The following is a 451,245-nucleotide window of genomic DNA, read 5'->3' on the forward strand; positions in this document are numbered from 1 at the left end:
CCTCTCGGGCTTTCCTCCGGGCGCTTCCCTTCGGTCTTGCGTTTCCGACTCTATCAGATCCTTTTCTCGACCTGACCCCCAGTCAGCGGGGTTTGCCTTCCCGGCCGTTGGGCCGTTCCGACGAGTGAGACTTTAGCGGATTCCGTGCTCCCGAGCTAATCGGGGGCTGCGTCCATTCGAACGCGGTTTCCTCATTCCGCGAATACGCGCGCCAATGACACGACGGCACAGTGATCAGTGATCGACTGTTCGCCGAGTAATGGTGGGTACTGCGGGATGGCTGTCCGGGGACCGACCGGAGTCGGCGCTCACGTCGGACAACTCGGAGAACAGTACGGACGCCGGTGGGCCGTGTCAACTTCGGTGCGATCGGCACCCTGCGGGCGTAGAGTTGGGGGCGTGATGACGCGTACGTGCAACCACCAGTGGTGGGCCGCCTGACGGCGGCCGCAGTCACGTATGCACTCAACGGCCGCCGCTCCGGCGGCCGTTCTTGTTTCTCCCTCCTGGGGGTCGGCCGACGGGTGCGGCGGGCGCGACCTGGAGGTGGAGAAGTGAAGCGAGTCTTCAGCGGTGTCACGCCGAGTGGGCATCTGACGCTGGGGAACTATCTGGGGGCCATCCGACGGTGGGCCGAGGTGGACCAGCATCGGGCCGACGCGTTGTTCTGCGTCGTCGATCTGCATGCGCTGACCGTGGAGCACGATCCCGGGCGGGTGCGGCGGCTCAGTCGGCAGGGGGCGACGCTGCTGCTTGCGGCGGGGCTGGATCCGAGGCTGTGCACCCTGTTCGTACAGAGCCATGTGGATGAGCACGCGCGGCTGTCGTATCTGCTGGAGTGCGTGGCCACCGACGGCGAGGTGCGGCGGATGATCCAGTACAAGGAGAAGGCCGCACGGGAGCGGGCGCGCGGTGGGAGTGTGCGGCTGTCGCTGCTGACGTATCCGGTGCTGATGGCGGCGGACATCCTGGCGTACGGGACCGATGAGGTGCCGGTGGGTGACGACCAGACGCAGCACGTGGAGCTGGCGCGGGATCTGGCGGTGCGGTTCAACCAGCGGTACGGGCAGGCGTTCGTGGTGCCGCGGGCCACGCCTCCGCGGGTGGGGGCGCGGGTCATGAACCTTCAGGAGCCGACGTCGAAGATGGGCAAGAGCGACGACGTCGGGCCGGGGATCGTCTATCTGCTGGATGAGCCGGACGCGGTGCGGAAGAAGGTCATGCGGGCGGTGACCGACAGCGGACGGGATGTCGTCTACGACCGGGAGGCGCGGCCCGGGGTCGCGAACCTGCTGGAGATCCTGGCCGCGTGCACGGGTGGGAACCCATCGGACCTGAGCGGTGTATATGAGTCGTACGGCGCCTTGAAGAAGGACACCGCGGAGGCCGTGGTCGAGGTGTTGAGGCCCGTGCAGGAGAGACACAGGGAGCTGTGTGCGGATCCTGGCTATGTGGAGGGGGTGCTGCGGGATGGTGCGGAGCGGGCTCGGGCGATGGCCCGGCCGAGGGTGGATGCCGCCTATCGCGCGATCGGCTTGCTGCCCGGGGGCGGCGGGAGCGATACCGGTGACGTTGGCGTGCTGAGCGCGGCGAGGTAGGGCTCGGCAGGTGGGTTCGCCGCCCCCGTTGCTGGGGGCGGCGGCTGGGTCAGTTGTTGCCGGACGCGAGTTCGCGGCTGCGGTCGCGGGCGGCTTCCAGGGCGGCGATGAGGGCGGCTCGTACGCCGTGGTTCTCGAGTTCGCGGATGGCGCTGATGGTGGTGCCCGCGGGGGAGGTGACGTTTTCGCGGAGCTTGACGGGGTGTTCGCCGCTGTCTCGGAGCATGGTGGCGGCTCCGATGGCGGACTGGACGATCAGGTCATGCGCCTTGTCGCGGGGCAGGCCGAGGAGGATGCCCGCGTCGGTCATGGCTTCGACCAGGTAGAAGAAGTACGCCGGGCCGGAGCCGGAGAGGGCGGTGCAGGCGTCCTGCTGGGACTCGGGGACGCGGAGCGTCTTGCCGACGGCGCCGAAGATCTCCTCGGCGTGGGCGAGGTCGGCTTCGGTGGCGTGGGTGCCTGCGGAGATGACGGACATGGCCTCGTCGACGAGGGCGGGAGTGTTCGTCATGACGCGGACGACCGGGGTGCCGGGGGCCAGGCGTTCTTCGAAGAAGGAGGTGGGGATGCCCGCCGCGCCGCTGATGACCAGGCGGTCGGCGGGGATGTGCGGGGCGAGTTCGTCGAGGAGGGTGCCCATGTCCTGGGGCTTGACCGTGAGGATCAGGGTGTCGGCGGTCTTGGCGGCCTCCGGGTTGGAGACCGGGGTGACGCCGTGGCGGGCGCGGAGTTCTTCGGCTCGTTCGGGGCGGCGGGCGGTGACCAGCAGGTCGGCGGGGGTCCAGCCCGCGCGGATCATTCCGCTGAGCAGGGCTTCGCCGATCTTGCCGGTGCCGAGGACTGCGACTTTCTGGCTCATGGTGCGGGTGCCCTCCGGGGGTTGCGTCGTCCGGGTTCATCCTCGCACCGGGGGCGGTGGGTGTGCGTGGGTTGTCCGCTGGGCGGGACGTCGCCCGCCCGGTCGTTCAGGCCGTGCGGCGGCGCAGGGTCGCTGCTCCCAGGCCCAGGACGAGGAGGGCGCAGCCCGCGACGATCAGGACGTCACGGATGTAGCTGGCCGTCATGTCGGTGTGCTTGAGGACCTCGTTCATGCCGTCGACGGCGTAGGACATGGGGAGGACGTCGGAGATGGCTTCCAGGACCGGGTGCATGTTGTCCCTGGGGGTGAAGAGTCCGCAGAGGAGGAGTTGGGGGAAGAGCACGGCGGGCATGAACTGGACCGCCTGGAACTCGGAGGCCGCGAAGGCCGAGACGAAGAGACCGAGGGCCGTGCCGAGCAGGGCGTCGAGCAGGGCCACCAGGAGGAGCAGCCAGGGGGAGCCGGTGACGTCCAGGCCGAGGAACCAGAGGGACAGACCGGTGGCGAGGGCGGACTGGATGATCGCGAGGGTGCCGAAGGCGAGGGCGTAACCGGCGATCAGGTCGGCCTTGCCCAGGGGCATGGCGAGGAGGCGTTCGAGGGTGCCGGAGGTGCGTTCGCGGAGGGTGGCGATGGAGGTCACCAGGAACATGGTGACCATCGGGAAGATCCCGAGGAGTGAGGCGCCGATGCTGTCGAAGGTGCGCGGGTCGCCGTCGAAGACATAGCGCAGCAGGAACAGCAGCAGGCAGGGGATCAGGATCAGCAGCGCGATGGTGCGGGGGTCGTGGCGGAGCTGGCGCAGGACGCGGAGTGCGGTGGCGGTGGTGCGGGAGAGGTTCAGGGCGGTGGGGGGTGCGAGTGCGGGCCTGGGGGCTGGCTCGTTGGCCGTGCCGGTCCGGTGGGCCGTGGTGGTCCTGCTGGTCCCGGCGGCCGGGGTGGTCCCGTCGGTCGTGGTGGGTCCGTTGGGCCGGGTGGGTCCGTTCGGCTCGGTCATCGCGTGGACTCCTTGGTGCGGGCTGCGGCGGTCGCCTCGTCGACGAGGGTCAGGAAGGCCGCTTCGACGGTGTCGGAGCCGGTGCGGTCGCGGAGGGCGTCCGGGGTGTCGTCGGCGAGGATCTCGCCCTCGCGCATGAGGAGGAGGCGGTGGCAGCGCTCGGCCTCGTCCATGACGTGGGAGGAGATGAGGAGGGTGGCTCCGCGGGTGGCGGCGATGTCGTGGAAGAGACGCCATAGATCGCGGCGCAGGACGGGGTCGAGGCCGACGGTCGGCTCGTCGAGGACGAGGAGTTCGGGGGCGCCGAGGAGGGCCACGGCGAGGGAGACGCGGCTGCGCTGGCCGCCGGAGAGGTTCCCCGCGAGGGCGTCGGCGTGGCTGGTGAGGTCGACGTCGGAGATGGCCCGGGTGACGTCCTCGTGGCGGCGGTCGGCGGAGGAGCGGCCGGGCTCGAGGATGGCGGCGAAGTAGTCGAGGTTCTGGCGGACGGTCAGGTCGTCGTAGACGGAGGGGGCTTGGGTGACGTAGCCGATGCGGGTGCGCAGGGTGGGGTGGCCTGCGGGGTGGCCGAGGACTTCGAGGGTGCCGGTGACCTTGGCCTGGGTGCCGACGATCGCGCGCATCAGGGTCGATTTGCCGCAGCCGGAGGGGCCGAGCAGGCCGGTGACCTGGCCGTGGGGGACGGCGAAGTCGAGGGTGCGCAGGACCGTGCGGGGGCCGCGTACGACGGTGAGGTGCTCGGCGCGGACGGCGGGCGTGCCGTGCGCGCCAGGAGGATCACTGGCGTAATTCATCATGTGATGAATAATCCTCCCGCAGGGTTGGAGTCGTCAAGTGAGGACGCCACGGGAGGGGATCAGGAGAAGGTCAGTAGGAGGTCATGGCGAGGCCAGCAGGAGTTCCACGACGTAGCTCTCCTCGACGACTCCGTCGGGGAAGTGCTCCAGGAGGTGGGCGCGCTCCTCGGCGAGGAAGGCGGCGGTGCGTTCGGGGCCGTGGACGAGGAAGAGGGAGTGGCTGGTGATGTTGCCGAGGTGGGTGTCCAGCGGGACGCGGCGGCTCCAGCGGAGCTGGTGGTGGGTGAAGCGCAGACGGCCGGTGGGGTCGGCCGGGTGCACGGGGCGGCCGGTCTTGGTGAAGGTGTGGTCGGCGCCGTAGTGCCGCGCGATGCGGTCCGCCTGGGCGGCGTTCCAGGGGACGTCGGGGGCGTCGGTGTTCCACCACAGGGCGAGCGCGCCGCCGGGGCGGAGCACCCGGAGGGCCTCCGGCACCGAGCGTTCGGGGTCCGTCCAGTGCCAGGACTGGGCGTAGGTGAGGAAGTCGACGGAGCCGTCGGCGAGGGGCAGGGCGTTGCCGTCCCCGAGGACCAGCGGGACGTCGGGAAGGGTGCGGCGGAACTCTGCCGCCATGCCGGTGCCGGGCTCCACGGCGATGACCTCGGCGCCGCGCGCCGTGAGGAGGGCGGTCCCCAGCCCCGTACCGGCGCCTATGTCCGCGACGCGGGCGCCGGTGAGGGGGCGGCCGGAGGTCCGCTCGATCGTGTCGAGGAGGGCGGAGGGGTAGGAGGGGCGGTTGGCGGCGTACTGGGCGGCGGCGGTGTTGAAGGAGTGGGCTCGGGTGGTGTGGAGGGAGGTTCCTGGTGAGGTCATACGGCCATGGTGGACCGCGAGGTGCCGGTGCCGGGAGATCCCCCTCCGGGGCGTCGGTCAGGGGCGGCGGCGCTTCTTGGAGGGGTTGCCGGTGCGGCGGGCCGTGCGCTTCTCGTACTGCGTGCGGGCCTCCTCGTACTCCTCGCGGTGGAGTTTCTCGCCGGGGGCCTCGACGAGGGCGCGGAAGAAGTAGGCGAGGAGGGAGCCGACGAAGCCGATGGCCAGGAGACCGCGGAGGGAGGCCTGGCGGTCGGGGTCGGGGCGCTTGGTGAAGCCGTCCCAGGTGTGGCGGAAGGCGAGCGCGCTGCACACCGCGAACATCACGATCATGATGAGCGTGACGAAGCCGCCGACGTCGGCGATCTGCAGTCCCTGGTAGGCGAAGCGCAGGACCAGGCAGGAGACGACGGCCGCGGCGAGGGAGCCGGTGGCCACGCCGATGCGGCGGGCCAGGTAGCCGCGCGAGTGGTCGACCCAGGTCGTGCCGAAGAAGCGGATGGGGTCGGGGTGGGGGCCCGCGGCCGGGTTCGGGGTGCCGTTTTCGTCGCTCACGCGTCGATTATGGCTCCGGGCGGCCGGGGGCTCCGCGACGGGCTCAGAAGAAGCAGCGTGGACGGACGCAGCCGTCGCTGCCGGTAAGGACGGAGCCGCCCGAGACGAACTCGGCGGTCGCGATGTCGTCCCAGGTGTCCGAGGTGCCGTACGGCCCCGTGGCCGTCGTCCCCGGTGTCTGGCAGGAGATCGGGACCTTGGCGCCCTCGGACAGTACGCCGGTGATCGGGTGGCTGGTGCCCGGACCACCTCGGACGTCGAGGCGGACACCCGGTGCGACATCGGCATGGCGCACGGATTCCGCGTTGGCGGTGGGAGACACTCCCGGCACCGCGAGCAGGGCGCCCGCGGTGCCGCCGGTGGACAGGATGGATCTACGGCTGACGAAGGCCATGTCGGCCTCCGGCTGATGGGGTCATCCGCAGCGGGAGGCGACGTAGCCGTCGGTGCCGGTGTACACGTACGCGTCCGAGACGAACTGGCCGTTGCTGATGTTGTCCCAGAGGTTCGTGGTGCCGTACGGGCCCGAGACCGTCGTACCCGGCGTCTGGCAGTAGATCGCGACGCGGGTGCCCTCGGGCAGGACCCGCACGATGCCGTAGTTCGTGCCGGGACCGCTGCGCACATTGAGGCGGACGCCCGGTGCGACGGGGTACGTACGGACGGTGGACTCGGCGGCGACCGCCAGCTCCTCGCCCCCGCTGTCGACCTCTGAGACACGGTCAACTGACATGCAAGACCTCCCCGTTGATCCCCATGACTGTCATGGGGCCCCGTTGATTCCCCTTCAGCACACTGCGCACGCATGTGCGCCCGTGGAACACGGAGGCTAGCAAGCCTGCTCTGTCTCGTACGAGTCATCGACTAGGCTCCGTGCGTCGCGCGCGCGGACGAACAGCACGGGGGTGGTCCCATGGCGCCACAGCGGAACATCGGAGCGGGCGCGGAAGCGGAACTTCCCGAATACGCCGGTCACTATCGGCTGGAGTCGTGCCTCGGCTCCGGTGGCATGGGGGTCGTGCATCTGGCGCGCAGCACCTCGGGCATGAAGCTCGCGGTGAAGGTCGTCCATGCCGAGTTCGCCCGGGATCCCGAGTTCAGGGGGCGGTTCCGGCAGGAGGTGGCGGCGGCGCGGCGGGTGAGCGGTGCCTTCACGGCGCCGGTCGTCGATGCCGATCCGGACGCCGAGCGGCCCTGGATGGCGACGCTGTTCATTCCGGGGCCGACGCTGGCCGAGGAGGTGAAGCGGAACGGTTCCTTGGCTCCGGAGCAGTTGCGGCGGCTGATGGCCGGGCTGGCGGAGGCGCTGCGGGACATCCATCGGGTCGGGGTCGTGCACCGGGATCTGAAGCCGAGCAACGTGCTGCTCGCCGAGGACGGCCCGAAGGTCATCGACTTCGGGATCTCCCGGCCCAAGGACAGCGAACTGCGCACCGAGACGGGCAAGCTGATCGGCACGCCGCCGTTCATGGCGCCGGAGCAGTTCCGGCGGCCCCGGGAGGTGGGGCCCGCCGCGGACATCTTCGCGCTGGGGTCGGTGATGGTGCATGCGGCGACCGGGCGGGGGCCGTTCGACTCGGACAGTCCGTATGTCGTCGCCTATCAGGTCGTACATGACGAGCCGGATCTGACCGGCGTACCGGAGAACCTCGCTCCGCTGATTGCGCGGTGCCTTGCCAAGGAGCCCGAGGAACGGCCCACGCCGGACGAGTTGATGCGGGTGCTGCGGTCGGTGGCGGCCTCGTACGACACTCAGGCGTTCATACCCGCCCAGAGGACGGGGGACGAGGCGGCGCTTGACACCGACTCCGGGCCCGAGGTCGAGGCCGAGGCCGCGGCCGGATCCCCGCCCGGTTCCAAGGGCTCCAAGGGTTCCAAGGGTTTTGTGGGCCTCAAGGGGGCCAGGAGTTCCGCGCGTGCCGAGCGTTTCAAGAGGCCTCGGGGTCGACGGGCGGCTCTGGCCGCCATGGCTCTGGCGCTCGTGACCTGCGGTGCCCTTGTGGCGGTTCAGCTGATCGTCGGCAATGAACCGGCGCCGCGCACAGATGGCGCCGGGACGACACCGGTGGGGGCCGTCTCGTGGGAGACCGCGTCCGTCTCCGGGTCGGCATCCGTGCCCCAGTGCTCCCACGGCGCCGGGAAACTGCTCTGCGCGCAGCCCGGCGTGGTCTTCGCCCTGAAACCGTCCGACGGCACCCTCGTGTGGCGGCGCGGCGTCGCGAAGACGGACTGGGGCGTGTCGCCGGTCGTCTCCGGAGGGCTCGTACAGCCGTTGACGGGTGAGGACTCGCGTCTGGAGGGCCTCGACCCCGCCTCGGGAAAGGTGCGCTGGGAACGGCAGGCCCCCGGCCACGGCAGTGTCCGTCCCGTCGGGGACATGCTGCTGATCACCGAGGCCGACGGAACCGTCACCGGCGTGGACAGCGCGTCGGGCGACACCAAGTGGAGCCATGCGATCCGCGGCCAGGGCGCGCCGTACGTCGTGTCGTTCCCCGGGGACCCGCTGGCGTACGCGGCGAGTCCGTCCGCCGACGGCACGAGCACCCTCGTCACAGCCGTGGACCCCGGCACGGGCACCGTCAGGTGGGAGGAGGAACTGGAGGGATCGCTCCAGCCCGTCGGCGCCCAGGACGGGTCCGTCTACTTCCTCTCCGTGGAGGCCACCAGCGCGGACACGACCGCGGTCGTCCGCTACACCCCCGGCGACCGCGAGCCATTGCGCGTGCCGCTGCCCGCCAAGCGGCACGACTCGCTGGCCACGGTGCGCGAGGGAGTCGTCTACCTGTTGTCCGCGGGGGGCGCCCTGGAGGCCGTCGACATGGAACAGCGGGAGCGGCTGTGGTCCCTTGAGACGTCGGTGGCCCGGGGGTCGGCTCCGGTGGCCGACGCACGGCATGTGTACGTCACCGTGGCCGACGGACGGCTGCTCGCCGCCGACGCCCGTGACGGCAGGCTCGTCGGCCAGACCCGTCCCCGTCTCGCCGCACAGGCGGACCGCGTCGCGGCCGGGCTGTCCGCTCCCGTACTCGCCGCGGGCCGTGTCTACGCCGCCGCTCCCGACGGGTCCGTCTTCGCCATGGACGCCGACGACCCTTCCCGCTGGTAGCACGCGCGCGTGGCGGTTGGTAGCACGCGCGCGTGGCGGTTCGTTCAGCCGAGCTTCGTCACGTCCCGCACCGCGCCCTTGTCGGCGCTGGTCGCCATGGCGGCGTAGGCGCGCAGGGCGGCGGAGACCTTGCGTTCGCGGTCGCGGGGGGCGTAGGTGCCGTTCAGGGACGCCTCGCGGCGGGACAGTTCCGTCTCGTCGACGAGGAGTTCGATGGTGCGGCCGGGGATGTCGATGCGGATGCGGTCGCCGTCCTGGACGAGGGCGATGGTGCCGCCGGAGGCGGCCTCCGGGGAGGCGTGGCCGATGGACAGGCCCGAGGTGCCGCCGGAGAAGCGGCCGTCGGTGATCAGGGCACAGGTCTTGCCGAGGCCGCGGCCCTTGAGGAAGGACGTCGGGTAGAGCATCTCCTGCATGCCGGGGCCGCCCTTGGGGCCCTCGTAGCGGATGACGACGACGTCGCCGTGGGTGATCTGCTTGTTGAGGATCTTCTCCACGGCCTCCTCCTGCGACTCGCAGACGACCGCGGGGCCCTCGAAGGTCCAGATCGACTCGTCGACGCCCGCCGTCTTCACCACGCAGCCGTCAACCGCGAGGTTGCCGCGCAGCACCGCCAGGCCGCCGTCCTTGGAGTACGCGTGTTCGACGCTGCGGATGCAGCCGCCCTCCGCGTCCTCGTCCAGCGCCTCCCAGCGCTCGGACTGCGAGAACGCCTCGGCGGAGCGGACGCAGCCGGGGGCCGCGTGCCACAGTTCGACCGCCTCGGGGGACGGGGAGCCGCCGCGGACGTCCCAGGTCTTCAGCCAGTCGGCCAGGGAGGGGCTGTGGACGGCGTGCACGTCCTCGTTGAGGAGACCGCCCCGGTGCAGCTCGCCCAGCAGGGCCGGGATGCCGCCCGCGCGGTGCACGTCCTCCATGTAGTACGTACGGTCCTTGGCGACGTTGGGCGCGACCTTCGCCAGGCACGGCACCCGGCGGCTGACCTCGTCGATCTGCTCCAGGCCGAAGGGCACGCCCGCCTCCTGCGCGGCGGCCAGCAGGTGCAGGATCGTGTTCGTGGAGCCGCCCATCGCGATGTCCAGGGCCATGGCGTTCTCGAAGGCCTGGAAGGTGGCGACGTTGCGGGGGAGGACGCTGGCGTCGTCCTGGTCGTAGTAGCGGCGGGTGATGTCCATGACGGTCCGCGCGGCCGAGACGTAGAGCTGCTTGCGGGCCGTGTGGGTGGCGAGGACCGAGCCGTTGCCGGGGAGGCTCAGGCCGATGGCCTCGGTGAGGCAGTTCATCGAGTTGGCGGTGAACATGCCGGAGCAGGAGCCGCAGGTCGGACAGGCGTTCTCCTCGATACGGAGGATGTCCTCGTCCGAGATCTTGTCGTTCACGGCGTCGGAGATCGCGTCGACCAGGTCGAGGGTGCGGACCGTGCCGTCGACGAGCGTGGCGCGGCCGGACTCCATCGGGCCGCCGGAGACGAAGACCGTGGGGATGTTCAGGCGCAGGGCGGCCATCAGCATGCCCGGGGTGATCTTGTCGCAGTTGGAGATGCAGACCAGGGCGTCGGCGCAGTGGGCCTCGACCATGTACTCGACCGAGTCGGCGATCAGGTCGCGGGAGGGGAGGGAGTAGAGCATCCCGCCGTGGCCCATCGCGATGCCGTCGTCGACCGCGATCGTGTTGAACTCGCGCGGAATGCCGCCCGCCTCCGTGATCGCCTCGCTGACGATCCGGCCCACCGGCTGGAGGTGGGTGTGGCCGGGCACGAACTCCGTGAAACTGTTCGCGACCGCGATGATCGGCTTCCGGCCGATGTCCGCACCGGGTACACCGGAGGCGCGCATCAGGGCGCGGGCGCCCGCCATGTTGCGGCCGTGGGTGACTGTGCGGGACCTCAGCTCGGGCATCGTCGCTCGCTCCTTCAGAGACTGCCGCCAGAGTTTTCTGACTGACGTCGAGCGTACGCCGGTACTCCAAGGGATGGACATGGTGTCCGGTATCCGGGACACCCGTCTCAGACTCTCTTCCGGGTCCCTCGGGTGCGTCGGGGTGTTCGAGGGGCGTGCGGTGGCGCGGTCAGGGGTTGGTCAGATGGCCCTGCACCACCGGCGCCACCCGCGCGATGATCTGCTCCACGTCCGCCGACGCCAGCGGCTCCGCCTTGATGACGTACCGGATCATCGCGATGCCGACCAACTGGGCGGCTGCCAGCTCCACGCGCAGCTCCGCGTCCCGCGACTCCATCCGGGCGGCGACGCGACGCATCAGCTGGGAGGTGATCAGACGGCGGAAGACGGTGGCGGCGGCCTCGTTGTTCACCGCCGAGCGGACGATCGCGAGCAGCGGCGCCCGGGTCACGGGGTTCTCCCAGAGGCCGAGGATCATGCGGGTGAGGCGTTCGCCGATGTCGTCGAGGGGGCCTTCGAGGGCGGAGTCCCGGGAGGTGAAGACGGGCGCGAGGGCGACCTCCACGGCGGCCTCGAAGACCTGCTCCTTGGTGCCGAAGTAGTGGTGCACCAGGGCCGGGTCCACCCCGGCGGCCTTGGCGATGCCGCGCACGGACGTCTTCTCGTACCCCCGCTCGGAGAACTCCTCGCGGGCCGCGCTCAGGATGCGGTCCCGGGTGGCGGGGGCGTCGGCGGCGCCCGCACGCGGGGGGCGGCCACGGCGCCGCGGGGCAGGTGTCGTACCGGTCATGGCCGGGGCACCTGCATCGCCGAGGCGAGATGGAGCCGGGTGAAGGCCAGGGCCTCGGCGAGATCGGCCTCGCGCTCGGCGCTGGACATGGCGCGGCGGGTGTTGACCTCGATGACCACATGGCCGTCGAAGCCGCTCAGGGCGAGGCGTTCCAGCAGCTCGGCGCAGGGCTGGCTGCCGCGGCCGGGGACGAGGTGCTCGTCCTTCGCGGAACCCTTGCCGTCGGCGAGGTGGACGTGGCCGAGGCGGTCGCCCATGCGGTCGACCATGTCCAGGGCGTCGTTGCGGGCCGTGGCGGCGTGGCTGAGGTCGATCGTGAAGTGACGGTAGTCCTCTTTGGTGACGTCCCAGTCGGGGGCGTAGGCGAGCATCTCGCGGTCGCGGTAGCGCCAGGGGTACATGTTCTCCACGGCGAACCGTACGTCCGTCTCGTTCGCCATCCGCCAGACGCCGTCGACGAAGTCGCGCGCGTACTGGCGCTGCCAGCGGAACGGCGGGTGTACGACGACGGTGGAGGCGCCCAGCTTCTCGGCCGCCGCCCGGGCTCGCTGGAGCTTGACCCAGGGGTCGGTGGACCAGACGCGCTGGGTGATCAGCAGGCAGGGGGCGTGGACGGCGAGGATCGGCATCCGGTGGTAGTCGGAGAGGCGGCGCAGGGCCTCGATGTCCTGGCTGACGGGGTCGGTCCAGACCATGACCTCCACGCCGTCGTAGCCGAGGCGCGCGGCGATCTCGAAGGCCGTCGCCGTGGACTCCGGGTAGACGGAGGCCGTCGACAGGGCGACCTTCGCATCCGGGATGCGCACGACTGGGTTGGCCACGGAGACAGGGTAACGGGGTGGGTTGGGGGGTGGCTGGCGGTGGGGCGTGGGGTGGCTCCTCGGCGGGCCGCAGGGGTGGCTCCTCGGCGGGGGTGGGAGCGGCTCCTCGGCGAAGGTCGGAGCGGCTCCTCGGCGAAGGCGGGGGCGGGAGCGGGGGCGCGCTCTCAGGACTCCCCCCCGCATGCGCGCAGGACGCCCTCGGCATGCCCTCAGGACGCCCCGGCATGCCCTCAGGGCACCCCCCGCATGCCCTCAGTACCGCCCGCCCTCAGTCCCCGTCACTCCGGCGGCATGTGGTCCAGGCGGCGCAGGATGATGCCCTCGCGCAGGGCCCACGGGCAGATCTCCACGGTCTCCACGCCGAAGAGATCCATCGCGCCCTCCGCCACCAGCGCCCCGGCGAGCAGCTGGCCCGCGCGGCCCTCGGAGACGCCCGGGAGTTCGGCGCGCTCGTCGGCGGTCATCCCGGCGAGCCTGGGCACCCAGGACTCCAGGGACTGCCGCTTCAGCTCGCGCTGGACGTAGAGGCCGTCGGCGGAGCGGGCGGCGCCGCCGATCCGGGCGAGCTGCTTGAAGGTCTTGGACGTGGCCACGACATGGTCGGGCGCGCCGAAGCGGCTGAACTCCCCCACCGTACGGGCGATCTGCGCCCGCACATGGCGGCGCAGGGCGCGCACGGACTCGGCGGTGGGCGGGTCGCCGGGCAGCCAGGCGGCGGTGAGGCGGCCCGCGCCGAGCGGCAGCGAGACGGCGGCGTCGGGTTCCTCGTCCAGGCCGTAGGCGATCTCCAGGGAGCCGCCGCCGATGTCCAGGACCAGCAGCTTCCCGGCCGACCAGCCGAACCAGCGGCGGGCGGCGAGGAAGGTCAGCCGGGCCTCCTCCTCGCCGGTGAGGACCTGCAGTTCCACGCCGGTCTCGTCCTTCACGCGCGCGAGGACCTCGTCGGCGTTGGTGGCCTCGCGCACGGCGGAGGTGGCGAACGGCAGCAGTTCCTCGACGCCCTTGTCCTCGGCGGCCTGGAGCGTCTCGTGGACGACGCCGATCACTCTGCCGACACCGTCCGGGCGGACCGCTCCGGCGTCGTCGAGGAGTTCGGCGAGCCGCAGCTCCTCCTTGTGCGAGTGTGCGGGGAGCGGGCGCGCGCCCGGGTGCGCGTCCACCACCAGCAGATGCACCGTGTTGCTTCCCACGTCGAGGACACCGAGTCTCATGTACGGAACGCTACTGCCAGTGCGGACGCCTGCCGCCCCCGGAGCGGTCCCGGAAGTGGAGCGGGGCCACTTACCCTGGACGCGTGCCAAAGACGAAAAAGGCGAAGGACAAAAAAGCGACGAAGGCGGCGAAGGCCGCCAAGCGGGGTGAAGTGTCCCGTCAGGCCGGAACCGCCGGGGGACCGGAGCCGGACGAGAAGGGGCTCGACTTCGCACGCGCGTGGGTGGAGTTCCCGGATCCGGCGGACGACGAACAGGTCTTCCGCTGCGATCTGACATGGCTGACCTCTCGCTGGAACTGCGTCTTCGGCAGCGGCTGCCAGGGCATCCAGGCAGGTCGCGCGGACGACGGGTGCTGCACGCTCGGCGCGCACTTCTCCGACGAGGACGACGAGAAGCGGGTGGCCGGGCATGTGGCGAGGCTCACCCCGGACATCTGGCAGCACCACGCCGAGGGCACCAGGAACGGCTGGGTGTCCGAGGACGAGGACGGCGACCGGCAGACCCGGCCCTTCCAGGGGTCCTGCATCTTCCAGAACCGGCCCGGTTTCGCGGGCGGCGCGGGCTGCTCGCTGCACATCCTCGCCCTGAAGGAGGGCCGCGAGCCGCTGGAGACCAAGCCGGACGTCTGCTGGCAGCTGCCGATCCGGCGCACCTACGACTGGATCGACCGCCCCGACGACACACGCGTCCTCCAGGTGTCGATCGGGGAGTACGACCGCCGCGGCTGGGGTCCGGGCGGACATGACCTGCACTGGTGGTGCACCTCGGCCACCTCGGCGCACGGCGCGGGTGAGCCGGTGTACGTCTCCTACCGGGCGGAGCTGACCGAGCTGATGGGCAAGGCGGGCTACGACCGCCTGGTGGAGCTGTGCGAGGAGCGGCTGGCGTCCCGGCTGCCGCTGCTGGCACCGCACCCGGCGGATCCTGAGCCGGGACGGGGACAGGAACCGGCGCCGGTGGTCTGACCGGCGTATCCGATACCCCGCGTGCCCTCCCAAGCTCATCGCCGCTACGACGTCGAGGGGCTCGGGTCGCCGCTTCCGCCCGGCGGTGGGCCCGGGTCCTGCGGCGTGGACGGGGGCGGGTCGGACGGTGTGGGCGTCGGGTCGTGGGACGTGGGCGGTGGGCCACTCGGCGTGGGGCCCGGGGTCGTCGGCGGCGGGGTCGGATGACCGGTGGGCGGGCCGGTCGGCGGTGTGCCGGGGCCGGTCGGGCGCGGGTCGGGGCGAGGGGCGGGGCCGGGGGCGGAGGGGCGCGGCGCGGTGCCGTAGCCGGTGATGGAGACGACGGCGCCCGCGGGTGCGATCGCCACCCGTGCGCTCCAGTGCCCCGCGGGCTCGCGCAGAGGGTCGACGTACACCTTGATCGTTAACGTCTCGCCGGGCCGGAGGGTTCCCGAGGAGCGGCTCGGATAGAGCCACGGGACGCGGGTGGCCACGGACCAGCGGACCGGGGCGGCGCCCGACGCCGTGAGGGTGATCAGCGTGGTGTCGCCGATGCTGTCCGCGGTCACGCCGAGCCGTCCCGCGCCCTTGTGTCCGGCGCCGGTGACGCCGAGGACCTCGACGGAGACGTCCGGTGTCCCGGCGTCGCGGGAGCGGAGGCCGGGCTCGGTGTTGTTGCCCGCGTTCTCGTAGCCGTAGTCCTCGCCCCGGGCCCCGCCCCCGCCGTCGCCGGGGCCGTCCTCCCGGCTCGCGGTGGCCCCGCGGCCGTCCTCGGCCTCTCCCGCGACCGGGGCGCCCCGGTAGGCGGACCAGAGGGCGATCACGGGTGCGGCGACGACGGTGGCGACGACCGTCGTGGTGACGGCACGCGCGCGGAGCCGGTCCCGCCGGGCCGCCCGGTCCTTGGGGTCCATGGGGAAGCCCCGCCGGTCGAAGCGGGGAGCGCCGCCGCGCACGCGCGGGTGGTGTGCCATCGCGATGTGCAGGGCCGCGCGGGGGGCCTCCAGGACGGGCAGCTCGGCGGGGGTGACGGTGGCTCCGGGCCAGCGGCCGGGGACGGCGCGCTCGGCGGTACGGCGGCAGCGCGGGCAGTCGTCGACGTGCCGGACGAGTTCCTTGCGCACGGCCGAGCTGAGCACCAGCTGGCCGTCGCCGGTGAGCCGGGCGACGCCGGGGCAGTTGCCGGTCTCCACGACGGCGAGGGCCGCGCGGGTGCGCTCGACCTCGCAGGCGGCGGACGCGAGCAGGTCACGGGCGGCGGCGAGGTCCAGGCCCAGCACGGCGGCGACCTCGTGGGCGGCGAGGTGGTGGCGCACGGCGAGTTCGAGCGCCTCGCGCTGCTCGGGCGTGGTGCCCGCGGCCTCCGGCCAGGCCAGCCGCGCGAGTTCACGGCGGCGCCGCCGCTGTTCCTCCTCCGGTACGGCGGGGGCGGCGCCCTGCGCGACGCCGTGCCGCGCGGACGCGGAACGTCCGGCCGCGTGGTGCGCCTGACGTTTCTGCTTGGCCTCGGCCAGCTTGCGCAGGCAGGACCAGCGGGCCAGCGCGTACAGCCAGGCCCTGCGGTCCCCGGCGGCGTCGGGCGCGCGCTGGCCGCGCCGCTCGGCGAGGGCGAGGCCGTCGCCCAGGGCGGCGGTCGCGGCGTCGTGGTCGCAGAGCACGGAGAGGCAGTACGTGAACAGACCGTCCAGGTAGGGCTCGTAACGCGCGGGCGGGCGCTGGGCCAGCGTGCGCGCCGCAGCGCGGTCGCGCGCCTCGCGGTGCGCGCGGTGCGCGCCGGAGCGTGCGCCGGGGGTGCGGGTCGAGGTCTCCGGGCTGCTGCTCATCACCCGGCGACCGTAGGCGCCGTGGGAGTGTCCGTTCTCGCCCCTTGAGCACTTTTAATTCGTACGGGTGAAACGATCCCTCATAAGGGGACAGGAACCCTTCATTCCGTGGCCCGTTCGTGGCGGTGGCGGCTGATTGCGGGCGATTGCGGGCGATTCCTTCCAGTTGTGGGTGACCGTGGGGCCGACGTGACCGTCCGGGCGCCGCGTTGTCAGTGGCGGCGGCTACGGTTCCTTGCATGGCTGCCCGTACCAAGACCACCAAGGACCGTCCGTCCTACCGCTGCACCGAGTGCGGCTGGCAGACGGCCAAGTGGCTCGGCCGCTGCCCCGAGTGCCAGGCGTGGGGGACGGTCGAGGAGTACGGCGCGCCCGCCGTGCGGACCACCACCCCGGGCCGCGTCACCACCTCCGCCCTGCCCATCGGCCAGGTCGACGGCCGCCAGGCCACCGCCCGCACCACCGGCGTGCCCGAGCTGGACCGGGTCCTCGGCGGCGGGCTCGTCCCCGGCGCCGTGGTGCTGCTCGCGGGCGAACCCGGCGTCGGCAAGTCGACGCTGCTGCTCGACGTCGCCGCCAAGGCCGCCAGCGACGAGCACCGCACGCTCTATGTGACGGGCGAGGAGTCGGCGAGCCAGGTCCGGCTGCGCGCCGACCGCATCGGCGCCATCGACGACCACCTCTATCTCACCGCCGAGACCGATCTCGCCGCCGTCCTCGGCCACTTGGACGCGGTGAAGCCGTCCCTGCTGATCCTGGACTCGGTGCAGACGGTCGCCTCCCCCGAGATCGACGGCGCCCCCGGCGGCATGGCCCAGGTGCGGGAGGTCGCGGGCGCCCTGATCCGGGCCTCCAAGGAGCGCGGCATGTCCACCCTCCTGGTGGGCCATGTCACCAAGGACGGCGCCATCGCCGGACCCCGGCTCCTGGAACACCTCGTGGACGTCGTCCTGCACTTCGAGGGCGACCGGCACGCGCGCCTGCGCCTCGTCCGCGGCGTCAAGAACCGCTACGGCGCCACCGACGAGGTCGGCTGCTTCGAGCTGCACGACGAGGGCATCACCGGCCTCACCGACCCCAGCGGCCTGTTCCTGACCCGGCGCGCCGAGCCGGTCCCCGGCACCTGCCTGACCGTCACCCTGGAGGGCCGCCGCCCCCTGGTCGCCGAGGTCCAGGCGCTCACCGTCGACTCGCAGATCCCCTCCCCGCGCCGCACGACCTCCGGCCTGGAGACCTCACGCGTGTCGATGATGCTGGCCGTCCTGGAACAGCGCGGCCGGATCAGTGCCCTGGGCAAGCGGGACATCTACTCCGCGACGGTCGGCGGCGTGAAGCTCTCGGAGCCCGCGGCGGACCTCGCCGTGGCCCTCGCGCTCGCGTCCGCCGCCAGTGACACCCCGCTGCCGAAGAACCTCGTCGCCATCGGCGAAGTGGGCCTCGCGGGCGAGGTCAGACGCGTCACCGGCGTGCAGCGCAGGCTCGCCGAAGCACACCGCCTCGGCTTCACGCACGCCCTCGTACCGGGCGATCCCGGCAAGGTCCCGCCGGGCATGAAGGTGCTGGAAGTCGCGGACATAGGGGACGCCCTGAGGGTGCTGCCGCGCTCCCGTCGTCGAGAGGCCCCCCGGGACGCGGAGGACCGCCGGTAGACTTTGCCCTGGTCTCGCCCGTCCGTACGAACAGAGTGCGCGATACGGGAGCGTCCCAGAACCTGCGACCGGAGGAGTGCAGTGGCAGCCAACGACCGGGCAGCAGCTCCCGGAAAGTCCGGTGGGAGTGCCGGTTCCGATGGCCTGATGCGCGCCTCGCTGAGCGCCGTGGCGCCCGGCACCGCCCTGCGTGACGGCCTCGAGCGGGTCCTGCGCGGCAACACCGGCGGCCTGATCGTGCTCGGCTCCGACAAGACCGTCGAGGCCATGTGCACCGGCGGCTTCGTGCTGGACGTGGAGTTCACCGCGACCCGGCTGCGCGAGCTGTGCAAGCTGGACGGCGGCATCGTGCTCTCCTCCGACCTGTCGAAGATCCTGCGCGCGGGCGTGCAGTTCGTCCCCGACGCGACGATCCCGACGGAGGAGACCGGCACCCGGCACCGCACCGCGGACCGGGTCAGCAAGCAGGTCGGCTTCCCGGTCGTCTCCGTCTCCCAGTCGATGCGGCTGATCGCCCTCTACGTCGACGGGCAGCGCCGCGTCCTGGAGGACTCCGCGGCGATCCTGTCCCGCGCCAACCAGGCCCTCGCGACCCTGGAGCGGTACAAGCTCCGTCTCGACGAGGTCGCGGGAACGTTGTCAGCGCTGGAGATCGAGGACCTGGTGACGGTCCGCGACGTCTCCGCGGTGGCCCAGCGCCTGGAGATGGTCCGCCGGATCGCCACCGAGATCGCCGAGTACGTGGTGGAGCTGGGCACCGACGGCCGACTGCTCGCCCTGCAGCTGGACGAGCTGATCGCCGGGGTCGAGCCCGAGCGCGAACTGGTCGTGCGGGACTACGTCCCCGAGCCCACCGCCAAGCGCTCCCGCACGGTCGAGGAGGCCCTCGCCGAGCTGGACGCCCTCACCCACGCCGAGCTGCTCGAACTCCCGACGGTCGCCCGGGCCCTGGGCTACACCGGCTCCCCCGAGACCCTGGACTCCGCGGTCTCCCCGCGCGGCTTCCGCCTGCTGGCCAAGGTGCCGCGGCTGCCGGGCGCCATCATCGACCGTCTCGTGGAGCACTTCGGCGGACTCCAGAAGCTGCTCGCCGCCAGCGTCGACGACCTGCAGACCGTGGACGGCGTGGGCGAGGCGCGGGCGCGGAGCGTGCGGGAGGGGCTGTCACGGCTGGCGGAGTCGTCGATCCTGGAGCGGTACGTCTGAGGCCCCAGCTGTTGCGGCGCCGGGCGCCTACGCAAGGTCGCCGGACGCCCTGGTCCTCTTCGGCTGTCAGTCCCCTTCGGCTGTCAGTCCCCTTCGGCTGTCAGTCCCCTTCAGCCTTCAGTCCTCTTCCAGCACGAACGACGTCTGCACTTTCGCGAACCCGGGCGCCTTCGCCTCCACCAGATACGTCCCGGCCGCGGCCGTACCCGCCGGAGGCGTCCCGCAGGACGGCGCGCTCGGCTTGCGGTCCCACTCCACGGGGTAGGTGATGCTGCTCCCGGCGGGCACCCGGAAGAACAGGCTGCTCGCGCCCTTGGGGCAGTCGTCGGACGACCAGTAGGCGTCGTCGTCGCTCTCCGCCTGAGTGATCGTCAGCACCGCGTTCTTCGGGCCGAGATCGACCTTGCAGTCGCTGCCGGAGGAGTTCCTCGCCGTCAGCCGGAAGGCGGGCCGCTGCCCCGGCGCGTAGGAGTTGCGCACGCTGCTCAGGCTCAACGACACGGACCCCGGCGCGCAGTTGGGCACCGATGACCCGGCGGGCAGCGCGTCGCCACTGCCGACCCCGCTCCCGACGCCACCGGAACCGGCACTCCCGCCAGCCCCACCGGCACCAGCGTCCCCAGAGCCGCCGTCCCCGGACCCGTCACCCGAGCCGTCGCCCGAACCGCCCCCGGAACCACCGCCGTTGGAGTCCTCGTCGCCCGACTCGTCACGCCCGCCCGGCGCCTGGCTGATCGCCGGGCCCGAGCCCGACGGCCCCGGCGTGATCGTGGAGACGGACGGCGCGGGATTCTTGCCGTTGGACCCGTCGGCGCCGTTGTTGCCGCCTCCGCCGCCCATGGTCATGATCCAGAGGACCAGCAGGGCCAACAGGGCGAGCACGGACAGCAGGACGACCCTCCGTCGCCAGTAGATGGAGGAGGGAAGCGGCCCAACCGGATTGCGCAGAGATCCCACGGCGCAAACTGTACGAGAGATCGGCGCGTTCGCTTGCCACACCCGCCGCCTGGGCGCCAACTTTTACGGATCATCATCCCGCACGGGAGCCGACCGTGCCGTACGCCGGGCGTCATTTCCGCCGTACCGCCGACGTCACCGCCGTAACGCCCACGTCACTGTCCGCTCCCGCGGCGTTCGGCATGGCAGGATCGGGAACGCCATGACTGCGCCAACGAAGCCCCAGCCCTCGCACGAGTCCCAGCCCGGGCGCGAGCCCCACGGCGAGGACCTGCACACCCCTGTCATCACCTGGTTCGACGAGCACGCGCGTGACCTGCCCTGGCGGCACCCGGAGGCGGGGCCGTGGGGGGTCATGGTCAGCGAGTTCATGTTGCAGCAGACGCCGGTCAGCCGTGTCCTGCCCGTCTACGAGCAGTGGCTGGCCCGCTGGCCGCGCCCCGCCGACCTCGCCAAGGAAGCGCCCGGCGAGGCCGTCCGCGCCTGGGGCCGCCTCGGCTACCCGCGCCGCGCGCTGCGGCTGCACGGCGCCGCGGTCGCCATAGCGGAACGGCACGGCGGGGACGTACCGACCGATCACGCGCAACTCCTGGCGCTGCCCGGCATCGGGGAGTACACGGCGGCGGCCGTGGCCTCGTTCGCGTACGGGCAGCGGCACGCCGTGCTCGACACCAATGTGCGCCGGGTGTTCGCGCGGGCGGTCAGCGGTGTGCGGTACCCGCCGAACGCGACCACCGCCGCCGAACGCAGGCTCGCGCGGGCGCTGCTGCCCGAGGACGAGCGCACCGCCGCGCGCTGGGCCGCCGCCTCGATGGAGCTGGGCGCGCTGGTGTGCACGGCGAAGAACGAGTCGTGCCACCGCTGTCCGATCGCCGCGAGCTGCGCCTGGCGGCTCGCGGGCAAGCCGGAGCACGAGGGTCCGCCGCGCCGCGGGCAGACGTACGCCGGTACGGACCGTCAGGTGCGCGGCAAGCTGCTGGCCGTGCTGCGCGAGGCGCACGTACCGGTGCCACAGGCGGCGCTGGACCGGGTGTGGCACGAGCCGGTGCAACGCGCGCGGGCGCTGGACGGGTTGGTCGCGGACGGGCTGGTGGAGCCGCTGCCGGGCGGGTTGTACCGGCTGCCGTTGAACTGAACGCCCCGCCCGGAGGCCTGAACCGGGGCATAACCGGACCAGCCTCCCCTCTCTCTTATCTCCCGCCTACTTCCGTTACACAACCGACGGACAGCCGCGCGTTTCCCGCAGGGTCCTTCGCACAGCGCCGTGACAACCGCTCCGTAGCTTCATGTCGTGCCCCGCAGGGGCGGATCACAGCTACACAACGGGGAAACGGGAGGCGGTTGATCATGGCGCAGGGAGAGGTGCTCGAGTTCGAGGAGTACGTCCGCACCCGGCAGGACGCGCTGTTGCGCAGCGCCCGCCGCCTGGTCCCCGACCCGATCGACGCCCAGGACCTGCTCCAGACGGCCCTGGTGCGGACGTACGGCCGCTGGGACGGCATCGCGGACAAGCGGCTCGCGGACGCCTATCTGCGCCGGGTCATGATCAACACGCGGACCGAGTGGTGGCGGGCGCGGAAGCTGGAGGAGGTGCCGACGGAGCAGCTCCCGGACGCGTCCGTCGACGACTCCACCGAACAGCACGCCGACCGCGCCCTGTTGATGGACGTGCTGAAGGTGCTCGCCCCGAAGCAGCGCAGTGTCGTGGTGCTGCGACACTGGGAGCAGATGTCCACCGAGGAGACGGCCGCCGCCCTGGGCATGTCGGCCGGAACGGTCAAGAGCACGCTGCACCGGGCGCTCGCCCGGCTCCGCGAGGAGCTGGAGACCCGCGACCTGGACGCACGCGCGCTGGAGCGTGAGGAGCGGGAGCGTTGCGCGGCCTGACCGACCCGGGGTCCAGCCCGGCCCGGCCCACCCTGCGGGCGGTGAGCGCGGCGATGGCCGCCTTCACCGCCGTCGCCCTGCTGGTGTCGGCGTGCGGCAGCAGCGGCACCGGGGCGCGGGACGAGGGGCCCGCCGGGTCGGACACGGTGGCGGGGGCCGTGGCGTCCCCGTCGGTGGCGGCGCCGTCCGCCGCGCCGAAGCGGGTGGACGCGGTCCGGCTGGTCAAGGCGGACCCGCTGGTGTCGGCGGCCGTCAAACGCGATCTGAAGCCGTGTACCGCCGACGAGTATCCCGTCGACGTGTCGTACGGCGAGCTGACCGGCGGCTCCGCGAGCGATGTCGTGGTCAACGTGCTGACCTGCGGCGAGGCGATCGGCGTGGGCTCGTACGTGTACCGCGCGGGGGACGGCGGATACGAGAACGTGTTCCGGGCGGAGGAGCCGCCGGTCTACGCGGAGATCGACCGCGGCGATCTGGTGGTGACCAAGCAGGTGTACGGGCGTGGCGACCCGGTCTCGAACCCGTCCGGCGAGAACGTCATCACGTACCACTGGACAGAGGACCGCTTCATCGAGCGGTACCGCACGCACAACGAGTACGGCACGGTCGCAGGTGAACCGACCCCGGTCCCCGAGGACACCTGACGGCCCGACGCCGCGCCCCGCCCCGCCCCGCCAGCACACGAGAACTGAGAGCACCTGGATGGCAGAGCAGACGCACGTCCTGTTCGTCGAGGACGACGACGTCATCCGCGAGGCGACCCAGCTCGCCCTGGAGCGCGTCGGCTTCGCGGTCACGGCGATGCCCGACGGCCTGTCCGGTCTGGAGGCGTTCCGCGCCGACCGGCCCGACATCGCCCTGCTGGACGTCATGGTCCCCGGCCTCGACGGCGTCAGCCTGTGCCGTCGTATCCGGGACGAGTCGACCGTGCCAGTGATCATGCTCTCCGCGCGGGCCGACGCCATCGATGTCGTGCTGGGGCTGGAGGCGGGCGCCGACGACTACGTCACCAAGCCGTTCGACGGTGCCGTGCTGGTCGCGCGGATCCGGGCGGTGCTGCGCCGGTTCGGGCACGCGGGCGGTGAGGCGCGGCAGGAGGAGGGCGCCGCGCAGGGGGACGGCGGGGTGCTGACCTTCGGCGAGCTGGAGATCGACACCGACGGCATGGAGGTGCGGAAGGCCGGGCGGCCGGTGGCGCTGACGCCGACGGAGATGCGGCTGCTGCTGGAGTTCTCCGCCGCGCCGGGGACGGTGCTGTCCCGCGACAAGCTGCTCGAACGCGTGTGGGACTACGGCTGGGGCGGGGACACCCGCGTCGTCGACGTGCATGTGCAGCGGCTGCGAACCAAGATCGGTCAGGACCGGATCGAGACGGTCCGTGGCTTCGGCTACAAGCTGAAGGCCTGAGGCGGCCGGGTCATGCGGGGGAACGGAGTCAGAGGTCCCGGTGAGCGGGGCCGCATACGGCGCGCGGTGCCCGCGTGGGTGGCGCGTTCGGGGCTGCGCACCGGGCTGCGGTGGAAGCTCAGTACGGCGATCGCGCTGGTCGGCGCGCTGGTGGCGGTGGCGCTCAGTCTCGTGGTGCACAACGCCGCGCGGGTGTCGATGCTGGACAACGCCCGCGATCTCGCCGACGCGCGGCTGCGGATCGCGCAGCGCAACTACGAGCTGTCCAGCCGCCCCAACTTCCCCAGCGTCAAGATCGACGACCCCGAGCTGCCCGCGGAGCTGCGCAGGAAGGTGGAGCAGGGCCGCCGGGCGACGTATGTGGGGGACGGTCCGGGCGGGGGGCCGCCGGACATCTGGGCGGCGGTGCCGCTGAAGGACGGGCATGTGATGTCGCTGCACACCGGGTTCACCGACCGCAGCACGGACATCCTCAACGACCTCGACCAGGCGCTGGTGATCGGGTCCATCGCGGTCGTGCTCGGCGGCAGCGCGCTCGGGGTGCTGATCGGCGCGCAGCTGTCACGGCGGCTGCGCAAGGCGGCGGCTGCCGCGAACCGGGTCGCCAAGGGGGAGACCGAGGTTCGGGTGCGGGAGGCGATCGGCGGGGTCGTGCGGGACGAGACGGACGATCTCGCGCGGGCCGTGGACGCCATGGCGGACGCGCTCAAGCAGCGGCTGGAGGCGGAGCGCCGGGTCACCGCCGATATCGCGCACGAGCTGCGCACCCCGGTGACGGGGCTGCTCACCGCGGCCGAGCTGCTGCCGCCGGGGCGGCCGACCGAGCTGGTGCTCGACCGGGCGAAGGCGATGCGCACGCTCGTCGAGGACGTCCTGGAGGTCGCCCGGCTGGACGGCGCGTCGGAGCGGGCGGAGCTGCAGGACATCCTGCTCGGCGAGTTCGTGGCCCGGCGGGTGGCGGCGAAGGACCCCGGTGTCGAGGTGGTCGTGGTGCACGAGTCGGAGGTCACCACCGATCCCCGGCGTCTGGAGCGGGTGCTGTTCAACCTGCTCGCCAACGCCGCCCGGCACGGCAGACCGCCGATCGAGGTGACCGTCGAGGGCCGGGTGATCCGGGTACGCGACCACGGCCCCGGCTTCCCCGAGGATCTGCTCGCCGAGGGGCCCAGCCGCTTCCGCACCGGCAGCATGGACCGCGCCGGACGCGGCCATGGCCTCGGGCTGACCATCGCCGCGGGCCAGGCGCGGGTGCTGGGCGCCCGGCTGACCTTCCGCAACGTACGCCCGCCGGGGCCGCCGGACCAGGTGACGGCGGAGGGCGCGGTCGCGATCCTGTGGCTGCCGGAGCACGCGCCGACGAACACGGGCAGCTATCCGATGCTGCCGCTGCAGGAGGGACGGCGGTGAGTCGGGGCACCGCCGGGGTGCGGAACTCCTTGCGTCAGTGAGTACCAGTTGCCGTTGTCGTCACGGAAGATCGCCTCGACGCCGTACGGCCGCTCGGTCGGTGCCTGGAGGGACTCCACGCCGCGGGCCCTGAAGGTCTGGCAGTCCCCTCGGCAGTCGTCGGTGCGCAGCGCCCAGGCGCCGATGACGCCCTTGCTGACCAGCTTCTTCGGCGTCTGTGCGGACTCGGCGTCCAGGCCGGGCCCGTCGAGGCTCATCAGCGCCAGCTCGACGTCCGGCCGCTCCTTGGCGCACCGCCACCCCGTCCAGGTCCATCCCCGGATGTGCCCAGCCCCGGTCCATGGCGTCCTTGGCCAGCCGCACCTGCCGCACCTTGTCCATGCGACCGATGGTGACAGGCGCCACTGACAACGCCCCTCGGACCGCGGGTGCGCTCACGCCATCTCGTTCACCGGCGACGGAGCCGGAGCCGCGGGCCCGTCCTGCGGCGCCTTGGGCTCGTCCTCGGCTCCCTCGGGCCCCGCCCCCTTCAGCGGAACCTCCTTCACGAACACCGCGGCGATCAGCGCGACCACCGCCACCGCCGCTCCCAGCAGGAAGGCCCCGTGGGTGCCCGAGGACACCGCGTGCTGGTAGGCCTCGCGGGCGGCCTCGGGAAGCCTGGCCAGGCTGGCCGCGTCGAGTTGGGCGGACTGTTCGGTCACCTGGCCCACCTCGGAGCCCGCCGCGCGCTCGGCCATGACGTCCTGGACGCGGTGGTTGAACAGGGCGCCCATGATCGCGACGCCGAAGGAGGAGCCGAGGGTGCGGAAGAGGGTGGTGGAGGAGGAGGCGACGCCCATGTCCTTCATCTCCACGCTGTTCTGCGCCACCAGCATGGTGATCTGCATCAGACAGCCCATGCCGAGCCCGAGCACCGCCATGTACACACCGGAGGTGAACCGCGAGGTCTCCGTGTCCATCAGGGACAGCAGCCACAGCCCGGCGACCAGCAGCACACCGCCCGCCAGCGGGAAGATCTTGTAGCGCCCGGTGTTGGTGGTGACCCGCCCGGCGACCATCGAGGTCACGAGCATCGCGCCCAGCATCGGCAGGAGCAGCAGCCCGGAGTTGGTCGCGGACGCGCCCTGCACGGACTGCTGGTAGAGCGGCAGGAACAGCACCGCGCCGAACATCACGAATCCGGTGATGAAACCGATGACGGACATCAGCGCGAAGTTGCGGCTGCGGAAGATGTGCAGTGGCAGCAGCGGCTCGACCGCCCGCCGCTCCCACAGGACGAAGCCGACGAGCGAGACGACCCCGATGGCGGTCAGCTCCATGATCCGCGCCGAGGTCCAGGCGTACTCCGTGCCGCCCCAGGTGGTGACCAGCACGATCGAGGTGATGCCCACGGTGAGCAGCCCCGCGCCGAGGTAGTCGATCCGGGTCCTCGCGCGCTTCTTCGGGAGCTGGAGTACGACGCTGATGGCGACCAGCGCGACCGCGCCGAGCGGCAGGTTGATGTAGAACGCCCAGCGCCAGCCCCAGGTGTCGGTGATCGTGCCGCCGACCAGCGGCCCGCCGATCATCGCCAGCGCCATCACGGCGGCCATCATGCCCTGGTACTTGCCGCGCTCCCGGGGCGGTATCAGATCGCCGATGATCGCCATCACGCCGACCATCAGACCGCCCGCGCCCAGGCCCTGCACCGCGCGGAAGCCGATCAGCTGGCCCATGTCCTGGGCCATGCCGCTGAGCGCGGAGCCGAGCAGGAAGATCACGATGGAGGTCAGGAACGAGCCCTTGCGCCCGTACATGTCGCCGAGCTTGCCCCAGATCGGGGTCGACGCGGCGGTGGCGAGGGTGTACGCGGTGACCACCCAGGACAGGTGTTCCAGACCGCCGAGTTCCCCGACGATCGTCGGCATCGCGGTGCCGATGATCATGTTGTCGAGCATCGCGAGCATCATCGCGATCATCAACGCGAGCAGGACGACCCGTACGCTCCTCGGCTGCTTCCCGGTCTCCGCGGCCTCTTCGGCCGTCGGCCGTGTCTCGGTCATGGCTTTCGCCCCCAGCTACCCACGTGATTACTTACTTGCCGTCCGGCTAGTAAACTTCACTGGGTAAGGTAGGAGCGTAACTAGCCGGTCGTCAAGTAAGTTTCTGGGAAAGCGACTGGGGGCGAGGATGGGCGGCACCATGGACGACACGGACGGGACCAAGCAGCGGCGCCGCGGGAACACCCGCCAGCGCATCCAGGACATCGCCCTGGAACTCTTCGCCGAGCAGGGGTACGAGAAGACCTCCCTGCGTGAGATCGCCGAGCGTCTCGACGTCACCAAGGCGGCGCTCTACTACCACTTCAAGACCAAGGAAGAGATCATCGTCAGCCTCTTCGAGGATCTGACGCAGCCGATCGAGGACCTGATCGAGTGGGGGCGGCAGCAGCCGCACACCCTGGAGACCAAGCGGGAGATCCTCCGCCGCTACAACGACACGCTCACCGACGCGGCCCCCTTGTTCCGCTTCATGCAGGAGAACCAGGCGACTGTACGGGACCTGCGGATCGGCCAGATGTTCAAGAACCGCATGCTCGGCATGCGGGACATCATCGTCGACCCCGACGCGGACCTCGTCGACCAGGTCCGCTGCGTCAGCGCCCTGTTCACGATGCACGCCGGGATGTTCGTCATGCGGGACATGGGCGTCGACCCCGAGGACGCCCGCGGGGCGGTCCTCGAGGTCGCGATCGATCTGGTGACCCAGGCGCACGGCGGCGCCTGAGCCGACGGCGTCAGCCGGAACCAGCCCGCGTCAGCGGATCAGAGCGAGACGCCCTTGCCGCGCAGGAAGCGCACCGGGTCGACGGCGGTGCCGTAGTTCGCGGTGGTCCGGATCTCGAAGTGCAGGTGCGGACCGCTGGAGTTACCGGTGTTGCCGGAGAAGGCTATGCGCTGACCGGTCTTGACGATCTGACCGATCTTCACATTGACCTTCGACAGGTGGGCGTACTGCGAGTACATGCCGTTGCCGTGCTTGATGACGACGGCGTTGCCGTACGCGGGACCGTCACCGGCGCCGTTCGGACCGGCCTTGACGACCGTGCCGCCGTGCGCGGCGACGACCTTGGTGCCGGTGGGCACCGCGTAGTCCTGGCCGCTGTGGGTGGACTGCCACATGCCGCCCGCCTGGGCGTAGCTCGCGGACAGCTTGTAGTGGCTCACCGGGTTGACCCAGGAAGCGGCCTTCTTGGCGGGAGCCTTCTTCGCCGCGGCCTTCTTGGCGGCGGCGGCCTTCTTCGCCGCGACGGCCTTGGCCTTGGCGACCGCGGCGGCCTGCGTCTCGGCGGCCTTCGCCTGGGCGGCGGCCTGGGCCTGGACGGCGCTCGCCGCGCTGGTGGCGGCGGTGGCCGCGCTGGCCTCGGCGGCGGCCGCGACCCCGGTCCCCAGTACGACCGTGGCTCCCATACCGGCCGCCAGGACGGCGGCGCGGGTGCGGAGCGAGGACGTACGGACGGAACGGGACGTGACGCGCTGGTTCATCTCAACCTCATGGGTGGGGGACAGAGAAGCACCCGGCGGATCTGACGCCCACCGGATGGCAGATCCTTGGTAACCCGCGGCTCCCGAAAGCCACAAACGTGTGATCTACGACGGAACCTAGTAATTGATGTCGAAACTTAACGACTCTTGACACGGCTCCCATGTGGGATGAATTCGCCCATCACAGCCGAAGGTGACGAAGAGGTGTGGACCAATAGTCCGTTTTGTCCGCCTCAAGGTCGCCACTATTCCGCCTAGTAAGGGACAAATCGCCTGTGCCGCATGTCACCGGCAGGCGAGATCCACTGACCCCGGAATGTGACCCGCACTACGCTGCTGACCTGCACTTCGATGGGGCTCAGGGGGAGGGCGGATGGAACCGTCGGTGATCGGTGTCAGGCTGGCGTCCGGGGTAGTAGGCCCGCTCGTCAGAAAGCTGTTCGTCACCGAGGGAGCCGGGGCGGGCCTGGTGGAGCGTCCGGTACGGATCTCGGGCCTCGTGTCCTTCAGGGGCGAGAAGCGCACCCTCGTCTACGAAGACGTACGCAAGCTCGCGGACGAACTGGTCCGGCGGGCGCTGAAGGGCGACGGGGAGCGTCCGGTGGCCGCCGACGAGGAGCGGGCCGTCGCCCACGCCCTCGCCGACACCCTGGGCGCGCTCGGCGACCTCACCATGACGGACGTCCAGGCGGTGGAACTGGGCCACGAGCGGCTCGCGGCCCGGCTCCGCGCCACCGGCGGCGACCCGACCCGGCACCTCTCGGCCGACGCCACCCTCTTCCACGACCGGCTGCTGGCCACCGCCTGCCTGCACATCCTGCACTTCTTCACCCAGCGGTCCACCTTTGTCCCCCGCACCCTCGCCGAGCAGTCCCGCCGCCAGCGCGAACTGATCGACCGGGTGGACCGCCTCCTCGACCGCACGCCCCAGCCCGGCGGCACGGCCGAGTTCGAGCGCCGCTACCTCTCCTACGTCACCACCCGGCACGGCCACCTCACCATCTACGGCATCGACCTGCACCACTCCCCCGACCGCTGGCCCCTGGACGCCGCCTACCTCAGCCTCCAGGCCGTCGGCCGCACCGAGGACGCCCCGGACGAGCAGCACCTCGCCGCGGCCACCGCCCTCCCCGCCGAACAGGCCCTCGCCGACCACGACCGGGTCCTGCTGCGCGGGGTCGCCGGGTCCGGCAAGACGACCCTCGTGCAGTGGCTCGCGGTGACCGCGGCCCGCGGTGAGCGCGGCGACCTGGTCCCCTTCGTCCTGCCGCTGCGCACCCTCGTCCGCCGCGCCGACGGCCTGCCCTCCCCCGACGCCTTCCTGGCCGCCGTACGCGTCCCCTTCCACGCGAACCAGCCCGACGGCTGGCCGGACCAGGTCCTCGCGGCCGGACGCGCGCTGTTGCTGGTGGACGGCATCGACGAGATCCCCGAACGTGAGCGCGAACGCACCCGGCGCTGGCTGCGCGAACTGCTCGACGTCTATCCCGGCAACCGCTGGCTGGTCACCTCCCGTCCCTCCGCCGTACGGGAGGACTGGCTGGCCGCGGACGGCTTCGCCGAGCTGGCCCTCACCCCCATGAGCCGGGACGACGTGGCCGCGTTCATCACCCGCTGGCACACGGCGGCCCGCGCCGACGCCCAGGACCCCGACCGCCTCGACGGCTACGAACGCTCACTCCTCGACGCCGTCCGCACCAAGCCCGACCTCGGCCGCCTCGCCACCAACCCGTTGATGTGCGGGCTGATCTGCGCCCTGCACCGGGACCGGCGCGGCTATCTCCCGCACGGCAGGCAGGAGTTGTACGACGCCGCCCTGTCGATGCTGCTCGCCCGGCGCGACGAGGAACGGGACATGACCGGCCAGGACGAGGTGCGGCTCAGCGAGCTGCCGCAGATCCAGCTGCTCCAGCGGCTGGCGTACTGGCTGATCCGCAACAACCAGTCCGAGATGGACCGCGCCCGCGCCGAGCGGCTGATCGCCGATGTGCTCCCGTCCCTGCCGTCGGCCGCCGCGCAGGGGGACGCCGGGACGATCCTGCGCCATCTGCTGGTCCGCAGCGGGCTGCTCCGGGAACCCGCCGACGGCACCGTGGAGTTCGTCCACCGCACCTTCCAGGACTACCTCGGCGCGAAGGCCGCCGTGGAGGACGGTGACTTCGGGCTGCTGGTGCGCGGCGCGGCGGACGAGCAGTGGGCGGACGTGATCCGCATGGCGATGGCCCACGCCCGCCCCCGGGAACGGGCCGAGCTGCTACGGGACCTGACGCGGGCCGCGGACCGCGCGGAGGGCGCCGCGAGCACGCGGATACGGCTGCTCGCGCTGGCCTCACTGGAACACGCGACCGAGCTGGACCCGACGGTGCGGGCGGAGGTCGAGCGGCGGGCGGCGGCACTGATCCCGCCCCGGACGACGGAGGAGGCCCGCGCGCTGGCGGAGGCCGGTCCGCTGGCCTTGGAACTGCTGCCGGGTCCGGAAGGGCTCTCGGACGCCGAGGCGCGGGCGGTGGTGGTGACGGCGTCGCTGATCGGGACGGAGGAGGCGGTGCCGGTGCTGGCGCGGTTCGCGTCCCATCCGGCGGTGGAGGTACGGGCGCAGTTGAGCTGGACGTGGTACCGGTTCCCGGCGCGGCGGTACGGAGCGGAGGTGATCACGCACCTGCCGGAGGAGGGCCTGGTCTTCGCCGTGCAGTCGGATGAGCACCTGCGGGTGCTGTGTGAGCTGGGCGGCAGGGAGTCGATCCAGCTCGCCGGTGACGTGGATCCGGCCGGGCTGCCGTCCGAGACGGTGACGGAGCTGATCATCCGGAGCAACGACCGGGTGCGGGATCTGCGGGCACTTGCCGCTCTGCACCGGCTCACCCACCTGGGCCTCAGCCGCTGTCCCGGCGTGGCCGACCTCACTCCGATCGCCGAACTGCCCCTGACCTGGCTGTCCCTCGACCTGCTGGAGGGCCTGGAACGTCCGGACGCCCTCGCCCCGCTCTCCGGCTCACCGACCCTGGGCCAGCTCGACCTGGGCATACGGCTGCGAGCCGCCTCCCTCGACGAGGCACTCCCCCGCGAACTGCCGCTCCACTACCTGCGCTTCAACAAGACCGCGCTGCTCGACACCGGCCTGCGCGGTCTGCACCGGTTCGGCACGCTGAAGCAGCTCAGCCTCGCCGCCCTGGCCGCACCGCTGACCCCCGAGGACTGCGAGGAGATCGCCCGGCACCCCTCCCTCGAGCTACTGCGCCTCAGCTGGCGGCACCTCGGCTGGAACGGCCCCCCGCTGCCCGGCATCACCCGCCTGCGTCTCAACGACTTCGACGGCACCGAGGACCTGTCCGGTCTTTCCGCGCTCTTCCCGAACCTGCGCATGCTGACCCTCGTCCTCGCCCAGGGCGTCACCGACGTATCGAGCCAGCTCATGTCCGCCCTGCCCGTACCGCCGACCGTCACCTCCGTGCGGGGCGTGATCTAGCCACCTACCGATCAGTAACCCTATGGTTCCCCACGCGCCACCCTCGTTGCCGAACATGCACACGACACGTTGACCACGTTGGCATCGCGAAGGGACCCCCCACATGACCGGACGACGCCCCTGGCTGGGCCGCATCACCGCCCCCGCCGTCACCGCCGCCGCGCTCCTCGCGCTGGCCGCGCCCGCCGAGGCCGCGACCACCACCGGTACCGCCACGGCCACCGTCACCGCCACGGCGGCGGCCGACGTCGACTACGCCGCCTGGCAGAAGGACTGCCAGGCGGTGATGGACCAGGCACTGCCCTATCTGAAGCAGCGCATCGCCCAGCCCCGGCCGGGCGAGAAGCAGGCGATCGTCCTCGACATCGACAACACCGCACTGGAGACCGACTTCGGCTTCAGCTACCCGCAGCCCGCCAACAAGCCCGTCCTCGATGTCGCCAAGTACGCCCAGGAGCACGGCGTCGCGGTCTTCTTCGTCACCGCCCGCCCCGGGATCATCTACTCCGTCACCGACTTCAACCTCAGGCACCGCGGCTACCAGGTCTCCGGCCTCTACGTCCGCGGCCTGATCGACCTCTTCAAGAACGTCGCCGACTACAAGACGGCCCAGCGCGCCACCATCGAGTCGAAGGGCTACACGATCATCGCCAACATCGGCAACAGCCCCACCGACCTGTCGGGCGGCCACGCCGAGAAGACGTTCAAGCTGCCGGACTACGACGGTCAGCTCTCCTGAATCCAGCAGGAAGGGGGCTGCCCCGGAACCCTGGGTTCCGGGGCAGCCCCCTTGCGTACTGCTCAGGCCGAGCGCAGCGGCTACGCGTCCTTGCTCAGGTTCGGACCGGCGCCGCCGGCCGCCTGCTCGATCGGCGGGACGTCCGGCAGCGCGGACTTCTCCTCGCCACGGAAGGTGAAGGTCTTGTTCTCACCCTCGCCCTCGGTGTCCACGACCACGATGTGACCGGGACGCAGCTCGCCGAAGAGGATCTTCTCGGAGAGCGAGTCCTCGATCTCGCGCTGGATGGTCCGGCGCAGCGGCCGGGCGCCCAGCACGGGGTCGTAGCCCTTCTTGGACAGCAGCTCCTTGGCGGACTGGGACAGCTCGATGCCCATGTCCCGGTCCTTCAGGCGCTCGTCCACCTTGCCGATCATCAGGTCGACGATCCGCAGGATGTCCTCCTGCGACAGCTGCGGGAAGACCACGACGTCGTCGACACGGTTGAGGAACTCGGGCCGGAAGTGCTGCTTCAGCTCGTCCGAGACCTTGTTCTTCATGCGCTCGTAGTTGGTCTTCGTGTCACCCGCGGCGGCGAAGCCCAGGTTGAAGCCCTTGGAGATGTCCCGGGTGCCGAGGTTGGTCGTCATGATGATGACCGTGTTCTTGAAGTCCACGACCCGGCCCTGGGAGTCGGTCAGACGACCGTCCTCCAGGATCTGCAACAGGGAGTTGAAGATGTCCGGGTGGGCCTTCTCGACCTCGTCGAACAGGACCACGGAGAACGGCTTGCGGCGGACCTTCTCGGTCAGCTGGCCGCCCTCCTCGTAGCCCACGTAGCCGGGGGGCGAGCCGAAGAGGCGCGAGACCGTGTGCTTCTCGCTGAACTCCGACATGTCGAGGGAGATCAGCGCGTCCTCGTCACCGAAGAGGAACTCGGCGAGCGCCTTGGACAGCTCGGTCTTACCGACACCGGACGGACCGGCGAAGATGAACGAGCCACCCGGACGCTTCGGGTCCTTCAGACCGGCGCGGGTACGGCGGATCGCCTTCGACAGCGCCTTGACGGCGTCGTTCTGGCCGATGACCCGCTTGTGCAGCTCGTCCTCCATGCGGAGCAGACGGCTGGACTCCTCTTCCGTGAGCTTGAAGACCGGGATGCCGGTGGCGGTGGCGAGGACCTCGGCGATCAGGTCGCCGTCGACCTCGGCCACGACATCCATGTCACCGGCCTTCCACTCCTTCTCGCGCTTCGCCTTGGCGGCCAGGAGCTGCTTCTCCTTGTCGCGCAGCGAGGCGGCCTTCTCGAAGTCCTGCGAGTCGATCGCGGACTCCTTGTCCCGGCGGACACCGGCGATCTTCTCGTCGAACTCGCGCAGGTCCGGCGGCGCGGTCATCCGGCGGATGCGCATCCGGGAACCGGCCTCGTCGATCAGGTCGATCGCCTTGTCCGGCAGGAAGCGGTCCGAGATGTACCGGTCGGCCAGGGTGGCGGCCTGGACCAGCGCCTCGTCGGTGATCGAGACGCGGTGGTGCGCCTCGTACCGGTCGCGCAGGCCCTTGAGGATCTCGATCGTGTGCGGCAGGGACGGCTCCGCGACCTGGATCGGCTGGAAGCGGCGCTCGAGGGCCGCGTCCTTCTCCAGGTGCTTGCGGTACTCGTCCAGCGTGGTCGCACCGATGGTCTGCAGCTCACCGCGGGCCAGCATCGGCTTGAGGATGCTCGCCGCGTCGATGGCGCCCTCGGCGGCACCCGCACCGACCAGCGTGTGCAGCTCGTCGATGAACAGGATGATGTCGCCGCGGGTGCGGATCTCCTTGAGCACCTTCTTCAGGCGCTCCTCGAAGTCACCGCGGTAACGGGAGCCCGCGACCAGGGCACCGAGGTCAAGCGTGTAGAGGTGCTTGTCCTTCAGCGTCTCGGGCACCTCGCCCTTGACGATGGCCTGGGCGAGGCCCTCCACGACGGCGGTCTTGCCGACGCCGGGCTCACCGATCAGGACCGGGTTGTTCTTCGTACGGCGGGACAGCACCTGCATGACCCGCTCGATCTCCTTCTCGCGCCCGATGACCGGGTCGAGCTTGGACTCACGAGCGGCCTGGGTGAGGTTCCGGCCGAACTGGTCGAGGACCAGGGACGTCGAGGGGGTGCCCTCCGCAGGGCCGCCGGCGGTGGCGGTCTCCTTGCCCTGGTAACCGGAGAGCAGCTGGATCACCTGCTGCCGCACGCGGTTCAGATCTGCGCCCAGCTTGACCAGGACCTGGGCGGCGACGCCCTCGCCCTCACGGATCAGGCCGAGCAGGATGTGCTCCGTGCCGATGTAGTTGTGCCCCAGCTGAAGGGCCTCGCGGAGCGACAGCTCCAGGACCTTCTTGGCACGGGGGGTGAAGGGGATGTGACCCGACGGGGCCTGCTGGCCCTGGCCGATGATCTCCTCCACCTGCTGGCGGACCGCCTCGAGCGAAATCCCGAGGCTCTCAAGGGCCTTGGCGGCGACACCTTCACCCTCGTGGATCAAGCCCAGGAGGATGTGCTCGGTGCCGATGTAGTTGTGGTTGAGCATCCGGGCTTCTTCCTGAGCCAGGACGACAACCCGCCGCGCGCGGTCGGTGAACCTCTCGAACATCGTTAATCGCTCCTCAGAGCGGTCAGGCAGTGGGGGGAACTTCCCCTCCCTGTCCTTCCGCAGCTTAGTCCCGCGAGCGGGGACCGCTCATTCCAACTGCCGACACCGTCGATGGCCTCCTGACCCCGAACGCCGACATCTGCTCCAACCCGATGGTGCGAGACGATGTTCCCGCAGGCCAGGCAGATACCCCCTTCGCCAGTACGCCGATGGCGAACGTGAGACGGCCTGTCCTGCGTGTCGCCCCCTCCCACTAGGGATGTCTTACCCGTGGGGACTGACAGTCCATGCCGCGCGCACCCGTTCCCTCCGCTACGGGCGAACAACCTTGTGCCTCCCCGCACCCCCGCACGCCCCCCGATTCAGCACTCTGCGCGTTCGTAGGGACACCCAGCGTAACCCGCGTACTCTTCCGACGGTTGCGCTTGGCATGGTTGGCGCCCCTCCCACGGTCCCACTTCCCCGCCGTCCGCTCGACCCGAGCGGTCCCGGCCACCGGCTTCGGCTCTATTACGAGAACGACCTGGGGTGGCCCACAGTGCCCGGGCCGCCACTCGAACTCGTCGTGGGGCCGCGCTTCGACGTCCTGGACGTGCCCGTGGAGGCGGGCCGCACCGCCCTGCGCCGTCTCGCCCCGGGCTCTCCGGTGGCCGTACAGGGCGACCGGATGCGGCTGCTGGTGGCCCCGGGGAGCGCCGACGAGATGCCCGGGCTGCTGGAGTGGCTGGAGTGGGGGCCGTTGCTGCCGGGGCTGGACCTGGTGGCCGTGGGAGCGGGGGCAGGCGGGGTGATGGAGGCGCCGGGGGTGCCGGGACCCGGGCCGGAGCCGGGCGCGGAAAAGCCGCAGGGGGCCGCTGTGTGGTTGCGGCCCCCCTTGCCCGGGTGCGAGGTCGAGGCCTCGCTGCCGACGTTGTCGGCCATGGGAGGTGCCGTAGGCGCGGGGCGGGCCCCCGATCTCGTACGGCTGGTGGACACGGTGGCAGCAGCGTGCCACCGGGTCCGGTTGAGGCGCGCCTGTGCTCAGGCGTTGGCCTTCTCGTAAGCCTCGCGAATGATCGCCGGAACACGGCCACGGTCGTTGACTTCGTAACCGTTCTCCTTCGCCCACGCACGGATCGCGGCAGTGTCCTGGCTGCCGCCGGAAGCGGCGCGCGCCTTTCCACGTCCGCCCGAAGCGCGACCTCCGGTACGCCGACCACCCTTCACATAGGGCTCGAGAAGGCCGCGCAGCTTGTCCGCATTCGCAGTCGTGAGATCGATCTCGTACGACTTGCCGTCCAGCGCGAACGTTACGGTCTCGTCCGCCTCGCCGCCGTCGAGGTCGTCGACAAGAAGGACCTGAACCTTCTGTGCCACCGGATTTCCTTTCATCGATAACGTGAGGGCCCGGGGTCAGCAGCGTCCGCCGTTTCGCCGCGCCCCTGTTATATGCAGTACAGCAGTACGTCGGAAAGCAAACCGCTTTTGCGGGAAAAACACAAACCCCCGGGAGAGACCCACTGCCCGGCCACGGACCGGAAACGTGCGCGTTTCGGACATAGGGAACCTGGGCAGGGGTGGCGGCGGAATACCCGGCGATGATCGCCGGGTCACAGATGCAGAAGCATCCGGCTGTTGCCCAAGGTGTTCGGTTTCACTCGTTCGAGCCCGAGGAACTCCGCGACACCCTCGTCGTAAGAACGCAGCAGCTCCGCGTAGACATCGGTGTCGACGGGTGTCTCGCCGATCTCCACGAAGCCGTGCCGTCCGAAGAAGTCCACTTCGAAGGTGAGACAGAAAACCCGGCGAACACCGAGCCAGCGGGCGGTCTGGAGCAACTTCTCCAGCAACTGATGTCCGACACCGGCGCCCTTCAGCCCGGGCTTCACCGCGAGAGTACGGACTTCCGCGAGGTCTTCCCACATGACGTGGAGTGCGCCGCAGCCGACCACCTCGGCGTTGTCGTCCCGTTCCGCCACCCAGAACTCCTGGATGTCCTCGTAAAGCGTGACCGTCGCTTTGTCGAGCAGGATGCCCCCGCGGACGTAGGCGTCAAGGAGTCGGCGTACGGCCGGGACATCGCTGGTCCGGGCCCGCCGGACGGTGATGGCTTTAGCGGTGACTTCGGGGCTCTCTGCGGACATGAGCGGACGCTATCGCCCGCGGTCCTCCGGTGCGGAGCCGGGGTTCTCGCGGTCCGGGTTCTCGGTGGGCGGGTTCTCGGGGGCCGGGTTCTCCACGGATTCGGGGTGGGGGGTTTCCGGGCCCTGGACGACGCGGATGGCGTCCCGGAGAGCCTGTCGCTGTTCGTCGCTCATCATGCCGAAGAAGGCGACGAGGGCCGCCGCCGGGTTGTCGCTCTGGGACCACGCCTCGTTCATCAGCGCGGCGGCGTAGGCGGCTCGGGTGGAGACCGCCTCATATCGATAGGCCCGGCCTTCCGCCTCGCGGCGTACCCAGCCCTTCTGATGGAGATTGTCCAAAACGGTCATCACCGTGGTGTAGGCGATGGAGCGTTCCTGTTGGAGATCTTCCAGGACTTCTCGAACGGTCACCGGGCGGTTCCACTTCCACACCCGCGTCATGACCGCGTCTTCGAGTTCTCCCAATGGGCGAGGCACCCTCAGCACAATAGTGGGAGATCTCGGTAATCGCGTGCGGGACTGGCGCCTTCTACGGCAAAGGGCAACAAAAAGGGCGTACGGCTGGGTCGCCGTACGCCGGGGCGGGCCAGGGGCCCGGGGTCAGGTCGGGTGTCAGGCCTCGTGGGCGGGCCGCGAGGCCTGACGGGCGGTCTCCGCGCGCTGGAGGGCGGCGTCCACGGCCGCGTCCTCCTTGGTCTTGTTGCTGCCGCCCTGGGTCTTCACGATCACCCGGATCACGCCGATGAAAAGCACCGCCATGACGACCGGGGGCACAAGCGCTGAGACGTAGTCCATGGCTCCAGGGTAGCCAGGTCAGCCCGCGGCCAGTTGCTGCGGGGGGCTTGCCGGGCGCTGGGGCGGTTTGCGGCGGGGGAAGACCTCGCCCGGGGTGGGCACGGGACGGCGGCTCGGGGCCGGTTTCTCGGCGGGTTTCTTCGCCGGTTCCGCGGGCTTGGCGGGTTGGGCGGGCTTGGCGGGCTGCTCGCCGGGGTGCTCGGCGGCGAGACCGCCGGGGAGGGCGAGGAGGGGGGTGCGGCAGGCGGGGACGGTGGGGGCGGGGGCGGTGCGGTCGAGGAGGGCGGCGGCTGTGGGGTTGCCGCGGAGGGCGCGCAGGGCGGCCCGGTCGTCGGGGGTGGGGCGGTACCCCGTGTGCAGGACCTCCTCCAGGAGGGTGAGGTAGCCGACCGCGGTGCCGGGGAGGGCGGCGCGGTAGCGCGCCAGGTCGGCCACGAGGAAGGCCCGCAGCCGGGCGCCCTCGCGGGTCGCCTCGTCGAGGGACTCGGCGAGACTCAGGCAGTCCTGGACGTCCTCGGCCGAGGGGCGACCGGGGTGAAGGGCAAGAGCGAGAGCACGGCGGAGCACACGCAGCTCCTCCACACCGAACGCCATGCCGCCGCGGGATCCGTAGGGCGTGGGCATACGCCGACAATACGAGCTAATCAGACAAACTCGATGGATCGGTCAGGTGTGGCGCCACAGAACCACACGGGTGGGCGTGGTTGGGCGCAGCCGCTGGCAGTCGTGCCGCTGGGGGCGCGGCACGGGTGGGCGCGGCGCCGGGCCGCGCGACCCACCCCGAGCCGCGCAACCCCTCACATACGGGACACGTTCCGCTCGTACACCAGCCGAAGACCGATCAACGTCAGCCACGGCTCATGCTCATCGATCACATGGGACTCGCCCAGCACCATCGGCGCCAGCCCGCCCGTAGCGATCACCGTCACGTCGTCGGGATCCTCCGCCAGTTCCCGGGACATCCGCGAGACGACCCCGTCGACCTGCCCGGCGAACCCGTAGACGATGCCCGCCTGCATGGCCTCGACGGTGTTCTTGCCGATCACACTCCGCGGCCGGGCCACCTCGATCTTCCGCAGTTGCGCGCCCTTGACGCCGAGCGCGTCGACGGAGATCTCGATGCCGGGGGCGATGACCCCGCCGATGTACTCCCCGCGCGCGCTCACGGCGTCGAAGGTCGTCGCCGTACCGAAGTCGACGACGATCGCGGGACCGCCGTAGAGGTCGACCGCGGCGACCGCGTTGATGATGCGGTCCGCGCCCACCTCCTTGGGGTTGTCGGTGAGGATGGGCACGCCCGTCTTGACGCCCGGTTCGACCAGGACCGCGGGCACGTCGCCGTAGTAGCGCCGGGTGACCTCGCGCAGCTCGTGCAGGACCGAGGGGACGGTCGCGCAGATGGCGATGCCGTCGATGCCGTCGCCCAGCTCGTCGCCGAGGAGCGGGTGCATGCCCATCAGGCCCTGGAGGAGGACGGCCAGCTCGTCTGCGGTGCGCCGGGCGTCCGTGGAGATGCGCCAGTGCTCGACGATGTCCTCGCCGTCGAACAGGCCCAGGACGGTCTGGGTGTTGCCTACGTCGATCGTCAGCAGCATGGCCCTACTCCGCGGCCCGCAGGTCCAGGCCGATGTCCAGGATCGGCGAGGAGTGCGTGAGGGCCCCTACGGCGAGGTAGTCGACGCCGGTCTCGGCGTAGGCCCGGGCGTTGTCCAGGGTGAGGCGGCCGGAGGCCTCCAGGGCGGCGCGGCCGTGGACGACGGCCACCGCCTCCTCGCACTCGATCGGCGTGAAGTTGTCCAGCAGGATCAGGTCGGCGCCCGCGTCCACGACCTCGCGGAGCTGGTGCAGGGTGTCGACCTCCACCTCGACGGGGACGTCCGGGAAGGCCTCCCGTACGGCCTTGAAGGCCTGCGAGACGCCGCCCGCGGCGACCACGTGGTTGTCCTTGACCAGGGCCGCGTCCGAGAGGGACATGCGGTGGTTCACGCCGCCGCCGCAGCGGACCGCGAACTTCTCCAGGGAGCGCAGGCCCGGCGTCGTCTTGCGGGTGTCGCGGACCCTGGCCTTGGTGCCCTCCAGGGCGTCCGCCCACGCGCGCGTGGCGGTCGCGATGCCGGAGAGGCGGCACAGGATGTTCAGCGCGCTGCGCTCGGCGGTCAGCAGGTCGCGGGTGCGGGTGGTGACCGAGAGGATCTTCTGGCCCTCGGTCACGGCGTCGCCGTCGTCGACGTGGCGTTCGACCTCGAACTCGTCCGTGCAGACGATCGAGATCACCGCCTCGGCGACCCTGAGGCCCGCCACGACGCCCGCCTCACGGGCGACGAAGTCGGCGGTGGCCACGGCGTCCTCGGGGATGGTCGCGACCGTCGTGACGTCCACGCCGCCCGCCAGGTCCTCCTGGATGGCCACGTTGGCGATGTCCTCGACCTCCAGGGGGTCGAGTCCGGATTCGGCCAGGAGCTGGGCGAGGGAGGGGTCGAGGCCGCTCTCGGCGTACGCCTCGTCGGCGCCGCAGGCGCAGCCGTCGCCGCAGCCGCCGCTCTGGGCGAGGGGAAGGTCAGGGGTGGTCACTGCTGTCACTGCTCCTGGGGCCGGTGGGGCGGGAGGGTAGGGGGGAAGTCTGCGGTGTCGGTGGTGTGCACGGCCAGCGTGCGGTCGGGATTCAGCCGTACGACGATGTGGCGGCGCCAGGTGTCGTCGTCGCGGTCGGCGTGGTCCTCCCGCCAGTGGCAGCCGCGGGTCTCCTCGCGCTGCTGGGCGGCGGCCACCAAGACGCGGGCCACGCACAGGAGGTTGGTGGTCTCCCAGGTGTCGACGCCGGGCTCGGCGGTCTTGCCGTTCTCGGTGAGCGCGTCCTTGGCCTCGGTGTGCAGGTGCTGGAGCTGCTCGGCGGCGCGGGCGAGGGAGGCGGCGGAGCGCAGCACGCCCGCGCCCTGGGTCATGATCCGCTGGATCGCGAAGCGGGACTCCGGGGCCAGCAGCGGGTGCGCCGGGTGCTGCGGCTGCGGGACCGGCTTGGGCACGCGCGCGTGGAGGGCGTTGCGGCGGTGGGCCACCGCGATGTCATGGGCGATGCGCTCGGCGTAGACCAGGCCCTCCAGGAGGCTGTTGGAGGCGAGCCGGTTGGCGCCGTGGACGCCGGTGCAGGCGACCTCGCCGCACGCGTACAGGCCGGGGACGGTCGTCCGGCCCTGGGAGTCGGTGCGCACGCCGCCGGAGGCGTAGTGGGCGGCCGGGGCGACCGGGACGGGCTCGGTGACCGGGTCGATGCCGTGGGCGCGGCAGGCGGCGAGGATCGTGGGGAAGCGGTGTTCCCACATGTCGGCGCCGAAGTGCCGGGCGTCGAGGTACATGTGCTCGGCGCCCTGCTCCTGCATGCGGCGCATGATGCCCTTGGCGACGATGTCCCGGGGGGCGAGTTCGGCGAGTTCGTGCTGTCCCACCATGAAGCGCACGCCGTCGGCGTCGACCAGGTGGGCGCCCTCGCCGCGTACCGCCTCGGAGACCAGGGGCTGCTGTCCCTCGGCGTCGGGGCCGAGGAAGAGGACGGTGGGGTGGAACTGGACGAACTCCAGGTCGCTGACCTCCGCCCCGGCGCGCAGCGCCAGGGCCACGCCGTCGCCCGTCGACACGGACGGGTTGGTGGTCGCGGAGAAGACCTGGCCCATGCCGCCGGTCGCCAGGACCACGGCGGGCGCGTGGACGGCTCCCACGCCGTCGTGCTGGCCCTCGCCCATGACGTGCAGGGATACGCCCGCGGTGCGGCCGTCGGCGTCGGTGAGCAGGTCGAGGACGAGCGCGTTCTCGATGGCGCGCACGCCACGCGCGCGTACCGCCTCGACGAGGGCGCGGGAGATCTCCGCGCCGGTGGCGTCGCCGCCCGCGTGGGCGATGCGGCGGCGGTGGTGGCCGCCCTCGCGGGTGAGTGCCAGGTCGCCCTCGGCGGACTCGTCGAAGTGCGCGCCGGTCTCTATCAGGCGGCGGACCGCGCCGGGCCCCTCGGTGACCAGGATGCGTACCGCCTCGACGTCGCACAGGCCCGCGCCCGCGACCAGGGTGTCGTCGAGGTGCTGTTCGGGGGTGTCGCCCTCGCCGAGGGCCGCGGCGATGCCGCCCTGCGCCCAGCGGGTGGAGCCGTCGTCGAGGCGGGCCTTGGTGACGACGACGGTCCGCAGGCCCGCCGCCTCGCAGCGCAGGGCGGCGGTGAGGCCCGCGACGCCGGAGCCCACGACGACGACGTCCGCGGCGATGGACCAGCCCGGGGCGGGGGCGTGCAGTCGTATCCCTGTGCTGGTCACAAGGCGGCTCCGAAGGTGAGGGGGAGGTTGTCGATCAGCCGGGTCGTGCCGACCCGGGCGGCGACGGCGAGGACGGCCTCGCCGGTGAAGTCGTCGTCGGCCTCGGTGAAGTCGGCCGGGTCGACCAGGGCGAGATAGTCCAGGACGAGCGGCGGGTCGAGGCGGGCGGCCTCGTCGAGGACCAGGCGGGCCGCCGCGCGGACGGCCGCGGGGCCACCGGGGACGGCCTTGGCGACGGCGTGCGCGTCGGCCGCCGCGCGGGACTCCCCTATGGCGCTGAGCGCCTCGGCACGCGCGTGCGAGGAGGGCACTTCCCGCGCCCGCGCGCGCAGCGCCTCCAGCGCGGCGTGCCGGTCCAGGCCCGCGAACAGGGCCCGGGACAGCGCGAGGGCGGTACGGCGCTCCTGGGGGGACAGATAGCGGTTGCGGCTGGACAGGGCCAGGCCGTCGGACTCGCGGACCGTGGGTACGGCGACGATCTCCACGCCGAAGTTCAGGTCCCGCACCATGCGGCGGATCAGCGCGAGCTGCTGGGCGTCCTTCTGGCCGTAGAGGGCTGCGTCGGGGCGGGTGAGGTGGAGCAGCTTGGCGACGACGGTGAGCATGCCGTCGAAGTGGCCGGGGCGGGAGGCGCCCTCCAGGCGTTCGCCCATGGGGCCCGCGGTGATCCGCACCTGCGGTTCGCCGCCGGGGTAGACCTCGTCGACGGACGGGGCGAACACCACGTCGGCGCCCGCCTGCTCGGCGAGCTTGACGTCCGCCTCCAGGGTGCGCGGGTAGCGGTCGAGGTCCTCGCCCGCGCCGAACTGGAGGGGGTTGACGAAGACGGTGACGACGACTTCGCCGTGCGGCCCGGCGATCTCGCGCGCGGTGCGGATCAGCGTGGCGTGGCCCTCGTGCAGGGCGCCCATGGTCATCACGACGGCGCGGCGTCCGCCACGCGCGCGTGTCCGCAGTTCCTCGGCGGTGTGCAGCAGGGCGGTGGTCATCCGGCGTCCCCTTCGGTGCCGTGGGCGAGTACCCCGAGGAGGTCCTCGGCGAGTTCCGGCTTCAGCAGGCCGTGCGCGAGGGCCCGGTCGGCGGTGGCGCGGGCCATCGCCAGATACCCGGCGACGGTCTGCGGGGCGTGCTTGCGCAACTCGGTGACGTGCGCGGCGACGGTGCCCGCGTCGCCGCGCGCGACCGGCCCGGTGAGGGCGGCGTCGCCGGAGCGCAGGGCGTTGTCGAGGGCGGCGCCGAGCAGCGGGCCGAGCATCCGGTCGGGGGCCTCGACACCGGCCGTGCGCAGCAGCTCCATGGACTGCGCGACCAGGGTGACCAGGTGGTTGGCGCCCAGGGCGAGGGCCGCGTGGTACAGCGGGCGGTTCTCCTCGGCGATCCACTCGGGCTCGCCGCCCATCTCGATGACGAGCGCCTCGGCGGCGAGCCGCAGTTCGTCGGGGGCGGTGACGCCGAACGAGCATCCGGCGAGCCGCTGCACGTCGACGGGGGTGCCGGTGAAGGTCATCGCCGGGTGCAGGGCCAGCGGCAGCGCGCCGGCGCGCAGGGCGGGGTCGAGCACCTTGGCGCCGTACCGGCCGGAGGTGTGCACGAGGAGCTGTCCCGGCCGTACCGCGCCGGTGGCGGCGAGGCCCTCCACGAGGTCCGGGAGGGCGTCGTCGGGGACGGTGAGCAGGACCAGCTCGGCGCGCTCCAGCACCTCGGCGGGGGTGACGAGGGGGATGTCGGGCAGCAGTTGCGCGGCCCGCCTCCTGGAGGCGTCGGAGACCCCGGAGACGGCCACCGGGCGGTGCCCGGCGAGTTGGAGTGACGCGGCGAGTGCGGGGCCGACCCGACCGGCGCCGACGACGCCGACGGTGAGCCGCGCGGGGCGGTCCTTGGGGTCTGGTTGTTGGACTGTACTCACGCGACGGAGGCCTTCCCGTTCCAGTCCGCTCTGGGTACCGGACGATTTCTCGTCATGTTAACGCGATTGGTTCGAGCGGCGTTCGGTTGTCCACAGGCTGTGGGTTTCCGTGACCGGACCGCGTACGCCGTCGACGGGAGCGCGGGAGGAAATGCGGGTGCCCGCGCGGGGTGCCGCCCGGCATGATTCCGGACCATGGCTGACACGCGTGATGACACGACCGGGACGACTGTCGAGGAGGAGCGCACGGAGCGCTACCGGCGCCGCAAGGCCGCCTACCGGAGCGCGAAACGGGCGCTCGCGCGTCTCGGTGTGCACGCCACCCTCCGGCAGCGCCTGGCCGTGCTGGACGCGGCGGCCGAGGTGTACGACCTGGACCAGCCCGCCGACCTGTACGGCGACGGCATCGTGGAGGCCCTGGAGAAGAAGGTCGCCGAACTGCTCGGCACGCAGGCCGCCGCGTTCTTCCCGACCGGCACCATGGCCCAGCAGGTGGCCCTGCGCTGCTGGGCGGGCCGCACCGGGAACCGGACCGTCGCCCTGCACGGGCTCGCCCACCCCGAGGTGCACGAACGCAACGCCTTCAGCGAGGTCAGCGGGTTGCGCCCGGTCCGGCTGACCAGCGAGGCACGGCAGCCGACCGCCGCCGAGGTGCGGGACTTCGAGGAGCCCTTCGGAGCGCTGATGCTGGAGCTGCCGCTGCGGGACCCGGGCTATCTGCTGCCCTCCTGGGAGGAGCTGACGGAGGTCGTCGCGGCGGCGCGCGAGCGGGACGCGGTGGTGCACTTCGACGGCGCGCGCCTGTGGGAGACCACGGTCCATTTCGACCGCCCGCTGGCGGAGATAGCGGGCCTCGCGGACAGCGTGTACGTGTCGTTCTACAAGTCCCTCGACGGTTTCGCCGGTGCGGCGCTGGCCGGTCCTGAGACGCTGATCGCGGAGGCGAAGGCCTGGCGGCACCGCTACGGCGGCCAGTTGTTCCAGCAGTTCCCGACCGCGCTGTCGGCCCTGATCGGCCTGGAGCGCGAGCTGCCCCGGCTGCCGGAGTACGTACGGCACGCGCGCGTGGTGGCCGCCGCGCTGCGCGAGGGGTTCGCCGAGGCGGGGCTGCCGTGGGCCCGCGTGGCGCCCGAGGAGCCCGCCACGCACGACTTCCAGGTCTGGCTGCCGTACGACGTCGACGTGGCCGCCGAGGCCGCGGTCCGGGCCGCCGAGGCCACCGGCGTGATCCTCTTCGCCGGGCCGTGGGACCCGAAGGGCCCGGGGACGTCCTTCACCGAGATCCACGTGCGGGCCGCTGGCCTGGAGTGGACGGCGGACGACGTGAAGGAGGCGGTGGCGGAGTTCGTGGCGCGGCTGGAGGACGTCGTCGCCGAGAACGAGAAGCCGTAGCTCCCTCAGTCGGGGCGGATGTGCCGTACGCCGACCGCCGCCTGCCGCAGCCGGGTCCGCAAGGCGCCCTCGCGGTTGGGCTTCAGGGTGAGACCGGCCAGGACGGCGATGCGGTCGGCCGTCTTGGGGACGGTCGACTGGTCGGTCCACAGGTGCTCGGCGAACTCCGGTTCGCGCAGCCGCTCCAGGCAGTGGTCGAGCTGCCGTATCGCCCAGCTCTCCTCGCGCAGCGGGGCCTTCCTCCCGGCGATCCGCTGGAGGAGGCGCCCCGGGGCCCGCTCCCGCAGCCGTCTGAGGACGGTCTCGTGCTGGGCGAGGAGGGTGAAGTGGCGCACGTCGTGGCCCAGTTCGCCGAGCCGTCCGACGGTCTCCGCGAAGTGGCCGGGATCGGTGACGGTCATCGGGGCGATCACCACGCCGTCGTGCTTGCTCAGCACGAGGTCGAGCACCTCGACGACGCCCTGCCGCCAGGCCACCAGGTCCTGGAAGTCGCCGCGCAGACCGGGCGGCAGCATGCGGTTGAGGCCGAACCCGGCGTGCTCGGGGTCGCAGATGACGCTGCCGGGCAGGCGGCGCCGTATCTCGTGTGCGGTCTGTGTCTTGCCGCCCCCGAAGGGGCCGTTGATCCACAGGAGCATGCGCGGAGCCTACCGACGGCGGCGGGCTCCGTCAGCCGTGTCCGCCAGCGCGCACCAGACCCGTCTCATACGCCAGCACGACCACCTGCACCCGGTCGCGCAGCCCCAGCTTGGTGAGGATGCGGCCCACGTGCGTCTTCACGGTCGCCTCCGAGAGCACCAGCCGGGCCGCGATCTCGCCGTTGGACAGGCCCTGCGCGACGAGCACCATGACCTCGCGCTCCCGCTCGGTGAGCCGCTCCAGCGCCTTGTGCTGCGGCTCGCCACCGGGGCTGGGCAGCATCGGCGCGAACCGGTCGAGGAGACGCCGGGTCGTCGACGGGGCGACGACGGCGTCACCGCTGTGCACGGAACGGATCGCCGCGAGGAGTTCACCGGGCGGCACGTCCTTGAGCATGAAACCGGAGGCGCCCGCCTTCAGCGCGGAGAACGCGTACTCGTCGAGGTCGAAGGTGGTCAGGATCAGCACCTTCGGCGGGTTGGGGTCCGCGCAGATGCGACGGGTGGCCTCGACGCCGTCGAGCTTGGGCATGCGGACGTCCATCAGCACCACGTCGACGGGAGTGGAGCGCAGCACCTGAAGGGCCTCGACGCCGTCCCCCGCCTCCGCCACGACGTCCATGTCCGGCTGCGCGGCGAGCACCATCCGGAATCCGGTGCGCAGCAGTACCTGGTCGTCGACGAGCATCACGCGGATCGTCATCGGGTCCTCTTCCGTGTCCGTCTGGTCCGTGTTCCGGTGTGTCCGGTGGTCGGTGTGGTCAGTGTGGTCGGTGGTCGGTGGTCGGTAGTCGGTAGTCGGTAGTCGGTAGTCGGTAGTCGGTAGTCGGTAGTCGGTAGTCGGTAGTCAGTGTGGTCGGTGGTCAGTGTGGTCGGTGTTTCCCGCGCTCGCGGCGTTACAGGTGTCAACGCGGGGCGTGCGCCGACGTCAGTGCGCCGGTTTGAGCGGCAGCAGGGCGCTGATACGGAAGCCGCCGCCGGGGCGCGGCCCGGCGTCGAGAGTGCCGCCGACCATGCCGACCCGCTCCCGCATGCCGATCAGACCGTGGCCCCGGCCGTCCTCACCGCCCTCCTCGTACAGCTCGTGGGGGGCACCCTTGCCGTCGTCCTCGACGAGCAGTCCGAGACCGTCGTCGAAGTACACCAGGCGGACACTGGCGCCCGCGTTCGGTCCGCCGTGCTTGCGGGTGTTGGTCAGCGCTTCCTGCACGATCCGGTAGGCGGTCAGCTCGACACCGCTGGGCAGCGGGCGGGGGGTGCCCTCGATCTTGAAGTCCACGGGCAGTCCCGAGCCGCGGCACTGCTCGACGAGATCCTCTATCTGCTCGACGTCGGGCTGGGGGACGTACTCGCCGCTCTCCTGGTGTTCGCCGGTGCGCAGCACGCCGAGCAGGCGGCGCATCTCGGCGAGCGCCTGGCGGCCGGTGGAGGAGATGGTCTCCAGGGCCTTCTTCGCCTGGTCGGGGGCGGCGTCGAGGACGTAGGCGGCGCCGTCGGCCTGCACCACCATCACGGACACGTTGTGCGCGACGACGTCGTGCAGCTCGCGCGCTATGCGGGCGCGCTCGGCGGCGACCGCGACCTTCGACTGCGCCTCGCGCTCCCGCTCCAGGCGGGCCGCCCGCTCCTCCAGCTGGGCGAAGTAGGCGCGCCGGGTGCGGATCGAGTCGCCGAGCACCCACGCGAGCGCGAAGGGCACCGTCTGGAGTATCGCCAGCGCCAGATTGGCCAGCGGGCTCGCGTTCTCCTGCGGCCAGCGGAGCTGCGCCAGGGGTGCCGCGCACAGTCCGCCGACCAGCGCGAACCGCGAGGCCCAGCGGGGGCCGTCCGCGGCGACCGTGTAGACGATCACCAGCAGGGCGAAGTCGGCGGGCAGCGTGGCCACGTCCAGGACGAGCTGCGCCACGCCCACGACGGCCCCGAGCACCAGCATCCGCTCCGGCATCCGGCGGCGCAGCGCGACGACCAGGCACAGCAGCAGCGTGACCGGGACGACCACGGCTGGCAGCTGGGTACCGGTGGCCTCCTCACTGAACACCCCGCTCACGATGGACATCCCGAACAGGACGAGGGCCCAGAAGCCGTCGACCCACGTCGGGTGCCTGCGGAGGAAGTCATAGAGGCGCTGCACGTAACCCAGCGTAGGGAAACGAGATGCGTGCAGGAGTCAACCGGAGGACCGATCCGCACCGGCCCGGCGTACTCCGCAAGGTGGAGGCTGCGTTCCCCTGTGCGCCTGGTCCTGCCGCTCACGCGTGCGCTTAGCCTTGCCGCGTGACGGACGATGTGGCGGACAGTGCGGCGAGTGCATGGCGTGGCTGGCGTGCGGCGGCTCGGGAGGCCCTGTACGGGCCCCACGGGTTCTACCGCAGGCCCGAGGGCCCCGGCGGGCACTTCCGTACGTCGGTGCACGCGTCGCCGCTGTTCGCGCGGGCGGTGGCGGAGCTGCTGTGCCGGGTCGACGAGGTGCTGGGCGCGCCCGACGTGCTGGACTTCGTGGACATGGCGGCGGGCCGCGGCGAGCTGGTCACCGGGGTGCTGGCGGCGCTGCCCGAGGAGGTGGCGGCGCGCACGCGCGCGTGTGCCGTGGAGCTGGCCGACCGCCCGGCGGGGCTCGACCCGCGGATCGAGTGGCTGGCCGAGCCCCCGCGCGGGATCGTGGGGCTGCTGTTCGCCAACGAGTGGCTGGACAACGTCCCCGTCGACGTCGTGGAGGTGGACGCCGCGGGCGTGCCACGGCTGGTGCAGGTGCGCGACGACGGGGCCGAGCGGCTCGGGGAGGCGGTCTCGGGCCCGGCGGCACGGTGGCTCGCGGACTGGTGGCCGCTGCCGGACGAGGCGGGGCGGCGGGCGGAGATCGGGCTGCCCAGGGACGAGGCCTGGGAGGACGTCGTCTCCGGCGTCGAGCGCGGGCTGGCCGTCGCCGTGGACTACTGGCACACGGCGGACACCCGGCCGCCCTACGGCACCCTGACCGGCTTCCAGCAGGGCCGTGAGACGGCGCCCGTGCCGGACGGGTCGTGCGACGTCACCGCGCATGTCGCGCTGGACGCGTGCGCGCTGCCCGGCGGGCGCCTGCTCCCCCAGCGCGCGGCGCTGCACTCCTTGGGCATCATCGGCGCACGCCCCCCGCTCGCGCTCGCCTCCACCAACCCTGTGGCCTATGTGCGCGCCCTCGCGAGCGCCGGGGAGGCCGCCGAGCTGACCGCGGCGGGCGGACTCGGCGACTTCGGCTGGCTGCTCCAGCCGGTGGGTGTCGAGATCGAGGACGTACTGGGCGACTGAGGGCCCGCGTGAGGGCTACTTGTCGATGTCCCCCACCACGAAGAACAGCGACCCCAGGATGGCCACCATGTCCGCGACCAGCGTCCCCGGCAGCAGCTCGGTCAGCGCCTGGATGTTGTTGAACGAGGCGGACCGCAGCTTCAGCCGGTACGGCGTCTTCTCGCCCTTGCTGACCAGGTAGTAGCCGTTGATGCCGAGCGGGTTCTCGGTCCACGCGTACGTGTGCCCCTCGGGCGCCTTCAGCACCTTGGGGAGCCGCTGGTTGATCGGCCCGGGCGGCAGCTCGGCGAGCCGGTCGAGGCAGGCGTCGGCGAGGTCGAGGGAGTTGTGCGTCTGCGCCAGCAGGCACTCGAAGCGGGCGAGGCAGTCGCCCTCGCTCCGGGTGACGACCTTCAGGGTGTCCTGGAGTTCCCCGTACGCGAGGTAGGGCTCGTCGCGGCGCAGGTCGAAGTCGACGCCGGAGGCGCGCGCGATGGGCCCGCTCACGCCGTACGCCTGCGCGGTCTCGGGCGCGAGGACGCCCACGCCCCGCGTGCGCCCCCTGAAGATCTCGTTGCCGAGCACCAGGTCGTCGAAGACGTCCATGCGCGAGCGCACATCCGCCACGGCGGCACGCGCGCGTGTGGTCCATCCGGCCGGGAGGTCCTCCTTGAGGCCGCCGACGCGGTTGAACATGTAGTGCATCCGCCCGCCGGACACCTCCTCCATCACGTTCTGGAGGGTCTCGCGCTCCCGGAACGCGTAGAAGACCGGCGTGATCCCGCCCAGCTCCAGCGGGTACGAGCCCAGGAACATCAGGTGGTTCAGCATCCGGTTCAGCTCGGCCAGCAGCGTGCGCGTCCACACCGCGCGCGTGGGCACCTCCATGCCGAGCATCCGCTCCACGGCGAGGACCACGCCCAGCTCGTTGGAGAACGCCGACAGCCAGTCGTGGCGGTTGGCGAGCATGATGATCTGCCGGTAGTCGCGGGCCTCGAACAGCTTCTCCGCCCCGCGGTGCATGTAGCCGATCACCGGCTCCGCGTGCGTGATGCGCTCACCGTCCAGCTCCAGCCGCAGCCGCAGCACCCCGTGCGTCGACGGGTGCTGCGGTCCGATGTTGAGCACCATGTCGGTGCTCTCCGCCGCGCCACCGATCCCGACCATGGTCTCCGTCGTAGGAGTCATGGACACAGTCTCCCCTACGTAGGCTTGCTCCATGGAGACGGGGAGCCCGGCGAACAGCCCGGAAGGCACCGAGAGCACCGGGGTGGCGCGGCCGGAGCCGGAGTGGATCGGTCTGCCGCCGGGGCTGCTGCGGATGCGACGGCTGTTGCTGGTGGTGTGTCTGGGGCTGCTGACCCTGGCGACCGGGCTGCTGCCCGGCCTGTTCGCGGGCCCCGCGTGGGCGGCCCTCGCGCTGCTGCCGCTGGCGCTGACGGCCTGGGGCTGGGTGATGCTCGGCCGCAACTGGCGCTCCTGGCGGTACGCCGAGCGCGCCGACGACCTGCTGATCAGCCGGGGCGTGCTGTGGCGGGGGACCACGGTGGTGCCGTACGGGCGGATGCAGCTGGTGGAGGTCACCTCCGGGCCCGTGGAGCGGCACTTCGGGCTGGCCAGCGTGCAGCTGCACACCGCGGCCGCCGCGACCGACGCCACCATTCCCGGGCTCGACCCGGCCGAGGCGGAGCGGCTCCGCGACCGGCTCACCGAGCTGGGCGAGGCCCGATCGGCGGGGCTGTGACCACGCCGGGGACGCACGACAAGGTCCGCCGTGAGGTGATCGAGCGGCGGCTGCACCCCGTGACCCCGCTGCGGCGGGCGTGGGCACCGGTCGCGGTGCTCATCGGGTGGGCCCTGCACGACCCGGACCAGGCGCAGCGCCAGCTGACCCGGCTGACGACGACCACCTTGCTGCTCGCGCTCGCGGTGCTCCTCCCGGCCGCCGCCCTGTACGGCTTTCTGACGTGGTGGTTCACCCACTTCGCGGTGACGGACACCGAACTGCGCATCCGTACCGGCCTGTTGTTCCGGCGCACCGCGCACATCCGCCTGGAGCGGATCCAGGCCGTCGACGTCACCCAGCCGCTGCTCGCGCGGGTCGCCGGTGTCGCCAAGCTCAAACTCGACGTCATCGGCACGGCCAAGAAGGACGAACTCGCCTTCCTGGGCGAGCGGGAGGCCCGCACCCTGCGTGCCGAACTGCTCGCGCGGGCGGCCGGTTTCGCGCCGGAGACCGCGGATCAGGTCGGCGAGGCACCGGTCCAGCGGCTGCTGCGGGTGCCGCCGCGCGTGCTCGCCCTCTCGCTGGTGCTGACCGGCGCCACCTGGGGCGCGCTGGCCGCCGCCGTTGTCGTACCGCCGGTGCTGTGGCTGGTCACGGGGAGCGTGTGGACCGTCCTCGCCGTGGGCCTGCCGCTGCTGGGCGCGGCGGGCGCGAGCAGTGTCGGACGGTTCGTCGCCGAGTACGACTGGACGGTGGGCGATTCACCGGACGGACTGCGCATCGACCGGGGGCTCCTCGACCGGGTGCACGAGACGGTGCCGCCGGGGCGGGTGCAGACCGTGCGGATCGTGGAGCCGCTGCTGTGGCGGCGGCGCGGCTGGGTGCGGGTGGAGCTGGACGTGGCCGGATCGTCCAACTCGCTGCTCGTTCCCGTCGCCCCGCGCGAGGTCGCCGAATCCGTCGTCGCCCGGGTGCTGCCCGGCGTGCGGGTGCCGTCGCGGTCGGCGCTGTCCCGGCCGCCGCGCCGCGCGGGCCGGTGCGTGCCGGTGTGGTGGCGCGGGTACGGCTTCGGCGCCACCGACGCCGTGTTCACCGCCCGGCACGGGCTGCTGCGCCGCAGCCTCGCGCTCGTTCCGCACGCGAAGGTGCAGAGCGTCCGCCTCACCCAGGGCCCCTGGCAGCGCCTCTGGGGCCTCACGGACGTACACGTGGACACAGGAGCCAACAAGACCGTCACAGCCCGCCTGAGGGACGCTCAGGAGGCCGCGGGGATCCTGCGCGCCCAGGCCGAGCGGTCCCGCACCGGGCGCAGGGACGCCCGGCCGGACCGCTGGATGGCCTGAGCCACCCACGCGGGCGGGAGTCAGGAGGCCGCGGTGCGCAGGCGCTCCAGGTCGATCTGCTCGGTCTCGTCGTGCTCCGTCAGGTCGATGACCTGACCAGCCGCGCGGGAGCCCTCGTCCGCGGGCTTGAACCCGGACTCGGCCTCCGCCTTGTGCAGGTCGAGTGCCTCCCGGCCGACGACGTCGGCGAGGTCCTCGTTCTGCACGGCGGCCTCCAGTTCGTTGGCGCCGGACTGCTTCGTACCGAAGAAGTCGAAGCCGCCCTCGGCCGTGGGGCGCCGCACGGGCGCGCTCGCCGGTACGACGGCCACCGCGGTCGGCACGGTGAAGTGGCCGCCGGGCTGCCGCGCGGGCGGGGCGGGGCGCGCGTCCTTCACGCTTTCAGCGCTCTCCGCACCCTTGGTGTCGGCGACCGCGCGCTGGTGCCCGTCGGCCGCCTCGGGCTTCCCCTTGACCTCGGCCTCCTGGGCCTCGGGTTCCTTGGATCCGGATCCCTCGGCTTCGGCGCTCTTGGCTTCGGGCGCCTTGGCTTCAGTTGCCTTGGCCTCGGTCGCCTTGGCCTCGGTCGCCTTGGCCTCAGTCGCCTTGGCTTCGGGCTTGCGTGCCCCGGCCTTGTCCTCGTCGTGCTGTCGCGCTCCGTCCCGCGGTCCGGTGGCGCTGTCCTTCCGCGCGGGCGCGTCACCGTCGAACCGCGCGAGTGCCGCGTTCGCGCGCAGGAACAACTGGGAGCCCTCCGGCGAGAAGAGTCCGGAAACCGTCGCCTTCCGCACGCCGGTTTCAGGGGATTCAGCGGATTCGACGCTTTCGGTCTCCTCGGCCACCGGCCCCGGCGGCAGCGCGGGCGCCGGTACGGCGGCCTCGATCTCCAGCAGACGGCGGCCTTCCAGGGCGCTCGCCCGTTCGGTCTCCGCGGTGGCGTAACGCCGCAGCAGGCCCGCGTGTTCGTTGCGCAGCTTCTGCAACTCCGCGCGCTTGGTGCGCAGTCGGTGCTCCAGCTTGACGCGCAGTTCGCGCGATTCGTCGAGGTCGGTCTCCAGTTCGGCGACCCGTTCCTCGAAACGCCACTCGTCGCCCGCCCGCGCGCGCGTGAGGTCGGCCACCTGTTTACCGGCCTGCGTGTCCCAGCGGCGCATGACAACCGCGCCGGTCACCGCCGTCAGCGCGGCCGCCGCGGCCAGACCGCGGAGCACGCCCGGTTCGGTGAACACCCAGGGACCCAGTGCGCAGACAAGGGAGACGCCTGCGATCGCCGACGGAGGCAGCAGCCTGTGCAAAGGCGGGGAATGGCGGTGACGTCCACGTGGCATGGCCAGAAACTTACCGCGCGTAGGCGAATCGTGGTGGCCGGGGCCGTAAAAACAAAGCCATCACGACGACTTCGAACGATCCATGAATTTCAGGCAAGATCATTTGCAATGAACATCCGGTCGTCTTTGATCATGCCGTTGCAGATCGGCGCCCCGGTCGGGCCTACGCTGAATGTATGAGCAAGCAGAGCGGACGCGGACAGGTCGCGGGTCTTCCGGAGTGGGACCGCTGCGCGGTCATGGGGGTCGTGAACGTCACCCCCGATTCCTTCTCCGACGGCGGCCGCTGGTTCGACACGACCGCCGCCATCAAGCACGGCCTGGACCTGGTCGCCGAGGGCGCCGACCTGGTCGACGTCGGCGGCGAGTCCACCCGCCCCGGCGCCACCCGGGTCGACGAGGCCGAGGAACTCCGCCGGGTCGTCCCCGTCGTCCGCGGACTCGCCTCCGAGGGCGTCGCCATCTCCGTCGACACCATGCGCGCCTCGGTCGCCGAGCAGGCCCTCGCGGCCGGTGCCGCACTCGTCAACGACGTCAGCGGCGGACTCGCCGACCCCGCGATGATCCCGGTGGTGGCCCAGGCGGGCGCCCCCTTCGTCGTCATGCACTGGCGGGGCTTCCTGGCGGGCGGCAACGTCAAGGGCGTCTACGACGACGTGGTCACCGAAGTCGTCGACGAACTGCACGCGCGCGTGGCGGCTGTCCTGGACGGCGGCATCGCCCCCGACCGCATCGTCGTCGACCCCGGCCTCGGCTTCTCCAAGGGCGCCGAACACGACCTCGCCCTGCTCGCCGCCCTGGACCGGCTGCACGCCCTGGGCCATCCGCTGCTCGTCGCCGCCTCCCGCAAGCGCTTCCTCGGCCGCGTCCTGGCCGGACCCGAGGGCGCCCCGCCGCCCGCGCGGGAACGCGACGCCGCCACCGCCGCCGTCTCCGCGCTCGCGGCGCACGCCGGAGCGTGGGCGGTCCGCGTGCACGAGGTGCGCGCGACGGCGGACGCGGTACGGGTCGCACGCGCCATCGAGGGAGCGCGCACCCCGGAGCACGGCGCCGAGCACAACGCCGAGGCAGCCCGCGCCGAGAACAACACGGCCCGCGACAAGGACACCACCGAAGACAACCCCGAAGCAGCCCACCCCGAGGCCACCCCGTGAGCGCCCCCCACACCGACGTCGAGCAGGTCGAGCAGGCCAACACCGCCTTCTACGAGGCACTGGAGCGGGGCGACTTCGAAGAGGTCTCCAGGCTCTGGCTCGCCCCCGGCGACCTGGGCGTCGACGAGACGTACCACGACCCCGCGGACACCGGCGTGATCTCCTGCGTGCATCCGGGCTGGCCGGTGCTGACCGGTCGCGGCGAGGTCCTGAGGTCGTACGCGCTGATCATGGCGAACACCGACTACATCCAGTTCTTCCTCACCGACGTGCATGTCTCCGTCACCGGCGACACCGCCCTGGTGACCTGCACCGAGAACATCCTCAGCGGTGGTCCCCCGCCCGAGGGCGGCGATGAGCTGGGGCCGCTCGTCGGGCAGCTCGTGGTCGCCACGAACGTGTTCCGGCGCACGCCGGAGGGATGGAAGCTCTGGTCGCACCACGCCTCCCCCGTCCTCGCCGAAACCGACGAGGACGGGGACGACGACACGCCCTCCTGAGGGGGTAGGCGGACCACGAGGGCCGCTACGCGGTCCGACCAAGGCCGAACGTGGTTGGAATCACGGTCCCCCGGGTATGGGCGGCTACCAGCCCGTGAGCCGCCGGATTCCCCGGGGGAAACACCTGGTGAATCCTCCCGGCCCCGGTCCGGGCCGTGCCCCCGTGGCCCGGCTCTGTCAGTGCCCGCAGGTAGATTCGTCCGAGGCCGGTGTGGAGCCCGCACCCGTTACGAACCGGCCACAACCGACGATTGCAGGAGTGATTCGCGTGGATCGTGTCGCGCTGCGCGGCCTGAGGGCTCGCGGGTACCACGGGGTGTTCCCCAGGGAGCGCGAGGAGGGCCAGACCTTCGTCGTGGACCTCGTCCTCGGCCTGGACACCCGACCGGCCGCGGCCGACGACGACCTGGCGAAGACCGTGCACTACGGCATCGTGGCCGAGGAGGTCGTGGCCGTCGTCGAGGGTGAGCCCGTCAATCTCATCGAGACGCTGGCCGAACGCATCGCCCAGACCTGTCTGAAGCACCAAGGGGTCGAGGAGGTCGAGGTCAGCGTCCACAAACCCGACGCGCCGATCACGGTGCCCTTCGACGACGTGACCGTCACGATCTCCCGGAGTCGAGCATGACCGCGTTCTTCACCGAGGGGCAGAGCGACCCGACCGTGCAGCCGGTGCCCGCCTCCGTCGTCGAGAAGGTGGACGCCGCCGACACCACCCTGCACAACCCCCAGCGCGCGGTGATCTCCCTCGGCTCCAACCTCGGCAACCGCCTCGAGAACCTCCAGGGAGCCGTCGACGCCCTGGAGGACACCCCCGGCCTGCGCATCAAGGCGGTCTCGCCGGTGTACGAGACGGAGCCGTGGGGCGTCGAGCCCGGCAGCCAGCCCTCGTACTTCAACGCGGTCGTGGTCCTGAAGACCACGCTCCCCCCGTCGTCCCTGCTGGAGCGGGCGCACGCGGTCGAGGAGGCCTTCCACCGGGTCCGCGACGAACACTGGGGCCCGCGCACCCTCGACGTCGACATCGTCGCGTACGCCGACGTGGTCTCCGACGACCCGCAGCTCACCCTGCCCCACCCGCGCGCCCACGAACGCGCCTTCGTGCTCGCGCCCTGGCACGACGTCGACCCCGACGCCCAGCTGCCCGGCCGCGGCCCCGTCGCCGCTCTGCTCGGCACCGTGACCCGGGACGGCGTCGCCCCGCGAGCGGACCTGGAACTCCGGCTGCCCGAGTAGTCGTTAAGGTCGACACGACCACCGTCCGGTCCGCCGGACATCCAGGGAGCCGAAGGGACACCGTGAGAGAGCTGCGCATCAGGACGCTGGCCGGAGTGTTCGTCGTGGCCGGAATCCTGTCCTGGGCGGGCGCCCGCCTGTGGAACTCCGTCGGAACCCTGCCGAGCGTCCCCCTGGCCGCCCCCATCGTCCTCGCCCTGATCGCCGCGGTCCTGCTGTCCACGGCGCTCTCACTGCGCTCCCGGCTCAAGGCCCAGCGCGAGCGGCGCCCCGACGCCAAGGGCGTCGACCCGATGATGGCGGCCCGCGCGGTGGTCTTCGGCCAGGCCAGCGCCCTGGTCGCCGCCCTCGTCGCCGGGATGTACGGCGGCACGGGCGTCTTCCTGCTGGAACTCCTCGACATCCCCGCCCGCCGTGACCAGGCCATCTACGCCGGAACCTCGGTCGTGGCGGGCATCGCCGTCATAGCGGCCGCCCTCTTCCTGGAGCGCGTCTGCAAGCTCCCGGAGGACGACGAACAGGGCGGCCCGGGCGCGGCACCGGCGGCGTGACCCCGCGGGGTCAGTGCGCCATGATCAGGCTCATCGCCTCGTTGCGCGTCGCCGCGTCCCGCAGCTGACCCCGCACCGCCGAGGTGATGGTCAGCGCGCCCGGCTTGCGGATCCCGCGCATCGACATGCACATGTGCTCGCACTCCACGACCACGATCACCCCGCGCGGCTCCAGGATCTCCATCAGGGAGTCCGCGATCTGCGTGGTGAGTCGTTCCTGCACCTGCGGCCGACGGGCGTAGACATCCACCAGCCGGGCCAGCTTCGACAGCCCGGTGATCTTGCCGCTGGTGGCCGGAATGTACCCCACGTGCGCGACGCCCCGGAACGGCACCAGGTGGTGCTCACAGGTCGAGTACACCTCGATGTCCTTCACCAGCACCATCTCGTCGTGCCCGATGTCGAACGTCGTGGTCAGCACGTCCTCCGGCTTCTGCCACAGCCCGGCGAATATCTCCCGGTACGCCCGCGCCACCCGCGCGGGCGTCTCCTTGAGGCCCTCACGGTCCGGGTCCTCGCCGACCGCGATCAGCAGTTCGCGTACGGCGTTCTCGGCACGCTTCTCGTCGAACTCGCCGATGGTGCCCTCGCCGTCCAGCGTCACGGGGTCGGTCATGTGTGGTGCCTCGTTCCTGTGCTGTCACGCGTGAGAGCACGCGTCCGATCTGCGGAAATAGGAAAATGCCGCGCCCCCCAAGGCTAGAACCTGGGGGGCGCGGCATCCATTCCTCGCCAAGTGAGGTGACCCTCACTCGGACCGGCGCGGCGCGTCAGCTGTCGGAACGCTCCTCGGGGGCCGGTTCGGCCACCGGGCCGCCGGTCTCCGTGGGGGCGCTGGCGGTGCTCTTCGCGGTGATCGCCGCCGTCGCGCCGTTGGCGCCGTTCGTCAGTGCCAGCTCCTTCGGGGAGAGCACCGGCGGACGGGTGGACGGCGTACGGCGGGAGGAACCGGTCCAGGCGGGCCGCGGCGGACGCTTGACGATCGGGGCGAAGATCTCGGCGATCTCCTCCTTGCCCAGCGTCTCCCGCTCCAGGAGGGCCAGGACGAGGTTGTCGAGGACGTCGCGGTTCTCGACCAGGATCTCCCACGCCTCGTTGTGCGCGGTCTCGATGAGCTTCTTGACCTCTTCGTCGACCAGCGCGGCGATCTCTTCCGAGTAGTCGCGCTGGTGAGCCATCTCACGTCCGAGGAACGGCTCGCTGTTGTCGCCGCCGAACTTGATGGCGCCGAGCCGCTCGGTCATGCCGTACTGCGTGACCATCGCGCGGGCCAGGTTGGTGGCCTTCTCGATGTCGTTCGCGGCGCCCGTCGTCGGGTCGTGGAAGACCAGTTCCTCGGCCGCGCGACCGCCCAGCATGTAGGCCAGCTGGTCGAGCATCTCGTTGCGCGTGGTCGAGTACTTGTCCTCGTCCGGCAGGACCATGGTGTAGCCGAGGGCACGGCCACGGGACAGGATCGTGATCTTGTGGACCGGGTCGGAGTTCGGGGAGGCCGCCGCGACCAGGGCGTGGCCGCCCTCGTGGTACGCGGTGATCTTCTTCTCCTTGTCCGACATGATCCGGGTCCGCTTCTGCGGACCGGCCACGACACGGTCGATCGCCTCGTCGAGCATCTTGTTGTCGACCAGCTTCTGGTCGCTGCGGGCCGTCAGCAGCGCGGCCTCGTTCAGCACGTTGGCCAGATCCGCACCCGTCATGCCCGGCGTACGGCGGGCGACGGCCGACAGGTCGACGTCCTCGGCGACCGGCTTGCCCTTCTGGTGGACCTTCAGGATCTCCAGGCGGCCCTGCATGTCCGGGCGGTCGACCGCGATCTGCCGGTCGAAGCGGCCGGGGCGCAGCAGCGCCGGGTCGAGGATGTCGGGCCGGTTCGTCGCGGCGATGAGGATCACGCCGCCCTTGACGTCGAAGCCGTCCATCTCGACCAGCAGCTGGTTCAGGGTCTGCTCGCGCTCGTCGTGACCGCCGCCGAGACCGGCGCCACGGTGCCGGCCGACCGCGTCGATCTCGTCGACAAAGACGATCGCCGGGGCGTTCGCCTTGGCCTGCTCGAACAGGTCACGGACCCGGGAGGCACCGACACCGACGAACATCTCGACGAAGTCGGAACCGGAGATCGAGTAGAAGGGAACGCCCGCCTCACCCGCGACGGCACGCGCGAGCAGCGTCTTGCCCGTACCAGGGGGGCCGTACAGCAGTACGCCCTTGGGGATCTTGGCGCCGACGGCCTGGAACTTCGCCGGTTCCTGGAGAAACTCCTTGATCTCGTGGAGTTCCTCGACGGCCTCGTCCGACCCGGCGACGTCCGCGAACGTCGTCTTCGGGGTGTCCTTGGTGATGAGCTTGGCCTTCGACTTGCCGAAGTTCATCACGCGCGAGCCGCCGCCCTGCATCTGATTCATCAGGAACAGGAAGACGACCACGATGAGGACGAAGGGGAGCAGCGAGAGCAGCACGCCGACAAAGGGGTTCTGCTTGGACGGCGAAACGGTGTAGCCGTCCGGGATCTGCTTGTCCTGGAACTTGGTTTGCAGCGTCTGGGCGATGGTCACACCCTGGTCGCCGATGTAGCTCGCCTGGATCTTCGAGCTGTCCTCGACCTTTACGCCGTCCTTGAGCTGGACCTTGATGGTCTGCTCGTCGCCGGTGGTCAGCTTGGCTGATTCGACCTTGTTGTCATTGATCGCCTGGACGACCTGGCCGGTGTCCACCGTCTTGTAGCCGCCGGACGAGCCGACGACCTGCATCAACACGACCACGGCAAGGACGGCCAGCACGATCCACATGACCGGCCCACGGAAGTATCGCTTCACGTCCATCCATACGGAGCGGTGCCGCCCCGTCCCTCCTGCCATAGTGAGTTTGATAAGACAGTTCTTCTGACGGTACCCCAGCATTGTGGCCCCAAGCCGCGCGGGACGGCTGGCGAACCCGTCTGCATGCTCCAACGGCGCGAGGCCCGCCGGGGTTCCCGATCTTCGTACGGAGCTGGGCCCTTCGGGTCAGACCCGTGGCCGTCTCCGGCTCAGCCGCCGTAGACGTGGGGCGCGAGAGTACCCACGAACGGGAGGTTGCGGTACTTCTCGGCGTAGTCGAGGCCGTAGCCCACGACGAACTCGTTCGGGATGTCGAAGCCGACCCACTCCACCTCGATGGCGACCTTGGCGGCGTCCGGCTTGCGCAGCAGGGTGCACACCTTCAGCGACTCCGGCTCGCGCGAGCCGAGGTTCGACAGCAGCCAGGACAGGGTCAGGCCCGAGTCGATGATGTCCTCGACGATCAGGACGTGCTTGCCCTTGATGTCGGTGTCCAGGTCCTTGAGGATCCGCACGACGCCGGAGGACTGGGTGCCCGCGCCGTAGGAGGACACGGCCATCCAGTCCATGGTGACGGGGGTGGACAGCGCCCGCGCGAGGTCGGCCATGACCATCACCGCGCCCTTGAGGACGCCGACGATCAGCAGGTCCTTGCCCGCGTACTCCGCGTCGATCTTCGCGGCCAGCTCGGAGAGCTTCGCGTCGATCTCTTCCTTGGTGATGAGCACCTGCTTGAGGTCCGCACCCATGTCTTTCGCGTCCACCCGCATCACTTTCGGTCGTCCCACCGGCTGTCCGGCCGCTCCTCGACGAGGCGAGGGCGGCCGGTGCGCGCCCCGAGGGGGAGCCTTTTCAGCCTTGCCGAATCACCAGTCTGCCACCCTGACGCTGGGCGACGACTTTGCCGGGGAGGTTGATGACCCCCTGACCACGCCAGCCGGTGATCAACCGGTCGACTTCCTCGATGTGGCGGGCGAACAGCGAACCGGCCGGGGCACCGGCGTCGATGGCCGCGCGGCGCAGGATTCTGCGGCGCACGGCGGGCGGCAGGGCGTAGAGCTTGGCGCACTCCAGCAGGCCCGCCGCGTCGCGGACCCCGGCCTCGGCCTGGCCAGCCCAGGCGTCGAGGGCGTCGGCGTCGTCGCGGGAGAGCTGGGCCGTGCGGGCGAGGGCCTCGACGACGCCCTTGCCGAGCGCCTTCTCCAGGGCGGGCAGGCCCTCGTGCCGCAGCCTCGACCGCGTGTAGGCGGGATCGGCGTTGTGCGGGTCGTCCCAGACGGGGAGGGACTGGACCATGCAGGCCTTGCGGGCGGTCTGCCGGTCGAGGCCGAGGAAGGGCCTCCGGTAACGGCCGTCGGCCCCCGAGACCGCGGCCATCCCGGACAGGGAGCGGATGCCGGAGCCACGGGCGAGGCCGAGCAGGACGGTTTCGGCTTGGTCGTCGCGGGTGTGGCCGAGCAGGACCGCGGCCGCGCCGTGGCGGTCGACGGCGGCGTCCAGCGCGGCGTAGCGGGCGTCGCGGGCGGCGGCTTCCGGGCCGCCGTCGCGGCCCACGGTCACGGCGGTGGACTCGACGGGGTCGAGGCCGAGTTCGCGCAGGCGCTGGACGACCTCCGCGGCGCGTGCGTCGGAGTCGGTCTGGAGGCCGTGGTCGACGGTGACGCCGCCCGCGCGGATGCCGAGCTTGGGCGCTTCGAACGCGAGTGCGGAGGCCAGGGCCATGGAATCGGCGCCGCCGGAGCACGCCACGAGCACGAGCGGCGAGGGGGAGCGCTCGTGGGACGGGACGGCGGGGGTACGGCCGTATTCGGTGAGGATGTCGTGGAGGACGCGGCGGACCGCCAGGCGTATCGCCGCGACCGCAGGATGGGGACCCATGTCCGGTTCCCTTCATGAAGTTGTCGGGGGTGAGCCCGAGGTTCGGTCACTCAGAGTGTGTAGATGGTGACAGAACCGGGCCGTTCCCCGAGCATTGCACGCCTACCCATGGCTCACGGTCCCTCGGACGGGTGATTGAAGGGGCGTTCGCCTGCCGTCGGCGGGATTCGGTTCACGACCCCGCGGCGCTGTTCACCCCTCCGCCTTGCGGTGCACCCGCGCGACCCAGTCCGCCGGTTTGGCGATCTCCGACTTGGTGGGAAGGGTGTTCGGCGAGGTCCACACGCGGTTGAAACCGTCCATGCCGACCTCCTCCACCACGGCCCGCACGAAGCGCTCGCCGTCACGGTACTGCCGGAGCTTGGCGTCCAGGCCGAGGAGCTTGCGCAGCGCGAGGTCGAGGCGGGAGGCGCCCTTCGCGCGGCGCTGCTGGAACTTCTCGCGGATCTCCGCGACCGACGGTACGACCGCCGGTCCCACGCCGTCCATCACGAAGTCGGCGTGCCCCTCCAGCAGGGACATCACGGCGGTGAGACGACCGAGGATCTCCCGCTGCGCCGGGGTCTGCACGATCTCCACCAGGGACCGGCCGCCGTCGTCCTCCTCGGCCTCGGGGCGCCCCCCGGCGAGGCTCTGGGCGGCCTCGCGGATGCGCTCCAGGACGGTCATGGGGTCGACGTCGGTCTCCCCCAGGAATGACTGGATCTCACTCTCGAGGTGGTCCCGCAGCCAGGGCACCGCGCTGAACTGGGTGCGGTGCGTCTCCTCGTGCAGGCACACCCACAGGCGGAAGTCGTGCGGCTCGACGTCGAGTTCGCGCTCCACGTGCACGATGTTCGGGGCGACGAGCAGCAGCCGCCCGCCGCCGTTCGCACCGGCGGGCAGGTCCCGCGTGGACGGGGCGAAGGTCTCGTACTGGCCGAGGACGCGGGAGGCCAGGAACGACAGCAGCATGCCCAGCTCCACGCCGGTGACCTTGCCGCCGACCGTGCCGAGGACCATGCCGCCCGGGGTGCTGCCGCGCCGCTCCTGCATCTTGTCGAGCAGCGGTTTGAGGATCTCGCGGAACCCGGCGACGTTCGCCCGGACCCAGCCGGGGCGGTCCACCACCAGAACGGGTGTGTCGTGCATCTCCTCCGTGCCCATCCGGGTGAACCCCCGGACGTGGTCCTCCGAGGCCTTGGCATGGCGGCGGAGTTCCGCGACGACGGCCCGCGCCTCGTCACGGCTGACCTCGGGGCCCGGACGCACCAGCCGGGTCGCGGTCGCCACCGCGAGGTTCCAGTCGACCATCCCAGAAGAAGCGGCACCACCGATGCTCGTCATGCGTCAACCGTACGTGAGCGTTCCCACTTGGGGCAGGCCGTAGCGGTCGGCAGGGGGTACGGCCGTACGGCGCGGGGGGTGCAGCCGTACGGCCCAGAGGTACGCCGTACAGCACGGGGGGTGCAGCCGTACGACCCAGAGGTACGGCCGTACAGCGCGGGGGGTGCGAGAGCCCGCCGCCGCACCCCTATCGGCAACCGCACGCCGCCAGCGCCGTCGCCGCCCGGTCAAGCACCGCCTGGGCCGCCGTCGGGTCCGTGGTGCCCTCCGCCAGGAAGGCGAACGCCAGCACCCGGCCGTCGGCCGCGACGACCGTGCCCGCGAGGGTGTTGACGCCGGTGAGAGTGCCGGTCTTGGCGCGTACGACGCCGGCGGCGCCGTCCGTGTAGCGGCCGCTCAGCGTGCCGGTGAACCCCGCCACCGGCAGGCCGGTGAGGGTGGCGCGCAGCTCGGGGTGGCCGGGGTCGGCGGCGGTCACCAGCAGGGCGGTCAGCAGGTGCGCGGAGAGCCGGTTGTCACGGCTGAGTCCGCTGCCGTCCTTGACGACGGCGCCCTCCACCGGCAGTCCGAGCTTCTTCAGCCGCGCGTGGATGGCGCGCCCCGCGCCGTCGAAGTCGGGGCGCTCGCCGCTGGCGAGGGCGGTGTGCCGCGCGAGGTGCTCGGCGAGGTCGTTGTCGCTGTTGGTCAGCATCCGCTCGACCAGGGTGGACAGGGGCGGCGAGGAGACGCTGGCGAGGGCGCCCGCGCGGGTGGTGGCCTTGGAGGGGCCGGGGGCGGTCGTCTTGATGCCGTGGTCCTCGAGGAAGCCCGCGAAGGCGCGGGTCGCCTCGGCCGCCGGGTCCTCCGCGCGGAGCACCGGCCCGCGCGTGGAGTCGTCCGTGCGGGCCTCGTCGGCCATCAGTGCCGTCACGCGCGCGAGGTTGCCGTTCACGCCGATGGAGTGCAGGTCGCCACCGGCGTACAGGGTGGTGTCGTAGGAGAGCGTGACCTCGCGTACGTCGCGCTTCTCCAGGGCGGCGGCGGTGTCCGCGGCGAGGGTGCGCAGGCTGGCCCAGCCGTCGGCGTCCTCACGGGCGGTGAGGGTGGGGTCGCCGCCGCCGACGAGGACGAGTTCGCGGGTGTCGGGCTCGAAGGCCGCGCGGGTGGTGAGGCGGTGGTCGGGGCCGAGGGCGGCCAGGGCGGCGACGGCGGTGGCCAGTTTGGTGGTGGAGGCGGGGGTGAAGGTCTCGCCGGTGGCCGAGCCGTGCAGTTGCTTGCCGGTGGTCAGGTCGACGACCGAGGCGGCGCGGCGGGCGCCGAGCGCCGCGTCACCGAGCAGCGGGCCCAGGACCTCGGCGAGCGTGGGCCCGTTCGGCGCCGAGCGCACCGTCTCGGCGCCCAGGCCGGTCAGCACGGAGGCGGCGCTGGGCGCGGGCCGTGGGGCACCGGCGGCGCTGTCGGAACCGCCGGAGGTGCCGGACGTAGCGGAATTACGTTCGTGATCTGCGCCACCCGGGCGTTCCGCGGCGATGGCGCGCGCCCGCTCGGCCGTACGCTGGCCGGAGGAGTCCCAGGGGCCCGCGACGGTCACCGCACCGGCGGTCAGCGCCAGCCCGACGACCGTGGCTCCGGTCGTGTACTGCCAGGTGTTCACCCCTGTGACCTGCGGTTTCACCGCCTGCGCCAGCCGTGTGACCCGCGGCCGGGCGGCCGTCGCCACTCGGCTGAGCCGGGGGCGTACGGCATCCGCGATCCGCGCCACACGCGGCCCCGCGGCCCGCCAAGGCCTCAGCTCAGGCACGACCACCAGCCCCTTTCGCGATCACCCACCTGCGTAGGGGACACTTAACCACCAGAACTGCGTGCTGATCATGGAGGAGCCACCGGTGGAGTTCGACGTCACGATCGAGATCCCGAAGGGTTCGCGGAACAAGTACGAGGTGGACCACGAGACCGGTCGTATCCGCCTGGACCGCCGACTCTTCACCTCGACGACCTACCCGGCCGACTACGGCTTCGTCGAGAACACCCTGGGCGAGGACGGTGACCCCTTGGACGCGCTCGTCATCCTGGACGAGCCGACCTTCCCCGGCTGCCTCATCAAGTGCCGCGCGGTGGGCATGTTCCGGATGACCGACGAGGCGGGCGGCGACGACAAGCTGCTGTGCGTCCCGGCGTCCGACCCGCGGATGGAGCACCTGCGGGACATCCACCACGTCGCGGAGTTCGACCGCCTGGAGATCCAGCACTTCTTCGAGGTCTACAAGGACCTCGAGCCCGGCAAGTCCGTGGAGGGCGCCGACTGGGTCGGCCGCACCGAGGCGGAGGCCGAGCTGGAGAAGTCGTACAAGCGCTTCAAGGAGCAGGGCGGCCACTGAGCCCCTACCTTGCCGCCTGCGGGCCGTGTGACCTCCTTGTGGGGTGGCGCGGCCCGTCGGCGTATCCGGGGAGCGCCCCGGCGGTCCAGTGCCCGGTGGTTCTGTGTCCCGGTGGTTGTGTGCCCCGGTGGTTCTGTGCCCCGGTGGTTCTGTGCCCCGGTGGTCTGGTGCGCATACTGAGGCTGTCGTAACGGGGCACAGGAGTAATGACGGAGTCGTACGTCGTACAGGGAGCGCTGCGCAAGTGACGGACGCGGAGGACCGTAAGCCGCATTCGGACGAGGCGAGGAGCGCGTTCGTGCCGTCGGTGGACGGTGAGTCGTCGACGACGTCCGAGTTCGCGGTGCCGGAGGGCCTCGACGTCCCCAAGGTCGTGGCCGAGCCGGAGGCGACCTCGGAGTTCTCCGTCCCCAAGGGACTCGACGTGCGTCCCGCGGGCGAGCAGGAGGGGTCGGCGTTCAGCACGCCGAGCACCTACAGCGCGCGCAGTGCGCCGCCCGCGTTCACCCCGCCGAGCGGTGTGCCGGTCGTCAGCCTCACGAAGGACGCGCCGTGGCAGGTGCGGATGCGCACGATGCTGCGGCTGCCGGTGACCGAGCGGCCCGCGCCGGAGCCGGGGCCGAAAGCGGAGGAGGGCGGACCGGCCGCCCCGCGCGTGCTCGACCTGACGCTGCGTATCGGGGAGCTGCTGCTGGCGGGCGGGGAGGGCGCCGAGGACGTGGAGGCGGCGATGTTCGCCGTCTGCCGGTCCTACGGCCTGGACCGCTGCGAGCCGAACGTCACCTTCACCCTGCTGTCGATCTCCTACCAGCCGTCCCTGGTGGACGATCCGGTCACCGCCTCGCGGACGGTACGTCGACGGGGCACCGACTACACCCGGCTGGCGGCCGTCTTCCAGTTGGTCGACGACCTGAGCGACCCGGAGAACCATCTCTCCCTGGAGGACGCCTACCGGCGGCTCGCGGAGATGCGCCGCAACCGCCACCCCTACCCGACCTGGGTGCTGACGGCGGCGAGCGGGCTGCTCGCGGGCGCGGCCTCGGTGCTGGTGGGCGGTGGTGTGCTGGTGTTCCTCGCCGCCGCGCTGGGCGCCATGCTCGGGGACCGGCTGGCGTGGCTGTGCGCCGGGCGCGGGCTGCCGGAGTTCTACCAGTTCACGGTCGCCGCGATGCCCCCGGCCGCCATAGGGGTCGCGCTCACGCTGGCACACGCCGACGTGAAGGCGTCCGCGGTCATCACCGGTGGGCTGTTCGCGCTGCTGCCCGGGCGGGCTCTGGTGGCGGGCGTGCAGGACGGTCTGACCGGCTTCTACATCACCGCCGCCGCCCGTCTGCTGGAGGTCATGTACTTCTTCGTGGGCATCGTCGTCGGGGTGCTGGTGGTGCTCTACTTCGGGGTCCAGCTGGGTGCCCAGCTCAACCCGGACGCGGCGCTCAGCATCGAGGAACGGCCGCTGTTGCAGCTCGGCGCGTCGATGCTGCTGTCGCTCACCTTCGCGGTGCTGCTCCAGCAGGAACGATCCACCGTGCTGGCGGTCACCCTCAACGGCGGTATCGCGTGGGCGGTCTACGGCGCCATGCACTACGCGGGCGACCTGTCCCCCGTCGCCTCCACGGCCGTCGCGGCGGGCCTGGTGGGCCTCTTCGGTCAGTTGCTGTCCCGCTACCGCTACGCGTCCGCGCTGCCCTACACGACGGCCGCGATCGGGCCCCTGCTGCCGGGTTCCGCGACGTACTTCGGACTGCTGTCGATCGCCCAGAACGACGTCGACAGCGGCCTGGACTCCCTCACCAAGGCCGGTGCGCTCGCCATCGCCATCGCGATCGGGGTCAACCTGGGGTCGGAGGTGTCGCGCCTCTTCCTGCGGGTGGGCTCTCCGGAGGGGCGGAAGGGCGCGAAGCGGACGCGCGGGTTCTGAGCGGCACGCGCGCGTGAGGGTCGCCCGGCTGCTTGCGGGCGGACGTCCACCGGACGGGCGCCTTGCGGACAGAAACTGACCGCAAGGGCTCCTACCGTCGTCGGTGTCGGGCCAGAGGGCCCGCGAGACGCGGCGGGAAACGGCGAGAGGCGGCCACGATGGTGATGCACGTACGCGCGGAGGCACACGGCGACGAGCGCGGGGCGCTGCTGGCGTTCCTGGCCGAGCAGCGGGGCGCGCTGCGGCGGACGGTGCTCGGGCTGCCGGAGGAGCAGGCGGCGGCCCGGCCCAGCGCGAGCGAGCTGACCCTGGCCGGGCTGGTCAAGCATGTCGCCGAGGTCGAGCAGGGCTGGGTCGCGCGGGCGCGCGGCGAGGCGCCCGCGGTGCGCCGGGACGAGTCGAACTGGCACGAGTGCTTCCGGCTCGTCGGCGACGAGACGGTGGCGGAGCAGTTGGCGTACTGGGAGAAGGTCGCCGCCGAGACGGAGGCGTTCCTCCGCGCGGTGCCCAGCCTCGACGACACCTTCGCCCTGCCGAACGACCCGTGGTTCCCGCCGGACGAGCGCGTCTCCATGCGCTGGCTGGCCCTCCACCTGATCCGTGAGACGGCCCGGCACGCGGGCCACGCCGACATCGTCCGCGAGTCCCTCGACGGCCGGACGGCCTTCGAGCTGATCGCGATGGAGCAGGGCTCGGAGCCGCGGTGAGGGGGCGGGTCCTAACCTGGACCGCATGTCAGCGATCCGTCTCCTGGTGCTGGGCGCGGTGCGCCAGCACGGGCGGGCCCATGGGTACCAGGTGCGCAACGACCTGGAGTACTGGGGCGCGCACGAGTGGTCCAACGCCAAGCCCGGCTCGATCTACCACGCCCTGAAACAGATGGCGAAACAGGGCCTCCTGCACGCGCACGAGATCGCCCCGTCGACGGCGGGCGGGCCGCCGCGCACCGAGTACGAGATCACCCCGGCGGGCGACGAGGAGTTCTTCTCGCTGTTGCGCGAGGCCCTCGTCGCCTACGACCAGAAGATGGACGTCAAGTCCGCCGCCATCGGCTTCATCGTCGATCTGCCCCGGGACGAGGCCGTGGCGCTGCTGAAGGAGCGCACCCGGCGCATCGAGGAGTGGCGGTCGGCGGTCACCGAGCACTACGTGCCGGAGTCCGGCCCCGAACAGCTGGGCCACATCGGCGAGATCATGAACCTGTGGGTGCACACGGCCGACGGCGAGGCCGAGTGGACCCGGGGGCTGATCGGACGCATCGAGGGCGGGGCGTACACCTTCGCCGGTGAGGGCGAGCCGTTCGTCGGGGTCCTGGCGGACGGGGAGGAGAACCCGTACGCCACCGGGGAGCGGCATCCGGACGACCGCCGCTGAGAGGGACATCCACCAGGACATCCACCAGGGCATCCACTAATCAAGTTTGACCAATGGTCGGCGCGGGCATACCCTGGCTTCAGTGGTCAAGTTTGACTAGTAAGGGGGTCTCGTGGCCGACGCGGCTATCACCGTCGTAGGGGCACACAAGAAGTACGGCGGCAAGGGCGGCAAACCCGCGCTGGCGGGGCTGGACCTGACCGTCGCCCGAGGCACGGTGCACGGGGTGCTCGGGCCCAACGGGGCGGGCAAGACGACCCTGGTCCGCATCCTGTCCACGCTGCTGCGGCCGGACACCGGCAGGGTCGAGGTGGCCGGGTACAACGCCGTGACCCAGGCCCGCGAAGTGCGCTTCCGCATCGGCCTGCTCGGCCAGCACGCGGCGCTCGACGAGGAACTCGGCGGCCACCAGAACCTGGAGATGTTCGGCCGCCTCTACCACCTCGGCGCCCGCCGCGCCCGCACCCGCGCGGGCGAACTGCTGGAGCGCTTCGGCCTCGCCGACACCGGGCGCAAGGCGGTCAAGCAGTACAGCGGCGGCATGCGGCGCCGCCTCGACCTCGCCGCGTCCCTGATCACCGAACCGGAGGTGCTCTTCCTGGACGAACCCACGACCGGCCTCGACCCGCGCGGGCGCGCCGAGGTGTGGTCGGCCGTCCGCTCCCTGGTCGGCGGCGGTACGACGGTCCTGCTCACCACCCAGTACCTGGAGGAGGCCGACCAGCTCGCCGACCGCATCTCGGTCGTCGACCGGGGCCGTGTCGTCGCCGAGGGTTCGGCGGGCGAGCTGAAGGCGATGACGGGCGGCAACCGCATCGACGTCGTCCTGCGCGACGCCGGTCAGCTCGGCGCCGCCGTCGCCCTGCTGCCGGTGCCGAAGGACACCGTCTCGGTCGACACCGACCGACGGCTGCTCAGCGCCCCGGTCACCGACCGGATGGCGGCCCTCTCCAGCGTCGTGCGGGCCCTGGAGGAGGGCGGTGTCGACGCCGAGGACATCGCCCTGCGCCGTCCGACGCTGGACGAGGTCTTCCTGCACCTCACGGGCGACGACCGCCGAGAGAGGGACGACCGCCAAGAGAGGGAGGCCGTGTGAGCGTGCACGCACTGACCGATTCCTGGACCATGACCCGGCGGGAGCTGGCCCACTGGGCCCGGCAGCCGGTGCAGTTGGCCGTGAACCTGGCCTTCGCGGTGATGCTGCTGCTGATGTTCGGATATCTGATCGGCGGCGGCCGGGGCGTGAGCGGGCCGTACGTCGACTATCTGGTGCCCGGCATGCTGGCGCTCACCATGGCGTTCGGCCTGGAGAGCACGATGCTGGCCGTCACCCAGGACCTCAACAAGGGCGTGATCGACCGGTTCCGCTCGATGCCCATGGCCGATGGCGCGGTACTGGTGGGCCGGTCGGCCGCCGACATGTTCCAGTCGGCGCTGACCCTGGCCGTCCTCATCGCCGTCGGCCACGCGCTGGGCTGGCGCACCCATGGCGGGGCTGGCGCGTTCCTCGGGGCGGTGGGTCTGCTGCTGCTGTTCCGGTTCGCCATGCTGTGGATCGGCATCCACCTGGCGCTGGTCGCCGGGAAGCCGGAGATGGTGCAGGCCGTCCAGATCCTGGTCTGGCCGGTCGGCTTCCTCTCCAACGCGATCGCCGAACCCGGGTCGATGCCGGACTGGCTGGGCACGGCCGTCGAGTGGAACCCGATGTCCCAGACCGCCACGGCCGTCCGCGACCTGTTCGGCAACCCGGGTGGTGAGCCGGGCCATGTCTGGGCCGCCGTCGCCTGGCCGTTGGCGCTGCTCGCGGTGTTCTTTCCGCTGGCGGTACGGCGGTTCGGGCGGCTGAGCAAGTAATCGGGCCGAAGGTGGAACCCCTGAGCGATCCGCGGTGTACCAGAAGCAGAAGCAGGTCACCGCGGATCGGAGGGGCTCATGAACGTACGCCTGGCGACGGCGCTGCTGTGCCTGTGCGTGTTCTTCACGGCGGCATGCAGCGGCCCGGAACCAGAACCAGCGGACGGGGCGGAGAAGAGGGGAAAGGGAGAGGCGCCCACAAGCACGTCGGACAGGGCCTCTCCCCCACCCATACCCTCCGCCCCCGGCCTCCCCGGCGTCTCCCACGCCGTCGACTTCGCCGCGGACGGCAGCGGGTTCACGCTGAGCGCGGAGTGCGGCGACAGCGGGTGCCGTCAGCATGTCGCCGTGCTCGAAGCGGGCGCAGGGCTCTGGCGGCCGGTCGAGTCCCCACTTCCGGACGTCACCGGCGACCAGGGCATCACCGTCGGGCTGACCGTGCTGGGCCCGGGCCGTGCGCTGATCACCGAGCCCTCCGAGCACATCGACGCGCCCGGCCGCACCTGGTTCACGCGTGACCACGGCAGCACCTGGCAGCGCGGCTCGACCCGCCCGACGGGCCGCACCACCACGGTTCCCGAGGGCGCCGCCCTCGCGCTCGACTGCCTGGATACGGCGTCCGACGGCAATGGATGTGCCCGCGGCAGACTGGTGGCCGTCCTGCCCGAGACCGGCGAGCATCGCGTCCTGACCCACCAGCCCCCACTGGACGGCGTCCTCTCCCCCGCGGGTGACGTTGCCGAGAACGCGCTGTTCGTGGCGGGGAAGGACCCCGACACCGGCCTGCCCACCCTGGCCGTCAGCAAGGACCGTGGCCGCAGCTGGCGCCCGACCCATATGACCGGCGCCGCGGAAGAGGGCTGGGCACCGCGGGTGGTCCCCGGCAAGAGAGGGATGTACGCCGTCCAGGCAGGCCAGCTGCCCAGTCGGGAAGGAGTGAAGAACGGCCTGCTGACCCTCCACGTCAGCACGGACGGCGGTGGCACCTGGACCCGGATCTGGCGCTATCGCGCGGGAGTGGAGCCGCTCTCCATCCTCGGCGATCCCGTCGTGGCCGACGACGACGGTCTCACCGTCTACGGCGAGACGGGCGTGTGGCACAGCGACGACCAGGCCCGCACCTTCCGGTCCGAGGGAGCCGCCCGTGGCCCGGCTGGCTACGTGCGGTGGACGCCGCTCGGCTGGCTGTGGTCGGACAGCTACGGCCAGGGCGCCTACCGGATATCGGCCGACGGCACCCACTGGCACGACTTCTCACTCGGGGAGGATTGAAGGCGCCCGCACGGAATCCGGCTTGCACCTCACGTGACGTGAGGACGCACCGTGGAGCGCGTACCGAGAAGGGAGCGGAAGTGAGCTATTCCGTGGGACAGGTCGCCGGTTTCGCCGGGGTCACGGTGCGCACCCTGCACCACTACGACGACATCGGTCTGCTCGTCCCGAGCGAGCGCAGCCACGCGGGTCACCGGCGCTACAGCGACGCCGACCTCGACCGGTTGCAGCAGATCCTGTTCTACCGGGAGCTGGGCTTCCCGCTCGACGAGGTCGCCGCCCTGCTCGACGACCCGGACGCGGACCCACGCGCGCATCTGCGCCGCCAGCACGAGTTGCTGACCGCCCGGATCGAGAAGCTGCGGAAGATGGCGGCGGCCGTGGAGCACGCCATGGAGGCACGCAAGATGGGCATCAATCTCACGCCGGAGGAGCGGTTCGAGGTCTTCGGGGACAAGGACCCCGAGCAGTACGCACAGGAGGCGGAGGAGCGCTGGGGCGGCACCGAGGCGTACGCGGAGTCACAGCGCCGCGCGGCCAGCTACACCAAGGAGGACTGGAAGCGTATGCAGGCCGAGGTTGCCGACTGGGGCGAGCGCTATGACGCCCTGATGGCCGCCGGTGAGCCACCGACCGGAGAGCGCGCCATGGACATGGCCGAGGAGCACCGGCAGCACATCTGCTCCTGGTTCTACGAGTGCCCGTACGACGTCCACCAGGGTCTCGCCGAGATGTACGTGGCCGACGAGCGCTTCAAGGCGTTCTACGACGCCATGCGTCCCGGCCTCGCCGAACACCTCCGGGACGCGATCGTGGCCAACGCGTCCAGACACTCGGCCTGAGGCCGTCCAGACACTCGGCCTGAGGGCGTCCAGATACTCGGCCTGAGCCCCACAAGCCAGGGCCCTCGGGGCCCTGTGCACCCTGTGGGCGGGCGCTGTGGGCCGGACCCGCCGTGTGCGATACGGCCCACAGTGCATCCTGGAGACATCGGTGGAACCAGGGGCGGGCGCCTTACGTTGATAGCTTTGTCCGGCCGTACTTGACGCCGTACCTCCCACCCCTCAGGAGCCCGGAACCGTGACGACGCTTGCCCTCGGACCGAGCTGGCTGGATCCGAACTATCTGCTGGACACCTTCGGTATCTGGGGCCTGCTCCTCATCGTCTTCGCCGAGTCCGGACTCCTGATCGGTTTCTTCCTGCCGGGCGACTCGCTGCTTTTCACGGCCGGTCTGCTGATCACGTCGAACCAGCTGGACTTCCCGCTGTGGGCGGCGATCGTCCTGATCTGTATCGCCGCGATCCTGGGCGACCAGGCGGGCTATATGTTCGGCAAGAAGGTCGGCCCGGCACTCTTCACCCGCCCTGACTCCCGCCTCTTCAAACAGGAGAACGTCGTCAAGGCGCACGAGTTCTTCGAGAAGTACGGCCCGAAGTCCCTGGTCCTGGCCCGGTTCGTGCCCATCGTGCGTACCTTCACGCCGATCATCGCGGGCGTCAGCGGCATGCGGTACCGCTCGTTCCTGATCTTCAACGTGCTCGGCGGCATCCTGTGGGGCGCCGGTGTGACCATCCTCGGCGCCTGGCTGGGCAACATCGACTTCGTCAAGAAGAACATCGAAGCGATCCTGATCCTGATCGTCTTCATCTCGGTCGTCCCGATCATCATCGAGCTGCTGCGGGCCCGCTCCCAGAAGAAGAAGGGCCTCGCCCAGGAGCCCGAGTCCGCCGCCCACGGTCAGCAGGCCCCCCACCAGGCCCCCCACCAGGCCGCCTACCAGCAGCAGCCGGTCATGGACGACGCCACCACCCAGCTCCGCCGCATCCCGCCGACCCAGCAGAACCAGGGCTACGGCGACCAGGGGTACAGCGAGTACGACGATCAGGGGTTCGGGGACCAGCAGTACGGCGACCAGGGCTACGGCAACCAGCGCTACGGCAACCACCAGGGCGCCTACCAGCAGCCGCAGCCGCAGCCGGACCCGTACCAGGGCTACAACCCGGGCTACGCCCAGGGCCAGGGACACGGCCAGGGCCAGGGCCAGGGCGGCTACGACCAGCACTACGGCCAGCAGCCCGCCCAGCCCTACGCCCCGCAGTACCCGCAGGGCCAGGGACAGGGCCAGAACCAGGGACAAGGCCGGGGCCAGGACCCCCACGCCCAGCCGCGGTACCCGTACGACTACGACCAGAACGGCTACCCGCAGCGCTGACCGGCGTCCGCCGACCGCTGCCGCGTGAGGAAGCGGGTTCCGCTCAGAAGGGGAACCCGCTCCGCCCGTGCTGGATCGAGATCCACTTCAGGGTGGTGAAGGCGTCCAGGGTCGTCTCGCCGTTCAGACGGCCGACGCCGGAGTTCTTCTCGCCGCCGAAGGGGACGAGGGGCTCGTCGTGGACGGTGCCGTCGTTGACGTGGAACATCCCGGTGTCGATCCGCTGCGCGAACCGCACCCCGCGCTCCACGTCGCCGGTGTGGACGGCGCCGCTGAGACCGTAGGGCGTGTCGTTGACGAGGCGCACGGCCTCCTCCTCGCCGTCGAAGGGGACGAGGAAGACGACGGGGCCGAAGACCTCCTGCCGGAGCAGGGGCGAGTCGGCGGGCAGGCCGGTCAGGACCGAGGGCTCGACGAGGTTGTCGGTGGTGGTGCCGTGCACCAGCGCGGTGGCGCCCTCGGCGATGGCCTGCTCGACGGTGCCGGAGATCGACTCGGCCTGGGAGGAGTTGATCACCGGGCCGATGACGGTCTGCGGGTCGCTCGGGTCACCCGCCTTGAGGGACTTGACCTTGGCCACGAACTTGTCGGTGAACTCCGCCGCGATCGAGCGGTCCACCAACACCCGGTTGGCGGCCATGCAGACCTGCCCCTGATGGACGTACCGGCTGAAGACGGCGGCGTCGACGGCGTAGTCGATGTCGGCGTCGTCGAGGACGACGAGCGCGCTGTTGCCGCCGAGTTCCAGGATGACGCGCTTGAAGTGACCGGCGCAGACGGTGGCGACATGGCGGCCGACCTTGTCGGAGCCGGTGAAGGAGATGACCTTCGGCACGGGGTGCTCGATGAAGGCGTCACCGACCTCCGCGATGTCGGTGATGATGACGTTGAGCAGGCCGGGCGGCAGGCCCGCGTCCTCGAAGATCTTCGCGATCAGGGAACCGCCGGTGACGGGGGTGTCCTGGTGCGGCTTGAGCACGACGCCGTTGCCGAGGGCGAGGGCCGGGGCGACGGACTTCAGGGAGAGCAGGAAGGGGAAGTTGAAGGGGCTGATGACGCCGACGACACCGACGGGGGCGCGGTAGAGGCGGTTTTCCTTGCCCGGGTCCGGTGAGGGCAGGACCTTGGTCTCCGGACGCATCGTCAGGTTCACCGACTCGCGCAGGAACTCCTTGGCGAGGTGGAGTTCGAAGGCGGCCTTCAGCCCGGTGCCGCCCAACTCGGCGATGATCACCTCGGTGATCTCCTGCTCGCGCTCCTCCACCAGGCGCAGGGCCTTCTCCAGCACGGCCCGCCGGGCGAACGCGCCCGCGGCGGCCCACTCGCGCTGGGCGCGGGCGGAGGCGCGGTAGGCCTGATCTATCTCGTCGACCGTGGCTATCGTGATCGAGGCCAGCTTCTCGCCGTCGTACGGGTTGCAGTCGATGATGTCCCAGGAGCCCGTGCCCGGGCGCCACTCACCGTCGATGTACTGCTGAGCCAGGTCGGTGAAGTACGACGACATGTGATCCCTCAATCCCCTGCCGCGTGACGATGCGGAAAGATGGCGGAAAGATGATCGACTTGACAGCCTGATCGTTCGTCATCGTACTTGTGTTGAAGCCCAGTTGGAGCGGTTGTTTCAGGAGAGTTGAAGCAGCCCGCGCAGCAGGTCCCGGCTGGCGTCCGGCCCCGGACTGTCCCTTTGCAGTTCCTTCAGAGCCTTCTCGTACTGCGCCACGTCCTCCGGTTTGTCCAGATACAGCGCGCTGGTGAGCTGCTCCAGGTAGACGACGTCGGACAGATCGGACTCGGGGAAGCTCAGGATGGTGAAGGCGCCGCTCTCGCCGGAGTGCCCGCCGAAGGTGAACGGCATGACCTGAAGTCGTACGTTGGGCCGCTCGGAGAACTCGATCAGATGCTGGAGCTGGCCGCGCATGACCTCACGGTCGCCGTAGGGGCGGCGCAGGGCGGCCTCGTCGAGGACGATGTGGAAGTCGGGGGCGTTCTCGGAGACGAGGTGCTTCTGCCGTTCCAGCCGCAGCGCGACGCGCCGCTCCACGTCCGCCTCGCTCGCGCCTTCCATACCGCGCCGGACGACTGCTCGCGCGTATGCCTCGGTCTGGAGCAGTCCGTGCACGAACTGCACCTCGTACGCGCGGATGGTGGAGGCCGCCCCCTCCAGTCCGACGTATGTCGGGAACCAGCTCGGCAGGACGTCCGAGTAACTGTGCCACCAGCCCGCGACATTGGCCTCGCGGGCGAGGGAGAGCAGTGAGTTGCGCTCCGCGTCGTCCGTGATGCCGTACAGCGTCAGCAGGTCCTCGACGTCCCTTGTCTTGAAGCTCACCCGGCCCAACTCCATCCGGCTGATCTTCGACTCGGAGGCGCGGATGGAGTATCCCGCCGCCTCGCGCGTGATGCCGCGCGCCTCTCGGAGTCGCCTGAGTTGCGAGCCGAGCAGCATCCGCCGCACCACCGATCCGGGCTCTCCCGCACTCACGTTCGCCAGCCTCCCCAACCGTCTTCAGGGCCCGCAGTCTGCCACTAAAACACTCCGAGCAGTACTCGCCCGGTTACAGAGATGGAAAGAAGCCAAAGATTCCGCTCGGGTTGCGGACCGGTCAAGGGACCGGAGTGGGCAAGGAGAGGGAGGGGACGCAGAGAAAGCGGCGCCAAGATGGCGGAAAAAATGGCCAAGAAGTGGTACGGGAGGGTCCATTTCGGTCGCGTGCACGTGCATCTGCCCTTGCATCTGCTGTACGCATCCGAAACCATGGTCCCGCACCACCGCCGCCTCGCACCGTCCGCGAATTCCCGGGAGTGCCTCGCATGGGGACGAATGGATCGACCATGCTCGAGCCTTTAAGGCAGGGCCTTCCGCCGCTGGATCCCGCGGCCGTGTCCTCAGCTTCCTCCTGTGCCCTGCCCGCCCGCTACGAAGCGGTGCGCGAGGCGCGGCAGTTCACTCGTAGCACGCTCGACCAGTGGGGTATAGAGGAACGGTTCGACGATATCTGCCTGGTGGTGTCGGAACTGGTCACCAACGCCCTGCGGCACGCGGTGCCCACCGCCGCCACGGGGTGCGGCGCGAGCGTCGCCCCGGGGCAGGAGTCGCCGGTGCGGCTGCACTTGATGCGCTGGCCCGACCGGCTGGTGTGCGCGGTGCGCGACCCCAGCGACGACACCCCGGTAGCGCGGGACACGGACGACTTCTCGGCGGAGTCCGGCCGCGGACTGTTCCTCGTCGACTCCTTCTGCGACGGCTGGGGCTGGCACCCGCTGGCGGGCACCCTCACCGGCAAGGTCGTCTGGGCGCTGTTCCGGCTCCAGCCGGAAGGGCTGAGAGTGAACGGCCGACGGCCGGGTGACGTCAGACAGGACGCCTGAGGCGTCGCCGCACCACGTCGATGCGCGTTCACGCTTCTACGCGCGTTACGTACCGTCGCCGAACAGTCACCCGGCGTCGTATCCGAACCCGGGTGGGCGGCGATCGGGGCGGCGCGCTCAACCCGCTATCAGGTGGTCGAACTCGCCGTCCTTGATCCCGAGTAGCATCGCCTCGATCTCCGCGCGCGTGTAGACGAGCGCGGGACCGTCGGGAAAGCGGCTGTTGCGTACCGCCACCTCCCCGCCGGGCAGCCGCGCGAACTCCACGCATGAGCCCTGAGAGTTGCTGTATCGGCTTTTCTGCCAGGCCACGCCGCTCAGTTCGGTGGCGGCCATGCCGTTGTACACGTCGTGATCCACAGGTCGCTCCCCGGTGGTGCACTGGCTGGTGTGGCCATTGATGCATTGGTCAACTGACCCGGATCATAACCTCGTTCATGTGCAGCCGCATGAGCATATGCAGGCGCATATGCAAGAGCAGATGCACGTGCACGAGGGGTGTTCCCGCGGTTACAGGTTGACCGGTGTCCCGGTGAAACTGCCCGACCGCCTCACCGCACCTTTTCCAGCGTTTGCCCCAGACTCCGCAGGACATGCGAACGCCAGCCCCCGTCCATGATCTTCCTTGCCATCAGCTGCGCCGGATCGTCCGGATCGAATCCCTCGTGCACTAGGAACAGACGCGTACCGCGGCCTTCCTGTTCCAACGTCCACGTGATCGTCCAGTCCACGGGATTGGCCGGATCCGCGTCGGCCCAGCGGACCTGGAGCATCCGCTGGACGTCGTAGGCGAGCACCTCGACGTCCACCGCGCCGGAGAAGTCGGTGTTGGGGCGCGGGACGGAGGTCATCCGGTAGCGGTGCCCGACCTTCAGCCTGAAGTCCGCGGCCCCCGGCATCTGCCATTGCGCCAGCAACTCGGGCTCGGTGAGCGCCCGCCAGACCTTGGCCGGAGGGTGCGGGAGGAACTGGTCCACGCGGATGGTGGTCAGGTCGATGCCACCGGAGGCGAGGTCACCGGAGGCGGTGCCGTCGGGCGCGAGGTCGTCCGGATCGGGCTCGTGTGTCATGCCGGGTCATCGTCGGGCATGCGGTCGAGAAGGTGACCGAGGCCCTTGAGCTGGTCGCGCCAGAATCGCTCGTACGGGTGGAGCCAGTCCTGCACTTCGGCGAGCGGGGCCGCCTCGAGGCGGTAGATGCGCTGTCGGCCGACGCGCTGTTCGGAGACGAGACCGGCCTCCCGGAGCACCCTGAGGTGTTCCGAGAGGCTGGGGCGCCGCATGTCGAAGTGGTCGGCCAGGGCCTGGACGGGCTGGGGTCCGCCCTCGCGCAGCAGCCGCAGCACCTCACGGCGGGTGGCGTTGGCGAGCGCGGCGAAGACACGGTCCTCGACGGCGGTGCCGGTCCCGGCACCGGTGGCGGCGGCCCCGGTGGTGGTCATGGTGCGGTCGGAAGCCCTTCCTTCTCGGTCAGCAGCATCAGACCGTTGCCGTCCGGATCGCGGAAGGAGGCCATCCGCCCCCACGGCTGCTCGTCCGGGCCCTGTACGGCGACCCCGGCCCGCGCCAGCCGCGCGCAGTCGGCGTCGACATCGGTCGTGACCAACATGATCCCCCGCGTCGAGCCGGGCGCGAAACCGCCCATGCCCGGCCCGGAGAGCGTGAAGACCGTCTGCGCGCCCCTTGGCGCGACCTGGAGCCACCTGCCGGGCGGCATGTCCAGGTCGGCCGTCACCTCGAAGCCGAGCACCTCCGTGTAGAAGCGCAGGGCGCGGTCCTGGTCGGTGACGGGGAGGGTGACGAAGGAGGCGTGAGTGATGTGAGTGGCGGTGTGCGCTGTCATAGGGACGACGATAGGTAGGAGATTCCCTACGTGTCAAACGTAGGGAATCTCCTACCTATCAGCTCCGCCGCCGGTGACCTCGCCGCTCAGCGACCGCCGTACGGCAGCAGTGCCATCTCGCGCGCGTTCTTGATCGCCCGGGCGAGCAGCCGCTGCTGCTGGGCGGTGACCCGCGTGACCCGGCGGCTGCGGATCTTGCCGCGGTCGGAGAGGAACTTCCGCAGCAGGTCGGTGTCCTTGTAGTCGATATAGGTGACCCCCGCCTGGAGCAGCGGATTGGGACGGCTCTTGACGGGCCTGCGGTCGTTCTTGCGGGGCAGGGGGGACACGGCGGTCAGACCTCCAGAAGGGTGTCGAAGGCGGGCGGCAGGCGCTTCCAGGCGTCCCGCCCGGCGGCGTACTCGGCATCGGTGAGCAGGCAGGACTCCAGCAACTCGGCGAGCCCGTCGCGGTCGAGGCCGGGGGACGTGAAGACGAGGTGCTGACAGCAGTCGCCGTGCTCCGGGTGCCAGTCCAGCGCGGCGGCGGCCCGGCGCACCGGCGGCACCATCTCCCAGGCCGCGTCGGGCAGCGACGCGAGCCACGGCCCGGCGCTCTCCACGCACAGCGCGCCCCCCGCGGCGTCCCAGTGCAGCAGCGTGTCCGGCTTGTCGGCGAGCCAGAACCGCCCCCGGCTACGGGCCGCCGCGCAGGTCAGGTCCTCAAGGGCGGCATACAGCCGCTCCGGGTGGAACGGGCGGCGCCGGTGCCAGACCAGGGTCGTGACCCCGCACGCGTCGGCCTCGGTCGGCAGCAGCGCGCACGCCGGATGCTGGGCGGCGGCAGCCGCCTCCACGTCGAAGCCCGCGAGCGCGGCGCCCGCCAGGTCACCGTGGCCGACCAGCACCTGGCGGGCCGTCGGGTGCAGTTGGGCCAACAGCTCCCGGTCCTCGTCGTCGGCCTCCGGGGAGTCGACGAGGGCGAGGACGGGGGCGTACTCCAGCTGCCGCGCGAAGGTGTCGGCGACCGTGCGCTGATCGGTGGCGGCAGCGGCGAGACCACCCTCGGCGAGATCGTCGCCGTTGCCGAGGTACGGCAGCACCAGGGCCGGGTCCACGGCGGTGATGACGCCGGTGACGGTGAGGCGGGCGCTGGTGGCCGTGGGGCCGCCGGTTGCCGCGACCACCTCGGCCATGGCCTTGGGCTCGACGGAGTCCCACAGCTCGACGACCGCGAGCCGGGTCTCCCCGGCCGCCGCCAGCCGCTCCAGCTCCGGCACCAGATCCTCGCGCAGCGCACAGCACGCGCAGTCGTTCACCAGCGGCGCCTCACCGGCGTACCGGATCCCGGTGGCGTCGCGGACGGTCCGCACGACGGTCCCGGCCGCGGCCGCCGTCGCGAGGTCGTGGTGGAGTACGACGCTGCCGGGCACGTCGGCGAGCAGGTGCTCGACGGCCGCCTTGCGGGCGTCGGCGTGCAGCCCGCCGACGATCACGACGGGAAGCTCGGACACCGGCTCAGCCCTGCTTTCCGTACCGGCGTTCGAAGCGCTCGACGCGTCCGGCGGTGTCCAGGACGCGGGCGGTGCCCGTGTAGAAGGGATGGCTGACGTTCGAGATCTCGACGTCGACGACGGGGTAGCTGTTGCCGTCCTCCCACTCGATCGTCTTCTCGGTGGGCACTCCGGCGAGCGTGGAGCGGGTCAGGAAGGCGTGGTTCGCGGCACGGTCGCGGAAGACGACGGGGCCGTACTCCGGGTGGATTCCCTCGCGCATGGCGGTGATCAGCGCTCCTCTCGGAAGTCGACGTGGCGGCCCGCGACCGGATCGAACTTGCGCAGGGTCAGCCGGTCCGGGTCGTTGCGGCGGTTCTTGCGGGTGACGTAGGTGTAGCCGGTCCCGGCCGTGGACCGGAGCTTGATGACCGGGCGGAGTTCGTTGCGTGCCATGCTGCTATCTTACTGAAAACGATTCCCATTTGCGACCCCGCTTCCGGGTCCGGCCACGACCACCGGCCCGGAGACCGACTGAGGAGAGGTACGTCACCCATGTCCGCCCACTGCATGCTGACCGGCGCACAGCCCGGCTTCGGCAACCGCATCTCGCACTCCCACCGGCGCACCTCGCGCCGCTTCGACCCCAACATCCAGTCCAAGCGCTACTGGCTGCCGAGCGAGAGCCGGTACGTACGGCTGCGGCTGAGTGCCAAGGGGATCAAGACGGTCGACACGATCGGCGTCGAGGCGGCCGTGGCCCGCATCCGCGCCCGGGGGGTGCGGGTCTGATGGCGAAGAAGAGCAAGATCGCGAAGAACGAGAAGCGGCAGCAGGTCGTCGCGCGGTACGCGGCCCGCCGCGCCGAGCTGAAGGAGATCATCCGCCGCCCGTCGACGGGAGCGGCGGAACGGCTCGCGGCGCAGCGGGAACTACAACGCCAGCCGCGCGACGCCAGCGCCACCCGCGTACGCAACAGGGACCAGGTGGACGGGCGCCCGCGCGGGTACTTCCGTACGTTCGGGCTGTCGCGGGTGGGGCTGCGGGAGCAGGCGCATGCGGGGTTCCTGCCGGGGGTGCGGAAGTCTTCCTGGTAAGGGGGATCGCGCGATCCTGATGAGGGGGATCGCGCCGTCCAGGTATGGGGAGCGGGTCCTCCCGGTGACGGGGATCGAGCCGTCCCGGTAAGGGAGAGCGGGTCCTCCCGGTAAAGGAGAGCGGGTCCTCCCGGTGACGGGGATCGAGCCGTCCCAGTAAGGGCGAGCGAGTCCTCCCAGTAAGGGCGAGCGAGTCCTCCCAGTGACGGCGATCGCGCCCTCCCGTTAAGAAGGATCCAGTCGTCCCGGTAAGGGGCATCGCCGGGACGGTCCCCGTTCGGGTTACGCCCTGGTAGCTTCTGCCGTCGTACCGGGTGACCGGCTCGTGGTGGGGGGCATGGCAGTGACTTCGGGGAACGTTTCTTGGATATCCAGGGCGCACGCGCGCGTGGCGGTCGCCGCGTTGGGGCTGGCGGGTGTGTTCCTGCTGGGGGCGTGCAGTGACGACGGCGGTTCCGACGCCGACGAGGGCACGCCGAGCCCCAGCGCCTCCGCCACCTCGACCGAGACGGCGGACACGGGCGGCGGCACCGGTAGCGGCGCCCCGTCCGGCGAGCTGGAGGGCAGCTGGCTCGCCACCACCGGCGGCGACGCGGTGGCGTTGGTCGTCACCGGCGACAAGGCGGGTCTCTTCGCGACCGGCGGGACGGTGTGCAGCGGCACGGCCGACGCCCGGACGATCCGGCTCACGTGCACGGACGGCAGCGACGACCGGGAGACGGGGCGAGTCGACTCCGTCGACGGGACGACGCTGAAGGTCACCTGGGAGAGCGGCCTCGGCACGGAGACGTACACCAAGGCCGAGGGCGGACAGCTACCGACGGGCCTGCCCACGGAAGGGCTGGGCTCCTGATCCGATCGCCGATCGGATAGGCGATGATCCAGACGGTCGTCCGACCAACCGGCCCACTGGCCAACTGACCGCCTGATCGTCATCGGCACTACTCCAGGGACTCACCCATGCGCTCCGCTCCCCTCGCCCTCACCGCGTTGACCGCCGCCGCTCTCCTGCTCACCGGGTGCTCGGGGGACGGCGACGACGGCGGTGCCGGTGAGACCAAGGGCACCGGTACGGCCTGCTCCGTCGACGGGATCGACATCGAGGTCGGCCCCGCCAACGCCGCCCCCGTCGCCGGGGACACCGGCAACGTGCCCGTCACCCTCACCAACCACGGCGACGCCGACTGCACCCTGGAGGGCTTCCCCGGCGTCGCCCTCCGCGCGGGCGACTCCTCGGCCACCGTCCCCGAGGAGGAGGCCGCCCAGCCGCAGAAGCTCACCCTCGCGAAGGACACGGCGGCGACCTTCACGATCACGTACGTACGGGGTGAGGCGGGCGGCGCCGGGACACTCGACGCGAAGAAGCTCGCGATCAGTCTGCCGGGCGGTTCGGACGAGCGGGAGTTCCCGTGGTCGTACGGACCGGTGCCCGTCGACGGGGAGGTCGTTCCGGACGCGACGGTGAGCGCCTTCCAGCAGGCGGGCGACTGAGACCGAGGCGCGTACGCCGCCCCGCCCCGTCAGTCGAGGGGGCGGCGCGACCTGACCTGGGCGCGGTCCGCCGCGCGGGCGCCCTCCGTCCAGCCCGCCTCGTCGCTCACCCCGCGCAGCCGGGCGGTGGTGGTCTCCGGGAACAGCCGGTCCGTCGCGGCCGTGACGGCCACCTCGCGCGAGGCGAGCACGGGGAGCAGGTGCGCTGCCTCCGCCGTCTTTCCCGTCTCCGCCGTGACCTGCTCGGCCGCGGCGGCGAGTCGGGTTCCGATGCGATGGGCGTAGGCCGCGAGGAACGACTGCCGGAAGCTCTTGGTGCGCTTGCGGCCACCGGCCCTCTGCGCGGCCTCCGCCTTCGTCATCGCGGTCGTGGCCTGCACGAGGAGCGAGGTGTACAGCAACTCCACGGCGTCGAGGTCCGGTTCGAACCCGACGACCGTGGCGAAGCCGAGGGGCTCGTTCCACACGGCACGGCAGTGGTTGGCGGTGGCGACCGCGTCCAGCAGTACCGCCTTGGCCTGCTCGTACGGCGCGTCGACGCCGATCCGGCAGGCGCCGGGCGCGTCCGTGGCGGGCGTCCGGGCCGCGAGCAGCGCCTCGTCGATGCTGTGCCGGGCCATCAGCTCCTGTGCCTTGGCGCTGAGCGCCTCCGCCTCGTCCGGGTAACCGGTCGCCTCCGCCTTGGCGAGCAGCGCGCGGATGCGGGCGAGCGTGCGGGACTCCGCGTGGGGTGCGGGGTGCTGCCGTAGGGGCTCGTCGACGGGTTCCAGGGTGGGCAGTCGGAGCAGCAGGCGGTACAGCTCCAGGACGGCGGTGGCGTGCGAGAAGCGGTCGCTGCGGGGCGCCGCGCCCGGGTCCCGGTGGCCCCGGTCGAGATCGGCGAGCTGCTCGGTCCAGCGGCGCCCGCGCGGGCGGTCGTCGTGCGGGGCCTGGGCGAGGATCAGCGCCGTGGCGATCCGTACGTGTACGTCGTCCAGCTCCCTGCGCACGACGCGTACGACGTCGGCGGGCTGCCAACCGCGCCGCCAGGCCGCCGCGACGAACTCCTCCCCGCGCCGCGCCAGTTCGCCGTCCGCGTCCGGATCGGCGGCGAGCAGCGACGCGGCCGTGTCGAGGGCGGGGGTGTCGGGGGCGGCGTAGAGGGCGGTGTGGAGGGCTTGTTCGACGATGCTGGGGGTGTCGGGGGTGCGGGGGGTGCTCACGCGGTGATGGTGCCATGGGGCGATCGCCGCCTGCCGATGCGGGCAACCAGGCGAGCGCCCCCGGCATCGGCCCCGTCTCAGCCCCTGAAATTCCCTCGCTCCCGCGCGGGGGCGCTTCCACCATGGCGCGCATGGTGGACATGTCTCTCTACGCGGCCTTCCTCGTCGCCGCCTTCGCGCTCTGCGTCAGCCCCGGACCCGACATGATGTTCATCGTGGCGATGGGCGGACGGGGCGGCCCCGCGGCGGGGGTGATGGCCGCGGCGGGAGTGGCCTGCGCGATGCTGGTGCACGCGATCGCCGCCGCGCTCGGCCTGTCAGCCCTGTTCACGACGCTGCCGACGCTCTATCACGTGCTGCGCTGGGCGGGCGCGGCGTATCTGCTCTACCTCGCCGTCAAGGCCTTCCGGGACCGCTCGGTACTCGGCGCCGAGCCGGGCGGAGAGGGCGGGGAGAGCGGGGAGAGCGGGGAGAGCGGGGAGGGTGAAGGCGGCAAGGCCGGACGGAACGGCATGCGGCGCGCCTTCTGGCAGGGCGCGATCACCAACCTCCTCAACCCCAAGGTGATCCTCTTCAACGTGGCGTTCCTGCCGCAGTTCGTCGACCCGTCCCTCGGCCATGTGCCGGGCCAGCTCATGCTGCTGGGCGCCACGCTGGTGGTGATGGGGTTCCTGTGGGACGGCTTCGTGGGGTTGCTGGCCGGGCGTCTGTCGGCGGTGCTCAGGCGGAGCGCGCGGGTGAACCGCTGGCTGAACATCGTCTCCGGGACGGTGTTCACGGGGCTGGCGGTGCGGCTGGTGGCGTCGTCACCGAAGTAGAGCCCATCGCCTGTCAACCCAGGGTTGACGCCCCTGGACTGTCAACCTACGGTTGACGCATGACCACGAACCCCGCCGTCACATCCTCCGTACGCCTAGACGACCTCATCGCGGCCATCAAGAAGGTCCACGACGAACCGCTCGAACAGCTCCAGGACGCGGTGATCGCCGGGGAACACCTCGGCGATGTCGCCGACCACCTGATCGGCCACTTCGTCGACCAGGCCCGCCGCTCGGGTGCCTCCTGGACGGACATCGGCAAGAGCATGGGCGTCACCCGCCAGGCCGCGCAGAAGCGCTTCGTGCCGAAGGAGTCGGCCGACCTCGACCCGAGCCAGGGCTTCAGCCGCTACACCCCGCGCGCGCGGAACGCGGTCATGGCCGCCCACAACGAGGCGGTCGCCGCCCGCAACCCCGAGGGCCGCCCGGAGCACCTCGCCCTCGGCCTGCTCGCCGACCCGGACGGCCTGGCCGCCAAGGCGATCACCGCACAGGGAGTACCCCTCGACGCCGTGCGCCAGGCGGCCACGTCGGCGCTGCCGCCCGCGGCCGACGAGGTCCCCGACCTGATCCCGTACGGCCCCGACGCCAAGAAGGCCCTGGAACTCACCTTCCGCGAGGCCCTCCGCCTCGGCCACAACTACATCGGCACCGAGCACATCCTCCTCGCCCTCCTGGAGTTCGAGAACGGCCAGGGGACCCTGTCCGGCCTCGGGATCACCAAGGCGGGAGTCGAGCGGTACGTGGCGGAGGCCCTCGCGAAGATCGCGACGGCGCTCAACGAGGCAGGCGACGCCGACGAAGAAGGCTGAAGCAGCACAACCACCGGAACAGGCAGAACCAACAGAACAGAACAGGCAGAACCACCAGAACCACGAAACCAGCAGAGCCAGCGCACCTGCAGCACCACGAACCACCAGAGCCAGCAACCCTGCAGCACCACGAACCAGCAGAACCAGCAACCCTGCAGCTCAAGCCCCATTGTCAGACCCTCCTGCCACACTCTCCACATGGCCGACCGATGGGCACTCGCTCCGGCCGAGGACGGTGGCGTGCAGCTCGCCCCCCTCGGCCCGGACGGGCTGCCCGCCGGACCGGTCCAGTGGGAGGAGGACCTGGCGGGGGCCGTGCGGGACCGCCCGCAGGTGGCCCGCTGGGTATGGCGCTCGACGTCCGAGATGTATCCGCGCCTGCTCGCCACGGGGGTGCGAGTGGAGCGGTGCTACGACATCGAGGACGCCGAGACCCTCCTCCTCGGCCACGAGGGGCGGTACGGCGAGCCCCGCTCAGCGGCGGCCGCACTGGCCAGGCTGCGCGGCGGCCCCGTACCGCCCGACCCGCCCCTGCGTTCCGCCGCCCCCGGCGCGCAGTCCTCCCTCTTCGACCCGGAGGGCACCCGCCCCCTCCCGCTCACCGACCTCCTCGAGGTCTACGCCGACCAGCAGCGGCGCCACGACCACGCCGAACACCCGAACCGGATGCGCCTGCTGACCGCCGCCGAGTCGGCGGGGATGCTGGTGGCGGCGGAGATGAACGCCACGGGCCTCCCCTGGCGCGCCGACGTCCACCGCGAGGTGCTGCACGACCTGCTCGGCGAGCGCTACGCGGGCGGCGGAGAGCCCCGCCGTCTGGCCGAGCTGACGGACGACGTCTCCGCCGCCTTCGGCCGCCGCGTCCGCCCGGACCTGCCCGCCGACGTGATCAAGGCCTTCTCCCAGGCTGGCATCAAGGTCACGTCGACCCGCCGCTGGGAGCTGGAGTCCCTCGACCACCCCGCCGTGAAGCCGCTCATCGAGTACAAGAAGCTGTACCGCATCTGGGTCGCCCACGGCTGGTCCTGGCTCCAGGACTGGGTGCGCGACGGCCGCTTCCGACCGGAGTTCCTCGCGGGCGGCACGGTCACCGGCCGCTGGGTGACCAACGGCGGCGGCGGACTCCAGATCCCCAAGGTCATCCGCCGCGCCGTCGTCGCCGACCCCGGCTGGCGTCTCGTGGTCGCCGACGCCGACCAGATGGAGCCGCGCGTCCTCGCCGCGATCTCCCGCGACCCCGGCCTGATGGAGGTCGCGGGCCGCGAGACCGACCTCTACCAGTCCGTGTCCGAGCGCGCCTTCTCCGGCGACCGCGACCAGGCCAAACTCGCCGTCCTGGGCGCGATCTACGGCCAGACCTCCGGCGACGGCCTCAAGAACCTCGCCGCCCTCAGACGCCGCTTCCCCAAAGCGGTGGCCTACGTCGACGAGGCAGCCCGCGCGGGTGAGGAGGGCCGCCTGGTCCGCACCTGGCTCGGCCGCACCTGCCCACCGGCCGCCGACGCACGGGACGACACCCCCGAGGAGGCGGGCATCCCCCAGGAGGCCCCCACACCCCAGGACTGGGTCCCGGGCTACGCCTCCACCAACTCCCGCGCCCGGGGCCGCTTCGCCCGCAACTTCGTCGTCCAGGGCAGCGCGGCGGACTGGACCCTGCTCCTCCTGGCCGCGCTGCGCCAGTCGCTGTCATCCATGGCGGCCGAACTGGTCTTCTTCCAGCACGACGAGGTCATCGTCCACTGCCCCACCGAGGAGGCGGACACGGTCGCCACGGCCATCCGCGACTCCGCGGCCCTGGCGGCCCGCCTGACCTTCGGTGACACGCCAGTGCGCTTCCCCTTCACCACGGCGGTGGTCGAGTGCTACGCGGACGCGAAGTGACACCCGCCGGACCCGCATCGCAGAGCCGGGCTAGGTACCTTCACCTCCCGGGGAGACGAGCCCCGTCTCATACGCGAGGACCACGGCCTGAACCCGGTCGCGCAGGTCCAGCTTCGACAGGATGCGGCCGATGTGCGTCTTGATCGTGGTCGGGCTGAGGAACAGCCGGTCCGCGAGTTCGGCGTTGCTCAGCCCCGTCGCGAGCAGGCGCAGCACCTCGACCTCACGCGGAGTCAGGCCCGACAGATCGCGGTGGAGAGCGACCGCCCGCCCCTCCTCGCGGTGGGCGAAGCGCTCGATCAGACGGCGGGTGATCGCGGGCGCCAGCAGCGCGTCACCGGACCGCACCAGCCGGACGGCGGCGACCAGGTGCTCGGGGCTGACGTCCTTGAGCAGGAAGCCACTGGCACCGGCGGTGAGCGCGGCGTAGACGTAGTGGTCGAGGTCGTACGTCGTCAGGATGATCACCTTGGTGCCGTCCGGCCCGACGTCGGCGAGGATCCGTCCGGTCGCCTCGATGCCGTCCATCCGTGGCATCCGGATGTCCATGAGCACGACGTCGGGCCGGGTGCGCCGGACCGCGGCGACCGCCTCGGCCCCGTCGGCCACCTCTGCCGTCACCTCGATGCCGTCCGCGGCGAGGATCATGCCGAAGCCGGTGCGTACGAGCGCCTGGTCGTCGGCGATGACGGCGCGCAGCGTCGGCCGGTTCACACCGTCCGCCAAGGGACTCGGGCCCTGATCTGGTAGCCACCGGCGAGGGTCGGACCGGCCGTGAGTTCACCGCCGTAGACCGCGAGCCGTTCGCGCAGCCCGATCAGCCCGCGGCCGTTGCCGTTGCCGTCCGCGGGAGGGCGGGTCGCAGCGGTGTTGATGACCTCGATCTCCAGCACATCACCGGCGTACCCGACGGTGACGGCGGCGTCGGCGCCGGGCGCGTGCTTGATGGTGTTGGTCAGTGCTTCTTGCACGACGCGGTACGCCGCGAGGTCCACGCCGGGCGGCAGCGGGTCCGGCGGCAGTGACACGGCGACGGAGACCGGCGTCCCGGCCGCGCGCACGCGCTCGATCAGGGCATCCAACTGCCCGAGTCCGGGCTGCGGTTCGAGACCGTCGAGGGGGCCGTCGGGTCGGCGGCCGTCAGCGGGAAGGCCGGGGCGGCGACCGTCGGCCGGAAGGCCGGGACGGTGACCGACGACGGGATGGCCGGGACGGTGACCGACGACGGGAAGGCCAGAACGGCGACCGGCGCCAGCGGGGCTGGGGCCGAGTCCGGAGCCGGAGCCGGGGCCGAGTCCGGAGCCGGAGCCGGGGCCGAGTCCGGAGCCGGGGCCGGGGCTGAGTCCGGAGCCGAAGCCGGAGCCGGAGCCGGGGCTGAGTCCGGAGCCGGAGCCGAGGCCGGAGTCGGCCGGTGGGGCCAACAGGCCCATCACATGCCGCAGTTCGGCCATCGCCGCCCGCCCCCCGGCCTCAACCGCCAGCAAGGCCTCCTTCGACCGCTCCGGCGCCGCGTCCATCACCTTGCGCGCCGCCCCCGCCTGGATGACCATCACGCTCACATTGTGGGTCACGACGTCGTGCAACTCGGCGGCGATCCGGGCCCGTTCCTCCTCGACGGCCCGGCGCATGCCGTCCTCCTGCTCCCGCTGAAGCCGGGTCAAGCGGTCCCGGCTGGCCGCCAGCCGCCGCTGCCAGAAGCGGACGGTGCTGGCCAGCGCCCCGGCGACCAGCAGCACGACCGCGGGACTCGACCACCCCGGAAGCACCGGCTCCGTCTCCCGGAACGCAAGACCGGCCAGTGCGGCGGCGACGACCAGCCCGGCCGTCGCCCGTGCCCGGTAACGGCTGTACATGGCGGCGCTGTAGGCGCCGATGACACAGGTCAGTACGTTGATCCAGGAGGCCTTGTCGCCGATGGCCAGCGCCGCGCCGAGCACCACCCCGAACGTGGCCAGCGGATACCGGCGCCGGGCCGCCAGCGGCAGCGCGGTCAGCACGACCAGCGGCCAGGGCGCGAGAAGCTCCCGCCCCTCCGCCTCCCCCATGCCCGCCGGGGGGATCGGGGGCGGGACCGGCGCCCCGTACTCGACCTGCGTCCTGATGAAATCCGGCCCGTCGCCCGGATAGCGCGTCGCCACGGTCAGCGCGACGACGGTCAGCAGGACCGCCAGCACCACGTCGGCGCGCCGGGCCCGCCGCGACAACGGGGCGCTCTCCGCGTCCGGCCGCAGCGCATCGCGCAGTTGCCGACGCCAGCCTTGCCGGTCCTCCGTCTCCATCGGCTCATTGTGCGGCGCACCCTGCCCGCGCCGCGTCCGCCCGCACAACGGAAGTGCCGTCCCTGGGACGTACTTCGCAGGGATGACACCGGCGCCGCGTCCTTCGCCGGGAGGGCCGGAAGTCGGTGCCCTGGCCGACGCGCCCCACGAGGCCACGCCCCTACGTTCGCCGGGACGCACAGCACCCGACCCCGAGGACGGACGACTCCCATGACCCAGGTGATCGAACTGACGGGCGTGACCAAGCGCTACGACAGCGGCGGCACGCCCGCACTCGGACCGCTCGACCTCGGCGTCGCCCAGGGCGAGGCGCTCGCCGTGACCGGCCCCTCCGGCAGCGGCAAGTCCACGCTGCTGAACCTCGTCGCGGGCCTCGACAAGCCGACCGAGGGCGCCGTGACCGTGGCGGGGCAGCGGATCGACCGGCTCAGCGAGCACGAGCTGGCCCGGTTCCGCCGGGCGCGGATCGGCATGGTCTTCCAGTTCTTCAACCTTCTCGACGACCTCACCGTCACCGACAACATCCAGCTCCCCGCCCAACTCACGGGTACCGCCCGCCGTAAGACGGCGGCCCGTGCCACCGAACTGATGGAGCTCCTGGGCATAGCCAGACACGCCCATGTCTACCCGGGCCAACTGTCCGGCGGCGAGCGCCAACGGGTCGCCGTCGCCCGGGCACTGGTCAACCGGCCCGCACTGCTCCTCGCCGACGAGCCGACCGGCGCGCTCGACACCGCCTCGGGCCATGACGTACGGGAGCTGCTGGTGGATCTGCACCGCGGCGGGCAGACCGTCGTACTCGTCACGCACGACATGACGCTGGCGGAGGCGTGCGCGAGCCGCACGATTCAGTTGGTCGACGGCCACCTCACCCTCGACTCGTGTGCGGAGCCCGTCCGATGAGCCTCTTCGGCACCGGCGCGCTCAGCCGGGTCGTACGCTCCGGGGTCGGCCGACGCCGGGTGCAGACGGTGGTCATCGCCGTGGCCACGATGATGGCCGTCGCCGCGGCCGTGATCGCCGGTTCACTCATCGTCGCCACGAACGCCCCTTTCGACCGCGCCTTCGCCGAGCAGCACGGCGCACACATCACCGCACAGTTCGATCCGTCCAAGGCGAACACGGCGCACCTGCGCAAGACCGAACGGCTGGAGGGCGTCACCGCGACCGCGGGACCGTATCCCTCGACGACTGTCAGCCCGGTGGACGCGAACGGCGGCCACCTGCCGACGCTGACCCTGGTCGGCCGGTCCGGTCCGCACGCCGACGTGGACGACCTGGACCTACGGTCCGGGCGCTGGGCGACGAAGCCGGGCGAGGTCGTCCTCTCGGCGTCGTTCGAGGGCCCTTTCCTCAAGGCGGGCTCCACCCTGAGGACTTCGGACGCCGCCGACAGCCCGACCCTGAGGATCGTCGGCTTCGCGTTCTCGGCCAGCGAGACCGCCGACGCCTGGACAACCCCGGGCCAGGTGCGCGCCTTGGCCTCACAGAGCGCACCGATCAGCTCCCAGATGCTCTACCGCTTCGATTCCGCGAAGACCAAGGACCAGATCGCCACCCACCGCAGACAGCTCACCACCGCCGTACCATCCGGCGCCCTGCTGGGCACCCAGTCCTACCTGGACACCAAACGCGCCGCCGACCAGGGCGCCGCGGCGACCATCCCCTTCCTGCTGGCCTTCGGCGTGCTCGGCATCGTGATGTCGGTGATCACCGTCAGTAGCGTGGTCAGCGGCGCGGTCGGCACCAGCCTCCACAGAATCGGCATCCTCAAGGCCCTCGGCTTCACCCCGCGCGAGGTAGTACGGGCCTACGTGGCCCAAGCCCTGATCCCGGCCAGCGCGGGCATCGCACTCGGGGTCGTACTGGGCAACCTGCTGGCCGTCCCACTCCTAGCCCAAACCGCACAGGCGTTCGGCGGCGTCTCCCTGACGGTGGCCTGGTGGGCGGACGTAGCCGTACCCACCCTCGCCCTGCTCGTCGTCGGCATCGCGGCGCTGCTCCCCGCACTGCGGGCCGGAAGGCTGCGCACGGCCGAGGCCATCGTGATCGGCCGGGCACCCCGCACGGGCCGCGGCCGATGGGCCCACCGCGCAGCCGGTCGCCTCCCCCTGCCGCGCACCGTGACCTACGGCCTGGCCCGACCCTTCACCCACCCGGTCCGCACATCCGCGATGCTGCTCGCGGTGACCTTCGGCACGGTCGCGGCGACCTTCGCGGTGGGCCTGACCTCGTCCTTGCACGCGGTCGGCACCGCGTCGGATCCGGAGGAGGGCGCAGCGGTCACCGCCATCGTCGGCGGCCCGAGGGCCCCCGGCGGCACCGACCACAGCCCGACCTCCGCCGACCCGTCAAAGGTCAGCGCCGCCATCAAGGCCCAATCCGGCACCGCCTCCTCCTACGGCATGTCCCGGACCGACGCCACCGTGCCCGGCATCTCCGGCTCGGTCGACGCCACCCTCTACCAGGGCGATTCACGCTTCGGCGCCTACGAGATGATCTACGGCCACTGGCTCACCGGCACCGGACAGGCAGTCGTACCCACCCGCTTCCTGGAACGAACCGGCACCAAGATCGGCGACACGGTCCAGGTGACCATCGGCAAGGACACTCAGCCCCTGAAAATCGTCGGCGAGGCCTTCGACACCTCAAACGACGGCCTCTCCCTCCACACGAACCTCACCAGCTTCCCCGACGCCAAGCCCCAGCAATTCCAGATCGAGGTAAAACCGGGCATCTCCCCCACCACCTACGCCGAGACACTCGCCACGGCACTCAAGCCCCTGGGCGCCGACGCCATGGCCAACTCCTTCTCGGAGCAGGACAACATGATCCTCATCCTGGACGCCATCGCAGCGCTCCTCACCCTCATGCTGGTCTCCGTGGCGGGCCTCGGCGTCCTCAACTCCGTCGTCCTCGACACCCGGGAACGCGTCCACGACCTCGGCGTCTGCAAGGCCCTCGGCATGTCCCCCCGACAGACCGTCGCCCTCGTACTGTCCTCGGTCGCCGGAATCGGCGTCCTCGGCGGCCTGATCGGCGTACCCACCGGCCTCGCCCTGCACGGCTTCGTCCTACCGGTAATGGGCCACGCGGCAGGCACCAACCTGCCCCCGTCGATCCTCAACGTCTACGACCCACCCCAGTTGCTCCTCCTGGGCCTCGCGGGCCTCGCGATCGCCATGCTGGGCGCCCTGCTCCCCTCCACCTGGGCGGCCAGGACCCGCACGGCCACGGCACTGCGCACGGAGTAGACCACCAGCACGCCCCAAGCAACAGAAAACCCCAGGTCAGTGGCTATCTGACCTGGGGTTCGACGGAGCCGCCTTCGGGATTCGAACCCGAGACCTACGCATTACGAGTGCGTTGCTCTGGCCATCTGAGCTAAGGCGGCACGCTGCCCGCACTAATGGTGCGATCGGCAACGTCGGTAAGTCTACACAGTTTCCGGGGGTGCTCCGCACCAGCCCGGAGTGGGTGTGGAGGTGGGGTCAGGAGCAGCGTTTTCCCTCGGATGGCGGGGTTCCGCGCAGGAGGTAGGTGTTGATCGCGGAGTCGATGCAGTCGCTGCCGCGGCCGTAGGCGGTGTGGCCGTCGCCGTCGTAGGTGAGGAGGCGGGCCGAGGAGAGCTGGCGGGCCAGGGACTGGGACCAGCGGTACGGGGTCGCCGGGTCGCGGGTGGTGCCGACGACGACGATCGGGGCGGCGCCCTTGGCTTCGATGCGGTGGGGTTCGCCGGTGGCCGCCACCGGCCAGTACGCGCAGGTCAGGGAGGCCCAGGCGAGGCCCTCGCCGAAGACCGGGGAGGCCTTCTCGAAGGTGGGGAGCGCCTCGCGCACCTGTTCGGGGGTGTCGAAGGCGGGGGGCAGGTCCAGGCAGTTCACGGCGGCGTTGGCGGACATCAGGTTGGAGTAGGTGCCGTCGGCGTCACGCTCGTAGTAGCTGTCGGAGAGGACGAGCAGGCCCGCGCCGTCGTTCTCGCGCATCGCCGCCGTGAGCGCCTCGCGCAGCTGTGGCCAGGCGCTCTGGTCGTACATCGCCGCGATCACCCCGGTGGTGGCGAGGGACTCGCCGAGTCTGCGGCCGTCCGCGTCCCCGGCCGGGATGGGCCGGGCGTCCAGCTCGTCGAAGAACGCCTTGAGGTTCCTGCCGACCTGTTCCGGCTTGGTGCCCGAGCCGCCCAGCGGGCAGTCCGGCTGCCGTACGCAGTCCTCGGCGAACGCCGTGAACGCCGTCTCGAAGCCCGCCGTCTGGTCGAGGTTCAGTTGCCGCGCGGGCAGCGAGGGGTCCATCGCGCCGTCCAGGACCAGGCGCCCGGCCCGGTCCGGGAACAGGCCCGCGTACGTCGCTCCGAGGAACGTCCCGTACGACGCCCCCACATACGTCAGCCGCTCGTCCCCCAGCACCGCCCGCAGGACGTCCATGTCCCGCGCCGCCTCCTCGGTGGAGACATGCCGCAGCAGCCTGGGCGAGTTGGCGCCGCAGCTCTCCGCGAACTTCCGGTACGCGTCGGACAGCGCGTCGGTCTCCCGGCTGTCATCGGGTGTCGTGTCCGTCTGGGTGTACGTGTCCATGTCCTGGCCGTCGAGGCACTCCACCGGCTCGCTGCGGGCGACCCCGCGCGGGTCGACCGCCACCATGTCGTACTGGGCACGCACCGGAGCCGGGTAGCCCGTCGCGGCGTACGACTGCAGGTACCCCACCGCCGAGCCCCCCGGCCCGCCCGGGTTCACCAGCAGGGAGCCGAGCCGCTTGCCAGGGCCCGTGGCCCGCTTGCGGGCGACGGCCAGCCGGACGTCGCCGTCCTCGGGGCTGGCGTAGTCCAGCGGCGCCCGCATCGTGGCGCACTCGAAGCCGACGACACCGCAGTTGCGCCAGCTCAGCTTCTGCCCGTAGTACGACGCCAGGGCGGACGGCGTGGCCTCCGGCAGCGCCGCCAGCACCACCGACTTGCCCGCCGCGCCCGCCGACTCCCCCGCTGCCGCCGCCGAGGATCTGGCGGAGCCCCCCGTGGAACAGGCCGAGACGAGCAGCGCGGCGGCGGCGAGGAGCGTGGCGGCGGTACGGGACCTGGACCTGCGGTGGGGGCGCCTGGTGTGCATCCAGCGAGCGTAACTCTGCGCTACGGGATGAACGCCCTGCGTGCGCGGAATTGCCCGTACGAGTGACACGGCCGGTCGGTCCGGGCCAGTCTCGGCGGCCGGTCCCGCCGCTCAGCCCGCTCTCAGCGCCATCGTCATCGCCTCCACCGCCAGCAGCGGCGCCACATTGCGGTCCAGGGCCTCGCGGCACGCGGCGATGGCCTCTATCCGGCGCAGGGTCGACTCCGGTGAGCTGCCGCGGGCCAGCCGCTCCAGGGCGTCCTCGGCGTCGGTGTTGGCGAGGGCGATACGGGAGCCGAGCTGGAGGGCGAGGACGTCGCGGTAGAAGGCGGTGAGGTCGGTCAGGGCGAGATCGAGGCTGTCGCGCTGCGTCCGCGTGCGGCGGCGCTTCTGCTTGTCCTCCAGGTCCTTCACCACGCCCGCCGTGCCGCGCGGCAGCCGACCGCCCTGGACCGCGCCCAGCGCCGCCTTCAGCTCCTCGGTCTCCTTGCCGTCCATCTCCTCCGCGAGCTGCTTGGCGTCCTCCGCGGCCGCGTCCACCAGTTCCTGCGCGGCCTTGAGCCCACCACCGACGTCATCGATCCGCAGCGGCAGCTTCAGCACGGCGGCCCGGCGCTCCCGGGCGGCCGGATCGGTGGCGAGGCGGCGGGCGCGGTCGACATGGCCCTGCGTCGCGCGGGCCGCCGCGGCGGCGACCTCCGGCTCGACGCCCTCACGGCGTACGAGCATGTCCGCGATGGCGTCGACCCCGGGCGTCCGCAGATTCAGGTGGCGGCAGCGGGAGCGGATGGTGGGCAGCACGTCCTCGATCGAGGGCGCGCAGAGCAGCCAGACCGTGCGCGGCGCGGGCTCCTCCACCGCCTTGAGGACGGCGTTGGCCGACTTCTCGTTCAGCCGCTCGGCGTCCTCGACGAGGATGACCTGCCAGCGGCCGGTCGCCGGTGAGGTGAACGACTTGCGGACGGTGTCGCGCATGTCGTCGGCGAGGATCTGGCTGCCGACCGCGGCGACCGTGGTGACATCGGCGTGGGTGCCGACCAGGGTGGTGTGGCAGCCGTCGCAGAAGCCGCAGCCGGGGGTGCCGCCCAGGGCGCGGTCGGGGCTGACGCACTGGAGCGCCGCGGCGAAGGCCCGCGCCACCTGGACGCGCCCCGCTCCGGGCGGGCCCGTGAACAGCCAGGCGTGCGTCATCTTCGACGTCTCGGGCAGCGGCTCGGCCGCGGCGACCGCGGTGACCAGGGCGTCGGCGTCCCGGGCAGCGGCATCGAGCTGCTCGCTCACCTTCTCCTGGCCGACCAGGTCGTCCCACACGCTCATGGGTCACGCCGCCTTTCCCTCGCACACATCTCGCGTCGCGGCTTCCATTGTGCGGGCCACCACTGACAACGCCGCCCCAGCGCGCCCCACGCCGCGCCCCGCCTCAGCTCCGACGCCCCCGGCCGCCCCCGTCCTCGCGCCCCTCGTCCTCGTACCCACCGAGCAGTTCGTCCGCGAGGCTCGGCAGGTCGTCCAGCGGCGTCTCCTCGGCCCAGTCGGAGCGCGTACGGCGACGCCGCGCGGCCTCGGGGTCGACCTGCGGCAGCTCACGCGTACGGTCCTCGCCCCGGTCGGGCTCCGGCTCCGCCTTGCGGAAGAAGTCCGACGGCACCCGGTCCGCGGGGTTCTCGTCCCGCACCGGCGGCAGTACGGCGGTCTCGTCCGCCGCCCCCGGAGGCGATACGGCGGTCTCGTCCGCCGCCCTCGGAGGCGATACGGCGGTCCCCTCCGACGGCACCGGCGGCAGCACCGCCGTCTCGTCCGCCGCGCCGGGCGTGAACTGCGGCAGTACGGCCGTCTCGTCCGCCGCGCCCGAGGGCTCCCCGGGCTGCGGGAGTTCGGCGGTCACCTCGGCGTCGGAGCCCCGGCCGTCGGCGGTCGGCCCGGCGTCGGGGGACGTGATCACCGGCGTCGGCTCGGTCAGCGCCTCCGGCGACACCACGGGAGGCGTCGGCTGCCGGGGACCGGCCGCCGCGGCGGCCGCCGCCTGCTCCGCCGCCCGGCGTGCCTCCTCGGCGCGCAGCAACGCCTCCTCGGCCTTGCGCTGCTTCTCCAGGCGCCGCGCCTCCGCCTCGGCCCGCAGCCGTGCCTCTTCCTCGGCCTGCTGACGGCGACGGTCCTCCTCCGCCTTGCGGCGGGCCTCCTCCTCGGCGCGCGCCTTCTCCTCGGCGAGCAGCCGCTGCCGCTCCTCCTCGGCCCGTCGACGTGCTTCCTCGGCCCGCTGCCGGGCCTCCTCCGCCTGCCGTTCGGCCTCGCGGCGCTGCGCCTCCTCCAGCTCGCGCCGCTTGCGCTCCTCCTCCTCGGCGCGCAGCCGGGCGAGCTGCTCCTGGCGCTCCCGCTCCAGGCGCTCCTCCTCGGCCTTGCGGGCGGCCTCTTCCTCGGCCTTGCGGCGTGCCTCCTCCTCGGCCTTCCGGCGGGCCTCCTCACGGGCCTGGATCTCGGCCTCGGACAGCGGCAGCGTCTGGTCGAGCCGGTGCCGGATCACGGTCGTGACCGCCTCGGGCTCCTGCCCGGCGTCGACGACGAGATACCGCCCGGGGTCGGCGGCGGCCAGCGTCAGGAAACCGGACCGCACGCGCGCGTGGAACTCCGCGGGCTCCGACTCCAGCCGGTCCGGCGCCTCGGTGAACCGCTCACGCGCGGCCTCCGGGGACACGTCCAGCAGGACCGTCAGATGCGGCACCAGTCCGTTCGTCGCCCAGCGGGAGATCCGCGCGATCTCGGTCGGGGAGAGGTCGCGGCCCGCGCCCTGGTACGCCACCGACGAGTCGATGTAGCGGTCGGAGATCACCACCGCGCCGCGCTCCAGCGCGGGCCGTACGACGGTGTCGACGTGCTCCGCGCGGTCCGCGGCGTACAGCAGCGCCTCCGCGCGGTGGGACAGTCCCGCCGACGACACGTCCAGCAGTATGGAGCGCAGCCGCTTGCCGACCGGTGTGGCACCCGGCTCGCGCGTGAGCACCACCTCGTGGCCCTTGGCCCTGATCCACTCGGCGAGCGCCTCGGCCTGGGTGGACTTGCCCGCGCCGTCGCCGCCCTCCAGGGCGATGAAGAAGCCCGACGCCGTGGGCGCCGTCACCGGTTCGTCGCCGCCGAGCAGCGCGTCCCGCAGGTCGGTGCGCAGGGGCACTCCGGAGCGGTCGTCGAGCTTGGCGAGCACCAGCGCCGCCACCGGCAGCAGCAGCGCGCCGACCAGCATCAGGGTGAAGGCCGCCCCGCCGTGCGCGAACACGAACTTGCCGCTCTCCAGGCGGTGCGGCCCGATGAGCGCCGCGAACAGGGGCGCGATCAGCGCGCCGAGCGCCACCAGGACGCGGACCACCGCGTGCAGGTGCTCGGTCGTCCGGGCCCGCCGGAAGTCCTCGGCCTCCTGGTCGAGCAGGGTGTGCCCGGTGTTGGCGGCGACGCCCGCGCCGACACCGGCGAGCGCGACGATCAGCAGCACGGTGGTGACGTCCGGGACCAGCCCGGCGGCCAGCAGCGCGACGCCGGTGAAGGCGATCGCCAGCGCCAGCAGGCGGCGCCGCGACAGCGACGTCAGCACCTTCGGCGCCGTACGGATGCCGACGACGACACCGCCGGTCAGCGCGAGCACCAGCAGGCCGTACGTCACCGGGCCGCCGCCCAGGTCCTTGGCGTGCAGCACGGACACGGCGACGGCCGCCGCGACCGCCCCGGCGACGGAGGCGCTGGCCAGCACCAGCAGCGTGATGGCGCCGGTGCGGCCCCGGTCCGGGCCCGTACCGGTCTTCGGGCGGCGCAGGCCCTCCAGCGGGGACCGCGCGCGCGGGGTGCGCGTGCCGGGCAGTTCCAGGAAGGTCAGCACGGACAGCGACGCGGCGAACAGACCGGCGGCGACATACGAGGCCAGGGCGGCCTGATGCTGGGCGAACCAGTCGATCCCGGCACCCAGCAGATTGTTGGACAATCCCGCGACGACCAGGACGGCACCCGCGAGCGGGACCGCCACGAAACTCGTCCGCAGGGACAGGCGGCGCAGCGCGTCCATGTGGTCCGGCAGCGGCCGTACCGTCGCGCCCTCCGGGGGCGGGGCGGGCAGCAGCGCGGGCGCGGCGCTCTCCCGGCATACCGTCCAGAAGCGCTCGGCGACCCCGGTCACGAACGCGGTGACCAGCAGGAAGGCCAGCGCGTCGTCCGGCGTCCAGTCGATCCACAGCGGCGCGATGATCAGCAGCACGGCCCGCAGCCCGTCCGCGCCGACCATCGTCCAGCGGCGGTCCAGCGGACCGTCCTGCGAGGTGAGCGAGGTGAGCGGGCCGAGGAGTACGGCGCCGAACAGCAGGGTGGCCAGAATCCGCGCCGCGAAGACGGTCGCCACTGCGAACGCCACACCGCGGTAGCCGCCCCCGAAGGAGCCCTCGGCGATGGCCGCCTGGAGGGCGAGGAGGACCAGCACCAGCAGCGCGAGGGTGTCACCGACCCCGCTCACGAGCTGTGCGCTCCACAACCTCCTCAACTGCGGTCGGCGCAGCAGGGCGCGGACCGCACGCTCGCGGGAATCAGCGACCAGGGCGTCGTCGGGGGCCGGGTGGTGGGCCGTAGGCTGCTCGGCTCGCGTCATGCTTTCAGCCTATCGGCCCGCACCGACACGCCAGTGCGCTCACCCGAACGTTCGCACGCCCCGGTATCGAAGCGATGCCGGGGCGTTCGTTCTGCGAACCGGGAGCACGGCGCCGCGCCGCATGGCGAACCGCGCCGCCCGTCCCTACGACGGCCCTGCGGCGTCCTCACGGAACGCGCCGCCCGTCCCTACGACGGCCCCCGCGGCGCCCTCACGGACCGCCGCGCCGCCCAACCCGCCCGAAAGCGGGCCGAGCCGTCCAGAAGCAGGCTCAGCCGTCCGAAAGCGGCCCAGCCGTACAGGAGCACGCCCAGCCGCCCGAAAGGAGGCGCGCTCAGTCCTCGGACGTCGCCCGCGAAGCCGTCGCCTTCTTCGCGGTCGTCGTCTTCTTCGCCGCCGTGGTCTTCGCGGTCGCGGTCTTCTTCGCGGTCGTCTTCTTGGCGGCAGCCGTCTTCTTCGTGGCCGTCGACTTCGTGGCCGTCGCCTTCTTGGCGGCCGTCTTCTTCGCCGGGGCCTTCTTCGCCGTCTTCTTGGCGGGCGCCTTCGCCCGCTTCTCGGCGAGCAGTTCGAAGCCGCGCTCGGGAGTGATCTCCTCGACGCTGTCGCCGGAGCGCAGGGTCGCGTTGGTCTCGCCGTCGGTGACGTACGGGCCGAAGCGGCCGTCCTTCACCACGACCGGCTTCCCGCTGACCGGGTCCTCGCCCAGTTCCTTCAGCGGCGGCTTCGCGGCGGCCCGGCCACGCTGCTTGGGCTGGGCGTAGATCGCCTGCGCCTCCTCCAGCGTGATGGTGAAAAGCTGGTCCTCGGTCTGGAGGGACCGCGAGTCGGTGCCCTTCTTCAGATACGGGCCGTAGCGGCCGTTCTGCGCGGTGATCTCGACGCCGTCCGCGTCGGTGCCGACGGTCCGCGGCAGCGACATCAGCTTCAGCGCGTCGTCGAGCGTCACCGTGTCCAGCGACATCGACTTGAACAGCGAGGCCGTACGCGGCTTCACGGCGTTCTTGCCGGTCTTCGGGGTGCCCTCGGGGAGCACCTCGGTGACGTACGGGCCGTAGCGGCCGTCCTTGGCGACGATCGTGTGGCCCGTCGACGGGTCGACGCCCAGTTCGAAGTCACCGCTCGGCTTGGCGAGCAGTTCCTCCGCCAGCTCGACGTTCAGCTCGTCCGGCGCCAGGTCGTCGGGGATGTCGGCGCGCTGGTGCTGCTCGGTGTCCTTCTCGCCGCGCTCGATGTACGGGCCGTAGCGGCCGACGCGCAGCACGATGTCGTTGCCGACCGGGAACGAGGACACCTCGCGGGCGTCGATGGCGCCCAGGTCGGTGACCAGTTCCTTGAGGCCGCCGAGGTGGTCGCCGTCGCCGTTGCCCGCGTCGGCAGCGCCGCCGTTGCCCGTGCCCTCGCCGAAGTAGAAGCGCCGCAGCCACGGCACGGCCTGTGCCTCGCCACGGGCGATGGCGTCGAGGTCGTCCTCCATCTTGGCGGTGAAGTCGTAGTCGACGAGCCGCCCGAAGTGCTTCTCCAGGAGGTTCACCACGGCGAAGGACAGGAAGGACGGGACGAGCGCCGTGCCCTTCTTGAACACATAGCCGCGGTCGAGGATCGTGCCGATGATCGAGGCATACGTCGACGGGCGGCCGATCTCGCGTTCTTCCAGCTCCTTGACCAGCGAGGCCTCGGTGTAGCGGGCGGGCGGCTTGGTGGCGTGGCCGTCGGCGGTGATCTCCTCGGCGGTGAGCCGGTCGCCCTCGCTGACCTGCGGGAGCCTGCGCTCGCGGTCGTCCAGCTCGGCGTTGGGGTCGTCGGCACCCTCGACGTAGGCCTTCAGGAAGCCGTGGAAGGTGATCGTCTTGCCGGAGGCGCTGAACTCGACGTCCCGGCCGTCGGCCGCGGTGCCGCCGATCTTGACCGTGACGCTGTTGCCGGTCGCGTCCTTCATCTGGGAGGCGACCGTCCGCTTCCAGATCAGCTCGTAGAGCTTGAACTGGTCGCCGGTCAGCCCGGTCTCGGCGGGGGTGCGGAAACGATCACCCGAGGGGCGGATCGCCTCGTGCGCCTCCTGCGCGTTCTTGACCTTCCCGGCGTACGTCCGCGGCTGCGGCGGCAGGTAGTCGGCACCGTAGAGCTGGGTGACCTGGGCGCGGGCGGCGGCGACCGCGGTGTCACTCAGGGTCGTCGAGTCCGTACGCATGTACGTGATGTAGCCGTTCTCGTACAGCTTCTGCGCGACCTGCATGGTGGCCTTCGCCCCGAAGCCGAGCTTGCGGGAGGCCTCCTGCTGGAGCGTCGTCGTACGGAACGGGGCGTACGGTGAGCGGCGGTACGGCTTGGACTCGACGGACCGCACGGAGAACTGGGTGTTCTCCAGGGCGGCGGCGAGGGCGCGGGCGTTCGCCTCGTCGAGGTGGAGGATGTTCGCGCTCTTCAGCTGTCCCAGGGAGTCGAAGTCGCGGCCCTGCGCGATCCGCCTGCCGTCGACGGTCTGGAGGCGGGCGACCAGCGACGACGGGTCCGACGCGTCCCCCGCGCGGCCGGTCGCGAAGGTGCCCGTCAGGTCCCAGTACTCAGCGGAACGAAACGCGATGCGCTCGCGTTCCCGCTCCACCACGAGCCGGGTGGCGACGGACTGCACACGGCCCGCCGACAGTCGCGGCATGACCTTCTTCCACAGCACCGGGGAGACCTCGTAGCCGTAGAGGCGGTCGAGGATGCGGCGGGTCTCCTGGGCGTCGACGAGCTTCTGGTTGAGCTGGCGCGGGTTGGCCACGGCCGCCCGGATCGCGTCCTTGGTGATCTCGTGGAACACCATGCGCTTGACCGGGATCTTCGGCTTGAGGACTTCCTGGAGGTGCCAGGCGATGGCCTCGCCCTCGCGGTCCTCATCGGTGGCCAGGAAGAGTTCGTCCGAATCCTTCAGGAGGTCCTTGAGCTTCTTGACCTGGGCCCTTTTGTCGGCGTTCACCACATAGATCGGCTGGAAGTCGTGTTCGACGTCCACACCGAGGCGGCGCACCTCGCCGGTGTACTTCTCGGGCACCTCGGCGGCGCCGTTGGGAAGGTCGCGAATGTGCCCGACGCTCGCCTCGACGACGTAGCCAGGGCCGAGATAGCCCTTGATCGTCTTCGCCTTGGCAGGCGACTCGACGATGACGAGTCGGCGGCCGCCCTTCGCGGTCTCGCTGGTCGGGGACAACTTCGCTCTTCTCTCCGGTCGACGCTGGGGCCTCCCCAGGCCTACGTCCCGGGGGTGGGTACTGGTGACGCTGCGGAGTGTGACGGTACATCCCGCCCCCGTGTCAAACGGGAAAAGCCCGCAACGGCCACTCGAACGGTAACCCGACTCCCGCCATTCCTGCCGCCCAGCGTCGACACCCGCCCCTTCGGGTCGTTCCGGAGCATCACCTCTCAGTTACCCGGTGGCCGATGCCTCCGTGCCCGGGAGGGAGCACCTGCGCCGTCTTCAGAGGCGGGTGAAGCACCACGTGCCGAGGGCCAGCGCGAGCACTCCGGCGGCGCTCGCGACGGCCGCCGATGCGACGGGGCTCACACCCTGGGCGACGGTCTCACGGTGCCGCAGCCGGGCCGCCGTCCACACCAACAAGCCGCTTCCGAACAGGGCGAACACCACGCCCGCGAAGATCGCCGGTCCACTCTCCATGGCCGTCCGCGCCCCTTTTCTCCGGTCCCGAGTGCCCAGTCCACCGGAGGTTGACACGCGCGGGCCGCGCCCAGGCGAACCTGAGGTGAACGTGGAGCCGACAGCGGCCGGGATCCGGCCGCCGAGGACGCCCCACGGCACTCTCCGTTCCACCCGAGGGCCCGTGGAACACACCATGGCCAGATTGGTCACACCCGTCCGACGGCATGGCGCACCCGCTCGGACGCGCCCCGCTCAGTCCACCGGGTCGAGGAAGCCCTGCTCCACCAGCAGCCGGATCTGCGCGGGGGTGCGGTCCCGCAGCAGGACCGGGTCCTCGCCCACCAGCTGGGCGATGGCGTCCAGAATGCGCCCCGCGGTCAGCGAGCCGTCGCAGACGCCCGCGAAGCCCGCGCCGACCGTGTCGACCCTGGTGGCCCGGCGCATCCCGCGGTTCTGCCGCAGTACGACGTGCTCGGGATCCTCGGCGCCGGGCAGCCCGACCTGCTCCTGCACGACTTCGGCGGCCAGCCGGAAGCGTTCCTCGAGCAGGGCCGCGTCATCGCGCGTGCGGAGGTGGTCGAGCCGCGCGAAGTGCGCCCGGATCGTCTCGCCGAGCGGCTGTTCGACCGGATGCGGCCATTCCTCGACGGTCACCGAGGGCACGGCGGCCCCCGTCCTGCGCAGTGTGATCCAGCCGAATCCCACCCCCTTCACCTTGCGCGCCTCGAACTCGTCCAGCCACGCGTCGTACCGCGCCTGGTACTCGGCCGGATCGGCGCGGTGGTCACCGGCGTCGCGCAGCCACAGCTCGGCGTACTGCGTGACGTCCTGCACCTCGCGCTGCACGATCCAGGCGTCGCACCCCCGCGGCACCCACGACCGCACCCTGTCCTGCCAGTCCTCCCCTGCCACGTGCTGCCAGTTGGCGAGGAACTGCGCGAACCCGCCCATGTTCAGCCGTTCCCCCGACTGCTGAACGAGCGAGCGGCACAGATCGTCCCCGCCCATCCCGCCGTCGCGGTAGGTCAGCCGGGCGCCGGGAGAGATCACGAACGGCGGGTTCGACACGATCAGGTCGTACGTCTCCCCGTCCCGGACCGGCTCGAACAGCGACCCCTCGCGCAGCTCCGCGGCCGGGGCACCGGACAGCGCGAGCGTCAGCGCGGTGATGTGCAGCGCGCGCGGGTTCACGTCGGTCGCCGTCACGCGCGTGGCGTGCCCGGCGGCGTGCAGGGCCTGGATGCCGGACCCGGTTCCGAGGTCGAGGGCGCTGGCGACGGGCGTACGGACGGTGATCCCGGCCAGCGTCGTCGAGGCGCCGCCGACGCCCAGGACGACGCCCTCGTCCCGCCTGCCGATGCCGCCCGCCCCGCCGACCGCGCAGCCCAGGTCCGACACGATGAACCAGTCCTCGCCGCCGGGTCCGCCGTACGGCCGTACGTCCACGGTGGCGGCCACCTGGGCACCGCCGGGTTCGGAGCCGCCGCCCACGCGCACCAGCCAGCCGCTGTCCAGGCACTCGTCGACGGGCAGCACGCCCGCCACGCGCGCGTGCGGCACGGGCTGCTGCAACAGGAACAGCCGTACGAGCGTCTCCAGCGGCGTGTCCCCGCGGGTCGCCCGGAGCGCGGGCACGGTCTCGCTGCGCGCCAGCGCCGCGTACGCGGGGGCGCCGAGCAGTTCGAGCAGCCCGTCGGCGGTGAAGACGGCGCCGAGCAGGGCGTCCCGCAGCCGGGCGGTGACATCGGGGCGGTCGGTTGCGGGCAGCGGGGGCAGGGTGGCGTTACTCACGCCCCCCATTGTGACGCGCGCCCTGCGGGGTGGGTCGGCTTCCGCGCGGGGCGGGGGTCTGGACACGGGTTCCGGGCGCCGCCGGTCCGCTCCGGCCTACGGCTCCCGTCCGCGGGGAGCGCCACCCCTCCGCCCCGGACTCCGGCTCGCGCCCACGCGGAACGCCACGCCGGGCGCCCTACGCTCCGGCTCCCGTCCCACGCGGGGCGCCCCCCGGCCGCCCCGGGCTCCGACTCCCGTCCACGCAGAGCGCCCCCTCAGGCACGTCCCGGGCTCAAGCACCCATCTGGCGCGCCCCGGGCTCAAGCACCCATCTGGCGCGCCCCGGGCTCCAGCACCCATCTGGCATCTGGCGCGCCACCTGGGATGCCACCCCGGGGCGGCACAGCCCCTTTGCCCCGCCCCGGCCCTCGTCAGCTCTGTGTCGCAGGCGCCGAAGCCGAGGACGTCGCGCTCTTGCAGCTCTCCTGGCGGTTCATCGCCTCGCCGACCTCACCCTCCTCCAGGGCCTTCAGCGCGTCGTTGCCGCTCTTGCTGAGCGTCTCCAGCTCGGTGGCGATGTCCTTGAGGCCATCGGCGAACTTGGCCTGATCCTTGGTCTCCAGTTCGTCGACCTGCTTCTGGAGGGAGGCGTACGAGGAGGAGATGCCGTTGAGTTCCTTGACGGCGTCCTGCTGCTTCTTCTCGCCGTTCTCGACGTCCGGGGCCCCGGCCTTGTTCACGGCCGCCCCGATGGCCTTGTAGGCCTCGGACATGTCCTCGAACGCCTGCGAGTCGGTCTTCTGGACCTCCTCCGGCTTGCTGTTGTCCGAGGTCTGCTTCTGGATCGCGGCATTCGCGTCGGCGATCTTCTTGGCCTGCGGCTGCACACCGTCGCAGACCTCCTTGGCCCAGGCATCGAGCTTCTCGTTGCCGTCGTCGCCGCTGCATCCCGTCAGCGCCAGTACCAGTACCGCACCGCCGGACAGTGCGGCCGCGAGCTTCTTGTTCACCGGATTGGTCCCTTCCATGGCTCTCGGCCCCGGAACATACACGCCATGTGGGAGACAAATGTACGGCGAGCGTCCGATATGACCATCATTGCAGTGATTCATACCAGGCGAGAGAAGGCTCACGGAGAAGGCGTGAACATCGTGAAGCGGGTGGGTGCGCGCCAACACGCGCCACCCACCCGCCCCTTGAAGCAGGCCTCGCTGCCGAGCGCCCCTACGAAACAGCCGCGGGGTCGACCGACTTGGGCGACGGATCGGCCGAGTCGCCGTCGTCCTCGTCCTCCATGGCGATTCCGCGCCGCTTGGAGACGAACACCGCGCCGACGATCACCACGAAGGCGAGCGCCGCGATCACGACCCGTACGCCGATGTTCTCGTCCTCTCCGTAGGAGAACTTGATGACCGCCGGTGCGATCAGCAGCGCCACCAGGTTCATCACCTTCAGCAGCGGGTTGATCGCGGGACCGGCGGTGTCCTTGAACGGGTCACCGACCGTGTCCCCGATGACGGTCGCGGCATGGGCGTCACTGCCCTTGCCGCCGTGGTGACCGTCCTCCACCAGCTTCTTGGCGTTGTCCCAGGCGCCACCGGAGTTGGCGAGGAACACCGCCATCAGCGTGCCCGCACCGATCGCGCCCGCCAGGAACGCGCCCAGCGCGCCGACGCCGAGCGTGAACCCGACGAAGATCGGCGCCATGACCGCGAGCAGGCCCGGCGTGGCCAGCTCCCGCAACGCGTCCCTCGTACAGATGTCGACGACCTTGCCGTACTCCGGCTTCTCGCTGTAGTCCATGATCCCCGGCCGCTCACGGAACTGCCGCCGCACCTCGAAGACCACCGCACCCGCCGACCGCGACACCGCGTTGATGGCGAGCCCGGAGAAGAGGAAGACGACCGCCGCGCCCGCGATCAGACCGACCAGGTTGTTGGGCTGGGAGATGTCCATCGCCAGCGTCAGGGGCGCGCCCTCGCCGGTGAGTTGTTCGCCCACGTCGCGCGCGCCGGTGGTGATGGCGTCGCGGTACGACCCGAAAAGCGCCGCCGCCGCGAGTACGGCAGTGGCGATGGCGATGCCCTTGGTGATGGCCTTGGTGGTGTTGCCCACCGCGTCCAGGTTGGTGAGCACCTGCGCGCCCGCGCCCTCGACGTCACCGGACATCTCGGCGATGCCCTGCGCGTTGTCGGAGACCGGCCCGAAGGTGTCCATCGCGACGATCACTCCGACCGTGGTGAGCAGACCGGTCCCGGCCAGCGCCACCGCGAACAGCGCCAGCATGATCGACGTACCGCCGAGCAGGAACGCCCCGTACACCCCGAGCCCGATCAGCAGCGCGGTGTAGACGGCCGACTCCAGGCCCACCGAGATACCGGCGAGTACGACGGTGGCGGGGCCGGTGAGCGAGGTCTTGCCGATGTCCTTCACCGGGCGCCGGGTGGTCTCGGTGAAGTAGCCGGTGAGCTGCTGGATCACGGCGGCGAGCAGAATGCCGATGGCGACCGCGACCAGCGCGAACAGCCGTGGGTCACCGTCCTTGGCGCGGATCGCCGCGTCGGTGACGCCGTCCAGCTCGGCGTACGTCCCCGGCAGATAGGCGTAGGCCGCGATGGCCACCAGCACCAGCGAGATCACCGCGGAGATGAAGAAACCGCGGTTGATCGCGCTCATCCCACTGCGGTCGGCGCGCCGCGGGGCGACCGCGAAGATGCCGATCATCGCGGTGACCACCCCGATGGCGGGCACCAGCAGCGGGAACGCCAGCCCCGAGTCGCCGAAGGCCGCCGTGCCGAGGATCAGCGCGGCGACCAGGGTGACGGCGTACGACTCGAAGAGGTCGGCCGCCATGCCCGCGCAGTCGCCGACGTTGTCGCCCACGTTGTCGGCGATGGTCGCGGCATTGCGCGGGTCGTCCTCCGGAATGCCCTGCTCGACCTTGCCGACCAGGTCGGCGCCGACGTCGGCGGCCTTGGTGAAGATGCCGCCGCCGACCCTCATGAACATGGCGATGAGGGCGGCACCGAGGCCGAAGCCCTCCAGCACCTTCGGCGCGTCGGCCGCGTACACCAGCACCACACAGGAGGCGCCCAGCAGGCCGAGGCCCACCGTGAACATGCCGACCACGCCGCCCGTACGAAAAGCGATCTTCATCGCTTTGTGGGAGACCTCGGTGAGATCCTTTTCCGGCTCACCCTCGGCCGGAGTCGCCTCACGCGCCGCCGCGGCGACGCGCACATTGCTGCGTACGGCGAGCCACATGCCGATATAGCCGGTGGCCGCCGAGAACGCCGCGCCGATCAAGAAGAACACCGACCGGCCGGCGCGCTGATTCCAGTCGTCCGCGGGTAGCAGCATGAGCAGGAAGAAGACGATCACGGCGAATACGCCGAGCGTGCGCAACTGCCGGGCCAGATAGGCGTTTGCGCCTTCCTGGACCGCCGCCGCGATCTTCTTCATGCTGTCGGTGCCCTCGCCCGCGGCGAGCACCTGCCGCAGCAGCACACCGGCGACCACAAGCGCAGCCAGCGCGACGGCCGCGATGACCATCACGATGACACGGTTGCCGTCGGTCAGTACTGCGGCCGCGAGAGTAGAGGGATCGTCCAGCTGATGAGGGGTAGAAAGCCCCGCCATTCGTCCTCCTTGACGCTTGGGCTGAGCTCAAGATGTGGACGGATTCTAGGGATCTTAGCCTGATCAAAACAGTGCACGGTAAGCGGAATTCGCCTTCACTTGTTCCTCAGCAAAAGATCGCGACAACTCACCGAACCCTAATGGCGTAATGCCTTTGAAGCATGTGGCGGAGATCAGGTAAGGGATCCGGCGCCGTTCGTGAATTGCTTCACGAAAAGCATCCGCAATCACTGTAGGCACAGACCCCAGTGGCCGCACATGCCGAAGGGCCCCACTCACGTGGGGCCCTTCGGGCCAGGAAATCGGCGGGTTGGCCAGGCTCAGGACAGTGAGACGCCCGGCGGTGGCGTGGTCGGCCAGGTCATACGGATCGACCCGCCCTGCTCCCCCGCGGTCACCTCGACGTCGTCGACGAGCCCGCTGATGACCGCGAGGCCCATCTCGTCCTCCTCGGCCTCCGCGTCGGGCACCTCGACCCCGGCGGCCCGCTCCGCGGGCGTCACATGGGGCGCCTCGTCGCCGACCTCGATGGAGAACTGCTTCTCCTCCTCGATCAGCAGCACCTTGACCGGCGCGGTGATGCCGCCGGTCTGGTGCAGCCCGACCGCGCGGGTGCACGCCTCACCGACGGCGAGCCTGACCTCGTCGAGGACGGCCTCGTCCACTCCGGCCCTACGTGCCACCGCGGCCGCCACCAGTCGGGCGGTCCTCACGTGCTCGGGCAGCGCGCTGAAGCGGAGTTCGACGGTGGCCATGCATCCCCCTCGGAGCTACGGGCGTGCTGTCGGGGGGCCGGGCCGCCGAGAGCCCGCCCCCCGTCTTGCGCTGCATCGGCCCGGACGGCATCCGGGCCGCGGGTCAGTCGGTGGCCGCTACCGCTTCCTCGACCGAGGTGTGAATCGGGAACACCTTGGTGAGGCCGGTGATGCGGAAGATCTTCAGAATGCGCTCCTGGTTGCAGACCAGGCGCAGTGAGCCCTCATGGGCACGTACACGCTTCAAACCGCCGACCAGTACGCCGAGCCCGGTGGAGTCGAGGAAGTCCACGCCCTCCATGTCCACGACGAGGTGGAAATTCCCGTCGTTCACCAGCTCGACCAGCTGCTCGCGCAGCTTGGGCGCGGTATATACGTCGATTTCGCCACCGACCTCGACGACCGTACGATCGCCGACGGTACGGGTCGACAGGGACAGGTCCACGGATCCTCCAGCACCTTGCTATCGAGCGGTCGCCCCTTGTGAGACCTCGGCGAAGTCCCCGGGACGGTTCGCCAGCCGCGATGGCATTCAATCACTTACCGGCAGGCGTGCACGACGCCTTGGGCCCATTGTCCGTCACGCCAGTGACACACTCGGTGCCGATGGCCAAGAATCACCGACCCGATCGACACCCGGCGGACCTCGTGCCCCGCCCCGCACCGGACATGGTCCTGGACCGGCTCGCCTCCGGGCCGAGCCGGGCTTCGCGCATCACTCATACGGAGCACTTGCCCCCGCGCGAGGGCCGCCATGCCGTCTGGCCGGACCGGATCCGTCCGGAAGTCATCGCCGCCGTGCAGACCGCCGGTATCGAGCACCCCTGGGCCCACCAGGCACGCGCCGCCGAGCACGCCCTGGACGGCGACTCGGTGGTCGTCGCCACCGGCACCGCGTCCGGCAAGTCCCTGGCCTATCTCGTCCCCGTCTTCTCCACCCTTCTGGACGGCGCCGAGGCCCCCAACGGCCGCGGCGCCACCGCCCTCTACCTGGCCCCCACCAAGGCGCTGGCCGCGGACCAGTGCCGAGCCGTGAAGGAACTTTCACATCCACTGGGCAATGCGGTCCGCGCATCTGTGTACGACGGCGATACTCCGTTCGAGGAACGCGAATGGATCCGCCAGTACGCCACCTACGTGCTGACCAACCCGGACATGCTGCACCGGGGCATACTCCCGTCCCACCCGCGCTGGTCCTCCTTCCTGAAGGCGCTGAAGTACGTCGTCATCGACGAGTGCCACACCTATCGCGGCGTCTTCGGCTCGCACGTCGCCCAGGTGCTGCGCCGACTGCGCCGACTGTGCGCCCGCTACGGCTCCTCCCCGGTGTTCCTGCTGGCCTCCGCGACCGCCGCCCAGCCCGCGGTGGCCGCCCGGCGTCTGACCGGGCTGCCGGTCGTCGAGGTGGCCGACGACGCCTCCCCGCGCGGGGAGCTGGTCTTCGCCCTCTGGGAGCCCCCTCTCACCGAGATGCAGGGCGAGAAGGGCGCCCCCGTCCGGCGCACCGCCACCGCCGAGACCGCCGATCTGCTCACCGACCTGACCCTTCAGGGCGTGCGCTCCGTCGCCTTCGTGCGCTCCCGGCGCGGCGCCGAGCTGATCTCGGTGATCGCCCAGGAACGGCTCGCGGAGATCGACCGCTCGCTGGTCCGGCGTGTCGCGGCCTACCGCGGCGGCTACCTCCCCGAGGAACGCCGCGCCCTGGAACGCGCCCTGCACTCCGGCGACCTGCTCGGCCTCGCCGCGACGACCGCGCTGGAACTCGGCGTGGACGTCTCCGGCCTCGACGCGGTCGTGATCGCCGGATATCCGGGCACCCGCGCCTCCCTGTGGCAGCAGGCTGGCCGGGCCGGACGCTCCGGGCAGGGTGCCCTGGCCGTCCTGGTCGCCCGCGACGACCCGCTGGACACCTATCTCGTCCACCACCCCGAGGCCCTCTTCCACCAGCCCGTGGAATCCACCGTCCTCGACCCCGACAACCCCTACGTCCTCGCCCCGCACCTGTGCGCCGCCGCCGCCGAACTGCCCCTCACGCAGGCGGACCTGTCGCTTTTCGGTCCGGCCAGCGCGGAGCTGCTGCCGCAGCTGGAGGCCGCGAAGCTGCTGCGCCGTCGCACGAAGGCGTGGCACTGGACGCGCCGGGAGCGGGCCGCCGACCTCACCGACATCCGCGGCGAGGGCGGGCGACCGGTGCAGATCGTCGAGAGCGCCACCGGACGGCTGCTGGGCACGGTCGACGAGGGCGCCGCGCACACCAGCGTCCACGAGGGCGCGGTCCACCTCCACCAGGGCCGCACCTATCTGGTCCGCTCCCTCGACCTGGACGACTCGGTCGCGCTGGTCGAGGAGGCCAACCCGCCGTACTCCACCGTCGCCCGCGACACCACCGCCATCTCCGTCCTGGAGACGGACACCGAGATCCCATGGGGCGACGGCCGCCTCTGCTACGGCTCCGTCGAGGTCACCAACCAGGTCGTCTCCTTCCTCCGCCGCCGCCTCATCACCGGCGAGGTGCTCGGCGAGTCGAAACTCGACCTCCCCCCTCGCACGCTGCGCACCCGCGCGGTGTGGTGGACGGTCACCAAGGACCAGCTCGACGAGGCCCGGATCATCCCGGAGATCCTCGGCGGCGCCCTGCACGCCGCCGAGCACGCCTCGATCGGCATGCTGCCCCTCTTCGCCACCTGCGACCGCTGGGACATCGGCGGCGTCTCCGTCCCCCTGCATCCCGACACCCTCCTCCCCACGGTCTTCGTCTACGACGGCCACCCGGGCGGCGCGGGCTTCGCCGAGCGGGCCTTCCACACCGCCCGCGCCTGGCTCACCGCCACCCGCGAGGCCATCGCCTCCTGCGAGTGCGACGCGGGCTGCCCGTCCTGCATCCAGTCCCCCAAGTGCGGCAACGGCAACGACCCCTTGCACAAGCGGGGCGCCGTACGACTCCTCACGGTCCTGCTGCGGGGGGCGCCGGAGGAGAGGCCCGAGCCGGAGGACGGGGATACGGGGGCTGGGGAGCGGGCCGGGCGGGTCGGCCAGCCCGCGGGGGAGGCGTGGACGGAGGCACCGTAGGTGCGGGCGCGGTCGGAGGCACCGTAGGTGCGGGCGCGGTCGGCCCCCATCCCGCCGGTCCCGCCCGTGCCCTGACCTCCGCCGTGAACGGCCCCGCTCCCGACGCCGCCGTCACCTCCGACGTCTCACCGACGATCGCGCACCGCACCAGCCGGGTGCCCTGTGCCCTGGCCACCCGGTCGGCCAGGGCACAGGCCGTGGTGGTGCCCCCGGTCCAGTGGTCGGCCGCCGCGAGCGCCGCGAGGTCGGCGGCACCAGCCGCCCGGTGCCGGGCCACGACGGCCTGCCCCAAGGCGAGCACCACGCCGAACACCACGCACAGGACGGCGATCAGGCAGACACTCCAGACGGTGGCGGACCCCCGGTCACGACCACCCGCCATCAGCCTCACGGCACCTCCCCCACCGTCTCCTCCGCCAGCGCCACGGCTTCCTCCCGCACCTCGACCGGCAGCCCGGACAGCAGCGGCGGCCGGGCCACGACCGTCACCCGGACGTGGTCCCCCTCCCGGCCCACGTCGATCTCGGCGCCGCGGGGCGCCGCCGCGCGGGTCAGTCTCAGGACGGTCTCCGCCGGGTCCTGCCGAGCCGCCGCACGGGCCCCGGTCCTGGCCGCGTCCACGCACTGGATCTGCGCGGCCACCGCCAGCAGCCCGCACACCAGCGCCATCGCGAACATCACCAGCACCGGCAGCACCACAGCGGTCTCCGCCGTCACGAACCCCCGGTCATCGCGTCGCTCACATCCGCGCATCGAGGGCCCGCTCCACGATGTCGTGCAGTTCCGCGCTGACCTGTCCACTGGTCACCACCTTGTAGAGCAGCACCGCGAACGCCGCCGCCGCGACAAGACCAACCGCGTATTCGGAGGTGACCATCCCCGCTTCCCTCCGCGCTCCCCGCACCCCGCACCGCAGGGCGCGCAGCCGCGCACACACCGCCTCGTACATGTCCCCATCCCCTTCACTCACAGATCTGCTGACTGCTGGTCATGGACGGCGCCCGTTCTCATCCACCACCCCCGCCCAGCACCTCACCCGCGAGCCCGATCACCACGGGCAGTACGCCGACCGCGATGAACGCGGGCAGGAAGCACAGCCCCACCGGCGCCGTCACCATCACGGCCGCCCGCCGGGCCCGCGCCGTCGCGTCCCGCGCCCACTGCGCGCGGGCGTCCGCTGCCAGGCGCACGGCAGGCTCGGCGGCGGGGAGCCCGGAGACATCGGCCCGCTCCAGCAGCCGCGCCAGGGGCCCGGCACCGGGCGACGAGGCCAACCCCTCCCAGGCGGCGGCCGGTTTGCCACCGAGCCGCACTTCCGCCGCCCCGCGCGCGAGGGCCTTCCCGACCGGACCGCCCAGTGCCTCACCCACGGCCTGCGCCGCGATCACCGGACCGGCCCCCGCGGAGATGCAGGCCGCCAGAAGATCCGCGGCCAGGGGAAGCTGCCGTGCGGCCTCCCGCGCGTCCCCGCCACCCGCGGAGCCGAGCGCAGATGCGCCAGCCCGGTCAGCCACCGCCGCCCCCGACTGCCGCCGACGCCACCACCACAGCCCCGCGGCCACGCCAGCGCCCGCGACACCGCCCAGAACGCCACCAACCAGCACCCACCCGGCACACCCCACCCCGACCAGGGGCAGCCACGACCGCAGCGCGGCCCGGATCTCGTGGCGCGACACGGCAGACCCGCTCTCCATGCCCAGCAGCCCGGCCAGCCTCCGCCGGGCCCGCCGCCCGCGCCGCACCCCGGTGAGCCACCACACCAGCCACCCGAGCACCAGCCCGGCCGCGCCGAACATCCCCAGCCTGTGGACAAGCGCCTCGTTCATGCCGTCTCCGCCCTGCGCACGATCCGCAGCACCCACCACACCCCGACGGCCTCCAGCACCCCTCCAGCCAGCAGGCAGCCCAGTCCGGCACCGGTATGCAGCAGGACCCGCAGCGGATCGGCACCGAGGGCCGCGCCGAGGAGGAGTCCCAGCGCGGGCAGCCCCGCGAGCATCACGGCTGTCGCGCGGGCGCCCGCCAACTGGGCTCGCAGCTCAGCGCGTTGGTCGCGTTCGGAGCGCAGCGCCCCGTCGAGCCGGTCGAGCCCGGTGGCGAGCCCCGCTCCCTGGTCCACGGCGACCCGCCAGCACGCGGCGAGCCCCCGCAGCCCGTCGGCCCCCGGCTGCCGGGCAGCGACCGTGAGCGCCTCCGGCACATCGCCGCCGAACCGCGCCGCCGCCAGCACGGCCGCCTGCGTCTCACCGAGCCCTCCGGTGTCCCGCGCGGCTGTCAGCAGCGCCTCACCGGGCTGGCGCCCGGCACGCACCTCCCCGGCGAGCGCCCCGCACAGCGCGATCACCGCGTCGGCCTGGCGTTCCCGCGCGCGGCGCCCCTCCCGGGCCAGCCGGGCCCGGCGCAGCAGTGGCACTCCGGCCGCCCCCGCGACGACCGGCATCACGGAGGCCCCCAGCAGCCCGAGCACCAGCCCGGCGGCGAGGGCCCACCACTCGGCCCGCAACCGCCCACGAACCCGCCGCAGTCCATCAGCGAGCCGCTGGCGACCAGGCGGTCCCGTCCCGACGACCCCACCGCCCGCCAGCAGCAGTTGTGCCCGGCGCGTCCCGGAATGCCACCCGCTCATCAGCCAGGCCGCCGCTCCGGCACACACCAGCGCCGCGCCCAACGACATCTCCCCCACACCGTTCACCACTTCAGCTCCCCTCCAGCTCGCTCTCCCGTCGGAGCAACCCGCTCTCCCTGCGAAGCAGCCCGCTCTCCCTGCAAAGCGGCCCGCTCTCCTCGCGGCTCAGGACCGCCTCCCTGCGGGGCCCCGCGCAGCACCCCGCTCCCCCTACGAAGCAGCCCACCCAGCCGCTCCCACCCCCGCTCATAGGCGAAGGCGTCCGCTCCCCACCGCAGCGCCGGTACCGTCCGCACCAGTCCGGAGGGATCCCGCTCCAGGACGTGCACCTCGGCGATCCGCCGCCGCCCGGTCCGGTCCCGCACGAGGTGCAGCACCACCGACAGGGCAGCCGCCAACTGGCTGTGCAGCGCGGCCCGGTCGAGCCCGGCCGCCGTACCGAGCGCCTCCAGGCGGGCCGGGACATCCGCGGCGGCGTTGGCGTGGACGGTGCCGCAGCCGCCCTCGTGCCCGGTGTTCAACGCCGCCAGCAGATGGCTCAACCTCCGTTACGCACCTACACTCCGGGCATGGAGGTTTCGAAGCCCAAGAAGGCAGGGATCTACTGTCGGCTGTCGTACGCCCCGGACGGATCGCTCGAGAAGGTGGAGCGGCAGGAAGCGGACTGCCGCGAGCTAGCCGCGCGGATGGGCTGGACGGTGTCCGACGCGCACGTGTTCCCGGACAACTCGCGGTCGGCATGGCAGCGCAACCGAAAGCGGCCCCAGTGGGACGCGATGCTGAAGGCGATCGAGGCCGGGGAGATCGACGGCATCATCGTCTACCACGGTGACCGGCTGATCCGGCAGCCGTTCGACCTTGAGAAGCTGATCAGCATCGCCGAGAGCAAGAGGCTGCGCATCGCCTCCCCCTCGGGCACCCGCGATCTCGACTCCGCCGATGACCGGTACATCCTGCGCATCGAGGCAGCTGGCTTCTGCCGGGAGTCGGACAGCATCTCCCGTCGCGTGACGCGTGGCGTCGAGAGCCGGGTCGCGAAGGGGCTTCCGGGCACGGCGGGCGGTAAGCGGCCGTACGGGTGGGGTGTCCAGACCGGCACGCGGGAGAAGACCGACCGCGCCACCGGGGAGACGGTCACCGTGCCGGTCTTCGACACCACCCAGCCGGTGCCCGAGGAGATCCGCTTCATCCAGCGCGGGGCCGAGCGCATGCTGGCCGGGATGAACCAGAGCGCGGTCGTCCGCTGGCTCAACAGCCAGGGAGCGCGGACCACCGAGGGCAACCCATGGACGGCCAAGTCGTGGCGCAACGTGATGCTCAACCCGCGCACCGCTGGCTACATCGAGCGGGACGGCAAGCTGTTTCCCGCCCAGTGGGACGGCGCAATCACCCTGGAGACCTGGGAGGCCGTCAAGGGCCTCTACCGCGACAACGCCAAGCAGCACCCCTACCGCGGCCGCGAGCGGGCCCACCTCCTGACCGGCATCGCAGAGTGCTACCAGTGCCACAAGCCGAAGCCCGGCGCGGCCGCTGCGCAGGCGGCGCGGTGCGCCGGGGCCGACTGCGGGGGACCGCACCAGACCGTGCGGTCCAAGCCATCGGGCGGCCGGAACCGCAAGCACGTGCGGCTGTACTACTGCCCCGAGTGCCGCGGCATCGGCCGCAACCTCGCGCTGCTGGACGCCTACGTCGAGGGCAAGGTCCTCAAGCTGCTGTCCTCGCCCCGGTTCGCGGCCGAGCTACAGCGGGCTGTCGAGGATGAGAGCGGCACCGGTCTCCAGGCTCAGATCACGGCGTTGGAGCGGCGGCGCCATAAAACCGCTGCGGAGCTGGAGGACCTGGCCGAGCACCCGGACGTGGACCCCACGCTGAGCATGCTGGCGGTCGCCTCGTTCGACCGGAAGATCGCCGAGCTGCGGGCGCAGATGGCCACGTCGGCGAAGCTGCGGCGGATCACCCGGGTGATGGGGATGAGCCGCGAGGAGTGGGCGGATGAGCCGGTCGACGTGCGCGCCACGGTCGTACGGGATCTGTACCGGGTCGTCATCCTGCCGACCTCGTGGCGGGGCCCTGGGTTCGACCCGTCCAGCGTCCGGCTGGAGCGGCACCCCTTGTCCCAGACCGGTCGGGATGATGGGACTGGCACGGGATCGCGCCCTGTATCAGGCGCAGGTCCGAACGTTTCTGCTCCGTGATCTCGGCGTCTCGGTGCTCCGCCCTCACTGCTTCCGTCGCGCGGCCCAGAGCGTCGAGCATGCGCCCTCGATGCTCGGGCTCGGGCTCTTGCCTCGCGATGGAGAGAGCGGTTTCTATCACGTCGATCCGGTCACCGAGACGCTTGAGCAGTTCCACGCTGAACTTCCTAACGCCGCATCACTTACCGTTGTTGAAGGATCACCGATTGTGCCACTGGCACATGCAACGGTCTATCGAAATGGCTCGAACAGTCCCGAGCTGTCTGCCACAGAGCACGGACGGCGTCGTCACGTTCCGCATCCGGACCAGCGATCGGGTACCCGTTTTTCAAGATCATAAAAAGCTGTATATATTCAGCCGACTCATGGTCAGGCAGGTCAGAGCGTTTGTCGAGTGCCTCGCGACCTGCCCGAAGATGACGACTGGATGCGCGCTCGTCAGCGCGCTATCGGGGCGAAAGTGCGAGCCGAGCGGCGGCGGCAGAATTTGAGCCAAGAGGCCGTGTTCCTCGCCGCAGGCCTTGACCGGCGCACCTTCCAGCTGCTTGAGGCAGGGGACGGCAACCCCACCATGGCGACGCTCATGCGAGTCGCCTACGTGCTCGGGGTGGACCTCACCGACCTCGTACAGTGACGGTGAGGACCCGCCCATCCGCCACGGGGGAGGCGGACGAGCGGGCCCAGCTATCGGGGTGACTCACCCGTTTTTCCCACCGAACTTCCTGCGGTTCTTCCGACTCTTCGACACGCGCCGGTTGAGGGTGGCGCGCCGCGGGGGCTTGGCCGAGACGTGTATGTAGGGGCAGTGCTGGCACTCGGCGGCGTACTGGGGGTACGGCTGTCCCACGGGCCGCTCCGTGAACTCAGCCGCGTGGCTGGCGAGCCACCGGCTGGCTGCTTCGACCGACTCGAACGAGGACTTCCGGGTGACGCGGCAGCGGGGTAAGCGGGGCATCGGCGCTGTTCCTTCGGTGAGCTGGGGGTGTCACGCGCTGGTAGGGCGGGAGGCCTGCCGGTACTCCTCGAACAGCCGGGCACCCTCCCCGCACGGCAGGTTGCGGTTCACACCGAGAGCGTCCACGGACCGGCACGTGTCGCACTCCGACCCGTGCGTGAGCAGGCGCTGGTAGGCGTCCCACTCCGGCGTCGCCTCCAGGGCCCCTATCGCCTGCCGGTACATGGCCCCGGTCGGTCGGCTGCGCCACTGCCACTCGCCGCGGGTCACCGGTCCTGCTCCCCGCCGATCTGGTGGGTGGCGGCGGCGATCAGCCGCGCCACGGCGAGCGGCTCGCACAGCACGCCGAGGGCGGGCATCGGCACCGCCCAATACGACGTGTACGGACCGGTCTCGGGGTGGCTGACGGCGTCGACGGGCGGCACGCCGAGGAGGCAGCCGCGGCCGAAGACGTCGACGTCGACGGTCCGCCAGTCCTCGGCCGCCGCCGCCCAGGTGGCGGGCACGGACGGCGGGACGAGTGCGTAGTAGCGGTACCCGTGGCGGGTGTCGCAGATGACCGGGCCGCCATCGAGGACCTGGCCCAAGAACTCGTCTACGACCAGGGCGCCGCCCAGGTGGCGGGGGTCGTCGACGCCAGCGAGCGCGGCGACCAGGCGCCCGGGGATGCGTACGGCGGAGTACCGCACGCCGAGCGGCATCATCGCCAGCCCGAGCGTCTGCCACTCCACCCTGGCCCGGGCCCGTCCGGGCCGGTCCAGCGCGGCCAGTAGCCACTGCTCGACTGCCAGCCGCCGGTCAGATGCCGACTCGATCCCAGATGGGATGACGGTGAGACGTGATGGTTGTGCGTCCATGGTTCTCTCTTCCGACCCGACTCGGATGTACGAGGGCCACGGTGCGCGTGTTACGTGGTCGAACCGATACACAGCGTGTATCAGGGCGGCGTATCGTCGGCTCATGAGTGGTCGGGAACTCTGGGCAGACACCCGCCTGCGTGCCGCCTGGGCACGCCAGGACTGGGCTGCCATCCTCCGCGAGTACCGCAGGGCGGCCGGGCTGTCACAGCGTCAGCTCGAGCCCCTCGTCGGCATGCCACAGCCCCATATCTCCGCGATCGAGTCAGGTCGGCGTCACGTCACGTCGGCTGAGCTGATCGCCCGCATCACCGAAGGGTTAGCCGTGCCGGACGAACTCAGGGGTATCCCCGCGCGCCATGAGCTGGACGACTGGGCGCCCCCCGCCGAGCTACGCGACCGCATCGCACACGCACACCGCACCGGCCACGCCGACCTGCGCACCGCCGACTGGATCGCCCGGGTCCTGGCCGAGCACCGCCGCGCCGAGGACGAGATCGGCGGCCGCGGCCTCTGGCCGGTCGTGCGCTCCCAGCTCGACACCGTCACCCAGCTCATCCCCCACGCCTCCGGCACGGCCGCCGACCGGCTGATGCTCCTCGCCGCCGAGCACGCGCACTGGCTGTCCTGGGTGGCCTGGCACGAGCACCACCGCGGCCCCGCCCTGGCGTGGATCGACCTCGCCCACGGATGGGCCGTCGACGGCGGCCACACCGACATGGCCTCGTGGGCGCAGCGCGTCCGTGCCTACTACAGCCTCGTCCACGGTGATCCCGTCCGTGCCCTGCGCACAGCGGAGAGCGCACGCCACGCCGGGCCGCGGCCGCTGTCCCCGGCCTCGGAGGCGGCAGCCGCGCACCAGGCAGCGATGGCGGCGGCCGCGTGCGCCGAGCGGGACCGGGCCCGCCGCTTGGCCGATGAGGCGCATGCGCTTGCCCTGAGCACGCCGGATGAGGCGGAGCGGCCGGGGTGGCTGTACTGGCTGAACCCGGCCCGCGCTCGTCTCCAGCACGCTGACGCGGCGTACGCCTGCCGCAGCTGGGCTGATGCCGCCGCCGGTTTCCGCGAGGCGCTGCCCGCGCTCGAGGGATTCCCACGGGATCACGCCTACTACCGGGCCCGCCTGGAGGACGCCGAGCGGCGGACCTAGACCAGGTCCTCGAGGTCGACTCTGATGATGGCGCCCTCGCGTCCGTCGGCCAGGCGCCGCCGTACCGCCAGCTGCACCACGCCCATCGGCGGCCCGTACGTCTCGACGACACCGGCCGCGGTCACGTGCGTCTCGTACAGCGCGGCCGGGAACTGGAAGGCCTCCCGGCGGCGCCCCTCGGGCTCGTCCTCGTCCGGGTCACTGTCCGGGTCGTACGGCTCGTACGTCACCCACGCGGTCAACCGCGGCTCACCGGCCAGCGGGTCATCGCCCGGGCCTGGCTGGTCATGCAGCAGCACAGCGCGGGCCAGCTGGGCGCCGTGCTCGCCCTTGCGCTCGCTGAACTCGCGGACGTACTCGTGCGCCTGGCGGATGCCGTCGCCCATCAGGTCGTCGAACTCGGCCTCGGTCGACCGCGGACAGCGCGGCGTGCCCAAGTGGTACTCAAGGCGCCAGCGCGGCATGGCTCCGTCCCGTGCTCCCGACAGCATGGCGCCCCCGGGTGTCGGGCCACGGGGGCGGTGCGCAACAGCATAGCGGGCCACTCGGGCAGCGTCCCGGGCACGGCGAAAGGCCCCCTGCACGGCCCGTGGGGGGCCGTACAGGGGGCATCGTGTTGCTACTGGGTGAGGAACTGGAGCAGGTACCCGGCGCCCATACAGACCGCGCCGACCGCGCCCGAGGCAGCCCATACGCGCCGCTCGACACCAGTCACCCGCTTCTCGACCGCATCCACGCGGCTGGTCTCCGTGCGCTGCCGCTCGGACTGGCCGTGCTCGAGGGCCCGCAGCCGCACCTCGTGATCGCTAACGTCCTGGCGGATGTCCTTGGCCTCGTCGAGGAACCGATCCATCTTCGCCTCGAGACGACCCACGGCCCTGACCAGGTTCTGCACCTCCGCATAGGTCTGCGTCGGACTGATGTAGACGCCCGGGTCCGGCGACGTCATCTCACGTCCTGGTCGCCGTACACCCGGCGCTGGAGTGCCGCCAGGTCCTCCGGCCCCAGCCTGCCGTCCGCCGGCTGACCGTACTCCGGCGGCCGCGCCCACCCGAGCAGCAGCCCGGCCGCCAGCTGGAGCGGTCGCCAGGCCATCCGCTCGGCCAGGTGCTCGAGGCCGCGGAACGCGGCGTAGTACGCGGCGCCCAGGCCGAGGGAGACGGCGCCGGCCGCGGCGGTGCTGTCGACGGGGATGCCCAGCCACCCGGTGGCGGTGAGGAGTAGGGCGACGCCGTACGGCGTCAGCGTTCGCATGTACGACGTGAACAGGTTCATGGGTGGCCTCTTTCAGGAGAGCAGCAGACGCCAGGTCAGCGGGCCGGGGTAACCGTCGGCGTCCCCGGCGAGGGCCGGGGTGGCGCGTTGGAAGTCCCGCACGTTGGCGAGCGTGTAGCGGGTGAACCGCGGGCCGGGCTGGTAGCCGTTGCCGTCGTGGTGCCGGGCGTAGCCCTTGGCGATCAGCCCCCGGTCCAGGACCGTGACGGCCGGGTTGGAGCGGCCGAGGCGGAACGCGGACCGGCCCGGGAACGGCGGCACCACCGGGGTCTTCGCCTTCACCTTGCCCGGCAGGCGGCCCAGCAGCCGGTGCAGGGTGACCTCGCCGGGCACCCCGTCGGCGTCCTGGTGCGGCGCCGTCCCCTCGTAGCCGAGGCTGAGCTGGTAATCGCTGTAGTTGCGCGTGTCGGCGTCCGACCACGTCGGGCCGGGGCCCACCTCGTAGTGCCGGCCGAACCCGTTCGCGACGAGCGCCTCGCCCACCTCGGTCACGTGCGCGCCCGTTGCCCCGTACCCGTACACCAGCCCGTTGATCCTGACCTGGTAGCGGGCGACCGCTGATCCACCGGAGGCCACCTCGCCGCTCGTTCCGCCCTGCGGGGCGGTGCCGTCCGGACGGTTAGCGCCGGCGTGCACCCACGCATACAGCCGGTCGCCCGGGCACGCGGTGGCCTTGCCGTCCCGGTGTCCGAGGACCTCGCGGCCGGCGGCGCCGCCGTTGCGCAGCCAACTGATCGCGTCCACGAGCCCGTTCAGCATCGTGTCAGGGGGCACGACCAGGCCGGAGGCGCCGAGCATCGCGCACACCGCGTAGTGCGCACGGTTGAGCGCCTGGTCGCCGTTGGCGCCGGTCTGGCGGTGCAGGCCGCGGCCCTCGAACACTGTCCCGTGGGGGCAGACGACCGCGTTGTAGGCGATGTCGCTGTAGTTCTCTCGCTGGTTGGCGAGGTGACTGGCCTGGATGTCGCGCATGCGGCCGGCGCACGTGCTGTGCGCGTCCGCGGCGGCGAGGGACTTGGGAACGTACGTGCCCTCATAGTGGATCTTCACGCCGCGGGTGCTCGCGATGTAGGTGAGCTCGTAGCGGGATGGGCGTGCGCCCCAGGCGGATCGGGTGACCAGCTTCACCGGTCGCTCCTTACGCCCTCGGTGGCCGCCAGGAGGACGGCGCAGTCCTTCGCCTCGCGCAGCTTGCGCAGGCACGCGGTGAGCTCGGGGTCGTCGGGCAGCAGCTGCAGGAGCTCGGCCGCGGCGTCGTGGAAGACGCGGCTGACCGGCTGCAGCTCGGTCGGGAGGTGCTTGTAGGAGAAGCCGCGGCAGGCCTGCACGGTACTGACGTGGCGTCCGAGGGTGGCATCCATGAGGCCTCCAAGGGCATGAGTGAAGCCCCGGCCCGGGCGGGCGCGGGGCGTACGGGTTGGGTTGCCGCTACGCGGGTTCGAACATGACCCACTCCACCGTCGAGGTGTCCGTGCCGCTGGCGCTGTTGATGGTGAACCCGACGCCGGCGTTTCGGGTGTACGTGAGGTCGCCGACGGCGCCTCCGGCTGCCTGTCGTTGGAGGAGGATCCGTGTCGTCGCGGTGACGGAGGTGTTCGCCACGGTGACGGTGCCGGCGGCGAGCGTGGCGACGCCCATACGGGCGTTGGCGCCCTCGGCGATCGCCACGCCCCCGCCGGCGCTGCCGAGGTTGAGGGCCTTGGCCTGGCCGGCCCAGATGTTCCACTGCCCGTCGGACTGGCCGGAGTTCGTGGCGAAGTAGCCGGTGACGGTCATGTTCCCGGCGGCCGTCCACGGCTGGGCGAACGCGTCGACGGGGGCGGCGGTGGTGCCGGTGCGTTCGCCGATGTTCGGGCCGCGGCGCAGCACGGCGTTACCTCCGCCGTCGGACCAGGCGGTCGTGGCGGCGTGCAGGAAGCCGGAGGCGATGGACACGTAGCTGCAGTTGGCGACGCGGACGCCGTACTCGGGGCTGTTGGTCTGGGTTCCGTCGTCGTCGACGCCGGGGTAGCAGGTGACCATGCCGACGAGGACCGGCACCGTGGCGCCGTCGCACTTGAGGCCGGCGTAGCCGCCTCCGCCGGCGCCTAGGTTGCGGCCGTCGCGGCGGGTGTGCAGGTTCTCGATCTGGATGGGCGGGTTGCCGGTGGCGTCGACGAGGACGCCGTTGAAGCCGTTGCGGTCCGTCGAGCAGTCGCCGAGGAGCATGCCGCCGGAGCCGGTGCCCGTGGCCCAGTCCCCGGTCAGGTGAATGCCGTTGTTGTCGTTCCACTCGGCGCGGCAGCCGATCATGTGGCTGTTCGCCGCGTTGGCGATCTCGAACCCGTTGGCACCGCAGCCGATCGCCTGGCAGTCGATGAGGCTGATGTCCGTCATCACTTCCATGGCGAATCCGTGCCATCCAACGTTGTCGATCATCACCCGGTGCAGGCGCCAGGAGTACGGGAAGAACCCGCCGTTGAACTCGGTGTGGATGCCGGCACCGGTGACCAGTCGAATGGTGACGTCCCTCATCGCCACGTTCTGGATGTTGCCCGCGGCCCGGATGCCATCGATGCCCGGGTCCGTGAGATCGGATCCGTCGATCATCACGTTCAGGATGCGGTGCTCGGCACTGATCGTGGAGTATCCGCCGTCGATCTCGTCGAGGAACTTGATCACCCCGTCGCCCACGAAGGATGCGAGGGGCTTGATGTAGCACGGCGGGTCGGTGAGGTTCGGCACCGTCATGAGGTTGGTGTGGGTGCCCATGAGGGTGACGGCGGGCGGGATCGTCAGCGGTGCCGAGGTGCGGTAGGCGCCGGCGGGCAGGTAGACGATGCCGCCCATGGGGCAGGCGGCGAGCGCGGCCTGGATGGCGGCTGTGTCGTCGGTGACGTTGTCGCCCTTGGCGCCGTAGTCGAGGACGTTGAGCCAGTCCCGTACGGATCCGGCGTTCGCGGTGCTTCCGGCGGCGTTGTGGGCCTCGATCCACGCCCTGCTCGTGCCGCCGGCGTCGGCCCACATGCCGGTGATCGAGTCGGGCCCGAAGAAGCGGGGCAGGAAGCCGTACTCGTCAGCGGTCACGGAGTTGATCGGGGCGCTGCTGGCGTCGAGGAGGTCGGTGTACTGGGTGCCGCCGGTGGAGGCGTCGTAGAAGGTGACGACCGCGCCGGGGGCGACGGCCCACAGGCCGTCGGAGGGGCGGACGACGTAGTCGGCGATGCCGGAGCCGAACTCGAGGCGGGCCATGATCAGTCCACCACCCAACTGATGCCGGAGCCGGGCAGGACGAAGTCCCCGGTGCTGATGGTCGGATGGTTGGTGAGCCACACCTGGCCGGGTCGGTCGGTGTTGGCCGAGAAGATGATCGCGCGGCTGACCTCGATGCCGGTGGTGTAGCAGATGGCGTACTGGTCGCGGTTGGGGTGCCGGTAGGCAGACGGGATCAGCACGGGCAGGCGCGATTCGCTGGTCCCGGCGAGAGTGCCGGCAGCGCGCTGGAACGAGCCGAGCCGCAGGTGGGCTGCGCCGTTGCGTACTTCCAGGACGCTGTCGACGGTGTACTTCCACGCGGACAGCGGGGAGTTGATGACGATGGGGCCGGAGTCGGAGTAGATCGTGCGCAGGGAATCCCCGTCATACAGACGCAGCCGCTTAGTGTCGGTCTCCCAACGGACCTCGCCCAGATCGGGGTTCGGGTTCGTCAGCGCTGTCGACGTCGCCGGGCGGATGCGGGTGCCCACGTAGCGCTCGCCGCGCGTCACGGTCACCGTGCCCGCCCCACTGAGGATGGTCACGTTGGCCAGCAGCACCTCGTACGTGGTGAAGCCCTCGCCGGTCGTCAGCACCGGTGGCCCCTCCCCGGGGGTGCCCTGCTTGACGACGGCCCGCACGGTCCAGTCGGAGCGGTCCAGGCGCAGCACCACCCGGTCGACGCGCGTCTGCCCCGACGCATTGGCGGCGACAGCCAGGTTCACGGTGGATGTTCCCGAGTACCAGGCGTGCCCGCGCACGGACGCGTACACCTCAGCGCGGATGTCCACGCTGAGTCCGATCCCGGCGGTCACCACCTGAGTGTCTGTCGGGTTCCCGTATACGCCGTTGTCCGAGAACCGCATCGCGATCTTCTCGTACTCCACATCCGTGACGGCCCGTGCGTTGTGGGCCGGGGACGGCCAGGAGTCCTGGGCCATCGCTCACCTCGTTTCCAGTCGGCCGAGCCGTCGGCTCAGCGCGCGGATCAGCTTGACCATCTGCGGGTCGGTCGTGGCCGCGGGCGAGCCGACCAGGGTGGAGACGTACTCGCCGGAGTCGGGGTCGGCCTGCAGGTGGATGGAACGCACCAGATCGGTGGCTTCGAGGCCGGTCGGCAGGGCGATGGTGACCTTGTCGCCGAGGCCGAAGTCGCGGCCGGCCTTGAGGTCGTCGGTGTCGACGGTGACGGTGGCGAGTTCGATGGGGGCGGCGCCGTCGGCGATTTCGACGGTGCCGGCGTTGGTGAGCTCGCCGTTGGTGTCGTCGGCCTCGGAGCCGTCGACGTACTTCTCCACCCGCCACCAGGTGGCGGCCGCGGTCGCGTCGGCGACCTGGACGAACGTGCGGGTGGTGCCGGTGTCGGGTTCGGTGCCGGCGACCAGGGCGTGGGTGGAGGTGGGCGCGCTCTGCTTGAAGCTGAGCGAGCGCAGGTTGCCCAGGCCGACGGAGAAGCGGGCGGTGGCGGTCAGGTCGGCCGGCGCGTAGCAGCCGAACTTGAGCTGGCTGCCGTCCTGGCGGGTGCGGAAGCCGATGCCCCCGCCGGCCAGGGCGACGCGTCGGCAGGTGTCCAGCAGCGGTTCGAAGCGCGTGCTGACGCTCGTCGTGGTCCCGGCGCCGGCGACCGTGTCGAGGGCCAGGTGCGCGATCTGCCGCTCGGCGCGGGCGCCGGGGCCGCAGGTCTCGTTGACCAGGGTCCGGATGATCGTTTCCGCGTTCGTCGCGTTGATCGTGCGCCAGGTGTTCCCGAGCTGCATGGTCCAAGCGCTCGCGGGGTCGGGCCAGGTGATGTATCCGGCGAGCCTGGCGAGGTCGTCGGCGAAGTTGACGACCACGCGGCCCGGGTCGGGCTCGCCCTCGTCGGAGATGGACCACGTGTAGTCGGTGGGCACCTCCATGGGGCCGGCCATCCAGATCTGCCCGTCGCGGATGACGACCAGGCGGTTGCCGGGCTGCAGCTGCGCCATCACCTCCGGGTAGGCGGTCATGGTCACGGATCCGGAGCCGGGCTCGTTGAACCTCAGCGTGGCGTCCAGGTCGCGCCAGCCGGTGAGCGGATCCCCTTGTACGGCCAGGTCCTTGTCGGTGATGAGCAGCTGCACCGCCACGTACGCCTCACCTCCCAGCCGGTCAGGCCGTCTCGTAGCGCGGGTTGAACGTCAGGTCCACGGCCGAGCCGGGGCCGGAGCCATCGAGCTGGAAGGTGACCTCGGTGATGCCTCGGTCCAGTCCCCACAGCACCGCGCCGGGCCAGTTCAGGGCGCCGACCCAGTTGGAGCCGTCCTGGTAGCGGACTTGGGGCGGGTCGGTGCGGACGGTGACCTGCTCGCCGGCCAGGAGGTTGCCGTGCCCGACCGCGGTGGGGTTGAGCACGAAGGAGTCGCCGGTGTCCTCGCGGGTGAACGTGATCAGGCTGGCGGGGCCGGTGATGGTCCAGGTCGGCCACACGGTGACGTCGCCGGGGTTGTTCACCGTGGTCGCGCCGAGGACCTGGGAGGACGACACGGACGGGTAGGGGTTGAGGAAGTCGGCGAGGGTGCCGCTCTCCCGGTGGACAGCCACCGTGACGGGGTCGACCCAGTACGGGTCCGCGCACCACAGGGTGAGCACCGCGGCGTCCGACGCGATGCCGCTGCCGCGTTCGCTGCGGCCCTCGAACCCTTCCTGGTAGACGACCTGGATGCGGCGGCTGCTGCCGTCTGGGCGGGCGATCTGCAGGGTGCCGGCGCCGTCGCGCAGGGTGCGGGTGAAGGCGGTGGCCAGCGCCCGCCACCGCCGGATGAACTCCATGTGTGTGTCGCCGTAGACGTACAGCGGCAGCACGATCGCCCTCGGCTGCGGCTGGGCGTGGCGCAGCTTGGCGCCGCCGCGGGGCTGGGCGTCGGTGGTGAGCGCGTACGGGGCGGCGCCCAGGCCGGTGACGCCGTCGGCGAGGAGGAACCATCCGGCCGCATCGTCGGTGAGCGGCCACACGGTGCCCGTCGGGTCGGTGTAGGTGGCGGTGGCGAACCCGATCTCGGGTAGCGGGACCGGTGTGCCACCGCCTCCGCCGGTGTCGGGCGGGGTGGTGACCGGCGCGGTAATGAGCGGCATTTACCGAGGCCTCCCCACCCGGGCCAGGGCGTCCTGGCGGCGCTGCAGCACTTCCAGGTCGCGGACGGTCATGTCGAGGGTGCGGGGATAGAAGTTGTACGTGTCCCCGCCGTCGCCGCCGCGGGCGGCGGCCGTGACGGCCTGCCACTGCCGGTCGGTGAGCACCATCTCCGGCTTGCTGGTGCCGTTGTAGACGGTGCTCAGCCCGGGCGGCAGCAGGCCGCCGGAGTCGTAGCCGCCGGGCCGGGTCATGATCCGGATCCAGTTGGCGCCGTAGCGGTGCATGGCGTAGTTGACGCCGGCGTAGATGTTCGCGAGCGGGTCGAAGATGCCGCGGCCGCGGAACGGTCCGGCGTAGGCGGCGAAGGTCGGCGGGATCACCTGCATGAGGCCGCGTGAGGCTACGCCGTTCTTGGCGTTGATGTCCCAGTTGTTGATCGCGGCCGGGTTGCCGCCGGACTCGATGTTGATCCGGGTCAGCACCGCACCCAAAGCGGTGGCCGGCGCCTTCAGCATGGCGAGGACCTGGGAGACGATCGGCGCCCACCGCTTCACCCCGGAGCCCCCGGAACCAGCGGAGAACAGCTTGCCCACGCTGTTCTTCACCAGGTCCTTCAGCCCCTGGATGACCATGCGCGGCAGACCGGCGGCCATCTGGCCGAACGTGGTGCCGCCGAGGTGGCCCTTGGCCTTGTCGATCAGCGGGTTCAGCAGCTTCGCGACGGCGCCGAGCGGGTCGGACAGGAAGTCCGCGGCCGACTTGATGCCGCCGACGACCTTGCCGCCGATGTTCTTGGCGCCGCTGACGATGTCGCCGAGGATCCCGCCGTCCGCCATGAGGCGGCCGCCCGCGGCCTCCCACAGCGCCAGCGCCCGCCCGCGGAACCGCGGGTCGGTGGGGATGACGTACTCCGGGTACAGCGGGTTGCCCTCGCCGACGATGGCCGTGGGCCGGTTGAACACACCCGGAGTGGCGGGCTGGCCGAAGCCGGCGCCGACGGTGCCGCCGGAGGCAAGCATCTTGAGCTTGCCCAGCTGCGGCACGCCCGGGATCCATCCGGTGATCTTCTTCCAGATGGAGACGATGCCCTCGTTCCATACCACCCGGATGACCCAGTTGATCGGCCCCTTCGTCGCGTCCTTGATCGCGTTCCAGGCGGTTTTGATGGCGTCCTTGGCGTTCTTGAAGGCGTCGCCGACCTGGCCGATGGCGGTCTTCAGCGCGTTGAACGCGGGCCGGATCGCACCCGTCCAGATACCGGTGATGACGGACTTGATGGAGTCCCATACCGGCTTGACGACGTTGTTGTAGAGCCAGCGGAACACCGGGCCAAGGGTGTTGCGGACGAACGACACGACCGCGTTGAAGACGGCCTTGACGCCGGTCCACCACAGCGAGATCACCGTCTTGACGGCGTTGAACACGGGCTTCACGACGTTGTCGTACAGCCACCGGAAGACGGAGCCGAGCACGCGGATCCCGGCCTTGACGGCCTCGAACGCGGGCTTCAGCGCGTTGTTCCACAGCCACTTGGCCAGGGCGGCGATGAAGTTGAAGGACGGCTGGATGGCGTTGGTCCACAGCCACATGGCGATGGCGGCGACGGCCTTGAAGCCCAGGATGATCGGCCCGAACACGATGATCAGCAGGACGATCCCCAGGACCTTCGCCGCGGCGGCGATGAAGGAGAACACCGGGGAGAGCACGTTCTGCCACAGCCATGTCGCCGCGGTGGCGACCGCCTGGAACGCGGTCACGAACGCGGAGAAGATCGGCTTGAGGACGGTGTTCCAGACGAACAGTGCGGCCGTCTTGATGCCCTCCCAGGCCGCCTGGACGATCGCGCGGAAGGTGTCGCTCTTCTGGTACGCCACCACCAGGGCGGCGACGAGGGCGGCCACGGCGATCGCCACCAGGACGAACGGGTTCAGCGCCATGACCGTGTTGAGGGCTGCCTGCGCGGCGGCCATGCCGTTGGTCACGGCGGTGCCGATGAGGATGGCCGCCCGGTAGACGGCGAACACCCCGGTAACGATGCCGGTCATGATGGCGTTGGCGCTGAGCGCCAGTGTCAGGCCGCCGACGGCCACGGCGACGGGGATGAGCCATGCGCCCATGTCCCGCAGCCAGCCCACGACCGCGCGGCCGCCTTCGTACAGGCCGACGAGAGCCGGGACCAGGACGCCGGCGACGGCCGAGGCGACGGTGCGGATCGGGGGCAGCAGGTAGGCGTTGAACCAGTGGCCGGCGTCGCTGATGACGGGCAGGACGGTGCCGCCGAGGAAGTTGACGAACCCCTGTTGCAGGGTGCGGGTGAAGACTTCGATCTCGTGGGCGGGGCCCGAGTGGATCGTCTTGCCCATCTTCTCGGCGGCGCCGGAGAAGGTGCCGAGCTTGGCCGTGGCGCTGCTGGGGTCCATGGCCAGCAGCGCGGACCCGAGGTCCTCGGCCTGGGTTCCGAAGAGGTTGACAGCGGCCTGGGACTGCTCGACGGGGTCCTTGATGCCGCGCAGCTTGTCCAGGGTGAGGTCGAGGACCGCGTTGGCGTTCTTGCCGCCCTTGGCGAACTTGGCGGCCATGTCGTCGGCGTTGAGGCCGAGCGCCTTGAAGCCGTCCGCGGTGGACTCGGAGCCGTCAACGGCCCTGATCGAAAACTCTTTGATCGCGTCCGCGGCAATGTCGCTGTCGCGGGCGCCTGCCTGGATGGCCTGGTTGAGTAGGCCGATCGCGCTCGCGCCGTCGAGGCCTGCCTTGCGGAACTGGGTGCCGTACTCGTTGATCGTGTCGAGGAAGTCGCCGCCCTTGTCCGTGCCGGTCTGGAAGCCCTTCGTGATCAGGTCGAACGCTTCGCCTGCGTTCTTGGCCAGGCCGGTGCGCAGCATCTGCGACACGGCGTTGGTGACGCCGCCGAGGTCCTGGCCGAAGACCTTCGCGACGTCGGAGGCCTTGGCGGCGATGGACTGCAGCTGCTTGTTAGTGGTGCCGGGTGGGGCCAGGCCGGCCTGGACGACGGACTTGATGGCGTCCGCGGCGTCCTGGAAGGAGTCGGAGACGCCGCTGCTGTAGAGCTTGCCGGCGACCTTGCCCTGCTCGGCGGCGACCTTGTTGCTCGTGCCGAGCTGGGCCTGCAGCGTCGCGCGAATGTTGGCCTGGTCGATCGCCTGCGTGATGCCCTTGATGAGGACTGCGCCGGCGGCGACGCCTGCGACGAGAGCGCCCTTGGCGAACTTGTTGCGCAGGCCGTCGCCTGCCGCGGCGCCGGCCTGGTCGCCGGCGTCGCCGGCGGCGTCGACGAGCTGGCGGCGCAGCGCGGCGTCGACGCCGCGCAGGGACGGGATGACCTGCAGGACGCCGTAGCCGACCGTTGTCACCCGCCCTCACCCCCTTCCGGTACGGCCCGGGGGCCGGGTGGTGGTGGTCGCGGGCGGGCGACGGCGCGGCGGTCAGTCAGCGGCAGGCTCGCCGATGGGCGTGCCGTCCTCGTTCAGGCCGCAGTGCCTCAGCCAGGCCTGGAACAGGGGCCGAAGCTTGTACTGAGGCAGGCCGACCTTGCGGAACGCGTCGTACTGCTCGCCGAGGGCGTTCTTGAACGCGCCGAGCATCGCGGACACTTCGCCGTTGCTGGCGGCGTCCAGCAGGTCCCAGCAGTCGAGGTCCTGCATGTGCCGGAAGGTCCAGCGGCGGCCGCCGAAGCGGACGACGAACGGCTTCAGCTCCTGCTCGGGTTCGACGGCGTCGAGGTTGAAGTCGAACGGCCGGTCATCGGGACGCCGCTCCGGACGGCGCTGCCTGGTGGGGGCGTTGGTCATGGGCGGGGCCTTTCATCGGGCCGGCGGCCTACTGCGCCGGCGGGTACTCGTGGACTTCCAGACCGGCGGCGCGCGCCGCGCGGATCAGCTCCTGGCGGTGCGGGTGGCCGTCTCCGGCGACCAGGACGGTGGCGCGCTGCCGGTCCGTGACCTCGTGCTCGGTCGTGACCCGTACGCGGGCCGGCACCTGGCCTCTGACGTTCGCGGCCGTCTGGTCGGCGGCCGCGGCGATCGCGGCCCGCATCTCGGGGCCCTTGAGAATCTCGGCGAGGCCTCGGGAGTCGCGCCGGAAGTTGGTGATCATGCCGGTTTTCCTCCTGCCTTCGGCGGGCGGCCGGCGGCGTGCGCCTGGTCGGTTGCGCCGTCGGCCATCGTGGGGCGGCCCTCGGCGGCCGCGCGGGCGAGCTGGGCCTTGACGTGGTCGTGCTTGGCGCGGCCCCGCTGCCGCTTGAGGCGGTCGCGGGCCGTCTGCGGCCGGGGCAGCGGGCGCGGCGGCCTGGCCCTGCGCTTGGCGACGGTGTTGTGCACCGCGGTGATCAGCTCGGCGAGCCGGTCGGCGATCAGGGTGAGCTTGTCGACCTCCGGCGTCCAGGACTCCAGCGGTGGCGGCCCGGGCTTCGTCTCGGGCAGCCGCGCGGCGAGCTCGTCATCGTCGGCCATCGCCGACAGGGTGTGCGAGGTGCCGGGGAGGTGGTCGACGAGGGTGAGCAGCAGCTGCCACCTGCGTTGCCGCCACAGCAACGCCAGGTCCCAGCCGCGCCACGCCAGGTCTGCCTGGATCGCCTCGCCGTACCGCTCAAGCAGCGCGACGAGGCGCCCGGTTCCCCCAGGCCGTAGTACGCCTTCCACTCGTCGACCAGGCGGCGCAGCTTCCACACCGGCAGGCGGTGCCGGCGCAGCTGCTCGGCCTGGTCGCCGAACAGGGTGCGCACGTCGTGCTCGATGTCGGAGCCGAGAGCGGCGATCGCCTGCCAGGGCACGGCCGCCGGATGGGCGAGCACATAGCGGGTTGCGGCGACGGTCACCACGAACGGCTGCGGCTCACCTGTGCCGTCCCGCTCGAGGGCGTCCAGGTCCAGGGGCATGGGCGGGCCTCCGAGCCGTCAGTCGCGTGCGCGCCGCCGGGTGGCGGCCGCGGGCTTGGCCGGCTCCGCCTCGGCGGCCGCGGCCGGGCGGGCGGGCGCGAAGCGGGCCTCACGGGCCTCCTGCTCCACACGGCGCTGCTCGGCGTAGATCTCGGCGCGCTTGAGGTGCTCGCGTGCGGTGGGATCGTCGTTGTCGGCGAGCGCGGCGAGCTCTTCGTACGGGCGCCAGCCGGCCGCGCGCATCCGCTCGGCCACCTGCGGTGAGGCGACCAGCTGGGTCGCGCCGTTGGGCGCGACGTAGGTGGTGGGGTCCATCTCGGCTCCTTCCGGAAGGTGCGGGCCGGGCGGGTGAGCTGAAGAGTGGGACCGTGGCGGCCGGCGCCCGCCCATGAGCCTTATCCGGCCGCCACGGGGATCAGAAGCCCATCTCAGTGAGCAGGGCCTCCCAGCCCGGGCCGCCGAAGTAGTACCGCTCGCTGTAGCCGAGGGCGCTGTCCAGGTAGCCGGTGAGGGTGACCGGCCAGGAGGTGGGGTCGTCGCCGTTGTTGAACGACTGGCCGGCCTTGTCGGAGACCGACGCGCGGGGCAGGAAGCGGGCCACGTAGATCTCGCCGGCGTCGCCGAGGTCCACGCCGATGGTGAGCACGCGCCAGAACCTCAGCGGCGGCCGGTCCGGCTTGGACACGGCGACCTCGCCGGACGTCGGATCCGGCACGACCGCCGTCATGTCGACGCCGGTGTACAGGCCGATGGTGTGCTTGTTGGTCTCCTGCAGCGCCAGCTCGAGCGTGGTGACGTCGGAGGTGATGTCACGGCGGGTGGGCTCCACCGCGCCCCAGGAGGTGACGTCGGAGGTGGAGACGTCCGAGGAGAACTGGGCGCCGTCGTCGGACATCCATCCGAGGTCGTTGTAGCCGGCGGGCAGGGCGAGCAGCGCCTTGTCGGCGCCGGTGAGTGCGCTGATCGCCGCCGAGGTGAGCGGGGCGATGAACACGCTGCCTTCGAGCTGCTTGCGGATGAGCTCGTTCTGGTGCTTCTTCAGGGTCTCCCACGCGGGCATACCCGTCTCCTTCGCTGGTCAAGGGGGGCAGAGCCCCGCGGGGCGGGGCCGGTAAGGGCGGGCGGGCCACAGGGTGAGTTCAGGTGAGGCGGCGCAGGCTGAGCCGGTAGGTGCCCAGCACCGCCCGCAGGTCCGGGTTGTCGAGGAGCACGCCGCGCAGCCCGACCTCGGTGACGGTCCGGTCGACGACGCCGACACCGGCGACGTGCAGGGGGCCGGAGATGAGTCGTTGCTGGATGGCGCGGGCCACCGGCCAGGCCGCCGCGCGGGTGGCGGCCGCGGTCTCGACGTCGACGAGGGCGCTGTCGGTGCGCCGGTCGTCCGTGCCGCCGACGCGGCGTACGCGCGTGAACGGCACGCTGCTGTCGAGGTCCGGCGGGTAGACGGTGCCGGTCTGGCTGAGGTCGGCGAGCGCCTGGACCAGGAGGTCCTCGACGTCGGGGAACGGGGCGAGATCCGCCATGGCGTGCCTCCTTCCCGGGTCAGCCGGTGACGCGGCGCAGCCGCACCTCGATGTGCCGGGTGGCGCCGCGCAGGTCGTCGAACGGCTGCGGGTCGCCGTCCACCTCATACACCGTGCTGCGCCACCGGATCCGGTCGGTGGCGCGGATGTCGGCGGTGGGCGGCAGGAAGCACGTCCAGGCGGAGTCCACGGTGTCGCGGTCGTCGGTGCGCTCCGTGGTGCCGGCGGGCTGCATGAACGCGCCGGTCACCTCGGTCTCGGCCGGATCGCCGGGTAGCGGGTCGCCGAAGCCGTCCTGGCCGAGCGGGCGCAGGACGGTGACGGTGTGGCCGCCGAGCCGGGCGGTCATCCCGGCTTCACCCCGATCGTGCCTGCGCGGCGCGGCCCGTAGCGGCGCAGGTCCTCCTTGTCCTCCTGCGTCATCACGACGGAGGCGCCGACCGAGCCGGCGCCCGGCTGCAGCTGGTAGCTGTAGGCGCCGACCCGTTCCCCGGCCAGGCCCGGGGTCATCGACGGGGACAGCAGCGTGCGCATCACCATGGCGCACACCGTGGCGATCACGATGTCTGGTGCGGTGGCGTCGCCGTGGTCGTAGGTGACCTGGTAGGTGTCCGGGGCCGCCCGGTCCCGCCAGGCCGGGGCGGAGAAGTCGGCGGACCAGGTGGCGTAGGTCAGGTCGACCTTGTCGCGGCCGTCCCACGACCAGCCCGACATGGGTGCCGTCGACGTCCCGTCCGGGGCCACCGCGGCGACGGCGGTCACCGCGGTGACGGGGCGCTGCGGCAGCCGCAGCAGCACCCCCACCGGCCGCAGCACGATGACGTCCCCGGCGACCGCGGTGAACGTCTGGCCGGTGTGGTTGCGCACCTTCGCCGAGGCGTCCTTCAGCAGCGCCGGGGCGCGGGCCGCCTCGTCGACGGTGAGCGACCGGCCGAGCCGGGCCTCGAGGTCGGCGACGTTCGCCAGGTCCGCCACGGTGTCACCCCCCGTACTGCTCGATGAGCTGTTCCTTGGTCATCTGGCTGTGGTCGCCCGGGTCCTGGGTGTCGGCGTAGGCGACCCAGTCGGCCTTCGGCGCACCCTTCGGCGGCCGCTCCGTCACCGGCCCGTCCGGGTCGCCCGGGTCCTTGGGGCTCGGCGGCGGGGGCGGCACCTGGTCCCCGTCGGACTCGGCCGGTGCCTCGGCGGCCGCGGTGTCGTCGACGGTGATGCCGTACCGCTCGGCGGACAGGCCGAGGATGCTCTCAGCCTGCTCGTCACTCACCTCGGCCACCCCGTCGACGAACCGGACGCGGCCGTACGGGGTGGCGACGAGCAGCTGGGGATAGCGCGTGCAGCGCAGCGTTGTCACGATGCCTCCGGTCAGCTCGTGGTGAGGTTGGTGATCTTGCCGTGGGCCTTCTGGTTGCCGTACTTCAGGCCGATCTCGCCGTAGACCTGGTACTTGTCCGCGGCGCCGGTCTTGGAGAGCGGCTCGACGAACAGGAAGCCCTTGCCGGGGATCTCCATGAACGCCGGCGCGCATTCGTCCAGGCTCACGACGGCGACCTGGTTGGTGGGCATGTACCGGTTGAGCATGATGTTCAGCCGACCGAAGTCGGTCTCGATCGTGGTGACGCTGACGCCACCGACGTTGCGGGACTGCTCCTGGTAGTTCGCCTGGGTGACGAAGATGTCCGTCAGCTGCCGCTTCTGGAAGGCGGCGCACATCAGCGTCGCCGTCTCGCTGACCTGGATGCCGCCGTTCTCCCACGTCATCTGCAGCAGGTCCAGCACCAGGTCCTTGGTGAGAGGCCCGGGCGCGCCCGCGCCGGCGTCGACGGCGATCACGTTGGTGGTGATCGCGGCGAGGATGCCGCGGGTCTTGCGCGGGGTGAGGTTGTCGGCCGGGTTCTGGAAGGTGCCCGTGATGAAGGACTGCTCGACGTCGCGGGCGATCTGGATGAGGTGCTGGCGGGTCTGCCAGTCGACCTCGTCGGTGACCGGGTTGGTACCGGAGATGCCCACCGTCCCCGGGTTGTTGGAGCCGGTGGAGTTGAACTGTCCGGTGGCGGCCTGCTTGGTGTAGGAGACCTCCAGCGCTTCCTGGTGGATCTCGAGCACGTTGTGCACGGTGAACCGCGTACGCGCCTCGGCCGTGGGCGCAGCGTCGCCCTCGAGGCGCTGCCTCGCGTCGGAGGCGGCCCGCAGGTCGTAGCCCTGCCACGGGAACAGTGTGGCGCTGACGGCCATGCCGCCGCTCAGGCCGCCGATCGCGGACAGGAACGGGGTGTCCTGCGGCGTCTCGGAGAACAGCTCGCCGACGTAGTTGGGCATGTTGAAGGTCGTGCCCTGACCGGTGATGCCAGGCATCGGTACCTCTCTTTCTCGGCCTGGGCACGATGGCCCGGCCCTACTTGGTCTGCTCTCTCAGCTCCAGCAGCTGCCGCGCCTTCAGCCGGCGCGCCTCGGCCCACTTGCCGCCCTGCTCGGCGGCCTTGATCTGCTCGGCCAGGGTCGGATCAGGCGGGCTCGGCATCGCGCCGGGCCGCAGCTTTTCCACCGGCGTACGGCCCTTGCCGCCGGTGCCTGTGCCTTTGCCGCCGCTGGTGTCGCCTCCGCCGAAGGAGGCGAGCAGCTCGTCGGCGTCCGCCTCGAGTTCTTCCTTCGTGGCGCCGACCAGCCGCTTGGCCTGGGCCTGCGTGAGGCCCTTGGCGGCGGCGACCTCCATGCGCAGCGCCTTCTGCTCGGCGTCGGCAGCGCGTTTCTCGGCGGCGGTGAGCTTCTCGCCGAGCTTCTCGGCCTCGGTCTTCTTGGCGTCCTCGAGTTCCTTCGCCTTCGCGGCGAGCGGCTCGAGGTCCTTCAGCCGGGCCTCGAGTTCCTTGCGCTGCTTCTCGGCCTCGCGCCGAGCCGCGCGCTCCTCATCGAGCGCCTTCTTACCCGCGTCCCCCAGGTCGCCCGTTCCCGCTGGGGGCGCCGGCGGATTGGGCGGGGCTGGCGGGGTGGTGCCGTCCGTCGCGGGCGGCGTCGTGGTGGTGGTGCCGTTGTCGTCAGCCATCGCGGCCGACTCCCTTCGGTGGGTGGTGCGTCCGCCATCGCGGCGGACTCCCCGCAGGGTGCGGGGAAACTCAGGGGGCGCCTTCGCCCGGGGTGCGCTGGCCGGCGACGAACTGCCGCCAGGCGTCGACCGCGGCCTTGCCCGAGTGGCCGGCCGTCGCGGTGTACCACTGCTCCTGCAGCCGCCGGATCTCCGGCGGCTCGGGCTCGTGCCGGTAGAGCAGCTCGGGCTTGCAGCTGCAGCGGTCGTGGGACTGGAAGCGCGCGCTCTGCTTGGAGTAGACGGCGCCGCGGCCGATCAGCATCAGGCAGAACGGGCACGGCGAGGAGCGGCCGGCCACGCGGCGCCAGCCTTCGACCTCGCCGCGTTCGGTGAAGGTGCGCATGGTGGTCTGCCGGTCGCCTTCCAGCACCAGGCGCGTGGCGGCGCCCTGCAGCTGGCTCGCCATCACGCGGGTGGCGGCGGCCTCGCTGCCGGAGATGGCCATCTGCGTCTTGAAGGCCACCGGTCCGCTCACGCGTAGCGCGGTGGCTACTTGCTCGGGGTCCGGCTCGATGATGACCGGGGCCAGGGCCACGCCCTCGAGCGCGGCGTGCTGGGCCAGGTAGCCGCGGGCGAGCCGGGCGAGCGCCGTATGTCCGGTGAGGATCTCGCGCTGGACCTGCGGTGAGATGCGCTCCCACCAGTCGTCGATGTTGGCGACGTCGGCGCGCAGCGCGGTGATGCGCAGCCGTCGGGCGATCAGCTCAGCGACGTTGAGGACCTGCTGCTGGAACTGCCGGGTCAGGGCCTGCGCCTGGGGGCTGGGCACGCGGCGCCTCCTCTCCGGGCACGGCCACGGCTGCCGGCACTTCCGGGGCCCCGGTGGCGGCCGGCTCCTGGGTGCCGGGCACGGGTGGGGCGTCGGCGCCGGGCGCCGGTGCGGCGAGCAGCTGGCTGATGTCGCCGAGGCTGTCGCGGTCCTCGGCGAGCATCTCCCACCGCTTGATGTCCGTCTCCGTCACGCCCGGGATGCGCTCCCACAGCGCCCGGGGCGGGACGTCCAGGAGCTGGGCGAGCTTGCCGAGGGCGTCGGCGACCTGGGCGAGCGAGCGCGGTGTGGTGTCGCGCCAGACGACCTGGGCTGAGGTGTCCTCCCAGGTGTCCTCGTCGTCCATGGCCTTGCCGCACAGGCGCAGCATCTGCTCGACGCTCTCGCCGAAGGCGGTCTTGTGCTCGCCGATGTCGAGCTGATGGCCGGCCTCGAGTGCGGCGAGGGCCTCGGCGGAGACGTTGGAGACGGCGTTGCCGACGACGAGGGTGTGGGGCGGGATCTGCCGGGCGCTCGCCACGTACAGCAGGGTCTTGTCCCGGGAGTCGAGGTAGCCCTTGAGGTCGGCCTGGCTGAACTCACCGAACTTGGTGTCGGGGCTTTCGGCCTGCCATACGCGGTTGACGGCGGCGTTCCACGGCTCGATGGGGTTGCCGTCCTCGTCCTCGGCGATCGCCATGCCGGTGACCCACCGCTGCTTGAACGCCTCGTAGTGCTGCGTCATCAGCAGCCCGAAGGTGGTCTGGTTCAGCTGCCGTTGCGCCGGCAGCATCGGTTCCACCACGCCGGTGGGGCCGTCGTCCAGGTCGTCGTAGGACTCGCAGAACCTCACCACCGGGCATACGCCGAGCCCGTGTTCGTTCACCTCGATCTTCGAGGTGTCGATGCTCAGCCCTTCCATCGGCAGCGGGTCGGTCCACTCGCCGTTGCGCTGGGGCATCACCATCGCCGCGGGCACGTCCGTGGTGTAGGTGAAGTTGTCGTCCAGCACGGTGATCGTGGTGGCCATCGTCAGCGGGGTGTCCGCGTCGATGACGACGTGGGGCAGGCCGACCGTGACGGCGTACTGCGGCCACTCGTCGTTGATCGGGTCCTCGTACAGGGCGGTCAGCCGGCGCGGCGAGTACGGCGTGATCACCGGCACCGGATCCCCGGGCAGCACGACGGCGTAGGAGTAGCCGTACCTCAGCGCGGCCCGGTAGAGGCCGGACTGGCGGGCGTCCATCCGGTTGGGCTGCCAGACGGCGTCCCATACCGGCGAGTTGTCGACGGTGTTGGCCGGCCGGTAGCCGTCGACGAACAGGCCTTGGGCGACGCTGTTGACGAGCAGCGGCAGGATGTTGAACTTGGCCTGGTCGACGAGCTGCTTGTACTCGGCGGTCGCGGACTTGGGCACGTAGATGTCGCAGACCCGGTTCTTCAGGTACTCGCGGATCGTGCTGATACGCCCGGACTCCGCGCGCCGCGCGGCCAGGAGCCACGGCAGGACCTTGCCCAGCTCTGCGGCGTCCATCGGCTCGGCCATTACGCCCCCTCCCGTTCTTGGATCAGGTCGGCGACGTTCAGCCAGGAGTCGACCAGGCCCTCGAGGCGCTCCATGAGCGCCAGGTTGGTTTCCGTCTCGGCCGCGTACAGCAGTCGTACGGCGTTGCCGACCGCACGGTCGAAGGTGACCGGCTCGGCGACTGGCTCCGTGGCCATCGGCTCACCCCCATCCGACGACGCGGCCGGGCCGCTTCTTGGGTCCGGCGTTGTACTTGGCCCAGGCCGGGGAGGCGAGCAGCAGCCGGCGCACCATGCGGGCGCCGATCGCGCACACAGCGAGGTCGATCTTGTGCGGTGATTCGCGGTTCTCCTTGGAGATGGACACGCCGTACTTGTTGGGCCGGCGGCGGGAGTTGAGGACGTGCCGCTGCAGGCGGGAGTCGCCGTCGTGGGTGATGTCCCGCTCGCGGATGTCGACCTCCATGCGCTCGCAGGCCTGCGTGAACTCGCGCAGGTGGCCGCGCATGTCCCAGGCCACCGGGTGGGCGGCGCGGCCGATGGTGGCCTCGATGAGCAGCTGCTCGCCGAAGTCGGTTGCCCAGGTGTCGATGTAGGACTCGAAGTCCTTCACGTCGCCGAAGAACGCCAGCACGGTGCGCTCCTCAAGCGTGGCCCGTACGACGCGGTCGACGTCGGCCTTGTCCACGCGCCAGTTCTTGCCCGCGGGGCCGGCCGGTTTCTCCCAGCAGCCGAGGACGAACACGTGCCCGTCGCTGACGCGGCAGCCGACGAGGCCGGTGGCGTCGTCGGAGGTGGAGCCGTCGAAGAACATCACGATCGGCTCGTCGTCGGCGACGACGCGGGCCGGCTCGGCGCAGGCCTGCCACAGGGGGTGCGTCGTCCATGCGTCGCGGGCCGCGGTGGGCTGGTTGAAGAAGTAGCGCCGGCTCTTCTCGGGGTCCTTCTGGACGTTCCAGAACTCCTTGTAGACGATCCGCGGCAGGTCCAGGGCGTCGGCGAACGGCCCGTACACCTCGCGCAGTGCGGCGACCATCGCGTCGAGGTCGGTCAGGTCGACCTCGGCCGGGGCCTCGCGGTGGTCCCACAGCAGCCGGTGCTCGCGCACCTTGCCCTCAGCGATCAGCTTCGCGCGCTCATGGATGGCCTCCATGACGCTGTCCTCGCCGGGCTGGTACATCGTCGACGTCAGCAGCGCCCAGGGCGCGGCCGCCTTGCGCTTGCTGAGGTTGCGGTCGACGGTGTCGTACATGCTCCGAAGCTCTGGCAGCACGTAGAGGTGGGGCTCGTCGAAGACGGCGAAGGACTCCTTGCCGCCGTCCCGGGAGGCGGCGGCCGCGGTGGACGGGCGGATCTCCCCGCCCTGCGGCAGGAACACGCGGGTGATGCCCGCGGTGCCGGAGGGCAGGCCCTCGGAGAGCGGGCCGTGCTCGAGGTTGAAGTTGATGTTGTCGTAGGTGTTGCCGGTCTGCGATTCCTCGGTGGCCAGGCAGCGGACGAACGGGTACGTGATCGCGCGGCCCATGGGCTCGCCGGGCTCGTACTCGTAGATGAAGTCGCGCCACCGGTACCGCTCGCCGCCCTTGGCCCAGCCGGCGAACCGTACGGGGGCGAAGGCCTCGGCGAGGCTGACGAACCCGGCGAGCTCGCTCTTGGCGCGGCCCTTGGCGCGGGAGATCGCGACCGTGTCGTACAGACGCTGGCCGTCCTCGTCGTGCGCGTAGCAGTCGAGGATCAGGCCGGCGAACTCGTCGTCGAGGGGCAGGTACTCGCCGCCGTGCCGCGGGTGCAGCGGGAGGCCTTGGACATCGCCGGGGCCATGGACGCAGAACCATTCGATCCAGGCCAGCACCACCCCGAGGGCGCGGGCGCGGGTGTGCTCGGGTGAGCGGACCAGTTCACGAGGCATCGGTGAGCCTGCGCCGGCGCTGGGTCAGGTCGGCCACGCCCTCGGGCGGCTCGGCCGCGGCCTGCGTGCTGCCGTCGTCGACGACGGTCCAGCGCAGCGCGGCCATGCCCTTCGGGGTCAGGCCCAGGCGGTCGTCCAGCTCGCGCATCTCGCGGCAGATCGCGAGCCGGCCGGAGGCGAGCGAGGCGAGCCCCTGCAGCAGCCCCCGCAGCTCGGCGGCGCCCTCGGCCTGGGCGTCGAGGAGCTCGGACAACTCGAGCGAGTTGACCGTGCCGACCGTGGCCAGGTCGTCCTCGAGGGAGGCGCGGCGGGCGATCATCGCCTCATGGCCGGGGGCCCAGGCGCAGGCCTGCGGCGTGGACCAGGCCCACTTCCACCAGGCGCGGCCGACCTTGCCGAGCTTGGCCCAGGTCGGCGGCCGCGGCGTGGGTCCGGTGCGGCCGCCGACCGGGAGCTTGGTGGTCGGCACGGTGGGCGCGTTGCGGCGCCGGCGGTTCTCGGCGGGGAGCGGCCCGGGCATCGGCGGTCACCCCCTCGTCGGTCACAGCAGCTGCTCGAGTACCTCGCTCAGGTCGGCCAGGGCGAGGGGCGCGTCGTCGTAGCGGTGACCGAGGGCGATGTAGCGGCCGGAGCTGTAGGCCTCGATGTGGGCGCCGTCGTCGCGGCGGATGCGGCGGCCGCGCTCGAGGCGGCCGTGGCCCCAGATGTGCAGGCCGGTCCCGGAGGGTGAGACCTCGGTGAAGGTGGGCGGGCAGGCGGCGAGGATGCGCGCGGCCCACGGCGCGAGCTGGCCGCCGGTGAGGCAGTGGTCCAGGTCCAGGACGACGACGTCGTCGCCGTCGGCCAGGACGTAGCCGAGGCCGGCGCCGTGCGACGAGCGCGCGGCCGCGGTGTGCGTGGTCCACGTCGACGGGTTGGTGGAGGAGGCGGGGCGGCCGGTGTCGGCGCGCAGCGGCGCCTTGTCGTCGCCGCGGCGTACCCAGCGTTCGCGGCCGCGCAGCTCGGCCGGCACTGCTCGGCGGGCGCGGTGTGCGGCGACTCGGCAGCGCGCGCTGCAGAACCGCTGGGGGCGGCCGATGCCCGTGCGGCGCAGCTCGGCGCCGCAGGTCTCGCGCTCGCAGGTGGTTGGGATCACGCCTCCCAGTCTACCGCACCGTGTAACGAAACGGGGCGCTGACCAGCAGGAATGTACCGGCCGTGTGGGGGCGAGGGGCTGTGTGGCGCTGTGCCGTGAGGGGGGTCGGATCACCCCGGCGCCTCGGCGGCCGGCCGCGTGTGCCTGCGCCAGGCGCCACGGCGGCCCGGTCTGCGGAACCCGTACGCATCGCGGCTTGCTATGCCGCTCCGCGTGCCAGGCGGGGGTGGGGTGGGGGTCACCCCCCACCCCTTGACCCCCGGGGCGGTCAGAACGGGGGGACGTCGTCACCGGCGGGCCGCGGCCGCCGGGCCTGCGTGCTGACCAGTCCTGGGTGCGCCTCGGTCGGCCTGCGCCTGGTGGGCAGCGGGCCGCGGGCCGCGCGGGCCTGCAGGGCTGTGCGCCTGCGGTGGTGGTAGCCGCACAGCAGGCGGAGGTTGGCCGGGCTGTGGTCGTCGGGGTCGCCGATGTGGTCGACGTCCGTGCCCGGCTCGGTGCAGCGCTCGCCGTCGTCGATCCACGTGCACACGCCGCCGTCGCGCTCGAGGATGCCGGCGCGTATCCGCTTCCAGCCGGTAGGGCGCGGCACGGTGCGCCAGCTGCTGGCCGCTTCCTTCCAGTGGCCGTCCATCAGGGCTCGAAGGCCATGAGCTTGAGCTGGGCGTCGTCGACGTCGATGGGGGTGTTGCTGCCGTAGAGGGCGGTGGACAGGGAGCCGAAGGTGCGGGTGGCTGCGGCGGGGATGGACACCGCGGTGTTCTCGACGGCCTTGCCGCCCACGGTGATGGGGGTCACCAGGGTGACGGTGTGAGGGTTGACGCCGTCGGCGTTGCGTACGCGCAGCACGGTGCGGCCGGTGTTGGTCAGCGAGTGCTGGTTGACCGGGTCGCCGTCGGTCTCGACGGGGTCGGCGCTGCCGGCGTCGGACAGCTTGGTCACGGGGATGGAGGCGCGGGCCATGGTGTTCTCCCGGGTCAGGTGGTGGTGATGCCGACGAGGCGCAGTGCACGGGGGCGGGTGGCTTTCTCGGCGCGGGCGAGGTCGGCGAGGGCGTAGAGGGGGCGGCCGTGTGCGTCGATGCCTGCGACGGGGAGGTGGCCGCGGGCGCGCCACTTGCAGATGGCGGAGCGGGTGACGGCGGCTGCGCCGGCGCTGCGCATGCGGCGCCATTGGGTGGCGAGCTCGGCGGCCTGGGCGCCGTTGAAGAGGTCGCTGGCCAGGTGTGCCACCTCCCTCGGGTACGCCGCAGCCCCGGGCCTGGGTTGGTCCGGGGCTGCTGTGCCGGTCGCGCTGTCCGGCTGCGCTGCGGTTTCCCGCGCCTATGGGCACACGTGTGCTGTTGGCAGCATGTTGACGCTAAATGGCGATCTTGTCCAGCGGATGCGGCGCGGCCCGCCCCGGTGAGGTGGGGCGGGCCGGTGTGAAGCGCCGACCGGGACCGTCGGTGTCGCGGGGGTCAGTGTGGCACAGGGCCGTGACAGCGGCTATGCGGCTGCTTCCTTGAGGCGGGTGCGGGCGGTGTCGGCGATGCGTGCGGACAGTTCGATGCCGAGGAAGGGGCGGCCGGAGGTGAGGGCGGCGACGCCGGTGGAGCCGGAGCCGGTGAACGGGTCCAGGACGGTGCCCGCGGGGACGCAGATCTTCACCAGCTCGGCCATGAGTTCGTCGGGCTTCTGCGTGATGTGGAGGCGGCCTTTGCCGCGGGGCTGGCTGGCGGTGAACAGGCCGGGGAGGTAGACGGGGTTGCGGGCGGCGTCGACGGGGCCCTTGGTGGCCCATAGGACGTATTCGCACGCGCGTTTGAAGCCGCCTTTGCAGGGGCGGGAGATCGGCTTGTGCCAGGGGACGATGCCGCGCCAGGTCCAGCCGGCGGCCTGCAGGGCGTCGGAGGTGGCGGGGAGCTGGCGGAAGTCGGTGAAGACCAGGAGCGGGCCGCCGTGGGCGGTGATGCGGTAGCACTCGGCGAGCACGAGGGTCATCCAGAGGGTGTAGCCGCGCTGGTCGCGGGTGTCGCCGTCGAAGTCGGGCAGGGCGTGTTGGGCGTCGCCGCTGACGTACTTGTCTCTGGCGGCGTGGGCGGTGCGCTGGGTGGCGGTCAGGCCGCCGGAGTTGTAGGGCGGGTCGGTGATCGTGGCGGCCACGGAGTCGGCGGGCAGGGTCGGCAGGAGAGTCAGGGCGTCTCCCTGGTGCAGAGTCCAGGTAGGCATGGGTGCCCCTTTCGGTGCGGGTCGCATGTGCCGGGTGGGCGAGCGAGTCGGTGCACGGTTGTGCCGTGAGTGTCCGATGGGAACACCTGTTCGGTACAGCGATATGCCGAGCACCCGGCGATGCGCTACGCGGCCGCGGGGCCGCCGGGGTCTGCCTCCTGCTCGGCCTGGATGGTCTGCAGGAAGGCGGCGGCGTGCTGGTCGTACTCGTCGCGTTCGAGGCGGTTGCCGCAGGCGGTGCAGGTGATGCCGTGCTGTCCGTCGACGGCGACCAGGGCGTGCGCGTCGCATCGCGGGCACGGGGCGGCCTGTGGGTGGCGGTGGGGTACGGCGTGGGTGAGGTCGCGGATGCGGTGGATGAGGTTGCCGAGCTGGCGGTGCAGGTCGGCGACGAGGGGCAGGGTGAGGGCGAACGGCAGGTAGGCGGTGAGCCAGGCGCACCAGCCGGTGATGGTCTCGCCGTACGAGGGCCATGCCTGTTCGCAGGGCTGGCTGCGGGCGGTGCCGTAGCGGTCGTATCCGACGGCTGGGTAGTGGTAGGCGATGTGGCCGGCCCAGGCGCCGAGGACGGCGAGGATCGGCGGCGTGCCGTCGTCGTCGGAGCCAGGGGCGGCATCGAGGCGGCCGGGGCCGAGGAGGACCAGGACGCGAAGGTCGACCGGTACGGGCGCATGGGCGCGGCCGGTGCCGCCGATGCGGCCGGCGGTGGGGCGTCCGGCGGGCTCGATGAACTCCTCGAGGAAGCGTGCCTGGTAGGGCAGTTCGGCGAGCCAGGCGCGCAGTTCCTCGGCGTGGACGGGGCAGGCGTGCACGCCGTCGGCGGCGGTGCGCGGGCAGATGGCACAGCTACCCACGGGGGGCCTCGGCTGCGTTGTGGCGGGCTGCGCGCTGGGCGCGGGCCAGGATGACGGGGTCTTGCAGCAGCTCGGGGATGGAACGCTCCTCGCGGCCGTCGGCGACGCGGTCCTGGCCGAGGAGGAGGTCGCGGAGCTTGTCGAACTCGGCGATCACCTTGCTGGTGGCCTTGCCCATCTGCTGCTGGGTCTGCTCACCGAGGGCGGTGAGCTGCCGCGCAACCTCGGCCTCCAGGACCTCGCGGACCTCGGTGGTGGCGAGTTCGGAGACGAGCTTGCGCAGGGAGTCGGCGAGGTCGCGGGCGGTCTTGATCTCGTAGCTGAGGTCCTTGAGGGTGCCGCGGGCGTCGCGGATCTCCTCGCGCAGCTGGTCGCGGATGTGGGCCAGGTCCTCGGGGGCGGGCTGCTTCATGATCACTCTTTCCGGCCGGTGGGCTGCGGCCATGCGTACTGGCGGGTAGGGGCGGTGGCTCGCGTGCGCGCACACGCCTGCGATCGCGCGCGCGGAACGCAGGCGCGCGGGGGTCATGGGGCTCTGCGGGCCTGGCGGGGGCAGGCCGGGTCGTGCTCGGTACCCGCGGACGTCCACCAGGGCTCGCAGCAGGCGCTGTTGAGGGCGGTGGTGACGGTGTCGTCGATGGCTGCGGCGGTGAGGGTGTCGTGGGTGCGGGCGGCGCGGCGGGCGCGGCGGTCGGCGGCGACGTCGAGGGCGCGGCACAGGGCGATGTAGGCGGTGCCGCCGAGGCCGATGAGGAGGGCGAGGCTGGCGAGGGCGAAGAACGCGCCGAGGGCGGCGACGTTGAGGGTCTCGTTGTGGGTCATGCGTCTGGTCCGAAGATGAGGTGGTAGGCAGCGTCGGCGCGGGCGTGGGCGGCGCGGATGCGGTGGTCGGTGTGGTGGGCTCCGGCGATGCAGTCGGGGAGTTCGCAGGTGCGGCGGACGCGTCCGTCGGGGTCGCGGCCGTGGTGCTTGGCGAAGGCGACGTGGCGGGCGTTGTGTTTGCGGCCGGAGGCGATGAGGTCGAGGCCGCGGCCGCTGTGGGGGCCGGTCCACAGCAGGTGTCCGCCGGTCGAGGTGGGGATGGCGTAGCGGGCGAACTGTTCGTCGACGGTGAGGCGCTGGGTGGCGTTGCGGTCGCGGTGGGGGACGGGGATCTTGTGCTGTTTGCGCAGGTCGGATACTCGGTTGTGGCCGAGTCCGAGGAGGCGGTGGATCTCCTCGTAGGTGGCTCCGCCCTGGAGCATGGTGACGGCCTGGTCGTCGAGCGCGGCGAGTTCGGCGCTGGTGCGCTTGGCCCGGCCGGGCGGGACGGGGATGTTCAAGGCGCGGCGGGTGCGCACGATCGTGTGGCTGCTGACACCCAGCTGCTCGATGATCTGGGCGTGGGTGGCGCCTGCGCGGAGCATGGCGGCGACGTCGGCGCGGAGCTGCGTCATGGCTGCTGCCACCTGACGGGGCGTACGCCGGTGCGGGCGCGGTGGGGGGTGCGGCGGCGGGCGGCGGCCTGCTGGCGGGTCGCGGTGCAGGTCGCGGCGTGGGGCATGTGGAGGTGTTCGTCGGCCTCGGGGATGGGGCGGTCGTTGTCGAGCTGGCGGGTGAGCCAGCGGCCGGTGCGGTCCTGGCGTACGGCTTGGTTGCCGCCGGGGTTGCGGTCGCGGTCGACCATCTGGGTGTTCTGCTTGGCGGTGGTGCACCAGATGACGGGGGCGTGGCATCTGGGGCAGGTGCCGGGGCCGTTGGGGGCGGGCGGGCGCGGTATCGGGTAGGGCATCGCAGGGCGGTTCCTTCCTGGTGTCAGGCGGTGCGGCAGGTGGCGCACTGGTGGCCGGTCAGGGGGGTGCGTGAGGGGGCCTGGCAGGTGGTGCATTCGTGCCAGGTGGCGGTATGCGGTGGGTGGGCGCCGAGGGCGCGCTCGGCGGTGTCGGCGCAGGCTTTGCAGGGGGTGCCGGTGTAGCGCTGGAAGCCGTAGTGGCAGTCGGCGGTGCCGCAGGGGCCGGGGCGTACGGGGAGAGCGGCGCCGAGGATCCAGCGGCCGGGGTCGCGGATCTCGGCGGGCGGTGTCCAGGTGCGCAGTCGGGTCAGCTGGTCGCGGATGTCCTCGGCCCAGACGCCGGTGTCGAGCTGTCGGCCGATCTCGCGGGCGATGCGCCGCACCAGGTACGGGCTGATGGCGGGCAGGAGGTCGTGTACGGGGGCGAGGACGGCCCAGACGCGGGGGCTGAGGGTGAGCGGGGGCCCGTCGTACGCGGGGCGTGCAGAGGGGCGCACACGGCCCTGGAAGGCGGCCGGGATGACGGGGGCTACCGGATAGTTACCCCCAGCGCTGTTACCCGGGGTATCCACAGGATCGGCGGGCGTACTACCGGTACCTCGCCTACGGCGGAAAGAACCACGCTCCTGCGTGCTTCTCTCGTCAGTCAGTCCAGCGTCTTCCTTGATCGCGAGGGATCCGCCATCTGTGCACGCACCCGATCCGCCATCTGTGTCCGCTCCGGTGGGGTCGTCGACGGGGTGTAGGGGGCGTTCGTGGACCTCGTAGTCGTGGCGGCCGTGGCGGCCTGTACGCCGGTGGACGGTGATCCACCCGAGCCGCTCCAGCTCGGCCGTCATACGGCGGGCGGTGCGCTCGGTGACGTCCAGGAGCGCGGCCAGCTCCCCCGTCGTGACCGGGGTACGGGTCGCTGTGGCGTGGGCCAGGGCGCAGTACAGGACGAACACCGGGTGCCGGAGCGTCTTGGCGGCCGCGACCGGTACGTACGCGAAGTGCTCACCGCGGGTGCAGCCGCGGGTGCGGCGCTCGGCGGTCTCCCCGTCGCCGTCCGCGCCGGTGCGGCGCACGGTCGCCAGCTCGGGTATGCCGTCCGGCCCGGGCGCGGCCAGCTCGGCGAGATACCGCTCGGCGGTGCGCTTGGAGTCACCGAGGTACCCGGCGAGCGTGGCGACCGCGGCGCGGCAGCCGTCCGCGCGCTGCGCGAGGGCGGTGATCTGTGCGTGGTAGGCGACCGCGCCGGGCGAGTACCGGCCGCCCTCCCACACCCGCCGGGGCACCTTCACCTTCTGGCGGTACCAGGGTGCCTGCACTGGGCCAGCACCACCGGCCCCGCCATGGTGGCGGGGCTCGGCGGCGGGGCGCGCGGGCAGGCGGGTCACGGTGTCCTAGCTGGTGTCGGTGTCCTCGGCGTCGGGGCCGGGGACGGGGACGGTGTAGGTGGCGCCGCACGGGGCGGTGCGGATGCCGGGGGCGATGTGGCGGTGGACGGCGCCGCATCCGGTGTCGCCGTCGCAGCGGACGGCGTACTCGGTGCGGCCCTGGGTGCGGATCGGGTCCACTGGCAGGGCGGCCGGTCCGCCCCAGCGCGGCGGGTCGTCGGGCAGCAGCGGTAACTGCTCGGGACGGCGGGTCATCCGGCCGCCTGGGCGGTACTCGGCGGCGCGGGGCGCGCAGGGGCGGCGGGCAGGGTGAGGGTGATCGGGCGCACGACGTCCTGGGGCTCCCAGGTGTGGATGTCCGGCCGGGTGATCAGCCCGGCCTGCTCGAGCTGGTTCAGCGACATGCGGACCTGCTTGCCGCTCATGCGCAGGGTGCGGCCCAGCAGGTTGGCGTTCTGGGGACCGCCCGCCGGGAGGTAGCCGGAGGAGTCGGCGAGGTGGGCCAGGCCCCAGCCGAGCAGCCGGGCGGCCTGGTGCGGCAGCCGGGTGGCCAGAAGTGCCCGCTCCCACCGGCGCCGGTCGTACAGCGGCGTCGCCGCGGCGTCGGGTTCGGCGGGGGCCTGGCAGACGGGCGCGGGGGCGCCTGCCAGTGGCGTGCCGCAACGGCGCGCGGTCAGGTCACCGGGCGTCGGTATGGGGCGTACGGGTGTGTCGGTCATCTCGACTCCTGAGGACGAGGCCCGGGGCAGCGCCGGGCGTGGATGAAGTGGAGGGAGGCGATGAGGCGGGCGACGTCGACGGCGTCCGCTTTGGCGGGGGACTCGATGAGGCAGCCGTGCGGGCACGTGAGGCGGGCGTACGGCGGCCGCACCCAGCCGTAGGGCGGCCGGTAGTCAGCCACCACCCACACCCCGTACAGCCGGGTCGGCGGCCACTGCTCGGCCATGGCGCGGCTACCAGCCGCTCGGGGCGGCCGGGGCGGGGGCGGGGCTCGGACTCGGCCGGGGCACGGCCAGGTGCTGGCCGGTGCAGCCAGCCACGATCAGGACCGCGGCCGCCGCGGCGGCCGCCAGTACGGCATAGGCACGGATCAGCACCAGCCACCTCCAGGCGAATCGAAGGGGTGGGCCGCCCGCCCGGGCTGTGGACCGGTGGGGGCGGGCGGCCCGGTCATCAGGCGGTCCGGCGGGCGGCCGCGGGCTTCAGCCACATGCGGACCACGTCGAACGACTGGCCCTCACGCAGCAGTCCGCGGTCGCGGGCCGTGCGGTAGGCGGTCGCCAGCCGGTCGATCGCGAAATTCACGACCTCGGCCGGGCTGGCGCCGGTCTGCTGTAGCTCGGCCAGGTCCTCAGCCAGGCCCGGGAACTGGTCGAGGTCGAGGACCAGGCGGCGGCCACTGTCCGGCCGGTGGCCGGTCAGGGCGTCGAGGTGGCCGGTCACGCGGTCAGCCACCGGCCGCACCGGCGCAGCCACCTCAGCCACCGCCTCAGCCACTGGCGGCCGGACGTCGGCCACCGGCTGAGGCAGCGGCCGGGCGAGCAGCTGACTGGCCGCGTGCCGGGTGATGCCGAGTTGCTCGGCGATCCGGCGCGCACCCCACCCGGGATGCTCGGCCTTGAGCCGGTGGGCCTCGGCGTGCTGGTTGGCGGCGCTCACGTCTCGTCGTCCTCGTCGTCGACCGGGTCCAGGTCCGCAGCCGTGTCCTCGTCGTCGTCCTCGTCCGGGAAGTCGTCGTCGCTGTCGTCGACGGGGTCCAGGTCCGCCACCTCGTCCTCGGCGCCGTCGTCGTCCGGGAAGTCGTCGTCGGTGTCGTCGACGGGGTCGATGTGGTCGAGCGCCGTCGCCGCGCCCTCGGTCGCCCACTCGTCCTCGGCGCGCGGGTCGGGCAGCAGCGGCATCGGGGCGACGATGGCGAGCGACGCGCCGCCGGGTGCGGGCAGGTCCACGAAGACGTAGTCGGGTACGCCGCGGCCGCCGCGCCGCTCGGCCTCGGTGTGCTGGTCCCACCCGGACACGGCGTCCAGGGCGGCGTCCTTGTCCTCGTACAGGCCCTCGAAGCTGACCGTCGTGCGCTTCGGGCCGACGGCCAGCACGGCGTACAGCTGCTCGGGCAGGGCCGGGCACTCGTGCGGGGCCGAGACGTGGTCGGCGTCCGGGCTGCACGGCGGCCGGTGGCCGCGCGGCCGCGCACAGTCGGCGTGATCCGGCATCGGCCCGGGCGTGCCGCACGGGGGCAGTGGGCGCGGCGAGCGCAGCCGGGCCAGCGCCAGCTCGGGCTCACCGCGCGTCAGGTAGGCCTTGGCCTCATGGACGGCGTTGGCCAGCTCCCTGGTGGACGCGAGCATGCCCGCGACCACGACCGGGCTGAGGTTGCGGGAGGCGCCGTGGTGGACGACCAGGCCGTCCCGGACGATCGTCAGCGCCTGCGGGCCCGCCTCCATCCACAGTTCCGCGAGCGGGTCCGGGTCGTCGTCGACGGCGAAGCAGCCGACCAGGCCCTCGAGGTCCTCGGTGTCGGGGAAGGTGTGGCAGAGCTGCCTCATCGACAGGAAGCCGTGGTTCCCGGCCTCGATGCGGTAGGTCTCACCGTGCGCCTCGGACAGGCCACCGGCCTCGTAGTGCAGGTGGATCAGGTCGCCGGGGCGGGCCGGGTACCAGGGCGCGGTGGTGAGCTGGGTGTAACCGTCCGTCAGGGCGCCGATCTCGCCGTGGATGTCGCGGGCGCGCTTGGCGTCCTCGGCCTGGGCGAGGGGGCTGCGGTCGTCGCTGCTCCGGGGGCGCCCGTACAGGGCGGTGAACACGTGTTCGGCGAGTCCGTCGGGGCGGCCGGTCCACTGGTGCCGGTGGGTGGTGCCGTCCGGGTTGGCGGTGCCGGGCAGCGTCTCGGCGACCGTGACGGACAGGAAGGCGGGCGTGGCGCCGGGGATGAGGCGCTCGATGGCCCCGGTGATGATCTCCAGTCGCGGGTCGCGACGTCGCATGGTGGTGTCCTTACGTGGTGGCCGGGCGGTTGTCAGGGCACGGCCCGCCCGCCCGGCGGTCTGGGTGGGTCAGGCGGTGTGGGGGTGGGCGGTGCCGGTGTGGCGCTCCCACGGCACGGCGAGCGCGTCCAGCGGGCGGCCGGGCACGATGCGGCCGAGGGGTCGGCCGCACCCGCACACGCCGACCAGGTCGCAGCCGCGGGTGAGGATGACCAGCGGGTGACCGGCCGGGCCGCTCCCGGCCGCACGGGCGGCGGCCGCCGCGGCGTCGGCGTCCAGGGCGGTGTCGATCGCCTCGGCCAGCTGCGGCACGGTCGCCGTCCACTCCGCGACCGTCGACCTCGGCGCGAGTCCCTGCACCAGCCGCTCGCCCAGCTCGTGTGCGAGCAGGGGCCGTAGCAGGCGGGGGTGGCGCAGGGCGGCGGCGATGACGTCAGTGCGTCCCATCGGGGGCCTCCTCGGGTCGGCGGTGGCGGCCGGAGGGGGCCGGGCGGGTGTGCTGTTTGTCGGCGTGCGCCCAGGGCGCCGGGTCCGGCAGCGGGAGCGGCGGCGCGGCCGTGACCGTGGGGGTGGTGCGGGCCTGGCGGGCGCGGGCGAGGTCCTGACGGACGTACGTGGGCAGCCAGCCCGGCAGAATCCGCACCATCCACCGCTCCGGTACGCGCACCTGGCGGTCGGCGAGGACCTCGAGGACCGCGGCCAGCACCCACCAGGCGAGGACCAGGACACCGAAGATGAGCAGCAGGATCAGCGCCATCACCAGGCCTCCCCGAATGCCGGGTGCTCGGCGGGCAGCACCTCGTCGAGCGTGATCACCCCGGAGACGAGAGCGACCACCAGGGCCGGGCCGAGGCTCGTCGACTCGAGCCGCCGGTAGGCGTTCAGCCGGTGCGAGCGGATCGTGGACGGGTACCGGGCCAGGCGCCGCGCGGTCCGGGTGAGGGTCTCCCCGCGCGCGGCGCCGATCAGGACCGCGCGCTGCTGCTGAGTGAGCTTGTAGCGGTCGTTCGTACGCGGCCGCAGCATGCCGGTGCGGTGCAGCGTGAGCAGGACCGCCAGCACCAGCTGCGGGTCACAGTGCGGCAGTTCCCTGTGCACCGCTTCCTGGGCCTGCGTGACGAGGGTGGGCAGGATCTCGGGGGTGCTCACCACTCCACCTCCCGGGCCGGGTAGGCGGCCAGTGCGGCGTCGAGGGCGGGCGCGTGCTGCCAGCGGCCGCCGACCGGCGGCACCCACGTGACGTGAAGGCCGTGGACGGCCAGGTGCAGCGCGGCGTCGGCGATCAGCGCCGGGGGCGCGATGGCGTCGACGTCGACCAGGGCGCGGACGGTGTCGCCGTCGTGGGTGGACCAGCCGGTCAGGTGCGACCAGGACACGGTCATCCCCTCCGGCCACAGGTCGCCGTGCAGGTCCGGGTGCTCGGCCTCCCACACGGCGGTCAGGTACAGCTCCCTCGGGCCGCCGGGCTCACGGCGGATACCGGCGTCGATCCGGTCGGGCTCGAGGCCCGCCGCCACCAGCTCGACGTGGACAGCGTCCGCGTACGGCAGGTGCGGCAGCGGCAGGGCGCGGGTGGCAGCGCCCACAGACAGCCGGCTGCTGTCGCGGGTGCTCTTCCCTCGCCCGGCCGTACCGGTCTGCTCCTCGATGGCGGTCACCGCTGACCACCACCCGTCTCGTGTTCGGCGAGGCGGGCGCCGACCCAGCGGGCCGCCGCGCCGACCGACCGCAGCGGCGAGCCGTCGCCGGTCCCGTACGCCCACCGGATCCGCTGGCCGAACCCGAACTCGCCGTTCGGGTCGGACACGGCGGTGGCGTGCCAGATGACGCCGCCACGGCGGCCGCGGTCCTGGTTGATCTGCCCGACCACGTCCGCCTCGGTCACGCGCTTGACGCCGGTGCGGGTCACGACGAAGTCGTACGGCTCGTCACGAAGGAGGCGGCCGTTGCCCAGCGTGGGCTCGCCGGGCCACAGCAGCAGCCCGGCCGCCTGGCGCGGAGGCAGGCCGTAGCCGTAGGCGGTGTTCGCGGTCTGGCCCTGGCTGGTGTGGCAGTCCTCGCCACGGATGACGGTCGCGGTCTGGCAGGACCGGCACACGATCCGCATCGTCGTCTGGGCGTAGTAGCCGTCGTGGCCGCACACGTCGTTCGTGCACTTGTGCTCGGCGCCGCCGTGACGGTCGCGCCACTTGCGGGGCTCGTCACGGACGTCGACCGACCAGGCCGGGCGCTTGCACCCGACGCGGTGCTGGAGCGTCTCCCACCCCAGGTAGGTGTCGATGGCACGGCTCACCAGGCACCGCCCTGCTCGGCCTGGCGGTCGGCCGCCTCGAGCCGCTCGCCAGCGCGGGCGAGCGCGCGGAAGACACAGGCAGGGGTGCAGTACCAGCGGGGGCCGTCGTCGACACCGGCGACCTCGAGCCGCGCCCAGCCGAACAGGTGCGGGTCGGCGGCGTCGACCTCGTCGTCGGTCATGCCGCAGGCCTTGGAGTGCGGGCACGGCGCGTTGATGTCCCGGACGACCGTCGAGTCCAGCAGCGAGGCGAGGGCGTGGCGTTCGTCGCCGGTGAGGACGAGGTGGGCGCGGCCGCCGTGCGCGGACACGCAGTCGACCACCGCGCGCTGGTCCTCGGCGTCTTCCGCGGGGACGGTGGCGCTGCGGGTCCAGGCGAGCGTCATGGGGATCAGGTCGTGCGGGGTCGGCCAGTCGTACGCGGCGGCGGCGACCTCGGCGACGGCCAGCATGTGCGTGCCCGGGCGGCCCTCCAGCATGCGCAGGACGGCGTCCAGGCGGTGCTTGTAGTCGGCCATGACGGCCAGCTGCTCGCCGCGCTCGCGCAGCTCGGCGGCGCACTCGGCGCGGGCCTGCTCGCGGGCGGCGTCAACGGCGGCCTGGACGCGCTGCGGGTCGAAGAGGAGTCCGGCGTCGGCCTCGGCCTGGGCGATGTCCTGCGGGGTGGTTGCGTCGCCGTCCATCGCCGCGGTGATGACGGTGGCGGCGGCGGTGGCCGGGTTGTGGGGCATGCAGGTGCCGCAGTAGAGGACCTGGGCGCCGGACGGGTAGCGGCGGCCGAGGGGGCAAGGTGCCAGCGGGCCGTCGCTCGCGCCGCAGGTGAAGCAGGCGGGAGGCAGCGGCTCGGGGCCGCGGGCCTGGAGGCGGTGGGGGACGTCGGGGTTCACCGGCACCGGGCCCGCGGGGGCGGGGTGCACGGTGGCGTAGGAGGCGATGGCGGCCTGCAACGGCCGCGGGTCGTGCTGCACCGAGGGCAGCGCCCCGGGCGTCTGGGATGATGCGTTCACGGTCTCCTCATTTCGTGATGGGTGAGGTGTGCCGGAGGGGTCGTGCACCGGGGACCAGCCGGGCGCGGCCCCGCACTTGTTGGTCAGGCGGCGCTTGCCGTGGACTGCGGGCGCTGGCTGCGAGAGCCATGCAGAAGCACGACCAGGCGGCCGATCTCCGCGTCGCTCAGTCGGCAGTGCGGGCAGTCCTCCGGGTCCGGAAGACCGTGCTGACACGGCTCGTTGAACCCGGCCTCGAACGCCTCGTCGGGCGTGAGGCAGATCCGGCCGCTCACGCCGCGTTGCTTCCGGCCATTGCCTCCGTCGGATCCGGAGGCATGAGTTCCGCGATCTCGCAGTCGAGTACCTCGGCAAGGCGAGACAGGACGGGGGCGGAAGCCCCGCTCTTTCCCTTTTCGATGCGACACAGCTGAGCGGCCGATATGCCGACGCGCGCCGCCAGATCGTTCTGAGCGAGGCCCGCCTGTACGCGCTTACGCAGAACCCGCGCAGGGTCCTGAGCAAGCCGAGTTTGGGCTTGTTCCATGCCGGAGAGATTACGCAGGATTACAGTAATCGTCAATAACTACATCCAGAAGCGGGAGCCTGAGGCGTTGACGTGCGTAATTACGCGAGATTGCGTAGGCTTGCCTGCTGGTCGACCGAGCCGGGAGTGCAGATGACGGCACAGCACGCCGCCCCCGAGCCCCCGCCCGAGGCGGTCCTTATCCGCAGGGCACGCCAGGCTCGAGGCCTGACGAGGGCAGAAGCGGCAGAGCGAAGCGGGGTTGTGAAGGCCTCCCGCTGGGGGCAGATCGAGAACGGCTACCTGATGAAGGCAGGCGTCCCCGTCAAGACGAGGGCTGGCGATATGCAGCTCGCGCACATGGCGCGGACGGTCAGCCTGTCTCCGGAACGGCTCGTGGAGGCTGGCCGAAGCGACGCGGCCGAGATCCTTCGGGAGATCCAGGTGCAGGAACGCGCGCCGTACGCCGATCTGTCGGACCGGCTGGAGCGGACGGCATGGGAGATGCCGCTGTCCGTGGAGGACCGGAAGCTGATCGTGGACATGCTGCGCGAGGCGAAAGCGCAGGGGCGGAACAGCGCGTAGATGTAGACGTCTTCTGGCCAGGACCGATCACAGTCCGGAGTGTTGGTGCTTAGCAGACGTTGAGATGGACCACTTCGGGGCCGCGCACCTCGCCCACCACCAGCCGGTCCGGCCGCATCCGCAGTGCCTGGCGCACCAGGTCCTCCAGCGTCACCAGGCCCGCGCCCTCCTGGTTGGCGGGTCTGGTCTCCAGCCGTACGACGTGCGGATGATCCGGCCGAAGCTCCGCCGAGTCCTCCGCGAGCACGATCCGCTCACCCGGTCCGACCAGCCCCAGCAGCGCGCTCAGCAGGGTCGTCTTGCCGCTGCCCGTGCCCCCGCTGACCAGGAAGGACAACCGGGCGTCCAACAGCGCCCGCAGCACCCGGTCGCCGCCCGGCGGCACGGTGCCCGCCGTCACCAGTTCGTCGAGGGTGAACGCGCGCGGCCGTACGACGCGCAGGGACAGCAGAGTGCAGCCGACCGCGACGGGCGGCAGCACCGCGTGCAGCCGGGTGCCGTCGGGCAGCCGGGCGTCGGCCCAGGGCCGGGCGTCGTCGAGTCTGCGTCCGGCCACGGCGGCCAGTCGCTGGGCGAGGCGCCGTACGGCGGCCGGGTCCGGGAAGGTGACGGGGGTCAGCTCCAGTCCGCCGCCGCGGTCCACCCAGACCCGGTCCGCAGCCGACACCAGTACATCGGTCACCGACGCGTCGGCGAGCAGCGGCTCCAGCGGCCCGGTGCCGACGAGTTCCGACCGCAACCGCGCGGCCGTGCCGAGCACTTCGGCGTCGCCGAGGACCCGCCCCTGTTCGCGCAGCGCCTGGGCCACCCGCGCGGGCGTGGGTTCGGCGCCGCTCTCGGCCAGCCGACGCCGTACGCCGTCCAGCAGCGTCGGGCCGCTGGGTGCCTCGGTAGGTGTTTTCATACGGCACCCGCCTCGATCAGCGCGCGCTCCCAGAAGTCGGTGCAGAACCGCGCGAGGGGACCCCGGCTGCTTCCCGGCGGCTCCTTGCCGCCGTCCGGCCGCAGCAGTGCCGACTCGACGGGCACCTCACCGGCCAGCGGCAGCCCGAGCAGGCGGGCCACCTCACGGTCGTCGAGGCCGGGCGCGTACGGCCCGCGCACCGCCACGCGTAGATCACGCAGGACCATCCCGACGGCGGAGGCCACGCGCCCGGCCGCCGCCACGCCGCGCAGTTCGGCGGGGACCACCAGGAGCCCGAGGTCGAGCTGGGCCAGGGCCTCGGCAACACCGTCGTCGATGCGGCGCGGCAGATCGACGACGACCGTGCCGCCGCGCCTTCTGGCCGCGGCGAGCACCGCCCGTACGGCCGTCGGCGGAACGGCGACGCGGTCGCCGCGGTCCCAGCTGAGCACCCGCAACGAGTGCAGTCGGGGCAGTGACTCCTCCAGGGCGCCGCTGCCGACCCGTCCGCGTGAGCCCGCGAAGGCGGGCCAGCGCAGGCCCTCGGCGCCCTCCCCGCCGAGGAGTACGTCAAGTCCGCCGCCCAGCGGATCCGCGTCCACCAGCAAGGTGCGCAGCCCTTCCCGCGCGGAGGTGACGGCGAGGGCGCAGGCGAGTGTGGAGGCTCCGGCGCCGCCTCGGCCGCCGATCACGCCGACGGTGAGCGCGGGGCGTCCGACGCCCTCGGCGACGTCGGCGATGCGGTCGACCAGCCACTGCTCGCCGTCGGGCAGCATCAGGACGTGGTCGGCGCCGATCCTGACGGCGCGCTGCCAGACGCCGGGATCGTCCTGGTCGCGTCCGACAAGCACCACGCCGTGTCGGCGCGCGGCCCCGCGCACGCGCCGTGCGGCATCGTCGCCGACCAGGACGAGCGGTGCGGTCTCCCAGCCGCCGCCGCGCTCCGGCACCGCGTGGTGGACCTCGGGTGTGGCGCCGGCCGCGGCGCACAGGCGCAGCAGGTCGTCCAGAAGGTCGGTGTCCTCGGTGACGATCAGTGGTCCGCCCTGGCTGCCTCCGGCGGCGGGCGGTGGTTCTTGGGTGACGGCTCCGGCCACGGTTTGCTCCCCCTTCGCTGCTTCTTACGCGTGCCGCTTGGGCCCCGCGAATCCCGAACGTGCGGAGAACCGGCATCCGGCCCTCCCTATGCACGGCCGATAGGAACCGGCCATGCGCGCCCCGGAAACAGAACCGGCCATGAACTCGCCACGAGGCGCGCTGGAATCACGGTGCAGCGATGCCGGAAATCATGTGGATCTTGGTCGAAAACTGTGGACGTGCCGACGGTTGTGAATATCGCGTTCACCCGTACCGGTGACGCCCGCGCCACCTCTGTGCGACTTCCGCAGAGGAGTCCAATAACTACACAGAGTAACTGGTCATGCTCATGCCAAGTTTGCTCGGCAGCGCACGGCCGAGCATTCCGGCAACCACACAGAGAGGGAAAAACCCGCCCGGACATGCGACGACCCCCGCCGGGGGGGAGAGCGGGGGTCGTCCCCACGGCCGACTCGGGGGGGGAGGAGTCGGACCGGGTTAGCACGGTCGCGAACGATCCGTGACTTCCATGGTGTACCCGAGAGCCCTCTCAGGCAAACCCACGCGCCCCACCTTACGCCGAATGGGCTGCGCCTATGCTCAGGCTTGTGGAAAACCACTCCTTGCCCCGCACAGCGGCCTTCTTTGACCTGGACAAGACGGTCATTGCGAAGTCGAGCACACTCACCTTCAGCAAGTCCTTCTACCAAGGCGGGCTGATCAACCGCAGGGCCGTGCTGCGTACCGCATACGCCCAGTTCGTCTTCCTCGCCGGCGACGCCGACCATGACCAGATCGAGCGCATGCGCGAGTACCTCTCCGCACTGTGCCGCGGCTGGAATGTCCAGCAGGTCAAGGAGATCGTCGCCGAGACACTGCACGACATCATCGACCCGATCATCTACGACGAGGCCGCCTCCCTCATCGAGGAACACCACACCGCCGGACGCGACGTGGTGATCGTTTCCACCTCCGGCGCCGAGGTGGTCGAACCGATCGGCGAGCTGCTCGGCGCCGACCGCGTGGTCGCCACCCGCATGATCGTGGGGGACGACGGCTGCTACACGGGCGAGGTGGAGTACTACGCCTACGGCCCGACGAAGGCGGAGGCGATCAGGGAGCTGGCGGAATCCGAGGGGTACGACCTCTCCCGCTGCTACGCCTACAGCGACTCCGCCACCGACCTGCCGATGCTCGAGGCCGTCGGACATCCGCACGCCGTCAACCCGGACCGGGCGCTGCGCCGGGAGGCCCTCGCGCGCGGGTGGCCGATCCTCGACTTCCACCGCCCGGTCCGCCTCAAGCAACGGCTCCCCAGGATCTCCGTACCGCCCCGTCCGGCACTCGTCGCGGCGGCGGCCATAGGAGCGGCGGCGGCCACGGCGGGCCTCGTCTGGTACGCCACCCGGCGCCGGTCAGTGTCCGCTTAGCCGATCACCGTCCGTTTGATACTTCTTGATATGCCTTAGTGCATCTTTGAACCTAAAAGTAAAGAACTGCAGCCCAGGCTTCCCCTTGCCCCGCCCCTGGAGTACAAAGGGATTAACGGCCCGCGAGACCAAAGGACATCCGAAGGGATCACCTTTAAGACGCAGGATTGGCCCCACGGACCGCGCATGTGCATCGAGCACCCACGCGACGTCGACCCGTCGATTACGGGCCAGCCGCACCAGGTGACGGGCAAAGAAACCCCGCCTGATGGGCACATATCGAGGACGCTTGGTAACCCGGTGACCATGCCAGCGGCGGTACGAGAACTCGTACCGCCGCAACCCTTTCCGGGCCCCTACGCCGCGCCGCGCTGAAGCGCCTCGCACACCGCCGTCGACTCACGCGCACCGAGCCCGACCGCCTTGCCGCAGTGGGCGATCCAGGCCGCCATCCCGTCGGCGGTGCCGGAGAGATAGCCGTCGAAGGCCGCGAGGTAGGCCTCGCGCCCCAGCTCGGCGTGCCCGACCTCGGCGGGGCACACGGACTTCGGGTCCAGACCGCTGCCCACCAGCACGATCCGCTCGGCCGTCCGCGCGACCAGGCCGTTGTGGGAGACGAAGGGACGCAGCGCCAGCAGCTCACCGTGCACGACGGCGGCCGTCACCAGCGCGGGAGCGGAACTGCCCGCGATGACCAGCTCCGACAGGCCCTCCAGCCGGGCCGACACATCGGCGGCGCTCGGCAGCGGCTGCGTGACCAACGGCTCGTCGACGGGCTCGCCCTGCTGGCGGGGCCGCCCCACCTGACCGCCCTGTTCCGCCGCCGCCACCAGGTGCAGCCGGGCCAGCACCCGCAGGGGCGACTGCCGCCAGATGGACAGCAACTGGCCCGCCTCCGCGGTCAGCCGCAGGGCCGCACCCACGACCCTGGCCTCGTCGTCCCCGCTGAAGTCGGTACGCCTGCGTACCTCCTCCAGCGCCCAGTCCGCGCCGGACAGCGCGGCGGAACCGCGTGCGCCGCGCAGCGCCGCCTCGGAGGTGATCTCGTTGCTGCGGCGCCGCATGATCCGGTGCCCGTACACCCTGTCCACAGCCTTGCGTACGGACTCCACGGAGTCCGCGACGCCGGGCAGGGCGCCCAGGGCGGCGAGCGGATCGGCGGTCGCGCCTGTCGTACTCATGAGTACGACCCTAGGGCCTGTCCGGCCCCGGCCACCCCGGGCTCACACCCCACGATGGAGTGGTCTTCTTCACGTTCGCGCATACGCGGGGGCCCGCCCGGCACTACGCTTACTGAACATGAAAATTGCTTTCGTCGGGAAGGGTGGCAGCGGCAAGACCACGCTGTCGTCCCTCTTCATCCGCCACCTGGCGACCACCGGCGCACCGGTCATCGCCGTCGACGCGGACATCAACCAGCACCTGGGGACCGCACTGGGCCTCGACGAGACGGTGGCGGCGGCGCTCCCCGCGATGGGGGACCGGCTGCCGCTGATCAAGGACTATCTGCGCGGCAGCAACCCGCGTATCGCCTCCGCCGAGACGATGATCAAGACCACGCCACCCGGTGAGGGCTCCCGGCTGCTGCGGCTGCGCGAGAACAACCCGGTCTACGACGCCTGCGCCCGGCCGGTGGAACTCGACGGCGGAGCCGTCCGTTTGATGGTCACCGGCCCCTTCACGGACGCCGACCTGGGAGTCGCCTGCTACCACTCCAAGACCGGAGCGGTGGAGCTGTGCCTGAACCACCTGGTCGACGGCCCCGACGAGTACGTGGTCGTCGACATGACCGCGGGCTCGGACTCCTTCGCCTCGGGCATGTTCACCCGCTTCGACATCACCTTCCTCGTCGCCGAGCCAACCCGAAGGGGGGTCTCCGTCTACCGCCAGTACAAGGAGTACGCGCGGGACTACGGCATCACCCTCAAGGTCGTCGGCAACAAGGTCCTCGGCCAGGACGACCTCGACTTCCTCCGCGCCGAGGTCGGGGGCGACCTGCTCGTCACCGTCGGGCACTCCGACTGGGTGCGCGCCATGGAGAAGGGCCGCCCGCCCCGCTTCGACCTGCTGGAGGAGGGCAACCGCGAGGCCCTCCACACCCTCCGCACCACCGCCGACGCGACGTACGAGCAGCGGGACTGGGAGCGCTACACGCGCCAGATGGTGCACTTCCATCTGAAGAACGCCCAGTCCTGGGGCAATGAGCGCACGGGAGCCGACCTGGCCGCCCAGGTCGACCCCGGCTTCGTCCTCAGCGAGCGCGTCGCGGCCACCGCCTGACCCGCAGGCCCGCCCCCGCCCCAGCCCCCGCGCCCGCGCCCGCGCCCGCCGCCACGGCTACCGGTCGCCCGCCGGTGCCCCGGGCACGCCCTTCGGTGCCGGGGCCGGGCGGGCGGACAGGAAGGACGCCCAGCCCTGCCGGGGCGCCTCGCCGACCTTCAGGGTGCGCAGCTTCGCCAGGGTCTTCGGATCCTGGGCGTCCAGCCAGTCGGCGAGCTGCCGGAAGGACACACAGCGCACCTCCTCCTTGGTGCACACCCGCTCGATGACCTCCTCGATGGCCCGCATATAGGTGCCGCCGTTCCAGGACTCGAAGTGGTTGCCGATGATCAGGGGGGCGCGGTTGCCGTCGTAGGCGCGTTGGAAGCCCTGGAGCAGGCCGTCACGCATCTCGTCGCCCCAGAGCCGGTGCTTGGCGGGGTCGCCCTGGCTGGTGCTGCCCGACTGGTTGACCATGAAGTTGTAGTCCATGGCGAGTTGCTCGAAGGAGTGGCCGGGGAAGGGCACCAGCTGCATCGACAGGTCCCACAGGCCCTCCTTCTTCCCGGGCCAGAGCTGGTTGTTGACGCCGCTGGTGTCATAGCGGAAGCCCAGCTCGCGGGCGGCCTTCATGAAGTTCTCCTGGCCCTCCAAACACGGAGTGCGGGCGCCGATCAGCTCCTTGTCGTAGTCGAAGGGCAGCGGGGCGGAGTTCTTCATGCCCGTGTTGGTCTTCCAGGCCTTCACGAAGGCCTTGGCCTGGGCGATCTCCTCCTTCCACTCCCCGACCGACCACTCGCCGACGCCGCCGCCCCGGCCGCAGAAGTGGCCGTTGAAGTGGGTGCCGACCTCGTTGCCCTCCAGCCAGGCCAGCCGCAGTTGCTTCACGGTGTCGGCGATGCCCTGCCGGTCGTTGAAGCCGATGTCGGAGCGGCCAGGCGAGTGCTGCGGGGGGCGGTAGAGGTCGCGTTTGTCCTCCGGCAGCAGATACACGCCGCTGAGGAAGTACGTCATCGTGGCGTTGTTCTCCTTGGCGACCTCGCGGAAGTGCGAGAACAGCTTCTGGCTGTCCTCGCCCGCGCCGTCCCAGGAGAACACCACGAACTGCGGTGGCCGCTGGCCCGGCTTGAGCCGCTCCGGTCTGGGCAGGTGCGGCTGCGCTCCGGTGAAGGCGGTGGAGCCGTCGCCGATCAGGCGCACCACACTCCTGGGGGCCGGGGCGGCCTTGGCCTTCTGCGGTCCGGACGCCCCCTTCTTCGAACCGTCGGAGTCGGACCCGCAACCGGCGAGTGACCCGGCACAGACCGCGGCGACCATGACGCCCACGGTGATCCTCTGGGTGGCGGCCATGTTCCGCCCACCTTCTTCCTTCTCTGGCGAACTCTGGCGATCTGGCGATCTCTGGTGATCTCTGGCGATCTCGGTGACAGCGCCGTCAAGGTCGCACGGGACGAAGAAGGAGATTTATATGACAAGCCGATCAAATACTCACTTCACTCTCCGGAGTGATTACTTAGCCCATTTGCCCGGAATATCCATGCTTTGCCTTTACTTAGCATTACGATTCGTTTACTGATTGTTGATGCATCCCGCCGCTGTACGCCGTGACCCACGGCCGCGACCCGCCCCCGCCCTCGAGCGGGGACCACCTGTTCCGCGACCGCGCTGCCCCGGAGGAGACGGGAAAACATGTCAGCCTGCGCCCCCACCCGCCGCACCACCGACCCCCAGCAGTCGAAGCCCGTGCGGCAGTCCCACAGTCCGCCACCCGCCCGCCGCCGCTTCCACCTCGCGGGCGCCGACGTCTCGGCCGCCATCGCCGTCTTCCTGATCGCCCTGCCGCTGTCCCTCGGCATCGCCCTCGCCACCGGCGCACCGCTCCAGGCGGGCCTGGTCGCGGCGGCCGTCGGCGGCATCGTCGCCGGACGGCTCGGCGGCTCCGCGCTCCAGGTGAGCGGCCCCGCCGCCGGACTCACCGTGGTCACCGCCGACCTCATCCAGCGCTACGGATGGCGTACGACCTGTGCCATCACCGTCCTCGCCGGGCTCGCCCAACTCGGCCTGGGCTGCCTGCGGGTGGCGCGCGGCGCGCTCGCCGTCAGCCCCGCCATCGTGCACGGCATGCTCGCGGGGATCGGCGTGACCATCGCCGTCGCCCAGTTGCACATCGTCCTCGGCGGCACCCCGCAGAGTTCCGTGCCCGCCAATCTCGCCGCGCTGCCCGCGCAGTTGGCGGATCTGCACCCGGCCGCGCTCTCGGTCAGCGCGCTCACCCTGGCGCTGCTGCTCCTCTGGCCACGGATCCCCGGCCGGGCCGGACGGCTGCTGCGCAAGGTCCCTGCCGCGCTGATCGCCGTGGCCGGAGCCACCGTGGCCGCCTCACTCGCCGGTCTGCGGCTGCCCAAGGTCGAGCTGCCGACCTGGAGCAGCCACGCCCTGGCCGGGCTGCCCGAGGGCCCGGTGCTCGGCCTCATCGCCGCGGTGCTCACCACCACGCTGGTGTGCAGCGTGCAGTCGCTGCTCGGAGCGGTCGCCGTGGACAAGCTGGCGGCCTCCCGCAGCGCGCCCACGGCCACCCAGGCCCAGCCCGCCCCCCACGTCCAACGCTCCAACCTGGACCGCGAACTGCTCGGCCAGGGCGCCGCGAACATCGTCTCCGGCAGCCTCGGCGGACTGCCGGTCGCGGGCGTCGCGGTGCGCAGCACGGCAAATGTCCACGCGGGTGCCGTCAGCCGGAACTCCACGATGCTGCACGGCGTTCTCGTAGTAGTCGCCGCGCTGCTGATGGTCCCGATCCTGGAGCTGATTCCGCTCGCCTCGCTCGCCGCCCTGGTGATGGCCGTCGGCATCCAGATGGTGTCCCTGCACCACATCCGCACGGTGACCCGCCACCGAGAAGTGCTGGTGTACATCGTCACCACCCTCGGCGTGGTGCTCTTGGGCGTCCTGGAGGGCGTGGCGCTGGGCATCGCCGCCGCGGTCGGTGTCGCACTGCACCGTCTCACCCGCACCCGTATCACCCATGAAGTGGAGGAGGGAGTCCATCAGATCCATGTACGAGGCCAGTTGACCTTCCTCGCGGTGCCACGGCTGAGCCGGGCCCTGCACCAGGTGCCCCACGGGGCCGACGTGGTCGTCGAGTTGGACGGCTCGTTCATGGACCACGCGGCCTACGAGACCTTGCAGGACTGGCAGAGCACCCACACCGCACAGGGCGGCAGCGTCGAGCTGACCGGCCGCCGCGCCAGTACCCGGACCGCCGAGCCCACCGCCTCCCCGGCCCCCGGCCCCGTACGGTCCGAGCCCACCGGCCGAGCCCCGGTCGCGGACTGCCGCTGCCGCCCCTGGACGCCCTGGCGCAACCACCAGTGCGAGGCGGTCACGTCCTCGGCACCACAGGAAGCACCAACGTCACAGGCATCACTGACATCACGGGCACAGGAACACCAGAAGACCGACATCGAGAGGAGGAGGACGCCCGACGAGCCGGAGACACCCGACACGACCACCCCCACACACGGCACCATCAGTACGTACGGCACCTACGCCACCTCAGTCGGCCCCGGCTCGGAGGGCAGACGCGGCGGTCACCACCTCATGCGCGGCATCACCGCCTTCCAGCGCAACACCGCCCCGCATGTGCGCGGCGAGCTGGCGCGGCTGGCGCGGGAGGGGCAGCGGCCGGTGCAGTTGTTCCTGACCTGCGCCGACTCCCGGCTCGTCACCTCGATGATCACGTCCAGTGGTCCGGGGGACCTGTTCGTGGTCCGCAATGTGGGCAATCTGGTGCCGTTGCCGGGCGAGGAGAGCGGTGACGACTCGGTGGCCGCGGCGATCGAGTACGCGGTGGATGTGCTCAAGGTGCGGTCCATCACGGTGTGCGGGCACTCCGGGTGCGGGGCGATGCAGGCACTGCTCAAGTCCGGTCCGGGCAGCAGCCGCACACCGCTCGGGCGCTGGCTGCGGCACGGGCTGCCGAGTCTGGAGCGGATGGCCGACGACAGCGGGAGCTGGGCGCGGCTCGCGGTGCGCAGACCGGCCGACGCGGTGGAGCAGCTGTGCCTGACCAACGTCGTCCAGCAGTTGGAGCATCTGCGGGCCCATCCGACGGTGGCGCGGGCGCTGCGGGAGAACGGCCTGGAGCTGCACGGGATGTACTTCCACGTCGGTGAGGCACAGGCGTATCTGCTCACCGACACGGACGGGGAGCCGGTCTTCGACCACGTCCACGCGGAAGGGGTCGAAGGGATGGACGAGTTGCGCAGCCCGGCGTGACGGCGGACGCGGGTGAGGGCCGGATGTGAGAGGCGTTACAGCCCGCCCCCCTGAACCGGGTCGGTATGCCGTCCGTGGGAAGGGGCAACCGGTCCAAGCCCGCACCACCCGTACAGGTCCGCACCAGGTCAGCCCCCGACCCGGGCAGGGCCGATGACAGCCCCGAGATAGGTCTAAACCAATTTCCTGTCGACCCTTGTCATCGGCCCCCCGGGTCTGATGAGCTGTGGCCTGGGACACAACGGACACCCTGGGAAAGGGAGATGTCGTGAGCAACGAAAGCCTGGCCAACCTGCTCAAGGAAGAGCGCAGGTTCGCACCCCCCGCTGACCTGGCCGAGCACGCCAACGTCACCGCGGAGGCGTATGAACAGGCCAAGGCTGACAGGCTCGGCTTCTGGGCCGAGCAGGCCCGGCGGCTGACCTGGGCCGAGGAGCCGACCGAGACCCTGGACTGGTCGAACCCGCCGTTCGCCAAGTGGTTCAAGGACGGCAAGCTCAATGTGGCGTACAACTGCGTCGACCGGCATGTGGAGGCCGGGCACGGCGACCGGGTGGCCATCCACTTCGAGGGCGAGCCGGGCGACAGCCGCGCCCTCACCTACGCCCAGCTCAAGGACGAGGTGTCCAAGGCCGCCAACGCGCTGCTGGAGCTGGGCGTGCAGAAGGGCGACCGGGTCGCCGTCTACATGCCGATGATCCCCGAGACCGCGGTGGCCATGCTGGCCTGCGCCCGGATCGGCGCCGCGCACTCGGTGGTCTTCGGCGGCTTCTCCTCGGACGCGCTCGCCACCCGCATCCAGGACGCGGACGCCAAGGTCGTCATCACCTCCGACGGCGGCTACCGGCGCGGCAAGCCGTCCGCGCTGAAGCCCGCCGTGGACGAGGCGATCGAGAAGGCGGGCACCATCGACCACGTCCTGGTGGTCCGCCGCACCGGCCAGGACGTCGCCTGGCACGACGGGCGGGACGTGTGGTGGCACGAGATCGTGGAGCGGCAGTCCGCCGAGCACACGCCGGAGGCGTTCGAGGCGGAGCAGCCGCTGTTCATCCTCTACACCTCCGGCACGACGGGCAAGCCGAAGGGCATCCTGCACACCTCCGGCGGCTATCTCACCCAGGCGGCGTACACGCACCACGCGGTCTTCGACCTCAAGCCGGAGACGGACGTGTACTGGTGCACGGCCGACGTCGGCTGGGTCACCGGGCACTCGTACATCGTCTACGGCCCGCTGGCGAACGGCGCGACGCAGGTGATGTACGAGGGCACGCCCGACACCCCGCACCAGGGCCGCTTCTGGGAGATCGTGCAGAAGTACGGGGTGACGATCCTCTACACCGCGCCCACCGCGATCCGGACGTTCATGAAGTGGGGCGACGACATCCCCGCCAAGTTCGACCTGAGCAGTCTGCGGGTCCTCGGGTCGGTCGGTGAGCCGATCAACCCGGAGGCGTGGATCTGGTACCGCAAGCACATCGGCGGCGACCGCACGCCGATCGTGGACACCTGGTGGCAGACCGAGACCGGCGCGATGATGATCTCGCCGCTGCCGGGCGTCACCGAGACCAAGCCGGGCTCCGCGCAGCGCCCGCTGCCCGGCATCTCCGCCACCGTCGTGGACGACGAGGCGCGGGAGGTGCCGAACGGCGGCGGTGGCTATCTGGTCCTCACCGAGCCGTGGCCGTCGATGCTGCGCACCATCTGGGGCGACGACCAGCGGTTCATCGACACGTACTGGTCGCGGTTCGAGGGCAAGTACTTCGCCGGTGACGGCGCGAAGAAGGACGACGACGGCGACATCTGGCTGCTCGGCCGGGTGGACGACGTGATGCTGGTGTCCGGCCACAACATCTCCACCACCGAGGTCGAGTCGGCGCTGGTCTCGCACCCGTCGGTCGCCGAGGCCGCGGTGGTCGGCGCGGCGGACGAGACGACCGGCCAGGCGATCGTCGCCTTCGTGATCCTGCGGGGTACGGCGGCGGAGACCGAGGCCCTGGTGGGCGAACTGCGCAACCACGTGGGCGCCACGCTCGGCCCGATCGCCAAGCCGAAGCGGATCCTGCCGGTGGCGGAGCTGCCGAAGACCCGTTCCGGCAAGATCATGCGCCGACTGCTGCGCGATGTCGCGGAGAACCGTCAGCTCGGCGATGTCACCACGCTGACCGACTCCACGGTCATGGACCTCATCCAGGCGAAGCTCCCGGCGGCGCCCAGCGAGGACTGATCCAGGCCTACAGCCCTGCCAAGGGGGCACCCGGTGCGAACGCGCCGGGTGCCCCCTTTGTGCTTAACATGAGGATCATCACGTTTAGCCCGCGACCCGGGGCACCTTAGGTAAAGTAAACAAAGTCATCTTAGGTAAACTAAGCAAAGTTCACGCCTGAAGACCGCGTCAACCCAAGCTCAACACAACCGCGTCAACCCAAGCTCAACACAGCTGTCAAAGATCGAAAAGGTGCGCCGGGAAGTCTGGTCGGCATGCGCTCTGTCCTGCCCACCGACCGGAGGTCTCCTTTGCCTGCGCCCAGCACCACCGACACCCGCAAGGCCCTCGGCCGTCTCTCCCTCACCGAGCGGAACTTCGTCACGGACGCGCTGCGCACCGAGACCGTCGGCGGCGTCCTGCTGCTCCTCGCCGCGATCGCCTCACTGGTCTGGGCGAACATCCCCTCGCTGCACGACAGCTATGAAACCGTCAGCCACTTCCACATCGGCCCCGCCTCCCTCGGCCTGGACCTCTCCATCGAGCACTGGGCCGCCGACGGACTCCTGGCGATCTTCTTCTTCGTCGCTGGCATCGAGCTGAAGCGTGAGCTGGTCGCGGGTGATCTGCGCGACCCCAAGGCGGCTGTCCTGCCGGTCGTGGCGGCCCTGTGCGGAATGGCCGTACCGGCGCTCGTCTACCTCCTGACCAATGTCGCCGGCGGCGGATCGATGGACGGCTGGGCGGTGCCCACCGCCACCGACATCGCCTTCGCGCTCGCGGTGCTCGCCGTCATCGGCACCTCCCTGCCGAGCGCGCTGCGCGCCTTCCTGCTCACCCTGGCCGTCGTCGACGACCTCTTCGCCATCCTGATCATCGCGGTCTTCTTCACCGAGAGCCTCGACTTCGCCGCGCTCGGCGGCGCCGTGATCGGCCTGGCGATCTTCTGGCTGCTGCTGCGCAAGGGCGTACGCGGCTGGTACGTCTACGTCCCGCTCGCCCTCGTCATCTGGGCACTGATGTACAACAGCGGCGTGCACGCCACCATCGCCGGTGTCGCCATGGGCCTGATGCTGCGCTGCACCCCGCGCAAGGGCGAGGCGCACTCCCCCGGCGAGCACATCGAGCACCTGGTGCGACCCATCTCGGCCGGTCTGGCCGTACCGCTGTTCGCGCTGTTCAGCGCGGGTGTCTCGGTGTCGGGCGGCGCGGTGCGGGATGTGTTCGGGCAGCCCGAGACGCTCGGTGTCGTCCTCGGTCTCGTCGTCGGCAAGACGATCGGCATCTTCGGCGGCACCTGGCTGACCGCGCGCTTCACCCGGGCCACCCTCAGCGACGACCTGGACTGGGCCGACGTCTTCGCCGTCGCCTCACTCGCCGGTATCGGCTTCACCGTCTCCCTGCTCATCGGCGAGCTGGCCTTCGAGGGCGACACCGTGATGACCGACGAGGTCAAGGCCGCCGTACTGATCGGCTCCCTGATATCCGCGCTGCTGGCGTCCGTGCTGCTCAAGATGCGCAACGCCCACTACCGCCGGGTCTGCGACGCCGAGGAGCGCGACGAGGACCACGACGGCATCCCGGACATCTACGAGGAGGACAACCCGGCGTACCACCTGCGCATGGCGGAGATCTACGAGAAGAAGGCCGCCGAGCACCGCAAGATCGCCCAAGTCAAGGACGAGGAGCGACGCGCGCTTGCCGAAGTGTCGGCCGGGGCAGGCGAGGAGAGGGACCGTCCGGCATGATCTGACGAGACGGTACAAAAGACGGGACCGTCAGCAGTCAGGCACAGACGGAACCGTAGGCAGATAAGGGAGACGGCGATGAGCGCACCCGAAGGCAGCCCGGTCGGCGCCGAACGCAGCATCGGACAGCTGTTCGCCTCGGCGACCACGGAGTTGTCGGCGCTGGTGCACGACGAGATCGCGCTGGCGAAGGCGCAGCTCAGGCAGGACGTCAAGCGCGGCGCGACCAGCGGTGGCGCGTTCACCGCGGCCGGTGTGCTGCTGGTGTTCTCGCTGCCGATGCTGAACTTCGCCCTCGCCTACGGCATTCACACCTGGAGCGACTGGAACCTCGCCCTCTGCTTCCTGCTGTCCTTCGCGGCGAACGCCCTCGTCGCGGTCGTCCTCGCCCTGATCGGCGTGGCGTTCGCGAAGAAGGCGAAGAAGGGCAAGGGCCCGCAGAAGGTGGCGGCGTCCATGAAGGAGTCGGCGGGCGTGCTCCAGAAGGCCAAGCCGCACCCGCGCCCGCAGCGGGCGGAGCTGACCGAGCTGCCGCAGGACCGGGCCCCCGAGGCCATCGAGGCTGTGGCACGCTCATCGTCATGACGGATCCCGCCACCCCTTGGGCGCAACCCGCCTCACTCGTACGACTCGACCTCCCCGGCGGGAAGGAAGTCACCCACCGGGATGTGGCGGCCAACGGCGCCCGCTTCCATATCGCCGAACTCGGCGACGGACCGCTGGTGCTGCTGCTGCACGGCTTCCCGCAGTTCTGGTGGACCTGGCGGCACCAGATGACCGCGCTCGCCGACGCGGGCTTCCGGGCCGTCGCCATGGACCTGCGCGGCGTCGGCGGCAGCGACCGCACCCCGCGCGGCTACGACCCCGCCAACCTCGCCCTCGACATCACCGGCGTGATCCGCTCCCTGGGCGAGCCGGACGCCGCGCTGGTCGGCCATGACCTCGGCGGCTATCTGGCGTGGACGGCCGCCGCGATGCGGCCCAAGCTGGTACGACGGCTCGCGGTCGCCTCGATGCCACACCCCCGGCGCTGGCGCTCGGCGATGCTCTCGGACTTCAGGCAGACCACCGCGGGCTCCTACATCTGGGGGTTCCAGCGGCCGTGGATCCCGGAGCGGCAGCTCGTCGCGGACGACGGCGCGCTGGTCGCCCGGCTGATCCGGGACTGGTCCGGGCCGCGACTGCCGGACGACGAGGCGGTGGAGACGTACCGGCGGGCGATGTGCATCCCGTCGACGGCGCACTGCTCGATCGAGCCGTACCGGTGGATGGTCAGGTCGATGGCCCGCCCCGACGGCATCCAGTTCAACCGGCGGATGAAGCGGCCCGTGCGGGTGCCGACGCTGCATCTGCACGGCTCCCTGGACCCCGTGATGCGCACCCGCAGCGCGGCCGGGTCCGGCGAGTACGTCGAAGCGCCGTACCGCTGGCGGCTGTTCGACGGTCTCGGGCACTTCCCGCACGAGGAGGACCCCGTGGCCTTCTCCACCGAACTGGTCAACTGGCTCCAGGACCCCGAACCGGACCGGTGACCGCGTGGTCGGCGACCGGTAGCCTCGGGGGGTCGGCCGCCCTCGGTGACCACGTCAGCGCACCCGGTGCCGAGGCCCCGGAACCCCTGTCCTACGAACTGCCAATTGCCCGGCGCATAGGCCAATTGAGGGCGCCGGAGGCGGTTATCGACCTTGGGCCAGGGGCACACGTCGGGGTATGGGCTGGACGCACGACTTCAGTGACGCAGCACGCAACCGCCGCTCGGGCCGCGCCCTGAGCACCCACCAGCGGGGCGGCAACCCCCAACTGGCGGGCACTGATCCGAGGGTGGGCATCCCGCGCATTCTGCGCCGCCGCGCCCGCTGGGTCTCGGTCCGGCTACGTCACCCGCGCGGCTGACGCCTCCAGATCCCTTACGCCCCTCACGTCCCTTGCCTCACAGGGCGCAGCTGTCGCTGTCCACCTGCTGGTTGGCGGTACGGCCCTCGGTGATGTCCTCGCGGATCTCGTCCACGGTGAGGGCGTACCCCGTCTCGGCGTCGTCGAGGGACTTGGCGAAGACCACACCGTAGACCTCGCCCTCGGGGGTGAGCAGCGGGCCGCCGGAGTTGCCCTGGCGGACGGTCGCGTAGAGGGAGTACACATCGCGGCGCACGGTGCCGCGGTGGTATATGTCCGGCCCGTTGGCCGTGATGCGGCCGCGCACGCGCGCGGAGCGCACGTCGTACGCCCCGTTCTCCGGGAAGCCCGCGACGATCGCGCTGTCCCCGCTGACCGCGTCCTCGGACGTGAACTCGAGCGCGGGCGCGGACAGGTCCGGCACGTCGAGTACGGCGATGTCGCGCTCCCAGTCGTAGAGCACCACCGTGGCGTCGTACCGTCGGCCCTCGCCGCCTATCTGGACGGTGGGTTCGTCGACACCGCCGACGACATGGGCGTTGGTCATGACCCGGCGCTCGGCGAAGACGAAGCCGGTGCCCTCCAGGACCTTGCCGCAACTCGTGGCGGTGCCCACGACCTTGACGATGGAGCGCTGCGCGCGCTCGGCGACCGGGCTGCCCGCGAGGGCCGGGTCGGGCGGCTGGACGTCGGTGATCGGCTCGTTGGAGAACGGGCTGAAGACCTGCGGGAAGCCGTTCTGCGCGAGGACCGAGGAGAAGTCGGCGAACCAGGTGTCGGCCTGGTCGGGCAGCGCTCTGGACACGCCAAGCAGCACCTTGGAGCTGCGGACCTCCTTGCCGAGGGTCGGCAGGGTGGTGCCCGCCAGCGCCGAACCGATCAGCCAGGCGACCAGCAGCATGGCGACGACGTTGACGAGCGCGCCGCCGGTCGCGTCCAGGGCGCGGGCCGGGGACCAGGTGATGTGGCGGCGCAGCTTGTTGCCCAGATGGGTGGTGAGGGCCTGGCCGACCGAGGCGCAGACGATCACGACGACGACCGCGACGACGGCGGCGGTCGTGCTCACCTCGGCGTTGTCCGTGAGGGCGTCCCAGATGACGGGGAGGACGTAGACGGCGACGAGGCCGCCGCCGAGGAAGCCGATCACCGACAGGATGCCGACGACGAACCCCTGGCGGTAGCCGACGATCGCGAACCAGACGGCGGCGACCAGCAACAGGATGTCCAGCACGTTCACCGCTTCACGCCCCGCCTCGTCCGCACGCCTCGCCTCGCCTCGTCGTCACTTCGGTCGCTTCGATCACTCGGGGCGCTGCGGCCGGTGCGACACGCGGCGGTGATGGGACACGGCTTCCCCCGGGAGTACACAACACGGCGCCCACCCTGTCATGACCGTATGTCGAGGGGGACCAGCCGGTCGCGGTCCCACGGCCGCTCCCAGCCCGCGTAGTGCAGCAGGCGGTCGATGACTCCGGCCGTGAAGCCCCACACCAGGGCCGATTCGACCAGGAATGCCGGGCCTTTGTGGCCGAGCGGGTGGATGGCCATGGCGCGGTTCGCCGGGTCAGTGAGATCCGCCACGGGGACGGTGAACACCCGCGCGGTCTCGTTCGGGTCGACCACGCCGACCGGGCTCGGCTGGCGCCACCAGCCCAGCACCGGCGTCACCACGAAGCCGCTGACCGGGATGTACAGCTTGGGCAGCACACCGAAGAGTTGCACGCCCGACGGGTCGAGACCGGTCTCCTCCTCGGACTCCCGCAGCGCGCACCACAGCGGGCCGTCGGCCTGTGGATCGCCGTCCTCCGGATCGAGCGCGCCGCCCGGGAACGACGGCTGGCCCGCGTGCGAACGCAGTGAGCTGGCCCGCTCCATCAGCAGCAGCTCCGGACCGCGCTCGCCCTCGCCGAACAGGATCAGCACGGCCGACTGCCGCCCCGCGCCGTCCTCCGGCGGCAGATAGCGGCTCAGCTGGACCGGCTCGACCGTCTCCGCGGCCCGCACCACCGGGTCGAGCCAGCCCGGCAGGCCTTCCTTGCTGAGCGCCACCGAACCGCCCCGCGTATTGCTTGCGCGCGTCATCGCCACCCCCGTTCTGCCCATTCCAACGCCCAGGGCCGTCGAGATCGTTCCACCAGTGGGAAGTCCGGGATGCGCGGGATCCGTGGGACCGGCCGCGGGCCCGTCATCCGGCCCCCAGCGGGGGCGCGGGCCTGCCACCGGCGTCCAGATAGGCCTGCGGAGGGTTGAGCCGCTGGCCGGGGAAGCCGCCCTTCTCGTACTTCAGGAGCTTCTTCGCCTTCTCCGGATCGGTCTCGCCCTCGCCGTACGCCGGGCAGAGCGGGGCGACGGGGCAGGCTCCGCAGGCGGGCTTGCGGGCGTGGCAGATGCGGCGGCCGTGCCAGATCACGTGGTGCGACAGGTCCGTCCAGTCGCCCTTGGGGAACAGCGCGCCGACGGCCGCCTCGATCTTGTCGGGGTCGGTCTCGTCGGTCCACTGCCAGCGCCGCACCAGCCGCTGGAAGTGCGTGTCCACAGTGATGCCGGGCCGTCCGAAGGCGTTGCCGAGCACCACGAACGCGGTCTTGCGGCCGACGCCGGGCAGCTTCACGAGGTCCTCGAGCCGACCGGGCACCTCGCCGCCGAAGTCCGCCACCAGGGCCTTCGACAGCCCTATCACCGACTTGGTCTTGGCCCGGAAGAACCCGCACGGCCGCAGGATCTCCTCGACCTCTTCCGGATTGGCGGCGGCCAGGTCCTCCGGCGTCGGGTACTTGGCGAACAGCGCCGGGGTGGTCTGGTTGACGCGCAGGTCGGTGGTCTGGGCGGAGAGCACCGTGGCGACGACGAGCTGGAAGGGGTTCTCGAAATCCAGTTCGGGGTGGGCGTACGGGTAGACCTCGGCGAGTTCGCGGTTGATACGACGGGCACGGCGGACCAGCGCCGTACGGGACTCACCCTTCGGCGGACGCGCGGCGACGGTCTGCGCCGGGGCGACGCCCTTGACGGCGGCGGCGGCCTTCTTCGGGGCGGTGGCGACCTTTTTGGGCGGGGCGGACTTCTTGACGGGGGCGGAGGGGGACTTGGCGGGGGCGGGGGGCTTCTTGGCTGTGGCGGAGGGCTTCTTGGCGGACTTCCGCGCGACCGCGGCCCCCGTGGACGACCCCGCGGCCGTGGTCGTCTCCTCCGTCGCCGTCCGCTTCTGCACTGGCGTCGACTTCTTCGCCGAGGTCCGTTTCATCGCCTCCGTCGCTTCTTTCGCTTTCCTACCACCATCGGGACCCTGTTCGCCCACAGCGGAATCGCGACGTACACCCATCAGCGCAGCCCCCTAGGCCTGTGCTCTCACCGGCGATTTGGACACCCGGCCAGCCTAAGGCCAGGCACCGACATCCGCCCCGGACCTTGTAGATCAGCCCCCAATTGGACCCCTGCCGCTTACCAGGCGACACACGTGCGGCATCCTTGTGACAGATCACACTGTTTGGACCGTCCGGCAAAATGGGCACCACGGTCCCCTGGTACCAAGGGGGAGAAAGATCCCCTGAGCAGGTCGACAAGGAGAGAACTCGTGGACGACGTTCTGCGGCGTAACCCGCTCTTCGCGGCGCTCGATGACGAGCAGGCCGCGGAGCTGCGCGCCTCCATGAGTGAGGTGACCCTCGCGCGGGGTGACTCCCTGTTCCACGAGGGCGACCCGGGCGACCGGCTCTACGTGGTCACCGAGGGCAAGGTCAAGCTCCACCGCACGTCCCCCGACGGCCGCGAGAACATGCTGGCCGTCGTCGGCCCCAGTGAACTCATCGGCGAGCTGTCGCTGTTCGACCCGGGCCCGCGCACCGCGACCGCCACCGCGCTCACCGAGGTCAAGCTGCTGGGCCTCGGCCACGGCGACCTCCAGCCCTGGCTGAACGCGCGCCCCGAGGTGGCCACCGCGCTGCTGCGCGCCGTAGCCCGCCGCCTGCGCAAGACCAACGACGCGATGTCCGACCTGGTCTTCTCGGACGTCCCCGGGCGTGTCGCGCGCGCCCTGCTGGATCTCTCCCGCCGCTTCGGCGTGCAGTCCGAGGAGGGCATCCACGTCGTCCACGACCTCACGCAGGAGGAGCTGGCCCAGCTGGTCGGCGCCTCGCGCGAGACGGTCAACAAGGCGCTCGCGGACTTCGCCCAGCGCGGCTGGCTGCGCCTGGAGGCGCGGGCCGTGATCCTGCTGGACGTGGAGCGGCTGGCCAAGCGGTCCCGCTGACCCACCCGTACGGGCCTCGTACGGCACGGGCTCTAGATGAGCCCGTGCTCCGTCAGGTAGTCCAGCTGGGCCCGGACGGACAGTTCCGCCGCGGGCCACAGTGAGCGGTCCACGTCGGCGTAGACGTGGGCCACGACCTCGCCCGGGGTGCGGTAGCCGTCCTCGACGGCCGTCTCGACCTGGGCGAGCCGGGTGGCGCGGTGGGCGAGGTAGTACTCGACGGCGCCCTGGGCGTCCTCCAGGACGGGCCCATGGCCCGGCAGCACGGTGTGCACGCCGTCGTCGACCGTGAGGGACCTCAGACGGCGCAGGGAGTCCAGATAGTCGCCGAGGCGGCCGTCGGGGTGCGCCACGACCGTCGTACCGCGTCCCAGGATCGTGTCGCCGGTCAGCACGGCCTGGTCGGCGGGCAGATGGAAGCAGAGCGAGTCGGCGGTGTGCCCCGGCGTCGGGACGACCCGCAGCTCCAGACCGCCCACGCGGATCACGTCCCCGGCGGCCAGCCCCTCGTCGCCCAGGCGCAGCGCCGGGTCCAGGGCCCGCACCTTCGTGCCGGTCAGCTCGGCGAAGCGGGCGGCGCCCTCGGCGTGGTCGGGGTGCCCGTGCGTGAGCAGCGTCAGGGCGACGCGTCGGCCCGCCGCCTCCGCCGTCTCGACGACGTGCCGCAGATGGCCCTCGTCCAGCGGGCCGGGGTCGACCACGACGGCGAGACCGGACCCGGGCTCCGCGAGGATCCAGGTGTTCGTGCCGTCCAGGGTCATCGCGGAGGCGTTGGGCGCGAGGACGTTGACAGCCCGCTCGGTGGCGGAGCCCGTGCGGACACCGCCCCGCGGCTGGCCGGGAAGGGTGCTTGCGTCCGTCATGCGGGGGCTCCACCGGTCGGGATGTGCTTGGTGAACTCGTCGTGGCCGGGCCAGGAGAGCGTGATCTCGCCGCCCTCGATGCGCGCCTCGGCCAACACCGGCGTCAGATCCCGCTCCGGGGCCCCGGCGAGGGCGTCCGCGGCCGTGGCGTACGGGGTCAGCTGGCGCAGGGTCGCGATGGTGGGCGGCATCATCAGCAGCTCGCCCTTGTCGTACGACGCCGCCGCCTGGGCCGGTCGTATCCACACCGTGCGGTCCGCCTCCGTGGAGGCGTTGCGGGTGCGCTGACCCTCGGGCAGGGCGGCCACGAAGAACCAGGTGTCGTAGCGGCGCGACTCAAACTCGGGGGTGATCCAGCGGGCCCAGGCGCCGAGCAGGTCGGAGCGCAGGACCAGGCCGCGGCGGTCCAGGAACTCCGCGAAGGACAGCTCCCGGGCGACCAGCGCCGCGCGGTCGGCCTCCCAGTCGGCGCCCGTGGTGTCGCGCACCACGGCGTCGGGCGCGGCCCCGGCGAGCAGGACGCCCGCCTCCTCGTACGTCTCCCGTACGGCCGCGCAGACGATCGCCTGGGCGCCCGCCTCGTCGACGCCGAGCCGACGCGCCCACCACGCGCGCGTGGGGCCCGTCCAGCGGATGTGCCGGTCGTCGTCGCGGGGGTCGACGCCGCCGCCCGGGTAGGCGTACGCGCCCCCGGCGAAGGCCATGGAGGCGCGTCTGCGCAGCATGTGGACGACGGGACCGGTGTCACCGTCCCTGAGCAGCATCACGGTGGCCGCGCGCTTCGGGGTCACCGGTGTGAGGGTGCCAGCCGCCAGCGCGCGGATCCGGTCCGGCCACTCCGGGGGGTACCACTGACCGTTCGCCATGGCCGGAGGCTATCCCGTAGTGCGCGGATGTTCGAGAGGCGACGATCACCTGTCCCCCGCGGGGCGGCAGGCGGCCTGCGGTCACCCGCGCGGGACCACGCGACGGCTTCCCACAGCAGGTCGGCCCCCACGGTCCCCGCTCAGGACCGCGCGAGGGCCTACGCCCCCGTCACCTCCACCTGGATCTCGACCTCCACCGGCGCGTCCAGCGGCAGCACCGCGACACCCACCGCGCTGCGCGCGTGCACGCCCTTGTCACCCAGGACGTCGGCGAGGAGTTCGCTCGCGCCGTTCAGGACGGCGGGCTGGCCGGTGAAGTCGGGGGCCGAGGCGACGAAGCCGACGACCTTCACCACGCGCGCGATGCGGTCCAGATCGCCGATGACCGACTTCACGGCGGCCAGGGCGTTCAGGGCGCAGGTGCGGGCGAGCTGCTTGGCCTCGTCCGCCGTGACCTCCGCGCCCACCTTGCCGGTGACCGGAAGCTTGCCGTCCACCATCGGCAGCTGGCCCGCCGTGTAGACGTACGGGCCGGACCGCACCGCGGGCTGGTACGCGGCCAGCGGCGGGACGACGTCCGGCAGCGTCAGGCCCAGCTCGCCGAGGCGCGCCTCGACCGCGCTCATGCCTGCTTCTCCCGCTTCAGATAGGCCACCAGCTGCTCGGGGTTGTTCGGCCCGGGCACGACCTGGACGAGTTCCCAGCCGTCCTCGCCCCAGGTGTCCAGGATCTGCTTCGTGGCGTGGACGAGCAGCGGCACGGTTGCGTATTCCCACTTGGTCATGAGGCTGACTGTATCCGCTGCGGACCAGCACTCCCGCAGGCCCCACACACCCCGTGTTCGAGCACTTGTCCGACCGAGTGGGCAGTTATCCACAGCCTGCGGCGTAGCCCGGGCGGGAACTGGTTACGCTCGAAGACGTGAGCAGGCTCCAGGTCGTCAGCGGCAAGGGCGGGACCGGCAAGACGACGGTCGCCGCCGCCCTCGCGCTGGCCCTGGCCACGGAGGGGAAGCGGACGCTCCTCGTCGAGGTCGAGGGTCGGCAGGGCATCGCACAGCTCTTTGAAACGGAGGCGCTGCCCTATGAGGAACGGAAGATCGCGGTGGCTTCCGGCGGCGGGGAGGTGTACGCCCTCGCCATCGACCCCGAACTGGCCCTTCTGGACTACCTCCAGATGTTCTACAAACTGGGCGGCGCCGGACGGGCCCTGAAAAAGCTCGGCGCGATCGACTTCGCCACCACCATCGCGCCCGGCCTGCGCGACGTACTCCTGACCGGCAAGGCCTGCGAGGCGGTCCGCCGCAAGGACAAGCACGGCCGCTTCGTCTACGACTACGTCGTCATGGACGCACCCCCGACCGGCCGCATCACCCGCTTCCTGAACGTCAACGACGAGGTCGCCGGGCTCGCGAAGATCGGCCCGATACACAATCAGGCGCAGGCCGTGATGCGGGTGCTGAAGTCGCGGGAGACGGAGGTGCACCTGGTGACGCTGCTGGAGGAGATGCCCGTCCAGGAGACCGCCGACGGCATCGCCGAACTGCGCGCGGCACGGCTGCCGGTGGGCCGGGTCATCGTGAACATGGTGCGTCCGGACGTACTGGACGAGGACGAGCTGGAGCTGCTGCGGATGGTGCCGAGGCCCGCCGTGGCCCGGTCCCTGTCGGCCGCCGGACTGGGCGGGGCGCGCCGCGGACAGCATGCCGAGCGGCTGGTGGACCCGCTGCTGACGCAGGCCGAGGAGTACGCCGAGCGGTATGCGCTGGAGCACGAGCAGCGCGCCGTCCTGGGCGACCTGGACCTGCCGCTGCACGAACTGCCGCTGCTCGCCGAGGGCATCGACCTGGCGGGTCTGTACGAACTGGCCACCGAGCTGCGGAAGCAGGGGATGTCATGAGCCCGGAACCGGCCGAGCACCACCAGCACGGCGACCACCATCCGTACGGCGGCACGCGCGGGCACGACGGCACCCATCCCCACCACCTCTCCCCCATGCGCACCCTCGACGTCGACCCCCTGCTCGACGACCCGGCCACCCGCATCGTCGTCTGCTGCGGCGCGGGCGGCGTCGGGAAGACGACCACCGCGGCGGCGCTGGGGCTGCGGGCGGCCGAGCGGGGCCGCAAGGTGGTCGTCCTCACCATCGACCCGGCCCGCAGGCTCGCCCAGTCCATGGGCATCGACTCGCTGGACAACACCCCGCGCCGGGTGAAGGGCGTGGAGGGCGACGGCGAACTGCACGCGATGATGCTCGACATGAAGCGCACCTTCGACGAGATCGTCGAGGCGCACGCGGACCCCGAGCGGGCGGCCGCGATCCTCTCGAACCCCTTCTACCAGTCACTCTCGGCGGGCTTCGCGGGCACGCAGGAGTACATGGCGATGGAGAAGCTGGGGCAGCTGCGGGCGACGGACGAGTGGGACCTGATCGTCGTCGACACGCCGCCGTCCCGGTCGGCACTGGACTTCCTGGACGCGCCCAAGCGGCTCGGCTCCTTCCTCGACGGCAAGCTGATCCGCGTACTGCTGGCCCCGGCGAAGGTCGGTGGCCGCGCGGGCATGAAATTCCTGAACGTCGGCATGTCGATGATGACGGGCGCACTGGGCAAGCTGCTGGGCGGTCAGCTGCTGAAGGACGTACAGACCTTCGTGGCGGCGATGGACTCGATGTTCGGCGGCTTCCGGACCCGCGCGGACGCGACGTACAAGCTGCTCCAGGCACCCGGCACGGCGTTCCTGGTCGTCGCCGCGCCGGAGCGGGACGCGCTGCGCGAGGCGGCGTACTTCGTGGAGCGGCTGGCCGCGGAGGACATGCCGCTGGCCGGTCTGGTCCTCAACCGGGTGCACGGCAGCGGCGCGGCCCAGCTGTCGGCCGAGCGGGCGCTGGCCGCGGCGGAGGAGCTGGACGCCGAGGAACTGGACGCGGAGGAACTGGACGCGGAGGAACTGGGTCTGGACGAGCCGGATACGGCGGAGACCGACCTCGACGAGTCCGGTGCCGAGGAAAATCTTGCCGAGACCCGCATTGTGGATCAGGTGGAGGGGAAAGCTGGACTTCGTAACTCCCCCGACACGTCCGGCAGTTCGGCTCCCGGCCCAGGTCCCGACGGAGGCTCCCCCGCCGCCGCAGGCACCACCACCAGGGTCGCGGAGGTTGCGGACACCGAGGACGCGACGCCCGTCGTCACCGACACGGAGCGATCCGTCGACCAGCTCACCGCGGGCCTGCTGAGGCTGCACGCCGAGCGGATGCGGCTGCTCTCCCGTGAGCAGCGCACGCGTGACCGCTTCACCTCGCTGCACCCCGAGGTAGCGGTGGCCGAGGTGGCCGCGCTGCCCGGCGATGTGCATGACCTGGCGGGACTACGGGACATCGGCGACCGGCTCGCGGCGCATCGACCGGAGCTGCCAGAGACGCACGAAACGCACGGAACGCCCTGAGCACCCGAAAACACCCGAACAGGCCGGAATGAGCGTCTGAGCCCGACTGCCTGAGCCAGACACTGATTCCCAGGCACGAGGTCGCGCTTGCACCGAGCCGGTATGTACCGGTATGCACCGACATAACAGTCGGGACACCAGCCGGGACAGCGGCCAGAACACCAGCCGAAATACCAGCCAGGACAGCGGCCAGAACACCAGCCGAAATACCAGCCAGGACAGCGGCCAGAACACCAGCCGAGCTACCAGCCAGGACAGCGGCCACGACACCAGCCGAAATACCAGGGGAACCTCGGGGAACCTGGACCTACCCCTCAGCTCACCGCCGCATAGTTCTCGTACACCTCGTCACTGTCGAGGGGAACCAGCCCGGCCCCCCGCTCATACTCCAAACGCGCGGTCTCCAGCAGCCGGCGCCAGGAGGTCACGGTGGGTCGCCTGCGCAGCAGTGCGCGGCGCTCCCGTTCCGTCATGCCTCCCCACACGCCGAACTCGACGCGATTGTCGAGCGCGTCGGCCAGGCATTCGGTCCGCACCGGACATCCGGTGCACACCGCCTTGGCCCTGTTCTGCGCTGCTCCCTGAACGAACAGTTCATCCGGATCGGTAGTGCGGCAGGCCGCCTGCGCACTCCAGTCGGTTACCCAGCCCATACCGGCGCCGTCCTCTCCCGAATCGAGGCTCCCCCACGGCGGCAGCGGCATATTCACCGCCGCCAGTTGAGGACGTTACGGAAGGTGGGCACAGCGCAACACCCCCTTCGGGCCCAATCTTGAATGGCCCGAACGGACTATGGGTAAGCGGCAGATCACCCGCGGGAGTGAGCTGGCGACATGCGCGACAATCCCGGCAAAGCGGGACGGTCCTGTTGAGCCACAACGGACGCCAGGTGACACACAAGGCTGATTCGGGCACGGCCCCAACACGCCCCGGAGGCGCCCCCACACACCTCCCACACGCCCTCGACGTACCTCAGACGGCAAAAACCGAAAAAGTCGAGGAGATCCGGAACGATTCGGGGTCGCCGGACGTATTGATACGTGACCGCACTGCTGTGACAGTTGAGAGCAGCTTAGGCCAAGGCCTGTGTGCGTGTCCGGCGAATGGGAACCTAGACAGGCCACTTTGCCGTGCCGTAACCAGTGAGGGGGCGTGCCAAGGGGACCGCTCCCTCGGTCGCTCATCTCTACGGATTAGGCTGCCCTCATGCCAAAGAAGCGCTCGGGCGGTGGTCTGTCGCCAACGCAGCAGGCCGCGAAGTTCCTCGGTGTCAGTGTGCTCGCGGGAGCCCTCATGGCGGGCATCGCGTTGCCCGCCGTAGGGGCCCTCGGTCTCGCGGCGAAGGGCTCGGTGGAGAGCTTCGACGAGCTCCCGGCGAACATGAAGACCCCGCCACTGAGCCAGCGCACCACCATCCTCGACGCCGACGGCGGCCAGATCGCCACCGTCTACTCCCGCGACCGCACGGTGGTCGACCTCAAGGACATCTCGCCGTACATGCAGAAGGCGATCGTCGCGATCGAGGACTCCCGCTTCTACGAGCACGGCGCGGTGGACCTGAAGGGTGTCCTGCGCGCGCTCAACAAGAACGCGCAGAGCGGCGGCGTCGCCGAGGGCGCCTCCACCCTCACCCAGCAGTACGTGAAGAACGTCTTCGTGGAGGAGGCGGGCGACGACCCGACCAAGGTCGCGCAGGCCACCCAGCAGACCATCGGCCGCAAGATCCGCGAACTGAAGTACGCGATCCAGGTCGAGGAGGAGCTGGGCAAGAAGAAGATCCTCGAGAACTACCTGAACATCACGTTCTTCGGCCAGCAGGCCTACGGCGTCGAGGCCGCCGCCCGCCGCTACTTCTCCAAGTCGGCCAAGGACCTCAACCTCCAGGAGGCGGCGCTCCTCGCGGGCATCGTCCAGTCGCCCAGCCGGTACGACCCGGTGAACGACGAGGCGGAGGCCACCAAGCGGCGCAATGTCGTCCTCCAGCGCATGGCCGACGTCGGTGACGTCTCCCAGGCGGAGGCCAAGGAGGCGAAGGAGAAGCCGCTCGGTCTGAAGGTCCGCCAGCCGAAGAACGGCTGCATCACGGCCGTGAAGGGCGCGGGCTTCTTCTGCGACTACGTCCGTGAGGTGTTCCTGAACGACCCGGTCTTCGGCAAGACCAAGGAGGACCGGGCCAAGATCTGGAACCAGGGCGGCCTGACGATCCGTACCACCCTGGACCCGAAGGCGCAGGACTCGGTCCAGCAGTCGATCAAGGACCACGTCAACCAGGGCGACGACGTGGCCACCGCCGCGGCCATCGTCGAGCCCGGCACCGGCAAGATCCTCGGCATGGGCCAGTCCCGGCCGTACGGCTTCGGCAAGAACGAGACGCAGATCAACCTCTCCGTCGACCAGGCGATGGGCGGCGGCGCGGGCTACCAGCCCGGTTCGACGTTCAAGCCGATCGTGGCCGCCGCCGCCATAGAGGGCGGCATCCCGGCGACGAAGTCGTACGCCTCGCCGTACGAGATGGAGTACCCGAGCCCGGTCACCGCGTGCGACGGCAAGACCTGGAACGAGAAGGGCGTCAAGCTCACCAACGAGAACGAGTCCGAGGTGGGCCCGTACTCCATGAAGGAGGCGACCGCCAAGTCGGTCAACACCTACTACGTGGAGCTGATCAGCGAGATCGGCATCTGCCCGGTGACGGAGATGGCCGAGAAGATGGGCGTCATGCCGGCCAGCGGCAAGGAGTTCCAGCAGATCCCGTCGATCGCCCTCGGCTCCACCGAGATGTCCCCGCTGACCATGGCGGGCGGCTACGCCACCTTCGCCTCGCGCGGGATGTACTGCACGCCGATCGCGATCGAGTCCATCAGCCAGAAGATCGGCGAGAAGTCGAAGTCGCTGGCCGTGCCGAAGTCGACCTGCTCGCGCGCCATGTCCGAGACCACCGCCGACACCATCAACACCCTGCTGCGCGGCGTGGTCGAGGACGGCACCGGCACCGAGGCGGGCCTCGGCAGCCGCCCCAGCGCCGGTAAGACGGGTACGACGGACGAGCGCTACGCCGCCTGGTTCGTCGGCTACACGCCGAACCTGGCCGGTGCGGTCTGGGTCGGCGACCCCGCGCACGAGCGGAGGATGGTCGACATCACCATCGGCGGGGTGTGGCACGACAAGGTCTTCGGTGGCGCGGTCCCGGGCCCCATCTGGCGCGACATGATGACCGGCGCGCTGGAGTCCAAGCCCGTCTCCGACTTCACCTACGTCGACATCCCCGAGCCCGAGGAGCGCGACCGCGACCGGGACCGCGATGACGACGAGGACAACGACAACGGCAACGGTGACGACAACGGCAATGGCAACGGCGGCAACGCCATAGAGGGCCTCATCGGCGGCCTGACCAACGGCGGCACGGCCACGGGCGGCACGGACACCGGCGGCACGACCTCCCCGTCCCCGACCTTCTCCATCCCGGAGGGCTGGATCGAGGGCACGGACAGCGCGGGGAACAACGGCAACGGCAACGGCGGCAACTGGCCGTAGGAGTCGTCGGAGCAGTCCGCGATACGGCGGTGGGGGCGCCCCTGATCACTGGGGGCGCCCCCACCGCCGTACGCGCAGACGCACGGCTGCAGGCGTAGTGCTGACGGATGTCGTCCAGAGGGTAGAACTCGTAGACAGGGCACGATGCGCGTGCCGAGGCACTGCGGAGGTAACCCTGAGGCCCCTAGGCCCCTCCCACAGGCACGTCACTCAGCCCGCGAGGAGCTGCTTCACCACCGCGGCCACCCGGCCGCCCTCGGCCTGCCCCGCCACCTTCGGGTTGACGATCTTCATGACGGCGCCCATGGCCCGCGGCCCTTCCGCCCCCGCCGCCTTCGCCTCCGCGACGGCCTGGGCGACGATCTCCCGCAGCTCGTCGTCGGACAGCTGCTGGGGCAGATACGCGGCGAGCACCTCGCCCTCCGCCTTCTCCCGCTCGGCGCTCTCGGCGCGACCACCCTGCGCGAAGGCCTCGGCGGCCTCCCGGCGCTTCTTCGCCTCCTTGGTGATCACCTTGAGGACCTCGTCGTCGGACAGCTCCCGCTTCGCCTTGCCCGCGACCTCCTCCTTCGTGATCGCGGCCAGCGTCAGCCGCAGCGTCGAGGAGCGCAGCTCATCGCGCTCCTTGATCGCGGCGTTGAGGTCTTCCTGAAGCTTCGACTTGAGCGTGGTCATGGGGTTGATTGTCGCAGGTGTGGACACCCGTACGCCCGTTGGTTTTCCCGTGGACCGGCAGACGGGGGGGCTGACGTTGGACACCCTCCCGGTCTGAGACGATGGACACATGCGCGCGCGATACGGAGTCCCCCTGGGCATTACGGCGGTCGCGGCCGCCGGTCTCGTCTACTCCGCGGGTTTCGAGGCCCGCTCCTTCCGCCTCCGCCGGGTGACGGTCCCGGTCCTGCCCTCGGGCATGCGTCCCCTGCGCATCCTGCACGTCTCCGACATCCACATGGTCAGCGGCCAGCGCAAGAAGCAGCGCTGGCTGCGCTCGCTGGCCGGACTGCGCCCCGACTTCGTGATCAACACGGGCGACAACCTGTCCGACCCGCAGGGCGTACCGGAGGTCCTGGACGCCCTCGGCCCCCTGATGGACTATCCGGGCGCCTACGTCTTCGGCTCCAACGACTACTACGGCCCCACCCTGCGCAACCCCGGCCGCTACCTGGTCGAGAAGGTCCAGGGCCGCCACGGCCTGAACGGCAACGCCGCCGCCGTAGGGGTCGTCCACAACCCGTGGGAGGACCTGCGGGACGGTTTCGACGCCGCTGGCTGGCTGAACCTGACGAACACCCGCGGCACGCTGAAGATCGACGGCGTGTCCGTGGAGCTGACCGGCGTCGACGACCCGCACGTCAAGCGGGACCGGTACGAGGAGGTGGCCGGGGGCCCCTCGGGCTCCGCCGACTTCTCGATGGGCGTGGTGCACGCCCCGTACCTGCGCAGCCTGGACGCCTTCACGGCCGACGGCTACCCCCTGATCCTGGCTGGCCACACCCACGGCGGCCAGCTGTGCATTCCCTTCTACGGCGCCCTGGTCACCAACTGCGACCTGGACACGGACCGCGTGAAGGGCCTCTCCACGCACACGGCGCAGGGCCGCACGTCCCACCTCCACGTCTCGGCGGGCTGCGGCACGAGCCGCTACACGCCGGTGCGGTTCGCGTGTCCGCCGGAGGCGACGTTGATGACGCTGGTCGGCCGCGAGTAAGACGGACGGGCAGCAGGGCGGCCGGATGGACTCCGCCATAACCCACCCGGCCCACCCAAATCGCCCACTGTTCCCGTTTTCCCTACGTTGAGGGCATGACCGCCCCCATACCCAGGGACATCCCGGACCTCCCCGCGATCCCGGGCGTACCCGGCCTGCTCCCGCCCCCCGTCCCGGCCTCGGCGGTGATGCCGCCGGTACGCCGCCCCGTGGCGGCCACACTCCGCCTCCTGACGGCGCTCACGGCAGCGGCGGCGACCACCCTGGCACTCCTGCACGGAAGCCCTCTCCCGGTACTGAGCCTCTTCTCCATCCAGAGCACGATCCTCCTGACGGCAGTCCTGGCCCTGTCGGCCCGCCGCTCCTGGACGGCCCGCCGCCCGCTCCCCGCCACCCTGAGGGGCGCGACACTCCTCTACGTCACGATCGCCGCGTTGACCCACCACCTACTGGCCACCTCGGCACCCCCTTTCTCCGGCGCGACCGATCCCACCTCCTGGCAGACCACCCTGGCCGACCACCTCATCCACACCGCCCTCCCCCTGGCGGCCCTTCTGGACTGGCTCCTCCTCACACCCCCCGCCCGCCTCCACCTCCGCCGAGCCAGCACCTGGCTCCTCTACCCCCTGGCCTACCTGGCCTTCACGATCACCCGCGGCGAACTACTCCCCGCCAACGCCCCCGACCGCTACCTCTACCCCTTCCTCGACATCGCCGCCCACGGCTACAAGAGCACCCTCGGCAACGCCCTCCTCCTCGGCCTCTCCTGCTACGCCCTGGCCGTCCTCCTCATCGCCCTCGACCACCTCCGCCCGAACCCGGTCCGCCCCCACTCCAAAACCGGATTTCGTCTCCAGCCACCGGTGGGCTAAAGTAAACGTCGTCGCCGCGACAGCAGCGACGATCGGGGTGTAGCGCAGCTTGGCAGCGCGCTTCGTTCGGGACGAAGAGGTCGTGGGTTCAAATCCCGCCACCCCGACAGTGAAGTACAAGATCAGGGTCCTGATCCGCTCAGCGGGTCGGGACCCTGAGTCGTTTCTGCTGGGCTGCTGAGGGGTTGCCGAACAAGCTGATCCGGCGTGTGCGGCCGGGGCGGTGGTTGGTGCGATCGCCGTTGACGTCTCTCTTGGTCTTGTTGGGTGTGGGGGTCCCGTGCCGGTTCTCCGGCGGGGCCGGGTCGCCTAGCGCCAGTTCCGCCGGGGCTCACAGCGCACAGGGCGTGGCCTTCGCTCAGGGCATGGTTCCGCATCATCAGCAGGCCCCTCAGGGAGTCGTCAGGTTCGGAGGTCCAGGCCGTCCTGCGGGGCCTGGCCGGTCCGTCCGTCGGGGTTTGCAGGTCAGAGGCCTGTCCGTGGGGGGCGGCAAGCCCGTCGGGGCGGTCGGCGGCAGGTTGGGGGAGCCCCGTCCGGACCGTCGGACGGCCGTGTCCGGGTGGCCGGAGCGCGAATCTGTTGTGGCCGGGGCAGATGTCCGCGGCGTGGGCGCGTTAGGGTTGCCGCCGGGTCTCTGGCCGTGTCTCTCGTGCGAAGGTGTTATGCCTGCTCAGAAATCCCCTGGTGGCGGGAACCTCGAGGATGACGACTACCCCGCGTACACCATGGGGCGGGCCGCCGACATCCTCGGTGTCACGCCCGCGTTCCTACGGGCCGTCGGTGAGGCCGGGCTGATCACTCCGCTGCGGTCGGAGGGGGGGCACCGTCGGTACTCCCGTCGGCAGCTGCGCATCGCCGGGCGGGCGCGGGAGCTTGTCGATCAGGGGACTCCCATCGAGGCCGCGTGCCGGATCCTCGTCCTGGAGGATCAGCTCGGGGACGCCCTCCGGGAGAACGCGGAGATGCGTCAGAGGCTGGGGGACGACGGTGACGGCGGCGCGCGAATCTAGAGTCGCCGGTGCAGGAATGGGTACCGTCGGCGGTTCAGGTATTTGTCGGGGCCGAGATTGGGGCGTGGTTTTCGCCCGGGCTTGTGTTAGCGTGATACCAGTTGCAGTTTTGGTTACATCTTTCGAGGGGTGATCATCGCGGCGACTCGGTTTCCGTAAAGTGCGGATTCCGGCACTGCCCCAAGGGAGATTCAATATGGCATCTGGCACCGTGAAGTGGTTCAACGCGGAAAAGGGCTTCGGCTTTATCGAGCAGGACGGCGGCGGCGCTGACGTGTTCGCCCACTACTCGAACATCGCCACCTCCGGCTTCCGCGAGCTTCAGGAGGGCCAGAAGGTGAACTTCGACGTCACGCAGGGCCAGAAGGGCCCGCAGGCCGAGAACATCGTTCCTGCCTGACGCGGACGCGGAACGGGCTGGGTCGCGCTCTTTGGGCGCGGGCCCAGCCCGTTCTTTTTACTCCCCATCACCCGCCCGTACGCCGCTCGTTAGTCCTCGTCACCCGGTCGGCGGGTTTTCCGTATTTTCTTTCGGCTCAGTCTTGGGACCCTTCCTCGATACGTGCCGCATCGACGAAGGGTTCTCCCCGTCATGAACCGTGGCCGTAAGACGACCCGCAAGACGACCCGCAAGACGCCTCGGGCCGCCTCCGGTCGGCCAGGCGAATTCGCCCCGCCCGTCACCCTCACCGAACCGCTGCCCGCCGTGGCGGACTTCGCTGAACTGGACATGCCGGGGCGGCTGCTCACCACCCTGGGCGCGGCTGGCGTGACCGAGCCCTTCCCGATCCAGGCGGCCACGCTGCCGAACGCCCTGGCCGGGCGGGACGTGCTGGGGCGCGGGCGTACCGGGTCGGGCAAGACGCTGGCCTTCGGGCTGGCGCTGCTGGCCCGGCTGGACGGGCAGACGGCCGACGCCGGGCAGCCGCTGGGCCTCGTACTCGTGCCCACCCGTGAACTCGCCCAGCAGGTCACCGGCGCGCTCACCCCGTACGCGCGGGCGCTGCGGCTGCGGATGGCCACCGTGGTGGGCGGGATGGCGATCAGCAGGCAGGTGCGCGCGCTGCGCGACGGTGCCGAGATCGTCGTCGCCACGCCCGGGCGGCTCAAGGACCTCATCGACCGGGGCGACTGCCGTCTGGACCGGGTCACCGTCAGCGTGCTGGACGAGGCCGACCAGATGGCCGACATGGGCTTCCTGCCCCAGGTGACCGCCCTGCTCGACCAGGTGGCGCCCGGCGGTCAGCGGCTGCTGTTCTCGGCCACGCTCGACCGCAACGTCGATCTGCTCGTACGGCGCTACCTCCACGACCCCGTCGTGCACTCCGTCGACCCCGCCGCGGGCTCCGTCACCACCATGGAGCACCACCTGCTGCATGTGCACGACACCGACAAGCACACCGCCGCCACCGAGATCGCCGCCCGCGACGGGCGCGTGATCATGTTCCTGGACACCAAGCACGCCGCCGACCGGCTGGCCAGGCATCTGCTGTCCGTCGGGGTGCGCGCCTCGGCCCTGCACGGCGGCAAGTCGCAGCCGCAGCGGACCCGCACCCTCACCCAGTTCAAGGACGGCCACATCACGGTCCTGGTGGCGACCAACGTCGCCGCCCGGGGCATCCACGTCGCCGATCTCGACCTGGTCGTGAACGTCGACCCGCCCGGCGACCACAAGGACTACCTCCACCGCGGCGGCCGTACCGCCCGCGCCGGTGAGTCCGGCACCGTCGTCACCCTCGTCCTGCCGCACCAGCGCCGTGCCGTGGACCGTCTGATGGCCGACGCCGGGATCACGGCCCGGAGCACCCGGGTACGGCCGGGCGAAGCCGAACTGCACCGCATCACCGGCGCCCGCACCCCCTCCGGGGTGCCCGTCACCGTCACCGCCCCGGTGGTGGAACAGCCCGCGCGGACCGGGACCCCCGGCCGCGGCCGGGCCGGACGCCGCCGTCGGCCTTCCTCGAACCCGAGGAAGGCACACCGCACCTGACCGGAAAGTCCTGGTGAGCATCATGCGCTGTGTCATCGCACGTTTCTCCTTCGACCTGCTCAAGAGCGAGGTCGAACGGTCCATGGAGGGCGTCAGCCCGCAACCCGTCACCGGGGTGTCCGTGACCATCGGCGGCCATGTCTACCCCGTCATCCAGGTCGGCGAAGTGATCACCAAGCAGGATCGCCGCGACATCACCACCGGCGAGATGTACCGCGCGCTGACCCGGCTGGGCTTCGTCTGCCACAACGCGGGCGGCCTCAACGCGGGCAGCCACAACCCCGGTAGCCACACCACTGGCAGTTCCAGTACCGGCCTCTGAGCAAGCAGCCCAGTTACCTTACATCGAAAGCTTCTTAGCTCGCGAGATAAATAAGTTACGCTGATCGCCATGAGCGACTTCCATGGCGACCACGACATGGGGCACACCCTCGCCGGGTGGACCGGCACGGCGTCATGCCTGGCCGGGTGCGCGGTCGCGGGCGTAAGTCTGTGTGCCGCCCGGCCCGCCGGGGTGCTGCTCGGGGCGGGCGTCGTCGCGGCCGGGGCGCTGGTCACCTGGGCACTGCACCTCGCGGGGTGGGGGAAGCCCAGTGGGCCCCGGGCGCGCGAGGAGTGGGACTGGCGGGCGCGGGATCCGATGACCGGGCACGCGGACTGTCCGGGATGCCGACTCGCCGGACGGAAGCGGCGGCCCCTGGCCGTCAGTCCCGCCCCGCCGACCGGATCTCGTCCAGCGATTCCCGCATCGCCGCCGTCGCACGGCTGAACCAGTCCGCCAGGACCGCGATCTCGTCGTCCGTGTAGTCGGCGAAGAGGGCGCCCAGACGGTCGTAGAAGGGACCGTAGACCTCCAGGACGCGGGCCTGGGCGGAGTCCTCCAGGGTGACCCAGACGCGGCGGCGGTCGTGTGCGTCGGGCTCGCGGCGGATATAGCCCGCGTTTTCGAGTCGATTCAGTACGCCGGTCACCGCGCCGGTCGTCAGCCGGGCCCGCGCCGCCAGGTCTCCGGCGCCCAGGCGGTCGCCCGCCACCGCGGCCTCGATGAGAAAGCCCAGGCAGGTGACGTCCGTGACGTTCAGACCGAAGCGGGACGCGATGTCCTGCTGGCCGAACTGTGCCAGCGCGATCAGCCGGTCCATGGCGTACAGCGCCTGCTCGGGCGTCGCCGCCGGGCGTGCCTTGCCCTCCATCACCGCACCTACGATTCCGCCACCCGGTCCGCTCTCGGACCCCGATCATGGCATGGATCCCGCCCACCGCGTCCGGGCCGGGCAGCCGGGACGGACACACACACCGCACCGTCCGGTACCGGTCCCTCCCCTCGTGGGGACCGGTATCAGACGGTGCGGGTGGGAGTGGTCCGTACCGGGTCGGCGTCGCGGAACGGACCGTCGGTGGGGCGGGGCTCGCCCCGGGGAGGGAGACGATGATCGAATTGCCGTCACCGTTCCGTCACTGGGTGCTACTACGTCTGGATCCTGCCATCCGGTGTCCTGGATGAGGAGGTTCCGGTGTCCGGAACGAGGCTTCGGCGCAGGTCAGGCGTATAGGGTGAGTTTTCCGGTCCGGATGCTCTGCTGGTGTTCAACTACCGAGGAAGTGAGGGGTGGAGGCCTTGGGTTCCGACTCAGGGGCACGTACCGCCTTCGCGGAGCGGCTTGCGCTGCTCTACAAGGAGGCCGGTAATCCTCCCCTCAAGCGGGTCGCCGAGGCCGTCGTCCGGCTGCAGCGGGTGGACGAGCGGGGGCGGCCCGTACGGGTCTCCGCGCAGCGGATCAGCGACTGGCGGCGGGCGCGGAACGTACCGGCCCAGTTCACCGCCCTCGCCGCGGTGCTGCACGTACTGATCCCCGACGCCCGGCGGCTGCGGCCCACCCCCGTCTCCCCGGGGCTGTACGACCTCGGTCAGTGGCAGCGGCTGTGGGAGGCCGCCGTGGGGAATCCGGCGGGCGCCGACGTCCCCTCCGAGGAAAGGGACGAGGAGCGGGACAGCGCCGCCGTGCCCGGCGGGGTCTGTCCCTATCGCGGGCTCGCCTCCTACCGGCAGGAGGACGCCCGGTGGTTCTTCGGGCGGGGCCGCAGCACCGAGGCGCTCGTCCGTCAGCTGTGCGCGGCCGAGCGCGGCGGCGGGCTCGTGATGCTCGTCGGGGCGTCCGGCGCCGGGAAGTCCTCGCTGTTGAACGCCGGGCTCGTGCCCGCCCTGCGCGACGCCTCGCGGGAGGTGATGCAGCTCGTTCCCGGCGGTGACCCGCTGAAGGAGCTGACCCGTCTGATACCCGGCCTGGCGGACCTTCCCGACCCGGGGACCGGTCCCACCGAGGACTTCGACCGACGCGCCCGCGAGGCCGTCACCGCCCGCGAGGCCGCCCTCTCCCGTGAGGCCGTCGCCGCCCGTGAGGCCGCCACCGGGCGCGACGCCGTCACCGCCCCCGAAGCCACCACCCGCCAGGACGCCACCACCCCCTCCCCCGACGCCCCACATCTCCCCGTCCTGATCGTCGACCAGTTCGAAGAGACGTTTACTCTCTGCTCCGACGAGACCGAGCGCCGCACCTTCATCCGGCTCCTGCACGCCATCAGCACCCCCGAGGACGCGGACCAGCCCGCCCCCGCCCTCGTCGTCCTCGGCATCCGCGCCGACTTCTACGAGCAGTGCCTGCGCTACCCCGAGCTGGCCGACGCGTTGCAGCACCGGCACATGGTGCTGGGCCCGCTGACCACCACCGAACTGCGGGAGGCGGTGACCGGGCCAGCCAAAGCCGTGGGCCTGGAGCTGGAGCCGGGCCTGGCCGAGCTGATCGTGCGCGAGGTCAGCGCCGACGGCCCGCGCGGGACGCATGACGCCGGTGTGCTGCCGTTGCTCTCGCACGCGCTGCTGGCGACCTGGCAGCGCCGCAAGGCGGGGCGGCTGACCCTGGCCGGTTACCGGGCGGCGGGCGGCATCCAGGGCGCGGTGGCGGCGACCGCCGAGCGGGCCTGGTCCAGCCTCGACCCGGCCGCCCGCACCGCCGCGCGGCTGCTGCTGCTCCGGCTGGTCAGGCTCGGTGAGGACACCCAGGCCACCCGCAGGCGCGGTACCCGCCGTCAGCTGTCGGCGGAGTCGACGGACCCGGGCAAGACGGAGGAGTCGCTGGAGGCCCTGGTCAGGGCCAGGCTGGTGACGCTCGACGCGGAGACGGTGGAGATCACCCACGAGGCGCTGCTGCACGCCTGGCCGCGGCTGCGGAACTGGATCGACGAGGACCGCGGCGGCCACCTGCTGCGGCAGCGGCTGGAAGAGGACGGGCGTGCCTGGGAGGACGGCGGACGGGACAGTTCGCTGCTGTACCGGGGCTCCCGGCTGGAGCAGGCGCACGGGTGGGCCAGGTCCGCCGGGGACACCTTCCTGACCCGGAGCGCGGTGGAGTTCCTGGCCGCCTCGGTACGGCTGCGGCGCCGGACGCTGATCATCACCCGGGCCGCCGTGGCGGCACTGGTGGTGCTGTCGGTGCTGGCGGTCGGGGCGGCGGTGGTCGCCTGGCAGGAGCGGGACGACGCGGTGTTCGAGCAGGTGGTCGCCGAGGCGGACCGGGTGCAGGACGCCGATCCGTCGCTGTCCGCGCAGATCGCGCTGGTGGCGCACCGGCTGCGACCGGGCGACGAGGGCACGCGCAACCGCCTGATCTCGATAGTGAACGCCCCCCTGGCCACCCCCCTGGCCGGTCACACCGGCGCCGTCTACCTCACCTCCTTCAGCCCCGACGGCGGGCTCCTGGCCACGGCCAGCTACGACCGGACCGTACGGCTGTGGGACGTGTCCGACCCCAGCCGCCCGCGCCCCCTGGGCAAGCCGCTGACCGGGCACGGCAGTTGGGTCAGCACGGCCGTGTTCAGCCCGGACGGCCGCACCCTCGCCAGCGCCTCGGACGACGGCACGGTCCGGCTGTGGGACGTACGGGACCCCGAGCGTCCGCTGCCGCTCGGCGAGCCCCTGACCGGCCACGGGGGCACGGTGTACCTGCTCGCGTTCAGCCCGGACGGGCACGCCCTGGCCTCCGCCAGCGAGGACCGCTCCGTCCGGCTGTGGGACGTACGCGATCCGGGCGCTGCCAAGCCGCTCGGCGAGCCGCTGACCGGGCACTCCGCCGCCGTACGGTCGGTGGCGTTCAGCCCGGGCGGCGGGACGCTGGTGGCCGGGGGCGACGACGGCACGCTCAGGCTGTGGGACGTGCACGAGCCGCGCCGTCCCCGGGAGCTTCCCGAGCCGCCCGCCGTCCACACCGACACGGTGCACTCGGTGGCCTTCAGCCCGGACGGCCACACCCTCGCCACCGGCAGCTCGGACGACACCGTACGGCTGTGGGACGTCGGCGACCCCCGGGACGCCAAGCCGCTCGGGGCGCCGCTCACCGGGCACACCGGACCCATCTGGTCGGTGGCCTTCAGCCCGGACGGCGACATGCTCGCCGCGGCCAGCGCGGACAGCACGGCCTCCCTGTGGAACGTGAGCGACCCGGCCTACCCGTCGCAGGTCGGCGAGCCCCTCGCGGGCAGCAGCGGGGAGATGTACGCGCTCGGCTTCAGCCCCGACGGGCGGACCCTCGCCACCGGCAGCGGGGACAGCAAGGTCCGGCTGTGGTCGATACCGACCGCGGACATGATCGGCCGCAGCGGGGTGTTCCGGTCGGACGGGCAGGTGCTCGCCACGGCCGCGCGGGACGGGCGGATCCGGCTGTGGGACGTCCGGGCGCCACACCAGCCGAAGACGCTGAGCAGGCCCTTCATGGCCGGGGACGGTGGTCTGCGGACGCTGGCCTACTCCCCTGACGGCCGGATCCTCGCGGTGCTGATCGGCAACCGCGCGGTGCAGCTGTGGAACGTCGCCGACCCCGGCCGACCCGTCGCCTACGGACCACCGGTCGCCCTGCAGACCCGGTTCGCGGGCCCGGACGCGCTGGCGTTCAGCCCCGACGGGCGCACCCTGGCGACCGCCCGCACCGACCGCACCATCCAGCTGTGGAACGTCACCGACCCGACCCGGCCGCGCCCGCTCGGCACCCCCCTCACCGGCCACAAGGGGTATGTGAACGCCCTCGTCTTCAGCGCGGACGGCCGCACCCTCGCCAGCGGCGGCGCGGACCACACCGTACGACTGTGGAAGGTCGCCGACCCGCGTCGGCCCGGCCCGCTCGGCACCGTCCCCCTGAGGGGGCACCGGGGTCCCGTCAACGCGCTCGCCTTCAGCCCGGACGGCCGCACGCTCGCCAGCGGCAGCGACGACAACACGGTCCGCCTCTGGGACGTCGACGCGCCCGAGGCGCTCACCACTCTTACGGGTCATACCGAGGCGCTGGTGTCCCTGACCTTCAGCAAGGACGGCCAGACCCTCGCCAGCGGCGGCAACGACAACACCGTCCGCCTCTGGGACGTCGAGCACCCCGAGGACGCCGGGTCCATCGGGCAGTCCATGAGCCCCAACGCCCGCACCGGCACCTTCCTTTCCTTCAGCCCCAGGACCAACATGCTGGGCGTTTCCAGTGGCACCGACACCGTCCGGCTGTGGGACCTCGACGCCGACGACGCCATCCGCCGTATCTGTTCCACCACGCGGAATGTGCTCACCGAGGACAAGTGGCGGGAGTACCTGCCCCGCCTCTCGTACGACCCTCCGTGCGTCGAATGAGGGATTCGGGACTCCCGCGCCGCTCGCGGCCTTGTTAGTCTTGGTTCAGCCCGATCGCTGGTGTATCCCCCGTCGTCAGCGATCGGGCGCTTTCGTGCCCGGCCGTCGCGGGCGTCGTAAGGTGATCTTGCAGGGCAGGTGACCGTCCGACGGATCGGAGCACCCGTGGCAGAGGCCTACGAGGAAGACCGGCGACCGCGCACCCGTGCCGTCCGCGACAACCGGCGCCACCAGTGGGAGAAGGACCGGGCCCGGCAGCCGGAGGATTTGCGCAGACGGACGGGGGCGACCGAGCGGGACACCGGCCTGGACTCCCGGAACCTCGTCTTCCACGCCAGCTACCGCGAAACCAAGGCGGATGCCGGACTCGCCGACGCCTTCGGGGTCCCGGAGGGCACCGCCCTGCTGGAGCGCGCCTACCGCACCCGGTGCGCCACCGAGGGCGCCCCCTTCAGCCTCAGCACCTCCTACCTCCGCCGCGATCTGATCGCCGCCAACCCCGCCCTCCTCGACGAGACCAACGAACCCTGGCCGGGCGGCACCCAGAGCCAGCTCCACACCGTCGGCATCGAACTGGACCGCATCGAGGAACGCCTCACCGCCCGCCCGCCCACGCCCGAGGAGACCCGGCGGCTCCGACTACCACCAGGGGAACCGGTGATCGCGCTCCGCAAGATCTCGTACGACGTCCAGGACCGGGTCGTCGACGTCACCGACGTGACCCTGCCCGGGGACCGCACGGAGCTGCGGTTCACCACGCCGCTGGAGAGGTGGTGAGCGGGCCGGTGCGCCGGTACGTCGATGTCGTCACCGCCGTGCACGCCCCCTCCGCGCGCTTCCTGCCGGAGGCGTACGCCTCGCTGTGCGCGCAGGAGTTACCGCGGGGCTGGGGCTGGCGGTGGCTGGTCCAGGAGGACGGCGGCGGTGACGCCGTACGCCCGCACGTCCCCGACGATCCCCGGGTGACCTTCCGGCAGGGGCGGGCCGGGGGTCCCGGAGTCGCCCGCACGCTGGCCCTGGCGCGGGCCGACGGGGAGTACGTCAAGATCCTGGACGCCGACGACCAGTTGACGCCGGGCGCGCTGGGGCGGGACCTGGCGGCGCTGGAGGGCGATCCGGCGCTCGGGTGGGCGACCTCCCGGGCGCTGGACCTGCTGCCCGACGGCGCCACGGTCGGCTTCCCCGGCGACCTCGCCGAGGGGCCGGTCGAGCGCGGGACCGTGCTCGGCCACTGGGCCGCGCACGACTACCGCGCCCCGGTCCACCCCGCGACCCTCTTCGTCCGCCGCGGGCTGCTGCTCGCCCTCGGCGGCTGGATGGCGCTGCCCGCCTCGGAGGACACCGGGCTGCTGCTCGCCCTCGACGCGGTGAGCCGGGGGTGGTTCACGGCGGAGACCGGGCTGCTGTACCGCAAGTGGGCCGGGCAGGTCACGGGGCAGGCCCCGCACACGGATCCCGCCGAGCGGGCGGCGCGGATGGCGGTGGTGCAGGCGCGGGCGCGGGCGCTGGGGCGGATGGCGTGGGAGTACGCGCCCTCTGCTCTGTCCGTCCCTGCCCGCGATTGAGTCCCTGCCCGCGATCCCGACCCGCGATCAAGTCCCCGCCCGCGATCCCGACCCGCGCTTCAGTCCCGACCCGCGATGCTGATCGCCTGGGACGGGCAGCCCTCCGCCGCCTCCCGCACCTTCGGGTCGTCGTCGGCCGCCTCCCGGCCCTCCCGGACGGCGCCGAAGCCGTCCACGGTGGTGAAGACGTGCGGGGCGCGGTAGACGCAGTCGCCGGAGCCGTAGCAGCGCTCGGGGTCAACGGTGATCATCATTCGCCCTTCAGCGGCAGGGTGTCGGCACGGTGTGCCTGCCCGGCGGGCGATCCGCTGAATCAGGGCGTGCCGAGCCAGTGGGCGAGTCGGCGCACGGTGGTCTCGTCCAGGCGGTCGACCACGGTCTGTACGGCGGTCAGGTCGTCCGGGGTGAGGTCGTAGCGACCGGCCCTGCTCAGCCCGGCCATGAGCACCTGGCGGCGGCGGTCGGTCATGCGCTCGGTGAGGGCGGTGGACCCGGCGGGGCTCGCGGCACCCTCGTCGCCGGGGGCCGGTGCCGGTGACGGCGTCGTGGTGTCGTAGCGCTGCCAGCCGGAGCCGTCGCCGTCCGGTCCCCACAGGGCGACGGTGAGGTCACCGCCGCGTGCGCGGACGGTCTGGGTCATCTCGCCGAGGGCGTGCAGCACGGCGGCGCGGTACGGGGACTCGGCGCCCAGCCGCCAGTCCGGGGACGGTGGCTGGCGGGTCATCAGGACCCAGCGCGGGGCGCCTTGTGGTGGCCGGGGGCTCTCCTGGGCCGCTGTCTGCACTGCGCCCACCTCCTTCGGGGACGGCGTGGCGGTGCGCGACGACGACCGTAACTGACGGCCCGTCAGATGGCCAGAGCGCGACCGCCTCAGGACGCGGAAGGGGCCACCGTCGCCAGCTCCCCCGCGCCCTCGTCGTCCAGCGCCACCGCCGGATCCGTCGCCCCCTCCGGGCGGATACGGATGATGACCCCGGGGTGGGTGATGGCGGGCAGGACGTTGCGCCACAGGACGGCGACCCGGCCGCGCAGGTCCGTGCGCTTGGTGATGGCCTCGGAGACCAACTGCACGCCGGTGAAGGCGGAGACGATGAACTCGGCGGTCTCCTCCGGGTCCACCTGCGGCAGCACCTCGCCCGCCTCCTTGGACTCCGTGAGCAACTGCGCGACCATGTCGAACCAGTCGCCCCAGGGGTGTACGCCGTTGAGGAAGACGCCCTCGATGGACAGCCGGGTACCGGCCCGGGAGAGCGGGTCGTGGACCAGGGAGTGGGCGAACTGGTGGGTGATGTCAACCAGGGCCTGGAGCCGTGAGCCGCCCTCCGGCACCCGCACCCGCGTGGTCTGCTCGTCCATGATCGCCTGCGCCAGCGACTCCTTGGACGGGAAGTGGAAGTACAGTGCGCCCTTGGTGACTTCGGCGCGGCGGAGGATTTCCGAGAGGGCGGCGCGCTCATAGCCGTAGTCGTCGAAAACGCTCGCCGCGGCCTCGACGATCGCGCGTCGCGTCTGGACAGCTCGGGCCTGCTTCGCCATTTCTCGTCCTCCACCGTCTCGACCCGGACCACCCGGAGCTTACGCGACTACCCGGTTTGTTTTATCAAGAAACGATATGGGTCCACGGCCCGGGGTTCACCGAGACCAACGGTCACCCGCGAGGCTGTTGTGCCTTAAATCACACGGTCGCCTGACCCCCTAAGAAACCGCGTGGCTGGTTTTTTGGCAGACTCCCGTCCGAGAGCCTCCTCAAACGACCGCTCTTTTACTGAGGGATACCGTATGACCGTGCTCAGTAGCGCCACCGCCCCGAGTACCACCGAACGGATCGTCCCGCCACCGCAGATGACCATCCCTCAGCAGTACGTCCACCGCAGCCACGACGCGGACGTGCTGCTCTCCCACTTCACCGCCGAGGCCGACGGCACCTACCGCCTCGCGGTCCGCTGGCCCCGCGCGCACGCCCTGTTCCCGCCCGCCGGGGGCGGCCGGGAGAACCCGATGCTGATGGCGGAGACCGTCCGCCAGTCCGGCGCCGTCGTCTCCCACGTGGTCTTCGACGCCCCGCTCGACCAGCACTTCCTGCTGTGGAACCTGCGCTACGAAGTACCCGCCGACGTCTACGCCGCCGCCTTACCGCTGGCCCCGACCGAGGCCCTCGTGCGCTGCACCGACGTACGGCTGCGCGGACGCAAGCTGTCGGAGTTCCGTACCGAGGTCGAGCTGTACCGCGGCTCCCTGCTGGTCGGCCGGGGCGACTGCCGGGCGACCTGTGTGTCCGACGCCGCCTACCGCCGACTGCGCCCGCCCCGTCCCCGGCCCGCGATACCGGCCCCGCCGCTCCCGCCGGTGGCACCCGCCCGCGTCGGACGCGACCGCGTTGAGGACGTGCTGATCTCCGAGTCCGGCAGCCCCGGCACCTGGCTGCTGCGCGTGGACCGGGACCACCCCGTCATCTTCGACAGCCAGAGCGACCACGTGCCCGGCCGCGCCCTCATCGAGGCGATGCGCCAGACGGCCGCCGCGACGACCGGCCGCGGTCAGTCCGTCGCCCCCGCCCTGGACGCCGAGTTCCACCGGTACGTCGAACTCGACGAGCCTTGCGCCCTCACCGCCGAGCCCGGCCCCCGCCTCTCCCACGGCCGCACCTCGGTCCGGGTGACCCTCCACCAGTCCGACGTACCGGCCGCCACCGGCCTGGTCACCCTCGGCGCCGCCGACCGGGACCCGGCACCGTGACGGTCCTGGTCAGCGGGGGCACCGGCTTCGTCGGTACGGCCGTACTGCGCGCCCTCACCGCCGATCCGCGGCTCGCCCCCGGCGCCGTACGGGCCCTGGTGCGGCGCCTGCCCGGACCGGACCGCCGGGTCGCCGGGGTCACCTACCTCACCGGCGACCTGACCGACCCGCACTCCCTGCGCGGCGCCTGCGACGGCGTGCGCTCCCTGGTCCACTGCGCGTCCCTCATCAGCCGCGACGAGGCCGCCTGTACGGCCGTCAACGTCGACGGCACCCACGCGCTGCTGGCGGAGGCGGACCGCGCCGGGGTGCGGCGGACCGTGCAGCTCAGCACCACCGCCGTCTACGGCGCCGGACCGCACCGGGACCTGCGGGAGGACGAGGTGCCGCCCGCGCCGTCCTCCCCCACCAGCCGGACCCGGCTGCTCGCCGAGCGGGCGGTGCGCGCCGCCGGAGGGGTGGTGGTCCGGCCGCCGCTGGTCCTCGGGCCCGGTGACCTGTGGGTCGTACCGGTGATCGCCGACATGCTGCGCCGGGTGCCCGCGCTGGTGGGGCACGGGCGGGCGCGGCTGTCGGTCGTCGGCGTGACCGACCTGGGCCGGTTGCTCGCCGCCCTCGCCCTCGATCCCGGCGCCGTGCCCGCCGGGAGCGTGCACCACGCCGCGCATCCCGAGGTCGTCACGCTGGGCGGGCTGGTGCGGGAGCTGGGGCGGACGCTGGGGCTGCCGGTGCCGGTGGACGGGCTCGACGTGCCCGCCTACGTGGAGCGGCTGAACGCGGTGCCGGGGCGGGCCACCGGGCACCAGGCGGAGATCCTCGGCGAGGACCACTGGTACCGGTCGGACGTCTGGGCACGGGCCGACTGCCCCGTGGGACCCGGGCTCGCGGCGCGGCTGCGGGAGGCCGCGCCGTGGTACCGGGAGCACCTCGGGACCGGGGCGACGATGTGAGCGTCTTCGGCGGCGGGGTGAGCGGTTTCGCAGCGGCCGGGTGAGCGTCATCGGCGGCGGGGTGAGCCGTTTCGCAGCGGCCGGGTGAGCGCCCTCAGTCGCCCCCGCTGTCGTCGTACGGCTGCTCCGGCTCCGGTATCGGCTCCGCCCGCGCCACCCTCAGGAACGGGATCGGCCCCTCGTTGACCGGGTCCTCGGCGCGCTGTGCGCTGTAGGTGCCGGTGACGCGGAGCCAGGTGTCCGGTTGCAGCACCGGGGGGACCCGGCCGGTCAGACCGACCTTGACGGGGCGGGCGTCCGCCGCACAGCAGTTCAGGGTCATCCGTACGAGGTACGGGGTGCCCTCGCCGTCCAGGGCCACGAAGCCGGTGACCTTGACCGTGCGCCCGCGCAGGGTGCGGCCGTGGTCGTAGGCGGCGCGGCCCGCGTAGTCGGTCAGGCCGAGGCGGACCGGGTCGCCGTCGGGGAGGGTGGCGTAGCCGTGCGGTTCCTGGAGCGCGGTGCCGGTGTGGGTCGCGCTGTAGGAGCCCAGGGCGGGTGGGGCGATGAGGATGAGGGTGAGGAGGGGGAGGGTGAGGAGCCAGGCGACTCGGGGGCTGTGGTCCTCGTGGCCCTCTTGGCCCACGTGGTTTTCGTGGCCCTCTTGGCCCACGTGGTTTTCGTGGCCCTCTTGGCCCACGTGGTTTTCGTGGCCCTCTTGGCCTTCTTGGCCCCCGTCGCCCTCTTGGGTAGCCCCGCCCCGGTGTTCGTACCAGACCGTCGCCACCGCCGCCGCGACGAGTACGACGCCGGAGGCCAGCAGCAGCGGGCGCAGCCCGTCCTTGACGTACCGCAGGGCGAGGTCGGTGGCCGCCGCGTGCACCACCGCCGCGCCCAGCAGGAACAGCACCGCCGCCTGCGCGTGCCGGTTCACAGCAGCACCGCCCCGGTCAGCACCGACACCGTGACGGCGACGGCGAAGGTGGCGGGCGCGAAGCGCAGCGCGAAGGCGCGGCCGAAGGTGCCCGCCTGCATCGCGAACAGCTTCAGGTCGACCATCGGCCCGACCACCAGGAACGCCAGCCGCGCGGTCAGCGAGAACTGCGACAGCGACGCCGCGACGAACGCGTCCGCCTCCGAGCAGATCGACAGCAGTACGGCCAGCACCGCGAGCGCCAGCACGGACAGCACCGGATGGTCGGCGGCCAGCCGCAGCCAGCTCTCCGGCACGACCGCCTTCAGGGTCGCCGCTGCCGCCGCGCCGACCACCAGGAAGCCGCCCGCGTGCATCACGTCGTGCCGTACCGACCCCCAGAAGGCCGCGCCCCTGCCCTGACCGGCGTAGGAGTCGCGGGTCGGCAGGCGCAGCCAGTCGGTGCGGCCGAGGCGTTGCCACAGCCAGCCCATCGCGCACGCCGCGAGCAGCCCGGCGACGAACCGGGCCAGGACCATGCGGGGTTCGCCGGGGAACGCCACCGCGGTCGCCGTCAGCACCACCGGATTGATCGCGGGCGCGGACAGCAGGAACGCCAGCGCCGCCGCCGGAGTCACCCCGCGCCGCACCAGCGCGCCCGCCACCGGCACCGACGCGCACTCACAGCCCGGCAGCACCGCGCCCGCCGCGCCCGCGACCGGCACCGCGAGCGCCGTGCGCCCCGGCAGGGCGCGGGCGAAGAACGACGGCGGCACGAACACCGCCAGCGCCGCGGACAGCAGCACACCGAACACCAGGAAGGGCAGCGCCTGTACGACCACCGCGACGAACACCGTCAGCCAGCTCTGCAGCAGCGGGGCGGCGAGGGCGCGGCGGACCGGGGACTGGAGGAGCAGGACGAGGAGGAGGGCGAGGACGAGGAGGAGGGAGGAGTCGACGCGGCGGGTTCCGTCCTGTGCGGGGTCCTTCCGCTGGGTCTCTCTTTCGGCTTGCTGGGTGACGGCCACGGCTCGGGTACCTCCTGGATCGCGTCGCCTCCCCTCCCTTACGGCGATCCACCGGCCGACGTTCAGTCAGCTTCTGGAACCGTCGCCGCAGTTGAGGCAGTCTTTGCCGATGTGGGGAGCGTTCCGTATCAGGCAGGGCCGGGTGACACGGCCGCGCACATGGTGGTGTGCGGCGACGACGGGTTGGCGCATCGGCTCGCGGCGGAGCTGCGCGGGGTCTACGGCGAGCAGGTGACGCTCGTCGTCCCGCCCTCCGGGCGCCGGGTGCGGCAGCCGGTGGTGGGCAGGGCGCGGGCGGCGGCGCTGTTCGACCGGATGATGAGCGCCGCGGTCAGCCGGGCCGGGGGCAACGGCACGGGCGGCGCCGGTGTCGGCGTCCCCGGAGGCGAGGGCGCCGGGAACGAGCGGTTGCTGGAGGCCGCCGAGCCGACCGAGGCCGTGCTCGCCGACGCGGGTGTGGAGCGGGCCGCCGCGCTGGCGCTGGTGTACGACGACGACGAGACCAACATCCGCGCCGCCCTCACCGCGCGTCGGCTCAACCCCCGCCTGCGGCTGGTCCTCCGCCTCTACAACCGCCGCCTCGGCCAGCACATCGAGGACCTCCTCGACCAGGCCGCCGCCCTCGCCACCGGCGATATGACGGCCGCGGAACTCGACGCCTCCACCACCGTGCTCTCCGACGCCGACACCGCGGCGCCCGCGCTGGCGGCGACCGCCGTGGTCGGCACCAGCAAGGTCGTGCAGACGGACGGGCTGCTGTTGCGTGCGGTGGAGCGCACGCCACCCGCGGCCGGGGAGGTCGCCGACCCCGGGCTGTGCACGCTGGCCCTGCTGTCGGCGACGAGCAGTGATCCGGCTGGGGCGGACGGCTCGGAGGGCAGCGGGGAGGGCGGGCCCCGGCTGCTGCCCGACGAGGACGAGGTGGCGGCGGCGACGGGCCGGGGCACGGTGGTGCTGGAGCAGGTCTCCTACTCCGGTCCGCAGCAGTCGGCGCGGCGGACCGGCCGGGGGGTGAGTGTGGTGCCGCCCTTCGCCTCGCTGTTCTCGCGGCGGCTGCGGTGGTCCCTGGCCGGTCTGGTGGCCGCGGTCGTGGCGCTGACGGTGGCGCTGACGGTGGTCACGGGCGACCACCCGCTGCACGCCACCTACGAGACGCTGCTCGACCTGCTCTCCATCAACGACCCGGCGCTCGACGAGGCGCCGGGCCGCCAGGTGCTCCAACTCCTCGCCGGTCTGCTGGGCCTGCTCATCCTGCCGGTCCTGCTGGCGGCCGTACTCGAAGCCCTCGGCACCTTCCGCAGCGTGTCCTCCCTCCGCAAGCCGCCGCGTGGGCTCGCCGGGCATGTGGTGCTGCTCGGCCTCGGCAAGATCGGCACCCGGGTGCTGACCCGGCTGAAGGAACTCGACATACCCGTGGTGTGCGTGGAGTCCGACCCCGAGGCGCGGGGCATGGCCACGGCACGGCGGCTGCGGGTGCCGGTGGTGCTCGGGGACGTGACCGAGGAGGGCGTCCTGGAGTCCGCCAAGATCCACCGCGCTCACTCCCTCCTCGCCCTCACCAGCGTCGACACCACCAACCTGGAGGCGGTGCTGTACGCCCGCACGGTCCGCCCCGACCTGCGGGTCGTGCTCCGCCTGTACGACGACGACTTCGCCACCGCCGTCTACCGCACCCTGCGCGCCGCCCACCCCGGCGCCCTCACCCGCAGCCGCAGCGTCACCCACCTCGCCGCGCCCGCCTTCGCCGGGGCGATGATGGGCCGTCAGGTACTGGGCGCGATCCCCGTCGAACGCCGCGTCCTGGTCTTCGCCGCCGTCGAGGTCCGCGGCATCCCCCAGCTGGAGGGCAAGACCGTCGCCGCCGCCTTCCGCGCCGGGTACTGGCGCGTCCTGGCCCTCGACGCGGTCGCCCCGGAAGACCGCCGCCCCGACCTGGCCACGGTCCCCCCGCCCAACACCCCCACCGCCTCCGGCCTCATCTGGGACCTCCCGCCCACCTACGTCCTCCGCGCCGAGGACCGCGTGGTGCTGGCAGCAACCCGCCGCGGCCTGGCCCAGCTGACGGGCCGCCATCACCCGCCCCAGTGACCGCCGGTGGTCCCCGCCCGTTCCGCATCCCGGCCCCCTCCCGCACACTGGCCGCATGGGCTTCGCCGTCTTCGTCACGCTTCCCGGGCTGGTGATCCTGCTCACCGTCGTCGCGATCGTCGATCAGTTGTTGCTGCACGCGGGGCGGGCGGGGGTGTTGCCCTGGCGGCACGGGGGGCGGGCTGGGCAGGTCTCGGCTACCGGGTTCGAGCAGTTGCACGGGGCGCTGTCGCCGGGGAAGCAGCATGAGTTGAAGGAGCGGCAGTCCGCGTTGGTCATGCGGGACGACGAGGAGGACGGGGCGCCGCCGCACCGGACGCGGGTGGATCTGGAGGGGGGCGTGGCGGTGGTGCGGCTGCCGCGTGCGCCGACACCACCGTCCTCGCCGTAGTCCCTCCCGGCAGGGATCAGCTCCGCACCGCCCCCGTCCCGCTCAGGTGCCGCTCGGCGAACTCCAGCTCCAGACGGACCTGCTTGATGCGTTCGTCGACGACCAGTGAGCCGTGTCCCGCGTCGTAGCGGTAGACCTCGTGGACGGCGTCGCGGGCCTCGAGGCGCTTGACGTAGTTCTCGATCTGGCGGATGGGGCAGCGGGGGTCGTTGACCCCGGCGGAGATGTAGACGGGGGCCCGGACCTGGTCGACGTAGGTCAGGGGGGACGATGCCTCGTAGCGCTCGGGGACCTCCTCGGGGGTGCCGCCGAGGAGGGTGCGGTCCATGGCCTTCAGGGCCTCCATCTCGTCGTGGTACGCGGTGACGTAGTCGGCGACCGGGACGACGGCGATGCCCAGGGCCCAGGCGTCGGGCTGGGTGCCGAGGCCGAGGAGGGTGAGGTAGCCGCCCCAGGAGCCGCCGGTGAGGATCAGGCGGGACGGGTCGGCGAGGCCCGAGGACACCGCCCACTCCCGCACCGCCGCGATGTCCTCCAGCTCGATCAGGCCGACGCGGTGCTTGAGCGCGTCCGTCCAGGCGCGGCCGTAGCCGGTGGAGCCGCGGTAGTTGACGCGGACCACCGCGTAGCCGTGGTCCACCCAGGCCGCCGGGCCCGCGGCGAAGGCGTCGCTGTCATGCCAGGTCGGTCCGCCGTGGATGTCGAAGACGGTGGGCAGGGGGCCGGTGGCGCCTGCCGGTTTCTGCACCAGGGCGTGGATCCGGCCGCCCGGGCCCTCCACCCACACGTCCTCCACCGGCACCGAACCCGGCGACCGCATCCCCGGCGGATCCAGCACCACCCCGCCCGCGGTCGACCGCACCGCCGACGGCTCCGCCGCCGACGACCACAGGTACTCCACGCTGCCGTCCGGCCGGGCCGTCGCCCCCGACACCGAGCCCGGCGGGGTGTCGATCCGCTCCAGCTCACGCCCGGCGAGGTCGTACCGGAACAGCTCGCTGCGGGCCTCGAAGCTGTGCGCGATGAGCAGACCCGAGCCGTCCGGATACCACTCGGCGCTCACATCGCCGGGCAGGTCGAGCGCCAGGTCCGTCTCCGTGCCGGTCGCCACGTCCCACACCAGCGGCTCCCAGCGGCCCCGCCGCTGATGCCCGATGAGCAGCCGCGCGTCCCCGTCGACCGGCGCGAAGCCCAGCACCTCCAGGCCCAGCTCGACCGTGCCGCCCTTGGTGTCGTCCAGCTCCGCCACCGTCGTACCGTCCTGGCGGAGCACGCGCAGCGCGGAGTGCATCGCGTCGCCGTGCTCGGTGTGCTCGATGGCGATCAGCGAGCCGTCGTGCGACAGATCGCCGACGCCCGCCGACTCCCGGTGCCGGTAGATCTCCACCGGGGCCGCGCCCTCGCGGGCCAGATGGATCGTCGTACCGTCCTCGTCGGTGGAGCGGCCGACCACCGCCGTGCGGCCGTCCCGCCCGAGCGCGAGCCCGGCGGGGTAGGACGGGTCGAGCCCCTCCACCGCGAGCTGGTCCGCGCCGCCCGCGAAGGGCTGGCGCCGCCAGATCCCGAACTCGTCGCCGTCCTTGTCGTCGAACCACCAGATCCACTGGCCGTCCGGGGAGAGCGTGCCGTCCGTCGTGCCGTTCGGACGGTTGGTCACCTGGCGTTGCTCGCCCGTGGACCGGTCCCACGCGTACAACTCATACGTCCCCGTGGCGTTCGACACGAACAGGGAACGGTCGGGTGCGTCCTCCGCCCAGTCCGGCAATGACACCCGAGGCGCCCGGAAGCGCTTCTCCCACTCGGGCACCACCTCGCCCTGTCCGCTCTCCACATGCTGTTCCCGCTGATCAGGCGCCGCCGCCCCGTTGCTCTCAGTCATGACCCCATACTGCCCGCACCGACCGACACCCCGCTGCCGAGACCCCCAGCCTGTGGAAAACTCCCACAGGCAACCACCCCCGCACCCCCACCCTGTGGATAACTTCTTCACATCCACCGACCACCCCACCGAGCGCCCACCGGACACCCGCCGACCCCGCGACCCGGCGCCCCGCCCCCGCCCCGTACCTTTGAAGGCGTGTACCGGTTCCTGCTGACGCCCCGCTGGTGGGGGATCAACGTCTTCGTGCTGCTCGCCATCCCCTTCTGTCTGTTCATGGGGTCCTGGCAACTGAGCCGGTTCGAGGAGCGCGTCGACAGCCACCGCAGCGCCACCGAGGAGACCACCGCCGACCGCCACGAGGCGGCCCGCCCGCTGGACGAGCTGCTCCCCGTGGACAAGGAGACCTCCGGCGACCGCACCACCGCCACCGGCCGCTACGGCGAGCAGCTCCTCGTCCCCGACCGGGACCTCGACGGCAAGCGCGGCTACTACGTCCTGACCCTGCTGCGCACCGACTCCGGCACGGCCCTCCCGGTCGTCCGCGGCTGGCTGCCCGGCACCGCCGACCCGGCCAAGGCGCCCGCCCCGCCGACCGGCGAGGTCACCGTCACCGGCGCGCTCCAGGCCTCCGAGAACCCCGGCGAGAACGGCGTCAGCGCCCGCGGCGGCCTGCCCACCGGCCAGACCGCGGCGATCAGCGCGGCCTCCCTGGTCAACCTCGTGCCCTACGACCTCTACGACGCCTGGGTCACCCTGGACCGGGCCGACTCCGGCATGACGGCCGTACCGGCGTCCGCGCCGCCGGACACCGGCCTCGACCTGAAGGCGTTCCAGAACCTCGGCTACACCGGCGAGTGGTTCGTCTTCGCGGGCTTCGTCGTCTTCATGTGGTTCCGGCTGCTGCGCCGCGAGGTGGAGTTCGCGCGGGACGCGGAACTGGGCCTCGCCCCGGACGCGGCCGAGCGGGAACAGCGCGAGGCTCCCAGCCCGTCCGGCGTCTGAAAGGTCCGGGCGCCCCGGAAGCCGCGCTCACCCTCAGGACGCGGGCAGCACTCCCGTCCGGTACACCGTCCCGGCGCACGCGTTGGAGATCACCGCGGACACCGTCGGCGCCCCGGCCGCCGCCGTGTGCGAGACGGTCACGCTGCCCTCCGTCGTACCGTCCGACCGCACCGTCTGCGTGGACGTACCGGTGTCACCGCCCGTGGACGTGCCCTGGGCGCCGGAGGTGGTGCTCTGCGTCGGGGACGGGTTCGCCGAGGGATCGGTGCCCCCCGTCTCACCGCCGCTGTCACCACCGGTGCCGCCGCCGTCGGTACCGCCGCCGTTGTCGGTGGGACACGTCTCCGAGGGCACCCAGGCGAACTGCACCTCGTAGGAGTCCCCCGCCTTCAGCAGCAGCGAGGAGACCTCCAGGGACGGGTCGGGCAGGCTCCCCGCCGCGTCCCCCGCGGTGTGCGCGACCACGCTGATCCGGGTGGCGTCCGCCGCGCCCTGCGCGAGGGTGCCCACGGTGCCGGGGGCGTCGACGGTGCAGCCGTTGCCGGAGATGTTGGTGACGCGGAAGGTGCCGTAGACCGTGCCCATGGCGTCGGGGGCGTTCGCCGAGCCCGTGCCGTTGAGCTGCGCGGCGGTGCACAGGGGCGTGCCCACCTCGCTGGTCGCCGAGGGCCCGGCGCTGTCGCTGGGCCCGCCGCCGCTGCCGCCCTTCTCGTCCTGCTCGCCGCCGCCCTGGTCCTGGCCCTCGGTCTGGTCGGCCGTCCCGGCGGTGCTCTTGCCGGCGTCGTCCTTGCCCTTGCCCTCGCTCGCGCCGCCCTGCGCCTGGGAGCCGTGCCCGGCGATCGACGGGTTGGCGTCACTGCCGGTGGCGTTGGAGACGTGCAGTACGGCGGGGATGGCGGTGCCGATGAACAGCGCGGCGGCGGCGAGACCGACGGCGGCCTGCCGCTTGCGGGCCCGGCGCGCGGGCACCGCACGGCGCAGATGCTCCAGCGTGCCGTCGGTCGGCTCGATGTCCTGCACCGCGTCCTGGAGCATCCGGCGCAGCGCCAGTTCGTCGGAGGCGAGCCCTTCGAGGCCGCCCGGGAGCTGTTCCTCGAGTTCCTCGGGACCCTGGTCGTCGGGGCCGTGGTTCACAGTTGGATTCCCAGCGTGCGTGTTCTTCGACTGCGGCCGACCGTCCCCCCGGACGGACCCGGCCGCGTCAGCGTCCTGCGACGCGTCCACCTCGTCCGGCGCCGTCGGGCGCCGGAGATCGTCGTCATGGTCCTTGCTCATGCCTTCGCCCCCATCGCGAGCCGCAGGGCCGCGATGCCGCGCGAGCCGTACGCCTTCACCGAGCCCAGCGATATGCCGAGCGTCTCGGCGACCTGGGCCTCGGTCATGTCGGCGAAGTAGCGCAGTACGAGCACCTCGCGCTGGCGGCGCTGCAGGCCCTTCATCGCCTGGATGAGGGAGTCGCGCTCCAACTGGTCGTACGCGCCCTCCTCGGCGCTCGCCATGTCCGGCATCGGCTTGGACAGCAGCTTCAGCCCGAGGATGCGGCGGCGCAGCGCGGAGCGGGAGAGGTTGACGACGGTCTGACGCAGATAGGCCAGGGTCTTCTCCGGGTCGCGGACGCGTTTGCGCGCGGAGTGGACGCGGATGAAGGCCTCCTGCACGACGTCCTCGCAGGAGGCGGTGTCGTCGAGGAGGAGCGCCGCGAGGCCGAGCAGGCTGCGGTAGTGGGCGCGGTACGTCTCGGTGAGGTGGTCGACCGTCGTACCGGCCGCCGCCACCTCGACCTGCTCGGCACCGTCACGCTGACTCGGGATGCGGGCGGGCCGCGCTGCGGGCATCGGCGCGATCACCGGCATGCCGCCGGGCGCACCGGCCAGGCCGGGCCGGAAGGGCCGGGGGGCGGGCCGGAGTGCCGTGCCGCGCGTCGCCGCTGTGAAGTCGAGTACCTCTGCCACGTCAGTTGGACACGCGTACCCCCGTAGGGGTTGTACGTGCCGGGCATCACTTTCATCGTCGTACACGTCAGGCCCGTAGTACCCGGGGTACCCGGGGTACCTGCGGCACCCGTAGTACCGGTAGTACCTGCGGTACCCGTACGCATCGCCACTGCCGTGCTCGCGGTGCCCGTCGTTCTCGCGTCAGGCAGCACGACCGACGGTGTCTCACTTGCCCTCATGCGTCCCGCTCTTCCCCTATGTCCAGTGAAACGGGCGTCCCCACGCCCGCCGCACGACGTCCCCACGTCGCGTACATCGCGTCTCCACACCCCGGAAGGGCGTTCGCTTAGACGCTGTCCGCCCTCCGCGCGGTTGCGGAGGGCGGGGAGCAAATCCTCGGACGCCGGGGGGGGCACAGTTCAAGTGGTACGGACCATCCACCGGCCCACATTGTCATGCGCAGACGATCTTACAAACCGATCCGGCCATGGCCAGGGCTTTTCCGGCCACGAGGCCGACCAACCGGCCCAGGGAGCGCCTCAGGACAGCTCGGCCGCCACCAGTTCCGCGATCTGCGCGGTGTTGAGTGCCGCCCCTTTGCGCAAATTGTCGCCGCAGACGAAGAGTTCGAGCGCCGTCGGGTCGTCGAGCGCGCGCCGTACCCGGCCCACCCAGGTCGGGTCGGTGCCCACCACATCGGCCGGGGTGGGGAACTCCCCGGCGGCCGGATCGTCGCAGAGCACCACGCCCGGCGCGGTGGCGAGGATCTCGCGCGCGCGGGCGACCGTCACCTCGTCCTCGAAGCGGGCGTGGACGGTGAGCGAGTGGCCCGTGACGACGGGCACCCGGACACAGGTGACCGCGACGGGCAGGCCGGGCAGCGACAGGATCTTGCGGGACTCGTCCCGCACCTTCATCTCCTCCGAGGACCAGCCGTCCTCGCGCAGCGACCCGGCCCACGGTACGACGTTCAGCGCGACCGGCTCCGGGAACGGCCCGGTGTTCTCCCCGACGGCCCGGCGCACGTCCCCGGGGTTGGTGCCCAGCTCGCTCCCGGCGACGAGGTCGATCTGCTGCCGCAGCGTCTCCACCCCGGCCCGTCCGGCCCCGCTCACCGCCTGGTACGAGGAGACGACCAGCTCACGCAGCCCGAACTCGGCGTGCAGCGCGCCCAGGGCGACGATCATGGACAGCGTGGTGCAGTTGGGGTTGGCGATGATGCCGCGCGGCCGGACGCGGGCCGCGTGCGGATTGACCTCGGGCACGACCAGCGGCACATCCGGGTCCAGCCGGAAGGCGCCGGAGTTGTCGACGACCACCACACCCTTGGCGGCGGCGATCGGCGCCCACTGCGCGGACACCTCGTCGGGTACGTCGAACATGGCGATGTCGACGCCGTCGAAGGCCTCCTCGCCCAGCGCCACGACCTCGACCTCCGCACCGCGCACGGCCAGCTTGCGGCCAGCCGAGCGCGGTGAGGCGATCAGGCGGATCTCGCCCCAGATGTCCGCGTGCTGGGACAGGATCTGGAGCATGACGGTGCCGACGGCTCCGGTCGCCCCCACGACCGCGAGCGTCGGTCGGGAGGTCATCGCCCGGTGCCCCCGTAGACGACGGCCTCGTCGCTGTCGGAGTCGAGCCCGAAGGCGGTGTGCACGGCGCGGACGGCCTCGTTGACGTCGTCGGCGCGGGTGACGACCGAGATACGGATCTCGGATGTCGAGATCAGCTCGATGTTCACCCCGGCGTCGCTGAGCGCCTCGAAGAACGCGGCGGTGACGCCCGGGTTGGTCTTCATCCCGGCGCCGACCAGCGAGATCTTGCCGATCTGGTCGTCGTACCGGAGCGAGTCGAAGCCGATCCCGCCCTTGTTCTTCTCCAGGGCGTCGATGGCCTTGCGGCCCTCGGTCTTGGGCAGGGTGAACGAGATGTCGGTCAGCCCGGTGGAGGCCGCCGACACGTTCTGCACGACCATGTCGATGTTGATCTCGGCATCGGCGATGGTGCGGAAGATGGCGGCCGCCTCGCCCGGCTTGTCCGGCACACCGACGACCGTGATCTTGGCCTCGGAGGTGTCGTGTGCGACACCGGAGATGATGGCCTGCTCCACCTGCTTTTCCCCTCGCGTAATCGGCTCACTGCTGACCCAGGTGCCCTGCAGCCCACTGAAGCTGGACCGGACGTGGATCGGGATGTTGTACCGGCGCGCGTACTCCACACACCGGTGGAGCAGCACCTTCGACCCGGAGGCGGCCAGTTCGAGCATGTCCTCGAACGAGATCCAGTCGATCTTCCGGGCCTTCTTCACCACGCGCGGGTCGGCGGTGAACACGCCGTCGACGTCGGTGTAGATCTCACAGACCTCGGCGTCGAGGGCCGCGGCCAGCGCGACGGCGGTGGTGTCGGACCCACCGCGCCCCAGCGTGGTGATGTCCTTCTTGTCCTGCGAGACACCCTGGAACCCGGCGACGATGGCGATGTTGCCCTCGTCCACCGAGGCCCGGATGCGCCCCGGCGTCACATCGATGATGCGCGCTTTGTTGTGGACCGAGTCGGTGATGACACCTGCCTGGCTGCCGGTGAACGACTGGGCGTTGTGCCCCAGGCTTTTGATCGCCATGGCCAGCAGCGCCATGGAGATCCGCTCTCCAGCGGTCAGCAGCATGTCGAGCTCGCGCCCGGCAGGGATCGGGGAAACCTGCTCGGCGAGATCGATCAGCTCGTCCGTCGTGTCGCCCATCGCGGAAACGACCGCAACCACCTGGTTGCCGTTCTTCTTCGCTTCCACGATCCGCTTGGCGACGCGCTTGATGCCCTCGGCATCGGCTACGGAGGAGCCTCCGTACTTCTGCACGACAAGGCCCACGTGCGCTCCTCGCTCAATCCGTCTCTTTCCGCACGTACGTAGATGTACCGCGGTCGGCTCAGTCTATCGAGCAGCCGGATCCCGCCTCTCGGATACCGCATGGTGAGATGTCCCGCTCACCCTGCGATCACCTCGCGGCGTCTCCGGCTGCTCGCCATGGCACATGCCCATCCCGGGCGGAGGCATCCACAAAGTGGGCCAGGTCACCCTGTCCGCCGGAGGACGTCGAGGGCGGCGGACAGGCTGTACGGGGCATCGGACAGGTCCGGTCTGCCTCCGGCCACCTGGCCGTATTCGGCGACGAGGGCGGACAGCCCGGTCCCCACCCACGGCAACGCCTTCGACCGCCCTGCCATACGGCCATGCTCGAAGCCCGAGGCTCAAGCTCCGGGCCGAACCGCGGCGATGAACGCCGCCCAGGCGGGGGCGGCGACGGCTATTTCGGGGCCGGTCGGGTTCTTGGAGTCCCGGATGTGGGTGGGGGAGGCGAGGGCGACTTCGACGCAGTCGCCGCCCTCATCGTCGCTGTAGCTCGACTTGAACCACTTCAGCTGGTCACTCATGGCTGTGATCCACCATCCGCTCGATGAAGCAGGCCGACTCATCGGGGCTGAGGGCCCGCGCGCGGATCATGCTAAGGCGACCGGCCACTCTGCTGACAATCTCCGGCTCGGCTGAAAGCTCACTGGCGAACGGCCCTTCGGTGAAGACGGACCGCTCGTGATCGCCGGTCTCCAGCAGAACCATGGGTCCCATGAGAGCCGCGCTGATGGCCCGTTCGAAGGGGAGCACCTGCAACTCGACGTTCCGCAACCGGGACACCTCCAGCAGACGGCGTAGTTGCGCCGCGTCCACCTGAGGGCTGCGCAGCACCGCCTCGTAGAGGACGAAGCTCGCGGCCACGGGGGGCGTCCGCTGGGTGAGGATGGCCTGCCGTTCCATGCGCGCCGCGATGCGCGCCTCCACCGTCTCCTCACCCAGCGGCGGGTAGCGGTTCTCGATCAGCGCCCGGGCGTACGACTCCGTCTGCGCGAGCCCCGGGATCAACGCCATCTCGTACGACCAGCGACTGATCGCCTCCTTCTCCCGCTCCATGAAGTCCTGCGCCCGCGCAGGAAATCTCTCCCGGTGCAGATAATCCTTGGCCGCGCTCAGCAGCCCCTCCGCATGGCACAACTCGTCGGCCACATCAAGCGCCCGGGGCGTCGGCATCCGCACGCCCTGCTCCATCGCCTTGATGGTGTCCGGCGAGTAGTTGGAGGCCGCGGCCAGTTCTTCGCGGCTGATCCGCGCCTTGGTGCGCCAGCGTTTCATCTGGTTACCGCTGTAACGCCAAGTGACAGGCGGCTGGGAGTTGTTCCGGACGGACACCGCGCGCACCTCCGATCGATACACCCCGGCGTGTATCTCCTCAGTCACTACCGAGCGTATCCCCCAGCGGACACCGTGTGACCATGAACAACGCAATCCACGCCCCCGACTGGGTCCCCGCCACCGGCCACCAACTCCACCTCACCGGTGTGTACTTCGATGCCGTACGGATCGAGGGCGTGCGTGGGGAACTGGTCGCCGCGCGGCTGATCGAGAGGGCGGACGGGGACGCGGGGCCGATCGTCTGTGAGGTGAACGGGTTCCGGTGGATGTACTTCCTGCTCGCACCCGGCGAGGGGCGCAGGCACCAGTGGCCGCTGGGCGTGCGGCAGTTCGGCGGCCGAGGGGTCCGTACCGTCACCTACATCGGGGTTCCCGCGCTGGACGGGAACACCTGGCCGCTGCGGTGGTACAGCGAGCCGACGGCCACGGCGCCGTATGTCGACGCGGAAGCCCTGTGTCAGGCCACCACGGTGACCGGCAGGGAGGTGCGGCGGGGCACCGCCTGAGCGTCGGGCGCGTTCTCGGGGGCGGTCGTGTCGACGAGACGGATGAGTTCAGCTCAACGAGGCGACCGCCCGCCCGGCGGAGGACGCGAGATCCTCCGTCACTGGGGAGCCGACGAACGCAGGCCCAGGGGACCCGCGATCTCCTCCGCCATGACCGCGCCCGCCTCGATTTCCAGGGTGTCGTCGCCCATGCCCTGGTCGGTGTCCAGGCCGTCGAGTTCGGCGAGGGGCTGGTTGAGGCGGACGTGGGCGAGGACCGAGTGGAGGGCGCGGAGGGTGGCGGAGGCGGTGGAGCCCCAGTTGGAGAAGTAGGAGAACTGCCACCACCACAGGGCCTCCGTGGTGCGGCCCGCGCGGTAGTGGACCATGCCGTGCCGGAGGTCGGCGATGACGTCGGCCAGGTCGTCCGAGATGCGGGCCGGGACCGGGGCCTTGCGGGGCTCGTAGGGGTCGAAGACCTCCGAGTACACGTCGACCGGGTCGAGGAGGCGGGCCAGGTTCTCGCGGAGGATGTCCACGTCCTGCTCCGGGCCCGGGTCGGGCTCGTAGCGGTCGTCCGGGACGATGTCCTCGTGGGCGCCGAGACGGCCACCCGCGAGCAGGAGCTGCGAGACCTCCAGGAGGAGGAAGGGGACCGCCGAGTCCGGCTCGTCGCCCTTAGCGACCTCCGTGACGGCGACCAGGAAGCTCTCGATCTGGTCCGCGATCTGGACCGCGAAGTCGTCCGGGTTCTGGTTCGTCGCGTGCAGCGTGGCGTCAGACATCTAGGAGTCGTCTCCCCTCGAAGGCGCGGCCGAGGGTGACCTCGTCCGCGTATTCCAGGTCGCCACCCACCGGGAGGCCGCTGGCCAGGCGGGTGACCTTCAGGCCCATGGGCTTGATCATGCGGGCGAGGTACGTGGCCGTCGCCTCGCCCTCCAGGTTCGGGTCCGTCGCCAGGATCAACTCCGTGACCGACCCGTCGGCCAACCGCGCGAGAAGTTCTCGTATACGCAGGTCGTCCGGACCGACACCCTCGATCGGGCTGATCGCGCCGCCCAGGACGTGGTAGCGGCCCCGGAACTCCCGGGTGCGCTCGATCGCCACGACGTCCTTCGGCTCCTCGACCACGCAGATGACGGACGGGTCGCGGCGCGGGTCGCGGCAGATGTTGCAGTTCTCCTCCTGCGCCACGTTGCCGCAGGTCGCACAGAAGCGGACCTTCGCCTTCACTTCCAGCAGGGCCTGGGCGAGGCGCCGTACGTCCGTCGGTTCCGCCTGGAGGATGTGGAAGGCGATCCGCTGCGCGCTCTTGGGACCGACGCCGGGGAGCCGCCCCAGTTCGTCGATGAGGTCCTGGACCACGCCTTCGTACAACGGACTGCCGTCCTTCCTATGGTCTTTCGGTACGTACGGTAGTTGGCCCGCGCCCGCTTAGAAAGGCAGGCCCGGGATGCCGCCGCCGCCCAGGCCCTGGGCCAGCGGGCCGAGCTTCTGCTGCTGGAGCGCCTGCGCGTTCTCGTTGGCCGCGTGCACGGCCGCGACGATCAGGTCCGCGAGGGTCTCGGTGTCCTCCGGGTCCACCGCCTTCGGGTCGATCTGCAGCCCGCGCAGCTCTCCGGCGCCGGTGACCGTCGCCTTCACCAGGCCGCCGCCCGCCTGGCCGTCCACCTCGGTGCGGGCCAGTTCCTCCTGGGCCTTCGCCAGGTCCTGCTGCATCTTCTGGGCCTGCTGAAGCAGCTGCTGCATGTTGGGCTGGCCACCACCGGGGATCACGATCAGCTCCTCGCCGTCATGTCGTCATGTCCGTCGTCACTCCTGGGACGAGCCTACGTGGTCCTCGCGGGGCTCGCCCCGCCACTCTTTCGAGTGAGTCGGGACTGTGGCCTATACCTGATCAACGCCCTCTTCCGGGCGGAAAAGCGGGGAAACCGTCCTCTTCGCCACCCATTGGGAGGTAGGAAGGGTCCCGCATACGTGCCGGACGCAGTTGACCAGTAGGGAGTGCCGGGTGGGTCAGCCGGAGATGCAGCCCGAGAGGCCGCCGCGGGACGGGCGGGACGAGGGTGCGGCCGGGCTGCGGCCGGGCGATCTGGCCGGGCGGGCGTTTCCGCTCGGTGACTGGGGGGAGCCCGCGGAGCGTCTGGACGAGCTGTACCGGTGGGTGGAGCGGGGGGCGCTGCAGACCGTGGCCTGGTATCTCGTCGACCGGGTCTGGAAGCGGCGCTGTGCGCGCGTGCTGCGCGGTGGGGCGGCGTGTGGGGCGGTGACGGGGGCTGCGTTGCCGTTGGTGGATCTCGCGGGGGTGGTGGGCGGGGCGGCGCCGTGGGGCTATCTGGCGCTGCTGGTGGCGGTGGCCTGTGTGGGGGTGGACCGGTTCTTCGGGGTGACGTCCGGGTGGATAAGGGACGTGGCCACGGCTCAGGCCGTGCAGCGGCGGTTGCTGGCGTTGCAGTTCGACTGGGCGTCGGAGAGCGTGCGGGAGGTGCTCGGGCCCGCGGAGGGGACGGCGGGGGAGGCGGCGGAGCGGTGCCTGGGGGTGCTGCGGCGGTTTTCGGAGGATGTGACCGAGCTGGTGCGGACGGAGACGGCGGACTGGATGGTGGAGTTCCGGGCCGGGGCGTCCGTGCCGTTGGGGGTTCAGGCGGGGGGCGCCGGTGGGGGGCGGGGGGATGCCGCGGGGGCCGGGGGTGGGCGGTTCTCGTTGCCGCCGGGGAATGGGACTCGGCCCAACATGCCTCGGCAGCGGCCGCCGGAGCCTCGGTGACGATTCCTGGTGGGGGGTCGCTGGGTGACCGGCGTTGGTGCGGGCGGCACGACCGCCCGCGGCCACGTCAGCTTCACCTGCACAACTGCCGGTACCGCGAACAGGGCAGATGCCCCCCGTCCTCGACGATCTCCCGGCTGCCGCCGGTCTCCAGGTAGTCGAGGAAGCTGGTCGTCAGGGCCTCCGGGGACGGGGCGGTGTAGGCGTACTCGACGTCGCGGTAGGGGTAGTCGGTGGCGCCCTGGGCGATCAGGTTGATGTCGGCCTTGTGGCCGTCGAGGGCGACGAGGGCCAGCTTGTCGTGGTCCTCGGCGAAGCGGAGTTCGCTGTAGCCGATGGCGCCGGGCCGGGCGGCGACCTTGTTGAGGACCTCGCGGGTGGAGCCCAGTTCGCAGCGGGTGCGGGAGGAGTCGGAGGAGGGCGGGGTGCCGCAGTCGAGGGAGGTGCTCGGGACGTCCTCCCAGTGCTTCAGGACGCGGTCCTGGAAGACCTGGCGGGTGCCGGAGTCGTCGCCGCGGCTGACCATGACGATGGGGAGACCGGCGATGGCGGGGGGAGCGTCGGGGAGGATGTCGCCCCAGCGAGCGGCGTCGCCCCGGTAGATCTCCTGGAGTTCCGGGACCGACAGGCCGCCCGCCCGGTCGATCTCCGCCCCGACACCCTCGTGGACGACGACGGTGAAGACCGAGAGCGCGATCCCCTGCCCCTTCAGGCCCCAGCGCGCGCCCAGCGGACCGTCCGAGAAGGCGATCACGGAACCGGCGCCGCCCTTGTCGTCCCGCACCAGCGCGCCGAGGTCGGCGACCCCGGCCTCGCTGCCGCGCGCGTCGACGGTGATGTCGACGCCCTGGCACTTGTCCTCGTACTTGTCCGCGATCTCCTCGATCACCGGCGCGAAGGCGGTGGAACCGGTGACGGTGAGTTCGCCGCGTTCGCACTCGATGGGGTTGCCGTCGCGGAGCAGGATGATGCCCGCGAGAACCAGTACGGACACGGTGAGCAGCGCCGTGAGGACCCGCGCCGGGAAGCTGAACACCGGTGGTTTGTCGTCCGGCGTGCCCCCGCGGTTGCGGTGCACCCTGCCGTCCCGGATGCCGCCGACCAGCCGTACCTCCCGGCCCACGTCACCGCCGGTGAGCAGCACCAGCAGCTTGAAGTAGTCGCCGCGGTTGAGGGGGACCCGTGGGATGCGCAGGCGGTTGCCCTCGTAGCCGAAGCCGCGTTCCTCGGTGAAGTAGGAGGTGAGGTCGCCGTCGCCGGTCGGCTCGGTGACGGAGACGCCCTCGATGACCCGGTCCTCGAACACGGCGGTCAGGCCGTGCCGGTCGGCGGAGGTGAAGTCGTCGCGGGCGATGCTGCGGGAACCGTCGTTCTCGATGCGCAGCAGGACGAGCGTGGCGTCGTCCATGTTCAGGGAGTGGTGGAAGAAGCCGGTACGGACGTTGGGGCGGCCCGAGCTGACCTCGTTGCCTATCGGGTTGTCCGTCTGGACGCGGTAGCCGAGGCGCTTCTGGCTCGGCACCCGGCGCTCGTACCAGACCAGGCCGGTGGACGCGGCGACGCCGAGCAACGCGGTGACCACCGCGATCACGTTCTCCGCGCTCAGCCACTCCATCGCCGTGCCCCCCACCCGTCTCGACCGGGGGTCACCGTATGTGCGTACGAGCGCTCAGTCAGCAGTCCGTCACAGAAGTTCAATGTACGTTCAACTGACTCACTGCCTGCGGTACGTCAACTCCTCCCCCGTGCTCACGTTCACCCGCTCCAGCCTGCCGTCCGACAGCAGGGTGACCCGGGTGGCCTCGCCCGGCGAGCACGCGGTGGCCGGTTCGGCGACGGTCACCGTGGAGGGGCCGATGCTCAGCGGGCCGTCCTCGGACGAGGGGGCGTCGGTCAGGTCCGCCTCGAACACGCAGTGGTACGTGCCGCCCCCGTCCGTCGGGCCGTCCGCGACCAGGCTCAGCACCGTGTCCCCCACCTCGCCCTGCTGCACGGTCAGCCGCCGGGAGTGCTGCCCGGCCGCGTTGTCGATCGTCGTCGTCCAGGTGCCGAGGTAGGCGGCGGGGACCGTGCCCTCGTCCTCGGGGGGTGGAGTGGTGGTGGTCGTGCTCGGTGACGGTGACGGGGACGGGGGCGGGGTCGTGACGGCCGAGACGGACGGGGTCGGGTCGGCCGCCGTGTCCTTCCCGTCCCCGTTGCTCATCAGCGCGTACACCGATCCCCCGGCCGCCAGCGCCACCACCAGCGCGACCGTGACGAGCAGTGCGGTGGTGCGGCCGTTGCGCCGCGGTGGCTCGCCGGGCGGACCGTAGGGCGGGGTGGCCGTCGGGTCGAGGGGCGGCGGTCCGTACGGCGGGGTGGAGCCGCCGTAGGCGGGGTGCGGGGCGGGGTAGCCGTAGGCGGGGTGCGGATGGCCGTAGGCCGCGGGCTGGGTGGGAGGCGGCGGGGGTGCGGCCGTGGCGCCGGGGCCGACGACGATCGTGGGGAGCCGGTCCAGTGGGGTGCCGTCGGGCGGTCCGTCCGCGGTGGGGGCGTGTTCGGGGGGCGGCTCGGCTCCCGGTGCCTCCGGCGACTCGGTCTCCAGCAACCGCACCGCGTGCCGCCCGAGTTGGGCCACCAGGGTGCCCGGCAGCCACGGCTCGCGGGAGCGGCCGTCGGCGACGGTGTCCTCGGCGCCGACGCGCTCCAGGATCTCGTCCAGGGTGGGACGGGCGGCGGGGTCCTTGCGCAGGCAGTCCTCGACCAGGTCGAGCAGGCCCTCCGGGACGGTGCCGAGGTCGGGGTCGCCCTGCGCGATGCGGAACATCAGCGCGTGCACCCCGCTGTCGGCGCCGCCGAAGGGCAGGATGCCGGTGGCGGCGTAGGCGAGGACGGAGCCCAGGCAGAAGATGTCGCAGGCGGGCGTGATGCGGTCACCGCGCACCTGCTCGGGCGCCATGAAGCCGGGCGAACCGACCAGCGCGCCGGTGCGGGTGAGGCCGCCGTCGGTCACCGTCTCCAGGGCCCGCGCGATCCCGAAGTCGATGACGCGCGGCCCGTCGATGGTGACCAGCACGTTGGACGGCTTGAGGTCGCGGTGGATGATCCCGGCGGCGTGGATGTCCTTCAGGGCCTGCGCGAGCCCGGCCGCCAGGATGCGCACCGACCGCTCGGGCAGCGGGCCGTGGTCCCGGCCGACCACCTCCTGGAGGCTCGGCCCGGCGACGTATCCGGTGGCGACCCAGGGCACGGCGGCCTCGGTGTCGGCGTCCAGCACGGGCGCCGTCCAGTCGCCGCCGACCTGCCGCGCGGCCCGCACCTCCCGCCGGAAGCGCCCCCGGAACTCCTCCTGCGCCGCCAGCTCCGGCCGGACCAGCTTCACGGCGACCGTGCGCCCCCGGTCGGAGCGGGCCAGATAGACGTGCCCCATCCCTCCGGAACCGAGCCGCGCCAGCAACCGGTACTGCCCGATCCTCCCCCCGTGCTCAACGCCTGGGGGGACCCCCATCGGCTCCCCGGGCCCCAGCTTCTCCATGGCCGCACCGCCTCCCCCCTGCGTGAACCCCGGCCCGACAATAGTGCCGCCGCACGCGGGGATCGGATGCGATGCCTCTACGGTTCCGTAACAGGAAGGCCGACCTCGTCCAGCGCCGCCGACAGCCGCTCCAGCACCCGTACCGCCTCCGCGAACCCCTCCTCCCCCAGCGCCCGGGCCAGCCGGTCGGCGAACTCCGCGTGCCCGGGGTCGATGCGCCGTACCGCGTCCCGGCCCGCCGCCGTCGGCGCGAGGAGCTTGGCGCGCCGGTGCGCGGGGTTGGGCCGGTACTCGGCCAGCCCCCGCTCCACCAGCAGATCGGCGATGCGCTGCACGCTCTGCCGGGTGATGCCCATCGCGCGGGCGATCCCGGCCACCGGCAGCGGCTCGGGCAGCACCGCGCCCAGCACCTGCCACCAGGCCGCGCTGAGCCCGGCGGGCCGCGCCAGTTCGTCGGCCACCGCGAGGAACTGGCCGTTCAGCCGGAACACGCCGAGCGCGCCCCGGCTGAGCAGGTCCTGCCGGTCGCGGCTCACAGGGCCCCGGCCTTCGCCAGCACCTCGTACGCCGCCGGGTCGGAGTCGTGGAACAGCCGGTACCAGGCGTCCAGCACCTCACCCTCGTACACCCCGAGCAGCCGGAAGACCTCCCGCGCGAAGGCGACGGGCTCGGTGGGGCCCGCGGTGATCAGTTCGCCGTCGGTGACGGCGTCGGTCTCGACGTAGTGGGAGCCGCCCTGGTACCCGGTGGCGGCGAGGTAGAAGGACACGGCGCTGGTGTGGGCGCGGTCGTCGAGCAGGCCCTCCCGCGCGAGTCCGGCGGTGGCCCCGCAGATCGCGGCGACCGGCACGTCCGCGTCGAGGAACTCCCGCGCCTTGCGGGCGAAGGGCGCGAGGTCGTCGGAGGTGTCCCAGAGGTCGGCGCCCGGGAGGATCAGCAGCGCGCTGTCGTGCGGTCGTACGTCGTCCAGGGCCAGGTCGGGCTGGACGGACAGTCCGCCGATGCTGCGCACGGGCGCGGTGGCCGGGCCGACGGTACGGATCTCGTACCCGGCGCGGGCGAGGTGGGCGGTGGCGTGTCCGGTCTCCCAGTCGGCCAGGGTGTCGTAGACGGCGAGGTGCACGGTCTTGTTCGGCATGGCCTGCTCCCTTGGTGGGCTGTATGACAGTAGGCTGTCATACCGACAGCCTGCTGTCAATCATCAGCCTGGGACCGTCGACAACCTGTCGCGGAAAGCCCGCACCCGCAGACAGGACGCCGATACCGCTTCCGTATCGCGGACATCTACGCTCGCCCGCATGACCCCTCAGCCAGATCCCCAGGTCGGCGCCGCGGTGAAGGCCGCGGACCGCGCGCACGTGTTCCACTCCTGGTCCGCGCAGGAACTCATCGACCCCCTCGCCGTCGCGGGCGCGGAGGGCTCGTACTTCTGGGACTACGACGGCACCCGCTACCTCGACTTCACCAGCGGGCTCGTCTACACGAACATCGGCTACCAGCACCCGAAGGTCGTCGCCGCGATCCAGGAGCAGGCCGCGCGGATGACGACCTTCGCGCCCGCCTTCGCCGTCGAGGCCCGCTCGGAGGCGGCCCGGCTGATCGCCGAGCGCACCCCCGGCGACCTGGACAAGATCTTCTTCACCAACGGCGGCGCGGACGCGGTGGAGCACGCCCTCCGCATGGCCCGGCTGCACACCGGCCGCCCCAAGGTGCTGTCGGCGTACCGCTCGTACCACGGTGGCACCCAGCAGGCCATCAACATCACCGGCGACCCGCGCCGCTGGGCCAACGACAGCGGCACGGCGGGCGTGGTGCACTTCTGGGCGCCCTTCCTCTACCGCTCCCGCTTCTACGCCGAGACCGAGGAGCAGGAGTGCGCGCGGGCGCTCGAGCACCTGGAGACGACCATCGCCTTCGAGGGGCCGTCGACCATCGCCGCGATCGTCCTGGAGACGATCCCGGGGACGGCGGGGATCATGGTGCCGCCGCCGGGCTATCTCGCCGGGGTGCGGGAGATCTGCGACAAGTACGGCATCGTCTTCGTCCTCGACGAGGTGATGGCCGGGTTCGGGCGCACCGGTGAGTGGTTCGCGGCCGACCTGTACGGCGTGACGCCGGACCTGATGACCTTCGCCAAGGGCGTGAACTCCGGCTATGTGCCGCTCGGCGGGGTCGCCATCTCCGGCGCGATCGCGGAGACCTTCGCCAGGCGGCCGTACCCGGGCGGACTGACGTACTCCGGGCACCCGCTGGCCTGCGCCGCCGCCGTCGCCACGATCAACGTCATGGCGGAGGAGGGCGTCGTCGCGAACGCCGCCCGGCTCGGCACGGACGTCCTCGCACCGGCGCTGCGCGAGCTGGCCGAGCGGCACCCGAGCGTCGGCGAGGTGCGCGGCGTCGGCATGTTCTGGGCGCTGGAGCTGGTGCGGGACCGGGAGACCCGGGAGCCGCTGGTGCCGTACAACGCGGCCGGGGAGGCGAACGCCCCGATGGCGGCGTTCGCGGCGGCGGCGAAGGCGGGCGGGATCTGGCCCTTCGTGAACATGAACCGCACCCATGTCGTGCCGCCGTGCACCGTCACCGAGGCCGAGCTGAAGGAGGGGCTGGCCGCGCTGGACGCGGCGCTGTCCGTCGCCGACGAGTACACCGCGTGAACGAGTACGGACGCGTCCACCGCGTGAACGAGTAGGGCGGAGTGGACGCGTCCACCCGGTAACGGACGGACAACCTGGGCCCTGGACCACGTAAGGTGGCGTGCTCGAAGACCTGCACGAGTACGCCACCGAGCGCGACGAGGGGAGACACCCCACCATGCCCGGCCCCACCGGCAACGGCGCCGTGACCCGCAGCACCCTGCGCCAGCAGATCGCGGACGCGCTACGCGACGAGGTGCTGGCCGGGCGGCTGCAGCCGGGGCAGGCGTTCACGGTCAAGGAGATCGCCGAACAGTACGGCGTCTCCGCCACCCCGGTGCGCGAGGCGCTGGTCGACCTGTCCGCGCAGGGCCTGCTGGAGGCCGACCAGCACCGCGGCTTCCACGTCCGCGAGTACTCCGTCGCCGACTTCCGCGGTCTCGTCGAGGCGCGCGCCCTGGTCATCGACGGCATGTTCCACGCCCTCGGCCACGGGCGGGGCGCCGCCCGGGACCCCGGCGACCCGCGTACGGCCGCCGCGCTCGCGGGCGTACGGCGGCGCGGCGAGGAGGCGCAGCGCGCCGCCCGCACCGGTGACCTCACCGTGCTGATCGGCTACGACCTGCGCTTCTGGCGCGAACTGAGCGCCCTGTTCGGCAACCCCTACCTCGTGGACTTCCTGCACCGGCTGCGCGTGCAGTCCTGGGTGTGCACCGTGCAGCGGCTGCGGCGGCTGACGGATCTGCGCGGGCGGCTATGGGCCGAGCACACCGAAGTCGTCGACGCCCTGGTGCGGCGCAACATGGAGGGCGCCCGCGCACTGATCGCCGAGTGCAACGCGCACTCGCTCTCCCTGATCGAGGAACCAACGCGGGACTGAGGGACGTTTTCCGGTCGTGGGGCGGTGCCCGGGGGTATGGGACCTGCACGAGGGGACCCGACCCCCCGCCGTACCGATTACCCTTCCCTGACCACCGGGGTACGCACTGGTGCGAACCCGCCTTCGCGAGGAGTCCCCTTTTGGCCTGTGACCTGTGGCTGGTACCGCTCGTCGACGTGTTGTGCCACACGCCCGACAACCCGTTCGCCGAGGAACTCGCGCAGTACAACAAGGTGCTGGCCGAGGCCGGACTCCCTCCGGTGCCGGTGTACCAGTACATGCCGGGCCTGTCGGGCGATGTCGCGCCGGTGGCCGGGTTCGACTACGACGCGCTGCACTTCCTGCGCCGCGCCTATCTGCTGCAGGTGTGCGGGCTGCCGGTGAACCCGGTGGACGAACTGGGCGGCGACTACGAACAGTTGCTGGAGATGTTCGAGACCACGGCCCAGCAGTCCCACCTCGTCTGGCACTACGACCACGCGGGCGCGTACGTCCCCGTGGACTTCCCGCACCCGCTGTCCAACGAGGAACTCCTCCCGGGCGGCGGCCCGTTGGGCTCGTCGCAGACCCTGCTGCGGGAGCTGGAGTACGTGGCCCCGTCGATCGGCATCGACCCGGCCAACCCCCCGGCCGCGCCCGAACCCCCGCACGGGCCGACCGCGTTGGAGGAACCCGCCGTACCCGCCCCGTACGACCCCAGCCCCTTCGCCCGCGAGCGGCACGTCTGGCTGGGCCTGCACGCGGCGGCGACGCGCAGTCTGGCGCAGGGCTCGATGATCGTCTTCAGCTGAGCATGCCGCTCAGCGGATCAGACCGATCCCCGGCGGCCACAGCACCCCGCTCGCCAGCAGCAGTGAAGGGCCCAGATGCACCGGACACACGCGCAGCGGCGGCTTGCGGTGCCGGGCGACCTCGAAGCGCACGGGGTCCGCGCAGTCACCGGGGTCGCCCTCGTCGCCGTAGGGGCCCTGGCAGAGCATGCCCCGGGCACGGCGGTCGTGGCGGTCGTCCATGGTCCGATTCGACCGCACACGGCCCGCCGCCGCCCGTCGGAGTCATCCGAACGGCGGCGGGCGTCTTCCGCTCGTGCGGCCCTACAGGAACGAGTTGATCTCGATCGTCTCGTCCCGGCCCGGACCCACGCCGATCGCGGAGATCGGAGCGCCGGACATCTCCTCCAGCGCCTTGACGTAGGCCTGCGCGTTCTTCGGCAGGTCGGCGAAGGTCTTCGCGCCGGTGATGTCCTCCGACCAGCCCGGCAGGGTCTCGTAGACCGGCTTGGCGTGGTGGAAGTCCGACTGCGAGTACGGCAGCTCCTCGACGCGCTTGCCGTCGATCTCGTACGCGACACAGACCGGGATCTGCTCCCAGCCGGTGAGCACGTCGAGCTTGGTGAGGAAGAAGTCGGTCAGGCCGTTGACCCGGGTCGCGTAGCGGGCGATCACCGCGTCGAACCAGCCGCAGCGACGGTCCCGGCCGGTGGTCACGCCCCGCTCGCCGCCGATCCGGCGCAGCGCCTCGCCGTCCTCGTCGAACAGCTCGGTCGGGAACGGACCGGCGCCGACGCGGGTGGTGTACGCCTTCAGGATGCCGATGACCCGGCTGATCTTCGTCGGGCCGACACCGGTGCCGGTGCAGGCGCCGCCCGCGGTCGGGTTGGAGGAGGTGACGAAGGGGTACGTGCCGTGGTCGATGTCGAGCAGGGTGCCCTGTCCGCCCTCGAACAGCACGACCTTGTCGTCCTCCAGGGCCTGGTTGAGGACCAGGACGGTGTCGGCGACGTACGGGCGGAGCTGCTCCGCGTAGCCCAGCAGTTCCTCGACGACCTGGTCCACGGCGATCGCGCGGCGGTTGTAGAGCTTGGTGAGCAGCTGGTTCTTGACGTCGAGGGCCGCCTCCACCTTCTGGGTGAGGATCGACTCGTCGTACAGGTCCTGCACCCGGATGCCCACGCGGTTGATCTTGTCGGCGTAGGTGGGTCCGATGCCGCGCCCGGTCGTGCCGATCTTCCGCTTGCCGAGGAAGCGTTCCGTCACCTTGTCGACGGTGACGTTGTACGGCGTGATGATGTGCGCGTTGCCGCTGAGGAGGAGTTTCGAGGTGTCGACGCCGCGGTCGTCCAGTCCGCTCAGCTCGGAGAGCAGGACCGACGGATCGACGACGACACCATTGCCGATGACCGGCGTGCAGCCGGGGGACAGGATTCCGGAAGGGAGGAGGTGGAGGGCGTACTTCTGGTCGCCCACGACCACCGTGTGGCCAGCGTTGTTACCGCCCTGGTAACGCACCACATAGTCCACCGAGCCACCGAGCAGGTCGGTGGCCTTTCCCTTGCCTTCGTCACCCCACTGAGCACCGAGCAGCACAAGTGCGGGCACGCGCGTACACCCCTTCCGGGCGGGGCATGTCCAAGGTCGGGGGCGTACTCGGCACGGACCGTGCCTCGTACCCCGGCAACCCTCATCGGCCACCGACGGCCGTCGTCGGCCGTATACCCGTCGGACCCGGATGCCCCGGAAATAGACGAAGCCCCTGGCGCAATCGCGATAGGGGCTCTTGCACAAAGATGCTACCCGAGGAAGCGAGGCATGACCGAGGTGGCGACCTCCGACCAGCTTCTGGTGCTCATCGACCCGGTCGCCCGACGGACGGACGGCGAGTCTGTACGGATCGCGAAGGACGTGCTCAGCGCGGGTGCCGCCACCAAGGTGAGCCTGCCCGACGGCCCGGAGGAGTTCGCCCGTGCGCTGCGTCGGCGCGGGTCCCGGCGGCCCGTGCTCGTGGGGGACGACCGGGCGCTGCTGCGGACGGTGTCCCTGCTGCACCGCCACCGGGAACTGGCCGGATGCGCGCTGTCGGTGGTGCCGGTGGGGCAGGCGCTGGGGCTGGCCCGGTCGCTGGGGGTGCCTCCGGGGCCGGTCGCGGCGGCGCGGGCGGTGCTGGACGGGGTGGAGCGGCGGCTCGATCTGCTGGTGGACGACAGTGACGGGGTGGTGCTGGGCGCGGTGGGGATTCCGCCGCTGGGCGCGGGGCGCGAGGAGGCTCGCGCGGGTGCGGCGGGCCGCCCGTGGCTGCGCACCTGCCAGTCCCTCGTGCGCACCCTCGTCCCCGCCCGTCCGCCGCGCAGCACCGCGCCCGACCCGGGGCCCTCGCGGCTGCGGGTGGAGGTCGACGGCGTGACGCTGGTCGATCTGGACCAGCCGGTGCAGGGGTTCTCGCTGGCGCCGGGCGCCCCCGGAGTCGCCGAGGTCGAGGTCCGCCCGGCCTCGGTGGGCGCGGAGGCGTCGCCGCTGCGGGCGGCGGGGCGGACGGTGACCGTGTCCGGCGCGCACTTCCGCTACCGGGCGGACACGGTGGTGTCGGGGCCGGTGCGGACGCGGACCTGGACGGTGCGGGAGGCGGCGTGGGGGTTGATGCTGCCGGTGGCCGCGACGCGGTGACCGCGCATCCGCCGGTCACCCCTTGCCGAACAGGTTCTCCCGGTGCGCCCGCCAGCGCTCCATCATCCCCTCGACCTCCGACTCGATGAACTCGAAGAAGGCGAGGGTCTCGGCGAGCCGACGGCCCGCCGGGGTGTCGGGCCCGAGGCTGGTGACGCCGTCGCGGATGGCGTCCTCCCAGCGCTTGATGATCGCGTTGCGGTTGGTGAGGGACTCGTACCACTGGTCGCTGTGCACCCGGTACCGCTCCCTGCGCGACCCCGGCTCGCGCTCCCGGGAGACCAGGTGGACCTGCGCCAGGTAGCGCACGGCGCCGGAGACCGCGGCGGGGCTGACCTGGAGCTGTTCGCCCAGTTCGGCGGAGGTCAGGACGCCGGTGTCGGAGGCGAGCAGGGCCGTGAAGACCCGGGCGGGCATCCGGGGGATCCCCGCCTCCACCAGCTGCGCGGCGAAGTGTTCCACGAACCGCGACACCGACTCCGCGTCCCGGCCCACCGCCTCCGCATCCGCCATTCCCGCATCATCTCCCCTGGTCCCGCGCCTGTCCCCCAGTCTAAGGGCGATTTATACGCTTCCTTAACTTCACAAATTTCTGAAGACAGGAGTACGTTCAGGCCATGACCAAGGCCATCACCGTCTCCGGGCTGCACAAGTCCTTCGGGCGGACACACGCGCTGGACGGCCTCGACCTCGACGTCGAGACCGGCGAGGTCCACGGCTTCCTCGGCCCCAACGGCGCCGGGAAGTCCACCACCATCCGGGTCCTGCTCGGCCTGCTGCGCGCCGACTCCGGCGCCACCCAGGTGCTCGGCCGAGATCCGTGGGCCGACGCGGTCGAGCTGCACCGCCGTCTCGCCTACGTCCCCGGCGACGTCGAGCTGTGGCCCAACCTCACCGGCGGCGAGGCCATCGACCTCCTCGCCCGGCTGCGCGGCGGCCTGAACAAACAGCGCCGGGCCGATCTCATCGACCGTTTCGACCTGGACCCGACCAAGAAGGGCCGCGCCTACTCCAAGGGCAACCGGCAGAAGGTCGCCATCGTCGCCGCGCTCGCCTCCGACGCCGAGCTGCTGCTGCTCGACGAGCCGACCGCGGGGCTCGACCCGCTGATGGAGGTCGTCTTCCAGGACGTGATCGTCGAGGCCAAGGCCGCGGGGAAGACCGTCCTGCTCTCCAGCCACATCCTGGCCCAGGTCGAGAAGCTCGCCGACCGGGTGAGCATCATCCGGCTCGGCAAGACCGTGCAGTCCGGCACCCTCAGCGAGATGCGGCACCTCACCCGCACCACCATCGAGGCCGAGACCGAGCGCCCCGCCGACGGTCTCGACGCCCTGCCCGGCGTCCACAACCTGCTGACCACCGACGGCAGGGTGCGCTTCGACGTCGACGGCGCGCAGGTCGACGGCGCGGTCCGCAAACTCACCGAGTTCGGCATCCGCAGCCTGATCAGCCACCCGCCGACGCTGGAGGAGCTGATGCTGCGCCACTACGGCGACGAACTCGCCGCCAACGGACACGGCGGCACGCCCGCCAAGGGAGACGTGCGATGAGCACCTCGACCGCCCCCACCAGGACCGCCGCGCCACCAGGACCGGTCACCGGCGGCAACACCCTCGCCGGGACCAGGACCCTGATCCGCTTCGCGCTGCGCCGGGACCGCGTCCGGCTGCCCGTGTGGGTCCTCGCCCTGTTCCTCGGCACCGTCATGACGGCGCAGAACTACAAGACCCTCTACCCCGACCCCGAAGACCGCGCCAACATCGCCGAGACCATGAACAGCCCGGCCGGGCTGGCCATGTCGGGCCCGGCCCACTACCTCGACGACTACAACTTCGGCGCCATGCTCTCCCACGCGATGATCGGCTTCATGGCCGTCCTCGTCGGCCTGATGAGCGTGCTGGTCATCACCCGGCACACCCGTGCCGAGGAGGAGACCGGCCGCGCCGAGCTGGTGCGCTCCACCGTCGTCGGGCGGCACGCCCAGCTCGCCGCCGCCCTGTCGGTCGCCGTCCTCGCCAACCTCGTACTGGCGCTGCTGCTCGCGGTCGGGCTCCCCGGGCTCGGCGTCGACGGCATCGACACCAGCGGCTCGCTGCTGTACGGCGCCACCCATGCCGCCGCCGGGATCGTCTTCGCCGCCCTCGCCGCGGTCACCGTGCAGGTCACGGCGCACGCCCGCGGTGCGAGCGGCATGGCCCTCGCGGTCATCGGCGTCGCGTACGTGCTGCGCGCCGCCGGGGACAGCGGCTCCAGCGAGGCCCTGTCCTGGCTCTCCCCGATCGGCTGGGTGCAGCGCACCTACCCCTACGTCGACAACACCTGGTGGCCGCTGCTGCTCTGCGCCGCCCTCGCCGTGGCCTGCGCGGCGACCGGGTTCGTGCTGTCCACCCGGCGGGACGTCGGCGCCGGACTGCGCCCGGAGAAGCTGGGCAGCCCGGTCGCCTCCGACGCGCTCGCCACCCCGCTCGGCTTCGCCCTGCGGCTGCACCGCGGCACGCTGGTCGGCTTCGGGGCGGGCCTGTTCCTGATGGGCGCGATGTACGGCTCGATCCTCGGGGACGCCGAGGACATGCTGAAGGACATCGACCAGATCCAGGAGGCGCTGGACCGGATCGGCGGCGCCACCGTCGTCGAGTCGTTCGCGGCGATGGTGATGGTCGTCATCACGGTCGTGGCGGCGGTGTACGTCGTCATGGCGGCCCTGCGGCCACGCTCCGAGGAGACGGCGGGCCGCGCCGAGCCGCTGCTCGCCACGGGGCTGTCCCGTGACCGCTGGGTCGGCGCCCACCTGGCCGTGGCGATGGGCGGCGGCACCCTCGTCCTGCTGCTGGCCGGGCTCGGCTTCGGCATCTCCGGCGCGGCCTCGACCGGTGACGCCGGGCTGCTCTGGAAGCTGCTGGGCGCGGCCGTCGCCTACGCACCGGCGCTGTGGGTGACCGTCGGCGTCGCGGTGGTGCTGTTCGGCTGGTTCCCGCGGGCCAGCTCGGCGGCCTGGGTGGTGCCGGTGTACGCCTTCGTCGTCGGCTACCTCGGGCAGCTCCTGCAGTTCCCCGACTGGATGAACAACCTCTCCCCCTTCGGCCACGTCCCCCAGCTCCCCGCGGCGGACATGTCCTGGACGCCGATACTGCTGCTGACGCTGGTCGCGGCGGGGTTGGTGTGGCTGGGGCTGGCGGGCTTCCGGCGCCGGGACCTGGAGACGAAGTAGACGAACCGCGGAACCTCCGGCGGCCCGTACGCGTCCCTGCTGACATGGGACAACGTACGCAGGCCGCCGGAGGATGTCTGCTCGCGGCAGTCGGCGCGTGCGCCGGACTGGCGGTGTGGTCCATGGACTTCCGTGGCCGCTTCTTCCGCTTCGAGCAGTCCCCCGACTGGAAGGTCCTCTACGCCGAACTGCCCCTGTCGGTCCTCGGCGGCACCGCCGCCGCGCTGGGCGTCTGGGCCCTGGCCCGCCGCCTCAGACCTCGACGCTGAGCCCCTCCAGCCCCCGGATCACGAAGTTCGGCTTCCGCCGCGGCTCCTCCGCGAGCCGTAGCGTCGGGGCCTTCTCCAGCAGGGCCGTCATCGAGGCCGCGAGTTCGATACGGGCCAGGGGTGCGCCGATGCAGTAGTGAATCCCCGCGCTGAAGGAGATGTGGGGGTTGTCCTGGCGGGTGAGGTCGAGGGCCTCCGGCGCCCGGAAGACCTCCGGATCATGGTTGGCGGACCCGAAGAGCATCGCGATCTCGGCGCCGCGCGGCACGACCGTCCCGTCGATCTCGATCTCGTCCAGCACCCAGCGCTCGAAAAGCTGGAGCGGGGTGTCGTAGCGCATCAGCTCCTCGATGGCGGACGGGACGAGGGAGTGATCGGCGCGCAGGGCGGCAAGCTGATCGGGATGGCGGAAGAGGGCGTACCACCCATTCACGGTGGCGTTCACGGTCGCCTCGTGCCCCGCGTTCAGCAGCAGCACCGCCGTCGAGATCATCTCCTGCTCGGTGAGCCGGTCGCCCTCGTCGTGGGCCGCGATGAGCCCCGACATCAGATCCTCACCGGGCTCCTTGCGCCGCGCGGCGATCAGCTCGCGCAGGTACTCGCTGAACTCGACGGACGCCCGGACCGCCTTCGCCGCCGTCTCCTCGGACGGGTTCAGCTCGTACATCCCACAGATGTCGGCCGACCAGGGCCGCAGGGGCGCCCGATCGGCCTCCGGGATCCCCAGCATCTCCGCGATCACGGCAACGGGCAGCGGCTCGGCGACATCGGCGAGCAGATCCCCACCACCCGCGGCGACCAACCGGTCCACCAGTTCCTCGGCGAGCTTGCTCACATACGGCTTCAGCCGCTCCACCGTGCGCGGCGTGAACGCCTTCGACACCAGCCGCCTGATCCGGGTGTGGTCCGGCGGCTCCAGGTCCAGCATCCCGTGATCGTTGAGCGTATGGAACGGCTCCTGCTCGGGCGGCGGCGCGGTCCGCCCGAACTCCTCGTGCGTGAACCTGTGCGTATACGTCCGCCCGAGCCGCCGCTCCCGCAGAAGCGCCGAGACGTCCGCGTGGTGCGGCACCAGCCACTGCTCGGTGGCCTCGAAGTACACCACCCGCCCCCGCGCACGCAGCTCGGCGTAGGCGGGGTAGGGGTTGTCGAGGAACGCGGGGTTCCAGGGGTCGAAGGGTGCCATGTCGGGACGTTAGCTGGGTGGGGGGTGCGCTGACCAGGGGTGCCGGGTCCCGGACGGGGTTTGGCCTCTTTGGCTCACGTGCGCCGGAGGGTGCCGGTCGGGGGGTGGGCCAAATAGGCCGGTCAGCGGGTTGGCGATGCCTTCGTGTGGTCCTTGAGGTGATCGACGAAGGCGGAGAAGGCGGGGGTGGGGAAGGTGAGAGTCGCGTGGGCCGGGGCCTTGGAATCGCGGACGGATATGTGGGCGGGGCCCTCGGCGATCTCGACGCAGGTGTTGCCTTCGCCGCCGCCGGAGTATGTGGACTTGCGCCAGTACATCAAAGCTCCTTCGCCAGACGGTGGATGAAGTCGCGGGACGCGGAAGGGTCCAGCGATGCCCCCCTCACCGTACGAAAGAGTGTTCGCAGGTGGCTCAAGTGGGCCTCATCATCGATGAACAGCGTCCCCGTAGGCGCGTCGAGTAGCCCCGTGTCCAGCTTGGGCAACGGTCCGCCCATGTACATCATCGAGGCGTCCGCACCGGCGAATCCGTCCTGATCAACCGGGATGACCCGCACGGTGGCCCGGCCCTTTTCGATCTCGTCGAGAATGAGCCGGAGCTGCGACACGGATGTCTGGCGGTCGGCCACACGAATACGCAGAGCGAACTCATGGACAACCGTCTCGTACGGCGTCGGCTTGTCACCCTCGATGATCTGGCGTCGCCTCATCCGGTGCTCGACACGCGGGGTCAGCTGGCTCTCCTCCAGTTCCGGACGCATATACCTGAACACCGCGCGGGCGTAGTCCGGGGTTTGGAGGAGCCCAGGGACATACGTGATCACGACTTCATTCAGGAACGTCGCATGGTGCTCCGCCTCAGCCACGTCCATGTTCACCTGGGGCAGGACGTCCCGGTACTCGCTCCACCAGCCCCGTGAGCGCTCGCTAGCCATGGCTGCCAAGGCGTCGACGAATGCCTCGTCCGAGCAGCCGTAATGAGTCGTGAGCCGACGGACACGTTCCGCGCTGACTCCCGAGATACCCGCCTCCATCTGGCTCATCTGGGCCGACGTCGAGTCAAGGAAAGCCGCCACCTCGCGGGCCTTCAGGCCTGCGGCCTCCCGCAGCTTGCGCAATTCAGCACCCAGCCGCACCTGCCGAGCAGTGGGATTGCTTCTCGGCGCCATACGTTCTCCCATTCCCAACTGCGTGCAGACCGTGCCACTTTCGGGTGCCAGGCTACGGCAACGGGTTGCACGAGGAGAAATTTCTCCTCTACGTTGAGTGACGCGACGCACACACTGCGAAACTCCGGGACCCCGGAAGCGCACCGCTCCGCCCTGCCAAGACGGCTGCGGCACTGCCACCGCCCGGCGACCGCCCCCACTCACCACCCCACCCCAACGGAGCCGCCCCATGCCCGAAGACACCCCCTGGGAATACTCCCTCTACATCCCCAACGACCCCCGCGCCGTCACCGTAAGCCGCCGCACCCTCCGCCTCATCCTCACCCTGCACGGCCTGATCCGCCTCGTGGACACCGCCGAACTCCTCGCCACGGAGCTGGTCTCCAACGCCGTACTGCACACCAAGGGGCCCGCCGCGCTGCGGGTTCGCTGGGCGGAGGGGGTGTTGCGGATCGGGGCGTGGGACGCGGATCCCGAACCGCCGGAGCCGCCCGCACCGCTCATGGACCTCGCGGACGAGGAAGGTGGTCGAGGGCTCGCCCTCGTGCGGGCCTGTTCCGACCTCTGGGGGTGGCAGCCGCTGTCCAGGTTCGGCAACCGGGGCAAGTACGTGTGGTGCGAACTCGGCACCACTCAGCGCGGTGTCACCAGTCGGGCCTCGTAGGCGAACACGGCCGCCTGCGTCCGGTCCCGTAGGCCCAGCTTGACCAGGACGCGGCTGACGTGGGTCTTGATCGTGGACTCGGCGACCACGAGCCGCTCGGCGATCTCCGCGTTGGACAGGCCCTGGGCGATCAGGACGAGGACCTCCGTCTCTCGCTCGGTGAGGTCGCCGTAGGCCGCCTGGGCGGTGGCGGGGAGGCGGGGGGTGTCGGAGAGCTTGGAGAACTCGGTGATCAGACGTCTGGTGACGGAGGGGGCCAGGAGGGCCTCACCGGCGGCCACCACCCGCACGCCCTCAGCCAGTTGGCGGGCCGAGGCATCCTTGAGAAGGAAGCCCGAGGCGCCCGCCCGCAGCGCCTGGTACACGTACTCGTCGAGGTCGAAGGTGGTCAGGACGAGGACCTTCGCCGCGCCGTCCGAGGCGACGATCTCCCTGGTCGCCTCGATGCCGTTCAGCTCGGGCATGCGGATGTCCATCAGGACCACGTCCGGGGAGAGTTCGCGGACCTTCGTGACGGCCTCGCGGCCGTTCACCGCCTCGCCGACTACCTCGATGTCCGGCATCGCGTTCAGCAGGACCGAGAAGCCCTCGCGCACCATCATCTGGTCGTCCGCGACCAGCACGCGGATGGTCCTCATGCGTCACCCTCGCTCGCCGTGGCGACCGGCAGGAACACCGCCACCTCGTAGCCGCCCTCGTCCGTCGGGCCCGCCGTCATCTCACCGCTCAGCATGGAGACCCGCTCCCGCATCCCGGTGATGCCGTGCCCCGCGCCCGGTGAGGGCTTGATCAGGGCCGGTGCGGGCGGCGGGCCGTTGACTATGCGCAGGCCGAGACCGCCGAGGACGTACCCGATCTCGACGCGGGCGCCCGCGCCGGGCGCGTGCCGCAGGGTGTTGCTCAACGCCTCCTGCACGATCCGGTACGCCGACAGCTCCACGCCCTGCGGCAGCTCCCGCACCGCCCCGGTCACCGCCTTGTCCACCGTCAGGCCCGCGTCCCGCACATTGGCGAGCAGGGCGTCCAGGTCGGCGAGGGTGGGCTGCGGGGCGTCCGGCGCCTCGTAGTCCTCGGCGCGGACGACGCCCAGTACCCGGCGCAGCTCGGTGAGGGCCGCCACCGCGTTCTCCCGGATGGTGGCGAAGGCCCGCTCCAGCTCCGGCGGCGGGTTCTCCACCCGGTAGGGGGCGGCCTCCGCCTGGATGGCGACCACCGACATGTGGTGCGCGACGACATCGTGCAGCTCGCGGGCGATCGTCGTGCGCTCCTCCAGGAGCGTGCGCCGGGACCGCTCGTGCGCGGTCACCGTCTGCTGGGCGGTCACCTCCTGCTCGGCGGTGCGTCTGATGTGCCAGACCGTGACGGCGAGGAGGAGGAACGCGGAGACGACCAGCATGGGCGCGGTGTTGGTGTTGTAGTGGCCCCAGCCGAAGACGGTCTCGGAGACGAAGCCGTACGCCGCCGTCAGCACCCACATCCACGCCGCCGTACGCGGCCGGGTCCGGATCGCCACCACCGCAAGCACGGCCAGGTGGGAGAGGAAACTGCCGGGCAGCCAGGGCCAGTTGCTCCAGGTGGTGCCCACCACGGCGACGGCCGCCGTCGACGCGAAGGACAGCCAGAAGGCGCCCACCGGCCTGATCAGCGTCAGCAGCACCGGCACCAGCGCGAGGAACCCGCACAGCACCGCCGCCACGGTGCCACCGCCGCTCGCCCAGGCGACGAGCATCGCCACCGCCCCGGCCGCCGTCACCAGCGCGTGCGGGAGCAGCCCGGCCTGCTCCCGGAGCCTGCCGGGCAGCCGCCTGACCAGCGGGCCGTCGGTCTCCCTGCGGGGCAGCGGGCGGTAGGCGAACGCGTCGTGGAACAGGTCCTGCCGCAGCCCCTGCAGGGCGTCCATGGCCAGTCGGAACTCCGGGCTGCGGGCCTGGCCGTTCCCGTTCCCGATCTGGGTCGTCGTCTGGGTCGTCTCGGTCACGTACACGACGGTAGGCCGGGGCGGGGCGCCAGTCGTCACCATGGAGAGGGGTTCTTCCGGGTCCCTCTCAGGTACTACGGGTTCTCCGAGGGGCGGATCCCGGTCGTCAGTAACCCGTCGGGCGTACCACTCCCGACTCGAAGGCGAACACCGCCGCCTGGGTCCGGTCGCGCAGCCCCAGCTTCACCAGGATCCGGCCCACATGGGTCTTCACCGTCTGCTCGGCGACGACGAGGTGCTCGGCGATCTCCGCGTTCGACAGGCCCCGGGCGATCAGCGCGAGCACCTCCGTCTCCCGCTCGGTCAGCTCGCCCACGCGCGCCTTCAGCGGGCCGCGGGGCGCGCCGTCCATCCGGGAGAACTCGGCGATCAGCCGCCGGGTGATGCCGGGCGCGAGCAGTGCGTCCCCGGCCGCCACCACCCGTACCGCCTCCGCCAGTTGGTCGGCGGAGGCGTCCTTCAGCAGGAAGCCGGAGGCACCGGCGCGCAGGGCGTCGTAGACGTACTCGTCGAGGTCGAAGGTGGTGAGGACGAGGACCTTGATGTGCGGGTGGGCGGCCAGGATGCGCCGGGTGGCCTCGATGCCGCCCAGTTCGGGCATGCGGATGTCCATCAGGACGACGTCCGGGACGAGTTCGCCGACCTTGGCGACCGCGTCGAGGCCGTTCACCGCCTGGCCGGTCACCTCGATGTCCGGCTGGGTGTTGAGCAGCACGGTGAAGCCCTGCCGGACCATCTGCTGGTCGTCGGCGATCAGTACGCGGATGGTGCCGGTCGTCATCAGGTCTCTTCTCCGGTGGAGGTGGGGCTGCCAGGCAGGGCGCCGGGCGCGCCGTCCCTGGGGAGGAACGCCGTCACGGCGAAGCCGTTCCCGGTCCTGGTCGTCATGACGTGGCCGCCGAGCATCGCCGCGCGTTCGCGCATCCCCAGCAGGCCGTGGCCCGCGCCCGGCGAGGGCTGGACGGGCACCTGCGGACGCGAGTTGACGACGGCGAGATACAGGCCGTCGCGGTAGTGGGTCACCTCGACGCGGACGGCGGCCCCCGGCGCGTGCCGCAGGACGTTGCTCAGCGCCTCCTGCACGATCCGGTACGCCGACAGCTCCACGCCCGGCGGATACGGCCGCCCCCGTTCACCACGGATGTCGGTGACGATCCGCAGCCCGGTCGCGCGGGTGTTCTCGATCAGCGCGCCGAGCCGGTCGAGGGTGGGCTGCGGCGCGTCGGGGGCGGCACCGGGGCCCGCCTCGCCCAGGCCGTACCGGTCGTCCGGGGTGACGGGAATCTCCGAGCGCAGCACGCCGAGCACCCGGCGCAGTTCGGTGAGCGCCTCCACGGCGTTCTGCCGGATCCCGGCGAGGTTCTCCTTCAGCTCGTCCGACGGGTTCTCGACCAGGTGCGGGGCGACCTGCGCCTGGATGGAGATCACCGACATGTGGTGCGCGACCACGTCGTGGAGTTCGCGTGCTATCCGGCTGCGCTCCTCCAGCAGGGTGCGCCGGGCCCGCTCCTCGGCGGTGATCGTCTCCTGCTGCACCAGCTGGGTACGCGCCTCGCTGCGGCCCCGCAGCGCGGTGCCGACCAGCACGGCCAGGCCGCACAGCGCGACGGTCACCGTGCCCGTGCCGGAGTAGCGCTGGCCACCGATGACGCCCTGCATGAGGAACGTCGCGAGAGCGGTCCCGGCCAGGGCCGCGAGCGCTCTGCCCAGCGGCAGCCGCAGGGCGAGCAGCAGCAGCACGACGGCGTGCGCGAGCACCTCGGGGGTGTCCCACGGCCAGTTCGGGCCGGGCAGCGGATGCTCGGCCAGCGTCGGCCGGACGGCCAGCGCGAGCACCACCGCACCGGCCAGCGACAGCGCCCACGCCCGCCCGGGCCACCACAGCGCCACCACCACCGCCACGCCCTGCACGGCCGCCGCCAACAGCCCCTGGAAGAGGGTGATCCGATAGCCCCGGGCGATGTCCTCCCCGCCGCCCAGAGACACCCCGAGGGCGATCCAGGACACCACCAGGTAGGTCAGCAGCCGCACCCACCGGTACCGCGGCAGATGCGGGGCGAGCACGGAGGGCGACGCTCCCAGCCAGCCGCCGAGCCGCCGCAGCCTCGTCCGGGACCGCCGTGCCCCGCGGGCCTCGCCCCCGCCGCGGTCCTCCGCGTACTCCCCGCCGCCCACGGGCTCCACCTTAGGCACGCCGCACCCCCTTGGCCGACCTCGATCCCGGCCCGCGACGGACGAGCACCACCCGGGAGGGCCGCTCCCGCTGCCGCCTCCGCCCCCGCTCGAAGCCGTGGAAGGCACCCCAGCAGACGGCGAGCGCCACCGCGAACACCGGCAGCCAGGCGAACCGGGCCGCCACCCACCCCAGATCGCCGGGGACGGTGTGCAGTCCCGGCAGCCGCCCCGCGAGCAGTCCGGTGGCCGTGGTCGCCATCAGGGCCGTCTGATGCCACAGGAAGACGGTCATCGCGGAGAGGTTGACCAGCGCGACCGCCGCCCAGGCCACCGGCCCGCGCATCGCCCGCCGCAACGGCTGCCGCAGCAGCAGCGCCACCCCGCACTGCGCCAGACCGAAGGTGACGGCGGCCAGCGTCGGCGGGTTCAGGTTGGACACCGCGGCCCCGGGCACCCCGACCATGGACGCCGGATACCCCGCCCAGGCCACCAGCCCGGCCGTCGCCACCGCCCCGCCCACGGCCAGCACCCACCCGGCACGCCGCCGCTCCAGCTCCCCCCGGGTCCAGGCGGCGCCCAGCGTGAAGGGCACCAGCCAGCCCGCCCCCAGATTCACCCAGCCGAGCCAGGCGGGGCCGCCGAAGCCGAACCGGACCAGATCCACATGGAGTACGACGGCCAGCGGCCACAGCGGGTTGACCCGGGCCAGCAGCGGAGTCGCCGCCGTCAGCCCGGCGAACACCAGCAGGAACCACAGGGGTGACAGCGCCAGCTTCACCAGCGCGTGCACGGTCGCCGTCTCCGCCCCCGACAGCAGCAGCGCGAGGGCCGCCACGGTCCACACCGCCAGCACCGCCGCCACCGGCGCGAACAGCCGGGACAGCCGGTCGCCGAGCCACCGCCCGTACGGCACCCCGCGCGCCCGCGCCAAGGCATGACCACGGGTGGCCACATGGCCGCCCACCAGGAAGAACACCGCCAGCGTCTGGAAGGCCCAGGACACCGGCGCCAGCCACGGCAGATACCGCAGCGGGCTCGCGGTGCGCAGCGCGCCGCCGTCCGCGACCAGGGCCGTCACCAGCCAGTGGCCCAGCACCACGCCGAGGATCGCCAGCGCCCGCAGGGCGTCGACGGCCCGGTCCCGGCTCTTTGGTGTGGCGGTGTCGAGACGGTCGGCACCCCGCCGTATGCCGCGCCACACGGCGCGCGGGCCCAGCTCACGCACGGCTCACCTCCGAGGTCTCGCCGAGGACGATCCAGGCGAGGTTGGCCAGGGACGGCGAACCCGGTCTGAAGTAGTCGCTGTGGCCTCCGCTCCCGGCCGCGAAGACCCGGGCGCCGAACTCCGGCGCCATCGGGTCCGGGCCGAGGCCGACGGTCGTACCGAACAGGTCCGCGCTGACGTGCGGCACGTCGGCCACCCAGTCGTCACCCCCGAGGCCCGCCCAGACCCGGGCCCGGGTGCGCAGTGCGGCGGCGGAGTCCGCGCCCGTCCCCGGGCTGCCGATCAGGGCCAGGTCGTCCACCGCCAGACAGGCGGCGGCACGGGCGCAGACGACCGAGCCGTAGGAGTGGCACAGCAGGGACACGCCGCTGTCCGGTCCGGTGATGCCGCGCAACCACCGCACGAACTCCCGCAGCCGGGGCGCGGCCCGCTCGGCGCGGCCGGTCGTCGCCACCGCCGTACTCACCGTGCCCGGCGTCTCGTACCCCAGCCAGGCCACGACCGCGACGCGCGTCCCCGCCGGGGCCTGCCGGACGAGCTGCCGGTGCAGCGCGGACGCGCCCGCGCGGAACCGGTCGTAGGTGTCCAGGCCGGTGTCGGAGCCCGGGACCAGCACGGCGATCCGGTCGGCCCGCGCGAGATCGCCGAAGACCTCGGTGACGAGGCCGGAGCCGCGCCCGTCGAAGGCGAGCAGCGAACGCGCCGGGTCGGCCAGGGCACGGTCCACGGCGGCCCGGCGCCGGTCACCGTGCGCGGCGGCCATCCGGGACGCCTCGACGGCGTTGGCCCGGTGGGCGGCGTACACCTCGTCCAGCGTCCCGGCCGTCACCGCGCCGACCTGTGCGGGCGGCGGGGCGGGCACGCGGGGCCGGGCGGCGGCCGACAGCGGGAACACCACGGCGGCCACGACGAACAGCGCGAGCGGCACGCGGTACCACCGCCGCCGCCCGCCGCCCCGGCCGTACTTCCCCGAGCCCCGCCCCATCGCCGTACCCCCCGCCCAGCGGCCCGCTCATCGGGCCCGTCTGGAGGGGAAGTTACGGATCGGCGGGTGTCGTTCGCGTCCCGCCGGAGAGCTGTCCGTCGGCGTAGCTCTCAGGTACTACGGGTACGACGGGGGCGGGTCCCCGACAGAGCAGGGGACGGATCCCCGGCAGAGTCACACCCCCGGATTCACCACGCCAACTGCATGATCTCCTCCACCACCACCGCGCAGGCGTCCGCCACCGGGTCGATCAGCGGGAAGTGCCCGACGTCCTCCAGCAACGTCAGCCCCACCACCTCCCCGGCCTTCGCCGCCGCGTCCGCGTACGACTCGGCGACCGCCAGGGGCACGTCCACGTCCGTGCGCCCCTGGACGAGAGTGGTCGCGATGCCGGTCGGCAGCAGCAGCGCCGGATCGGCGTAGGGCAGCCGCTCACCGAACTCCGGCTCGGCGCCCAGCAGTTCACGCACCGCACCCCCGCACACATCAAGCTTCCCGGCGACGGAGAAGTCCGCGATCGGGGCGAGGGCGACGACCCCGCGCAACGAGGCGGGCCCGTCGGTGCGCCACGGGGCGTCGGCGGGCAGCAGATGCCGGGCCGCCGCCCACAGGGCGAGGTGCCCGCCCGCGGAGTGCCCGACGAGCACCGTACGGCGCGGGTCCGCCTGCGGTACCTCCCGTATCAGCCGGGGCAGCGCGTCCAGCGCGGCGGCGATGTCGTCGAACGTCTCCGGCCACCGCCCGGCGGCGCCTCCCGTACCGCCCCGCCGGTACTCCACATTGGCCACGGCGAACCCGCGCCGCGCCAGGAAGTCCGCGAACGGCGTGAGGTGCCGCCGGTCGTACGCCGCCCGCCAGGCACCGCCGTGCAGGACGACGACCAGCGGCACGAGGACACCCTCGGCCGCGGGCCCGGCGTCTCGCGGGAGGTAGAAGTCGATGACCTGGTCGGGGTGATCGCCGTACGCCACCGTGCGGTCGGGTTCGACGGGCGGATGGGAGAACGCCGACGCCTCCTCCGCGGCAGCGGCGTCCTGCGGCCCTGCGGCATCTCTGGCGGCGACGGCGTCCGGCATGCTCCAACCCCTCAGCGAAGTCAGTGGAATCAGCGAATCCGTGAATCCGCGAATCCGTGGATCAGCGGAATCAGCGGAATCAGCGAAACTCGGTGGTTGGCCGGGACGGTATCAGCCCGCCCCCAGCACCTCCCCCAGCACCCGAGCCGCCCGCTCCACCTCCCCGAAGCCCACGTACAGCGGCGTGAACCCGAACCGCAGCACATCCGGGTGCCGGAAGTCCCCGACGACCCCCCGCTCGATGAGCCGCCCCATCACCGCACCGGCGTCGGCGCACCGCAGCGCGACCTGGCTGCCGCGCTCGTCGTGCGCCACCGGCGTCACGCTCTCCACGCGCCCGGCGGGGACGTACGCCGCCACGCACTCCAGGAAGAAGTCGGTCAGCGCGAGCGACTTGGCCCGTACGGCGTCGACGGAGACCCCGTCCCACACCTCCAGGGCGGCCTCCAGGGCCAGCATGGACAGGATGTCCGGGGTGCCCACGCGCCCGCGCAGCGCACCGGCCGCCGGTTCGTAGTCGCCGCGCATGCCGAAGGGCTCGGCGTGCGAGTTCCAGCCGGGCAGCGGTGAGTCGAACCGGTCCTGCAGCTCCCGGCGCACATAGAGGTACGCCGGTGAACCGGGGCCGCCGTTCAGGTACTTGTAGGTGCAGCCGACCGCCAGGTCCACGCCGTGCTCGTCGAGCCCGACCGGCAGCGCCCCCGCGCTGTGGCACAGGTCCCACACCGAGACGGCGCCCGCCGCGCGCACCGCGGCGGTGAGGGAGGGCAGGTCGTGCAGGCGGCCGGTGCGGTAGTCGACGTGGTTCAGCAGCACCGCGGCGGTACGGCCGCTCAGCGCGTCCGGCACCTGCGAGGGCGCCACCGGCCGCAGGGTGCGGCCGGTCATCCGGGCGGCGGACTCGGCGATGTAGCCGTCCGTGGGGAAGGTGGTGGCGTCGACGAGGACCTCGTCGCGCTCCTCGCCCGCCAGCCGTACGGCGCCCACGAGCGCCTTGAACACATTGACGCTCGTCGAGTCCCCCACGACGATCTGCCCGGCCGCCGCCCCCACCAGCGGGGCGATCCGGTCGCCGATCCGCTCGGGCGCGGTCCACCAGCCGCTCTCCGTCCAGGAGCGGATGCGCAGCTCGCCCCACTGGCGCCGTACGACGTCGTCCACGCGGGCGGGGACGTCCGCGGGCAGGGCACCCAGTGAGTTGCCGTCGAGGTAGACCGCGTCGTCGAGCACGAACCGGGCGCGCAGGGGGGCCAGTTCGTCTCCGGCGTCCAGCTTCCCGGCCTTCTGGCGCTGCTCGGAAAGCCGCGCGGAGAACTGCTCAGGACGTTGCTCAGCAAGGTGCTCAGGAAGTTGCTCAGGACGTTGCTCAGCAAGTTGCCCAGGGAGTTGCTCACCAAGATGCTCAGGACGTTGCCCAGGGAGTTGCTCAGACATACGACCGCGCCGTCCACAGCTCGGGGAAGACGTTCTTGCGCGCGCGCTTCTCCAGCCACGCCACCCCGGCGGAGCCGCCCGTACCGGGCTTGGCGCCCATGGCACGGCGGGTGGCCACCAGATGGTCGTTGCGCCAGCGCCACACCAGCTCGGCCACGTCCGACAGGGCCTCGCCCAGCCGGGCCAGCTCATCGCCGGGGTCGCCGGAGTAGACGGCCGCCCACGCGGCCTCCACCTCGGCCGACGGCTCGTAGCGCAGCGACACGTCGCGCCGCAGCACCGCCTCCGGGATCGCGTGCCCGCGCCGCGCGAGCAGCCGCAGCACCTCGTCGTAGAGGCTCGGCTCGTGCAGGGCCTTCTCCAGCTCGGCGTGCGCGCGCGGGGCGCCCCGATGGGGCACGAGCATCGACGCGGACTTCTCGCCGAGCAGGAACTCCATCCGCCGGTACATCGCCGACTGGAAGCCGGAGCCCTCGCCCAGGGCCGAGCGGTAGGAGTTGAACTGCTGCGGGGTGAGCTGGCCGAGGGGCTTCCAGGAGGCGTTCAGCGCCTCCAGCTCCCGTGCCGAACGCTTCAGCGCGTCGACCGCGACCGGCACCCGGTCCTCCCGCAGCGCGTCCGCCGCGGTGTCCCACTCGTGGACGATCACGGTGAACCACAGCTCCATCACCTGGGTCGTGACCAGGAAGACCATCTCTCCGGGATCGTCGGAGAGGGTGTGCTGGAGGTGGGTGAGCACGTCCGCCTTGACGTAGTCCTCGTACGGCGTCGTGCCCTGGAAATCGAGATGCGGGGTCTCGGGCTCGTGAGCCTGCTGAGCCTCATGGGACATCGCTGTCTCCTGCTGTGTACTCCGGGTAGCGGTCCGCCCCTGCCGATTCCGGCACGGGGGCCCCGGTCCCCACCAGCATCCTCCGCAATGGCCCCGCCCGCTCGCAAGGCCCGCCTGATCACAGACGGGCCGGGACCACAAGGGTCAGCCCAGGGTCTGGGCCGCCGTCGGCGAGGAGTCCTTCAGGAACTGCGTGCAGCGCGCGTGCTCCTCCTGCTCCCCGATCGCGCCCGCGGCGCGGGCCAGGGCGTGCAGGGCGCGCAGGAAGCCGCGGTTCGGCTCGTGCTCCCACGGCACCGGGCCGTGGCCCTTCCAGCCGCTGCGGCGCAGGGCGTCCAGACCGCGGTGGTAGCCGGTACGGGCGTAGGCGTACGACTCCACGACGCTGCCCCGCTCGAACGCCTCGTCCGCCAGCTGGGCCCAGGCCAGCGAGGAGGTCGGGTACTTCGCGGCGACCTCGGCGGGGGCGGAGCCGTTCGCGAGCAGCTCGCGCGGCTCGGGGTCGTCGGGGAGGTGGGTCGGGGGCGGGCCCCCGAGAAGGTTCTCGTGAATCGTCATGCGTCCAGTCTGCGGCATCCCCGCGGGGTGGGCGGCGGCCGTGGGCACCCCGCCATCCCGGTTGTCAGTGGCATGACTTACTCTTCGCTCACTCGCCACACGCGGCGCACAGGATGTTCACAGACCCGGCCGCGGAAGTGGCCTCCACTTTCGTTCCGGGGGGTTCGAACCCGTGCGTATGCGCACCCTTCCCACCGCCACCGCGCTGGCGGTCCTCTTCAGCTCGGCGGTCCTCGCGACGGCGGCTCCGGCGGCGGCCGACACCAGCCGCCCCGTCCCGGTCTGGGACGTCGACGACACGGTGGTGGACGGCGTCCACCAGCGCGTCTTCCTCAGCGACCGCTACCACGACCAGATCGTGGTCACCGACTACACCGGCCGGGTCGTCACCAGGCTCACCGGTCTGCACCAGGTCCGCGACCTCACCCTGAGCCCGGACTCCGGCACCCTGTACGCCGCCGTGAGCGGCGCCGACAAGATCGTGGCCTTCGACACCGAGCGGCTCACGCCGACGGCGGAGTACCCGACCGGCGACCGGACCATCCCGTCCCGGGTCGCCTACGCCGAGGGCAGGATCTGGTTCGCCTACGGCGACCAGTGGGGCTCCGGGCTCGGCGCCGTCGACCTGACCGCCCAGACCCCGACGGTGACGCTCGACCTGGCCGCCGGTCACGACTGGGCCTCCCCGCCCATGCTGTACGCCGACCCCGACAACCCGGGCACGCTGCTCGCCCTCGACGGCGGCATCAGCTCCGCCCCGATCGTCGTCTACGACATCGCCTCCGGCACCCCGGTGATCCGGACCTCCGCCGAGAAGGGCGGCTTCCACGACGACGCCGCGCTCACCCCGGACGGACAGTCCGTCGTGGTCGCCGGGCCCGGCAACCGGGCCCTGACCGAGTACCGCCTGAGCGACCTCTCGCAGGTGCGGACCTACCCGGTGCCCTCCGAACCGCTGAGCGTCGACATCGCCCCGGACGGCACCGTCGCCGCGACCGTCCTGGACCCCGACGACCTGGGTGACACGTACGTCTTCACCAGCGGCCAGCCCGCCAGCGTCCGCAACCTGGACCACTCCTGGATGCCGTGGGGCGGGCACGCGCTGAGCTGGTCGCCCGACGGCACCAAGCTGTTCGCGGTGACCGGCAACGACGCCTCCACGCGCCTGCACACCATCGACGCGCCGCGCAAGCACGTGCCCGCCCTGACCGTCAACGCCCCCGCCACCGCCCCCCGCGCCCAGTCCCTCACCGTCAAGGGCACCCTGACCGCCACGCTCCCGCTGCCCGCCGGGACCCCGGTCAAGGTCGTCCGGACCGACATGGAGTCACCCGAGGGCAAGTCGCTGGGCACCAAGTACCTCGGCACCGGCGGCAAGTTCTCCTTCACCAACAGCCCGCCCGCGGGCGGCAAGGTGAAGTACACGGTGACCTACGCCGGGGACGCCACCCACACCCCCGCCACCGCCTCCGACACCGTCGAGGTCTCCCGGGCCAAGCCGACGCTGACCCTGAACAACCACGGCAAGAAGTACTCCTACGGCGCCGACGTGAAGTTCACCGCGCACCTCGGTACGACGTACAAGAACCGCAAGGTCGAGATCTACGCCGACCCCTTCGGCAGCGACAAGCCCCGGAAGCTGGTCAAGTCCGGCACCGTCAACTCCAACGGCAACCTGTCCGTCGTACTGGACCTGCGACGGGACACCAAGGTCATCGCGAAGTTCGCGGGCGACGCCCGCTACCAGCCCAGGGCGGTGTCCAGCACGGTCGGCACCCGGGTGCGGGTCTCCACCGCGATCAGCGGCCACTACAAGACCAAGTACGCCTGGAACCACACCTACCACTACATCCACAAGTCCAAGGACCCGGTGTTCACCACCACGATGACCCCGTACCCGGGCCGTCAGCAGCGGCTGCAGTTCCAGGTCTACTACGACGGCACCTGGTACGACAGCGGCTCCGAGTACTTCCCGCTGGACGCGAGCGGGGTCTCGAAGGTACGGCTCACCGGCACGCCCGACACGGGCTGGCGGATGCGGGCCCGGTCGTCGTACTACGACACCACCTCGGGCGACAACGTGAACTCCACGACGCACGGCTCCTGGAAGTACTTCATCTTCACCGGCTGACGCGGATCAGGACAGTCGTCCGCCCCGCCGCCCCTCCAGGGGCGGCACCGCGACCGAGCCATGGGTGTGGCACTCGGGGCGGGCGCAGCCCGGGGGCGGGCGGCGCACCGTCGCGAAGGCCAGCGCCGAGCCCGCGACCAGCACCGCCGCGCAGATCAGCATCGCCCGCCCGAACGCGGCGTCGAAGGCGCCGGGCGACCGGTACGCTTCCGGCCCCATCCCGGCGAGCAGCGGCAGCGCGGCCACGGCCAGCAGGCCCGCCGCGCGGGCCGCCGCGTTGTTGATGCCGCTGGCCAGCCCGGCCCGGCCGGTGTCCACCGAGGCCAGCACGGTGGCGGTGAGCGGCGCGACCAGGGCCACCATGCCGACGCCGAGGACCAGGACGGCGGGCAGGACGTCCCGGGCGTACGACGCGTCCTCCCCCACCCGGATCATCAGCAGCAGGCCCAGCGCGCACAGCAGCGGGCCCACCGTCAGCGGCACCCGCGGGCCGATCCGGTCGCTCAGCTCCCCGGACCGCGCGGAGAACAGCAGCATCAGCAGCGTGGCGGGCAGCAGCGCCGTGCCCGCGCGCAGCGCCGAGTAGCCCGAGACGACCTGCAACTGCACCACACCGAGGAAGAAGAACCCGCCGAACGCCGCGTACACGCACAGCGTGACCAGGTTGACCGCGGTGAACTGCCGGGACGCGAAGATCGAGGGCGGCATCATCGGGTCGGGCCGCCGCCGCTCCACGACCACGAAGCCGACCCCCGCGGCCACCCCCAGCACCGCCGCGCCCACCACGACGGCCCCCGGCCCGCCCTCCCCGGCCTCGATCAGGGCGTAGGTCACCAGCCCGAGGCTCACCGCCCCGAGCGCCGCGCCCAGCACGTCGAACCGCCCGTGCGCCACCTTCCCGTCCCCCGACTCGGGCACGTGCCGCAGCGCCACCGGCACACACACCAGCGCCAGCGGGACGTTCAGCAGGAACACCCACCGCCAGCCGGGGCCGTCCACCAGCCAGCCGCCCAGGAACGGGCCGACCGCCGCCCCGATGCCGCCGAAGCCGGACCACAGGCCCACGGCCCGCCCCCGGTCGTCGGGATGGAACGTCGCCTGGATCAGCGCCAGCGACCCGGGCGTGAGCAGCGCCCCGCCCACCCCCTGCAACGCCCGCGCCGCGATCAGCACCCCCGCGTCGGGGGCGATCCCGCACAGCAGCGAGGCCACCGCGAACCACACCACCCCCACCACGAACACCCGCCGCCGTCCGTACCGGTCCCCGAGCGCCCCGCCCAGCAGGATCAGCCCGGCCAGCGTCAGCATGTACGCGTTGACGGTCCACTGGAGCGCCGCGAGGTCGGTGTCCAGATCGCGGCCGATGCGCGGCAGGGCGACATTGACGACGGTGGAGTCCAGCAGGGCCATGCTGGAACCCAGGACCGTGGTGAACAGCACCCACTTGCCTTGCGGCGAGGCCAGCCGCACATCGGAGGACATGCCCCACATATACAACGAGCCCGGCGCCACCGCGCCGGGCTCGTCGTACAAGTCGTACGTCGTCTACTTCAGCTTCGTACCGGCCGACCGCAGGCTCTTGCAGGCCTCGACGACGCGCGCCGACATGCCCGCCTCGGCCAGCTTGCCCCAGGTGCGCGGGTCGTAGGTCTTCTTGGAGCCGACCTCGCCGTCCACCTTCAGGACGCCGTCGTAGTTGCGGAACATGTGGTCGACGACGGGACGCGTGAAGGCGTACTGCGTGTCGGTGTCGAGGTTCATCTTCACGACGCCGTTCTCCAGCGCCGTGCTGATCTCCTCCGGCGTGGAGCCGGAACCGCCGTGGAAGACGAAGTCGAAGACCTTGTCACCGGCCGGGCGCCCGTACTTCGCGGCGACGCCCTCGTTCAGCTCCTTGAGCAGCTCGGGGCGGAGCACGACGTTGCCCGGCTTGTAGACGCCGTGGACGTTGCCGAAGGACGCGGCGAGCAGGTAGCGGCCCTTCTCGCCCAGGCCGAGGGCCTCGGCCGTACGGAGGGCGTCGTCGACCGTGGTGTACAGCTCGTCGTTGATCTCGTGGGTGACGCCGTCCTCCTCGCCGCCGGTGGGGGTGATCTCCACCTCAAGGATGATCTTCGCGGCGACCGCGCGGGCGAGCAGCTCCTGCCCGATGGCCAGGTTGTCGGCGAGGGTCTCCGCGGAGCCGTCCCACATGTGGGACTGGAACAGCGGGTTCTCACCGCGCGCGACGCGCTCCTCGGAGACGGCGAGCAGCGGACGGACGTACCCGTCGAGCTTGTCCTTGGGGCAGTGGTCGGTGTGCAGGGCCACGGTGACGTCGTACTTCTTGGCGACGATGTGCGCGAACTCGGCGAGGGCCACCGCGCCCGTCACCATGTCCTTGTTGTGCTGACCGCCCAGGAACTCGGCGCCGCCGGTCGAGATCTGGATGATGCCGTCGCTCTCGGCCTCGGCGAAGCCGCGCAGAGCCGCGTGCAGGGTCTGGGACGAGGTGACGTTGATGGCCGGGTAGGCGAACTTGCCTGCCTTCGCCCGGTCGAGCATCTCGTTGTAGACCTCGGGGGTTGCGATGGGCATCTGTCCGCTCCTTGTATGTGCGGGTTGGCGTACTGCGTGCTGACGGCCCTGACCTAGACCTTGGGTGCGACGTCGTTGTCGCCCCCATCTTCCCAGACGGGCCTTCCTCCGGAAGAACCGGAAGCTCAGTGGAGCCCCAGCTCGTCCTTCGAGAAGGCGTACAGGTACGGCACCCCCGCGCCGTCCTGGATCTTCTCCGCGGCGCCGGTCGCCCGGTCGACGATGGTCGCGACGGCGACGACCTCCGCACCGGCCTCCCGGACCGCCTCCACGGCGGCGAGCGGCGAGCCGCCGGTGGTCGAGGTGTCCTCGACCACGAGCACCCGCCGCCCCGCGATGTCCGGCCCCTCGACCCGGCGCTGCAGCCCGTGCGCCTTGGCGGCCTTGCGCACCACGAACGCGTCGAGCCGCTGCCCGCGCGCGGCGGCTGCGTGCAGCATGGCCGCGGCGACCGGGTCGGCGCCCATGGTCAGCCCGCCGACCGCGTCGAACTCCAGCCCGTCGGTGAGGTCGAGCAGCACCTGCCCCACCAGGGGCGCGGCCTCCCCGTCGAGGGTGACCCGGCGCAGATCCACGTAGTAGTCGGCCTCGATCCCTGACGACAGGGTCACCTTGCCGTGCACCACGGCCTTGTCCTTGATCTGCTGAAGCAGCGCAGCACGCACGTCCGTCATGCCTGCCAGCTTAAGGCGGCTCAAAGCCGTCGCCAGCTCCAGGTCGTCGTCGCCTCCAGCGGCTCCAGCGGGGTGACCAGCCGCGGGAGGGTGTTGAGCCCGTTGGGCGGCCCGGTCTGCGGCTCCACGCAGACGGCGGCGTCCTGCTCGTCGTAGACCACGACCCATTCCTCGGGGCTGGTCACCTTCAGCTCCAGCCGTCCCGGCCAGGTGAGGGTGACGTCGACGCCGCCCGGCATGCCGAAGCAGTCGTCCCAGGGGCCGGGCTTGGGGTCGATCCGCCGCCCGGTGGGCAGATGGTCGTCCCCGCGCTCCTCCTGCCACTGCGCGGCGAACCCGATCTCCACCGGGGCGCCGCCGATCTCCCGGTTGAACCACGGGTGCCAGCCGATCTGCGCCGGGAAGGAGGACTCGTACGTCTCCACGGCCATGGTCAGCGTCAGCGCGTCCGGCGCCAGCCCCACCACCTGCGTGACCCGGGCCGGGTAGGGCCAGGGATCGACGAGGTCGTACGTGAGGACCGCCTCGTCGGCGGTGTGCCGGGCGAGGGTCCAGGCGCCGTCGCGGGCGGTGCCGTGGATGGCGTGCGGCGGGGCGTTCAGCGGCATCTGCCGCTCGGTCGCGCCGTCCAGGAACCGTCCGTCACGGATCCGTCCGCACCAGGGGACCATCGGAAAACACCCGAACCGCTCCCCCTGCCGCAGCAGTTCCACACCGCCGACGCGCAGTCCTCCGACCCGGCCGCCGTTGTCCACCTGCACGGTCGCTTCCGCGTCGCCCGCGGTCAACGTGATGTCTTCGTTACTCACGGGACGACCCTACTGTCCCGCGGGAACCGCCCCTCGCGAATACGTCACGTCACCGCCGCTTGCGCAGCACCCGCCCGACCACGATCGACGCCACCACGACCGCCGCCGCGGGGGCGGCCCAGCGCAGGGTGCTGCCGGGGGTGACGGCCTGCGGCGCGGGGACGGGCGCGTAGCGGCCCCGGGGCGGGGCGTGGTCGACCTCCTCGGCGCTGCGGCCGATCATCGTGCGCCGGGCGTGGGCGGCCTCGGCGGGGGGCTCGGGGGCTTCCTGTTCGTCGTCCTCCGGCTCCAGTGCGGACGGCGGCACCTCGGTCTCGTACACGGACGGCACCGGGGCGTCGTCGGCGTCCGGCGCGGCATCGAAGTCCCCGGACGCCGATGGCTCGAAGTCCTCCGTGGCGAGCGACTCGGCGGGCTCGGCGCCGAGCCGTTCCCCGAACCGGTTCAGCAGCCGGGTCAGGGCCGAGGCGACCGTGTCGGCGGAGAGTTCGGTGACCCGTCCGTCCGCGTCCGCGGTCCCGGTGACGACCAGGACGGCGCCGCCCTCGGCGTCCCGCGCGCGCAGCGTGAGCGTGAGCTTGACCGAGCCGCTGCCGCGGGCCTCGGTGGCGTCGCCCTCGACGGTGACCGCGCCGTCCTCCTGGGCGGTGAGCCGCAGGGCGCCGCGGTAGGTGATGCTGGTCGAGCCGATCCGGACCTTCAGCCGACCGGCGACCGGTTCCGCCCCCGCCTCCTGCTGCAGCCCGGGAACCGCCCGGGCCACCCGCGCGGGATCGGCCAGCGCCTCCCGCAACCGCTCGGCGCCAACCGGAATGAAGACCTCGTGCTCCATGTCGACGGAGCCTACCCAGCGGGGCCGGAAATAAGCGGGAAGTGAGAGGGAGGGGCCCAGGGCACCGGTGATCCCGCGAACCACTCACGCCTCATCCGGCATACCGCGGGTGCACCAGCGTGGAAGCCGCCAACCCGTCCACCCGGGTCCGCACCGCCACCCGCGCGTCCCCCACCAGCCCCTCCTGCGTCAGCGTCCGCAGGCGCGGGGCGGCGGGGAGCCGCAGGGGTGGGCGGTGTCCGGGCCCCGCGAGGAGGAAGCCCCAGTCGTGGCCGGAGGGGGAGGGACCGGCCGTGCGGTCGGGGCCCGTGCCGAAGCCGGTGGCGCCGCCGACGCGGTAGGGGGCGGGGCGCAGCCCCGCGGCGCGCATGGTCGTCTCGACGGTCCAGAAGACGCGGGGCCGGGTGGTGACGGGCCCGGCGTGCACGGCGAGCCGTCCGCCGTCGGTGAGCACCTGCCGGGCCAGGCCGTAGAACTCCTGGGAGTACAGCTTGGCGCTGGCCGTGATGCCCGGGTCGGGGAGGTCGGAGATCATGACGTCGTACGACGTGGTGGGCGCCCGGCGCAGCCAGTGGAAGGCGTCGCCGGTGGACACCCGCACGCGCGGGTCGGCGTAGGCGTGGCGGTTGAGCGCGGCGAGGGCCGGGTCCTCGCGGGCGAGCCGGACGACGGCCGGGTCAAGCTCCACGATGTGGACCTCCCGCACCCCGGGGTGGCGCAGCACCTCACGGGCGGCGAGCCCGTCGCCGCCGCCGAGGATGAGCACGCGCGCGTGCGGGCCGTTCATCGCGGGGTGGACGAGCGCCTCGTGGTAGCGCCGCTCGTCCTGCCCGCTGATCCGCAGCCGCCCGTCGAGGAAGAGGTCGAGGGGGCGCCCGTGGGTGCCGCCGGTAATGACGATCTCCTGGATGTCGCTCTGCAGGGCGACGCGGACGCCCTTGCCGTAGACGGCCTGGCGGGCGGCGCGTTCGAAGTCGTCGACGAGTACGGCGGTGGCGGCGAGCACGCCGAGCACGGTGAGGTTGGCGACGGCCAGCAGCCACCGGCCGCGCCGGGTGAGGTCGCCGCGGAACAGGCCGAGGACGAGGGCGCCGCCCGCGATGACGTTGACGGCGCCGGTGAGCAGCGCGCCGGTCAACTGGCCCAGGAACGGCAGGAGAAGGAAGGGGAAGGCGAGCCCGCCGACCAGCGCGCCGACGTAGTCCGCGGCGAACAGGTCGGCGACGGCGCGGCCCGCGTCCTGCCGCCGGATGCGCTGGATCAGCTCCATCAGCAGCGGGATCTCGGCGCCGATCAGCAGGCCTATCGCGAGCGAGAAGGCGACCAGCAGACAGCGCGGGCCGTAGGCCCAGACGCCGCCCCAGTCGCCGGTCCAGGCGAAGACGGCGTACAACACCAGGGCGCTGCATCCGCCGATGAGGGCGAGCACCACCTCGACGGCGCCGAACCCGGCGGCGGCATGGCTGCGCAGCCGCTTGGCGGCGAGGGAGCCGACACCCATCGCGAAGACCATCACGGAGAGGATGACGGATGCCTGGGTGACCGAGTCGCCGATCAAGTACGCGGCGAGGGCGACGAGTTCGAGTTCGTAGACGAGTCCGCAGGCCGCGCAGACGAAGACGCCCGCGAGGACCAGGAACCGTCCGGTGTCCGGCCTGACGGGGAGCCTCGCGGGGCCGCGCCAGGGCGGCGGGGCGCCGGGGCGGGCCGGCGCGTGCGGGTCGATCACAACAGGGACGTTACGTCACGGATGTGCAGCGGCTCGTCACCCACACGTGTGGACATGCATGTCCTATGGGCGTTCGGCGTTTCAGACGGCGGACGGGTCGAGCCGCCCCGGTTCGGCCCCCGCGCGCGGTCTCGCCGCGGCCCTCCGCGCCCGTACGCCGACCCTCGTCCGCGTGGCCACCAACTGCCCGTCCTGCGGGTAGGCGTGCCAGGTGCGCCAGTGCACCTGGCCCTCGTGGCGCTGGGCGAGCATCGCGGTGAAGGCGTGTGGGCTGCCGGGGAAGACCCCGGCGAGGCCGTGCGGATGGTCGGAGACGAGGGCCAGCAACTCCTGGGCGCGGCCCGCGAAGGAGCCCGGGGAGAGGACCTCGACGCGTGCGGCGAACTCGTACTCCCAGTCCCCGACCCGCTTGGCGACGCCCAGCGGGAGGGGCGTGCTGCTGCCGGGGATGCACGCGACCGTCTCCGAGCAGTGCACCCGCCCTTCCTCGAGGAGCACTTGGTGGGAGGCGCCGAGCAGTCGCAACTGGAGCTTGGCACCGGTCAGTTCGAGATCGAGGGTGGCAAGCGCGGGCAGCGGCTCACGCCCCAGCGCCCAGGCGAGGTCGGCAGCGCGCGTATCGGTGTAGGAGGTCTTCAGGGTCGTGAGCATGGATCGGCTCCGCTGGCACGCAAAGAAAAGGCGGTGTGGGGTTTCGGAGTACCCGGTCGGCGCCGGATGTACCCCGGTCTGCACCGGGGGAGATCGCCCGGTCAGCCCGGACAGCCCGGTCGGGAGTCGGAAGGTGTCCGAGGGACGTCCACGGGCTGCGTTGGTGATTTAGAGGGAATCACGAACTGTGGCGCCGCCACAGCGTTTTTACCCAACTTCGTAGGGTTTCCATCCCTCAGAGGGCTCCCCAGCTCAACTGTTCAACTACGGCGTACGCCTGTCCGGTTGAAGCGCGCGCCGGGGCGCCCTCACACGGCGAGGCGCCCGCCGGTTCGGATGAACCGACGGGCGTCCGTGCGGACTTCGTCTCCCGTGTCAGCTGCCGCCCCCGCAGCCACCACCGCCACCACCGCCACCACCGCAGGACGCACCGCCCCCGCACGAGTGACCCCCCGAGTCACCCGAGCCCGCCCACCAACTACCGGCGCTGCTGGAGCCGTTCCACCCCGCGCTGCGGCCGACCCGCGTCCGCGGCGGCCGCCGCCGCAGCAGCGACACCACGGCGAACACCCCGCTGACCACCAACGCCACGGCCACCACCGTCATCACACCGACCACGACGCCCCCCACTCCCAGGCCCAGCTGCATGGCGCCCTCCTTCCGTTCCCCCGAAGCGGCCCCCCGTGGGCGCCTCGCACGTTGTGTGAACGGGGGATGCCCCGCGCTTTCGCGGCCCAAAGCACAGTTGAGGAACTCCAGAGGGTTCTCGCGTGGCCACGGCCCCTGACCTACGCGGAAGGGCGGTTCAGCGGCCGTGCGGGGCCCACTGGGCCGCCTGTGGGCCGTGATCTTCCTCCGGGATCGCTGAAACCCGGAGTCGATGGCTCGCCGGTCACGCTCGCGCCTCATTCGAGGGGCGCCCGCCGGTGCTCAGAGCCTGCGCCAGCCCTCCGCCGCGGAGTCCCAGACCCAGCGCACGATGCCTTCGGTGGTCAGCGCCTTGCCCTCCCAACTCCCCTCCTGCCAGTGGACCCAGCCCGCCGAGAAATGATCGACAGGCGGGTCGGCCTTGCAGAGGTCGACCAGGTGCAGCAGCCCTTCGGCCGGTAGATCCTCCGGGACTGTCAGGCGCCATCCGTACTCCAGACAGAGGCTGACAGACCTGGGGTGATCGCTGTCAGAACCAGAACCAGGACCTTGGTCATCGTCCCCCTCTTCCGCCCTTCGCCGCAGGAAGCCACGCACCGCGGTACGCGTGCGCTCGTCAAGGCCCTCAGCGAGCCTGGTCCCGAAGTGACTGAGGACCGCTTGCAGAAAGGGACCTACTGCCAGCCCGGCTGCGACACTCCACACAAGGTCACTACCAGCGGTGTATACCTGGTCGGCTTGCTGGAGATCTTCATGGGCATCCGTCCCCTCAACGACTCGGTCTTGTGAGGGCACCAGTTCGTCAGACAACGCCGCCTCCTTCGTCCAGACGAGCATGCCAGCTCGGCAACCGGCCACACCGAGTCGATGGCCCGCCGGGCCCGCTCACGACCGCCGGGCATCAGGTGGGCGTACGCCCGCAGGGTGAGGCCTGGGTCGGTGTGCCCCACGTACTCACTGACTGCCTTGACGTCCTCGCCCGCGTCCCACACGAAGGTGAGTTGAGCAACGCCGGACCTTGGGCGCAGGATGACCGCCATGACGTCCACCACGCGCCCCTTCCTCAACCGTCGGCTCGCCGAGTTCGGGACGACGATCTTCGCCGAGATGTCGGCGCTGGCGCTGCGCACCGGGTCGATCAACCTGGGCCAGGGCTTCCCCGACACCGACGGCCCCGAGGAGATCCGCGAGGCCGCCGTCCGCGCCCTGCGCGACGGCCGCGGCAACCAGTACCCCCCGGGCCCCGGCATCCCCGAACTCCGCACGGCCGTCGCCGCCCACCAGCAACGCCGCTACGGGCTGTCCTACGACCCCGACACAGAGGTCCTGGTCACCGCGGGCGCGACAGAGGCGATCGCGGCATCCCTCCTGGGCCTGCTGGAGCCCGGTGACGAGGTGATCGCCCTGGAGCCGTACTACGACTCCTACGCGGCCTGCATCGCCATGGCGGGCGGCACCCGCGTACCGGTGACCCTGCGCCCGCACGAGGGCACGTTCCGCCTGGACCTGGACGAGCTGCGGGCCGCGGTCACCCCCCGCACCCGCCTCCTCCTGATCAACACCCCGCACAACCCGACGGGCACCGTCCTGACCCGCGAGGAACTCACCGCGATCGCCGACCTGGCGGTCACCCGCGACCTGCTCGTCATCACCGACGAGGTCTACGAACACCTCGTCTTCGGCCCGGCGGAACACATCCCCCTGGCCACCTTCCCGGGGATGCGCGAGCGCACGGTCACGATCTCGTCGAGCGGCAAGACGTTCTCGTACACGGGCTGGAAGGTCGGCTGGGTCACGGCGCCTCCCGCCCTGGTCACCGCCGTGCGCTCGGCCAAGCAGTACCTGACCTACGTCTCCGCGGGCCCCTTCCAGTACGCCGTCGCGGAGGCCCTGGCGCTGCCCGACAGCTACTTCACCGCCTTCCGCGACGACATGCGCACCAAGCGCGACCTCCTGGCGGACGGCCTGACGGAGGCCGGTTTCGAGGTCTTCCGGCCGTCCGGCACCTACTTCATCACCACCGACATCCGACCGCTCGGCGAATCGGACGGGTTCGCGTTCTGCCGGGCCCTGCCGGAACGCGCGGGCATCGTCGCCATCCCCAACGCGGTCTTCTACGACCACCGGGAGGCGGGCGCGCCGTTCGTGCGGTTCGCGTTCTGCAAGCGGGAGGCGGTGCTGGAGGAGGCGGTGGAGCGGCTGAAGGCGCTGTCCAAGGGCTGACGGAAAAGAGCCGACGGAAGAGGGCCGACGGAAAAAGGGCCGACGGAAGTGGGCCGACGGAAAAGGGGGCGCGGGCCGCACCGGCCCACGCCCCCTGTCTCCGACTGTGTTGTCTGCCGGGGCCTACTCGTCGCCCTCGGGCTTCTCCGAGTCATTGACCTCCTGCTCCAGGCCGAGCTGCTCGACCAGCCAGCGGTCGAACTCGATGGCCGCGCGCACCCAGCTCACCGTCGACGAGACGAAGAACTCCAGGTTCACGCCGGTGCCGACGAGCATCTGGGCCTCGCCGATCAGGCGGACGGTGCCGTCGTCGTGGGTGTGGCTGTAGACCTTGGGCCACAGCGTGCGGCGGTTCCAGTCGTCGATCGACTCGAGAAGCTGGGGCTTCTCGTCGATCTTGTGGGGGCGGTCGTAGAACGTCCGCACCGAGTAGACCTGCTGGTCACCCTCGCCACGGAACATGAAGTACGTACGGAACTGCTCCCACGGCGCCGCGAGGTCACCCTCTTCGTCGACGACATACTTCAGCTCCATCTGGTCGAGGAGCTGCTTCACAAGGTCCTGATCCGGGACGACGGGGCCTGCCGGTCCTTGGGACTGCGGCTGGGGCTGGCCCCCGAAGTTCGGAATCGAGGACGGGTCGATGGTCACCGTGAATTTCCCTTCGTACGGATTCCGCCATCCTCCCCCATGCGGGGAGGGGGGTGGCAAGCCCCGACATCCCTGTCAGCCCTGGGCTGACACGATCCGGTCACGTCAGCGATCGTCCATCCGCTCCACGAGCCGCCATACGCTGGTGGACGGGTTGCTTTCGTGGTCCTCACCGCTCGGATCGAGTCGCCGGGCACGCTCCACGGCCTCCCCGCGCCCCTCCCGGAAGCGACCGAAGTCGAGGCGCGTCTTGTCGTAGCCAGGCACGTGCCTCTGCAACAGGGGCAGCAGTTTCCTGTACGTCGCGACGTGTGCGGTCTGCGGAGCGAAGTGGAGCAGCAGCCACAGCTCGAAGCACGGATTGGAGACCGCCACCCGGATGCCCGCCCGGCGCGCGGCGACGACCGCCTCGGCGACGTCGACGAACTGGTCCACGTCGAAGACGCACCACACCTCGTCGAAGCTTCCCCTACTGAGGTCACGCTGGGTCCTGGCGTAGGCGACGAGCTGAGTGGGTGAGCAGGCCTTGCCTCGCACCACGACGGAGACCGCGGAATTGCGCAGGTGCTCCCGTAAGCCCTGAAGGTACTGGCGCTCCGTCTCCTTGCTGCCGCAGACGACGAGCATCGTCCGCGCGGACCGCCGGACAGGGCCGCGGCGACGGCCTGATCCCTCACGTGGAAACGGCTTCGCCACGCGCCCTCCAGAACTCCCGGATCACGTCTTCGAGCGCGGTGTCAGGCAGGAACGGGACCGCGCCGTAGCTGCCCGCCAGATAGCGCCGCTCGAAGTTCTCGCCCTTGCGCGGCTTGAAGTCACTGAGCGGGTACAGCTCGGACGCGCCGGTCTCCGGGCTCTTTTCGACGAACCAGACCTGGTCGCGCCGGAGGATCTCCTCACCGAGCATGGTGCCCAGCAGGGAAGCGCTGTGTGTGGTGAAGATCAGCTGTGCGCCGAGCGGGTTGAGTTCCGGGAGCTGGAACAGCTTGACGAGCTTGGCGGTCAGGAGGGGGTGGAGACTGACGTCCACCTCATCGATCCAGACCTGGTCGCCCGCGCCGAGAGCTGCCAGTGCGTAGGAGGCGAGGTTCACCCACGTCTTGGTCCCGGCGGACTCCTCCTCCGCCGCCAACAGAAACTCCTCGTCCCCCACACGATGCACGAACTGCAGCGACTTCAGCATGGCCTCCTTGAGTTCGGCCGGTCTGTCGTCCCAGTCCTCATCGCCCGCGAACGTCTTGGCGAGTGCCGCGTCGTCGGCGCCCTGACGCACCCCGTGGACGCCGAGATCCGCCGCTTTCAGGACAGCGTCCCCTCTCGCGATACCCGCGCGCTCGAGAAGCGCGTAGATGACGGTGAGACCCGCGCCATGCGTGGTGAGGGCATGCCGCGTGCTGTCGTCGACGACGACGGATGCCTTCAGCTTGGCCCAGACGGTCCCCAACCTCGGGTGGGCTGTCTGAGCGGCAGCGGAAAGGTAGAGACTGTTGGGCCGCATCACCCGCTCCGCGGCGACGCGTTCCCCGGTGAGTGAACTCCCGAACGTCACGTCCATCTTCCGACGCTCGAAGAGGACCCGCTTGCGGCCCTTGGGATAGGCGTACAGCCACTCCTCCTCGACGGCCGTGTCCGAAACCGCGAAACCGTAGACGTATCGGATTCCGGTGATCAGGATGTCCACGGCGTACGTCGAGGGTTCCTTCCTGCTGTCCTTGTCCAGCAGGAAGGGCCATCGCCTGATCGGAGCGCCCGGCACCCACCGGGCCTGCGACTGCTCCACGCATTCGAGGAAGAACCTGTAGGCATCGAGCAGCGTCGACTTTCCCGAGGCGTTCGCCCCGTAGAGGGCAGCCACCGCCAGGGCAGGCCGTTCTTCCTCGTACACGGGCACGAGGCTCAGCTCCTGCGGCTCGCGCAGTGATCCGTGGTTGGCCACCCGAAAGCTCAGTAGCACCTGGACTTCTCCCTTCGCCGCCTTGTGCGCAAGTGAATCGCAGCACTTGCCCTTTCCTGATGCTACTGCCCCCTGACAGACCCGGACAGGCCCGCCACCCAGCAGGGTGACGGGCCTGAACCCGCATCGCCTACATCAGCCACTCACAGCGTCTTGCCCGTAGCCGGGCCCACGATCAGCCCCTCCCCGAAGGTGTCCACCCGGACCGTGTCGCCGTCCTGGATCTCGCCGGACAGGATCTCCTTCGCGAGCCGGTCGCCGATGGCGGTCTGGACGAGGCGGCGCAGGGGGCGGGCGCCGTAGGCCGGGTCCATGCCCTCGTCGGCCAGCCAGGCCAGGGCGGCGGGGGTGATGTCGAGGGTCAGTCGGCGTTCGGCCAGACGGCGTGCCAGGCGGTCGATCTGGAGGCGGGCGATCCGGCTCAGCTCGTCCTTGGTGAGGGCCGAGAAGACCACCAGGTCGTCGAGGCGGTTGAGGAACTCCGGCTTGAAGGAGGTCCGCACGACCTCCAGGACCTGCTCCCTCTTCTCCGCCTCGGTCGTCATCGGGTCGACCAGGAACTGGCTGCCCAGGTTCGACGTCAGCACCAGGATCGTGTTGCGGAAGTCGACCGTGCGGCCCTGGCCGTCGGTGAGGCGGCCGTCGTCCAGTACCTGGAGCAGGATGTCGAAGACCTCGGGGTGCGCCTTCTCCACCTCGTCGAGGAGTACGACGCTGTACGGGCGGCGCCGCACGGACTCGGTGAGCTGGCCGCCCTCCTCGTAGCCGACGTAGCCGGGGGGCGCGCCGACCAGCCGGGCCACGCTGTGCTTCTCGCTGTACTCGCTCATGTCGATGCGGACCATCGCCCGCTCGTCGTCGAAGAGGAAGTCGGCGAGCGCCTTGGCCAGCTCGGTCTTGCCGACACCGGTCGGCCCGAGGAAGAGGAAGGAGCCGGTCGGGCGGTCGGGGTCGGCGATCCCGGCGCGGGAGCGGCGTACGGCGTCGGAGACCGCCTGCACGGCCTCCCGCTGCCCGATCAGCCGCTTGCCCAGCTCGTCCTCCATCCGCAGCAGCTTCTGCGTCTCGCCCTCCAGGAGCCGCCCGGCCGGGATGCCGGTCCAGGAGGCGACGACGTCGGCGATGTCGTCGGCGCCGACCTCCTCCTTGACCATGGTGTCCCGGGCGACCTCCTCCTCGGCCTCGGAGGCGGCCTCCAGGTCCCGCTCCAGGGCCGGGATCTCGCCGTACAGCAGCTTGGACGCGGTGTCGAAGTCGCCGTCGCGCTGGGCGCGTTCGGCCTGGCCGCGCAGGTCGTCGAGCCGCTCCTTCAGCTCACCGACGCGGTTGAGGGACTGCTTCTCCTTCTCCCAGCGGGCGTTGAGGCCGCGCAGCTCCTCCTCCTTGTCGGCGAGGTCACGGCGCAGCTTCTCCAGCCGCTCGCGGGAGGGGACGTCGGTCTCCTTGCTGAGCGCCAGCTCCTCCATCCGCAACCGGTCGACGGCGCGCTGGAGTTCGTCGATCTCGACCGGGGAGGAGTCGATCTCCATCCGCAGCCGGGACGCCGCCTCGTCGACGAGGTCGATGGCCTTGTCGGGGAGGAAGCGGGAGGTGATGTACCGGTCGGAGAGGGTGGCCGCCGCGACCAGCGCGCTGTCCGCGATCTGCACCTTGTGGTGGGCCTCGTAGCGGCCCTTGAGTCCGCGCAGGATCGCGATCGAGTCCTCGACGCTCGGCTCGGCGACCAGCACCTGCTGGAAGCGCCGCTCCAGCGCCGCGTCCTTCTCGATCCGCTCGCGGTACTCGTCGAGGGTGGTCGCGCCGACCATCCGCAGCTCACCGCGGGCGAGCATCGGCTTGAGCATGTTGCCCGCGTCCATGGCGGAGTCGCCCCCGGCACCGGCGCCGACCACGGTGTGCAGCTCGTCGATGAAGGTGATGATCTGGCCGTCCGAGTCCCTGATCTCGGCGAGCACGGTCTTCAGCCGCTCCTCGAACTCACCGCGGTACTTGGCCCCGGCGACCATCGCGCCCAGGTCGAGCGCGACCAGCCGCTTGTTCTTCAGCGACTCGGGGACGTCGCCCTTGACGATCCGCTGGGCGAGCCCCTCGACGACGGCGGTCTTGCCGACGCCCGGCTCACCGATGAGGACGGGGTTGTTCTTGGTGCGGCGGCTGAGCACCTGCACGACACGCCGGATCTCGGTGTCCCGGCCGATGACCGGGTCCAGCTTGCCCTCGCGGGCGGCCTCGGTGAAGTCGGTGCCGAACTTCTCCAGGGCCTTGTACTGCCCCTCGGGGTCGGCGGTCGTGACCCGGCGCGCGCCCCGGGCCTTCTCGAAGGCGGCCAGCAGCTTCTTGTCGCCCGCCCCCTGCCGCGTCAGTACGTCACCGGCGGCCCCGCCCTTGGCGGCGATGCCGATGAGCAGGTGCTCGGTCGACAGGTACTCGTCGCCGAGGTCCCTGGCGCGCGCCTGCGCGTCCGCGATGACGGAGAGCAGCTCGCGGTTGGGCTGCGGGGGCGCGACGGTCGACCCGGTGACGCTGGGCAGCCCGGCGAGGATCTTCTCCGCGCCGGAGCGTACGGCGGCCTGGTCGGCGTCGACCGCCGCGAGCAGGTCGGTGATGTTCTCGTTGTCCTGCCCCTGGAGCAGCGCGAGGAGCAGGTGGGCGGGCGTGAGGTCGGGGTGTCCCTCGGTCACGGCCCGGTTGCCGGCCGCGTTGATCGCTTCCCGGCTCCGGTTGGTCAGCTCGGCGTCCACGTTCGCGTTCTCCTCCAAGCGCTCTCGTACAGGCACTGGTCCAGGCACTCGGCCAGGCGTTCGTCGTTGCTCTCGCGGTGCTGACTCCAGCAACGTACACAAACTTGAGTCTATTCCACTCAAGTCCGGTCCCGGGAGGGCAACGGCGCCCTGAAGGGGTTAAGTTCCCGGACCATGGCCACCTCGTACTCCATGGACCCCGGCGATCCGGACCAGCCCTACCTCAGCTTCTGGCTGGAACGGCACCTGTGCACCCTGACGACCCCCCGCCCGGACGGCACCCCGCACGTCGTACCGGTCGGTGTCACCTACGATCCCACCGCCCGGCTCGCCCGGGTCATCGCCGACAAGTCCAGTGCGAAGGTGGCCAACATCCTGGCCGCGGGCCCGGACGGCGCCCCGGTGGCCGTCTGTCAGGTGGCGGGCCGCCGCTGGGCGACGCTGGAGGGGCGCGCGGTGGTGCGCACCGACCCCGACCGGGTCGCGGAGGCGGAGCGGCGCTATGCCGAGCGGTACGGCCGGATCCCGACCCCGAAGCCGACCCGGGTGGTGATCGAGATCGCGCTGACGAGTGCGATGGGCCGTGGATGATACGGGTCTGCGACTGATTCCAGCCACGTCCACGATCACCGGATACCCGTCCATACCGGCGCATACGACAGCGGCGTCACCGTGTTCAGGTCACGGTGACGCCGCTGCGGGGGGAAGCACCTGAGCGATCTTTTACGACGGGGGAATCGCGTCAGGCACTGCGGGGGGTGGCTGAGATGGTCCGTGGGGCCGGGGCCTCCGGCTCCGCCAGCCGATGGTCTCGCTGGTCCAGATTCACAAAGATCATTCCGTACCGAATGGCACACCGCACGGGCTGCGGCGCCCCTCGCGGCTTGCGCAGGCACCGGTACGCCCGTACGTCGCCGTCCTCGTCCCGGGTGACCACGACCGGCTCACCGAAGACGGTCACCATCAGCGAGTCACCGTTGTGGGGGAGAGCGGTGACCAGGTCGATGAAGTGCCATCCGGAGCGGTAGGCCGTGGCCATCTCGCGTCGGAAGGAGCGGTCGTCAGGAGGCGTGGTCATGGTCATCAGTCCCACTTGCTATCGGCGGGAAAGTACGCCGGCTGTTCACCGACGTCCGCGACAACAACGGGCTGCTCGCCATCCGCCTCGTGCGCGTCACCCTTCGCACCGGAGAGGCCCGCCAGGGTTCCGACGGCCACAACGGCGGAGAAGGCGGCAACAAGCACCGAGCGAAGCATTCTCTTGCGCATAGTCGGCTTCGTCCTCACTTGAAGGTCCCCTCACTCCCCCGTCGGATAAGACGATGGCTCATTCAGGTACGTCATGGCCACACGAACGGTGCATCATGTTCCTGCACGTTCAGGACCCTGGGGGGTGGAGTTTTGGGTAAAAACGGGACAAAGGCGATACATCCCCATGCGGTCACGGACCTGTGCGAGGAGGGAAGCCGTCTGTACGCGAACGCCCTGCGCAGCGGGCGTATCCCGAGAGCGGACGCCGAGTCCGCCCCGTGTCTGACCGAGTTCGCCCTCCTGCACCCCGATCCGGACGACCCGAACTGGCTGCGGCCCATCCCGCCGTCGGTCGCCCTGGCCCAACGGCTCACCCCCATCGAGCGTGAGATCTCCGAGCACCGGCGCCTGACCATCGCGCTGACCGAGGTCTTCGAGCCGTTCATGACCCTCAGCACCCAGGAAACCGGATCCAGTCACTCGATCACGGTGGTCGAAGGGCTCGACCGCATCAACGCCGCGCTCGACCTGGCGACCGCCGAGTGCAAGGTGGAGATGCTCACGGTCCAGCCCAGCGGCCCGAGGAGCACGGAGAAGCGGCTCCTGGAGGCCCTGGAGCGCGACAAGACGCTGATCGACCGGGGCGTGCGGATCCGCACCCTCTACCAGCACACGGCCAGGTACAGCCCCGAGCGACTGGCCTACGTGGACCGTTTCGCCAACGGGAAGGCCGAGTACCGCACCATCGACGAGCTGGTGGAGCGGCTCATCATCTGCGATGAGACGGTCGCCTTCATCCCGGTCCGCGACGACCGGCAGATCGCGCTGGAGCTGCGCCACCGGGGGCTGGTCCGGTACCTGATCAAGGTCTTCGAGTTCATGTGGAACCGCGCCGTGCCGCTCAGCGCGGGCGCGCCCTACGAGACGGCACCCGACGGCATCACGGAGATCCAGCACTCCATCGCCAAGCTCCTCGTGGAAGGCCACGTGGACGAGGCCATCGCCCGGCGCCTCGGCATGAACGTCCGCACCTGCCGCGCCCACATCGCCAAGCTCGCCTCCGCCCTCGGCAGCGGCAGCCGCGCGCAGCTCGGCTACCTCATCGCCCAGTCCGGCATCCTCAAGCAGGAGGGAGCCGACGAGTGACCGGGCCGCCGCCGCACACCGAGCACGGGCCGGAGGAGCCGTGCGCCACCGGCAGGGCGCTGTACGAGCGGGCGCTGCGCGAGGGACGGGTGAGCGAGGCGGACGCCGCCGCGGCGCCCTGTCTGCTCGACTTCGGGCTGCTCCAGCCGTCCGTCACCGGCCTCGGCCACCTGGAGCCCGTCGCCCCGGCGGTGGCCCTGCACCGGCTGCTCAGCGGCTCGGCGGACCGCATCGCCGAGGAGCGCCGCCGCGAGGCACGGCTGACCGAGGCCTACGCGCCTCTGCTGCGGACCGGCACGCGGGCCGAGGCGGCCACGGACGGCTCCGCGCTCACCATGCTCAGTGGCCTGCCCCGGATCAACGGGGTCATCGGCCGCGCCATGGCCACCGCGTCCCACGAGTTGCTGGCGATCCAGCCGCACAGCGGCCAGATCAGCATCTCGCCCGAGATCCACGCCGAGGCCCTGGCCCGCGACCAGCGGCTGCTCGACCGCGGCGGCCGGATCCGCACCCTCTACCAGCACACCACCCGGCATCTGCCCAGGGTCCTGGCCCGCTACGAGCAGCTGGCGGGCGACGTCGAGGCCCGCACCCTCGACGAGGTCACCGAACGCCTGATCGTCATCGACCGCGCCGTGGCCTTCATCCCGGCCACCCCGCCGGACCGTACCGTCGCCGTCGAGATCCGGCACCCGCCGCTGGTCGCCTACCTGGCGACCACCTTCGACCGCCTCTGGCGCCTGGCCACCCCCATGCACCCCGAGGCCGTCCGGCACCCCACCACCAACGGCATCACGCACCGCCAACGCGCCATCGCCGCCCTCCTCGTCGAGGGACACACCGACGCCGTCATCGCCGAGCGCCTCGGCATGAACGTGCGCACCGCCCGCGAGCACATCGCCAAGCTCTCCGCCACCCTCGGCAGCGAGAGCCGGGCCCAGCTCGGCTACCTCATCGGACGGTCCGGGATTCTGGATCAGGGACGCTGACGGGGGCCGGGGGGCCGTCGAGGCCGACCTGGGCGATGCGGACGCCGAGTTGGGTACGGCTGGCGGCGCCCAGGGTCTCCGAGAGGCGGGCGATGTGGGCGCGGCAGGTGCGGACGCTGATGCCGAGCCGCTCGGCGATGACGGCGTCCTGGTGGCCCTCGGCGAGCAGCGCCGCGATGGACTGTTCGCGGTGCGAGATGCCCTCGATACGGGTGTCCGGGAGCGGCGCCGTCAGCGGCACGGCGAGGCGCCAGAGGCGTTCGAAGACCGTCACCAGGTACTCGACGAGGCCGGGGTGCCGTAGCTCCAGGGCCATCGTGCGGTCGGCGTTGGCGGGGATGAAGGCCACCGTGCGGTCGAAGAGGATCAGCCGGTCGATGACCTCGTCCAGGGTGCGGGCCTCGACGGCGTCACCCATCAGCTCCAGGTAGTTCAGCAGGCCCTGGCCGTGCCGGGCGACGTGGTTGTACAGGTCGCGCATGCGCACGCCACGGGCGCGCAGGGCGAGGGCGCGGTGCAGGCCCTCGGAGAGTTCGTGCTCGCGGCGGATGCCGCCCGGCTGGACGGTCAGCACCTCCGTCGTGCACGCGTCCGTCGCCTCGTCCAGCGCGGCCTGGATGCGGGCGGGGCCGTCGAGGACGCGGAGTGCCGCGGTGCCCTCGAGGTGGCGTACGGCGGAGCCCTTGGTGCCCAGGCCCGCGTACCAGTCGAAGGCGGCGACCGCGGAGCCGACCCGTCGGTGGCTGGCGCTGATCTCGTCGTACACCCCGCGCAGCAGCCGGGTCATCACCTCCTGCGGCGAGGTCGGGACCAGCCAGTCCATGTCGTCGGGGTCGGGGTGGAGCAGGGCCAGTTCGAGCAGGCAGGGCACCGGCTCGGCGTCCTGGCGCGGCACCCGGCCCCGCCGTACGGCCCGGGAATACACCCGATCCCCGGCCTCGCACAGTCGGTCAGCACCATGTGGATGCTCGTCCGTCCTGTGCCCGGCCATCGCCCATCCCACCCCCGGTTGCAGCGCTCTTCGCAGCGCAACTATGCGCGGATGAGGACTGCTCCGCAACACGGCTCCTTCCACTGTGACCGTGGGAAACCACCGCTATGCCCCGCTTTTTCCAGGCCCCCGTCCGGCGCGTTGCAACAAGATGACGGTGGTGTACGGGGCCCTCGCCGAGGTGCGTCGCGCGACCCGCCTCCCCCGGGCGACGGCTCCAGCGGGCCTCCGGGGATCCCTGAGCGCCGGGAGCGGGCACGGCACTGGCCTGCCCGCCGGTACGGGGTACCGGCGGGCAGGCCAGTGGTGCGGCCAAGACGACTGGAAGGTGACCGCGGAGGTCATGTGGATGGCGCGAAACCGCCCATGACATCAGCGCCCCGGAGCGTCAACGGTCTGACGGCCGCCCGGTCACGACCGCCCGCGTCAGCCCTTGAGGCCGATCTCCGTGCACGCCGCCGCGTACTTGCCCGCGCAGATCTCGGACACCTTGTAGATGCCGTCGGCGATGACGGTCTGCTCGATGTTCTCCTGGGTCAGCGCGGTGACGGTGACGAGCTGGGAGGGGATGTCCTTGTTCGTGGGGCTGTCGACGCGGTCCCGGGTGAGGGCGTCGAACTGGATGTCCTTGCCCTGGATCTTGGCGACGGCCATCTCCGCGGCGGCCTCGGCCTCCTGCGGGTAGGACTTGTAGACGCTCATGTACTGCTCACCGGAGACGATCCGCTGCACCGCGTCCAGTTCGGCGTCCTGGCCGGTGACCGGCGGCAGTTCGGTGGCGCCCGCGGCCTCCATGGCCTTGATGACGGCGCCCGCCATGCCGTCGTTGGCGGAGTACACGGCGGCGATGTTGTCCACGCCGATCTCGTCGATCGCCTGGGCCATGTTGGCCTCGGCGTTCTCCGGCTTCCAGTCCTTGGTGTCGTAGGACTTGGCGATGGTGACCTTGCCGGTCAGCTCGGAGAGCGCGCCCTGCTTGAACTGGCCCGCGTTGGGGTCGGTGGGCGAGCCGTTCATCATCACGATCTTGTCGGAGGTGTCGGCGCCGGAGCCGAGCGCCTCGATCAGGGAACGGCCCTGGACCTCGCCGACGAGGGCGTTGTCGAAGGAGATGTAGGCGTCGATCGGGCCCTCGGCGAGCCGGTCGTAGGCGATGACCGGGATCCCGGCGTCCTTGGCCTGCTGCACGGTGTCCGCGATGCCGTGCGAGTCGACGGCGTCCAGCAGGATGACGTCGACCTGGTCGTCGATCATCCGCTGCATCTGCGCGGCCTGCTTGTCCGCGTTGGCCTCGGCGTTGGCGTAGTCGACCTTGCCGCGCTTGCTGGTGAGCGCGGCGATGCGCTCCTTGATGATGGGGTAGTCGAACTTCTCGTAGCGGGAGTTCGCCGTCTCCGGGAGCAGCAGGCCCACCGTGATGTCGTCGCCCTTCGTCGGACTGGCGTCGCCGCCCTCCTCGGCCGCGCCCAGCACACCGCAACCGGCCAACGAGAGGGTCAATGAGGACAAAGCGACGGATATGGCGATACGACGCATGCGGGGGCTCACTTCTGGTGTCTTCCGGACGTGGGTGCAACCTTGCTACCCAGGTGACTAAAAAGCCAACGCGGCGGCGACCCCCAGCGTCAAGGTGAATCACTTAACGAGATGACAACATCACGTTCCGCTTCTTGTGTGGAGACAGAGCGGAATCACCCTCGCGGACTGATCACCAGCCCTTCACGCAGAAGGATTTCGGGTGCCCACAAGGGGACTTGAGGCACGGTCCGATACCCGCACAACCAATTCCATTCCTCGTCAGTCGGAAAGATCGCGGTGGCCCCCGCCCCGCATCTCCCGATCAGAGGACCGAATGAACCCAGCCAGACGAAGCGCGACCGCCGCCGCCTCGGGCGCGGTCGTGCTCGCCACCGCGGGCACGCTGCTCAGCGCCGTGGCCACGCCCGCCGCGGCGGCGACGAGTTGCGCCTCGCCCGTCTTCAAGCGGCAGTTCTACGCGAACACCACGTTCTCCGGCACTCCGAAGAAAACGGACTGCGACAGCGTCATCAGCCAGAACTGGGGCACCGGTGCGCCCGCCAGTGGCCTGCCGAAGAACTACTTCGGCGTCCGCTGGACCGTCACCCGCGACTTCGGCTCCGGCGGCCCCTTCACCTTCACCGCCTCCGCCCAGGACGGCATCCGCGTCTACCTCGACGGCGTGCGCGAGGTGAACCTCTGGAAGAACGTCTCGTCGACCGTCAAGAAGACCGTCAACGTCACCGTCCCTTCCGGAAAGCACACCCTCCGCATCGACTTCGCCAACTGGACCGGCACGGCGAACGTCACGTTCACCTACGCCCCCCGCACCTCCGCGACCGTCGACACGGTGCGGCCCCTGACACCGACCGGGGCGGCGGTCACCTACGACCCGGCCACGAACAAGGCCAAGTTCACCTGGTCGAAGAACAGGGAAATGGACCTCGCGGGCTACCGGGTCTACCGACGCCTGAAGGGCACCTCCTTCGGCACGCCGCTGGCGACGACCACGGCGACGTCGTACACGGACACCTCCGTGCCCGCGACCGGCGACACGTACTACTACGAGGTCCGCGCCTACGACAAGGCGGGCAACTCGTCGGCGGGCAGCGCCGACCAGGGCGTGACGTCCGTCGACAGGACACCGCCCGGCGTGCCCGGCACGCCGCGCACGTCCTCCGAGTCCGACGGGCTGTGGGTCGGCTGGAGCGCGGTCGACGGCGCGGCGTCGTACCGGGTCTACCGGGCCACCAGCGCGTACGGGACGTACACCCGGGTCGGTACGACCGCTGAGACCTCGTACGTGGACACCACGGCCGTCGGCGGCACCACCTACCACTACCGGGTCACCGCCCTCGACGCGGCCGGGAACGAGTCGGCGCGGAGCGAGGCCGTCAGCGGCGAGCGCCGGGACTTCACCCCGCCGCCCGCCGTCACCGGCGTCACCGTCACCCCGACCGAGTACGGCTTCCAGGTGAGCTGGGACGCCAACCCCGCCGCCGACCTCTTCCGTTACGTCGTTCGCCGCGGTGAGCTGCTCGGCGACGAGGAGGAGCAGGTGTGCTCCCTCTACCCCGGTGAGTACGTGTCGGCCGACACCACCTCGTACGCCTACGCCGCCCTCCCGGACGGCGAGGAGTCCTGCTTCATCGTCGACGCGGTGGACGACTCCGGGAACTCCTCCTTCAAGCGGACCGGGGAGGCGCAGATCGTCAACGCGACCGAACTCGACATGACGCCGAGCGTGGCGACGCCGGAGGGGTCTCCGCTGTGGCTCATGGTGAGCGAGGCGGAGGGCGACGAGGGCAACTGGCTGGCGTGGAGCGGACTCGGCGCGGGTGAGGAGCCGAGCGACAACCCGGCGCGGGCGTTCCGGGTCTACCGGTGGGACCCCGCGGCCTCGGCCTACCAGCGGATCGCCGAACTGGGGGCCGGTGCCTTCACCTACTTCGACACCGGCGTCCCGCGCGGGACCACGTCCTACTACTGGGTGACGGCCGTGACCGCGGACGGCACCGAGACGCTCCCCGCGGACGGCTGGGCGGTCACGACGCCCTGAGCCGACACACGAAGGGGCCCTGGGGCTCGTACGAACCCCAGGGCCCCTCGCGTGGCCGTGGCCGTCAGTCCGGCTGCTGGCGCTTCGGTCGCCACACCACCAACGCGCTGGTCTGCTGCACCTCCTGGTACGGCACCAGATCGCGGCGGTACGACGCGTGCACCGCGGCCTCGCGCTGGCGCATGGTGGCAGCCGCGCCGTCCAGGGCCGCTTCCAGTTCCGCGACGCGGGACTGCAGCGCGGCGACCTGGTTCTCCAGTTCGATGATGCGCTTGATGCCGGCGAGGTTGATGCCCTCGTCCTGGGAGAGCTGCTGCACCTGGCGGAGCAGCTCGATGTCCCGGGCGGAGTAGCGGCGGCCCCGCCCGGCGGTGCGGTCGGGGGAGACCAGGCCCAGGCGGTCGTACTGGCGCAGCGTCTGCGGGTGCAGGCCGGAGAGCTGGGCCGCCACCGAGATGACGTAGACCGGGGTTTCCTCGGTCAGTTCATACGGGTTGCGTCGACGGCCGTCCATCTTCGTCAAGCTCCCTTCGCCGCCTGGAACAGCTCCGCCCGCGGATCCTCACCCGCGGTCGCCTCGCGATACGCCTCCAGCGCGTCACGAGCCTTCCCCGTCAGATCCGTCGGCACACTCACCTCGACGGTGACCAGCAGGTCCCCTCGGGTGCCGTCCTTGCGGACCGCGCCCTTGCCGCGCGCCCGCATGGTGCGGCCGTTGGGCGTGCCCGGCGGCAGCTTCAGGGTGACCGGGGGCCCGCCCAGGGTGGGCACCCGCACCTCCCCGCCGAGCGCCGCCTCCGCGAAGGTCACGGGGACGGTGACGGTGAGGTTGTCGCCCTTGCGGCCGAAGACGGGGTGCTCCTTGACGTGCACGACCACATAGAGGTCGCCCGCGGGGCCGCCCCGCTCACCGGGCGCGCCCTTGCCGCGCAGCCGGATCCGCTGGCCGTCGCTGACCCCGGCCGGGATGCGCACCTGCATGGTCCGCGAGGACTTGGCGCGGCCGGAGCCCTTGCACACCTCGCAGGCGTCCTCCGCGATCAGCCCGCGCCCCTTGCAGTCCGGGCACGGGTCGGTCAGCGAGAAGCCGCCGCCCGAGCCACGCGCGACCTGCCCGGTGCCGACGCAGGTCGGGCACACGCGCGGCGTGCCGTTCTTGTCGCCGGTGCCGGAGCAGGCCTTGCAGGGGGACTGCGACGACATCCGCAGCGGGACCGTCGCGCCCTCGATCGCCTCGTTGAAGCTCAGCGTGACCTCGGACTCGATGTCCTGGCCCCGGCGCGGCTGGGTCCGCGTGCCCGCGCCCGCGCCGCCCCGGTTGAACAGCCCGCCGAAGACATCGCCGATGCCGCCGCCGAAGCCGCCGCTCTGCTGGGTGCCACCGCCCCCGAAGAGGTCACCGAGGTCGAAGTTGAACGATCCGCCACCCGCGCCCGGCCCCGGGCGGAAGCCGCCGTTGCCGAACAGGGTGCGCGCCTCGTCGTACTCCTTGCGCTTCTTGGGGTCCCCGAGGACGTCGTTCGCCTCGGAGATCTCCTTGAACCGCTCCTCCGCCTTGGCGTTGCCCTTGTTGGCGTCCGGGTGGAACTCGCGGGCGAGCTTCCGGTACGCCTTCTTGATCTCGGCCTCGGTGGCGTCCTTGGGGACGCCGAGGACCTTGTAGTAGTCCTTCTCGATGAAGTCCTTGGTGCTCATCCCCGACGTCCCTCCTTCCGTGTCATCCGGTCAAGCTCAGCCCTCTTCCGGGCCACCGCTCTCCTTGTCGTCGCCTTCAGGACTCTCCTCGGCCTTGACGGTCTGCGCGCCCGGCTGCGGCTCGGCGACGGCCACCCGCGCGGGGCGGATGGTGCGCTCGCCGATGCGATACCCGGGCTGGAGAATCGCCACGCACGTCGTCTCGGTGACGTCCGGCGCGTAGCTGTGCATCAGCGCCTCGTGGACCGTCGGGTCGAAGGGCTCGCCCTCCTTGCCGAACTGCTGGAGGCCCATCTTGGCGGCCACGGTCTCCAGCGACTCGGCGACGGACTTGAAGCCGCCGACGAGTTCGCCGTGTTCCCGGGCGCGGCCGATGTCGTCGAGCACGGGCAGCAGCTCGGTCAGGAGGTTCGCGATGGCGATCTCCTTGACCGCGATGCGGTCGCGCTCGACCCGGCGGCGGTAGTTCTGGTACTCGGCCTGGAGCCGCTGGAGGTCCGCGGTGCGCTCACCGAGCGCGGTGCGCACCTGGTCCAGCTGGGCCAGCAGACCGGGGTCCTGGCTGGTGGCGTCCCCGGCCGGGGCCGCCCCCTCCTCGGAGGCGGCCTTCGGCTCGGCGTCGTCGGGGGCGGCGCCGGAGGGGACGTCGGGCTTTTCTTCGAAGCCCGGGGTCTCCTCCGTCACGCGGCACCGTCCTTCCGCTCGTCGTCGACGATCTCGGCGTCCACCACGTCGTCATCGGCCTTGGCGCCACCGGCCGTGGCACCCTCGGGGCCGCCCGCCGCCTGCGCGCCCTGCGCGTCGGCGTACATGGCCTGGCCGAGCTTCTGGGAGACGGCCGCGACCTTCTCGGTGGCGGTGCGGATCTCGGCGGTGTCCTCGCCCTTGAGCTTCTCCTTCAGCTCGGCGACGGCGGCCTCGACCTCGGTCTTGACGTCACCGGGGACCTTGTCCTCGTTGTCCTTGAGGAACTTCTCGGTCTGGTAGACGAGCTGCTCGCCCTGGTTGCGGGACTCGGCGGCCTCGCGGCGGGCGTGGTCCTCCTCGGCGTACTTCTCGGCCTCCTGGCGCATCCGGTCGACCTCGTCCTTCGGCAGCGAGGAGCCGCCGGTGACGGTCATCTTCTGCTCCTTGCCGGTGCCGAGGTCCTTCGCCGTGACGTGCATGATGCCGTTGGCGTCGATGTCGAAGGAGACCTCGATCTGCGGGACGCCGCGGGGCGCCGGGGGCAGACCGGTCAGCTCGAACATCCCGAGCTTCTTGTTGTACGCCGCGATCTCGCGCTCGCCCTGGTAGACCTGGATCTGCACGGAGGGCTGGTTGTCCTCGGCGGTGGTGAAGATCTCGGACCGCTTGGTCGGGATCGTGGTGTTCCGCTCGATCAGCTTGGTCATGATGCCGCCCTTGGTCTCGATGCCGAGGGACAGCGGGGTGACGTCGAGCAGCAGGACGTCCTTGACCTCGCCCTTGAGGACACCGGCCTGGAGCGAGGCGCCGATGGCGACGACCTCGTCCGGGTTGACGCCCTTGTTGGCCTCCTTGCCGCCGGTCAGTTCCTTGACCAGTTCGGCGACGGCGGGCATCCGGGTGGAGCCACCGACCAGGACGACGTGGTCGATCTCGCCGAGGGCGATGCCCGCGTCCTTGATGACGTTGTGGAACGGCGTCTTGCAGCGCTCCAGCAGGTCCGCGGTCAGCTGCTGGAACTGGGCGCGGGTGAGCTTCTCGTCGAGGTGCAGGGGGCCCTCGGCGGACGCGGTGATGTAGGGCAGGTTGATCGAGGTCTCGGTGGACGAGGACAGCTCGATCTTGGCCTTCTCGGCGGCCTCGCGGAGGCGCTGGAGGGCCATCTTGTCCTTGGCGAGGTCCACGCCGTGACCGGACTTGAACTGCTGCACCAGGTAGTCGACGACGCGCTGGTCCCAGTCGTCGCCACCGAGGTGGTTGTCGCCGTTGGTGGCCTTCACCTCGACGACGCCGTCGCCGATCTCCAGGAGCGACACGTCGAAGGTGCCGCCACCGAGGTCGAAGACGAGGATCGTCTGGTCGTCCTTGTCGAGGCCGTAGGCCAGGGCCGCCGCGGTCGGCTCGTTCACGATCCGCAGCACGTTCAGACCGGCGATCTCACCGGCCTCCTTGGTGGCCTGGCGCTCGGCGTCGTTGAAGTACGCCGGGACGGTGATGACCGCGTCGGTGACCTTCTCGCCCAGGTAGGCCTCGGCGTCCCGCTTCAGCTTCTGCAGCACGAAGGCGCTGATCTGCTGCGGGTTGAACGGCTTGCCGTCCAGCTCGATCTTCCAGTCGGTGCCCATGTGGCGCTTGACCGACCGGATGGTCCTGTCGACGTTGGTGACCGCCTGGCGCTTGGCGACCTCGCCGACGAGCACCTCACCGTTCTTGGCGAAGGCGACGACGGACGGCGTGGTCCTGGCGCCCTCGGCGTTGGTGATGACGGTGGGCTCGCCGCCCTCCAGAACGCTGACGACGGAGTTAGTCGTGCCCAGGTCGATGCCGACCGCACGTGCCATGGTTGATTCCTCCAGCTGACTTGAGTGGAACGGACTCAAGTGTGCATGACGGCCCGGGATGGGTCAACAGACCTGAGCCAAGTGGACTCAACTCTTATCCGTTCCTTACACGCAAGGACCCGCGCACATTCCCTCTGACCTGCGTCGACACCCGCGCGGTCGGCACCGCGCGAGCCCCCGCCCCCTTGACGCACACCAGCCCGAGTACGGCCACCAGAGCACCCCCGGCCACCCACCACACGGCCGTCGCGTCCGCCCACCCCCCGTGCACCAGCACCCCCACCGACACGCTCGCGCAGGCCCCGGCCCCCACCACCACCGCCACACCGCGCGAGGTGAGCCCGAGCCGCCGCAGCCGGTGCCCCAGGTGGTCGGGCCCGCGCCGCAGCACCGACCGCCCGGCCAGCCGCCGCGCCAGCACCACCAGCACGGCGTCCGCGCTCACCACGGCCGTCAGCGCGAACAGCACCCCGGCCGACGACCCGGCGTCGTACCCGGTCCGCACCAGCACCGCCGACGACGCCAGCACGAACCCCGCGAACAGCGACCCGCACGCCCCGAACGCCACCCGCGCGGGATGCCAGTTGTGCATCAGGAACCCGGTCAGCGCCGCCGCCAGCACGCTCAGCAGCACCGCCACCCCGTCCAGCACCTCGGCCGCCGCGCACGCCCCCACCCCGAAGGCGGTCACCACCCCGACCGTCCCCGCCAGCCCGTCCGCGTGATCGAGCGCCCGGAAGGCCCCGGCCACCCCCGCGATCCACCCGGCCGCCAGCACCCCGCCGACCACCCCGGTCTCCCCGTACGGCACCACACACAGCGCCGCCACCGCCGTACCGGCGAGCAGCACCCGCCCCCGCAGCCGCCACACGTCCGCCACCAGCCCCAGCGCGGCCACCCCGGCCCCGGCGCCCAGCAGCGTCCCCACGCCCTCCCCGAGCGGCGCCACACCGCTCCACTCACCCGCCCCGGCCACCAGCACCGTCGCCAGCACCACCGCGATGCCGCCCACCACCGGCACCGGCCGGGCGCGCCGCCGGTCGAGCAGCCCGAGCCGCAGTCCGGGCACCCTGAGGACCCCCGCGAGCAGGGCGGCGAGGAGGAGGGCGGCGATGGCGGCGGCGATCCCGTAGAGCACGGGCCTAAGCTAAGTCCGAAGGTCATGTTTTGGGATGAATGGCACGATAAGCTCGGCGCGCCGCACCGGTTTCCGGTCACGCACCGGACAGGGCCGGTCACTCAGGTGAGCCTCAGCGACACAGATCACCGACCGGGTGGCTACAGTGCGACGCAGGATGGGGGTAGTCTCGAACGGACTACATAAGTTACCGCTTAGTAATATCCCTCGCAGGCCCGAGGAGCCCCCGAGATGCAACTTGCCGCGATCATCGTGTCGATGGTCCTGACAGTGGTCGGCTCGGCCCTGTTCGCCCGGGTCATCGCCCAGTTCGTCAGCTTCTTCAGGCTCGGCCAGTCCTTGCCGGACGGGGTGCGGACCGACAACCCCTATCAGCGCAGTGTGACGCTGGTGAAGGAGTTCCTCGGTCACACGCGGATGAACCGCTGGGGCGTCATCGGCTTCGCGCACTGGTTCGTCGCCATCGGCTTCCTGACCCTGATCCCGATCTTGGGGCAGGCCATCGGCCAGCTGTTCGTCGCCGACTTCACGCTGCCGGTCCTCGGCGGCTGGCTGCCCTGGGAGATGTACGTCGAGTTCATCACCGTGATGACCACGGTGGGCATCGCCGCCCTCATCGTCATCCGGCTGCTGAACCTGCCCTCCCGCGCGGGCCGCAAGTCCCGGTTCGCGGGCTCGACCTCCTGGCAGGCGTACTTCGTCGAGTACGTCATCCTGACCATCGGCACCGTGATCTACGTGCTGCGCGGCCTGGAGGGCGCGCTCCACCACGTGGACCACTACGAGGCCGCGTTCTTCGCCTCGTACCCGCTGGTGACGGTCTTCGACGACCTGAGCGTGTCGACGCAGCAGAACCTGGTCTACCTGTTCGCCGGGATCAAGGTCAGCGTCTCCTTCATCTGGATGATCGTCGTCTCGCTGAACGCCGACATGAGCGTGGCGTGGCACCGGTTCCTGGCGTTCCCGAACATCTGGTTCAAGCGCAACGCCGACGGGGCGAGCGCGCTGGGCGCCCTGCAGCCGATGACGTCGGGCGGCAAGGCGATCGACTTCACCGACCCCGGCGACGACGACGTCTTCGGCGTCTCGCAGGTCGAGCAGTTCTCCTGGAAGGGACTGCTGGACTTCTCCACCTGCACCGAGTGCGGGCGCTGCCAGTCGCAGTGCCCCGCCTGGAACACGGGTAAGCCGCTCTCCCCGAAGCTGCTGATCATGTCGCTGCGGGATCACTCGCACGCCAAGGCGCCCTACCTGCTCGCGGGCGGCGGCAAGTCCATGGAGGGCGAGGAGAAGGCCTCCGAGGAGCAGCTCGCCGCGGTGCCCGCCGCCGCGCTCGCGGAGGCCGAACGGCCGCTGGTCGGCACGGTCGAGGAGAACGGCGTCATCGACCCGGACGTGCTGTGGTCGTGCACCACCTGCGGTGCCTGCGTCGAGCAGTGCCCCGTCGACATCGAGCACATCGACCACATCGTGGACATGCGCCGCTACCAGGTGATGATCGAGTCGGCGTTCCCGTCCGAGGCCGGGACGATGCTGAAGAACCTGGAGAAGAAGGGCAACCCCTGGGGCCTGGCGAAGAAGCAGCGCCTGGAGTGGACCAAGGAGGTCGACTTCGAGGTGCCGGTCGTCGGCAAGGACCTCGAGGACCTGTCCGAGGTCGAGTACCTGTACTGGGTCGGCTGCGCGGGCGCGCTCGAGGACCGGGCGAAGAAGACCACCAAGGCCTTCGCGGAGCTGCTGCACATCGCGGGCGTGAAGTTCGCGATCATGGGCGGCGACGAGAAGTGCACCGGTGACTCGGCCCGCCGCCTGGGCAACGAACCGCTGTTCCAGGAACTGGGCATGGAGAACGTCGCCGCGCTGAACATGGCGTTCGGCGAGGACGACGAGGACGAGAGCACCAGGAAGCCCAAGTCGGCCAAGAAGATCGTCGCGACCTGCCCGCACTGCCTGAACACCCTGGGCAACGAGTACCCGCAGCTCGGCGGCGACTACGAGGTCATCCACCACACCCAGTTGCTCCAGCACCTGGTCGACGAGGGCAGGTTGATCCCGGTGACCCCGGTCGAGGGGATCATCACCTACCACGACCCGTGCTACCTGGGCCGCCACAACAAGATCTACACGCCCCCGCGCGAGATCATCGCCAGCGTCCCCGGCCTCCGCAACGAGGAGATGCACCGCCACAAGGAGCGCGGCTTCTGCTGCGGCGCCGGTGGTGCGCGGATGTGGATGGAGGAGCGGATCGGCAAGCGCATCAACAACGAGCGTGTCGACGAGGCGCTGTCCCTCAACCCCGACATCGTCTCCACCGCCTGCCCGTTCTGCCTGGTCATGCTCACGGACTCGGTGAACGGCAAGAAGAACGACGGCACGGCCAAGGAGTCCGTCCAGGTCGTCGACGTCGCCCAGCTCCTGCTGGAGTCGGTCAGGACCCCGGTCGACCCGCAGGACGCCGCGGAGCCGGAGAGCGCGCCGGAGCCCGAGCCGGTGAAGTAGCCCCACAGGACAGGCACCTGAGCCCCGCCCGCCCGGTTGACGCCGGACGGGCGGGGCTTTGCGTTGGCATAGGTTCATCATTAAACCTCCACATCAGAGGCACAGTTCACACTTGACAGTCATTAATTGATCTTGAGAAGGTCTGACGCGATCATGATCAAGATCATTTCTGACGCCGAGATCGGCAGAATCGTTTTTTCAAGAGAAGGCAGATCCCTGTGAACACCAAGCGCAGCCTCAAGGTCGCCCTGGCCGCCGGTGCCCTCGTCATCGCCGGCGCCACCCCGGCGCTCGCGACGATCACCTACCCGTCCGAGGGTGGCATCTGGGACCACGGCGCGGGCACCTCCTACGTGTGGTCGGACTACTACCTGTCGACCAAGTGCCACGGCTCGACCTCGGTCGGCAAGTACATCGACACCGACGAGGCCGCCGCGGGCTCCTGGACCATCACGCAGGCCACGGCCGCGCTGTACGGCAACAAGGCCTACTACAGCACCAGCTGCTGACCCACGGGGCCGCCGCGCCCCGTGCCACGGTGAGGTGAACGCGTCCGTCCGCGAGGAGACCGGCAGCGAGCCGGGTCCCCCGCGGGCGGACCGCTCGACGCCCACCGCCTGTTCCGCTCCTCCGGAGCCGCGCTGCCCGATCGATCGGGGTCGTCGCTCCCCGATCTGGGCCGTCGATGCTGCACCGAAGTACCAAGTTCGTCCACGCCGCCGTGCTGGCGTTCTCCGCCGTGCTCTCCTTCCTGTTCCTCCGCGACCTCGACGAACGCTGGGTCATGGGGCACACGGCCGTCGTCTGGGTGACGGACTCCACGGGAGCGACCTCCGGCGCACAGGTCACCCACCTGCTGGCCGAGTTCGCCACCACCCACAAGGCGACCGTCGCGCGGGAGACCCCCGACCTCAAGGAGCCCTACAGCCGCCGCCACCTCTACCTGGCCCGCGGCGGCCCCCACTCCGACTGGCTGCACGACGGCTACCCGGCCTTCGACCGCGACTACCGCACCGACGTGCACCCCGTCGCCGACCTGGGCAACCGCGACCCGCGCGGCTACTACTACGTCTTCGGCCCGGAGCGGGCGGTGGACGAACTGGTGGGCACCTTCACCGGCCTCGGCTTCGAGGCGACCGCCTACCACCCCTACTCCCTCGAACAGCTCACCCCCGCCTACTCCGACAGCTCCCTGCTGCGCTCCTTCTTCGTCGTCGTCCTCGCCGTCGTCACGATGACGGGCGCGGGCGTCATGCTCAGCGCCAAGTCGTACGGCGTCCAGCGGCTGCACGGCAGGTCGTTCGGCCAGATCCTGCTGCGCGACCTGCGCCAGCTGGGCGCCTTCTGGGCCGCCGCGTTCGCCGCGGTGACCGCGGCGGCCCTGCTGGTCCTCGGCCTCTACAACGGCCTGGCCTGGTTCGGCACCTTCGCCCTGGTCGCCCTGGGCGTGGCACTGGTCCTCGGCCTGGTCTCCGTCGCCGTACACGCGGTCATGCTCCAGCTGACCGGCCAGACCGCGCTGTTGCGCGCCCTGAAGGGCGAACTCCCGGCGCGTACGGCGGCCCTGAGCACCTATCTGGTGCGCGTCCCCGCGCTGCTGCTCGCGGTGAGCATCACGGGCGATGTCGTCCTGGCGGGCCAGAACATCGCGAGCCGGGAGGAGAGCATCCAGACGTACCGCGAGATCGGTGACACCACCGCGATCGCCCTCAACGGCAGCGCGGCCAGCCAGAGCGCCTTCGAGATCCTGGACGAGAAGGTGGGCGGCTGGCTCCGCGAGGCCGACCGGGACGGCGAGATCATCGTCGCCGGGCACCGCAGGTTCCGGCACTCCGGCGGCCTCGACGACCTGCCCGACCGTGACCTGCTGATCGTCAACGAGTCCTATCTCGCCGCCCAGCCGGTCCGTGACGCGTCCGGCCGACGGGTCCCCGCGACCACGTCCGACGACACCCGGGTACGGCTGCTGGTCCCGGCCGGGCTGACCTCGTACTCCGACCGCCTCGCCACCCTGGTCCCGGCGCTGCTGAACCCGGGCGAGCCGCAGAAGATCCCCGCCGGACGGGTCGTACCCCTCACCACCCGTGACGGGCAGCGCCTGTTCACCTACAACCCCCGGGGCCGCCTCCAGGCCGCGACCAACCCCGACGCGGACGAGTCCTTCGTCACCGACCCGGTGGTCATCGTCTACCCGGACGGGGCGCCGTATCTGAGCGACCGGGGGTACATCGCCTACGCCTCCCAGCAGAGCCTCGTCTTCAAGGACCCGGACGACGTCACGGCCGGGATCGAGGAGCACGAGCTGGAGACCTACGTCACCGGCATGAGCCCGGTCGGCCAGAACGCCGCGCTCAGGCTCCGCGACCTCGTCGCCGACTTCCGGCTCCAGCTGTTCAACCTGGGCGTGGCGGTGCTGGTGCTGCTGATCACCGGGGTCGGGGCGTGCATCGTGCACTCGCGGAAGAACGCGCAGGCCGTGTTCGCCCGGTACATCAGCGGCTGGCGGTTCGCGGCGACGCACCGGCCCCTGCTCGTCGTGGAGGGGGTGCTGGCCGTGCTGCTCGCGGTGTGGGTGCCGTTCCAGGTGTGGTGGCGGAACCGGGAGCTGGCGGAGTACCGGACCACCGGGGTCAAGCCACCGGCCGAGCCCGTGCAGCTCACCGGGCTCGATCTGGCCGCCAACACCGCACTGGTCGTGGTGGAGGTCGCGGCGGTGCTGGTGGGGTTGGCCGTGTTCCATCGCCGGATCGTGAAGGAAGGGGCGGCAGAGGCATGACGCCCGTTCACCCAGTCCCCCGTCACCCCCTCGGAGTCACCCCGTGATCGAGATCGACAATCTCCGCAAGTCCTACGGGACCCGAACCCTCTGGTCCGGCCTCGGCTTCACCGTGCACGCGGGGCAGTTGCTCGCGCTGGTCGGCCCGAGCGGCTCCGGCAAGTCGACGCTGCTCAACTGCCTCGGCCTGCTGGACACCCCGACCTCCGGCGCGATCCGCCACGAGGGCCGCGACATCACCGGCTTCGGCCCGCGCGCCGCCCGGCTCTACCGGCGTGACGTCCTCGGCTATCTCTTCCAGAGCTACGCGCTGATCGACAACGCGACCGTCGCCGCCAACCTGGACGTCGCCATGGCACCCCGCCGGAAGCGGGCGGGCGCCCCGACCGTCGCCGAGGCCCTGGAGCGGGTCGGTCTGGCCGGGCGGGAGCAGGAACAGGTCCACCGGCTCAGCGGCGGCGAGCAGCAGCGCGTCGCCCTGGCCCGGCTGATCGTCAAGCAGCCCGCGCTCGTCCTGGCCGACGAGCCCACCGGCGCGCTCGACCACGACAACGCCGCCCTCGTCGTCGACATCCTGCGCGCGATGAGCGAGGACGGCTGCGCGGTCGTCATCGCCACCCACGACGACGCCGTGCGCGACCGCTGTGACGCCGTACTGACGGTGGGCAGCACCACCCGACCCGAACCCGTGAAAGGCAAGCAGCTCGTATGAAGATCCGACTCAGCTGGGCCGTGCCCGGCGCACTGTTCACCCTCGCCGCCATCGCGGTCTTCGCCGTGTACGGCACGCACGCGTTCACGATCCTGGGACGGATCGGGGGGACGATCTTCTGATCGCGTGCGGGGTGGGGTGCCCCGCGCCGGGGCACCCCACCGCCTACGCCTGCTTCGGCGCCGCCTGCTGCACCACCTCGAAGGACCACAGGGTCGACCCGGACGCCGCGGGCTGGGGCCGCTCCGCGCCCGCACCGCCACCGCCGCCCTGGTGCGCGGCCTTCATCGGGCCCTCCATCCACGCCTGGAACGACTCCTCGTCCCGCCAGCGCGTGTAGACGAGGTACTGGTCGGTGCCCTCGACCGGCCGCAGCAGCTCGAACCACTCGAACCCGTCGGAGCCCTCGACGGCGTGCGCCCGCGAGGCGAACCGCTTCTCCAGCGTCTCCCGCTGCTCGGCGGGAACGGTCAGCACATTGATCTTGACTACGCTCATGCCCCCATCCTGCCCGGTTCCGGTCCTGGCCGGGGGACCGCATCCCCGCGAAGGCAGGGGGTGCCACCCCGCCTCGAACACGTGCATCATTGCCGAGGCGTTGTCGGCGGGGCGGGCGAGGTGGACGGTGCGAGTGAGAGCCAACGGACTGGTGGTCGCGACGGTGATCGGATCGCTCGCGCTGCTCGCCGGATGCGGGTCCGCGCAGGACGACGACGCGCGGGCGACCCCGGACAAGCCCGTGCAGAAGGCCGCCGAGGCCCCCGCCTCACCCCAGCTGCCCATCCCGCGCGGCAAGGGCAGCGAGACCGACCACGACTTCAACGGCGACGGCCACCGCGACCTGCTCCTCAACGACCTGGTCAAGGCCCAGAGCCACGCCGACGACGCGGGCCTGGGCATCGTCTACGGCGGCCCCCGCGGCCTCACCCCCGGCGCCCGGCAGCTCCTCACCCCCGAGCGGCACGCCGCCCGCACCCAGAACCAGCTCCCCGCCCTCTTCGACGCGGAGGCCGTCTGCGACCTCGACGGCGACGGCTTCACCGACCTCGTCGTCTCCACCGACCCGCCCTACGACGGCCAGGGCCAGCCCCCGGTCCCCCTGCAGCTCCTCTTCGGCTCCCCGAAGGGCCTCACCGGCAAGGCGGCCAAGCTCACCATCCCGACCCGGGCCCGCGCGGGCAACGACTGGCCGGACCAGCCGGTGTGCGGCGACTTCGACGGCGACGGCGCGCAGGACCTCGTAGTGCACGCCTCCGAGCAGCAACTCAGCTATCTGCGCGGCCCGTTCACCCGCAAGGGCGCCCCCCGCGCGGCCACCGCGCCGCTCCCGGCGCCGGGCAACCTGCCCACCGGTCCGGCCGCCGACGTGAACCGCGACGGCTACGACGACCTCCTCGTCCGTACGGCGGAGGGCGCCGCGCCCGCCACCCTGGTCCTCGGCACCCCCACCGGCCCCACGGGCACCGCGGTCGCCCTGCCGTCCGGCACGGACTTCGCCCTGGGCCGGTTCGGCAAGGGCGCCGCCCTGGACGCCGCGGTGGGCACGGAGACGGGGACGGCCCTGCGCTACGACCTTCCGACCGGCACCCGCGCCACCCTGCCCACCGCCCCCGGCTCCGGCCTCGACTCCGCCGACTTCGACGGCGACGGCTACGACGACCTCGTCTCCGTCTCCGCCGACGGCACCGAGCTGCGCGTCTCCCCGGGCGGTTCCGCGGGGCCGGACGCGGTGACGGTCACCCCGGCGGCGCGGGGTACGTCACAGGTCCTCACGGCCGGGGACTTCGACGGCGACGGGCGTGCCGACCTGGTCGTACGGACGTATCGCGGTGACACGGCGGACACCGTCGCCCTGTATCCCGGCACCGAGCGGGGGCTGGTCGCGGGGTCACCGGTGCTGACGTTCTCGAGCGCGGAGTTCCTCTGAAAGCCGCCGCCTGTAGCCGGTCACCCGTTCCCCCAAACCCCATGGAACCCCCATTGATTTGGGGGAACCCGGGGTGAACCCCCGTAAGGGATGTCACAGCTCGGCCGCAAAGCCCCGCCCGGATGGCCGGGCCCGGCACACCACTCGCCGGGACCAGGTACGTTCGAAGACGTGGCTGGATTCAGGATCGGACGCGGCGGCCGGGACAACCGCGCCCCGCAAGCGCGACCGCAACACCCCCCGTACGGACAGCAGGCGCCCCAGGGACCGTCGTACGGCTACCCGCCCGCGGCCCCACAGCCGCCGTACCCGCAGCACCCGGGCTACGGCGGCGGCGCGGGCGGCGGACACGGCGAGCCGGAGTACTTCGGCGACGGCGGCTACCCGCACGGCGGCGGCTCCCACGGCCCGGTGGGCCCGGACCCGTACGCGGCCAACAACCCGGGCCACACCCAGGCGTTCTCGATCAACGAGGACCCCTACTCCCAGGGTGAGACCTACCGCGCGGGCACCACGCCCCCGCCGCCCGGCCCGATCGGCCCGCGCCTGCACTGGAAGGACCTGCTGCGCGGCGTCGTGCTGTCGCCGAACCAGACCTTCCTCCAGATGCGCGACTACACGATGTGGGTCCCGGCCCTCATCGTGACCTTCCTCTACGGCCTGCTGGCGGTCTTCGGCTTCGACGGCGCCCGCGAGGACGCCATCAACGCCACCCTCTCCAACGCCGTGCCGATCGTCCTGACCACGGCCGTGGCGATGGTGCTGAGCGCCTTCATCCTGGGCGTGGTCACCCACAGCCTGGCCCGCCAGCTCGGCGGCAACGGCGCCTGGCAGCCGACGGTCGGCCTCTCCATGCTGATCATGTCCATCTCCGACGCCCCCCGCCTGGTCGTCGCCATGTTCCTCGGCGGCGACGCCCCCTTCGTCCAGATCCTGGGCTGGGCCACATGGGTCGCGGGCGGCGCCCTGCTGACCCTGATGGTCAGCCGCTCCCACGAGCTGCCGTGGCCGAAGGCGCTGGGGGCGTCGGCGATCCAGCTGATCGCGTTGCTGTCGATCGTGAAGCTGGGCACGTTCTAGAGGCACTGGAGGCTTCTTGAGGCCTCGATGCTTCTTGAGGCTTGAGGCTTGAGGCCAGAACAGGAGGAAGGCCCCCCGGTCGGTACCGGGGGGCCTTCGTGCAAGCATCTGTGCCAGACCTCCAGGCCAGACATCTGTGTCAGACATCTGTGTCAGACACCTCTGTCAAACACCTCTGTCAGACACCTCTGTCAGACATCTGTGTCACGCATCGAGGACCTGCCCACTCCGCTTGACGACGGGCGGCTCAACGGACCACGGAAAGTTGATCCACTCATCGGTCCGCTTCCACACGTACTCGCACTGGACGAGGGAGTGGGACTTCTCATAGATGACGGCGCTGCGCACCTCGGCGACGGCGTCAAGACAGAAGTCCCGCACAAGCTTCAGAGTCTTCCCGGTATCGGCAACGTCATCGGCAATGAGAACTCTCTTCTCAGAAAAATCGACGACGTTGGGAACGGGAGCGAGCATGACGGGCATCTCAAGGGTGGTCCCGACCCCGGTATAAAATTCGACATTCACCAGATGAATGTTCTTGCAGTCAAGGGCATAAGCAAGCCCTCCGGCGACGAAGACCCCACCCCGGGCAATGCTCAGCACGACGTCAGGCTCATACCCGTCATCGGCAACGGCCTGAGCCAGCTCACGCACGGCCACACCGAACTGCTCGTACCCAAGATTCTCGCGCACGTCACTCACACCTGAGTCCGATGAAAGTTGATGAAGGACCGGGAGGCGGTGGGCCCGCGCTGCCCCTGGTACCGCGACCCGTACCGCTCACTGCCGTACGGCGACTCGGCGGGCGAACTGAGCCGGAACATGCACAGCTGCCCGATCTTCATCCCGGGCCAGAGCTTGATGGGCAGGGTCGCGAGATTCGACAGCTCAAGCGTCACATGCCCGGAAAAGCCAGGATCGATGAACCCGGCGGTGGAGTGGGTAACGAGCCCGAGCCGTCCAAGGGAACTCTTCCCCTCCAGCCGCGAAGCCAGATCATCAGGCAGGCTGATCACTTCATAGGTGGAGGCGAGCACGAACTCCCCGGGGTGCAGAATGAACGGCTCATCCCCCTCGGGCTCCACGAGCCGCGTCAGATCCGCCTGCTCCACGGAGGGATCGATATGCGGGTACCGGTGATTCTCGAACACCCGGAAATACCGGTCCAGCCGCACGTCGATGCTCGACGGCTGCACCATGGTTTCGTCATAGGGATCGATCCGTACCCGCCCGGCATCGATCTCGGCCCGGATGTCCTTGTCAGAGAGAAGCACGCCCCGAGGATACGCAAGAAGCGCGGGCCCCCCACACCAAGGGGGGACCCGCGCCACGACAACGACTTCCTACGACCTGCTACGATCTCATACCGCTCGCTACCGCTTCACAAAACTGACCGGCACGACACTGCGGAGCCGCGCACAGCGCGGACAGCGCATGAGCCGACCGGGCCCGAGTCGCTCGGCCTGCTGCATCGGGAACGAAGCGGTGCTGAACACGTGCCCATCGGCACATCGGACGACGGTGCGCTCCATCAAGTCCAAGAGTCCCTTCCCCAAGAGCCGCGTCTGGCGGGTACTGCCCTGACGACGAACCCCCACATTACGGGACGAAAGGAACCCTCCTCCAGGCGGCACTCCGATCGCCCCACCCCCCTCCGGAACACCCCCACCGTACGCCCCAACTCCCGCCCCCCGCAGCCCGGTCCCACCCCTGAAACCGCATCAGGCCCCGCGGCTTGAGCACCGGGGGCCTGGCATGGGGTAGAGTGGGCGAGCATTCAGACACCGACTCGGTTGGCGTCTTACGCGGGTGTAGTTTAATGGTAGAACATCAGCTTCCCAAGCTGAGAGCGCGAGTTCGATTCTCGTCACCCGCTCCATGGCTAAGGCCCAGGTCATCGACCCGGGCCTTTTTACTGTCCGTGCTGATCAGCGGTCGCGTGCCAGATCCGTGCCAGAAGGCCGGCCGGGCCCCTTCTTCCTTGCCACAGCCCGAGCCTTCCGCACGGTCGCGTCCAGCCCGGCGGCGCCTTCCTCCTGCCGCTCGTCGTCGGAGTGCTGGTAGATCAACGCCGCCTTCTCCGAGGACTGCCCGGCCCGGCCCATGGTGTCCTTGAGCGTGGCACCGGAGCGCGTGGACAGCGTGTGCCCGGTGTGCCGTAAGTCGTAGAACCGGAAGCGGCGATGAGCACGGCTTCGGTGAGGCGGTTCTGTCGGGTCAGCTCGGCTGCGCGTTTCAGCGCGCGGAGCGTGGACGGTCGCACGGTGGAGAGTCCTCCGGGTCAGGTGAGTCGAGCTGCGATGGCTTCGGCGAGCGGCAGCGGGACGCCGAGGCGGTTGCGAAGGGTCGCGGTATCGATGGGGGTGCCGGTCCGGGCGCGGTGGTCGTCCGCGACCTTGCGCGCGAGGGCCACGAGGGCGGGCGGAACGGGAGCCGCCGCGGGCGGAGCCGAGTCGTGGGGCGACGGTTCTTCAGTTGCGGTCGATGGCGCAGACGCGGCCGGTTGCTCCCGAACCCCGCCATGAGCGAGGAGAGTCCCGCCGAGGAAGGCGATGGCGGGCCACCCGGCGACGACGATCCGCAGCCAGGCCGGTACGTCGTTCAGGTCGAGCAGTCCGGCGGTGGCGACGTTCGCGCCGAGCGAGGCGGTCAGGGCGACGATGAACCAGCACCACCCGGCCGCTTTCGCTCCGCCGGAGCGGAGTCGCCGCCATGCAGCCACCATCAGCAGGTCGACGGAGACCGGATAGGCCCACGCCTTCCATCCGTGCTGTCCGGCAGCGGAAGCCAGGTCGTGCAGGTGAGCGAAGGACAGCGCGGCGGCGATCAGCGCTTGGACGAGCACGGCGTCAACGCGGACGGGCAGGGCACGCACGGCGCCACTCCTTCCGGATTCGGGCATGGAGGGGGTAAGGACCTGGCGCGGGACGGCCGCGCCGACCGGGGGAGCGGGTACGGCTACTCAGTGACCGGGCGCGGAGTGGCTACCGTTGCGGAGCCCTTCACGGGCACTGGCGGGACGTACGGCCGGAAGGGCGTGAGCGCCGGTACGTCGGGCGCGAGGTGGGCCGTCTCACGGCAGGTGGCCGCAGCATCGGCGAGGGAGAGATGCGGGATACGGATGCGGGACCAGCCGCCAGAGGTGTCCCCGACGACGGCGAGACCGGGCAGCTCGGCGGCGATGGCACAGGCGGCGAAGACCGCCTCAGGGGCGATGTCCCCGAGCGCCATCTTCGCGGAGGCTTCGTCGTTGACCCGGTGGCACACCCGGCCCGTGAGCTGAGCACGGAGCATGGTCGCGCCCTTGCCCAGCTCGGCGCCGAACCGCTGTCCGCAGACCTCCAGGTAGATCCCGGCGGCCCGGCCGAGCTGAGCGAGACGGATGAGCTGGGTCACCATCTCGTCCCGTCGTTCTTCCTCCTTCCGGGTGGCGACGAGGAACAGTTCCGCCACCTCGTCGATGAACAGCACGATGGGATACGGGCGTTCGGACTCCGGCAGCCCCCAGATATCGGAAGTGATCTGCTCGTCCGGGGCGCCGGGCGCGAGGCCCTGCCGAGCCTTGATCAGGTCGTACCGGTCCTCCATTTCCTTCACAAGCACGGGCAGCAGCTCGGCCGCCTGATCGGCATCGGTCGCCAGCGCCGACAGTCGAGGAGCGAACGGTGCCAGCTCGACACCGCGCTTGCAGTCGATGCCGACCAGGACCACCGGTTGGGCGGCGAGCCCGGTGAGCAGGTTGCGCAGGTACATGGACTTGCCGGACAGCGTGGCGCCGAGGACGAGTTCGTGAGGTACGGCGTGGTAGTCGCGGACGAACGCGGTCGCGTCCTCCCGCAGCGCCACCGGCACCCGGAGCGGGCCACCAGGGACCCGGCGAGGCATCCGTACCTTGCGGAGCACGTCGAAGCCGACGAGCCGCAGTTCCACGACTCCGGGCTTGACGTCCCGCACGTACACGGCGTGGACGCCCCAGGCGTGCCGCAGCCGTTCGGCCGAGGCCGCGACGTCCGCAGGTTCCTGGCCGGGGGCGAGCCGCAGCCGTAACCGCAGTCCGGTGGTGGGCCGAATCAGGCCCCGGCGAGGAGGTACGGGCCGAACCTCTCGCCGTGTGGCCGCCTTGACCGCCAGCGCCCGCCAGCGCGACGGCTCGACCGTGAGGCCACAGGCTTCCATGGTCGAGGAGTACGAGGCCAGCAGCCGGACCACGGAAACGGGCAGTCCTACTGTCGACCAGTACGCCGCCGGGTGGGCGTGCCGGGCGTAGGCCGCACCGCTTATCGCAGCGAGCGACCCGCCCAGCTCGGCCCATGTCACCAGGTCGGTCATGACAGTCAGCCCACCTGAGCCATCGGGAAGGCGCCGGGCATCACAGCCGTAGCGCGGTAGGCGATGCCGTGCCGCTGCTGGCCGTTGCCCACGCTCTCCCAGGGCCGAGCCACAAGGCCCGGCAGCGAGACCGGAGCACCGACGGTCAGCCCGTCCGTGACACCGCTCTCGGGGATGGTGACCTGGATCAGCGACGACTCACCCTCGTCGATGTAGACGACGCCGACCGTCATCAGGGCCTCACCGCTCACGGCGTCCTTGGCGATCTCACCGGTCTGCCGGTCGCGCACCTTGGGCGCCGGGGCCTCGGTGAGCAGGATCGTCGCGGCTGAGGCGTCGATGCGGATCACACGCACAGGTAACTCTCCTTCTTGGACAGGTGATCAACCCGTCACCACCAGACAGGTTGACTTAGCAAGTTCGAAGCTAGAGATGCCAGGTTGACTTGCCAAGTGAACTTGTTGGCGAACTGGCCCCGACCGAAGGTCAGTTCAAGCGATAGGCGTCTTCAAGTTCTTGCCGGTCCCCAGGAAGGACCACGTCAGCGACTTGCAGGGCCTGCCCGGACGCGTCGAGCGCAACGACCAGCACACTCAGCACCGGCACAGCATCCGGCAGCTCCAGGAGAACGGCTTCATCGCTACTGGGCAGACGAGCGGAGACCCGTTCCGTCACGTGGTCGAAGCGCACCTTCCTGCGCGCCTCCAGATGCTCACGCACACTGCCGCTCAGGACTTCAGAGGCGCCAAGGTCGGTGCCCTCAGTCAGATCGGCGGGGAAGTACGACGAGACCAGCTCAGCAGGTTCGCTGTCGACCTCGACGAGAAAACGCCGCATGAGGACATAAGCCTTCTTGGGCAATCCCAGCAGCGAAGCGACACGTGCCGGAACCGGCACACGCCCGACCTCAATCAGACGCCCCGAAGCCCGTGACTCGTCACGCTCCAGCGCCTCACGGCCCCGACGATCCTTCTGCTCGACGACTTCAGGACGACCCCGGACGATGGTCCCGTAGCCCTGCCTCGATTCCAGCCAGCCATCCCGCTTCAGCAGATCGAGCGCCCGCACGACAGTCGGGCGGGACATGCCGAAGGCTTGCACCAGTTGGTTCTCACTGGGGACCCGAGTGCCCGGCGAGTACGTACCGTCCTCGATGCGACGCTGGATCGTCTGCGCGAGGCGCACGTACTTCGGTGCCTCCACTTCATACGCCATGAACGCCGCCCGTCGAGATTGGCCAAGTCAACTGGTCAACCAGACTAGCGGCCACTCCCCCGCCGCTGTAGAAGCGGAGCGTATTGCCCTCAAGACGGCCAGGCATCGGCCATCTCGAAGGAGACCAAGGTGCCGCCGAAGCGACTGGGGCCCGCGTACCAGGACTCGGCGAGGGCGTCCACCAGGAGCAGCCCGCGCCCGTGGGCGTCATTGGCATCCGGGCGTCGCATCCGCACGCTCGCCGGGAAGCCGGGATTGTGCACGTCTACCCGCAGCGAAGCACCCCTGCGGAACCACTCCACACGTACAACCCATGTCTCATCCGCCCGGCCATAGACGATGGCATTGGTGACCAACTCCGAGATCATCAAGGCACAGTCGTCGACCGAGCAGGCCGGGTTGTACGGCGCGATGAACTTCCGGAATTACCGCCGAGCCAGCGGCACCGATTCCGGCAGAGGGTGCAAGGTCATCGCTCCGAGTGGTGCCGAGTCACTGGGCCCGTTGCGGCCCGCGGGGATGTTGCCCATCCGTGCTCACTCCTTGCCGCTGCCGTCGCAGTCCAGGCAGCGCCGCTTCGATGCGGCACGGGCACGATCGTTGGCCGTGGACAGCGCCAGAGCCGTACGGGAGCCGACGCGCTTCCAACCGCGCCCCCGGCACCCCCGGCAAGTGGACTGCGCGCCCGCATCCGGCCGCTGACTCATCACGCCGTGCCCCCTTCCAGTAAGTGGCCTTAGCCACTTACTGGATAGTGGCATTGGCCACTTGCGGGATGCAAGCGGTAAGCCACAACTGACAACCCATCAGGCGAACGGGTACCCCTGCTCGAAGGCCCACCGGTGGGGCGGGTAAGTCGCTTCGGCGAACTCCAACGGCCGGTCCTGAAGGTCGTAGACGACGTGATGGACGACCAGGACTGCCGAGCCGGGTTCAAGCCGAAGGTCGGCCGCCTCCTCCTCGGTGGCCTGCCGGGCGCACATCCGATCCTCGGCGTAACTCCCCTGCCGCCCGGTCATCTTCTCCACGTACATCAGCGTGCCCTCTTGGATGCGCTCAGGGTCGGTGAGCTTCGGGGCCCGCTGCCCGACGTCCGGGGCGAACCAAGAGGTGGAGAGCGTGATGGGCCCGTCCTGGTTGTTGGTCACCCGTCGCCGATGCACCGCTTGCCGGTCCTTGGCCAGCCCCAACGCCTCAGCGACATAGTCCGGAGCCTCAAGCCACCCCGCCGAGGTGATGACCGCGTACTCACCAGGCGTGTAGATCTTGCCTGTCTGCCGAGCACGCCCGTACAACTCGCGCGCCCGCCTGTTGACTTCCAGACTCCGCACGTATGTGCCCGACCCCTGACGCTTCTCGACCAGGCCCTGGTGACTCAGCGCCTCAAGCGACCGTGCAGCCGTGGGTCGGGATACCTTCCAGGTCGCGGCGAGCTGCCGTTCCGACGGCACCTCGTCGCCCGGCCGCAGGTCGCCCCGAAGGATCTGATCGCGGATGTAGTGCGCGATCTGGAGATACTTCGGCTGAGCCTCCTCAATCTGGGGCATCCGCCCTCCTTGTCCAAGTGGCTATGGCCTCTAGCCACTATAGGGTGAATGGCCAATGCCCGACCCCGTAGGCTGACCGCATGACGCGGTTGATCGTCGCAGCAGGAGGAGGGGGCGACGCGGTCGCCGCCGCAATGCTCCACGCCGCCCTCTACGGCGACGAGGACCAGGCGGTGATCCTCACGTACGCCTGGGACCGCCTCCTGATCGACCCGATCCCGGGCCCTCGAGGACCACAGGACTTCACCGGCCTCAAACGGCTCACCCCGGCGGTATGGACAGTCCCAGCCGAGGCCCGCCCGACCGCACCAGCGGGCTCCACGCTCCCCCACCTAGCCGCAGAGTTGCCGCACACCTTCGTACTGATCGACCCGCACCATGGCGCCCAGGGCATCACACGCCAACTGGAGCAGTTGGTGGAGCACTTGGCGCCCACGTCCATCGACCTCCTGGACGTAGGCGGCGACATCCTGGCCCGAGGCGACGAACCAACCCTCAAGAGCCCACTCGCCGACGCCCTCACACTGGCCGCGTGCTGCCAGGTGAACGCCCCGGTCCGCCTCCTAGTGGCAGGCCCTGGCCTGGACGGCGAGTTGCCGCCCGAAGACGTACTCGACGCAGTCGGCCCGGCGACCCACACCTTCACGGCGAAAGACGTGGACCCCATCACCTCAGTCCTGGAGTGGCACCCATCCGAGGCCACCGCGATGCTCGCAGCGACGGCACGAGGAGTACGAGGCACCTGCGAAGTACGCGACGCAGGACTACCCGTACCGCTGACAGCCGAAGGCCCGGCAGTCCACGAGGCCGACATGGACGAGGCCCTGAGCCGCAACCAGCTAGCTCGCGCGATCCTGGACACAGCCACCCTCACCGAGGCGGAAGCACACAGCCGCGAGATCTGCGGCTACTCCGAGATCGACTACGAACGCAACAAGGCAGCATGGCTCACCGAACAGCCACCGGTGCCCCTGAACCCGGAGACAGTCATGGTCAGGCTGGACGATTTCGAGGCCGAAGCCCGCAGCCGCGGAATCACCCACACGACCTTCCGCCACCTCACCGAGGCCCTGAACCTCAACGGCACCCAGCGCCAAGACCTACGCGAGCTACTGACCAACAGCCGCCCAGCACAGTACGACGCACCCTTGTGGCGCATCACAACCACTCCTGAGTAACAACCTTCTTCACGGGTTCAAGGGCGGCTCGCTCCGCTCCCCGCGCGCGGCCCGGCCCCCGGCCGGGCATGCGCTCCTGTCTCCGCCCCGCTCCAGCCCGGCCGGTGCCCGTGCCGCGCCAGCAGCAACGAGCCGCCTAAAAGTCCGAGAGATACGCACCAGGCGTTACCCAAGCATAGGCCCAGGCTTCTACTGAGCGTGACATTCGCTGGATGGCGCGCACTGCGCCGGAGGACATGAGAAACTACGCGCTGCAACATTGGCGGTGGCGTACTTCGGGAGTAACGGTGGAAGAAGAGGAAGAAGAGGGCTATGAAGTTGTTGAAGGACCGCCCGAAGAGGGCGAAGGGCTTCCGCCTAACTCTCTAACTGACGCAGAAAAGAATGCAGCTAAGACGCTATCGGAAACCGGCATCCGGTTCATGGATATAGATGGCGACTATCTGAAATTCTCGCCGAATCCGAGGGTTACAGATGCGCGAGGGGGTCGCGCAGTATTCCTGCCTCGCGAGGATGTGCGCAATCTTCGAAGTCAGCTAGAAGCTGGCGTGAACGCCCACTCTGAACTTATGGGTATCGCGATCCCAAGCAGTGGATATCTTGAAATTGCAGTTCAGAGTAACGGTTTGTATGTTGGACAGTTGGCGAACGTAATCAACCGACTCAGCCCCGAAGGGGTTCCCGACTGCAGGCATTCGAACGGCGAGTCGGAGCTTCTGTGCTCGCGCATCCTCAGGTCGCGGGAGAAGGGGCCAAAGCTCCATCTCCAAGAAAGCGCTCAACGTCCATGCCTTGAAATATCGACACTTTCTCCCGCCGCGCTCCTTTGGGCCACAACCCCGCGCATGCGGGCCCACCAGACCTTTAACACGCCGATGAGCCTGAAAATCCACTTCGCCGAGGCCATGCCACAAAGGGACATGGAGACTCACGCGCGCGAACTCGTTAGCTCACTGTTCTACGAGCTAGACGTCCGCAATGGTGTGAGGCTAAGGACGCGCAGGTGGCCTTCCTCTAATCGGCCTGCCGCAGTGGCGTACAGTGAAGATTTCGATAACTTCGCGCGATACCCTGAGACCAAGGTGAACGCGGAGATGTCTACACTCTTCGGCTTCGCAGGAAGCGTGATCGAAAATCCCCCGCTCTCCTTTCTTTCGTACTATCAGGTGTTGGAGTTCTATTTTCCGGCAGCCGTGAAGCGTACTGCGCTTAGGCAGCTAAGTAAGGAACTGTCGGATCCGAGATTCAGTCGAAGTGACCGGGAAGATCTTCTCAGGATCCTCAAGATCGGTGAGCGTTCATTGAACGCTACCGAATCCAGCCAGCTCCGGACTTTGCTTGAAGAGTGTGTACGAACAGAGAAAGTCGAGTCGTTCTTTGCGCAGAGCTGGGGGGAGCACTTCACCAAGACAGGCCCCATTAAGGGGGTTAGTGTTATTAATTCAAAGAACACGCAAAGTCCACTAGCCAATCAAGTGGCTGATCGAATTTATAAGATCAGGAACAGGATTGTGCATGCGAAGGACGATCCGAAGTTTGAGGATGTTCCAGCCTTGCTACCGCAGAGCGAAGAAGCGGATGCGCTTGGTCCAGACATCGCACTAATCCGTCTCCTGGCATCAGAAGTAATCCTCGACAGTCAAGCCAATTAGAAAGGGCCCATCCCGCCGCGCCTGGATCACTGACACAAGCGGATGGCGTGGCTGAGGCCGGTGGGGGTGCAGCGAGGCACACGCGCGCCTGGTCAGTCGGCTGACGCGCCGTCGTGGCGGGCTTTCGACGGCTGAGGCTGAGCCGGGCCGCGACGAAAGGTGTCGGCCGTCAGCAGAACGGAGCCCCGCGCCAGGCAAAGCTGGGCCGTCCCTGGGCCGTCCGAGGCTGCTCGACAGTGGCCAATGACGACCAACGACGACCACCAGGTGCACGAGCCCACTACCCCTGACCAGCAAGACTCAGCTCGCCAAGACCCGGGCAAGAGAACAGTTCGCGCGCTTCCGCCAGTTGCGGTAGACCGCCCCTCAACTCCGCCCCCTCCTGCGAGACTCGGTTCATGAGGCGTTGCGCTGGTGTGACACGGCGAGGGCAAGCGTGCAGGAACGTGGCCGGATGGAACGGTTACTGTCATCAACATGGTGGAGGCGGTCGAGCGCGCGCACCTCGGCTCCGCCAGCCGATCCCCAGTGCTCGACGACGGGGCTTGTTGTGGACGCTGTGGCGGTTGCTCGTCGATGGGTTCAAGCGTCTGCGCAGCGGAAGGACTTAGCGCTGATCGCCGGTCGTGCCAGACGCGTGCCAGATCGTGCGGGGAATCACGGGGAACACCGGGCAATCAACGGACCCGCCCACGAGGCGTCATCACCCTTTCGGTGCAGGTCAGGCGGCGTAACGAGCCCTAGACCACCTCAGCTTCCCAAGCTGAGAGCGCGAGTTCGAATCTCGTCACCCGCTCCAGAGTGAAACCCCCAGGTCAGCGGCCCGGAGTTTGTTGTTTGTCTAGACCATTTCCAAGGCTCGGTGCCCTCCTCGCGCCCCAAGTTGCCCCATTCGAGGCGTGAAACCAGGCCCGTGAACACCCAACGGCCGACCCGGCCAGCGAGAAGCCCGTCGCCTACGCCGAGGCCGGCATCCCCGTCTACGTGCTCATCGACCGCGACCGCGACACCCGCGAAACCGTGGTCCACAGCGGACCCGAGGACGGGAAGTACCGCGCCGTGCACTCCCATCCCTTCGGCGCCACCTTCGAGATCGCCAACCTCGGCATCAAGCAGTACGTGCGCTGAGCCCGTCCACCGGCGGAGCGGACATGGCTCAGAGCGCCTGTCGGCGGGCCCGGGCCATCTCGATGTCCGGGACATGCTCTTCGGCCCAGAGCCGCACGGCCCGCAGGGGCACGAGCAGGGAGCGGCCCAGCGGTGTCAGGGCGTACTCGACGCGGGGCGGGTTCTCGTCATACTCGTGGCGGCTGATCAGGCCGTCGGCCTCCAGGGAGCGCAGGGTCTCGGTCAGGGCCTTCGATGTGATGCCCCTGATGTGCCCCTTCAGTTCGCTGAAACGGCGAGGCCCTTCCTCAAGGGCGTTGACGACGAACACGGTCCAACGGGCGCCGATTCGGTGCAGCACCGTGCGGCTCGGGCAGGACGCCGCCATCACGTTGTACGCCTTACCCATGACTGCCCCCGGTTTCGTTGAAGATACCGGTATCAAAACTATACCGTTCACCCGATCCTACGAGAGGGCGGGGAAGCACATGGAGCGGATCCTGGTCATCGGCGGCGCACGGGCACTCGGTGCGGCCGTCGCGAGGCGTGCGGCGAAGGACGGGTACGAGGTGGTGATCGGTGCCCGCAACCTGGCCGCGGCCGAGGCGCAGGCATGCGAGATCGGCGCCATGGCGGTGCGGATCGATCTGCAGGACGAGTCGACGATCGCGGCCGCGGCGGAGCGCTTGGGAGAGGGAGTCGACCACATCGTGACGACCGGTTCGGCGCCGCACGACGTGCGCGCCACCGAGCTGGACCGCGACAGCCTGCTGGCCGCGTTCACGGCGAAGGTGGCGGGCCCGATGCTGGTGGCCAAGCATTTCGCGCCGGTACTGCGGTCTACCGGGTCGATGGTGCTCTTCTCCGGTGTGGTCGGCTGGCGCCCCGGGCCGGGATCACTGGTCAAGGGGGTCACCAACGGCGCGGTCGAGTATGCCGCGCGCCATCTGGCGGCGGATCTGGCGCCGGTGCGGGTCAACGCCGTCTCGCCCGGTGTCGTGGACTCCGGCGCGTGGGACCGGCTCGGGGAGAAGAAGGCCGATGTGCTGGGCAGGAGCGCGGCCAGGACCTTCGTGGGACGTCACGGCAGCACGGACGATGTCGTCGACACGGTGATGTGGCTCCTGCGAGCGGGCTTCGTCTCCGGCGAGACGATCCACGTCGAGGGCGGCGCCCGCCACAACTCGGCCTGACACCCGGTCGAAGGGCGGCGTCCGGTCGAGGGGCGGCGTCGGCATCCTGACGGAACGTGACAGGCCGTGACGGTCCGAGCGGACAAGGCCGGGCACCCGCGGCCCAACGGTCCCGGGTGCTCCGTGGGTGCCGACCGCCGCTTCTCAGTCCTCGTCGTCGCCGTTGCAGTCACGGCAGAGCTGTTCAGCCGGCGGGATGTGATCGCGGTACCAGCGCTCCCGCTTTCCCGCCTTGTCGCCGTCGATGAGCAGCAGCGCGGAGCGGATCGGGCCGGGTCGAAGGCGAAGATGATCCGGATCTCGGAACGCCCGCCGGAACCGGGCCTCGGCTCCTTCAGGTGGTGCGTTTCGGAGCCCTTCAAACAGTCGACGAGCGGGCATCCCAGGGTCGGCCGCACATCTCGCCCTGGGGGTCTGGGGCGTCGCCTACACGGCCACGAGGTTCACTCTGTTCTCACACAGCTTTGCCATGTCGTCGATGTCCGAGGTGAGCATGACGACGGGACGACGCTGCCGCGACGCCATCTCGGCCACTGCGGCATCGACGGCGTACTTGTGACCATGAAGCCCGGCATTGGTCAGCATGACCGAGGCGGCCTCGGCCTCCTCACGGCGTGCGGGTCGTGCCGTCGGTGACGATGTCCCACCATGCCCGAGCTCCGAGAAGGGACCGCTCCGCACCCAGGGAGCCGACGGCTCCATGCGCAACCGCAACTCGGCGTCGAAGGCCGCCTCCATACATCCAGGTACAGGCACCGGAGGCCGTTCTTCCCGCTTCCCCGCAGGCCCCCTTGGGCGACGTGCCCTCCGTGTGCCCGTACGGACGGAGAACCACGGTCTGCAGCGGTGTCTCCCGGCACTCGGACCGCTGGGCGTGTACGGCGAACCCACAGGTCACACACCCACGGCCGCCCCAGGCGCCGTCGCTTCCCAAGCTGAGAGCGCGAGTTCGATTCTCGTCACCCGCTCCACGGCTAAGGCCCAGGTCAGAGACCCGGGCCTTTTTGCTGCCCGCTGTGATCAGTGGTCACGTTGCAGATTCGCGGCAGAACGCTGAGCAGCGGGGTGTGAGGAAGCGGAAACAACCAGCACGGTCAACCTCCGGGCAACCCCGTGCGCAGCGAGCGCCGTTCTACAAGGTGCCTCGTCTCAGACCTTCTCCGCGCTCACGCGCGGATGCTCGGCAGTGAGCAACCCGATGTCTTCCACGTCCGAGGTCAGGATCGTCACCCGGCCGGGATGCTGCAGGGCGGTCGCGCACAGCATGGCGTCGATGGCGTACTTGTGGCCGTGCAGCCCCGCCGCACGCAGCAAGGCGGCAGCGGACTGCGCGAGGGTTTGGGTCACCGGCTCGACACTCAGGCGGGACAGGGTCCACTTCAGGGCGGCGTCATTGATCTTCGGGTGGATCGCCTCGACCAGCACGGCGGCCGAGGTGATCACTGGCAGGTCCGCGTCGCGCGCCGCCGTCAGCCACTCGTGAATTTCCCGATCCCTCTGCACGGCCTTTGCCAGGCCCTCGCTGTCCAGGACCAGGGCACCGCTCACGCGGCTACCCCGGCGTTCGAGTCGCCTCCGGTCAGTCGGGCGCGCTTGGCCGCCACGGCCGCGGGGTCGGCCGGGCCGTGCATCTTGTCGAAGTCCGCGATCAACTCGTCCAGGTTGTCGCGCTCGATCTGGCGCTGGGCCGCCTTCTCCAGGTACGCCGAGACGCCTCGCTTGCCGACCCGCTCGCGGATCGCCTGAAGGGTTCCGGCGGTCAGCGTGACGGAGATACCGCTGGTGGGGCCGTCGCCGGGTGGGAAGTCCACGTCATCAGTCACACGTCAAGTATGCCATTCGATATGGCATAGCGCACAGTGCGTGTACGGGCCGTGGTCCGATAGCGAGGGCGCGGAGGGTGGTGGGCTGTGCAACAGCAACGCTGCCTCTACGGCTGATCTGCGCATGGTGCGGACCGTGCGGAGTTGCCCCCCGATGAAGCCAGCTTCGGCCCTTTCCGGAAGTACGTTCCCTCCGCGTGCCCGTAAGGGCGGAAACCCACGGTCAACAGCGGTGCGATCCGACGCGCAGGACCACCCCGAGGTCCAGGTATCCGTGCTGGTCAGAGCTGTGAAGCCGGTGCGAGCGCCGCCGCTTCCCTAGCTGAGAGCGCGAGTTCGATTCTCGTCACCCGCTCCAATACGAACCCCCAGGTCGTCAGCCTGGGGGTTTAGTCGTCCAGGCCTGCAGTGAGGCCCAACGTAGCGCGGGCAGCATGAGGGAGACACGGCTGCATGTGTTCTCAGCGGCCGTCCCCACCCTCCGCACAACTTCCGTGCGTGTCAGAGCCGCACGAGCTACCGTCACTTCCCAGGCTCAAGACGCAAGTGCAACTCTCCTCGCGTCAGAGCGGGAGATCGTCGGGGAGTACCCGAAACGCCTTGTGGTGGCCCAAGGGGCGTACGGCCCGGAAGTCACGTCGGTCGAGGGTCAGGATCGCGTCCGTGTCGTAGTCGGCAGCGAGCGCCACGTTGACCGCGTCAGTGAGGTCGAGGTCCAGCGCACGGTAGCGGACACGGACGGACTGGGCGGCGCCCAGGTGGTCCTCCGTGATCTCCGGCATGACGACACGACCCCGGCTCATCCAGCGCCTCAGGTCGTCGACCGCGCTGTGGGCGGCCACCCTGCCGAGTTCGCGCGTGGCCACGTGATCCAGTTCGGCCAGCAGCAGCGGGGACATGACGAGGAGGCCGGCCGCCATGATCGCCTCGTTCGCCGCCCGGTGTTCCGGGTGAGCCGAGTCCAGGGCCGCCAGGAGGCCGGACGTGTCGGCGACGACAATGATCACGCGGCGGTTCCGGAATCCGAGTCGGTCTCACGGCGGACAGCGTCGGCGACCGTGTCACGCACCTCCGACTTGGAGGGCGTGCGACCCGTCCCCTCGAAGGTGCGCGAGAACAGCGGCTCGTCCCACACCCTGTTCGCCATGGCCGCGAGGTGGATGCCCTGGCGGATGATCTCGGCCTCGCTTATCCCCCGGCGCTTCGCGGCCTCTTTGATGATCGCCAGGTCTTCGGGATCGGCGTAGACGTTCGTGCGCTTCATGGACATGTACCAAGAGTAGTCCATGTACCAAAATGACACACGCGGGCACCTCGTCCTTCGGCTCATCGGATGCCGCGATCGCAAACGACAGAGCTGGTCGCGCCCACCATGAGTGGGAGGCATCGGGCCGTGGAACCGCAACGTGCTCGCCGCCTCTGCGACAGCAACGGCTGTGCTCAGTCGCTCCGCGCGTCCCCGAGCCGGGACACCGAGCAGTCCGCATCAGCGCAGTGTTCGTCCACCTCGCGGTGTCGTGCCCACAGCATGCCTTTCAGAGCGGACACTTAAGGTCAACAGCGGTGCCACAGGACGCCCACGCCTACCGCAGCACATTGAATTCACGCAGGTCAGCAGCTGCACGCTCGCGCGAGCGCCGTCGCTTCCCAAGCTGAGAGCGCGAGTTCGATTCTCGTCACCCGCTCCACGACTGAGGCCCAGGTCAGAGACCTGGGCCTTTTTGTCGGCCGGGCTCAGCCGCGCGGACGGTCGGTCCGGGTCAGTTGCTCCGCCGTTTGAGTTCGCCTACCGCCGCGGGCAGTGCGAGGCACAGGGCGAAGGAAGTCGCGAAGCCTCCTCCCCCTGCTAGGACGGCATCGGTAGAACCAACGCCTGACCGCATCACCAACAGGCTGACGAAGAGGCCGACCACCATGGAGCAGGCAACGTACAGCGCCAGCCACAGTTGCCACGTACGTGCGGAACGACCTGTCGATTCGGGCATGGACGTAGATCCTTTCGAGGGTTACGGGCGGGAAGGGAGACGTGCGAGGGGCCCAGCGGCGGCAGGCCCTCACAGCGGCTCGACCGAGCCATGCAGCAGGTGTTCGGCGAGTTCGGCCCGCAACCGGCCAAGTGCCGAGACGTACGAGGCATACGCGTCGGCGCGTCGGCCGAGCTCATCGAGAAGACGCACGCTCCGCCGCTGGTGCCCGATCGGCGGAAAGCGCACGGGAAGGTGGCCCAGAGCAGCAGAGCTCAGTGACGGGGCCGCCGTAGCCGCCGCGCGGTGGGACATCCACTCACGCGAGTACCGGAGGCCCAGGTAGGCATGGAGGTACTGAGGGTCGATCTCGACATCCGGGCGTGCGCGCAGCCGCGTCACATTCGAGCTGAGCAGCCATCCGGTCTGCGTGCCGGAGACCAGCGCGGGTCGTTGCTGCGCACCCGTGCGTACGCAGACGATGTCGTTCGGAAGCAACTCGAACCTCTTGAAACGCTCGGCCATCTCCCAGGGCACACGGTCCCGGGTTTTGTCCGCGATCCTCCCGTCAACGAGATCCTGCGGGAAGACGAGCGGAACGCCAGCGTCCGCTGTGCGTGCCACTGCGGGCAGGCGGGTGTACGACGGCCCGGGTCGGATTTCGCACAGTTCCCCAAGCACTGCCTCGTTCCAGCCGCCGGGTCCCGAACCCGTGCGATAGCCGTTCCCTGATTCCCTCGCCCGCCGCTCCGGCAGAAGCAGCTCGTCCCTACGACCCACCACCTCACCTGCTTCGAGCAGTTGGGCCGTGGCGGGAGCAGCGCCGTACTTTCCGCTCCCCAGGTAGTCGGCAGGGCGGAGTGAGCACCCTTCGTCGGCGACGACCTGGCGGGCCACGACGACAGCAGAGAAGCCTCTCTCAGCCGCACGCACCGCGTACTCGCCGTCCGGGCACCGCTCCCCGTCGAGCCATGGGCGGACCACGGCCGTGATCGCTTCGCAATCCGTGTCCCGCAGTACGCGTCGACGCCGGACCTTCGTCCCCAGATCCTGGGCGTCGACGAACAGGATGCCTTCCCTCTCCGGATGCTCCGCTCGTCGCAGCACCCACAGGGACACCGGCACGGGCGTCGCGGAGAACAGATGGGACGGCAGCGTGATGACACACTCCACGGCCCCTCCACGGACCAGGGCGCGGCGGATCTCGCGCTCGGCAGTGTTGACCGAGTTGCCCGCCTTGACCGGCATGACCACCACTGCCCGACCACCGGGTACCAGTGCGCCGAGGGCGTACTGCACCCAGGCGAAGTTGTCATTGCCCTGTGGCGGTGATCCGTACGGCCAGTCTCCTGTACGGCGTCCAAGGGCCCTGGCGCGTCCAAGCGGCACAATCGGCTGGCCCGGCTCCTGGCGAACGCCCTGGACGCCGCCGCGGGGCCCGACTGGAACGCCGACACGGGCTTCGACGTCCGGCTCCAGGACGTCCCGCTGACCAATCGCCGTCCCGACGTCATCGTCTACCGCGCGGACACGATCGACGTCACGCCCACCCGGCCCGAGCACGTGCTCCTCGTGGCCGAGGTGGTTTCGCCGGGCTCCGAGACCACCGACCGGATCGTGAAGACCGACCAGTACGCCAAGGCCGGGATCGCCTTCTACTGGCGGATCGAGCAGGCCGCGACGGGGACCCCTCTGGTCTATACGTACCTGCTCGACCCCGCGACGAAGACCTACCGGAACGGGGACGTGTTCACTGGTGTCGTGAAGGTTGCCGCCCCCTTCGCCGTAGAGATCGATCTCAACCAGGTGTGAAGCGCCGGTGAGTGACGTCGGCCGCCGGGTCGGCGTGGTCGTCGACAACACCCGCCGCTACGGCCGTCAGCGCGCCGTCGCCGAGGCCGTGCAGCGCAACCTGCTCGCCCCGCTGCCGACAGGCATGGCCCAACTGCACGGCATCCCCGCCGGAGGGCTTCAACCCGCACGTGTGGAGCGGCAGGGCGATCATCGACGACTCGCTCAAGCACCGTGCGCACGACGTTGCGCCGCGGCTCGCGCTCGTCAGTCTCGACCGTGCCGGGGCAGCGCTGCGGGAGACACCTCTTCGGGCTGGACGGACGGCTGCGGTGTTCGCCGGGGCCGGGCCCCTTACCGGGGCCTCTGGGGAGATGCGAACGTGCGGATGTGGGAGGAAGGTGGAAGGGGGGTCGCAGTCACCCGGCCGGGGCGCAGGGGGTGGGGGCACTCGCAAGCCTGGCGACAGGGTCGCATGCGACCTGAGCAGCACGATTCGCTGACCGTAACTTGAGGTCACTCTTCGCTGACTGTACTTGAGGTCACTCATGGAAACCGAGACGCAAGCCACGCTCGCCGCCGCCCTCGCCGCAGGATACGTGTTGGGTCGTACCAAGAAGGGCAAAGTAGCCATCGGGGCCGCCTCCGTACTCGCCGGGCAAGGGCTGCTGAGCCCCAGGGAGCTGCTCAACCGAGCGCTGCGCAAGGCATACGGAAGTCCGCAGGCCGCGCAGTTGCTGGAGCAGATGCGTGGGGAACTCATGGGAGCCGCTCGATCCGCCCTCTCCGCGACTGCCGATCGCCGTCTGGGAGCGCTGGCCGCCTCGCTGCAGCAGCGCACCGACTCTCTCGTGGGCCGCCCGGGCGACGAGGCCGAGGAATCGTCCAAGGGCACGGAACCGGACGATGAGGAGGAAGGAGGAGACGAGGAAAGGGAGCAGGAAGAAGGGACTGGAGAAGGAGGAGGGGAGGAACCCCAGGTGCCGCCCCGTCGGAGCCGGGCGAAGAAGATCCCGGCGAAGAGGTCCGCACCCCGGACCGCTCCGGCGAAGAAGGTCGCCGCCGGGAGGAAGGCCGCCGCCGGGAGGAAGGCCGCCGGACCCAAGCCGACGAAGGAGAACGGCGCCTCCGGCAAGGCATCCACCCGTGGCAGCCGTAGGAGGTAGGTCATGGCCAGGACGGAAGAGAAGGCCGCCCACGCTGGCGCTTCCGGCATGGACCAGCTCAAGGAGCAGTTGTCCGCCTTCGCTGCGGCGCAGGGCCAGCGTCTGGTGGACAGGGCCAGTGACAAGATCAGCGATCTCGCGCAGGGCCTGGGAGACGTGGGCGACGGCAACAGCACCTTGCTCAACGTCGGCAGACGCGTACTCGGCGAAGGGGAGTCGCCGGTCAAGGCGTTCCTCAGCGAGAAGGCGGGGGACGTGAAGGACAAGGTGGCCGACACCGTGAAGGGCGCCTTCGGCGGTGGCGGTGGCAAGGCGGGGAGCGTGAAGGTCACGAACATCGTCGAGGTCGTCGACGTCGGCAAGCCACTGCGCACCGTGTACGACCGCTGGACCCAGCTGGAGGAGTTCAGCTCCTTCACCAAGGGTGTCCAGAGCGTCTCGCAGTCGGACGAGGTCGAGAGTGACTGGAAGGCCAAGATCGCTTTTTCCAACCGCAGTTGGAAGGCCACCGTCCAGGAGCAGGTGCCCGATGAGCGTATCGTCTGGAACTCCGAAGGCGGCAAAGGCACCACGCGTGGGGCCGTCAGCTTCCACGAGCTGACTCCGGATCTCACACGGGTCGTCGCCGTGGTCGAGTACTACCCGTCCGGCTTCTTCGAGAAGACCGGCAACATCTGGCGCGCACAGGGCCGCCGCCTGCGCCTCGATCTCAAGCACTTCCTGCGGTACGTCACTCTCTCCGACGACGAGGACCTGGAGGGCTGGCGCGGCGAGATCCGCGACGGCGAGGTGGTCCGATCGCACGAGGAAGGCCTTGAGGACGACGAGGAGCCCGAAGAAGGCGACTCGGACGACGCCGAGGCCCAGTACGAGGACGAGGACGAGTACGACGCCGACGCCCAGTACGAGTACGAGGACGAGGACGAGGAGGAAGAAGACGAGGACGACGAGGAGCAAGGCCGGTAGGCGGGCCGCAAGGCGAGGGCGTGCCGACGGAGCCCAGTGGGGCCGGGCGCGCGAGGGGAAGTTCGGACCGCTCAGGGACATGGTGTGCAATCCGTCTCCGGACGTCCGCAGGGTCCGCCCGGCGCTGCTCGCCGGGGAGACACCGGCAGCGGGGGCGGTGCGCGAAGGCCGCCGGTGCCCTCAGGCCACTCCGGCTGGCAGCCACGTCCCCGCTACGGGTGCGATGCGTGCGGTGATCGAGAGCGTCCCTCCGGGCGGGAGCCCGGAGGATCACCCCGGGCTCGGTTCCGAACCCGGCTCGCGGGTGTCCGCAACCAAGCACATCACTCCGCCGACAGGGCAGAATTCTCGATGAGGTTTCGGCACTCCCCAGGAGAACCGACCGCGACCGCCGCGCTCGGCGACGGTGCGCCGACAGGAGTACGTTGGGATGCCGAGGGGGTCTCGAACAGGCGGGTGAGCACATTGGCTGGTCCCCCGAGTCCGACGGGTGTCCTGGCGGACGGCGGTCACGACTCGGCGACGCCCTCTTCGCGTTCCGGATCAGTCTCGCTGCGGCCGTTCACGACGTACCTGCTCGACGGCGCGTGGTGGCCGCGTTGCAGGATTCTCGCCGCCGAGTCGCCCGCCCTGATCCCCGCGCTCACCGAGCGCCTCGGGCCGGTCACCCGGATCGGCCTGGACCGGGCGGCGTGGGACGAGATGGCGACGCGGGTGACCGTCGACGGCCGCGTGGTGACCGTCGACGGCCGTGTGGTGCACGTCGACGGCCGCGTGGTGCACGTCGACGGCCGCGTGGTGCACGTCGACGGCCGCGTGGTGCACGTCGACTCCTTTCCCGTGGGAGACCACACCGTGCCCGTATCCCGAGGGCACCAGGACGGTCCTCTCCCTGCCCGCGGTCCCACCGGACCCCCTGCGAGACGGCGCGGGCGGCGATGACCGAGGCGATCCGTGCGGAAGACCCCGGGCAGGCGCGGCAGATCATGAGGGACGCCAGCACGGAACAGGTCCTCCGTCCCGGCCGACGGGCTGCGGACGAGGCCCGGCACCGGGGCCGTCCACCCGCCTGACCGACTCGTGCGGATACGCACCGATGACGGACCCGATGCCTTGGAGGACGCACCGCATGGACGTGCGCGACAGGAACCACGTGACAGTGACCGGACGGGCCGACGGGCCGGTGGTGATGCTGGCGCACGGTTTCGGGTGCGACCAGAACCTGTGGCGTCTGGTCGTACCGACGCTCGAACGCGACTTCACCGTTGTCCTCTTCGATCACGTGGGCTCCGGAAACTCGAACCTGTCGGCGTGGGACCCGGAGCGCTACGGCTCACTCGACGGTTACGTGGACGACGTGCTGGAGCTGTGCCGGGAGCTGGCGCTGGGGCCCGTCACGTTCGTGGGACATTCGGTGAGCGCGATGATGGGCGTGCTGGCCGCCGTACGGGAGCCCGAGGCGTTCGCCGGGTTGGTGCTGCTCGCACCCTCGCCGTGCTTCGTCGACGACCCGGACACCGGCTACCGGGGTGGTTTCAGCGCCGCGGACATCGAGGAGCTGCTCGATTCCCTGGACGCGAACTATCTGGGCTGGTCGGGGGCGATGGCACCGGTGATCATGGGGAACCCCGAGCGGCCGGAACTGGGCGAGGAACTGACCAACAGCTTCTGCCGCACCGACCCGGACATCGCGCGCGTCTTCGCCCGGGTGACGTTCCTGTCCGACAACCGCGCCGACCTCGCCCGGGTGCGGGTGCCGACGCTGGTCGCACAGTGCTCCAGCGACGCGATCGCCCCACGGGAGGTGGGCGCGTTCGTCCACGCGCAGATACCAGTGAGCCGCTTGGTGACGCTGAACGCGACCGGGCACTGCCCCCAGCTCTCCGCACCGCAGGAGACCGCCGCGGCCATAGCCACGTTCGTGGGTGGTGCGGATTGATGCGCGGGGCCGCTGACCAGGGCGAGAACCGTGGACGCGGGGAGGTTCAGGGACCTCTTGACGAGCAGGCTCGATTCTCCGCTCTGCTGGAGGACAGCGCCGAGGACCTGTACGAGCATGCGCCCTGCGGCTACCTTTCCACGCTGCCGGACGGACGGATCGTGAGGATCAACACCACTCTGCTGGACTGGCTGGGATACGAGCGCGGGGACCTGGTGGGGCGCAGACACTTCTCCGACCTGCTGACCGTGGGCGGTCGGCTCTACCACGAAACGCACTTCGCCCCGCTCCTGCGCATGCAGGGCGAGGTCAAGGGCATCGCCCTCGACCTGAAGGCCGCGGACGGCTCCCGTCTGCCCGTGATGGTCACCTCAACGGTGAAAGGCGGCGACGACGGGCAGCCACTGCTGATCCGCACCACCGTCCTCGACGCCCGCGATCGACGCGCCTACGAGCTTGAACTACTGCGCGCACGCAAGGAGGCCGACCTCGAACGGGACCGCCTCAAGGACCTGAACACCACCCTGCAGAAGACCCTGCTGCCACCGGAGCTGGTGAACGTCCCCGGCCTGGAGGTCTCCGCGCACTACCACGTCGCGTCCGTCGACGAGGTCGGCGGCGACTTCTACGACCTCTTCCCCCTCGCGGCCGGCACCTGGGGGCTGTTCCTGGGCGACGTGTGCGGCAAGGGCGCCGCCGCAGCGGCCGTCACCTCCCTGGCCCGCTACACGCTGCGCGCCGCCGCCGTCTACGACTCCGACCCCGCCGCCGTCCTCGCCAACCTCAACACCGTCCTCAACCACGAGTACAACGGCACCGACCCCCGCTTCTGCACCGTCGTCTTCGGCCTCCTCACCCCCGACGAAGACCGAGGCGGTTTCCACGTCACCCTGGCCAGCGGTGGTCACCCACCGGCCATACTGATGCGCTCCGACGGCACCGCCGTCTTCCTGCACACCCCCGGCGGCCAGCTCATCGGCGTACTCGCTGACGCCCACATCGCCACCACCAGCGTCCACCTCGCCCCCGGTGACACCCTGCTCCTGCACACCGACGGCCTCACCGAGGCCCACACCGCGGCCACCGGTGGGGAACGCTACGGTGACGACGCCCTCCTCGACTTCTGCCAGGACCTGGCCCCCACCACCGCCTCCGGGGTCATCGACGCGATCCGCGACCTGCTCGACACCTTGGGCGCCGGTGTGGACGACGACACCGCCGTCCTCGCCATCCACGTGCTCCGATCCCCAAGTGACGAGCAGGAATGAGCAAGAACCTGACCGTCCACGTTCGCACCGGCAGCGCCGGAGCGGTCATCGAACTGACCGGAGAACTGGACCGTCACACCGCTCCCGACGTCCGGGACACGCTGCCGGGACTCGGACTTCAGCCGGGCCAGCAACTCGTCCTGGACCTGGCGGGTCTCACGTTCCTCGACTCGACCGGCCTCACCGTCCTGATCGCCGCCCGCAACCACACCCTGGCCACCGACTCGACGATCGCACTGGCCGCGGTCCCCGAGCGCGTCAGCCGCATCATCCGAGTCCTCGGCCTCAACCCGTTCTTCCCGACCCATCCGACTGCCCAGGACGCGGACACCGCCTGGCTGAGCGAACAAGGCTGACCGGCACCGGTCCGCCCTGCCGGGCCGTATGCCAACGGCCCGGCCCGCCGAACCGACCCGTCGGACCCGCCGAGTCCCCCCGGGCGGCGTGACGGAAGTCGCGCCCTCCGGCTCCGCTCGTTCTTGCTTCGCGTGCCCCGACGGCACGGCCACCGTCCAGGGTGGCCATCCCGCCGCCGCGTGCGCCCAAGCCTCGCGTCACAGGGGTTCGGCCAGGCCGCTGCGGTGGGCGAAGACGACGAGTTGGGCGCGGTCGCGGGCGCCGACCTTGACCATGGCGCGGTTGACGTGGGTCTTGACGGTGGCGGGGCTGAGGACGAGTCGCGCGGCGATCTCGTCGTTGGACAGCCCGGTCGCGACGAGGGTGGTGATCTGCCGTTCGCGGCCGGTGAGCGCGTCCAGACCGCGACGGCCCTCCTCGTCCAAGGGCTGGGGTGGGGCGGGGGTGGCGAGGAAGCGGCTGATGAGGGTTCTGGTCGCGGCGGGGGACAGCAGTGCGTCGCCTCGGCTGACCGTGCGGACCGCCTGGAGCAGTTCCTCCGCGTCGGCGCTCTTGCCCAGAAAGCCGCTGGCCCCGGCACGCAGCGCTTCGAAGACGTACTCGTCGATCTCGAAGGTGGTCAGGATCAGGACCTTCACCCCGGCGAGGTCCTCGTCCCCGGTGATCAGTCGGGTCGCCGCGAGGCCGTCCAGGACCGGCATGCGGATGTCCATCAGCACCAGGTCCGCCTGCGCGGCCTTGGCCAGGCGTACCGCCTCGCGCCCGTCACCGGCCTCGCCGACCACCTCCAGGTCAGGGGCCGGTTCGATCAGGGCCTTGAAACCGGTGCGGACCAGGGGCTGGTCGTCGGCGATGACTACGCGGATGGTCACGGCGCGGGCTCCGGGGCGAGGTCGAGGGGCTGGTAGGGCAGGTCCGCGGTCACCTGGAAGGCCCCGCCCGGGCGCGGCCCGGCGGCGAAGTGCCCACCGAGCGCCAGGACCCGTTCGCGCATGCCCGCGATGCCGTGCCGCCCTGCCGGGACCGGGCGGTCGGCGTGGCTGGGCTCGTCGGCGGCGCGGTCGCCTCCCGGGTCGTCGACGGTGATGCGCAGCTCCTGCCGGTCGTAGCTCAGGGTCAGGCGTGCCTGACGTCGGCGGGAGTGCTTGTAGACGTTGGTCAGCGCTTCCTGGATCACGCGGTACGCGGTGAGGTCGGCCGCGGGTGCCAGGGGTACCGCCGTGCCGTCGACGCGGAGGCCGACGCCCAGGCCGGAGGCGCGCAGCGAGGCGAGGAGTTCGTCGAGGCCGTCCAGCCCCGGCGCGGGGATCGCGGTGGGGGCGGCGGGGTCTCCGGGCTGTCGTAGCAGGGTGACGGTGTCGCGCAGTTCGCCGAGGGCCTTGCGGCTGGCGGACTTCACATGGGCGATGGCCTCGCTCGCCGCCGCCGGATCGCGGTCGAGGGCTTGCCCGGCGACGTTGGACTGCACGCTGATCAGGGCGAGCTGGTGTCCTACGGCGTCATGCAGGTCGCGGGCGATGCGCAGTCGTTCCTCGGCGATGCGTCGTCGGGCGTCCAGCTCGCGCTCGCGTTCCGCGCGCTCGGCGCGACGCTCGACCTCGGCGAGGTAGGCACGGCGGTTGCGGGAGGAGTCCCCGGCCGCGATCGCCAGGCCGCCGAGCGCGATGAACGCCAGGTTCTGCGGGCCGAGCAACGCGGGCCCGTGCACGACGTGGATGAGGGCGAGCGCGGCCACCGCTCCGGAGCCGAGGATCAGGCCGGGGCGGCGTTCGACCAGGTCGGCGACGGTGTAGAGGGCGATCAGGGGGGCGAGCAGGATCAGTACCCCGCTGGTGCCGCCGCTCTCGGCGAGGAACACCTCCGCCGCCGCCGCGCTCACCCCCAGTGCCACCAAAGGCCGCCTGCGCCTCCCGGCCAGCACGCCGCAGCTGAGCGCGGCGGCGGCGATCGCCGTGGTGCCGTGGCCCCCGGTGGTGCCGGAACGCCCCGCGAAGGCGGTGAGCAGGGTGGCGGTGAGAACAGCCAGCGCGATCGCCGCGTCCGCCAGGTGCGCATGCCGACGACCGGCCTGGCGCAGGTGGGCGAGGGGGTTCATGCCTTCACGATAGGCGGCCTCCGACGGACCCTCGTCGGCCTCGCGCGGCAGCCGGACGTACCGCGGGCGCGGTAGCCGGGCCCGCGGTCACCGCGTCCGCGGTAGCCGCTCTTACCGTGCCGGTCCGACGACACGCGGCGCCGGGCTCGCGAGGGTGGTGTCGGCGCCCGATGCCGAGCGTCGCAGGCACGTTCCGGACACCCAGGAAGGGAAGACCTCCGATGTACGCGACCACTCCACCGACCCCCTGCCGACGGACGCCATGAGCGGCGGCATCACGATCGACGGACTGACCAAGCGCTATGGCGCGGTGACCGCGGTCGACGACCTGACCTTCGCTGTCGAGCCCGGGGTGGTGACCGGGTTCCTCGGCCCGAACGGGGCCGGGAAGACCACGACGCTGCGCATGCTCCTGGGCCTGGTGACGCCCACCGCGGGCCGCGCCCTGATCGACGGTCACCGATACGCCGAGCTGCCGGAGCCGAGGCGGGCCGTCGGCGCGGTCCTCGAGGCCACCGGCTTCCACCCCGGCCGGAGCGGCCGGGATCACCTGCGGATCCTCGCCCGGGCCGGGGGCGTCCCGGCCTCGCGGGTCGAGGAGGTGCTGGACCGGGTCGGCCTGGGCGGTTCCGGGCACCGGCGAGTGGGCGGTTACTCGCTCGGGATGCGTCAGCGGCTGGGGCTGGCCGCGGCCCTGCTCGGCGAACCGGGGGTGCTCGTCCTGGACGAGCCCGCCAACGGGCTGGACCCGGCTGGCGTAGCCGATCTGCGGGAGCTGCTGCGCGGGCTGGCGGAGGAAGGCCGCACGGTGCTGATGTCCAGCCATGTACTGAGCGAGGTGGCGCAGACCGTGGACCGCGTGGTCATCGTCGCCGGGGGCACGCTGCGCTACTCGGGACCACTGGCCGACCTGACCGCGAAGGGGGAGACGCTCGAAGCCGCGTTCCTCCGGCTGACGTCGGACCCGGACACCGACCCCGCGACCGGCGCCACGACGGCACCGGCCCACCGCTGAGCGCGAGGAACGAGCGACATGCACATCCTGATCCGCACCGAAGTGCTGAAGCTGCGCACCGTCCGCAGCCCGTGGCTCCTGCTGGCCGCGTCCCCCTTGCTGATGATCGCCGGTGTCAGCGGTCTGGTGGTCTCCAGCGACGAGGGGCTCGACACGGCCGCGCAGAGCGGCGCGCTGGCCCACGTCGGTGTGACCTCCGTCCTCACGCTGGTCTTCGGAATCCTCGCGGTCGCCGGGGAGTACCGGCACAGGACGATCACCGACACCTATCTGAGCACTCCCGCACGCAGCCGCGTCATCGGCGCGAAGCTCGTGGTCTACCCGGTCCTCGGCGCGGTGTCCGGTGTGCTGAGCGGCCTCGTCGGCCTCGGCGTCGCCGCCGCCTGGTGGGCGGACAAGGGCGTGGCCTTCCAGTGGTCGGACTCGTCGATGTGGGCCACGATCGGCGGCGGCATCGCCTGGAACGCGGCGTTCGCCGCGATCGGGGTGGGAGTCGGCGCCCTCGTCCGCGGTCTCGTCGGCGCGGTCGCCGTCGCGCTGGCGTGGGTCGCCCTGGTCGAGGGCATCGTCGGGCAGCTGATCGGCGACCTGGCCCGCTGGCTGCCGTTCAACGCCGGGCGGGCGCTCGGCGCCGGGGCCGAGGCCATGGGGACCGCGGACCTGCTGCCGCGCTGGGGCGGCGGGGCCGTCCTCGCCGTCTACACCCTCGTGTTCGCGGTGCTGGCGGTCACCACGAGTGTGCGTCGGGACGTGTCCTGACGCCTGCGGCTCGACTCCCGCGGCTTGCTTCCCGCGGCTTGCTTCCCCTGGCTTGCTTCCCGTGGCTTGGCTCCGGGGAAGCGATCGGACGCCGGGCGTGCCAGCCGCCGGACGTTCCGGACGCCGGGCGTTCCAGCCGCCGGACGTTCCAGCCGCCGCGGGGGCGATCCGGCGTCGACGCCACGGTTGGGCGGGGAGCGGCCACAGTCGCGCGATCGTCACACCTCCTGACCGAGGTCCGCGACGCCTTCTGCCCCGAGGCCGGTGCCGGTTCGGGTTCCAGCTCCGGCTCCGGCTCCAGCTCCAGCTCCAGCTCCAGCTCCAGCTCCAGCTCCGATGGTGCCAGCGACGCCCCGGGAGTCCGCCGCGTCCGGGGCTCACGCCCCCTGCGGGTGCAGCAGCCTCGCCAGCAGGTCATCCAGGGTGACCATGCCGGTGAGCCGTCCGGTGTCGTCGCGTACGACGGCGAGGGTGGCGCGGCGCTGGCGGAGCTGCTCGATGGCGTGGCCGACGGTGTCCCGTTCGGCCAGCTCCGGTACCGGGCGGGCGAGTTCGCGGGCGGTGGCGGAACGGCCACGCCCGCGGGCGATCAGGGCGTCGCGGGCGTGGACCGAACCGACGACCACCGGCCCGTCGCGCACCAGCAGGCGGCTGCGGTCGTACTCGGCCGCGGTGGCGAGTACGGCGTCGAGGTCGGCGTCGGCCGGTACGGAGGTGATCGCGGCGGCCGGGATCTGGAGGTCGCCCACCGGCGTCTGGGGTTCGGTGAGCGAGTTGGTGATCAGTTCGGAGTCGTCCTTGCTGATCAGGCCCAGCCGCTCGGACTCCTCGACGAGGTGGGTGAGCTGCTCGCGGTTGTGGACCGAGGCCAGTTCGTCGCGCGGGGTGACGCGGCACAGCCGTACCAGCATGTTGCTCACCCTGTTGAGCACCCAGATCAGCGGCCGTACGACCTTGACCACGGCCCGGAAGGGCGCGGACAGCAGCATCGCCGAGCGCTCGGGGTGGGCGATGGCCCATGACTTGGGGGCCATCTCGCCGACGACCATGTGCAGGAAGACGACGACGATCATCGCGACGGCGAACGCGATGCCGTAGCTGAGGGCGCTGGGCAGGCCCAGGTCGTGCAGCAGCGGGTCGAGTTCGTGGGAGATCGCGGGCTTGGACACCGAGCCCAGGCCCAGCGTGCACACGGTGATGCCGAGTTGGGCGCCCGCGAGCATCAGGGACAGTTCGCGCATGCCCGCGAGGGCCGCCTTGGCGCCGCGCTGCCCCTCGGCCGCGGCCCGCTCCATGCGGTGTCTCTTCGCGGCGACCAGCGCGAACTCGGCGGCGACGAAGAACCCGCTGCCGATCAGCAGCAGCACGGTGACAAAGAGCGCCATGGGAAAACTCATGCCTGCGCCTCCGCGTTCCCGGCCGCCAGCCGCTGGATCCGCACCCGCTCGGGCACGTGCCGGTCGAGGGAGCGGACGTCGATCAGCGCGCTGTCGCCGCCGGGCAGGGTGACGGTGAGGTGGTCCCCCACGGTCGGGAAGCGGCCGAGGCGGTCGACGATCAGACCGGCCACGGTGTCGTAGTCCTCCTCCTCGGGCAGGGCCACGCCGGTGGCCTCGGCGATCTCGTCCAGGCGGCGTCCGGCGTCCACCAGCCAGCCCTCGCCATCCCGGACGGCGATCTCGGTGACGGTGTCGGTCTCGTCGGCGATGTCACCGACCAGTTCCTCGGCGATGTCCTCGTAGGTGACGATCCCGGCCACGCCGCCGTGCTCGTCCAGCACCACGGCGAACTCGTCGCCGGTGGACCGCATCCGCTCCACGGCGTCCGGGAGGGACAGGGTGTCGGGCAGCAGGAGGGGACGCCGCGCGACCGCGCCCGCCGTCGTCGCGGACATGCGGTCCGCGGGCAGCCGCATCAGCTCGCGTACGCCGAGCACGCCGGTGACGTCGTCCGGGTGGTCGCCGAGGACGGGGTAGTTGGAGTGACCGTGCTCGCCGATGAGGGCGATGGCCTCGGCCGCGGTGGCCTCCCTGCGGACGAAGACCGCGTCGACGCGCGGGACCATCACCTCGTCCAGCGTCCGCTCGGAGAACTCCAGGGCGTGGTCCAGGAGGGCGGCGGTGTCCTTGGGCAGCTCGCCCTGCTCGTGGGACTCACCGATCAGATGGCCCAGCTCCTCCAGGGTGGCGCCGTGGTGCAGTTCCTCCACCGGCTCGATGCCGATCCGGCGCAGCAGCCGGTTGGCCGCGCCGTCGAAGACGTGCACGACGGGGCCGACGACCTTCAGGTACGCCAGAGTGGAGGCGGCCAGCGCCTTCGCCAGCCGCTCCGGCACCGCGATGGCCAGGTTCTTCGGAGCCAGCTCACCGAGCACCATCTGCACGACCGTGGCACCCGCGAAGGCCAGCACGACCGAGATGCCGCTGACGGCGGCGTCGGGGATGCCGACGCCGCCGAGCGCGGGCCGGAGCAGCGCGGACACCGAGGGCTCCGCGATGAAACCGACGACCAGACCGGTCACGGTGATGCCGAGCTGGGCACCCGACAGCATGAACGACAGCCGCTCCAGCACCTGCAGGGCGCGGGCGGCCCTGCGGTCACCCGCCTCCGCCTCCCGTGCCAGCGCGAGCCGGTCGGCGGAGACGTAGGCGAACTCCTGGGCGACGAAGTAACCGGTGCCCGCGGTCAGGACGAAGACGGCCAGCAGGCCGAGTAGCGCGTTCACGGTGCTCATCGAGCACCGTCCCGCCGGGTGCCGGTCTCGTGTCCGAGGGGGCTGTGCCCCGGGGGGTCCGTCGGTCTGGCGGACAAGCAGCCGCTCCTTTTTGTCACGGTATGTGGAGGGATAACGACGGGGAACGGAACGGTGTTCCCGTCACCCGGCGGCCGGAGCCGGACCGACCAGTTCGGACAGCACGTCCTCCATCGTCACGAAGCCGATCACCTTGCCGCTCCCGCCGAGCACGGCGGCCAGATGGCTGCCCTCGGCGCGCAGCGCGGTGAGGGTGTCGTCCAGCGGGGTGTCGATGTTCACCCGGGTGACCGGGTGCAGGGCGGTGGCGGGGAAGGGGCGGTCACGGTCGGGGACGCCGAGGGTGTCCTTGATGTGCAGGTAGCCGAGGAGGGCACCCTCGAGGCCGGTGACCGGGAAGCGGGAGAAGCCCGCCTCGGCTGCCACGCGTTCCAGTCGGGCCGGGGTGATGGTGTGGTCGACGGTGCGCATGTGCTGCGCGAGGACGAGGATCTCGCCGACCGGACGGGTGCCCAGTTCCAGCGCGTCGCGCAGTCGTTCGCCGTCGCCGGGCGACAGCAGCCCCGCCTCGCTCGCGTCCACGACCATGCGCGCCAGCTGGTCGTCGGTGAACACGGCCTCGACCTCGTCCTTCGGCTCGACGCGCAGCAGCTTCAGCAGCGTGTTGGCGAAGGCGTTGATGCCGAAGACGACGGGGCGCAGCGCGCGGGTGAGGGCCACCAGGGGCGGGCCGAGCAGCAGCGCGGTGGCCACCGGCGCGGCGAGCGCGATGTTCTTCGGGACCATCTCGCCGATCAGCATGTGCAGATACGTCGCCAGGGTGAGCGCGATGACGAACGCGATGGGGTGGATCAGGCCGTGCGGGATGTGGGCCGCCTCGAAGGCGGGCTCCAGCAGGTGCGCCATGGCCGGTTCGGCGACCGCGCCGAGGACGAGCGAGGAGAGGGTGATGCCGAGCTGGGCGGTCGCCATCATCGCGGAGAGGTGTTCCAGGCCCCACAGGGTCATCCGGGCCCGTGCGTCGCCCTCGCGGGCGCGGGGTTCGATCTGGCTGCGGCGCACCGAGATCAGCGCGAACTCGCCGCCGACGAAGAAGGCGTTGGTCAGCAGCGTCAGGGCGCCGACGAGCAGTTGGACGACGGTCATCGGGCCACCTCGGGCTGCTCCTCGGCGTCGGCGGGGTCGGGGGCCGTGATGCGGACCCGTTCCGCGCGGTGGTGCTCGACCTCCACCACCTCCAGCCGCCAGCCGCCGACGTCGACGGTGTCGCCCTGGGCGGGGATGCGGGCGAGGCGGGTGGCGACCAGACCGGCCGCGGTCTCGTACGGCCCGTCGGGCGCCGTGAGTCCTATGGCGGCCAGTTCGTCCAGGCGTACGCTCCCGTCCGCCTCCCAGACCTCGCGCCCGTCCTCGGTACGCGGAGCGGACAGCAGGTCGGGGACCTCGACGGGATCGTGCTCGTCGCGGACCTCGCCGACGACCTCCTCCACGATGTCCTCCATGGTGGCCACGCCCGCCGTACCGCCGTACTCGTCGATGACGACGGCCATGGTGCGGTGCGCGCGCAGCCGTTCCAGCAGCCGGTCGGCGGTGAGGCTCTCGGGGACGAGGAGGGGCTCGGTGGCCAGGTCGGTGACGGGTGTGACGGCCCGCTTCTGCGGGTCCAGGGCGAGTACGTCGCGGATGTGGACGGTGCCGATGACCTCGTCCAGGCTGTCGCGGTAGACCGGGAAGCGGGACAGCCCGGTCGCGTACGTCAGGTTCGCCGCGTCGGCCGCCGTGGCGTGGGCCTCCAGGGCCCGGACGTCGACGCGCGGGGTCATCACGTTCTCGGCGGTCAGCTCGCCCAGGTGCAGGGTGCGCACGAACAGTTCGGCGGAGTCCGCTTCCAGGGCGCCCTCGGCGGCCGAGTGCTGGGCGAGGGCGACCAGTTCCTCGGGGCTGCGGGCGGAGGCCAGTTCCTCGGCGGGCTCCAGGCCGAAGCGGCGTACGAAACGGTTCGCGGTGTTGTTCAGGTGGCGGATGAACGGGCCGAAGGCGGCGGTGAAACCGCGCTGCGGGCCCGCCACCACCTTGGCGACCGCCAGCGGGCGGGAGATCGCCCAGTTCTTCGGCACCAGCTCGCCCACCACCATCAGGACGACGGTGGACACCGCCACGCCCAGCACGGTCGCCACCGGCGGGGCGGCGCCGCCCAGGCCCACGGCCTCCAGCGGCCCGCGCAGCAGCGCGGCCAGCGACGGCTCGGCGAGCATGCCGATCACCAGCGAGGTGACCGTGATGCCGAGCTGGGCGCCGGAGAGCTGGAGGGTCAGCCGTCGTACGGCCGTCAGCGCGCCGTCGGCGCCGCGCTCGCCCGCCTCGACGGCACGCTCCAGCTCACCGCGCTCGACGGTGGTCAGCGAGAACTCGGCCGCGACGAACACCGCACAGGCCAGGGTGAGGAGCAGGGCAAGCAGGAGCAGCAGGATCTCGGTCACCGCGCCACCCCCGCTCCCTCGGTCGCACAGGGCTGGCGGGACGCGGCACGGCTGGTACTGGGAGGCTCACCCATCGGGGGAACGTCGCTCCTTCTCGAAACGCGCGAAGCATGCGTGAGGACAGTGATGGGAAGCAGGATCGCCTGCCTCTACACCAACTGTAAAGGAACCGGAAAACACGTCGTCCGCCCCCGCCCCACGCCGGGGCGTGGCCGACACCGCACCCCTCCCCGGCCCGACAGCCCTATGCTTCTACGCGTATGTAGAAGGCTTGCGCCTCACGAACGACACGCACGTACGCGCGCACGCACGTACGCGCGCATGGGCGTATGGGCGCATTGACGCACGGACGCACGGACGCACGGACGCACGGACGCACGGACGCATAAGGACATAAGGAGCGGACGCCACGATGGTGTTCAAACGACTGCTCGGCTCACTCGGTGTGGGCGGGCCCACGCTGGACACGGTCCTCGACCCGGGCGCGGCCCGGCCCGGCCATCTCCTGTCCGGGCAGGTTCACCTCAAGGGTGGGGACGCCGACTTCGACATCGAGCACATCTCCCTGGAACTGGTGGCGCGGGTCGAGGCCGAGCACGAGGGCGGTGAGAGCGAGGGCGTGGTCGTCTTCGACCGGTTCGCCGTCGGCGGCGGCTTCCGTCTCGCCGCGGGCGAGCCGCGCAGCGTTCCGTTCGCCGTGACGCTGCCGTGGGAGACGCCGGTCACCGAGTTGTACGGGCAGGACCTCGGCATCGCCCTCGGGGTGCGCACCGAGCTGGCGGTCGCCGGGGCGAAGGACAAGGGCGACCTGGACCGGCTGAGCATCGCCCCGCTGCCCGCGCAGGAGGCGATCCTCGAAGCCCTCGGCCAGCTGGGGTTCGGCTTCAGGTCCGCCGACCTGGAGTACGGGCGCATCGGTGGCACCGGCCAGCGGCTGCCCTTCTACCAGGAACTCGAACTGACCCCGGCGCCGCAGTACGCGGGGCAGGTCAACGAGATCGAGGTGACCTTCCTGGCCAACCCGGGTGGCGTGGAGGTCGTCCTGGAGGCGGACAAGCGCGCCGGGCTGCTCTCCTCCGGCCACGACGCGCTGACCCGGTTCACCGTCTCCCACGAGGGCGTCGAGCACCAGGACTGGAACAGCGTCGTCGACGGCTGGCTCCGCCAGTTGGTGGAGCACCGGGCCGCGTACGGCTCCCACGACGGCCACCGCACCGGCCCCGGCATGGGCACCGTCGTCGCCGCGGGCGCCGCCGGGCTCGCGGTCGGTGTCGTCGGCGGCATGGTCGCGGCGGAGGTCGTCGACGAGGTCGGTGACTTCTTCGAGGGCGAGGAGGAGGAAGAGGAGGGCTGACGGCCGACCGGGGGGGGCGGCGAGCCCTCCGAGCCGCCTTCCGGACGAACCCCGGAGGGCGACCGGAACTTGTCCGGCCAGTTGCCCGTTTCTACATTGGTGTAGAAACTCAGGGGTCAACGGGCCGTCGCCGGGACGGGCCGCACCCCCGACCGACCGTATGGAGTTCTCATGGCCCTGTGGGACCGCATCAAGGAGTCCGCGTCGACGATGCAGACCCAGCTCGTGGCGAAGAAGAACGACCTCAAGAGCGGAGCCTTCCGGGACGCGAGCATGGCCATGTGCGCCCTGGTCGCCGCCGCCGACGGCACCATCGACCCCGCCGAGCGGCGGCGCGTGGCCCAGCTCATCGCCACCAACGAGGTGCTGCAGAACTTCGACGCCGCCGACCTGCGACGGCGCTTCGAGGACAACCTCGACAAGCTCACCGCGGACTTCGACTTCGGCAAGGTGAGCGTCATGCAGGAGATCGCCAAGGCGAAGAAGAAGCCCGCCGAAGCGCGTGCCGTCATCCAGATCGGCATCGTCATCGGCGGCGCCGACGGCGACTTCGACAAGACCGAGCAGGCCGTGGTGCGCGAAGCCTGCTTCACCCTCGACCTGCCGCCGCACGAGTTCGACCTCTGACCGACCGGGGACCCGGTGCGCCGGGCCTGACTGACGCAGGGGCGGCCCGGCACACCGACCAGGGGCCCCGTGGGGGCCGGACGCCCGTCCGTCCGCGGCGCCGCCTGGTCACAAGGGCGTGGCGGCGTACAGGATGAAGAACATGGTCACGGCGGAGTTCGCCGACGACATCGCCGAGACGGCCGTGCCCACGGCCGCGCCCCACGCCGCCAGGCCCACGCTCGTGAACAGCGAGGGCCAACGCCGGACGGCGGGCGCCGGACCGAGCAGCGCCGCGACCCGCCGCGGCACCGGTCCCGCGGCGGCGAACCCCAGCAGCGTGGGCGCCGGGGTACCGCGGGACACCAGCGCCGCCTTGCCGATCGCGCGCGCCACGGCCCGACGACTGCCCACCGTCTGCGCCGCCTCCTCGTCCGCCCAGCGCTCCGCCGAGTACGACACCGCCGTACACAGCGGACGCAGGAACGGGTTCGCGCGCGCCGCGAGTCGCACGGTGAGCAGGAAGCGGTGGTGCCGGGCGGACAGATGAGCGCGCTCGTGGGCGAACAGCGCCCGGCGTTCGGCCGGTTCGAGACATTCCAGCAGCGCCGTGGTCACGACGACCCGGTCCCGGCGACCGCCGGGCAGCGCGTACGCGTAAGGGACTCCGTCCGGCAGTACGACCACCTCGGTGCCCGGCAGCCCGGTCAGCGCCCGGTGGGCACGGCGGCGCACCCGGCCGTGCCGCCACAGCGTCCGGCCGCAGGCGGCCAGCACGGCGACGAGCGCGGGGATGGCGGCCTTCCCGGCCACCTCGTCGTACGGCACCGCCGCCCGCACCTCGGGGTCGGACCAGCCGTCGGGCAGCGGATTGCCGGGGAGTTGGGCGGTGCCGACCACCATGACCAGCGCCAGGCACACCGTGCTGCACGTCGCCATCACGGCCGCCACCCAGGTCAGCAGCCGGGTCGCGGCACGCGGATGCAGGTGCTGCTCGGCCAGCCGCGCGATCGGCCACGCCGTGAGCGGCAGGACCAGCGGCAGAAAGACGAAGACCCCCATGAGCCGTCAGTCTTCCCCTTCGCCCCGGGTCCGACGCAGCAGTTCCCGCAGCAGACGTTCGTCGTCCGGGCCGAGACCGGTCACGAAGCTGGCCAGCACCGCCTGCCGGTCGCTCTCCGCGTCCAGCACCTTGCGCATCTTGTGCGCCGCGAGGCCCGCCTCGTCCGACGCCGACGTCCACACGAAGGACCGGCCGACGCGCTCGCGGGTGACCGCGCCCTTGGCCAGCAGCCGGGTGAGGATCGTGATCACCGTCGTGTAGGCCAGGTCGCCGCCGAGCCGCTCCTGCACCCAGCCAGCCGTCGCCGACTCGTCCGCCTCCCGCAGCACCGACAGGACCAGCGCCTCCAGCTCGCCCTGCCCCCGCCGCCGGGACTGCCGCTGATCCGTCACGCCCTGACTCCCTTCCGCCGCCGGGTTCCCGACCGGACATCGTATAGACGCCCGCGGGCCGCCACCCGCACCGCTGACCACGAGCGCAGCGGCTAGGGAACCGTAGAGGACAGGGTGCCGGGATGCGCACTTCCCTGCCACTCCCCCAGCGAAGGCAGGACACCCTCTTCTACAGTGCTGTAGATTCACGACGGGGTCCCTACCGGTCCTGACCCACCATCGGGCACATCGACATCGGGCACATCGACATCGGGCACATCGAGAAGGAGCACGCAGTGGGAGTTTCGCTGGCCAAGGGCGGCAACGTCTCGCTCAGCAAGGAGGCTCCGGGCCTGACCGCCGTGGTGGTCGGTCTGGGCTGGGACGTCCGCACCACCACCGGCGCCGACTACGACCTCGACGCCTCCGCCCTTCTGCTCGACACCTCCGGCAAGGTCCTGTCGGACCGGCACTTCGTCTTCTACAACAACCTCACCAGCCCGGACGGCTCGGTCGAGCACACCGGCGACAACCTCACCGGCGAGGGCGAGGGAGACGACGAGGCGATCAAGGTCGACCTCGCCGCCGTTCCCATCGAGGTCGACCGCATCGTCTTCCCGGTCTCCATCCACGACGCCGAGAACCGCGGCCAGAGCTTCGGACAGGTCCGCAACGCCTTCATCCGCATCGTCAACCAGGCGGGCGGTGCGGAGATCGCCCGGTACGACCTGTCCGAGGACGCCTCGACCGAGACGGCCATGGTGTTCGGCGAGCTGTACCGCCACGGCGCCGAGTGGAAGTTCCGCGCGGTCGGGCAGGGCTATGCCTCCGGACTGTCCGGAATCGCCGCCGACTTCGGCGTCAACGTCTGACCGACCAGGGGGACCGCGTCTCCGGGGCCGCGCCCCAAAGGCCGGGTCCAGCCGTCCCGCACCCGCCCCGCCGAAGGCCCGACCCGTCAGGAGACCGCGCGGCTGGCCTGGCGACAGGCCCCGCTGGCCCACGGCATGTTGCCCTACCCGCGCTCCGACGGCCGCCCGCCGTACACCGACTGACCAAGGACAGGATCCGTATGTTCGGACTGAGCGAACTCGCCGTCATCCTCATCATCGTGGCAGCCGTCCTCGCCGCCAGGAAACTCCCCGACCTGGCCCGCTCCGCGGGCAAGTCGGCCCGCATCCTCAAGGCCGAGGCCCGTGCCAGGAGCGACGAGGAGACCACCGGGAGCCCCCGGCCCCGGGTCGTGCGGGGCGAGGCCGCCCCCGGCCCCGCCCCGCACGACCGGACGGCCGTACGCCCCGAGGACCACCCCAGGCCGTAGCGGCACGAGCACGCGCCCGACCTCCCCGGACCCGTGCGGTCACGGTCGCAGCGGACGATCCGCCTCCTGAGGCTCCGCCCTCCGACCCTCCCGGGTGGTGCCCGATGATGGGCGGACCATGGCGGGTCCGGGGGGGGCGACGCCCCCGAGGGACGGGGGTGATCGCAGCCGGGAGAGATCCATGGCGTGGACTGGCGACGCGACCCATCCCACCCTTCAGGAATGCCGCATTCCTACCGAGACCCGGCCGCGCCTGGGCCATGATGGTCCCGCTATGTCGGCCTTCCGCGCACTCGACCGCCGCCGTCCGGCCCAGCGCCCTCGTGCGAAGGGCGCCGTCGGCCGTGCGATCGTCCTTGCGCTGGCGGGCACCGCGCTCGCCGCCGGGCTGCGCCACGCGACGACGGACTCCGCGGTCTCCTGGCCCGCTCTGCTCGTGGCGGCGGCGGTCCTCGCCGTATGCGCCTACCCGGCCATGCGCTCCGAGGCCCCACGCGTCGGCGTCCTCGTCGTCACCGCCGTACAGGCGCTGCTGCCCGGCTGGCTGGAGCTGACCAGTACGGGCATCCCCGCGGCGCGACTGGACGACCACCCGCGGCTCCCGGCCGCCTGGCACCACAACCCCCTGGCCATGGCCGCGTTGCACTTCCTCGCCGGTCTCGCCCTCGTCCTCCTCCTTCGCGGTACGGCCAACGTGCCCGCCGGACTGGCGCATTCGGCGGCCAGCACCGCACGCCGCTGGTGGACGCGCCTGCTGTACGCCATCGGTCTTGTGCTGCGCCACACAAACGAGCCCCTGCCGCGGCCCGGACCGGCGCCCCGGTCGGCCGTCACCCTGCCGAGACCGCGCTCGCTCGCGGCCCTGCTGCACCGCGTGCAGCCCTGCGCCCCGTAACGCCCGGGCACTCCACCGCGCCATGTCATCACGCACGCCCCTGACTTCGGCGTGCCTCCACGACACATCGCCGCCCTCGCCGGACTGATCGCCCTGGTGCTGCTCGCCGTCCGGCTGTGGCCGGGGCGCCGACCCGCACAGGCCGAGCAGCCGCAGGAGGCGGGAGAGGAAGAGGGAGAAGGAGAGGGAGAGGGAGAGGGGCGTACCCCGCCCGACAAGACCGACGCCTGACCACGTCGGCCTTCCGCGCGAGCGGAACTCCATCAGCCGCTCGGAGGGCTTCCGCTTCGGACACCGAGAGTGGCGACGATCCAGGTGGTTCGCCCGACGGGGGCGGCCAAGAGGGGAACACACGTGTTGAAGTCAGGGGTCAAGCGGCTCTTGGGACGTGCCGGGTTCGACATCGTCCGCAGCACCCACAACCGGGGCGGAGTGGACGACTTCCTCCCTTTCGAGGCAACGATGCGGGCCGCACGGGCGGCCGGTCTGTCGGTCGGTGACTACATCGACGAGGTCATGAACGGCACGCCCGGCGCCACCCAGTCCACCATCGACGCACTACGCGCCCGCGGCGTCTTCGCCGCCGGTCCGAAGACCGTGCTCGAGATCGGACCCGGTTCCGGACGGTACCTGGAGAAGACGCTGAAGGAGTGCTCACCGGGACGCTACGAGATCTACGAGACGGCCGCGCCCTGGGCCGACTACCTGGTGGACACGTTCAGCGTGGTCGCCCAGCCGACCGCGGGATGCAGTCTCGCCTCGACACCTGACCGCAGCGTCGACCTCGTCCAGGCCCACAAGGTCTTCAACACCCTGACCTTCCTCCACGCCTCCCGCTACTTCTTCGAGATGGCACGGGTCATACGACCCGGTGGCCGCATCGTCTTCGACGTCATGACGGAGACCTGCCTGGACCCGGCCACGATGCGCGTCTGGGCGACGAAGGGCGGCGCGGGCCACGACTCCTACCCGACCGCCATGCCGCGCCGGGCCTGCGTGGACCTCTTCACCACCCTCGGCTGCCACCTGGAAGCCAGCTTCCTGGCACCCCTGGGCGTCGCCTCCACCGAGGTGCTCGTCTTCTCGAAGGGGTCCTGACCTCACACCGACGACGAAGGCTTCCGAGCCCCCGAAGCCCCCGGCCTCGACGTCGTCCCGCGCGGCCTGTCCATGACCGGCGACGACACCCACACCATGACCGTCGCCGACCCAGCGCTCCGCTCGGGGCCGGAGCCCTGGGGGTGGCGGTCGGCCTGGTGGGCTGGTCGGTGGGCTGGTCGGTGGGCTGACCCGCCGCGCAGCCCGCGCGCCACAGCGATACCGGCCGCATCATGGTTTCGGGCGGCCCTGCCCGCGCGTCGACAGGGCCCTTCAAGGTCACGACGTGGACCGTTCGGCCTTTCCACAGCCGTTCCACCGTCCTGCCCTCCGCCCACACAGACACACAGGACACGCACAGGGAGGTGGGTGATGAGCTTCACGGACCGCGAACTGTGGGGGCTGATCCACGGCATGGTCCTCGGCGCGGTGTTCCTGCTGGCCTTCGCCGGCGGGCTGGCCGACCTCTACGGGCTCAGGACGGCGCTGGTCACCGGCACCGGTGTCGTCGAGCGCATGCGGCGGCTGAGGATCGGGGTCACGGCGATGGCGGTGGCCGCCTGGGGGACCGTGATCACCGGTACCTGGGTGGTCTACCCGTGGTACCGGGAGAAGGTGCCGGACAGCCCCAGGTCGCAGCTGCTGGCCGATCCGGACACCGCCGACTGGCACAAGTTCGGCATGGAGTGGAAGGAGCACATCGCCTGGATCAGCCCGATCCTGGCCACCGTGGTCGCCTTCATCGTCCTCTACTACGGCAACACCCTCATCCGCCACAACCGAGTACGGCGCACCACGATGCTCCTGTTCGTGCTCGCCTTCGCCTTCGCCGCGATCGCCGGGGCGTTCGGCGCCCTCATCACCAAAGTCGCACCGGTCGAGTGAGCAGGGGAGTGATCGAGATGACCCACAACGAGGACCGCGCGCAACACGCCGACCAGCCACTGCCACCGGCCCCGGTGGAAGAGGACAAGGGCACGGCGGACGTCGACCGGCCCGAGGGACCGATCTCCGCCGCCATCATCGCCGCCGGTGTCGGCGCCGCGGCCCTGGGCCTGTTCACGACCCTGGCCGAAGCCAGCACCGGCGTGGCCGAGTGGATGCAGTGGAACGACCGGGTCGGCCCGCTGTCCGGCAAGACCCTCATGGCGGTGATCGTCTGGCTGGTCTCCTGGGCGATCCTGCACCTGGCCCTGAGGAACAAGCCCCGGGAGACCGGACGTGCGCTCACGGTGGCCCTGGTCCTGATCGGCCTCGGGGTCCTCGGCACCTTCCCGACGTTCTTCCAACTCTTCGCACCCGAGTAGCCGGGCCCGGCTCGGATCATCGACTTACGCCGTCACGAGTCGGCGTCGCGCCGGGCGGCCACTGCCCGGCGGCGGTGCTACGGGGCGTCCTTGCCCAGGGCTCCCGGGCCAGCTCGGTCAGCGCCCTGCGGTCCTCGGCCAGCGCTTCCCCGTCGGCCTCCGTCCGCACCCCGGCCCACCCGCACGCCGCCGTCCACGGCAGTGACGAAACCGATACCGGCCTTCGACTCCGCGGGTCCCGGGGAGTCGCCGGGCGTGGGCGGACCGGGCAGGGGCACGTGGCTGGTGCGGACGCGTTGCCTGTCCGGGCGAAAAGGCCCGCCTGTCCGCGCGGACGGCCGGGCTTCCGTAGCATGAGAGCTGTGAAAGCCCGTGCACAGCTCCGTCCTGCGCCATCGCCCCTGACGCGGTGGCCCAGACTGCTGGTGCTCGGGTTGCTGGCCGGACTGTTCGGCATGCACGGCCTCACTCCAGGCGTCGCGGCCACCGTCACCGGCCATCACTCCCCTGCCGGACATCACGCCTCCGCCGCCGCGCATGCGGACATGGCGGGCTTGATGAACACCGAGTCCGTCTGCCATGGCGACAGCGACGGCAGCGGGCACGCACGGCATGCCGACGCGACATGTTCTTCCGGCGCCATCGGCGCGAGCCCGTCCCTCCCCGCGCTGCTGCCCGACCCGGCCGGTCAGGCGGCGTCGCCGGTCGGCGGCCACCGGTCCACGGCGACCGAGCCCGAAGGTGGTCGGTCGCCCCCTTCGCTCGCCGAGCTGCAGCTCCTGCGGATCTAGGACAAGGTCAGCCGTATCGGACACTGCCGCGTTGGCGCGGCCAGCGGTCTTACGGCCCTCAGCCATGTCCCGCGCCCTGGCGCACCCTCATTCAGTCCACAGGAGTTCCCGCATGACCAGCACCCGTTCCCTCGCCCGTCGCGTCGGCCTCGTCGCCACGGCAGTGACCGCTGCCCTCGTCCTCGCCGCCTGCGGCAGCGACAACGGCTCTGACCCCGGCTCCGGCGCACGGACGACGTCGGCCTCGGCGAGCGCCGAGGACACCGCCGGTGCCCACAACGACCAGGACGTCTCCTTCGCTCAGGAGATGATCCCCCACCACCAGCAGGCCATCCAGATGGCGAAGATGGCCTCGACGCAGGCTTCTTCCGCCGAGGTCAAGGACCTGGCCTCCCGCATCGAGAAGGCCCAGGACCCGGAGATCGAGACGATGTCCGGGTGGCTGGAGTCCTGGGGCGAGGACGTGCCCTCGTCCATGCCGGGCATGGACCACGGCGGCCATGACGCCTCCGGCATGCCCGGGATGATGGACACCGAGGACATGGACGAGCTGATGGGGGCGTCCGGCAAGGACTTCGACACGATGTTCCTGACGATGATGGTCGAGCATCACGAGGGCGCCGTGGAGATGGCCACCACCGAGAAGGACAAGGGCCAGTACGGCCCCGCCAAGAAGCTGGCCGACGACATCATCGCGGCGCAGACCGCCGAGATCGAGGAGATGAACAAGCTCCTCGGCAAGAGCTGACAGCAACCCCGCATCGACACATCGGGCTAGGGGCTGCCTCGCGCAGCCCCTGGGTGTGCTGTCCGGACAGCACACCTAGCCCCCTCCTGGCGTGTCCGGCGCCCACCACTGAGCCCGCTCCTCCCACCCCGCATGGAGAGATCCTTCTCGTGACGGTTCACTCCCGTTCGGTCGCCGCGGTCGCCACGGCTGGCCAGCACGGGATCCGGGTCCTTCGGGCTGACGGCGATGTCCAGGGCGGCCAGTTCGGCACGGGTGTCCCAGGTCGTGCGGTCGGTGCTGACCCGCAGGACGCCGCGGGTGCTACCTGGACGAAGGCGGGCACCGTCCCGGGCGGACAGCCGCAGGCCCTGACCGCAGTCGACGGCAGGCACGTCCTGGCTGCCACCCGGGACGGTGTCTACGATTCCCGCGACGGCGGCAGGACGTTCACCGAACGCCTGTCCGTGTCCTCCACGGGAGGCCACTGAGCGCCTCGCGTCAGTGGCCGTGTCCTGATGCGCCGTGATCCTCGGCGGCATCCTGGGAGCCGGGCGCGGTCGCCGTCGGTTCCGGAGTCGGCTGTGAGCTGGGTGCCGTTCCGGTTCCGGGGGACGTTCCCGCGGTGGAGCCGGATCCGTGCTGGTGTCCGTCCGCGCCGCCCGTCTCCGGCTCCGCTTCCGCCCCGGGCTCTACGCCGTGGCTGTGGCCGTGGCCGTCGCCGCCCGACTCGGTGGCCATCTCCTGGGCGATGCCCTTCAGGCCCAGGAAGGCGACGGCCGCCGTCACGGCGACGAGGACGCCAGCCGGGCCCAGGATGCCGCGCCACCGGGCGGGCTGGTGGCGCAGCACGTACGAGACGAAGGAGAGCGCCAGGCCGAAGGGGATGAGCATCGCCGCGCGTTCGGGGAAGTCCTCGAAGTGCTGCAACCCGCCGCTGAGCATGCCGATGCCGAACGACAGCGCGAGGGAGGCCGCCACCACGCCGCAGACCTTCGCGGCGCTGGGGCGGCTGCGGGTCAGGACGAACTCGTTCAGCACGGTGGCGCAGAGGAAGACCACGGCGCCTATGACGGCGATGAGGGTGTAGCGGGCGGGGTCGAGCGGGTGGTGCACGATGGCGCCGCTGATCAGCCCCGCTCCGACGAACGTCGCGGCATACCCCAGGTAGTCGCCGAGCAGTGCGGGGCGCTTGGGTGCCCGGCGGCGTCCGCGCCGCCCGCCGGTCCTGTTCGCGGGCCCCCTCTCGGTGCGGCGCGGTGCGGGCGCGGTGCCGCCTCTCGCGGACGTGGGTGAACCCTCCGGCATCGCCGGACGGAAGGGGGGCGGCGTGTGGGACGCGGATCGCGGCGCCGTCACGAGGCGGGGGTCGGCGACATGCTGCTGGGACACGGGAACGATGACACCTTTCGGCACGGGTCGGCCAGGGCGCGATCGGCGCTCGGCACCGACCCGGAAGGACACGGGACGGAGAAGCAGCCGGGTGCCCTCGTCGGGGTCGCGGACCGGCTGCCAGGCCGCACGGGGACAGGAGTCGCAAGTGCGGCTGCGACGCGTATCCGGTGTCTAGATCCGCATGATTCCCCGTGTGTGCGGTGATGTGCACGCGCGGGGGCTGAGTGGCCCGTCGACCGGCGGGGTCACGTACGCGGTGTCAGTGGTCCCGGCCTGGGACTGAGCTGGTGGGACGAGCCCAGGCCCGGCAGGCACCGAGGCCCAGCAGTCGCCGTCGGGCAGGGACTCCGGGTCTGCGGTGGCGAGCAGTGGTCCGCTGTCGGCCGCCGCCCCGGTGCGGGTGGGCGCATCCTCCGTCGCCGACGCCTCGTGGCCGTGGGACCCGTGGAGGGAGTGCTGGTTTGCCGCAGGGGGTTCGAGGTGGCGGGCGGCCGTGTGCCGGGTGATGCCGTCATGGGCGTCGGCGTGCGCGAGTGTGTGGACAACGCCGAGCCCGATGAGGAGCAGGGCGAGCAGCAGCAGACGTGCCAGGCCGCCGACTGCTCCTGCTCTGCTCGTCACGTGGGCGCTCCTCGTCCGCGCCCGCGTGGGCAGCGTGCTCGTACTGACCGCCTCAGCGTACCCATGGACGCGTCGGCCCTCGCGGCAGAGCTGTGATCCTCCTCGCGCGGTCCCCTCGCGGGCTTCAGCCCAGCGAGGCGATCACCGCGGCCATCGCGTCACCGCCCGCCGGGCCCGGTCCGGTCAGGGCCGACCCGGTCCGGTGTGGTGGTCGTGCTGGCGCGGCGGGTCCTCGTCCCGGTCCTCGCGGTGTTGGTCGTGGCCGCCGTGCATGTCCTGGCCGTGCATGCCCCGCATCATGAAGAACATCATCAGCGGGCAGGCCGCCACGAGGGCGAGCCAGACCATGCTTTCCAGCGGCACGCCGACCATCAGGGCGCCGACCACGAGGATCGCGGCGGCGAGGGCGTACAGGCCGTAGTTGTGCTTGTCGTTCATCACGGGCCTCCTTCAGCGGAGGGCACAGAGGCCGCACCCAGGGCGACCGGGTCTCAGGCTTTGGTGAGAGGGCCGACGTCCAGCGCGCTCAGGCGGCGCCGGTACTCCTCCTCGTCGATCTCTCCGCGGGCGAACCGCGCACCGAGGATCTGCTGCGGTGTGGGCGCGGCGGGAGTGTGGGTGTGCTCGTTGGGCCGGTTGACGGCGCGGAAGACCAGCACGAGGGCCGTGATGATCAGCGCCCAGAACGCGACCATGCTGACCGACATCCCGAACCAGCCCCACCCGTTCATGCCGTGGGCGTACCAGAACATCATCGCCACTCACCTGCTTCGGAATAGTCGGCGACCGGGCGCTGGACGGGCTCCCGGGACTTCCCGCCTTCTCCGCCTCCATCGTCCCTCCGCCCGGTGGGGCGGCCTGGGGCCGGACGGTCCACGACCGGTGGGCCGTTCAGCCCCTACCCGGCAGGGGTATCCGGGCGCAGGCTGGAGAGTGACCCGCCAAGGGAGGCGAGAAGCCCATGGGTGCCGTCGACGTCGTTGTGGTCCTGGCCTCCGCCGCGCTTGTCGCCGCGCTGGGCTGGTATTTCTTCGGGCCGCGCCGGGCCGGTGCCGCCCGGTGGGAAGGCGGCGTACAGCGGGTGGAGGTGACGGTCCGAGGCGGCTACAGCCCCGACGTGATCAAGGTGCGTCAGGGCACGCCGGTGGAGTTGGTCTTCGACCGGCAGGAGGCTGGCGAGTGCACCTCCCGGGTGGTCTTCCCCGATCTCAAGGTCGGTGCGGGCCTGCCCGCCCACACGCGTACGACCGTCCGGCTGAGCCCCGACCGACCGGGCTCCTTCGGCTTCGCCTGCGGCATGAACATGATCCACGGAACGCTGCTGGTCGAACCCGCCAACGGCTCCGCGGGCCCGCCACCGCTCTCCCACGGCCACGACACGGGCACCGAGGCGGAAGCTCCGACGGCCGAAGGACCGCCACCACACGAGGAACGGACGGCCGCCCAGGCGGAGGCGGCCGATGCCACCGAGCGGCAGGCGGAGATCAAGGACCTCACGCGCCGAGTGCTGGCAGGCACGGTGCTCACCGCCCCGGTGCTCTTCGCCGTGATGGCCCACGAACTGTTCGGCGCGGACTGGGTGCCCGGCTGGATGCTGAACCACTGGCTGCAGCTGGCGCTGATCACGCCGGTGATGTTCTACACCGGAGGGCCGATCCATGTGACGGGCTGGCTGACCCTGCGCCACCGGGCCGCCGACATGAACTCCCTGATCACCCTGGGCACTTCGGCCGCCTACGGCTACAGCCTGCTGGTCACCCTCGCCCCCGGCCTGCTGCCGGAGGACCTGCGCGAGGTCTACTTCGAAGCCGTCGGCGTCATCCTGACCCTGATCCTTCTCGGACGGCTGCTGGAGGCCCGCGCCAAGGCCGGTACCGGCGAGGCCATCCGCGCCCTGCTCGGTCTGCAGGCCCGCACCGCGCGGGTGGTGCGCGACGGCGCCGAGTCCGAGATCCCGATCGAGGACGTCGTCGTCGGAGACGAGATCGTCGTCCGGCCCGGAGAGAAGGTCCCCGTCGACGCCGAGGTGGTCTCGGGTTCCTCCGCCGTGGACGAGTCGATGGTCACCGGTGAGCCGATGCCGGTCACCAAGCACACCGGGGACACGGTCATCGGGGCCACCGTCAACGGCACCGGGTCCCTGCGGGTACGGGCGGCCAAGGTCGGCGCGGACACGATGCTGGCCCAGATCATCCGGCTGGTGCAGCAGGCCCAGGCGTCGAAGGCCCCCATCCAGCGGCTCGCCGACGCGGTGTCGGCGTACTTCGTGCCCGCGGTGATCGCCATCGCGATCGGCACCTTCGCGATCTGGTTCACCCTCGGGCCGTCGCCCGCGCTGACGCTGGCGCTGGTCTCGGCGGTCGCGGTGCTGATCATCGCTTGCCCGTGCGCGCTGGGCCTGGCCACTCCGCTGTCGGTGATGGTCGGCACGGGCAAGGGCGCCCAGGCCGGCATCCTGATCCGCTCCGCCGAAGCCCTGGAAACCGCCCACAAGCTGGACACGGTGGTGCTGGACAAGACCGGCACCGTCACCGAGGGCAGGCCCGTCCTGACCGACGTCCGCCCCGCCGAGGAGTTCGACGAGTCCGCACTGCTGCGGCTGGTGGCCGCGGCCGAGGCCGACAGCGAACACCCCCTCGCCCAGGCCATCGTCACCGGCGTCCGCGACCGCGGCCTTCACCCACCGACGGCGACCGGGTTCGGCTCGGTCACCGGCAAGGGCGTCCAGGCCACCGTCGACGGACACACCGTCCGGGTCGGCACCGCACGGCTCCTCGGCGACGTCGGCATCGAGACGACCGCCCTGGCCCGCGTCGCGGCCGACCTCTCCGCCGAGGGCAAGACCCCCGTCCTCGCGGCCGTCGACGGACGTCCCGCAGGTGTGCTGGCCGTCGCCGACACCGTCAAGGACGACTCCGTCTCCGCCGTCGCCGCCCTCAAGCGCCTCGGCATCGAGGTCGTCATCATCACCGGTGACAACGCCCGCACCGCCGCGGTGATCGCCGCCCAGGTAGGCGTGGACCGGGTGCTGGCCGAGGTGCTGCCCGAGCACAAGGCCGACGAGATACGCCGTCTGCAGGGCGAAGGCCGGGTTGTCGGCATGGTGGGCGACGGCATCAACGACGCTCCCGCCCTGGCCGCCGCCGACGTCGGCCTGGCGGTCGGTACCGGCACCGACGTGGCCATCGAGGCCGCCGACATCACCCTGATCTCCGGATCCCTGGGAGGCGTGGTCACCGCGATCCGCCTATCGCGGGCCACCATGCGCAACATCCGGCAGAACCTGTTCTTCGCCCTGGTCTACAACGCGGTCGGCGTCCCCCTCGCCGCGGGCGCCCTCTACCCGATGTGGGGCCTGCGGCTGAGCCCGATCATCGCCGCCGCGGCCATGGCGCTCAGCTCGCTGTCGGTCGTCACCAACGCCTCCCGGCTGCGCCGCTGGCACACCGGGCCACTGCCTGAGGCTTCTCCCGCCCTCGTCCAGCCCCGGGTCGAGACCTTCGCCGACCGGGCCCAGGCCGACAGCACACCCGCCGGGGCGGGTCCTGGGCAACACCAGCCCGCGTCCCAGGGCGGCGAGAACGCGGCCACGGACCCGGTCTGCGGCATGCGGGTGGACACGACCACCGCCGCCGAACACCGGCGGACCGAGCACGGCACCTCCTACTTCTGCTCCGCCCACTGCGCCGCCACGTTCGACGCCGACGCGGACCGGTACACGGCCCCCACACCCGGCAGCACACACGAGGGAGGCGAACCCCGATGACCACCGCTCAGGCCAGCCCTCGCCACCCTCATGGCCAGCACCCACAGGCACCCGGGTACGCCGCCCACAAAGCCGACCACCTGGCCCGCCTGAACAAGATCGAAGGCCAGATACGCGGCATCTCCCGCATGGTCACCGACGACCGCTACTGCATCGACGTCCTCACCCAGATCAGCGCCGCCAGCCGCGCCCTGCAGGAGGTCGCCCTCGGCCTCCTCGACGACCACGTGCGCGGCTGCGTCACCGACGCCGCCCGCACCGAGGCGGCCCAAGCCGAGGAGAAGTTCGCCGAACTCAGCAACACCTTGCGCCGCGCACTGCGTCTGTAGCCACCGTCGCGACGGGGGTTCGCGCCTCGCCACCTGGCCCTGAGGGCCCCTGCAAGGGGGCGCACCTGGATGGGTGCGGGCCATGGAGCACAGCGCTCATCACACCGGCCCCACACACAGCCCCTTCGACCACGAAGACCACGGTCACGCCGCGCACGCGGCGCACCAAGGCGCTCACACGGGGGCGTCCCGGCCGACGAAGGCGAAGGCGGCTGCTCACACCGCTCCCTCGGTCCGGCGCGCGGGAAGGGTGGCAGAGCATGGCGATGTGGTGACCGGCAGGCAGTAAGGACATGCGGTGAGCATCTGTCCCGCGGACAGCATTTCGCTCCCGCGAGGGCGTGAACGCGAACGCCTGACACTGCGGCGCGCGCACCGGCCCAGCAGCGGTCTCCCTCACGGCATGGAAGGCCTGTAGCTGTTGTCAGAACCACGTCTGCGGGGATGGAAGCGCGAGCGTGGACGCGAAGTGCGCCCCGGCGGCTCCGTCCCGCACTCGGGGCGACGCCGCTGCGACATGAGTGGCGGACAGGTGTGGATTCGCAGGCCAAATCGTTTTTTCGAGCTTGCGTCGGCGCTTTCATTTGATGTGGAATCTTTAACTAAACCGGTAAGGCCTGATGCGTCTATCTGACCACTTCCGAAGTTTATCTATAGTCATATTTCCTCTTAGTGGCCTTGCCACGCCATCTGCCGACGCAGCTATCTTTTGGCCGCGCCCGCTTCCTGGCTGGGGGTTCCCGATGAGCCCTGGGCAGGTCGGCAGTGGATCGGTGACCCTGCGCGCTGCCGACCAGGGAAACGGTCGTGACACCTCTCCCTAAGGAGTAGTCGTGAAGAAGGCTTACGAGGCCCCGGCGCTCGTCCGGCTCGGGACGTTCAGGAAGAAGACCGGGCTCCTGCAGAGCTCCGGCAACGACCGGCTCATCCTGAGCAAGAACTGACGACCGACGGTCCTTGACCTGACGTCATGACTGAACTGCACGAGAGTGCGGGGACGGGCCCCGGCGACGCGCACTTCGCGGTCTTCACCGATCGCGAGGACGCGGCCGCCGTGGCCCGCTCCTTCGCCCGTCCCGGAAACCGGACCCTCACACATGCCTCAGGTCGCCCCTGGCTCGTCGGCCAATGGCACGACGAGGACATCGTCAGCGCCCGCGTCGGCACCACCGCCATCGCGATCATCGGTTGCTGCCCGGTCGACGCGGAGGAGCTGCAACGCCGCGCCGCGAAGCTGCGGGACGTCGGGGAACTCGACGCACTGGCCCGGTCCCTTCCCGGGAGCTTCCACCTCGTTGCCGTCCTCGACGGCCGACTCAGGGTGCAGGGCTCCGCGTCGGGGCTCCGGCTGGTCTTCCATACCACCGTGAACGGCGTGCGGGTGGCCGCGACCCGTGCCGACGTACTCGCCCACGTGCTCGGGGCCGAGCCGGACGAAGGGCAGTTGGCGGTAAGGCTGCTGTGGCCGGTTCCCTATCCCCTGTTCGAGGCGTCCCTCTGGACTGACGTCACGGCTGTTCCTCCGCAGGACGCGCTGATCGTCGGGGCGGACGGGCGGACCGCACACCACTCCCGGTGGTGGACACCGCCTGAGCCGGTCCGCACGATGACCGACGGTGCCCCGCTGGTCCGCGAGGCCCTCACCGAGGCGGTAGGCGCCCGCACCCGCCAGGGCGGTGTGGTCAGCTGCGACCTGTCCGGAGGACTGGACTCCACCTCCATCTGCTTCCTGGCGGACCACTCGCCCGCCCGCGTGGTGGCCAGTACGTGGCCGGGGCGGGACCCGGCCGACTCCGACCTGTACTGGGCCGAGCAGGCGGTGAAGCACCTGCCGGACGTCGACCATGTGGTGTGGGACGCCGACGCGTCCCCGCTCGTGTACGACGACCTGCTCACCATCGACGACCTGCTCGACGAACCGACCATCGGCGTCATGGACCGCTCACGGGTGCTGCACCACCTGCCCGGCATGGCTGAGCGGGGGAGCCGACTGCACCTGACCGGCATCGGTGGCGACCATGTGGCCTGGTGCTCCGAGGCGTATTACCACCGACTCGCCCGTACCCGCCCGCTGTTCGCCCTGCGGCAACTGCGCGGGTTCCGGGCCCTGTGGCAGTGGCCGCTCGGCGGCACGGTCCGTGCGCTGGCCGACTCTCGCCCGTACGGTAAGTGGCTCGCCGACTCCAGCGGTCACCTGCGTGACCCGGTCCCCGCCACCGTCACCACCAGCCTCGGCTGGGGCATGCCCCCACGCCTCTTCGACTGGGTGACGCCCGAGGCGGAACGGCTGGCGCAGCGGGCGCTGCGGGAGGCCGCCGCGACGGCCACGCCGCTGCACCCGGACCGCGGCCTGCACGCCGACCTGGAACAGATCCGCTCCTGTACCCGCATCATCCGCCAGTGGGACCGGATGGCGGCCCGGGCCGGGGTGCCGATGGCCTCGCCGTTCCTGGACGACCGGGTCATCGAGGCGTGCCTCGCCGTGCGGCCGAGCGAGCGCGTGTCGCCCTGGCGGTACAAGCCACTTCTCGCCGCGGCCATGCGGGGCATCGTGCCGGAGGCGTGTCTGCGCCGCACCAACAAGGCCACCGCTGCCATGGACGCCGCGGACGGGCTGCGCCGACACCGCGCCGATCTGCTGGCGCTGTGGGAGGGCTCCCGGCTGGAAGCGCTCGGACTGGTCGACGGGAACGCGTTGCGCCGTCTCGCTCAGCGGCCCTCCGCTCCCGGACTGCGCGACGCCATCCTCTACTCGACCATCGCCACCGAAGTCTGGCTGCGCGGTCTGTCCTCCAGCCGCGTTCCCTAGGCCCGCCACCGGAGAAAGGCAGTCACCCACCATGGCATTGAGGTTCGGCCCCGACGTCTCCACCGCCGAGACCGACTACGGCACCGTCCTCCTGGATCAGCGCAGCGGCGACTACTGGGAGCTGAATCCCACCGGCACCCTGGTGGTCAGGATGCTCCTCGAAGGCGGCGACGAAGCTGCGGCAGTCGACGCACTGGTCGAACAGTTCGACATCGACCGAGCCCGTGCGGAGCAGGACGTCACGGCTCTCGTGCAGGGACTGCGGGAATCGGGGCTGGCCACATGACGACACCCAGCGCCTTGGAGCGCCCCACCGGCGTTCCGTTCACCCGGCGTCTGGCCGCCCGCCTCGTGCTGCTTCCCGCCGTCGTCCTGTCGCTGCTGCCCCCGCGCCGGATCCGCGCCTTGCTCGGTGTCGTACGTCGCGGCGCCCCGCCCGCCACCGCCGCACAGGCGAAGAACGCCCGGGACGCGATGTGCGCGGTCAGCCTGCTGTGCGCCGGTCCGAAGGGCTGTCTGCCCCGTTCGCTGGGCGCGGCTCTGCTGTGCCGACTGACCGGCAGTTGGCCCACGTGGTGCACAGGGGCGAGCATGGTGCCCCCCTTCAGCGCGCATGCCTGGATCGAGGCGGAGGGCCGACCCATCGGCGAAGGCGTGCCCGACGACTACTTCAGGCGGCTGCTGGCGGTGGGGCCCGTGACGGCTAACCGGCCGCCCGGCCCATGACGGGCTCCCCGGCGGGGGTCCCGGACCGCTCGACACGGGTCGCGGTGGCCACCATGTACCGGCTGACCACCGGGCACCGGACCTCCATCGTCGTGGCCACCGTGCTCACCCTCGTAGGCTCCGTCCTCGGGCTGGCCCAGCCGCTCGTCGCCAAGCAGATCGTGGACGTGAGCGGCCACGGACGGACGTTCTGGCCCCTGCTGCTCCTCCTGGCCGTGCTGTTCGTCACCGAAGCAGCCACGGGCGCGATGGGCCGCTTCGTCCTGGAACGCATGGGTGAGGGAGTCGTACGACAACTCCGCCACGGGCTGGTGGGACGGCTGCTGAGGCTGGAGATGAGGGAGTACGACCGGCACCGCAGCGGCGACCTGATCTCCCGCGTGACCACCGACACCACCCTGCTCAGGGAAGTGGTCTCCCAGGCCCTCGTCGACCTCGTCACCGGAGCCCTCGTCGCGGCGGGCGCGGTCGCCCTGATGCTGTGGATCGACCCGCTCCTGCTTCTCCTGGTCGCCCTGACCGTGGCAACCGCCGCCGCGGTCGTGGCGTCGCTGCTGAGCGCCATCCGGGCCGCCTCCGAACACATGCAGAACTCCGTCGGCGCGATCGCCGCCGACCTCGAACGCGCACTCGGCGCACTTCCGATGGTGCGCGTGCACCGCGCGGAGGACCGCGAGGCACAGCGCATCGGCGCACGCGTCGAGTCCGCTCACGACGCGGGCGTACGCACCGCGAAACTGGCCTCCGTGATGAGCCCGGCGGTCGAACTCGCCGTCCAGGGCTCCTTCCTGCTCGTCCTGGTCATCGGCGGCCTGCGTGTCACCGGCCACGCCAACTCCCTCGGCGACCTCGTGGCCTTCCTGCTCTATGCCTCCTACCTCGTCCTCCCTCTGTCATCGGTCTTCCGCGCCGTCGGCCTGATCCAGCGCGGCATGGGCGCCTACCAGCGCATCGACCAAGCCATCACGTTGCCCGTCGAGCCCGCACCGGCGGAGCCTCCTACCGTCCGAGTACGTGTTCGCGAACCGGCCCGCCCGACCGGCACCGGCGAACATCCGGCCCTCGCCCTGCGCGACGTCCGCTTCGGTTACGACGCCAAGCGGCCCGTACTGCGCGGCGTCTCCTTCACCGTCCCGCACCGGCAGCAGGTCGCCCTGGTGGGCCGGTCGGGTGCTGGCAAGAGCACGATCTTCGCGTTGATCGCCAGGTTCTACGAACCGGACGACGGCGACCTGCTGTTCGACGGCCGACTCGCCACCGAACTGAGCCGTGCCGCATGCCGCGAACGCATCGCCATCGTCGACCAGAACACCCACGTCGTCCACGGCACGCTACGAGACAACATCACCTACGCCGTGCCTGACGCCGCCGACGCGGAGATCCAGCGCGTCGTCGAACTCGCGCAGCTCGAAGGGGTCGTGAAGCGCCTCCCCGGCGGCATGGCCGGGATCGTCGGGGAGCGCGGCGGCACCCTCTCGGGAGGAGAACGCCAGCGCGTCGCCCTGGCGCGCGCCCTCCTCGCACGGCCGTCGCTCCTGCTCCTTGACGAGCCCACCTCACACCTCGACGCCATCAACGAAAGCGCCCTCACCACGGTCATGAAGGACGTCACCCATGAATGCGCCGTTCTGGTGATCGCGCACCGGCTCTCCACGGTCCAGCACGCCGACCGGATCGTCGTACTGGACAACGGCCACGCCACCGCCTCCGGCCGCCACGAGGAACTGTTGACCAACAGCTCCCTCTACCGCGACCTGGCCACAGGACAAATGCTCCGGCCGGGCACCACCCGCCTCTCCCCTGCGGTGACTCCCCGCACGCGCCCGAACCGTCCACTGTGACTGGTGGAGACACGACCGGCGGCCCAACTCCGGGGCGTGCGGCCCGTGTCCGCGAAGGTGCGCGAGGACAGCGGCTCGTCCCAGACCCTGTTCGCCATGGCCGCGAGGTGGATGCCCCGGCGGATGATCCCGGCCTCGCTTATCCCCCGACGCTTCGCGGCGTCTTCGGTGATCGCCAGGTCCCCGGGGTCGGCGTGGTCCTTCTCCGGGGCCGTGCCGTGTTCCCGGTTCGGCGGGTCCGCTCCGCGACACCCGATAACAGATGTCCCATGAGGCACACCTGTGCGATCATTCGGCTGATTTCGCCGTGCGCCGCCCTCGACCCGCGGTCAGCTGGGCCCCGGCACTCACCTGCGTCGCTCGACGCCGTCCTGGGGGGAACGCAATGCCCTACCGCCTGTGTGTACGCGAGAGACCCGTGGCGTACACCGCGCTCCTGTTCACGCTCACGCTGTCGGTCCTGCTGACGGCCCTTCTCCCGGTCGGCGCGGCACAGGCGGCCGACGGCACCGTGACCACGGCCGCGTCCGAGGCCACCACATCCGCCACCATGGATGGCAGTACCGCATCGTCCGCCCCGGCCGCCACCGCCGACACCGCCGACACCGCCGCTGAAGACTGCGCCCCCCTTCCGCTCGCCCCCTTCGGCGACCCGGGCTCCGCGGTGGGCAAGGCGACGGTCCCCGCCGACGGCAGCGCCTGCTTCACCTTCACCGCCGAACAGCCCGGCATGCACCGGGTGTTGACGGAGAGGAGCGCGACGACCGCCGAGGTCTTCGACGGTGAGACCCCGCTGGACTGCTACGACCCCGCGTGGGGCAGCGGCTGGTGCGCGCTGCCGCGCGCCGGTGCCTTCACCCTGAAGCTGACCGACACCAGCTGGGGGACCGGGAGCCGCGAGATCCCCGTGACCGTCACAGCGCTGGCCTCCACCGCGGGCTGTGCGCGGGAGACCGGCACCTCGTGGGACCTGCCCCCGGTCACCGGCTCCGCGGTCTCCCCGTACGGCCTCGTGTGCCACCCGTTCACGGGAAGGCCCGGCGAGCGGATCACGGTCGACTTCCGCACCGACACGTACGGCGAGAGCGTCAACTGGATCACCGACGAGACGGGTGCCCACATCTGCCCGCACTTCAACGAGGACGACAGCGACGGCTGCGTGCTGCCCGGCGACGGGCCGTACCGGGTGCTGGGGCACGTCAGCTACGCCGAGCGCGGCTTCCCCGCCCCGTACACCCTGAAGATCCGTCGGTTGTCCGACCCCGCGGGTTGTGCGCGTGTCCCCGTGAACGCGTACAACTCCGCGCCCACCACGGTGGATCCGGCCACCGGCTGCAAGGTCTTCACCGCCGCGGCGGCGGGACGGTACAGCGTGTACGAGGTGACGGACGGGGCCCGTTCCTCCCTCACCGTGTACGACCGTGAGGGAAAGACCGTGTGCGCTGGCTGCGGCATCCCCGCCGGTGACTACACCGTCCTCACCGACCACGCCACCCTCGTCCTCGACCGCGCCGGCACCGCTGGCTGCGAGCCTGTCGAACTCGGCACCCACCAGGGCACCTTCGCCACGGCGGGCGAGACCGACTGCCTGACACTGCCGCTGCCCGAGGGCGCCCGGATGGCCGCGCTGACTCCCCTGAGCGGTCCCGCTCCGCAGCCGGAGGTCGTGGTCGTCGACGCCGACGGCGTCCAGCGGTGCGACGGGGAGTCCCTCCGCACGGGCACCTGCGCGCTGACCGGCTCCGCCCCGTTCCGCGCCCTGGTGTCCACCGACGACGACAACACGGCGACCGGCTCGTACCGCGTCGCCCTGCACCGCACCGACGCCGCGAACGCCTGCCCGGCCGTCCCCGCGGGCGACTTCACCGCCGACGGCGCCACGGCCCGGTTCGGCACCGGCGGCGGCGTCTTCTCACACTGCCTGTCCATCCCGGCGGACGACCACAGCGCGACGGAGAACCTCCAGCTGCGGGCCGTCTCCGGTGGCTCCACCGCCGAGTTCTCGGTGCTGGACGCAGGCGGCAAGCAGGTCTGCAACGTCCGGCCCTCCCTGTCCACCTGGACCACCTGTGCCCTCGCCCCGGGCGTCGCGCACACGGTGCTGGTCACCGGCCGCGACACCACCGCCGAGTACACCCTCGCCCGGCGTGACGTCACCGCCACCGCCAAGGGCTGCGCGGCGAACCCGGCGACCGCGGTGGGCGGCCCGTCCACGGGCGGCACTCCGGCCGCACCCGGCCTGCTGCTCTGCCGTCAGGTGACCACCGCCGACGCCGGCGACACCCTGCACCTCGACGTCCGCGACCCGCTGGGCACCGCCAACACCCTGGTGTACGACGCGGAGGGCGACGCCGTCTGCGCGTACCGCAACAAGGCGTGCGCGGTCACCGGCTCCACCAGCTACCAGGTCCTCGTCACCGTCCCGCCGACCTCGAAGGCCGCCGAGTCCTACCGGTTCGACGCCCTGCGGATCGCGACCCCCGCCGGACCGGCCGCCGAGTGCGCCAAGGTCCCGAACGTCAGCTACGGATACGGGCCGGTCACCGGGACCCTGGACGAGCAGCACACCGCTGTCTGCGCCGCGCTGCCCACCGCGTACCGCGACCACTTCGACTTCGTGGTCAGCGACACCGCGGGCGGCACCCAGACGGCTGTGCCCGCGCTGTACGACGCCAGCCTGGACAACACCTGCGCGCTGTACATCCCGACCGGCTACGAGTGCTCCGTGAATGAGCCGTACACGACGGATGTCACCCCGAGCATCCTGGTCGTCGGGCTGCCCGAGAAGGCCTCGCGGACCGCCTACAAGGCGGAACTCGTCTGTACGTTCTCACTCTGCGGCACCGACAAGATCACCGTCGGCACGGTCACCCCGACCAGCGGCGTCAGCGGCACCAAGGCCACGGTGACCGTGACAGGCACCGCCCTGCACGAGGACGACAAGGTACGGATCAGCAAGTCCGGCAGGACGGTCGAGTCCACCACCACCTCGGTGGCCGCCGACCGGAAGTCCCTGACGGCCGTTCTGGACCTGACCGGACTCACCCCGGGCGACTGGTACCTCAGCGTCATCACCCACAACAACTGGGAGTATCCGCGCGGCTCCTTCACGGTCACCCCGGCCCCGCTGAAGAACACCACGGCCCCGGCCGCCACCGGCACCGCCCGGGTCGGCTCCAAGCTCACTGCCGCGCCCGGCTCCTGGACGCCGTCCCCGGACTCGTACGCCTACCAGTGGAAGGCCAACGGCCAGGTGATCTCGGGGGCCACCGCCTCCACGTACCTGGTGCCCGCCTCGCTGCGCGGCAAGAAGGTGACCGTGGCCGTCACCGCACGCAAGAGCGGCTGGGAGAGCACGACTGCCGAGTCCTCCGCCCGTGTCATCACGGCGGCGCCCAGGGACCACGCGGGTACCGGTTCGGTGCCGGACGGCATCGGGGACCTGCTGACGCTGAACTCCAGCGGCTCGCTCACCTTCCACCGTGGTTCCGGTACGGGTGTCTTCTCGGGCAGGACCAGCGGCTCGGGCTGGTCGACATCGGTCAGGGCGGTCCCGTTCGGGGACGTGAACGGTGACCGGTGCAACGACGTGCTGGTGCGGATGGCCAACGGCTCCCTGCGGGCGTACCGGCCGGGCTGCGGGAAGGCGGTCACGCCGTCGACGTCGTACGTGTCGCTGGGCACGGGCTGGAACCAGTACAACGTGCTGACCTCGCCGGGGGACATCACCGGTGACGGGCGGGCGGATCTCATCACCCGCAACTCCTCCACCGGGGCGGTGTACCTGCACAAGGGCACCAGCGACGGGAAGCTGGCGGCACGGGTGAAGCTGTACGACAACTGGCGGGGCTACAAGAAGATCGTCGGGGTCGGGGACCTGAACGGCGACGGCCACGGGGACCTGGTGGCGCAGGACGCCTCCAACGAGCTGTGGCGCTACAACGGCACGGGCGGCGGGAAGTTCACCTCCCGCACGAAGGTCTTCGACAACTGGGGCACGTCGTACAACGTCGTCGTCGGCGTCGGGGACATCACCCGTGACGGGAAGGCGGACCTCGTCTCCCGGGACACCTCCGGCAACCTGTGGCGCAACAGCGGCAAGGGCAACGGCTCGTTCTACGGCCGGGTGAAGATCGCCACCGGGTGGCAGGGCTACAAGGCACTTCTCTGATCCGACGCCGTGAGAGGACGAGGAAGGCCCCGACCGGTTGTGGTCGGGGCCTTCCTCGTCCTCGCCGTGGTCGTAGTACGCGGGGTCGCCCTTGTGACACCTCGCCCGCTCGGCACACCAGGTCGCCGATGGTGGGGCGGCGCGAAGTCCGATCGTCGTACCGACTGGATGGTATGCAGGGTGAGTCCTTTCCTCTAGCCTTCTGTCGACCACCGGCGCGCTGCGGGCCGCGAGAGCGGTCCGCTGCCCGTGCCAGCCCTCGGAGACCGGGAGACCTCCATGGCCGTCGACCCCTCGGGAGCCGCGCTCGCGGCGCTTCGCGCGCACGCGCCGGACGAGCCCGTCGTCATGCTCAACCTGCTGCGTTTCGCGCCCGGTGGCCGTGACGCGTACCAGGAGTACTCCCGCCGGGCCGCGCCCTTCCTGCGGCAGTACGGCGGCGAGTTGCTCTACGCCGGTGACGGCGGCACACCGCTGGTCGCCGAAGACGGGCAGGAGTGGGATGCCGTGCTGCTCGTCCGCTACCCCAGCCGGGACGCGTTCAGCCGCATGGTGGCCGACCCCGAGTACCAGAAGATCACGGCGCTACGGAGCCAAGCCCTCACCGAGGCCGTACTCCAGCCGACCGTCCCCTGGACGCGACGCGGCAGGGACTGAACGTCCCCTCGCCGTCAGCGGCGACGCCTTCGTCGTCTGCGTGTAGCTGACCTCCATGCGTCCCACCAGCTCGGTGTGAGCACCCGCCACCCGCGCCGCGCCGGAGAAGCGTCGCCCTGCGAGCACGTCCCCTTCGGAGGACCATCGACGGGAAGATGGTCTCAGGAGGATCCGTGCCTGACGCGGTGGGTGATGACATGGGGCGCTGGTCGGCGGGCGGGCCGGGGTTCTGGCGGCAGGTCGTCGAGCGGCTCGGCACGGCGCTGGTCGTGTTGGACGCGGCGGGACGGGTCGTCGCCGCGAACCCGGCGGCCGAGCGGCTGCTGGGCCGTGGCACCGTCGCGATGCGCGGTGCTGACGCGCACGACCTGCTGCACCGGGACGCGGACGGCAACACGGTGCCGCGGGACCGGTGCCCACTGCTCCACGTGCTGGCCGAGGGGAAGGAGGCGCGCGGCGAGGAGGGGGCGTTTTTGCGGGGCGACGGTCGGCTGCTGGCGGTGTCCTGGTCCGCGTCTCCGCTGACGGTGGACGGCTCCGTGAGGGGGCTGGCGGTGCTGTTCACCGATGCCACCGCGGACCGCCTCGTCCACTGGGAACGAACGGCACGCACGCGTGCCCTGGAGGACCTCAACGAGCGGCTGTCCCTGGTCGCGGAGATCACGGGCGTGCTGGGGCAGACGCTGGAGACCGACGAGGCCCTGGCCCGTCTGGTACGCCTGCTGGTGCCCCGCCTCGGCGACTGGGCGGCGGTGGATCTCCGGACCGGTCCCGGGGAGGTCCACCGGGTGGCGGTGACCGGTCCCGACGGGCGGGACGCCGGGTTCGAGGGTCGACAGGCCTCCGTGCCGGGTGAGGCCGGTGAGGCGGGGGACTCCCCCCTGGACCGGGCGCTGATCGGTGGTGCGTCCGTTCTGGAGGAGCGGGTGACTGGCGTCGTGTCCACCGCCGGGGATTCCCCGCTCGCCGCTCTGCACAACGGCTTCCTGGGTGCCGTGGGCGCCAGTTCCGCCGTCACGGTGCCGCTCGGCGTCGAGGACCGGATCACCGGGGCGCTGACGGTGGTGCGCACCGACCCGGCACATCCCTTCGACCAGGGAGACCTGGAGGCGGTGGGGGACGTCGGCCGCCGGGTCGGCATGGTCGTCGACAACACCCGCCGCTACGGCCGTCAGCGCGCCGTCGCCGAGGCCATGCAGCGCAACCTGCTCGCCCCGCTGCCCCGGCCCGGCCGCCTCCGGCTGGCCGCCCGCTACCAGCCCGCACCGGCGGGCTCGCAGGTCGGCGGGGACTGGTACGACGCCTTCACCCTGAAGGACGGCGCGCTCGCCCTGGTCATCGGTGACGTCGTGGGCCACGACCTGACCGCGGCGGCGGGCATGGCCCAACTGCACGGCATCCTGCGCTCACTGGCCTGGGACCACACGGGCCCGCCCGGCGCCGTCGTCGACCGCCTCGACGCCGCCATGCCGGTCATCACCACCGTCCCGCTGGCCACCCTGATCCTCGCCCGCGTCGAGGGCGACCCGGACACGGGACCGTGGGCGCTGCACTGGACCAGTGCGGGTCACCCCCCTCCGCTGCTCCTCTCCCCGGACGGCACGGCGTGCTACCTGGAGGCGGGCCAAGGGCTGCTCCTCGGTACCGGTACGGCCACCGGCGTGGGCCGACCGGACGCCGTACGGCCCCTGGAACCCGGCTCCACCCTGCTGCTGTACACGGACGGGCTCGTGGAGACCCCGGGCAGCGACCTCGACACGGGCCTGGACCGGCTGCGTCGGCACGCCCTCACGCTCGCCCAGGAACCGCTGGACGCGCTGTGCGACCAGGTGCTCGACCACGTGCCGCCCGGCAGCACCGACGACGTGGCCCTGCTCGCCCTGCGCGTGCCACCGCCCTGAGACGACCGCAGAGAGCGCGACGCGTCACCCGTCGCCCCTCCGGCACCGGTGACCGAGGCCGAGACGCGCGGACCGCGGACCCGGTGACCAGCGCGTTGCCAGCCGCTCGGCTGCTGGCCGCGGCGGCGTCCGGGGCGGCGTGAAGGGTGCCCGCCCCGCGCACCGAACCGGCACACGGCATCATGCGCGTATGGTCACCATTCACCTGAAGTACGAGATCGACGCCGACAAGCTCGCGGACTTCGAGGAGTACGGTCGTCGCTGGGTCCGGCTCGTGAACCGTTTCGGTGGGACGCACCACGGCTACTTCCTGCCGAGTGAGGGTGACAGTGACATCGCGTACGCCCTCTTCTCCTTTCCCAGCCTGGCCGCGTACGAGCGGTACCGCACGGACAGCATGGCGGACCCGGAGTGCCAGGAGGCCTTCGCGCTGGCTCGGGAGACCCGCTGCGTCAAGCGCTACGAGCGCCGCTTTCTCCGGCCGCTCGACGGCCTTGCCTAGGCCGACGGGAGGCCCCCCGTGCGCCCGCTGCCCGCCGCCGCGCGCAACGCTTCGATGACAGCCGTGGTCGTCGGGTTGGCGGTCCCGGTCCGCCGCGTCGCGGCGAAGATCAGGCGCAGGATCGGGTGGTCTTCGATGGGTGCCGTGCCGATGCCGGGGGTGGCCGGGTCGATGGCTGTCCGGGGAACGAGCGCGGTGCCGAGGCCCGCCCGTGCGAGGGTGAGCTGGGCGGCGATGTCGGCGGTGAGGTAGCGCGCCGTGGGGGTGAAGCCGACCTGTTGGCAGGCGTGCAGGACGGCCTGCCCGCAGTCCGTGGCCGGCGGTGGCAGGACGAGGTCGTGCGTGGCCAGTTCCCGCAGGTTGACGGGGCGCGGGTCGGCCCCCGCCGTGACGACCAGCAGCGGATCGTCGAGCAGTGGCGTGACCTCGACGCCCCGGGGGGTGGCAGCGGGGAGGTGGTGGTACCGCTGGCCCAGCACCACATCGACGGCGCCGAGGGTGAGTTCCCGCAGTTGCGCCTGGTCGGTGACCAGACAGGTCACCGTGAGCCGCGGGTGGCGTGCGCCCAGGTCCTCCAGTGCGGGGGCGACGATCCGGGCGACCGTCGACGGCAACGCGGCGAGTGTGGCGGTGGCGCCGACCGTACCCCTGACCGCCGCGACCGCGGTCTCGGCCTCCTCCACGGCGGCGAGGATCCGCTCGGCGTGTCCGAGGAGTACGCGGCCCGCCTCCGTCAGCGCCACGGTACGTCCCTCGGGTCGCAGCAGATCGACTCCCACGTCACGCCGCAGCGCGGACAACTGCTGGGAGACGGCCCCCGCGGACAGTGCCAGCGACTGGGCCGCCGCGGCGATGGAGCCGCGGGCGGCGACGGTCTTGAGCAGGTGCAGACGGCGGACATCCAACATGACCCGATAGATTACCTAAAGCATGGGAGCAGAAATCATGGCCTTGACCTATTGAGTCGTGGTGGGCGACCTTCAGCGCATGGAGATCTTCGACTGCATCGCCGCGGTGGCCCGGCCCCTCCACGACTTCGGCGACGAGTTCATGTCCGACGAGACGACCGCCGCCGTGGGGCTGCGCGCCGGGTTCTCCCCGGGGCGCGGTTTCTACTGCCGGGGCCGGTTCGGCGTGCTCGGCGAGGCACCGGTGGCGGTGGTTCAGGCGGTACAGGGCTTCCTCGGGCCGGGCCTGGTCACCGCTGGATGGCTGGCGGGGCGGTCCGTGATGTCGGCGCAGGACGCCGCCGCCTGCTACGCGCGGGCCGTCCGGGCATGGGGGCGTGCCAACATTCCCGCCGGCGTCGACGTGGAGCACTTCAACCGCCTGGCACAGCGGTTGACTGACGCCGCCGACGCCGACGCCCTGCCCCTGTTCGCGGGCTGGCGCGCGCTGTCCTGTCCCGCCGACGATCCGGTCGGTGCCGCCATGCAGCGGGTCCACGTACTGCGGGAACACCGTGGCGCCTGCCATCTGGCGGCGGTGCGCCTGTCCGGGTTGACCGCCCGAGAGGCCATGGTCGTCAACCTCGGCGTCGAGCAGGCGAGCCACTACGGCTGGCCGGAGCCGCATCCCGTTGCCACCGGCCTCCTCCCCCGATGGAGGCGGGCCGAGCAGCGCACCGATGAGCTGCAGGCACCGCTCTACGCCACCCTGTCCGACCGGGAACGGGGCGAGTTCGCCCAGCTCGTGCGCTCGTTGACCGGGTTCCCGGGAGGGCCGCAGGACTCGGCTGAGCGTGCCGCGGCATCCTGACCGGTGCCCTTGGACGAGGGCGGCGGCTGTCGGGTGCGGGGCCGCAGAGGCACGGCCGAGTACAGTGATCGGCGCTCTGGTCCCGTCGCACATCGAGGTCGCCATGGAGTCCCCCGACATCCCGTCGCACGGCTACGCCGAGGTCCATGTCACCGCCTCGTCGCCCGAGGTCGCACGGCGGGTGGCGGAGGTCCTGCGGCACTGCTTCGCCACGACCGAGCAGCGCAGCTATCCCGCCGGTGCCGAGGGTGGGACCCGCCTGGAACTCACCGTGGACACCACGCGCGCGGCGGAACCGGCCCGCTCCTGGCTGGAGTCCAGCCGCTGGACCGGCCACGCCGACCGGGAGCCCGGACGGGACTGAGCACGGGCACCGCTTGTCGCCATGACGGGCGCTTCCGGCGGTGGCGTCGAGGCCGACGCGGGTGACCGGCCCGAAGTGCTCGGTCAGTGCGGTGACCAGGGCCGGGAGTTCAGCGGCGATGTCACGGGACCGCGGCCACCACGCCCCGTCCAGCACACCCTGCCGGTCGCGTGTCGTCTCCAGCCGCACCACGGCCGTCCCGGGCTTCACCGCCGGGTGCAAGGCGCCCGGCGGGAGCCTGGTCACACGCGGGGAGACGGAGTCGGACATCACACGCACCTGTCTGCCGACGAAACCCACGGAGTGGTTTCCCGTCTCACGCTACTCCGCGGCTCGTCGCGGCCGTGGGGCCCGCGGTCAGGACGCACCCTCACCGCGTTGACACGGATCGTCGCCGGACGTTGACTGACAGAACGGCGCAGGGCCGTGAAGGGCAGGACCGGGAAGCCCGAAGCACCGTCGAGAAGGCGAAGGGCGCCTTCGGACGGTGACCCCCATCGCAAGGGAAACGGTACATACGACGATGTACGACCAGACACGCGCCCAGCAACCCGCCGACCGGTCCGCGGGCCTCGCCGGGCGCCGCGCCCAGGGCCCGGAACCACTGCTCCCCGCTGACGAGCGGGACGAGATCGCCCGGCACCTCGGACACGCCGTGAACACCTTCGCGGACTCCCCGCACGAGGCGCTGGAGGAGGCCGAGAGCGCGTTGGACGAGGCCACCGACGCGTTGGTGAGGGCCCTCACGGAACGGCGGCGCGTCCTGCGCGCGTCCTGGCAGGACCAGGACCCCGAGGCGCAGTCCGCCGAACTCCGCCTCGCGCTGCGGGAGTACCGGGAGATCACCGCGCGGCTGCTGCGCGCCTGAGCGACCCCGGGTACGCCGGTGCGGTCGCCCTCCGACGGCCGCCACCGGTCGTCCGCTTCCCGACGGCGGCCGTACGAGGCTCCCCCGCCGTGCCGACGCGACGCCCGGACCGCCGATTCCGGTTGGCGACCGTCCACACCGGGCACAAGCTGTGGGCAGGCCCGGCCGGGCGGACGTAGCGCGGCCCGGCAAGCGGCCACGGCCACGGGGGCCGGTGGCCCAGGAGGGGAAAGTGATGCGCCATGCGTACGCATCGGCGTGCCGCGCAAGTCGAGTACCTGCTGCCGGACAGACCCGAGTCGGCGGGGAGGGCGAGAAGGCTGACCGTGCGGTTCCTGACCGGGGCCGATCGCCGGACCGCGGTGCTCGACGCCGAGCACATCGGTGACGTGACCCTCATCGTCTCCGAGCTGGTGACCAACGCCACGCGCAACGGCGGACGTTGCCGACTGCGGCTGCGCGTGTCCGACACCCAGGTGACCATCGAGGTCTACGACGGCAGCCCCGGCCGACCCGGTGTGCGCCCGCTGACGACCTGGCGGGAGAGCGGGCGGGGCCTCGCCATGGTGCGGTGCCTGGCCCACCGCTTCGACATCGACCGCATCGCCGGGGGCGGCAACAGGGTGCGTGCGGTGCTGGCCCTCTGACCGGCCGGGCGAAGAATATCTGTCACTTCGACGGCAGAATTTGGCATGCCGTACCGGGAATATTTCCCCGGTCACCCTCGGAGCGCGATTATTCGCGACGCACCACCGAGTTGGCCGTGTTACTGTCGAACCAGGTTGCAGTTGTGGTTGCCAGAAGGTTGATTTTTCCGACGGGCAGATAATCACGGCTACACGGAGTACGCACAGGGCGAACTCCGGACACCGTCCCCGAAGGAGAAAAAACATGGCTACCGGCACCGTGAAGTGGTTCAACGCCGAAAAGGGCTTCGGTTTCATCGCGCAGGACGGCGGCGGCGCCGACGTCTTCGCCCACTACTCGAACATCGCCACCCAGGGCTTCCGTGAGCTTCAGGAAGGCCAGAAGGTGTCGTTCGACATCGCCCAGGGCCAGAAGGGCCCGACCGCCGAGAACATCGTTCCGGCCTGATCTCGGCACCGACGCATACTTCGCAGCTGGGGCCCGCACCTTGGGGTGCGGGCCCCAGCTCGCTGCATTTCCAGAGTGATTCACCCCAGAGTGATTCACCTCTGTCGTCTTCGCCTGTCGTCTCCGGCTCGTTCTCGCGATTCTCTGCGCCGTTCACCGTGCTGCGGGAGTTCCTTGATACGCGCCCGCATCGAGGAAGGTCCCCCATGACCCAAGCACGAGTTTCACGCGCTCAACGCCCCCAGCGAGCCGCACGCGCGACCCGCCCCTACGACCGTTCCGAGGGCTCTGCCGCGCCCCGCTCGGGCGCTCCGCGCCGCCGCAAGGGCGGCGGAGGTCAGCAGCCCCTGGCCCGCGGCGAGTTCGCGCTCCCGAAGACGGTCGTGCCCGCGCTGCCCGCCGTCGAGTCGTTCGCCGAACTCGCCCTTCCGGCACCGCTGCTGGCCGCACTCGGCCACGAGGGCGTGACCGTGCCGTTCCCGATCCAGGCGGCGACCCTGCCGAACTCCCTGGCGGGCCGTGACGTACTCGGCCGTGGCCGCACCGGTTCGGGCAAGACCCTCGCCTTCGGGCTCCCGCTGCTGGCCCGTACGGCGGGACGGCGCGCCGAGCCCCGGCAGCCGCTGGCCCTCGTCCTGGTGCCCACCCGCGAACTCGCCCAGCAGGTCACCGACGCGCTCACCCCGTACGCCCGCGCCGTACGGCTGCGGCTGACCACCGTCGTCGGCGGCATGTCGATCGGCAGGCAGGCGAACGCGCTGCGGGCCGGGGCGGAGGTCGTCGTCGCGACACCCGGACGGCTCAAGGACCTCGTCGACCGGGGCGACTGCCAGCTGGGCCAGGTCGCCGTCACCGTCCTGGACGAGGCGGACCAGATGACCGACATGGGGTTCATGCCCCAGGTCACCACGCTGCTCGACCAGGTGCGTCCGGGGGGTCAGCGGATGCTCTTCTCGGCGACGCTGGACCGGAACGTCGATCTGCTGGTCCGCCGCTACCTGACCGACCCGGTGGCCCACTCCGTGGACCCGTCGGCGGGTGCCGTCACCACGATGGAGCACCACGTCCTCCATGTGCACGAGGCGGACAAGCACCGTACGACCACCGAGATCGCGGCCCGGGACGGGCGCGTGATCATGTTCCTGGACACCAAGCACGCGGTGGACCGGCTGACCCGGCACCTCCTCGGCAGCGGCGTCCGCGCCGCCGCCCTGCACGGCGGCAGGTCCCAGCCGCAGCGCACCCGCACCCTCGACCAGTTCAAGAACGGGCAGGTGACCGTGCTGGTGGCGACCAACGTCGCGGCGCGCGGCATCCACGTCGAGGGCCTCGACCTGGTGGTCAACGTGGATCCGCCCGGCGACCACAAGGACTACCTGCACCGCGGCGGCCGTACGGCGCGCGCCGGGGAGTCCGGCAGCGTCGTCACGCTGGTGACGCCGGACCAGCGCCGCGACATGAGCCGGTTGATGGCCGCGGCCGGCATCACCCCGACGATCACCGCGGTGCGCTCGGGAGAGGCGGAACTCAGCCGCATCACCGGCGCCCGGACCCCGTCCGGCGTCCCGGTCGTCATCACCGCACCGACCCCGGCTCCCGTCCGCCGCACCGGCGCCGCCGGTTCCGCTTCGGGCCGGGGCCGCCGGGGCCGCACCTCACGGGGTGCTTCCGCGGCCAGGCGCCGCGGGTGACGTGTGCTCAGGGCCCGCTCCTCGCCCCTCACACCCCAGTCACCGAACTGCCAGTCCCCTCCCCTTCCCCCTCCCCTCTCCCCTGTGAGGCACCATGCGCTGTGTCATCGCCCGGTACCCGTTCGAACTGACCAAGCCCGGAGTGCTGGCCTCGATGGCGGGCATCAAGCCCGAACTCGTCACCGGCGCCTCCGTGACCATCGGCCGCCGCCGCTATCCCGTGATGCAGGTCGGTGAGGTCCTCACCCGGCAGGACCGCCGCGACTTCAACGGCGGCGAGGTCACCCGGGCCATGGCCCGCCTCGGCTTCACCTGCCACGCCCGCCCCGAGGCCCCGCCGCTCCTGGACGCGACTCCCCGCAGCCCTCTCCAGGCGGCGTCGGAAGCGCTCGGGAGCCCGGACTCGCAGCGCACCTGACGGCGCGCGGACTCGACGGCCGCCGCCGAAGGCGCCCGGTGCCGACCATGCGGCGCGGCCGGTTCGCTCGTCGGCATCCCCGTAGGGGTGACGTCTGGTGCGCGTACCGGGCAGTTCGTCGCCTCGGCGACGACTCACCTCCACCCGACAAGCCGCGTGCGAGGATGTCGCCCGTGACCGGATCGTCTTCCTCGGCTGTCGCGGAGGGTGCGCCTGGCAGTCACGGCCTGGGACCCCGTACCGCTGTCGTGCTCGTGTTCGGGTCGTCGGCCGCGGTGCTGGTGGTCGAGATCGTCGCCTTGCGGTTGCTGGCTCCCTATCTCGGTCTCACCCTCGAGACCAGCACCATGGTGATCGGCATCGCCCTCACCGCGATCGCCGTCGGCTCGTGGATGGGCGGGCGGATCGCCGACCAGGTCGATCCGCGGCGGCTGTTGGGGCCCGCGCTCGGGGTGTCGGGGGCGATCGTGGCGCTCACCCCCGCCGTGCTGCGCTCCACGGCGGAGTGGGCGCCGGTGGCGCTCCTCCTCATCGCGTCGCTGACCATCCTCGTGCCGGGAGCGCTGCTTTCCGCGGTGACGCCGATCGTGACGAAGCTACGGCTCACCAGCCTCGCGGAGACCGGGACGGTCGTCGGGCGGCTGTCCGGTGTCGGGACCGTGGGCGCGATCGTGGGCACCGTCCTCACCGGCTTCGTGCTGGTGTCGCGGCTGCCGGTCAGCGGCATACTGATCGGCCTCGGAACACTGCTGGTGCTCGGCTCGGCGCTGGTCGGGTGGCGGCGGCGCGGGTGGAGCGGTACGCCCGCTCTGACCCTCGTGGTCGTCGCCGGTGGCCTTGCCACCAGCGTCGCGCCCGGCGGCTGCGACACGGAGACCAAGTACCACTGCGTACGGGTCGTGGCCGACCCCGACCGGGCCAGCGGTCGCACCCTCGTGCTGGACGGCCTGCGGCACTCCTACGTCGACATCGACGACCCGACGTTCCTGGAGTTCGAGTACGTCCGCGCCATCGCGTCGGTGGTCGACGCCGCGTTCCCCGAGGACGAGCCCCTCTCGGCCTACCACGTGGGCGGCGGCGGGCTCACCTTCCCCCGTTACCTCGCGGCCACGCGGCCCGGGACGCGCAGCCTCGTGTCCGAGATCGACGACGGCGTCGTGCGCGTCAACCGCGAGCGGCTCGGCCTGGGTTCACAGGCCGGGATCGACGTACGCGTCGAGGACGGCAGACTCGGCCTCCGGCGCCTGGACGCCGACAGCCGTGACCTCGTCGTCGGCGACGCCTTCGGGGGCGTCAGCGTGCCGTGGCACCTCACGACGGTGGAGGCGCTGACCGACATACGGCGGGTGCTCCACGACGGCGGCCTGTACGTCGCCAACCTCATCGACCACGGCGACCTGGCCTTCGCCCGCGCCGAAGTGGCCACCCTCACCGAGACCTTCGCGCACGTCGCCCTCATCGGCGAGCCCACCGACATCGGCCTCGACCCGACCGCCACCCCCGTGGGCGGCAACCTGGTGGTGGTCGCCTCGGACCGGCCCGTCGACCTGCGCGCGACCCAGGCGGCCCTGGGCACCCGGCGAACCGGCTGGGGGATCACCACCGGCGACGACCTCGTCTCCTGGATCGACGGCGCGCGACCGCTCACCGACGACTACGCGCCCGTCGACCAGCTCCTCCAGCCCTCCAGCCCGGACAGCAGCGGAGAGTAGCGCCTCAGGCTCCCCCGCCGGTCTCCGGTACCGGCACACCCGGCGGCGTGAAAGCCGCGAGCACCGTCGCCGTGATGTGGTGCGCGGCGTGGTCGGAGGTGAGGCGGCCCGCTCGGATTTCCTCCGCCGCGCTGTGCATGACCGCGTGCAGGACGTTGACCATCCAGGGGATCGGCAGGTCGGTGCGGAAGGCTCCCTCGGCACGGCCGCGGGCGAGGAGGGTCTCGACGCGGGCGGCGGGGGCGGCGTGGAGGTCGCGGACGCGGCCGGGGGACAGTTCGCGCTGGGCGGCGGTGAGGAGTGCGCGGGCCTGGTCCACCAGGGGCCAGCCCGACTCGATGTAGCGGGCCAGGGCGAGTCGGGGGTCGCCGGTCAGGTCGACCGTGTCCAGGACCTCGTCGCCCTGGTCGAGGGCGCGGCTCAGCGCGGCGTCGACGACCTCCGCCCGGGAGGTGAAGTGCGCGTAGAGCGTCACTCGGCCCACACCCGCGGCCCGCGCGATCTCGGTGAGGCTCGCCTCCGGGTTGCGCCCCAGGCATTCGGCCGCCGCCCTCACGATCGCCTCGATGCTGCGCAGGGCGTCGGCGCGCTTGGTGGCGGGGGAGTTCCTCGTGGCCGTGGGGTTCTCGGTGCCCATGCGCCCACCGTACCGCAGCAAGTCGTACAGGACTGTTTGCCTTATACCCCCGGGGCGTATTAACTTGAACAGTGCTGTACGACTTGATGGGCGATGAGGAGTGAGCGTCATGAGCGATACGGAGACCGCTGCCACACGCGCGCCGGATGCACCGCATCCGCTGCGCTGGTCGGCCCTGGGGCTGCTGGGGCTGGCCCAGTTGATGCTGATCCTGGACATCACCGTCGTCGCGATCGCCCTGCCCGACATGGGCTCCGAGCTGGGGCTGGGGCGCGCGGCGCTGACCTGGGTCGTCAGCGGCTACGCCCTCACGTTCGGGAGTCTGATGCTGCTCGGCGGCCGGGCAGCTGACCTGTTCGGGCCCAAGCGGGTGGTGCTGGCGGGGCTCGCCCTGTTCACCGTCGCGTCGCTGGCCGCCGGGCTCGCCACGGGCGCCCCGCTGCTGCTCGCCGCGCGCATCGCCCAGGGGGCGGGGGCCGCGATGCTCTCGCCCGCCGCGCTGTCCGTGGTGGTGCGGCTGTTCGACGGTGACGAGCGCAACCGCGCGCTGGGGATCTGGTCGGCGCTTGGTGGCGGGGGCGCCGCCCTCGGTGTGCTGCTGGGCGGGCTGATCACGGCGGGGCCGGGCTGGGCCTGGGTCTTCTTCGTCAACGTCCCCGTCGGGCTCGTCGTCCTCGTCTCGCTCGCGCGGATCCTGCCCCGCCTGCCCCGCGCGGCCACCGGCTCCCTCGACCTGCCCGGCGCGGTCCTCGTCGCCGCCGCGACCGGCGCCCTCATCTACGCCCTGATCCGGGCCGGTGATCACGGCTGGCTCAGTGGCCTCACCGTCCTCCTGGTCGTCGCCGCCGTAGTCGGCTACGCCGTCTTCGCCCTCTGGCAACGGCGGGCCGCGGCACCGCTGATGGATCTGCGGCTGCTCGGTCGGCGGCCGGTGGTCGCGGGCACCTTCGTGATCGCCGTCGCCACCGCGCTGATGGTCGGGGTCTTCTTCCTCGGCTCCTTCTACCTCCAGAACCTCCAGGGGCACGGTGCCCTGACGACTGGTGTGCTGTTCCTGCCGGTGGCGCTGCTGACCATGGCCGCCGCCGCCAGCGCCGGGCGGGTGATCGGGCGGCTGGGGGCACGGCTGCTGGGCGTGGCCGCCCTGGCCGTCGCGGCCCTCGGGTTCCTCGTACCGGTGCTCTGGTCCGGAACCGCCGCGATGGTCACCGGGGTGAGCGTCGCCGCGGCGGGACTCGGTGCCCTGTTCGTCGTCGCCTCCGCCACCGCGCTCGCCAGCGTCGCTCCCCAGGAGGCCGGGGTGACCTCGGGCATCGTCAGCACCTTCCACGAGTTCGGCGCCTCGGCCGGAGCCGCGGCCGTCTCCAGCGCCGCCGCCACGAGCATCGCCGCCCGCACCGGTGCGGGTAACGCCTCCGGCTTCGACGACGCCTTCCTCGTCGCCACGGGCATGGCCGCGGTCTCCGCCGTCATCGTCCTGCGGCTGATTCCGGCCAGGCGGGCCCCGTGACGTCCTGCTCAGGTCATCTCGGGTCCCAGGCCCCGGCCGTGCACACGGCCGGGGCCTGGAACCCCCTGGGCAAAGAGGCCACCGGAGTGTCCCCACGGCAGTGTCGGGCGGCCGACCGGTCGGCGTTCAGCCATGCTGCACAGGGGGGCGCCCCTTCTCCCGAAATGGAGCACCGTATGCCCACGGACCCGGTCAACCGCTTCCTCGCCTCCCTGGCCCCGGAACAGCGCGAGGCCATCGGCGCCAAGCCACGCCAGCAGCAGGAGCGCCTCGCGGCGGCCTGGGAGCGGGAACTGGAAGCGGACGACGAACTCGACACCCTCGACGAACTGTCTCCCCCGGCAGCGGAGGCCGAGGCGGCCCGCCGCGTCCTGAGCCGCGAGACCGACCAGGACCAGGCCCCGGGGGACGCTCAGTGATCGGACGTCCGACTCCGGTGCGGCACCTGCGGTGACTTCGCCGCCTCCGCCTCCGCCTTGGCGTCGCTGACCGCGGCGGCGGCCTGTTTCTCCGCCTCGTTGGTGGCGGTGGCGGCGTCGAGGGAGGGGAGGGGGGCCGTGCCGAGTTGGGGGGTCCGGGACTGGTCCGGGGTGGTGGTGGTCGTCTCTTGCGGGGGTGTGGGCCCGGCTGCCGTCGACTGGTCGCCGAAGGCGCTGGTGACCGTGCGGATCGCCTCGGTCAGCTCGCCCGGGATCACCCAGAAGGTGTTGTTGTCGCTGCCCGCGAGGTGGGGGAGCGTCTCCAGGTACTTGTAGGCGAGGATCTTCGCGTCGGCGTTGTTGCGGTGGACGGCCTGGAAGACCAGCTCCACCGCCTTGGCCTCGCCGTCCGCCCGCAGGATCATGGCCTGTTGGGTGCCCTGGGCCTCCAGGATGTCCTTCTGCTTGGTGCCCTCCGCGGTGAGGATCTTGGCCTGGCGCTCGCCCTCGGCGTGCAGGATGGCCGCGCGCTTGTCCCGCTCGGCCCGCATCTGCTTCTCCATCGCCTCCTTGATGGTGTGCGGTGGGTCGATGGCCTTGATCTCGACGCGGTTGACGCGGATGCCCCACTTGCCGGTGGCGTCGTCGAGGACGGCGCGCAGGCGGGAGTTGATTTCCTCGCGGGAGGTGAGGGTCTCCTCCAGGTCCATGCTGCCGATGACGTTGCGGAGCGTGGTCACGGTGAGCTGGTCGATCGCCTGGAGGTAGTCGGCGACCTCGTAGGCCGCCGCCCGCGGGTCGGTGATCTGGTAGTAGAGCACCGTGTCGATGTTCACCACCAGGTTGTCCTCGGTGATCACCGGCCTGGGGTCGGACGAATAGACCTGCTCGCGCACGTCGAGCTTGGTGTTGATGCGGTCGGCGACCGGCAGGACCAGGTTCAGGCCGGGCTGCAGGGTCCGGCGGTAGCGGCCGAAGCGCTCGATGTTGTAGCGGCGCGCCTGCGGCACGATCCGCACGGTGGAGGCGACGACGAAGACGACCACCAGGGCCGCGACGAGAATGAGGATGACAACCGGGTCCACAGCGCCTCCGTTGCTCTGCGTTCAGCCGTTCACGGAAGGAGTTCTCGGGGGTAGACGATGGCCGTCGCGCCCTCGATCTCCATGACGTCCACCAGCGCGCCCACCGGGATCACCAGGGTCTCGTCGAGGGCGCGGGCCGACCACTCCTCGCCGGAGAGTCTGATCAGGCCGCGGGTGGCGGTGACCTCCTGCATGACCTCGGCCCGCTTGCCGATCAGCGCGTCGCTGCCGTCGCGCACGAGGGGTTGCTGTTCCATCTGGCGCAGGGCGACGGGACGGAGGATGACGATCCCCGCCACTGCCGCCAGCCCGAGCGCCACCAGCTGCCCCAGGAGGCCGACGCCGACGCCGGCGACCACGGCGGCCACCAGCGCGGCGCCCGCCAGCAGCCCGAAGACCAGGGTCAGGGTGAAGAACTCCGCGGCACCCAGCGCCGCGGCGGCGAGCAGCCATACGAACCACGGCATCGGACCACCCTCCTTCAGGGGCCTTCCCACCAAGCTACCCCCCGCCACGCCGCGCAGACAGACGCGGCAACGGGGCTTCTCGATCGATGTCCCGGCGCGGGACCCGGCCCAGGCCTCGACCGCGGGCCCGCACCGGCCCGGTAGGCTCCGCCGCTCCGGAGGCGCTCGGCGCCTCGGTGACGGCCCGCGAGTCCGGTGCCGCGCGGACCAATCCGCGCCCGCCGCTGGCTCGGATTACCTCCGGAGCAGATACGACCGCGGAGGCCGCCCTGTGAAACAAGCCGTGCACATCGGCAGAAACCCCTCGTCGGAGCCGGACCTCGAAGAACTGGTCGGGCGCGTGGCACTGGGCGACGAGGAGGCGTTCGCCGCCGTCTACGACCTCGTGGCCGGGCCCGTCCTGGGGGTGGCGCGGGCCGTGCTGCGGGACCGGGCGCAGTCGGAGGAGGTCGCCCAGGAGGTGCTGGTGGAGCTGTGGCGCACCGCTCCCCGCTACCGGGCGGACCGCGGGACGGCCATCAACTGGGTGCTGACGCTGGCGCACCGTCGCGCGGTGGACCGGGTGCGGTCGGTGGAGGCCGCGGCGGCCCGTGACCACAAGGCCGCCCTGCTGGACCGTACGCCCGAGTTCGACGAGGTGACGGAGCAGGTGGAGGCCCGGCTGGAACGGGAACAGGTACGGCGCTGTCTGCGCACCCTGACCGAGGTGCAGCGGCAGGCCGTCACCCTCGCCTACTACCGCGGGCTCACCTACCGCCAGGTGGCGGAGGCGCTGACCCTGCCCCTGGGCACCGTGAAGACCCGCCTGCGGGACGGCCTCATCCGGCTGCGCGACTGCCTGGGGGTGACCGCGTGACCACCACCGACCCGCACCACCTGACGGGTGCCTACGTCCTGCACGCACTGCCCGACGACGAGAGCGACGCCTTCGAGCGGCACCTCGCGTCCTGCGAGCCGTGCGCGCGGGAGACCACGGAACTGTCCGCCACCACGGCCCGGCTGGGGCTCGCCGCCACCGTGTCGCCACCGGCCGCCATGCGCGAACGGGTGCTGCGCCGGATCACCACCGTCCGGCAGCAGTCGCCGGGCGGGCCGGAGCCGGTCCACGGGGTCCGGTACCGGCCGCGCGGCCGTGCGCTGTCCCGGTGGGCGCTGGCCGCCTGCCTCGCGGGGGCCGCCGCACTCGGCGGGACGACCGCGGTGTGGCAGTACCAGCGGGCCGAGGACGCCTCCCGCGCGGCCCGGCAGGCCGAGCGCGCCACGGACGCGATCGCCGCGGTGCTGGCCGCGCCGGACGCCAGGACGCGCGCCGCGACGCTGGGCGACGGCTCCACCGGCACGGTCGTCGTCTCCCGGGACCGGGACCGGGCCGTCTTCGTCGTCTCCGGGATGGACCGGCCGCCCCGCGGCCAGGTGTACCAGCTGTGGTTCGACGACGGCGGCACCATGCGCTCCGCCGGTCTGCTCGACCCGGGCCGGACCGACCAGGCCGTCCTGATGCGCGGCGCCGTCGACGGGGCCGCGGGCATGGGGATCACCGTCGAACCGGCTGGCGGCTCCGCGCGGCCCACCTCCGCACCGCTGGCGCGGATGCCCCTGCCGACCTGACCGGACCGGACGGCCCGTCGGCCATCCGTAGCCAAGAGAACCCGCAGCCAAGAGAATCCGCAGCCGAAAGAATCCGTAGCCGAGCGCGCCGCGGATTGGTCCCGGAAAAGATTTCATCCGATCCGGCGTCCGACCAATCCGCCAGCCGCCCGGGGCCGGATTCCCCACGTGACCGACGACAAGAACGAAGCGCGCGCATTCCGCGACCCGGCCCGGCTGGTGGCCGGTGCGGTCAGCGGGCTCGTCGCGGCGCTCGCCGCGCTCGCCGCGTCCGAGCTGGTGGCGACGGCCGTACGACCGCAGGCGGGACCCGTCATCGCGGTGGGGGGCGCGGCGATCGACCGCACCCCCGCCCCGGTGAAGGACTGGGCGATCCGCAATTTCGGCACCAATGACAAACTCCTCCTCCAGGCCGGAATTCTGGTCGTCCTGGCCCTTTTCGCGATCGTCCTGGGAATCGTCGCCCTGCGATTCCGGCGCACCGGCGCCGCCGGGGTTCTGGCCTTCGGTGTGATCGGGGCGACCGCGGCCCTCGGCCGCCCCGACTCGGACGGCCTCCTTGACGCCCTGCCCTCCCAGGCGGGCGCCCTCGTCGGTGCCGTCCTGCTGTACGTCCTCGCGGGCCGTCCGGCGTCCGGCACGGCCGCGCCTGCGGAGGCCGTCGACGGGTGGGACCGGCGCGGCTTCGTGATCGTGGCGTCCGGCGTCGTGGCGGCGTCCGTCGGGGCGGGCGTGCTGGCCCGGTTCCTGAACGGCTCGCGCGGGCGGGACGCGGTCGCCTCCCGCAACCGGCTCGCCCTCCCGGCGCCTGCCTCGTCCGCCCCGCCCGTGCCCAGGGGCGCGCAGGCGCGGGTGCCGGGCGTCAGCCCCTTCTTCACCCCCAACACGTCCTTCTACCGGGTCGACACCGCCCTGGTCGTACCGAAGATCGACGCCGCCTCCTGGCGGTTGCGCATCCACGGCCAGGGCGTCCGGCGCCCGCTGACGCTCACCTTCGACGACCTGGTCCGGCGCGCACCGGTCGAGCGGGACATCACGCTGACCTGCGTGTCCAACGAGGTCGGCGGCCCTTACGTGGGCACCGCCCGCTGGATCGGCGTACGGCTGGCCGAGCTGCTGGACGAGTGCGGGGTCGTACCGCCGTCGAGGGGCGGCCCCGCCGACCAGCTGGTGGCGCGCTCGGTCGACGGGATGACCCTCGGCAGCCCCGTCGAGGACGTCATGGACGGCCGCGACGCGCTCCTCGCCTTCGGCATGAACGGCGAGCCGCTGCCCTTCGAGCACGGCTTCCCCGTCCGCATGATCGTGCCCGGTCTCTACGGGTTCGTCTCCGCCTGCAAGTGGATCGAGGAGATCGAGCTGACCACGTTCGACTCCTACGACCCCTACTGGGTGGAACGCGGCTGGGCGCGGCGCGCACCGGTGAAGACCCAGTCGCGCATCGACACGCCCAAGCCGTTCGCGCGCCCCGGGGCCGGGACCGTCATGGTCGCCGGGGTCGCCTGGGCCCAGCACCGCGGCATCGACAAGGTCGAGGTCCGCGTGGACGACGGCCCCTGGCGGACCGCCGATCTCGCGGCGGAGGACAGCCGTGACACCTGGCGCCAGTGGTCCCTCCCCTGGGAGGCCACCAAGGGCGGCCACACCCTGACCGTGCGCGCCACCGACCGCACCGGCCGGGTGCAGACCGAGGAACGCGCCCGGACCGTCCCCGACGGCGCCAGCGGATGGCACTCCGTGGTCGTGACCGTCGACTGACCCCCGTACCAACTGCCCCTTTCCACATGTCAGCAGTTCACATCACGGCAGCTCCGGCTGCCCTCACCCCAGGAGAACCACGATGAACACCCGTATCCGCCGCACCGCCGTCACGCTGGCCGCCGCCGCCGTCCTGCCGCTCGCCCTGAGCGCCTGTTCCGACAACGGCGGTGACTCCGCGGGGTCCGACGACTCGTCGAAGGCGTCCGCGTCCTCCCCGGCCGGTGCGGAGGGCACGGCGGGTGACGACAGCGCGGTCGGCTCCGGCACCTCCGGCGATCAGCCCTTCGGAACCGCCTGTTCCGCGGTGCCGGAGGACGGCGCCGGTTCGTTCGACGGCATGGCCAAGGACCCGGTGGCCACCGCCGCGTCCAACAACCCGGCGCTGTCCACGCTGGTGACGGCGGTACAGAAGGCCGGGCTCGTGGACACGCTCAACAGCGCCCAGGACATCACCGTGTTCGCGCCGACGAACGACGCCTTCGCCAAGATCCCGAAGGCCGACCTGGACGCCGTGCTCAACGACAAGGAGCAGCTGACCAAGATCCTCACGTACCACGTGGTGGGCCAGAAGCTGGCGCCCGCGGATCTGGCGGACGGGTCGTTCGCGACGCTGGAGAAGTCGAAGCTGACCACCTCCGGGTCCGGTGAGTCCTACCGCGTCAACGACTCCGCCGAGGTCGTCTGCGGCCACGTGAAGACCGCCAACGCCAACGTCTACATCATCGACACGGTGCTGATGCCGGGCGCCTGAGGCGCGACAGGGGCCGGACGGGGTCGTGCGTGGCCCGTCCGGCCCTCACCGTCGGTGCGGGCCCGCGTGTTTCATGGAGGTGGCGGAAAGGACCACCAGTAGGCGCGGGGCAGCGGTCGTCATCTGCTCACCGCGCAATCGGGATCCGCGACACGCGGGTAGTGGTCCTCTCCGCCGCTCTCCTGCCCCACGATCCCCCCGGGAACGGTGGTCAGCCGCCCTCGCGCGGGAGCGGAATACTCCAGTCCAGGACCGCGCCCGCGGGATGGTTAGAGGTCAGGACGAACGTGCCGCCCAACTCCTCCGCGCGCGAGCGGAGGTTGGCCAGACCGCTGCGGCGGGTGACGGCGGGGTCGATGCCACGGCCGTTGTCGCTGACGCGCAGCCGCAGCACCTTGTCGGACCCGTTGGCGGACACCGTGGTGGTGACCTCCACCGATACGTCCACGGCGGTGGCCCCCGCGTGCTTGGCCGCGTTGGACAGCGCCTCGCCGAGGACGGCCAGCAGGTGCTCCGCGTGCGCGGCGGGCACCTCCGTGTCCAGCAGCCCCGTCATCCGCAGCGCGGGCGTGAAGCTGAGGATCTCGGCGGCGCGGTCGGTGGCCACCACCAGCCGGGAGCGCAGGCCGCCGCCGCCCCGCTCGTCCTGCCGTGGCTCGCGCAGGGCGTAGATGGTGGAGCGGATGACCCTGATGGTGTCGTCCAGGTCGTCCACCACCCGCTGGACCCGCTCGGCCACCCGCGGCCGGTCGCCGACGCGGCCCAGCGTGGACTGCAGCGTCAGCGCACCGGCGAACAGCCGCTGGATGACCAGGTCGTGCATGTCACGGGCGATACGGTCCCGGTCCCCCTGGACCTCCCGCTCGGTGCGCGCGGCGGCCAGTTCGGCCTGGGCGGCGAGTTGCTGGGTGATGTCCCGCGCCACCGTGGAGAAGCCGATCAGCGTGCCGTCGGCGTCGCGCATCGCCGAGACGGTGACGGCCACGTCGACCACGGAGCCGTCCACCCGGCGCCACCGGGTCTGGTGCGGCTCGGCGTGCCCATGGGCGCGGATCTCCGCCAGCGCCGCGCGGAAGGCGTCGAGGGCCGCGTCCGACAGGAGCGTGTCGACGGGCTTTCCCACGATCTCCGGTTCCTCGTGCCCGAACAGGCGCACCGCGCCGGGGTTCCAGGTCTGGACGCGGTGCGCGGGCGCCGGGTCGACGGACAGGATGGCGTCGTCCGACGAGGTCACGATCGCCGCCAGCCGGGCCGCCGCGCGCTGGGCGGCCTCCAGCTCGGTGTGCAGGGCGATCAGGCCGCGGTTGGTGTCCTCCAGTTCCTGGCGCAGCTCGGCGACCAGTTCGGTGGGGTCCTCCGGGTCCTCAGGACGGCGTTCGTGCGGCTCCCCCATGGTCGACCGCCCCTCGTCATCTGTCATATGCCCGCCCCTGCCCGCCCTCATCATGGCACGCTGCCGCCCGCCCGGACCACGAGCACCGTGGCGTCGTCGGTGGGCCGCGCGTACTCCCGGTGGACGACCGCGGCGACGATCGCCGGGTGGTGTTCCAGCAGCCGCGGGTGGCCGTCCAGGCTCCAGCCGGACCGGATCCCGTCGGAGGTCAGGACGAGCGTCGAACCGGGTTCCCAGGCGCCCTGCTGGAGCCGGACGCTGGGCACGGGGAGGTGGGTGCCGAGGGTGCCGGGGCGGTCCAGCAGGTGGGTCGTACGGCCGCCGGTGAGGACCCGTCCGGTGACGTTGCCGACCGCCGCGTACGTGAACGTGCCGCCGTCCGGGTCGATCAGGCACGCGCCCAGCACACCGCCCCGCGTGCCCCGCATCGCCTCGTGGGCGCGCGGGACGAGGTGGCCGGGATCGGTGACCGGGCCGTCGTCGAACGCGGCGACGGCGGCGCGGGACGCCAGGGACGCCGCGGGTCCGTGCCCGAGGCCGTCCACGACCAGCGCGGCCAGCCGTCGGCCCGGGGTGACGGCCCAGGCGTCCCCGGACTCGCCGTCCCCGCCGAGGGGGACGTTGACCCCGCCGAACCGCCACGCGCCCTCGGCCGGGGCGCCCAGACGCGCGTATACGACCGTGCCGCGCCGGGTGGAGTAGCAGTCGAACTCGGCGGAGTGCGCCCGTACGACCCCCAGCCCCGCGTTCAGACCGCCTCCGCGGTACGGGGGCGGCGAGGAGGGAGACGGCACGGCGGGCGAGGGCGGCCACGACGTCCCGGGCACGGCGGGCGACGGCGGCCCCGGCGTCCCGGGCACGGCGGGCGACGGCGGCCCCGGCGTCCCGGGCACGGCGGGCGAGGGCGCCCCCGGCACCGCGCCCGAGGGCGTCCACGGCATCCCCGGTCCGCCGTCGACCGAGATCAGCTCGATCCCGTCGGCGGTGGTGCGGGCCAGCACCCAGCCCCCGGGCAGCGCGTGCCGTACCAGGTTGGTGCCCAGTTCCGTGGCCACCAGTTCCGCCACGCCCGCGCGCAGGCCCGGCCGTCCGGTGGCCATCCGGGCCACCGCCCGGCGCAGGGCGCCGACGTCCTCCTCGGCTCCGATCGGATGGAGCCGGTGCTCGCTCTCGCTCAAGACCGCGTCCCCGTCGTCGTCACCGCTGCCACTTCACGATCACCACGGTGGTTCCCGACCCAGCCGCGGAGGCGACGGTTAGGTCGTCCACCAGCCGCCGCGACCCCGGCAGCCCCAGGCCCATGCTGCCCCTGGTGCTGAAGCCGTCGGTCATCGCGGCCTCGAGGTCGGCGATGCCCGGCCCGTCGTCGGCGAACGTGACCCGCACGCCACGGCGGCCCTGCTGGTACACCTGCTCGACACTGACCCGGCCCCGGCCGCCGGTGGCGTAGTTGAGGATGTTGCGGGCCAGCTCGCTGCCCGCGGTGATCAGCTTGGTGGCGTCGACCAGGTTGAGCCCCGCCGTCTGTGCCTCGGCGCGCAGCACCTTGCGGACCCGGATCAGGTCGGCCTCGTGGGCGATCGCGAAGACCTCCGGCACCCGTTCCGTCATGGCGTCGGCGGTCACGGGCGGTCCCGGTCCGCACCGGTGTCGGCACGGCGCAGCCGCTCGAGCAGGGCCAGCCCCTGTTCGGCGTTGAGCGCGGTGTCCAGGTGCCCCATCGGCACCCCCAGTTCCACCAGGGTGATGGCCACCGCGGGCTGGATGCCCACGATCGCCGCCTGGGCGCCCAGCAGCCGGACCATCGCCACGATCCTGGCCAGCACCCGGGCGATGAACGAGTCCACCAGGCTCAGCCTGCTGACGTCGATGAGCATCCCGGACGCGCCGGTGCGGGCGACCTCGCGGGTGAGCTGCTCCTCGATCTGGACCACCGTGGTGTCGTCCAGGTCGCCCTGCAGCGCGACCAGCAGGGTGTCGCCGATCCGCATGACCGGTACGACGTCCTCCTCATGCACCACGGCCTCCCGAGGTCAGCGCACGGGCGGCCGTCTCGGCGGTCCCGGCCCGCTCGGCCAGCACGGCGAGCGCGAGCTGCAGGGCGTCCTGGAGGGTGTTGCGGGAGCGCAGGCGTCCCATGTCGATGCCGAGGTGGACCATGGACTGCGCGGTCTCGGGCCGCACCCCGCTCATGATGCTCACGGTCCCCATCAGGGCCGCCGCCTGCACCGTCTTCAGCAGGTGCTGGGCGACCTGGGTGTCTATGGTGGGCACGCCGCTGATGTCCAGGATGGCGACCTCGGCCTGCGTCTGGGCGATCTTCTCCAGCAGGCCCTCGGTGAGCCGGGTGGCGCGCAGCGTGTCCAGCGTGCCGATGATGGGCAGGGCCAGCACCTTGTCCCAGACCTGGATCACCGGCGTCGACAGCTCCAGGATCTCGTCCCGCTGCCGCTGCAGCCGCAGTTCGGTCTCCCGGCGCTCGGTGACGTCCCGGATCGCCGCCGCCACCAGCAGCCCCTCGGCCGTCTGGAGCGGGCTCAGGCTGATCTCGACCGGGAACTCGGTGCCGTTGCGGCGCACCCCGGACAGTTGCAGGCCCACGCCCATCGGGCGCACCTGCGGGGCGTTCAGGAAGCCGTTGCGGTGGCCGACGTGCCGGTCCCGGTAGCGCGGGGGCACCAGCACCTCGATCTCCCGGCCCACCAGTTCGGCGCGCTCGAAACCGAACAGCGCCTCGGCCTGCCGGTTGACCAGCACGATCCGGCCGTCCTCGCCCACGATCACCATGGCGTCCGGGGCCGACTCCAGCAGTCCGTGGAACAGCGACTCGGCGCGGGCGCTCTCGGTGGCGTCCCGCAGCACCTCGACGAAGCCGGTCACGGCGCCGTCCTCGTCCGTGACCGGTGTCAGGCTGACGTGCGCCAGGAACCGCTCCCCGTCCTTGCGGACCCGCCAGCCCTGGAACTCCCGGCGGCCGTGCTCCCGTACCGCCGCCAGTTCCTGCTCCAGGAGTCCGGCGTCGCGGTCCTCCTCGGTGCGCAGCGACGACAGTGGCTGCCCCGCGACCTCGTCCTCGGCGTAGCCCGTCATCGCCTCGGCGGCGCGGGTCCAGCGGACCACCTCGCCGCTCGGCCCCAGCCTGATCACGGCGTGATCGCTGATCGCGTCCAGCATCGATTCGAGATCGCGCAGGTGTGCTGAGGAACCCTGCTCGTCTCCCGGAGGCATCGTCATAGTCCGCTCCGCCCTTCCTGTCGTCCGTCCTGGCCCGGGTGGTCGGTCCCACGAGCGACGCTGCACATTCCCGGCGGGCCGATGCTATCGGGGGCTGGAAGGCGCCGATCGGGTGCCTGCCCGGGCATACGAACCGCTCCGTACGAGCCCTTACGCGCTCGCTCGAGATAGTCGAGATAGGGGAGCAGCGAACGGGCCAGCTCGGTGCCCTGTTCGCGGTCGCGGGTGACGAGGGCGGCGGCCTCCAGGGACGGCTCGCCCACCGGCTGGGACGGCCTCACCGGCTAAGGCGGCTCGCTCACCGGGACAGGGTGAACACGCTCCGCGCCGCGTCCACCCCGCCCGCGGTGGTCCGTGACCACACGGCGGTGGTCCGTACATAGCCGTAGATCACCGAGCCCATCGCGAGGACGAGCAGCGGCCCGGAGACCCACGGGTGTTCGGCCATCCACACGGGCAGCCAGCGGTACGACACCAGGAACGCGGTGAAGACCGCCGCCCCGTAGGCGACCAGCCGAAGGCCCGCCCGGTCCCAGCCCCGGTCGTACGAGCGCAGGGCCGCCTCGATGGTGAGCGTGAAGACCACTCCGGCGATGAGGTCGGCGCCGTAGTGGTAGCCGAAGCCGAGCGTCGCGCAGAGGGTGGCGATCAGCCAAAACGTTCCTGCATGGCGCAGCAGCCGTGGCCCCTTACGGGTGTGGATGAAGATCGCCATCGCCCACGCCGTGTGCAGGCTGGGCATGCAGTTCCGCGGGGTGACCTCGTCGAACGGCATGAGGCGCGGGGCACCGATCGGCGGTGGCGTCTGCGGCCACAGGGTGGCCACGGCCCACGGCTCGCTGGGCGGCATGTCCGGCGCCCAGAGGCTGACCCCCGCCCAGTGCTCGGTGCCGGTGCCGTAGGCGAAGATCGGTCCGACCACCGGGAAGATCATGTAGAAGGCCGGTCCGAGCAGGCCGATCGCCAGGAACGTACGCACCAGATGGTGGCGCGGGAAGCGCCGCTCGGCCGCCACGTGGCGCAGTTGGTAGAGGGCGGCGATGACCGCGGCCACCGGGAGCTGGCCGTAGACGAAGTCGAGGAAGTTGAAGCCGACGGCGCCGCTGGCCGTCACCACCCGGCCGACCAGCCACGACGGGTTGCCCAGCGCCTGGTCGGCGGTCGCCACGTACTGGTCGAGCACCCCCGGCCGGGTCTTCGAGGTGAGGAGCAGCCAGGTGTCACCGGTCTTGCGGCCCGTCATCAGGAGCAGCCCGAGCCCGACGCCCTTCAGCAGCAGCACCCGTTCCCGGCCGCTGCGGCGGGTGACGGCGACGACCCCACAGCCCAGGGTCACCCACAGGGCACCGTTGCCGAAGGGGTGGCCTCCGCCTGTCTCGACGTCGAGCGCCCATCGGACCGCCAGGAAGCCGACGTCGACACCGATCGCCGTACCCACCGCGATGAAGCGTTCCCGCCAGGAGAGCACCACCATCGTCAGCGCCATGGCGGCGTAGAGCAGGCCGCCGGACTTCGGGGCGAAGACCACCTCCCGCACCTGGTTGGTGATCGGCCCGGGGACGCCGTAGTGGCGGGCGGCGCATTCCAATGCGACGAGGAAGGCGAGGAAGACGAGTGCCGCGACGGAGGCGGCCACGACTCTGCCGCTTATTCGGTCGGGTCTCCGGCTTCTCTCTCCGGATCTCCTGGTTCTGCGCGCGGAGTTCCGCGGTCGTACCTGTCTCAATTTCTGTCGGCCCTTGATCCCGAAACGCCCGCACACCAGGCGTGCCCTTGATGCGCCCCTGACGTGCCCTTGATGTGCCCTTCAGAGCGGGCGACCACGGCGGTGCTCTCAGGACCGCGCTGAGGGAAGCACATGGGATCTGCGCAGGTCAAGCGGCACATACGGAAGAAGGCCCGCGCATCAACACGACTTTCGGCAGTGTTCGGTGGTTTCCGGGCTTCCGTGGGGTCGCGGTCGTGAGGCAACGGGTCAGGACGGGCGTTCCCGGTTCAGGGCCCGCGCCACTCGCGGCGGCGACGGGTACCGCCGGGCGGCCCCGCCGTACCGCGTCTTCGACTTCGGTTCCATGCCCGCCGACGTCCGTCGGGCTTGACGTACCCGGCCCCCCGGGGGGGGCTGGGCGGGCGTCACCACATGACGGCGTCGTCCATCGACTGCTGCCAGTACGTCACCTTGAGCGAGTCGTCGACATAGGCGCCCTGCGCGGGCAGCGACGGGTGGGCGCCCGTGCCGACGCTCTCGTTGCCGGAAGGGCCGCGGAAGTAGACGGCCAGGGACTTCACGGTGTGGCCGTTCGAGCCGCTGCCGTCGGTGGCGGACAGGCTCACCGACGCGTACCCCGACGCACCCGGCTCGAGCGTGACGACCGCCTGCGGCTGCGACTCCTCGACGACCGGGGGTACGGACTGGGCTTCGCCGAAGCGGACGGCCGGGTAGCCGTAGAGGAAGCAGGTGTCGTCGCTGGTGTTGGTGACGGTGAGCAGCATGTGGTTCAGGGGGCGGGTCAGGGGGGCGGCGACGGTTTTGGTGTTGGAGCCTTCGCAGGTGACGGGGGTCTTTGAGTCGTCGTTGGCGGGCTTGTCGGTGGGGGCGCCGGTGTCCGGGGCGTCAGTGCCGGGCTTCGAGGAAGGCGCGCTGGCGGAAGGGCTGGTGGGGGCGGAGGGACTGGTGGGGGCGGAGGGACTGGTGGAGGCGGAAGAACTGGTGGAGGCGGAAGAACTGGTGGAGGCGGACGGACGCGAGGCGGCACCCTCGTCCTGGGCGCCCGTCCCGTCATCGCAGGCGGTCAGGGAGAGCGCGGCGAGCACGGCGGTCGCGGCACCGGCGACGAGACGGGTACGGGAGGCACGGGAGGTATGGGAGGCACGGGAGGTACGGGAGGCGCGGGAGGCACGGGAGGCGCGGGAGGCGCGGAGATAGGACATGGCACTGAGCCCCTTCGGAGTTCGGGTGGCGGTGGTGATTGGATGACGGAAGCTTGTGAGGCGATCTGTCCCCACCGCCACGCCCGACGGCCAGTTGGGGACGCTGGAACGCCGAAACGCGCTCTGACCAGCGCGAACACAGTGGCCCTGGAATGCGCGACTGGAACACGGGGGATGAGGGGAACGGGTGTCAGGGGCAACGGAGGCCGGTGAGGCGGAGGCGTTCGCACGGCTGCTGCGCGAGCTGAAGGACCGCTCGGGACTCAGCTACGGGGCGCTCGCCAAACGCCTCCACATGAGTACGTCGACACTGCACCGCTACTGCAACGGCACCGCGGTGCCGATCGAGTACGCACCGGTGGAACGCCTCGCCCGCGTCTGCCGGGCCACGCCAGAGGAACTGGTGGAACTGCACCGCCGCTGGATCCTGGCGGACGCGGCCCGGGGCCGCAGACCGGAGCCGGACACCGCGCCAACGCAGGACGAGCCGGTCGTGGTCGGCACCCCGGACGCCCCGGCACCACCGCGCGGCCCCGACCGCCGCCGCACCGCCCTGATCGCCACCGCGGTGACGCTGGCCGCCGCACTGGGAGCAACACTGCTCACCGTGGGCCCCCTGTCCGGCAACGGCAGCTCAGACGCCTCACGGGAGGACCGCCCGGCGACGGCACAGCGGACGACCGCCCACCCGACGGATGCCGAAAGCCCGACCGCCAGCCGTCCGCCAGCAGGCAGCGCATCCCCCACCGCACCCAGCAAGCCAGAGACCGACAACGCCCAAGGCGCCCGACCCGACCCCACCAGGGACACCACCACATCCACCGCCGTCCCCCTCACCGTGGGCACCCGCCCTTTCGTCTACGACAACCCCTGCAGCCAGCACTTCCTCGTCGACAGCGAACCCGAGCAGGTCGGCCCCCCGGCCAGCGAGCAGGACGCCCCCCGCTGGGCGGCGGCCTACGGGGCGGTCTCCTCGGGCGAGCAGCGGGTCGCCCTCACCGTCCAGGGCACCGGCGAGGACACGGTCGTCCTGGAGGCCCTGCACGTACGGGTCCTGACCAAGGGCGCGCCCCTCGCCTGGAACGACTACTCCATGGGCGTCGGCTGCGGCGGCTCCGTCGAGACCAAGTCCTTCGACATCGCCCTCGACCGCGGCAGCCCCACGGTCACCGCCCAGAACGGCCAACGCGACTTCCCGTACCAGGTCAGCGAGTCCGACCCCGAGGTCTTCTACATCACCGCCCACAGCACGGCACACGACGTCCGCTGGGACCTCACCCTCACCTGGTCCAGCGGCCCCCGCCGCGGCACCGTACACATCGACAACGGCGGGACACCGTTCCGCACCAGCGCGAACGCGGACCGGCCGGGTTACGACTATCCGCTGGGGGGCGGGGAGTGGATCGAGCGGGAGTGAACTCGCGGTGTCCGGGCGTGGGCTGACCCATACGAGGGGGCCCGGCGGCGGCCGTGCCGGAGGCCACGTGACCGTCGGCGACGTCGATGCCGAGGAGCGCGCACTGCTTGTCGTGGTGGGGGAATGACGGGTAGGGCAGCTGAGCCTGGCGCGGTCTGCGGGTGAGACGCCGATCAGGCCTCCACACCCCTCACCAGGCCCGCCAACTGGATCTGCAGGTTCTTGAGTCGTCCGAAGGACGCGATCACTTCTGTCTCGAACGACTTCGGCCAGTTGGCCTTGGAGTGCCAGGAGTACGGCACGCCCTCCTCCTTCCACCTCAGGTGGGTCACGCGCCAGGAGTTGTGGTGGTCGATGAAGGCAAGGTAGGAGTCCGGCATCCGGTCACCCACGATGAGGTGCGCCTTCGAGGACAGGAGGTGCTGGATCGCCTCATTGCGCGGCATGAACTCGTGGTCGACCCAGAACAGCCAGAGGTCCTGTTCCTCGGGGCTGAGCGGCCTGCCCGCCGCGAACACATAGTTGCGTCCGAGGGTGTCGCAGAAGTCGTGGAAGGCCGACCGCCCTTCCTCGACCAGGAACAGGAGCGGTCCGTAGAGCTGTTCCAGCTGGTTCTCCACATGGGTGAGCCTTGCCTCAGCCTGCCTCCGCCTCAGATCGGCTCGGGCGGCCAGCGCGTGATTGGCAATCCATCCGCCGGCCGTGACCGCCGCAGCGATCAGTGCTGCCAGGAAGGTCGAATCCATGCCATCGGATTCTGGGACACGTTGCCAAGGTAGGTCCACCCGCGGTGGGTGAGACGCATCTGGGGGCGCTGGCTGGAAAGCGCATGGCTGTTGCTTCGGGCACCTCCCCTGGTGGCCCCGCGGATCCGAGCGCGGGCCGGTGGGGGCTGACACAGCCCCCGTCAGCAACGTCATCCGTTCACCAACCACTGCTAACCTGCGCCCACTTGTCAGGAGGGTGGGGGCCCTCCCGGGGGAGGGAAACAAGTGGCTCGTCGTGCCCTGGTGCGTGGCTGTCTGGCCAGTGTCGCCGCGTTGGCGGTCTCCGCGTCCGTGATGCCCCTCGCGGCGCCCGTGTACGCGCGGGCCGTGAGCGTCGGAGGCGAGGAGGTCGTCGTCCCGGCCACCATGCGGGTCACTCCGCGCACCGCCTACCTGCAGAGCGCGGGAGCCTCCGGCTTCCTCCAGTACCGTTCCGCCACCAGCGGGTCCGGGCTCTGGTGGACGGGCTATGACGGCACTCGGAAGCCGGTTGAGGGTGGGGAGCGGCTCGGGCCGGGCACGCAGGGGGTGTACGGGACCGGTTCCGATGTGGTCGCCCTGCCGCCGGTTCAGGGCAGTGGGACGGTCCGGCTACTGGACATGGGGACGGGCACGACGGAGAGCGTGACGGTTCCGGCGGGGCAGAGCTATCTGCAGACGTATGGGCGTACCGTCCTGAGCAGCACCTCGACGGGTGGGGAGCGGACCGGGCTGTTCCTGTCGCGGAGCGAGGACGGCCGCACGGTGCAGACGCCCGTCACCGGGTTCCCGGAGGGGACGGTCTTCCCCTCCTACACCAGGGGTGACGCCTCCGGCATCCTCGTCGGCTACTACGGCCCGGAGCGCGTCCTGAAGTACGCCTGGGTGGACCTGGAGACCGGGGCGGCGACTCTGCTGCCGCCCTTCGTGGCGAGCACCGACGCCGTGGTGGGTCCCGACTACCTGGCCAGTTGGTACACCACGGGGCGGGTTCGGGTGTACGCCAAGGGTGCCTACGACACGCCCGTGCACGAGGTGCCGCTGCCCCAGGCCGCCACGAAGGTGCTGGGCGTCGTGGGGGACGCGCTCGTCGTCGCGCGCAGTGGCGGATCCTCCGTGTGGAGCGTGTCCGCGTTGCCCTTCGACGGCTCCCCGGAGGTGCCGCTGGCCCAGCGGGCGGACCCGGCGGCGCTCGTCACGCCCGACGGTGGTCTGGTGCTCGCCGGGGGTGAGTCGTCCGTGGACTACGGCATCGCGAAGGTCGTCGCGGGGGACGACGGGCTGCCCCGGATGGAGCGGATCGTGGGACTGCCCGCCGTGCCCATGGGGATCGAGTCCCTCGACCTGAGCGGCGGGGAGTTGCTGACGTACGAGTCGGGGGACGGGGCCACGCGGCTCTACAGCCGCTCGGTCGTCGCCTCGGGTGCCCTGGCAGCGGGCGTCCGCACCGACCGGGGGAGCACCGTGCGGTGCGGGGTCATGGCCGGGGACCACGGCAGCTGTCCCGAGCTGATGGGTACGGGGGACGGGCGCGCGGTCTACCGGACCTGGGACGGAGGGGTGTACGTCCTGGGGCAGGGGCAGTCGCTGCCCGGCGCCGCCTTCGCCTCCGGGCTTCAGGACCACCACGGGCTCGTGGACGCCGAAGGGCGGTACGCGGCGTGGCGCGGGCCGTCGGCTTCCGGTGACGGTCTCATGGTCGCGGATCTCGATACCAGGGCCGTCGTCCTCAGCCGCACCGGCACGGCCGCCACCGGCTCCGCCGCCCTCTGGGGAGAGACCCTGTGGACCTCGTCCGGCGACGGCGGGGTGACGGCGACCGAGGTGCGTACCGGCGCCACGATCACCTCCTTCCGGGTGGGGACCACCTGTGGCCACGGGGACATCCAGGCGGTGGGGCGCTGGGTGTACTGGTCCGGGGCGTGCCGTACGCCCCAGGGGAGCGAGACCAGGTCCTTCGTCTACGACGCCCGCGAGAAGTCCCTCGTCACCGTTCCCTCCGCCGGGGCCGCCACGCGCCTCGGTGACGGGTTCCTCGTCACCCGCGGCAGCGGCACCGCCACCGCTCTGACCCTCACGGACGTCCGAAGCGGCTCCCCCGTCAGCAGGACCCTGGCCGCCGAAGCCGGGCACTGGGACGTCGATCCGTACACCGGGCTCGTCGGGTACGTCGATCCGGCCACCCAGGACGTCCATGTCGTCCGGAGCGGTGTCCCCGTCACGGACCTCGCCGTCCTCGGGGCGAAGACGGAAGCCGCGCTCAGCCTGGTCGGCTCGTCCTCCCTCTGGGACGGCAAGTGGTGGCTGTCCAGGCCCGCCGCCTCCTGGAAGCTGGCCCTCAGGAACAAGGCGACCGGCGCCACCGTGCGCACCCTCACCGGCGGTGCGGCACGCGACGCCGTCAAGGCGTCCTGGAACGGGCGGACTTCGACGGGCGCCTACGCGCCGAACGGGACGTACACCTGGACGCTCACCGTGACCCCGGCCGACGGGCAGGGCACCTCCGCGACCGCGACCGGCTCGCTCAGGCTGACCGGGGGCGCCGCCGTACGACGCGACCACGTCGGCTCCGACGGCATCGGTGACCTGCTCACGCTCACCCCGTCGGGCACCCTCACCTTCCAGCAGGGCGACGGCGCCGGGAAGTTCTCGAAGAAGACGTCGGCGTCCGGCTGGCCCAGCTCCGTCACCGCCGTGCCGTTCGGGGATCTCGACGGCGACCGCTGCAACGACGTGCTCGTACGGCTCAGCAGCGGCGCGCTACGGGCGTACCGGCCGGGGTGCGGCAAGGCCCTGACGAGGTCGACGCCGTACAGGACGCTGGCGGCGTCCGGCTGGAACCAGTACGACGTGCTGACCTCACCCGGTGACATCACCGGCGACGGCCGCGCCGACCTGATCGCCCGGCAGGCGTCCAGCGGGGACGTCTACCTCCACAAGGCCGCCAGCAGCGGGACGCTCTCCGCGCGGGTGAGGATCTTCTCCAAGTGGTCCGGGTACAAGAAGATCGTCGGCGTCGGCGACCTCAACGGTGACGGGTACGGCGACCTGCTCGCGCAGAACAAGTCGAATGAGCTGTGGCGGTACGAGGGGAAGGCGACCGGCGGCTTCAAGGCGCGGGTCAAGGTCGCCGGTAGCTGGGGAGCCTCGTACAACGTCGTCGTCGGCGTCGGTGACATCACCGGCGACGGGAAGGCGGACCTCGTCTCCCGCGACACCTCCGGCAGGCTGTGGCGCAACAACGGCAACGGCAAGGGGGCCTTCGGGGCGCGCACCGGGATCGCCACGGGGTGGCAGGGGTACAAGGCGCTGTTCTGAGAGTACTGAGACTTCTGAGAGATGGGCGTGCCCTGAAAGCGGTACGGTGACCAGCCCTCAGGGCACCTCGTAGCTGACGAAGGTCACAGGCCGTAGAGGTTGAACTCCTCCCAGGAGCCCGAGATGTCCGCCGAGCGGGCACGCAGGGCGTACTGGAGGGAGCCGGTGTAGTTGTTCTCCATGGCGACGAACATGCCGTTCAGGGTGGACTGGAAGGCCCAGCGGCCCAGGGTCTCGTGGTAGTAGAGGTTGAAGCGCTCCCAGCCGCCGACCGTGGTGGAGCGGGCCCGCAGGATGTTCTGGGCGCTGCCGGTGTAGTTCTTCTCGACGGCCACGTAGCGGTCGTTCGCGAGGGACTTCAGGGAGTACGTCTGGGTGATGTCGTCCCATTCGAGGGAGAAGCCCTCCCAGGAGCCGCCGTAGGCGTCGGAGCGGGCGCGGAGTACGCCGGTGTTCGGGGCGGCGTAGTTCACCTCGGTGGTGACGAATTTCCCGTTGCGGACCGACTCCATGGCCACCAGGTCGGCCTCCGCGGCGGCCGTGGCGGAGGCACCGCCGCCCGCGGCGAACGGGGCGCGCCCGGTGCCCGACTCCTCGACGATGCGGGCCAGTTCGGCGCCGTCGACGGCCTCCCAGCCGCTGGGGACGGGCTGCGGGGCAGCGGTGGCCGTGGGGGCGGCCAGCGCGGCGGCGGCCACCAGGGCGCTCAGGGACAAAAGGGCGGACGCAATTCGTCGCATGACTATTCCTCGGCGTTATCGGCAATATGCGAATTCCGGGTGTTCGGCCGCCTCAGAGTAGCCATGAGGTGCGGTTTTTCGCAGGCATTTATCGGGCCGCCGGAAGCGGCAATGGTGCGTCGCTTTGAATTATTCGTTCCGGGGGATTTCGTTAAGGGAGGCGAAACGCGTCGTTTGCTTGGCCCGTGATCTTCGCTCCGTGTTCACCCACGTGCCGCGTCCCCGCTCGTCCCGGAGTGGGACGATCCGCGCCGAACTGGACCGGTACCGGAGGAACGATGTCCCAGAAGAGAACCCACGCCGCGCTCGCCGCCCTGGTCGTGGCGGTCGGCTCACTAGCGGGCGCGGGCGTCGCGGGCGCGGGCGTCGCGGGCGCGGACCAGCAGCGGGGGGCGGCACCGGCCTTCGCGCGCACCGCCACCTACCCCGTCTTCCAGAACCGGCCCGCCGGTGCGGACGCGTCCGAGCAGACCGTCGCGGAGATATCGGCGGTCAGCGAGGACGGCCGTACCCTCGTCTACACCGACGCGGCGGCCCGGCGGATCGGTTTCCTCGACATCGGCGATCCGGACCGCCCGCGCGGGCTCGGCACCCTGTCGCTGGCCCGGCTCGGGAACGCCGAGGACGAGCCGACCTCGGTGTCCGTCGTGGGGCAGTACGTGCTGGTGGTCGTCAACACCAGCGCCAGCCAGGCCGATCAGTCGGGGCGTCTCGACGTCATCTCGCTGCGTGGCCGGGAGCGGGTGGCGAGCTTCGACCTCGGGGGGCAGCCCGACTCCATCGCGATCAGCAAGGACCAGCGGTACGCGGCCGTCGCGATCGAGAACGAGCGCGACGAGGACGCCACACCGCCCGGCGGGGAAGAGGGTGATCTGCCGCAGGCTCCCGCCGGGTTCGTGCAGATCCTTGACATCAAGCAGGGCGCCGAGCCCGCCCGTTGGCGCACCCGGGCCGTTCCGCTCACCCAGCCCGACGGCAGCGCGCTGCCCGGCCTCGCCGCCGCCGGGATCGCCGAGCCGACCGACCCCGAGCCGGAGTACGTCTCCGTCAACGGCCGCGGCCAGCTCGCCGTGACCCTCCAGGAGAACAACGGCGTCGTCCTCGTCGACCTGCCCAGCGGGCGGATCACCAAGGCCTTCGGTGCCGGTACGGCGTCCGTGAGCGGGATCGACACGGTGGAGGACGGCACGATCGACCTCACCGGCTCCCTCACCGACGTACCCCGCGAGCCGGACGCGATCGGCTGGATCGACGACCGCTATCTGGCGACCGCCAACGAGGGCGACTGGCGCGGCGGCACCCGTGGCTGGTCCGTCTTCGACAGCCGGACCGGCCGCGTCGTCTGGGACGCGGGGAACGGCTTCGAGCACCTCGCCGCCCGGCACGGGCTGCTCAACGAGGGCCGCTCCGAGAACAAGGGCGCCGAGCCGGAAGGGCTCGCGATCGCCGAGTACGGCGGTGTGCGGTACGCCTTCGTCGGGTCCGAGCGTTCCCACTTCGTCGCCGTCTACGACATCTCGCGGCCGACCCGCCCGGTCTTCCGCCAGGTGCTGCCCGCCACCAACGGGCCCGAGGGCCTGCTGCCGATCCCCTCGCGCGGCCTGCTCGCCGTCTCCAGCGAGGAAGACGACGCGGGCGCGGGCGTGCGCGCCTCGGTGAGCCTGTTCCGGCTGGGCAAGGGCGCCCCGGAGTTCCCCGGCATCGTCTCGGGCCCGGACGCCACCGGCGCGCCCATCGGCTGGGGCGCCCTCGGCGCGCTGTCCGCCGTACCCGGCAGGCCGCACCACCTCTATACGGTCACCGACGCCGCGTACTCGCCGACCAGCATCCTCACCGTCGACGCGACCCGGCGGCCCGCCGTCATCACCAAGGCGCTGACCGTCAAGGACGGGAACGGACAGCCCGTCGGCTACGACGCCGAGGGCATCGTCGCCCGGCCGCGCGGCGGCGGCTTCTGGCTGGCGGTGGAGGGCAAGAAGGGCCCCGGCAACCAGCTCGTACGGCTCGACCGGGACGGCGTCACCCGGCAGGTCGTGACCCTGCCCTCGGACGTCGCCGCGGGCCTCGGCGGGCAGGGCTTCGAGGGCGTCACCGCGACCACCGACACCGAGGGCCGCGAGATCGTCTGGGCGACCCTCCAGCGCCCGGCGTCGACCGACCCGGCGGGGGTCGTCCGGATCGGGCGGTACGACGTCCAGGCCGGGACCTGGAGCTGGTACGGCTACCGGCTCGACACCACCAGCACGCCCGGCGACTGGATCGGCCTCTCCGAGATCACCGTGGTCGGGGACCGGCTCGCGGTCATCGAGCGCGACAAGCTGAACGGCCCGGCGGCGGCGGTCAAGCGGATCTACACGGTCCCCCTGCCGACGGCGGCGGCACCGTCCGGCTCCCTGCCCGTGCTGCCGAAGCGGCTCGCGTACGACGTCCTGCCGGACCTGCGCGCGACCAACGGCTGGACGCAGGAGAAGCTGGAGGGGCTGACCGTGGCCGGTGACGGTTCCGTCTACGCCGTGACCGACAACGACGGGCTCGACGACGCCACCGGGGAGACGGTGTTCCTGGATCTCGGGGCCAGCAAGAAGGTCTTCGGGCGCCGGGGCTGACCGGGTCTTGAGCGGGCGGCCACCGGCGACTCACCGGCGGCCGTCCGCCAGGGCGAGGACGGCACCGGCGTAGCAGCAGACGCCGAACACCGTCGCCAGCCAGACGGTGCCCGTGTGGACGGCGAGTCGGCCGGGCGCCATCCCGAGGTGCACCCGCGCCGCCCTGCTCACCCTCGGCCGCGCCCCGCGTCGGGACGGGCGCTCCAGGGCCCGGCGCAGCGTCCTGCGGGAAGCCGCGCCGGTGAGCCCGAGCCAGGTGCCCTCGGTGTCGCGCACCAGCAGGACGCGCTCGGAGACGCCGCTGCGGGAGAAGTAGGTCAGCAGCCGTACCCGCTCGATCCGGTCCAGGTCGAGGGTGCGCTCGCCGGTCGTCGTCCGGGCGGTCAGCAGGGGTCCGGAACGGCTGCGCGGCGGGCGCTCGGTGTGCAGCTCGCCAAGGAGCAGCAGCCCGCCCGGACCGGCGGTCAGCACCAGCGCGATCGCTACTCCGCCGGGCACCGGGCCGACGGCCAGCGCGGCGTAGGGCGACACGACGAGCGCCAGGGCAACGGCGACCCCTCGGCGCATCCGGCGCCGGGCCGCCGCCGGGGACGTCCACGTGGGCGCGTACGCCGCCCGCACCCTGATCCTCGTCGCCATGACCGCTCCCCTCCCTCATCGCCCGGAGCCCGGAGCCCGGAGCCCGAAGCCCGGAGCCCGAAGCCCCGAGCCCGGAGCCCGGAGCCCGAAGCCCGGAGTCTCCCCGACCCGCGCCCCCTCCGTCATTGCCGGAACCCGGCAGTCTCCGGATGGCCGGGGCGGGCGGGCGTGCCGCGGGCTAGGGTCGTGCTCTCAGGTGCGGTACGTCGGTTCGGCAGGGGGATGCGTGGACCCGCAACTCGCTTTGGTGGCAGGGGCGTTCGGTACGGCGGTCGTGGGCGCGATGGCCTCGGACGGCTATCAGCAGGCACGAGAGGGCGCGGTGGCGCTGTGGCGGCGGTTCCGGCCCGGGGCGGCCGACGACGTGGGCCAGGACCTCGACCGGGCGCGCGAGGCGCTGCTGTCCGCGCCGACCGCGGACCGTGACGCGTTCGCCGCGGCGCTCGCCTCCGCCTGGCAGGGGCACGCCCTCACCCTGCTGCTCGCCGAGCCCGCCGCGGCGCGGGCGATCGAGGAGCTGGCCGCGCGGCTGAACACCTGGGACGACTCACCCCACATGACCTTCCACGCGCACGCCTCGGGCTGGGCCCGGATCTACCAGTCCGCGGGCGACCAGCACATCAACGAGTGGTGAGTCCGTCCTGAGCGCATGGGCAACCTGCTCGCCACCGTCTGGGGGCTGATCACCTTCGCCGGGTTCGTCGTCGCGCTGCTGCTGCCCAAGGCCGAGGACACCATCAAGGCGTTCTGGGAGACGGCCGAGGAGGGTGCGCGGGCCCGGGCGCGGAAGTGGTCCTTCGCCGTGCGGACGGCGCCGGTGGTCACTTGTGGGGTGGTGGCCGTGGTCTGCGTGGCGGCCGGGCTGGCACTGCGCGGCTCCGAGCGGCCGACCGGTGTGGACGTCGGGCTCCTCGTCGTCGCCGGGCTCACCCAGGCCGGGTTCGCGGTCGCGGTGCTGTATCTGGTGGCGCGGGTGCCCCGGGCCATGCGGACCGTGCTGCCCACCCCCGTGGGCGAACCGGCGACGCTGCGCTCCGAGGACGGGCCGCGCACGGCGCTGCGGTTCGTCAACGAGAGCCATGCGACACTCCAGTTGCTGTGGGTCGACCACAGCGGCACGCTGCACGAACGGGGCCTGCTGCCGCCGGACAGTGAGCGGGCGCAGCTGACGTACGCCGGGCATCCGTTCGTGATCAGGCTGCCCGGCGGTGGGCGCGTGCTGGCGGTGTTCGTGGCGACGGCGGTCCCGGGGACCGCGATCCTCACCGACGCCATGACGCGGACTGACCGCGCGCCCGGCTCAGCATGACGGCGGCGGACTGACCCGCGCGCCCGGCTCAGCATGACGGCGGCGGACTGACCGCGTGCCCTGTTCAGCGCCACGCCCCCGACAGGTGCCGGGTGACGGCGGTGTCCAGGACGCGGACGCCGTGCGTGGAGGCCGGGTCGATGCCGGTCAGGTCGCGGACCCGGCGCAGGCGGTAGTCGAGGGTGCGCGGGTGGACGTTGAGGACCGTGGCCGTGGCGGCGCGGTTCATGTCGTGGCGGTAGTACGCGTCGAGGGTGACGAGGAGGTCGGGGCCGCCTTCGAGGTGCCGGGCGACGGTGTGCAGCCAGCGGTCGACGGACGGCACGTCCGCGACCGCGAGTTCCACGAAGACGTCCACCATGGTGTACGGCCGCAGCCGCGCCGACGCCCGCCGCGGTGGGGCCGCCGCGCTGATCCGCCGGGCCCGGTCGAGCGCGTCGGCGAGTGCGGAGCGCGGGGCGGTGGCGGTGCCCGCGGCGCAGGGGCGTCCGACGGTCAGGGCGAAGTCCCGCAGCAGGTCGAGGGCGCGGTCCGGCACGTGGTCGGGTACGGCGGGCGGCCGGGGCGTGTCGGCGGCGGTGTCGGGCACGAGGGCGATCAGCTCGCCGGGTTCCGGACGCCAGATGACGGGCGCGCGGTGGGTCGACACCAGGGCCTCCAGGTCGCTCTCGCGGGGGCGGTGGGCGGTGGGGAGGTCCGGCACGCGGATCACCGTGACCGCGTAGTGGTCGGCCGGTTCCAGGTCGAGGAGGCGGGCGAGTTCCTCCGTCCCGGGGTCGGCCGACAGCAACGACCGTGCCAGCAGGGCCACTTGGGCGACGTACGGCATACGGCGTCGCAACACCGTCAGGAAGCCCTGGCGGTAGGCGCCGATGCCGCGCTCGCCCTGGGGCGCGAACCAGCTCATGACACGCATGAGTTCGTCGATGCCGCCGCCGCGCTGGGCCTCCGCGGCCTCGTTGATCTCGCGGAGCATCAGCGCGGTGTGCACCCGCAGGATGCGCCCGCGGGACTCCAGCGACATGCCCGCCTCGGCCCGGAACTCCCCCATCGAGGCGATGTGGCCGAGGTCCTCGGCGGTGAGCATGTCGTTGCCGGGGGCCAGTTCGATCGTGCGGCGCCGGAACCACACCGCGTGCTCCATCGTCTCGGCCCTGGCCTTGGGGCTCGTGTCCAGGAACGCGAACTCCGGGATCTCGCGCGCGTACGTCTCCACCTCCCGGCGCGCGTGGGCCGACGCCTGCCGGGCCAGTTCGGCGAAGAGGCTACTCATGGCCGTGAGGATGTCACCGGGTCCGGAGCGTGCACAGATGAAAACCGGACGCCCGTTTATCACAACCGGTGAACCCGTGAAGGGCGTGTCGACGGCGTATTTGTCATCGCGCGCAAACTTCCCGGACCCCCTCATTCCGGTCGCGGGATTCGCTTGTAGCGGCAGCGCTGCCTGGGCTTAATGGGAACGCGCGGCCGCCACCCGGGACCACTTCGGTATTCACTCCGGCAATCAAACGCCGGTGCACCGGCACCCATCGCCGGTTCAAACGGGAGGGAAGCGACACATGCGCGTAGGAATCAGGAAGAGAGCCGCGGCGGCCGTCACCGTCATGTCCGCCGTGACCGCGCTCCTGGTGAGCGCCCCCGGCGTCAGCTCCGCCGCCCCCGATGCCGTACCCAGCCTGCGGGCGTACGGGATCACCGGCGACGGCAGCCTGATGGTCACCTTCACCACCGACCGGCCGCAGCGACTCGACTGGGTCCAGCAGATCATGGGCCTCTCGGGCGACACCAAGCTGGTCGCCGTCGACCACCGGCCGCGCAACGGCCTGCTGTACGGCCTCGGCGACAAGGGCGGCATCTACACCATCAAGACCCCACCGGCCGTCGACAACGTGCTCATCACCAAGGTCTCCCAGCTCCAGGTCGCGCTCTACGGCACCACCTTCGACATGGACTTCAACCCGGCCGCCGACCGGCTGCGCGTGATCAGCGACCGCGGCCAGAACCTGCGGCACGACGTCGACGGCCACACCACGGCCACGGACGGCGCCCTGAACCTCCCGCCCGCGACCACCAACGCCCTGGGCGTCACCGCGGCCGGGTACACCAACAACGACCTGGTCGGCTCCACCGGCACCACCCTGATCGACATCGACACCTACAACGACCAGGTGGTCATCCAGTCGCCGCCCAACGCGGGCAACCTGGTCGCCACCGGTCTGCTCGGCTTCGACGCCGGGCTCGACGCGGGCCTGGACATCTTCAGCACGGTGGTGGGCGGCAAGACCGTCGCGAACGACGCCTTCGCCACGCTGACCCCGTACGGGTCCACGCTCCCGTCGCTGTACAGCCTCAACATCCTCACCGGCGAGCCGACGCCCATCGGCCAGTTCCCGTTGAACGTCACGGACCTCGCCATCACCCTCAGCGGAAGCTGACTCCGTCCCCTGTTCGGCCGTCGGGCCCCGGCATACCCTGCCGGGGCCCGATCGCGTTCAGCGCACGGCGAGGAAGTCGCCCGCCCCGGTGGCCGTCAGCAGGAGGGCCACGGTCGTCACGGCGGTGAGCAGGGTGACGGTGAGGATCGCGGCGAAGGTGACGCGGGGGCGGCGGGTGGTCGCCGGGCCCGCCGCCACCAGTTGCGCCCACTCCCGCGCCGTCTCCCGGGCGGTACGGCGGTGCGCGACCGCCGCCTGCAGCCCGAGGGCGGCCGTCGCCACCGCGCCCGCCCCGGCCGCCGCGCCCGTCAGCCACCAGCCGTCCGCCAGCAGCAGCAGTACGGCGACCAGGGCGGCCGTGCTCCAGCCGCTGACGCACGCCGTCGCCGCCGTACGGCGGGCCACCGGGCGGTCGGCGCCCGCGCGCAGATCGGCCAGGGCGGGGACGTACCAGACGGAACCGGCAAGCGTCAGCACAGCGGTGCCCAGGGCCAGGACGGGGTGGGACACGGTCAGTTCACCGCCCCGACGGCCACCCGCTGCCGCTCCTCCAGGGCGGCGATCTCCTCGTGGTGGGCGTCGAACGCCGGGGACTCGGAGCGGATGCGCGGCAGGGAGGAGAAGTTGTGGCGCGGGGGCGGGCAGGACGTCGCCCACTCCAGGGAGCGGCCGTAGCCCCAGGGGTCGTCGGTCTCGACCTTCTCGCCGTACTTGGCGGTCTTCCAGACGTTGTAGAAGAACGGCAGCACCGACAGGCCGAGCAGGAAGGAGCCGACCGTCGACAGGGTGTTCAGGACGGTGAAGCCGTCCGCGGCCAGGTAGTCGGCGTAGCGGCGGGGCATGCCCTCCGTGCCCAGCCAGTGCTGGACGAGGAAGGTGAGGTGGAAGCCGACCGTGAGCGTCCAGAAGGTCATCTTGCCGAGGCGCTCGTCCAGCATCTTGCCGGTGAACTTCGGCCACCAGAAGTGGAACCCGGCGAACATCGCGTAGACGACCGTGCCGAACACCGTGTAGTGGAAGTGCGCCACCACGAAGTACGAGTCGGAGAGGTGGAAGTCCAGCGGCGGTGACGCCAGGATCACACCGGTCAGTCCGCCGAACAGGAACGTGATCAGGAAGCCGGTCGTCCACAGCATGGGGGTCTCGAAGGACAGGCTGCCCTTCCACATGGTGCCGATCCAGTTGAAGAACTTCACCCCCGTCGGCACCGCGATCAGGAAGGTCATGAAGGAGAAGAACGGCAGCAACACCCCGCCGGTGGTGTACATGTGGTGCGCCCATACGGTCACCGACAGCCCCGCGATGGCGATGGTCGCGGCGATCAGCCCCGAGTAGCCGAACATCGGCTTCCGCGAGAAGACCGGGATCACCTCGGAGACGATGCCGAAGAACGGCAGGGCGAGGATGTACACCTCGGGATGGCCGAAGAACCAGAACAGGTGCTGCCACAGCAGCGCCCCGCCGTTCGCCGCGTCGAAGATGTGGCTGCCGAACTTGCGGTCGCACTCCAGCGCGAACAGCGCCGCCGCCAGCACCGGGAACACGATCAGGACCAGCAGCGAGGTCAGCAGCACGTTCCAGGTGAAGATCGACATCCGGAACATCGTCATGCCGGGCGCGCGCATGCAGATGATCGTGGTGATGAAGTTGACCGCGCCCAGGATCGAGCCGAACCCCGACAGCGCCACACCCATGATCCACAGGTCGGCGCCGAGGCCGGGCGAGTAGACCGAGTTGGACAGCGGCGCGTACAGGAACCACCCGAAGTCGGCGGCGCCGCCCGGCGTCAGGAAGCCGAACGCCGCGATCGACGAACCGAACAGGAACAGCCAGTAGGCGAGCATGTTCAGCCGCGGGAACGCCACGTCCGGGGCGCCGATCTGCAACGGCATGATCCAGTTCGCGAACCCCGTGAACAACGGCATCGCGAACATCAGCAGCATGATCGAGCCGTGCATCGTGAACGCCTGGTTGAACTGCTCGTTCGACATGATCTGCATGCCGGGCCGGGCCAGTTCCGCGCGCATCATCAGCGCCAACGCCCCGCCCACGACGAAGAACACCAGCGCGGTGACCAGGTACATCGTCCCGATCTTCTTGTGGTCGGTGGTCGTCAGCCACTCCACCCACGACGCCCGCGGCTTCTGTATGTGTCCCTCGTCCACCGGTACCGCTCCCCATCCACTCGTCTCATGCGTGCCGCCGCACATGATCGTGGTTGGGGTACAGGGGCCGACCAGGGCCGAACAGCCCCTGTTGGGTCCCGGGTGGGAGGGCCGTTGGTCCCTCCCACCCGGGGGTGCCCGTCACGTCACGCCACCGGAGCCGGGTGAGTTGTTCGCTATCACAAAGATGTACGGCAAACAAGTGAGGGTGGCTATGTACAGGCTTCGGCGCCAGCTTTTCACCGGGTACGTACCTTTCGGCATGCGGACTAACTCGTGACGCGTCGAAAACCGGACGGGCCACGTCATCGATGATCTACGCTACCGCAGCCGCGCGGGGCTCACTCGTGCCACCAGGAAACTCGTGGATCACGAGTTCGTGCGACGCTCAGCCAAAACCCCGCGGATCCCAGCAAGGGCCCGAGCGGCTCGCTCCTCCTCCGCCGGGGCCGAGATGCGTCGGCTGATTGCCCGGCTTTCCTCCAGGTGCGCCACGGCCTGGGTCACGCGCCCCGTGGCCCGCTCCGTCAGGGCCAGGTCGTAGAGCACGTCGGCCTCCTCGCTCACCGCGTGAATGCGCCGTATGACGCTGAGGGCGGTGACGTGCCAGGGCAGGGCCTCCTCGGCCCGACCGGCCGCGCGGTGCGCCCTGCCGGTCCCGTTCAGGGCGATGGCCTCGGCCCTGCGGTCCCCCACGGCCCGCAGCACCGGAAGGGCTTCCCCGTAAAGGGCCAGGGCCTCATCGGTTTTCCCAAGGGTGTCCAGAAGGCTGGCCAGGTTCATACGGAGGGTGGCCTTTTCCCGCCTGTTCCCCATTCCCTCCGCAACGCTTATCGCCTCTCGGTAGGCACTTTCCGCGGCCTCCGGGTCACCCATCCGCTGACAGAGCTTCGCGATATTGTTCAGGGCGCTGTACCGCCCCCGTTCGTCGCCCAGTTCCGTGAATTCGGCGAGCGCCCTGCTGAAGCATTCCAGCGCCTCCTGGTTCTCTGCCAGGTGGAGGTGCGCTATGCCCAGCATGTTTCGACTGCGTGCGATCTGACGCTTGTTGTCTGTTTGCGGAAGGAAACTCAGCGAGTGCTGATGTAGTGTCCGGACCTGCGTGTACTGGCCGGTCTGCCACAGGGGTATCGACAACTGGTGGATGCACTCGCTCTCCAGTCGCAGATCACCGAGGGCACGCGCGGTCTCCAGGGCCTCGTTGGCGACCGAGATCCCCTCGGCATAGCGGGCACTGTGGTTGTAGACGGCGCTGAGGTCGAGCAGGGCACGCGCCCGAGCCGCGCTGTCACCTGCGGTGTGCCAGTGGGCGACGGCCCGCCGCAGCAGTGGCTCGGCCGTGACGAGGTGTCCCTCCATCTCCAGGAAACCGGCCAGCACATGGACGGCACAGGCGAGTTGGTGCGCCGTTCCGTGGTCCGCGAGCCAGTCGAGGGTGTGCAGGAGATTGCCGCGCTCGGTGATCAGCCATTGCTCGGCCGTATGTGCGTCGGCGAGTTCCGGACCCGGTGGATCGGGGGCCCCGGCACCGATGTCTATGCGGGAGCGGAAGGGATAGGCCAGCCGGTCCGCCCGGTCCGCGGCGTGGAGGTAGTGATCCATGAGGCGGCGTACGGCCTGCCGGGATTCCTCCCGCGAGTCCGTGTCACCCGCTTCGACCAGCGAGCGCGCATACCCGTGCAGAAGATCGTGCATCGTGAATCTGTACGGGGATTTCTCCACGACGAGGTGCTGGGTGAGCAGTTCATCCATCACCTGCCCGGCCGTGTCGGCACTCAGACCCGTGAGTGCGGCCACCGCGTGCGGCCCGAATTCGATGCCCGCGTGCAGGCCGACGCGACGGAACACCAGTTGTTGTTCCGTGGTGAGCGCACGGTACGAGAGGGCGAAGACATGGGTCATCGCCCGTTCTCCGTCGTGCAGTTGGGCCAGGCGGGCGCCGCGCAACTGGTGCAGCAGGTCGGACGTGGTCCAGGAGGGGCGGGCGAGCAGACGGCTGGCGGCGATCTCGATGGCCAGGGGCAGATGGCCGCAGATCCGGACGATCTCCGCCATGTCGGCCTCGTCGACGCCGCCGCGGGCGCCCAGCCGTCGGGTGAAGAGGGCCATCGCGTCCTGCGGCGGCAGCACGTCGAGGGAGAGCGGCCGTACGCCGGGCAGTCCCGGGAGCCGTCGGCGACTGGTCACCATGACGGCGGTCGGGGAGGCGCCCGGGAGCAGGGGGGCGACCTGGTCGGAGGAGGCGGCGTCGTCCAGGATCACGAGCATGCGCCGGTCGCGGGCCACGGAACGCCAGAGCGCGACCAGTTCGTCCGTCTTGTAGGGGAGTTCCTGGGAGTTCATGCCGAGCAGCCGCAGCAGTTCGGTGAGGGCGCGGGCGGGGGTCGTGGCCGTCCGGTCGGGGGAGCCGCCGCCGAGGGAGAGGAAGAGGACCCCGTCCGGGAAGCGGTCCCGCAGTCGATGCCCGACATGGGTGGCCAGGGCCGTCTTCCCGACCCCGGGCATTCCGTCGATCGCCTCGACGGTGACCACCACGGCCGACGCTCCCTGGCCCTCGCAGAGTGCCGAGGTGAGCGAGCGCAGTTCGTCGCGGCGGCCGACCCAGGGGATGTCCCGGGGCAGGTTGTCCGGCACCCGGCGCGTCGGCCGCGCGGGCTTCGCCCCGGCGGCGCCTTCCTGGCGCAACAGGGCCGACGCCGGGGTGCCGGACAGGATTCCCTGGTGGACGCGGTGCAGTCCGCGGCCCGCGTCGAGGCCGATGTCGCGGACGACGCGCTGCCGGGTGCGCTGGAGCAGCCGGGTCGCCTCGGCGGTGCGGTTGCTGCCGTACAGCGCGACGGCCAGCCGTTCGGCGAGCGCCTCGTCGACGGGGTGCTCCTCGGCCAGGGGCAGCAGGACCGGAACGGCGTCGGCGAACTTCCCCTCGTCCAGCAGGATCCCGGTGCGGATCATCGCGGCGGCGAGTCTGGTCTCGCCGACGGTGGCCCGCAGATGCTCGGCCCAGGAACCGGTGATCCCGGCCAGCGGCTCGCCGTGCCAGCACTTCTCCGCCCGGTCCAGCAGCCGTAAGGCCGCCTCCTTGTCGTCGCTGTCCCGGAGGGAGCGGGCCTGTTCCACGCGGCTCGTGTAGCAGCGCAGGTCCACCCGGTCCGGGTCGACGTACATCACGTAGGAGTGGGTGCGGCTGACGATCCGGGGCGCGTCGGCCCCGGCGATGCGCAGGGCGGCGCGGATCCGTGACACGTAGGCGTGCAGGGCCGCGGCGGGCTTGCCTGGCGGATGGTCGTCCCAGATGCGGCGGATCAGGGTGTCCACGCCGACGGTGCGGCCCGCGTCCCAGGCGAGGGAGGCCAAGGCCAGCCGGGCCTTCGTCGAGCCGAGGTCACCGCGTCGGTCGGCAGCCCGTACTTCGACGGCTCCTGAGAGCCGTATCTCGAACTCCACCAGCGTCCTCCCGCCGGTAGGGCCTGCTGTCTCCGGGAACGGGAGCGTGTCATGAACCTCACACGGTGGGCCAGACGGCGACCCCATCAGTCTCAAATTGACTGATAAACAATCGATTTTGTTCGCGCCGAGCCGGGAACGGGGAGTGACTTCCGAGGCGGCGAAAGGAGTCACGCACGTGGGAGCGTCCTCTTCCGGCGGGCTGGAGGCGTGGTTGTCGGCCATGGTCGCCCACGGCGCGGACCAGGAGTCCGCGGCCTGGCAGGACCTGGCGGGTGTGGTGGCCGTCGCGGCCCGCGCGAACGCGGAGGTCGCCCGGCTCTGGCCCTCCGACAGCGGGCTGGCGCGGGAGCTGCTCGCGGTCGCCTCCCATGACCCGGCGACGGCGGGCGCGCTGACGGACTGGTTACGGCGCCACGCGGGGCCCGGCCCGGCGCCCGGGGCGACCGCCAACGTCATCAGCGGGGAGGCGGTGCTGCACGGACCCAGCGTCCAGGCGGGCAACATCCACGGCGGCATCCACTTCCACCCCCCGCCCACGGCTCCCCCGCCCCGCCCGCCCGTACCCCGCCAACTGCCTCCGGTGACCGCGCGGTTCCTGGACCGCGAGGCCGACCGCCAGGCCCTGGACGCGCTGCGCGCCGGGCATCCCGCGCACGCGCCCCAGGTGCTGGTCGTGAGCGGACTCGCGGGCGCCGGAAAGACCGCCCTCGCCTGCCACTGGCTGCGCGAACACGCGAGCGGCTTCCCCGACGGCCAGCTCTACGCCGACCTGACCGGGCACGCCGTCGAGGGCGAGACCGGGCCCGCCTCCCCCGCCACGGTGCTGGAAGCGTTCCTGATCGCGCTCGGAGCGCCGTCCGTACCGGCCGGAACGGTGCAGCGCAGCGCGCTGTGGCGCTCGATGACCGCGGAGCTGCGGCTGGCCGTGCTGCTCGACAACGCCTTCACCGCCGCCCAGGTACGTCCGCTCCTGCCCGCCACCCCGACCGGGCTCACCGTGGTGACCAGCAGGAACAACCTGACCGGTCTCCGGGTGGACGGCGCGTGTCTGCACCGGCTGGAAGGGCTGCCGACCGAGTCCGCCGTCGAACTCCTCGCCGTCGGCGGCGGTACACGCGTGGCGCGGGAGCCCGCCGCCGCGCACGAGGTGGTCCGGCTGTGCGGCCGTCTGCCCCTGGTCGTCGGCCTGGCCTCCGCGCAGCTCGCCGTCCGGCCGCACCGCACCATGTCCGCCCTGGCCGAGAGCCTGGCCCAGGGGCAGGGGGCCGTGGGCCAGCTGCACATCGACGGAGAGGCCGTGATGCGTACCGCACTGGACATGTCGTACGAGGTACTGCCGGAGGAGAGCGCCCGGCTGTACCGGCGGATGGGGCTGCTGCCGACGGACCGCTACGACCTCATGATGCTGGCCGCCGTCACGGCCGACCGCGCGGGTCCGGCCGGGCACACGTCCGACACCGCCGTCCACGGCCTGGTCGAGGCCAACCTGCTGGAGGAGACGGGGCCGGGCACCTACCGCTTCCACGACCTCGTCCAGCCGCACGCCCGTCGGCTCGGCGAGCGGACGCAGGACGGCGACCAGCGCGAAGCCACCCTGCGCCGGTTCGTCGACTGGTGTCTGGCCACCGCGGCGTCGGCGGAGCGGATCCTCACCCCCTCCCACCCCCTGCCGGGCCACGACCTCCCGGCGGACACCGTGGCACCCACTCCCCTCACCACCCCCGAGGAGGCCCTGACCTGGCTCGACACCCACCGCAACGGGCTGATGGGCGCGGTACGGCTCTGCGCCCGGGAGGGCTGGCACACCTCCTGCTGGCGTCTGGTGGACCTGCTCTGGCCCCTGGTCCAGCGGTTCCGTCCCTCCGAGATCTGGATCGAGTCGCACCGCCTCGGGCTGGAAGCGGCCCGCCGGAGCGGTTCGAGGCCGGGTGAGGGCCGCATGCTCACCTCCGGTGCGATCGGCCTGCGCGTCGCCGGGCGGTACGCGGAGGCGGCCGACTGGTACCGGCAGGCGCTGGAGCTGGCCACCGCCGACGGGGACGCCCGGCAACAGGCGCAGGCGGTGAACGGGCTGGGCCACATCAGCCTCCTCACCGGCCGACTCGACGCGGCCCGCGGTCACTTCGAGGAGGCGCTGCGGCTGCGCGAGTCGATCGGCTACCGGCGCGGGGCCGCGCTCAGCCGACTGCGCCTCGGCGAGACGGCCCTGGCCGCGGGCGACTTCACGGCGTCCGCCGCCCAGCTGGGCCGGGCACGCGAAGAACTGGAGGCGATGGGTGAGACGTACGAGGCCACCCGGGCCCTGGCTCGACTCGGCCATGTCCTGGACCGCGCCGGGGACCACGAAGAAGGCGTACGGCGGCTGCGGGAGGCGCTGGCCCGCTTCCGGGCGGGCGGCACCAGATCGGAGCACTGGGAGGCGCGTTGCCTGGAATGGCTCGGCATGGCGGCCGAGTCGGCGGGCGACCGGGAGCGGTCGGTCCGCGACTACACGGCCGCCCGGGACCTCTTCCGGCGGCTGAGCCCCGCGGACGCCGACCGGCTGGACGACCGGCTGCGGCGGCTGTGAACACCCCCGCGACCGGCCGTCCGTTCCCACAGGTCACCCGGGCGGCAGCGCGGCGATGGCACTCAGCGCACCCACCGAACCCCCGGCCACGACCCACGCATGGACCACCGAGGCGACCACCCGCGCCGGAACCGGGACACCCGCCTCGCTCTGCCGCCCCAGCCCCGCGCACCGCACGCCCCGTGCCGCGTCCCGCACCCCCACGGCACACCCGGTGCCGGGTCCGGGCACGGCGACGGCGAGGCAGCCCGGATGCCTGCTGAGCAGTTCACGCACGCGCCGGTGGGCCGCCGGACCGGGAAGCGGCACACGGCTCACGAGCACATCGGCCTGCTCCCTGAGGTCCGGCGCGCCCCGGGCGTCCGCGTCGGCCCACAGATGCACATCGCACGGCAGGCGTCCGGGCGGGTGCGGACACGGGTACGGATGACCGGCGGCCGGGAAGCGCAGGGCGTCGGAGCGGACGACCACCAGACCGCGCACCCCGCCCGCGCGCCAGACGACAGCCCGGCCCACGGGGCGGGGCGTGCCGAAGCACACCGTCGCCCACCCGGCATCCGGCCCCAGGTCCCCCACGAGCGCGGACCGGGACGTCGGCTGCCCGTGGCTCATCGCGCCGCTCCCCGGTCGGCGCACGCCTCCCACCAGGACAGCGGCGGAGGCGGCGGGGGCGGCCCCACGAGGGGCGGCCGAGCGGGTTCGCCCAGCCCCAGCAGCCGGTAGACGACCGAGCGCATACGGCGGTGGAACTGGCCCGGTGCCGACGACAGCGAGGCCGTCACCTGGTCGTACTGCCCTGGCTGGCGCGACTGTGCCGCGTACTCCAGCTGATCGGCCAGGGGGTACCCCGGCGAGACCACGGGCGCGACCGCGGCCAGCAGCGCCGCGGGGGACGCGGCCGACACCTCGCGCCGGGCGGCGTCCGTGAGCAGCAGGGTCGCGTCCGTGAGCGTTCCGTAGGCGGTCAGTGACCCGTGATCGCCGATGATCCAGTCCGCCGCGATCAGCACCGGCTGCCAGTCGGCCTCCGGCGGCACCACGGCGACCCCTCGCTCGCGGCAGTCGGCGAGCCAGCCGCGCACCTGCCAGGTGCCGTGGCCCGCGAAGACGTTGGGATGGACCAGCATCGCGACCCGGTAGCGGTCGCCCGGCAGCTGGCTCAGCAGTTGCGGCAGCAGGGAGTCGAGCCGCCCGAACGTCGACCCCGGCCCCCAGGTGGAGGTGACGACCACAAGCCGCTCCCCGGACCCGAGCCCCAGCGCGCGGCGGTACCGCTCACGCTGGGGCCTGCCCGCCGTGATCCGGTCGACGCACGGGTCACCCACGACATGCGCCACCCGCAGCGCCTCCGGACAGGTCCGTGCCAGCTCCGCCACGTCCCGCTCGTGGGCGTAGCCGACCGCCGCCGGGAACAGGCGTCCCTCGTGCAGCAGATGCTGCCTGCTCAGCATCCCCGGCACCCGGCGCTCCCCCGGCGCCAGCAGGCTGACATCGGTGAGCAGTTTGATGTGCCCGGCCCCGTGCGAGATGCGCACGACCGGTGTCCGTAGCTTGTGCACTCCCCGAAAGCCCGCGGCCAGTGCCAGATCGAACTCGCTGAGCAGGGCCTCCTCCCACGGCACCGGCGTGATGCCCAGTCCTTGCAGGTACGGCTCGACCCCGCCGCCGAAGGCATGCGGCGCCACGGTGAAGACCAGCTGAATGCGCCGGTCGGCCTCCAGCAGCCCGAAGACCTCCCGCAGGCGCTGGGCGAACGTCACCGTGTGAACGACCACCAGCACCCTTTTGCAGTCCCGTACGGTCAACCAGTGCCCCTGCTCGATCAGCGCTGGCCGAGTGGTTCCGACAGACATGCGATCCCCCATCGCTCGTCGCTGCGTACAGCAGTCGGCAGGGGGCTTCCCCGGGGGGTCCGGCGGTTTCCTTGCAGGGTTCTTGCAACTCCCTTGCTCGGGGCGGCGTTCCGGGACCGCCGACAGCCGCCCGGACGTCCCTTCGCTGGTTAACCTGCCTGCGTGACCACCGAACTCACCCTCCTGTCCGACGTCACCTGCCGCGGGCGGGAGATCACCGCCCCCCGTCTGCGCGGGCTGCTCGCGTTGCTCGCCGGGGAGTTGCGGAGTGGGTGCAGTACCGGGCGGCTGGTGGAGGGGCTGTGGCCGGACGCGCTGCCGGAGCGGCCGGGGAAGGCCGTACAGGTGTTGGTGTCGCGGTTGCGGGCGCAGGTGGGGGCCGAGGTGGTCGTGAGTACGGCGACCGGGTACCGGCTGGCGCTGGACGAGGGGCAGGTGGACGCTTCGGCGTTGCTGGTGCATGAGGCGGCCAGTGGTGAGCGGGCGCGGGCCGGGGATCACGCGGGGGCGCTGGCGCGGGCCGAGGCGGGGCTGGCGTTGTGGGACGGGAGCGTGGGCGCCGGGGCTGGGGAGGAACTGCACGATCCGGTGGCGGCGCTGCGGGCCGAGCGGGTCCCGGTGTACCGGTCGCTGGTGCGTTCCCGGGCGCTGGCGCTCGCGCGGCTGGGGCGGTCGGCGGAGGCGGTGGGGGCGTTGGCCGAGCTGGTGCGGGAGCTGCCTCGGGACGAGGAGGTGCTCGCGGAGTTGCTGCGCTGTGAGGCCGCCACCGCGGGGCGGGCAGCCGCGCTGAGTCGGTACGACGGTTATCGGCGGGGGCTGCGGGAGGAGTTGGGCGCCGATCCCGGGGTGGAACTGCGGGGCGTGCACCAGGAGTTGCTGCGGGCCGATGCGGCGCCCGTGCGGCACGGGGTGCCCCATGAGCCGAACGCGTTGTTGGGGCGGGACGCGGATGTCGCCGCCGTGGGCGGGATGTTGCGTGCGGCGCGGGTGGTGACCGTTGTCGGGCCCGGGGGGCTGGGCAAGACGCGGTTGGCGCACGCGGTGGGGCGGGCGGTCGAGCAGGGTGTGGTGCACTTCGTGCCGTTGGCGGGTGTCGCCGATGACGAGGACGTGGCCGCGGAAGTCGCCTCGGCTCTCGGGGACGGGGGACCGCAGCTCGGGGTCGGGGGTGGTGATGCCGTCAGTCGGATAGTCGGCGCGCTGGGGGGTGGGGCCGTGCTGCTGGTGCTGGACAACTGTGAGCACGTGGTGCGGGGCGCCGCCGATCTCGTACAGGCGCTGGTGTCACGGTCGAGGGAGCTGCGGGTGCTGGCCACCAGCCGGGCGCCGCTCGGGCTGACCTCCGAGTCCGTGTACGCGCTGCCGGAGCTGTCGCTGGCCACCTCGGTGGAACTGTTCGAGCAGCGGGCGCGGGCCGCTCGGCCGGGTGTGGAGCTGCCCGCCGACCAGGTGGCCGAGATCTGCCGTCATCTGGACGGGCTGCCGCTCGCCGTGGAGCTGGCGGCGGCGCGGGTGCGGGTGCTGTCGGTCGCCGACATCTCCCGTCGGCTCAGGGACCGGTTCGCGCTGCTGCGCGGCGGTGCCCGGGACACGCCCGAGCGGCATCGCACGCTGCACGCGGTGGTGGAGTGGAGCTGGAATCTGCTGGATCCCGACGCGCGGTCGGCGCTGCGCGCGCTGTCCGTCTTTCCCGGGGGCTTCACCGGGGACGCGGCGGAGTACGTGCTCGGGGAGGGCGACGCGCTGCCGCTGCTCGAGCAGTTGGCCGAGCAGTCACTGGTCAAGGTGGGGGACACGCCCGCCGGGGTGCGCTTCCACATGCTGGAGACGCTGCGGGAGTTCAGCGCCGCACGGCGGGCCGAGGCCGGGGAGGAGGAGGCGGTCACCGGCCGGTTCCTGGGGTGGGCACGGGAGTTCGGGCGGGCGCATCACGGCGTGCTGTTCGGGGCGGGGTCGTCGTCGCGCTGGGCGCGGATCCGCGCCGAGCAGGACAACCTCGTACTGGCGATGCGGCACGCGCTGGCCCGCGCTGACGGGCCGACCACCGCCGCCGTCACCGCCGTACTGGCCGCCCTGTGGTCCACCGGCTCCAGCTACACCCGGCTCGCCCAGCTCGTCGCCGAGACCGGGGGGCCGCTGTCCCACTTCCGTCCCGGGCCGGAGGACGTCGAGACGACCCGTAGCGCCGCCGCCTCCAGTGTCGCCGCCGTCTTCATGGGCCACGGGCCCCGCGCCGTCCGCCAGCTCGTCACCCTGCGCAGGCTGCCGCCCGCCCCGCCGGACACCTGGGTGCGGGCCCTGGCGGTCGTGCTGCTGGCCGTGCCGGAGATCCAGCCGCCGCGGTACGCGCGGCTGCGGGAGCTGTGCGACGCCGACGCGCCGATGCTGGCGGGCATCGCCTCGGGTGTCGCCAGCTATGTCTGGCAGTCGGAGAACGACAACGAACTCGCCCTGCACTACGCCCGTCGGATGCTGGACGTGCTGGCTCCGCTCGACAACCCGGCCATGGTGCTGCTCGGTCATATGCGGCTCAGCGATCTCTGTCTCCAGCAGGAGCGGAGCGCGGAGGCCTACGACCATCTGCGGGCCTCGCTCGACGGGCTCGACGGCGTCGGTGACTGGTCGGGCACCAGTGGCCTGCACTGGGGGCTGGTCCTCGCCTGTCTGCAACGGGGCGAGATCGACGAGGCGGAGTACTGGCTGCGGCTCGCCGCCACCGGCCAACAGCCGGACTCCGCCCACACCTTCGCCTCCGACCTTCCGGCCCGCGCGGAGATCGCGCTGGCCCGGGGGCTGACGGAGGTCGGGCTCGGGCTGTGGCGGCAGGCGGCGGAGCGGGTGCGGGAGGGGGCGGCGCCCCACGCGGCCGACCCGTTCGCCGACCCGTGGGCGCTGGAGGTGCAGTCGGCGGCGCTGGCCGCGCACGCGCACCACGGGCGGCTGGAGCCGGTCGCCGCCCTCGTCGGGTACCTGAGGGAACGGCTGGTGGGGAAGCTCTCCCACGATGCCGCTCCCACCCGTCTGCCGGTGTACGGGACCGTGCTGCTGGCCCTCGGACTCGCCGGGCTGGCCGAGGGCGACCGCACGGCCGTGCGGCTGGTGGCGCTGGCGGAGCGGATGTCGGTGGTACGGCAGTACCCCGCCCTGTCCTCGGCGCGTTCCCGGCAGGCGGCGGAGCACGCCGACAGGGCGGCGTACGCCGACGCGCTGTCGGCCTGCGCCGCCCTGGGGCGGGAGGAGGTGCGGGAGGCGGCGCTGGGCGCACTCACTGCCGGGGCTCGCGGTTGAACTGCGCCTTGGCCCAGAGGTAGCCGAGCACCGTCAGGCCCAGGCACCAGCCGAGGGTGAGGAGGGCGTTCTTCGTGCCGATCCCACTGCCCAGCAGCAGCCCGCGCAGGGTCTCGATGGCGGGTGAGAAGGGCTGGTACTCGACGAACCAGCGGAACCCGCCCGGGATGGACTCCACCGGCACGAACGCGGTGGAGATCAGCGGCAGCAGCATCAGCGGCATCGCGATGTTGCTGGCGCCCTCCGCGTTCGGGCTCATCAGGCCCATGCCCACCGCGATCCAGGTCAGCGAGAGGCTGACCAGGGTGAGCAGTCCGGCCGCCGCCAGCCACTCCACCGGCGACGCGTCCGGCCGGAACCCCATGGCGATGCCGATGACCAGGACCAGGGCGAGCGCCATCAGGGTCTGGATCACCGTGCCGACCACGTGCCCGATCAGCACCGAGGCCCGGGAGATCGCCATCGTCCGGAACCGGGCCATGATGCCCTCGGTCATGTCGCTCGCCACGGACACCGCCGTGCCCAGCGCCGTGCCGCCGATGGTCATCAGCAGGATGCCCGGGACCAGGTAGGCGAGGTAGTCGGAGCGGTTCGCGTCGCCGCCGTTGATGCCCGCGCTCATCACGTCGCCGAAGACGTAGACGAAAAGCAGCAGGAGCATCACCGGGGTGAGCACGATGTTCAGGGTGAGGGAGGGGTAGCGGCGGGCGTGGAGCAGGTTGCGCCGCAGCATGGTGATGTTGTCGCGGACGGTGTGGGTGAGGGTGCTCATCGCGTGGTCTCCTTCTGGGCGGTGGTGGTGGGGGTGGCGGTGCCGCCGGTGAGGGCGAAGAACACGTCGTCCAGGTCCGGGGTGTGCACGGACAGCTCGTCGGCCTGGACGTCCGCGGCGTCGAGCCAGTCGAGGATGGCGCGCAGCTCGCGCTGGCTGCCGTCGCTGGGGATCTGCAGGCCCAGCGCCTCGTCGTCCCGGGTGCTCTCGCGCAGCGCGGTGGCCGCCCGCTCGTACGCCGCCGGGTCGTTGAAGCGCAGCCGCACATGACCGCCGGGGACCAGCCGCTTCAGCTCCTCGGCGGTGCCCTCGGCGACCAGCCTGCCGCCGTTGAGCACGGCGATGCGGTCGGCGAGTTGGTCGGCCTCCTCCAGGTACTGGGTGGTGAGGAAGACGGTGGTGCCGCCCGCGACCAGTTCGCGGATGATGCCCCACATGGTGTGGCGGGAGCGTGGGTCGAGGCCCGTCGTCGGCTCGTCGAGGAAGATGACCCGCGGGCTGCCGACCAGGGTCATGGCGATGTCGAGGCGGCGCTTCATGCCGCCGGAGTAGGTGGAGGCGGGCTTCTTCGCGGCGTCGGTGAGGTCGAACCGCTCCAGCAGTTCGGCGGCTACCCTGCGGCCCTCCCGCTTGGGCAGGTGGTGCAGGTCGGCCATGAGCAGCATGTTCTCCTCGCCGGTGATCAGCCCGTCCACCGCCGAGAACTGTCCGGTGACGCCGATCGCGGCGCGCACCGCCTGCGCGTGGGCGGTGAGGTCGTGGCCGTCGACCCGGGCCTCTCCGGCGTCCGCGGAGATCAGCGTGGAGAGGATGTTGACGGCCGTGGTCTTGCCCGCGCCGTTCGGGCCGAGGAGGGAGAAGACCGTGCCGGTGGGGACGTGGAGGTCGATGCCGTCGAGGACCAGCTTGTCGCCGTAGGACTTGCGCAGTCCGGTGGCGGCTATGGCGGGTTGCCGGGTGTCTGTCGTCGCTGTGTTCATGCCGGGAAGCTTGCGGGGGCCCGCATTCAGGCTGGCTTCAGCGCGGTTTCAGGGCCGGGCGCCGGGTTTCAGGGGGCACGGACGGACGGTCCCGGGCCGGGGAGGACGGCGGAGTGCGCCCCGGCGCGCTGAAACCCGCCCGATCGTCCTTTTCGTTCCCCGGAATTAACCTCACCCCTCTTGGCGACTCCCCCTCTACGCGCGTAACTTGAGCCGACTCACCCACGTCCTGTGACGCACCTGAAGTACGAGGAGACCGCCAGCGTGTCCAGATCCGTAGGTAACAGACGGCGCGTGCGCCGTGCCGTCTATCCGGTGATATCCGTCGCCGTGGCGGGGGCGTTCGCGCTCACCGCGTTGCCCGCCGCCTTCGCGGCGCCGTCCACCACGGTCGTGATCTCCGAGGTGTACGGCGGGGGCGGCAACTCGGGTGCCACGCTCGTCCGGGACTTCGTCGAGCTGGGCAATGCCGGGTCCGGGGCCTACGACCTGTCCGGATACAGCGTGCAGTACCTGCCCGGATCGCCGTCGGCGTCCTCGCAGTGGCAGGTGACCGCGCTCAGCGGATCCGTCGCGGCCGGTGGGCGCTATCTGGTCGCCGAGGCGGCGGGCACCGGCGGGACGACCGCGCTGCCCACGCCCGACGCCACCGGCTCCATCGCGATGAGCGCCACCAACGGCACCGTCGCCCTGGTCTCCGGCACCACCGCGCTGACCTGCAAGACCGCCGCGGACTGCGCCGCCGAGAGCCGGATCGTCGATCTGGTGGGCTTCGGCAGCGCGGTCGTCCGGGAGGGCAGCGGTCCCGCCACCGGCGCCTCCAACACCGCGTCCGTCGCCCGTGCCGCCTCGCTGGCCGACACCGACGACAACGCCGCGGACCTCGCCGCCGGTACCCCGTCGCCGGTCAACTCGGCCGGTCAGGGGCCCGGTTCGGGCGACGGCGGCGGTGACGGCGGTGGCTCCACCGAGCCCGGCACCGTGCGCGTGCACGACATCCAGGGCACCACCCGGGTCTCCCCGCTCGCCGGGCAGACCGTCACCCGGGTGCCCGGCGTCGTCACCGGCGTCCGCACCTCCGGCTCGCGCGGCTACTGGATCCAGGACCCGCAGGCCGACGCCGACCCGCGCACCAGTGAGGGCGTCTTCGTCTACACCGGGTCGGCCACGCCCACCGTGTCCGTCGGTGACTCGGTGCTGGTGAGCGGCAAGGTCACCGAGTACTACCCGAGCAGCACCACCCAGTCGCTCACCCAGATCACCGGCCCCACCGCGACCGTGCTCTCCAGCGGCAACCCGGTCCCCGGCGCTGTGGCACTGGACGAGGACAGCGTCCCGGACGGCTATGTGCCCACCGCGGGCGGCGGCAGCATCGAGGCGCTCCCGCTCGAACCGGCCGTCTACGCCCTCGACTTCTACGAGTCCCTCGAGGGCATGCGCACCGAGATCGCCGACGTCCGCGTGGTCGGCGGCACCACCGAGTACGACGAGCTGTGGGTGACGGTCAAGCCGGACGAGAGCCCGAGCGCCCGCGGTGGAACGCTCTACTCCGGCTACGACCAGCCCAACACCGGCCGCATCAAGGTGATGTCGCTCGACACCACGGCCGACTTCCCGGTGGTGAACGTCGGCGACGAGCTGACCGGCACCACCAGCGGCCCGCTCGACTACGCCACCTACGGCGGCTACAACCTCCAGGCCACCCGCCTGGGCACCGTCGTGGACAACGGGCTCCAGCGTGAGGTGACCCGGCGCCAGTCCAGGAAGGAGCTGGCGGTCGCCACGTACAACGTGGAGAACCTGGACGCGCTGGACAGCCAGGAGAAGTTCGACCGGCTCGCCGAGGGTGTCGCCGTGAGCCTCCGCTCGCCCGACATCGTCGCCCTGGAGGAGATCCAGGACGACAACGGCGCCGTGAACGACGGGACCGTCACCGCCGAGGCCACGCTGAAGCGGTTCACCGACGCCGTCCGCGCGGCAGGCGGCCCCAGCTACTCCTGGCGCTATGTCTCCCCCGAGAACAACCAGGACGGCGGCGAGCCCGGCGGCAACATCCGGCTGGCCTTCCTCTACAACCCCGAGCGGGTCTCCTTCGCCGACCGGCCGGGCGGCGACGCCACCACGGCCACCAGCGTGGTGAAGACGAAGAAGGGCGCCCGGCTGACGCACTCTCCCGGCCGGATCAACCCGACCAGCGACGCCTGGGACAGCAGCCGCAAGCCGCTGGTGGGTGAGTTCGTGTTCCGGGGCGAGAGCGTCTTCGTGATCGCCAACCACTTCGGCTCCAAGGGCGGCGACCAGCCGCTGCACGGCCGCTACCAGGAACCCAACCGCAGCAGCGAGACCAAGCGCCACCAGCAGGCCGCCGAGGTGAACACGTTCGTCAAGTCGCTGCTCGCGGCGGACAAGAACGCCAAGGCCGTCGTCCTCGGTGACCTCAACGACTTCGAGTTCTCGCAGACGGTCTCCACGCTCACCGACGGCGGGGTCCTCAACCCGCTCGTCAGCACCCTGCCCGCCGCCGAGCGGTACACCTACGTCTTCGACGGCAACTCGCAGACGCTGGACCACACGCTGACCAGCCCCGCGATCACGCACTTCGACTACGACATCGTCCACATCAACTCCGAGTTCGCCGACCAGGCGAGCGACCACGACCCGCAGATCGTGCGGATCGACGTCAGCAAGTGCCGTAAGTGACATCGGCAGTGCCGTGAGCAGGCACTGAAGGCCGGGGGACGGCGCACGCCCTGCCGGGCGCGCCGTCCCTGTGCGGTGCTAGGGATGGAGCACGACCTTCCCGGCGACGGTCCCCGACTCCGCCAGCCGCAGCGCCTCCGCCGCGTGGTCGAGCGGGAACCGACCGGCTATGCGGGCGGTGACATCGCCGCGCTGCAGGGCGGTGAAGACCTGGGTGAGGTCGGCGCGCAGCCGGTCGCGGAAGCGGGACCTGGACAGGGCGCGCCCGGCCCAGACGTTGTAGAAGTAGGCGCGGCGGCGGTTGGGCAGGGCGTTCCAGAGCCACACCCGGCCGAGCAGCTTCAGCACCGGCCACTGCTTGGAGCCGGTGTCGTCCCGGGTGGACGCGGTGCCGTAGGAGACGAGGGTGCCGCCGGGGGCGAGCAGGCGCCAGGAGTCCACGATGCCGGGTCCGCCGACGTGGTCGAAGACGGCCGCCACTCCCTCGGGGGCCAGTTCGCGGACGCGGGCGGGGATGTCCTCGGTGCGGTAGTCGACGGGGACGACGCCCAGGGCGCGCAGGTGCTCGTGGTGCCGGGCGGAGGCGGTGCCGATCACCTCGATGCCCGCGGCACGGGCGAGCTGGACGAGGACCGAGCCGACGCCGCCGTTGGCGCCGTGCACCAGGACGGTCTGCCCGGCGCGGACGCGGGCCTTGCGGTGCAGCATCTGCCAGGCGGTGACGCCGTTGACGACGAGGGTCTCGGCCTCCGCCGCGTCGATCCCGTCGGGTACCGGCACCACGTCCGCCGCGTCGACGACGACATGGCTGGCCCAGCCGCCGACCTTCGTCAGGGCGGCGACGCGGGTACCGGCCAGGTCCCCGGGCGTGAGCACCGTGCCGACGAGGTCGTAGCCGGGGACGAAGGGGTACGGCGGCTGGTCGTAGTACCGCCCGCGGCGCATCTGCTGTTCGGCGAAGGAGACTCCCGTCGCCTCCATCCGGATCACGACCTGCCCGGGGCCGGGCGAGGGGACGGCGCCGCCATGGCGGACCTGGAGCCCTTCGGGCTCGACTTCCCCCGGCAGGACGACTTCCACGAGCGCGTTCATGACGGCCTCCAGCCGATTAGTCGCCTTCGCTTTCGTTACAAGTTATAACTCGACGGCACGGCGAGTGTCAATCACTCTCGTGATAGCCTCTAACAAGACGAGAGGGAGGAGGCGACCAGTGCGGCCGGACCAGGGCACCAGGACCCCGCGCGAGCGCTATCGCGCGCAGGTGCGCGCGGAGATCAAGGAGCGCGCGTGGGAACAGATCGCCGCGGCGGGCGCCTCCGCGCTCTCGCTCAACGCGATCGCCAAGCAGATGGGCATGAGCGGACCCGCGCTCTACCGGTACTTCGCCAGCCGCGACGAGCTGATCACCGCGCTCATCAGGGACGCCTACCGCAGCCTCGCCGACACCTTCGGCGCCGCCGCGCGCACCGGCCCCGACCTCACCGCCCTCGCCCACGCGATGCGCGACTGGGCCCTTGCGGACCCCCAGCGGTACTTCCTGGTCTACGGCACACCGGTCCCCGGCTACCACGCCCCCGACGACGTCACCACCATCGCCGCCGAGATCATGACGACCCTGCTCGACGCCTGCGCCGAACTGCCGTCACCCGCCCCCGCGTCCCCCCTCGAGAAACACCTGGAGGCCCACCTGGCGACCCACCGCCAGTGGGCCGCCGACCACCCCGCCCCGCCCGCCGCCCTGCACCGCGCCCTGACCTTCTGGACCCGCCTCCACGGCACGCTGTCCCTCGAACTGGCCGGGCACTACACGGGCATGGGCTTCGACCCGGCCCTGCTCTTCGCGGCCGAACTGGCGGACCTGACCGGAATCAGCCAGCCCCCGACGCCTCCGTCAGCTTCTTCAGCTGGGCGTTGATCACGTCCTGCGGAGCGGCGCCCGCGTTCTTGTGGGCGCTCAGGGACTTCCAGCCGAAGACGGCCACGTGCGGGCCGCTGCGTACGACCTGGTACCAGTGGATCGTGCCGGACAGCTCTCGCTGGTAGGCGAGCGCCTCGTCACCGGGCCCCGGGTCGGGGTCCGCGAGGGCGGTGACCGTCGGGTTCAGGCCCGTGTCGTCCTCGTACCCGGCGGGGCAGTCCTTCGTCGCCGTGCGCAGTCCGGTGAGGAGTTCCTCCGCGTCGGCCGCGCTCGCGTAGGCGTACAGCTCGATCGACGTCTCGCCGGGGTCCGTCTCCGGGTGGACCGAGCGGGCCGAGGCCGCCGCCGGTTCCGGCTCGGGGGAGCGCAGGCGGATGTCCTCGATGGGCTGGCAGACGGCGGGGTCGGCCGGTGCGCCCTTGCTGCCCAGCGCGTCGCCCTGCTGGAAGACGGTGAAGGTGTAGCCGGGGAGGTCGGCCTCCGCGATCGCCGCGTTCTCCAGGGCGGCCGCGTCCAGGGGGCCGCCCCCCGACGTGCCGGTCGAGGTCTGCGGCGACGACTCACCGGAGCCCTCCCCGGAGTCGTCGGAGCCACCGCAGCCCGACAGCAGGGCCGCCGTCGCCAGCAGTGCCACGACCGCAGGAACCCGCCGCCGTCCGTTCATTCGCCGATCACTCCCCCTGACCAAGGTCACCACGGGGACGACGGTGGCAGAATGCGCCCCGTGCGGGCGTCGGTGAAAATACGTAACCCCGCTCACCGGCGAAAGGTCCCCGCGATGGCTGAACCGGCAGAGTCCGATGCCCTGGTGCGTAAACGCGGCGGGTGGGCGCGCACCGTGCCCACCCTGGAGGGGCACCGGGTCACGACGTTCGAGCTGTTCTTCGATCTCGTCTACGTCTTCGCGGTCACCCGGATCACCGGGTACATGGCGCACGAGCACTCCGCGCACGGTGTCGTGCAGGGCATGCTGCTGCTCGCCCTGCTCTGGTGGACCTGGTCCGCCTACACCTGGCTCGGCAACCAGGCGCGCGCGGACGAAGGGCTGTTGCGGGCCGGGATGGGTACGGCGATGGCGGCCATGTTCGTCGTCGCGCTCACCGTCCCCGAGGCCTGGCACGACATGGACGGCGGGCTCTACGGACCCGTGGTGCTGGTCGGCGCCTATCTGGTCGTCCGCTGTATCCACCTGGTCGTCTACAGCGCCGCCGCGACCGCCGTCCAGGACAGCGGGCTGCGCCACCAGGTCGCCGTCGCCTGGCCGCCGCTGCTGCTCAGCGCGGCGCTGCTGGTCACCGGGGCGCTGGTGGGCGGCCGGGTGCAGACGCTGCTGTTCGCGTGCGCGCTGGCCGTGGACTGGGGCATCGTCTACCTCACCTCGCGGCGCGGCAACTGGCGGGTGCACAGCGCCAGTCACTGGTCGGAGCGGTACGGGCTGTTCATGATCCTGGCCATCGGGGAGTCCATCGCCGCGATCGGCGTCGGTGCCGCCCAGCACCCCGTCAGCACCCAGCTCATCATCGGCGCCGCCCTCGGCATCGCCATCGCGATCGGCCTGTGGTGGCTGTACTTCGACATCCTCGCCCTGGAGGCCGAACACCGGCTCTCCCGCGTACGCGGCCGACCGCGCGCCCGGCTGGCCCTGGTGGCGTACTCGTACGTCCACTACGTGATCGTCGCCGGGATCGTGCTGACGGCACTCGGCATCGAGGGCGTCCTCGAACACGCCGAGGAAGGCAAGGGGCTCGGCGGGTTCTACGCCACGGCGCTGTGCGGCGGGGCCGCGCTGTACCTGGCCGGGCTGCTGCTGTTCAAGGGGCTGACCGGGATCGGGCTGAGCGTTCCCCGGCTGGTGGCGGCCCTGCTGCTGCTCGCCCTCATCCCCGCCCTGGCCGCCCTCCCGCCGCTCGCGGGGCTGGGCGGCGTGGCGGTGGTGCTGGCCGGGCTGATCATGGTGGAGGGCGCGCGGTACGCGGAGGTACGACGCGAACTCCGGGGCGCCTAAAGGGTTTCCGGGACCCCTACCGGCTTCCCTGGCGCGTCACGGTTGTCATGGACCCAGGCCGCCAGCTGGGAACGGGACGTCAGGCCCAGCTTGGTGAGGACGCGGCCCACATGCGTCTCCGCCGTGCGGCGGGCTATCACCAGCGTGGCGGCTATCTCGGCGTTGGCCAGGCCCGCCGCCACCAGGTCCGCGACCTCCCGCTCCCGACGGGTGAGGGACGTGCGCGCGTACGGCTCCGGGGGCGGGGTGGTGGGCGCGGGTTCCTCGAGTACGTAGGTGAGGGCGTCGGCGAGGGAGAGGGCCGCGCCCCGGCGCAGGGCGCGGTCGAAGTCCCGTGGGGACAGGGCCGCGCGGGTGTCCCGCTCGCACCGGTCGTGCGACACCCGCATGAAGGGCGCCACGAAGAAGGTCCCGCCGACCGACTCCCACAGCGTGCGCAGGACACCGAGGAGACACGCGGCGCGCTCCGGATCCGCGCCGTCCGCCGCGCTCCACGCCAGCACCTCCACGCACAGGGCGATGCCCCAGCGGTCACCGAGCGGGCGCAACAGCCGTACGGCGTCCCGCGCGAGGGCGTCGGCGCGGCACCGGTCGCCCGTCTGACGGCGGACCAGTGACTCCGCGAAGAGGGCGTCCGCGCGGGTCCAGGACTCGCCGTGCGCCGCGGTGATCTCCTGGCTCTCGCGGCACAGGGCGAGGGCGAGGTCGGTGTGGCCGAGCAGCGTCTCCACGATGGCCCGCTTGAACGTGCACTCGGCCACGCCGGTGAGATCACCGGCCGCCCGGTGCCGGGCCACGGCCTCCGCCAGCAGTGCGGTGCCCCGCTCCGGTTCGCCGCCGAAGAACGCCAGCAGGGCGCGGTGGTGCCGGGCCCACGCCAGCGCGGAGGCGTCCTGGAGACGCTCCGCCAGCGCCTCGTACTCCTCGACCGCCGCCGCGCCCGCGCCCTGCAGCACGCCGAGGTAGGCGTAGGTGCCCAGGGCTGCGAGGCGGGTGGGCTCGTCCTCGCCGGTGTCCAGCAGCCGCGCCAGCCAGTGGCGGCCCTCGCTGAGCGCGCCGTGGCTGATCCAGTAGTGGTGGGGCAGCGACGCCAGCTCCCGCCCCGCGCCCTGCTCACCGGGGGTGCTGAGACAGAAGTCCAGCGCCGCGCGGAGGTTGGCGTGGTCCCGCCGCAGCCGGGTCAGCCAGGGGATCTGCCCGGGGCCGAACCACTCCCGCTGGGCGCGGCGGACGAGGTCCAGACAGTGGTCACGGTGACGGCGGCGGTGGACGGCGAGGGCGTCAGGGCGGGCTCCCGGCTCCGCCCTGCCCTCGGGGCCCCCGGCGCGGGACCCGGCCCCCACCAACCGCCCCTGCCCGTACTCCCGCACCGTCTCCAGCATCCGGTACCGCGCCCGACCGTCCTCCTCCCCGGCCGGGCTCCGCGTGAGCACCGACTTCTCCACCAGGGCGTGCACGAGGTCGGCCACCGCGGACCGCGCCAGATCGGCCCCGGAGCACACCGCCTCCGCCGCCTCCAGATCGAAGCCACCGGCGAAGACGGAGGCGCGCGCCCAGAGGGTGCGCTCCTGGGGGGAGCAGAGGTCGTAGCTCCAGTCCATCAGCTCGCGCAGGGTCCGCTGCCGGGGCGGCGCCGCGCGGCTGCCGCCGGTGAGGACGGCGAAACGGTCGTCGAGGCGGTCGAGGAGTTCCCCCGGGGTGAGGGTGCGCATCCGGGCCGCCGCCAGTTCCAGGGCGAGGGGCAGCCCGTCGAGGCGGTGCAGCAGGCGGCCGACGGCGGCGGCGTTGTCCCCGTCGATACGGAAGCCGGGCAGCACGGCCGCCGCCCGCTGCTCGAAGAGGATCGCGGAGTGGCAGCCGCTGAGTTCGGCGGCCGTCGGGGCGTGGTCGGGGGACGGCACCGGGAACGGGGCCACCTCGTAGGTCTGTTCGCCCGTGATGCCGAGGACGTGTCGGCTGGTGGCCAGCGCGCGCAGGCCGGGCGCGGCGCGCAGCAGGGCGTCCAGCGCGGTCGCGCACTCGGTGGCGAGGTGCTCGCAGTTGTCGACGACCAGCAGGACGCGTCGGCCGCCGAGGTGTTCGGCGAGCACGTCGAGAGTGAGGGGGGCGCTCTGGTCGCGCAGGCCCAGCGCGGCGGCCACGGTCTCCACCAGCAGTCCGGGGTCGCGCAGCCCGGCGAGTTCGACGACGTGGATCCCGTCCCGGAAGGCACGGGTGAGGGTGGCGGCCACCTGGTGGGCCAGCCGCGTCTTGCCCACGCCCCCGACGCCGGTCAGCGTCACCAGACGGGACGCGGACAGCAGCCCGCGCACATCGGCCAGTTCGCCGCGCCGTCCGACGAAGGGCGTCAGCTCGGCCGGTAACCCGCGCGCCCTCCCCGACGGCTCCGCAGCTCGCATGCGCCCCAACCTAGAGGACCCCATCGCCCGGCTCACGCCCCCATGTGCAGATGCGCGGCCCACACCGTCGGGTGCGCCGGATACCGGTCGCGGACCATCCGGAGCGCGGCGTGCACGCTGGCGCCGGTGCGGGTGGCGTCGTGGCCGAAGGCGGTGAGGTGGGCGTAGACGCGCTCGGCGATGTCCACGGCGACGGAGTCGTTGACCTGCCAGAGGGTGCCGACGACCTGCGGGAATCCGGCGAGTTGGAAGGCGGTGGCGACGTGCAGGGCCTCGTCGGCGAGGTCGCCGCGGGTGACGGCGGTGCTGCACGCGGAGAGGTAGGCGAACTCGGAGGTCTCCAGGCGCAGCCGGGAGATCGCCAGCACGCTGAGCGGGTCGGTGGCGTGGTCGTGGACCAGCAGTCGGCTGCGGTAGGGGTCCTCGGGGTCCGCGCCCGCGTGGCAGGCGAAGTGCGCCCAGGGGTAGGCGGAAAGGCGGGTGAGGACGGCCCGGCAGGTGGCCTCCGCACCGACGAGGCGCTCGGCGTCCGGGAGGAAGCGGGCCAGGCGCTGCAACTCGGCCTCGGCGCCCGGCAGGTCGGCCTGTCCGGGGGTCCGTGGCATGGCGACGGCGAGCATCGGGGGGCGACCGGTTCGCCCGGTGGCGGCGGTCTGCCGGGCACGGGCGTGGGACAGGGCGCGCACGGTGGGGGTGTACGAGGAGGCGACGCGGTCCATGACCGTGGCGCGCGGTGTCCGAAGGTGGCGGCCCGCGGCGTGCAGCGGGAAGTGGGTCAGGGGGCCACAGGGGATCCACCACAGGCGGGGCGCGTCGGCGGGGTTCTTCGGGAGGGGGCCGGTGAGGCCGAGCCGGTCCAGGACGGGTGCCGCCACCGCGTCCCACAGCCACGGCAGCAGGTCCCCCGCCAGGGCGGCGTCGCCGGTGCCGCCGTCGAGGAGGACGCGCAGGTCCGTGAGGCGGTCGTGGACGGTGCCGGGGTCCAGGCCCGGCAGCTCGCACACCTCGACCCCGGCCGTGGTCAGGACCAGCGCGTCGCTGCGGTACCGGCTGACGTTGACCATGACGATCGGCCCGGCGTGCGCCTCGGCGGCGAGCCGCGCGGCGCGGGGCGGCAGCAGGAACCCCGCCAGTCCGGGCAGGGCGCGGACGCGGTCGAGCAGGGCGTCGAGTTCCTGGGCGAGCCCGCGGCGCAGGTCGGGGTCGTCCTCGTCGGTCTCCTGCCCGGCGGTGGAGTCGTCCAGCCGGGCACACAGGTGCGCGAAGCGGTCCGCGAGGTCCGGGGCGCGGTCGCGCAGTTCGGTGAGGTCGGTACGGGACTCCAGGGCCTGCGCCAGCAGCACGCCGCGCCCCATCTCCAGTACCTCGACGGCCTGTTCGGGGCGTCCGGCGGCCAGTGCGCAGGCCGCCGCGTCGCTCGCCAGCCGGGAGTACTCCGCCATCCAGCGGGCCGCGTCCGCCCGTACGAGACTCCGGGCCGCCAGCCGGGGCAGCAGCCGGACGCCGAGCGCCAGGGCGTCCGCCGCCTCGGCGGGCCGTCCGGCCGCCATGGCCAGCTCGGCCCAGTCGCGGGCGGCGGAGATCCGGATCCCGGTGCGGGCGGTGGGCCGGGACGCCGCGGCCCGCAGCAGGCCGGTCGCCTCCTCGTGGGCCCCGGCCGTGCGCAGCGACAGCGCGAGGTTGACCTCGCACTGTGCCCGCGCGAGGTGGTCCTCGCCGGTCCCGGCGACGGCGGCCCGGCCCACCGCGATCGCCTCGGCCAGCGCGTCGGCGTCGCGGGTGAGGTCGTAGCAGAACCGCAGGGTGTTGCCGAGGTTGGTCAGCGCGGCGGCCCGGTGGCGGCCAGCGCCGTCGGCGAGGCGGGCCATCTCGCGCTCCAGGCCGAGGGCGCGCCGCACGTCGTCGAGGTCGTCGGTGTGCCGGGCCCTGGTCTTCAGGACGACGGCGAGGTTGGCCAGGTGCATCCAGCGGTCGGGGTGGCCCTCGGGCGTCGCCGCCAGCGCCTGGGTGGCGAGGGTCACCGCGCGGTGCAGCGCGTCCGGGTCCCCGGTCCGCTGGTGGCGTTCCTTGAGCATGTCCACGAGGGTGGAGCGGTAGCGCGGCCCGTCGGGGTGGTCGGCCGGGGTGGCCCGTACGACGGTGTCGGCGGTGTCGACGGCCTCGTCCAGGGCGGTCAGATCGCCGGTGCGGGCGGCGATCGTCAGGAGCATGCCGCCGAGGTTGTGGAGGGCGGCGAGCTGGGTGGGCGTACCGGCGGGCGCGGCATCGACCGCGCGGCGCATCAGGGCGATCGCCTCCTCCAGGTCGCCGGGGTCGCCGGTGCGCTCGAAGCGCTGCCGGAGCAGCACGGTGGCGTTGACCAGGACCGCCGCGGGGGCCTGCGTGCCGGGCGGTACGGCCTTCAGCGCGGCGGTGCTCAGCCGCAGGGCCTCGTCCAGCAGGCCGGGGTCGTCGGTGCGTTCGTGGAGCATGCGCAGGGAGTCGGCCAGGCCGCCCAGGGCGATGTACCGCTTGTCGTCGGTGTCCGTCTGCTCGAGGACCGCCGCCCGCCCGGCGCCGACGGCCTCCCGCAGGGCGTCGAGGTCGCCGGTGCCGGTGAAGCGGACGCGCAGCGCCTCGGCGAGGTTGTGCAGGGACATCGTCCGGTCCTGGCTGGCGGGGGGCGAGTGCCGTACCGCGCGGCGGGCGGTGGTGACGGCCTCCTCGATGGCGGCGGGTTCCCCGGTGTGCTCGTAGAGCCGCTGCCAGGCCATGCCGAGGACGCGCAGGCGCCCCGGTGACGCGAGGTCGGTCACGGCGTGGCGCGCGGCGGCGATCGTGAGCCGGGCGGTGTGCGCGTCGGCGCCGTCGTCCAGTCTGAGCGCCAGCACTTGCAGCAGGTCCTCCCAGGTCGGCGTGCGCCCCGGCGCGTACGGGCCGCCGGACGCCGCCCCGCACGACCGGCGCACCGGCTCCGGCACGGGGAGGGCGGGCGCGCACAGGGCGACCAGGGTGAGCAGGGCCGCCGCCGTCCGCATCTCCGGCACCGCGCGCTCGTCGGCGAGGGCGATGCCCCGCTGCCAGTGCAGTTGCCCGACGAGATGGCAGGTCTCGACGACGTCCGCCGTACGCGCCGTGTGGCGGAACAGCTCCTCCGCCTCGCTCAGGGCGTCGTCCCCGAGCAGCCCGTACGGCCCGGCCGAACCCCCGGCACGGGACCGGACGGCCACGACCCACCGCTCACGCGTCTCCCGCATCCACAGCCCCCAACTCCCCGGTTCTCACCCGAACGATACGGTCCGCCCCCTAGCGTGACGGCATGACGGATCTTGTCGAGGCCCTGTCCGGCGCCATCCACGAGACGGCCGAGGAACTGATGCGCGAGCACGGCGCCTGCCTCCGCCCCCAGGTCCACATCCTGGCCGAGGACATGGACCAGCCGTACATCGGCTTCATCACCTGCCGCCCCTTCTACCGTGGCGCGGACGCGGCGACCGCGCTGACCGGCCTCGGGCTGTTCCCGTCGGTGCTGATGGCGACGCGCCTCCTCGTCGCCTGGGACGACCGCGATCTGCGCACCGGCCTGGAGATGCCGGGCGAGCCCTACGCGAACGGCCTGGTCGTCCTCGACGCGAGCCTCGAGGAACACACCCTGAACTGGCACCCGTACGATTTCGAGGTGCTCGGCGACACCCCGCACGGGCTGACCGCGATCGAACCGCTGTGGGGCACCCCCGCCCGCTTCGAGAACGTGAGCCTGCTCGCCCCGGTCGCCGAACTACTCTCCCTCTGGCGGGAGTTCCGCCACGAGGACATCCAGGAGACGGCGATCGAACTGCAACGCGCGGGCTACGAACTCGACATGGTCAGCCGCTGAACGCCCCTGACAGGAGGTCCGACCGGTGGACAGCACACGCGGACGGGTGGGTGTGTACGTCGCCCACCCGCGCCCGGACAGTTTCAACCACGCGCTGTTCGCGGCGGTGACCGACGAACTGCGCGGCCTCGGCTGCGAGGTGGTCGCCCACGACCTGTACGCGGAGGGGTTCCCGCCGCTGCTGTCGGCGGCGGAGACGGACACGGTCGGGGCCACGGCGGGGGCCGCCGACCCGCTGGTGGCCCGGCACCGGGCGGAGGTCGCCGGGTTCGACGCGCTGGTCCTCGTGCACCCCAACTGGTGGGGCATGCCGCCCGCCGTCCTCACCGGCTGGGTGCAGCGGGTCCTCGTCCCCGGCGTCGCCTACAAGCTGGGCACGGCGGACGGCGAGCCCGCGGGCCTGCTCAAGGCGGGCCGGGCGCTGGTCCTGAACACCTCCGACACCCCGGCCGACCGGGAGGAGCGGGAGTTCGGCGACCCGTTGCAGCGCGTCTGGGCGGCCTGCGTGCTGCCGTACGTCGGGGTGACGGACGTACGGCGGAAGGTCTTTCGCACGGTGACGGACTCGGCGGCGGAGACGCGCGAGGAGTGGCTGCGGGAGGCGCGCGGGCTGGCGGCGGCGCTGGTGGGGTGAGCCGAGCCGACGGGGCCGATACGGGTCCTCGGTTCCGCGTCGTGCACTACCGTGCCGACGTGGAACGGGACGCGGGTGCGGATGTGGACGCGGATGCGGGTGCGGGTGCGGACGCGGGTGCGGATGTGGACGCGGATGTGGACGCGGATGCGGATCTCTTCTCCGACCGGAACGCCCTGCTGGTCGGGACCGGGCGGCGGGCGCCGAGCGGGCGGGAGCGGGGCGCGCTGGGTGACGGCCTGGCGGGGAGGCTGCCCTTCGTCCTGGCGTGACTAGTCGTTGACCACCAGCGCCGGAGTCCCCGTCGTCAGTACCTCGCCGCGGAAGAACGCCGGGCTGCGGCGGCGCATGACCGCCATGATGACCAGGCCCAGCAGGAGCAGGCCGACGCCGATGACGAAGACCGAGCCGACGCCGAGGACGGCGGAGCCGCTGCCGTAGGCCGGGTCCCACATGTCGTAGAGGGTCTTGGCGAAGACCGCCGTGAGGAGGATGCCGCCGAGGACCGGGAAGACGCCCTTGAAGAGGGTGTCGCGCGGGGAGCGGGTCAGTTCGGCGCGGAAGTACCAGGCGCAGGCGAAGGCGGTCAGCGCGTAGTAGAAGCAGATCATCAGGCCTAGGGCGTAGATCGTGTCGATCAGGACGTGTTCGCTGACCAGGGTCATGACCGTGTAGAAGACGCCCGTCGCGACGCCCGCCGCCACCGTGGCGCGGCCCGGGGTCCTGAAGCGCTCGTGGACGCGGGCGTACGACGCGGGCAGCGCCTCGTACGTCGACATCGCGAGGACCGTGCGCGCCACCGGGATGAAGGTGGTCTGGAGGCTGGCCGTGGCCGAGGCGAGGACGGCGACGAAGAGGAGGATGCCGAGGGTCTCGCCCATGACGGGGCCCGCCAGGGCCGCGAAGACGTTGTCCGAGGTCTCCGGGTTGGCGAGGCCCAGGCCCGCGCCGCCGCTGCCGACGGCCAGCTGCGCGGCCACACCGGTCAGCAGGTAGGAGCCGACCAGGACGACCATGGCGATGAGCGCGGCGCGGCCCGGCGTGCGGTCGCTGCCGACGGTCTCCTCGTTGGTGGTGAGACAGGCGTCCCAGCCCCAGTACATGAAGATCGACAGGGAGAGGCCCGCGCTGAAGGCGGCGAACGACCCCACCTCGAACGGGTTCAGCCAGGACCAGGAGAAGTCCACGCCGCCGGGGAGCACGGCGTCCGGGCCGCTCGCCTTGTTCAGCGCCATCGCGACGAACAGCGCCAGCACCAGGAGCTGGAGGCCGACGAGCGCGTACTGGACGCCCTTCGTCGTCGTCATGCCGCGGTAGCTGATCGCCGTCGCCACCGCGATGAGGAGCAGACAGGTGCCGATGTGCACGGCCTTGTTGCCGTCCAGGGCCGCGACCGACTCGCTGCCCGTGACCTCGCCCGCCAGCAGCCAGAAGTACGACGTCGCCACGCCCGCCAGGTTCGACAGCACGATCACCGTGGCGATCACCAGGCCCCAGCCGCACATCCAGCCGACGTGCGGGCCGAACGCCTTGACCGTCCAGGTGAAGGAGGTGCCACAGTCCGGCACGGCCCGGTTCAGCTCCCGGTAGGCGAAGGCGACCAGCAGCATCGGCAGGAAGCCCGCGAGGAAGATGGCGGGCATCTGCAGGCCGACCTCGCCCGCGGTGGAGCCGAGCGTGGAGGTGAGGCAGTACACCGGGGCGACGGTGGACACACCGATGACCGCGCTGCCGAGCAGGCCGACGGAGTTGCCACCGAGGCCCTTGCCGCGCACGTCCTGCGTCTTGTCATCGGCCCGGGGCGGCCGTATCGCCGTGTGTGTCATGACACGGGACAGTAAGTGCTGCGATTTCCATGGATTTGGGTCGACCGGATGCAGGCCAGCAGCTCATCGCACCTTATATTCACTGGGCACATCGGCAAAATTCCCATTGATTTCATGGGCGTGAAGGCGCTCCGACCGAGCGGCGCAAGGTCATCCGGCGAACGCGGCGGGTACGGGAACCGCAGGCCGGTCCGGAATGTCCGGTTCCGAATTTGCTGCGTGACCTGCGTCACGGTGGAGTGCCGTCGGCGGGGGGCGCGGTGGTGGGCGCCCCGCCATGACAGCCGTGGGGGATACGACAGCTGCGGGCACCCGGCGGGCCCCTCCCGCCGACGGCACCACCAGCCTGCCCCGCCGCGCGGGTCGGCACAGCACGGGCCGCGGAAGATCCGTACACCTACTTCCGGCGAGCGTCGGACACCTAGGTACCTGTCGGACACCCAGATGCTGCCGGACACCCAGATGCCGTCGGACACCCAGATGCTGCCGGACGCCCAGGTACTGCCGGACGTAGGTACTGCCGGACGCCCAGGCACTACGGTCCCGCCACCGCCGGTATCTCCGTCCGCGAGGCGATCCCCAGCTTGGCCAGGATGTGCTCGACGTGGGCGTCCACCGTGCGCTTGGAGATGACGAGGCGCCCGGCGATCTCCCGGTTGGACAGACCGCGCGCCACCAGCGCCGCGACCTCCCGCTCCCGCCGGGTCAGGCTCGCCACCGTCCGGGACCGGGCGGGCGGCGCGGCGGGCGGCGGCGCCGGTGCCCCGGCGGGGACGGCGTCGGCGTCCGCGCGCACCGCCTCCAGCACCTGCCGCCCCGACATCCGCGCCCCCACCTCCCGCCACCGCTCGAACTCCGCGTCGCCGAGCGCCGCCCGCACCGAGCGCTGCACCGCCTCCTGCTCATCCAGCAGCCTCGGCAGCATGGCCACCGGGTCGCCCGCGAGCCGCCGGGCGTGTTCGGCGTAGCCCAGCAGCCAGCAGGCCCGCACCTGGCGTCCGCGCCGGGCCGCGTCCCAGGCGAGGCCGAGGCAGGCCAGCGCCGCCACCAGCACCTCCCCGACCTCACCGGCCGCCTCCAGGGCCCGCCGGAACGGTTCGGCGCTCTCCCCGTGGTCGCCGGAGAGCCAGCGGACCATGCCCTCCACGGTGAGCGTGGAGGCGTACAGCTGGCACTCGCCGGTGCCCTCCAGGTGGGCGAGCCCGGTCTCGCACAGCTTCAGCGCCCCGGCCGGATCGCCGAGCACGGCCCGCAGCAGGGCGCCCTCGTAGTGGACGACGCCGATGCCGAGCCCGTCCCCGGCGGCGACGATCCGCAGCCGGGCCCGCTCCAGCGCCGCCAGACCGCCGTCGACGTCCCCGCCGAGGGCCCGCATGGCGCCGAGATAGGCGTCCGCGAACAGCTCCACGCGCCGCTCCCCGACCCGCACCGCCACCTCGCGCGCCCGCGGGAAGCTCTCCAGCGCGGCCGTGAGATCCGCCGTCCACACCCCGAGCACGCCGGTCATGAACAGCCCCCAGGCCCGCTGCGGGCAGTCCTGCGGGGTGCGGTCCAGGCCCTTGCCGATCCAGTACCGGCCCTCGGAGATGGTGCCCGCCGCCCGCCAGTACGGCCCCAGCCGAGCCGCCAGCCACAGCGCGTCCGGCGCGGTCTCCGGCGCCGCGAGGCCGTGCTCCAGGGCCGCCCGCAGATCCGCGATGTCCTCGCGCACGGCCCGGTGCAGCGCGACCTGCGCCCCGCTGAGCAGCCCGTCCCAGAACCGGGCGCCGAGTTCCGCGTAGTGGGCGAAGTGCCGCAGCCGTACCGGGCCGCCCGCGTCCGGTGTGTCCGCCAGGTGCCCGGCGCCGTACTCCCGGAGGGTGTCGAGCATGCGGTAGCGCCCCCGGCCGCCGTCCTCGCCCACCCGCCGCACGACCGACTTGTCCACCAGCCCGATCAGCGCCTCCACCACCTGCCCGGCGGGCAGCGCGCCGTCCGCGCACACCCGCTCGGCCGCCGCCAGCCCGAAGGACCCGGCGAACACCGACAGCCGCGCCCACAGCAGCCGCTCCCGCGGGGTGCACAGGTCGTGGGACCAGTCGATCGCCGTACGCAGCGTCTGGTGCCGGGTCAGTACGGTGCGACGGCCGCCGGTGAGCACCTCGAACCGGCTCTCCAGCCGGTCCACCAGCTCCGCCAGCGGCACCGCCCGCAGCCGTACCGCCGCCAGCTCCAGCGCCAGCGGGATGCCGTCGAGCCGGTCGACGAGGGCGAGCACCCGCTCCCGGTCGGGGCCGGTCGCCCCGGCGTCGCCGGTGACCGCCGCCGCGCGCTGGAGGAACAGGTCGGCGGCGTCCTCGCCGGGCAGCGGGGCGAGCGGCACACAGTGCTCGCCGGGGACGTCCAGGGGCTGACGGCTGGTCGCGAGGACGCTCAGCCCGGCGGCCTCGCGCAGCAGGATGTCGCAGAGCATGGCGCACGCGTCGACGAGGTGCTCACAGGTGTCCAGCACCAGCAGCAGCCCCCGTCCGCGCAGATGCTCCACCACCGCGTCCAACGGGGTCATCCCCGACTGCTCCGGCAGCTCCAGCACCCCCGCCAGCGTCGCCGGGACCAGCTCCGGGTCGTGCAGCCCGGACAGCTCGACCAGCCGCACCCCGTCCGCGAACCGGCCCCGCTCCGCCAGCGCGCCCGCCGCCCGCAGCGCCGTACGGCTTTTCCCGACCCCGCCCGGACCGACCAGCGTCACCAGCCTCGACTGCTCCAGCGCGGCGCCGAGCAGGGCGAGTTCCTCACCGCGGCCGACGAAGCTGGTCAGATCCACGGGGAGCTGCCCGCCCCGCCGCTGCCCGAAGCCGTACCCCATGCGTCCCCCGTTGTCGTCCATCCGGTCATCACAGCGTAGGCAGTCGGTTCCCGAGCGTGAACGGGGCGGTCGTCCCGCGCGCGAGTGAACGACCGGCGGACGGGGGCGCGTGGTGCTCGACGTGCGGTGGGCGGCGCGCGGGACTTCACTGGAGTAAGCGGACGGCGGGAGGCGAGATGGCCGGTCACAGGGTGGTGGCGGGTACGACGGTGGCGGCGGCGGTGCTCGCGGGCGCGGTGCTGACCGGCTGCGGGGCCGACGGCGACGAGGACACCCCCGCCGAGTCGGTCAGCGAGGCCGCGTCCGCCGTGGAGTCGGCCGCGTCGAACGCCGCGGACGTCTGGGCCTCGGCGACGGCGGAGGCGGGGCGGAGGCTGGACGAGATCCGGGAGGGCATCGACGTCAAGAAGGACGTCCGGCTCGGCGCGCCCACGGAGGACAACGGCCGGACCACCGTCGAGATCACCGTCCACAACACCGCCGACTCCCGGAAGTCCTTCGCGGTGCAGGTCGACTTCACCGGCAGCGACGGCGGGTTCCTCGACACCGTCGTCGTCCATGTATCCGACGTACCGGCCGGGGGCACACAGACGGCCACCGCCCGCAGTACCCATGACCTGTCCGGTGAGGTGAAGGCGGAGACGGTGAGGGCGGTGCGGTTCTGATGGTCGTGGCGGACGTGGCGGACGTGGCGGGCCCCTGATGGTCGTGGAGGACGGGACGTCGGTCTGCTTCACCGAGCGGGACTACGCCGCCCGGATGGCCAGGGCCGCCCGGGACGCCGTCGACGCCGGGCTCGCCGGGCTGCTGCTGACGACCGGGAGCGTGGACCTCGTGCGGCTGTGCGGTCACCGGCCCCGCCCGGACTCCGGCCGCCTCACCCTCCTGGTCGTCGTCCCCGAGGCGGAACCCCGGCTCCTGGTGCCGGTGACCGAGCGCCCCGCCGCGGAGGCGTCCCCGGGCGCGGGCGCCGTGCGGATCACCGACTGGCGCGACGGCGAGAACCCGTACGCGGCCGCCGCCGGTCTGCTGCGCCCCAGCGGCCACTACGGCGTGTGCGAGGTGACCTGGGCCCTGCACCTGACCGGCCTGCGCGAGGCCCTGCCGCTCGCCGCCTACCGGCCGCTGGCCGTGGCGCTGCCGCTGCTGCGCGCGGTGAAGGACGACCACGAGGTGGCCCGGATGGCCGCCGCGGGAGCCGCCGCCGACGCCGTCTACGAGGAGATCCTCGACGCCCGCTTCGCCGGGCGGCGGGAGACGGACGTGGCCGCCGAGCTGGCCCGGCTGCTGCGGGCGCACGGGCACAGCCGCGTCGACGTCACCGTGGTGGGCTCCGGGCCCAACGGCGCCGACCCCCGGCACACCGCCGGGGACCGGGTCATCGAGCCCGGCGACATGGTCGTCCTCGGCTTCGGCGGCCTGAAGGACGGCTACGGCTCCGACACCACCCGCACCGTCCACGTGGGCGAGCCCACCCCCGAGGAGCGGGCGGTCCACGAGGTGGTCCGCGCCGCCCACCGGGCCGCCGCGGCGGCGGTGCGCCCCGGCGTGCCCTGCCACGAGGTGGACCGCGCGGCCCGCACGGTCATCGAGGAGGCGGGCTACGGCACCTACCGCACCCCCCGCACCGGCCACGGCATCGGCATCACCATCGACGAACCCCCCTACCTCACGGAGGAGGAACCGCTCCCCCTGGCATCGGGGATGTGCCTGGCCATCGAGCCCTCCCTGCGCCTGCCCGGCCGTTTCGGCGTCCGCCTCGAGTCCACCCTGACCTGCACGGAGACCGGCGCCTGCCCACTGAGCAGGGCGTCACAGGAGCTGGCGGTGGTCGCCTGAGGCGCTCTCAGGCCAGCCATGCGGTGGTGTCCGGCCCCAGCAGCCCGCCGTCGGCCAGCGGGCGACTGCTGAGCAGCACCTCCCCCGCGGGCAGCGGTACGGCCGTGTCCGACAGGTTGGTGACACAGCGCCAGCCGTCGTGGCGGGCGAAGTGCAGGACGCCGGACGGGGTGTCGTCCAGCCAGGTCAGGGTCTCGCCGTCGAGCAGCTTGCGGCGCAGCTTCAGCGCGGCGCGGTACAGCTCCAGGGTCGAGCCCTCCGTCCCGTCCTGCGCCTGCACGGCGTACGCCGCGAACCACTCCGGCTGCGGCAGCCACGCACGCCCCGGCCCGAAGCCGTACGACGGTCCGCTCGTCGTCCAGGGCAGCGGCACCCGGCAGCCGTCGCGGCCCTTGCGGACCCGGCCCGTCTGTTCCCAGATCGGGTCCTGGAGCACCTCGGTGGGCAGGTCGGCGACCTCGGGGAGGCCGAGTTCCTCGCCCTGGTAGAGGTACGACGAGCCGGGCAGCGCCAGCATCAGCAGCGTCGCGGCCCGGGCCCGGCGCAGGCCCGCCGCCTCGTCGAGCGCGGGTGCGTGGCCGCCGGACAGCAGCCAGGCGTTGTCGTCGGTGCCGGGCGGCAGGAGGAGGCGGGAGGCGTGGCGTACGACGTCGTGGTTGGAGAGCACCCAGGTGGCGGAGGCCCCGGCGGCGCGGGCGTCGGCGAGGGAGGCGGTGATCAGCCCGCGCAGCTCCTCCGCGTCCCAAGCCGCCTGGAGGTACTCGAAGTTGAAGGCCTGGCCGAGTTCGTCGGGGCGGGCGTAGAGGGTGCGGCGGGCGCCGGGGACCCAGGCCTCGGCGACGGCGGTGCGGGGTGGGGCGTAGGTGTCGAGGATCTTCCGCCAGTCGCGGTAGATCTCGTGGACCTCGTCGCGGTCGTAGAAGGGGTGGGTGCCGGGAGCGAAGTCGGCGAGGGCGGCCTCGGAGGAGAGTTCGGGGGCGCCGAGGTCGCGCAGCGGTTCGTCGAGGTCCTTGGCGAGGGCGTGGGCGACGTCGACGCGGAAGCCGTCGACGCCCCGGTCCGACCAGAACCGCAGGGTGGTGCGAAAGTCGGCGCGGACCTCGTCGTTCGCCCAGTTCAGGTCGGGCTGTTCGGGGGCGAACAGATGCAGGTACCACTGCCCGTCGGGGACGCGCTGCCAGGCACTGCCGCCGAAGACGGACTGCCAGTCGGTGGGCGGGAGTTCCCCGTGCGGGCCGCGCCCCTCGCGGAAGACATAGCGGTCGCGGGCGGCGGACCCGGGCCCGGCGCGCAGCGCCTCCTGGAACCAGACGTGCTGGTGGGAGGTGTGGTTGGGGACCAGGTCGACGATGACCTTCAGACCGAGGCGGTGGGCCTCGGCGGCCAGGGCGTCGAAGTCGTCGAGGGTGCCGAGGCGGGGGTCGACATCGCGGTGGTCGGCGACGTCGTAGCCGCCGTCGGCGAGTTCGGAGGGGTAGAAGGGGCTCAGCCACAGGGCGTCCACGCCGAGGGCGGCGAGGTGGGTGAGGCGCTGGGTGATGCCCTTGAGGTCGCCGAGCCCGTCGCCGTCGGCGTCGGCGAAGCTGCGGGGGTAGACCTGGTAGATGACGGACTGGCGCCACCAGTCGGGGTTCTTGGGGGAGAGGTCGGGGGTCCGTGCGGTCACGCGATCGTTCTCCTTCTCGCTGCGGTGTTCGTACGGGGGCGACGCGTGGGGGCGACTGGTGAAACCCTGTCCACATCGCCGGAAAAGTGAACATCGGTACCGTGCGGAAGAGATCGCTCCCAATGTGGCGGATGTGTGCCCGAGCCTTGCCGGAACAGTGAACTCGACCACCGTTAGCGCAGGTTGACAGGTAGTCCGCGCCCCGACGACGATGGTCACCGCTGTGACCCATGTGACCAATGGGCCCAGCATTTCTCAGACCACTCATGCCCGGCCCGACCAGCCGAGCCGCAGCCGCGACCGCAGCCGTGCCTGCCCTTCCGTTGCTGCTCCCCGCTGCCGTCGCCCGGGTCCTGCACTACTTTCAGATGGGATCCGCATGTCCATAGCGAGACGTGTCACCGTGCGACGCCTGCTGGGGACGGGCGCCGCGACCCTCGCCCTCTGCGCCGCCTCCGCGTCCGCCACCGCCTGGGCCACCGGCTCGCACGGCGGCGGCGACGGCTGGGGGTCCGGCGGCAGCTACAAGCCCGGCACCGGCGCGGGCACGGAGACCGCCACCGACCGCTGCCAGTTCTCGCTCGACGGCACCACCTTCCACGACTCGGTCAAGGTCGACGACCAGAACCTCAAGCCCGGCACCGACGGCAAGGTCCACATCACCGTCCGCGCCGCCGGTGACGCCACCACCTGCACCGCCTCGCTCGCCTCCTACCTCGCCCACGGCGCCACCTTCGCCACCTCCGGCGAGCAGGTCTTCGTCGACTTCGACACGGTGACCGTCAAGCCCGGCGCGACCGACACCCTCGACATCGCGGTGCCCGACGCGGGCTGCTTCGCGCAGATCGACCTGTACCGGGGCGCGGTCAAGTTCGACGGTGAGCTGGACGCGAACGACGGCTTCGAGCACGGTGAGCTGCCCAAGGGTCCGGACCGGCCGGTCATCAAGGACAAGCTGATCGCCGCGTGGAACGGCGGTACGAAGGACTGCGCGACCGAGCCGTCGACCGAGCCGTCCACCCCGGCCGAGGAGGAGGGCACGCCGACGCCGACCCCGACCCCGACCGAGGACACCCCGGCGGAGGAGACCCCCGCCGAGGAGGGCACGCCGAGCCCGGTCCCGACGGAGGACGGCGAGGACACCCCGTCCCCCGCCGCCAGCGAGTCCAGCGCCGCCCCCGCCCCCAGCACCAACGGCGGCGACGGCGACCTCGCGGAGACCGGCGCGAGCAGCACCACCGGCCCGATCGCGATCGGCGCGGCGGTACTGCTGGCGGGCGGCGCGGGCATCGTGGTGGCCACGCGGCGCCGCAAGGCGGCGGCACGCGGCTGAGGCCTCGTCCGCCGGGGCTGGCGCCCCGGACCCTTCCGGCTGGGGCCGAAGAGTGGACCTACACCCCTTCGACCGCCTTCAGCCACAACCGCACGTAGCGCTCCACGTCCACCCCGAGCGCCACATCCACGAGGGCCTGCTCCCGCACCCCCTCGTGGATCTCGGCCTCACCGGCCCGTGGGCGGCGGTCGACGACCGTCTGCCCACGGGCGGCCCCCGGCGCCAGGACCACCTCCACGGGCAGCGTCTCGGTGGTCAGCCCCGCCGGATCGACGACCGCGCAGACCGCGCCCGCGTCACCGAGTCCGCCGCCGGGGGTGGGATCGCCGGAGGTGGCCGGATCGCGGTGGGCCAGCAGCTCACCGGCCAGCCGCAGACTCGGCTCCGCACTGCCCCGCAGCCGCTGGACGTCCGCGCCGTCCACGACGACCTGCCGGAACACATCGAGGCCGTACATGGTCATCGGCACCCCCGAGGTGAGCAGGACCGCCGCCGCCTCCGGGTCGTGCCACACGTTGAACTCCGCGACGGGCGTGGCGTTCCCGCCCGCCACCGCGCCCCCCATGAACACGATCCGCTCGATGTTGCGCACCACCTCCGGGTGGGTCCGCAGCAGCAGCGCGATATTGGTGAGCGGCGCGGTCGGGATCAGGGTCACCGGCCGCGGCGAGGCGAGGATCTCCCGCCGCAGCAGGGTCACCGCGTCCACGTCGACCGGCACCCGGGTCGGCGCGGGCAGCCCCAAATCGCCCATGCCGTCCGCCCCGTGCACATGCCGCGCCGCCCGCACCGGCTCGATCAACGGCCGCTCGGCGCCGCGCGCGACGGGGATGCCGGGCGCCCCGGCCTGCTCCAGCACGGTGAGGGTGTTGCGGACGACGCCGTCGACGTCGGTGTTCCCGGCGACGCAGGTGACGGCGCGCAGGTCGAGGTCCGGGTGCCGGACGGCGAACAGCAGGGCCAGGGCGTCGTCGACGCCAGTGTCACAGTCGATGATCACAGGGATGGGCTGACCGGTCACGCGGGGCTCCTCTCCACGGCTACGGCACCGACCCTACGCAGCGCGGCCCTCGTCCGGCCGCTCACCCGGACGGCCCGTCGCACTGGTGCCCGAGCGATGACGGTGGTGCCGTGTGATCAGGCAACTGATCGGCACCCCAGTCCCAGTGGAGCCCCGATGACCCGACCCCCGGCCGCCGTCCGCGCCCCGCTGGCCGCCGTGCTGCTGCCCGTGCTGCTGGCCACGGGCGCCTGCTCCGCCCTCGCGGACCCGCCCACGGCGACCGCCCCCGAGGTGGCCGCCTCCACCCCCGCCTCCCCCGCGGCCCGGCCGTCCGCGCCCGCGGCCCCGGCCACCGCACCGGGCCTGAGCACGGCGCAGGCCCGCGCCGCCCTGATCACGGAGGCCGACCTGGGCGCCCCCTGGGTCCCCACCGAAGGCGCCGCCACCTGGCGGGACGGCTACCTGAAGGCGAAGACCACGGCGGGCACCCCCGCCGACTGCCAACGCCTCCTCGACGGCCTCTACGCCGATGAACTCCTCGGCGCCCCGCCGCGCGCCGTGGTCGGCCTGGACGACAGCTACACCGGGGCCCAGCTGCGCTACCAGGTCACCGCGCAACGCCCCGCCGCCGTCGACCGGACCCTGACCTGGCTGTCGAAGCTGCCGAAGACGTGCGCGGAGTTCACGGCGACGACCGCGAGCGGCGCCACGGAGCACGTCCAGGTCTACGACGCCGCCCTGCCGGACGCCGGGGACGCCCGACAGGGCCTGCGCCTCACGGTCACCCCGGAGGGGGCGGAAGAGGCGGCCACCCTCACCCTGGACGTCGCCGCCGTACGGGTCGGGGACGACGCGCTCGCCCTCACCAACGGCGGTCTGGACGTCGTATGGTCCGAGATCACCCAGGCGGTGACCGAACTGGGCGCCGAGCGGCTGGCGGCGGTGCGCAAGCAGGGCCGGGCGGAGGTGTGAGCGCCCTGGCCCTTCACAGCTCGTCGAACCGCCTCCGGTTCGTCACCACGTCATGCGCCGCCGTCGCCACCGTGCTGCCCCGCGCGAACGCGTGCGCCCGCAGCCGCGCCAGCGCCTCGTCCGCGCCCACCCCCAGCTGGGCCATGATCATGCCGGTGGCCTGGTAGACCTCGTCGTGGTCGGCGGCCAGCTCGCCCAGCCACGGCCCGCCGTTCTCCTCCCGCAACGGCAGCTCCGTCAGCGCCACCGTCATGACCTTGGCCACGACCTGCGCGGTGTGCAGTTCACGGACGCCGAGTTCGCCGGGGACGTCGCGATACAGGTCGAGGGTGCCCAGACAGCGGCTCCCCGTGCCGAGCGGCAGGGCGTACACCGCCCGGACCCCGGCCTCGGTGGCCTGCTGGGCGTAGACCGGCCAGCGGTGCGCGTCCGGTCCGGACGTCAGGTCGGGGGCGAGCACGGGCGCGCCGGTGCGGGCGGCGTACAGGCAGGGGCCGTCGCCCAGGGTGGCCTGGATCTCCATCAGATACGCCGCCCGGGGGTCGCTCGCGCTCAACGGCACCGGCATGCGGTCCCCGCACAGCGACACGCTCGCGCCGGAGACCGGCAGCACCCGCGCGGCGACCTGGCACAGCCGCTGCGGCACCTGCGCGGGCTCGGCGCCCCGCACGCCGTCCGCGATGGCGTCGAAGGGGTCGTCACCCGACCCTCCGGGCTCCTCACCGAGCCGCACGCTCCCGCCCTCCTCGGCTGATCGACCTGCCGTCTCCCCGGTGGGTCCGGACGGACGCGCCCGAAGCGGAACGGGGACAGGTAACGGCCCGCGGGAGCGCACCCGCCCGGAAACGAGGCCCGACTACCCCTGCCCGGCGACCCGAAACCGCCGCGCGCCGGGGCTCCAGAGCCCCCTCACATACGGCGCTTCGTCACCGCTTCTCGTACGGGTTCGCCGGTTCGGTCACCGTCTTCACACCCACCGCGTCCAGCACGGGCGGCCACGCGTCCTCATCCCCCAGCGCGCCCTCGGGGTGCCAGGTCCCGGTGACGGTGACCCAGGTGTCATCGGCCGGTGCCGCCACCCCCAGCACCCGCACCTTGCCGGTGGTGGCGTCGGCGGCACAACAGGCGACGCTGAGCCGCGTGAGATACCAGGTCCGGCCCTCCTCCCCACGGGTAACGAACCCCGTCATACGAACAACACGACCGCTCAGCGACCGCTCGCGGTCGTAGATCGCCCGGGACGCGAACTCCCCGAGGGTCAGATCGACCGGATCAGCGTCGGGCAACTCGGGAAACGTCCCCACCCCCCGCGCGGCCCGCTGAGCCGCCTCGCGCTCGGCGCTGTAGGAGCCGAGGGCGGGCGGCGGAAAGAGCAGGAGAGCGAGGGCGGGAAGAACGAGAAGCCAGGCGACACGCCCCCCGTGCCCGTGATGGCACGGCTCCTCCCGTCCCCCAAGCCTCACGACCACCACCATGACCACCCCCAGCAACACCAGCGCTCCGCCGGACACGACGAGGTAGGGCCGCAACGAGGGCTGGACGTACCGCAGGTACAGCTCGCTGAAGAGGGAGATCCGCAGCACGGCGCCCCCCACGAGAAGCAGCACCACCGGAGCCCCGTACCGACGACCACTCACAGCAGCCACCACCCCACCACCGCACTGCTCACCACGACCACTCACAGCAGCCACCACCCCACCACCGCACTGCTCACCACGGCCACCACCCACGTCACCGACGAGAACCGCAGCGCGAAGGCGCGCCCGAAGGTCCCCGTCTGGAGGGCGACGAGCTTCAGGTCCACCATCGGCCCGACGACCATGAAGGCCAGCCGCGCGGTGGGCGAGAACCCGCTCAACGAGGCCGCCACGAACGCGTCGGCCTCACTGCACACGCACAGCACCACGGCGAGCACGGCCAGCAGCAGCACCGACAGCCAGGGCGAGTCGGTGAACAGGTCCAGCGCCGCACGGGGCACGACGCTGTTGAAGGTGGCGGCAGCCGCCGCCCCGACGACGAGAAACCCGCCAGCATGCAGAAAGTCGTGCTGAAGCCCGACGACGAAGGCCCCCGCCCCGCCGTTGGCGTCGTCCCGCCGGGGCCGCTGAGGCAGCCGCAGCCACCGCTCCTTCCCGAACCGGGCCCACAGCCACCCCATCACCACGGCCGTGACCAGCGAGGCCACGAACCGCCCCGCGACCATCTCCGGCTGCCCCGGAAAGGCGATCGACGTCGCGACCAGCACCACCGGATTGATGGCGGGCGCGGAGAGCAGAAACGCCAGCGCGGCGGCCGGAGCGACCCCGCGCCGCATCAGACTGCCCGCCACGGGCACGGAGGCACACTCACACCCCGGCAACACGACTCCGGCGGCCCCGGCAACGGGAACCGCGAGAGCCGGACTCCGGGGCAACAGCCTCTTGAAGACCCGCTGGGGCACGAAGGCCCCGATGGCCGCGGACACGACGGTACCGAGCAGCAGAAAGGGCACGCCCTGCACCGTGATCGCCGTGAACACGGTCCACCACGCGGCAACCGGCGGCGTGTACAGCTCCAGCGCCACCATCGGCCCCAGCACGGACCCCACGGTCACGATGGCGAGGAGCGCGCCCCCGCCCACGCCCGCGTAGACAACCGCCCGCACCCCGACCCGAAGTCCGTCCCCCACCACCCGCAGATCCGCCACACGCCCACCTTGCCGCCGTCCCGTCCGGGGCAGGCTAGCCGGTGGGGCTGGGAGTGGGCTGTGGGAGGGGCCGCGGCGAACCCCGAAGTGTGCGGCCCTTACAGCGGGGGCTGTGCCGGGGCCGGTCCCAGGGTCGTGTGGCCCGGGGCCGTGCGGTGGCCCAGTCCCGTGCGGTAGGCGTCGAGGGCCGCCTCCACCCGCCCCGTCCGCCGGAACAGGTCCCCCAGCAGGCGGCACAGGTCGGCGAGGTCGGCCGCCGCGCCCGCGCGTTCCAGGAGGCTGAGGGCGCGGACGTAGTGCTCCTCGGCGGCGTCGGTGTCGCGGGCGTCCTCGGCGATGATGCCGAGGAGGCGGTGCGCGGCGGCGGAGTGCAGGGCGCCGCGTTCCGGGCTGAGGTCGGTGAGGACCTCGTGGAGCAGGGCGGCGGCCTCGACGGACTTGCCGCGCCGGTGCAGTACGTCGGCGAGTTCGACGGTGGCCTGGCTGTGGTAGAGGGCGGCGCGCTTGGCGGAGAGCATGCGGCGGGCCTCGCGCAGTTCCTCCTCGGCGCGTTCGTAGGCGCCGTTCTGGGCGTGGAGGTAGCCGCGCATCCAGTGGCAGTTGGCGAGTTCGGTGCGGATCTGGAGGCGGCGGTACAGCTCCGCCGCCTTGGCCAGGGACGCGTCGGCCTCCGCCATCCGGCCCTCGGCGATCATCGTGCGGGCGACCGAGCGGTGCATCCGGGCGACCAGCGCGGGGTCGCCCGACTCCGGGGCCAGGGCCAGGGCCAGTTCGGCCGCCTGCGCGGCGCGCGCGTGGGCGCCCATGTCCATGTACGGGGCGATGACACCGCTGTAGAGCAGCAGCAGCGCGTCCGGGTCGTGCATGCCCGTGCGGTTCAGTTCGTCCAGCGTCGATTCGAACAGGTAGCAGGAGTAGCGGAGTTCACCGGCCAGGTAGTGGGCCACCGCCCGGCCGCGGCGGGCCGGGACCCGGGCGGGCAGCGGCGCGTCCTCGCCCAGCCGCTCCTCCGCCTCCGCGAACCGCCGCTGGGCGGTCTCCAGATCCCCCGTCTCCAGGGCGCACTCACCCAGCCCGAGCAGCGCGTCCGCCTGCTCGGCGCGCAGCCCGTGCCGGTCGGCGTCGACGAGCAGTTCGGTGAACTCCGCGTCGGCGGTCTCCGTCTCGCCGGTGGCGAGGGTGCGCTGCGCGCCGGTGAGTCGTAGTCGTAGCTCCGTGGCGAAACCCGTCGGCCGCCCGGTGGCCAGTTCCTCGTACCCGACGCCCAGCCGCTCGGCGATGTGCCGCAGGGCGGGCTCGGAGGGCCGCACCCGTCCGGCCTCCAGGGTGGAGATGTACGCGGGCGTGTAGGCGGGCTCGGCCAACTGCCTCTGGGTCAGCCCGAGTTCCGTCCGCAGTTGCTGCACCCTGCGCCCGATGATCTGCGGGTCGTCACGCTCGGCCATGCGGTAAGCATGCCAGTAAGGCGACTTAAGCCGATCGTTTTACTTGAACTCCCCAAACATGTCTTGCGGTTGCCGCGTCGAGCCCCTACGTTAAGCGGCACGTTAAACCCGCTTAATCACTCGCTGTCACCCCCTTTCCGGCAGCGAGCGCCGTCACCCGCTGCCGTCGCCGTGCGAGGTCCCCGTGCTCCGAGACCTGCTCGCCCGCCACGCCCGCCCCGTGACCGCCGCCCTGCTGGCCATAACGGCCCTGATGACGGCGGCGAACGCGCTGCCACTTCGCTGACAGCAGCTTCGAGGCTCGGTAACGGGCCGTATCCGTGGCGGTCCCGACGCCCGTCCGCGAAGATGCGCGCATGGCCAATTCGGGGGATGCGTGGCGGCTGGCGCGCCGTGTCGTGCTCGTGTTGCCGATCGCAGGCGCCTTGGTGCTCGGGTTGTGGGTCGTCCTGCCTTCCGGGCCCGAGCCGCCGGTCGCCCTCGTCGTGAGCACGATGCTCACCGCCGTCGCCGGGAGCGTGGCCGTCTTCTCCATGGGGGCCGTGTCGTCGCTCCGCCACCACCGGACCACCGACGCCGACGCGTTCTCGCACCGGGTGCGGAGCGTCGAGTCCCAGCAGTTGCGGCGGCTGGGAGACCTCCTGATCCTGTCGCTCAACGGCGACGACCTCGTGCACCGGTACGAGTCCCTGCGCGGCCGACGGACGGTCATCCTCGGCGACCCCGGGTCGGGCCGGTCGACCGCCGCCCGCAGGCTGGTGCTCGGGCTCATCGGCGAAGAGGCGTCGGATGACCACGGCCCCGTGCCGGTGCTGGTCCCCCTCTCGTCGTGGGATCCGGTGGCCGATCCGCTCGAGGAGTGGTTCGTCGCCCGGCTCGTCGCCCGGTACGGCACCCACCAGGCCACCGTCCGCCAACTGCTGGCCGAACAATGGCTGCTCCCCGTACTCGACGGACTCGACGAGCTGCCCGCCTCGCGGCGCACGGCCGCCGTGACCCTGCTGCTGCGCTGGCTCGACCGCTTCCCGCGCTCCGTGTTCACCTGCACCACCGCCGTCCACGAGGAGCTGACCGGCCAACTGGACCGGCCCATCGGTACGCCGCTGCCGCTGCGGCCCCTCAGCCCCGCCGGCGTCGTCGAGCATCTGCGCGAGGTCGGCGGTGAGCCGTGGGAGCCGGTCGTACGGGCCGTCGAGGCCGAACCGGACGGGCCGCTGGCCGAGGCGCTCACCTCCCCGTGGCTGCTGGCCCACGCGGTCAGCGGCTACGGCGGTTCCCGGCACCGGCGGCCCGAGGAGCTGGCCGACCGTGCCGCGCTGCCCGACGTCACCGCGATCCGGGACCGGATCCTGAACACCTCCGACCCGACGGCGACCCTGGAGGGGGCGGAGGGCACCGACCGCAGACGCCGACTGGTGCTGCTCACCGACGCGATGGGGCACGAGGACGACGGACTGCTGCTGTGGTGGCGGCTGGCGGAGCGCCATGGTTCGTGGCGGCTGGCGACGTTCACGGGCGGGCTGCTGCTGGGACTGCCGCTGGTGCGGGCCGTCGAGGTCGACCGACCGCTCGGGCTCCTCGTCCTCCTGCTGTACCTGTTCACCTGCCTCGTCACCGGCCTGGCCCTGCTCGTTCCCGACCGCCCCCGGCTGTCCCTCCTCAAGCAGCCCCGGCGGCTCTGGCGGCCCTCGGACGGACACCTCGCGCAGCGGGCCGGACTGGTTGTGCTCGGTGCCCTGGGAGGCCTGGCCTTCTCGGTCATCCCGATGGTGATCGACCCGGCCGAGGGCATCCACGCACCGGAGCCGTCCGCCACCGGCATCGCCGTACTGGTCACGACCGCCCTCGCGGGTGCCGTCCTCCCGCTCGTCCGGTCGAACACCGCCCCCGGCCCCGCCGCCCAGAGCGGGGACCTCCGCGCCGACCTGCACGCGGCCCTGGTCCTGGCGAGCGCGGTCACCGCCCTGGGGATCGCGACGGTGATCAACTACGCGGACCACTCCTCCCTGCCGTCCGCCGCGCGGACACCCCCCGACGCCCTGGTGTTCCTCGCCCTGTGCGTGTTCTGCGCGACCCTGCTGCTCGGCACCGCCTGGGGCCGCTACCGCCTCACCCACTTCCGCCTCGAAATGCAGGCGGAGTTACCACGACGGCTCAGCCGCTTCCTGGCGGAGGCCCAGGAACAGGGACTGCTCGTCCCCGCCGACGGATACGGCCGCGGCTGCTACGCCTTCCGCAACGACCTGGTCCGGCAGGCCCTCGCCGCCCGCAGCACCCACCGGCGCGCCCATGTCCGCGCCGTCGAACGCCAGCGGGACGAGATACGCGCCCGGGTGCTCGCCCTGCCGGAGGCGGTGGCGTACCTGTCGTACGCGTCGGACGGCGACTCCGAGGCGTACGAACGGGAAAAGGACCGGGTCGTCGAACTGGTCGACGCGCTCCTCGGCGAGGAACTGCGGGCGGTGGCGGACCGGGGGCACGAGGCCTACGACCGCTACCGGCGCGCCCGACAACGGCTGGCGGACGCGCTCGGGATGCCGCCGTGGGCGAGCCCGGCGATGACCAAGGTCTACGGGTGCATGGCGCTGGTGGGCGGGGCCGCGGCATGGTGGGCCGTGCTGCGGCTGGTCGGCTTCGGCGCGCGGACCCTGGACCCCCTGGTGCCGCTGCTGTTCCTGGCCATGATGACCCTGGGCACGTCGATCTGGCCGTTGGACCCCCTGCTGAAGCGGCTCGGCGTCGAACCGGTCGTCGAACTGGGCGTCGCCGTCATCGTCTACTTCACATGGAGCCTGCTGCTGGCCCCGCTCATCCCCGTGTCCCTGGCGACCCCGGTCGCCCTGACCGCCACCTCCGTCACCTTCACCTCCCTCCTCCTCTACCTCTACGCCCGCCCCCACGCCGCCCACGCCCGCGCCGTCCGCCGCGACGACCCCGCCGCCTGGCCCGTGCCCCCGCCCTCCCGCTCCCGGCACCGCGACGCCGCCCTCCAGGCCCGGCAGGACTGGCTGACGACCGTGGCCCGGGACGGCGTCATGCCGCAGATCCGGAGCAGGCTGCGGGTCGGCGACGAGACCGGACCGGTGCCCGCGTTGCCCGCGATCGACCCGTCCCGGCTGACCGCCACGCACCGGGCCGACCAGTTCGTCAGGTCCAGCGCCGCCGACGAGATCGAGTTCCAGCTCGGCAGGCTGGACAGCGCCAGCGTGGGCGTCAGCGGGCAACGCGGGGCGGGCAAGTCGGGCCTGATGCAGCGGTTCTGCACGCCGGGGCCGACCTCAACGCCCGATGACCTGCTGGTGCTCGTGCCCGCGCCGACCTCGTACGACCCCCGCGAGTTCCTCATCCATCTGTTCGCCGAGGTGTGCCGCCGTATCACCGGGGACGGGCCGGGGGACGACGGCCGCCCAGGGCCCGTGCCGGGCCGTGGCCGGGCGCTGGTGCACCGGTTCGGCGCGGCGGTGACCACCACCGCGGGCGTCCTCGTCGTCCTCGCGACCCTGCTGTGGCCGCAGGTCACCGCGGCCACGCGAGCGACCACCCAACACCCCAGGGAACTGCTGGTCGGCACCGGCGTCCTGCTCATCGCGACCGGCACCGTCTGGTCGCTGCTGCTGCCGGTCCGGGCGAGCCGCTCCGCCCGGCTCCCGTCGGCCGGTGCCGAGGCCGCCGCCGCCCAGCATCTGCGCACCCTGCACTACCAGTTGATGGTGATGAGCACCCGCAACGCCCAGCTCGCGCTGCCCGGCGGACTCGGCGTCCAGCTCGCCGGAGGCCAGCAGATCCAGCACACGCGGCAGGTGCTGACGTACCCGGAACTGGTGTCCCGCTTCCGCGCGCTGCTGGACCAGGTCGCCCTTGAGCGGCGGGCCCTCGGCGGCCGGGTCGTCCTCGGGATCGACGAACTCGACAAGCTCGGCAGCGCCGAGGAGACCGAACGGTTCCTCAACGACCTCAAGGTCGTCTTCGGCATCCGCGGCTGTCACTTCCTCGTCGCCGTCTCCGAGGACGCCCTGACCGCCTTCGGACGGCATGTCCTCGACGTCCGCACCGTCTTCGACAGCGCGTTCGACCGGGTCGTGGCCGTCCACCCGCTCGGCCTCGACCAGGCCCGCGAACTGCTGCGGCTGCGCGGCGTCTGGCTGCCCGAGCCCTATCTGGCGCTGTGCCAGATACTGTCCGGCGGGCTGCCGCGCGAGCTGCTGCGCACGGTGATGAGCCTGGCCACCGAGCGCGCCCTGCGCGGCACCACCGACCTGCCGACCCTGGCCAACCGGCTGATCGAGGACGACGCCCGCTCCGTGCTCTCCGCCCAGACCCGGTACGCCGCCACCCTCGGCGGCGCGGAGGGCCCGGCCGCCGCCCGCTGGATCGCCACCGCGTCCCAGGCGCCGGTCAGCATGGCCGAGTGGCAGCGGATCATCCACGAGGCGCCGTTCGTCGACCCCGACGAGTACGACGCCGCGCACGCGGTGACCCAGGTCCGCGCCTATCTGGAGCTGGGCGTCGACCTGCTGGCCACCTTCACCCGCACCGACGGCGTCCTGCCGGGCCCCGCCGTCGGCCTCCTCACCACCGCCCGCGCCAAGCTCGCCACCGAACCGCAGGCGTCCCTGGCCGCCGTGAGGCGCTACCGGGGCTGACCCTGGAGCTGCCGCAGCTGACGCCGGACATCGTCCAGCGCCCCCTTGCGGCTGCCGGGCACCCGGCCGCGCAACTCCGCCAGGGCAGGCCCCAGTTCGCGGGCCCGCGCCGGGTCGGTGATGCGGCCCCACTGGTGGTGGGCGCGGTCGACGGCCGTCTCCACGGCGGGGGCGTCGGGGGACTGTCCGGCGGCGAGCCGGGCGGTGGCCACGGCCAGCCAGGCACGGCAGCTGCGCGCCGCGTCCCCGGCGAACATCGCCAGGTCCGCCCGGACCTCGGTCCAGTGCAGCGCCTCCTCGCTGCCGGGCCCGTGACCGCGTACGGCGGCCTGCTCGCAGCGCGCGGCCAGCGCGTCGGCGTCCGCGTGCCGCCCGGCCCGCACGGCGGCGCTGATCGCGGCATGCGGGTCGGCGGGCGGGGGCGGGGCGCTGGCCAGCAGCAGGGCGGCACCGGCGTCCGGTTCGTCCGCGAGGAGGCGGGCCAGCGCCTGCTGGTGCAGTTGCTCCACGGGCGGGCGGTGGCCGCTGCGCAGGATGGTGGCGACGGCCTTCATGTACGACGGTGGCGCGGGCGTCCGCCGGTGCGGCGGGGGCGGCGCGACGCGACCGTAGACGGCGGTGGCGGGGCCGGAGTCGAGCGGGGCGGTGCGCAGGTGCGCCCAGGTGTCGGCGTCCGCGTGCAGGTCGGCGAGGACGGTGGTGGTGCCGGGCGGGCGCAGCCGCAGCTCCTCCCGGAACCAGTGCCAGGGGAAGGCCGTGTAGCGGACCGTCGCGGGAGTGGTGCGGGCCAGCGCCAGGTGCGGGAGCCGTTGGCGGCGGTCGAGCTGGAGCTGGCCGGTGACGAAGACGGTGAGCGGACCGGGCGCCGCGGCGGCGGCCCGCAGCCGGGTGAGGACGGCCTGCGGCTCCAGCGGGTCGGCCAGCTCGACGACATTGGCGGTGTCCGCCCCGGCCAGCACCCCGGGCGGTACGGCCGCCAGCACGGGGAGCACCGCCGCCGCGTCCACCAGCCGACCCCGGCCCACCGGCGAGGCCGCCAGCAACAGCACAGTTCCCGGCATGCGCGTGTTCCCCTCCCCCTGTCGATCACCCACGGCAGCACGGTAACCGGTGCGCCTGCAAAGGTCGTAGGCCACCGGCGGTCAGAGCGGGCGGCGGCGGACCGCGAACACCGTGGTGTCGTCGGCCAGATGACCGCCGCAGTGGCGCAGCGTGCCGTCCCGGACGAAGGTGACCAGCCGACGCGGGCGGGCCAGCCGGGGGTCCTCGGCGACGGCTCTCGCCACCTCCTGCGCCAGCGGATAGAAGACGTCGCAGCGGTCCCGGGCCTCCGTCACCCCGTCGGTGGTCAGCAGCAGCGTCTCCGCGGTGCCGACCCGCACCCGGCGCACCCGCGGTGCCGGGCCGCCGCGCACCAGGTCGCCCAGGCCCAGCGGGAGATCGTCGCCGGGCGGGAGGTGCCGTACCTCGCCGTCGTCGCCGACCACCAGGGGCGGTTCATGACCGAAGTTGACGACGTCCACGGCGTCGACGGTGTCCGGGGGGAAGCCCAGCAGCACCGCCGTGGCGAACCGGTCGCCGTCCGTGCGGCCCAGGGCGGCCGTGTGCTCGCGGTGCCGCAGCATCCGTACCTCCAGGCGCTGGGCGACCGTCGTGAGGTCCGGCTCGTGGTACCCGGCCTCGCGGAAGGTGCCCAGCAGCGCGGCGGCGGTCTCCACCGCTCGCAGTCCCTTGCCCTGGACGTCGCCGATGAGGACGCGGGTGCCGTGCGGGCCGGGCTGGATGTCGTAGAAGTCGCCGCCCACCCGGGCGTCGGTGTCGGCGGGGAGGTAGACGGCGGCGTGGTCGAGCCCGCCCCAGACCGGGGGCAGCGGGCGCAGCAGGGTACGGCGGATGGTGTCGGAGATGTCCGCCATGTGCACGGCGCGCGCCTCGCCGCGCAGCCGGACCGCGCACGCCGCCGTGGCCAGCGCCCCGCCGATCGTGGCGAGCACGAAGTCGGCGAGCCCGGCCTGGTAGTTCCGGGGCAGCGCGCTGTCCACGAAGAGGTACGTCAGCGGTGTGATCACCGCGAAGGTGACCGTGCCCCACATCCCGCAGAGCGCCGCCGCGATCCCGGGCACCAGCACCAGCCAGGAGATCATCCGGAAGTTGCTGCTGGTGTTGTAGTCGATCGTCACGATGCCGATGAGCAGCACCAGCGGCGGCACCCAGGTGACGCTGCGACCGCGTACGCGCAGCAGTTGCTGGCGGCGCAGGGCGTCCCGGCGCCCGGCCTGGGGATACCGGTCGAGCAGGCTCTGACCCCCGCCCCCACCGCTCACGGGCCCGGGCCTGGTCATGCCCCTCAGCGAAGCACGCGGGCGCCGAGGGCGCACCCTCGCGGGGGCCGGGGCGGTGCCGACTTGCCGGGCGCCGTCGGCAGGTGTGCCCTGGAATCCGGGGTACCCGGGGGGTGAGGAGAGGAAGGAGTGCTCCCATGGCTCAAGCGGCACCCAGGCCCGGCCGGATGACGCGGGGCGACCGAACGGACCGCGCGGACCGTACGCCCGACGTCTTCAGCCCGCGCACCCACATGATCATGACGTGGTCCCTGACCGTCCTGGCGGGCCTCGTCGTCGGCTACTGGGCCGCGGCCAACCGGCGCTCCGGCGGTCCCATCACCGGCTGGAACCTGCTGTTCGGCTTCTGCACCGCCCTCGCGTTCGTGGTGCTGTGCGTCGCCGTGCGGATCGCCGCCTCGCGGATGAAGCGGGAGCTGCACGCGATCACCTGGGCGGTCTTCCTCGGCGGCACGTTCGGCTTCGTGTACGCGCAGACGGACAAGACGGCGCTGCGGTCCGCCGTCATGGCCGCGGCGATCGGGGCGGTGGTGTTCGCGGTGCTGTTCTACCGGTACTACACGCATGAGGACGCGGAGGGCCATCGGGTGCCGTAGGGGGCTCACCGGGCTCACCCCCGGAAACACCCGTTCGGGTGAAGCCTCCACCGGCAGGGGGCTTCGCGGCGGGGCCGCCCGTTCGGCTTGACCTCTGCCGCCATCCGCAGGCGTCCCGCTGGCCCCGCCCACCGCCCGGGTCTTTTCTGGAGACGTGCCCGTACGTCTGCGCAACGCGCTGTCCGCCGCCCTGATCGCCCTGTCCTGCCTGCTCGTCCCGTTCGGCGCGCTGGCCGCCTGGGCGGCGTACGGGCTGACCGACACGGGCCGCTACGTCCGCACGATGGCGCCGCTCGCGACCGACCCGGCCGTCCGCGCGGCGGTCGCCGACAGCCTCGGCGACGGCATCGAGCGGCGCGCCGACCTCGGCGCGATGGGACCGTTCGTCCGGGACGCGGTGCGCTCGTTCACCCACACCGAGGCCTACCGCGCGGGCTGGGACGCGGCGAACCGGGCCACGCACGACGCGGTGCTGCGCGCGGCGCGGGGCGCGGACGCCGGGGGACCGGTCACCGTCGACCTCGCGCCGGTGGCCGACCGGGTCAAGCGGGAACTGGTCGACGACCGCGTGCCGCTGGCCGAGCGGATCCCGGTCACGCACACCCGGGTCGCGGTCCTCCCGGCGCGGGACGTGGAGCGGCTGCGCAGGGGGTACGACGTCCTCGAGGTCGCCGCGTTCTGGCTGCCGCTGACGGCCGTCGTGCTCGCCGTCGCCGGAATCGCCCTCGCCGCGTGCCGCCGCCGCGCCCTCACCGCGACCGGCCTCGGCATCGCCCTCGGCGGCGCCCTGCTCGCCCTGGCCCTCACGCTCGGCCGCCACTTCACCCTCGCCGGAATCCCGGACGACCTCCACCGCCCGGCCGCCGCCGCGGTCTACGACGCCCTCACCACCACCCTGCGCACCACGTCCTGGCTGCTCCTGGCCCTGGGCCTGACCACGGCCCTGACCGCCTGGCTCACCCGCTACCTGCCAGGCCGACGAGCGTCTCCAGCGCCCGCCCCAAGTCCTCCTCCGCGGCCGACGCGAGCCCAAGCCTGACCGCGTCCGGCGTGCGGCCCGGGTCCACGGCGAAGGCGGGGCCCGGCGTGATGGCGATCCCGTGCCGGGCGGCGGCGGCCGTGAAGGTGTCCGCGCGCCAGGGCGGCGGCAGCTCCCACCAGGCGAAGTAGGCGCGCGGGTCGGCGCGCAACGCCCCGATGCCGTCCAGGGCCCGGCGGACGAGCAACTGCCGTCGCGCCGCGTCCGCCCGCTTGGCCGCCACCAGGCGCTCGACCGTCCCGTCCGCCATCCACCGCACGGCCGCCTCCAGCGCGAACCGCCCCGCGCTCCAGCCACCGGAGCGGATCGCGGTGGCCACGGTGTCGACGCGGTGCGGGGGTACGACGAGGAAGCCGACGGTGAGCCCGGGGGCGACCCGCTTGGACAGCCCGTCGACGAGGTGCGTGAGGGCGGGCGCGTGCCGGGCGAAGGGGGCGGGGCCGCTGTGCAGGAAGGACCAGATGCGGTCCTCCACGACCGGGAGGTCCAAGTCGGTCACCAGCGCCGCGAGTTCCTCCCTCCTCGCCTCGCTCATCGTCACCGAGGTCGGGTTGTGCAGCGTCGGCTGGAGGTAGAGGGCCGAGAGGGGAGCGGTGCGGTGCACGGCGGCCAGCGCCTCCGGGCGCACGCCGTCCGCGTCCATGGCGAGCGGCACGAGGGTGACGCCGAGCCGCCCCGCGATCTCCTTGACCAGCGGATACGTCAGCTCCTCCACGCCGACCCGGCCGCCGGTCCTGACCAGCGAGGCGAGGGCGGCGGAGATGGCCTGGCGGGCGGTGCCGGTGAAGAGGACCCGCCCGGGGTCGGGGACGCCGAGCAGCGCGGCGGCGGCCTCGCGGGCGGCGGCGGTGCCGGTGGCGGCGGCGGGACGCAGCGCCTCGGTGAGGACGTCGGGGCGCGTGAGGGCGGCGAGGGCGGGGGCGAGCAGGTCCGACTGGCCCGCCGCGGAGGGGTAGTTGAGCTGGAGGTTCACCGGCACCGGGGCGACCGGGGGCTCGATCAGCGACCGTCCGTCCCCCGCCCGGGGTGGCGCGGCCCGCACGAAGGTGCCCCGGCCGACCTCACCCACGACCAGCCCCCGCCGCACGAGTTCGCCGTACACCCGCCCCGCCGTCGACGCGGCGATCCCGCGCCGCCGGGCGAACGTCCGCTGCGGGGCCAGCCGCTGACCCGGCTTGAGCCGCCCCGTGGCGATGTCGGCGGCGATACGGTCGGCGATCCGCAGGTAGTCATCCACTGAAGTCCCTCCCCTGAAGTCCCTCCCCGCCCAGCACATTGCACCGAGGGCAAAGATTTTATTGCACCGAGCGAGCGCCCGGTCCTAGGGTCGATCACATGACCCCCTTCCTCGCATACGAGGACAAAGGCGACGCCGGTACGTCCTCCCGGCCGCCCCTCGTCCTCATCCACGGCCACCCCTTCGACCGCACGATGTGGACCCCCCAGATCGAGGCCTTCGCCCCCGGGCGCCGGGTCATCGCCCCCGACCTGCTCGGCTACGGCGCCTCACCGGTCAAGCCCGGCATCACCCCGCTCTCCCGCTTCGCCGCGGGCATCGAGGAACTGCTCGACGCCCTGTCCGTCGACACCTTCGTCCTCGCCGGGCTGTCCATGGGCGGCCAGATCGCGATGGAGTGCTGCGCCCGCTTCGGCCACCGTGTCCGCGGCCTGGTCCTCGCCGACACCTTCGCCGCCCCCGAGACCGAGCAGGGCAGACGGGCCCGCAACGCCATGGCGGACCGCCTGCTCCGCGAGGGGATGCGCGGGTACGCCGACGAGGTGCTGGACAAGATGGTCGCCCCGTACGCCGACCCGGCCGTCCGGGCGCACGTCCACCGCATGATGACGGCCACGTCCCCCGAGGGCGCCGCCGCGGCCCTGCGGGGCCGTGCCGAACGCCCCGACTACCGCCCGCTGCTGCCCCGCATATCCGTCCCGGCCCTGGTCGTGGTGGGCGCCGACGACGCGTACACCCCGGTCTCCGACGCCGAGTCCCTGCACGCCGCCCTCCCCGACTCCACCCTCCGAGTCATCGAGGGCGCCGCGCACATGCCCAACCTGGAGCGGCCCGAGGAGTTCAACCACGCGCTGGGGGACTTCCTCGCGAGACTGGGGCCGACACTGGAGCGGTGAACGGTGAGCGGGAGGTCGGGGCGGTCGTGCGGGGGCGGTGGGCGCGGTGGTGTGCCGGGGTGCTGTTCGCCGGGGTGAGCGTGGTCGTCGGGTGCCGGGTGGCCGACACCGACGCGATCACGCCGGTGGCGCAGTTGCTGTCCTTCCTGCCGTGGCTGCTGGTGCCGGTGGCGGCCGGGCTGCTGCTCGCGCTGGTCGCGCGGTGGTGGGTCGGGCTGGTGTGGGGGGTCGTCGTCCTCGGGCTGCTGGCGTGGTTCATCGAGCCGTACGGGAAGACCGTGTCACCGGACGGGGCGCCGGTGGCGTCCTTCCGGGTGCTGACGGCGAACGTGGAGTTCGGGCAGGGCACACCGGCGCTCGTCGCCGCGGTACGGGAGTACCGGCCGGACGTGGTGTTCGTACCGGAGTGCGAGTACACGTGCGACGCGCGGCTGGCCGAGACGCTGGACGACGACTATCCGCACCGGCGGGTCGTCGCGGGGGGCGGCTCGGACGGGTCGGTCCTCCTCAGCCGGTTCCCGCTGCGCGGCACCGACCCCGTCCCCGGCGACCTGGGCATGCCCGGCGCGGTCGCCGACGTGCGCGGGAACGCCGTACGGCTCCAGCTCGCGCACCCGATGCCGCCGGTGCCGGGCCAACTCGACCTGTGGCGGCGTGACCTGGGCGCACTGCGCGACTTCGCCGCCGACCACCGGGACTCGGCGACCATCATCGCCGGGGACTTCAACGCCTCCCAGGACCACGCCGCCTTCCGCCGCATCCTCGACACCGGCCTGTACGACGCCGCCCGCCTCCGGGGCGACGACCGCACCCCGACCTGGCCCGCCCGCACGGCACCGGCGTTCGGGGTGCAGATCGACCACGTGCTCGTCTCCGAAGAGTTCTCGGTGCGGGAGGTCCGCTTCCTGGACCTCGCGGAGTCGGACCACCGGGCGCTGCTGGTGGACGTGACGCTGCACGAGCGGGAACGAGCGGTGCGGACCGCCCCGTAGTACTCCCTGTACTACCTACCGGGACGGCCCGCACCGCACACGTCATACCACCGCTCAGCAGCCGATGTCGCTCCCGTCGGCACGCCACACGGCCACGACCGCCGGGCGGACGTAGCTGCCGGGACCGTCGGGCCAGGTGCTCTTGGGGGTCTCGACGCTGGCGCCGTCGACCTCGCCCGGGTGCTGGACGGCGACCAGGACGCGGCGGTCCTGGATGATCGGGCCGCAGGTCTCGGCGCCGATCGGCACGGTCAGGAACTGCTTCAGCTCACCGCGCCGCTCACCGCGGGTGGCGACTCCGAAGAGACCGTCGTGGTAGCCGAGCTGGGCGCCGTCGGTGGAGATCCACAGGTTGCCGTACGGGTCGAAGGCGACGTTGTCCGGGCAGGAGATCGGGCTGACCTGGTCCTTGGGGAACCCGGCGAAGTAGGTGGCCGGGTCCGCCGGGTCACCGGCGACGAGGAACAGGCTCCAGGCGAACTTGGTGCTGTCGGCGCGGTTCCAGCGCTCGGTCAGCTCCAGCACCGAGCCGTGCTTGTTGCCGATGCGCGGGTTGGCCTCGTCGACGCCCGGGTTGCCGGAGGTGCCGCGGCGGCTGTTGTTGGTCAGGGCGACGTACACCTTGCCGGTGTGCGGGTTGGGCTCGACGTCCTCGGGCCGGTCCATCTTGGTGGCGCCGACCTTGTCACCGGCGAGGCGGGTGAAGACGAACACCTCGTCGGCGGTCATGCCCTCGACGTGCGAGACGGCGCCCTTGGCGGTGGCGGTGGCCAGCGGAATCCACTCACCGCTGCCGTCGAACTCACCGTCGCTGGGCAGCTTGCCGGTCCCGTCGATCTCGATGGCGGGGGAGTCACCGGTGAGCTTGGCGACGTACAGGGTGCCCTCGTCGAGCAGCGAGAGGTTGTGCTCCCGCGCGGCCCGGCTCGACCCCTTCATCATCCGCTTGCTGCCGACGAACTTGTAGAAGTAGTCGAAGCGCTCGTCGTCACCGGAGTAGACGACGGGACGGCCGTCGTCGGTGAGCCGCACGGTCGCGCCCTCGTGCTTGAAGCGGCCGAGCGCGGTGTGCTTGCGCGGGACCGAGTCGGGGTCGTACGGGTCCAGCTCGACGACATAGCCGTGGCGGTGCACCTCGTTGGGCTCCTGGGCGAGGTCGAACCGCTTGTCGAACCTCTCCCACTTGCGCTCGGACGCCCCGGTGGGCAGCCCGTAGCGGGCGCCGGTGGTGCCGCTGCTGTTGGCGAAGTACTGGTTGAAGTTCTCCTCACCGTGCAGCGTGGTGCCCCACGGCGTGGTGCCGCCCGCGCAGTCGTTGAGGGTGCCGAGGACCTTGGTGCCGGTCGGGTCGGCGGAGGTCTTCAGCAGGTCGGAACCGGCGGCCGGACCGGTGAGCCGGAACTGGGTGGTGGCGGTGACGCGCCGGTTGAGCGAGTGCCGCGGTACGGGGGTCAGCTTCCCGGTCCTACGGTCCTCCTCCACGACCACGACGGACAGCCCGTGCGCCGCCCAGGCGATCTCGACCTGCTCACGGCTCGGGTTGGCGGCGTCGTACCCGCGGAACATCAGGTTCTCGTCGGTGTACTCGTGGTTGGCGACGAGGATCTGCCGCCCGCGCTCACCGGGGAGGGGCAGCAGGGCGAGGAAGTCGCAGTTGTACCCGAACTGTCCGGCCTGCGCCTTGGCCGTCTGCTTCTCCGGGTCGAAGGCGGGGGCACCGCGCAGGATGGGCTCGCCCCAGCGGATGACGATGTTCTGCCGGTAGCCGTCCGGGATGGTCACGGCGTCGGCGGTGTTGGGGGCGACGGGGGTGAACCGCAGCCCACGGGCGGCCTTGCCGGGCCTGCGGCCCGCCACCGGGGCGGCCTGGGCCTCCGGCGCGGCGGCCACCGAGACGGCGGTCCCGGCCGCGGTGGCCGCGGTGACCACGGCGGCGGCGCGCATCACGGAGCGGCGGCTGAGGGCACCGGCGATGACGTCGCCGACGTACGGGTTGGCGGAGGTGTTGGGCACCTCGTGGAAACAGGCGTCACCACACCGGTACCGGCAGGTGAGCGCGGACCGCCCGCCGGGATGGGCCTCGGACGATGACGTTCTGATGATGGGCAGTTGCATACGCACTTGATTCTCCCCTGACTTCCCCTTTGATCCAGCCTGAGGGACGCTAGGAGCACGTTTGTGCGGGAGCGGGGCGCCCGGGTGAACGCCGGGTGAACCTGGGGCATCCGTAACGGACTTGCCGGAACGGCCGGGACAACCCTTGACGAGCCCGCCCTCCCGTGCCCGCCCCTGCCCAAGATCACCATCGTGGACCGCTAACCTTACGTGTCCGTCCTGGCCAGGGATCGACGGGCTACAACTCATTCGAAGGGTTGCGCACATGGGCATTCTCACTCTCCTGCGGAACGCGTTCAGCCGCTCACGCAAGACCCACGACACGGAGCCGGAGACAACACCGGCCCCCACGCAGGAGCCCACGGAGGAGTCCCCGCAGCCCCCGAAGATTCCCTCCCCCTCCCCTGCCCCCTCCCCTTCCCCGGTCCCCTCCCCTTCCGTGGTCGACGACCTGGTCTCGGCCGCCTTCGACAACGTCACGGTCCCCAAGCCGACGGTACCGGCGGCACGGGCCGCGACGGATGCCCCGCCGACTGAGCAGAAGCCGACGGCGCCGCAGGCACCGGCCGTCGCGGAGGAACCGGCTGCCGAGCCGGAGCCGGTGGCCGCGGACGAACTGAAGGCCGAGGCAAAGAAGCCCGAAGAGGCACCGGCACCCGAGGAGAGGCCCGCGGCCGAGGAGGAACCGGCGGCGGAAGAGGAGCCCACCACCGCGGACGAACCGGCAGCCGAGGCCGAGCCGCAGGCCGAGACCGCGGCATCGGCGGAGCCCGAGCCGCAGACGGAAGAGGCAGCGGAGGCCGAGCCGCAGACGGAAAGCCAGCCGCAGGCCGAGGACGAGCCGCAGGCCCAGACGGAGTCGGAGCCGCAGGCCCAGGCCCAGGCCGAGGACGAGCCCGAGGTCGAGGTCGAGCCGCAGGCTGAGGCGGAGCCGCAGGCCGAGACCGAACCGGAGGCGGAGACCAAGCCGGAGCCGGAAAGCGAGCCGCAGACCGAGACCGAACCGCACGCCGAGACCGAACCGCAGACGGACTCGGAACCGCAGACGGACTCGGACTCGGACTCGGAACCGGGCTCGGAACCGGAGCCGGAAAGCCAGCCCCAGGCTGAGGCGGACCCCGCCCCCGAACCGACGGAGTCACCCGCACCCGGCGACGAGGTCCGCACGGATGGTGTGGGCGGGAGCACCCCCGAGGCCGACGGCGAAGCCGAGGCCGAGGTCCCCCCGACCACCACCCCCGCCGCGATCCCCGCCACCCTCGCCACCGCCTACACCACCGCCGCCACCACCCTCACCACCCACCACCTCACCACCACCCCCGCCAAGGTCTACCTCGTCCTCGACCGCTCCGCCTCCATGCGCCCGTACTACAAGGACGGCTCCGCCCAGGCCCTCGCCGAGCAGACCCTCGCCCTCGCCGCCCACCTCGACCCCGCGGGCCCGGCGGACGCCACCGTCCACGTCGTCTTCTTCTCCACGGAACTCGACGGCACCGGCGAGCTGACCGTCACCGACCACGAGGACAAGATCGACAAGCTGCACGCCTCCCTCGGCCGCATGGGCCGCACCAGCTACCACGCCGCCGTCGAAGAAGTCGTAGCCCACTACGGGAAGTCCGGCACCGACGCCCCCGCCCTCGTCGTCTTCCAGACCGACGGCGCCCCGGACGCCAAGACCCCCGCCACCCAGTCCCTCACGGACGCCGCGAAGAACCACCCCCGCGTCCACTTCGCCTTCGTCGCCTTCGGCGAACACGACAACAAGGCCTTCGACTACCTCCGCAAGCTGAAGACCGGCAACACGTCGTTCTTCCACGCGGGCCCCACCCCGAAGGAACTCACGGACGCGGAAGTCTACGAAGGCATCCTCTCCGGCTGGCGCCCGTAACCCCGCCCCGTAGGAACACCCGGCCGCCCCTTCCCACCCCGTAAAACGGGAAGCGGGCGGCCACCCCACGTCGGCTACGATTCCAAGGTTCACAAAACGACCGACCTGGGAGCAGCCGCGATGGCTCGACACCTCATCACCAGCGCCCTTCCGTACATCAACGGGATCAAGCACCTGGGCAACATGGTGGGGTCCATGCTCCCGGCGGACGTGTACTCCCGGTACCTCCGCCAGCGCGGTCACGACGTCCTCTACATCTGCGCCACCGACGAGCACGGCACCCCGGCCGAACTCGCCGCGAAGGAGCAGGGCGTCCCCGTGGCGGAGTTCTGCGCGCAGGCGCACGACGCACAGAAGGCGATCTACGACGGCTTCGCGCTCGCCTTCGACTACTTCGGCCGCAGCAGCAGCCCGCAGAACCACGAGATCACCCAGGAGATCGCGCGGGAGCTGAAGGCGAACGGCTTCATCGAGGAGCGGGCGATCCGCCAGGTGTACTCCAACGCCGACGGCCGCTTCCTCCCGGACCGGTACATCATCGGCACCTGCCCCCACTGCGGCTACGACAAGGCCCGCGGCGACCAGTGCGAGAACTGCACCCGCGTCCTCGACCCCACCGACCTCATCGAGCCGCGCTCCGCGATCAGCGGCAGCAGCGACCTGGAGGTCCGGGAGACCAAGCACCTGTTCCTCCTCCAGTCCGCGCTCGCGGGCGAGGTGGAGAGCTGGGTCGACGAGCGCGCCGACAACTGGCCGGTGCTCGCCTCCTCCATCGCCCGCAAGTGGCTCACCGAGGGGCTGCACGACCGCGCGATCACCCGTGACCTGGACTGGGGCGTCCCCGTCCCGGCCGACACCTGGCCGGACCTCGCCGCCGAGGGCAAGGTCTTCTACGTCTGGTTCGACGCGCCCATCGAGTACATCGGCGCGACGAAGGAGTGGGCCGACCAGGACCCGGAGCACCGCGACTGGCGCTCGTGGTGGTGGAAGTCGGACACGGACGTCCACTACACGCAGTTCATGGGCAAGGACAACGTCCCCTTCCACAGCGTGATGTTCCCGGCGACCCTGCTGGGCACCCGCGCCCCGTGGAAGAAGGTCGACGTCATCAAGGCCTTCAACTGGCTGAACTACTACGGCGGCAAGTTCTCCACCTCCCAGCGCCGGGGTGTCTTCACCCACGACGCCCTGGAAGTGCTGCCCGCCGACTACTGGCGCTACTTCATGATGGCCAACGCCCCGGAGTCGGACGACTCGTCCTTCACCTGGGAGCACTTCACGGCCACGGTGAACAAGGATCTCGCCGACACCCTCGGCAACTTCGTCAACCGCGTCCTGTCCTTCTCCAAGAAGCGCTTCGGCGAGGAGGTCCCGGCGGGCTCGGCGCCCGGCGAGGCGGAGGCCAGGCTCGGCACGGAGATCGCCCGGCTGCTCGCCGAGTACGAGGAGCAGATGGACGCCCTCCAGTTCCGTAAGGCCGCCGCCGCCCTGCGCGCGCTGTGGTCGGCGGGCAACTCCTACCTGGAGGAGAAGGCCCCCTGGCTGGAGATCAAGACCGACAAGGACGGCGCGGCCCTCACCCTGCGCACGGCGATGAACCTGATCCACCTCTACGCCGTCGTCTCGGAGCCCTTCATCCCGGCCACGGCCGCCGCCATGCGCGAGGTCTTCGCCCTCACCGACGACTCGGCGACCTGGGTCACCCAGGAGGAGGCCAAGTCCCTGGCCACCGTCCCCGCGGGTACCGCCTTCACCGTCCCGCCGGTCCTCTTCGCCAAGCTCACCGACGACGACCTGGCCGCGTACAAGGAGCGCTTCGGCGGTGAAGGGGCGTAAGGCCGCGTAAGGGAAGGGGCCCAACAGCCCTGGACAGGTCCCCCCACAACGCTGATCATGAGAGCCCCGCCTGCCAGGCGGGGCTTTCGATTCACGTGGGGGGACCACACATGGCACTCTTCGGCAACGCGCACGCCATCGACCCGGCCCAGGCACAGCAGGAGTACGCCCGGCTGCTGGGCCAGGGCGAGCAGGTGCACGCCGCGTACCTGCTGATCCGCGACACCATCCTGTTCACCGACCGCCGTCTGATCCTGGTCGACAAGCAGGGCATCACCGGCAAGAAGACCGAGTACCACTCCATCCCGTACCGCAGCATCACCCACTTCGCCGTGGAGACCGCGGGCACGTTCGACCTGGACGCCGAGCTGAAGATCTGGCTCTCCGGCTCCCCGACGCCGGTCCAGAAGACCTTCACCAAGGGGGTCGACATCTACGAGGTGCAGGCGATCCTCACCCAGTTCGTGGCCCGGTGAGCCCGATCGCGAAGAGACCGCGCACAAGACGCCGGGTCCTCGCCGCCGCGCTCGTCGGTGGGCTGATCGGCGGCGTTCCGGTCACCTCCGCGCACGCCGCCGGGGACACCGTGCCCGCCGACTTCAACGGCGACGGCTACCGCGACGCCGTGCTCCGGGTGCCCGCCGCCACGGTGAACGGCCGCAGCGGCGCCGGTGCCGTGATCGTCATGTACGGCTCGGCGTCGGGGCTCTCGGCGCGCAAGCACGTGTTCCTCACCCAGAACTCGCCCGGTGTGCCCGGCTCCGCCGAGAAGGGCGACTACTTCGGCGCGTCCACCGCCTCCGCGGACCTCGACCGCGACGGCTATGCCGACCTGGTCGTGGGCGTGCCCTACGAGGACACCTCCGCGGGCACGGACAAGGGCACGGTCACCATCCTGTGGGGCGGCAGGTCGGGGCTGGTGTCGGGGCGCGCCCTGCCCACACCGGCGGGCTTCGACCAGTTCGGCCGGGACGTGGCCGCCGCGGGCAAGGGGTCGTCGTCGGCCAGCATGGTGACCGCGGGCGGCTGGAACGGCACCCGGACCTTCCTGGGGCCCTTCACCCGCTCCGCGGGTCCGGCCTCCTCCGTCCCGGGGATCGACGCCTGGTTCGGCAGCGTCACCACCGGCGACCTGAACGGCAACGGCCGCGCCGACACGGTGGCGGTCACGGGGCGCACGGGCGGTCACACCGGCGGTCTGGTCGTCGTGAACCCGGAGGACCACCCGGTCTACGAGCAGCCCCTCACCGGCGGTGACGCGCTCGTCGCCACCGTCGGTGACGTCAACGGCGACGGGTACGGCGACATCGTGGCCGGTGACCCCGACGAGCCCGAGCGGCGCGGCGTCGACGGTGAGCTGGGCGGGCGGGTGCTGATCTGGTACGGCGGTGCCTCAGGAGTCACCGTCGACGCCAAGCCGGTCGTGATCTCCCAGGACAGCCCCGGCGTCCCCGGGGCCGGGGAGAAGTACGACGGCTTCGGCTCGTCCGTCGCCGTCGCGGACTTCAATCGCGACGGCGTCGACGACATCGTGGTGGGCACGCCCACCGAGAAGCTCGGCACCGTCGCCGCGGCCGGGATGGTGACCGTCGTACCGGGCACCCGCACCGGCACCCCAGGGGCGGGCGCGTACTCCTTCCACCAGGGGACGGCGAACGTGCCCGGCGGCAACGAGGCGGGGGACCACTTCGGCACCACCCTGTCGGCGGGCGACGTGAACCGCGACGGGCGGCCCGAGCTGATCGTCTCCGGGGACGGCGAGAACAACTACGCGGGTGCGGTCTGGGTCCTTCCCGGAGGATCCTCGCGGCCGACCGCGACCGGCAGCCGGATCTTCACCACGGGCTCGTTCGGCCTGCCGTCCTCCGGCTACCAGTTGCTGGGCGGCAGCGGGCTTCCCCTGCTGTGACGCCGTAGCACCACGTGGAGGCACGAAAGCGGCCCGGTCCCTCCGTCGAGGGGCCGGGCCGCCACCGTTCGTCGGCGTGCCGCGTCGGCTGCTTCGGCGCGGCTCCCGCACCCGAAGTGCGACTACTTCGGCTGCGGCTTCCGCACCTGAACTGCGACTACTTCGGCTGCGGCTTCCGCACCGACAGGTGCAGCTCCTTCAGCCGCGTCTCGTCCAGCTCCGTCGGCGCGCCCATCATCAGGTCCTGGGCGTTGCCGTTGAGCGGGAAGGCGATGGTCTCGCGGATGTTGGGCTCGTCGGCGAGGAGCATCACGATGCGGTCGACGCCGGGGGCGATGCCGCCGTGCGGCGGGGCGCCGAAGCGGAAGGCACGCAGCATGCCCGCGAACTGCTCCTCGACGGTCTCCCGGTCGTAGCCCGCGATCTCGAAGGCCTTGAGCATGATCTCGGGCTCGTGGTTCCGGATGGCGCCGGAGGACAGCTCGACGCCGTTGCAGACGATGTCGTACTGCCAGCCGAGGATGTCCAGCGGGTCCTGGGTCTCCAGGGCCTCCAGGCCACCCTGCGGCATCGAGAAGGGGTTGTGCGAGAAGTCGATCTTGCCGGTCTCCTCGTCCTTCTCGTACATCGGGAAGTCGACGATCCAGCAGAACCGGAAGACGCCCTCCTCGAAGTGCCCGGCACGCTTGGCGGCCTCGACCCGCACACCGCCCATGATCTTGGAGACCTCGTCGAACTCGCCCGCGCCGAAGAACACGGCGTGCCCGGCGGCCAGGGAGAGCCGCTTGGTCAGCTCGGCGACGTTCTCCTCGGTGAGGAACTTCGCGATCGGGCCGGACAGCGTGCCGTCCTCGCCGACGCGCACCCAGGCCAGGCCCTTGGCGCCCAGCGAGACGGCGTACTCACCGAGCTGGTCGAAGAACTTGCGGGGCTGGCCGGAGACGTCCGGCACCGGCAGGGCGCGTACGTGCTTGCCCGCGAAGGCCTTGAACTCCGAGCCCTCGAAGATGTCGGTGATGTCGACCAGTTCGAGCTGGGCGCGCAGGTCCGGCTTGTCGGAGCCGTACTTCAGCATCGCCTCGCGGAACGGGATCCGCGGGAAGGGGGACGTCACGTGGCGTCCGCCGCCGAACTCCTCGAACAGCTCCGTCATCAGCTGCTCGATGGGCTGGAAGACGTCCTCCTGCTCCACGAAGCTCATCTCGACGTCGAGCTGGTAGAACTCGCCCGGCGAGCGGTCGGCGCGGGCGTCCTCGTCGCGGAAGCAGGGCGCGATCTGGAAGTAGCGGTCGAAGCCGGAGATCATCAGCAGCTGCTTGAACTGCTGCGGGGCCTGCGGGAGGGCGTAGAACTTGCCCGGGTTCAGGCGGGAGGGGACGACGAAGTCGCGGGCGCCCTCGGGGGAGGTGGCCGACAGGATCGGCGTCGCCATCTCGTTGAAGCCCAGCGCGGTCATCTTGTGCCGGATCGCCGAGATCACCGCCGTACGCAGCATGATGTTGCGGTGCATGCGCTCGCGGCGCAGGTCCAGGAAGCGGTACTCCAGGCGCCGCTCCTCGTTGACCCCGTCCTCGGTGTTGATGGTGAAGGGGAGCGGGGCGGCGGCGCCGAGCAGCTCGACCTCGCCGACCTCGACCTCGACCTCACCGGTCGGCAGGTCGGGGTTGATGTTCTCGGTGCCACGGGAGACGACCTTGCCGTCGACGCGGACCGTGGACTCCTTGGAGAGCTTGTCGAGCGCCTCGTAGGCGGCCGTGCCGGGGCGGGCGACGAGCTGCGTGATGCCGTAGTGGTCGCGCAGATCGATGAAGAGGATGCCGCCCAGGTCGCGCCGATTGTGCAGCCAGCCACTCAGCCGGACGTCGGTGCCGACGTCAGAGGCGCGGAGCTGCCCGCAGGTGTGGGACCTGTACCGATGCATCGTCGTTCATCCAGTCTTCGCGGATCGGGGCCGTGTTTCACGTGAAACACCCCCAGGGTACCGGGCGCCTCAAGATCACCTCTCCCTCATAACGGGCGCCCGACAGGTCACCTGTGCGACTTCAGTGGCAACGTTCGATCACCTCTTCTTACAGTGGGGCAATGCGCACTGGTGAGCCCCTGCCCGCCGTGGGGCAGGTCCTCGCCGCCCTCGCGACCGGCCTCTGGCACTGGGACACCTCGAGCGGGCGGGTCACGGTGGATGCCGAGGCCGCACGCCTGCTCGGGCTGCCCGCCGAGCCGACCAGCCTCAGCGAGGCCCAGGTCAGGGCCCGACTGCACCCCGTCGACTGGAACGAGATCACCGGGGTGGTGCAGCTCGCCGTCGCCGAGGGCACCCTCGCCGAGGTCCGGATCCGGATCATGGACGAGCGGGGACGCGTGATCCGCGTCGTACGGTCCCGGTCCAAGCCGTCCTTCGACCAGGAGAAACGGGCCTACGAGCTGATCGGCACCCTTCAGGAGGTGACCGAACCGGCGCCGGGCACGCCCGCCGGGCGCAGCGCGGTCACCGGTGACTGGCGGCGCTCCCGGGAGGCGTTCCTGCTGGACGCGGGCCGGGCGCTGGCCGAGGCACGGTCCACGGAGGAGGTCCTGCGGGTCGCGGCCGGGCTGTCGATGCCGGGGTTCTCACCGGACGGGCTGGCCGTGTTCGGGGTGCAGGGCGACCGGCTGACGATCATCGGCCACCACGGTCAGCAGCCCGGCGACGAGGGTCCCTTCGCGCAGATGTCCGTGGACACCGACTATCCGGCGGCGGAGGTCGTGCGCACCGGGCGGGCGGTGTACCTGTCGTCGCCGCAGCAGTACAAGGACCGCTATCCGCTCACGTGGCCGCTGGCCCAGCACTTCGACCGCCGCTCCTGGGCGTTTCTGCCGCTGACCGTGGCCGGGCGGACGATGGGCGCCTGGATGGCGGGCTTTACCTATCCGGTGGCGTTCACACCGGACGAGCGGTCCGTGCTGACGACGGTGGCCCGGATGCTCGCCCAGGCCCTCAGCCGCGCCGGTGCCGCCGAGTCGGAGCGGGAGCTGACCGACGGCCTCCAGCGCTCGATGCTGCCCACGCTGATCCCCCGGATCCCCGGGATGAGCGTCGCCGCCCGGTACATCCCGACCGGCGGCGGGCTGCAGGTCGGCGGTGACTGGTACGACATGATCCCGCTGCCGAGCGGACGGTTCGCGCTGGTCATCGGCGATGTGCAGGGGCACGACGTGCGGGCGGCGGGACTGATGGGGCAGTTGCGGACGGCCCTGCGGGCGTACGCCTCCGAAGGGCACCGGCCGGACGCGGTGCTCTCCCGCGCCTCCCGCTTCCTGCACGGCATCAGCGCCGTCGAGGACGACGTCACCGATCTGCGCTTCGCGACCTGCCTGTACATCGAGGCCGACCCGGTGAACGGGACGCTGGAGCTCGCCCGCGCCGGGCACCCGGACCCGGCGATCCGGATGGCCGACGGGACGGTGATGAGGGCGCCGACGGCGGGCGGGCTGCCGCTGGGCATCGACCCGGACGCCGACTACCCCACCACCCAAATCCGCCTCGAACCGGGCGAGACCCTGCTGACCTGCACGGACGGCCTGATCGAGACCGGCGGCCACGATCTGGACACCGGCTGGCTGCGGATCCGTACCGTGCTGGAGGAACACCGGGGCGACCTGGAGGAGCTGGCCGACGCCCTGGTGCAGGCGGTGCACGGGCCGACGTCGTACTACACCACCGGCCCGCT

At 71.7% G+C, this 451,245-nt stretch carries 428 protein-coding genes, 3 tRNA genes and 10 pseudogenes (1 of these 441 only partly in view); 176 read left to right on the forward strand and 265 right to left on the reverse strand.

Annotated features, from left to right (window positions below; all coding sequences use genetic code 11):
* Window positions 1-554 precede the first annotated feature (554 nt).
* On the forward strand, window positions 555-1,598 hold the full coding sequence (gene trpS, locus ACFVQG_RS07620) for a tryptophan--tRNA ligase (protein WP_383377998.1): 1,044 nt from the start codon (window positions 555-557) through the stop codon (window positions 1,596-1,598).
* A 49-nt stretch (window positions 1,599-1,647) separates the two neighbouring features.
* Here trpS and proC read toward each other — a convergent pair whose 3' ends face one another.
* The 7 genes from proC to ACFVQG_RS07655 all read right to left on the reverse strand — a co-directional run bounded on the left by proC (window position 1,648) and on the right by ACFVQG_RS07655 (window position 6,388).
* Entirely contained in the window at window positions 1,648-2,457 is an 810-nt protein-coding gene (proC, locus tag ACFVQG_RS07625; protein ID WP_383378000.1) for a pyrroline-5-carboxylate reductase, read from the reverse strand.
* Between the two features lie 106 nt (window positions 2,458-2,563).
* The gene (locus ACFVQG_RS07630) at window positions 2,564-3,454 is read right to left on the reverse strand and encodes an ABC transporter permease (protein ID WP_383378002.1); all 891 of its coding nucleotides are present in this window, start codon (window positions 3,452-3,454) and stop codon (window positions 2,564-2,566) included.
* Window positions 3,451-4,251, reverse strand: coding sequence for an ABC transporter ATP-binding protein (locus ACFVQG_RS07635; RefSeq protein ID WP_383378004.1), 801 nt, complete (start codon window positions 4,249-4,251; stop codon window positions 3,451-3,453). The genes ACFVQG_RS07630 and ACFVQG_RS07635 overlap by 4 nt, the downstream gene beginning before the upstream one ends.
* 81 nt (window positions 4,252-4,332) lie before the next feature.
* On the reverse strand, window positions 4,333-5,103 hold the full coding sequence (locus tag ACFVQG_RS07640; RefSeq protein WP_383378006.1) for a class I SAM-dependent methyltransferase: 771 nt from the start codon (window positions 5,101-5,103) through the stop codon (window positions 4,333-4,335).
* A 57-nt stretch (window positions 5,104-5,160) separates the two neighbouring features.
* The gene (locus ACFVQG_RS07645) at window positions 5,161-5,655 is read right to left on the reverse strand and encodes an EamA/RhaT family transporter (RefSeq protein WP_383378008.1); all 495 of its coding nucleotides are present in this window, start codon (window positions 5,653-5,655) and stop codon (window positions 5,161-5,163) included.
* Between the two features lie 43 nt (window positions 5,656-5,698).
* On the reverse strand, window positions 5,699-6,049 hold the full coding sequence (locus tag ACFVQG_RS07650; protein ID WP_383378010.1) for a hypothetical protein: 351 nt from the start codon (window positions 6,047-6,049) through the stop codon (window positions 5,699-5,701).
* Between the two features lie 21 nt (window positions 6,050-6,070).
* Complete coding sequence (locus tag ACFVQG_RS07655) at window positions 6,071-6,388, reverse strand: SH3 domain-containing protein (RefSeq protein WP_383378011.1); 318 nt, start codon at window positions 6,386-6,388, stop codon at window positions 6,071-6,073.
* Window positions 6,389-6,568: 180 nt separating this feature from the next.
* Between ACFVQG_RS07655 and ACFVQG_RS07660 the strand changes: the two genes are divergently transcribed.
* Window positions 6,569-8,761: a serine/threonine-protein kinase gene (locus tag ACFVQG_RS07660; RefSeq protein ID WP_383378013.1), complete on the forward strand. Its 2,193-nt coding sequence runs from the start codon at window positions 6,569-6,571 to the stop codon at window positions 8,759-8,761.
* 44 nt (window positions 8,762-8,805) lie between these two features.
* Here the strand turns inward: ACFVQG_RS07660 and ilvD are convergent, their stop codons facing one another.
* The 4 genes from ilvD to ACFVQG_RS07680 all read right to left on the reverse strand — a co-directional run bounded on the left by ilvD (window position 8,806) and on the right by ACFVQG_RS07680 (window position 13,481).
* Complete coding sequence (gene ilvD / locus ACFVQG_RS07665) at window positions 8,806-10,659, reverse strand: dihydroxy-acid dehydratase (protein ID WP_383378015.1); 1,854 nt, start codon at window positions 10,657-10,659, stop codon at window positions 8,806-8,808.
* 169 nt (window positions 10,660-10,828) lie between these two features.
* Window positions 10,829-11,449: a TetR family transcriptional regulator gene (locus ACFVQG_RS07670; protein ID WP_383378016.1), complete on the reverse strand. Its 621-nt coding sequence runs from the start codon at window positions 11,447-11,449 to the stop codon at window positions 10,829-10,831.
* Window positions 11,446-12,270, reverse strand: coding sequence for a sugar phosphate isomerase/epimerase family protein (locus tag ACFVQG_RS07675; protein ID WP_383378018.1), 825 nt, complete (start codon window positions 12,268-12,270; stop codon window positions 11,446-11,448). The genes ACFVQG_RS07670 and ACFVQG_RS07675 overlap by 4 nt, the downstream gene beginning before the upstream one ends.
* 278 nt (window positions 12,271-12,548) lie before the next feature.
* A complete protein-coding gene (locus tag ACFVQG_RS07680) occupies window positions 12,549-13,481 on the reverse strand; it encodes a Ppx/GppA family phosphatase (protein WP_383378020.1) in 933 nt (310 codons plus the stop codon).
* An 83-nt stretch (window positions 13,482-13,564) separates the two neighbouring features.
* Between ACFVQG_RS07680 and ACFVQG_RS07685 the strand changes: the two genes are divergently transcribed.
* Window positions 13,565-14,449, forward strand: coding sequence for a hypothetical protein (locus tag ACFVQG_RS07685; RefSeq protein ID WP_383378022.1), 885 nt, complete (start codon window positions 13,565-13,567; stop codon window positions 14,447-14,449).
* 44 nt (window positions 14,450-14,493) lie between these two features.
* On the opposite strand, the gene ACFVQG_RS07690 is transcribed toward ACFVQG_RS07685, so the two are convergent.
* Window positions 14,494-16,251 (reverse strand): hypothetical protein, encoded by a 1,758-nt coding sequence (locus ACFVQG_RS07690; protein WP_383378024.1) that lies wholly within the window; start codon window positions 16,249-16,251, stop codon window positions 14,494-14,496.
* Window positions 16,252-16,490: 239 nt separating this feature from the next.
* Between ACFVQG_RS07690 and radA the strand changes: the two genes are divergently transcribed.
* Both radA and disA read left to right on the forward strand, forming a co-directional pair.
* Complete coding sequence (gene radA, locus ACFVQG_RS07695) at window positions 16,491-17,900, forward strand: DNA repair protein RadA (protein ID WP_383378026.1); 1,410 nt, start codon at window positions 16,491-16,493, stop codon at window positions 17,898-17,900.
* Between the two features lie 81 nt (window positions 17,901-17,981).
* Entirely contained in the window at window positions 17,982-19,106 is a 1,125-nt protein-coding gene (disA, locus tag ACFVQG_RS07700) for a DNA integrity scanning diadenylate cyclase DisA (protein WP_383378028.1), read from the forward strand.
* 117 nt (window positions 19,107-19,223) lie between these two features.
* Here the strand turns inward: disA and ACFVQG_RS07705 are convergent, their stop codons facing one another.
* A complete protein-coding gene (locus ACFVQG_RS07705) occupies window positions 19,224-20,063 on the reverse strand; it encodes a hypothetical protein (RefSeq protein ID WP_383378030.1) in 840 nt (279 codons plus the stop codon).
* 202 nt (window positions 20,064-20,265) lie between these two features.
* Between ACFVQG_RS07705 and ACFVQG_RS07710 the strand changes: the two genes are divergently transcribed.
* The 5 genes from ACFVQG_RS07710 (at window position 20,266) to cseC (ending at window position 24,764) form a co-directional block, all read left to right on the forward strand.
* On the forward strand, window positions 20,266-21,198 hold the full coding sequence (locus tag ACFVQG_RS07710; RefSeq protein WP_383378033.1) for an A/G-specific adenine glycosylase: 933 nt from the start codon (window positions 20,266-20,268) through the stop codon (window positions 21,196-21,198).
* Window positions 21,199-21,410: 212 nt separating this feature from the next.
* A complete protein-coding gene (locus tag ACFVQG_RS07715) occupies window positions 21,411-21,950 on the forward strand; it encodes a SigE family RNA polymerase sigma factor (RefSeq protein ID WP_383378035.1) in 540 nt (179 codons plus the stop codon).
* The gene (locus ACFVQG_RS07720) at window positions 21,938-22,594 is read left to right on the forward strand and encodes a hypothetical protein (RefSeq protein WP_383378037.1); all 657 of its coding nucleotides are present in this window, start codon (window positions 21,938-21,940) and stop codon (window positions 22,592-22,594) included. The genes ACFVQG_RS07715 and ACFVQG_RS07720 overlap by 13 nt, the downstream gene beginning before the upstream one ends.
* Window positions 22,595-22,652: 58 nt before the next feature.
* Window positions 22,653-23,357 (forward strand): two-component system response regulator CseB, encoded by a 705-nt coding sequence (cseB, locus tag ACFVQG_RS07725; RefSeq protein ID WP_383378039.1) that lies wholly within the window; start codon window positions 22,653-22,655, stop codon window positions 23,355-23,357.
* Window positions 23,358-23,369: 12 nt separating this feature from the next.
* A complete protein-coding gene (gene cseC / locus ACFVQG_RS07730; RefSeq protein WP_383378041.1) occupies window positions 23,370-24,764 on the forward strand; it encodes a two-component system sensor histidine kinase CseC in 1,395 nt (464 codons plus the stop codon).
* Here the strand turns inward: cseC and ACFVQG_RS07735 are convergent.
* Window positions 24,728-25,054 (reverse strand): annotated as a pseudogene (locus ACFVQG_RS07735) (VOC family protein); the annotation flags it as partial. The gene cseC and the pseudogene ACFVQG_RS07735 overlap by 37 nt on opposite strands.
* A gap of 144 nt (window positions 25,055-25,198) precedes the next feature.
* A complete protein-coding gene (locus ACFVQG_RS07740; protein WP_383378044.1) occupies window positions 25,199-26,809 on the reverse strand; it encodes an MDR family MFS transporter in 1,611 nt (536 codons plus the stop codon).
* Between the two features lie 127 nt (window positions 26,810-26,936).
* Between ACFVQG_RS07740 and ACFVQG_RS07745 the strand changes: the two genes are divergently transcribed.
* Complete coding sequence (locus ACFVQG_RS07745; protein WP_383378046.1) at window positions 26,937-27,533, forward strand: TetR/AcrR family transcriptional regulator; 597 nt, start codon at window positions 26,937-26,939, stop codon at window positions 27,531-27,533.
* 38 nt (window positions 27,534-27,571) lie between these two features.
* Here ACFVQG_RS07745 and ACFVQG_RS07750 read toward each other — a convergent pair whose 3' ends face one another.
* Entirely contained in the window at window positions 27,572-28,291 is a 720-nt protein-coding gene (locus ACFVQG_RS07750; protein ID WP_383378048.1) for a M23 family metallopeptidase, read from the reverse strand.
* Window positions 28,292-28,664: 373 nt separating this feature from the next.
* On the opposite strand from ACFVQG_RS07750, the gene ACFVQG_RS07755 reads away from it, so the two are divergent.
* Window positions 28,665-31,757: an NACHT domain-containing protein gene (locus ACFVQG_RS07755; RefSeq protein ID WP_383378050.1), complete on the forward strand. Its 3,093-nt coding sequence runs from the start codon at window positions 28,665-28,667 to the stop codon at window positions 31,755-31,757.
* A gap of 103 nt (window positions 31,758-31,860) precedes the next feature.
* Window positions 31,861-32,496, forward strand: a complete 636-nt coding sequence (locus tag ACFVQG_RS07760; RefSeq protein WP_383378052.1) for an HAD family acid phosphatase — start codon at window positions 31,861-31,863, stop codon at window positions 32,494-32,496.
* 80 nt (window positions 32,497-32,576) lie between these two features.
* Here the strand turns inward: ACFVQG_RS07760 and ACFVQG_RS07765 are convergent, their stop codons facing one another.
* A complete protein-coding gene (locus ACFVQG_RS07765) occupies window positions 32,577-35,102 on the reverse strand; it encodes an ATP-dependent Clp protease ATP-binding subunit (protein ID WP_383378054.1) in 2,526 nt (841 codons plus the stop codon).
* A 430-nt stretch (window positions 35,103-35,532) separates the two neighbouring features.
* On the opposite strand from ACFVQG_RS07765, the gene ACFVQG_RS07770 reads away from it, so the two are divergent.
* Window positions 35,533-36,144, forward strand: coding sequence for an SCO3374 family protein (locus tag ACFVQG_RS07770; protein ID WP_383378056.1), 612 nt, complete (start codon window positions 35,533-35,535; stop codon window positions 36,142-36,144).
* Here ACFVQG_RS07770 and ACFVQG_RS07775 read toward each other — a convergent pair.
* The 10 genes from ACFVQG_RS07775 to ACFVQG_RS07820 all read right to left on the reverse strand — a co-directional run bounded on the left by ACFVQG_RS07775 (window position 36,123) and on the right by ACFVQG_RS07820 (window position 44,224).
* A complete protein-coding gene (locus ACFVQG_RS07775) occupies window positions 36,123-36,458 on the reverse strand; it encodes an Lsr2 family protein (RefSeq protein ID WP_383378058.1) in 336 nt (111 codons plus the stop codon). The genes ACFVQG_RS07770 and ACFVQG_RS07775 overlap by 22 nt on opposite strands.
* Window positions 36,459-36,691: 233 nt before the next feature.
* Window positions 36,692-37,225 carry an amino-acid N-acetyltransferase gene (locus ACFVQG_RS07780; RefSeq protein WP_383378060.1) on the reverse strand — a complete coding sequence of 178 codons (534 nt, stop codon included), beginning with the start codon at window positions 37,223-37,225 and terminating at the stop codon, window positions 36,692-36,694.
* A gap of 9 nt (window positions 37,226-37,234) precedes the next feature.
* A complete protein-coding gene (locus ACFVQG_RS07785) occupies window positions 37,235-37,666 on the reverse strand; it encodes a BlaI/MecI/CopY family transcriptional regulator (RefSeq protein WP_383379702.1) in 432 nt (143 codons plus the stop codon).
* 171 nt (window positions 37,667-37,837) lie between these two features.
* Window positions 37,838-38,020, reverse strand: coding sequence for a hypothetical protein (locus ACFVQG_RS07790; protein ID WP_383378062.1), 183 nt, complete (start codon window positions 38,018-38,020; stop codon window positions 37,838-37,840).
* Window positions 38,021-38,038: 18 nt separating this feature from the next.
* The gene (locus tag ACFVQG_RS07795; RefSeq protein WP_383379705.1) at window positions 38,039-38,614 is read right to left on the reverse strand and encodes a hypothetical protein; all 576 of its coding nucleotides are present in this window, start codon (window positions 38,612-38,614) and stop codon (window positions 38,039-38,041) included.
* Window positions 38,615-38,817: 203 nt separating this feature from the next.
* On the reverse strand, window positions 38,818-39,615 hold the full coding sequence (locus tag ACFVQG_RS07800) for a type III pantothenate kinase (protein ID WP_383378064.1): 798 nt from the start codon (window positions 39,613-39,615) through the stop codon (window positions 38,818-38,820).
* Window positions 39,616-39,619: 4 nt separating this feature from the next.
* Window positions 39,620-40,591 carry a carboxylating nicotinate-nucleotide diphosphorylase gene (gene nadC, locus ACFVQG_RS07805; protein ID WP_383378066.1) on the reverse strand — a complete coding sequence of 324 codons (972 nt, stop codon included), beginning with the start codon at window positions 40,589-40,591 and terminating at the stop codon, window positions 39,620-39,622.
* A gap of 5 nt (window positions 40,592-40,596) precedes the next feature.
* On the reverse strand, window positions 40,597-42,318 hold the full coding sequence (locus tag ACFVQG_RS07810; protein ID WP_383378068.1) for an L-aspartate oxidase: 1,722 nt from the start codon (window positions 42,316-42,318) through the stop codon (window positions 40,597-40,599).
* Window positions 42,315-43,307 (reverse strand): pantoate--beta-alanine ligase, encoded by a 993-nt coding sequence (panC, locus tag ACFVQG_RS07815; RefSeq protein WP_383378070.1) that lies wholly within the window; start codon window positions 43,305-43,307, stop codon window positions 42,315-42,317. Before panC ends, ACFVQG_RS07810 begins: the two co-directional genes overlap by 4 nt.
* Window positions 43,304-44,224 (reverse strand): Rossmann-like and DUF2520 domain-containing protein, encoded by a 921-nt coding sequence (locus tag ACFVQG_RS07820; protein WP_383378073.1) that lies wholly within the window; start codon window positions 44,222-44,224, stop codon window positions 43,304-43,306. Before ACFVQG_RS07820 ends, panC begins: the two co-directional genes overlap by 4 nt.
* A gap of 195 nt (window positions 44,225-44,419) precedes the next feature.
* Here ACFVQG_RS07820 and ACFVQG_RS07825 point away from each other — a divergent pair, with 195 nt between their 5' ends.
* A complete protein-coding gene (locus ACFVQG_RS07825; protein WP_383378075.1) occupies window positions 44,420-45,616 on the forward strand; it encodes a threonine aldolase family protein in 1,197 nt (398 codons plus the stop codon).
* Window positions 45,617-45,621: 5 nt separating this feature from the next.
* Here ACFVQG_RS07825 and ACFVQG_RS07830 read toward each other — a convergent pair whose 3' ends face one another.
* From ACFVQG_RS07830 to ACFVQG_RS07840, 3 genes are all read right to left on the reverse strand, one after another.
* Entirely contained in the window at window positions 45,622-46,254 is a 633-nt protein-coding gene (locus tag ACFVQG_RS07830; RefSeq protein ID WP_383378077.1) for an AAA family ATPase, read from the reverse strand.
* A gap of 31 nt (window positions 46,255-46,285) precedes the next feature.
* Complete coding sequence (locus tag ACFVQG_RS07835; protein WP_383378079.1) at window positions 46,286-46,957, reverse strand: response regulator; 672 nt, start codon at window positions 46,955-46,957, stop codon at window positions 46,286-46,288.
* Between the two features lie 225 nt (window positions 46,958-47,182).
* Window positions 47,183-48,385, reverse strand: coding sequence for a sensor histidine kinase (locus ACFVQG_RS07840; protein WP_383378081.1), 1,203 nt, complete (start codon window positions 48,383-48,385; stop codon window positions 47,183-47,185).
* Window positions 48,386-48,528: 143 nt separating this feature from the next.
* Here ACFVQG_RS07840 and ACFVQG_RS07845 point away from each other — a divergent pair, with 143 nt between their 5' ends.
* The gene (locus ACFVQG_RS07845; RefSeq protein WP_383378083.1) at window positions 48,529-49,539 is read left to right on the forward strand and encodes an SAM-dependent methyltransferase; all 1,011 of its coding nucleotides are present in this window, start codon (window positions 48,529-48,531) and stop codon (window positions 49,537-49,539) included.
* A 15-nt stretch (window positions 49,540-49,554) separates the two neighbouring features.
* On the opposite strand, the gene ACFVQG_RS07850 is transcribed toward ACFVQG_RS07845, so the two are convergent.
* Window positions 49,555-50,706 (reverse strand): NADH-quinone oxidoreductase subunit D, encoded by a 1,152-nt coding sequence (locus ACFVQG_RS07850; RefSeq protein WP_383378085.1) that lies wholly within the window; start codon window positions 50,704-50,706, stop codon window positions 49,555-49,557.
* 31 nt (window positions 50,707-50,737) lie between these two features.
* On the opposite strand from ACFVQG_RS07850, the gene ACFVQG_RS07855 reads away from it, so the two are divergent.
* Window positions 50,738-51,262 (forward strand): PH domain-containing protein, encoded by a 525-nt coding sequence (locus tag ACFVQG_RS07855; RefSeq protein WP_383378087.1) that lies wholly within the window; start codon window positions 50,738-50,740, stop codon window positions 51,260-51,262.
* Window positions 51,259-52,587: a PH domain-containing protein gene (locus ACFVQG_RS07860; protein ID WP_383378089.1), complete on the forward strand. Its 1,329-nt coding sequence runs from the start codon at window positions 51,259-51,261 to the stop codon at window positions 52,585-52,587. Before ACFVQG_RS07855 ends, ACFVQG_RS07860 begins: the two co-directional genes overlap by 4 nt.
* A gap of 20 nt (window positions 52,588-52,607) precedes the next feature.
* On the opposite strand, the gene ACFVQG_RS07865 is transcribed toward ACFVQG_RS07860, so the two are convergent.
* Window positions 52,608-53,894 carry a hypothetical protein gene (locus ACFVQG_RS07865; RefSeq protein ID WP_383378093.1) on the reverse strand — a complete coding sequence of 429 codons (1,287 nt, stop codon included), beginning with the start codon at window positions 53,892-53,894 and terminating at the stop codon, window positions 52,608-52,610.
* A 176-nt stretch (window positions 53,895-54,070) separates the two neighbouring features.
* On the opposite strand from ACFVQG_RS07865, the gene folP reads away from it, so the two are divergent.
* The 5 genes from folP (at window position 54,071) to ACFVQG_RS07890 (ending at window position 57,335) form a co-directional block, all read left to right on the forward strand.
* Window positions 54,071-55,048, forward strand: a complete 978-nt coding sequence (gene folP, locus ACFVQG_RS07870) for a dihydropteroate synthase (RefSeq protein ID WP_383378095.1) — start codon at window positions 54,071-54,073, stop codon at window positions 55,046-55,048.
* Window positions 55,045-55,548: a nuclear transport factor 2 family protein gene (locus tag ACFVQG_RS07875; protein ID WP_383378097.1), complete on the forward strand. Its 504-nt coding sequence runs from the start codon at window positions 55,045-55,047 to the stop codon at window positions 55,546-55,548. The genes folP and ACFVQG_RS07875 overlap by 4 nt, the downstream gene beginning before the upstream one ends.
* A gap of 268 nt (window positions 55,549-55,816) precedes the next feature.
* A complete protein-coding gene (folB, locus tag ACFVQG_RS07880) occupies window positions 55,817-56,176 on the forward strand; it encodes a dihydroneopterin aldolase (RefSeq protein ID WP_383378099.1) in 360 nt (119 codons plus the stop codon).
* A complete protein-coding gene (folK, locus tag ACFVQG_RS07885; protein WP_383378101.1) occupies window positions 56,173-56,784 on the forward strand; it encodes a 2-amino-4-hydroxy-6-hydroxymethyldihydropteridine diphosphokinase in 612 nt (203 codons plus the stop codon). The genes folB and folK overlap by 4 nt, the downstream gene beginning before the upstream one ends.
* A gap of 62 nt (window positions 56,785-56,846) precedes the next feature.
* Window positions 56,847-57,335 (forward strand): DUF3180 domain-containing protein, encoded by a 489-nt coding sequence (locus ACFVQG_RS07890; protein WP_383378103.1) that lies wholly within the window; start codon window positions 56,847-56,849, stop codon window positions 57,333-57,335.
* Window positions 57,336-57,345: 10 nt separating this feature from the next.
* Here ACFVQG_RS07890 and folE read toward each other — a convergent pair whose 3' ends face one another.
* From folE to dacB, 6 genes are all read right to left on the reverse strand, one after another.
* Window positions 57,346-57,951 carry a GTP cyclohydrolase I FolE gene (folE, locus tag ACFVQG_RS07895; RefSeq protein ID WP_383378105.1) on the reverse strand — a complete coding sequence of 202 codons (606 nt, stop codon included), beginning with the start codon at window positions 57,949-57,951 and terminating at the stop codon, window positions 57,346-57,348.
* Window positions 57,952-58,105: 154 nt separating this feature from the next.
* Window positions 58,106-60,154 (reverse strand): ATP-dependent zinc metalloprotease FtsH, encoded by a 2,049-nt coding sequence (ftsH, locus tag ACFVQG_RS07900; RefSeq protein WP_383378107.1) that lies wholly within the window; start codon window positions 60,152-60,154, stop codon window positions 58,106-58,108.
* Window positions 60,155-60,360: 206 nt separating this feature from the next.
* Window positions 60,361-60,921, reverse strand: coding sequence for a hypoxanthine phosphoribosyltransferase (hpt, locus tag ACFVQG_RS07905; protein WP_383379708.1), 561 nt, complete (start codon window positions 60,919-60,921; stop codon window positions 60,361-60,363).
* An 82-nt stretch (window positions 60,922-61,003) separates the two neighbouring features.
* Window positions 61,004-62,029, reverse strand: coding sequence for a tRNA lysidine(34) synthetase TilS (gene tilS, locus ACFVQG_RS07910; RefSeq protein WP_383378109.1), 1,026 nt, complete (start codon window positions 62,027-62,029; stop codon window positions 61,004-61,006).
* Between the two features lie 192 nt (window positions 62,030-62,221).
* Entirely contained in the window at window positions 62,222-63,355 is a 1,134-nt protein-coding gene (locus tag ACFVQG_RS07915) for a zinc-dependent metalloprotease (RefSeq protein WP_383378111.1), read from the reverse strand.
* 187 nt (window positions 63,356-63,542) lie between these two features.
* A complete protein-coding gene (dacB, locus tag ACFVQG_RS07920; RefSeq protein ID WP_383378113.1) occupies window positions 63,543-65,141 on the reverse strand; it encodes a D-alanyl-D-alanine carboxypeptidase/D-alanyl-D-alanine-endopeptidase in 1,599 nt (532 codons plus the stop codon).
* 79 nt (window positions 65,142-65,220) lie between these two features.
* Between dacB and ACFVQG_RS07925 the strand changes: the two genes are divergently transcribed.
* From ACFVQG_RS07925 to ACFVQG_RS07965, 9 genes are all read left to right on the forward strand, one after another.
* Window positions 65,221-65,712, forward strand: coding sequence for an inorganic diphosphatase (locus tag ACFVQG_RS07925; RefSeq protein ID WP_383378115.1), 492 nt, complete (start codon window positions 65,221-65,223; stop codon window positions 65,710-65,712).
* Between the two features lie 244 nt (window positions 65,713-65,956).
* Entirely contained in the window at window positions 65,957-67,630 is a 1,674-nt protein-coding gene (locus ACFVQG_RS07930) for a threonine/serine exporter ThrE family protein (protein ID WP_383378117.1), read from the forward strand.
* A 158-nt stretch (window positions 67,631-67,788) separates the two neighbouring features.
* A complete protein-coding gene (locus tag ACFVQG_RS07935; protein ID WP_383378119.1) occupies window positions 67,789-68,337 on the forward strand; it encodes a DinB family protein in 549 nt (182 codons plus the stop codon).
* A gap of 25 nt (window positions 68,338-68,362) precedes the next feature.
* Window positions 68,363-69,004, forward strand: a complete 642-nt coding sequence (locus ACFVQG_RS07940; RefSeq protein WP_383378121.1) for a PadR family transcriptional regulator — start codon at window positions 68,363-68,365, stop codon at window positions 69,002-69,004.
* Window positions 69,005-69,116: 112 nt separating this feature from the next.
* Complete coding sequence (locus tag ACFVQG_RS07945) at window positions 69,117-70,100, forward strand: ATP-binding cassette domain-containing protein (RefSeq protein ID WP_383378123.1); 984 nt, start codon at window positions 69,117-69,119, stop codon at window positions 70,098-70,100.
* The gene (locus tag ACFVQG_RS07950) at window positions 70,097-70,858 is read left to right on the forward strand and encodes an ABC transporter permease (protein ID WP_383378125.1); all 762 of its coding nucleotides are present in this window, start codon (window positions 70,097-70,099) and stop codon (window positions 70,856-70,858) included. Before ACFVQG_RS07945 ends, ACFVQG_RS07950 begins: the two co-directional genes overlap by 4 nt.
* Window positions 70,859-70,936: 78 nt before the next feature.
* Complete coding sequence (locus ACFVQG_RS07955; protein ID WP_383378127.1) at window positions 70,937-72,130, forward strand: exo-alpha-sialidase; 1,194 nt, start codon at window positions 70,937-70,939, stop codon at window positions 72,128-72,130.
* Window positions 72,131-72,210: 80 nt separating this feature from the next.
* On the forward strand, window positions 72,211-72,972 hold the full coding sequence (locus tag ACFVQG_RS07960) for a MerR family transcriptional regulator (RefSeq protein WP_383378129.1): 762 nt from the start codon (window positions 72,211-72,213) through the stop codon (window positions 72,970-72,972).
* 238 nt (window positions 72,973-73,210) lie between these two features.
* Window positions 73,211-74,344, forward strand: a complete 1,134-nt coding sequence (locus tag ACFVQG_RS07965) for a DedA family protein (protein ID WP_383378130.1) — start codon at window positions 73,211-73,213, stop codon at window positions 74,342-74,344.
* 43 nt (window positions 74,345-74,387) lie between these two features.
* Here ACFVQG_RS07965 and ACFVQG_RS07970 read toward each other — a convergent pair whose 3' ends face one another.
* Both ACFVQG_RS07970 and ACFVQG_RS07975 read right to left on the reverse strand, forming a co-directional pair.
* Complete coding sequence (locus ACFVQG_RS07970) at window positions 74,388-75,848, reverse strand: aldehyde dehydrogenase family protein (RefSeq protein WP_383378132.1); 1,461 nt, start codon at window positions 75,846-75,848, stop codon at window positions 74,388-74,390.
* A gap of 117 nt (window positions 75,849-75,965) precedes the next feature.
* Window positions 75,966-76,790, reverse strand: coding sequence for a helix-turn-helix domain-containing protein (locus ACFVQG_RS07975; RefSeq protein ID WP_383379712.1), 825 nt, complete (start codon window positions 76,788-76,790; stop codon window positions 75,966-75,968).
* A 365-nt stretch (window positions 76,791-77,155) separates the two neighbouring features.
* On the opposite strand from ACFVQG_RS07975, the gene ACFVQG_RS07980 reads away from it, so the two are divergent.
* Entirely contained in the window at window positions 77,156-77,713 is a 558-nt protein-coding gene (locus ACFVQG_RS07980) for an ATP-binding protein (protein WP_383378133.1), read from the forward strand.
* Between the two features lie 117 nt (window positions 77,714-77,830).
* Here the strand turns inward: ACFVQG_RS07980 and ACFVQG_RS07985 are convergent, their stop codons facing one another.
* From ACFVQG_RS07985 to rpmG, 8 genes are all read right to left on the reverse strand, one after another.
* Window positions 77,831-78,049 carry a DUF397 domain-containing protein gene (locus tag ACFVQG_RS07985; RefSeq protein ID WP_381618468.1) on the reverse strand — a complete coding sequence of 73 codons (219 nt, stop codon included), beginning with the start codon at window positions 78,047-78,049 and terminating at the stop codon, window positions 77,831-77,833.
* A 215-nt stretch (window positions 78,050-78,264) separates the two neighbouring features.
* Window positions 78,265-78,783, reverse strand: coding sequence for an SRPBCC domain-containing protein (locus tag ACFVQG_RS07990; protein WP_383378135.1), 519 nt, complete (start codon window positions 78,781-78,783; stop codon window positions 78,265-78,267).
* On the reverse strand, window positions 78,780-79,154 hold the full coding sequence (locus tag ACFVQG_RS07995; RefSeq protein WP_383378137.1) for an ArsR/SmtB family transcription factor: 375 nt from the start codon (window positions 79,152-79,154) through the stop codon (window positions 78,780-78,782). The genes ACFVQG_RS07990 and ACFVQG_RS07995 overlap by 4 nt, the downstream gene beginning before the upstream one ends.
* Entirely contained in the window at window positions 79,151-79,555 is a 405-nt protein-coding gene (locus tag ACFVQG_RS08000; RefSeq protein ID WP_383378139.1) for a VOC family protein, read from the reverse strand. The genes ACFVQG_RS07995 and ACFVQG_RS08000 overlap by 4 nt, the downstream gene beginning before the upstream one ends.
* A gap of 86 nt (window positions 79,556-79,641) precedes the next feature.
* Window positions 79,642-79,875, reverse strand: a complete 234-nt coding sequence (gene rpsR / locus ACFVQG_RS08005) for a 30S ribosomal protein S18 (protein WP_383379716.1) — start codon at window positions 79,873-79,875, stop codon at window positions 79,642-79,644.
* A 14-nt stretch (window positions 79,876-79,889) separates the two neighbouring features.
* Window positions 79,890-81,047, reverse strand: a complete 1,158-nt coding sequence (locus ACFVQG_RS08010) for a CobW family GTP-binding protein (protein ID WP_383378142.1) — start codon at window positions 81,045-81,047, stop codon at window positions 79,890-79,892.
* A gap of 4 nt (window positions 81,048-81,051) precedes the next feature.
* Complete coding sequence (locus tag ACFVQG_RS08015; protein ID WP_383378145.1) at window positions 81,052-81,309, reverse strand: type B 50S ribosomal protein L31; 258 nt, start codon at window positions 81,307-81,309, stop codon at window positions 81,052-81,054.
* Window positions 81,310-81,317: 8 nt separating this feature from the next.
* Window positions 81,318-81,482 (reverse strand): 50S ribosomal protein L33, encoded by a 165-nt coding sequence (rpmG, locus tag ACFVQG_RS08020; RefSeq protein ID WP_333932256.1) that lies wholly within the window; start codon window positions 81,480-81,482, stop codon window positions 81,318-81,320.
* A 99-nt stretch (window positions 81,483-81,581) separates the two neighbouring features.
* Between rpmG and rpmB the strand changes: the two genes are divergently transcribed.
* From rpmB to ACFVQG_RS08040, 4 genes are all read left to right on the forward strand, one after another.
* Window positions 81,582-81,818: a 50S ribosomal protein L28 gene (rpmB, locus tag ACFVQG_RS08025; protein ID WP_383378149.1), complete on the forward strand. Its 237-nt coding sequence runs from the start codon at window positions 81,582-81,584 to the stop codon at window positions 81,816-81,818.
* The gene (gene rpsN, locus ACFVQG_RS08030; RefSeq protein WP_383378151.1) at window positions 81,818-82,123 is read left to right on the forward strand and encodes a 30S ribosomal protein S14; all 306 of its coding nucleotides are present in this window, start codon (window positions 81,818-81,820) and stop codon (window positions 82,121-82,123) included. Before rpmB ends, rpsN begins: the two co-directional genes overlap by 1 nt.
* A gap of 337 nt (window positions 82,124-82,460) precedes the next feature.
* Window positions 82,461-82,976: a hypothetical protein gene (locus tag ACFVQG_RS08035; RefSeq protein WP_383378153.1), complete on the forward strand. Its 516-nt coding sequence runs from the start codon at window positions 82,461-82,463 to the stop codon at window positions 82,974-82,976.
* 107 nt (window positions 82,977-83,083) lie between these two features.
* The gene (locus ACFVQG_RS08040; RefSeq protein WP_383378155.1) at window positions 83,084-83,614 is read left to right on the forward strand and encodes a DUF4232 domain-containing protein; all 531 of its coding nucleotides are present in this window, start codon (window positions 83,084-83,086) and stop codon (window positions 83,612-83,614) included.
* Window positions 83,615-83,643: 29 nt separating this feature from the next.
* On the opposite strand, the gene ACFVQG_RS08045 is transcribed toward ACFVQG_RS08040, so the two are convergent.
* The gene (locus tag ACFVQG_RS08045) at window positions 83,644-84,816 is read right to left on the reverse strand and encodes a DUF2786 domain-containing protein (protein ID WP_383378157.1); all 1,173 of its coding nucleotides are present in this window, start codon (window positions 84,814-84,816) and stop codon (window positions 83,644-83,646) included.
* 131 nt (window positions 84,817-84,947) lie between these two features.
* Between ACFVQG_RS08045 and ACFVQG_RS08050 the strand changes: the two genes are divergently transcribed.
* The 3 genes from ACFVQG_RS08050 to ACFVQG_RS08060 all read left to right on the forward strand — a co-directional run bounded on the left by ACFVQG_RS08050 (window position 84,948) and on the right by ACFVQG_RS08060 (window position 88,327).
* Window positions 84,948-85,634 carry a LysE family translocator gene (locus tag ACFVQG_RS08050; protein ID WP_383378159.1) on the forward strand — a complete coding sequence of 229 codons (687 nt, stop codon included), beginning with the start codon at window positions 84,948-84,950 and terminating at the stop codon, window positions 85,632-85,634.
* 59 nt (window positions 85,635-85,693) lie between these two features.
* The gene (locus ACFVQG_RS08055) at window positions 85,694-86,446 is read left to right on the forward strand and encodes a Clp protease N-terminal domain-containing protein (protein WP_383378161.1); all 753 of its coding nucleotides are present in this window, start codon (window positions 85,694-85,696) and stop codon (window positions 86,444-86,446) included.
* Window positions 86,447-86,644: 198 nt separating this feature from the next.
* Complete coding sequence (locus ACFVQG_RS08060) at window positions 86,645-88,327, forward strand: bifunctional 3'-5' exonuclease/DNA polymerase (protein WP_383378164.1); 1,683 nt, start codon at window positions 86,645-86,647, stop codon at window positions 88,325-88,327.
* A 30-nt stretch (window positions 88,328-88,357) separates the two neighbouring features.
* Here the strand turns inward: ACFVQG_RS08060 and ACFVQG_RS08065 are convergent, their stop codons facing one another.
* Window positions 88,358-89,053 (reverse strand): response regulator, encoded by a 696-nt coding sequence (locus ACFVQG_RS08065; RefSeq protein WP_383378167.1) that lies wholly within the window; start codon window positions 89,051-89,053, stop codon window positions 88,358-88,360.
* A complete protein-coding gene (locus ACFVQG_RS08070; RefSeq protein ID WP_383378168.1) occupies window positions 89,038-90,606 on the reverse strand; it encodes a sensor histidine kinase in 1,569 nt (522 codons plus the stop codon). The genes ACFVQG_RS08065 and ACFVQG_RS08070 overlap by 16 nt, the downstream gene beginning before the upstream one ends.
* 210 nt (window positions 90,607-90,816) lie before the next feature.
* Here ACFVQG_RS08070 and ACFVQG_RS08075 point away from each other — a divergent pair, with 210 nt between their 5' ends.
* A complete protein-coding gene (locus ACFVQG_RS08075; RefSeq protein ID WP_383378170.1) occupies window positions 90,817-91,509 on the forward strand; it encodes an ABC transporter ATP-binding protein in 693 nt (230 codons plus the stop codon).
* Complete coding sequence (locus tag ACFVQG_RS08080; RefSeq protein WP_383378172.1) at window positions 91,506-93,860, forward strand: ABC transporter permease; 2,355 nt, start codon at window positions 91,506-91,508, stop codon at window positions 93,858-93,860. The genes ACFVQG_RS08075 and ACFVQG_RS08080 overlap by 4 nt, the downstream gene beginning before the upstream one ends.
* A gap of 66 nt (window positions 93,861-93,926) precedes the next feature.
* Here the strand turns inward: ACFVQG_RS08080 and ACFVQG_RS08085 are convergent.
* The 11 genes from ACFVQG_RS08085 to bldG form a co-directional block, all read right to left on the reverse strand.
* Window positions 93,927-94,000: transfer RNA gene (locus tag ACFVQG_RS08085), tRNA-Thr, on the reverse strand.
* Between the two features lie 97 nt (window positions 94,001-94,097).
* The gene (locus tag ACFVQG_RS08090) at window positions 94,098-95,708 is read right to left on the reverse strand and encodes an alpha/beta hydrolase (RefSeq protein WP_383378174.1); all 1,611 of its coding nucleotides are present in this window, start codon (window positions 95,706-95,708) and stop codon (window positions 94,098-94,100) included.
* 111 nt (window positions 95,709-95,819) lie between these two features.
* Window positions 95,820-97,025 carry a DNA polymerase III subunit delta' gene (locus ACFVQG_RS08095; protein WP_383378176.1) on the reverse strand — a complete coding sequence of 402 codons (1,206 nt, stop codon included), beginning with the start codon at window positions 97,023-97,025 and terminating at the stop codon, window positions 95,820-95,822.
* A 103-nt stretch (window positions 97,026-97,128) separates the two neighbouring features.
* Window positions 97,129-100,326 carry a dTMP kinase gene (gene tmk, locus ACFVQG_RS08100; protein WP_383378179.1) on the reverse strand — a complete coding sequence of 1,066 codons (3,198 nt, stop codon included), beginning with the start codon at window positions 100,324-100,326 and terminating at the stop codon, window positions 97,129-97,131.
* A gap of 334 nt (window positions 100,327-100,660) precedes the next feature.
* Window positions 100,661-103,516, reverse strand: coding sequence for a type I DNA topoisomerase (gene topA / locus ACFVQG_RS08105; protein ID WP_383378181.1), 2,856 nt, complete (start codon window positions 103,514-103,516; stop codon window positions 100,661-100,663).
* A 267-nt stretch (window positions 103,517-103,783) separates the two neighbouring features.
* Window positions 103,784-103,981, reverse strand: coding sequence for a hypothetical protein (locus ACFVQG_RS08110; RefSeq protein WP_383378184.1), 198 nt, complete (start codon window positions 103,979-103,981; stop codon window positions 103,784-103,786).
* 234 nt (window positions 103,982-104,215) lie between these two features.
* Window positions 104,216-105,763, reverse strand: a complete 1,548-nt coding sequence (locus tag ACFVQG_RS08115) for a methyltransferase (RefSeq protein ID WP_383378186.1) — start codon at window positions 105,761-105,763, stop codon at window positions 104,216-104,218.
* A gap of 404 nt (window positions 105,764-106,167) precedes the next feature.
* Window positions 106,168-106,764 carry a small secreted protein gene (locus ACFVQG_RS08120; RefSeq protein ID WP_383378188.1) on the reverse strand — a complete coding sequence of 199 codons (597 nt, stop codon included), beginning with the start codon at window positions 106,762-106,764 and terminating at the stop codon, window positions 106,168-106,170.
* A gap of 196 nt (window positions 106,765-106,960) precedes the next feature.
* A complete protein-coding gene (locus tag ACFVQG_RS08125) occupies window positions 106,961-109,375 on the reverse strand; it encodes a sodium-translocating pyrophosphatase (protein ID WP_383378190.1) in 2,415 nt (804 codons plus the stop codon).
* Window positions 109,376-109,695: 320 nt separating this feature from the next.
* Window positions 109,696-110,130 carry an ATP-binding protein gene (locus ACFVQG_RS08130; protein WP_383378192.1) on the reverse strand — a complete coding sequence of 145 codons (435 nt, stop codon included), beginning with the start codon at window positions 110,128-110,130 and terminating at the stop codon, window positions 109,696-109,698.
* A gap of 103 nt (window positions 110,131-110,233) precedes the next feature.
* Window positions 110,234-110,575, reverse strand: a complete 342-nt coding sequence (gene bldG, locus ACFVQG_RS08135) for an anti-sigma factor antagonist BldG (RefSeq protein WP_010986038.1) — start codon at window positions 110,573-110,575, stop codon at window positions 110,234-110,236.
* Window positions 110,576-110,655: 80 nt separating this feature from the next.
* Between bldG and ACFVQG_RS08140 the strand changes: the two genes are divergently transcribed.
* Window positions 110,656-113,199 (forward strand): DEAD/DEAH box helicase, encoded by a 2,544-nt coding sequence (locus tag ACFVQG_RS08140; RefSeq protein WP_383378194.1) that lies wholly within the window; start codon window positions 110,656-110,658, stop codon window positions 113,197-113,199.
* Window positions 113,200-113,266: 67 nt separating this feature from the next.
* Here ACFVQG_RS08140 and ACFVQG_RS08145 read toward each other — a convergent pair.
* The 6 genes and pseudogenes from ACFVQG_RS08145 to ACFVQG_RS08170 form a co-directional block, all read right to left on the reverse strand.
* Window positions 113,267-113,581: pseudogene (locus ACFVQG_RS08145) on the reverse strand (Rv3654c family TadE-like protein); the annotation flags it as partial.
* 5 nt (window positions 113,582-113,586) lie between these two features.
* Complete coding sequence (locus tag ACFVQG_RS08150; protein ID WP_383378196.1) at window positions 113,587-113,952, reverse strand: TadE family type IV pilus minor pilin; 366 nt, start codon at window positions 113,950-113,952, stop codon at window positions 113,587-113,589.
* Window positions 113,939-114,148, reverse strand: a complete 210-nt coding sequence (locus ACFVQG_RS08155) for a DUF4244 domain-containing protein (RefSeq protein WP_383378198.1) — start codon at window positions 114,146-114,148, stop codon at window positions 113,939-113,941. Before ACFVQG_RS08155 ends, ACFVQG_RS08150 begins: the two co-directional genes overlap by 14 nt.
* Window positions 114,149-114,206: 58 nt before the next feature.
* Complete coding sequence (locus tag ACFVQG_RS08160; RefSeq protein ID WP_383378200.1) at window positions 114,207-115,025, reverse strand: type II secretion system F family protein; 819 nt, start codon at window positions 115,023-115,025, stop codon at window positions 114,207-114,209.
* Window positions 115,022-115,873, reverse strand: coding sequence for a type II secretion system F family protein (locus ACFVQG_RS08165; RefSeq protein ID WP_383379719.1), 852 nt, complete (start codon window positions 115,871-115,873; stop codon window positions 115,022-115,024). The genes ACFVQG_RS08160 and ACFVQG_RS08165 overlap by 4 nt, the downstream gene beginning before the upstream one ends.
* Before the next feature lie 14 nt (window positions 115,874-115,887).
* A pseudogene (locus ACFVQG_RS08170) lies at window positions 115,888-116,361 on the reverse strand (ATPase, T2SS/T4P/T4SS family); the annotation flags it as partial.
* 33 nt (window positions 116,362-116,394) lie between these two features.
* On the opposite strand from ACFVQG_RS08170, the gene ACFVQG_RS08175 reads away from it, so the two are divergent.
* Both ACFVQG_RS08175 and ACFVQG_RS08180 read left to right on the forward strand, forming a co-directional pair.
* Complete coding sequence (locus tag ACFVQG_RS08175) at window positions 116,395-118,020, forward strand: recombinase family protein (RefSeq protein ID WP_383378202.1); 1,626 nt, start codon at window positions 116,395-116,397, stop codon at window positions 118,018-118,020.
* Between the two features lie 394 nt (window positions 118,021-118,414).
* The gene (locus tag ACFVQG_RS08180) at window positions 118,415-118,654 is read left to right on the forward strand and encodes a helix-turn-helix domain-containing protein (protein WP_383378204.1); all 240 of its coding nucleotides are present in this window, start codon (window positions 118,415-118,417) and stop codon (window positions 118,652-118,654) included.
* A gap of 351 nt (window positions 118,655-119,005) precedes the next feature.
* Here ACFVQG_RS08180 and ACFVQG_RS08185 read toward each other — a convergent pair whose 3' ends face one another.
* Both ACFVQG_RS08185 and ACFVQG_RS08190 read right to left on the reverse strand, forming a co-directional pair.
* Complete coding sequence (locus tag ACFVQG_RS08185; protein ID WP_383378206.1) at window positions 119,006-119,245, reverse strand: hypothetical protein; 240 nt, start codon at window positions 119,243-119,245, stop codon at window positions 119,006-119,008.
* Window positions 119,242-119,832 carry a hypothetical protein gene (locus ACFVQG_RS08190; RefSeq protein WP_383378208.1) on the reverse strand — a complete coding sequence of 197 codons (591 nt, stop codon included), beginning with the start codon at window positions 119,830-119,832 and terminating at the stop codon, window positions 119,242-119,244. The genes ACFVQG_RS08185 and ACFVQG_RS08190 overlap by 4 nt, the downstream gene beginning before the upstream one ends.
* Before the next feature lie 103 nt (window positions 119,833-119,935).
* On the opposite strand from ACFVQG_RS08190, the gene ACFVQG_RS08195 reads away from it, so the two are divergent.
* Window positions 119,936-120,982: a helix-turn-helix domain-containing protein gene (locus ACFVQG_RS08195; protein ID WP_383378210.1), complete on the forward strand. Its 1,047-nt coding sequence runs from the start codon at window positions 119,936-119,938 to the stop codon at window positions 120,980-120,982.
* On the opposite strand, the gene ACFVQG_RS08200 is transcribed toward ACFVQG_RS08195, so the two are convergent.
* The 51 genes from ACFVQG_RS08200 to ACFVQG_RS08450 form a co-directional block, all read right to left on the reverse strand.
* Window positions 120,979-121,446 carry a hypothetical protein gene (locus ACFVQG_RS08200; protein WP_383378212.1) on the reverse strand — a complete coding sequence of 156 codons (468 nt, stop codon included), beginning with the start codon at window positions 121,444-121,446 and terminating at the stop codon, window positions 120,979-120,981. The genes ACFVQG_RS08195 and ACFVQG_RS08200 overlap by 4 nt on opposite strands.
* A 155-nt stretch (window positions 121,447-121,601) precedes the next feature.
* On the reverse strand, window positions 121,602-121,931 hold the full coding sequence (locus ACFVQG_RS08205; RefSeq protein WP_383378213.1) for a hypothetical protein: 330 nt from the start codon (window positions 121,929-121,931) through the stop codon (window positions 121,602-121,604).
* Complete coding sequence (locus ACFVQG_RS08210; protein WP_383378215.1) at window positions 121,928-122,257, reverse strand: hypothetical protein; 330 nt, start codon at window positions 122,255-122,257, stop codon at window positions 121,928-121,930. The genes ACFVQG_RS08205 and ACFVQG_RS08210 overlap by 4 nt, the downstream gene beginning before the upstream one ends.
* 12 nt (window positions 122,258-122,269) lie before the next feature.
* Window positions 122,270-123,385 carry a peptidoglycan-binding protein gene (locus ACFVQG_RS08215; RefSeq protein ID WP_383378217.1) on the reverse strand — a complete coding sequence of 372 codons (1,116 nt, stop codon included), beginning with the start codon at window positions 123,383-123,385 and terminating at the stop codon, window positions 122,270-122,272.
* Window positions 123,382-123,618, reverse strand: coding sequence for a hypothetical protein (locus ACFVQG_RS08220; RefSeq protein WP_383378219.1), 237 nt, complete (start codon window positions 123,616-123,618; stop codon window positions 123,382-123,384). Before ACFVQG_RS08220 ends, ACFVQG_RS08215 begins: the two co-directional genes overlap by 4 nt.
* 67 nt (window positions 123,619-123,685) lie before the next feature.
* Window positions 123,686-125,488 carry a glycosyl hydrolase family 28-related protein gene (locus ACFVQG_RS08225; RefSeq protein ID WP_383378221.1) on the reverse strand — a complete coding sequence of 601 codons (1,803 nt, stop codon included), beginning with the start codon at window positions 125,486-125,488 and terminating at the stop codon, window positions 123,686-123,688.
* Window positions 125,489-125,490: 2 nt separating this feature from the next.
* On the reverse strand, window positions 125,491-126,432 hold the full coding sequence (locus tag ACFVQG_RS08230; RefSeq protein WP_383378223.1) for a hypothetical protein: 942 nt from the start codon (window positions 126,430-126,432) through the stop codon (window positions 125,491-125,493).
* Between the two features lie 3 nt (window positions 126,433-126,435).
* The gene (locus ACFVQG_RS08235; protein WP_383378225.1) at window positions 126,436-127,599 is read right to left on the reverse strand and encodes a siphovirus ReqiPepy6 Gp37-like family protein; all 1,164 of its coding nucleotides are present in this window, start codon (window positions 127,597-127,599) and stop codon (window positions 126,436-126,438) included.
* A 22-nt stretch (window positions 127,600-127,621) separates the two neighbouring features.
* Window positions 127,622-128,584: a phage tail protein gene (locus ACFVQG_RS08240; RefSeq protein ID WP_383378227.1), complete on the reverse strand. Its 963-nt coding sequence runs from the start codon at window positions 128,582-128,584 to the stop codon at window positions 127,622-127,624.
* Window positions 128,585-131,956: a phage tail tape measure protein gene (locus ACFVQG_RS08245; protein ID WP_383378229.1), complete on the reverse strand. Its 3,372-nt coding sequence runs from the start codon at window positions 131,954-131,956 to the stop codon at window positions 128,585-128,587.
* Window positions 131,957-132,028: 72 nt separating this feature from the next.
* A complete protein-coding gene (locus ACFVQG_RS08250; protein ID WP_383378231.1) occupies window positions 132,029-132,394 on the reverse strand; it encodes a hypothetical protein in 366 nt (121 codons plus the stop codon).
* Window positions 132,395-132,422: 28 nt separating this feature from the next.
* Window positions 132,423-132,698, reverse strand: coding sequence for a hypothetical protein (locus tag ACFVQG_RS08255; protein WP_383378233.1), 276 nt, complete (start codon window positions 132,696-132,698; stop codon window positions 132,423-132,425).
* Window positions 132,695-133,243, reverse strand: a complete 549-nt coding sequence (locus ACFVQG_RS08260; RefSeq protein ID WP_383378235.1) for a hypothetical protein — start codon at window positions 133,241-133,243, stop codon at window positions 132,695-132,697. The genes ACFVQG_RS08255 and ACFVQG_RS08260 overlap by 4 nt, the downstream gene beginning before the upstream one ends.
* A 254-nt stretch (window positions 133,244-133,497) precedes the next feature.
* The gene (locus ACFVQG_RS08265) at window positions 133,498-133,794 is read right to left on the reverse strand and encodes a hypothetical protein (protein WP_383378237.1); all 297 of its coding nucleotides are present in this window, start codon (window positions 133,792-133,794) and stop codon (window positions 133,498-133,500) included.
* Window positions 133,795-133,894: 100 nt separating this feature from the next.
* Window positions 133,895-134,539: a phage tail protein gene (locus ACFVQG_RS08270; RefSeq protein WP_383378239.1), complete on the reverse strand. Its 645-nt coding sequence runs from the start codon at window positions 134,537-134,539 to the stop codon at window positions 133,895-133,897.
* 79 nt (window positions 134,540-134,618) lie between these two features.
* Window positions 134,619-135,002 (reverse strand): hypothetical protein, encoded by a 384-nt coding sequence (locus ACFVQG_RS08275; RefSeq protein WP_383378241.1) that lies wholly within the window; start codon window positions 135,000-135,002, stop codon window positions 134,619-134,621.
* Window positions 135,003-135,021: 19 nt separating this feature from the next.
* Window positions 135,022-135,351 (reverse strand): hypothetical protein, encoded by a 330-nt coding sequence (locus ACFVQG_RS08280; RefSeq protein ID WP_383378243.1) that lies wholly within the window; start codon window positions 135,349-135,351, stop codon window positions 135,022-135,024.
* On the reverse strand, window positions 135,348-135,977 hold the full coding sequence (locus tag ACFVQG_RS08285; RefSeq protein ID WP_383378245.1) for a hypothetical protein: 630 nt from the start codon (window positions 135,975-135,977) through the stop codon (window positions 135,348-135,350). The genes ACFVQG_RS08280 and ACFVQG_RS08285 overlap by 4 nt, the downstream gene beginning before the upstream one ends.
* 4 nt (window positions 135,978-135,981) lie before the next feature.
* Window positions 135,982-136,353, reverse strand: coding sequence for a hypothetical protein (locus ACFVQG_RS08290; RefSeq protein WP_383378247.1), 372 nt, complete (start codon window positions 136,351-136,353; stop codon window positions 135,982-135,984).
* 11 nt (window positions 136,354-136,364) lie between these two features.
* Window positions 136,365-137,354 carry a DUF5309 family protein gene (locus ACFVQG_RS08295; protein WP_383378249.1) on the reverse strand — a complete coding sequence of 330 codons (990 nt, stop codon included), beginning with the start codon at window positions 137,352-137,354 and terminating at the stop codon, window positions 136,365-136,367.
* Between the two features lie 40 nt (window positions 137,355-137,394).
* A complete protein-coding gene (locus tag ACFVQG_RS08300; protein WP_383378251.1) occupies window positions 137,395-138,039 on the reverse strand; it encodes a hypothetical protein in 645 nt (214 codons plus the stop codon).
* Window positions 138,040-138,109: 70 nt separating this feature from the next.
* Window positions 138,110-138,850 carry a hypothetical protein gene (locus ACFVQG_RS08305; RefSeq protein WP_383378253.1) on the reverse strand — a complete coding sequence of 247 codons (741 nt, stop codon included), beginning with the start codon at window positions 138,848-138,850 and terminating at the stop codon, window positions 138,110-138,112.
* Window positions 138,786-140,375: a phage portal protein gene (locus ACFVQG_RS08310; protein ID WP_383378255.1), complete on the reverse strand. Its 1,590-nt coding sequence runs from the start codon at window positions 140,373-140,375 to the stop codon at window positions 138,786-138,788. The genes ACFVQG_RS08305 and ACFVQG_RS08310 overlap by 65 nt, the downstream gene beginning before the upstream one ends.
* Window positions 140,375-140,551: a hypothetical protein gene (locus tag ACFVQG_RS08315; RefSeq protein WP_383378257.1), complete on the reverse strand. Its 177-nt coding sequence runs from the start codon at window positions 140,549-140,551 to the stop codon at window positions 140,375-140,377. Before ACFVQG_RS08315 ends, ACFVQG_RS08310 begins: the two co-directional genes overlap by 1 nt.
* 4 nt (window positions 140,552-140,555) lie before the next feature.
* On the reverse strand, window positions 140,556-142,262 hold the full coding sequence (locus tag ACFVQG_RS08320; RefSeq protein ID WP_383378259.1) for a Terminase: 1,707 nt from the start codon (window positions 142,260-142,262) through the stop codon (window positions 140,556-140,558).
* Complete coding sequence (locus ACFVQG_RS08325; RefSeq protein WP_383378261.1) at window positions 142,252-142,782, reverse strand: hypothetical protein; 531 nt, start codon at window positions 142,780-142,782, stop codon at window positions 142,252-142,254. Before ACFVQG_RS08325 ends, ACFVQG_RS08320 begins: the two co-directional genes overlap by 11 nt.
* Window positions 142,783-142,803: 21 nt before the next feature.
* Window positions 142,804-143,397, reverse strand: a complete 594-nt coding sequence (locus ACFVQG_RS08330; RefSeq protein ID WP_383378263.1) for a DNA primase — start codon at window positions 143,395-143,397, stop codon at window positions 142,804-142,806.
* A 268-nt stretch (window positions 143,398-143,665) separates the two neighbouring features.
* The gene (locus ACFVQG_RS08335) at window positions 143,666-144,028 is read right to left on the reverse strand and encodes an HNH endonuclease (protein WP_383378265.1); all 363 of its coding nucleotides are present in this window, start codon (window positions 144,026-144,028) and stop codon (window positions 143,666-143,668) included.
* Complete coding sequence (locus ACFVQG_RS08340) at window positions 144,028-144,357, reverse strand: hypothetical protein (RefSeq protein ID WP_383378267.1); 330 nt, start codon at window positions 144,355-144,357, stop codon at window positions 144,028-144,030. Before ACFVQG_RS08340 ends, ACFVQG_RS08335 begins: the two co-directional genes overlap by 1 nt.
* Window positions 144,358-144,371: 14 nt before the next feature.
* Window positions 144,372-144,626: a MerR family transcriptional regulator gene (locus ACFVQG_RS08345; RefSeq protein WP_383378269.1), complete on the reverse strand. Its 255-nt coding sequence runs from the start codon at window positions 144,624-144,626 to the stop codon at window positions 144,372-144,374.
* Between the two features lie 255 nt (window positions 144,627-144,881).
* The gene (locus tag ACFVQG_RS08350) at window positions 144,882-145,604 is read right to left on the reverse strand and encodes a DNA-methyltransferase (RefSeq protein ID WP_383378271.1); all 723 of its coding nucleotides are present in this window, start codon (window positions 145,602-145,604) and stop codon (window positions 144,882-144,884) included.
* Between the two features lie 125 nt (window positions 145,605-145,729).
* Window positions 145,730-146,458 carry a hypothetical protein gene (locus ACFVQG_RS08355; RefSeq protein ID WP_383378273.1) on the reverse strand — a complete coding sequence of 243 codons (729 nt, stop codon included), beginning with the start codon at window positions 146,456-146,458 and terminating at the stop codon, window positions 145,730-145,732.
* Entirely contained in the window at window positions 146,451-146,870 is a 420-nt protein-coding gene (locus ACFVQG_RS08360) for a hypothetical protein (protein WP_383378274.1), read from the reverse strand. Before ACFVQG_RS08360 ends, ACFVQG_RS08355 begins: the two co-directional genes overlap by 8 nt.
* Window positions 146,871-146,983: 113 nt before the next feature.
* On the reverse strand, window positions 146,984-147,280 hold the full coding sequence (locus tag ACFVQG_RS08365) for a hypothetical protein (RefSeq protein ID WP_383378276.1): 297 nt from the start codon (window positions 147,278-147,280) through the stop codon (window positions 146,984-146,986).
* Entirely contained in the window at window positions 147,277-147,894 is a 618-nt protein-coding gene (locus ACFVQG_RS08370) for a hypothetical protein (RefSeq protein ID WP_383378278.1), read from the reverse strand. The genes ACFVQG_RS08365 and ACFVQG_RS08370 overlap by 4 nt, the downstream gene beginning before the upstream one ends.
* Complete coding sequence (locus ACFVQG_RS08375; protein WP_383378280.1) at window positions 147,891-148,229, reverse strand: hypothetical protein; 339 nt, start codon at window positions 148,227-148,229, stop codon at window positions 147,891-147,893. Before ACFVQG_RS08375 ends, ACFVQG_RS08370 begins: the two co-directional genes overlap by 4 nt.
* A 23-nt stretch (window positions 148,230-148,252) precedes the next feature.
* Complete coding sequence (locus ACFVQG_RS08380) at window positions 148,253-149,539, reverse strand: hypothetical protein (protein ID WP_383378282.1); 1,287 nt, start codon at window positions 149,537-149,539, stop codon at window positions 148,253-148,255.
* Between the two features lie 75 nt (window positions 149,540-149,614).
* On the reverse strand, window positions 149,615-149,863 hold the full coding sequence (locus ACFVQG_RS08385) for a hypothetical protein (protein ID WP_383378284.1): 249 nt from the start codon (window positions 149,861-149,863) through the stop codon (window positions 149,615-149,617).
* Window positions 149,860-150,327 (reverse strand): hypothetical protein, encoded by a 468-nt coding sequence (locus tag ACFVQG_RS08390; protein WP_383378286.1) that lies wholly within the window; start codon window positions 150,325-150,327, stop codon window positions 149,860-149,862. Before ACFVQG_RS08390 ends, ACFVQG_RS08385 begins: the two co-directional genes overlap by 4 nt.
* Window positions 150,324-150,554, reverse strand: coding sequence for a hypothetical protein (locus ACFVQG_RS08395; protein ID WP_383378288.1), 231 nt, complete (start codon window positions 150,552-150,554; stop codon window positions 150,324-150,326). The genes ACFVQG_RS08390 and ACFVQG_RS08395 overlap by 4 nt, the downstream gene beginning before the upstream one ends.
* Window positions 150,555-150,561: 7 nt before the next feature.
* Window positions 150,562-150,705 carry a hypothetical protein gene (locus ACFVQG_RS08400; protein ID WP_383378290.1) on the reverse strand — a complete coding sequence of 48 codons (144 nt, stop codon included), beginning with the start codon at window positions 150,703-150,705 and terminating at the stop codon, window positions 150,562-150,564.
* A 76-nt stretch (window positions 150,706-150,781) separates the two neighbouring features.
* Window positions 150,782-151,267, reverse strand: coding sequence for a hypothetical protein (locus ACFVQG_RS08405; RefSeq protein WP_383378292.1), 486 nt, complete (start codon window positions 151,265-151,267; stop codon window positions 150,782-150,784).
* Window positions 151,264-152,592, reverse strand: a complete 1,329-nt coding sequence (locus ACFVQG_RS08410) for a hypothetical protein (RefSeq protein ID WP_383378294.1) — start codon at window positions 152,590-152,592, stop codon at window positions 151,264-151,266. Before ACFVQG_RS08410 ends, ACFVQG_RS08405 begins: the two co-directional genes overlap by 4 nt.
* A gap of 69 nt (window positions 152,593-152,661) precedes the next feature.
* Window positions 152,662-153,039, reverse strand: a complete 378-nt coding sequence (locus tag ACFVQG_RS08415; RefSeq protein ID WP_383378296.1) for a hypothetical protein — start codon at window positions 153,037-153,039, stop codon at window positions 152,662-152,664.
* Window positions 153,026-153,349, reverse strand: a complete 324-nt coding sequence (locus tag ACFVQG_RS08420) for a hypothetical protein (protein WP_383378298.1) — start codon at window positions 153,347-153,349, stop codon at window positions 153,026-153,028. The genes ACFVQG_RS08415 and ACFVQG_RS08420 overlap by 14 nt, the downstream gene beginning before the upstream one ends.
* Window positions 153,349-153,741: a helix-turn-helix transcriptional regulator gene (locus ACFVQG_RS08425; protein WP_383378300.1), complete on the reverse strand. Its 393-nt coding sequence runs from the start codon at window positions 153,739-153,741 to the stop codon at window positions 153,349-153,351. Before ACFVQG_RS08425 ends, ACFVQG_RS08420 begins: the two co-directional genes overlap by 1 nt.
* A complete protein-coding gene (locus tag ACFVQG_RS08430) occupies window positions 153,738-154,250 on the reverse strand; it encodes a hypothetical protein (protein ID WP_383378302.1) in 513 nt (170 codons plus the stop codon). Before ACFVQG_RS08430 ends, ACFVQG_RS08425 begins: the two co-directional genes overlap by 4 nt.
* On the reverse strand, window positions 154,247-154,885 hold the full coding sequence (locus tag ACFVQG_RS08435; RefSeq protein WP_383378304.1) for a hypothetical protein: 639 nt from the start codon (window positions 154,883-154,885) through the stop codon (window positions 154,247-154,249). Before ACFVQG_RS08435 ends, ACFVQG_RS08430 begins: the two co-directional genes overlap by 4 nt.
* On the reverse strand, window positions 154,882-155,892 hold the full coding sequence (locus ACFVQG_RS08440) for a hypothetical protein (RefSeq protein WP_383378306.1): 1,011 nt from the start codon (window positions 155,890-155,892) through the stop codon (window positions 154,882-154,884). The genes ACFVQG_RS08435 and ACFVQG_RS08440 overlap by 4 nt, the downstream gene beginning before the upstream one ends.
* Window positions 155,893-155,975: 83 nt before the next feature.
* Window positions 155,976-156,167, reverse strand: a complete 192-nt coding sequence (locus ACFVQG_RS08445; protein WP_383378308.1) for a hypothetical protein — start codon at window positions 156,165-156,167, stop codon at window positions 155,976-155,978.
* Window positions 156,164-156,418, reverse strand: a complete 255-nt coding sequence (locus ACFVQG_RS08450) for a helix-turn-helix domain-containing protein (RefSeq protein ID WP_383378310.1) — start codon at window positions 156,416-156,418, stop codon at window positions 156,164-156,166. Before ACFVQG_RS08450 ends, ACFVQG_RS08445 begins: the two co-directional genes overlap by 4 nt.
* 132 nt (window positions 156,419-156,550) lie before the next feature.
* Between ACFVQG_RS08450 and ACFVQG_RS08455 the strand changes: the two genes are divergently transcribed.
* Window positions 156,551-156,982, forward strand: a complete 432-nt coding sequence (locus ACFVQG_RS08455; RefSeq protein ID WP_383378313.1) for a helix-turn-helix domain-containing protein — start codon at window positions 156,551-156,553, stop codon at window positions 156,980-156,982.
* Between the two features lie 61 nt (window positions 156,983-157,043).
* On the opposite strand, the pseudogene ACFVQG_RS08460 reads toward ACFVQG_RS08455, so the two are convergent.
* Window positions 157,044-157,886: pseudogene (locus ACFVQG_RS08460) on the reverse strand (TadA family conjugal transfer-associated ATPase); the annotation flags it as partial.
* Entirely contained in the window at window positions 157,883-158,983 is a 1,101-nt protein-coding gene (ssd, locus tag ACFVQG_RS08465) for a septum site-determining protein Ssd (protein ID WP_383378315.1), read from the reverse strand. The gene ssd and the pseudogene ACFVQG_RS08460, both read right to left, overlap by 4 nt.
* A 576-nt stretch (window positions 158,984-159,559) precedes the next feature.
* On the opposite strand from ssd, the gene ACFVQG_RS08470 reads away from it, so the two are divergent.
* Window positions 159,560-160,393 carry an HAD family hydrolase gene (locus ACFVQG_RS08470; protein ID WP_383378317.1) on the forward strand — a complete coding sequence of 278 codons (834 nt, stop codon included), beginning with the start codon at window positions 159,560-159,562 and terminating at the stop codon, window positions 160,391-160,393.
* 356 nt (window positions 160,394-160,749) lie between these two features.
* On the opposite strand, the gene ACFVQG_RS08475 is transcribed toward ACFVQG_RS08470, so the two are convergent.
* Window positions 160,750-161,574 (reverse strand): oxidoreductase, encoded by an 825-nt coding sequence (locus tag ACFVQG_RS08475; RefSeq protein WP_383378319.1) that lies wholly within the window; start codon window positions 161,572-161,574, stop codon window positions 160,750-160,752.
* Window positions 161,575-161,692: 118 nt separating this feature from the next.
* Here ACFVQG_RS08475 and ACFVQG_RS08480 point away from each other — a divergent pair, with 118 nt between their 5' ends.
* Window positions 161,693-162,673: an ATP-binding protein gene (locus ACFVQG_RS08480; RefSeq protein WP_383378321.1), complete on the forward strand. Its 981-nt coding sequence runs from the start codon at window positions 161,693-161,695 to the stop codon at window positions 162,671-162,673.
* A 57-nt stretch (window positions 162,674-162,730) separates the two neighbouring features.
* Here ACFVQG_RS08480 and ACFVQG_RS08485 read toward each other — a convergent pair whose 3' ends face one another.
* On the reverse strand, window positions 162,731-164,002 hold the full coding sequence (locus tag ACFVQG_RS08485; RefSeq protein ID WP_383378323.1) for a hypothetical protein: 1,272 nt from the start codon (window positions 164,000-164,002) through the stop codon (window positions 162,731-162,733).
* Between the two features lie 339 nt (window positions 164,003-164,341).
* Here ACFVQG_RS08485 and ACFVQG_RS08490 point away from each other — a divergent pair, with 339 nt between their 5' ends.
* From ACFVQG_RS08490 to ACFVQG_RS08515, 6 genes are all read left to right on the forward strand, one after another.
* Entirely contained in the window at window positions 164,342-166,927 is a 2,586-nt protein-coding gene (locus ACFVQG_RS08490; protein WP_383378326.1) for a SulP family inorganic anion transporter, read from the forward strand.
* A 268-nt stretch (window positions 166,928-167,195) separates the two neighbouring features.
* Window positions 167,196-169,151: an acetate--CoA ligase gene (gene acs, locus ACFVQG_RS08495; RefSeq protein WP_383378328.1), complete on the forward strand. Its 1,956-nt coding sequence runs from the start codon at window positions 167,196-167,198 to the stop codon at window positions 169,149-169,151.
* 254 nt (window positions 169,152-169,405) lie between these two features.
* Window positions 169,406-170,878, forward strand: a complete 1,473-nt coding sequence (nhaA, locus tag ACFVQG_RS08500) for a Na+/H+ antiporter NhaA (RefSeq protein WP_383378330.1) — start codon at window positions 169,406-169,408, stop codon at window positions 170,876-170,878.
* Between the two features lie 78 nt (window positions 170,879-170,956).
* On the forward strand, window positions 170,957-171,463 hold the full coding sequence (locus ACFVQG_RS08505; RefSeq protein ID WP_383378332.1) for a phage holin family protein: 507 nt from the start codon (window positions 170,957-170,959) through the stop codon (window positions 171,461-171,463).
* A complete protein-coding gene (locus ACFVQG_RS08510; protein WP_383378335.1) occupies window positions 171,460-172,410 on the forward strand; it encodes an alpha/beta fold hydrolase in 951 nt (316 codons plus the stop codon). The genes ACFVQG_RS08505 and ACFVQG_RS08510 overlap by 4 nt, the downstream gene beginning before the upstream one ends.
* Window positions 172,411-172,588: 178 nt before the next feature.
* Window positions 172,589-172,771 (forward strand): hypothetical protein, encoded by a 183-nt coding sequence (locus ACFVQG_RS08515; RefSeq protein ID WP_210922886.1) that lies wholly within the window; start codon window positions 172,589-172,591, stop codon window positions 172,769-172,771.
* A 37-nt stretch (window positions 172,772-172,808) separates the two neighbouring features.
* Here the strand turns inward: ACFVQG_RS08515 and ACFVQG_RS08520 are convergent, their stop codons facing one another.
* The 3 genes from ACFVQG_RS08520 to nth all read right to left on the reverse strand — a co-directional run bounded on the left by ACFVQG_RS08520 (window position 172,809) and on the right by nth (window position 176,012).
* Window positions 172,809-174,008 (reverse strand): MarP family serine protease, encoded by a 1,200-nt coding sequence (locus tag ACFVQG_RS08520; protein ID WP_383378337.1) that lies wholly within the window; start codon window positions 174,006-174,008, stop codon window positions 172,809-172,811.
* Between the two features lie 149 nt (window positions 174,009-174,157).
* Entirely contained in the window at window positions 174,158-174,853 is a 696-nt protein-coding gene (locus ACFVQG_RS08525; RefSeq protein ID WP_383378340.1) for an NUDIX hydrolase, read from the reverse strand.
* 103 nt (window positions 174,854-174,956) lie between these two features.
* Window positions 174,957-176,012 (reverse strand): endonuclease III, encoded by a 1,056-nt coding sequence (gene nth, locus ACFVQG_RS08530; protein ID WP_383378342.1) that lies wholly within the window; start codon window positions 176,010-176,012, stop codon window positions 174,957-174,959.
* Window positions 176,013-176,342: 330 nt separating this feature from the next.
* On the opposite strand from nth, the gene ACFVQG_RS08535 reads away from it, so the two are divergent.
* Window positions 176,343-177,017 carry a Crp/Fnr family transcriptional regulator gene (locus ACFVQG_RS08535; protein ID WP_020129286.1) on the forward strand — a complete coding sequence of 225 codons (675 nt, stop codon included), beginning with the start codon at window positions 176,343-176,345 and terminating at the stop codon, window positions 177,015-177,017.
* A 32-nt stretch (window positions 177,018-177,049) separates the two neighbouring features.
* Here the strand turns inward: ACFVQG_RS08535 and ACFVQG_RS08540 are convergent, their stop codons facing one another.
* The 4 genes from ACFVQG_RS08540 to ACFVQG_RS08555 all read right to left on the reverse strand — a co-directional run bounded on the left by ACFVQG_RS08540 (window position 177,050) and on the right by ACFVQG_RS08555 (window position 179,530).
* Complete coding sequence (locus ACFVQG_RS08540; RefSeq protein WP_383378344.1) at window positions 177,050-177,880, reverse strand: MBL fold metallo-hydrolase; 831 nt, start codon at window positions 177,878-177,880, stop codon at window positions 177,050-177,052.
* The gene (locus ACFVQG_RS08545) at window positions 177,877-178,746 is read right to left on the reverse strand and encodes an NUDIX hydrolase (RefSeq protein WP_383378346.1); all 870 of its coding nucleotides are present in this window, start codon (window positions 178,744-178,746) and stop codon (window positions 177,877-177,879) included. The genes ACFVQG_RS08540 and ACFVQG_RS08545 overlap by 4 nt, the downstream gene beginning before the upstream one ends.
* Window positions 178,747-178,904: 158 nt before the next feature.
* The gene (locus tag ACFVQG_RS08550) at window positions 178,905-179,372 is read right to left on the reverse strand and encodes a RidA family protein (protein WP_383378347.1); all 468 of its coding nucleotides are present in this window, start codon (window positions 179,370-179,372) and stop codon (window positions 178,905-178,907) included.
* Window positions 179,369-179,530: a DUF4177 domain-containing protein gene (locus ACFVQG_RS08555; protein ID WP_003975360.1), complete on the reverse strand. Its 162-nt coding sequence runs from the start codon at window positions 179,528-179,530 to the stop codon at window positions 179,369-179,371. Before ACFVQG_RS08555 ends, ACFVQG_RS08550 begins: the two co-directional genes overlap by 4 nt.
* Before the next feature lie 137 nt (window positions 179,531-179,667).
* Between ACFVQG_RS08555 and ACFVQG_RS08560 the strand changes: the two genes are divergently transcribed.
* Window positions 179,668-180,645, forward strand: coding sequence for an ArsA family ATPase (locus ACFVQG_RS08560; RefSeq protein WP_383378349.1), 978 nt, complete (start codon window positions 179,668-179,670; stop codon window positions 180,643-180,645).
* On the forward strand, window positions 180,642-182,189 hold the full coding sequence (locus ACFVQG_RS08565; protein ID WP_383378351.1) for an ArsA family ATPase: 1,548 nt from the start codon (window positions 180,642-180,644) through the stop codon (window positions 182,187-182,189). The genes ACFVQG_RS08560 and ACFVQG_RS08565 overlap by 4 nt, the downstream gene beginning before the upstream one ends.
* Before the next feature lie 314 nt (window positions 182,190-182,503).
* Here ACFVQG_RS08565 and wblA read toward each other — a convergent pair whose 3' ends face one another.
* Window positions 182,504-182,842, reverse strand: coding sequence for a transcriptional regulator WblA (gene wblA / locus ACFVQG_RS08570; RefSeq protein ID WP_210923016.1), 339 nt, complete (start codon window positions 182,840-182,842; stop codon window positions 182,504-182,506).
* 553 nt (window positions 182,843-183,395) lie between these two features.
* Between wblA and ACFVQG_RS08575 the strand changes: the two genes are divergently transcribed.
* Window positions 183,396-185,720, forward strand: coding sequence for a transglycosylase domain-containing protein (locus ACFVQG_RS08575; protein ID WP_383378353.1), 2,325 nt, complete (start codon window positions 183,396-183,398; stop codon window positions 185,718-185,720).
* 210 nt (window positions 185,721-185,930) lie between these two features.
* Here the strand turns inward: ACFVQG_RS08575 and ACFVQG_RS08580 are convergent, their stop codons facing one another.
* Window positions 185,931-186,395, reverse strand: a complete 465-nt coding sequence (locus tag ACFVQG_RS08580; RefSeq protein WP_383378355.1) for a GatB/YqeY domain-containing protein — start codon at window positions 186,393-186,395, stop codon at window positions 185,931-185,933.
* 109 nt (window positions 186,396-186,504) lie between these two features.
* Between ACFVQG_RS08580 and ACFVQG_RS08585 the strand changes: the two genes are divergently transcribed.
* The 8 genes from ACFVQG_RS08585 (at window position 186,505) to ACFVQG_RS08620 (ending at window position 192,072) form a co-directional block, all read left to right on the forward strand.
* Window positions 186,505-187,431: a metallophosphoesterase gene (locus ACFVQG_RS08585; protein WP_383378357.1), complete on the forward strand. Its 927-nt coding sequence runs from the start codon at window positions 186,505-186,507 to the stop codon at window positions 187,429-187,431.
* A gap of 95 nt (window positions 187,432-187,526) precedes the next feature.
* Window positions 187,527-188,303 (forward strand): Pr6Pr family membrane protein, encoded by a 777-nt coding sequence (locus ACFVQG_RS08590; RefSeq protein ID WP_383378358.1) that lies wholly within the window; start codon window positions 187,527-187,529, stop codon window positions 188,301-188,303.
* A gap of 33 nt (window positions 188,304-188,336) precedes the next feature.
* Window positions 188,337-188,410, forward strand: a tRNA-Pro gene (locus tag ACFVQG_RS08595).
* A 555-nt stretch (window positions 188,411-188,965) separates the two neighbouring features.
* Window positions 188,966-189,313, forward strand: a complete 348-nt coding sequence (locus tag ACFVQG_RS08600) for a MerR family transcriptional regulator (RefSeq protein ID WP_383378360.1) — start codon at window positions 188,966-188,968, stop codon at window positions 189,311-189,313.
* A 196-nt stretch (window positions 189,314-189,509) separates the two neighbouring features.
* Window positions 189,510-189,713, forward strand: coding sequence for a cold-shock protein (locus ACFVQG_RS08605; RefSeq protein WP_010985872.1), 204 nt, complete (start codon window positions 189,510-189,512; stop codon window positions 189,711-189,713).
* Between the two features lie 192 nt (window positions 189,714-189,905).
* Window positions 189,906-191,303 carry a DEAD/DEAH box helicase gene (locus tag ACFVQG_RS08610; protein WP_383378362.1) on the forward strand — a complete coding sequence of 466 codons (1,398 nt, stop codon included), beginning with the start codon at window positions 189,906-189,908 and terminating at the stop codon, window positions 191,301-191,303.
* 22 nt (window positions 191,304-191,325) lie between these two features.
* Entirely contained in the window at window positions 191,326-191,625 is a 300-nt protein-coding gene (locus ACFVQG_RS08615) for an SCO5918 family protein (protein WP_383378364.1), read from the forward strand.
* A gap of 69 nt (window positions 191,626-191,694) precedes the next feature.
* On the forward strand, window positions 191,695-192,072 hold the full coding sequence (locus ACFVQG_RS08620; protein ID WP_383378366.1) for an HGxxPAAW family protein: 378 nt from the start codon (window positions 191,695-191,697) through the stop codon (window positions 192,070-192,072).
* Here ACFVQG_RS08620 and ACFVQG_RS08625 read toward each other — a convergent pair.
* Entirely contained in the window at window positions 192,008-192,496 is a 489-nt protein-coding gene (locus ACFVQG_RS08625) for a MarR family winged helix-turn-helix transcriptional regulator (RefSeq protein WP_383378368.1), read from the reverse strand. The genes ACFVQG_RS08620 and ACFVQG_RS08625 overlap by 65 nt on opposite strands.
* A gap of 416 nt (window positions 192,497-192,912) precedes the next feature.
* Between ACFVQG_RS08625 and ACFVQG_RS08630 the strand changes: the two genes are divergently transcribed.
* The 3 genes from ACFVQG_RS08630 (at window position 192,913) to ACFVQG_RS08640 (ending at window position 198,533) form a co-directional block, all read left to right on the forward strand.
* Window positions 192,913-196,968 carry a hypothetical protein gene (locus ACFVQG_RS08630; protein WP_383378370.1) on the forward strand — a complete coding sequence of 1,352 codons (4,056 nt, stop codon included), beginning with the start codon at window positions 192,913-192,915 and terminating at the stop codon, window positions 196,966-196,968.
* A 165-nt stretch (window positions 196,969-197,133) separates the two neighbouring features.
* Window positions 197,134-197,745, forward strand: coding sequence for a UTRA domain-containing protein (locus ACFVQG_RS08635; RefSeq protein WP_383378372.1), 612 nt, complete (start codon window positions 197,134-197,136; stop codon window positions 197,743-197,745).
* The gene (locus ACFVQG_RS08640; protein WP_383378374.1) at window positions 197,742-198,533 is read left to right on the forward strand and encodes a glycosyltransferase family 2 protein; all 792 of its coding nucleotides are present in this window, start codon (window positions 197,742-197,744) and stop codon (window positions 198,531-198,533) included. The genes ACFVQG_RS08635 and ACFVQG_RS08640 overlap by 4 nt, the downstream gene beginning before the upstream one ends.
* Window positions 198,534-198,592: 59 nt before the next feature.
* Here the strand turns inward: ACFVQG_RS08640 and ACFVQG_RS08645 are convergent, their stop codons facing one another.
* The 3 genes from ACFVQG_RS08645 to ACFVQG_RS08655 all read right to left on the reverse strand — a co-directional run bounded on the left by ACFVQG_RS08645 (window position 198,593) and on the right by ACFVQG_RS08655 (window position 200,069).
* The gene (locus ACFVQG_RS08645) at window positions 198,593-198,787 is read right to left on the reverse strand and encodes a ferredoxin (RefSeq protein WP_383378376.1); all 195 of its coding nucleotides are present in this window, start codon (window positions 198,785-198,787) and stop codon (window positions 198,593-198,595) included.
* A 59-nt stretch (window positions 198,788-198,846) separates the two neighbouring features.
* Window positions 198,847-199,317 (reverse strand): hypothetical protein, encoded by a 471-nt coding sequence (locus ACFVQG_RS08650; RefSeq protein ID WP_383378378.1) that lies wholly within the window; start codon window positions 199,315-199,317, stop codon window positions 198,847-198,849.
* Window positions 199,318-199,403: 86 nt separating this feature from the next.
* Window positions 199,404-200,069, reverse strand: a complete 666-nt coding sequence (locus tag ACFVQG_RS08655) for a ScbR family autoregulator-binding transcription factor (RefSeq protein ID WP_383378380.1) — start codon at window positions 200,067-200,069, stop codon at window positions 199,404-199,406.
* 243 nt (window positions 200,070-200,312) lie between these two features.
* Between ACFVQG_RS08655 and ACFVQG_RS08660 the strand changes: the two genes are divergently transcribed.
* Entirely contained in the window at window positions 200,313-201,269 is a 957-nt protein-coding gene (locus tag ACFVQG_RS08660) for a ScbA/BarX family gamma-butyrolactone biosynthesis protein (RefSeq protein WP_383378383.1), read from the forward strand.
* Window positions 201,266-202,219 carry an NAD-dependent epimerase/dehydratase family protein gene (locus tag ACFVQG_RS08665; RefSeq protein WP_383378386.1) on the forward strand — a complete coding sequence of 318 codons (954 nt, stop codon included), beginning with the start codon at window positions 201,266-201,268 and terminating at the stop codon, window positions 202,217-202,219. The genes ACFVQG_RS08660 and ACFVQG_RS08665 overlap by 4 nt, the downstream gene beginning before the upstream one ends.
* A gap of 94 nt (window positions 202,220-202,313) precedes the next feature.
* On the opposite strand, the gene ACFVQG_RS08670 is transcribed toward ACFVQG_RS08665, so the two are convergent.
* Both ACFVQG_RS08670 and ACFVQG_RS08675 read right to left on the reverse strand, forming a co-directional pair.
* Window positions 202,314-203,132, reverse strand: a complete 819-nt coding sequence (locus tag ACFVQG_RS08670; protein WP_383378388.1) for a TIGR03943 family putative permease subunit — start codon at window positions 203,130-203,132, stop codon at window positions 202,314-202,316.
* Entirely contained in the window at window positions 203,129-204,139 is a 1,011-nt protein-coding gene (locus ACFVQG_RS08675; protein ID WP_383378390.1) for a permease, read from the reverse strand. The genes ACFVQG_RS08670 and ACFVQG_RS08675 overlap by 4 nt, the downstream gene beginning before the upstream one ends.
* A gap of 159 nt (window positions 204,140-204,298) precedes the next feature.
* Here ACFVQG_RS08675 and ACFVQG_RS08680 point away from each other — a divergent pair, with 159 nt between their 5' ends.
* A complete protein-coding gene (locus ACFVQG_RS08680; RefSeq protein ID WP_383378392.1) occupies window positions 204,299-206,227 on the forward strand; it encodes an NAD-binding protein in 1,929 nt (642 codons plus the stop codon).
* A gap of 55 nt (window positions 206,228-206,282) precedes the next feature.
* Window positions 206,283-206,618 (forward strand): DUF6191 domain-containing protein, encoded by a 336-nt coding sequence (locus ACFVQG_RS08685; protein ID WP_383378394.1) that lies wholly within the window; start codon window positions 206,283-206,285, stop codon window positions 206,616-206,618.
* A 16-nt stretch (window positions 206,619-206,634) separates the two neighbouring features.
* On the opposite strand, the gene ACFVQG_RS08690 is transcribed toward ACFVQG_RS08685, so the two are convergent.
* Entirely contained in the window at window positions 206,635-208,497 is a 1,863-nt protein-coding gene (locus ACFVQG_RS08690) for a S9 family peptidase (protein WP_383378397.1), read from the reverse strand.
* A gap of 198 nt (window positions 208,498-208,695) precedes the next feature.
* Here ACFVQG_RS08690 and ACFVQG_RS08695 point away from each other — a divergent pair, with 198 nt between their 5' ends.
* Window positions 208,696-209,502, forward strand: coding sequence for an SURF1 family protein (locus tag ACFVQG_RS08695; RefSeq protein WP_383378399.1), 807 nt, complete (start codon window positions 208,696-208,698; stop codon window positions 209,500-209,502).
* Window positions 209,503-209,535: 33 nt separating this feature from the next.
* Here ACFVQG_RS08695 and ACFVQG_RS08700 read toward each other — a convergent pair whose 3' ends face one another.
* The 7 genes from ACFVQG_RS08700 to ACFVQG_RS08730 all read right to left on the reverse strand — a co-directional run bounded on the left by ACFVQG_RS08700 (window position 209,536) and on the right by ACFVQG_RS08730 (window position 215,616).
* The gene (locus ACFVQG_RS08700) at window positions 209,536-210,777 is read right to left on the reverse strand and encodes a hypothetical protein (RefSeq protein WP_383378401.1); all 1,242 of its coding nucleotides are present in this window, start codon (window positions 210,775-210,777) and stop codon (window positions 209,536-209,538) included.
* Entirely contained in the window at window positions 210,774-211,454 is a 681-nt protein-coding gene (locus ACFVQG_RS08705; protein WP_383378403.1) for a SigE family RNA polymerase sigma factor, read from the reverse strand. The genes ACFVQG_RS08700 and ACFVQG_RS08705 overlap by 4 nt, the downstream gene beginning before the upstream one ends.
* A gap of 521 nt (window positions 211,455-211,975) precedes the next feature.
* Window positions 211,976-213,028 (reverse strand): aspartate-semialdehyde dehydrogenase, encoded by a 1,053-nt coding sequence (locus ACFVQG_RS08710; protein WP_383378405.1) that lies wholly within the window; start codon window positions 213,026-213,028, stop codon window positions 211,976-211,978.
* Entirely contained in the window at window positions 213,025-214,302 is a 1,278-nt protein-coding gene (locus ACFVQG_RS08715) for an aspartate kinase (protein ID WP_383378407.1), read from the reverse strand. Before ACFVQG_RS08715 ends, ACFVQG_RS08710 begins: the two co-directional genes overlap by 4 nt.
* A 203-nt stretch (window positions 214,303-214,505) precedes the next feature.
* The gene (locus ACFVQG_RS08720; protein WP_383378409.1) at window positions 214,506-214,658 is read right to left on the reverse strand and encodes a hypothetical protein; all 153 of its coding nucleotides are present in this window, start codon (window positions 214,656-214,658) and stop codon (window positions 214,506-214,508) included.
* 24 nt (window positions 214,659-214,682) lie between these two features.
* Window positions 214,683-214,865, reverse strand: a complete 183-nt coding sequence (locus ACFVQG_RS08725; protein WP_383378411.1) for a DUF397 domain-containing protein — start codon at window positions 214,863-214,865, stop codon at window positions 214,683-214,685.
* Window positions 214,858-215,616 (reverse strand): helix-turn-helix domain-containing protein, encoded by a 759-nt coding sequence (locus ACFVQG_RS08730; protein WP_383379722.1) that lies wholly within the window; start codon window positions 215,614-215,616, stop codon window positions 214,858-214,860. The genes ACFVQG_RS08725 and ACFVQG_RS08730 overlap by 8 nt, the downstream gene beginning before the upstream one ends.
* 140 nt (window positions 215,617-215,756) lie before the next feature.
* On the opposite strand from ACFVQG_RS08730, the gene ACFVQG_RS08735 reads away from it, so the two are divergent.
* The gene (locus ACFVQG_RS08735; RefSeq protein ID WP_383378413.1) at window positions 215,757-216,182 is read left to right on the forward strand and encodes a hypothetical protein; all 426 of its coding nucleotides are present in this window, start codon (window positions 215,757-215,759) and stop codon (window positions 216,180-216,182) included.
* 98 nt (window positions 216,183-216,280) lie between these two features.
* Here ACFVQG_RS08735 and ACFVQG_RS08740 read toward each other — a convergent pair whose 3' ends face one another.
* The 3 genes from ACFVQG_RS08740 to ACFVQG_RS08750 are packed head-to-tail and all read right to left on the reverse strand — an operon-like array spanning window position 216,281 to window position 217,937.
* A complete protein-coding gene (locus ACFVQG_RS08740) occupies window positions 216,281-216,946 on the reverse strand; it encodes a DUF5063 domain-containing protein (protein ID WP_383378415.1) in 666 nt (221 codons plus the stop codon).
* Window positions 216,939-217,538: a recombination mediator RecR gene (gene recR / locus ACFVQG_RS08745; protein WP_383378417.1), complete on the reverse strand. Its 600-nt coding sequence runs from the start codon at window positions 217,536-217,538 to the stop codon at window positions 216,939-216,941. The genes ACFVQG_RS08740 and recR overlap by 8 nt, the downstream gene beginning before the upstream one ends.
* A 57-nt stretch (window positions 217,539-217,595) precedes the next feature.
* Window positions 217,596-217,937 carry a YbaB/EbfC family nucleoid-associated protein gene (locus ACFVQG_RS08750; protein WP_383378419.1) on the reverse strand — a complete coding sequence of 114 codons (342 nt, stop codon included), beginning with the start codon at window positions 217,935-217,937 and terminating at the stop codon, window positions 217,596-217,598.
* A gap of 235 nt (window positions 217,938-218,172) precedes the next feature.
* On the opposite strand from ACFVQG_RS08750, the gene ACFVQG_RS08755 reads away from it, so the two are divergent.
* Window positions 218,173-218,928: an SLATT domain-containing protein gene (locus ACFVQG_RS08755; RefSeq protein ID WP_383378421.1), complete on the forward strand. Its 756-nt coding sequence runs from the start codon at window positions 218,173-218,175 to the stop codon at window positions 218,926-218,928.
* Window positions 218,929-219,001: 73 nt separating this feature from the next.
* Here ACFVQG_RS08755 and ACFVQG_RS08760 read toward each other — a convergent pair whose 3' ends face one another.
* The 4 genes from ACFVQG_RS08760 to ACFVQG_RS08775 form a co-directional block, all read right to left on the reverse strand.
* Window positions 219,002-220,543 (reverse strand): PstS family phosphate ABC transporter substrate-binding protein, encoded by a 1,542-nt coding sequence (locus ACFVQG_RS08760; protein WP_383378423.1) that lies wholly within the window; start codon window positions 220,541-220,543, stop codon window positions 219,002-219,004.
* A 99-nt stretch (window positions 220,544-220,642) separates the two neighbouring features.
* Entirely contained in the window at window positions 220,643-222,442 is a 1,800-nt protein-coding gene (locus tag ACFVQG_RS08765) for a serine/threonine-protein kinase (protein ID WP_383378425.1), read from the reverse strand.
* Window positions 222,443-222,519: 77 nt separating this feature from the next.
* Window positions 222,520-222,978: a MarR family winged helix-turn-helix transcriptional regulator gene (locus tag ACFVQG_RS08770; RefSeq protein ID WP_383378427.1), complete on the reverse strand. Its 459-nt coding sequence runs from the start codon at window positions 222,976-222,978 to the stop codon at window positions 222,520-222,522.
* A complete protein-coding gene (locus ACFVQG_RS08775; RefSeq protein ID WP_383378429.1) occupies window positions 222,975-223,580 on the reverse strand; it encodes a type 1 glutamine amidotransferase family protein in 606 nt (201 codons plus the stop codon). The genes ACFVQG_RS08770 and ACFVQG_RS08775 overlap by 4 nt, the downstream gene beginning before the upstream one ends.
* Window positions 223,581-223,740: 160 nt before the next feature.
* Here ACFVQG_RS08775 and ACFVQG_RS08780 point away from each other — a divergent pair, with 160 nt between their 5' ends.
* The 3 genes from ACFVQG_RS08780 (at window position 223,741) to ACFVQG_RS08790 (ending at window position 226,746) form a co-directional block, all read left to right on the forward strand.
* Window positions 223,741-225,096, forward strand: a complete 1,356-nt coding sequence (locus ACFVQG_RS08780) for an aspartate aminotransferase family protein (protein WP_383378431.1) — start codon at window positions 223,741-223,743, stop codon at window positions 225,094-225,096.
* A 157-nt stretch (window positions 225,097-225,253) separates the two neighbouring features.
* Window positions 225,254-225,955 carry a GntR family transcriptional regulator gene (locus tag ACFVQG_RS08785; RefSeq protein ID WP_383379724.1) on the forward strand — a complete coding sequence of 234 codons (702 nt, stop codon included), beginning with the start codon at window positions 225,254-225,256 and terminating at the stop codon, window positions 225,953-225,955.
* 140 nt (window positions 225,956-226,095) lie between these two features.
* The gene (locus ACFVQG_RS08790) at window positions 226,096-226,746 is read left to right on the forward strand and encodes a hypothetical protein (RefSeq protein ID WP_383378433.1); all 651 of its coding nucleotides are present in this window, start codon (window positions 226,096-226,098) and stop codon (window positions 226,744-226,746) included.
* Between the two features lie 9 nt (window positions 226,747-226,755).
* Here ACFVQG_RS08790 and ACFVQG_RS08795 read toward each other — a convergent pair whose 3' ends face one another.
* Window positions 226,756-226,968 carry a hypothetical protein gene (locus tag ACFVQG_RS08795; protein WP_383378435.1) on the reverse strand — a complete coding sequence of 71 codons (213 nt, stop codon included), beginning with the start codon at window positions 226,966-226,968 and terminating at the stop codon, window positions 226,756-226,758.
* An 81-nt stretch (window positions 226,969-227,049) separates the two neighbouring features.
* Window positions 227,050-228,333 (reverse strand): adenylosuccinate synthase, encoded by a 1,284-nt coding sequence (locus ACFVQG_RS08800; protein ID WP_383378437.1) that lies wholly within the window; start codon window positions 228,331-228,333, stop codon window positions 227,050-227,052.
* Between the two features lie 210 nt (window positions 228,334-228,543).
* Here ACFVQG_RS08800 and ACFVQG_RS08805 point away from each other — a divergent pair, with 210 nt between their 5' ends.
* On the forward strand, window positions 228,544-229,395 hold the full coding sequence (locus tag ACFVQG_RS08805) for a diacylglycerol kinase (protein ID WP_383378439.1): 852 nt from the start codon (window positions 228,544-228,546) through the stop codon (window positions 229,393-229,395).
* Between the two features lie 15 nt (window positions 229,396-229,410).
* Here ACFVQG_RS08805 and ACFVQG_RS08810 read toward each other — a convergent pair whose 3' ends face one another.
* On the reverse strand, window positions 229,411-229,908 hold the full coding sequence (locus ACFVQG_RS08810) for a GbsR/MarR family transcriptional regulator (protein ID WP_383378440.1): 498 nt from the start codon (window positions 229,906-229,908) through the stop codon (window positions 229,411-229,413).
* 104 nt (window positions 229,909-230,012) lie between these two features.
* Between ACFVQG_RS08810 and ACFVQG_RS08815 the strand changes: the two genes are divergently transcribed.
* From ACFVQG_RS08815 to ACFVQG_RS08825, 3 genes are read left to right on the forward strand one after another with little or no spacing between them, the layout of a single operon-like run.
* Window positions 230,013-230,945, forward strand: coding sequence for an ABC transporter ATP-binding protein (locus ACFVQG_RS08815; protein WP_383378442.1), 933 nt, complete (start codon window positions 230,013-230,015; stop codon window positions 230,943-230,945).
* On the forward strand, window positions 230,942-232,603 hold the full coding sequence (locus ACFVQG_RS08820; RefSeq protein WP_383378444.1) for an ABC transporter permease: 1,662 nt from the start codon (window positions 230,942-230,944) through the stop codon (window positions 232,601-232,603). The genes ACFVQG_RS08815 and ACFVQG_RS08820 overlap by 4 nt, the downstream gene beginning before the upstream one ends.
* Before the next feature lie 44 nt (window positions 232,604-232,647).
* The gene (locus ACFVQG_RS08825; protein ID WP_383378446.1) at window positions 232,648-232,872 is read left to right on the forward strand and encodes a hypothetical protein; all 225 of its coding nucleotides are present in this window, start codon (window positions 232,648-232,650) and stop codon (window positions 232,870-232,872) included.
* Here the strand turns inward: ACFVQG_RS08825 and ACFVQG_RS08830 are convergent.
* The 3 genes from ACFVQG_RS08830 to ACFVQG_RS08840 form a co-directional block, all read right to left on the reverse strand.
* Complete coding sequence (locus ACFVQG_RS08830; protein WP_383378448.1) at window positions 232,856-234,058, reverse strand: cytochrome P450; 1,203 nt, start codon at window positions 234,056-234,058, stop codon at window positions 232,856-232,858. The two genes, ACFVQG_RS08825 and ACFVQG_RS08830, sit on opposite strands and share 17 nt — an antisense overlap.
* A 122-nt stretch (window positions 234,059-234,180) precedes the next feature.
* A complete protein-coding gene (locus ACFVQG_RS08835) occupies window positions 234,181-234,375 on the reverse strand; it encodes a DUF397 domain-containing protein (protein WP_383378450.1) in 195 nt (64 codons plus the stop codon).
* Window positions 234,375-235,226: a helix-turn-helix domain-containing protein gene (locus tag ACFVQG_RS08840; RefSeq protein WP_383378452.1), complete on the reverse strand. Its 852-nt coding sequence runs from the start codon at window positions 235,224-235,226 to the stop codon at window positions 234,375-234,377. Before ACFVQG_RS08840 ends, ACFVQG_RS08835 begins: the two co-directional genes overlap by 1 nt.
* Window positions 235,227-235,455: 229 nt before the next feature.
* On the opposite strand from ACFVQG_RS08840, the gene ACFVQG_RS08845 reads away from it, so the two are divergent.
* On the forward strand, window positions 235,456-235,890 hold the full coding sequence (locus tag ACFVQG_RS08845) for an ATP-binding protein (protein ID WP_383378454.1): 435 nt from the start codon (window positions 235,456-235,458) through the stop codon (window positions 235,888-235,890).
* Here the strand turns inward: ACFVQG_RS08845 and ACFVQG_RS08850 are convergent.
* The 10 genes from ACFVQG_RS08850 to ACFVQG_RS08895 all read right to left on the reverse strand — a co-directional run bounded on the left by ACFVQG_RS08850 (window position 235,860) and on the right by ACFVQG_RS08895 (window position 246,153).
* Entirely contained in the window at window positions 235,860-236,528 is a 669-nt protein-coding gene (locus ACFVQG_RS08850; protein WP_383378456.1) for a response regulator, read from the reverse strand. The genes ACFVQG_RS08845 and ACFVQG_RS08850 overlap by 31 nt on opposite strands.
* Window positions 236,525-237,910: a histidine kinase gene (locus ACFVQG_RS08855; RefSeq protein WP_383378458.1), complete on the reverse strand. Its 1,386-nt coding sequence runs from the start codon at window positions 237,908-237,910 to the stop codon at window positions 236,525-236,527. The genes ACFVQG_RS08850 and ACFVQG_RS08855 overlap by 4 nt, the downstream gene beginning before the upstream one ends.
* A gap of 64 nt (window positions 237,911-237,974) precedes the next feature.
* Window positions 237,975-238,649 carry a response regulator gene (locus ACFVQG_RS08860; protein WP_383378460.1) on the reverse strand — a complete coding sequence of 225 codons (675 nt, stop codon included), beginning with the start codon at window positions 238,647-238,649 and terminating at the stop codon, window positions 237,975-237,977.
* Window positions 238,649-239,971, reverse strand: coding sequence for a sensor histidine kinase (locus tag ACFVQG_RS08865; RefSeq protein WP_383379727.1), 1,323 nt, complete (start codon window positions 239,969-239,971; stop codon window positions 238,649-238,651). Before ACFVQG_RS08865 ends, ACFVQG_RS08860 begins: the two co-directional genes overlap by 1 nt.
* Before the next feature lie 82 nt (window positions 239,972-240,053).
* Entirely contained in the window at window positions 240,054-241,268 is a 1,215-nt protein-coding gene (locus tag ACFVQG_RS08870) for an acyltransferase (RefSeq protein ID WP_383378462.1), read from the reverse strand.
* Window positions 241,261-242,253: an alpha/beta hydrolase gene (locus ACFVQG_RS08875; protein WP_383378464.1), complete on the reverse strand. Its 993-nt coding sequence runs from the start codon at window positions 242,251-242,253 to the stop codon at window positions 241,261-241,263. Before ACFVQG_RS08875 ends, ACFVQG_RS08870 begins: the two co-directional genes overlap by 8 nt.
* Window positions 242,254-242,441: 188 nt before the next feature.
* Entirely contained in the window at window positions 242,442-243,329 is an 888-nt protein-coding gene (locus ACFVQG_RS08880) for an alpha/beta hydrolase family protein (protein WP_383378466.1), read from the reverse strand.
* A gap of 111 nt (window positions 243,330-243,440) precedes the next feature.
* Window positions 243,441-244,601: a kynureninase gene (kynU, locus tag ACFVQG_RS08885; RefSeq protein WP_383379729.1), complete on the reverse strand. Its 1,161-nt coding sequence runs from the start codon at window positions 244,599-244,601 to the stop codon at window positions 243,441-243,443.
* Window positions 244,602-244,755: 154 nt separating this feature from the next.
* On the reverse strand, window positions 244,756-245,595 hold the full coding sequence (locus ACFVQG_RS08890; RefSeq protein WP_383378468.1) for a tryptophan 2,3-dioxygenase family protein: 840 nt from the start codon (window positions 245,593-245,595) through the stop codon (window positions 244,756-244,758).
* Window positions 245,596-245,739: 144 nt separating this feature from the next.
* Window positions 245,740-246,153, reverse strand: a complete 414-nt coding sequence (locus ACFVQG_RS08895; protein WP_383378470.1) for a DUF3151 domain-containing protein — start codon at window positions 246,151-246,153, stop codon at window positions 245,740-245,742.
* Window positions 246,154-246,331: 178 nt separating this feature from the next.
* Between ACFVQG_RS08895 and ACFVQG_RS08900 the strand changes: the two genes are divergently transcribed.
* Complete coding sequence (locus tag ACFVQG_RS08900) at window positions 246,332-248,284, forward strand: Ig-like domain repeat protein (RefSeq protein WP_383378472.1); 1,953 nt, start codon at window positions 246,332-246,334, stop codon at window positions 248,282-248,284.
* A gap of 6 nt (window positions 248,285-248,290) precedes the next feature.
* On the opposite strand, the gene ACFVQG_RS08905 is transcribed toward ACFVQG_RS08900, so the two are convergent.
* From ACFVQG_RS08905 to ACFVQG_RS08950, 10 genes and pseudogenes are all read right to left on the reverse strand, one after another.
* Window positions 248,291-249,766: an MFS transporter gene (locus tag ACFVQG_RS08905; RefSeq protein ID WP_383378474.1), complete on the reverse strand. Its 1,476-nt coding sequence runs from the start codon at window positions 249,764-249,766 to the stop codon at window positions 248,291-248,293.
* A gap of 63 nt (window positions 249,767-249,829) precedes the next feature.
* A complete protein-coding gene (fbaA, locus tag ACFVQG_RS08910) occupies window positions 249,830-250,861 on the reverse strand; it encodes a class II fructose-bisphosphate aldolase (protein ID WP_383378476.1) in 1,032 nt (343 codons plus the stop codon).
* Between the two features lie 125 nt (window positions 250,862-250,986).
* Entirely contained in the window at window positions 250,987-251,535 is a 549-nt protein-coding gene (pyrE, locus tag ACFVQG_RS08915) for an orotate phosphoribosyltransferase (protein WP_383378479.1), read from the reverse strand.
* 20 nt (window positions 251,536-251,555) lie between these two features.
* Window positions 251,556-252,344: an aldose 1-epimerase gene (locus ACFVQG_RS08920; RefSeq protein ID WP_383378481.1), complete on the reverse strand. Its 789-nt coding sequence runs from the start codon at window positions 252,342-252,344 to the stop codon at window positions 251,556-251,558.
* A 49-nt stretch (window positions 252,345-252,393) separates the two neighbouring features.
* Window positions 252,394-253,176, reverse strand: a complete 783-nt coding sequence (locus tag ACFVQG_RS08925; protein ID WP_383378483.1) for an SRPBCC domain-containing protein — start codon at window positions 253,174-253,176, stop codon at window positions 252,394-252,396.
* A gap of 91 nt (window positions 253,177-253,267) precedes the next feature.
* A complete protein-coding gene (locus ACFVQG_RS08930) occupies window positions 253,268-254,905 on the reverse strand; it encodes a polyamine aminopropyltransferase (protein WP_383378485.1) in 1,638 nt (545 codons plus the stop codon).
* Window positions 254,906-254,986: 81 nt separating this feature from the next.
* On the reverse strand, window positions 254,987-255,556 hold the full coding sequence (locus ACFVQG_RS08935; RefSeq protein WP_383378487.1) for a DUF2617 family protein: 570 nt from the start codon (window positions 255,554-255,556) through the stop codon (window positions 254,987-254,989).
* A 375-nt stretch (window positions 255,557-255,931) separates the two neighbouring features.
* Complete coding sequence (locus ACFVQG_RS08940) at window positions 255,932-256,204, reverse strand: hypothetical protein (protein ID WP_383378489.1); 273 nt, start codon at window positions 256,202-256,204, stop codon at window positions 255,932-255,934.
* A gap of 282 nt (window positions 256,205-256,486) precedes the next feature.
* Window positions 256,487-257,014 carry a hypothetical protein gene (locus tag ACFVQG_RS08945; RefSeq protein WP_383379810.1) on the reverse strand — a complete coding sequence of 176 codons (528 nt, stop codon included), beginning with the start codon at window positions 257,012-257,014 and terminating at the stop codon, window positions 256,487-256,489.
* 35 nt (window positions 257,015-257,049) lie between these two features.
* Window positions 257,050-257,190 (reverse strand): annotated as a pseudogene (locus ACFVQG_RS08950) (site-specific integrase); the annotation flags it as partial.
* 43 nt (window positions 257,191-257,233) lie between these two features.
* Here ACFVQG_RS08950 and ACFVQG_RS08955 point away from each other — a divergent pair.
* Window positions 257,234-258,427 (forward strand): pyridoxal phosphate-dependent aminotransferase, encoded by a 1,194-nt coding sequence (locus ACFVQG_RS08955; protein WP_383378491.1) that lies wholly within the window; start codon window positions 257,234-257,236, stop codon window positions 258,425-258,427.
* Between the two features lie 123 nt (window positions 258,428-258,550).
* Here the strand turns inward: ACFVQG_RS08955 and ACFVQG_RS08960 are convergent, their stop codons facing one another.
* The 4 genes from ACFVQG_RS08960 to clpB form a co-directional block, all read right to left on the reverse strand.
* The gene (locus ACFVQG_RS08960) at window positions 258,551-259,078 is read right to left on the reverse strand and encodes a YbjN domain-containing protein (protein ID WP_383378493.1); all 528 of its coding nucleotides are present in this window, start codon (window positions 259,076-259,078) and stop codon (window positions 258,551-258,553) included.
* A gap of 105 nt (window positions 259,079-259,183) precedes the next feature.
* Complete coding sequence (locus tag ACFVQG_RS08965) at window positions 259,184-259,705, reverse strand: RloB family protein (protein WP_383378495.1); 522 nt, start codon at window positions 259,703-259,705, stop codon at window positions 259,184-259,186.
* 46 nt (window positions 259,706-259,751) lie between these two features.
* A complete protein-coding gene (locus ACFVQG_RS08970; RefSeq protein WP_383378497.1) occupies window positions 259,752-260,969 on the reverse strand; it encodes an ATP/GTP-binding protein in 1,218 nt (405 codons plus the stop codon).
* 206 nt (window positions 260,970-261,175) lie between these two features.
* Window positions 261,176-263,773, reverse strand: a complete 2,598-nt coding sequence (gene clpB / locus ACFVQG_RS08975; RefSeq protein WP_383378498.1) for an ATP-dependent chaperone ClpB — start codon at window positions 263,771-263,773, stop codon at window positions 261,176-261,178.
* 174 nt (window positions 263,774-263,947) lie between these two features.
* On the opposite strand from clpB, the gene ACFVQG_RS08980 reads away from it, so the two are divergent.
* On the forward strand, window positions 263,948-264,364 hold the full coding sequence (locus ACFVQG_RS08980) for a pyridoxamine 5'-phosphate oxidase family protein (RefSeq protein WP_383378500.1): 417 nt from the start codon (window positions 263,948-263,950) through the stop codon (window positions 264,362-264,364).
* A gap of 151 nt (window positions 264,365-264,515) precedes the next feature.
* On the opposite strand, the gene ACFVQG_RS08985 is transcribed toward ACFVQG_RS08980, so the two are convergent.
* Window positions 264,516-264,851, reverse strand: a complete 336-nt coding sequence (locus ACFVQG_RS08985; protein WP_383378502.1) for a hypothetical protein — start codon at window positions 264,849-264,851, stop codon at window positions 264,516-264,518.
* A gap of 5 nt (window positions 264,852-264,856) precedes the next feature.
* A complete protein-coding gene (locus ACFVQG_RS08990) occupies window positions 264,857-265,042 on the reverse strand; it encodes a hypothetical protein (RefSeq protein ID WP_383378504.1) in 186 nt (61 codons plus the stop codon).
* A 132-nt stretch (window positions 265,043-265,174) separates the two neighbouring features.
* Between ACFVQG_RS08990 and ACFVQG_RS08995 the strand changes: the two genes are divergently transcribed.
* Window positions 265,175-266,170, forward strand: coding sequence for a helix-turn-helix transcriptional regulator (locus tag ACFVQG_RS08995; protein ID WP_383378507.1), 996 nt, complete (start codon window positions 265,175-265,177; stop codon window positions 266,168-266,170).
* Window positions 266,167-267,159 (forward strand): helix-turn-helix transcriptional regulator, encoded by a 993-nt coding sequence (locus tag ACFVQG_RS09000; protein WP_383378509.1) that lies wholly within the window; start codon window positions 266,167-266,169, stop codon window positions 267,157-267,159. The genes ACFVQG_RS08995 and ACFVQG_RS09000 overlap by 4 nt, the downstream gene beginning before the upstream one ends.
* Here the strand turns inward: ACFVQG_RS09000 and ACFVQG_RS09005 are convergent.
* The gene (locus tag ACFVQG_RS09005; RefSeq protein WP_383378511.1) at window positions 267,122-268,150 is read right to left on the reverse strand and encodes a LuxR C-terminal-related transcriptional regulator; all 1,029 of its coding nucleotides are present in this window, start codon (window positions 268,148-268,150) and stop codon (window positions 267,122-267,124) included. The two genes, ACFVQG_RS09000 and ACFVQG_RS09005, sit on opposite strands and share 38 nt — an antisense overlap.
* A gap of 426 nt (window positions 268,151-268,576) precedes the next feature.
* Window positions 268,577-269,686, reverse strand: a complete 1,110-nt coding sequence (locus ACFVQG_RS09010; RefSeq protein ID WP_383378513.1) for a sugar ABC transporter substrate-binding protein — start codon at window positions 269,684-269,686, stop codon at window positions 268,577-268,579.
* A 316-nt stretch (window positions 269,687-270,002) separates the two neighbouring features.
* Here ACFVQG_RS09010 and ACFVQG_RS09015 point away from each other — a divergent pair, with 316 nt between their 5' ends.
* Window positions 270,003-271,727: a PA14 domain-containing protein gene (locus tag ACFVQG_RS09015; RefSeq protein WP_383378515.1), complete on the forward strand. Its 1,725-nt coding sequence runs from the start codon at window positions 270,003-270,005 to the stop codon at window positions 271,725-271,727.
* Window positions 271,728-271,791: 64 nt separating this feature from the next.
* On the opposite strand, the gene ACFVQG_RS09020 is transcribed toward ACFVQG_RS09015, so the two are convergent.
* The 5 genes from ACFVQG_RS09020 to ACFVQG_RS09040 form a co-directional block, all read right to left on the reverse strand.
* A complete protein-coding gene (locus ACFVQG_RS09020) occupies window positions 271,792-272,241 on the reverse strand; it encodes a heat shock protein transcriptional repressor HspR (RefSeq protein ID WP_383378517.1) in 450 nt (149 codons plus the stop codon).
* A gap of 5 nt (window positions 272,242-272,246) precedes the next feature.
* The gene (gene dnaJ / locus ACFVQG_RS09025; protein ID WP_383378519.1) at window positions 272,247-273,422 is read right to left on the reverse strand and encodes a molecular chaperone DnaJ; all 1,176 of its coding nucleotides are present in this window, start codon (window positions 273,420-273,422) and stop codon (window positions 272,247-272,249) included.
* A gap of 36 nt (window positions 273,423-273,458) precedes the next feature.
* Complete coding sequence (gene grpE / locus ACFVQG_RS09030) at window positions 273,459-274,106, reverse strand: nucleotide exchange factor GrpE (protein ID WP_383378521.1); 648 nt, start codon at window positions 274,104-274,106, stop codon at window positions 273,459-273,461.
* Window positions 274,103-275,950 (reverse strand): molecular chaperone DnaK, encoded by a 1,848-nt coding sequence (gene dnaK / locus ACFVQG_RS09035; protein ID WP_383378523.1) that lies wholly within the window; start codon window positions 275,948-275,950, stop codon window positions 274,103-274,105. Before dnaK ends, grpE begins: the two co-directional genes overlap by 4 nt.
* 94 nt (window positions 275,951-276,044) lie before the next feature.
* Window positions 276,045-277,088 (reverse strand): MraY family glycosyltransferase, encoded by a 1,044-nt coding sequence (locus ACFVQG_RS09040; RefSeq protein WP_383378525.1) that lies wholly within the window; start codon window positions 277,086-277,088, stop codon window positions 276,045-276,047.
* Window positions 277,089-277,319: 231 nt separating this feature from the next.
* Here ACFVQG_RS09040 and ACFVQG_RS09045 point away from each other — a divergent pair, with 231 nt between their 5' ends.
* The 5 genes from ACFVQG_RS09045 to ACFVQG_RS09065 all read left to right on the forward strand — a co-directional run bounded on the left by ACFVQG_RS09045 (window position 277,320) and on the right by ACFVQG_RS09065 (window position 283,197).
* Window positions 277,320-279,587 (forward strand): (Fe-S)-binding protein, encoded by a 2,268-nt coding sequence (locus tag ACFVQG_RS09045; RefSeq protein WP_383378527.1) that lies wholly within the window; start codon window positions 277,320-277,322, stop codon window positions 279,585-279,587.
* Between the two features lie 218 nt (window positions 279,588-279,805).
* Window positions 279,806-280,096 carry a lactococcin 972 family bacteriocin gene (locus ACFVQG_RS09050; RefSeq protein ID WP_383378529.1) on the forward strand — a complete coding sequence of 97 codons (291 nt, stop codon included), beginning with the start codon at window positions 279,806-279,808 and terminating at the stop codon, window positions 280,094-280,096.
* A gap of 176 nt (window positions 280,097-280,272) precedes the next feature.
* Window positions 280,273-282,363 (forward strand): bacteriocin-associated integral membrane family protein, encoded by a 2,091-nt coding sequence (locus ACFVQG_RS09055; RefSeq protein ID WP_383378531.1) that lies wholly within the window; start codon window positions 280,273-280,275, stop codon window positions 282,361-282,363.
* A gap of 43 nt (window positions 282,364-282,406) precedes the next feature.
* Window positions 282,407-283,075, forward strand: a complete 669-nt coding sequence (locus ACFVQG_RS09060; protein ID WP_383378533.1) for an ABC transporter ATP-binding protein — start codon at window positions 282,407-282,409, stop codon at window positions 283,073-283,075.
* Window positions 283,072-283,197, forward strand: coding sequence for a hypothetical protein (locus ACFVQG_RS09065; RefSeq protein ID WP_383378535.1), 126 nt, complete (start codon window positions 283,072-283,074; stop codon window positions 283,195-283,197). Before ACFVQG_RS09060 ends, ACFVQG_RS09065 begins: the two co-directional genes overlap by 4 nt.
* A 43-nt stretch (window positions 283,198-283,240) precedes the next feature.
* Here the strand turns inward: ACFVQG_RS09065 and ACFVQG_RS09070 are convergent, their stop codons facing one another.
* Window positions 283,241-283,573 (reverse strand): antibiotic biosynthesis monooxygenase family protein, encoded by a 333-nt coding sequence (locus ACFVQG_RS09070; protein ID WP_383378537.1) that lies wholly within the window; start codon window positions 283,571-283,573, stop codon window positions 283,241-283,243.
* Window positions 283,574-283,700: 127 nt separating this feature from the next.
* Between ACFVQG_RS09070 and ACFVQG_RS09075 the strand changes: the two genes are divergently transcribed.
* Window positions 283,701-285,002, forward strand: a complete 1,302-nt coding sequence (locus ACFVQG_RS09075) for an FG-GAP repeat domain-containing protein (protein ID WP_383378539.1) — start codon at window positions 283,701-283,703, stop codon at window positions 285,000-285,002.
* Between the two features lie 90 nt (window positions 285,003-285,092).
* Entirely contained in the window at window positions 285,093-286,082 is a 990-nt protein-coding gene (locus tag ACFVQG_RS09080) for a Yip1 family protein (protein ID WP_383378541.1), read from the forward strand.
* 204 nt (window positions 286,083-286,286) lie between these two features.
* On the opposite strand, the gene ACFVQG_RS09085 is transcribed toward ACFVQG_RS09080, so the two are convergent.
* The gene (locus ACFVQG_RS09085) at window positions 286,287-286,784 is read right to left on the reverse strand and encodes a phosphoribosyltransferase (protein WP_383378543.1); all 498 of its coding nucleotides are present in this window, start codon (window positions 286,782-286,784) and stop codon (window positions 286,287-286,289) included.
* The gene (gene dcd / locus ACFVQG_RS09090) at window positions 286,781-287,356 is read right to left on the reverse strand and encodes a dCTP deaminase (RefSeq protein ID WP_383378546.1); all 576 of its coding nucleotides are present in this window, start codon (window positions 287,354-287,356) and stop codon (window positions 286,781-286,783) included. Before dcd ends, ACFVQG_RS09085 begins: the two co-directional genes overlap by 4 nt.
* A gap of 531 nt (window positions 287,357-287,887) precedes the next feature.
* Between dcd and ACFVQG_RS09095 the strand changes: the two genes are divergently transcribed.
* Window positions 287,888-287,961: transfer RNA gene (locus ACFVQG_RS09095), tRNA-Gly, on the forward strand.
* 49 nt (window positions 287,962-288,010) lie between these two features.
* On the opposite strand, the pseudogene ACFVQG_RS09100 reads toward ACFVQG_RS09095, so the two are convergent.
* The 7 genes and pseudogenes from ACFVQG_RS09100 to ACFVQG_RS09130 all read right to left on the reverse strand — a co-directional run.
* Window positions 288,011-288,259, reverse strand: a pseudogene (locus ACFVQG_RS09100) (site-specific integrase); the annotation flags it as partial.
* 104 nt (window positions 288,260-288,363) lie between these two features.
* Window positions 288,364-288,957, reverse strand: coding sequence for a DUF2637 domain-containing protein (locus ACFVQG_RS09105; RefSeq protein WP_383378548.1), 594 nt, complete (start codon window positions 288,955-288,957; stop codon window positions 288,364-288,366).
* A gap of 83 nt (window positions 288,958-289,040) precedes the next feature.
* On the reverse strand, window positions 289,041-290,411 hold the full coding sequence (locus ACFVQG_RS09110) for an FtsK/SpoIIIE domain-containing protein (protein WP_383378550.1): 1,371 nt from the start codon (window positions 290,409-290,411) through the stop codon (window positions 289,041-289,043).
* 5 nt (window positions 290,412-290,416) lie between these two features.
* Window positions 290,417-290,767 carry a hypothetical protein gene (locus ACFVQG_RS09115; protein ID WP_383378552.1) on the reverse strand — a complete coding sequence of 117 codons (351 nt, stop codon included), beginning with the start codon at window positions 290,765-290,767 and terminating at the stop codon, window positions 290,417-290,419.
* 130 nt (window positions 290,768-290,897) lie between these two features.
* The gene (locus ACFVQG_RS09120) at window positions 290,898-291,626 is read right to left on the reverse strand and encodes a GntR family transcriptional regulator (RefSeq protein WP_383378554.1); all 729 of its coding nucleotides are present in this window, start codon (window positions 291,624-291,626) and stop codon (window positions 290,898-290,900) included.
* An 89-nt stretch (window positions 291,627-291,715) separates the two neighbouring features.
* Entirely contained in the window at window positions 291,716-292,039 is a 324-nt protein-coding gene (locus ACFVQG_RS09125; RefSeq protein ID WP_383379732.1) for an ATP-binding protein, read from the reverse strand.
* A gap of 393 nt (window positions 292,040-292,432) precedes the next feature.
* Window positions 292,433-293,173: a GntR family transcriptional regulator gene (locus ACFVQG_RS09130; protein WP_383378556.1), complete on the reverse strand. Its 741-nt coding sequence runs from the start codon at window positions 293,171-293,173 to the stop codon at window positions 292,433-292,435.
* An 80-nt stretch (window positions 293,174-293,253) separates the two neighbouring features.
* Here ACFVQG_RS09130 and ACFVQG_RS09135 point away from each other — a divergent pair, with 80 nt between their 5' ends.
* The 3 genes from ACFVQG_RS09135 (at window position 293,254) to ACFVQG_RS09145 (ending at window position 297,131) form a co-directional block, all read left to right on the forward strand.
* Window positions 293,254-294,351 carry a DUF1152 domain-containing protein gene (locus tag ACFVQG_RS09135; RefSeq protein WP_383378558.1) on the forward strand — a complete coding sequence of 366 codons (1,098 nt, stop codon included), beginning with the start codon at window positions 293,254-293,256 and terminating at the stop codon, window positions 294,349-294,351.
* Window positions 294,352-294,563: 212 nt separating this feature from the next.
* Complete coding sequence (locus ACFVQG_RS09140; RefSeq protein WP_383378560.1) at window positions 294,564-296,003, forward strand: hypothetical protein; 1,440 nt, start codon at window positions 294,564-294,566, stop codon at window positions 296,001-296,003.
* Window positions 296,004-296,987: 984 nt separating this feature from the next.
* Complete coding sequence (locus ACFVQG_RS09145) at window positions 296,988-297,131, forward strand: hypothetical protein (protein ID WP_383378562.1); 144 nt, start codon at window positions 296,988-296,990, stop codon at window positions 297,129-297,131.
* A 28-nt stretch (window positions 297,132-297,159) separates the two neighbouring features.
* Here the strand turns inward: ACFVQG_RS09145 and ACFVQG_RS09150 are convergent, their stop codons facing one another.
* A complete protein-coding gene (locus ACFVQG_RS09150) occupies window positions 297,160-297,519 on the reverse strand; it encodes a winged helix-turn-helix transcriptional regulator (protein WP_383378564.1) in 360 nt (119 codons plus the stop codon).
* On the opposite strand from ACFVQG_RS09150, the gene ACFVQG_RS09155 reads away from it, so the two are divergent.
* The gene (locus ACFVQG_RS09155; RefSeq protein WP_383378566.1) at window positions 297,518-298,303 is read left to right on the forward strand and encodes an SDR family oxidoreductase; all 786 of its coding nucleotides are present in this window, start codon (window positions 297,518-297,520) and stop codon (window positions 298,301-298,303) included. The two genes, ACFVQG_RS09150 and ACFVQG_RS09155, sit on opposite strands and share 2 nt — an antisense overlap.
* 426 nt (window positions 298,304-298,729) lie before the next feature.
* On the opposite strand, the pseudogene ACFVQG_RS09160 reads toward ACFVQG_RS09155, so the two are convergent.
* The 6 genes and pseudogenes from ACFVQG_RS09160 to ACFVQG_RS09185 form a co-directional block, all read right to left on the reverse strand.
* Window positions 298,730-298,924: pseudogene (locus ACFVQG_RS09160) on the reverse strand (DNA-binding protein); the annotation flags it as partial.
* Between the two features lie 528 nt (window positions 298,925-299,452).
* Window positions 299,453-299,851 (reverse strand): PIN domain-containing protein, encoded by a 399-nt coding sequence (locus tag ACFVQG_RS09165; RefSeq protein WP_383378567.1) that lies wholly within the window; start codon window positions 299,849-299,851, stop codon window positions 299,453-299,455.
* Window positions 299,848-300,126 carry a hypothetical protein gene (locus ACFVQG_RS09170; protein ID WP_210924166.1) on the reverse strand — a complete coding sequence of 93 codons (279 nt, stop codon included), beginning with the start codon at window positions 300,124-300,126 and terminating at the stop codon, window positions 299,848-299,850. The genes ACFVQG_RS09165 and ACFVQG_RS09170 overlap by 4 nt, the downstream gene beginning before the upstream one ends.
* Window positions 300,127-300,689: 563 nt before the next feature.
* Window positions 300,690-301,133 carry a PIN domain-containing protein gene (locus ACFVQG_RS09175; protein WP_383378570.1) on the reverse strand — a complete coding sequence of 148 codons (444 nt, stop codon included), beginning with the start codon at window positions 301,131-301,133 and terminating at the stop codon, window positions 300,690-300,692.
* Window positions 301,130-301,396 carry a CopG family transcriptional regulator gene (locus ACFVQG_RS09180; protein WP_383378572.1) on the reverse strand — a complete coding sequence of 89 codons (267 nt, stop codon included), beginning with the start codon at window positions 301,394-301,396 and terminating at the stop codon, window positions 301,130-301,132. Before ACFVQG_RS09180 ends, ACFVQG_RS09175 begins: the two co-directional genes overlap by 4 nt.
* 784 nt (window positions 301,397-302,180) lie before the next feature.
* Window positions 302,181-303,479 carry an N-6 DNA methylase gene (locus ACFVQG_RS09185; RefSeq protein WP_383379735.1) on the reverse strand — a complete coding sequence of 433 codons (1,299 nt, stop codon included), beginning with the start codon at window positions 303,477-303,479 and terminating at the stop codon, window positions 302,181-302,183.
* On the opposite strand from ACFVQG_RS09185, the pseudogene ACFVQG_RS09190 reads away from it, so the two are divergent.
* Window positions 303,459-303,902, forward strand: a pseudogene (locus tag ACFVQG_RS09190) (Uma2 family endonuclease); the annotation flags it as partial. The gene ACFVQG_RS09185 and the pseudogene ACFVQG_RS09190 overlap by 21 nt on opposite strands.
* On the opposite strand, the gene ACFVQG_RS09195 reads toward ACFVQG_RS09190, so the two are convergent.
* Window positions 303,889-304,110: a hypothetical protein gene (locus ACFVQG_RS09195; protein WP_383378574.1), complete on the reverse strand. Its 222-nt coding sequence runs from the start codon at window positions 304,108-304,110 to the stop codon at window positions 303,889-303,891. The pseudogene ACFVQG_RS09190 and the gene ACFVQG_RS09195 sit on opposite strands and share 14 nt — an antisense overlap.
* A 319-nt stretch (window positions 304,111-304,429) precedes the next feature.
* Here ACFVQG_RS09195 and ACFVQG_RS09200 point away from each other — a divergent pair, with 319 nt between their 5' ends.
* The 6 genes from ACFVQG_RS09200 (at window position 304,430) to ACFVQG_RS09225 (ending at window position 309,576) form a co-directional block, all read left to right on the forward strand.
* Window positions 304,430-305,047, forward strand: a complete 618-nt coding sequence (locus ACFVQG_RS09200; protein ID WP_383378576.1) for a hypothetical protein — start codon at window positions 304,430-304,432, stop codon at window positions 305,045-305,047.
* Window positions 305,048-305,050: 3 nt separating this feature from the next.
* Complete coding sequence (locus ACFVQG_RS09205) at window positions 305,051-306,013, forward strand: SRPBCC family protein (RefSeq protein WP_383378578.1); 963 nt, start codon at window positions 305,051-305,053, stop codon at window positions 306,011-306,013.
* A gap of 465 nt (window positions 306,014-306,478) precedes the next feature.
* Window positions 306,479-306,955, forward strand: a complete 477-nt coding sequence (locus ACFVQG_RS09210) for a DUF5994 family protein (protein ID WP_383378580.1) — start codon at window positions 306,479-306,481, stop codon at window positions 306,953-306,955.
* Window positions 306,956-307,142: 187 nt separating this feature from the next.
* On the forward strand, window positions 307,143-307,952 hold the full coding sequence (locus ACFVQG_RS09215; protein ID WP_383378582.1) for an alpha/beta fold hydrolase: 810 nt from the start codon (window positions 307,143-307,145) through the stop codon (window positions 307,950-307,952).
* On the forward strand, window positions 307,952-309,220 hold the full coding sequence (locus ACFVQG_RS09220) for a PP2C family protein-serine/threonine phosphatase (RefSeq protein WP_383378584.1): 1,269 nt from the start codon (window positions 307,952-307,954) through the stop codon (window positions 309,218-309,220). Before ACFVQG_RS09215 ends, ACFVQG_RS09220 begins: the two co-directional genes overlap by 1 nt.
* A complete protein-coding gene (locus ACFVQG_RS09225; protein WP_383378586.1) occupies window positions 309,217-309,576 on the forward strand; it encodes an STAS domain-containing protein in 360 nt (119 codons plus the stop codon). Before ACFVQG_RS09220 ends, ACFVQG_RS09225 begins: the two co-directional genes overlap by 4 nt.
* Window positions 309,577-309,774: 198 nt before the next feature.
* Here the strand turns inward: ACFVQG_RS09225 and ACFVQG_RS09230 are convergent, their stop codons facing one another.
* Both ACFVQG_RS09230 and ACFVQG_RS09235 read right to left on the reverse strand, forming a co-directional pair.
* The gene (locus ACFVQG_RS09230) at window positions 309,775-310,449 is read right to left on the reverse strand and encodes a response regulator (RefSeq protein WP_383378588.1); all 675 of its coding nucleotides are present in this window, start codon (window positions 310,447-310,449) and stop codon (window positions 309,775-309,777) included.
* Entirely contained in the window at window positions 310,446-311,672 is a 1,227-nt protein-coding gene (locus tag ACFVQG_RS09235) for a sensor histidine kinase (RefSeq protein WP_383378591.1), read from the reverse strand. The genes ACFVQG_RS09230 and ACFVQG_RS09235 overlap by 4 nt, the downstream gene beginning before the upstream one ends.
* A gap of 157 nt (window positions 311,673-311,829) precedes the next feature.
* On the opposite strand from ACFVQG_RS09235, the gene ACFVQG_RS09240 reads away from it, so the two are divergent.
* The gene (locus ACFVQG_RS09240) at window positions 311,830-312,687 is read left to right on the forward strand and encodes an ABC transporter ATP-binding protein (protein WP_383378594.1); all 858 of its coding nucleotides are present in this window, start codon (window positions 311,830-311,832) and stop codon (window positions 312,685-312,687) included.
* 18 nt (window positions 312,688-312,705) lie between these two features.
* Complete coding sequence (locus ACFVQG_RS09245; RefSeq protein ID WP_383378596.1) at window positions 312,706-313,446, forward strand: hypothetical protein; 741 nt, start codon at window positions 312,706-312,708, stop codon at window positions 313,444-313,446.
* A gap of 377 nt (window positions 313,447-313,823) precedes the next feature.
* Here ACFVQG_RS09245 and ACFVQG_RS09250 read toward each other — a convergent pair whose 3' ends face one another.
* The 4 genes from ACFVQG_RS09250 to ACFVQG_RS09265 form a co-directional block, all read right to left on the reverse strand.
* On the reverse strand, window positions 313,824-314,843 hold the full coding sequence (locus tag ACFVQG_RS09250) for a hemolysin family protein (protein WP_383378598.1): 1,020 nt from the start codon (window positions 314,841-314,843) through the stop codon (window positions 313,824-313,826).
* Window positions 314,840-316,180, reverse strand: coding sequence for a hemolysin family protein (locus ACFVQG_RS09255; RefSeq protein WP_383378600.1), 1,341 nt, complete (start codon window positions 316,178-316,180; stop codon window positions 314,840-314,842). Before ACFVQG_RS09255 ends, ACFVQG_RS09250 begins: the two co-directional genes overlap by 4 nt.
* A 141-nt stretch (window positions 316,181-316,321) precedes the next feature.
* A complete protein-coding gene (locus ACFVQG_RS09260) occupies window positions 316,322-317,344 on the reverse strand; it encodes a hemolysin family protein (RefSeq protein ID WP_383378602.1) in 1,023 nt (340 codons plus the stop codon).
* The gene (locus ACFVQG_RS09265; RefSeq protein WP_383378603.1) at window positions 317,341-318,678 is read right to left on the reverse strand and encodes a hemolysin family protein; all 1,338 of its coding nucleotides are present in this window, start codon (window positions 318,676-318,678) and stop codon (window positions 317,341-317,343) included. The genes ACFVQG_RS09260 and ACFVQG_RS09265 overlap by 4 nt, the downstream gene beginning before the upstream one ends.
* A 412-nt stretch (window positions 318,679-319,090) precedes the next feature.
* On the opposite strand from ACFVQG_RS09265, the gene ACFVQG_RS09270 reads away from it, so the two are divergent.
* Both ACFVQG_RS09270 and ACFVQG_RS09275 read left to right on the forward strand, forming a co-directional pair.
* A complete protein-coding gene (locus ACFVQG_RS09270; protein WP_383378605.1) occupies window positions 319,091-320,032 on the forward strand; it encodes a sporulation protein in 942 nt (313 codons plus the stop codon).
* A 171-nt stretch (window positions 320,033-320,203) separates the two neighbouring features.
* Complete coding sequence (locus tag ACFVQG_RS09275) at window positions 320,204-320,659, forward strand: tellurite resistance TerB family protein (RefSeq protein WP_383378607.1); 456 nt, start codon at window positions 320,204-320,206, stop codon at window positions 320,657-320,659.
* A gap of 108 nt (window positions 320,660-320,767) precedes the next feature.
* Here ACFVQG_RS09275 and ACFVQG_RS09280 read toward each other — a convergent pair whose 3' ends face one another.
* Both ACFVQG_RS09280 and ACFVQG_RS09285 read right to left on the reverse strand, forming a co-directional pair.
* Window positions 320,768-321,700: a M56 family metallopeptidase gene (locus ACFVQG_RS09280; RefSeq protein ID WP_383378609.1), complete on the reverse strand. Its 933-nt coding sequence runs from the start codon at window positions 321,698-321,700 to the stop codon at window positions 320,768-320,770.
* A gap of 6 nt (window positions 321,701-321,706) precedes the next feature.
* Entirely contained in the window at window positions 321,707-322,093 is a 387-nt protein-coding gene (locus ACFVQG_RS09285) for a BlaI/MecI/CopY family transcriptional regulator (protein ID WP_383378611.1), read from the reverse strand.
* A 275-nt stretch (window positions 322,094-322,368) separates the two neighbouring features.
* Between ACFVQG_RS09285 and ACFVQG_RS09290 the strand changes: the two genes are divergently transcribed.
* From ACFVQG_RS09290 to ACFVQG_RS09330, 9 genes are all read left to right on the forward strand, one after another.
* Window positions 322,369-322,944 (forward strand): TerD family protein, encoded by a 576-nt coding sequence (locus tag ACFVQG_RS09290; RefSeq protein ID WP_383378613.1) that lies wholly within the window; start codon window positions 322,369-322,371, stop codon window positions 322,942-322,944.
* Window positions 322,945-323,144: 200 nt separating this feature from the next.
* Window positions 323,145-323,393, forward strand: a complete 249-nt coding sequence (locus ACFVQG_RS09295) for a twin-arginine translocase TatA/TatE family subunit (RefSeq protein WP_383378617.1) — start codon at window positions 323,145-323,147, stop codon at window positions 323,391-323,393.
* A 274-nt stretch (window positions 323,394-323,667) separates the two neighbouring features.
* Window positions 323,668-324,288 (forward strand): hypothetical protein, encoded by a 621-nt coding sequence (locus ACFVQG_RS09300; RefSeq protein ID WP_383378620.1) that lies wholly within the window; start codon window positions 323,668-323,670, stop codon window positions 324,286-324,288.
* Window positions 324,289-324,339: 51 nt separating this feature from the next.
* Window positions 324,340-324,519 (forward strand): hypothetical protein, encoded by a 180-nt coding sequence (locus tag ACFVQG_RS09305; protein WP_383378622.1) that lies wholly within the window; start codon window positions 324,340-324,342, stop codon window positions 324,517-324,519.
* Window positions 324,520-324,669: 150 nt separating this feature from the next.
* On the forward strand, window positions 324,670-325,386 hold the full coding sequence (locus ACFVQG_RS09310) for a methyltransferase domain-containing protein (protein WP_383378624.1): 717 nt from the start codon (window positions 324,670-324,672) through the stop codon (window positions 325,384-325,386).
* A 372-nt stretch (window positions 325,387-325,758) separates the two neighbouring features.
* Window positions 325,759-326,271 (forward strand): hypothetical protein, encoded by a 513-nt coding sequence (locus tag ACFVQG_RS09315; protein WP_383378626.1) that lies wholly within the window; start codon window positions 325,759-325,761, stop codon window positions 326,269-326,271.
* Between the two features lie 17 nt (window positions 326,272-326,288).
* Window positions 326,289-326,693, forward strand: coding sequence for a hypothetical protein (locus ACFVQG_RS09320; protein ID WP_383378627.1), 405 nt, complete (start codon window positions 326,289-326,291; stop codon window positions 326,691-326,693).
* A gap of 353 nt (window positions 326,694-327,046) precedes the next feature.
* Window positions 327,047-327,484, forward strand: coding sequence for a DUF6153 family protein (locus ACFVQG_RS09325; RefSeq protein WP_383378629.1), 438 nt, complete (start codon window positions 327,047-327,049; stop codon window positions 327,482-327,484).
* A gap of 112 nt (window positions 327,485-327,596) precedes the next feature.
* A complete protein-coding gene (locus ACFVQG_RS09330; RefSeq protein WP_383378631.1) occupies window positions 327,597-328,232 on the forward strand; it encodes a DUF305 domain-containing protein in 636 nt (211 codons plus the stop codon).
* A 480-nt stretch (window positions 328,233-328,712) separates the two neighbouring features.
* Here ACFVQG_RS09330 and ACFVQG_RS09335 read toward each other — a convergent pair whose 3' ends face one another.
* From ACFVQG_RS09335 to ACFVQG_RS09350, 4 genes are all read right to left on the reverse strand, one after another.
* A complete protein-coding gene (locus tag ACFVQG_RS09335) occupies window positions 328,713-329,519 on the reverse strand; it encodes a hypothetical protein (protein ID WP_383378633.1) in 807 nt (268 codons plus the stop codon).
* A 258-nt stretch (window positions 329,520-329,777) separates the two neighbouring features.
* A complete protein-coding gene (locus tag ACFVQG_RS09340; protein ID WP_383378635.1) occupies window positions 329,778-330,227 on the reverse strand; it encodes a hypothetical protein in 450 nt (149 codons plus the stop codon).
* A 183-nt stretch (window positions 330,228-330,410) separates the two neighbouring features.
* Window positions 330,411-330,665: a DUF2933 domain-containing protein gene (locus ACFVQG_RS09345; RefSeq protein ID WP_383378637.1), complete on the reverse strand. Its 255-nt coding sequence runs from the start codon at window positions 330,663-330,665 to the stop codon at window positions 330,411-330,413.
* Between the two features lie 53 nt (window positions 330,666-330,718).
* A complete protein-coding gene (locus tag ACFVQG_RS09350; RefSeq protein WP_383378639.1) occupies window positions 330,719-330,982 on the reverse strand; it encodes an SHOCT domain-containing protein in 264 nt (87 codons plus the stop codon).
* A 206-nt stretch (window positions 330,983-331,188) separates the two neighbouring features.
* Here ACFVQG_RS09350 and ACFVQG_RS09355 point away from each other — a divergent pair, with 206 nt between their 5' ends.
* The 7 genes from ACFVQG_RS09355 to ACFVQG_RS09385 all read left to right on the forward strand — a co-directional run bounded on the left by ACFVQG_RS09355 (window position 331,189) and on the right by ACFVQG_RS09385 (window position 339,698).
* Window positions 331,189-333,993: a heavy metal translocating P-type ATPase gene (locus ACFVQG_RS09355; RefSeq protein ID WP_383378641.1), complete on the forward strand. Its 2,805-nt coding sequence runs from the start codon at window positions 331,189-331,191 to the stop codon at window positions 333,991-333,993.
* Complete coding sequence (locus ACFVQG_RS09360) at window positions 333,990-334,322, forward strand: metal-sensitive transcriptional regulator (RefSeq protein ID WP_383378643.1); 333 nt, start codon at window positions 333,990-333,992, stop codon at window positions 334,320-334,322. Before ACFVQG_RS09355 ends, ACFVQG_RS09360 begins: the two co-directional genes overlap by 4 nt.
* Window positions 334,323-335,155: 833 nt before the next feature.
* Window positions 335,156-335,266, forward strand: coding sequence for a keywimysin-related RiPP (locus ACFVQG_RS09365; RefSeq protein WP_383378645.1), 111 nt, complete (start codon window positions 335,156-335,158; stop codon window positions 335,264-335,266).
* Between the two features lie 26 nt (window positions 335,267-335,292).
* Window positions 335,293-337,131 (forward strand): lasso peptide isopeptide bond-forming cyclase, encoded by a 1,839-nt coding sequence (locus ACFVQG_RS09370; RefSeq protein ID WP_383378647.1) that lies wholly within the window; start codon window positions 335,293-335,295, stop codon window positions 337,129-337,131.
* A gap of 31 nt (window positions 337,132-337,162) precedes the next feature.
* Entirely contained in the window at window positions 337,163-337,417 is a 255-nt protein-coding gene (locus tag ACFVQG_RS09375; RefSeq protein WP_383378648.1) for a lasso peptide biosynthesis PqqD family chaperone, read from the forward strand.
* Window positions 337,414-337,857 carry a lasso peptide biosynthesis B2 protein gene (locus ACFVQG_RS09380; protein WP_383378652.1) on the forward strand — a complete coding sequence of 148 codons (444 nt, stop codon included), beginning with the start codon at window positions 337,414-337,416 and terminating at the stop codon, window positions 337,855-337,857. The genes ACFVQG_RS09375 and ACFVQG_RS09380 overlap by 4 nt, the downstream gene beginning before the upstream one ends.
* Window positions 337,854-339,698, forward strand: a complete 1,845-nt coding sequence (locus ACFVQG_RS09385; RefSeq protein ID WP_383378655.1) for an ABC transporter ATP-binding protein — start codon at window positions 337,854-337,856, stop codon at window positions 339,696-339,698. Before ACFVQG_RS09380 ends, ACFVQG_RS09385 begins: the two co-directional genes overlap by 4 nt.
* A 35-nt stretch (window positions 339,699-339,733) precedes the next feature.
* On the opposite strand, the pseudogene ACFVQG_RS09390 reads toward ACFVQG_RS09385, so the two are convergent.
* Window positions 339,734-339,955 (reverse strand): annotated as a pseudogene (locus ACFVQG_RS09390) (hypothetical protein); the annotation flags it as partial.
* Window positions 339,956-340,083: 128 nt separating this feature from the next.
* Here ACFVQG_RS09390 and ACFVQG_RS09395 point away from each other — a divergent pair.
* From ACFVQG_RS09395 to ACFVQG_RS09410, 4 genes are all read left to right on the forward strand, one after another.
* Window positions 340,084-343,869 (forward strand): FG-GAP-like repeat-containing protein, encoded by a 3,786-nt coding sequence (locus ACFVQG_RS09395; protein ID WP_383378657.1) that lies wholly within the window; start codon window positions 340,084-340,086, stop codon window positions 343,867-343,869.
* 279 nt (window positions 343,870-344,148) lie between these two features.
* Window positions 344,149-344,526, forward strand: a complete 378-nt coding sequence (locus ACFVQG_RS09400; RefSeq protein ID WP_383378659.1) for a DUF1330 domain-containing protein — start codon at window positions 344,149-344,151, stop codon at window positions 344,524-344,526.
* A gap of 173 nt (window positions 344,527-344,699) precedes the next feature.
* Window positions 344,700-346,427 (forward strand): SpoIIE family protein phosphatase, encoded by a 1,728-nt coding sequence (locus ACFVQG_RS09405; protein ID WP_383378661.1) that lies wholly within the window; start codon window positions 344,700-344,702, stop codon window positions 346,425-346,427.
* 190 nt (window positions 346,428-346,617) lie between these two features.
* Entirely contained in the window at window positions 346,618-346,929 is a 312-nt protein-coding gene (locus ACFVQG_RS09410; protein ID WP_383378663.1) for an NIPSNAP family protein, read from the forward strand.
* On the opposite strand, the gene ACFVQG_RS09415 is transcribed toward ACFVQG_RS09410, so the two are convergent.
* Window positions 346,926-347,837, reverse strand: a complete 912-nt coding sequence (locus tag ACFVQG_RS09415) for a LysR substrate-binding domain-containing protein (RefSeq protein WP_383378666.1) — start codon at window positions 347,835-347,837, stop codon at window positions 346,926-346,928. The genes ACFVQG_RS09410 and ACFVQG_RS09415 overlap by 4 nt on opposite strands.
* Window positions 347,838-347,916: 79 nt before the next feature.
* On the opposite strand from ACFVQG_RS09415, the gene ACFVQG_RS09420 reads away from it, so the two are divergent.
* A complete protein-coding gene (locus ACFVQG_RS09420; RefSeq protein ID WP_383378669.1) occupies window positions 347,917-348,687 on the forward strand; it encodes a hypothetical protein in 771 nt (256 codons plus the stop codon).
* 103 nt (window positions 348,688-348,790) lie between these two features.
* Window positions 348,791-349,051 (forward strand): hypothetical protein, encoded by a 261-nt coding sequence (locus tag ACFVQG_RS09425; protein WP_383379738.1) that lies wholly within the window; start codon window positions 348,791-348,793, stop codon window positions 349,049-349,051.
* 36 nt (window positions 349,052-349,087) lie between these two features.
* Here ACFVQG_RS09425 and ACFVQG_RS09430 read toward each other — a convergent pair.
* Window positions 349,088-349,321: pseudogene (locus ACFVQG_RS09430) on the reverse strand (DUF5994 family protein); the annotation flags it as partial.
* A 253-nt stretch (window positions 349,322-349,574) separates the two neighbouring features.
* On the opposite strand from ACFVQG_RS09430, the gene ACFVQG_RS09435 reads away from it, so the two are divergent.
* The 6 genes from ACFVQG_RS09435 to ACFVQG_RS09460 all read left to right on the forward strand — a co-directional run bounded on the left by ACFVQG_RS09435 (window position 349,575) and on the right by ACFVQG_RS09460 (window position 354,835).
* On the forward strand, window positions 349,575-349,919 hold the full coding sequence (locus tag ACFVQG_RS09435) for a hypothetical protein (RefSeq protein WP_383378671.1): 345 nt from the start codon (window positions 349,575-349,577) through the stop codon (window positions 349,917-349,919).
* Between the two features lie 242 nt (window positions 349,920-350,161).
* Entirely contained in the window at window positions 350,162-350,566 is a 405-nt protein-coding gene (locus ACFVQG_RS09440; protein ID WP_383378673.1) for an ATP-binding protein, read from the forward strand.
* Between the two features lie 244 nt (window positions 350,567-350,810).
* Window positions 350,811-351,014, forward strand: a complete 204-nt coding sequence (locus tag ACFVQG_RS09445; protein WP_030952702.1) for a cold-shock protein — start codon at window positions 350,811-350,813, stop codon at window positions 351,012-351,014.
* Between the two features lie 206 nt (window positions 351,015-351,220).
* Window positions 351,221-352,705 carry a DEAD/DEAH box helicase gene (locus ACFVQG_RS09450; protein WP_383378676.1) on the forward strand — a complete coding sequence of 495 codons (1,485 nt, stop codon included), beginning with the start codon at window positions 351,221-351,223 and terminating at the stop codon, window positions 352,703-352,705.
* Window positions 352,706-352,799: 94 nt separating this feature from the next.
* Window positions 352,800-353,123 (forward strand): SCO5918 family protein, encoded by a 324-nt coding sequence (locus tag ACFVQG_RS09455; RefSeq protein WP_383378678.1) that lies wholly within the window; start codon window positions 352,800-352,802, stop codon window positions 353,121-353,123.
* A 164-nt stretch (window positions 353,124-353,287) separates the two neighbouring features.
* On the forward strand, window positions 353,288-354,835 hold the full coding sequence (locus tag ACFVQG_RS09460; protein WP_383378680.1) for a fused MFS/spermidine synthase: 1,548 nt from the start codon (window positions 353,288-353,290) through the stop codon (window positions 354,833-354,835).
* Window positions 354,836-354,839: 4 nt separating this feature from the next.
* On the opposite strand, the gene ACFVQG_RS09465 is transcribed toward ACFVQG_RS09460, so the two are convergent.
* Complete coding sequence (locus ACFVQG_RS09465) at window positions 354,840-355,472, reverse strand: TetR/AcrR family transcriptional regulator (protein ID WP_383378682.1); 633 nt, start codon at window positions 355,470-355,472, stop codon at window positions 354,840-354,842.
* A gap of 109 nt (window positions 355,473-355,581) precedes the next feature.
* Here ACFVQG_RS09465 and ACFVQG_RS09470 point away from each other — a divergent pair, with 109 nt between their 5' ends.
* Complete coding sequence (locus ACFVQG_RS09470; protein WP_383378684.1) at window positions 355,582-356,982, forward strand: MFS transporter; 1,401 nt, start codon at window positions 355,582-355,584, stop codon at window positions 356,980-356,982.
* Between the two features lie 176 nt (window positions 356,983-357,158).
* Window positions 357,159-357,401, forward strand: coding sequence for a hypothetical protein (locus tag ACFVQG_RS09475; protein ID WP_383378686.1), 243 nt, complete (start codon window positions 357,159-357,161; stop codon window positions 357,399-357,401).
* Here the strand turns inward: ACFVQG_RS09475 and ACFVQG_RS09480 are convergent.
* Window positions 357,395-358,486, reverse strand: a complete 1,092-nt coding sequence (locus ACFVQG_RS09480; RefSeq protein WP_383378688.1) for an SPFH domain-containing protein — start codon at window positions 358,484-358,486, stop codon at window positions 357,395-357,397. The genes ACFVQG_RS09475 and ACFVQG_RS09480 overlap by 7 nt on opposite strands.
* A gap of 29 nt (window positions 358,487-358,515) precedes the next feature.
* A complete protein-coding gene (locus tag ACFVQG_RS09485; RefSeq protein ID WP_383378690.1) occupies window positions 358,516-358,953 on the reverse strand; it encodes an NfeD family protein in 438 nt (145 codons plus the stop codon).
* Between the two features lie 271 nt (window positions 358,954-359,224).
* Between ACFVQG_RS09485 and ACFVQG_RS09490 the strand changes: the two genes are divergently transcribed.
* The 4 genes from ACFVQG_RS09490 (at window position 359,225) to ACFVQG_RS09505 (ending at window position 363,073) form a co-directional block, all read left to right on the forward strand.
* Complete coding sequence (locus ACFVQG_RS09490; protein ID WP_383378692.1) at window positions 359,225-359,809, forward strand: sigma-70 family RNA polymerase sigma factor; 585 nt, start codon at window positions 359,225-359,227, stop codon at window positions 359,807-359,809.
* Complete coding sequence (locus ACFVQG_RS09495; RefSeq protein ID WP_383378694.1) at window positions 359,806-360,561, forward strand: anti-sigma factor domain-containing protein; 756 nt, start codon at window positions 359,806-359,808, stop codon at window positions 360,559-360,561. The genes ACFVQG_RS09490 and ACFVQG_RS09495 overlap by 4 nt, the downstream gene beginning before the upstream one ends.
* A 168-nt stretch (window positions 360,562-360,729) precedes the next feature.
* Window positions 360,730-362,319, forward strand: coding sequence for a sulfite oxidase (locus tag ACFVQG_RS09500; protein WP_383378697.1), 1,590 nt, complete (start codon window positions 360,730-360,732; stop codon window positions 362,317-362,319).
* Window positions 362,320-362,401: 82 nt separating this feature from the next.
* The gene (locus ACFVQG_RS09505) at window positions 362,402-363,073 is read left to right on the forward strand and encodes a fasciclin domain-containing protein (protein WP_383378699.1); all 672 of its coding nucleotides are present in this window, start codon (window positions 362,402-362,404) and stop codon (window positions 363,071-363,073) included.
* A gap of 211 nt (window positions 363,074-363,284) precedes the next feature.
* On the opposite strand, the gene ACFVQG_RS09510 is transcribed toward ACFVQG_RS09505, so the two are convergent.
* The 7 genes from ACFVQG_RS09510 to ACFVQG_RS09540 all read right to left on the reverse strand — a co-directional run bounded on the left by ACFVQG_RS09510 (window position 363,285) and on the right by ACFVQG_RS09540 (window position 370,631).
* Window positions 363,285-364,493 (reverse strand): PAS domain S-box protein, encoded by a 1,209-nt coding sequence (locus tag ACFVQG_RS09510; RefSeq protein WP_383378701.1) that lies wholly within the window; start codon window positions 364,491-364,493, stop codon window positions 363,285-363,287.
* A 23-nt stretch (window positions 364,494-364,516) separates the two neighbouring features.
* On the reverse strand, window positions 364,517-365,644 hold the full coding sequence (locus tag ACFVQG_RS09515) for a SpoIIE family protein phosphatase (RefSeq protein WP_383378703.1): 1,128 nt from the start codon (window positions 365,642-365,644) through the stop codon (window positions 364,517-364,519).
* A gap of 19 nt (window positions 365,645-365,663) precedes the next feature.
* Window positions 365,664-366,077, reverse strand: a complete 414-nt coding sequence (locus ACFVQG_RS09520; RefSeq protein ID WP_383379740.1) for an anti-sigma regulatory factor — start codon at window positions 366,075-366,077, stop codon at window positions 365,664-365,666.
* Window positions 366,078-366,088: 11 nt separating this feature from the next.
* Window positions 366,089-366,457: an STAS domain-containing protein gene (locus ACFVQG_RS09525; protein ID WP_383379743.1), complete on the reverse strand. Its 369-nt coding sequence runs from the start codon at window positions 366,455-366,457 to the stop codon at window positions 366,089-366,091.
* Window positions 366,458-366,476: 19 nt separating this feature from the next.
* The gene (locus tag ACFVQG_RS09530) at window positions 366,477-367,700 is read right to left on the reverse strand and encodes a PAS domain S-box protein (protein ID WP_383378705.1); all 1,224 of its coding nucleotides are present in this window, start codon (window positions 367,698-367,700) and stop codon (window positions 366,477-366,479) included.
* A gap of 298 nt (window positions 367,701-367,998) precedes the next feature.
* Window positions 367,999-369,336 carry a phosphatase PAP2 family protein gene (locus ACFVQG_RS09535; protein ID WP_383378707.1) on the reverse strand — a complete coding sequence of 446 codons (1,338 nt, stop codon included), beginning with the start codon at window positions 369,334-369,336 and terminating at the stop codon, window positions 367,999-368,001.
* Window positions 369,337-369,833: 497 nt separating this feature from the next.
* Window positions 369,834-370,631, reverse strand: a complete 798-nt coding sequence (locus tag ACFVQG_RS09540; protein WP_383378710.1) for a DUF4232 domain-containing protein — start codon at window positions 370,629-370,631, stop codon at window positions 369,834-369,836.
* Window positions 370,632-370,818: 187 nt separating this feature from the next.
* Between ACFVQG_RS09540 and ACFVQG_RS09545 the strand changes: the two genes are divergently transcribed.
* Entirely contained in the window at window positions 370,819-372,048 is a 1,230-nt protein-coding gene (locus ACFVQG_RS09545) for a helix-turn-helix domain-containing protein (protein WP_383378711.1), read from the forward strand.
* A gap of 173 nt (window positions 372,049-372,221) precedes the next feature.
* Here the strand turns inward: ACFVQG_RS09545 and ACFVQG_RS09550 are convergent, their stop codons facing one another.
* A complete protein-coding gene (locus tag ACFVQG_RS09550) occupies window positions 372,222-372,794 on the reverse strand; it encodes a hypothetical protein (protein WP_383378713.1) in 573 nt (190 codons plus the stop codon).
* A 246-nt stretch (window positions 372,795-373,040) separates the two neighbouring features.
* Here ACFVQG_RS09550 and ACFVQG_RS09555 point away from each other — a divergent pair, with 246 nt between their 5' ends.
* The gene (locus ACFVQG_RS09555) at window positions 373,041-376,112 is read left to right on the forward strand and encodes an FG-GAP-like repeat-containing protein (RefSeq protein ID WP_383378715.1); all 3,072 of its coding nucleotides are present in this window, start codon (window positions 373,041-373,043) and stop codon (window positions 376,110-376,112) included.
* An 83-nt stretch (window positions 376,113-376,195) separates the two neighbouring features.
* Here the strand turns inward: ACFVQG_RS09555 and ACFVQG_RS09560 are convergent, their stop codons facing one another.
* Window positions 376,196-376,852 (reverse strand): hypothetical protein, encoded by a 657-nt coding sequence (locus tag ACFVQG_RS09560; RefSeq protein WP_383378717.1) that lies wholly within the window; start codon window positions 376,850-376,852, stop codon window positions 376,196-376,198.
* A gap of 278 nt (window positions 376,853-377,130) precedes the next feature.
* Between ACFVQG_RS09560 and ACFVQG_RS09565 the strand changes: the two genes are divergently transcribed.
* Entirely contained in the window at window positions 377,131-379,458 is a 2,328-nt protein-coding gene (locus ACFVQG_RS09565; protein WP_383378719.1) for an esterase-like activity of phytase family protein, read from the forward strand.
* Window positions 379,459-379,488: 30 nt separating this feature from the next.
* Here ACFVQG_RS09565 and ACFVQG_RS09570 read toward each other — a convergent pair whose 3' ends face one another.
* A complete protein-coding gene (locus ACFVQG_RS09570; protein WP_383378721.1) occupies window positions 379,489-380,097 on the reverse strand; it encodes a hypothetical protein in 609 nt (202 codons plus the stop codon).
* Between the two features lie 226 nt (window positions 380,098-380,323).
* Between ACFVQG_RS09570 and ACFVQG_RS09575 the strand changes: the two genes are divergently transcribed.
* Window positions 380,324-380,731 (forward strand): hypothetical protein, encoded by a 408-nt coding sequence (locus ACFVQG_RS09575; protein WP_383378723.1) that lies wholly within the window; start codon window positions 380,324-380,326, stop codon window positions 380,729-380,731.
* Window positions 380,732-380,746: 15 nt separating this feature from the next.
* On the forward strand, window positions 380,747-381,406 hold the full coding sequence (locus tag ACFVQG_RS09580) for a hypothetical protein (protein WP_383378725.1): 660 nt from the start codon (window positions 380,747-380,749) through the stop codon (window positions 381,404-381,406).
* A gap of 64 nt (window positions 381,407-381,470) precedes the next feature.
* Here ACFVQG_RS09580 and ACFVQG_RS09585 read toward each other — a convergent pair whose 3' ends face one another.
* Window positions 381,471-382,679: a PucR family transcriptional regulator gene (locus ACFVQG_RS09585; protein WP_383378727.1), complete on the reverse strand. Its 1,209-nt coding sequence runs from the start codon at window positions 382,677-382,679 to the stop codon at window positions 381,471-381,473.
* A 286-nt stretch (window positions 382,680-382,965) separates the two neighbouring features.
* On the opposite strand from ACFVQG_RS09585, the gene ACFVQG_RS09590 reads away from it, so the two are divergent.
* On the forward strand, window positions 382,966-383,841 hold the full coding sequence (locus ACFVQG_RS09590; RefSeq protein ID WP_383378730.1) for a DUF4394 domain-containing protein: 876 nt from the start codon (window positions 382,966-382,968) through the stop codon (window positions 383,839-383,841).
* Window positions 383,842-383,898: 57 nt separating this feature from the next.
* Here the strand turns inward: ACFVQG_RS09590 and ACFVQG_RS09595 are convergent, their stop codons facing one another.
* The 3 genes from ACFVQG_RS09595 to ACFVQG_RS09605 form a co-directional block, all read right to left on the reverse strand.
* Window positions 383,899-384,351, reverse strand: coding sequence for a hypothetical protein (locus ACFVQG_RS09595; protein ID WP_383378732.1), 453 nt, complete (start codon window positions 384,349-384,351; stop codon window positions 383,899-383,901).
* Window positions 384,352-384,353: 2 nt separating this feature from the next.
* Window positions 384,354-386,051: a cytochrome c oxidase subunit I gene (ctaD, locus tag ACFVQG_RS09600; RefSeq protein WP_383378734.1), complete on the reverse strand. Its 1,698-nt coding sequence runs from the start codon at window positions 386,049-386,051 to the stop codon at window positions 384,354-384,356.
* 324 nt (window positions 386,052-386,375) lie between these two features.
* The gene (locus ACFVQG_RS09605) at window positions 386,376-389,450 is read right to left on the reverse strand and encodes a tetratricopeptide repeat protein (RefSeq protein ID WP_383378736.1); all 3,075 of its coding nucleotides are present in this window, start codon (window positions 389,448-389,450) and stop codon (window positions 386,376-386,378) included.
* Window positions 389,451-389,628: 178 nt separating this feature from the next.
* Between ACFVQG_RS09605 and ACFVQG_RS09610 the strand changes: the two genes are divergently transcribed.
* Entirely contained in the window at window positions 389,629-392,022 is a 2,394-nt protein-coding gene (locus ACFVQG_RS09610; protein ID WP_383378739.1) for a hypothetical protein, read from the forward strand.
* A gap of 33 nt (window positions 392,023-392,055) precedes the next feature.
* Here ACFVQG_RS09610 and ACFVQG_RS09615 read toward each other — a convergent pair whose 3' ends face one another.
* Window positions 392,056-392,634, reverse strand: a complete 579-nt coding sequence (locus tag ACFVQG_RS09615; RefSeq protein WP_383378741.1) for a hypothetical protein — start codon at window positions 392,632-392,634, stop codon at window positions 392,056-392,058.
* The gene (locus tag ACFVQG_RS09620) at window positions 392,631-393,875 is read right to left on the reverse strand and encodes a hypothetical protein (RefSeq protein ID WP_383378743.1); all 1,245 of its coding nucleotides are present in this window, start codon (window positions 393,873-393,875) and stop codon (window positions 392,631-392,633) included. Before ACFVQG_RS09620 ends, ACFVQG_RS09615 begins: the two co-directional genes overlap by 4 nt.
* 162 nt (window positions 393,876-394,037) lie before the next feature.
* Here ACFVQG_RS09620 and ACFVQG_RS09625 point away from each other — a divergent pair, with 162 nt between their 5' ends.
* On the forward strand, window positions 394,038-397,163 hold the full coding sequence (locus ACFVQG_RS09625) for an ATP-binding protein (protein WP_383378745.1): 3,126 nt from the start codon (window positions 394,038-394,040) through the stop codon (window positions 397,161-397,163).
* Here the strand turns inward: ACFVQG_RS09625 and ACFVQG_RS09630 are convergent.
* Complete coding sequence (locus ACFVQG_RS09630) at window positions 397,141-397,935, reverse strand: ABC transporter permease (protein WP_383378748.1); 795 nt, start codon at window positions 397,933-397,935, stop codon at window positions 397,141-397,143. The two genes, ACFVQG_RS09625 and ACFVQG_RS09630, sit on opposite strands and share 23 nt — an antisense overlap.
* Window positions 397,932-398,915 (reverse strand): ATP-binding cassette domain-containing protein, encoded by a 984-nt coding sequence (locus ACFVQG_RS09635; RefSeq protein ID WP_383378750.1) that lies wholly within the window; start codon window positions 398,913-398,915, stop codon window positions 397,932-397,934. The genes ACFVQG_RS09630 and ACFVQG_RS09635 overlap by 4 nt, the downstream gene beginning before the upstream one ends.
* Before the next feature lie 294 nt (window positions 398,916-399,209).
* Between ACFVQG_RS09635 and ACFVQG_RS09640 the strand changes: the two genes are divergently transcribed.
* The gene (locus tag ACFVQG_RS09640; RefSeq protein ID WP_383379745.1) at window positions 399,210-401,615 is read left to right on the forward strand and encodes a lamin tail domain-containing protein; all 2,406 of its coding nucleotides are present in this window, start codon (window positions 399,210-399,212) and stop codon (window positions 401,613-401,615) included.
* A 78-nt stretch (window positions 401,616-401,693) separates the two neighbouring features.
* Here ACFVQG_RS09640 and ACFVQG_RS09645 read toward each other — a convergent pair whose 3' ends face one another.
* Window positions 401,694-402,707 (reverse strand): medium chain dehydrogenase/reductase family protein, encoded by a 1,014-nt coding sequence (locus ACFVQG_RS09645; protein ID WP_383378752.1) that lies wholly within the window; start codon window positions 402,705-402,707, stop codon window positions 401,694-401,696.
* Window positions 402,708-402,825: 118 nt separating this feature from the next.
* On the opposite strand from ACFVQG_RS09645, the gene ACFVQG_RS09650 reads away from it, so the two are divergent.
* Complete coding sequence (locus ACFVQG_RS09650; protein WP_383378754.1) at window positions 402,826-403,530, forward strand: TetR/AcrR family transcriptional regulator; 705 nt, start codon at window positions 402,826-402,828, stop codon at window positions 403,528-403,530.
* Here the strand turns inward: ACFVQG_RS09650 and ACFVQG_RS09655 are convergent.
* Window positions 403,484-404,197: a hypothetical protein gene (locus ACFVQG_RS09655; RefSeq protein WP_383378756.1), complete on the reverse strand. Its 714-nt coding sequence runs from the start codon at window positions 404,195-404,197 to the stop codon at window positions 403,484-403,486. The two genes, ACFVQG_RS09650 and ACFVQG_RS09655, sit on opposite strands and share 47 nt — an antisense overlap.
* 114 nt (window positions 404,198-404,311) lie before the next feature.
* Here ACFVQG_RS09655 and ACFVQG_RS09660 point away from each other — a divergent pair, with 114 nt between their 5' ends.
* Entirely contained in the window at window positions 404,312-405,538 is a 1,227-nt protein-coding gene (locus ACFVQG_RS09660; RefSeq protein WP_383378759.1) for a low temperature requirement protein A, read from the forward strand.
* Here ACFVQG_RS09660 and ACFVQG_RS09665 read toward each other — a convergent pair.
* Both ACFVQG_RS09665 and ACFVQG_RS09670 read right to left on the reverse strand, forming a co-directional pair.
* Complete coding sequence (locus tag ACFVQG_RS09665; RefSeq protein WP_383378761.1) at window positions 405,535-407,937, reverse strand: ATP-binding protein; 2,403 nt, start codon at window positions 407,935-407,937, stop codon at window positions 405,535-405,537. The two genes, ACFVQG_RS09660 and ACFVQG_RS09665, sit on opposite strands and share 4 nt — an antisense overlap.
* 32 nt (window positions 407,938-407,969) lie before the next feature.
* Window positions 407,970-411,173, reverse strand: coding sequence for a CHAT domain-containing protein (locus ACFVQG_RS09670; RefSeq protein ID WP_383378763.1), 3,204 nt, complete (start codon window positions 411,171-411,173; stop codon window positions 407,970-407,972).
* Between the two features lie 62 nt (window positions 411,174-411,235).
* On the opposite strand from ACFVQG_RS09670, the gene ACFVQG_RS09675 reads away from it, so the two are divergent.
* The 3 genes from ACFVQG_RS09675 to ACFVQG_RS09685 are packed head-to-tail and all read left to right on the forward strand — an operon-like array spanning window position 411,236 to window position 412,699.
* Window positions 411,236-411,793 (forward strand): hypothetical protein, encoded by a 558-nt coding sequence (locus tag ACFVQG_RS09675; protein ID WP_383378765.1) that lies wholly within the window; start codon window positions 411,236-411,238, stop codon window positions 411,791-411,793.
* A 25-nt stretch (window positions 411,794-411,818) separates the two neighbouring features.
* Complete coding sequence (locus tag ACFVQG_RS09680) at window positions 411,819-412,427, forward strand: NAD(P)H-dependent oxidoreductase (protein WP_383378767.1); 609 nt, start codon at window positions 411,819-411,821, stop codon at window positions 412,425-412,427.
* A 59-nt stretch (window positions 412,428-412,486) separates the two neighbouring features.
* Window positions 412,487-412,699, forward strand: coding sequence for a hypothetical protein (locus tag ACFVQG_RS09685; protein ID WP_383378769.1), 213 nt, complete (start codon window positions 412,487-412,489; stop codon window positions 412,697-412,699).
* Here the strand turns inward: ACFVQG_RS09685 and ACFVQG_RS09690 are convergent, their stop codons facing one another.
* Window positions 412,700-414,253: an APC family permease gene (locus ACFVQG_RS09690; protein ID WP_383378771.1), complete on the reverse strand. Its 1,554-nt coding sequence runs from the start codon at window positions 414,251-414,253 to the stop codon at window positions 412,700-412,702. It lies immediately after the preceding gene.
* A 535-nt stretch (window positions 414,254-414,788) separates the two neighbouring features.
* Window positions 414,789-417,098 (reverse strand): LuxR C-terminal-related transcriptional regulator, encoded by a 2,310-nt coding sequence (locus ACFVQG_RS09695; RefSeq protein ID WP_383379748.1) that lies wholly within the window; start codon window positions 417,096-417,098, stop codon window positions 414,789-414,791.
* A gap of 176 nt (window positions 417,099-417,274) precedes the next feature.
* Here ACFVQG_RS09695 and ACFVQG_RS09700 point away from each other — a divergent pair, with 176 nt between their 5' ends.
* Together ACFVQG_RS09700 and ACFVQG_RS09705 are read left to right on the forward strand one after the other, a co-directional pair.
* Complete coding sequence (locus tag ACFVQG_RS09700) at window positions 417,275-417,763, forward strand: hypothetical protein (RefSeq protein WP_383378773.1); 489 nt, start codon at window positions 417,275-417,277, stop codon at window positions 417,761-417,763.
* A 37-nt stretch (window positions 417,764-417,800) separates the two neighbouring features.
* Complete coding sequence (locus tag ACFVQG_RS09705) at window positions 417,801-418,937, forward strand: M24 family metallopeptidase (RefSeq protein ID WP_383378775.1); 1,137 nt, start codon at window positions 417,801-417,803, stop codon at window positions 418,935-418,937.
* 7 nt (window positions 418,938-418,944) lie between these two features.
* Here ACFVQG_RS09705 and ACFVQG_RS09710 read toward each other — a convergent pair whose 3' ends face one another.
* On the reverse strand, window positions 418,945-420,603 hold the full coding sequence (locus ACFVQG_RS09710) for a glycoside hydrolase family 13 protein (protein WP_383378777.1): 1,659 nt from the start codon (window positions 420,601-420,603) through the stop codon (window positions 418,945-418,947).
* Between the two features lie 379 nt (window positions 420,604-420,982).
* Between ACFVQG_RS09710 and ACFVQG_RS09715 the strand changes: the two genes are divergently transcribed.
* The gene (locus ACFVQG_RS09715; protein WP_383378779.1) at window positions 420,983-421,936 is read left to right on the forward strand and encodes an LAETG motif-containing sortase-dependent surface protein; all 954 of its coding nucleotides are present in this window, start codon (window positions 420,983-420,985) and stop codon (window positions 421,934-421,936) included.
* Between the two features lie 58 nt (window positions 421,937-421,994).
* On the opposite strand, the gene ACFVQG_RS09720 is transcribed toward ACFVQG_RS09715, so the two are convergent.
* Window positions 421,995-422,957 carry a nucleoside hydrolase gene (locus ACFVQG_RS09720; RefSeq protein WP_383378781.1) on the reverse strand — a complete coding sequence of 321 codons (963 nt, stop codon included), beginning with the start codon at window positions 422,955-422,957 and terminating at the stop codon, window positions 421,995-421,997.
* A 156-nt stretch (window positions 422,958-423,113) separates the two neighbouring features.
* On the opposite strand from ACFVQG_RS09720, the gene ACFVQG_RS09725 reads away from it, so the two are divergent.
* Window positions 423,114-423,911, forward strand: coding sequence for a hypothetical protein (locus ACFVQG_RS09725; protein WP_383378783.1), 798 nt, complete (start codon window positions 423,114-423,116; stop codon window positions 423,909-423,911).
* A gap of 13 nt (window positions 423,912-423,924) precedes the next feature.
* On the opposite strand, the gene ACFVQG_RS09730 is transcribed toward ACFVQG_RS09725, so the two are convergent.
* The 4 genes from ACFVQG_RS09730 to ACFVQG_RS09745 form a co-directional block, all read right to left on the reverse strand.
* Window positions 423,925-424,644, reverse strand: a complete 720-nt coding sequence (locus ACFVQG_RS09730; protein ID WP_383378785.1) for a GAF and ANTAR domain-containing protein — start codon at window positions 424,642-424,644, stop codon at window positions 423,925-423,927.
* A 193-nt stretch (window positions 424,645-424,837) separates the two neighbouring features.
* A complete protein-coding gene (locus tag ACFVQG_RS09735) occupies window positions 424,838-425,518 on the reverse strand; it encodes a TIGR03943 family putative permease subunit (protein WP_383378787.1) in 681 nt (226 codons plus the stop codon).
* Window positions 425,519-425,589: 71 nt separating this feature from the next.
* Window positions 425,590-426,597, reverse strand: a complete 1,008-nt coding sequence (locus ACFVQG_RS09740) for a permease (protein WP_383378789.1) — start codon at window positions 426,595-426,597, stop codon at window positions 425,590-425,592.
* Window positions 426,598-426,695: 98 nt separating this feature from the next.
* A complete protein-coding gene (locus ACFVQG_RS09745; RefSeq protein ID WP_383378791.1) occupies window positions 426,696-428,042 on the reverse strand; it encodes a helix-turn-helix domain-containing protein in 1,347 nt (448 codons plus the stop codon).
* Between the two features lie 356 nt (window positions 428,043-428,398).
* Between ACFVQG_RS09745 and ACFVQG_RS09750 the strand changes: the two genes are divergently transcribed.
* Window positions 428,399-432,685, forward strand: a complete 4,287-nt coding sequence (locus tag ACFVQG_RS09750; RefSeq protein WP_383378793.1) for an NACHT domain-containing protein — start codon at window positions 428,399-428,401, stop codon at window positions 432,683-432,685.
* Here ACFVQG_RS09750 and ACFVQG_RS09755 read toward each other — a convergent pair.
* The gene (locus tag ACFVQG_RS09755) at window positions 432,673-433,746 is read right to left on the reverse strand and encodes a hypothetical protein (protein ID WP_383378795.1); all 1,074 of its coding nucleotides are present in this window, start codon (window positions 433,744-433,746) and stop codon (window positions 432,673-432,675) included. The two genes, ACFVQG_RS09750 and ACFVQG_RS09755, sit on opposite strands and share 13 nt — an antisense overlap.
* 81 nt (window positions 433,747-433,827) lie before the next feature.
* A complete protein-coding gene (locus ACFVQG_RS09760; RefSeq protein ID WP_383378797.1) occupies window positions 433,828-435,027 on the reverse strand; it encodes a PP2C family protein-serine/threonine phosphatase in 1,200 nt (399 codons plus the stop codon).
* Window positions 435,028-435,164: 137 nt separating this feature from the next.
* Between ACFVQG_RS09760 and ACFVQG_RS09765 the strand changes: the two genes are divergently transcribed.
* Window positions 435,165-435,623, forward strand: a complete 459-nt coding sequence (locus ACFVQG_RS09765) for a hypothetical protein (RefSeq protein ID WP_383378799.1) — start codon at window positions 435,165-435,167, stop codon at window positions 435,621-435,623.
* Window positions 435,624-435,777: 154 nt separating this feature from the next.
* Window positions 435,778-436,662 (forward strand): hypothetical protein, encoded by an 885-nt coding sequence (locus ACFVQG_RS09770; protein WP_383378801.1) that lies wholly within the window; start codon window positions 435,778-435,780, stop codon window positions 436,660-436,662.
* Here the strand turns inward: ACFVQG_RS09770 and ACFVQG_RS09775 are convergent.
* Window positions 436,580-437,899: a PLP-dependent aminotransferase family protein gene (locus tag ACFVQG_RS09775; RefSeq protein WP_383378803.1), complete on the reverse strand. Its 1,320-nt coding sequence runs from the start codon at window positions 437,897-437,899 to the stop codon at window positions 436,580-436,582. The genes ACFVQG_RS09770 and ACFVQG_RS09775 overlap by 83 nt on opposite strands.
* Window positions 437,900-437,997: 98 nt before the next feature.
* Between ACFVQG_RS09775 and ACFVQG_RS09780 the strand changes: the two genes are divergently transcribed.
* Entirely contained in the window at window positions 437,998-438,795 is a 798-nt protein-coding gene (locus tag ACFVQG_RS09780; RefSeq protein WP_383378805.1) for an alpha/beta fold hydrolase, read from the forward strand.
* Window positions 438,792-439,787, forward strand: a complete 996-nt coding sequence (locus ACFVQG_RS09785) for an endonuclease/exonuclease/phosphatase family protein (protein ID WP_383378807.1) — start codon at window positions 438,792-438,794, stop codon at window positions 439,785-439,787. Before ACFVQG_RS09780 ends, ACFVQG_RS09785 begins: the two co-directional genes overlap by 4 nt.
* 54 nt (window positions 439,788-439,841) lie before the next feature.
* On the opposite strand, the gene ACFVQG_RS09790 is transcribed toward ACFVQG_RS09785, so the two are convergent.
* Complete coding sequence (locus ACFVQG_RS09790; protein ID WP_383378809.1) at window positions 439,842-441,908, reverse strand: PhoX family protein; 2,067 nt, start codon at window positions 441,906-441,908, stop codon at window positions 439,842-439,844.
* Between the two features lie 259 nt (window positions 441,909-442,167).
* On the opposite strand from ACFVQG_RS09790, the gene ACFVQG_RS09795 reads away from it, so the two are divergent.
* The 4 genes from ACFVQG_RS09795 to ACFVQG_RS09810 all read left to right on the forward strand — a co-directional run bounded on the left by ACFVQG_RS09795 (window position 442,168) and on the right by ACFVQG_RS09810 (window position 447,535).
* Complete coding sequence (locus ACFVQG_RS09795) at window positions 442,168-443,790, forward strand: VWA domain-containing protein (RefSeq protein WP_383378811.1); 1,623 nt, start codon at window positions 442,168-442,170, stop codon at window positions 443,788-443,790.
* A gap of 120 nt (window positions 443,791-443,910) precedes the next feature.
* Entirely contained in the window at window positions 443,911-445,626 is a 1,716-nt protein-coding gene (metG, locus tag ACFVQG_RS09800; protein WP_383378813.1) for a methionine--tRNA ligase, read from the forward strand.
* Window positions 445,627-445,736: 110 nt separating this feature from the next.
* Window positions 445,737-446,102 (forward strand): PH domain-containing protein, encoded by a 366-nt coding sequence (locus ACFVQG_RS09805; RefSeq protein ID WP_383378815.1) that lies wholly within the window; start codon window positions 445,737-445,739, stop codon window positions 446,100-446,102.
* Window positions 446,099-447,535 (forward strand): VCBS repeat-containing protein, encoded by a 1,437-nt coding sequence (locus tag ACFVQG_RS09810; protein WP_383378817.1) that lies wholly within the window; start codon window positions 446,099-446,101, stop codon window positions 447,533-447,535. Before ACFVQG_RS09805 ends, ACFVQG_RS09810 begins: the two co-directional genes overlap by 4 nt.
* A gap of 157 nt (window positions 447,536-447,692) precedes the next feature.
* Here the strand turns inward: ACFVQG_RS09810 and aspS are convergent, their stop codons facing one another.
* Window positions 447,693-449,456 carry an aspartate--tRNA ligase gene (gene aspS / locus ACFVQG_RS09815; protein ID WP_383378819.1) on the reverse strand — a complete coding sequence of 588 codons (1,764 nt, stop codon included), beginning with the start codon at window positions 449,454-449,456 and terminating at the stop codon, window positions 447,693-447,695.
* A gap of 161 nt (window positions 449,457-449,617) precedes the next feature.
* On the opposite strand from aspS, the gene ACFVQG_RS09820 reads away from it, so the two are divergent.
* Window positions 449,618-451,245: the 5' portion of a SpoIIE family protein phosphatase gene (locus tag ACFVQG_RS09820; RefSeq protein WP_383378821.1), read on the forward strand. 493 nt of this gene lie beyond the right edge of the window; only the first 1,628 of its 2,121 coding nucleotides appear in the window; the start codon lies at window positions 449,618-449,620; its stop codon lies beyond the right edge, outside the window.

Source organism: Streptomyces sp. NPDC057877 (genome assembly GCF_042796855.1).
Classification (GTDB): domain Bacteria; phylum Actinomycetota; class Actinomycetes; order Streptomycetales; family Streptomycetaceae; genus Streptomyces.

Coding starts and splice junctions, on each gene's coding strand:
- proC (WP_383378000.1), bottom strand. CDS start 2,457: ATGAGCCAGAAAGTCGCAGTCCTCGGCACCGGCAAGATCGGCGAAGCC.
- ACFVQG_RS07630 (WP_383378002.1), bottom strand. CDS start 3,454: ATGACCGAGCCGAACGGACCCACCCGGCCCAACGGACCCACCACGACC.
- ACFVQG_RS07635 (WP_383378004.1), bottom strand. CDS start 4,251: ATGATGAATTACGCCAGTGATCCTCCTGGCGCGCACGGCACGCCCGCC.
- ACFVQG_RS07640 (WP_383378006.1), bottom strand. CDS start 5,103: ATGACCTCACCAGGAACCTCCCTCCACACCACCCGAGCCCACTCCTTC.
- ACFVQG_RS07650 (WP_383378010.1), bottom strand. CDS start 6,049: ATGGCCTTCGTCAGCCGTAGATCCATCCTGTCCACCGGCGGCACCGCG.
- ACFVQG_RS07655 (WP_383378011.1), bottom strand. CDS start 6,388: ATGTCAGTTGACCGTGTCTCAGAGGTCGACAGCGGGGGCGAGGAGCTG.
- ACFVQG_RS07660 (WP_383378013.1), top strand. CDS start 6,569: ATGGCGCCACAGCGGAACATCGGAGCGGGCGCGGAAGCGGAACTTCCC.
- ilvD (WP_383378015.1), bottom strand. CDS start 10,659: ATGCCCGAGCTGAGGTCCCGCACAGTCACCCACGGCCGCAACATGGCG.
- ACFVQG_RS07670 (WP_383378016.1), bottom strand. CDS start 11,449: ATGACCGGTACGACACCTGCCCCGCGGCGCCGTGGCCGCCCCCCGCGT.
- ACFVQG_RS07680 (WP_383378020.1), bottom strand. CDS start 13,481: ATGAGACTCGGTGTCCTCGACGTGGGAAGCAACACGGTGCATCTGCTG.
- ACFVQG_RS07690 (WP_383378024.1), bottom strand. CDS start 16,251: ATGAGCAGCAGCCCGGAGACCTCGACCCGCACCCCCGGCGCACGCTCC.
- radA (WP_383378026.1), top strand. CDS start 16,491: ATGGCTGCCCGTACCAAGACCACCAAGGACCGTCCGTCCTACCGCTGC.
- ACFVQG_RS07710 (WP_383378033.1), top strand. CDS start 20,266: ATGACTGCGCCAACGAAGCCCCAGCCCTCGCACGAGTCCCAGCCCGGG.
- ACFVQG_RS07715 (WP_383378035.1), top strand. CDS start 21,411: ATGGCGCAGGGAGAGGTGCTCGAGTTCGAGGAGTACGTCCGCACCCGG.
- cseB (WP_383378039.1), top strand. CDS start 22,653: ATGGCAGAGCAGACGCACGTCCTGTTCGTCGAGGACGACGACGTCATC.
- cseC (WP_383378041.1), top strand. CDS start 23,370: ATGCGGGGGAACGGAGTCAGAGGTCCCGGTGAGCGGGGCCGCATACGG.
- ACFVQG_RS07740 (WP_383378044.1), bottom strand. CDS start 26,809: ATGACCGAGACACGGCCGACGGCCGAAGAGGCCGCGGAGACCGGGAAG.
- ACFVQG_RS07745 (WP_383378046.1), top strand. CDS start 26,937: ATGGGCGGCACCATGGACGACACGGACGGGACCAAGCAGCGGCGCCGC.
- ACFVQG_RS07750 (WP_383378048.1), bottom strand. CDS start 28,291: ATGAACCAGCGCGTCACGTCCCGTTCCGTCCGTACGTCCTCGCTCCGC.
- ACFVQG_RS07755 (WP_383378050.1), top strand. CDS start 28,665: ATGGAACCGTCGGTGATCGGTGTCAGGCTGGCGTCCGGGGTAGTAGGC.
- ACFVQG_RS07760 (WP_383378052.1), top strand. CDS start 31,861: ATGACCGGACGACGCCCCTGGCTGGGCCGCATCACCGCCCCCGCCGTC.
- ACFVQG_RS07765 (WP_383378054.1), bottom strand. CDS start 35,102: ATGTTCGAGAGGTTCACCGACCGCGCGCGGCGGGTTGTCGTCCTGGCT.
- ACFVQG_RS07770 (WP_383378056.1), top strand. CDS start 35,533: ATGGTTGGCGCCCCTCCCACGGTCCCACTTCCCCGCCGTCCGCTCGAC.
- ACFVQG_RS07780 (WP_383378060.1), bottom strand. CDS start 37,225: ATGTCCGCAGAGAGCCCCGAAGTCACCGCTAAAGCCATCACCGTCCGG.
- ACFVQG_RS07785 (WP_383379702.1), bottom strand. CDS start 37,666: ATGACGCGGGTGTGGAAGTGGAACCGCCCGGTGACCGTTCGAGAAGTC.
- ACFVQG_RS07790 (WP_383378062.1), bottom strand. CDS start 38,020: ATGGACTACGTCTCAGCGCTTGTGCCCCCGGTCGTCATGGCGGTGCTT.
- ACFVQG_RS07795 (WP_383379705.1), bottom strand. CDS start 38,614: ATGGCGTTCGGTGTGGAGGAGCTGCGTGTGCTCCGCCGTGCTCTCGCT.
- ACFVQG_RS07800 (WP_383378064.1), bottom strand. CDS start 39,615: ATGCTGCTGACGATCGACGTAGGCAACACCCAGACCGTCCTGGGCCTG.
- panC (WP_383378070.1), bottom strand. CDS start 43,307: ATGACCACCGCCCTGCTGCACACCGCCGAGGAACTGCGGACACGCGCG.
- ACFVQG_RS07825 (WP_383378075.1), top strand. CDS start 44,420: ATGGCTGACACGCGTGATGACACGACCGGGACGACTGTCGAGGAGGAG.
- ACFVQG_RS07830 (WP_383378077.1), bottom strand. CDS start 46,254: ATGCTCCTGTGGATCAACGGCCCCTTCGGGGGCGGCAAGACACAGACC.
- ACFVQG_RS07835 (WP_383378079.1), bottom strand. CDS start 46,957: ATGACGATCCGCGTGATGCTCGTCGACGACCAGGTACTGCTGCGCACC.
- ACFVQG_RS07850 (WP_383378085.1), bottom strand. CDS start 50,706: ATGACTCCTACGACGGAGACCATGGTCGGGATCGGTGGCGCGGCGGAG.
- ACFVQG_RS07855 (WP_383378087.1), top strand. CDS start 50,738: ATGGAGACGGGGAGCCCGGCGAACAGCCCGGAAGGCACCGAGAGCACC.
- ACFVQG_RS07865 (WP_383378093.1), bottom strand. CDS start 53,894: ATGCCACGTGGACGTCACCGCCATTCCCCGCCTTTGCACAGGCTGCTG.
- folP (WP_383378095.1), top strand. CDS start 54,071: ATGAGCAAGCAGAGCGGACGCGGACAGGTCGCGGGTCTTCCGGAGTGG.
- folK (WP_383378101.1), top strand. CDS start 56,173: ATGACCGCGTTCTTCACCGAGGGGCAGAGCGACCCGACCGTGCAGCCG.
- folE (WP_383378105.1), bottom strand. CDS start 57,951: ATGACCGACCCCGTGACGCTGGACGGCGAGGGCACCATCGGCGAGTTC.
- ftsH (WP_383378107.1), bottom strand. CDS start 60,154: ATGGACGTGAAGCGATACTTCCGTGGGCCGGTCATGTGGATCGTGCTG.
- hpt (WP_383379708.1), bottom strand. CDS start 60,921: ATGCGGGTGGACGCGAAAGACATGGGTGCGGACCTCAAGCAGGTGCTC.
- tilS (WP_383378109.1), bottom strand. CDS start 62,029: ATGGGTCCCCATCCTGCGGTCGCGGCGATACGCCTGGCGGTCCGCCGC.
- ACFVQG_RS07915 (WP_383378111.1), bottom strand. CDS start 63,355: ATGACGAGCATCGGTGGTGCCGCTTCTTCTGGGATGGTCGACTGGAAC.
- ACFVQG_RS07935 (WP_383378119.1), top strand. CDS start 67,789: ATGGTGATGCACGTACGCGCGGAGGCACACGGCGACGAGCGCGGGGCG.
- ACFVQG_RS07940 (WP_383378121.1), top strand. CDS start 68,363: ATGTCAGCGATCCGTCTCCTGGTGCTGGGCGCGGTGCGCCAGCACGGG.
- ACFVQG_RS07955 (WP_383378127.1), top strand. CDS start 70,937: ATGAACGTACGCCTGGCGACGGCGCTGCTGTGCCTGTGCGTGTTCTTC.
- ACFVQG_RS07970 (WP_383378132.1), bottom strand. CDS start 75,848: ATGTCGTCGTACTTCACCGACCTGGCTCAGCAGTACATCGACGGTGAG.
- ACFVQG_RS07975 (WP_383379712.1), bottom strand. CDS start 76,790: ATGCTGCTCGGCTCGCAACTCAGGCGACTCCGAGAGGCGCGCGGCATC.
- ACFVQG_RS07980 (WP_383378133.1), top strand. CDS start 77,156: ATGGGGACGAATGGATCGACCATGCTCGAGCCTTTAAGGCAGGGCCTT.
- ACFVQG_RS07985 (WP_381618468.1), bottom strand. CDS start 78,049: ATGGCCGCCACCGAACTGAGCGGCGTGGCCTGGCAGAAAAGCCGATAC.
- ACFVQG_RS07990 (WP_383378135.1), bottom strand. CDS start 78,783: ATGACACACGAGCCCGATCCGGACGACCTCGCGCCCGACGGCACCGCC.
- ACFVQG_RS07995 (WP_383378137.1), bottom strand. CDS start 79,154: ATGACCACCACCGGGGCCGCCGCCACCGGTGCCGGGACCGGCACCGCC.
- ACFVQG_RS08000 (WP_383378139.1), bottom strand. CDS start 79,555: ATGACAGCGCACACCGCCACTCACATCACTCACGCCTCCTTCGTCACC.
- ACFVQG_RS08015 (WP_383378145.1), bottom strand. CDS start 81,309: ATGCGCGAGGGAATCCACCCGGAGTACGGCCCCGTCGTCTTCCGCGAC.
- rpmG (WP_333932256.1), bottom strand. CDS start 81,482: ATGGCACGCAACGAACTCCGCCCGGTCATCAAGCTCCGGTCCACGGCC.
- rpmB (WP_383378149.1), top strand. CDS start 81,582: ATGTCCGCCCACTGCATGCTGACCGGCGCACAGCCCGGCTTCGGCAAC.
- rpsN (WP_383378151.1), top strand. CDS start 81,818: ATGGCGAAGAAGAGCAAGATCGCGAAGAACGAGAAGCGGCAGCAGGTC.
- ACFVQG_RS08035 (WP_383378153.1), top strand. CDS start 82,461: ATGGCAGTGACTTCGGGGAACGTTTCTTGGATATCCAGGGCGCACGCG.
- ACFVQG_RS08040 (WP_383378155.1), top strand. CDS start 83,084: ATGCGCTCCGCTCCCCTCGCCCTCACCGCGTTGACCGCCGCCGCTCTC.
- ACFVQG_RS08050 (WP_383378159.1), top strand. CDS start 84,948: ATGGTGGACATGTCTCTCTACGCGGCCTTCCTCGTCGCCGCCTTCGCG.
- ACFVQG_RS08055 (WP_383378161.1), top strand. CDS start 85,694: ATGACCACGAACCCCGCCGTCACATCCTCCGTACGCCTAGACGACCTC.
- ACFVQG_RS08060 (WP_383378164.1), top strand. CDS start 86,645: ATGGCCGACCGATGGGCACTCGCTCCGGCCGAGGACGGTGGCGTGCAG.
- ACFVQG_RS08070 (WP_383378168.1), bottom strand. CDS start 90,606: ATGGAGACGGAGGACCGGCAAGGCTGGCGTCGGCAACTGCGCGATGCG.
- ACFVQG_RS08075 (WP_383378170.1), top strand. CDS start 90,817: ATGACCCAGGTGATCGAACTGACGGGCGTGACCAAGCGCTACGACAGC.
- ACFVQG_RS08080 (WP_383378172.1), top strand. CDS start 91,506: ATGAGCCTCTTCGGCACCGGCGCGCTCAGCCGGGTCGTACGCTCCGGG.
- ACFVQG_RS08090 (WP_383378174.1), bottom strand. CDS start 95,708: ATGCACACCAGGCGCCCCCACCGCAGGTCCAGGTCCCGTACCGCCGCC.
- ACFVQG_RS08095 (WP_383378176.1), bottom strand. CDS start 97,025: ATGAGCGTGTGGGACGACCTGGTCGGCCAGGAGAAGGTGAGCGAGCAG.
- tmk (WP_383378179.1), bottom strand. CDS start 100,326: ATGACGCGAGCCGAGCAGCCTACGGCCCACCACCCGGCCCCCGACGAC.
- ACFVQG_RS08110 (WP_383378184.1), bottom strand. CDS start 103,981: ATGGAGAGTGGACCGGCGATCTTCGCGGGCGTGGTGTTCGCCCTGTTC.
- ACFVQG_RS08115 (WP_383378186.1), bottom strand. CDS start 105,763: ATGGGGGGCGTGAGTAACGCCACCCTGCCCCCGCTGCCCGCAACCGAC.
- ACFVQG_RS08120 (WP_383378188.1), bottom strand. CDS start 106,764: ATGGAAGGGACCAATCCGGTGAACAAGAAGCTCGCGGCCGCACTGTCC.
- ACFVQG_RS08125 (WP_383378190.1), bottom strand. CDS start 109,375: ATGGCGGGGCTTTCTACCCCTCATCAGCTGGACGATCCCTCTACTCTC.
- ACFVQG_RS08130 (WP_383378192.1), bottom strand. CDS start 110,130: ATGGCCACCGTCGAACTCCGCTTCAGCGCGCTGCCCGAGCACGTGAGG.
- ACFVQG_RS08140 (WP_383378194.1), top strand. CDS start 110,656: ATGGCATTCAATCACTTACCGGCAGGCGTGCACGACGCCTTGGGCCCA.
- ACFVQG_RS08150 (WP_383378196.1), bottom strand. CDS start 113,952: ATGCGCGGATGTGAGCGACGCGATGACCGGGGGTTCGTGACGGCGGAG.
- ACFVQG_RS08155 (WP_383378198.1), bottom strand. CDS start 114,148: ATGTACGAGGCGGTGTGTGCGCGGCTGCGCGCCCTGCGGTGCGGGGTG.
- ACFVQG_RS08160 (WP_383378200.1), bottom strand. CDS start 115,025: ATGAACGAGGCGCTTGTCCACAGGCTGGGGATGTTCGGCGCGGCCGGG.
- ACFVQG_RS08165 (WP_383379719.1), bottom strand. CDS start 115,873: ATGTCGTTGGGCGCGGCGCTGGTGTGTGCCGGAGCGGCGGCCTGGCTG.
- ACFVQG_RS08175 (WP_383378202.1), top strand. CDS start 116,395: ATGGAGGTTTCGAAGCCCAAGAAGGCAGGGATCTACTGTCGGCTGTCG.
- ACFVQG_RS08190 (WP_383378208.1), bottom strand. CDS start 119,832: ATGGACGCACAACCATCACGTCTCACCGTCATCCCATCTGGGATCGAG.
- ACFVQG_RS08195 (WP_383378210.1), top strand. CDS start 119,936: ATGAGTGGTCGGGAACTCTGGGCAGACACCCGCCTGCGTGCCGCCTGG.
- ACFVQG_RS08200 (WP_383378212.1), bottom strand. CDS start 121,446: ATGCCGCGCTGGCGCCTTGAGTACCACTTGGGCACGCCGCGCTGTCCG.
- ACFVQG_RS08205 (WP_383378213.1), bottom strand. CDS start 121,931: ATGACGTCGCCGGACCCGGGCGTCTACATCAGTCCGACGCAGACCTAT.
- ACFVQG_RS08210 (WP_383378215.1), bottom strand. CDS start 122,257: ATGAACCTGTTCACGTCGTACATGCGAACGCTGACGCCGTACGGCGTC.
- ACFVQG_RS08220 (WP_383378219.1), bottom strand. CDS start 123,618: ATGGATGCCACCCTCGGACGCCACGTCAGTACCGTGCAGGCCTGCCGC.
- ACFVQG_RS08225 (WP_383378221.1), bottom strand. CDS start 125,488: ATGGCCCGCCTCGAGTTCGGCTCCGGCATCGCCGACTACGTCGTCCGC.
- ACFVQG_RS08230 (WP_383378223.1), bottom strand. CDS start 126,432: ATGGCCCAGGACTCCTGGCCGTCCCCGGCCCACAACGCACGGGCCGTC.
- ACFVQG_RS08240 (WP_383378227.1), bottom strand. CDS start 128,584: ATGCCGCTCATTACCGCGCCGGTCACCACCCCGCCCGACACCGGCGGA.
- ACFVQG_RS08250 (WP_383378231.1), bottom strand. CDS start 132,394: ATGACCAACGCCCCCACCAGGCAGCGCCGTCCGGAGCGGCGTCCCGAT.
- ACFVQG_RS08255 (WP_383378233.1), bottom strand. CDS start 132,698: ATGATCACCAACTTCCGGCGCGACTCCCGAGGCCTCGCCGAGATTCTC.
- ACFVQG_RS08265 (WP_383378237.1), bottom strand. CDS start 133,794: ATGGACCCCACCACCTACGTCGCGCCCAACGGCGCGACCCAGCTGGTC.
- ACFVQG_RS08270 (WP_383378239.1), bottom strand. CDS start 134,539: ATGCCCGCGTGGGAGACCCTGAAGAAGCACCAGAACGAGCTCATCCGC.
- ACFVQG_RS08275 (WP_383378241.1), bottom strand. CDS start 135,002: ATGGCGGATCTCGCCCCGTTCCCCGACGTCGAGGACCTCCTGGTCCAG.
- ACFVQG_RS08280 (WP_383378243.1), bottom strand. CDS start 135,351: ATGACCGCCCGGCTCGGCGGCCACACCGTCACCGTCCTGCGCCCGCTC.
- ACFVQG_RS08295 (WP_383378249.1), bottom strand. CDS start 137,354: ATGCCTGGCATCACCGGTCAGGGCACGACCTTCAACATGCCCAACTAC.
- ACFVQG_RS08300 (WP_383378251.1), bottom strand. CDS start 138,039: ATGGCTGACGACAACGGCACCACCACCACGACGCCGCCCGCGACGGAC.
- ACFVQG_RS08310 (WP_383378255.1), bottom strand. CDS start 140,375: ATGGCCGAGCCGATGGACGCCGCAGAGCTGGGCAAGGTCCTGCCGTGG.
- ACFVQG_RS08315 (WP_383378257.1), bottom strand. CDS start 140,551: ATGGCCACGGAGCCAGTCGCCGAGCCGGTCACCTTCGACCGTGCGGTC.
- ACFVQG_RS08320 (WP_383378259.1), bottom strand. CDS start 142,262: ATGCCTCGTGAACTGGTCCGCTCACCCGAGCACACCCGCGCCCGCGCC.
- ACFVQG_RS08325 (WP_383378261.1), bottom strand. CDS start 142,782: ATGCCCGGGCCGCTCCCCGCCGAGAACCGCCGGCGCCGCAACGCGCCC.
- ACFVQG_RS08335 (WP_383378265.1), bottom strand. CDS start 144,028: ATGGACGGCCACTGGAAGGAAGCGGCCAGCAGCTGGCGCACCGTGCCG.
- ACFVQG_RS08340 (WP_383378267.1), bottom strand. CDS start 144,357: ATGGCCCGCGCCTCCATCCCCGTGACCAAGCTGTCCGACGCCGGCAGC.
- ACFVQG_RS08350 (WP_383378271.1), bottom strand. CDS start 145,604: ATGCCTACCTGGACTCTGCACCAGGGAGACGCCCTGACTCTCCTGCCG.
- ACFVQG_RS08360 (WP_383378274.1), bottom strand. CDS start 146,870: ATGAAGCAGCCCGCCCCCGAGGACCTGGCCCACATCCGCGACCAGCTG.
- ACFVQG_RS08365 (WP_383378276.1), bottom strand. CDS start 147,280: ATGACCCACAACGAGACCCTCAACGTCGCCGCCCTCGGCGCGTTCTTC.
- ACFVQG_RS08370 (WP_383378278.1), bottom strand. CDS start 147,894: ATGACGCAGCTCCGCGCCGACGTCGCCGCCATGCTCCGCGCAGGCGCC.
- ACFVQG_RS08375 (WP_383378280.1), bottom strand. CDS start 148,229: ATGCCCTACCCGATACCGCGCCCGCCCGCCCCCAACGGCCCCGGCACC.
- ACFVQG_RS08385 (WP_383378284.1), bottom strand. CDS start 149,863: ATGACCCGCCGTCCCGAGCAGTTACCGCTGCTGCCCGACGACCCGCCG.
- ACFVQG_RS08390 (WP_383378286.1), bottom strand. CDS start 150,327: ATGACCGACACACCCGTACGCCCCATACCGACGCCCGGTGACCTGACC.
- ACFVQG_RS08395 (WP_383378288.1), bottom strand. CDS start 150,554: ATGGCCGAGCAGTGGCCGCCGACCCGGCTGTACGGGGTGTGGGTGGTG.
- ACFVQG_RS08410 (WP_383378294.1), bottom strand. CDS start 152,592: ATGCGACGTCGCGACCCGCGACTGGAGATCATCACCGGGGCCATCGAG.
- ACFVQG_RS08415 (WP_383378296.1), bottom strand. CDS start 153,039: ATGGGACGCACTGACGTCATCGCCGCCGCCCTGCGCCACCCCCGCCTG.
- ACFVQG_RS08420 (WP_383378298.1), bottom strand. CDS start 153,349: ATGGCGCTGATCCTGCTGCTCATCTTCGGTGTCCTGGTCCTCGCCTGG.
- ACFVQG_RS08450 (WP_383378310.1), bottom strand. CDS start 156,418: ATGGAACAAGCCCAAACTCGGCTTGCTCAGGACCCTGCGCGGGTTCTG.
- ACFVQG_RS08455 (WP_383378313.1), top strand. CDS start 156,551: ATGACGGCACAGCACGCCGCCCCCGAGCCCCCGCCCGAGGCGGTCCTT.
- ACFVQG_RS08470 (WP_383378317.1), top strand. CDS start 159,560: ATGCTCAGGCTTGTGGAAAACCACTCCTTGCCCCGCACAGCGGCCTTC.
- ACFVQG_RS08475 (WP_383378319.1), bottom strand. CDS start 161,574: ATGAGTACGACAGGCGCGACCGCCGATCCGCTCGCCGCCCTGGGCGCC.
- ACFVQG_RS08480 (WP_383378321.1), top strand. CDS start 161,693: ATGAAAATTGCTTTCGTCGGGAAGGGTGGCAGCGGCAAGACCACGCTG.
- ACFVQG_RS08485 (WP_383378323.1), bottom strand. CDS start 164,002: ATGGCCGCCACCCAGAGGATCACCGTGGGCGTCATGGTCGCCGCGGTC.
- ACFVQG_RS08490 (WP_383378326.1), top strand. CDS start 164,342: ATGTCAGCCTGCGCCCCCACCCGCCGCACCACCGACCCCCAGCAGTCG.
- nhaA (WP_383378330.1), top strand. CDS start 169,406: ATGCGCTCTGTCCTGCCCACCGACCGGAGGTCTCCTTTGCCTGCGCCC.
- ACFVQG_RS08505 (WP_383378332.1), top strand. CDS start 170,957: ATGAGCGCACCCGAAGGCAGCCCGGTCGGCGCCGAACGCAGCATCGGA.
- ACFVQG_RS08510 (WP_383378335.1), top strand. CDS start 171,460: ATGACGGATCCCGCCACCCCTTGGGCGCAACCCGCCTCACTCGTACGA.
- ACFVQG_RS08515 (WP_210922886.1), top strand. CDS start 172,589: ATGGGCTGGACGCACGACTTCAGTGACGCAGCACGCAACCGCCGCTCG.
- ACFVQG_RS08525 (WP_383378340.1), bottom strand. CDS start 174,853: ATGACGCGCGCAAGCAATACGCGGGGCGGTTCGGTGGCGCTCAGCAAG.
- nth (WP_383378342.1), bottom strand. CDS start 176,012: ATGAAACGGACCTCGGCGAAGAAGTCGACGCCAGTGCAGAAGCGGACG.
- ACFVQG_RS08540 (WP_383378344.1), bottom strand. CDS start 177,880: ATGACGGACGCAAGCACCCTTCCCGGCCAGCCGCGGGGCGGTGTCCGC.
- ACFVQG_RS08545 (WP_383378346.1), bottom strand. CDS start 178,746: ATGGCGAACGGTCAGTGGTACCCCCCGGAGTGGCCGGACCGGATCCGC.
- ACFVQG_RS08550 (WP_383378347.1), bottom strand. CDS start 179,372: ATGAGCGCGGTCGAGGCGCGCCTCGGCGAGCTGGGCCTGACGCTGCCG.
- ACFVQG_RS08555 (WP_003975360.1), bottom strand. CDS start 179,530: ATGACCAAGTGGGAATACGCAACCGTGCCGCTGCTCGTCCACGCCACG.
- ACFVQG_RS08565 (WP_383378351.1), top strand. CDS start 180,642: ATGAGCCCGGAACCGGCCGAGCACCACCAGCACGGCGACCACCATCCG.
- wblA (WP_210923016.1), bottom strand. CDS start 182,842: ATGGGCTGGGTAACCGACTGGAGTGCGCAGGCGGCCTGCCGCACTACC.
- ACFVQG_RS08575 (WP_383378353.1), top strand. CDS start 183,396: ATGCCAAAGAAGCGCTCGGGCGGTGGTCTGTCGCCAACGCAGCAGGCC.
- ACFVQG_RS08580 (WP_383378355.1), bottom strand. CDS start 186,395: ATGACCACGCTCAAGTCGAAGCTTCAGGAAGACCTCAACGCCGCGATC.
- ACFVQG_RS08585 (WP_383378357.1), top strand. CDS start 186,505: ATGCGCGCGCGATACGGAGTCCCCCTGGGCATTACGGCGGTCGCGGCC.
- ACFVQG_RS08590 (WP_383378358.1), top strand. CDS start 187,527: ATGACCGCCCCCATACCCAGGGACATCCCGGACCTCCCCGCGATCCCG.
- ACFVQG_RS08600 (WP_383378360.1), top strand. CDS start 188,966: ATGCCTGCTCAGAAATCCCCTGGTGGCGGGAACCTCGAGGATGACGAC.
- ACFVQG_RS08605 (WP_010985872.1), top strand. CDS start 189,510: ATGGCATCTGGCACCGTGAAGTGGTTCAACGCGGAAAAGGGCTTCGGC.
- ACFVQG_RS08610 (WP_383378362.1), top strand. CDS start 189,906: ATGAACCGTGGCCGTAAGACGACCCGCAAGACGACCCGCAAGACGCCT.
- ACFVQG_RS08615 (WP_383378364.1), top strand. CDS start 191,326: ATGCGCTGTGTCATCGCACGTTTCTCCTTCGACCTGCTCAAGAGCGAG.
- ACFVQG_RS08620 (WP_383378366.1), top strand. CDS start 191,695: ATGAGCGACTTCCATGGCGACCACGACATGGGGCACACCCTCGCCGGG.
- ACFVQG_RS08625 (WP_383378368.1), bottom strand. CDS start 192,496: ATGGAGGGCAAGGCACGCCCGGCGGCGACGCCCGAGCAGGCGCTGTAC.
- ACFVQG_RS08645 (WP_383378376.1), bottom strand. CDS start 198,787: ATGATGATCACCGTTGACCCCGAGCGCTGCTACGGCTCCGGCGACTGC.
- ACFVQG_RS08655 (WP_383378380.1), bottom strand. CDS start 200,069: ATGGCGAAGCAGGCCCGAGCTGTCCAGACGCGACGCGCGATCGTCGAG.
- ACFVQG_RS08660 (WP_383378383.1), top strand. CDS start 200,313: ATGACCGTGCTCAGTAGCGCCACCGCCCCGAGTACCACCGAACGGATC.
- ACFVQG_RS08680 (WP_383378392.1), top strand. CDS start 204,299: ATGGTGGTGTGCGGCGACGACGGGTTGGCGCATCGGCTCGCGGCGGAG.
- ACFVQG_RS08685 (WP_383378394.1), top strand. CDS start 206,283: ATGGGCTTCGCCGTCTTCGTCACGCTTCCCGGGCTGGTGATCCTGCTC.
- ACFVQG_RS08690 (WP_383378397.1), bottom strand. CDS start 208,497: ATGACTGAGAGCAACGGGGCGGCGGCGCCTGATCAGCGGGAACAGCAT.
- ACFVQG_RS08700 (WP_383378401.1), bottom strand. CDS start 210,777: ATGAGCAAGGACCATGACGACGATCTCCGGCGCCCGACGGCGCCGGAC.
- ACFVQG_RS08710 (WP_383378405.1), bottom strand. CDS start 213,028: ATGACCTCCCGACCGACGCTCGCGGTCGTGGGGGCGACCGGAGCCGTC.
- ACFVQG_RS08720 (WP_383378409.1), bottom strand. CDS start 214,658: ATGGCAGGGCGGTCGAAGGCGTTGCCGTGGGTGGGGACCGGGCTGTCC.
- ACFVQG_RS08725 (WP_383378411.1), bottom strand. CDS start 214,865: ATGAGTGACCAGCTGAAGTGGTTCAAGTCGAGCTACAGCGACGATGAG.
- ACFVQG_RS08730 (WP_383379722.1), bottom strand. CDS start 215,616: ATGAAACGCTGGCGCACCAAGGCGCGGATCAGCCGCGAAGAACTGGCC.
- ACFVQG_RS08735 (WP_383378413.1), top strand. CDS start 215,757: ATGAACAACGCAATCCACGCCCCCGACTGGGTCCCCGCCACCGGCCAC.
- ACFVQG_RS08740 (WP_383378415.1), bottom strand. CDS start 216,946: ATGTCTGACGCCACGCTGCACGCGACGAACCAGAACCCGGACGACTTC.
- ACFVQG_RS08760 (WP_383378423.1), bottom strand. CDS start 220,543: ATGGAGTGGCTGAGCGCGGAGAACGTGATCGCGGTGGTCACCGCGTTG.
- ACFVQG_RS08765 (WP_383378425.1), bottom strand. CDS start 222,442: ATGGAGAAGCTGGGGCCCGGGGAGCCGATGGGGGTCCCCCCAGGCGTT.
- ACFVQG_RS08775 (WP_383378429.1), bottom strand. CDS start 223,580: ATGCCGAACAAGACCGTGCACCTCGCCGTCTACGACACCCTGGCCGAC.
- ACFVQG_RS08780 (WP_383378431.1), top strand. CDS start 223,741: ATGACCCCTCAGCCAGATCCCCAGGTCGGCGCCGCGGTGAAGGCCGCG.
- ACFVQG_RS08785 (WP_383379724.1), top strand. CDS start 225,254: ATGCCCGGCCCCACCGGCAACGGCGCCGTGACCCGCAGCACCCTGCGC.
- ACFVQG_RS08795 (WP_383378435.1), bottom strand. CDS start 226,968: ATGGACGACCGCCACGACCGCCGTGCCCGGGGCATGCTCTGCCAGGGC.
- ACFVQG_RS08805 (WP_383378439.1), top strand. CDS start 228,544: ATGACCGAGGTGGCGACCTCCGACCAGCTTCTGGTGCTCATCGACCCG.
- ACFVQG_RS08810 (WP_383378440.1), bottom strand. CDS start 229,908: ATGGCGGATGCGGAGGCGGTGGGCCGGGACGCGGAGTCGGTGTCGCGG.
- ACFVQG_RS08815 (WP_383378442.1), top strand. CDS start 230,013: ATGACCAAGGCCATCACCGTCTCCGGGCTGCACAAGTCCTTCGGGCGG.
- ACFVQG_RS08820 (WP_383378444.1), top strand. CDS start 230,942: ATGAGCACCTCGACCGCCCCCACCAGGACCGCCGCGCCACCAGGACCG.
- ACFVQG_RS08825 (WP_383378446.1), top strand. CDS start 232,648: ATGGGACAACGTACGCAGGCCGCCGGAGGATGTCTGCTCGCGGCAGTC.
- ACFVQG_RS08830 (WP_383378448.1), bottom strand. CDS start 234,058: ATGGCACCCTTCGACCCCTGGAACCCCGCGTTCCTCGACAACCCCTAC.
- ACFVQG_RS08835 (WP_383378450.1), bottom strand. CDS start 234,375: ATGTACTGGCGCAAGTCCACATACTCCGGCGGCGGCGAAGGCAACACC.
- ACFVQG_RS08840 (WP_383378452.1), bottom strand. CDS start 235,226: ATGGCGCCGAGAAGCAATCCCACTGCTCGGCAGGTGCGGCTGGGTGCT.
- ACFVQG_RS08845 (WP_383378454.1), top strand. CDS start 235,456: ATGCCCGAAGACACCCCCTGGGAATACTCCCTCTACATCCCCAACGAC.
- ACFVQG_RS08850 (WP_383378456.1), bottom strand. CDS start 236,528: ATGAGGACCATCCGCGTGCTGGTCGCGGACGACCAGATGATGGTGCGC.
- ACFVQG_RS08855 (WP_383378458.1), bottom strand. CDS start 237,910: ATGGTGACGACTGGCGCCCCGCCCCGGCCTACCGTCGTGTACGTGACC.
- ACFVQG_RS08860 (WP_383378460.1), bottom strand. CDS start 238,649: ATGACGACCGGCACCATCCGCGTACTGATCGCCGACGACCAGCAGATG.
- ACFVQG_RS08875 (WP_383378464.1), bottom strand. CDS start 242,253: ATGGGGCGGGGCTCGGGGAAGTACGGCCGGGGCGGCGGGCGGCGGCGG.
- ACFVQG_RS08880 (WP_383378466.1), bottom strand. CDS start 243,329: ATGCCGGACGCCGTCGCCGCCAGAGATGCCGCAGGGCCGCAGGACGCC.
- ACFVQG_RS08890 (WP_383378468.1), bottom strand. CDS start 245,595: ATGTCCCATGAGGCTCAGCAGGCTCACGAGCCCGAGACCCCGCATCTC.
- ACFVQG_RS08895 (WP_383378470.1), bottom strand. CDS start 246,153: ATGACGATTCACGAGAACCTTCTCGGGGGCCCGCCCCCGACCCACCTC.
- ACFVQG_RS08900 (WP_383378472.1), top strand. CDS start 246,332: ATGCGCACCCTTCCCACCGCCACCGCGCTGGCGGTCCTCTTCAGCTCG.
- ACFVQG_RS08905 (WP_383378474.1), bottom strand. CDS start 249,766: ATGTCCTCCGATGTGCGGCTGGCCTCGCCGCAAGGCAAGTGGGTGCTG.
- fbaA (WP_383378476.1), bottom strand. CDS start 250,861: ATGCCCATCGCAACCCCCGAGGTCTACAACGAGATGCTCGACCGGGCG.
- pyrE (WP_383378479.1), bottom strand. CDS start 251,535: ATGACGGACGTGCGTGCTGCGCTGCTTCAGCAGATCAAGGACAAGGCC.
- ACFVQG_RS08925 (WP_383378483.1), bottom strand. CDS start 253,176: ATGGAGCACGAGGTCTTCATTCCGGTTGGCGCCGAGCGGTTGCGGGAG.
- ACFVQG_RS08935 (WP_383378487.1), bottom strand. CDS start 255,556: ATGCTCACGACCCTGAAGACCTCCTACACCGATACGCGCGCTGCCGAC.
- ACFVQG_RS08940 (WP_383378489.1), bottom strand. CDS start 256,204: ATGCAGCTGGGCCTGGGAGTGGGGGGCGTCGTGGTCGGTGTGATGACG.
- ACFVQG_RS08955 (WP_383378491.1), top strand. CDS start 257,234: ATGACCGCCATGACGTCCACCACGCGCCCCTTCCTCAACCGTCGGCTC.
- ACFVQG_RS08965 (WP_383378495.1), bottom strand. CDS start 259,705: ATGCTCGTCGTCTGCGGCAGCAAGGAGACGGAGCGCCAGTACCTTCAG.
- ACFVQG_RS08980 (WP_383378500.1), top strand. CDS start 263,948: ATGGCCACCTCGTACTCCATGGACCCCGGCGATCCGGACCAGCCCTAC.
- ACFVQG_RS08985 (WP_383378502.1), bottom strand. CDS start 264,851: ATGACCACGCCTCCTGACGACCGCTCCTTCCGACGCGAGATGGCCACG.
- ACFVQG_RS08990 (WP_383378504.1), bottom strand. CDS start 265,042: ATGCGCAAGAGAATGCTTCGCTCGGTGCTTGTTGCCGCCTTCTCCGCC.
- ACFVQG_RS09005 (WP_383378511.1), bottom strand. CDS start 268,150: ATGGCCGGGCACAGGACGGACGAGCATCCACATGGTGCTGACCGACTG.
- ACFVQG_RS09010 (WP_383378513.1), bottom strand. CDS start 269,686: ATGCGTCGTATCGCCATATCCGTCGCTTTGTCCTCATTGACCCTCTCG.
- ACFVQG_RS09015 (WP_383378515.1), top strand. CDS start 270,003: ATGAACCCAGCCAGACGAAGCGCGACCGCCGCCGCCTCGGGCGCGGTC.
- ACFVQG_RS09020 (WP_383378517.1), bottom strand. CDS start 272,241: ATGGACGGCCGTCGACGCAACCCGTATGAACTGACCGAGGAAACCCCG.
- dnaJ (WP_383378519.1), bottom strand. CDS start 273,422: ATGAGCACCAAGGACTTCATCGAGAAGGACTACTACAAGGTCCTCGGC.
- dnaK (WP_383378523.1), bottom strand. CDS start 275,950: ATGGCACGTGCGGTCGGCATCGACCTGGGCACGACTAACTCCGTCGTC.
- ACFVQG_RS09045 (WP_383378527.1), top strand. CDS start 277,320: ATGCAACTTGCCGCGATCATCGTGTCGATGGTCCTGACAGTGGTCGGC.
- ACFVQG_RS09055 (WP_383378531.1), top strand. CDS start 280,273: ATGCTGCACCGAAGTACCAAGTTCGTCCACGCCGCCGTGCTGGCGTTC.
- ACFVQG_RS09065 (WP_383378535.1), top strand. CDS start 283,072: ATGAAGATCCGACTCAGCTGGGCCGTGCCCGGCGCACTGTTCACCCTC.
- ACFVQG_RS09070 (WP_383378537.1), bottom strand. CDS start 283,573: ATGAGCGTAGTCAAGATCAATGTGCTGACCGTTCCCGCCGAGCAGCGG.
- ACFVQG_RS09080 (WP_383378541.1), top strand. CDS start 285,093: ATGTCACAGCTCGGCCGCAAAGCCCCGCCCGGATGGCCGGGCCCGGCA.
- ACFVQG_RS09110 (WP_383378550.1), bottom strand. CDS start 290,411: ATGACCGACCTGGTGACATGGGCCGAGCTGGGCGGGTCGCTCGCTGCG.
- ACFVQG_RS09120 (WP_383378554.1), bottom strand. CDS start 291,626: ATGGCGTATGAAGTGGAGGCACCGAAGTACGTGCGCCTCGCGCAGACG.
- ACFVQG_RS09130 (WP_383378556.1), bottom strand. CDS start 293,173: ATGCCCCAGATTGAGGAGGCTCAGCCGAAGTATCTCCAGATCGCGCAC.
- ACFVQG_RS09135 (WP_383378558.1), top strand. CDS start 293,254: ATGACGCGGTTGATCGTCGCAGCAGGAGGAGGGGGCGACGCGGTCGCC.
- ACFVQG_RS09140 (WP_383378560.1), top strand. CDS start 294,564: ATGGCGCGCACTGCGCCGGAGGACATGAGAAACTACGCGCTGCAACAT.
- ACFVQG_RS09155 (WP_383378566.1), top strand. CDS start 297,518: ATGACTGCCCCCGGTTTCGTTGAAGATACCGGTATCAAAACTATACCG.
- ACFVQG_RS09150 (WP_383378564.1), bottom strand. CDS start 297,519: ATGGGTAAGGCGTACAACGTGATGGCGGCGTCCTGCCCGAGCCGCACG.
- ACFVQG_RS09180 (WP_383378572.1), bottom strand. CDS start 301,396: ATGTCCATGAAGCGCACGAACGTCTACGCCGATCCCGAAGACCTGGCG.
- ACFVQG_RS09200 (WP_383378576.1), top strand. CDS start 304,430: ATGGAAACCGAGACGCAAGCCACGCTCGCCGCCGCCCTCGCCGCAGGA.
- ACFVQG_RS09205 (WP_383378578.1), top strand. CDS start 305,051: ATGGCCAGGACGGAAGAGAAGGCCGCCCACGCTGGCGCTTCCGGCATG.
- ACFVQG_RS09215 (WP_383378582.1), top strand. CDS start 307,143: ATGGACGTGCGCGACAGGAACCACGTGACAGTGACCGGACGGGCCGAC.
- ACFVQG_RS09220 (WP_383378584.1), top strand. CDS start 307,952: ATGCGCGGGGCCGCTGACCAGGGCGAGAACCGTGGACGCGGGGAGGTT.
- ACFVQG_RS09225 (WP_383378586.1), top strand. CDS start 309,217: ATGAGCAAGAACCTGACCGTCCACGTTCGCACCGGCAGCGCCGGAGCG.
- ACFVQG_RS09235 (WP_383378591.1), bottom strand. CDS start 311,672: ATGAACCCCCTCGCCCACCTGCGCCAGGCCGGTCGTCGGCATGCGCAC.
- ACFVQG_RS09245 (WP_383378596.1), top strand. CDS start 312,706: ATGCACATCCTGATCCGCACCGAAGTGCTGAAGCTGCGCACCGTCCGC.
- ACFVQG_RS09250 (WP_383378598.1), bottom strand. CDS start 314,843: ATGAGTTTTCCCATGGCGCTCTTTGTCACCGTGCTGCTGCTGATCGGC.
- ACFVQG_RS09255 (WP_383378600.1), bottom strand. CDS start 316,180: ATGAGCACCGTGAACGCGCTACTCGGCCTGCTGGCCGTCTTCGTCCTG.
- ACFVQG_RS09260 (WP_383378602.1), bottom strand. CDS start 317,344: ATGACCGTCGTCCAACTGCTCGTCGGCGCCCTGACGCTGCTGACCAAC.
- ACFVQG_RS09270 (WP_383378605.1), top strand. CDS start 319,091: ATGGTGTTCAAACGACTGCTCGGCTCACTCGGTGTGGGCGGGCCCACG.
- ACFVQG_RS09275 (WP_383378607.1), top strand. CDS start 320,204: ATGGCCCTGTGGGACCGCATCAAGGAGTCCGCGTCGACGATGCAGACC.
- ACFVQG_RS09280 (WP_383378609.1), bottom strand. CDS start 321,700: ATGGGGGTCTTCGTCTTTCTGCCGCTGGTCCTGCCGCTCACGGCGTGG.
- ACFVQG_RS09295 (WP_383378617.1), top strand. CDS start 323,145: ATGTTCGGACTGAGCGAACTCGCCGTCATCCTCATCATCGTGGCAGCC.
- ACFVQG_RS09300 (WP_383378620.1), top strand. CDS start 323,668: ATGTCGGCCTTCCGCGCACTCGACCGCCGCCGTCCGGCCCAGCGCCCT.
- ACFVQG_RS09315 (WP_383378626.1), top strand. CDS start 325,759: ATGAGCTTCACGGACCGCGAACTGTGGGGGCTGATCCACGGCATGGTC.
- ACFVQG_RS09320 (WP_383378627.1), top strand. CDS start 326,289: ATGACCCACAACGAGGACCGCGCGCAACACGCCGACCAGCCACTGCCA.
- ACFVQG_RS09325 (WP_383378629.1), top strand. CDS start 327,047: ATGAGAGCTGTGAAAGCCCGTGCACAGCTCCGTCCTGCGCCATCGCCC.
- ACFVQG_RS09330 (WP_383378631.1), top strand. CDS start 327,597: ATGACCAGCACCCGTTCCCTCGCCCGTCGCGTCGGCCTCGTCGCCACG.
- ACFVQG_RS09335 (WP_383378633.1), bottom strand. CDS start 329,519: ATGCCGGAGGGTTCACCCACGTCCGCGAGAGGCGGCACCGCGCCCGCA.
- ACFVQG_RS09345 (WP_383378637.1), bottom strand. CDS start 330,665: ATGAACGACAAGCACAACTACGGCCTGTACGCCCTCGCCGCCGCGATC.
- ACFVQG_RS09350 (WP_383378639.1), bottom strand. CDS start 330,982: ATGATGTTCTGGTACGCCCACGGCATGAACGGGTGGGGCTGGTTCGGG.
- ACFVQG_RS09355 (WP_383378641.1), top strand. CDS start 331,189: ATGGGTGCCGTCGACGTCGTTGTGGTCCTGGCCTCCGCCGCGCTTGTC.
- ACFVQG_RS09360 (WP_383378643.1), top strand. CDS start 333,990: ATGACCACCGCTCAGGCCAGCCCTCGCCACCCTCATGGCCAGCACCCA.
- ACFVQG_RS09370 (WP_383378647.1), top strand. CDS start 335,293: ATGACTGAACTGCACGAGAGTGCGGGGACGGGCCCCGGCGACGCGCAC.
- ACFVQG_RS09375 (WP_383378648.1), top strand. CDS start 337,163: ATGGCATTGAGGTTCGGCCCCGACGTCTCCACCGCCGAGACCGACTAC.
- ACFVQG_RS09380 (WP_383378652.1), top strand. CDS start 337,414: ATGACGACACCCAGCGCCTTGGAGCGCCCCACCGGCGTTCCGTTCACC.
- ACFVQG_RS09385 (WP_383378655.1), top strand. CDS start 337,854: ATGACGGGCTCCCCGGCGGGGGTCCCGGACCGCTCGACACGGGTCGCG.
- ACFVQG_RS09395 (WP_383378657.1), top strand. CDS start 340,084: ATGCCCTACCGCCTGTGTGTACGCGAGAGACCCGTGGCGTACACCGCG.
- ACFVQG_RS09400 (WP_383378659.1), top strand. CDS start 344,149: ATGGCCGTCGACCCCTCGGGAGCCGCGCTCGCGGCGCTTCGCGCGCAC.
- ACFVQG_RS09410 (WP_383378663.1), top strand. CDS start 346,618: ATGGTCACCATTCACCTGAAGTACGAGATCGACGCCGACAAGCTCGCG.
- ACFVQG_RS09415 (WP_383378666.1), bottom strand. CDS start 347,837: ATGTTGGATGTCCGCCGTCTGCACCTGCTCAAGACCGTCGCCGCCCGC.
- ACFVQG_RS09420 (WP_383378669.1), top strand. CDS start 347,917: ATGGAGATCTTCGACTGCATCGCCGCGGTGGCCCGGCCCCTCCACGAC.
- ACFVQG_RS09425 (WP_383379738.1), top strand. CDS start 348,791: ATGGAGTCCCCCGACATCCCGTCGCACGGCTACGCCGAGGTCCATGTC.
- ACFVQG_RS09435 (WP_383378671.1), top strand. CDS start 349,575: ATGTACGACCAGACACGCGCCCAGCAACCCGCCGACCGGTCCGCGGGC.
- ACFVQG_RS09440 (WP_383378673.1), top strand. CDS start 350,162: ATGCGTACGCATCGGCGTGCCGCGCAAGTCGAGTACCTGCTGCCGGAC.
- ACFVQG_RS09445 (WP_030952702.1), top strand. CDS start 350,811: ATGGCTACCGGCACCGTGAAGTGGTTCAACGCCGAAAAGGGCTTCGGT.
- ACFVQG_RS09450 (WP_383378676.1), top strand. CDS start 351,221: ATGACCCAAGCACGAGTTTCACGCGCTCAACGCCCCCAGCGAGCCGCA.
- ACFVQG_RS09455 (WP_383378678.1), top strand. CDS start 352,800: ATGCGCTGTGTCATCGCCCGGTACCCGTTCGAACTGACCAAGCCCGGA.
- ACFVQG_RS09460 (WP_383378680.1), top strand. CDS start 353,288: ATGTCGCCCGTGACCGGATCGTCTTCCTCGGCTGTCGCGGAGGGTGCG.
- ACFVQG_RS09465 (WP_383378682.1), bottom strand. CDS start 355,472: ATGGGCACCGAGAACCCCACGGCCACGAGGAACTCCCCCGCCACCAAG.
- ACFVQG_RS09470 (WP_383378684.1), top strand. CDS start 355,582: ATGAGCGATACGGAGACCGCTGCCACACGCGCGCCGGATGCACCGCAT.
- ACFVQG_RS09475 (WP_383378686.1), top strand. CDS start 357,159: ATGCCCACGGACCCGGTCAACCGCTTCCTCGCCTCCCTGGCCCCGGAA.
- ACFVQG_RS09485 (WP_383378690.1), bottom strand. CDS start 358,953: ATGCCGTGGTTCGTATGGCTGCTCGCCGCCGCGGCGCTGGGTGCCGCG.
- ACFVQG_RS09505 (WP_383378699.1), top strand. CDS start 362,402: ATGAACACCCGTATCCGCCGCACCGCCGTCACGCTGGCCGCCGCCGCC.
- ACFVQG_RS09510 (WP_383378701.1), bottom strand. CDS start 364,493: ATGACAGATGACGAGGGGCGGTCGACCATGGGGGAGCCGCACGAACGC.
- ACFVQG_RS09520 (WP_383379740.1), bottom strand. CDS start 366,077: ATGACGGAACGGGTGCCGGAGGTCTTCGCGATCGCCCACGAGGCCGAC.
- ACFVQG_RS09525 (WP_383379743.1), bottom strand. CDS start 366,457: ATGCGGATCGGCGACACCCTGCTGGTCGCGCTGCAGGGCGACCTGGAC.
- ACFVQG_RS09530 (WP_383378705.1), bottom strand. CDS start 367,700: ATGACGATGCCTCCGGGAGACGAGCAGGGTTCCTCAGCACACCTGCGC.
- ACFVQG_RS09540 (WP_383378710.1), bottom strand. CDS start 370,631: ATGTCCTATCTCCGCGCCTCCCGCGCCTCCCGTGCCTCCCGCGCCTCC.
- ACFVQG_RS09550 (WP_383378713.1), bottom strand. CDS start 372,794: ATGGATTCGACCTTCCTGGCAGCACTGATCGCTGCGGCGGTCACGGCC.
- ACFVQG_RS09560 (WP_383378717.1), bottom strand. CDS start 376,852: ATGCGACGAATTGCGTCCGCCCTTTTGTCCCTGAGCGCCCTGGTGGCC.
- ACFVQG_RS09565 (WP_383378719.1), top strand. CDS start 377,131: ATGTCCCAGAAGAGAACCCACGCCGCGCTCGCCGCCCTGGTCGTGGCG.
- ACFVQG_RS09570 (WP_383378721.1), bottom strand. CDS start 380,097: ATGGCGACGAGGATCAGGGTGCGGGCGGCGTACGCGCCCACGTGGACG.
- ACFVQG_RS09580 (WP_383378725.1), top strand. CDS start 380,747: ATGGGCAACCTGCTCGCCACCGTCTGGGGGCTGATCACCTTCGCCGGG.
- ACFVQG_RS09585 (WP_383378727.1), bottom strand. CDS start 382,679: ATGAGTAGCCTCTTCGCCGAACTGGCCCGGCAGGCGTCGGCCCACGCG.
- ACFVQG_RS09590 (WP_383378730.1), top strand. CDS start 382,966: ATGCGCGTAGGAATCAGGAAGAGAGCCGCGGCGGCCGTCACCGTCATG.
- ctaD (WP_383378734.1), bottom strand. CDS start 386,051: ATGTGCGGCGGCACGCATGAGACGAGTGGATGGGGAGCGGTACCGGTG.
- ACFVQG_RS09615 (WP_383378741.1), bottom strand. CDS start 392,634: ATGAGCCACGGGCAGCCGACGTCCCGGTCCGCGCTCGTGGGGGACCTG.
- ACFVQG_RS09620 (WP_383378743.1), bottom strand. CDS start 393,875: ATGTCTGTCGGAACCACTCGGCCAGCGCTGATCGAGCAGGGGCACTGG.
- ACFVQG_RS09630 (WP_383378748.1), bottom strand. CDS start 397,935: ATGAGCACCCTCACCCACACCGTCCGCGACAACATCACCATGCTGCGG.
- ACFVQG_RS09635 (WP_383378750.1), bottom strand. CDS start 398,915: ATGAACACAGCGACGACAGACACCCGGCAACCCGCCATAGCCGCCACC.
- ACFVQG_RS09645 (WP_383378752.1), bottom strand. CDS start 402,707: ATGAACGCGCTCGTGGAAGTCGTCCTGCCGGGGGAAGTCGAGCCCGAA.
- ACFVQG_RS09655 (WP_383378756.1), bottom strand. CDS start 404,197: ATGAACGGACGGCGGCGGGTTCCTGCGGTCGTGGCACTGCTGGCGACG.
- ACFVQG_RS09660 (WP_383378759.1), top strand. CDS start 404,312: ATGGCTGAACCGGCAGAGTCCGATGCCCTGGTGCGTAAACGCGGCGGG.
- ACFVQG_RS09665 (WP_383378761.1), bottom strand. CDS start 407,937: ATGCGAGCTGCGGAGCCGTCGGGGAGGGCGCGCGGGTTACCGGCCGAG.
- ACFVQG_RS09670 (WP_383378763.1), bottom strand. CDS start 411,173: ATGCGGGAGACGCGTGAGCGGTGGGTCGTGGCCGTCCGGTCCCGTGCC.
- ACFVQG_RS09675 (WP_383378765.1), top strand. CDS start 411,236: ATGACGGATCTTGTCGAGGCCCTGTCCGGCGCCATCCACGAGACGGCC.
- ACFVQG_RS09690 (WP_383378771.1), bottom strand. CDS start 414,253: ATGACACACACGGCGATACGGCCGCCCCGGGCCGATGACAAGACGCAG.
- ACFVQG_RS09695 (WP_383379748.1), bottom strand. CDS start 417,098: ATGGGGTACGGCTTCGGGCAGCGGCGGGGCGGGCAGCTCCCCGTGGAT.
- ACFVQG_RS09700 (WP_383378773.1), top strand. CDS start 417,275: ATGGCCGGTCACAGGGTGGTGGCGGGTACGACGGTGGCGGCGGCGGTG.
- ACFVQG_RS09705 (WP_383378775.1), top strand. CDS start 417,801: ATGGTCGTGGAGGACGGGACGTCGGTCTGCTTCACCGAGCGGGACTAC.
- ACFVQG_RS09715 (WP_383378779.1), top strand. CDS start 420,983: ATGTCCATAGCGAGACGTGTCACCGTGCGACGCCTGCTGGGGACGGGC.
- ACFVQG_RS09725 (WP_383378783.1), top strand. CDS start 423,114: ATGACCCGACCCCCGGCCGCCGTCCGCGCCCCGCTGGCCGCCGTGCTG.
- ACFVQG_RS09745 (WP_383378791.1), bottom strand. CDS start 428,042: ATGGCCGAGCGTGACGACCCGCAGATCATCGGGCGCAGGGTGCAGCAA.
- ACFVQG_RS09750 (WP_383378793.1), top strand. CDS start 428,399: ATGGCCAATTCGGGGGATGCGTGGCGGCTGGCGCGCCGTGTCGTGCTC.
- ACFVQG_RS09755 (WP_383378795.1), bottom strand. CDS start 433,746: ATGCCGGGAACTGTGCTGTTGCTGGCGGCCTCGCCGGTGGGCCGGGGT.
- ACFVQG_RS09760 (WP_383378797.1), bottom strand. CDS start 435,027: ATGACCAGGCCCGGGCCCGTGAGCGGTGGGGGCGGGGGTCAGAGCCTG.
- ACFVQG_RS09765 (WP_383378799.1), top strand. CDS start 435,165: ATGGCTCAAGCGGCACCCAGGCCCGGCCGGATGACGCGGGGCGACCGA.
- ACFVQG_RS09780 (WP_383378805.1), top strand. CDS start 437,998: ATGACCCCCTTCCTCGCATACGAGGACAAAGGCGACGCCGGTACGTCC.
- ACFVQG_RS09795 (WP_383378811.1), top strand. CDS start 442,168: ATGGGCATTCTCACTCTCCTGCGGAACGCGTTCAGCCGCTCACGCAAG.
- metG (WP_383378813.1), top strand. CDS start 443,911: ATGGCTCGACACCTCATCACCAGCGCCCTTCCGTACATCAACGGGATC.
- ACFVQG_RS09805 (WP_383378815.1), top strand. CDS start 445,737: ATGGCACTCTTCGGCAACGCGCACGCCATCGACCCGGCCCAGGCACAG.
- aspS (WP_383378819.1), bottom strand. CDS start 449,456: ATGCATCGGTACAGGTCCCACACCTGCGGGCAGCTCCGCGCCTCTGAC.